This window comes from Sphingopyxis sp. (assembly GCF_016793825.1).
Lineage (GTDB): Bacteria > Pseudomonadota > Alphaproteobacteria > Sphingomonadales > Sphingomonadaceae > Sphingopyxis.
Map to the genome: position 1 here is coordinate 1 of NZ_JAEULM010000044.1, position 454,379 is coordinate 454,379.

The window sequence follows — 454,379 nt, forward strand, 5'->3', positions numbered from 1 at the left end:
CGGAACCACCTTCGGATGGGAACGCTACACTGGCCGCCACGGCCTGCGCTTCGGTATCGACAGCTTCGGCGCCTCCGCGCCAATCGAAGACCTGTTCAAACACTTCGGACTCTCTCAACACGACATCACAACCCAAATCCTGGCAAAGCTCGGCAACTAAGGACCGGCGCTTTCCACGCAGAAAGGACGTTTCGACATGGCAGTGAAGGTTGCAATCAACGGTTTCGGACGCATCGGCCGCAATGTGGCGCGCGCCATCCTGGAACGTACCGACCATGATCTGGAACTCGTGTCAATCAACGACCTGGCCGACGCCAAAGCGAACGCCCGCCTGTTTCAGCGCGATTCGGTCCATGGTCCGTTCAACGGCACCGTCGAAGTCGACGGCAACGACCTGATCGTCAATGGCAAGCGCATTCAGGTGACCGCCGAGCGCGATCCCGCCAAGCTGCCTCATGCCGCCAACGGCATCGACATCGCGCTGGAATGCACGGGCTTTTTCACCGACCGCAAGGGTGGGCAGGCACATCTCGACGCCGGCGCCAAGCGCGTCCTGATCTCCGCCCCCGCCAAGGAAGTCGACCTGACCGTCGTCTATGGCGTGAACCATGACAAGATCGGCGCCGAGCATGTCATCGTTTCGAATGCGTCGTGCACCACCAACTGCCTCGCGCCGCTGGCCAAGGTGCTGCACGAGAAGATCGGTATCGAGCGCGGCCTGATGACCACGATCCACGCTTACACCAACGACCAGAAAATCCTCGATCAGATCCATTCGGATCCGCGCCGCGCCCGCGCCGCCGCGATGTCAATGATCCCGACCAGCACGGGCGCCGCTGTCGCCGTCGGCCTTGTTCTGCCGGAACTCAAGGGCAAGCTCGACGGGTCTTCGATCCGCGTGCCGACCCCGAACGTTTCGGTGGTCGACCTTACCTTCACGCCCAGCCGCGACACGACCGTGGAAGAGGTCAACAAGCTGCTGAAGGAAGCCGCCGAGGGCGAGCTCAAGGGCGTGCTCGGCTTCACCGACGAACCGCTGGTCTCGATCGATTTCAATCATGACGCGCACAGCTCGACGATCGATAGCCTTGAAACCGCGGTGATCGACGGCAAGCTGGTGCGTGTGCTCAGCTGGTACGACAATGAATGGGGCTTCTCGAACCGCATGATCGATACTGCGGGCGTGATTGCCAAGTTCCTCTGAGGCGAAGGAACCGTCGATGACTGCTTTCAAGACCCTCGACGACATCGGTGACGTGACCGGCAAGCGCGTTCTTGTGCGCGTCGACCTTAACGTCCCGATGATCGATGGCGCGGTCAGCGACGCGACGCGGATTCAGGCGGCGATGCCGACGATCCGCGAATTGTCGGACAAGGGCGCGATCGTCCTGCTGCTCGCGCATTTCGGGCGACCGAAGGGCGCGAAGAACCCCACCCAGTCGCTCAGTCTCGTCATGGGCGGCGTCGAGGATGTGCTGGGCCATTCGGTCATGTTCATCCCCGAAGCCGTCGGTGAAGGCGCGAAGGCGGGGGTCGCGGTGCTTGCGGCGGGCGATGTCGCGGTGCTTGAAAACACGCGCTTCTATCCCGGTGAGGAAGCGAACGATCCGGCCTTCGCCGATGCGCTTGCCGAGATCGGCGATCTTTACGTCAACGACGCCTTTTCGGCGGCACACCGCGCGCACGGTTCGACCGAAGGCATCGCTCACCGTTTGCCGGCCTATGCCGGACGGGCGATGGAAGCGGAACTCAACGCGCTTGATGCCGCGCTCGGCAACCCGGCGCATCCGGTTGCGGCCGTCGTTGGCGGCGCGAAAGTGTCGAGCAAGATCGACGTCCTGCGCAATCTGGTTGGCAAGGTCGATCATCTCATCATCGGCGGCGGCATGGCCAACACCTTCCTCGCCGCGCGCGGCGTGGATGTCGGCAAGTCGCTGTGCGAGCATGACCTGGTCGATACCGCGAACGCGATCTTCGACGCCGCCGACACGGCGGGCTGCACCATCCATCTGCCCTATGACGTTGTGGTTGCGAGGGAATTCGCGCCCAATCCGCCGACGCGCACGGTCAATGTACATGAAGTCGCGGCCGACGAGATGATCCTCGATGTTGGTCCCGCCGCGGTGGAAGCGCTCGCCGATGTGCTGAAGAACTGTCGCACTCTCGTCTGGAACGGGCCGCTCGGCGCGTTCGAGACGCCGCCGTTCGACGCCGCGACCGTCGCGCTGGCGAAGACAGCAGCGGCGCTGACCCGCGAAGGCTCGCTGGTGTCGGTCGCGGGCGGGGGCGATACCGTAGCTGCGCTGAATCATGCTGGCGTGGCGGCCGATTTCACGTTCGTATCGACCGCAGGCGGCGCCTTCCTCGAATGGATGGAAGGCAAGCCGCTGCCGGGTGTAGACGCTCTCAGACTCTAGTTTTCCCGCGCATTTGCATCCCGTCAATGGGGTCGCTATGCGCACCGCCACATACGTATGCAAATCATCGGAGATGTTATGACGACCGCCAACGCCGCCATGCTCGACCAGATCAAATCGGGACAGGGTTTTATCGCCGCGCTCGACCAGAGTGGCGGTTCGACGCCCAAGGCCCTGAAAGGCTACGGCATCGAAGCGGACGCCTTTTCGAACGACGAAGAGATGTTCGGCCTGATCCACGACATGCGCAGCCGCATCGTCACCGCGCCCTGTTTCAACGGCGAGAAGGTGATCGGTGCGATCCTGTTCGAACGCACGATGGACGGTGAGGCGGGCGGGAAGTCGGTCCCCGCGCTCTTGTGGGATCGTGGCGTCGTACCCTTTCTGAAGGTCGACAAGGGGCTGGAGGCCGAGGAAAATGGCGTTCAGTTGATGAAAGCAAACCCCGACCTCGACGCCTTGTGCGCGCGCGCGGTCGCCAAGGGCGTGTTCGGCACCAAGATGCGCAGCGTCGTCAATCTCGCGAATCCGGCGGGAATCAAGGCGATCGTCGAACAGCAGTTCGCCGAGGCGAAGCGCATTGCCGCGCATGGACTGGTGCCGATCATCGAACCCGAAGTGAATATCAAGAGCGCGGAGCGCGATGCGGCAGACCGCCTGCTGATGCAGGAGACGCTGGTGGCGCTCGATGCTTGGGACGGGGCGCCGGTGATGCTGAAACTGTCGCTGCCGACCGAGGCCGGCTTGTTCCAGCCGCTGGTCGATCACCCCAAGGTTCTGCGCGTCGTCGCGCTGTCGGGCGGCTTCGCGCGCCCCGAAGCCTGCGCGGAACTGGCAAAGAATCCGGGGATCATCGCCAGCTTCAGCCGCGCGCTCCTCGAAGACCTTCGTCATCAGATGAGCGACGATGAATTCAACGCCTCGCTCGGCGGCGCTATCGGCGAAATCCACGCGGCATCGGTCGCCTGATGGCGGACCACTGGCGCGCCGTCGACGACTATATCGCCGGGAAACTGCTCGGCGAGGACGATGCGCTGGCGGCTGCGCTTGCCAACAATGCAGCGCAAGGCCTGCCGCCGATCGACGTGTCGGCCACGCAGGGAAAGATGCTGCATCTTCTGGCCCGGATGGCCGGCGCGCGCCGTATCCTCGAGGTCGGAACGCTGGGCGGCTATTCGACGATCTGGCTGGCGCGGGCGCTGCCCGAGGATGGCGCACTGGTCACGCTGGAACTGGAATCGCACCACGCACGGGTTGCGCGCGAAAATCTGGACCGCGCGGGCGTGGCGGGCCGGGTCGATATTCGCGTCGGCCCCGCTGCGGACAGCCTCGCCGCGATGGACATCGATCAGCCGTTCGACTTCGTCTTCATCGACGCCGACAAGCAGAGCAACGCCCATTATGTGTCCGAAGCGATCCGGCTGGGGCGCAGCGGCATGACGATCGTCGTGGACAATGTCGTGCGCGAAGGCGGGGTGATCGACGCAGACAGCGATGACGAACGGATCATCGGCACGCGCGCGCTGTTCGACATGCTTGCCGCGGACCCGCGGATCGACGCGACCGCGGTCCAGACCGTCGGCGCGAAGCATTGGGATGGGTTCGTCCTGGCCCGGGTCGTTTAGAGTCCGCCCGCGAAACGGAACGAAAAGCGGTAGTCTTCGGGCCGAATTGTCGCATCGGTCTGCTTGTCGGGACGAACCGATTCGAGCGTGATTGCACCGTCGGCGAGAGGAGCGGGCTCGCTCAGCGTGACATCGAAGGACCGCGTTTCACCATTGGGCCGCAGCCAGAGCATCTGGACCCGCACGCGACCTGCCCAGATGCAGCGGGCGTTCATCGGGCAGCGGCTGTCTTCGAGGACCTTGACGGGCTGGATGATCGGTCCATCGACCATCGCACGCTGACCCAGCGCGACGTTGCTGCCATCGGGAAACGGCGATTGCCGACCCGTCGTGACGCAGGCGGTCAGAACGAGAGCGGCAGCAACCGCCGGAAGGACAAGGCGCATTGTCTTCTGCATTTGCCCGTATCTGGCCGCGTCGCTATGAACCCGCCATGACCATGCCCAAATGCCAGCTCTACCTGATTTCACCGCTCGACGTTGGCGGCGATTTTCCCGCAAGACTTGAGGAGGCGGTGGCTGCCGCGCCGGTGGCGGCGTTTCAGTTTCGCGTCAAGGACATGACGCAGCACGAGGCCGCGCGACTGGCCGAACCGTTGCAGGCGATCTGCGCCGCGCATGAGGTCGCCTTCATCGTCAACGACGATATGGCGCTGGCGAAGCGGTTGAACGCCGATGGCGTCCACCTGGGGCAGGGCGATGGCGACCCGAAAGAGGCACGCCGCCTGCTCGGGCCCGGGGCACAGATCGGCGTGACCTGCCACGATAGCCGGCATTTCGCGATGGAGGCAGGGGAGGCAGGGGCCGATTATGTTGCGTTCGGGGCATTTTTCCCGACGACGACGAAAGCGGTCGAACATCGCGCCGAACCCGAAATCCTGACCTGGTGGCAAGGGTTGTTCGAGTTGCCGTGCGTCGCGATCGGCGGGATCACGCCCGACAATGCCAAAGTGCTGGTCGATGCGGGTGCCGATTTCATTGCCGTATCGGGCGCAGTCTGGGCGCATCCGGAAGGACCTGCGGCTGCCGTCAGGCAGTTCGACACGCTGCTTGCGGGGTGAAGCCGGCGCGCATCCCCGCGATGGGTGCCGCGGTGCTGCTGGGGATTTCTTCCGCCGCTGCGCTGGATGCAGGAACATTTGTCGTCCCTGTCGCGGGAATCAAGGCGTCCGAATTGATCGATAGCTGGGACAAGAGCCGCGCCGAAGGCCGGATGCATCGTGCCATCGACATCCCCGCGCCGGTCGGAACTCCGGTGCTGGCCGCAATGGACGGGCGGATCGAGAAGTTATTCGCGTCGAAGCGCGGTGGCCTGACGATCTACCAGCGCGCGGCCGATGGTCGACTGATCCTCTATTATGCTCATTTGCAAGGCTATCGGCGCGGCCTGGTGGAGGGACAGGCGGTTGCGAAAGGGCAGGTGATCGCAACGGTGGGTGCGAGCGGCAATGCCGACCCCGCCTTTCCGCATCTGCACTTCCAGATACTGGAGACTGTGCCGGGGAGCGGTTGGCAGGACGGCGAGCCGATCAATCCCTATCCGCTGCTGACAGGCCGACGCGCGCTGCCGCCAGCCACTCAGCCGGCGGGATAATCCCGCCCGGGCGCCGGTCGGGCGGTCTCGACGTTCTGATCGGGGGCACCGGCCTTCCGCCAGCCGAAAAGTCCTGCGCAGGGTGTAGGTTTTTTTGGCGCCGCCGCAGGCATCGGTGCGGGCAGGGGAGGCTGCTTTGTCAGGTCAATGCTCATCATGCCCGGTCTTATGAATCAGGGATCGGCGGAGAGATTGGATCGATACGTCAAATCCGCTTCGATTCATCGCCTTTTTGCTTGCTTGTGCGCGCGGTGCCCGCGACACGTCACATCTGACCTAGCAGGATAATCGATATGAGCCGCGATGGCACAGCAATGCGTGAACTGACACTTCGGGCGATCCTGCTCGGCGGATTGCTGACGCTGATGTTCACGGCGGCCAATGTCTATCTGGGCCTGAAGGTCGGGCTGACCTTTGCAACGTCTATTCCGGCTGCCGTCATTTCGATGGCGTTGCTGCGTTTCATGTCGGGGGCGACGATCCTCGAAAACAATATCGTCCAGACGATCGCCAGCGCGGCGGGAACGCTCGCGGCGATCATCTTCGTCCTGCCCGGCCTCATCATGGTCGGGTATTGGCAGGGTTTCCCGATGCTTGAAACGACCGCCATCACGATGCTTGGCGGCATTTTGGGCGTGCTCTTCTCGGTCCCTCTGCGCCGCGCCCTCGTCGTCGATTCGGATCTCCCTTATCCTGAGGGGCGCGCCGCGGCCGAAGTGCTGCAGATCGGTGCCGCGAGCGCCGAAGGCGCCGCCGAGAACAAGGTCGGGCTTTCGGCCTTGCTCTGGAACAGCCTGATTTCTGCTGGCTTTGCGCTATTGACGCAGATGAAGCTGGCGGCGGCCGAAGTGTCGCGTTGGTTTGCGGTTGGAACGGGTGCGACAGGCATCGCCGGCGGGCTCGGGTTCGCTTTGTTCGGGGTCGGGCATCTGGTCGGGCTGTCCGTCGGCCTTGCGCAGCTTGTTGGCCTGATCACCGGCTGGTGGATTTTGCTTCCGATCCTGACGCAGGGCGCTTCAGGCCCCGACGTGGAAACCATCGCCAACGAAGTGTTTCGCGCGGATGTCCGCTTCTTCGGTGCGGGGGTCATCGCGGTCGCGGCGATCTGGACGCTGGTGAAGATTGCGCGACCGGTGATCGGCGGGTTGCGTTCGGCCATGGCCGCGACGAAGGCGCGCGCCGCGGGCGAAACGCTCGCGATCGAGGAGCAGGATATCTCGATCGGCTGGGTGTTCGGCGGGTCGTTGTTGACGTTGGTGCCGATCGCCTGGCTGCTCTGGTCGGTGTTGGCCGATGGGCCGCTGGCCGGCTCGGCGGCGATCCTGGTCGCAGGGGCGCTGATCTTCATTGTCGTCATCGGGCTGATGATCGCCTCGGTCACCGGCTATATGGCCGGGTTGATCGGCGCATCGAATTCGCCCGTGTCAGGGATCGGCATCCTTGCCATCATCTCCTCATCGCTGTTGCTGGTCGGCCTGCTGGGGCGTGGCGGCGGCGATGACGCGAGTGCGGCGATGGTCGCCTATGCACTGATCGTGACGGGCGTCGTGTTCGGGATCGCGACGATTTCGAACGACAATCTTCAGGATCTGAAGACCGGCCAGCTTGTCGGTGCAACTCCGTGGAAACAGCAGGTCGCGTTGATCATCGGCGTGTTCTTCGGTTCGCTTGTCGTCCCGCCCGTGCTGAATGTCCTCAACGAAACGCTGGGGTTCGTCGGGGTGCCAGGGGCCGGCCCCAATGCGCTGGCGGCCCCGCAGGCGGGCCTTATTTCGTCGCTGGCAAAGGGCGTGCTCGGCGGCGACCTCAACTGGACTATGCTGGGATATGGTGCGCTCGCCGGCGTCGGTTTCATTTTGGTCGACGAATTGCTTGGCCGTGCGCGCAAGCTGCGCCTGCCGCCGCTCGCCATCGGCATCGGCATCTATCTGCCCATGGCGGTGATCCTGCCCGTCGTGATCGGCGCGGTCGGTGGCTGGTTCTATGATCGCTGGGCCGAACGGCGCGCCAACCCGGCCTTTGCGCATCGCATGGGCGTCCTGACCGCGACGGGCATGATCGTTGGCGAAAGCCTGTTCGGCGTGTTGTATGCGGGCCTTGTCTATGCGACCGACAGCGATGCGCCGCTTGCCGTGGTCGGCGATGGATTCCAGCTCCCCTCGGTGCTGATCGGGCTGGGACTGTTCGTCGCGCTCATCCTGCTCAGTTATGCGCGCACGCGCAAAGCCGTCGAGACGACCGTCTGACAGCACGCGCCGCTTGCCCTTCGCGGCATGCGCCGCTAAGGGCGCGCTCCTGTGACCGGCATATCCGTATATGCCGGCGGCTCTTTCCACCCTTGAACCAGCGAGTGTGCGCGATGAAAATCACCGGCGTTGAAATCCGTCCCGGCAATATTATCGAATATGAAAAGGGGATCTGGAAGGTCACCAAGATCCAGCACACCCAGCCGGGCAAGGGCGGTGCCTATATGCAGGTCGAAGCCAAGAATCTGATCGATGGCCGCAAGCTCAACAATCGCTTTCGCAGCGCCGACACGGTCGAAAAGGTTCGCCTCGACACCAAGGATTTCCAGTATCTCTATGCCGAGGGCGACGATCTGGTCTTCATGGACAAGGATAGCTTCGAGCAGATCACGATCGCCAAGGACGTGGTCGGCGAAGCGCACGAGTTCCTGCAGGACGGCATGGATGTCGTACTGGAGCTTTGGGAAGAACGTCCCATCTCCGTCGAACTGCCCGAAACGATCGAAGCGACGATCGTCGAGGCCGATGCGGTGGTAAAGGGCCAGACGGCGTCGTCGTCGTACAAGCCCGCGATCCTCGACAATGGCGTACGTGTCATGGTGCCGCCGCACATCACCAGCGGAACGAAGATCGTCGTGCACGTGTACGACCGCGAATATGTCCGCCGCGCCGACTGAATAAGCATCGCCGCCCGCAATCCGGGCGGGTGGAGATTTTGACATGGCCATTTCCGGCATCATCACCGTCATGGAACGCGCCGCGCGCAAGGCCGGCACGAAGCTGCGCCGCGACTTCGGAGAGATCGAGCATCTGCAGGTTTCCCAGAAGGGGCCTGCCGATTTCGTATCGAAGGCCGATCAGGCGGCCGAGCGCACGCTTTATGACGAATTGACCCATGCCCGTCCGGGCTGGGGCTTTCTGATGGAAGAGGCTGGCGAAATCGAGGGGGAGCCGGGCAAGCCGCGCTTCATCATCGATCCGCTCGACGGTACATCGAATTTCCTCCACGCGATCCCGCAATTCGCGATCTCGATCGCCGTACAGGAGCCGAAGATCGGCGGAGGCTGGGGTGAGGTGACGGCGGGCCTGATTTATCAGCCCGTGACCGACGAAAGCTATTGGGCCGAACGCGGCCGCGGCGCATGGCTGCACGACCGCCGGCTTCGCGTCGCTTCGCGCCGCCACCTTAACGAATGCCTGATTTCGACGGGCATTCCGTTCATGGGCCATGGCAATATGGCGCAGTGGAGCCGTATTTTCGGCGCCGTTGCCCCCGAAGTCGCGGGCATCCGCCGGTTTGGCGCGGCGAGCCTCGATCTGGCATGGGTTGCCGCCGGACGCTATGATGGCTTCTGGGAAAGCGATCTCAACATCTGGGACGTCGCGGCGGGCATGTTGCTCGTACGCGAGGCTGGCGGTTTCGTAAGCGATTTTCGCGGCGGTGACCGCGCGATCGATCGCAGCGAATTCATCGCGGGCAGTGCCGCAGTGCATTCGAAGCTGCAAAAGCTGATCGCGGGCGCCCTTCGCAACGCCTGACATTCCTGTGCCATCCCGGCCCTTGCCGGGATGGCTATGGCGTCCGTTGCCTTACACGACGTTACTTCTCGAAAATAAACTCGCGGAAGCTGTCCATCAGCGAGGCCCAGGTGTTGAAGGTCTCACCGACATTCTCACGCGGGATGCCTGCGAAATCGACGTCGACATCCATTTCCAGCACCGGATCACCCTCTTCGTCGCGGTAGGCGCGGGCGAAGCGCTTGGTCCGGTTCCATTCGTTGAACCGATCGAGCGCGACATTCTTGGCGTCGCTGAACCCCATGTAATATTGCAGTGTCTTGCAATTCTTGTTCTCGGTGCAATTCATGAAAAGAACGACGAATTTCAATCCGTTCCGATTGCTCTCCAGATAGGGGTCTTCTCCCGGTTTGCTGACCAGAGTCGCCGGCCAGCCCTGCGACTCGAGGATCGCCTTGATTGTCGCCGGATTTTTTGCATTGACGAGTTCTGCGTGCGCCGGCGCGGCAGAGAAAGCGAGCGCCGCTCCCATCGCCAGCACGGCCCGAAGCGAATTTGATCCCATAGCTTCCCCCAGTCCAGAAACGGGCAAATGAGTGCCCGAAAAATCGACCCCGAAGGGCGTATTATCATGGTGATAGGTGCCCGTGCCAGCATCCTTTGTGCTTTTGATCACAACCATGTCGAATTTCATGCCCGCAGCGCTTGCGGGGTACGGCGCACTGGCCTAAAGCGCGCGCAACAAAGGGGTGGTAAACGCCTCAAAACAGACTGCGAGCTTCCATGGTCGACCTAACGCAATATCTGCCGATCCTGATCTTTCTGGCCATCGCTGTCGGACTGTCGTCGGCGTTCGTCTTCCTGCCGATGGGCGTGGCCCGCCTGACCGGCGCGCACAAGCCCGACCCGGCGAAGCTGACCGAATATGAGTGTGGTTTTCCCGCGTTCGAGGATGCGCGTAGCCAGTTCGACGTGCGCTTCTATCTGGTCGCCATTCTCTTTATCATCTTCGACCTCGAAGCCGCCTTCCTCTTTCCCTGGGCTGTCAGCCTGAAGGAAATCGGATGGGCCGGCTGGGCGACGATGATGATATTCCTCGCCGAACTCGCGATCGGCCTTGTATATGCGTGGAAGAAAGGGGCGTTGGATTGGGAATGAGCACCTCGACCATCCTGACTCCCGGCCAGATGCCGGTCGCTCCGGGCACCAACCCTGACCAGGCTTTTTTCGACGACCTCAACAGCGAGGTCGGCGACAAGGGCTTCCTCGTCACATCGACCGAGGACCTGTTCAACTGGGCGCGCACGGGTTCCTTGTGGTGGATGACCTTCGGCCTTGCTTGCTGCGCGGTCGAGATGATCCACGTCAACATGCCGCGTTACGACATGGAACGCTTTGGCGCCGCGCCGCGCGCCAGCCCGCGCCAGTCCGACGTGATGATCGTCGCGGGAACGCTGTGCAACAAGATGGCCCCCGCGCTGCGCCGCGTCTATGATCAGATGTCCAACCCGAAGTACGTCATTTCGATGGGAAGCTGCGCCAACGGCGGCGGCTACTACCATTACAGCTACTCGGTGGTGCGCGGCTGCGACCGCATCGTGCCGGTGGACATTTACGTCCCCGGCTGCCCGCCAACCGCCGAAGCGCTTCTTTACGGCGTGATGCAACTGCAGCGGAAGATCCGCCGCACCGGAACGATCGAACGCTGATGGCCAGTCCCGCTCCTTTGGTAGCGCCGCGCGAAGGCGTCGGCGCCGCGCTTGTTAAGCTGCTTGGCGACGACCTTGTCGAGCATGTGTTCGCCGTTGGCGAAGACAGCATCACCGTGCGCCGCGAAGCGATCGCGGGCGTGATGATCAGCCTGCGCGACAATCTCGATTACCAGCAGCTCATGGAAATCGCCGGAGTCGACTATCCTGATCGCGTGGAGCGTTTCGAGGTCGTCTATCACCTGCTCAGCGTTACCAAAAATCATCGTCTGCGCGTGCGCGTCTGCACCGACGAGGCGACACCGGTGCCCAGCATCGTGCCCGTCTGGCCCGTCGCGGGATGGCTCGAGCGCGAAGTGTTCGACATGTACGGGGTATTGTTCGCGGGGAATCCCGATCTTCGCCGCATCCTGACCGATTATGGTTTTCAGGGGCATCCGCAGCGCAAGGACTTCCCGCTGACCGGCTATATCGAGCTGCGCTATAGCGAAGAAGACAAGCGCGTCGTCTATGAGCCGGTGAAGCTGGCACAGGATTTCCGCAGCTTTGACTTCCTCAGCCCCTGGGAAGGGGCGGATTATGTGCTGCCGGGCGACGAAAAGGCCGGCGGAACCGGCGAAGCTGCCGGCAAGGGCGCGCCGTCGTCGATGACTGCGCAGCAGGTGAAGGTCGCCGACGACAAGGCCGAGAAGAAGGCCCCGCCGCCGACGCCCAAGACGACTGAAAAGCCCGAACAGACGGGTGCGGGCAAGGCCGCGAACAAGGCTGCCGCCAAGCCGATCGCGGAAAAGGCTCCGGCGAAAGTGAAAGCTCCGGCCAAGCCCAAAGCGGCGGCGAAGCCCAAGGCTGCCGTTGCACCCAAGCCCAAGGCTCCGGCTAAGCCGCGCAAGCCCAAAGCAGGAGGTGACGCATGACCGACTCTCCTCAGGTCAAGCACCATGGCAGCGACATGTTCGAAGGCTATCCGGTCGACACCGCCGATACCGCGGGCGATCAGGCGGTTACCAACTACACGATCAATTTCGGCCCCCAACATCCGGCGGCGCACGGCGTGCTGCGCATGGTGATGGAGCTTGACGGTGAGATTATCGAGCGTGTCGATCCGCACGTCGGCTTGCTCCACCGCGGCACCGAGAAGCTGATCGAATACAAGACCTATCTCCAGGCGTTGCCCTATTTCGACCGGCTCGACTATTGCTCGCCACTCGGCATGGAGCACAGCTATGTGCTCGCGATCGAAAAACTGCTCGATCTCGAAGTGCCCGATCGCGCGCAGTACCTCCGCACCCTGTTCGCCGAGCTGACGCGCATCTGCAATCACATGCTCAACATCGGGTCGCACGTCATGGACGTCGGCGCGATGACCCCGAACCTGTGGGTGTTCGAGTTGCGCGAGGATTGCCTCAACTTCTTCGAGCGCGCGTCGGGCGCGCGGATGCACTCGGCGTGGTTCCGCCCGGGCGGCATCCATCAGGACGTTCCCGAAAAGCTGCTCTACGACATCGGCCAATGGTGCGAGACGCGCCTGCCGAAGCTGTTCGGCGACGCGATGAGCCTTGTCATCGACAACCGCATCTTCAAGCAGCGCAACGTCGACATCGCGACGGTGAGCAAGGAAGACGCGCTGGCGTGGGGATTCTCCGGCCCGATGATCCGCGGTAGCGGCATCCCGTGGGATCTCCGCAAATCGCAGCCCTATGACGCCTATGCGAAGATGGATTTCGACATTCCCGTCGGCACGCGCGGCGATTGCTACGACCGCTTCATGGTCCGCGTCCAGGAAGTCTATCAGTCGCAGCGCATCATCCTTCAGTGCATCAACAACATGCCCTCGGGACCGATCGCCAGCCTCGACCGCAAGGTGGTCCCGCCGAAGCGCGGCGAGATGAAGCAGTCGATGGAATCGCTGATCCACCACTTCAAGCTCTATACCGAGGGCTTCCACGTTCCTGCGGGCGAGGTTTATGTGGCGACCGAAAGCCCCAAGGGCGAATTCGGCGTCTATCTGGTCAGCGACGGCACCAACAAGCCGTACCGCTGCAAAATCCGCCCGACGGCGTTCTCGCACCTGCAAGCGATGGACATGATGTCGAAGGGCCACATGCTTGCCGACACCACCGCGATCATCGGCGCCATCGACGTCGTATTCGGGGAGTGTGACCGGTGACGCGGCGGCGAATTTTGAACGCTGCACTCTCGCTGTATTGCACGTACTTCACAGCCGCTGTGTTGTATGGGCACTTCAGGGGCTACGACCTGGATATTTCTTGGATTGCGCTTTTGAGCACCGCTCCTGTCGCGACCCTTCTCCTAATGAATTTGTTCAGCCGGGATTTTTGGTCCAAGCCGGCTCAGGAAGTCGAACATGGCTGACGCACCCCAAATCCCCGATGAAGCCGAAGTCCGCGCGCGCTGGGGCGCTTTTGCGTGGACGAAGGAAAATGCCGAGAAGGCAAAGGCCGTCATCGCGCGCTACCCTGCCGGGCGCCAGCGTTCGGCGGTGATGCCGCTGCTCGACCTCGCGCAGCGCCAGGTCGGCGCCGAGACGCAGACGCAGGGTTGGTTGCCCGTGCCGGTGATCGAATATGTCGCGGCAGAGCTCGATATGCCGTTCATCCGCGCCTATGAGGTCGCGACCTTCTATACCATGTACAATATGGTGCCGGTCGGCCGCTATCATGTGCAGGTCTGCGGCACGACCCCGTGCATGCTCCGCGGGTCGGACGATGTCATGGCCGCGTGCAAGAACCGCGGGATGACCAAGGGCAAGACCACGCCCGACGGGCTGTTCACGCTGACGGAGGTCGAATGCATGGGCACCTGCACCAACGCGCCGATGGTCCAGATCAACGACGATAATTACGAAGACCTCGACTATGACTCGATGGTCCGCATCCTCGACGATCTCGCCGCGGGCAAGCAGCCCAAGACCGGTCCCCAGAACCCCAAGCGTCACACGAGTGAACCCGAGGGCGGCCCGACGACGTTGGTGGAAATGGTCAAGGCCAACCATGATTACCGGAAGGAATGGTGATGATGTCGTGCACCCTGTTCCTTCGTCATGCCGGACTCGATCCGGTATCCATTGCCGCGCTGAAGTCGTGGACCCCGGATCAAGTCCGGGGTGACGATAGGGGAGAGGTCGGATGAGCCTCGCCGATAAGGATCGCATCTTCACCAATCTCTATGGCTTCCAGCCGTGGAACCTGAAATCCGCGCAGGCGCGCGGCGATTGGGACAAGACCAAGGATCTGATGAAGCGCGGTCAGGACGCGATCATCGAGGAAATCAAGGCGTCTGGCCTGCGCGGCCGCGGCGGCGCGGGCTTCCCGACCGGGCTCAAATGGTCGTTCATGCCGAAGGAACCGCGGCCCGACCGCCCGAGCTTCCTCGTCATCAACGCCGACGAATCCGAGCCCGGTTCGTGCAAGGACCGTGAGATCATCCGCCACGATCCGCACAAGCTGATCGAGGGCGCGCTGATCGCCGGCTTCGCGATGCGCGCGCGCGCGGCCTATATCTATATCCGCGGCGAGTTCATCCGCGAGGCAGAGACGCTCTTCGCAGCCGTGCAGGAGGCGTATGACGCCGGTCTGCTCGGCAAGAATGCGGCGAAGTCCGGCTATGATTTCGACGTCTTCGTCCATCGCGGCGCCGGCGCCTATATTTGCGGCGAAGAAACCGCGATGATCGAAAGCCTCGAGGGGAAGAAGGGGCAGCCACGCCTGAAACCGCCGTTCCCGGCGGGTGCTGGCCTCTATGGTTGCCCGACGACGGTGAACAATGTCGAGAGCATCGCGGTCGTCCCGACGATCCTGCGGCGCGGCGCGTCGTGGTTCTCCAGCTTCGGGCGCGAGAACAACAAGGGCACCAAGCTCTTCCAGATTTCGGGCCATGTCGAGCGCCCATGCGTCGTCGAGGAAGAGATGGGTATCCCTTTCCGCGAGCTCATCGAAAAGCATTGCGGCGGCATTCGCGGCGGCTGGGACAATTTGCTCGCGGTGATCCCCGGTGGCTCGTCCGTTCCGCTCGTTCCGGCGGCAGAAATGATGGACGCGCCGATGGACTTTGACGGCCTCAAGGCACTTGGATCGGGCCTCGGCACCGCGGCTGCGATCGTCATGGATAAATCGACCGACATCGTTCAGGCGATCAGCCGTATCAGCTATTTCTACAAGCACGAAAGCTGCGGCCAGTGCACGCCGTGCCGCGAAGGCACCGGCTGGATGTGGCGCGTCATGGAGCGCCTGCGCACCGGCGATGCCGACGTCAGCGAGATCGACACGCTGTTCGACGTGACCAAGCAGGTCGAAGGCCACACCATCTGCGCATTGGGCGACGCGGCCGCCTGGCCGATCCAGGGCTTGATCCGCCACTTCCGCCCTGAGATCGAACGCCGGATTCGCGAGAATGGCGGCGCGCTGGAGGCGGCGGAATGATCGCGCTTGCATTCGCCTTGTTCGCCGCGGCGCAAAGCGGCGGCGGTGCCGTGCCCATGGATTATACGCCGACGCCATGGCCCGATCCCGAACGGGAGCGGGATGGGGCGATCAGCAAAGCCGACCCAAAGGCGCGCCAGACAATGGCGCTGTTCGCCGATTGCGTCGTCGATACGAGCCCGGTGAAGGTTACGGACGTGCTGACGCGCGATTTTCGTACCAGCGAATACCGCAACGGGCTCCGAAATCTGGCGCGCGCGAACGAAGGTTGCGGCAAGCGCCTCGGAATTCGCGATGAAACACTCCGGTCGTCGAACCTTCCGTTCGCGGCGGCGCTCGCCGAAGCGATGATGGCGCGGAACGCCGCACCATTGAAGATAAGGATCGCAAAGGCTGCATCGGGCAAGGAAGCGGCGACCTTTGCGCCGTCGGACAAGGTTGCAATGTGCGTTGCGCGGTCGGCACCCGACGACGTGGCTGGCCTGCTCGCCACCGTACCCGGATCGGATGCGGAGACGACAGCGGCGAACGGGTTGCTGCCCGTTGCCAGGCTTTGTGGTCCCGATCTCAAATTGGAATCGAGCGTCGCCGGGCTGCGTTCGATCATCGCCACCGCGACTTTCCGTCTGCTGGCAGCCCAGGAAAGCTGATATGCCTAAAGTAACCGTAGACGGCTTGGAAATAGAGGTTCCGCAGGGCGCGACCGTGCTGCAGGCGTGCGAGCTGGCGGGGAAGGAAATTCCGCGCTTCTGCTACCACGAACGCCTGTCGATCGCGGGCAATTGCCGCATGTGCCTGGTCGAGGTTGCGCCCGGACCGCCAAAACCGCAGGCGTCGTGCGCGCTGCCTGCCGCCGAGGGGCAAATCATCAGAACCGACAGCCCGATGGTGAAGAAGGCGCGCGAGGGGGTGATGGAGTTCCTGCTCATCAACCATCCGCTCGACTGCCCGATCTGCGATCAGGGCGGCGAGTGCGATTTGCAGGACCAGTCGGTCGCCTATGGCCGCGGCGCGACGCGCTATGACGAGAACAAGCGCGCGGTCACCGAGAAATATATGGGGCCGATCGTCAAGACGGTGATGACCCGCTGCATCCAGTGCACGCGCTGCGTCCGTTTTGCGGAGGAAGTCGCAGGGGTCGAGGATATCGGCGCGATCTATCGCGGCGAGAACATGCAGATCACGTCGTACCTCGAGCGCGCGGTCGCAAGCGAACTGTCGGGTAATGTCGTCGACCTTTGTCCGGTCGGCGCGCTGACGTCGAAGCCCTATGCGTTCGAAGCCCGTCCGTGGGAACTGACCAAGACCCTTGGCATCGACATGATGGATGCGGTCGGCACCAACGTGCGCATCGACAGCCGTGGACGCCAGGTGCTGCGCGTGCTGCCGCGGGTGAATGACGACGTGAACGAGGAATGGGCGAGCGACAAGGCGCGCCACCACGTCGATGGCCTGACCCGCCGGCGGCTGGATCGTCCGTTTGTGCGCAAGAATGGAGAACTCGTCGAGGCGACTTGGGCCGAAGCGTTTGACGCCATCAAGGCGGCGAAGGCTGGAAAATCGGTTGCCGCGATCGCGGGCGATCTTGTCGATTGCGAAACGATGTTCGCGGCGAAGGCTCTGGTGAATGCACTGGGTTCCGACCTGCTCGAAGGGCGCCAGACCGGCCTCGACTATGACGTGACCAGCCTGTCGGCGGTCAACTTCAACACCGGCATCGCCGCGGCGGAAAATGCCGATGTGGTCCTGCTCGTCGGCACGAATCTTCGCTGGGAAGCGCCGCTGATCAACACGCGCCTGCGCAAGGCCGTGTGGAAGAGGGGGGCAAAGGCGTTTGCGATCGGGCCGGAGAAGGATCAGACCTATAAGGTCGAATGGCTCGGCGATGATGCGTCGCTGGTTGCGAAACTGCCCAAGGGTGCGGCCGAAGCGTTGAAGGGCGCAGAACGTCCGCTGATCATCCTCGGCGGCGGCGGCCTTGCCGTTCCCGGCGTGCACGGGGCGGCGTTGGCGCTCGCCAAGGCGGTCGGCGCCGTCAAGGACGGCTGGAACGGCTTCAGCGTCGTCCACATGGCGGCAAGCCGCATGGGCGGACTGATGCTCGGCTATGCACAGCCGGGAGGCATCAAGGATATTGTCGCGGCCAAGCCGAAGCTCGCCTTATTCCTCGGTGCCGACGAGGTCGATTTCTCGGCCTTCGACAAGACGTTGAAGGTCTATGTCGGCCATCATGGCGACAAGGGCGCGCACGCCGCCGATGTCATCCTGCCCGCCGCAGCATGGACCGAAAAGGACTTCACGACCGTCAATACCGAAGGGCGCGTCCAGCGCAGCGAAAAGGCGGCATTTGCGCCCGGCGACGCGCGCGAGGACTGGAGCATTTTCCGGGCGCTCGCCGACGCACTGGGCGTTTCGGTCGGCTTCGACAGTTTCGAGCAGTGCCGCGCCGCGATGATCGCGGCGGTGCCGGCGCTCGGGACCGAAGGCCTTGCCGGCTACGGCTGGTCGGTGCCGAAGCTGCCCGCGAAGCCCGAAGTCCGGGCGATCCCGTCACCGATCAAGGACTTCTATCTCACCAACGCCATCTGCCGCGCATCGCCGACGATGCAGCGCTGCTCGGAAGAGCTGATTCATGGCGCAGATTTTGCGGAGGCCGCGGAATGATCCACGTACCTATCGTCGCCGGCGCTGCCTTTATGGGCATGGGCTATGCCGTCTGGCGCGGGTTCAATCCGCGCGGAAAGTCCGAACAGCCCGGCCCGCATAACGGCTGGCGGAATCAGGACGGGGCCAAGAAATGACGGAGACTTTCATCTCGTGGGGGATGGACCCGGATTGGGCATGGGGCGTGGCGACCGTCGCCGGCATCCTGCTCATCGCGCTGCCGCTGATGCTGAGCGTCGCGATGATCATCTATGCTGACCGCAAAATCTGGGCGGCGATGGCGCTGCGCCGCGGCCCGAACGTTGTCGGTCCCTTCGGCCTGCTCCAGAGTTTCGCCGATGGCCTGAAAGTGTTCCTGCAGGAAACGATCATTCCGAGCGGTGCAAACCGCGGCTTGTTCCTGATTGCGCCGATCATCACCTTCACGGTGGCGCTGATGGCCTGGGCGGTGATCCCGTTCAACTCGGGCGCGATCCTTGCCGACATCAACGTCGGCTTGCTCTATATCCTCGCGATCTCGTCGCTCGGCGTCTATGGCGTGATCCTGTCGGGTTGGGCCTCGAACTCCAAATACCCCTTCTTTTCGGCGATGCGCGCCTCGGCGCAGATGATCAGCTATGAAGTGTCGATCGGGTTCATCCTGATCGGCGTCGTCCTCTTTGCCGACAGCTTCAACATGAACGAGATCGTGAAAGCGCAGCAGGGTCACGGGCTCGGCATCGTCAACGCCTTCGGCTTCAATCTGCTGCTCTTCCCGCTCGCGGTGATGTTCCTGATTTCGTCGCTCGCCGAAACGGCGCGCGCGCCGTTCGACCTCACCGAAGCCGAGAGCGAGCTCGTCGCCGGCTATCAGACCGAATATTCGTCCATGAGCTTCGCGCTCTTCTGGCTCGGCGAATATGCGAACGTGCTGCTGATGTGTTCGCTGAACGCGATCCTGTTCTGGGGCGGCTGGCTGCCCCCACTCGACTGGGCGCCGCTCTACGCCGTGCCGGGCATCATCTGGCTGTTCGCGAAGATCCTGTTCTTCTTCTTCGTGTTCAGTTGGGTCAAAGCGACCGTCCCGCGCTACCGCTACGACCAGTTGATGCGGCTGGGCTGGAAGGTCTTTCTGCCGATATCGCTTCTCTGGATATTCCTGATCTCCGGCTATCTGATGCTGACGAGGTACTCATGAGTTACGTTGCCCATCTCGTCAAAAGCTTCACGCTTTGGGAATTTGTGAAGGCCCATTGGCTGACGCTGAAATATTTCTTCAAGCCGAAGGCGACGATCAACTATCCGTTCGAGAAGAACCCGCTTAGCCCGCGTTTTCGCGGCGAGCATGCGCTGCGCCGTTATCCGAACGGCGAGGAACGTTGCATCGCGTGCAAGCTGTGCGAAGCGGTGTGCCCGGCGCAGGCGATCACGATCGAGGCCGAGCCGCGCGACGACGGTTCGCGCCGGACGACGCGCTACGACATCGACATGACCAAGTGCATCTATTGCGGCTTCTGCCAGGAAGCCTGTCCGGTCGATGCGGTGGTCGAGGGGCCGAACTTCGAATTCGCGACCGAAACGCGCGAGGAGCTGCTGTATGACAAGGCCAAGCTGCTCGCCAACGGCGACAAATGGGAACGCGCGATCGCGGCGAATCTTGCCGCCGACGCGCCCTATCGATAAGGGCGCGCGGACATGATTCAGCTCTTCGCCTTCTATCTGTTTGCGACCGTCGTCATCGCCTCCGCGGCGATGGTGATTTTCGCGCGCAACCCGGTCCACAGCGTCATGTGGCTGATCCTTGCTTTCTTCAACGCGGCGGGGCTGATGCTCCTCGCGGGCGCCGAATTCATCGCGATGCTGCTTGTCATCGTCTATGTCGGTGCGGTCGCGGTGCTGTTCCTGTTCGTTGTGATGATGCTCGACATCGATTTTGCCGAACTGCGCGCAGGGTTCGTTCGCTATTTGCCGCTTGGTGCCCTCGTCGCGATCATCCTCGCTGCCGAGCTCGTGTTCGCAGTCGGGGCATGGAGTGCCGGCGGTATTGATCTCGCTTCGCGCGCGGCGCCGGTCGTCAGTGACAAGAGCAATATTCAGCAGATCGGCGAGCTGCTCTACACGCGCTACATCTTCCTGTTCGAGGCGGCGGGCATCGTCCTGCTCGTTGCGATGATCGGCGCGATCGTGCTGACGCATCGTCATCGCGGCGGGGTGCGCATCCAGAACATCTCGGCCCAGAACCGGCGTCGTCCGCAGGATGCGACGCGCCTGGTCGATCCGGGCGTCGGGCAGGGGATGGAACTGTGATTTCGGTCGGCCATTATCTCGCCGTTTCGGCGGTTCTGTTCACGCTCGGCGTGCTCGGCATCTTCATCAACCGCAAGAATATCATCGTCATCCTGATGGCGATCGAGCTGATCCTGCTGGCGGTGAACATCAACCTCGTCGCTTTCAGCGCGGCGCTGGGCGATCTCGTCGGGCAGGTGTTCTCGATGTTCGTGCTGACCGTCGCCGCGGGCGAAGCGGCGATCGGCCTTGCCATTCTCGTTATCTATTTCCGCGGCCGCGGCACCATTGCCGTCGACGATGCCAACCGGATGAAGGGGTAAACCGGTGATCCAGGCGATCGTTTTCCTGCCGCTGCTCGCGGCAATCATCGCAGGCCTCGGCCAGCGGGTCATTGGCAATGTGCCGTCGAAAATTTTGACGACGGGCGCGCTGTTCACCAGCTGCGCCCTGAGCTGGCCGATCTTCCTGTCCTTCGTGACGGGCAGCGGCGAAGCGAGTGTGACGCCGGTGCTGCACTGGGTTTCCTCGGGCGCGCTCCAGTTCAACTGGGAACTGCGCGTCGACACGCTGACCGCGGTGATGCTCGTCGTGATCACGACGGTGTCGGCGCTCGTCCACCTCTATAGCTGGGGCTATATGGAGGAAGACCCGGACCAGCCGCGCTTCTTTGCATACCTGTCGCTCTTCACCTTTGCGATGTTGATGCTCGTGACCGCGAACAACCTCGTCCAGATGTTCTTCGGCTGGGAAGGCGTCGGCCTCGCATCTTACCTGCTGATCGGCTTCTGGTACAAGAAGCCGAGCGCGAATGCGGCGGCGATCAAGGCGTTCGTCGTCAACCGCGTTGGCGACCTTGGTTTCATGCTTGGCATTTTCGGCACCTTCCTCGTCTTCGGTACCGTCTCGATCCCCGAGATTCTGGCGGCCGCACCGGGAATGGCGGGTTCGACGATCAGCTTCATGGGGATGCGTCTCGACACGATGACGATCCTCTGTCTGCTGCTTTTCATCGGCGCGATGGGCAAGTCGGCGCAGCTTGGTCTGCACACATGGCTTCCCGACGCGATGGAGGGGCCGACCCCGGTGTCGGCGCTGATCCACGCCGCGACCATGGTCACCGCAGGCGTGTTCATGGTGTGCCGCCTGTCGCCGATGTTCGAGACGTCACCGGTCGCGCAGGGTGTCGTTATGTTCGTCGGCGCTGCGACCTGCTTCTTCGCCGCAACCGTTGCGACGACGCAGTGGGACATCAAGCGCGTCATCGCCTATTCGACCTGTTCGCAGCTCGGCTATATGTTTTTCGCCGCCGGCGCGGGGGCCTATGGCGCGGCGATGTTCCACCTGTTCACGCACGCCTTTTTCAAGGCGCTGTTGTTCCTTGGTGCCGGTTCGGTCATCCACGCGATGCACCATGAACAGGATATGCGCTATTACGGCAATCTGCGGAAATCGATCCCGATCACCTATTGGGCGATGATGCTGGGCACGCTGGCGATCACCGGCGTCGGTATCGCAGGGGTTGCGGGCTTTGCCGGCTTCTATTCGAAGGACGGTATTCTCGAGGCGGCTTTCGCAAGCGGCGGCGGTGGCGTCATTGCCTTCTGGGTCGGCATTTTCGTGGCTTTCCTCACCAGCTTCTATTCGTGGCGCCTCGTTTTCCTGACCTTCTATGGCAAGGCGCGCTGGGAACAGAGCGAGCATATCCAGCACGCGGTTCACGACGATCACGGCCACGGCCATGACGATCATGCGCATGCGGCGCACGACGACCATCATCATCATGATGCGCATAGCGACGGCACCGCGGGTTATCACCCGCATGAAAGCCCGATCAGCATGCTGATCCCGCTCGTTATTCTGTCGCTTGGCGCCGTGTTTGCCGGCATCGGTTTCCATCACCAGTTCATCTACCCCGAAGAGGGCATGGCGTTCTGGAAGGGCAGCCTCGCGTTCGACGAGCATCTGATGCATGCCGCGCACGAAGTGCCGCTGTGGGTCAAATGGACGCCGTTCACGGCGATGGCGATCGGTCTGTTTCTTGCGTGGAACAGCTATATCCGCAACACCACGCTGCCGGCGAGGTTCGTGGCGCAGTTCAAGCTGCTGCACCAGTTCCTGTACAACAAATGGTATTTCGACGAGCTCTACAACATCCTCTTCGTGAAGCCCGCCTTTGCGATCGGCCGCTTCTTCTGGAAGCGTGGGGATGAAGGCACCATCGATCGTTTCGGTCCGGATGGCGTCGCGGCGCTCGTCGCGGGGGGGACCCGGCTCGCGGTCCGGCTGCAATCGGGTTATGTTTATGGATATGCGTTCGTGATGCTGCTCGGCCTCGTCGGTCTCGCAAGCTGGGCCATGGTGAATTTCCTGTGAGCGGGCTTCCCATTCTTTCGCTGATGCTGGCGGTCCCGACGGTCGCCGCCATCGCCTGCGTCTTTGCGAGCGATCGCAACGCGCGCTTCATCGCGCTGGGCGCGACGCTGATCGATTTCGCGCTTGGACTCATGATGTGGGCCCAGTTCGACGTCGGTGGCGCGCAGTGGCAGTTCCAGGAACTGCACGAAGGGCTGTTCGGTCGCTTCAACTATGCGCTCGGTATCGATGGCATGGCGTTGATGCTCATCATGCTCAGCGTCTTCCTGATGCCGCTTTGCATCCTTGCGAGCTGGGAATCGATTACCAAGCGCGTCGGCCTTTACATGGCGATGTTCCTGATCATGGAAGTCGTCATGCTGGGCGTTTTCGCGGCGCAGGATCTGCTGCTGTTCTATATTTTCTTCGAAGCAGGCCTGATCCCGATGTACTTCATCATTGGCATCTGGGGCGGCGCGAACCGCAAATATGCGGCGTTCAAATTCTTCCTCTACACGCTGCTGGGATCGGTGCTTATGCTGATCGCGATGATCGCGATGATCGGCGAAGCTGGCACGACCGATATTCCGACGTTGCTCGTCTATAACTTCCCGCCGGAAATGCAGACCTGGCTTTGGCTTGCCTTCTTTGCCAGCCTTGCGGTCAAGATGCCGATGTGGCCGGTCCACACCTGGCTTCCCGACGCCCATGTGCAGGCGCCGACGGCGGGCTCGATGATCCTGGCGGGCGTGCTGCTGAAGATGGGTAGCTATGGCTTCATCCGATTCATGATGCCGATGTTTCCCGAGGCGTCGGCGCAATTCATGTGGATCGTCTTTGCTCTGTCGATGATTGCGGTCGTCTACACCAGCCTCGTGGCGCTGGTGCAGAGTGACATGAAGAAGCTGATCGCCTATTCGTCGGTGGCGCACATGGCGATCGTCACCGCCGGGCTCTATGCGTTGAACCAGCAGGGGATCGAAGGCGCGCTGATCATCATGCTCAGCCATGGCGTGGTCTCGGCGGCGTTGTTCTTCTGTGTCGGCGTGATCTACGATCGTCTCCACACGCGCGAGATCGACCGGTATGGCGGACTCGCGGTGAACATGCCGGCCTATGCATTGTTCTTCATGCTGTTCACGATGGCGTCGATCGGTCTGCCGGGCACGAGCGGGTTCGTCGGCGAATTCCTGAGCCTTGCGGGCATTTACGAGGCGTCGAGCGCGGTCGCCTTTGTCTGCACGACGGGCATCATTCTGGGCGCCGCTTACATGCTCTATCTCTATCGCCGCGTCGTGTTCGGCGAACTCACCAAGGACGATGTGAAGGCGATGCCCGACCTCAATCCCCGCGAATGGGCGATCCTCGCGCCGCTCGCTGCCGTGGCGCTGTGGATGGGTGTTTATCCCGAAAGCTTCCTCGCGCCGATGCGCGGCGATGTAACGACGGTCGTCGCGCGCCTTGCACCTGCGAAGCCCGCCGGTGACGCGCATCTGGCGGCAAGCAAGCCCAAGCCGGCAAGCGCCGCGCATGGCGAAGCGCATCATGCGGGAGGCGTGCAATGACCGCCGATCTCGCACTCATCTGGCCCGAGCTGATCCTGACGATCGGCGGCCTGATCACGCTCATGCTCGGAACCTTCTTCGGTGACAGGGCCGTTGGCCTTTATCAATTGGCGGCGATGCTGACCCTCGCCATCGCTGCGGCCGCGGTCGTGACCATGTTCGGGACCGACGCGACGGTCTTTTCGGGCACGCTTTCGGTCGACAGTTTTGGCGGCTTTTCAAAGCTGCTCATCTATGCCGCCAGCTTTGTATGCCTGTTCATTGCGCCCCGTTTCTTCAAGGACGGCATGCGCGCCGAATATCCGGCGCTGATCATCTTTGCCGCGCTCGGCATGGGAATCATGGCTTCTGCGCGCGATCTGATGACCCTGTACGTGGGGCTCGAACTCAACAGTCTCGCGGCTTATGTGCTGGCCAGCTTCATGCGCACGGACGATCGGTCGAGCGAAGCGGGCCTCAAATATTTCGTGCTCGGCGCGTTGGCGTCGGGGATATTGCTCTATGGTATTTCGCTGCTTTACGGCTTTACCGGGACGACCGATTTCGCCGGCGTTGCCACGGCGATGGGCGGCGAGCTCAATATCGGGCTGATCTTCGGTATCGTTTTCGTGATTGCGGGGCTTGCCTTCAAGATCAGCGCCGTGCCGTTCCACATGTGGACGCCCGACGTGTACGAAGGCGCGCCGACGCCGGTGACCGCCTTCTTTGCGACGGCTCCGAAGGTCGCGGCGATGGCTTTGCTGACGCGCGTCGTTATTGACGCCATGGGCCCCGCGATCGGGGCGTGGCAGCAGATCCTCATCTTCCTCGCGCTGGCATCGATCATCCTTGGCGCCGTCGGTGCGATCGGACAGAAGAATATCAAGCGTCTGCTCGCCTACTCGTCGATCAACAACGTCGGTTACATGCTGATCGGCCTTGCTGCGGGAACGCAGCAAGGGGTCGAAGGGGTTCTGACCTATCTCCTTGTCTATGTCGTGACCACGGTTGGCGCCTTCCTTGTCGTGCTGCAATTCCGTGATGCCGAAGGGAACCAGGTCGAAAGCATTCCTGCCCTCGCCGGCCTGTCGCAGCGTCGGCCGGGCCTTGCCGGGGCGTTTGCGGTGTTCCTGTTCAGCCTCGCGGGCATTCCGCCGCTGTTTGGCTTCTGGCCGAAGTATCTCGTGTTCGAGGCTGCGGTAAACGCCAATCTTGTGCCGCTGGCGGTGGCCGGGATCGTCGCATCGGTGATCGGCGCGTATTATTACATCGCCATCATCAAGACGATGTTCTTCGACGACAAGTCTGAGACCGAATTCCCTGCGGGCGGCGGTGTCGTCGTCGAAGACGCGGTGATCACCGCCAGCGCGCTGTGGCTCTCGGTCGTCGGCTATCTCTTCATTCCGGCACTCGCCGCTCTTTCGGCAAGCGCTGCGGGGGTACTCTTCTGATCCCGCCGATTGAGCGGATCCAGCGGACAGGTTCGACCAACGCCGACCTGCTGGCCCGGCTGTCCCGTGGCGAACATGTGGGGGAGGGGCATTGGCTCGTCGCGGATCGCCAGACGGCGGGGCGAGGTCGCCTGGGTCGCCCCTGGGGTGATGGGCTTGGCAATTTCATGGGCTCGACGGTCCTTCATCTGACTACCGGCGATCCGCAGCCGGCGACGCTGGCGCTCGTTGCCGGCGTGGCGTTAGCAAAGGCGGTCGCGGCGCTGGCACCCGGTATCGACGCGCGGCTCAAATGGCCTAACGATCTATTGATCGACGGGGCGAAATGCGCGGGGATCCTGATGGAACGGACCGGCAATTCGGTCGTGATCGGCATCGGCGTGAACCTGATCACAGCGCCGGAGCTTGCGGACCGGGCGACCGTGGCACTCGCCGACCGCGGCGCTATGCTCGACCGTGATCATTTCGCCGAGGCTCTGGCCGTTGCCATGGTCGATACTGTGTGGACCTGGCGCCAGGAAGGCGTCGCCAGCATCGTGCGATCCTGGTTGCCGCTCGGCCATCGGGTCGGGACGCCGCTGCGCCTGTCGGAACAGCAGGTTGACGGTGTTTTCGACGGCCTCGCCGCTGATGGGGCGCTTCGCTTGCGCCGCGCGGACGGAGAGATCATGCTTGTGCACGCGGGCGATGTCGAACTGCGCCGGCCGCTGGAGGGGAAATAGGGTGCTGCTTGCAATCGATGTCGGCAATACCAACGCCAAATTCGCACTTTTCCGGGATTCGGAGCTTCTGGCGCGGTGGCGTATCGCGACCGACGACCGCCGAACCGCGGACGAATATATGGTCTGGCTTGATCAGCTTTTGCGGATCGAGGGCTTTGATCGGGTCCATGTCGATGCCGTGATCATCTCGACGGTGGTCCCGCGCGCGCTTCACAATCTTCAACTGCTTGCTCATAAATATTTTGGCGTCGATGCGCTGGTTGCCGGACGCGAACCGGTAAGCTGGGGGATCGCGCTCAAGGTCGACGAACCGCAATCGGTCGGTGCCGACCGAGCAGTCAACGCGATTTCGGCGCAAGCGGTCGAGCCCGGCAAGGACAAGCTCGTCATCAGCTTCGGAACGGCGACGACGCTCGATCATATCGGGCCTGATGGCGCGTATCTCGGCGGCATCATCGCACCGGGGGTCAATCTGTCGCTCGAAGCGCTGGTTGCCGCCGCGGCAAAGCTGCCACGCATCGCGATTGAAGCGCCCGCATCGGCCAGCGTTATTGGAAGAACAACCGAAAGCCAGATGCTTATCGGGGTTTATTGGGGCTATGTCTCAATGATGGAAGGATTGATTGCGCGTATGAAAGCCGAAATCGGCAAGCCGCTTACCGTCATCGCGACCGGTGGGCTCGCGACGTTGTTCGACCAGCAGGCGCACCTGTTCGACCGGATCGAGCCGGACCTGACGCTCAACGGCCTGATGCACCTCTATAATCAGCGGGGCATCGGCGCATGACGGTTCCCGGCAAGGAGTTGCTTTTTCTCGCGCTCGGCGGGTCGGGCGAGATCGGGATGAATGCCAATCTCTATGGCTGCGATGGCAAGTGGATCATGCTCGATCTGGGCGTGACCTTTGGCAGCCACGACTATCCGGGTATCGAAATCGTCATGCCCGACCTCGAATTCATCGAGGATCGCAAGGAGGATTTGCTGGGCATCGTGCTGACCCACGGGCATGAGGATCATATCGGCGCGATCCCCTATCTTGCCGCCGATCTGGGTGTGCCGCTCTATGCCAACCGCTTCACGGCGGGCCTGATCGCTCACAAGCTGGCGGAGGAGGGGATCGAGAAGGAGGTCAAGATCAACGTTGTCGATATCGACGACAGTTTCCGGATCGGCCCGTTCGACATTCGCCTTGTTCCACTTGCGCACTCGATCCTCGAAATGAGCGCAGCCGTGATCGATACGCCCTATGGACGTGTTTTCCATACCGGCGACTGGAAGCTCGATGACGAGCCCATTCTGGGCACGCCCGCCACGGCGGCGACATTGACAGCCATCGGCAAGGAAGGCGTCGATGTTCTCGTTTGCGATTCGACCAACGCTTTCAATGCCGAAGCATCGGGCAGCGAAGGCAGCGTTCGTGACGGGCTTTTGGCGGCCGTTGGCGCGGCGAAGGGGCGCGTCGTGGTCACGACCTTTGCCTCGAACGCCGCACGGCTCGCGACGCTGGGGGCAGTGGCAAAGGCGACCGGCCGTACCTTGTGCGTCGCAGGGCGCTCGCTTGATCGTATTCTCGGCGTGGCGCGCTCGGTCGGTTATCTGAAGGATTTTCCGCCGACCGTCGATTTCGACGAAGCGATGCGGTTGCCGCGGAACAAGGTCATGGTCGTCGCGACGGGCGGGCAGGGGGAGCCGCGGGCCGCGCTGGCGCGAATGGCGGCCGACGGGCACCAGATCAAGCTGGAGGCCGGCGACACGGTCGTTTTTTCGTCGAAGCAGATTCCCGGCAACGAGGTCGCGATCGGACGGATTATGAACCAGCTCGCCGCCAAGGACGTACTGACGGTTACGGAGAAGCAGGCGCATATCCACGTCAGCGGCCACCCGGGGCAGCCCGAACTCGCGGCGCTCTATGGCTGGCTCCAGCCAAAGCTCGTTCTGCCGGTCCACGGTGAAATCCGTCATATGCATGAACAGGCGCGGTTCGCCCTCGAAAGGGGCGTTCCCGATGCGCTGGTACAGGAAAACGGCGACCTCCTCCGGCTCGCGCCGGGACCTGCGCGCATCGTCGAGCGCGTACGCTCGGGTCGCCTGATCCTCGATGGCGACGTGATCCTTCCCGCCGATGGGGAAACGATCAACGAGCGGCGCAAATTGTCGCTGCACGGCCAGATTTCGGTGGCTGTCGTGCTGTCCGGCGGCCAGTTCCGGGGCAGCACGATCCACTATCGCGGCGTCCCGGTAGAGGATGATCGCGAGACCTTCCTCGAAGAAATGAACGACGCCGCCGGGCAGGCCGCGACGGGCAAGGCCCGCGATCGCGACGCACTCAGGGAAGCGATCCGCCTTGGCGTTCGCCGCGTTGCGACGGACTGGACCGGCAAGAAGCCCGTCACCGATGTTTTGATCGTGGATATCTGACCAATGAAATGGACCTCGGCCCTCGCCATCTATCTGCTGTTCTGGGCGTTCAGCGCTTTCTTCGTGCTCCCCTTTCACGGCCGCCGTGCAGAGGATGATGCAACGCCGCTGGTCAGGGGGCAGGAACCGGGGGCGCCGGCGAGTTTCCGCCCCGCACGCATCCTCCTCCAGATGACCATCCTCGCGACGATCGGCTTTGTCGTCTACTACGTCGCCTATGTGAACGGCTGGGCTGACCCCGACGTATTCACGGGCCGGGTGTAGGGTTTTCCGTTCAGCTAAGCTGCTTCTTCATGAAGTAACGTGGATAGTATGGGGCGGGCCCCTCTATTTCACCAAATATATGGAATCCCCGGCGTTCGTAGAAATGTCTGGCCTGAAAGTCGTAAGTGTCCAGAAGCATGTGATGGCAGTTACGACGCCGCGCCTCCTGCTCCGCTAGATCGAGCAGCTTCGCGCCATAGCCTTTGCCGCGTAGGGCATCCGGCAGGGCGATTAATTCGACATGGAAGCCGCCCCAACGTGACGATCCAATCAGCCCGCCGACTACGCGGCTGACGTCGTCTGTTGTCACAAACGCCGCAAAATCATGGTTGTCGAGTGAAGGCACCTTGTGCCTTGTATACTGCTGCAGGACATCCAACACAGCCGCCTGCTCTGCATCACTGGGATGCATTGTCGTTCTGATCGAAACCTCACTCATGCTACTCGGATGTCTATCGGACGAGATCGCTGCTTAATTCCGCAGGCGGTCGATCGCTTGGGCCAGCGCGACATAGAGCTTGCCGATGTCGGATGACAGCAACGTCACACTGATCGCCGATCCGTCGCGGGCACCGATCAGCAGGCGTAACATGGCCTCGAAATCATGGATGAACTGGTTCACCGAGGCGTGGAAGCGGTCATCGCTTTGATAGAGGCGCAGAATTTCACGCGCTTCGCCATTTTCGACCAGCTTTACGGCACGGCGCGCGAATACCCCGCGGTCGCCCTTCAGATAGGCGTCCCAAGCCGTATCGCTGACTTCGCTCGACAGGATCTTGGTGACGTCGATCGCCGTTGATTTGAGCGCTTCGGTGAGCACGCCCACCTGCTTCGCGAGCGAATCGCGATCCGACGCCGCGATCGCCTGTTCGGCCTCCAGCGCGCGCTGTTCGACGCTCGCGCTCGTGTCCATGATCGTGATGAGCTGACGCATCAACCGATCCGCCGCGCCATTGGCGGCTTCGACGGCGCGCTGCGAAGCCTCTTCGATCGCGGAGAGCTGCCCCATGATCTCGGTCTTGAACGCCGCATCGATCGCTTCGGTAGCGGTGGCCTGCATCGCCTCGCGTGCGCCAGAAACCAGCTTGTTGAGGGTTTGCCGTGCCTCTTCGGCTGCGGAATCGGCGGTCTTGCGGACCTCGCCCAGCGTCGCGATCATTCGTGCGCCACCTTGTTCCGCAAATTCGTCGGCACCATTGCGCAGCTTGGAAAGAGCCGCATCGGCGTCGGCGAACGAGGCGTTGATGCGATCGACCAGGGCCTGCTGGCTCTCGGCGTGTGCGGCCATCTTGTCTTCGCTCTGCTGGAGCGTCGATTTGACCGCGTTCACGTGCGACAGGGTCGATTGCGCGACCAGTTCGGACGCCTCCAGCATCGGCTTGAGCTGCGACAGCGTCGACTGCGTCGTCTTGCCGTGCGAAACCATGCGATCGAGCGCGTGGGGCAATGTCTCGTCAAGTTCGCGCGTCACCGCATCAAGCGCGAGAAGCAGCGATTCGGCCTGCGTGATCAATTGATGCGCGGACCCGTTGCCGGTCTGCACCTCAGCCATGAAGGCTGCGAGTTGACCCTTCGTATCGTCGATCGCGCGCGCGATCACGCCCGTGCTCGCCGACACGCTGCCGTCGAGGGTTGCGAGCTGTTGTCCGACCTCGGCGACATGCGCCGTAATGCGCGCTGCCAGTGCGCCGCTCGCGTCGCCATGCGCGGAGAGCTGCGCGCCCATCGCGTCGCCCGCTTCGCGCGCGGCGGCAAGCCGGGCGTCGAGTTGCGCCGCCGCCGCGTCGACCCCGTCGCGAAACTGCTTCCAGCTTCCGTCCATCTGGCCCGTGACCGCACCTATCGTCGCTTTGAGGTCGTCGCGTGCGGTTGCAGAAGCCTGCGTCATTTGCGCGAGGGCAACCGCGTGCGCGTCGGTGACCTGCGACGAGGTCGCGAGCAGGCCTTCTTCGGTTTCCTTCGCTTGCTGTCGGAGCGCGCCGATCGCATCCTGCAGGCCGGCGGCCGATGCCTCGCCGGTTTGCGCCGCTTTTGCCGCTTCCTCGCCAAGCGCGGCGAGCCGCGCTTCGAGATTTGCGCCCTGCTGATGGGCGACAAGACCCGCTTCGCGGAAATTGACCGCCAGTCGCTGTGCGACGTCGTCGATCCGGGGGAGCCCGGCGAGCAGGCCGTCCATTCGTTGCATCGCGACGTCGCCGGATCGTGCGAGTTGGTCGTGCGCGTTGGCGATGACTGATGCGTTGGTCGCAAGCTTGTCGCTGCTCTCGCTCAGCCGCATGACGGTATCGAGTCCGAGCTGCTGAATCGTCTTCGCCTGATCCGCGAGTTGTTTTTGCGCGTCGGCGAGATGACGTCCCAGCGCGTGCATCGACTGGTTCAGTGCCTTATTCTCGTCGCGCAGCGCGCCGGCAACCCGTGCGAAGCGCGCTTGCTCGGATCGGCCCGAACGAAGCAGGGCCATCCACAGAACCGCAAAAAGCGTGAGCGGCATGGCGATCGTCGCGAGCAACGCCGGCCAGTCCGCGAGCGCGACGCCATGGGCGAACAAGCCTGTCGCCATCGCCAGCGCGAAGGCCGTCCAGCCGATCGCAAGCAGGATCAGAAGGGCTGGTGCGACCCGGTCGCGCCATGCCGGCGCGGCGATTGATGGTTCGTCGGCTGTCCAACTCTCCTCGGCGTCGGCAAGCGATGACATGTCGAGCCAGTCGCGTTCGGCGGGGCTCTCGGCCTCCGCCCTGGGCGCGGGTTCGCTCGCGGGAACTTCGGCCCGCGGTTCGCCCTCGGCGTCCGGGTTTGCAGCGGAATCCCGCCACAATCCAACGATTTTCTTTTCCCCCGTCATCCTGCCATCTTAGCATCAAATGCTCGCCATGAAACGGAAACTTAACTACGATCTGGATAAGGCTGTGGAATGTCGTTCGATAGCGGTCCTCTCGACAGATATATCAGCGCAGCGGTGGGAGACGATCCGGCCGTCGCGATGGAATTGCGCGCGAGCCTCATGGCGAGTGCACGCGAGCTTTCGGACCTGATGCGCCGTTCACGCTGCGATGCAAACTGGTACGCCGCGGCCGAACGTCTGAAGAGCCTTGCCGCGACCTTCGGCATTATCCCGCTCATTCAGCTTGCCGAAGCCGCGATGGACGGCGCCCCCGGCGATCCGGCCGTTTTGCGCGAAATCAACGCGGTGATCGACGCGCTTTCCTGATCGCCTGGCGGGTTCAAATCCCGTTCAGCCGGAATCGTCGAAAGAAATATCGACTTCGGCCGTCTTGCCTTGGCAACGCTACCGGTTTAGCCGCGTTATGACCGCGGCTGGACCTCTGCTTATCTCCCGGCAAGGCGGCCGTTTCTGAGGAGAGATTTCGATGTTGACCCGATTCCGCCAGGTGTCCGTATCGGCCATGACCGCCGTCGCCGGCTGCGCGTTGATGGCGAGCGCTGCCCCGGCCGCCGCCAAGGAAAAGCCCAAGAAGGAAGAAGCCTCCAAGGGAGCGCAGGTGGCCGTCAGCAAGGGTTTTAGCCCTGCAGTCAAAAAGATGATGGACGCGGCCAACGCCAAGGATGCCGCAACGCTGCAGACCGCGCTTGCCGAAGCGCAGGCTGCAAGCCCGACGGAGGCCGGCGATCGCTATTGGCTGGGCTACTATCGTCTCCAGCTCGGTATCCTGAACAAGGATAAGGCGGCGCAAGGTCAGGGGCTTGATGAAATGCTCGATTCGGGCGTGTCGCCAGCCGAAATGCAGGGAACCTATAATTTCTTCTCGGGCAATTTTGCTTATGGCGACCGGAATTACGCCAAGGCGATTCAGCGGCTTGAGGCGGCCAAGGCGTCGGGATCGACCGAGGCGAGTCTTCCGCTGTTGCTGGTCGACAGCTATCTGAACAACAATCAGGTCGATCAGGGCGTCGCGCTTGCCAAGGCCTCGATCGAGGCGGCCCGTGCGGCGGGCCAGCAGCCGTCGGAGGAGCTGTATGTGCGGCCCGCCAAGGCCTTGCAGGCAGCGAAGCGGACCGATGAGCTGCTCGATATTCTGACTCTTCGTGTCCGCGACTGGCCGCAGCCCGCCGTTTGGCGCAATACGCTTTATGTCCTGTTGCAGCAGGCCGGGGGCGACAAGGATCTGAACATCGACGTCCTGCGCCTGATGCGGGCGACCGACGCCATGAGCGATCGGGGCGAGTATCTGGAATATGCGGCGCTGGCGACCGAAGCCGGCTATCCGGGAGAAGTCGTTTCCGTCGTCGAGCAGGGGATCAAGCGCAAGGTCTTTACCGAGACCGACGAACGGTTTGCCCAGATTCTGAGCACGCAGCGCGACCGCGCAAAGTCCGACAGGGCGGGCTTGCTCGCCGACGCATCGAAACCGCCGGCAACGCCAAAGGCCGCGCGTGCGACCGCCGATGCGCTTGTCGGGATCGACGAATATGCCAAGGCAATCCCGCTCTATGAAGGCATCGCTGCGACCGACCCGGTCGCGCAATACCGGCTGGGTGTGGCGCAGGCGCTCGCGGGCCAGAAGGATGCCGCGATCGCAAGCTTCGCGAAGGTGACGGGAAATCGTGCGCGACTCGCAAAGCTCTGGACGGTTCATATCCAGACGCCGCCGCGCGTCGTACCTGCGGCTCCTGCTGCGCCTGCCGCCCCCGCTAGCTGAGCCGACGGCGACGAAAAAAGGGTGCCGTCCGAGAGGAGGGCACCCTTTTTCGTCTTTGAATGCGGATTTCAGGATTCGACGGGAATTCCCGCAAGCTGTTTGGCCGTGCGAATCGTGAGCGACGTCTTGACGCTGGTCACATTGGGCGCCGACGTCAGATGCGCGGTCAGGAACGACTGGAAGCTTTGCAGATCGCGCGCGACAACCTTCAGCAAAAAGTCGATCTCGCCGTTGAGCATGTAGCATTCGCGAACTTCGGGCAATTTTCCGACATAATCTTCAAAGGACTGGAGGTCGGATTCAGCCTGGCTGCGGAGGCTGACCATTGCGAAAACGGTAATGCCATAGCCCAGCTTCGCTGCATCCAGGTCGGCATGGTACGACCGGATAACGCCGGCCTCTTCGAGCGCGCGGACCCGGCGCAGGCATGGAGGGGCGGTGAGTCCTACCATCTGCGCCAGTTCTACGTTGGTCATCCGCCCATTTTTCTGCAACTCGCTGAGGATCTGCAGGTCGATCTGATCGAATTTCTGGCTCGCCATCATTGAAACATCCGCTTTCTAAAACTGCGATGACCATAATATTATTTCAGGCGAATGCAATTGTCCCACAATGTGACGTGGATCGTGAACCCACTTTCCTGACTGCCGGATTCACGCTAGCCGCTAAGCATATGCTAACCAACAAAGTGAGTGGGGCGGGGTTCGTGTGACTGCTGACTCGATGATCGCGACCATCTTGCGCCAAGCGCCTCGGGATCGCCGCGCCAGTATCGCAGCGTGGCGCCAGATTTCCGATATTCTGGCGCAGCGTGGCAATCAACTGGGTGAAGACGATATTCGTCGGTCATTTCATGCGCTCGCGGTGTTGCGCCCCGAAGTTCCCGAGAAGGTCAGGCGCGATTGTGCGGAGTCGATCGCGCGTCATGGACGTTTTGCACCGCTGGTGGCTTTCTATGCGAACGATGTTCCGGCCGTATCGACAGCCATGCTGCGTCGCGCCCGGCTGGCCGAGACGGATTGGCTTGCCCTGCTTCCGGCGACCGCGGCGACCGCGCGCTCCATTCTGGCCGGCCGTGACGATCTGCCGCTGAGCATCCGGCGCGCTCTGGAAAGCCTGGGCGCGGGATCGGTTGCGCTGCCGCAGCCTGAAGCGACCTCGGTAGTGACCGTCAGGGTTGCCGAAATCCTGCCCGCCGACACCCCGGCGATCGAGGTGCAGCCGACCGAAGCACAGGTGGCCGAAGCGGCCCCAAGCCAGATCAGCGAGCTCGTCCGCCGCATCGACAAATATCAGTCGTCGCGCAGCCACACCGTAACGCGCGCGGCGCGCAGCATCTTTCTGTTCGAGACGGGCGCGGACGGCGTGATCCGCTGGGTCGATGGTGTTACGCGCGGGGCGGCGATCGGACTGTCCATCGCGGAATCGGCTTTCGCGGGCGAACCCGGAGCCGATGGCGCAGCAGCAGGCGCGTTCCGCCAGCGCGCGGAAATCATCAACGCCCGCATGATTCTGGAAGGGTCGGCGACCGAATCGGGGGAATGGCGTTTCTCGGCCCTGCCTTGGTTCGATCCGGCGACCGGCCAGTTTCGCGGCTATCGTGGCAGCGCCCGGCGGCCCCAACAAAGCGAGATGCCTTATGGACGCCCTGCGACGGCCGACCCGGGCGATTCGATCCGCCAGTTGATCCACGAGCTGCGCAGCCCGCTCAATGCCATTTCCGGTTTCGCGCAAATCATCTCGAGCCAGATGTTCGGCCCGGTCAGCACCTCGTATCGTGCGATGGCGGAAACGATCGTCGGCGATGCGGGCGCGATCCAGGAGATCATCGAGGACCTCGAAACCGCGGCGCGGACGGTCAGCAGTCCTCAGGTCGCGGCCCCGGGCGAGGTTGCCGATATCGGCGTCGTCATGACGCAGGTGCAGGGGGATCTGGCAGATGTCATGGCCGAACAGCGAGTCGACCTCAGCATCTCGCGAATTGGCGGACCATTTCTGGCTCGTGCCAATGACACCAATTCGCGTCGGATGATCGGGCGGTTGCTGACCGCTTTGCTCGACGTGTCCGAACCCGGCGCGACGCTTGTTGGACAACTCGTCGTCGAGGCGGGGCACGATGACATGCTTCAGGTCCGTATCGTGCGCCCGCTTGCGATCCGATTTGCCACCGCCGCCGATCTGCTCGATCCGAGCTTCAGCCCGGAGGGCGAAGCGCCCGGCGCCGCGATCCTCAGCCTCGGTTTCTCGCTCCGCCTGGTCGACAGCCTCGCGCGGAGCGTCGGCGGGCGGCTCGACATCGGGCATAACGCCTTGACCTTGCATCTCCCCTCGGCCAACCCGAGTGCGGATACCGAACTCGGGATCCAGCAGGGCGAATAGCTACGGCGAGGCGCTCGAAGGCAGGGGAGATCAAGGTGCGGCCTGCGGGCGATTTCCAGGCATATCCGGCGGTTTCCGAACTCGTTGCGCTCGCTGCGGACGAACGCCCGCGCTTCTGGGTGACGATCGATACCGAAGAGGATTTCGACTGGGCCGCTCCGTTCGCACGCACCGGGTTTCGGCTGGATTCGGTACCCGCGCTTGCCGAATGCCAGGGATTTTTCGAACGTGCGGGTGTCGTGCCGATCTATCTGGTCGATTGGCCGATCGTTCAGGACGACCGCGCGGTCGATATCTTGGGCAAGGCACAAAAGGTGGGTCGATGCGATATCGGCGCGCAGCTCCACCCTTGGGTCACACCACCCCACGCCGAGGATGTCAACGAACGCAACAGCTATGCGGGAAACCTCCCGGACGATCTGCAACGTGCCAAAATGACGGCGCTGCGCGATGCGATCACGCGCCGCTTCGGGGTCGTGCCCACCGCCTATCGGGCCGGGCGCTATGGTTTGGGCTCCGACACCGCGACGATGCTCGCGGAGCTTGGCTTCCGCTGCGATACGTCGGTGCGCGCGGGTTTCGACTATCGCAAGGGGCAGGGCCCGGACTATCGCGCCGCGCCGCTAAATCCATGGTGGGTATCGACGTCTTCGGGTGCGGTATTGGAAGTCCCGGTCACGACGGTCTTCGGCGGTTTCCTTGGGCGGAGGGGGCAGGGCATCTATCACCAGATCGCGCGCAACGGCCTGCATGCCGGTGCGGCGCTCGCGCGATTTGGCCTTGTCGAGCGCATTGCGATGACGCCTGAGGGCATTCCGGCGGAGCGGGCGTGCCGGGCGATTGATATCGCGCTCGATCAACGGCTGCCGATTCTGACCTTTTCGTTCCATTCGCCATCCTTGCAGCCCGGCAATACACCATATGTCCGGACCGACAGCGACCTCGACCGCTTCTACCGCTGGTGGGACGTGGTGCTGGGCCATCTGCAGCGCCGCGGCGTGGAGGCCGTCGACACGGCGGGAATTTTGGCGATGGCGGCCCGAAATGCTCCACCCGGCGAGGCGTAAGCGGCTTGCCAATCATCGGCCTGCTCCGCTATCGCCCGCACATCCCCGTCGGGTATCGAAACGGGGGCCTGTAGCTCAACGGTTAGAGCTGGCCGCTCATAACGGCTAGGTTGCGGGTTCGAGTCCTGCCGGGCCCACCATTTTCGCCGGACTATTCCCTTGCAAATTGCAACTCGTCGCGTTCCATAGGCGCGTCAGACGAAGGAGAGGTTTATGCGCAAGCGGCGGGCGGTATTGCTTGGGGGATTGGCGGCGATCGCGATTGTGGGTGCCGCGGTGGCGGTACGCACTGCGGGTTTCGCTCCCAAGGATGTCGCCGATGGAAGCGATGTGACGCTTGCCGCGGCACCCGGCTATGATCTGGATGCGGCAGTGCATCATCTCAGCGAAGCAGCGCAGCTTCGCACTATTTCCCATCAAGACCCGGCGGATAATGAAGTGGCGGAGTGGGACAAGCTCCATGCATGGCTCGCCTCGACCTATCCCGCCGTCCATGCCGCGATGGCGCGCACGATCCTTCCGAACCGGACGCTCGTCTATCATTGGCCGGGCAGCGACGCCTCGCTCGCACCGATCATCCTCATGGCGCATCAGGATGTCGTCCCTGTCACGCCGGGCACCGAAGGCGACTGGAAATATCCCCCGTTCGCCGGGACGATTGCCGACAAGGCGGTGTGGGGTCGCGGCACGGTTGACGACAAGGGATCGCTCGTCGGATTGTTCGAGGCGCTCGATGCGCTTGCCAGAACCGGCTTCAAGCCGAAGCGCGGCATCTATCTCGTCTCGGGGCACGACGAGGAAGCGGGCGGCACGGGGGCGGTCGCGGCCGCTGCCAAGCTCAAGGCTGAAGGTGTGAAGGCGATCTTCACGCTCGACGAAGGGAGCATCGTTCTCACCGACACTCCGGTGATCAACGGTCCGGCGATCATGATCGGCATTGCGGAAAAAGGCTATGCCGCGCTGAAGGTAACGGCAAACGCGCCGGGCGGGCATAGTTCCATGCCGCCTGCGGAGACCGGCGTCGAGACGCTGGCAAAGGCCGTGCTGGCCATCACCGGAAAGCCGTTCCCGTTCGAAGTGCGCGGCCCCGGTGCATCGATGATCGAGGCGCTTGCAGCCAAAAAGGGTGGGACCACCAAGATGGCCGTCGCGAACCAATGGTTGTTCGGTCCACTCCTGAAACGCCAGCTTGGCGCTGCGCCGACGACGGCAGCCGCCTTCCATACCACGATCGCACCGACGATGATCGAGGGAAGCCCAAAGGAAAATGTCCTGCCACAGTCGGCGAATGCGCTGATCAATTATCGCATAGCGCCATGGAACAGCTCGGCTGACGTCATGGCGCGCGCGCGGGAGGCGGTCGGCGACACCAGGGTCGATCTCGCATGGGTCAAGCCCCCGCGCGAGCCTTCGCGGGTGTCCTAAACCAACTCGCAGGGTTGGAAATGGATCGCGGCGGCGGCACGCGCCGATGCGCCGGGCGCAGTGTTGACGCCGACACTTGTCGTCGCAGGCACGGACAGTCGCAGCATGGAGCCGGTGTCGGAGGATGTGTACCGGTTCATGCCGATGCATTTCTCTCTCAAGGAGTCGGCGATGATCCACGGCACCAACGAGCATATGGCGATCGACAGTTTCAAACGGATGATCGATTTCTATGCGCGGTTGATTGCGACGTCTGCGGGATAGACTTGTGCGATCACGCCGTCTAAGGCGCCCGCACTCGGGGAGTGGCGCAGCCCGGTAGCGCGCTTGCTTTGGGAGCAAGATGTCGCAGGTTCGAATCCTGTCTCCCCGACCATTTTATTTTATGACTTATTTTCAGTAAATTATGCACTGAGATCTGCGAGCGTTGGTACAGGTTCAGCGCTCACGCCGAATATGAGCTCCCTGGCGTCCCCTCGCGTTTCCAATCGGGTGATTCGCGCATGACATATTTTGGGACGCAACCTATTCTTAAGGCCTAGTTTACCCAACCGAACCGGCGTGGTAGCCCGAATCCGGATGGGCTTGCGGCTACCGCGCCGATTGGGGGGATAGACAGTGAGAAATGCTTTCATCGTTTGCGCCGGCGTTTTGCTGTGCAGTTCGATTGCTTCAGAGGCTCACGCTGCCACCACGCTGGACGTCGACAACCTTGTTGCTCCCCCAAGTCCTTCGGCGAGTGGATTTTTTTCCGGGCAACCCGATCCTGCCTTCACTCCGACGATTCTGTATCAGACATTCACGGCCACGCAGACCGGGACACTGGCTCTCATTGACGTCATCGCGTCCGGGTCTGGCAGCGGCAACGTCTATTTGAGCGTGTATGGCGGTGGAAACCAAACGACGCCGGGAACGACCCTTCTCGGGACGATATCGCGGGCGGCATCAAACATTCCTTTCATCGCGTTGAGCAGCTTCGACTTTTCGACGTTGGGCATTTCTATTGTAGCTGGCCAGACTTATACATTCTCACAGTCTGCCGACCCCTGTGGGGCGACGGGATGTACGACATTCACCAATTGGAACTATTTCAATCCGACGACCACGAGCAACGGATACGCCGGTGGAGCGCTCTCGATAGCCGCACCAGCACTGAGTGGATTTCCATCCTCTGACCTCAATTTCCGCACCTATGTGAACGTTGCGGACGGCGTGCCGGAGCCGGCGACCTGGGCCATGATGCTTCTGGGTTTCGGCGCGGTTGGCGCGACGCTGCGCAGGCGTCGAAGCGTGCGCCCGTCTTTGGTCTTCCGGCGGGCGGCGTCGTAACAACCAGAATAATGTCCTTTTTTCCACATGTCGTTTGACGCACATGCAACTCGTACCCCTACCGGTCCTCCCGGCTTCGTTCGCGGAGTTTCGGTTGACCGCCGACGGCGTTGGCCGCCGGCAGCGTTGGCAGGCGACAGTATAAGCCGGTTTTCTGGCCCGCGATCGTCCTTAACATCCTTCTAAACATTTGCGTTTATGGTTCTGCACAAGGACCAGCATGTTGAAACGGGTGGGTATCAGACTGAACAAGCTGATTGCGGCGCTGTGTGCGCTGCTTGCGACGCTGTGCGCGGCGAGTCCGGCATTGGCGGCACCCTGCTATTATGCCACGTCGCAAGGCACGACGGGGCCCTCCGACTGGCAGACCTATTGCTGGCTGGACCTCAGTTCCTACAATGACGCGACGGCGCGCACGGCGAGCGGACAGAATTTCTCCTTCACCTTGCCCGACGGCACGGTGATGAGCTTCACCATGCGGGTTTCGGGCGCGGCCGCTGCCTCGGCCACGGCCCCGTCCTGGACCGGCGCGGCGGTCGGCAATACCGCATTTCTGGGCATTGCCGGCCGCCCGATCTTCTATCAGACCGCCGCGGGCACCACGACCGTCCAGATCAGCGGGATAACCCTGACCCCGCCATCGTCGGGTACGGTCAGCGCCTATATGTTCGTTGGAGCCGACGGAGAGTCGTCGAACGGCGGGGAGTCATTGTCCTTCCAGACCAACGGTGGGGCGTGGCAATTGCTCGACACCGCGGGGCCGATCAGCGGCTCGACCTATCCCACCGCATCCGGTGCGGGCACCAGTACTTTCAGCGTTGCCGGCGCGAATGGCAATGTTGGCGCCTACATCGTCGGCTCGGTATCGCCGACCCAAGTCACCACGACACTTGTGGGCGGCGGGCTGCAGGGGACGATGTTCGCGGTGCGTTTCGCCTCGATCCGTCTCAACACCCAGATATCGGGCGCTCGTATCAACGCCGCCGACCAGTTCACCTTTTCGATCAACGCGACAAGCGGCGGTGCTGCCTTGGCATCCGGCACGTCGAGCGGAACCGGGCTGGGGCCTTTCACAGCCGCTGCGTTGTCGAGCACGGCGGCGATCCCGATCACCCTCAACCAGTCGATGGCTGCCGGCAGCACCAGCGCGCTCGCCAAATATCGGTCGATCCTGACCTGTACCAACAGCACGTCGGGTTCGACGACCGCGATGCCGTCCAACGTTACGACGACCTCTTATAATTTCGGAGCGCTGAAGTTCGGCGATGCCGTCCAGTGTACGTTCACCGAGACGCCGTTTCCGCACCTGACCCTGAGCAAGGCGCTCGGGTCCGGGGGGCGCCAGTTCGTGGGCGATCAGTTCACGATGAATATCAGTCAGGGCTCAACCGTCGTCGCCACGACGACGACGACCGGCAGCGGCGCCACCGTCGCCAATGCGGCCACGCCCCAGACACAGGTGGCCGCTGCGACCGCTTATGTGCTTGCCGAAGCCGCCAGTGGCACCACGACGCTTGGCCAATATACCTCGGGCATGGTCTGCACCAACGCCGCTGCGTCATCGACCGTGCTTCCAACGACCGTGGGTGGAAGTGTCACGCCCCAGATGGGTGACATCATCAGTTGCGTGATCACCAACACGAAACGGGCTGCGAACGCAGCGCTCGGCATGACGAAGACGTCGGTGTTGCTGTCCGACCCGATCAACGGCAGCACCAATCCAAAGGCGATACCGGGGGCCATCGTCCGTTACAGCTTCCAGGTGCAGAACAGCGGTCCGGCCGCGGTCGACAGCAATGCCTTGCTGATCGTCGATACTTTGCCGCTCCAGATCGCTGTCGGGAATGCGGCGGCGCCGATATTCACACAGGGCACGCCGACGAGCGGGCTGACGTTCAGCAGCGCGACGGATATCCGCTATTCCAACGCGGCAACCATGCCCGCGACTTTCGCGGCCTGCACCTACACGCCGGTCGCCGCCTATGATCCGGCGGTCAAATATGTCTGTTTGCGGCCGCAGGGGGCGATGGCAGGATCGACGGGTACCCCGACCAGCTTCACGATCAGCATCCAGGGTCAGCTCAACTAGGATATCGCTGAAAAAGGCCTCCGTGCGCGGCTCGTATCGCGTGGCGATCCGCAGCACGCAAAGAAAAAGGCGGCCTTCCCGAAGGAAGACCGCCCGTTTCTCGTTTCAGTCATTGCCCCGAAGGGCTGCGACTTACTTCTTTTCTTCAGCCGGAGCAGCAGCCTTGGCGTCGGCAGCCGGAGCAGCCTTGGCGTCAGCGGCCGGAGCAGCAGCAGCGTCAGCGGCCGGAGCAGCAGCTTCGGCGCCGGCAGCGGCGGCGTCAGCACCAGCAGCGGCGGCGTCGGCGCCAGCAGCAGCGGCGTCAGCGCCTTCTTCCGCAACCGCTTCAGCGGCCGGGGCGTCCGTGGTGGCTTCTTCAGCAGCCTTTTCACCGCAAGCGGCGAGGGCGAACATGCTGGCAGCAACGGCGATAGCAGCAAACTTCTTCATGATGTGTGGGCTCCCTAAAATGCCTTACCGCGTCCGGGAAAACTTCCCGTACCGCGAGCGGCGGGATTTAGCCGTTCCGCGTGAATCGTCAACAAAAATAATTGAGATGCCCGTCGGTGGCGGGATTCTGTCATTTCTTCGTCATACTAGGGAAGCTCACTGTCACTGCTGTTGGCGAGAATCGCCAGAGTCGCGGTCCAAACCAGCACATTCTGGTGCAAATTATTGACGTCGATCTTGTCGAGCGTGTCGTCGGGCGTGTGATGGATATCGAAATAGCGCGTCCCGTCTTGCGCCAGGTCGATCGCGGGTGCGCCGGCCTGAACCAGCGCGCCCACGTCCGCGCCGCCGCCTGCTGGTTGCTTGCCCCGCACGACCCCGAACGGCATCACGGCGGCGGCGATCCGGTCGGCGAGGGGCCCGGCGCTGTCGGGCAGTTTGAAATCGACGCGCCAGATACGGTCGGCGCCGAAATCCGACTCGAGCGCGACCGCGTGCTTCTCTTTGCCATGCGCATCGAAATAGGCCTTGCCGCCGAATACGCCGACCTCTTCGGCGCCCGCCCAAAGGACACGGATGGTCCGGCGCGGTTGGCCGGCCTTCATCACATGCTTCGCGGCGGCGGTGATGATGCCGCAGCCGGCGGCATCGTCGATCGCCCCCGTGCCGAGGTCCCAGCTATCCAGGTGGCAGGCGACGATAACGGGGGAGGCGGCAGGATCACTGCCCGGAACTTCGGCGATGACATTGCCCGAATGCCTCGTGCCAAGGTTCTGGGGGGTCAGGATCAGCTTCATGCGAACCTCGTCCACGACGGCCTGTTGCCGGACGAGTTGGCGATAGAGCTGGTCGGCATCGGGGTTCGAAATTGCGCCCGCGGGGATCGGCTTCACACCGGCCTCGAAATTGGTCACGCCGGTGTGCGGGTTGCGATGGCTGTCGGTTCCGATCGACCGGATGACGATGGCGATGGCGACCTTCTTGGCGGCGACATTGGGTCCGCTGAAGCGCCCGCGACCATAATAGCCATAGCCGCTGCCGTCCTGCGTCGGCTTCATGTCATTATCGATGAAGACGATCCGGTTTCGCACCTTTTCATCGGGTGCAGCCGCGAGCGCGTCGAAGCTCGCAAAATAGGCCAGCGAACCTTCGATACCCTGCGGCCCGGTCGACGCGCTGTTGCCCAGCGCCGTGATCGCCAGTTTTTGTGGCTGGAAGGCGTGGGTCAGCCAGGCCTCTTCGGTACCGCGTACCCAGACCGGCATGTCGAACTGCTCTTCACGAACGTTTGCGAAGCCCATTGCCTTCAAGCGCGACAGCGCCCAGCGCCGTGCGGCGGACTCGGCCTCGGTCCCGGCCATGCGCGGCCCGATCTCGGTCGTCAGGTCCTCGGTTATCGTCCAGGCAATGTCGTCCCCTTCTTCGGCAAGTTCGACCGCGCTTCGTGCCGGAGCAGGCAAGATGACTCCGTCGGGAGCTTCGGCTGGCGCTGCAGATGCATTGACTGCGGTGACGAGGAGAGCGGCGACCCCGAAAAGGCGGGCAGGGATATGAGGGATTTTCATGCCGCTTTCGTAACGGCACGCCCCGCTCGCGCAAGCGTCGATTGCCAACCCCGCGCCCATTCGCTAACCGGCGCCCAACTCTTCCGGCCGCACGCTGCGGCCCAGCCCATACCGGAGCATATCGATGGCCGCCCAATATAGTTTCGTGATGAAAGGCCTGACCAAGGCCTATCCCGGCGCGCAGAAGCCGACGCTCAACAATCTCAGTCTGCAATTTTATCCCGACGCCAAGATCGGCATCGTCGGCCCCAACGGCACGGGTAAGTCGACGCTTATGAAGATCATGGCGGGCATCGACACGGAATTCTCGGGCGAAGCTTGGCCGGGTGAGGGGATTACCGTCGGCTATCTGGCGCAGGAGCCCGAGCTGGATCCTGCCAAGACGGTGAAGGAAAATGTCATGGATGGCGTCCGGCCGGTCGCCGACATGATGGACCGGTTCAACGAGATCAGCGCCTTGATGGCCGACCCGCCGGCCGACGCCGATTTCGATGCCCTGATGGAAGAAATGGGCACGCTTCAGGAAAAGATCGACGCGGTCGACGGCTGGACGCTCGACAATCAGCTCGAAATCGCGATGGAGGCCCTGCGCTGTCCGCCGGGCGACTGGAGCGTCGAAAACCTGTCGGGCGGCGAACGCCGCCGCATTGCGCTGACACGCCTGCTGCTTGAAAAGCCGTCGATCCTGCTGCTCGACGAACCGACCAACCACCTCGACGCCGAAAGCGTCGCATGGCTCGAAAAGCATCTCGTCGATTATCCGGGCAACGTCATCCTCGTCACCCACGATCGCTATTTCCTCGACAATGTCGTGAACTGGATCCTCGAGCTCGATCGCGGCCGTTACTTCGTCTACGAAGGCAATTATTCGACCTATCTCGAAAAGAAGGGCAAGCGCCTCGAACAGGAAGCGCGCGAGGACGCTGGGCGCCAGAAGGCGATCAAGGACGAACTCGAATGGATCCGGCAATCGCCGAAGGCCCGTCAGGCCAAGTCGAAGGCGCGTATCAAAAGCTTCGACCAGCTTGTCGAAGCGCAGGAAAAGCGCATCCCCGGCAAGGCGCAGATTGTTATCCAGGTTCCCGAGCGCCTGGGCGGCAAGGTCATCGAGGTCGAAGGCATCTCGAAGGCTTATGGCGACAAGCTGCTGTTCGAAAACCTCACCTTCTCGCTCCCACCTGGTGGCATCGTCGGTGTGATCGGCCCCAACGGCGCGGGTAAATCGACCCTGTTCAAACTGATCACCGGGCAGGAAACGCCGGACAGCGGCAAGGTGACGATCGGCGATACCGTACGCCTCGGCTTCGTGGATCAGAGCCGCGACGACCTGAAACCCGACAACAATGTCTGGCAGGAGATTTCCGGCGGGCACGAACTGATGAATATCGGCAAGCACGAGATGCAGACGCGCGCTTATGTCGGTGCCTTCAACTTCAAGGGTGTCGACCAGCAGAAAAAGGTCGGCCAGCTTTCGGGCGGCGAACGCAACCGCGTCCATATGGCCAAGATGTTAAAGGCCGGCGGCAACGTCCTGCTGCTCGACGAACCGACCAACGATCTCGACACCGAAACGCTGGCGGCTTTGGAAGAAGCGCTGGAAAACTTCGCGGGCTGCGCCGTGGTCATCAGCCACGATCGCTTCTTCCTCGATCGCCTCGCAACGCACATCCTTGCGTTCGAGGGCGACAGCCATGTCGAATGGTTCGAAGGCAATTTCGAATCCTATGAAGAAGACAAGATCCGCCGTCTTGGCGACGACGCGACGCGGCCGCATGCGACGTCGTACAAGAAGCTGACGCGTTGATTCCATGACAGGGGAGGCGGCGCCAATATCGTCGGGTGCGATCCGTCTTGATGCGGAGGCACTCAACGCCTTCATGGCGGAAGCCTTTCCCCATTCGGAACCGGATTCGCGCGGCCATGTGGTCCTTGCAGTTCCGGGGCATGTCCGGGCCCGGATCGACCCGAACGACAGGGCGCTGCGTCCGGGAGGGCTGATTTCGGGGCCAACGCAGATGGGCTTTGCGGATATGGCGGCCTACGCGCTGGTCCTTGCACATATCGGGCCCGTCGCGATGGCGGTGACGAGCGCGCTCAACTATCAGTTTCTGCGTCCCTGCCGTCCGGGGCCGCTGTTTGCAGACGCGCATATGCTGCGGCTCGGCAAGCGGCTGGCCGTGATGGACGTTCGTATCTGGACCGATGACGCCGACAAGCCCGTCGGCCAGGCGAATGTGACCTACGCGATCCCCTGACCCGAACCTTCGTGACGGCGAGGGCCGCGGCCGCTGTCGCGCGTCAGGCCGGGGGAACTTCCCAAAGGATCAGCGCCGTCGCGTTCACATTCTCGCGCGCCTTGGCCGCATCGAGGCGGGTCAGCTTCACGCTGCCCTTGAGGGCGCCCATTTCGATCATCGCGTCGATCACGACTACGCCGCCCGCGCCAATGTCGATTTCCATGTCGGCCGCGTTGGCAAGCTTTGCCTTCGCCGTGCCGACCTGCAGGCGATGCGTGCCGGGCGCCACATCGGCCATGAGCATCTGCCCGGATTTGATCTGTCCGGTCGCGCTGTCGTCAAGCGTCACGTTCATGCCTTGCAGTGCGGCGACGAAACCGCGGCGCGTGACATAGATGCGGCCTTTGCCGTCAGGCGCGCGCATCGTTCGTGCTTCGGCCAACGTCGCCGTGTCGGCCTTCTTGCCGCTTTTGTTGCTCGACAGCGCCCATATGCAAAAGGCGACGACGCCGATGAGGAAGACGGGCGCGAGGATCAGCATCGTGCCTTCACCAAGCAGGCTGGCCATCGATGGCCCCAGAAACGCGCCCAATATGGCGGCCGCGAAAATGATCGTCAGCCAGACGGCGTTCTTGCTCATCTCGTCCTCCTTGCTGCGGCCGCTCAGGCCGGTGCGAATTCTCCCGTGCTTTCGTCCATCACATAGAGTAGGCCTTCGTTGATCGCAAAAAAGGCGCCGCGCAGCTTCAGCGTCCCGCGCTTTTCCTTTTCCTGGATGCAGGGGAAGGTGCGAAGATTGGTCAGGCTGACGCCCACCGCTGCCAGTTCCATGGCCCGGCCGGCCTCGCGATTGTCGTAATCGGGATATCTTGCGCGAATATCGGCGCTCGCCTCGTCGAGCATCTCGATCCAGTGCGCGATAAAGCCGCCGCGTCCGGGCTCCGCCCCCTCCATCGTCCGGTGCAGCGCGGCATGGCAGCCGCCGCACATGCCATGGCCCATCACGACGATTTCCTCGATGTGCAGGAACTGCACCGCGAATTCGAGCGCGGCCGATACGCCGTGCCGCCCCGGGTTGGTTTCGAACGGCGGCACGAGGGCACCGACGTTGCGGACGACGAAGATCTCGCCCGGGTTAGTGTCGAAAATCTGCGATGGCTCGGATCGACTGTCGGAGCAGGCGATTACCATCACCTTGGGGGATTGCCCCTCGGCGAGTTGTTCCCAGCGGTCGCGCTGTTCCTGCCAGCCGCCGTTACGGAAACGGTGGTAGCCTTCGATCATATCTGCAAAGTGAGTCATGCGCGCGCCATAGCATAAGTTGAGAGGTTGAGAAGAGTCGCGGGCAGGACTATGTGAACGCCATGAACGCTCCCGCTCAGCCCCTTCAGCGCCCGCGCAAACCCGATTGGATTCGCGTCAAGGCACCGACCAGCCCCGGTTATGCCGAGACGAAGAGGTTGATGCGCGACCTCAACCTGCACACCGTGTGCGAAGAGGCGGCGTGCCCGAACATCGGCGAATGCTGGACGAAAAAGCACGCGACGGTGATGATCCTGGGCGACACCTGCACGCGCGCTTGCGCCTTTTGCAACGTCAAGACCGGCATGCCGCGCCCGGTCGACTTGCTGGAGCCCGAACACACCGCCATCGCGGCGGCGAAGATGGGGCTGACCCACATCGTCATCACCTCGGTCGATCGCGACGATTTGCCGGACGGCGGCGCCAGCCAGTTCGTGAAGGTGATCGAAGCGTTGCGCCGCGAGACGCCGAAAACGACGATCGAAATCCTGACCCCCGATTTTCGTAACAAGCCCGAGAGCGCGGTCGCGGCGATCGTCGATGCGCGGCCCGATGTCTATAACCACAACCTGGAAACCGTGCCGCGGCTTTATCCGACGATCCGGCCCGGCGCGCGCTATTATGCCTCGCTTCGCCTGCTCGAAAGCGTCAAGCGTCGTGATCCGTCGATCTTCACCAAATCGGGCGTCATGCTCGGCCTCGGCGAAGAACGGATGGAAGTTCATCAGGTGATGGACGACATGCGCAGCGCGGATATCGATTTCATGACGATGGGCCAGTATCTGCAGCCGACGCCAAAGCACACCAAGGTGATCGACTTCGTCACCCCCCAGGCTTTTGACGCCTATGCCCAGATCGCGCGGGCCAAGGGTTTCCTGCAGGTCGCTTCATCGCCGCTGACCCGGTCGAGCTATCATGCCGGCGACGATTTCGAACGGATGCGCTCGGCGCGCGAAGAGCAACTCGCACGCGCCAGGGCGGGCTGACCGGTTTTTGCCGCGTCATCATGAAACGCGCGAACTGCCATACAGCGCCGAACAGATGTTCGCGCTGGTGGTCGATATCGCGCGGTATCCCGAATTTCTGCCATGGGTGATCGCCCTCCGCGTCCGCAGCGATGACGAGCGGGAAGCGATTGCCGACATGATCGTCGGCTTCAAGGGATTACGCGAAAGCTTCTCGTGCCGCGTTCACAAGGAACGACCCCGTTCGGTGACGGTCAGCTATATCGACGGACCAATGCGTCATCTTGAGAACGAGTGGCATTTCACACCGCTCGATAATGGAGGCTGCCGCGTCGACTTCATGGTCGATTTCTCGTTCCGCAGCCGGGTTTTCGAAACGCTTGCCGGGCAGATGTTCGACAAGGCCCTTCGCAAGATGATCGCCGCCTTCGAAACGCGGGCGGGTGCGCTTTATGGGGCGGCCACTCCGCCAGAAAGCTGACATCTCGGTCAACTCTATCGAGGTCGGCGTCCGGGCCTTGGGCCGTGTACAGGACGAAGAAGCTACCGCATTGACCTCCGGGTAGGCGGTGCCTTCAGATAGGCCTTCCTACATGTCCGGCTATGCCAGCGTTCGCCCCGGCTCTTTCGTTCGGAGGACAAGGACGGTCGCGGAGCGGTTTGTGGATGCCACCACGGCCCCGCGCACCCAGCACATTGTTCGGTACAAATCAGGCCAAATCGCGCCCAGTCGGGGGCGCACAGGACTGAACTTTCCTGGGAATGGTAACGACCTCTCCCTATCCCAAGGTTACCGCCGCATCGGGTTATTCCGCTGGAAGCGCCGCATCCTCGGACGGTCGTAGCGCATCCCTTTCTGGCTGAAAAAGGTCGAGCGCGAACAGGGTCGCGGCATGACGGATCGCGGCGCGATCCTTTGAATCGAACTGGATACGCTGGGTGAAGTAATCGTCCGGGTCCTGCCCGCGCAGCGCACGCGCGAAGACGACCTGGCCGACGGGCTTTTTCTCCGAGCCGCCGCCCGGACCGGCGATGCCCGTGATCGCAACCGCCACATCGGCATCGCTGTTCGCCAGCACGCCGGCAGCCATTGCCCAGGCGGTTGCCAATGAAACTTCGCCGAAAGTTTCGAGGATCTCGCTGCTCACGTCGAGCTGCGACTGTTTGGCATGCCCCGAATAGGTAATGAAACCCGCCGAAAACACGTCCGAACTTCCGGCTATATCCGTGATCGCGGCCGAGACCATGCCGCCCGTGCAGCTTTCCGCGACAGCGACGCGGCGTCCGGCGGCGCGATTGTTGGCCAGGACATTCGTGGCGAGTTGGTGCCGCGCGGCAAGGCGCGTCTCTTCGACAGACAGCACGGTTCAAATCTCCGGAAGCAAAAGCGTCGCGATGGCCTGAGCGGCGATCCCCTCGCGGCGGCCGGTGAAACCCAGTCGCTCGGTCGTTGTGGCCTTCACACTAACGCACTCGGGCGGAATCGCAAGAATATCGGCGATGCGGGCCCGGATTGCGGGGCGATGCGGACCGATCCTCGGCGCCTCGGCGACAATCGTGACGTCGATGTGGCTGATACGCCCGCCCCGCGCAGTCACCCGGTCGCCGGCAAAGGAGAGGAAGCGGTGCGACGCTGCACCGCGCCATTGTGGATCGGTTGGCGGGAAATGGTCGCCGATATCGCCGTCAGCCAGCGCGCCGAGGACCGCGTCGGTGATCGCATGAAGCGCGACGTCGGCATCGCTATGCCCCTCAAGCCCATGACTGTGCGCGATTTCGATGCCACCGATCCAGAGTGGCTTGCCGACGACGAGACGATGGACGTCATAGCCCATGCCGACAGCAGTTCGCATGGCTGTTCCCACTCCCAATAACGCAGACAGAATGGCCAGATCCTCGGCATAGGTCAGCTTGTGAAGCCGGGCGTCGCCGGACACCGCTGCAACCGGCAGGCCCATCCGGCGGACGAGCTGCGCATCGTCGGTCGCGGCTGCGTCGCCCGCTTCGGCGTGCGCACGGCGCAAGGTCCCGAGGCGGAATGCCTGCGGTGTCTGAACCCGCGCCAGCAGGCTGCGATCGACGACATCGCCGACCTGCGCCTGAGTCTGCGCGACGAGAGTGTCCGGTACGGGCAGGGTGGGGATTGCAGCGTCGGCACCGTCCAGCGCCGCCAACAGGCGATCGACCACGTCGGCCGTTACCCCGGGGCGTGCGGCGTCGTGAACCAGTAATCGCGCATCATCATCCCAATCGGTGAGCGCGGTGAGCGCGTTGGCGACCGATTGCTGCCGCTCAGCGCCCGGACTGGCGGAAATCCATCCTTCTGGCAGCATTCCAATCGTCGCCATGACGTCAGGATTAGCGACGACGACGCCGGCGGTGACTGCCGGATGCGCTGCGAACAGGTCGAGGCTCCAGCGCAACACCGATTTGGCGCCGAGCATTTCAAGCTGCTTTGGTCGGTCGAAGCCCGCGCGCGCGCCCTGACCGCCAGCCAACAGCACAACCGCCACATGCGGAGCAGGAGAGGAGGTGGACTCGGGCATCTTGCGCGCCGGTTAGCGCAGCCGCGCCTTGCGGGAAAGCGGCTTAGCGTGTAGGGGCTGCTCAAAATTTAGGCAATTCGACGAAAGCTTTCGCCATGGCGCCACTCCGGCCCATCCAGATCGGCAATATCACCATAGCGGATCCCGTGATCCTCGCGCCGATGACGGGCGTCTCCGATCTGCCGTTCCGCAAGCTGGTCCGTTATTATGGTTCCGGCCTCAACGTGACCGAGATGATCGCGAGCCAGGCCGCGATCCGCGAGACGCGCCAGTCGATCCAGAAGGCCGCCTGGGATCCGGTGGAAGAACCCGTATCGATGCAACTCGTCGGCTGCACGCCCTATGAGATGGGCGAAGCGGCGAAGCTCAACGAAGATCGCGGCGCGGCGATCATCGACATCAACATGGGATGCCCGGTGCGCAAGGTGACGAACGGCGATGCCGGATCGGCGTTGATGCGCGATCCGAAGCTTGCCGCCGCGCTCATCGAATCCTGCGTCAGGGCGGTACAGGTTCCGGTGACCGTGAAGATGCGCATGGGGTGGGACCATGACAGCCTGAACGCGCCCGAACTCGCCCACATCGCCGAAGATATCGGTGCAAAGCTGGTCACGGTCCATGGGCGGACACGCAACCAGATGTATCGCGGCGAGGCCGACTGGGCCTTTGTCCGCAAGGTCAAGGACGCGGTTTCGATCCCGGTCATCGTCAACGGCGACATCTGTTCGCCCGAGGACGCTCGGACGGCGCTGGAGCAGAGCGGAGCGGACGGCGTGATGATTGGCCGCGGCGCTTATGGTCGACCCTGGTTGCTGGGGCAGGTCATGGCGGTGCTTCGCGGGGAGGGCGAGCGGCCCGACCCTGGAATTGATGAGCAATATGACGTCATTACATCGCATTATCGCGCGATGATCGAACATTATGGCGAGATGACGGGGGTCAACATGGCGCGCAAGCACCTTGGCTGGTACGTCAAGGGGCTGCACGGATCGGCCGAATTCCGCAACAAGGTCAATCAAATCCCCGACAGCCGAGGGGTTCTCGACGCGCTTGAGCAATTCTATGGTCCTTATCTGAGCAAGGCCGCTGCGTGAGCGCGCTGACGTCGAGCATACCGATGTTCGACCATGACGACATCATCCAGTCGCATCCGATAGCGACACTTCTCATCGATCGCGGCGGCGTGATCCTTTTCGTCAATGCCGCCGCCGAACAGCTCTGTAACATCGGGCGGTCGGCGATGGTTGGGCGCGTTGTCTTCGATGTGATCGGTATGGATCGCGGCTATCGCCAGCGGATGAACGATCCCGCCACGTCGGCTCTGTTCGCCCATCGCGCGGAAATTGTGATCGGGAGCCGCAAGGCGGCTTTCGTGGACATGCAAGTTGTCCCCTACGGGCGGAGCGGGCACCGGATACTCACGCTGGTGCCTTCGCAGAGCGAGGCCGAGTTGATGGGTGGCGCCATCGGACGGTCTGGAAGGGCTGCGGGTGCAGCGGCATCAATGCTGGCGCACGAGATCAAGAATCCCCTGGCGGGAATCAAGGGAGCGGCACAGCTTCTGGCCCGCAAGACCGATGCGGGCGGTGAGCGTTTCACCACCCTCATCTGTGCCGAGGTCGATCGGATAACGACGCTGATCGACCAGATGGAGCATTTCTCGCGCGGGCAACCGATCGCATGCGTACCGATCAACCTGTACCAGCCGATCCACCAGGCCATGGAAACCGCGCGAGCTCGCCAATTTCCCGGTGTGCGCTTTTCAGAGGATTTCGATCCGTCGCTGCCGATGGTTCATGGCAATCACGACGCGGTCGTTCAGATTCTTTTGAACCTGATTACAAATGGGTGTGAAGTACTCGGGGGACGGGATGACGGCGTGGTGCGCATCGCGACCGCTTACCGACACGGGCTTTCGATCGACAATGATGACGGACGGGGCCGGATTGCCTTGCCGATCGAGGTAAGCGTCAGCGACAATGGCCCGGGCGTCCCTGCCGATATCCGCGGCGACCTGTTCGCGCCGTTCGTTACGACCAAGCGAGAGGGACGGGGGCTCGGCCTGGCGCTCGTTGCCAAGCTCGCGCGCGACATGGGCGGCACCGTCCAGCATATGCGCGACGGCGAATGGACGCGCTTTCGCGTCCATCTTCCCACGGTTCCGGCTCAAAAAGGACGCGGCGAATGACCGGAAAGACGATTTTGCTTGTCGAGGACGATCCAGCGATCGCCTTGATCATCCGTGAAACGCTGACCGGCGAATGCGCAACCTTCGCGTCGGTGGGGAGTGTGGGAGAGCGGAATGCCTGGCTGGCGGACAATCGCCCGGACCTGATCATTACCGACGTCGTTCTGCCCGATGGTGACGGCATCGACTCGTTACCGGGCGCCGGCGTCGATGCCGCCACGCCGATCATTGTCCTGTCGGCGCAAAACACGTTGGATACCGCGGTACGCGCGACGGGAATCGGCAGCTATGACTATTTGCCCAAACCCTTTGACCTGGAGGAACTGACGGCGAGTGTTCGCGCGGCTCTTGATCGTGGAAGTCAGCCCACGGCAAGAGCCGATCCCGGGCAGGCCGACAGCCATGGTCTCGTCGGTCGGGCGCCGGCGATGCAGGCGGTCTATCGCACCATCGCGCGTCTCGCGACCAACGATCTCGCGGTTCTGATTCTCGGCGAGTCAGGGACGGGCAAGGAGGTGGTTGCGCGAGCGATCCACGCTACGGGACTGCGCCGGTCGGGACCATTCGTCGCGATCAACATGGCCGCCATTCCGCGTGAGTTGATCGAGGCCGAGTTGTTCGGGCATGAAAAGGGCGCGTTTACCGGCGCGCATAGCCGGAATGCCGGCCGCTTCGAACAGGCTGCGGGCGGGACGCTGTTCCTCGACGAAATTGGCGACATGCCGCTCGATGCGCAAACCCGACTGCTGCGCGTACTCCAGAGCAACGAATATTCCACCGTCGGCGGCAACCAATCCCTTCGCGCCGACGTTCGTGTCGTCGCAGCAACCCATCGCGACATGCGTACGCTGGTCGCTGACGGACGATTTCGCGAGGATCTGTTCTACCGGCTCAACGTCATTCCCGTAACGCTGCCTCCGCTGCGCGATCGCCGCAGCGATATCGCCGCATTGGTCCGTCATTTCGTCGACGCGGGGCGTCGGTCGGGACTGCCCGACCGCCAATTCGCTTCGCCGGCGATGCAGTTGCTCGAACGCCACGACTGGCCGGGTAATGTTCGCGAACTGGGGAATGTCGTCCAGCGCCTCGCGGTGCTGTCACGCGATACCATGGTGATGGCGCGCGACGTCGAGGCGGTACTGCAGGAAAGCGGCGAAGGCGGAACCTTTGCCGCGCCCGCGGACCTGATTGCGCGCGCGATCGACGACTGGACGCGCGAGAAGCTGGCCGGACCCGAAGACGATGGCGAGATTCACGGGCAACTCGAGGCGATCGTGGAAGCCGCGCTTCTTCGCCGTACCCTTCGCGAAGTGCGTGGAAATCAGCTCGAAGCGGCCCGACGCCTGGGAATCAACCGAAACACGCTGCGCAAGCGGTTGGGGCAACTCGACATCGATCCCGCCCACCCTTGATGGTGACCAGAAACGCGATGGATTCGCGTGCGACGTGCATATTGTGTGTTTTCTATGCAACAGGATTGTCGTAGCACGGCAACAATGGAGCCCACCGCTTCCCTGACTCAAGACAACGATTCCGACGATCGGCAGCCGCGTTCGGGCGGATGGCATTTTGCCGCTCCCGAATATTATACCCTCGCGATCATCGTCAGCGTCGCAATCGCCACCTATATTTTCGTGACGGGCGACGCCCAGAGCGAGCGTTTGCTGACGCCCGGGCTTGTTGCCGCGATCATGGTCGTCAACCTGGTTCCGGCGATGACGTTGATCGTGCTGGTCGGCAGCCGGATCGCGCGGGCGCGCGCGGCAAGGTCCATGGCGGGGGGTAGCGGGCGCCTCCACGTCCGCCTTGTCGCGTTGTTCTCGCTGATCGCCGCCGCGCCGACGTTGCTCGTCGTGATCTTTGCTTCGCTGCTGTTCCAGTTCGGTGTCGATTTCTGGTTTTCCGACCGCTCGCGCGGCATGTTCGAAAATGCGGCCAATCTTGCCGAAGGCTATTATCAGGAAAACCAGCGCCAGGTCGGCGCCAATACGTTCGCGATGGCGGCCGACCTCAGCAAACAATTGAGCCAGTTTCCGATCGATAGCCCCAAGTTTTCAAACTATTATCTGCAGCAGGTAGTCGTCCGCAGTCTCAATGAATCGGCTATCATCGAAATAGGTAAGGACGGCGTTGCGCGCACCGCCGCAGCGATCGATCCCGACAATCGGGCCGCGGAAAATCGGTTGACGGCGGCGATGGTCAGCCGGCTGAATTCCGGGCAGGACGTCGTCGTCGTCCGTCAAGCCGACCGGATTGGAGCCGCTGCGCGACTACCGGGGACGGAGCGCGCCTATGTCTATGCCTCGCGTGACGCGAACGTGCCAGGCTTCCAGCAATCGGCGCGGGCAGGGGCCGTTCTGGCCGACTACAACGGTCTTTTCGAGCGTTCGCAGCAACTTCAGTTGCAGTTCAATGGCGCGCTCTATCTCGGCTCTCTGCTCTTGCTCGCCCTTGCCGTCGTTGCTGCCATCGTTGTCGCGGACCGCATCGTCCGGCCTCTCGGGACGCTGATCGGCGCGACACGAACGGCCGCGGGCGGCGATTTGTCGGTGCGCGTGACGCCGCCGGTTCGTGACGATGAAATTGCGGTGCTGACGCGCGCGTTCAACCGCATGACCGAACAGTTGCAGGGGCAGACCGGCGCGCTCGTCAGCGTGAACGAGCAACTGGAAGCGCGGCGAATCTTCATCGAAGCGGTGCTGAGCGGCGTTTCGTCCGCGGTCGTTTCGGTCGACGCCGACCATCGCATCTCGCTCGCAAACGCGGCCGCCGAGCGATTGGTAGGACAGAGCGCCGAGGCTCTTACCGGGCAGCCGCTTGCCGATGTTGCGCCGGAACTCGCGCGGCTGCTCACCGGCGACGAGCGCGAAGCCATCGTCCAGCTGGCGCGTCGCGAGGCCGAACCCGCAACGCTGGCCGCGAAAGCTGTGGCGCAAGGCGATGGCTTCGTACTGAGCTTCGAAGATATCACGCAGCAGCTTCTCGACCAGCGGCGGGCTGCATGGTCCGATGTTGCGCGGCGCATTGCTCACGAGATCAAGAATCCGCTCACGCCGATCCAGCTCGCCGCAGAGCGCTTGCAACGCCGTTTCGGGGACAAGATCGAGGGTGACACGGCGACGTTCCGTCGCCTGACTGACACGATCGTGCGGCAGGTCCACGACATGCGCCGCATGGTCGATGAATTTTCCAGTTTTGCGCGCATGCCGAAACCGACTTTCGGTGTCGAGGATATTCGCGATATCCTGCGGCAGGCCGTCTTCCTGTTCGAGGTTGCCAAGCCCGACATCGCCTTCAGCATCAAGACGCCCAACGAAATCGAGCCGCTCGTTTGCGACCGACGCCTGTTATCGCAGGCGCTGACCAATATCGTCAAAAATGCGGTCGAAGCGATTGAGGAGCGACCGAAGAATCCCAATATGTCGCCAGTCGGGCATATTCTGGCCGAGCTTGTCGTCGGTCCGCTCGGCGAGGTTGTCATTCGCATCGATGATGACGGGATCGGCCTTCCCGAGGCGCGCGATGCCATTGCCGAACCCTATATGACGACGCGGCAAGGCGGCACCGGACTCGGCCTCGCGATCGTCAAGAAGATCGTCGAACAGCATTATGGCGAACTCGATTTTTCGGACAGTCCGAAAGGGCGCGGAACATGCGTTACGCTGACGTTGCATCCTGACAGGTTGCTGGCGCTGGCGGGCAAGGGCGGAGGATTGACGACAGGGCGCGTTGAATCGGTGCCGGGGCGCGTCCGGAACCGGCAGGATAGAGAAGAATATGGCGCTTGATATTTTGATCGTCGATGACGAACGCGACATCTGCGAGCTGGTCGCGGGGGTCATGGAGGACGAAGGCTATGAGGCGCGGACGGCCTCCAATAGCGACGCCGCGCTGGATGCCATCCGTCAGCGGCGCCCGTCGCTCGCGCTGATCGACGTCTGGCTGCAAGGGTCGCGGCTCGATGGGCTGGGCCTCGTCGAAGCGATCAAGGCGTTCGACCCGACCCTGCCGATCATCGTGATTTCCGGGCATGGCGGTATCGACACGGCGGTGGCGGCGATCCGCCGGGGTGCCTTCGATTTTATCGAAAAGCCTTTCGAGGCAGAGCGTCTGCTTCATCTCGTTGCGCGCGCGACCGAGAGTGAGCGCCTGAAGTTCGAGTATGAACAGCTCCGGGAAAAGGCTGGCCCCTCGGATGAACTGACGGGCACCAGCGCCGCGATCAACAACGTCCGCGCGACGCTGAAGCGGGTTGCCGGGACCGGCAGTCGGGTATTGATAGCCGGCGCTCCGGGGGTAGGGAAGGAAGTCGCGGCCCGCGTTCTTCACGGATGGAGTGGACGGCACAGCGCTCCATTCCGAGTGATATCGTCGGCGCGGATGGACCCTGAGACGGTCGAAATCGAACTGTTCGGATCGGAGGCCGAGGACGGATCGATCCGCGTCGGCCTGCTCGAGCAGGCGCACGGGGGCACGTTGTTCCTCGACGAAGTGGCCGACATGCCGATTACGACACAGGGCAAGATCCTGCGCGTGCTGACCGATCAAAGCTTCACGCGGGTCGGTGGGCGGACGATGATCCGCGTCGATGTCCGCATCATTTCAGGCTCGGCGCGCGACTTGATGGCCGAAATCGCCGAAAGCCGCTTCCGCGAGGATCTCTATTATCGGCTCAACGTCGTGCCGGTGCATATCCCCCCCTTGCGTGAACGACGCGACGACATCGCCAGCCTTTGCGATCATTTCGTGGGTCGGTACGCAGCGGATCGGCATGTTCCGCCGCCCGAGATCAGCTCCGAAGCGATGGCCGCTCTCCAGGCGCATGATTGGCCGGGAAATGTTCGCGAACTTCGCAACGTGATCGAGCGCGTGATGATTCTGGCTCCCAGCGACCGGCTGGCGCGAATCGATGCCGATATGCTGCCGGGCGAGCTTGTGCGTGGCGGGACCGACATCCTGCCGAACACGGAATCGATCACCGCGATCCCGCTGAAGGAAGCGCGAGAGAATTTCGAACGCGAGTATTTGCGCATCCAGATCAACCGTTTTTCGGGCAACATCTCCCGAACGGCAACCTTCATCGGGATGGAGCGTTCGGCCCTGCATCGCAAGCTCAAGCTCCTCGGACTGACGGAAAATTCCGACGGCGAGGGGTGAGGCTTTGCGCTAGACCTGCGCGGTGCTTTGTCGCATATTGCGAATGCGAAGAAGGTCTTGAACGCCGGAAAACCGGCACCGCGCCCGCGGTTCTACCGCCAAAAACAGGAGGCAAATGTGTCCGATAAAAATCAGAATCTCCAGGATCTTTTCCTAAACGCCCTGCGCCGCAGCAAGACACCGGTGACGATGTTCCTCGTGAAGGGCGTCAAATTGCAGGGCATCATTACCTGGTTCGACAATTTCTCGCTGCTTCTGCGCCGCGATGGTCAGTCGCAGCTTGTCTACAAGCACGCGATTTCGACGGTGATGCCGTCGCACGATTTCGATCTCGGCGCACTGGGTGCGGATATCCGGGAAGCGCCGGCAAGCAAGGGCAAGGCATTGCAGGATGTTTTCCTTAATGCTGTCCGCCGATCCGATGAATCGGTGACGATGTTCCTCGTCAATGGCGTGATGTTGCAGGGCGATATCGTGGCGTTTGACCTCTTCTGCATGTTGCTCGAGCGCGAGCGGCAGGTGCAGCTGGTCTACAAGCATGCGATTTCGACGGTTCAGCCGAATGGACCGATCAACCTGACCGACAATGGCGACGAGGACGGCGACGTCGGCGCCTGATTTGGAACGATGACCGACAGCGACGGCGAAGTTACGCGCGGAGCGGCCGCGCTGCTGGTCGTGCCCGAATGGCGCGGCCAGCGCCTGTCGCGCGACCTCGATGCTCGCGTCGAGGAGGCGAAGGGGCTTGCGGTCGCTATCGGGCTCGATGTTGTCGCAGTCCATCCGCTTCGGCTCAGGCAGACGCGCGCAGCGACGCTGATCGGGGTCGGGCAGATCGAGGCGATCAAACCGGATATCGCCATGAACGATGTCCAGCTTGTCGTCGTCGATGCGGCGCTGAGTGCCATCCAGCAACGAAATCTCGAAACCGAGTTCGGTGCGAAGGTCATCGACCGCACGGGATTGATTCTGGAGATTTTCGGGGAGCGGGCCGCAACGGCCGAGGGGCGGCTTCAGGTCGAACTCGCCCATCTCGATTATCAGGCGGGGCGGCTGGTTCGCAGTTGGACGCACCTTGAGCGCCAGCGCGGCGGCTTCGGCTTTCTCGGCGGCCCCGGCGAAACGCAGATCGAGGCCGACCGGCGGATGATCCGCAACCGTATGGCGCGGATCCGCAAGCAGCTTGAAGATGCGCGGCGGACGCGGCAGTTGCAGCGGGCTAAGCGTCAACGCGCACCTTGGCCTGTCGTTGCCCTCGTGGGGTATACAAACGCTGGAAAATCTACATTTTTCAATCGTCTGACGGGAAGTGACGTCATGGCGGAAGACATGCTTTTTGCGACGCTTGACCCGACGATGCGGGAAATCCGCTTGCCCGGTATCGACAAGGCGATCCTGTCGGATACCGTCGGCTTCGTCTCCGATCTGCCGACGGAACTGGTCGCGGCGTTCCGCGCCACGCTTGAGGAGGTCACAACGGCCGATCTCATCGTCCACGTCCGCGATATCGTTCATCCCGACAGCGACGCGCAGTTCGACGATGTGCGCGCGATTCTCGACTCACTTGGCGTCAACGGCGTGCATGACGGGGAGGGGGACGATGCCTCGATCGTCATTCCGCAGATCGAAATCTGGAACAAGATCGATACGGCGAACAGGGATCGGAAAGCGCAGATCGAAGAGATGGCCGCCCGGCGCCCTGATGTCGCGGTCATTTCGGCCGTGACGGGCGATGGTGTCGAGGCTGCGCGAATGCTCATGGCATCGCGGCTGACCGCGCAGCACCAAATCGCGAAGATATTTCTGGCGTTTGACCAGGGCGAGGCAATGGCGTGGCTCCACGCGCGCGGCGAAGTCCTGTCAGACGAGCTGGAGGGGGAGGGACATGTCCTGACGGTCCGGCTCGATCCTGCCGACCGGGCGCGGTTCGAGCGGCTTTGGCCGGTTAGCGGCGTTCCGACGCCTTGACGGAGGTCCAATGGGCTTCCAGCGCCTCCAGAGGCAGGTCAGTCATATCGCTTCCGGCGCGTTCCTCGACGGCTTTGAAGCGCCGTGCAAACTTGTCGTTGGCGGCCCGGAGCGCACTTTCGGCGTCCACGCCGAGATGACGTGCATAATTGACGACCGCGAACAGCAGGTCGCCAATCTCTTCGGTTCGCTCGATATCGTCTGCGGCCGTCAAGACTTCTTCGAGCTCCTCGGCGATCTTGGCGCGCGGCCCAGCCGCGTCGGGCCAGTCGAACCCGACGCGCGATGCACGACCTTGAAGCTTCTGCGCCCGCAGCAGCGCCGGCAACGACAGGGCTACGCCGTCGAGCGCGCTTTTCGGTCCATTCGACGTGCGTTCTGCCGCCTTGATATTTTCCCACTGCACGCGGACGTCGGCGGCCTTGGCGTCGCCGAAAATGTGAGGGTGACGACGTTCCATCTTGTCGCTGATCGCGGTCGCGACATCGTCGAAGCCGAACAGGCCTTCATCCGTGGCGATCTGACTATGGAAAACGACCTGAAGCAACAGGTCGCCGAGTTCGTCGCAGATCGCGGCAGGATCGCCGCCAGCAACGGCATCGGCAACCTCATAGGCTTCCTCGATCGTATAGGGAACGATCGTCGAGAAATCCTGCGCAAGATCCCATTCGCATCCGCCGTCCGGATCGCGAAGTGCGGCCATGACGCGCAGCAAGCGATCGATGGGGGAGACAGGGCTGTGGGAATCTGTCGCTGCAGTCATAGAATTATCCGATAATATATATTATGTAAAATACGAGATGGCGGGCTGAGGGAAGATGCTCCCGATCTATCCCCCGCGCGCCGCCTGAAACGTCCAGATCGCGAGAAATACCAGCCCGAAGATCGCCACCCACGCGAGCGCCATCTTGATACCGTCTGCCAATCTGATCCGACGTGCGACCAACGCGCTCAGCACGAGCGCGAACGCTCCAACGAACCACGCCAGTTGAACTGCTGTATCTCCGTTCACAATTGCACCTCCAGCCCGTCGTAGCCCGGCTCGACGCCTGGCGGCAGCTCTGCCGCAAGGTCGTCATAATCCATCGTGTTGTCCATATGCGTGATGATGGCGCGCGGATTGCCGACTTTGTTCAGTCCTTCGAGGGTCATGGCCAGATGCGGATGGGTCGGATGCGGGTAGCGACGGAGAGCGTCGATCACGAACAGGTCAACACACTGAAAGAAATCGACCATATCGTCGGTAAATTTCGAGAAATCAGTGGCATATGCTATTTTATGCGCACCATCACTGAAGATCAGACCGGTGGCCTTGATGGGACCGTGCGGCATTTCGAGCGCTGATACTTCGATCGGCCCGATCGACTGATGATCATCGAGATCGATCGGATCGACCGATGCCGGATAGCCCGCGTTGCCGGCAAATGCGTAGGTGAACCGCCATTTCAGAATATCGAGCACATGATTGCGAGCATAGACGGGCACGGCCGACCGACGCATGTGCATCACCTGCCGCAGATCGTCGAGCCCGTGCGTGTGATCGGCGTGTTCATGCGTCCAGATCACGGCATCGATCGCGCCGACGCCAGCATCTAGCAGTTGCAGCCGCATGTCCGGGCTGGTGTCGACAAGGATGCGAAAGCCGCCCAGCGAGACGAGGATCGACGCGCGACTGCGCAGGTTGCGCGGATTGTCGGGATCGCACGCACCCCAATCGTTTCCGATCCGCGGAACGCCCGACGACGTCCCGCAACCCAGAATCCGGACCTTCATATGCGATATGGCGTCATGGGGCGGCCTTGTTGAAAAGCTTGTAGAAATTGGCGCTTGTTGCCGCTGCGAGATCGTCGGCGTTCTCCCCTCTCAGCTCCGCGAGAAAGGCCAGCGTGTCTGCCACGAACGCGGGCTCGCCGGTCTTGCCCCGGTGCGGAACGGGGGCAAGGAAAGGGGAGTCGGTTTCGACCAGCAGTCGCTCCTGCGGTAGCCACTTCGCGGTGGCCTGAAGCTCGGCGGCGTTCTTGAACGTCACGATGCCCGAGATCGAGATATAAAGACCAAGGTCGAGCGCTTTCCGTGCAAAGGCGTCGCTGGCGGTGAAGCAGTGGATCACCCCGGGAAAGATCGCCCTTCCCATCTCCTCGCCCAGCAGTGACAGCGTGTCGGCCTCGGCGTTGCGGGTGTGGACGATTACCGGCAGGCCCGTCTGCTGCGATGCATGGATGTGACAGCGAAAACTGTCCTGCTGCCGCGCACGATCGCTTTTGTCGTAATAATAATCGAGGCCGGTTTCGCCAATCCCCACCACGCGCGGATGGGCGGTGCGGCCGACGAGCTTTGCGGTGTCCACTTCGGGGTGATTGTCGGCATCGTGCGGGTGGATACCCACGCTCGCCCAGACGTCCTCATTCGCCTCCGCCGCGGCCAGCACATCGTCCCATTCATTCTCGCGTGTCGCGATGTTGAGCATCGCCGTAACACCGCGTTCCCTCGCCCGGAAGAGTACGCCATCCTGCTGCTCGGCAAGTCCCTTGTAATTAAGGTGACAGTGCGAATCGACGAGCATTATGCCTCCCCTTCCCCTTCTTCATCGGGCAGTTCAAGGCGGGGAAAGATCGGAACCGGCTGCCCGACAGCGAAGTCGCCCGCCGCGAGCGCCGGAAACCACCCCTTGTCGGCAAGCGCTGCGAAACCGCGCGCGTCCGCGGCAATGCCCATCTGGTCGAGCAGCGCGTCGGCAGCGGCCGGTACGACCGGACGGATGGCGATTGCAAGCGTGCGAACGGCCTGGAACAAGGTCATCAGGACCGCCCGCATCCGTTCGGGGTCGGTCTTACGGAGCGCCCACGGCGCCTGCGCATCGACATACTGATTGCAGGCAAATACGGCGCGAATCCAATCTTCGATGCCCACCGAAAAGGCCAGTTGTTCAAACTCGCGCGGCAGGCGGTCGGTCGCCATCGTTTCAAGGTCGGCGAGCAGGGCGATATCGCCCGGTGCAGCGACGTAGTCGCTTGACAATGCCCCTTCCAAATTCTTGAAAATCATCGACAAACTGCGCTGAGCCAAATTTCCGAAGCTGTTCGCCAGGTCCGCGTTGGCCGTCCGCACGATCGCTTCTGCCGAATAGCTGCCATCTTGTCCGAAACTCACTTCGCGGAGCAGGTAATAGCGCAGCGCATCGACGCCGAAACGCTCGGCAAGTTCAATCGGATCCACGACATTCCCGAGAGATTTCGACATTTTTTCGCCGCGGTTGAGCAAGAACCCGTGGCCGAATATCTGCTTCGGCAGGGGAAGGCCTGCACTCATCAGGAAGGCTGGCCAGTAAACGGCATGAAAACGCACGATATCTTTGCCGATCATATGAATGTCGGCGGGCCAGAAGCGGCTCCATTCGCTATCCGGGTCGGGGTAACCGAGCGCGGACATGTAAGTCGTCAGAGCATCGACCCACACATACATCACATGCCCCGGCGAACCCGGCACGGGAACGCCCCAGTCGAAGCTGGTGCGCGAGACGCTCAGATCCTTGAGCCCGCCCTCGACGAAGCGCAGCACCTCGTTGCGGCGGCTATCGGGACGGATGAAATCGGGATTGTCGCTGTAAAGCGCCAGCAGTTTGTCCTGATAGGCCGACAGACGAAAGAACCAGCTTTCCTCGACGGTCCATTCAACGGGGGTTCCCTGCGGCGAGAGCTTGCTCTCCCCTTCCCCTTCGACCAGTTCGCTTTCGTCGTAGAAGGCTTCGTCGCGGACCGAATACCACCCCTCGTAACGATCGAGGTACAGGTCGCCATTGGCTTCCATCGCGCGCCACAGCGCCTGCGACGCGGCGTGGTGCGCGGGGTCCGACGTGCGCATGAAGTGATCGAAACTGATGTTCAGCTTGCCATACATCTCGCGGAAATAACCGGACATTTCATTCGCAAGATCGATCGTTGCGCGCCCTTGATCGCGGGCTGTCTGAAACATCTTCAGGCCATGCTCGTCGGTTCCCGTGGTCAGGCGCACATCGCGACCGCGCGCGCGTTGGAACCGGGCCATCACGTCGGTCGCAATCGCCTCATAAGCGTGGCCGATGTGCGGTCGGCCGTTGGGGTAGCTGATCGCGGTGGTGATATAGAATGGATCTGACATGCGCGCGCCTTAGCCGGTGCGAAGCGCGAGGGGAAGTATGCGCCGTCCTGCAACGGACCTGGCTGCTTGATCATCCCCGGGATACGGATGTCCGCCGCGCCTGCCGGCGAACTGCGCTATCGCGCTGCCATGGCCTTTGGTGCCAGTTCGGCAAGGCAATTGCCGATCTCGAACCCTACCATCGCTCCGTCATAGGAGCCACGGACGGCATCGCGGGCGTTACGCTGCACCCTGTCCCATTGGGCAAGGACGGGCGCGATCTCGGCAATTGGGCGCTGTCGTGCGAGTTGGGCGAGAAGTCCGGGTACGATGTCGATGACCAGTTCAAGCCGCGCGCGATTGCTCGTCCCGCCCACCTCGCGTGCGAGCGCTTCGCGGAGCCGGTTGCCCGGGTCGCCGCTGCTGGCGATGGCAAGCAGTTTCTTCTCCATCGCCGCGACGTCGCTGTCCACCAACGCGAGCGCCTTTCCTGGCACGCCGCCCGACGCAGAAACGATCGCACGCAACTCCGCCATGTCGAGCATCGAGCGGATATCGTGCAGCCATGCTGTCATGACGTCACAGCCAACTGGCTGAAAACGCAGGGTCCGGCATCGCGACCTTATGGTGGGGAGCAGACGACCGGGAGAATGGCTGACAAGCAGGAACAGCGTTTTTGCCGGAGGTTCCTCAAGCGTCTTGAGAAGCGCGTTCGCGCCGTCGGTCTCCAGATCGTCGACGGCGTCGATGATGACCACGCGCCAGTCGCCCAGCGAGAGCGAAAGATGCTGGCGGCGGATCATCCCGCGAACCTGATCGATCGTGATGTTGCGGGCGAAGTCCTTCGTCTTTTCCTTCGGCTGACGCGCGAGATGGATGATTTCGGGATGGTTGCCCGCATCGACGAGCTTTCGGGCGGTGGGGTCGCCCGGATCGTCGAGGGAGGTCACGTCCCCCGTTCCCGCAGGTCCGTGCGTGACAAGGAATCGGCTGACGCGGCTTGCGAAACCTGCCTTGCCCATTCCCTGCGGACCGGCAAGCAACCAGGCGTGGTGCAACCGCCCGCCTTTCCATGCCTCCAGGAACGCCTGCTCGGCGTCTTCGTGTCCAATCATAGCCAGGGCTTCAAGTTCGCAATGATCGCAGCCGTCACCTCCTGTGGTGCGCCGCTTGCGTCGATAACGCGCCAGCGATCGGGTTCGGAGGCCGCCATTTCGGCGAACCGCGCGGCAAGGCGAGCCTGATAATCGGCGGGCTTGCTTCCCATGCGGTCGGCACCGCTCGCGTCGCGCACCGAAAGGCGCTCCGTTGCTCGCTCTGCATCGAGGGTCAGAAGGAAGGTGCGATCGGGCAGAAGGCCGCGCGAGCCAAAGCCGTGGAGCGCCAGTATGTCCTGATCGGTGATGCCGCCGCCGCCGCCCTGATAGGCGCGGCTCGAATCGACGAAGCGGTCGCAGAGTACCCATGAACCCCGCTCCAGAGCGGGACGGATCGTCCGCACAACATGGTCGGCCCGCGCAGCAGCGAAGAGAAGGGCTTCGCTCCGCGCATCCCAACGGTCATCGCTTCCTTCCATCAACAGGCCGCGGATCGCTTCGGCGCCCACGCTGCCGCCGGGTTCGCGGGTGGCGACGACGTCGATACCACATGCTTCGATAGCGGCCGCCAGCGAACGCAACTGGGTCGACTTGCCAACCCCCTCCCCGCCTTCGAGCGTGATGAAGCGCCCGCGCGTCACGCGATCCGCCGGAGAGACAGCAAAGAAGGAAAAGGATTACCCTGCATATGTCGGCGGTAGCGGCCCGCGCCGGGTTTGTCATCAAGGGGTGGCGGCTGACTTCCTGCCCTTCGATGGGTTGCCGCGGTTGGTTTGGGCCGCGGCCATTGGGGCCCGTTGTTCGAAACCCCAGGACATCAGCCGCTCGGCCTCTTCGCGGCGCGCCTTGTCGCTCGGCAAGCCGGCGACGACCATGACGAGCCGTCGTCCGTCGCGCTTCGCCGACCCGAGGAAACAATATCCGGCTTCGGATGTGTGCCCGGTCTTGAGCCCGTCGGCTCCGGCGAAACGGCCAAGAATCGGGTTGCGGTTCGACTGAACGATCGGCTTGCCGTCGGGAGAAAGCCCGTGGCGAAGCGTCGGGATCGAGAAGTATCGGGCGTAACCATCGGGATGGTCGCGAATCAACCGGTCCGCGAGGACGATCAGGTCGCCGGCGCTGACCTTGGTGACACCGCCATCCGGCCATCCGCTCGGCGTTCCGAAATTACTCGATGCCATTCCAATCTTGGAAGCTACTGCATTCATTCGATTGACAAAAGAATTTTCACTTCCATCGATACCGACCGCCAGAACCGAAGCGGCATCGTTTCCGGAGACCGTAATCAGGCCCTTGAGGAGGTCGTCGACTGATATCTTCTCGCCGGCGCGCAGGAACATCGACGATCCAGCCGGGCGCGTACTCCATCTTTTCCACGTCGCTTCATCGACGGTGAAGAGTGTTTCACGCGAAAGCTGACCCTTCTTGATCAGGTCGAGCACGACATAAGCGGTCATCACCTTTGCCATCGACGCCGGTGCGAAGCGCTTGTCGGCTCCGCGCGAAAACAGGATCTGCCCGGAGCCTATGTCTTTCAGCATCACGATCGGGGCTTGCGTGACGTAGGGCGTGCGAACGGCAGGTGGATCTTTTGGTGTTGCGGACCCGGCCGTCGTGGCGGACAAGGCGCAGAGCATGAAGATGGCAGCGAATGTCGCGCGAGCGGTTCGACCACCGGTCATGCCCGCACGCTTTGTCATCGATCGCGAACGACCGCCGCGTCGCGGAATCCCTTTGCCTTCGCCTTGTCGAGCGCAGCCTTGGCATCTCCGTCGGTCGCGAAGGGCCCCATGCGGACCCGCCACAGCTTCCCGGTCTTCACGACACTGCCGCCGACAGATTTGGCCGCGCCGCTCGCATTGGTCTCGCTGCTGAACGCGCCAACCTGGACGACATATGGTCCAGCCGCTTGGGCTGGCTTTGCGGCCGCTTTGGTCGCAGGCGCGGGCTTGGCTGGCGCGGGTTTGGCCTCGGGCTTCTTGGGAGCCGGTTTGCCATCTCCTACCGCCATGCGGTCGTCACCGGGCTTGGCGGCGCCGGAAGCAACGGGTGGAGCGGGCTGGGCGGCGACGGGTGTGGCATCTACGGCGCCCCCTGAAATGGAAACGGATTTCAACTTATTACGAAGTATAGCTAGCAGAGAATCAGGCGTTGCGATCCGCTCCGGAACAGGCTTTCCGGCGCGAAGTTGTGCGCGTTCGGCCATCGGCGGATTTGTGCGGCGAACACGCACGGCGGCGGGGCCGTCGGCAATGCCGAGTTGCTGAGCCGCCGCACGCGACAGGTCGATCAGCCGGTTGCCGGCCATCGGCCCCCGATCGTTGATCCGGACGAGAATCGTGCGTCCGGTATCCAGCGCGGTGACTTCGACGTAGCTTGGTAACGGGAGCGTCCGGTGCGCCGCGCTGATTGCGTCGGGATTGAAGGTTTCGCCATTGGCGGTGGGCTTTCCGGCCAGTTCGTCGCCATACCAGCTCGCATAGCCGACGTCGTCGTAATCGGCGACATCGGCGGGTGTGTAGGTGACGCCGCCTATCGCATAGGGGTCGCCCAGCTTGGGATGCGTGTCCACGGCCAGATCGCTTGTCGGGGCGGGCGCCGCACTCGATGCCGGGCCATTTTCGCCCTTGCCGCCAAAACTTCCGCATCCGCCAAGCAGCAGCGCCGCTCCGATGACCAGGCCCCCGCCTCTAACGATCGATTTCATCCGCCAGCAACCCCACAGAAAGTGCGTAAAAATTGGAACAATTATAGTCCAATATCGCACGATAGTTACCGGTCAGCAAATAAGCGGTCTTTCCCGGCCCATCGGGCTCCAGCAACGTCGCCTGCACCTGTCCGTCGGGCCAACGGCCGTTCAATGGCTGGAACCCGTCGGCCCGCCATTCGGCCATGCTGCGCCATCGACTATAGCGGGCGAATACGCGCGGGCATCGCGTTGGCTGAAGGCGGCTGGCCATCGCCGTACGATTATATCCCGCGGGCACCTGTACCGCGACGCCCCATGGCTGACCGGCCCGCCAACCCGCGCGGCGCAGATAGGCGCCGATCGATTCTATCGCATCGGCTTCGCTCGACCAGATGCGCGCAACGCCGTCGCCGTCGCCGTCTTCGGCGACCTGCAGATAGACCGAAGGCAGGAATTGGGGATAGCCGAAGGCGCCCGCCCAACTGCCCTTCAGCACCTCGCGCGGCACCCCCTTTTGCACCATCTCGAGCGTCGCGAGAAATTCTGGTTCGAACAGGCTGCGACGGCGGCCTTCATAGGCGAGAGTCGCGAGCGCTTCGGGCAGGTCGAAATTCCCTGTGACCGCGCCATAGGCCGTTTCGTGTCCGAAGATCGCGATCATGATGCTCGTCGGCACGCCCGTGCGCTGTTCTATGCGTGACAGCAGCGGCAACAGCCGGTCGTGAACGCGGCGGCCGCCGTTGATGCGCGAGGCGTCGACATGCTTCGCCTTGTACGGTGCGAAATTGGGAATGGGCGTGTCGGCGCTGGGCGGTGCCCCCAGATTGTCGCGGTCGAGAGCAACAACCCGCGCATTATAGCGGAGACCCGACGTCACCCGGTCAAAAGTGGCGCGCGACACGCCGCGTGCCTGTGCTTTCGGCCACAGCGACTGGACATAGGCGTCAAACCCCGAATCGCTGCTTTGAGCATGGAGAGGGGCAGACGCGGCCATCGTCCACGCGGACAAGAGCACTCCGGCATAACCCAAAAGACGGCCGATTCTGAAACCTCTAGCGTGCATCATGTCCCACCCCATACGGATTGTCTGACACAGATGCACGCGCCTTGGCACCCCCCGGCGATCCGGCGGCGGGATGGGCCGAGTCATATCTGCGGCGGATCGAGTCGGGCAGGTTTCGCTTGCTGCACCGCGCGCCCGCGCTATGGCGGCGGCAGCGGACAGGTGGCCGAGTGGTTTAAGGCAGCGGTCTTGAAAACCGCCGTGGGTGCAAGCTCACCGTGGGTTCGAATCCCACCCTGTCCGCCACTCACCCGGCGTCGTGAAAGATCACGCCCAGCGTCAAGCGTTCACCGTTGCGGACTTCGCTGACGCCGTGACGAAGCTTGACGCGGTATGTGCCGCGCGTCCCGGCGCGTGGCGCGTCGTTGACGGCGAAGATCACCGCATCGCCCTGCTTCAGCGGAACGACATGCGGGCGTGACTGCATGCGCGGCCGCTGTTCGGTGATTACAAACTCGCCGCCTTCGAAGTCATCGCCAGGGCGGGAAAGCAGGATGGCGAGCTGGAACGGGAAATGCTCTGCGCCGTACAGATCCTGATGCAGGCAGTTATGGTCCCCCGCCCGATAGCGGAGGATCAGCGGCGTCGGTCGCGACTGTCCGGCAAGGGCACATTGTGCAAGATAAGTGGCGTGATCGACGGGATATAACTGCGATCGACCAAGCAGCGCGGCCCATTCGTTCGCGAGCTGCGCCAGGGGCGAATAGAAGGCTGCACGCAGCGCCGCGATGGGCGACGGTAGCGGGTACGCAAAATAGCGATACTCGCCGCGGCCAAACCCATGCCGCTGCATGGCCACGGTACTGCGATAGAGTGGATCATGATCATAATTGGCGCGGAGAGCGGCGCAATCTCCGCTTGTCAGCAGCTCCGGGACGACGTGCCAGCCCTGCCGCGCAATATCCGTCGCCAACGCCTTCCGATCAAGCGTCATGACACGGGCATCGACCTTGGCGGAGAGCATGGCGGGGACCTTTGAAATCGCGTTGTGATTTCTTTCCTAGTCGCCCTTCTCCGGCGTCCGCGCTCCGTTTCTTGCGGCCAAAGCGGCGCGGTTCGAAATTTTCCCAAGGTTCGTTCGACAAGGCTCCGTCTTGTGGTCGGTTCCGGGCCAACGCCCGGTGAGATCTAAAAGGGAAATTCATGCGCAAGACTTTGCTGGCGTCGACCTGTCTGGCCGCGATCATTTGGGCGCCTGTTCGCGCCGAGACCACCATCACGACGACGACAACGGTCCCCGTCCGCACGTCGACGGTCAAAACGGGCGCTCCCGACGACATCAGGATCACGTCGGCGGGGTCGGTCAAGCCGAATGCCGGAACAGCGGTTACGATCGACAGCAACAACAAGGTCGCCAACGAAGGCGTCATCCAGATCACCAACGCGGACGGCGCCACCGGCATTTTCGCGAACGCCGGCGCGGTTGGCGGCATCACGAACGCCGCCGGCGCGAAGATCATCGTCGATGAAAGCTACGCCCCGACCGATATCGACAATGACGGCGACATCGACGGCCCGTTCGCGGTTGGCACCGGCCGCACCGGCATGGCCACCGGCGGGGTGTTCACCGGAGCGATCGTCAACAATGGCGAGATCACCGTCGAAGGTAACAATTCGGCAGGCATACGCCTCGGCGGCCCGCTGACGGGCGATTTTGCGAATAATGGCACCGTCTCGGTACTGGGCACAAACGCGCTGGGCGTCGGGTTGCAGAATGTCACCGGCAACGTGCGTCTGGCCGGCACCATCACCGCAATCGGCGAGAACGCTACCGCCGCGCGTCTCGCCGGCAACCTGACCGGCGCGCTCGTCGTTCAGGGAACCCTCACCGCATCCGGCTATCGTTTTACCACGGCGCCGAGCGATCCTTCGAAGCTCGACGCCGACGACCTGCTCATCGGCGGCCCCGCGCTCTCGATCGAAGGGAATGTGACCGGCGGCATCGTCGTCGCCATTCCGCCGAAGGATACGAAGCCTGAAGACAAGGATGAAGACAAGGACGGGATCGACGACGACAAGGAAGGCAGTGGTGCCATCCGTTCGTTCGGATCGGCCCCGGCGCTCCGGATCGGTTCCGCAACGCAGGATATCAATGTCGGTCCGGTCGCGGGAACCGGCACCGGGCTTGGCCTGATCGTCGAGGGCTCGATAACCGGAAATGGCGTGTACGCGGGGAAGGATGCGGCAGCCATTCAGTTCGGCGGCATGGGCGGGAACGTGACGATTGCAGGCGGTGTCGGTGTCAGTGGCAGCGTGTCGGCGACCTCGAACGGCGCATCGGCGACGGCGATTCGCGTCGGCGCGGGGACGAGCACCCCGGAGATTCGCGTTGCAGGCAAGATCGACGCGGCGGGGGGCAGCACCGCGACCGCGATCACCACGGGAATCCTCGTCGAAGCCGGCGGTACCCTTCCCCTGATCCGCAACAGCGGCGCCATCACGGCGAAGGCTGGCGGTGACAATGGTACGGCGCGCGCCATCGTCGATCTGTCGGGCAGCGTTTCCACAGTCGAGAACAGCGGGACCATCAGCGCGAGTGGCGCGTTGGGCACGTCGGACCGTAATATCGCGATCGACCTGTCCGCGAACAATCTGGGAACGACGGTCAAACAGACGGCAGTCGCTACAGGTATCGCCGCCCCGAGCATCGTCGGCGACGTCCGCTTTGGCGGCGGCAGCGACCTGTTCGACATCGCCGACGGGTCGGTGAAGGGGAGCGGCTATTTCGGAGCGGGCGACAACCGCCTGTCGTTGTCGGGCGATGCAACCTATGCGGGTTTCGCCGGCTTTGGCGCAGGCAGCGACACCCTGGCGCTCGCCGGCACGTCGGTGTTCAGCGGCACCGCCGATTTTGGCAGCGGCGGCGACACGCTCACGATCGCAGGATCCTCGCGCTTCTCCGGCAAATTGCTGAACGCGCAAGGACTGGCCGTTTCGGTTGATGGCGGCACGTTCGATGTGAGCGGCGCGACAGCGATTTCGTCATTGGCAGTGACCAACAAGGGAGCACTTGCGGTTCTGCTCGACAAGAGCGCTGACGGCACCGCCCTCAATGTGTCGGGCAATGCGAGCTTCGGCGCGGAGTCCAGGCTGATCCTGAAGATCAAGGATATCGAAAGCGCCGAGGGCAGCCATGTCGTCCTTACCGCGGGGACATTGACGGGCGCGAACAACCTCGTTGCCAGCTCGACGCTGCTCCCCTTTCTTTACAAGGGCACGTTGAGTTCGACCGCCAATCAGGTGCTTGTCAATGTAACGCGCAAGAGCACCGCTGATCTTGGCCTCAACCGTTCGGAGGCGAGCGCTTTCAATGCGGTCATCGATGCCGTGTCCGCCGATCAGAAGGTCGAAGACGTGTTCCTTGGCATCACCGACGGCGAACGGTTCCGCAATCAGCTTGGACAGATGCTCCCGGAGCATGAAGGCGGCGTTTTCGAAACGGTCACTTCAGGGTCACGGGCGCTCGCGCGCTATTTGCAGGATCCCAACGCGCCGTATCAGGATCAGGGCAAATGGCGCTACTGGGTCAACCAGGCAGTATGGGGTACGGCAAAGGGCGTCGGCGATACCGCCGGTTACGACGTCAGCGGCTGGGGCATTTCGCTGGGCGGCGAAATCAAGTCCGACATCGGCAACTTCGGCGTGTCGGCGGCCTTTCTCAACGGCAAGGACGGCAACAGCAGCAACGAAAGCGAAGTATCGTCGAGCCAGTTCGAAGGGGCGCTGCACTGGCGCCTGGAATCGAAAGGCTGGATGGCCAATGCCCGCGTCTCGGGCGCGCCGATAAGCCTGAAGGGTACCCGTATCTTCCGCGCGCAGGACGGTGCTGGCGAGATCGAAAAGACGATGAGGGGCAAATGGGATGCAACGCTCTGGTCGGCTTCGGGGTCGCTGGCGAAAGATGCGGAGCTTGGCGGCATTACCCTGCGCCCGATGGTTGCGATCGACTATTTCAAGCTGAAGGAGGACGGATATCAGGAGAGCGGCGGCGGCGACGCGCTCGACCTCCACGTCCTCGGCCGCAGCAGCGACGAATTGGCGGTGTCGGGAACGATGGCGATCGGTCTGCAGTTCGGCGGCGCTGACGAATATGATGGCTGGACTCGCTTCGAACTCGAAGGCGGCCGGCGCCAGATCGTGAGCGGCAACCTTGGCGTGACGACGGCGGCATTCAAGGACGGCACCCCCTTCACTCTCACTCCCGACGATCGCACGAGCGGCTGGGTCGGCCGCTTTCGCGGCATCGCCGGCAATTCGGCTTTCCAGATTGCAGGCGAAGTGTCCGCGGAAGAACAACAAAGCCATATCGGCTGGGCGTTCCGTGCGAGCCTGCGGGTCGGCCTGTAGCCCCCCTTGGCCGGCGCGCAGCAAGGGGGAGGCCATTCCCTACCCCGCCTCCCCCTTGCAACCGTCCGGATGAAAGAGACAAATGCCACTGCCGGTTCGTTCCTTTTCAGATATTTGGCCCGTCGCGGTCGATGGTGAAGCGTCGCCGCAGTTGCATGGATCGGACTCGCCGCTATATGCCCCCCCGATCAGGGGGCCGAATGGAGCGCGACAATGGCGCGCGCACCGGAAGACTGTGGCATTCCAGAGCAAGCAATTCATGACTGAGGCGAGTGATCGAACCGACGCCGCGCAAGGCATCGAAGGCGTGCTGCTCGCCAACCGAAGCCGTGTCGTGCGTTTCCTCGAGGTGCGCGGAGCGGGTGACGCGGCGGAAGATGTGTTTCAGGATTTGTGGATGCGCCTGACCGAACGTCCGCTGGGCCCGATCGCCGACCCGCTCCCCTATATCATGCGCGCCGCAAACAACCTGATGCTCGATCGTTATCGCTCGGCGCGGCAAAGTGCGCTCCGCGACAAGGCGTGGAGCGACACGACGGCAGTGCAGGCGCCGTCGGCCGAGCATGTGCTGATCTCGCGGGGACAACTTGCGTTGGTCGAGCGGGCCATTGCGGCGACCGGGGAGCGCCCTGCCCGTATCTTTCGCCGGTTCCGTATCGACTGCATCCAGCAACGCGATATTGCGAGTGAGATGGGCGTCAGCCTGAGCACGGTGGAGGCCGATCTGCGCAAGGTTTATGCGGCAATCGCCATGGTCCGGAGGCAGTTCGATGCGTGATGTCCCGAACACTGCCGCAGAGGCGCAGGCCATCGACTGGATCGTTCGCCAGCGCGATCCCGCGTTCACGGACTGGGATGGCTTCGCCGACTGGCTTGCCGAGAACCCCCGGCATTCGGATATCTACGACGCGCTTGCGGTGCTGGATCAGGATCTTGGCGCGCTGCCTTTGGAAAGTGCCCCTTCCCTGGCCACCCATCCCGCCGCGCCGCGCCGCCCTTCACGCCGCATGTGGTTCGGGGGCGCGATCGCAGCGGCGCTGGTCGCGGCGGTCACGCTGCCCAGCCTTGACCTGTTCGTCGATGGCAGCCGCATTGAAACCGCTGCGGGCGAGCATCGTACGGTCCGGCTCGCGGACGGATCGAGCATCGAGATCAACGGAGCTTCGGCGATCATGCTCGACAAGGATCGGCCACGCTTTGCCCGATTGGAATCCGGCGAGGCCATGTTCCATGTGGTGCATAACGACCGCGACCCTTTCGTGGTCGAAGCCGGTCCCGCCCGTATCGTCGACCTCGGCACTGCCTTCAACGTGGTCCGCGGTGAACGCCGGACGTCGGTCGCGGTGTCCGAAGGCGTCGTGCTGTACAACCCGCACCGCGACAAGGTCCGCGTCGCCGCAGGCCAGGCGATCGACACCCGCGATGGTGACGTCACGCCGCCAAACGTTCGTCCGGTCGATATCGCCAATGTCGGCGGCTGGCGGACCGGCCTGCTGGTATACACCGATGCTTCGCTTGCGTCGGTTGCCGAGGATCTGAGGCGAACCGCCGGGATGGATGTCCGCGTGTCGCCCGAGGCCGCCGGCCAGTCCTTCCGCGGCGCGCTGATCGTCGACAAGGATCGCGAACGCACGATCGCCGATCTGGCGGCCCTGTCGGGAACCCGGGTCGAACGGCGCGGCAGCGGCTGGCTCCTCACCCGCTAGAATGAACCGGACAAACGCCTCGGCCCTCGCCTTCCTGCTGCTGGTGCTGCCAGTTCAGGCGCAGGCAGCCGACGAGCGCACGTTCGATGTGCCGCGGGGCAGCCTGTCGGCCAGCTTGCCCCAGCTCAGCCGTCAGGCGGGCGTAAGCATCAGTGTCTCCGACGCGCGGCTCTGGCAGGCCGATGCCAAGGCGGTGAAAGGCCGGATGAGCATCGAGGCCGCGATACGGCGGTTGCTCGCCGGAACCGACGCCCGCGCCGTGCGCGTGAGTCCGACGAGTTGGCGGATCGAACACCGGCCGACGCCCTATCGCGCCGCACGGCGTTCGCCGCCGCCGGTCACGGCATCGCAGCTTCGCAGCCCTGCGCCTTCCTATGATCTGGTGGCTGCGGAGCAGGACGAAATCATCGTCACGGCGTCCAAGACCGACCTCCCCTATTCGCGCTTCGCTGGTGTCGCGACGCAGTTGAACGGCGATGATCTGGCGTTCGGCAGCGAGCGCGGGATGGACTCGATCCTCGCTCGCGTGGCGACCATCTCGTCGACCCATCTCGGGTCGGGGCGCAACAAGCTGTTCATCCGCGGGATCGCCGATTCAAGTTTTACTGGCCCGACGCAGGCGACCGTGGGGCAGTATCTTGGCGATGTTCGCCTTACCTATAATGCACCCGACCCCGATCTGCGCCTTTATGACATCGACAGCGTCGAGATTCTCGAGGGACCTCAAGGCACGCTCTATGGCGCCGGTTCACTGGGTGGAATCATTCGCTCGGTGCCAAAGGCGCCCGACCCGCGCGAGATGAAGCTCCAGGTCATCGCCGGCGCTTCAGCGACGCAGCACGGCGATCCCGGCGGCGATATTGCCGGCATAGTCAATCTGCCCGTGGGAACCGGCGGGCATGCCCTGCGCCTCGTCGGATATATGCTGACCGACGGCGGCTACATCGACAATCCGATACTGGGCCAGAACGACGTCAATCGCGTTCATGTGCGGGGTAGTCGCGCCAGCTTTCGGTTTGAGGCGGGCGACGACTGGACGGTCGATCTTGGCGGCGTCTACCAGGCCATCACGTCGGACGACGCCCAATATGCCGATAAGAACGCGCCGCCACTGACCCGCAACTCGATGGTGCAGCAAAACGCCAAGGCACGGTATGGCCTTGCCACGCTGGTTGTCGTCAAGGATTGGAGCACGCTCCATTTCCAGTCGTCGAACGCCCTTGTCGATCACCGACTTTCCGAGCGCTTCGATGCCAGCCTGTCCGACGGAGCGATTCGTACGGTCGATGTCGCCCGGATCTTCGCGCCGACTATCGTCAATCCGGCGATCACGCAGCCGCGCGTTCTCGACCAGCACAATGCGACGCGCATGATGGTGAGCGAAAACCGCCTGTCGCGCCCCTATCAGAACGGGCTTGGCTGGGTGATCGGAACCAGCTTCGTGGACAATCGGACGCGGCAGCAACGCGATTTTCGTCTTCTGGGGCTGCGGGCCGTGTTGCCCGGCGTGACCAACCGCATCACCGAGTTCACCGGCTATGCCGAGGCGACGGCGGAGGTGATTCCCGATGTCATGGTCTCCGGCGGGGTTCGTCTGTCGCATGCCAAGCTCGGCGGCGAAGCCGAGGGCGTTTCGCTGGCTGCGTCGCTTGCCGGTCGGGGAACCACGGCAACGCGGCGTGAAACCGACCTGCTTCCGTCGATTTCGGTACTCGCGATGCCGGTCGACAACGTCAGAATCTACGCTCGATATCAGGAAGGCTTTCGTCCCGGCGGGCTGGCGGTGGACGGCAATTTCGTCCGCCGCTTTCGCAATGATCAGGTGCGGACTTGGGAGGGCGGCGTCCGCTTCGGGGAGAAGGGACGCACCCCATTCGATGCCACGCTATCGCTCTCTCGTACACGCTGGCGCGATATTCAGGCCGACTTCATCGATGCGAACGGTTTTCCGACAACCGCCAATATTGGCAACGGCCGGATCATGAGCCTGTCAGGCGCGATCGCTTTCCGCCCGATCCCCGCACTCTCCTTCGATCTGGGAGCCGTCTATAACCACAGCCGTGTCGATGAACTTTCGGCGCAGATATTGCCGGTCTTTGCCGCGACGCCCGCACGGTTGGGCCGTATCCCCAATGTCGCGAGCCATGCGGTACGTGGCTCCGTGACCTATGTTTCCCCGGTTGGGGACAGCGCCGAACTGCGCCTGAATGGCTGGGCGAATTATGTCGGACCGTCACGGCTCGGCATCGGTCCCGTGCTGGGCGAAGGGCAAGGCGACTATGTCGATACCGGGCTGGCAATGCGACTCGGCACCGAGCATCGCGGGCTTTCGCTGACGCTCACCAACCTGTTCGACGCGCGCGGGAACCGCTTCGCGCTCGGTACGCCGTTCGTGGAGGGCGGCGCGGGTTACATGACGCCGCTCCGCCCTCGCACGATCAGGATCGCCGTCGACGTCAGCTATTGAGCCGACGGACTCCCCTCAATCGGCCAGCGTGATCCGTTCATAGCGGTCCATGTGATAGTCCGCGCTGCCGAACTGGCCTTCGATCATCGTCGCGCGCTTGAAATAGTGGCCGATCGCCAGTTCCTGCGTGATGCCGATGCCGCCGTGTGTCTGGATCGCGTTTTGTCCGACGAAGTTTGCGCCGCGCGCAACCTTGTTCTTGGCGGCCGAAACCGCGGCCATGCGCTCGTTTGCGGGAAGGCTGAGTTTCAGCGTTCCCATGATCGTCATCGATCGGGCCTGCTCGACCTCCATGAACATGTCGACCATGCGGTGTTGCAGCACCTGGAACTTGGCGATCGGCACGCCGAACTGCTTGCGCTGCTGGGTATATTCCAGCGTTCCTTCGTGCAGCTTCTGCATCACGCCGGTCGCCTCGGCGCAGATTGCCACGGTCGCCTCGTCGACGATCTGCTCGACCAGCGCCAGGCCATCGCCTTCGCCGCCGAGTAGTGCGTCGCCGGGAATCGCGACATTCTCAAAATAGATTTCGGAGGCGCGGCTACCGTCCACGGTGGGATAATCGCGGCGGACGATCCCGGGCAGGTTCGCGTCGATCAGGAACAGGGATACGCCATCCCTGTCGCGCTGGGCGCCGCCGGTGCGGGCCGTCACCAGCAGATGCGTCGCCCAGGGAGCGGCGTAGACGACGCCCTTGTGGCCGTTCAGCACATAACCCGCGCCGTCCTTTCTTGCGGTGGTGCGCAGGTTCGCGAGGTCATAGCGGCCCTGCGGCTCGGCGTAAGCGAAGGCAATGATGGCGTTGCCCGCGATGATCTCTGGAATCACCGCATCCGCCTGCGCGCCGCCGACGGCTTTCAGGGCGCCGCCAGCAATGACGACGGTGGGAAGATAGGGCTCGATGCCCAGGACCTTGCCAAGTTCTTCCATCACGATGGCATTTTCGAGCGCGCCGCCGCCAAGGCCACCATGCTCTTCGGAAAAGGCCGCGCCAAGCATGCCGAGTTCCTGCGCCAGCGTCGTCCAGATCGCCGGATCGCGGCCGCTATCGCTATTGATGAACTTCTGGCGCGTTTCGAAGTCGTACGTGTCCGCAAGGAAACGCGACAGCGTATCGCGGATCATGTCCTGCGTTTCGGTGTAGGTGAAATCCACTATCTTATCCTTTATGTCACCGTCATCCCGGCGAAGGCCGGGATCTCGTCGCCGCGTCGTGGCGACAGGTCGAGATTCCGGCCTGCGCCGGAATGACATCGATTATTCGATCAGAGTCCGAGCACCATCTTCGCGATGATGTTGCGCTGGATCTCGTTCGACCCGCCATAGATCGTGGTCTTGCGCATGTTGAAATAGCTCGGGGCGGCCCGATGAGCATAATCGGGCCCGATCGGATGTTCGTTATCGCCCTCTCCGAAACCACGGAAATAGGGTGCGCCATAATGGCCGACCGCTTCCAGCGACAGCTCGGTGAGGCGTTGCTGGATTTCGGATCCCTTGATCTTGAGCAAGCTCGATTCCGGCCCGGGTCCCCTTCCGGCGTTCGGTCCCGCAAGACTGCGCAGTTCGGTGAATTCGAGCGCGGTCAGATCGACTTCGAGCTCGGCGATCTTGCGCTTGAAGAAGGGGTTCGACAGCAGCGACTTGTCGCCGTCGAGCTCGGTGCGGGCGATCGCCTTCACTTTCTCGACGCCGCGCTTCGATGCCGCGACGCCGGCAATGCCGGTGCGTTCGTGGGCGAGGAGGAATTTGGCACAGGTCCAGCCCTTGTTCTCGTCGTAAACGCGCTGCGATTGGGGAACGCGGACATCCTCCAGCCACACTTCGTTGACCTCATGCTCGCCGCCGAGGGTGATGATCGGGCGGACCGTTATGCCGGGTGACTTCATGTCGATGAGCAGGAAGCTGATGCCCTCCTGCTGCTTTGCATCCTTGTCCGTTCGGACGAGGAAAAAGCCCCAATCGGCATATTGCGCCATCGTCGTCCAGGTTTTCTGTCCGTTGACGATGTAATCGTCGCCATCGGGAATCGCGGCCGTGCGCAGCGAGGCAAGATCGGATCCCGATCCCGGCTCCGAATAGCCCTGACACCACCAATCCTCGCCTGACAGGATGCGCGGCAGGAAATAGGCCTTCTGTTCGGGCGTGCCGAACGTGTAGATGACGGGCCCGACCATCGCGAGGCCAAAGGGCATCAGCCGGACGCAGTCGGCGCGGGCGGTTTCTTCGGAAAAGATGAAGCGCTGCGTCGGCGTCCAGCCGGTGCCGCCATATTCGACCGGCCATGCGGGGGCGACCCACCCCTTGTTGTACAGGACCTTGTGCCAGGCGAGGAAGTCCTCTTTGGACATTTCTTCGCCTTCGTCCTGTTTACCACGCAGTTCGGCAGGGTAGTTTTCGGCGATGAAGTCGCGCACTTCCTTCTGGAAGGCGAGGTCTTCCGGGCTGAATTCCATGTCCATTCTGATTCTCCCACAGGGCTATGGCGCCCTTATACGAGGCGCTCACGTTTACGTAAAGGTAAGTTGCGAGCCGCAACCCATTGTGGCAAGATTGCGCCGGGGACAGCGGCTTGTCTAGCCGCACGACGCAAGAAGACATTGCGGGAGGGGTCGATGAGGAAGGGCTTTCGGGCGCTGACGGTGCTGCTGTTGCTGATCGCGCTGTCGGGTGGCGCGGCGATGCTGTTTCAATGCCAGATCGGGATGTGGCTGTTCCAGCGCGGCGTCGAGCGGGGCGCGGGGCGCGACAATCTCGCGGCCCTTCCCGACGGATTGCATGTCGGCCTTTGCGGCACCGGATCGCCGCTTCCGAACCGCGACCGCGCGGGCGCCTGTACGGTCGTGATCGCGGGCAAGGCGATGTTCGTTGTCGATGCGGGCGAAGGCGGGGCGCGGAACATCGCCTTGATGGGCCTTCCCAACGGAAAGATCCGCGCGCTGTTCCTGACGCACTATCATTCGGATCATATCGATGGTCTTGGCCCGATGATGCTGCTCCGCTGGACGGGCAGCGGCAACACCGCTCCCCTGCCCGTCTATGGTCCCACCGGCGTCGAAGCGGTCGTCGCCGGGTTCGACGCCGCTTACGCCGCCGACCATGGATATCGAACCGCGCATCACGGTCCGGCGATCACGCCGCCCGAAGCCGCCGGCGCGGCGGCGATGCCCTTTGCCACGCCCGACAAGCCGACCATCGTTTACGAGGCCGGCGGCCTGACGATTACCGCCTTCCCGGTCGATCACCGTCCGGTGCAGCCGGCCGTCGGCTATCGCTTCGATTACAAGGGACGGAGCGTCGTGATCAGTGGCGACACCGGCCCGTCCAAAATGGTCGAAACCGTATCGAAAGGCGCGGACCTGCTGATTCATGAGGCGCTCCAGCCTGAAATGGTCAGGACGCTGGCGGACAGACTGAAAGCCGCAGGCCGCCCACAGACCGCGCAGATCATGCATGATATCCTCGATTATCATGCCAGCCCGGCGCAAGCGGCGGCCAGCGCGCAGATTGCGGGCGTAAAGATGCTGGTGCTGAGCCACATCGTGCCGCCTTATCCGATGCGTTATCTGGACGGTGCTTTTCTGGGCGATGCCAGCGGCAAGTTCGACGGGCCGATCGTCGTCGGAGAAGATGGCGACAGCTATTCGCTGCCCGCAGGCGGCACGGATATCACGCGGGGAAACTGGTTTTAGGCGCGCGTCACGACGACCACGGCGCCTGCGCTGGCGTAGGTACCACGCCGTTCCGCAAGCGACAGGACAACCGGAACGAGCGTCCCGTCGCGCGTCACCATGGTCGAGACGAGCCGCCGCGGTCCCCCGCCGCCGAAGACGTCTTCCAGCGCATCGCCGAAAGCCGCCCGTTCGCCGATCGCAAGCAGCGCGGAGAATCGCACGCGCCGGATTGCCGCCGCATCGACCCCGACGAGCGCGGTCAGCACGTCGTTCGCATCCTCGATCGTCTCGCGAACCGAGAGGCAGGCATGGCCGATCCCGCCTTGCGCTTCGATCGCGGCGGCCAAGGCCTGTCGGTTGTCGTTCGCGCCGATCGCCTCCATCGCGGCGCTCACGTCGCGGATGATCAAAGCGCCACCCACCGGCAGCGGCACCAGGTCGACCCGGGTCCATTGGAGCGGCCGCAACAAGCCGGGCACGTCCCCGCAGAAGCGCTCGCGATGATCGAGCATGCGATGGATGTGACTGAGCAGCAGGCTACCCTGCAGGCCAGTCAGCGCGTCCGCAAGATGTTGTCCGATCAGGTCCGCGACCGGCCGTTCGATCAGGTTCCCGGCCGCCGGATTGAGGGCGGCGATCCGCCAGTCGCGGTCGACGAGGATCACGCCGTCGCCCATGGCCTCCACAACGCCGGGAAATGATGCCTGCAACCGATCGGCCTGCCCCGTCTCGCCGTCGAGACGGCGATAATCATCGAGCGAGATCAGGACATGGGCATCCTTGCCATGGTGGGTTACCACCACGGGCTTGCGCGCCGCCTGCAGGCGCCAGTTTGCAAAACCGCGAATGAAGTCTGCAGCCGATACGCGCTGCGGGTCCGGTGTCGTCGCCACTCGTGCCTCCCCATTTTCACCGTCCACCTTATTGGGGGGCGTCGGTCGCTGCTGGCCGCGAATTGCGTCCGCAACGGCGTCAATCCGGAACGTCAGACGAGCTTGGCCCTACCGCAACGCAGCGCGTTCACCCGCGCGTCGGCTTCACCGATGTGGACGCCGAGCGTACTCGTCACGCTTTCCAGCACATCGTCGAGCACCGGAGCCGCGAGCCCGAGCGCATCGCCGACCAGCGCCGTCAACGCCTTTGCGTTCAGCCCGACACCCAGAACGGTCGCCTTCAGTTCGACCCTGTCGGCCAGCGATTTCGCGGCCCCTGCGACCAGTCCGCTGCTTTCGACCGTCTTTACCGTTCCGCGTTCGATTTCGTCGCGCGAGAAGCCCGCCGGCTTTTGGTCAAGGTCCGAGAGCGTCAGCTCGGCCGTCCCGTCGATACTGGCGAGCGGCAGCTTCAAGAGCTTCGCAGGCGCCGGATCGATCGGACGGCGCATATCGCGAAAGTCGGCGTCGGCGACCTTCCCGATCGCGAGCGTGGCAGGAGACGTCGTGATGCCCAGCGTCACCGCGCTTCCATTGCCCGCCTGGCAATCGATATCGGTGATCCGCGCCGACGCCGATCCCAGCTCCGCAAAGACAGGAATCTCCACGCTGGCGAGGGGCGTCGCAACTCTGGTTTCCAGCTTCAGTCGCACCTGCGCCGTGCGGACGATCACCTGTCGATCGTCCGTGACCGCGATCAACGGTGAATCGGCCGGCGGGTCACCAATGAGCAGCGCGACATTGACACCCGATCCACCCGGTAAGGCGCTTGCGACAGACAGATCGACCTGGCGGTCGGCGTTGGCGAGCAGAAGCATCGACCGAAGCAGGCTCAGGGCATTGACCTTGACGGGATTTGCCGGGTCGATCCGTATGCTGGACGAGCGGGGGCCGAGGTCGATCGCGCGCGACGGGAGCAGGCTGCGCGGCAAGGCGGTGTCGGCCATCCGGCCAACGACCGACGCCACCTGTCCGTCGGTTGTCGATTTGGACAGCGCTGACAGGACCTGTGGCAACGTCGCCTGCGTATCGAGCGTCTGGCCGAAAGTCAGCACGTCGGCGTGCATCCCGCTGCGTAAGGCATCGGAAAAGGCCAGCAGGTCGATGTCGGTGCTGGCAAGCGCGTTATAGTCCATCACCGACAGGTTGACCTGACTGCCCGTGAGGCTCGACAGAAGCGCATTGGGCAGACCGCCACGGACCGCCGCGACGCGCGATCCCAGCGAAAAGGCCGCATAGCCGCGCCGCGCGCCGGTCGCCGACGCACTGATCACCGTGTCGTCGCGCCCGGTCAGGAAGCGGCCGAAGAACATCGGCCGATCGCGCGTCAGCCGGATGCGGACAGCATTGGGCGACCAGCCACCCGCCGAGAAGCGCCGTTCGGCATCGATGGTCGGGTCTGGCGAATAGGTCCCGGGAGTGAGCGATGCGATGACGATATTGCAACTGCAGTTGGCGGCGATGATGCGGGCCGCGGCGGCGCGTTCGTCACCCGGCCTGTCTGCGGCCGCCAGCGCGGCAGCATCGGCAATGCCCTGCAATTTGCGGCGGTCCAGATAGAAGGACCCGACATCGACCGCGAGGGCGGCTGAGCCGATCAGCATGGTGAGCGCGGCGGCGGTCGCGACGTTGATACTGGCGCGGCGGTCGCGAACGAGGTTCGCCAGGATGAATGTTGCGAGGGCCATGTCAGTCCACCGGCAGTTCGAACGTCGCGCGGGCGCGAATGATGTTTCCGGGCGACGGGACGAACGAGGAGCGCAGAATATTCGACGAAGGCACGGTGTAGGTGATCGCAACGGTGACGGCCTCGGTGGTCTCCGTCACCGATATGGCGCGGGTGGAGGGCGTGAACCCCGCGATGCCCGCCATGCTGCGATCGACCGCGCGAACGGCGATCGCCCGGCGATCCGCCGCATCGAGTCCGACGATCGCGGCCCGCGCTCCGTCGTTGGCCGCTTGCTGAACATTGTGCGCGAGGAGGAAATACTGGCCATAGATCAATATCCCCATCGCGAGCGTGAGGAAGAGGGGCAGCACGAGCGCCATTTCGACGATCGCGGCCGCGCGTTCGTTGCGGCCAAAGCGTGCAAGGGAGGTCGGGGCTTTCATGCTGCCCAGCATGCCGTCAGGCGATAAACGCCGGCCTCACCGAGGACGGCAGCGACTTTTCGTATTTTACATGTACGCGGCGCGTCGTCCGACCGCCGAAACCCGCGACCGCCGCCCGACCGTTAAGGCGGCAGTGGCGGCCGCGTTCGCAAAACCCGACTATTCGGCAGGCGTTTCGACCTGCAGCTTGTCCTGTGTGCGGAGATCGAAGTCCGACGCATCGTGGCGTTCATGCAGTTGGCTCGCGGGATCGCCCATCACGCGGTTGACCATGCGGCCGCGCTTCACCGCCGGACGTGTCGCAAGCTGGTCGGTCCAGCGCTGGACATGCTTATAATCCTGCACCTGCAGGAATTCGCCGGCCTCATAGACCAAGCCCTTGGCGAGGGCGCCGTACCAGGGCCAGATCGCCATGTCGGCGATCGTGTAGTCGGACCCGGCGATATATTCGCTTTCCGCCAAGCGCCGGTCGAGGACGTCGAGCTGGCGCTTCACCTCCATCGCGTAGCGGTTGATCGGATATTCCTGCTTGAACGGAGCATAGGCATAGAAATGTCCGAAGCCACCGCCGAGGAACGGCGCGCTGCCCATCTGCCACATCAGCCAGGACAGCGTTTCGGCGCGCCGGGCCGGGTCGGTGGGAAGAAAGGCGCCGAACTTTTCGGCAAGGTGGATCAGGATGGCACCCGATTCGAACACGCGGATCGGCGTGGCCCCGCTGCGGTCGACGAGCGCCGGAATCTTGCTGTTCGGGTTGGCATCGACGAAGCCGCTGGAAAACTGGTCGCCCTCGTTGATGCGGATCAGCCAGGCGTCATATTCGGCGCCGCTGTGCCCCGCGGCCAGCAGTTCTTCCAGCATCACCGTGACCTTCACGCCATTCGGCGTTCCGAGCGAATAGAGCTGGAGCGGGTGCTTGCCGACCGGCAGGTCCTTGTCGTGAGTCGGTCCCGCGATCGGGCGGTTGATATTCGCGAATCTGCCGCCGCTTTCCTTGTCCCACTCCCAGATTTTGGGCGGTACATATTCGGTATGGTCGGTCATCGCGAACTCCTGCGCTAAATTGTATACTGACCGGTACTTAATCGTGGCGAACCGGTTCGTCCAGCGGGCGGGCGTCAAATAATCCTGTCAGCGCGCAAAGCCGAAATCGCGGCCGCATCATAACCAAGCTCGGCGAGGATCGCATCGGCATGTTCCCCCACCTGCGGCGCGGGCGCCAGCGGAACCTTGGCGCTCGCCGACAAGGTGATCGGCGCGCGCACGACGGGAGCCGGCGTCGCCGCGGACGGATAGTCCATCGGTTCGGCAAGTCCCGTCGCCGCAACCTGCGGGTGCGACAATGCCTCTGACGATCGCAGCACCGCGCCGGCGGGAACCCGGCCGTCGCCCAGTTCGGCAAGCGCCTGCGCATTGGTTCGATCCGTGCACCAGTCCGCCATGATCGCGCTCAGTTCCGCGCCATTTTCGCCGCGCAGGATGTCGGAAGCAAAGCGGGGGTCGTCGATCAATTCGGGACGTCCCACCAGCCGCGCCCAGCGGGCGAAGATCGGGTTGCTCACGACCTGCGTCATGATCCACCCGTCGCGCGTGGCGAAGATATCGGTCGGTGCCGAGCTGAAGGATCGATTGCCCATCATGCCGCGATCGATGTCGTTCATCGCATGGTCTATCGTCAGGCTGTTCGTGATGGCCAGCGCGCTGCCGAGCAGCGAGCCCGACACCCGCTGGCCCCTGCCCGTCCGATCGCGTTCGCGCAGTGCCAGCATGACGCCAAAGGCGCAGTGCAGCGCCGTGGTGAAATCGACGTAATTGACCTGTGCCCGCGCCGGCGTTCCATCGCTGCCGCCAATCACCACGGCGCCAGACATCGCCTGCCCCACCGCGTCGAATCCGACATGTCGCGCGAGCGGTCCATCGTTGCCGAAGGCTGACGCCGTCACGAGGATGATTTCGGGACGGAGGGCGGACAATGTCGGATAATCGAGCCCGAGCTTTTCCAGCGCGTCATCGGGCATGTTCGCGATGACGACGTCGGCCGTGCACACCAGCCGCCGCACGATTTCCCTGCCCTCCGGGCTACCGGGTTTCAGAGTCAGGCCGCGCTTTCCGCGGTTCATTTGCAGGAACATCGCGCCCGATCCATCGGGGACGACAGGAACCGAAAAGCGATCCTCATTTCCCTCTGGCGCTTCGATGCGGATGACATCGGCACCATAGTCGGCGAACAAGGCGCCCAGATAGGGGCCGGCGATATAGCGGCCGAAATCGAGGACGCGAATTCCGGTCAAAGGCACGTTTCGTTTCTCCCATTTTCCTTCGGGCTAGCAGCCGCTTGTCGACCCCGCCAGCGCCTTCATCGAAAGCCTCCGCTTGCATGTGCGCACCCAGATCATATGGTCGTCACACATTGCAACAGGGGATAATATCATGGCGCGCTTTGCTCTCGCCCTCGCGGCGGCTTTGTCCTGCTCGACTTCGGTTTGGGCACAGGCGGCGCCCGAGGCTGGCACTCCGGACACGAAATCCCCGAAATGGGACGTCAACGCACCGCCGGGCATGACCACGCACAAGGTACCGATCGCGGTCGACGAAGGGAGCTGGATGAACGTCGATGTCGCGCCCGACGGTCGCACGATCGCGTTCGACCTGCTCGGTGACATCTACACGATGCCGATCGAGGGAGGCACCCCGACGCGCATCGCGGAAGGCCTCGCCTATGAGCATCAGCCGCGTTTCTCGCCCGACGGGACTCGTATCGCCTTCGTCTCCGATCGCGGCGGCGGAGACAATATCTGGCTGATGAAGCGCGACGGAAGCGACAAGCGCCAGTTGTCGAAGGAGGAGTTCCGCCTCCTCAACCAGCCGAGCTGGAGCCCCGACGGGCAGTTCATCGTCGCGAAAAAGCATTTCACGACCGGTCGCTCGCTGGGAACCGGCGAGGTGTGGATGTACCACATCTCGGGCGGCGCCGGCGTCCCGCTCGTCAAGAAACCGAACGAGCGTCATCAAAAGGAACTGGGCGAACCGACCTTCGCGCCCGACGGCAAGGGTGTCTATTATACCCGCAACGTCACGCCGGGGCCGATTTTCGAATATGCACAGGACAGCAACACCGACCTGTTTCACATCGAACGCTATGACCTGAACAATGGCGAGGTCACCACGGTCGCTTCGGGGGCCGGCGGCGCGGTGCGACCTTCGCCCTCGCCTGACGGAAAGAAGCTTGCGTACGTGAGGCGCGAGGGCACGCAGTCCAAGCTGTATGTCAAGGATCTCGCGTCGGGCACGGACAGGAAGGTTTATGACGCCCTCGACCAGGATGTGCAGGAAACCTGGGCCGTGACCGGCGTCTACCCGAACATGAGCTGGACTCCCGACAGCCGCGAGATCGTCTTCTGGGCGGGCGGAAAGCTTCGCCGGGTCGGTGCCGATGGCGGTGCGGCACGGATCATTCCCTTCAGCGTGAACGACGATCGGGTGGTCATCGATGCGACCCATCCGACCGTGGAGGTTGCGCCCGACAGCTTTGACACGAAGATGCCGCGCTGGGCCGAAGTGTCGCCTGACGGCCGCAGCGTCGTCTTCGAAACGCTCGGCAAACTATGGCTCAAGCCGGCAACGGGCGGCGTTGCACGGCGGCTGACCACCGCGAAGGACGACGGGTTCGAGCTGTGGCCAAGCTGGTCGCGCGACGGCAAGCAGATCGTTTTCGTTCGCTGGACCGACGCCGGGCTCGGCGAAATTCATATCGTCGGCGGCGGTGGCGGCGCTTCGCGCAAGCTGACCGCCACGCCCGGCCACTATGCCGAGCCGCGCTTTTCCCCCGACGGCAGGATTGTCGCATTTGAAAAGCGCGCGGGCGGTGGATTGCGGTCCGAACGCTGGGGCGAAAATCCCGGAATCTACCGCGTCGCGGCGACGGGCGGCCCTGCCGAGCGGGTAAGCGACAATGGCGCCAAGCCGCAGTTCGGCGCGACAAGCGATCGCGTTTTCATGATCGCGGCCGCCGATGGCAAGAACCAGCTCGTCAGCACCGATCTTCAGGGTCAGGACAGGCGCGTCCATGCGAGCGGCGAACTGGTCAGCGACTATGAAGTGTCGCCTGACGGCCGCACGCTTGCTTTCCGCCAGAATTACGACGCCTATGTCACGCCGTTGATGCCGGGCGGTCAGGATGTGTCGCTGTCGATGTCCGGCGGCGCGATGCCGGTTACCCGCGTCAGCGATAGCGGTGCCGACTATATGCACTGGTCGGACGGTGGGAAACGGCTTCATTGGACGCGCGGCCCCACCCTGTTCAGCGCCGATCTCGGACAATTCTTTGCCTCCGCTCCCGCAGGCGACGGCAAACCCGCAAAATTCAGCCCGCCGACGAGCGGGGTTTCGCTATCGATGCCCCAGTCGGCCGCGAAGCATAAAGGCATCGTCGTCGTCACGGGCGCGAAGATCGTCACCATGGCAGATGGCGATGGCGGTATTATCGAGAATGGCGCGATCCTGATCGACGGCGATCGGATCACGGCGGTCGGTCCCGCCGGCGCGATCACGGTTCCGGCAGGCGCCGTAACGATCGACGCGACCGGCAAGACGATCGTTCCGGGCTTCGTCGACGCGCACGCGCACGGTCCGCACGGTGACGACGAACTCGTTCCGCAGCAAAACTGGTCGGAAATCGTCAACCTCGCGATGGGCACGACGACGAGCCACAATCCCTCCTCGCGCGCGTCCGAAATCTTCGTGTCGTCCGAGATGCAGCGTGCAGGACTGATCCTCGCACCCCGCATCTTCTCGACCGGCGAGGTGATCTATGGCGCGAAGGCCGCGGGCATCTATGCCGAGATCGACGGCTATGAAGACGCGCTTGCACATGTCCGCCGCCTGAAGGCGCAGGGTGCGCACAGCGTGAAGAATTACAACCAGCCACGACGCGAACAGCGCCAGATGATCGTGCGCGCCGCGCAGGAAGAAGGCATGGAAGTCGTGCCCGAGGGCGGATCGCTCTACACGATGGACCTGACGCTGATCCAGGATGGCAATTCGACGGTCGAGCACAACATCCCGCTCCACACCTTCTACAAGGATCTGGTCCAGCTTTGGGGGCAGACCAAGACCAATTATACGCCGACCCTCGTCGTTACTTATGGCGGACCGGCGGGCGATCCCTACTGGCGGGCCCATAGCAATGTCTGGGAGCAACCGATCCTGTCGCGTCACGCACCACCGGTCGAACTGGCCGCCAACAACAAGCGCCGCGTGATCGCGCCCGAAAGCGACTATGTCGACGACGACAATGCTCGCGAGGCCAAAAAGATTGCCGATACCGGACGCATGGTGTCGATCGGTGCGCACGGACAGCAGGCGGGGCTCGGCGCGCATTGGGAGATATGGTCCTTCGTTCGCGGGGGGTGGAGCAATATCGATGCGCTCCGCGCGGCCACGATCATGCCGGCCACGTCGCTGGGCTATGCGAAGGATGTCGGATCTCTCGAGGCAGGCAAGCTTGCGGATCTGCTCATTCTCGATGCCGATCCGACGCAGGACATCCGAAACACCGAGAAGATCCATCGCGTCATGCTGGGCGGACGACTCTATGACCCGCTGACGATGAACGAGGTCGAGACGGGCAATCGCAAGCGCCAGCCCTATTGGTGGGAAACCGACAAGCCCTGATAAATGGTCCACAATGGCGGCGGGTCGCGAATTTGTGACGAGAGGGTTGCAAGTCTCGCGAGCCACCGCTAGGGGCGTCTCCTCTCAGCGAGGAGAGTTGGCTGAGTGGTCGAAAGCGTCGCACTCGAAATGCGAAGTGCCGGCAACGGTACCGAGGGTTCGAATCCCTCACTCTCCTCCATTTTCTTTCTGTAGCGACCTGAAAAAGCCGGTGTTTCGACCCGCTGGCTGTCTTCGCCGCCGGTACCGCTCACGACGCCTTCGCCTTGTCGCCGTCTCGTTAATCCGGGCCGCTCGTTCCACACGCCCCGGCAGGTATGCTTCGTACGCGCGGCTGCGTTCCGATTACGATCGGTAAAATGGTGGGCAATGCATCATGATCGTCACGGCTGCGAACTGACCGATGCAACCAACGATGTTCGCATCGCCGGCCTTTGTCTTCTCCATCACCCGCGCGCTGTCTCACAACGGGACAAGTTGTGGTTTCCCGTCTTCGAGACTTAACAAAACTTTGCTTATCTTAACTTTGGCTGGCAAGGGCCGAGCCTCGAATCATTCCTCCAATTCGGTTGAATCTGGGATGATCGATCATCATGGGGGAATTTACATGCTACGCTCGTTCGCAACGGCAACCTTGTTGCTGCTCACTACCACCACCGCGCACGCCGCGTCGTACGTGCAGGCGAATTTTTCCGCGGGGATTCACAACGGCGATGCCAACGTCAAGGATCCGCTGCGCAATCCCTATTTTCAGGGGCAGCAGTTCACCGGAAACTTCGTCTATGATGCCGACCTTGTTCCCACGAGTTCCCCGCCGAACTTCCAGAACGTCATGTTCAGCAGCATAGCCGATATCGCGAACATTCCGGCGGCCGACGCCTTCAAGTTCAATTTCGGCGATATCACGTTTACGTTGGCTGACGATCCGAATGCGATGATCCAGTACAACAAGGGCAAGTTCAACGGCTTCTTCTTTAACACGACCTTTAACTTCGAGGGCGCGAACTATCTGTTCCAGCTCAACGGCGGCACGCTTACGGTCGTTTCGGAAGCCAATCCCTATGGGTCGCCCGTCATGAGCGGCTATGTCAACATCGGGAATGGCAACCTGACCAATGTCACGCCCTACTCGGTTCCGGGTCCGGTCAATGGTGCGGTCCCCGAGCCTGCGACCTGGGCGATGATGCTGATGGGTTTTGGGCTTGTTGGCGGCGCCATGCGGACTCGTCGGCGCACAACGGTGAAGTTCAAGTTCGCCTGATTTTCGAAGACCCGACAATCCATATCCAAAGCCCGGGCGCGTCACCATCGACGCGCCCGGGCTTTGATCATTCCAAGACCGCGTCCGGGTACCCCCGACCTGACGGATACGGGGTCCGTGGCAGCGGCGTTGCTTGGGCAACCGCCCCGGCATCGCGCCGGGGCAGCCGGACAACGGATATTATCCCCGTATGGTAAGCAGCGAAGGGGCGGCCAGCGCGCCGACCACCATGCCGGCGATGACGAACAGCACGATCGCGACGATCACCACGACGACCGTGTAGCCGAGCGCCTTGTCCTGCGGCACTTTCATCAGCACCGGCAAGCCCAGATAGAGAAGATAGAGGCCATACAAACCGATCAGCGCACCGATCAGGCTCAGTGCGGGAATCAGCCCGAAAATGCCGGCTACCCATCCTGCGGTGCCGGAATAGGCCGCAACCTTCAGCGCCTGAATCTGGTCCTTTTGTCCGCCGAAATTCGGCGCAAGGGCGTCGATGACGAGGGCCAGCAGAAACACGGTCACAAGCGCCAGCCCGTAACCCAGAACGGCGGATACCAGCGCCCCCATCAACGGTGGATGGTAGGTCACGCTGAAGACGGTAATGCCGAAGACCTGCCCGCCGATGAACTGGGCGATCGGACCGATTGCGGCAAGAAGCAGGACATAGGGAATATAGATCGACTGCGTCGTCGCCGGCTCGGCCGCGATGACCGGCCACGTCTCTTTGGGTTTGAACAGGATGTCTTTCGCCCGTTGGACTATGCCCGCGGCGACGGGCGGCAGATTGTTTGAAGGTGCGTCGGTCATGAAATGCGTCTCCCCTGGATCAAGGCGGGCCCGCCAATGCAAGTAGCCGCGGGCAAGCTAACCCCGTCGGCGAACGCTTCTGTAACCATGATCACACCCGGGATTCGGGTGGCCGCGGTCGGGTGTGAATGTAACGGACTTGAAACGGGCGTAAATAGCCATAGATTGACGATATGACGCCAAAAACCTCTCCCAGTTTCAAGGATTCGATCCCGCCGCACGTCGCGGCACCGCTGATCGAGCGCGCGCGTTTTGCGCCGGGCGACATCGTCCGCCACCGAATGTTCGATTTTCGCGGCGTGGTTTTCGACGTCGACCCCGTCTTTGCGAACAGCGAAGAATGGTATGAAGCAATCCCGGCCGACATCCGCCCGGCGAAGGAGCAGCCCTATTACCATCTGCTCGCCGAAAACGAGGATTCGTCGTACATCGCCTACGTCAGCCAGCAGAATCTGGTAAGCGATGCCGAGCATGGCCCCGTCGACCATCCACAGATCGACGCGATGTTCGACGGGATGGTGAAAGGCCGTTACCGCGTCCGTTCAATCCACCGTCACTGACGATCAGGCTTTCAATTTCCACCCCGACGCGAGCAGGCGATAGGTGACGATGCCCAGAATGGCATTCATCGCGATCAGGAACAATGCGGCGATCAGAACCGGACTGTCGATCGTCGAATCGACCGTTCCGATGAAGCCGTAGCGAAACCCCATGATGGCGTAATAAACCGGGTTCGCATGCGCGACCGCCTGAAACCACGGCGCCAGCCGGTCGATCGAATAGAAGGTGCCCGAAAGCAGAGCGAGCGGCGTCACGACGAAATTGGTCACCGCCGCGGCATGATCGAACTTTTCAGCCCATACCGACGTGATGAGGCCAAGGAAGCCGAGCATCATGGCGCCGAGGATGCCGAACAGGGCGACGGCCCACAGATGATCCGGGGCGACATGGACGCCGGGCCAGAACAGCATGGCAAGCCACAGCGCGCTTCCGACGAGGACGGCCCTGGTGATCGCGGCGCCGATCAGTGCGATGATCAGTTCGCCCACAGCCAGCGGCGGCATCAGGTAATCGACGATGGTGCCCTGAATCTTGCCGACGAGCAGCGAAAAGCTCGAATTGGCGAAGCTGTTCTGCAACATGGCCATCATGATCAGCCCCGGGGCGATGAAATCGGCGAACGGCACGCCGATGACCGTGCGCCCCGCGCCGCCGAGCGCGACGGTGAATATCACCAGGAAAAGGAGCGTCGTGATGGCCGGCGCCCAGATTGTTTGGAGCTGCACCTTGAAAAAGCGTCGCACCTCCTTGACATATAGGGCCTGAAGGCCGGGCACGTTCAGTGCGCGGATTTGCGGAACGCCGGGTTCGGCAAATGCCGGAGCAACTGCGGAATTTGCCGAGTCGGGGTACGAAATTTGGGGCTGGTCGTTCATGGCGTTCTCGCCTATCGCCTCCCCGATCTTACCGCAAGCTGGGCAGTCGTTACGCGGTTCTTTCGGGATCGCCGGGCCGCCCGCTGCGTGAATGATGAGGAATGAAATAATGTCATGGACCGATGAGCGCATCGAACAATTGCGCAGCATGTGGGAAAAGGGCCTGACCGCAAGCCAGATCGCCGATGAACTGGGCGGCGTCAGCCGCAACGCGGTGATTGGCAAGGCGCATCGCCTGGGTCTGAAATCGCGGCCGTCGCCGGTGAAGGCGACCGACAAGGTCTCCAAGCCGCCAAAGGCGCCCGCCGCACCGAAGCCTGCCTCGCCAATTCAGGCACCGCGTGCTGCTGCCCCCGCCGCACCGCGCCCGATTGCGCCGGCACCGAAGCCCGATCCGAAGCCGGCTGTGGAACCGTCGAACGAAGACGGGGTCGAAGCCGCGCCGAAGCCCGATGCACCGCGCATCGTGTCGATCGGCCCGGGCGGCTTTATCCGGCAGGGCCCCGGCGATCAGCAGGCGCCGATCCCGCCCGCGCCGCCGCGCCGCCTGGTCCCCGCAAAGCCCAGCCCCGAGATTGCCGACAAGACCAGTCTGCTCGATCTCAACGATCGCATCTGCCGCTGGCCGATGGGGCACCCCGGCGAGCCCGACTTCCACTTTTGTGGTGTCGCGGTGAATCCTGGCTTTCCTTACTGCGTCGAGCATTGCGGGCGGGCCTATCAGGCCCAGTTGCCGCGCGGCACACGCCGCCCGCCCCCGCCTCCGCCTTTTGGCGGCCCGCGGGTCCGTTGAAGCCCTTCGGGCAGGATTTCCACTTCGCGCGCACGCTTGGCCTTGAGCTGGTCGAGCGTGGCGAGGGTCACTGCGTCATGGCGATCGATGTCGAGCGTGAGCGGCATTTCAATCCGCAGGGCGCCGCGCATGGCGGCGTCGCTTATTCGCTGGCAGATTCGGCGATGGGCGGTGCGATCACCAGCTTGCTGCCCGACGGCGAATGGTGCGCGACGCTCGAGATCAAGTTCAACTATCATGTCCGCGTCGTCGAAGGGCGCCTGACCTGCGAAGCCGAGGTGCTTCATCGTGGCAAGCGCGTCGCCAACATCGACGCGCGGCTTTATCAGGACGGCAAGCTGGTGAGCAGCGCGAACGGCAATTTCGCGATCTTTCCGGCGCCCCAGCAATAGGCGGAAGGTGCCGGACCCGCAGGTCCGGCACCTCCCTTCCCGCGTTCCAGGAGGTTAGAAGCGGAAGCTGAGAGTCCCGCGAACGCTGTGCGTCCGAAAATGCGGATCGCTGCGCTGAATATCGGTGCCACCGCCATTCAGCAGGAACGGATTGGTTGGCGCCGCGGTGCCCGCACCGACGTTCACGACATAATCCTTGTCCTTCACATCGGTGTAAAGATACTCGAGCCCGATGCCGATGTTGTTCGTGACCATCAACTCGGCACCGCCCCCTGCGGCATAGCCCCAGGCGTTTGTCCGGCCGTTGTCGGCGAAGCTGTTGGCGGTGTTGGTTGTCGCGAACCTGTTGTCGAGCTTCGCATAGGCGCCGCCGCCCGTGACATAGAACAACGCGCCGCCCCCGGGCGTATAGCCGGCCCGCAAGCGGGCGCTCGCTTGATAGTCGGCCTCGCGGGTCATCGTATAGCTGGCTGGTGTCGTGGAGAAACCGCTGACGCTATCGCGGGCGACGCTGTGACCGCCCTCGATCACGGCGCCGACGACGATATTGCCCATCCGCCGATCATAGCCGAGGCGACCGAAGAATTCGGGAGCATCGCGATCGTTGCGGCAGCCAAGGTTCGCCGTGCCGGTCGCGGCGCCGTTGCAAAAGCCTGGAGAAAAGGCGTTCGCTCCGCCCGATGTGGTGACGGTGTCGCCAAAGGTGCCGTCGCGGTTGGTGTCGAACACCAGTGTCTCGCCGCGATCGCTGCCCTGAAGGGTCCCGCCGCCGCCGATTGATATGTAAGGTCCGTTGAAATCCCGCGTGGTATCGCGGTTTTCCTGCGCCATCGCCGGCACAGCCAGCATGGAGGTCGCCGAAGCGACGAGGAGAGATACGAATTTCATTATTTTTCTCCGCTTTTTGAGTGGCTTTACAGCCGGCCGAGAAACACGCGGTGTCGAAGCAAGTTTCGCCATGGTGCCAAAAACGGGACGAGCTGATTGCACCGGATGCCCCGATGACGCCGCAAAAACCGCGCTTGCCACCCCCCTTCGGCGCCTCCTATAGCCTGAGCATGAGTCACGATTTGTTCGACAGCAATCAGCCCGCGACCGAAAGCTACAACGCCTCGCAGATCGAGGTGCTCGAAGGGCTCGAGCCCGTTCGCCGCCGCCCCGGCATGTATATCGGCGGGACCGACGAACGCGCGCTACACCATCTCGCCGCCGAAGTGATCGACAACAGCATGGACGAAGCCGTCGCCGGCCACGCGACGCGGATCGAGATCACGCTCGACGTCGGCAACCGGTTGACCGTGATCGACAACGGGCGCGGCATGCCGGTCGACCCCCATCCAAAATTTCCGGGAAAATCGGCCCTCGAAGTCATTTTGACGATGCTGCACTCGGGCGGCAAGTTCGAAGGCAAGGCCTACGCCACGTCGGGCGGCCTTCACGGCGTCGGCATCAGCGTCGTCAACGCGCTTTCGAGTGAAACCGTGATCGAAGTTGCGCGCTCCAAGCAACTGTATCGGCAATCTTTTTCTCGTGGCCTGCCGCAGGGCCCGCTCGAAGAACTGGGATCGACGCCCAATCGACGCGGGACCAGCGTCTCCTTCGTTCCCGATGTCGCGATCTTTGGGGAGCATGGTCGCTTCAAGCCGCAGCGGCTCTATCGTTTGGCACGGTCGAAGGCCTATCTCTTTGCCGGCGTCGAGATTCGCTGGAAATGTTCGCCCGAACTGATCGGGGACGACACCCCCGCCGAGGCGGTGTTTCAGTTTCCCGGCGGTCTTGCCGATCATCTGAAAGACCAGATCGGGACCCGTGAATGCGCGACCGCAGAGCCTTTTGTCGGCCGTCAGGATTTTTCAGGCGATCAGGGGCGGGCCGAGTGGGCGATTGCCTGGCCGCTCTGGTCTGACGGCAGCTACAGCTGGTATTGCAACACCATTCCGACCCCCGCCGGCGGAACGCACGAGGCCGGCCTGCGCGCGGCGCTCACCAAGGGGCTGCGGGCGTTTGGCGAGCTTGTCGGTCAGAAGAAGGCGGCGCAGATCACCGCCGAAGATGTTTTCAACGGCGGCGAGATGATGTTGTCGGTGTTCATCCGCGACCCGCAGTTCCAGAGCCAGACCAAGGACCGGCTTTCAAGCCCCGAAGCCGCACGGCTGACCGAAAATGCGGTGCGCGACCATTTCGACCATTTTCTGTCGGACAATATGGATCGTGGCCGCGCGTTGCTCGGCTTGATCCTCGACCGGATGGACGAGCGCCTCAAGCGCAAGGCCGAACGCGAGGTGAAGCGCAAGACCGCCACCAGCGGTCGCAAGCTGCGCCTGCCCGGAAAACTGACAGACTGTGCCAATGATGGTCCGGAAGGTACTGAATTATTTATTGTCGAGGGCGACAGCGCAGGCGGAAGCGCCAAGCAGGCACGCGACCGCAAGACACAGGCGATTCTCCCGATCCGCGGCAAAATCCTCAATGTCGCGAGCGCCAGCGCCGACAAGATCCGCGCGAACCAGGAAATCGCCGATCTGGCGCTCGCACTGGGCTGCGGAATGCGCAAGGATTGCGACGCGGACCGGCTGCGCTACGAAAAGATCGTGATCATGACCGACGCCGATGTTGACGGCGCTCACATTGCGACGCTTTTGATGACATTCTTCTTCCAGGAGATGCCGGATATCGTACGCGAGGGGCATGTTTACCTTGCTCAGCCGCCGCTCTATCGCCTCACCGCCGGCGCAACGTCGGCCTATGCTCGCGACGACGCGCATCGCGCCGAACTGGAAGCCACAGTGTTCAAGGGGAAGCGGGTCGATGTCGGTCGCTTCAAGGGGCTCGGCGAGATGAACCCGAACCAGCTCAAGGAAACGACGATGGACCCCGCAACCCGCAGTATGCTGCGGGTTACCTTGCCGCAGGAATATGAAGAGCGGCACCAGGTCAAGGATCTGGTGGACCGGTTGATGGGCAAGCATCCCGAGCACCGGTTCCAGTTCATCCAGGCCAATGCCGCAAGCCTCGACGAGGCTGCAATCGACGCCTGAGGAGGCGGATATGGGCGGAATCTGGCGGATCGGCATCGCGGCGGGCCTGTTGATGATGCAGGTGCCGGTCACGGTTTCGGCGCAGACGTCCGGGGATCGGGCGCTTCCCGCGACAATATTCGAACGCAGAGCCGCGCAACTGGTCGATGTTATCAATGGCAACATTGCATTCGCCGACTATTTTGCCCCGAGCTTTCAGGCCGCCATCCCCGAGGCGCAGTTCAAGGCGATGAACGCTTCGCTGATCGCCCAATATGGCCGTGCCATAGCCGTCGAGAAGGCGGTTTCGGCCGATGGTCTGTCCGGGACACTCGAACTCCGCTTCGAAAAGGGTTTCGCCAGCGTGACGCTGGACGTTGCCGATACGCCTGGAGAACAGGTGACAGGATTGCGCCTGACGGGCGTAGTAAGGGCGCAGGACAGCCTGCAGCAGGTCGCTGAAGAGATCGCCGCGCTTCCGGGCCGTGCCGGCTTTCTCGTGGCCGAAATCGACGGCAATGCCTTTCGTCCGGTCGCCGCGGCCAATGCGGACGTGCAATTCGCGACCGCATCGACGTTCAAACTCTATGTTCTGGACGAACTGGCCGCGCAAATCGCGGCAGGAGAGCGCCAATGGACCGACGTCGTCCCCCTCTCCCACCCCAGCTTTTCGTCCGTAGCGACCGCAAACTGGCCAACGGATACGCAGGTCACGCTGCAAACCCTTGCAAACTGGATGATATCTGTCAGCGATAATGGCGCGGCCGATACGCTGATTCACCTGTTGGGGCGGGAACGGATCGAACGGAGAATGCGAGCCTCTGGCCACGCGGACCCGTCGCGAAACATTCCCTTCCTGACCACGGTTGAAGCCTTTGCGCTCAAGGGCGGTAATTTCGCGGCTCTGCGCGATGCCTTTATGAAAGGCGACGACGATGCGCAGCGCGCGCTGATCGATCAAAACCGGAACCGGTTCGTGCTGAGCAATGTTGACGGCGTCAGCTTTCGGGCCGGACCGCGGTTTATTGATAGTTTGGAGTGGTTTGCATCACCAAACGACGTTGCGCGCTTGATGGTCGACGTCCGTGCGCGCGGATCGAAACAGGCAATGGCCGCGATGGCGATCAACAACGGCGTCGGCCCGCTGGCGGCCGAACCGTGGCGCTACCTTGGATATAAGGGCGGCTCGGAGAACGGCGTCTTGTCGATGAGTTTGCTGGGCGAGCGCAAATCGGACGGAAAATGGTTCGTCGTCACGGTAAGCTGGAACAACCCCGCAGCCAATGTTGACACCGTAATGCTGGTCGGACTGGTTACACGGTTGCTGGCGCTCGCCGCGAAGCAGGATCAGGCGGTTAGCGCAGCGACCAGCGCCTTGACCTTTGCCTGTCGCCATTGCGGCAACGGCGCGACAAGCCAGTAGCCGCGCTTCACGGCGAAGGCCTCGCGCATCAGGCGAACGCGGCCTGCGGCAATGTCTGCTTCGGCAAGCATCGCCGGGACATTTGCCTGACCGAGGCCATTGGCCGCCGCGTCGATCGCCAGCCCCGCATCGCCCAGCCGCAAAGCCGGCTCGCCCTCTTCGACCGGGCAGCCGGGCCAGGCGATCCGCGTATCGCTCACCGTTCCCGGGCCACCGACCGTTACCATTGTCGGCTCGGCGAGCTGCACGCCCTCATGCTCGCCGGTCCCGTCGGTCCAGAAGATCGCGAGATCGAGGTTCGCTTCGGTGAAATCGATGCCGCTGTCGGCCGATACCAGCGTGAATCGGACGTCAGGCGCCTGCTGACTATATCGTGCCAGCCGCGGCGCCAGCCATTTGGCGGTCAGATCGCGCGGCGCGGCGATCGTCAGCGACTGCGAAGACTGCCCCGCCTGCATCGCGCGGACCGATTCCTCGAACTGAAGAAACCCCTGCCGCAATGCATCCAGTCCGGCATTCGCCTCACCGGTCAATTCGAGCCCCTTCGGCGTTCGGCGAAAGAGTACGACACCCAGCATATCCTCCAGCGCGCGGATTTGCTGACCCACGGCGGCGGGTGTGACGGCCAGCTCATCGGCGGCACGGGTGAAGCTCAGGTGCCGGGCAGCGGCGTCGAAGACGCGAAGCGCGTTCAGGGGCAGGTGCGTGCGCTTCATGACGCTGTCGCAGGCGCCACGAGCGGAAAGTGCGGAATCGCGACCAGGGTCTGGGATCCGTCACCCATCTCCATCGTATAGCTGCCGACCATGGAACCTTCCGGTGTCGGAAGCGGACAGCCCGAGACGTAATCGAATGCGCCGCCGGGCGGGATCAGCGGCTGTTCGCCAACAACGCCTTCGCCCTCGACTTCGCTGACCTGTCCGCGCCCGTCGCTGATCCTCCAGTGGCGGGTCAGCAGTTGTGCGGCGACCGGACCATGATTTTCGACCCGGACATGATAGGCCCAGAACCAGCGACCGAGCGAAGGATGCGATTGTTCGGGAAGATAGCTCACCGAAACGCGAACGGTGATCGAACCCGTGGTTGCCGCAAAAGGGAAAAAGGAGTCGATCATCACGCTCATAGCGTCGCTCAAAGCCCGACCCTGGTCAATGCCTGGTCCAGATCGGCGATAACGTCACGGGGGTCTTCCAGTCCGATATTGATACGCAGCAATCCCTCGCCGACCCCCATGTCGAGCCGCACGTCGGGGCTGACCCCATAATGGGTGGTCGTCCACGGGTGGCAGCAGAGGCTACGCGAATCGCCGATATTATTGCTGATATCCACCAGTTCGAGTGCGTTCAGGAACGCCATCGCCTGCGCAGCGCCACCGGGCAGTTCGAAGGCGAAGATCGGACCGCAAGCGTCCATCTGGCGCGACGCCAGTTCATATTGGGGATGGCTGGCAAGGCCGGGATGCAGCATCCGCGCGACGCGCCCTTCGATCGCCTGGCCAACCGCGAGCGCATTCTCCGACTGGCGCTGGGCGCGCAATTGCAACGTTTCGAGGCCTTTCAGGACCACCCAGGCGTTGAACGGGGACAGGTTGGGGCCGGTGTTGCGCTGAAACGGCAGCAAAACCTCGTTCATGAACTTCTCGGTACCGCAGACTGCTCCCGCGAGGACGCGCCCCTGCCCTTCCATCAGCTTGGTCGCGGAATAGGCGACGACATCGGCGCCGAACTCGAGCGGGCGCTGGAGCACGGCGGTCGCGAAGGCGTTGTCGACGACGCTGGTGATGCCGTGGGCTTTGGCCAGGCCGCAGACATAGGCCATATCGACGATGTCGAGGGTCGGATTGGCGGGGGTCTCGAAGAAAAAGACCTTGGTGTTGGGGCGGATCGCCCGCTCCCAGGCGGCATTATCGCTCCCCTCGACCACGGTCGATTCGATCCCGAAGCGCGGACACAGGGTGTCGACGAGCCAGCGACACGATCCGAAAGCGGCCTTTGCCGACACGATATGATCGCCTGCCGACAATTGAGACAGTAGCGCCGTCGTCATCGCGGCCATGCCGCTCGATTGAACGCGGCACGCTTCGGCTCCCTCGATCAGCGCGATCCGCTCTTCGAGCATCGCCACCGTCGGGTTCTGCAGGCGCGAATAGGTCATGCCCTGCTCTTCACCGCTGAAACGCGCCGCAACGCTCTCTGCATTGTCGTAGCTGTAGCCCGAGGTCAGGAACAACGCTTCCGACGTCTCGCCATGCTCGCTGCGCCAGGTGCCGCCACGCACCGCCTGCGTCGCGGCGTGCCACTTCTTTGTCGTGCTGCGATCGAAACCTGTCGTCTTCTTCATCTGTCCTGTCCGTTCAAAGCTGCCACAACTGCGTTTCCGAGCGCCGCCGTACCCATACTCCCGCCAAGGTCGGCGCCGCGGCAACCGTCGGCCAGCACGCTGGCCACCGCCGCCTCGATCCGCGCCGCGCTTGCTTCATCGCCGCCCGAATGGCGAAGCAGCATGGCCAGCGACAGGATCATCGCCAGCGGGTTGGCGATGCCCTTCCCCGCTATGTCCGGCGCGCTGCCATGAATCGGCTCGTACAGCCCGAGCGTCCCCGCGCCAAGCGACGCCGACGCCAGCAGGCCGATGGACCCCACGCACATCGACGCCTGATCCGAAAGAATGTCGCCGAACAGGTTGCCGGTGACGATCACGTCGAACTGGCCCGGATTACGCACCAACTGCATCGCGGCATTGTCGACATACATGTGACTCAGCGCGACGTCGGGATATTCGGCCGCGACCTCGATCACCACGTCACGCCAGAGCTGCGACGTTTCAAGGACATTGGCCTTGTCCACCGAACAGAGCCGCTGCTTGCGCCCTCGTGCGGCGCGAAAGGCGACGTGGGCGATACGCCGCACTTCGCTTTCGCTGTACGACATGATGTCATAGCCCTCGCGTTCGCCCTTGGCGGTCGTCCGCGTGCCCTTTTCGCCGAAATAGACATCGCCATTCAGTTCCCGGACGATCAGCAGGTCGATTGCCGACGCGACTTCGGGCCGCAGGGCGGAGCTGTCTTCCAGGCCGGAGAAGAGCTTGGCCGGGCGCAGATTGGCGAACAGGCCGAGCTCAGCGCGCAAGCCCAGAATCGCCTGTTCGGGCCGCAGATGGCGTTCGACATTGTCGAACCGCGGGTCGCCGACGGCGCCGAAGAGAATGGCATCGGCCGCTTTCGCTTTGGTCAGCGTCTCGGGCGGCAGCGGGTGACCGTTCGCCTCAAAGGCCGCCCCCCCAACCAGCCCCCGACCGAGCGTCACCGGAAGAGCCAGCGCCGCGAGCACTTTCTCGGCCTCCGCCATGATCTCTGGACCGATACCGTCGCCAGCCAGCAGCAGGATTTGCACCATTTCGCCCTTTCGTGTCTCGCCTGCCGCTTAGGGAGCGACGGCGAGTCACGCAACTGCCCTGTTGAGCCGGTCGATCAGACGCGCGCGGGTTTCGATCAGATCGCGGTTCCGGCCATCGAGCAGATCGCGGCCAAGAAAATGCTCCGTGATCGCAAGGGCGTCGAGAACATCGGGCAGCGACGGGTCGATATCGCGCCCGGTCAGGAAGGCCGGGAGTCGAAGCAGGCGGCGCTCATACCCCGCCGCCGCCACCGCCGTCACCGCGCCGCCCGTCTTCGGACTGATGAAAGCCAGCCCGTCGGCCGAACCGGTCACGACGCATTCGTCAAGATTGAGCCCGAAACCCAGTTCGGCGAGCAATAATAGCTCATATCGCGCCAGCGCGGCCGCCCACAGCCGCGCCGAAGGCGCCGCGCTGATCGCATCAAGGACCGCCGACAAAGCCGCGTAAAGCGCCGGATAAGGCTGGCTTTCGGGAAGCGTCGCCGCGGTCAGGTTCGTCACCCAGTCGATGGCCGCGGCGGCCAGCGGTTCGGCGAGCAGGGGCGCGCGGCTCGCCAGCATTTCCACTGTGGCGCCGGCGAGCTGCTCCTCGGTTCGTGCCCGCAGTTCGAGTGCGACCAGATTGCCCGGCATCAGGATCGGCCGCAATCGGCGCGAGCGACCGCCACGGACATAGCCCGCCACCAGCCCCGCCTCATGGGTCAGCGCACGCAGAATCGCGCCATGTTCGCCGTGCGCGCGCACCGCGCAGACGATCGCGTCGGCGGTCAGGCTGGCCAAAGCACCATCTGCGTCTGGGTCACGAGCGCGACCTCGGCGCCATCCTCGGTCCGGATGCGCGTCTGCCAAACCGACAGGCGCTTGCCGATCTTCACTGGCGTTGCTTCGCCAACGAGGGTCGAGCCGAGCGGGCCCGCGCCGAGAAAGTTGGTCTTGCTCTCGATCGTCGTCGTTCCACTGGCCCCCTCGGGGAGAGTCAGGAACGCCCCCACGGCGCCGAGGCAGTCGGCGAAGGCCATGATCGTACCCCCATGGGCGATGTTGCCGGCAGTGCAGATATCGGCTCGCACGGGAAGCTTCCCGGCCACGCGCTCTCTGCTGCCCTCATCGATCGTGACGCCCAGCGTTGCCGCGAGCGGCATCATTGCTGCGAAATCCATATGTGTTTCTCCCCTGTGTCATCCCGGAAGGTCATGAGGGCAAACCAACATGCGTCAGCTTCCGGGATTGTAGAAATCATACACTGACTGGGCGACCGCGGCGCTGACCCCCGGCGCCTTTTGCAAGTCTTCGAGGCTCGCGCCCCTGATCGCGCGCGCGGTGCCGAAGTGCATCAGCAGCGCTTTTTTGCGCGAAGGACCGATGCCCGGAACCTCGTCGAGCGGTGACGCCCCCATCGCTTTCGACCTCTTCGCCCGGTGCGCGCCGATCGCAAAGCGATGTGCTTCGTCGCGCAGGCGCTGGATATAGAACAGCACCGCATTGTTCGGCGGCAGCGTGAATTCGCGGCCGTCGGGGTGATAGAAGGTTTCGCGACCCGCGTTCCGATCCGGCCCCTTGGCGACGCCGATGAAGGTCACGTCGTCGATCCCCAGTTCGGCGAACACCGCCGCGACCGCCGACACCTGCCCTTTGCCGCCGTCGATCAGTACGAGGTCGGGCCATTCCCCCTTCACCCGTTCCGGATCTTCCTCGATCGCGCGCGCAAAGCGGCGCTGAAACACCTCGCGCATCATCGCGAAATCATCGCCCGGCTGAGTCTCCGAGCGCTTGATGTTGAACTTGCGGTAGGCGCCCTTGATCCAGCCTTCCGGACCTGCGACGACCATCGCGCCCAGCGCGTTGGTTCCCTGGATGTGGCTGTTGTCATAGATTTCGATGCGCCTGGGAATATCGTCGAGGTCAAAGAGCTCGGCAAGATCCCGGCCGAGCTTCGCCTGCGTGCTGCTTTCGGCGAGCCGGCGGTCCAACTCTTCGCCGGCGTTCCGGATGGCCTGTTCCAGCAAGCGACGGCGGTTACCGCGCTGCGGTACGCTGATCTCCACCTTGCGGCCTGCGGTCTCGCCCAGGGCTTCGGCGAGCAGTTCATATTCGGCAGGCTCCCGATCAACGAGCACCAGCTTTGGCGGCGGCACGCCTTCGTAAAATTGCATCAGGAAGCTCGCCATCACTTCGACCTCCGGCACGCCCGATACGTGCGCGGGAAAAAAGCTGCGATGCCCCCAATTTTGCCCTCCGCGGATGAAAAAGCCGGCTATGCAGAGCTGGCCACCCTTTGCCGCGAGCGCAAAGACATCGGCGTCGCCCAGTCCGTCGGCATGCACCGACTGACTTCCCTGGATGAAGGTCAGGGATTTCAGCCGGTCGCGCAGCACCGCGGCCTGTTCGAAATCCATTGCCTCGGCCGCCCGCGTCATCGCATCGCCGAGGCGTTTCTGTACCGCGGTCGATCGGCCCTCGAGGAAGTCCTGCGCGTCGCCAACCAGCGCGGCGTAGTCGTGCTTGTCGATCCGGCCGACGCACGGCGCTGAACAGCGGCGGATCTGGTAGAGCAGGCAGGGGCGTGATCGGTTCGCGAAGAAACTGTCGGTACAGCTTCGCAGCAGGAATGTCTTTTGCAGGGCGTTGAGGGTGCGGTGCACCGACCCCGCACTGGCGAAAGGTCCGTAATAGCGCCCCTTGGCGCGCCGGGCGCCGCGATGCTTCTGGACGCGCGGAAAGTCGTGATCGGTGCGCAGCAGAATGAACGGGAAGCTTTTGTCGTCGCGCAGCAGCACATTGTAGGGCGGTCGATAGCGCTTGATCAGCTGCGCCTCGAGCAGCAACGCCTCTGCCTCGCTGTTCGTCGTGACGATTTCCATCGCGCGCGTCTGCGCAACCATTCGCTGCAATCGCTGGGGCAGGCGCGCAACCTGCGTATAGTTGGCGACCCGATTCTTGAGCGCGCGCGCCTTGCCGACGTACAGCACGTCGCCGCGGACATCGAGCATGCGATAGACACCGGGGCGCGTTGGCAGCTTGCGCACGACGGTCCGGATCGCGTCGGCGCCGCGTTCGAGATCGGGCTGATCGCCTTCGTCGCCGCTGCCGCGGACGACATAGACGGATTTCTCTTCATTGAATCGGTCGGGAGCGTTGGGGCGAGCCATGATTTTGCATGTAGGCGATGCCGATGGCACTCGCCATAGTGCGCGCAGCAAAACAATGAAGGAGGGTCTCATGGATGTTCGCGGCAAGCTGGCGCTCGTCACGGGGGGGAGCGATGGTATCGGGCGAGAGATCGCGCTTCAATTGCAGGGTGCGGGCGCCGATGTCATCGTCACGGGGCGGTCTGCCGAAAAATTGCAGGCGATGGCGGCGCTTGGCTTTGGCACGATCGCCGGCGATCTTTCCACGGCCACCGGCGTCGACGCAGTAGTGAACGGCGTTGCCGGAAAGCCGCTTGCGCTGCTCGTGAACAATGCCGGGGTCGGCAGCGAGTATGAGCTGGAAGACGCCGCCTCGCTGGACAGTGCGGTGCATTGTATCCGTACCAACCTCGACGCACCGATCGCACTGTGCACCCGGCTGTTGCCGACGCTTCGCGCCCAGCCCGATGCCGCGATCGTCAACGTGACGTCGGGCCTTGCCATCGCACCACGCGCCGGCGGGTCGATCTACTGTGCGACCAAGGCCGGGCTACGCAGCTATACCCAGGCTATCCGGCACCTGTTGAAAGACAGTAATGTCCGCGTGATCGAGGCGCTGCCGCCCGTCGTCGAGACGAACATGACCACCGGTCGCAGCGGGAAAAAGATGAGCGCGCACGATTGCGCGGCCGAGATCGTCGCTGGCATCCGCACGGGTAAAAGTGAGGTGAACGCGGGGATGGTGAAGCTGCTGCAAATGGTGAACAGTATCTCGCCCGCACTGGCGCGGCGGATCATGATCCGGTTCTGACCCCATCAGTCATCGAGGATATTTCGATTGAGCAGCCTGCTCCTGGCTATCATGCTCCTCGCTCTCGACACCGCGCGTCCGCCGTCGTTGGACGCTTATGCCTGCACGATGCGCGGACGGCCGGGGAGCGAGAAGTTCATGCTGTTGGTTCGGCCGGGGTCAGGGCCGGCCTGGATTTCCGATAGCGGCGGTATCGATCGCTACACCGTCAAAAGGTCGGGGCAGATCATCATCCTCGGCGAAGAAATCACGCCCGCACCGGACGGCGGTGGTTTCGAAATCGCCTATGAGCTCGACCGGCAGACGCTATCCATCCGGCTGCTCGTTCTTGTCGGCGGCAAGATCGATACTTCGCTCGACGGGCGCTGCGAGCGGTTCAAGCACATGGAACCGCCGCCGGGCGTCCGACAGGGACCGCCCGCGATCCGTCCGCGCGATTGATATAGCAAAACGCCCGCGGATTTCCGCGGGCGCCTGCTTCCGACAACTCGGGACGGTCAGGCCTTGGCGACCGCCGCAATCGCGTCGTCGACCAGCGCCTTGTCGGCTTTGGCATCATGCTTGTCGGCAATCAGTCGGGCCGCGGCATCGGTCGCTGCCTTGGCAGCGGCAGTGCGGACCTCTGCGAGCGCATTGGCCTCGGCCGCGGCGATACGGTCTTCGGCCATTTGCTTGCGACGTGCGATCAGCGCGGTAGCATCGGCCTTGGCCTTCGCGACCAACGTTTCCGCCTCGGCGTCGGCGCGAGCCCGCATCTCGTCGGCTTCCTTTGCCGCACGCGCCAGCTTCGCCTCATATTCGGCCTTCAGCGATTCGGCTTCCAGGCGAAGTTGCTCGGCCTCGCCGAGCTGCTTCGAAATCTCGGCAATCTTGTTGTCGAGCATGCCCGCAACCATTGTGGGCACCTTCTTCCACAGCAGAATAGCGATGAAGATCGCCATTGCGATCGAGACCCACGCCGTTGCGTCGATAATCCCGAACGACTTCGGCTCACCGTGCGTCGCGGCGCCTGCCGCTTCAGACAGAATGAACAGGAAATCAGCCATGGAGCACCGCCTTCACCGCCGCTTTGGCATCCGCTGCACCCACTTTCGCACCCGAAAGCTTGGCGACCAGATCACTCGCCGCTTCCGCAGCTACAGATTCGATTTCGGCCATCGCAGACTTGCGCGCCGCGCCGACGTCGGCTTCGGCGGCGGTCAGCTTTTCCGCCAGTTCGGCATCGACCTTCGCGAGGCGCTTTTCGGCGTCGCGTGCAGCCTTGGCTTTCGCGTCGGCGACCGCCTTCTGCGCGGCGACCCGGCTGGCATCGCTCTGCTGGCGATAGCTTTCTTCGAGGTTATCCGCCGCCGAATGGGCGGCCTTCGCTGCCGCCAGATCGTCGGCGACCTTGCGATCGCGGGCGTCCACCGTCGCCTCGATCTTCGGCAGCATGCCGCGACCGATAACCAGGAAAACGAAGCCAAAGGTCAGCAGCACCCAGAAAATCTGGGATGCGGCGTACCAGCTTTCAGCGAATTGGCTGATTTGAGGCATGGATACTCTCGACCGACAAAAGAAAATGGCCGCGGGGCGAGCCTAAAGGCCCGCCCCGCAGACGAAATCAGGCTGCCTTGAGGTACAGCAGGATCGCGATCAGAAACGACAGCAGGCCGAGAAGTTCGGCGGCCGCAAAGCCGATGAACAGGCGGCCCTGCTGGCCGTCGGCAGCCGCGGGGTTGCGCAGCGCGCTTTCGAGGAAGCTTCCGAACACGTTGCCCACACCGATGGCGGCCATACCGGCACCGATAGCGGCCAGACCGGCGCCGATGAGCGAAGCAGCTTGAACGTCCATTTTATACTCCTTGGGAAAAACGAAAATTATACGGTTGAAATATCAGTGCAGATTGATCGCATCGTTCAGATAGAGCGACGTGAGCAGAGCGAACACATAAGCCTGAATGCCGGCAACCAGCAGTTCCAGACCGCTGATCCCGACCATCAGCGCCATGCTCGGGATACCGACGCCAGCACCAATCACGGGGCTGGCCGCAAGACCGTCGATGATGAACGATGCGAATACCTTCATCAGCACGTGGCCGGCGGTCATCGCGACGAACAGTCGCAGCGCGAGGCTGAACGGACGGACGAGGAACGACACGAGTTCGATCACCGGGATCAGCCACATCAGCCAGATCGGCGTGCCGTGCGGCACGAAGAGCGAGAAGAAATGAAGGCCGTGGCGCCAGAAACCGACGATCAGCACGATCGAGAAACTCAGGATCGCGAGGAAGCCGGTAATGGTGAAGTGGCTCGTCACGGTGAAGGGGTGAACGCCGAACAGGCCGAGCGGGGCGAGACCCAGGATGTTCAGCATCAGGATGAACATGAAAAGCGAAAAGACATATGGCGTATATTTACGACCTTCCGGGCCGATATTCGCATTCATCATGTTGGTGATAAAACCGGTGAAGCCTTCAACCGCAACCTGCCAGCGGCCGGGGACAAGCTGACGCTTCATCCCGCCGATCATGAAAGCCCACAACAGCAGGCCGGCAACGATCATCCAGAGCGCACTGGTCGTAAAAGCGACCTCGTGATTGCCGACATGGAACATGTCGAAAATCTTCTGCACCTCAAACTGGTGCATCGGGTCCACTTTGCCTTGATCCGCCACGCGATACCTCGCCTAAATCCCAGTAAGTCCAGCTTCAATCCGGCTTTGAAGGCCGGATATTCGCAATCCGAAATATGTTTCTGAAGGCCACGATGACTCCCAGAAAGAGCACGACCAACAGGCCCCAGGGTGCGGTGCCGGCAAAGCGATCTATCACCCAACCGACCAGCGCGCCGCCACCGATACCGCCCAGCAGTTCGGCCAGTACACGATTACCGAGCTTGTAATTCGCATCGGTCTCCGGTCCGGCGGTCACTGCGGTCCGTTTTGCTTCTGCGGCTTCGGCCCGGTCCAATCGCTCTTCGAGCGAGACCAGGCGCGAATCCTCCGAAGCTGGTTCCGGATCGCTGCCGTTCCCCGTCATCTTGTGCCATCCTCCTGAAACAGAACCGGAATATCCCGACGCTGCCTGCGAAAAAAGGCCCGATAAATCGGGGGACCCCTAAGGCGCGGCCCGTTTAGGAACGACGCCCGATGAAGTCAATGCTTGTACGCAGGTGCACAATGATCCTGAGCCCCGCGCGCACAAAAATGCCGCCGCGTTTAGGGGCGCGGCGGCATATACGGCCCGCGGGCCGCTTGCGTTTCCAGAATCAGGGGCAGTTGGGGTCGCGCACCGGGGCACCGGCATCGCGGGTCAGCCACTGCCCGTCGGGACCCTTGTATTTCTCGCCCGGCCTGGTCTTGGCGATCAGGTTGCAGCCCGTGATGAATGCGAACTGCGCCACCGTGCTGCCTGCCGGCGCGCCGCTGGTATACGCAGCCTTGCGCTTGATATTGATGTCGTTGACCATGTCGCGCACCGCCGGGGTCGGGCTCGATACAAAGCCGAGGTAACCGTCCGGCTGCTCTCCGATCTGTCCGCCCGACCGCGCGGCTTCATAAGCCGGATCGCGCTGCGCCATCGCCGAAGGCACGGCCAGAGCAAACGTGGCCGTCGCTGCTATAGCGGCCATTGCCCATCCTGCGGGTTTCCACTGTTTCAGCATCATCGTTCCTGTCACCTCAGAATATGTCGCCATTCTGCTCAATAAGCTTTTTCGCATCGCCATCCAGCTTCAAAGCAATTTCCTGCCGGATGTTGATGTTCAGGTTGATTTCGATCGGTTTGTCCGGCGTTGCGATTTGGACGCAGCCGCCGAGCGCCGCCGCACCGATCATCACCGCCGCCCACCGTCCGAGGGTCAGCCTGAGCATTCCATTTCTATATCGTGTCATTGCACGGGCTCGCTTTCTGGGGGCTGAACAGTGCCGGCTCTGGTTGCGGCAGCTTCCCGCTCCAGCAATTCGTCGAGATTGTCGGCGATCCAGCCGGTCGGGTCATACAATCCCCTTGCCGACCCGATGAGCTGACGAAAGGGGCCGGTGATCTTCACGTTAAAGACCAGAGGGATCCTGGCGATCTGGTTGGTCAGGAAATTGCGCGTGGCGCCTTCCCCCTGCCCTACGCCGCCGAACCGAATATCAGTCACCATTTCACCGTCGAGGTCTCCGTTCAGGACAATCGTCAGATCGTCATATTTGAGCGAACGCAGCGCGCCAAAGGCAAAATTGGCAATCACGCCAAGATTGTGATTCGACAATTCGCCGACATAGGCGAGCGTGCCCCCGCCATCACGCGCATCGATGCGGCCATTCTCGATCCGTCCGCCAAGCCCGTCGAACACGACCGGCAGCGTTCCGTCGAACTTTCCGGTCGCATTGATGTTGTCGAACCCGAAATTCTGCAGGAACACCGCTGCGTCGACCCCGACGACATCGAACGTCAACCGGCGCGGTCTGTCGGCCGCGAAGTCCAACGTCGTCGGATGCAGGAGAAGCTCGCCGCCCGCAAAAGGCCAACGCCCGCCTTCGACCCTGACGCGGTTGTCGCCGAGCAGCTCATATATGATCTCACCATCGATAACCGGAAAGCCGGGGTTGATCTGTTTGACTTCAGCTTTTTGACCCGGCGCAGTCTTGAGCCCGATGAGATCGTCGAAGCGGAGCGTCGTGGTCAGCCCGGTCACCGGACCGAACGCAGCGGCAAGATCCGTGTTCGCAACCGCAAAGGTGCCGTTGCTCGTGACGCCCGCCGGGGTCCAGCGAATATGCCCGTCGCCGACGACGGAGCCCTGCACCTTCGCGACGACCCCTAGCGCCAGATGGGTCAGCTGGTCGGGCTGGAATCGGTCGTCGAAGCGCAGATCGCGAACGAACAGGTCGGCGCCGCCTGTGCCGCCCTCCAGCCGGTGCTGAATGACGGCATCGACAATCCTGGTGCCGGACTCTCGCTCGCTAAATCCGGCGGTCGCCTCGATCGCGCCGTCGACGAAACGCAAGGCCGCATCGCGGCTGACAAGGGGCTCGAACCGTGCAACCGGGTCGGCATCGGTCAGCACAAGATTGCCGTTCAGGGTCAAGTTTCCGCCCGCCAAGCGCCACTGGCCGTCGATTTCGTTCATGTTGAGCGGGACGGCGCCGATCTTGCCGCTCGCGCCTGCGAGTTCGCCCGCCATGCCCTGCGGTGTGGCTCGTCCTACGATCCGCTGCGCGGCGAAGCGCGTCGTGCTGTCGCCCTGTCCCAATCGCGCGTCGACAAGTGCAACGGCCCAGCGACGCGAAGCAAGGTCGATCTCGCCGTTCCGCGCATCGAGCGCAAAGGGCGACGCGCCGCTCGTACCGCGCAAGTGCAGTGCGGGGATATGAACGACCCCGCGCAACCCGCCGGGACCTGCACTCAACAATGGAGCGCCAGGTCGGCTGCACAGATCGACGCCTGCTCTGCCCAGGCGAACTCCCGATACCTCGATTCCATCGAAGCCGATGCGCGAACAACCGCCGCGGAGCGCGAGTGCACCCGTCGATGCGAGGACGCCTGCGATCGGTAGTCGAAGTCCCTCGACACGGCCGCTGGCCAGCGGTCCGGAAAGCTGCGCGGTCGTCTCGAAGCGAAGGAAACCGCCGTTGCCGGAAAACCGAACGGGCGCAAGGCCCAGCCTTGCTCCCTTTGCGCCATAGGTGTCGAGCCGTGCTTCCCCTGTGAGCAACCCGTAGGCGCGGCGGTCGAGCGCCAACGATCCTGACGGAAGATCGCCCCCGGCGAAGCGCCAGCGACCGAGCATGGTGACCGCGGGTTGCGGGTTTCCGAAAATATAGGCGATCCTGCTGTCGGCACTGGCGGTGACACGCGCGCCGCTCGCGCTTGCCAATTCGGGGGCGATCAGTTCGATCCGTGCATTCTTCCCCTCGCCCGTGAGCGCAAAGGCGGTACTTCCGCCGGCATCGGAGATCATCCGTGCTATCGCGGCGGTCGCGCGTTCCGCCAGCGGCCCGACGGGGCTGCCGTTCAACGCCTTTGCGCTGTCTATGATCGATCGGCGCAGCGCCGGGCCTGCGCTTGCACGGGCAAAACGGACGCGGCCAGTGATCGCGGGGGCCGCGCCGCCAACCGTGCCTTTCGCGTCAAGGTTTACCGACTCCGCGAGGAAATCGGCGCCGCGCAACTTATCAGCGCTGGCTTCGATATCGATAGTCGTCCGCGCGGCGGTGCCGGCGAAGGAAGCCTTTGCGCCCAGTCGGTCCGCTCTCAGCGCGGCCGCTGCAAATTGTGTGATGCCGGCATCGACGGTACCGCGCCAGCTTCGCAGATTTTCGGACAGGGAAACGTCGAGCGCGATCTGCGGCGCCAGCGCTGTCACGCCACCCTTGGCGCACACCAGCGATGTGCCGCGTAGTGGCCCTGTCAACGTCGGCCGCACGTCGCGAACGCGCACCGTTCCATAAAAACTTGCCCCTCGTGCCGTGCAGCCCGCAGCCGCGATCTGCGGCGCGACCAACGCAAGCGTGCCGGTGAAATTCCTGCGCAGGTTGCCGCTTCCGTTCAGCGCGGCTCCGACATCGCCCCATGGCGTTTCGACCCGCGCCCGGGCGTCGGCGAGCCGAACCCGCAGGTCGGGCAAGGCGAAGGGCGTCGTATCGGTGGGATCGCGCAACCTGTCGAGCGTGCCGAGCGAAAGCTGCCCGTCTATGAAGCGGCCATACAGGCGTACGCCGTCGGCGCGCAGTCCGGACACATAAGGTCCCGACCAGCCGTAACCGATCACGACTTCGACATTCTTCGCGATCAGGTCGGGGCGCTTGGGGTCGCCGATTACAAGGTTGGAAAGCCGCTCCGATCGGAACCCGATGTCCTCGACAACATAGCTCGCCGGAATTCCGCGATCATCAAACTGATCGCGGATAACGCGGTCGGCAATCGGTTCGCGGACAAGCCACAGGCCAGCAACGAGGGCAACCACAGCCCCCGCGGTCATCCAGCGCTTCTTGAACAGGATCGTCCGGATGCGCGGTCGAGGAGGTGCGTCCTGCGGATCGCTCATGGCGATATCGGGAATCGGCGGGCCGCGGATGACGTCATGACTCTCTGCTCCGGGCCCTCAACTGCTTCATTTGCAGAGAGATAACACCATAACGGCGCAATTGGCTGCAATAATGGGGACGGAGCCATATACTGCAAACCTTATGGCCGTTGAGTGCGCCGAACAAGCTGGTTATGCCCGGCGCAATGCTGTCAACACCCGATCATGCCGGACATCGGTCGCGCTTGCGGACGCGCCTGCTGGGCGACGCCGACGGCCTGGCCGATTACGAGTTGGTCGAGTATCTGCTGGCTCTCGCCATTCCGCGCCGTGACACCAAGCCGCTGGCTAAAGCCCTGCTGCGCGAATTTGGATCGTTCGCCCAACTGATTGGTGCGGACCCCGATTCGCTCCGCCGTATCGATGGCATGGGCGACGGCGCGATCGCCGCGTTGAAGATCGTCCGGGCGACGAGCCTGCGGATGTTAAAAGGCGAATTTTGTGAAAGGCCGCTGCTTTCCAGTTGGGACGCGCTGCTCGACTGGTTGCGCGCCGATATGGCGCCGATCGAGGTCGAACGAGTTCGCGTCCTTTATCTCAACTCGCGCAACATGCTCATCCGCGACGAGGTGGCGAGCGAAGGGTCGATCGACCAATCGGCAATCTATGTGCGCGAGGTCGTCAAACGCGCGCTCGAGCTCGGGGCATCGGCGATCATCCTTGTTCACAATCACCCGAGCGGCAATCCGGAACCCAGCCGGCAGGACATCGCGATCACCCGCGATATCGCAGAGGTAGCGGGAAAGCTGGGAATTGTACTGCACGACCATATCATCATCGGCGGATCCGGCCATCGCAGCCTGCGCGCCATGGGGCTGCTCTGAAAACACGGGCCCGTTTGACTTGGACGCAAGACCGCGACATCATCGCGTAATGCGGACTCGCACTCATCTGTTACGCTTCCGTTTTCACGGAGGACAGCTTCTCGCGGGCATCCAGCCCCGGGTTCAGGCGTAGCGCGTTCCCGAACCCGGGGCAAAGTATAGGAAATCCTGAAATCCCGTGGACGCAAGGCCAGCCGCCTTTCGTCCTGTCGAAAGCCCCTGTTCATGACCTCCCCTTCCAGTTCCAACCCCGGGCGGCCGCCCATCCATATGATCGACGCCGAAGCCGATCGCCTGACCGAACTGGCTCTCGCCCGTGAGGAAGCTTTGCCGCAGGTCTGCGGCCTGTTGCTCCGCGAGATCAATCGCGCGAGCATTCATACCGCCCGCACGATCCCGGACGATATTGTCGTGATGGGATCGATTGTGACTTTCAGCGATGAAACCACGGGAGCCGTTCGCACCGTCCAGCTCGTCTATCCGGGCGATGCGGATATTTCGGCCGGACGCATATCGATCCTTACGCCTGTCGGCGCGGGGCTGATCGGGCTTCGCAAAGGCCAGTCGATCCGCTGGCCCGACCGCGATGGCGATATCCGGACCCTGTCGATCGTCGATGTCGCGACCCCCGCACCGACACCCTAGGGTCAGGACCCAAGCGTCGATTGCCCGGCACACAGATGGATACAGCCGCCGGATTGCTCCGACGGCTGCACCGCTCCATCCGGGACGTCTGACGGATCAGGCGCCGCGCGACAGGAAACCGGTCAATTCGTCCTTGTTGACGCTGCCCGACTTGTCGGCATCGGCTGCGGCCCAAGCCTGGCCAACCCAGGTCTTGATCTGCTCCGATTCGGGATCGACGGTCGGGTCGGTCGCCGTGCGCAGCTTCTTCATCCACGAGGCGAATTCCGACTGATTGAGGTCATTGCTCTTGTCGGCGTCGTAGGTGCTGAACTCGTGATCGACGATCTGGGCGATCTGCGCGGGAGTAGCCGCTCCGGCCGATGCAGGGGCAGGCTGCGCCGTGTCGCCGCTCGGTGCAGCGCTTTCTGCAGGCGCGGATGTTTCGGCTGCGGGGGCCGGTTGCGGCTGGCTTGCGGCGGGATCGGCCTGCTCAGTCGGCGGCGGCGCCGTAGTATCCGCAGGCGGCGTGTTCTGCGCCAGGGCCGGGAAACTGATCGCAGCGGCACCAATCAAAAGAACTTGTTTCAACATGATTTTTCTCCTGTAGCGACGGCCGACCAGCGTTTGCGATCGACCATCTGTCTTGAAGGGGCATGGGACCAACCACGCGGCGTCGATGGAAGTTGCAGTGCGGTGACAATTGGCGCGGCGGCTTACCCCTGCTAGGGGGCGCCCTGTCGCGATTCCGCCGTGATCATGCGGTGAAGCGACATAAATGGAAGGAATATCAATGGTTCCGCGCTACGCCCGCCCGGACATGACCGCGATCTGGTCGCCCGAGAATCGATTCCGGATCTGGTTCGAGATCGAAGCCCATGCCACCGACGCGCTCGCCGAACTCGGAACCGTGCCCAAATCGGCGGCCAAGGCGCTGTGGGACTGGTGGGCAACCAACCCCCGGATCGATGTCGAGGCGATCGACGCCATCGAAGCGGTAACCAAGCACGACGTCATCGCTTTCCTGACGTGGGTGGCGGAGAATGTCGGCGACGAAGCGCGTTTCATGCATCAGGGCATGACGTCGAGCGACGTTCTGGACACCTGCCTTGCGGTGCAGCTTGCCCAGGCCGCCGATATCCTTCTCGCCGACCTTGACGCGCTTCTCGCCGCGATCAAGCGCCGCGCGTTTGAACATAAGCTGACCCCGACGATCGGCCGAAGCCATGGCATTCACGCCGAGCCCGTAACCTTCGGGCTGAAGCTTGCGCAGGCTTATGCGGAGTTCGATCGCTGCAAGGCGCGCCTTGTGGCCGCGCGCGCCGAGATCGCGACCTGCGCCATTTCCGGCGCGGTCGGCACGTTCGCGAACATCGACCCGCGCGTCGAGGCCCATGTCGCGACCAAGCTCGGCCTGTCCATCGAACCGGTCTCGACGCAGGTCATCCCGCGCGACCGCCATGCCATGTTTTTTGCGACGCTCGGCGTCATCGCGGGATCGATCGAGCGACTGGCGATCGAAATCCGTCATCTGCAGCGCACCGAAGTGCTGGAGGCCGAAGAATATTTCTCACCGGGGCAAAAAGGCTCGTCGGCGATGCCGCACAAGCGCAACCCGGTGCTGACCGAAAATCTGACCGGCCTCGCCCGCATGGTCAGAAGCGCCGTGACGCCAGCGCTGGAGAATGTGGCGCTGTGGCATGAACGCGATATTAGCCACTCGTCGGTCGAGCGGTTCATCGGGCCCGATGCGACGATCACGCTCGACTTCGCGCTCGCGCGCCTGACCGGCGTCGTCGACAAGCTGCTCGTCTACCCTGAACGGATGCAGAAAAACCTCGATCGCATGGGCGGCCTTGTCCATTCGCAGCGTGTTCTGCTCGCGCTGACGCAGGCCGGCGCGAGCCGTGAGGACAGCTATTCGCTCGTCCAGCGCAATGCGATGAAAGTGTGGGAATCGGACGGCCAGCTCTCGTTGCTCGACCTGCTCAAGGCCGACCCCGACGTCACCGCCAAACTGTCGCCGGACGACCTGACGGCGCTCTTCGACCTTGGCTATCATATGACGCACGTGGATACGATCTTCGACCGGGTGTTCGGCTGAACCCGGCACTGCGCATCCTTTCCATCGCCGGCGCGGCAAGCTGGGGGCCTGACTCTGGAAAGATGCAAGGCAGAGGGCTGGAAACCCGCAGCAATCTGTCATAGGGTCGCGAGTAGCGACCAACAGAGGAGCAAGGCGAAGTGGGAATCCTGCGGACGATCATCTGGGTTGTGCTGGCGGTGGCGCTGGCGATTTTTTCGGCCGCCAACTGGGAAGTCGTCGTAATCAAGATATGGCCTGGCCAGGAAGCCGAAGCCAAGTTGCCGGTCCTCGTCATCGTTTCGTTTCTTCTTGGTATGCTGCCGATGTGGATTGCGCTGCGCACGTCGCGCTGGTCGCTCAAGCGGCGGCTCGACAGCAGTGAGCGGCAGCTTGCCGATATGCGGGCGCTCGCGAACCGCCCCGTCGAACCGGTAATCGTACCGACGCCGGTTCGCGATGTTCCGCCCACTCCCGACGACCTCTTCTCGACGGACAAGTCATGACCTCTCCCATCTATCTTGCGATCGACACGACGCATCTTGATGCCGCACTGACACTTGCGCAAAAGGTGCGCCATCATGTCGGCGGCCTCAAGCTGGGCCTCGAATTCTTTTGTGCGAATGGCCACCATGGCGTTCATGAAATGGCCAAGCTCGGCTTGCCGATCTTTCTCGATCTGAAGCTGCACGACATTCCGAATACGGTCGCCAAGGCTATTCAGGCGCTGCGTCCGCTCGAACCCGCCGTCCTGACCGTCCACGCGGGGGGCGGCCGTGCGATGATGGAGGAAGCCAAGGCAGCAGCCGGACTGAATACCAAGGTTGTCGGCGTTACCGTCCTTACCAGCCTCGACGCACCCGACCTTGAAGATGTCGGCGTGGGTTACACGCCGCACGATCAGGTCGTCCGGCTCGCCACGCTGGCACGCGAATCCGGGCTCGATGGCATCGTCTGCTCCGGGCAGGAGGTGAAAGCGGCTCGCACGGCGTGGCCGGGCGGCTTCTATGTCGTTCCCGGCGTGCGTCCTGCCGACGGCAAGGCTGGAGACCAGAAACGCATCGTGACTCCCGCGCAGGCCATGACGGACGGTGCATCGATCCTGGTCGTCGGACGGCCGATCAGCCAGTCAGCCGACCCGGATCTGGCGGCGCGCGAGATCGAAGCCACGCTTTAAGACCATTCCGTTCACCACCGTCATTGCGAACAGCGCAAAGCGACGACGCTCCCCCCGGTTGCCGGGATCGCATCAGTCGAGAGCCGGAGATTGGCTCACTTCACTCGCGATGACGGCCAGAAGAGTTGAATTCATGCCACCCCTTGTCAAAATCTGCGGACTCAAGACGCCCGAGGATGTTGATGCCGCCATCCGGTTCGGCGCGACGCATATCGGCCTTGTTCATTACGAACCGAGCCCGCGCCACATCGACCTCAAGACCGCGGCCGAACTGCGCGCGCGCGCGCAAGGCAGGATCAAGGTTGCTCTGCTGCTCGTCAACGCGCCGCAGAAGCTCACGGGCGAAGCGCTGGCGGCCGTACGCCCCGACATCGTCCAGTTCCACGGCAACGAGACCCCCGAATGGCTGGCCGCTGTCAAGCGGCTGGTCCCTGCCCAGATATGGAAAGCAATCGGTCTGGCCGATGCTGGCACGCTGGACCGCGCCGGGCGCTATCGCGGGGCGGCCGATCGAATCCTGTTCGACGCGCCGGCGGCGGCGATGCCTGGCGGGACCGGGGCGCGGTTCGACTGGTCGTTATTGAAGAACCATCGCCATTCCATCGACTGGGGCATGGCCGGCGGACTGACGCCGACGAATGTTGCCGAAGCCATCGCGGCGACGGGGGCGCCGCTTGTCGATGTTTCGTCAGGCGTTGAAAGCGCGCCGGGCGTCAAGGATGTGGACAAGATCGCCGCTTTCCTTAAAGCGGCGGGCCGATGACCGATTTACCCAACAGCTTTCGCACCGGCCCCGACGAACGCGGGCATTTCGGCCAGTTTGGCGGGCGCTATGTCGCCGAAACGCTGATGCCGCTGATCCTCGACCTTGAGCGCCATTATCGCGCCGCGCAGGCCGACCCGGCATTCAAGGCCGAGTTCGACTATCTGCTGAAACATTATGTTGGTCGTCCGAGCCCGTTGTGGTTCGCCGAACGGCTGACCGATCACCTGGGTGGCGCAAAGATCTATCTCAAGCGCGAGGATTTGAACCACACCGGCGCGCACAAGATCAACAATTGCATCGGCCAGATCCTGCTCGCCAAGCGGATGGGCAAGACGAAGATCATCGCCGAAACCGGCGCCGGCCAGCATGGCGTTGCGACCGCTACCGTCGCGGCGCTCTTCGGCCTGCCCTGCACCATCTTCATGGGTGCGGTCGATGTCGCGCGACAGCAACCGAACGTGTTCCGCATGAAGCTGCTCGGCGCCGAAGTCGTCGCGGTCGAGAGCGGCGCGAAGACGCTGAAGGATGCGATGAACGAGGCGCTGCGCCACTGGGTCGCGAACGTCCACGACACCTTCTACATCATCGGCACCGTCGCGGGCCCGCACCCCTACCCCGAACTCGTCCGCGATTTTCAGTCGGTGATCGGCGACGAAGCCAAGGCCCAGATCCTGGAAGCCGAAGGCCGCTTGCCCGACATGCTGATCGCCCCGGTTGGCGGCGGGTCGAACGCGATCGGCCTGTTTCACCCCTTCCTCGATGACGAAAGCGTCGAGATCGTCGGCGTCGAAGCCGCAGGCGAAGGCCTCGACGGCAAGCACGCGGCCAGCCTTGCGGGCGGGCGCCCCGGCATCCTCCACGGCAACAAGACCTACCTGCTGCAGGACGAGGACGGCCAGATCACCGAAGCGCACAGCATCTCGGCGGGGCTCGACTATCCGGGTATCGGGCCCGAGCATAGCTGGCTGCACGAGATCGGCCGTGTCCGCTATGAGCCGGTGACCGATGCCGAAGCGCTGGCGAGCTTTCAGAAGCTGACGAAACTGGAAGGGATCATTCCGGCGCTTGAAAGCGCTCACGCCATCGCCGCCGCGGAGCGCATCGCGCCGACGCTGGGCAAGGACAAAGTGATGATCGTGAATTGCTCGGGCCGGGGCGACAAGGATATCTTCACGGTCGCTGACGCGCTGGGGGTGGAATTGTGACACGCTTCGCCGCCACATTCGCCAAGCCGCGTCCTGCGCTCGTCACCTTCATCACCGCGGGCGATGGCGACACCGCCGCGAACCTCGATGCACTCGTCGCGGGCGGGGCCGATGTGATCGAGCTTGGAATGCCCTTCACCGATCCTATGGCCGATGGGCCCGCGATCCAGGCCGCCAATTTGCGCAGCCTCGCCAAGGGCACGACGACTGCCGACACCTTTGCCATGGCCGCCGCCTTTCGCAAACGCCATCCCGACACGCCGCTCGTCCTGATGGGCTATGCCAATCCGATGACGATCCGCGGCGCGGACTGGTTCGCCGCCGAATGCGCGAAGGCGGGCGTCGACGGCGTCATCTGCGTCGATATTCCGTCGGAGGAGGACGCCGAAATCGGCCCTGCGCTCCGCGCCGCGGGGGTCGACTTGATCCGCCTGGCCACCCCGACCACCGATGCGGCGCGCCTGCCCGACGTGCTGAACGGCGCGGGCGGTTTCCTCTATTATGTCTCGGTCGCTGGCATCACGGGGCTGCAGCAGGCCGCGCAGGCGAGCATCGAGGACGCCGTGGCGCGGCTCAAGGCCGCCACCGACCTGCCGGTCGCGGTCGGCTTCGGCGTCCGCACCCCCGAACAGGCGGCCCAGATCGCCAAGGTCGCCGACGGCGTCGTCGTCGGATCGGCCTTCATCGATATCATCGCCGAGCATGGCGACGCTGCCGCGCCCCACGTCGAAGCCTTCACCCGCACCCTCGCCGATGCTATCCACGGCGCAAAGGAGATCGCCGCATGAGCTGGCTCGACCGCGTTCGCAACGCCCTGCCCTTCACCGCCAAGCGCGATACCGCCGACAATCTCTGGCACAAATGCCGCCAGTGCCAGCAGATGGTGTTCGTCAAGGAGTGGGAGGATAATCTCAACGTCTGTCCGCGCTGCGACCATCATGACCGCATCGGCGCCAAGGAACGCTTCGCGCAGCTTTTCGACGGCGGCATCCACGAACTCATCGCCTCGCCGCCGGCACCTGAGGACCCACTGAAGTTCCGCGACACCAAGAAATATGTCGACCGCATCAAGGCTGCGCGCGCGCAGACCGGCGACCGTGATGCCTATCAGAATGCGTTCGGCCGCATTTCCGGCCAGGGCGCGGTAATCGGCGTCCAGGACTTCGCCTTCATGGGCGGGTCGATGGGCGTCGCGGTGGGCGAGGCTTTCGTCACCGGGGTCGAACAGGCGATCAAGCGCGGCGTGCCCTATATCGCGATCACCGCCGCAGGTGGTGCGCGGATGCAGGAAGGCACGCTGTCGCTGATGCAGATGCCGCGGGCAACCGTTGCGCTACAGCGCCTGCGCCGCGCGGGTCTTCCTTATGTGGTGCTGCTCACAGATCCGACGACAGGCGGCGTCACCGCCAGCTATGCGATGCTCGGCGACGTTCAGATCAGCGAGCCCAATGCGTTGATCGGCTTTGCCGGACAGCGCGTGATCGAGAACACGATTCGTGAGAAGCTTCCCGAGGGGTTCCAGCGCGCCGAATATCTGCTCGATCACGGGATGATCGACATGGTCGTGCACCGCAAGGATCTGCCCGAAACGCTCGGTCGCCTGATCGGCTATCTCGCGCCGGAAAAGGCAGCCTGAGCCGAGCCAAAACGCCGCCATGGCCGACCACGCCCGTTCCGAAAGCCCTGCGGTGCAGGCGCAGCTCGATCGCCTCGCTGCGCTGTCGCCGGGACGCGATGTTCTGGGGCTCGAGCGCATCGCCGAACTCTGCACACGCCTCGGCAATCCACAGGATCGGCTGCCGCGCACCTTCCACGTCGCGGGCACGAACGGAAAGGGATCGACCTGCGCCTATTTGCGCGCGATCCTCGAAGCGAGCGGGCGCAAGGTGCACAGCTACACCAGCCCGCATCTCGTCCGTTTCAACGAGCGTATCCGCATCGCGGGAAAGCTGATCGAAGATGCCCTTCTCGCCGCGCTGCTCGAGGAGGTGCTCGACAAGGCCGCCGACCTGCAAGCCAGCTTTTTTGAAGTCACGACGGCGGCAGCATTTCTCGCGTTCGCGCGCGTCCCTGCCGATGACTGCATCATCGAGGTCGGACTGGGCGGACGGCTGGATGCCACCAACATCATTCCGGCGCCGGCAGTGTGCGGAATCGCCTCGCTAGGCATCGATCATGAAGCCTTCTTGTTGGCGCCGGAGACAGGAGTTCCCGAAAGCCCGGCCGAACGTATAGCTTGGGAAAAGGCCGGCATATTCAAACAAGGCGCCGCTCTTGCGACGATGGCCTATCCGTCCGCCATTCGCGATGTCATCGCGCGGCTTGCCGAGGCGGTAGGAGGAAGGGCTTTCGTCGAGGGCCAGGACTGGTTCGTCGATGATGAAACCCACGGATTTCGATGGCGCTCACAGGGCATGATCACCCCGATTCTTCGGCCGCGTATGGCGGGATCGCACCAGATGCGAAACGCCGGGCTGGCGATTGCGATGCTTTCGCTGGTAGCGGACGAAACGCCGGATGGTGCTGCCATCGCGGCTGGTGTGGCCGGCGCGTTCTGGCCGGGCCGCCTGCAACGTCTGGGCGCTGGGCCGATCGTCGGCCTGGTGCCGGGCGGAACCGAAGTGTGGCTTGACGGCGCGCACAATGTCGATGCGGGCCTCGCACTTGGGCGCCGTTTTCGGGACGATCCGCGGCGCATTCATCTTGTTACCGGCATGCTCGCAAACAAGGATCCAGCCGCCGTCGTCGCGCCGCTGGCCGATCGTCTGGCCAGCCTGACCGTCGTCCCGGTGCCGGGCCACCAGCACCACGGCGCCAGCGCGTTCGGTATCGGCGCAAAAGGCGCGCCGTCGGTTGCCGAGGCGCTCCGGCGGCTCGATATCGATCCGACCCGTGACATCGTCCTGATCGCCGGTTCGCTGTATCTCGCCGGTGAAGTTCTCAGCGCGAACCAGCAGCTTCCGAATTGACGACCGCGCCGGGCGTTTCCTCGATTTCCGTTTCGCCCGCCGTGCCTATCGACCGATCGACGAGACCCGACCGTATCATCCACCAGAAGATGAGGATGCCGGGGACCGCGAGCGCTGTCGTCAGAAGATAGAAGTCGACATAACCAAAGCGCTCGATCAACTTGCCCGCGCTGGTCCCACTCAGAAACCGTCCCAGGATACTCGCCGCCGCTGAGAAGAGCGCAAAATGGGTCGCGGTGAATCGCAGGTCGGCGAGCGCCGAAAGATACGCGACGACGCAGACTCCCCCGATCCCGCTAGCGAAATTCTCGAATCCGATCGCGCCGGCCATACCCCAGTTGCTGTGGCCCGCGGCGGCCAGGCCAGCAAAGCTGAAATTCGAAACCGCCATCAGGATGAGGCTGAACAGGACCGACCGCTTCATGCCAAGTCGTGCATAGATGATGCCGCCGACGAACACGCCGGCGAGCAGCGCCCAGAACCCCAGCCCGACGTCGTAAAAGGCGATCTCGTCGTTGGTGTAGCCGAGTTCGTCGAACAACAGCCTGAACGTCAGGTTCGCGAGCGTGTCGCCGATCTTGTGCAACAGCAGGAAAAAGAGGATCAATATCGCTCCCTCCCGTGCGAAAAACTCGCCAAGCGGCCCTACAGCGCCTTTGTCAGCCGCCTGCCCTTCGCGTGACTTCGTCGGCAGTGCGACCAACGCACCGATTGCCAGCGCACCGACGATGAAAAGTCCCCATAACAGGGCGGAACCGACGTAGCCCGCGATCGTCGTCCAATCGGTCGCCAGAGTCGCCGCGAGGGCCAGCGCGGGCAGCGCAATGAGCCAGTTTACGTGACTACTCCAGCCAATATCGCGCGCGCGGCGAGCGCTCAGGTCAAACAAGGGAAACAGATATCCGACCAAAACCATCAAAGTCAGGATGTCGACGTCCAGCCACCGGTCGATCCGGTTCGCAATCAGGAACGCGATCGGAAAACTGACGATGAAAATTGCATAGAAAGCGCGCGACAAATACGCGGGCCAATGGCGCTCGATCTTGCGTTCAGGCTCGCCCATCACAAGACCGGTGATGATCGCTGGCAGGACGAGTATGGCGCAGGCCATATAGGCCACGCCCCAACCGGCGCGTTCGGCGACCACCAACGCCACCGCCCCGGCAACGGCCGAACCTATGCGCCAGCCATATTGCGACATCCCCGAGCCCGTACCCAATTGTTCTGGCGCCAGCAGCTCTATTCGATAGGCATCGATGACGATGTCATAGGTCGCACCGGCGAGCCCGACGGCGATGGCAGCCAGCGCCACGGCGGGAAGCGAGGCTTTCGGATCGAGGTTGCCGAGGATCGACACGGCAAGAAAAACAAGCGCGCCTATCAGGATCAGCCACGATCGTCGCTGACCGATGTGACCGAGGACCGGGATGCGAAATCGGTCGATGGCGGGTGCCCAGGCCCATTTCAGATTATAGGCAAGGAACGTCAGGGCAAAAGCGGTAACCGAAGATTTCTCGATCCCGTCCTGCGCCAGTCGCGTGGTCAGCGTCGCGCCGATCATCGCATAGGGAAATCCTGAAGACATGCCGAGGAACAGCGCCGCCAAAGGCGCCGGCTCCAGATAAGGCCGCAAGCTGTCCCGCCACCCTTTCGATGCCGGGATCGCCGCATCTTTCGCCATGTTATTCCCCTTTAGCAGCGAACCGTTCGATCATGATCCATCGACACCAGTGGCCTAAAGCCTTGGCTCAAAATTGGAAGCGGCTATTGCGCGGGGCGACGGAACGGCGAGTTTGTCCGTCGCGGTCAGGCGGCCTCGGGACGCCAGAATGTCGTAAGCCCGCTGACGCTGCGCGGCGCCTTGTTTTTGCAGGTCATCGTCTCGACCGCCTTCAGTGCCGATATAAGGGCGGCCGCGCTGTGCGGCTTGCCGAGGCACGCCACTGCGATGTCGGCGGCATCCGCGGGACACTGACCCGTCACCAGCAATACGGTAATCCCGCGATCACGCGCCAGTCGGGCAACCTCTCGCCCGGTCATGTCACCGGCAAGACCAAGATCGAGGACCAATGCATCGACCTGTTCGACCGCCATGACCGCCACGGCGGCTTCGCCCGAATCGACGGTTGCGACAATGTCGTAGCCGCCATGTTTCAGCGTCCGTTCGTTGTCGAACGCCATCAGCGGGTCATCCTCGATGACCAGCAGGCGCTTGATGCAAGACGGGCGGGACGCAAAGAGCATAAACACTCCCTTCATGGTCGCCATGACGCTCTCCGTCCTTTCCTGCAACATCGCATCGTCTTTCCATCGACGAAGCGACACGTTTCCGGCTATGAGCGTGATCACTACGCAACACTTCCCTCCCGAAAAACGACAAGAAAGCCGCATCCGTTCCGATGACGACCCGCCGTCCGCCCCGCAACCCGCCCCGTCCGGCGCCCGATCGTGATGCCCCGAAGGGACGCCGCGCGGCGCGTGGCGCCCAGCCGCCCCGCAAACCCGCACCCGCCGAGTCCGATCGCGAAGACGGACCGCAGCGCATCGCAAAGCTTCTTGCGCGCGCCGGCGTCGGCTCGCGCCGCGACGTCGAACGCATGATCGAGGAGGGCCGGATCGCACTCAATGGCGAAATCGTCGCGCAGCCCGCACCGCTGCTGGCATCGCTTGAGGGCCTGACGGTCGACGGCAATCCGGTCGCCAAACCCGTTTCGACGCGCCTCTATCGCTTTCACAAGCCCGCAGGCTGTCTGACAGCGGCGCGCGATCCGAAAGGGCGCAAGACGATCTACGACGTCCTGCCCAAGGGTTTGCCGCGCCTGATGCCGGTTGGGCGTCTCGACTACAACACCGAAGGCCTGCTGCTTCTCACCAACGATGGCGAGTTCAAACGCCAGCTCGAACTGCCGGCAAGCGGGGTCGAACGGACTTACCGTGCGCGCGCGTTCGGAGATATCAGCCAGACGCAGCTTGAAGATCTGGTCGAGGGAATCGAGATCGACGGCATCCGCTATGGCAAGATCGATGCGAACCTCGAACGCCGGACAGGCCGCAACCAGTGGATCGAAATGACGCTGACCGAAGGCAAAAATCGCGAAGTGCGCCGCGTGCTCGAACATCTCGGGCTACAGGTCAGCCGCCTGATCCGCACTCGCTATGGGCAATTCACACTTGAAGACCTCGATCTTGGGCAGGTGGAAATCGTCGCCCGCGACGAACTGTTCCAGTTTCGGCGGCGGCTCGGCTGATGCGGGTCATCGCTGGCGAATGGCGAGGCCGAAAGCTGCTCGCACCAAAGAACGATGCCACTCGGCCGACCGCCGACCGCACCCGTGAAACGCTCTTTTCGATGCTCGCGAGCCGGCTCGGTAGTTTCGAGGGCATCCATGTCGCCGACCTGTTCGCAGGTTCAGGCGCGCTCGGCATCGAGGCCCTGTCGCGCGGCGCGGCACATTGCCTGTTCGGCGAACAGGATCGGGATGCCTTGGACACACTGAAGAAGAATCTCGGCGCGCTTGGTGCGACCAGCCGGGCCGATGTCCGGGCGGGATCGGTCCTTGGGCTGGGCCCGGCGAAGCGCAGCGTCGATCTCGTGTTGATCGACGCGCCTTACAGCACCGGCGCCGGCAGCGTCGCTCTCGATAAATTGAACCGGTTGGGCTGGATCGGCGCCGATAGCTGGGTTTCGATCGAAACGTCCGAAAAGGAAATCGTCGACGTCGCCGGTTTCGAAATCGATGTCGAACGCCGCGTCGGCAAGGCGAAGCTGACCCTGCTGCGCCTTTCCTGAGTTTCAGGCGGCCTGTCGCCGTACCATCATCAGACCGATCCAGCTTACGACTCCAGCCAACGCGAGGTACAGGCCGACCAGTTCGGTTCCGCCGCGCTCGGCAAGCGCCTGCGCCACGATCGGCGCAAGCGCGCCGCCCAATATTCCCCCCGCGTTGAACGCAACCGACGCGCCGGTATAGCGCACCCGTACGGGGAACAGCGCAGTCAGCCAGCTTCCCAGTGGGCCATAAACCAGCCCCATGACGAACAGGGCCGCAGCGAGCCCGAGAAAAATGATGAGCCAGCTTCCCGACGCCAGCGAAGGGCCGAACACGAAGCCGACCAACACGGTCGCGCCGCACCCCCACGTCAACACCCGCTGCGCGCTTCGCGCGTCACTCGTGTAGCCGGCGAATATGATACCGCCCGCCATGAACAGGATCGCACCGAGTTGGATAAGCAGGAATTGTTCCTTGGGATAGCCGAGTACTGCCGTGCCGTGCGCCAGCGCAAAGGATGTCGCGAGATAGAATATTGCGAAGCAGGCCACGACCGCGAAGGTACCTGCGAATGTCGCAACGAGGTGATTCCGAAATAATTCGCCAAGCGGTATGCCGGCGGGTTTACCGGTTTCAATCGCCTCCGAAAAATCGGGCGTTTCGCCAATCTTCAGCCGCACCCACAAGCCCAACCCAACCAGCAGCGCCGAGAATAGGAAAGGGATTCGCCATCCCCAGCTCGAGAACTGCGCCTCGTCTAGCGCGAGCCCGAGCAGGAGGAAGAGACCGTTTGCTGCGATGAAACCGACCGGCGCGCCAAGTTGCGGAAACATGCCAAAACGCGATTTCCAGCCGGGAGGTGCATTTTCGACCGCCAGAAGAGCCGCCCCGCCCCACTCGCCACCCAGACCGAAGCCCTGCCCGAAACGCAGGATGCAAAGCAGGAGCGGCGCGATCCAGCCCGCCATCGCGTAGGTCGGCAGAAACGCGATGAGCAGCGTCGATCCGCCCATCAGCATCAACGACGCGACCAGCGTCGATTTGCGCCCGATGCGGTCGCCATAATGGCCAAAGACGATCGCGCCGACCGGTCGTGCAAAAAAGGCAAGACCGAAGGTCATGAAACTGTACATCAATTGCGCCGACCCCGATTCACCGGGAAAGAACAGCGGTCCGAACACCAACGCTGCAGCGGTGCCGTAGATATAGAAATCATAGAATTCGACGGCGGTGCCGACGAGGCTGGCAGCCAGGACGCGCCGGTGTGTGTAATATGGCGCCAGATCCACGGGCAATTTCCTTCCCCTTGCTGTTGCGCTCCCGCTTTGGACGCCTTGGTCCGCTTCGCGCAAGACAGAAGAATTGGCGGTCCCGCCATCACGGCGCTAGATGCAGACCCCATGGACACTCCTGCATTCCAGCGGATCGGCATCGTCGGCTCGGGGCGCGTGGCGCGAGCGCTTGCGCTCGCATTGGTGCCTCATTCGCCGATGCCCCTGTGCCTCAGCGGGCGGATGCCCGAGAAACTGTCGGTCGCGGCCGCGCAAACCGGCGCGCTCGGCGTTTGCATCGACGATCTGGCGCGGGACTGTGACGTCATCGCGATCACCGTCTCCGACGAGGCTTTGGCGGCCGTCGCCGCCGACCTCGCGACGATGATCCCCGAACATCGAACCCCGTTTGTCTTTCACGTCAGCGGAAGCAGCGGCGCGGCGATCCTTGCCCCCCTGCGCCGCGCCGGTGCCATGACAGCGGCGATCCACCCGGCGATGACCTTCACCGGCGATGCAGAAAGCGAAGTTGGCCGCATGACGACCGCGCGGTTCGCGATCACGGGAGACTCCCGGCGTGCCAGCGAGTTGGCGCACCATATCGTCGGACTGCTGGGCGGCGTCCCGGTCGATGTCGACGAGGCACGGCGTCCACTTTATCACGCTGCGCTCTGCCACGCTTCCAATCATCTCGTTACGCTGATGACCGGAGCGTCGCATGCGCTGGCCGAGGCGGGCGTTGACCATCCCGAAGAATTGCTCGCCCCCCTTGTTCGCGCAGCGCTCGAAAACTCGTTGGAGCGCGGTTTCGCGGCCCTGTCGGGTCCGCTGCTTCGCGGCGACCATCAGACCGTCGAAGGTCATCTGATGGCGCTCGGTTCCTATTGCCCCGACCTGTTGCCGGCGTATCGAGCGATGGCACTGGCCACGCTCGACGAATTGCAGCGATCCGGCTCGCCCGACGCGGCGTCAGCAATCCGGCGCAAGCTGGGCTGAACGGGTCGTCCCGTACTGGACAGCGGAGCCTCTGTTCCCTAATCGTTCGCGCGTGACCGATATTCCCGCCTCCCTGCCCGACGCTTCCGATCCGCCCTATCTCGCCGGCCTCAACGGCCCGCAGCGTCAGGCCGTGCTGACGACCGAAGGCCCGGTCCTGATGCTCGCCGGCGCGGGAACCGGCAAGACGGCGGCACTCACAGCACGCCTGGCGCATATCATCGCGACCCGGCGGGCGTGGCCGTCGGAAATTCTCGCGGTGACCTTCACCAACCGGGCGGCGCGCGAGATGCGCGAGCGGATCGGACGCATGATCGGCGACGCGGTGGAGGGCATGCCGTGGCTTGGCACTTTTCACAGCATCGCCGCGAAAATGCTGCGTCGCCACGCCGAACTGGTCGGTCTTCAAAGCAATTTCACGATCCTAGACACCGACGACCAGCTTCGCGTTCTCAAGCAGCTGATCCAGGCGGAGGGACTTGACGAAAAGCGCTGGCCTGCCCGTCAACTCGCCGCCCTTATCGACAAATGGAAGAACCGCGGACTCGTGCCGTCCGATCTGGACGCGGCGGACCGTGAATCCTATGCCGATGGCAAGGGGCAGCATTTCTATGCGCTCTATCAGGCGCGGCTCAAGACGCTGAATGCCTGCGATTTTGGCGACCTGCTGTTGCATATGCTGGCGATATTGAAAACCCACCGCGATGTGCTCGAACACTACCAGAGCCGCTTCAAATATATCCTTGTCGATGAATATCAGGACACCAATGCCAGCCAGTATCTGTGGCTGCGGCTGCTCGCGCAGAATCGCAAGAATATCTGCTGCGTCGGCGACGATGACCAGTCGATCTATTCGTGGCGCGGCGCCGAAGTCGCCAACATCCTGCGCTTCGAAAAGGATTTTCCTGGCGCCACGGTCATCCGCCTTGAACAGAATTACCGCTCAACGCCGCAGATCCTTGCCGCCGCTTCGGCCCTGATCGCGCAGAACAGCGATCGGCTTGGGAAAACGCTTTGGACCGAGCTCGACGCGGGCGACAAGGTTCGCGTCGTCGGGGTGTGGGACGGCCCTGAAGAAGCGCGGCGCGTCGGTGAGGAACTGCAGACCCTCCAGCATCGCAACGTCAGCCTCGATCGCACCGCGATTCTCGTCCGGGCACAATTCCAGACACGCGAGTTCGAAGACCGCTTCATCGCGATCGGCATGCCCTATCGCATCGTCGGCGGTTTCCGTTTCTATGAGCGTGCGGAAATTCGCGATGCCCTTGCCTATCTTCGCCTCGTCCAGTCGGCCGCCGACGATCTCGCGTTCGAGCGGATCGTCAACGTGCCCAAGCGCGGGCTTGGCGACAAGGCGCTTACGCGCATCCACCAGTTCGCCCGGATCGAGCGCGCGCCGCTCTTTCACGCGGCATCGCGGATTACCGAAACTGACGAACTCACGCCACAAGCACGACGCCAACTCGCCCATTTCATCGCCCAAATGCGAAGCTGGCAAAGCAAGGCGGCCGAGCTTTCTCACCCCGAGCTCACGCAATTGATCCTCGACGAGTCGGGCTACACCGCGATGCTCCAGGCCGATCGCAGCGCGGAAGCGGCCGGGCGCCTGGAAAATCTCTCCGAACTGGTCCGCGCGATGGAGGAATATGACTCGCTCGAGGCTTTCCTCGAACATGTCAGTCTTGTCATGGACCGCGACAATGATCAGGACAGCGAAACCGTCACGATCATGACGATCCACGCCGCCAAGGGTCTGGAATTTGACCATGTCTTCCTTGCCGGATGGGAAGACGGCGTGTTCCCGTCGCAGCGATCGATGGACGAGGGCGGCACGGCCAGTCTTGAGGAAGAACGCCGCCTCGCCTATGTCGCGATAACGCGGGCCCGGCAACGAGCGAGCATCTATCACGCCGCGAACCGCCGCATCTATGGCCAGTGGATGAGCAGCATCCCCAGTCGCTTCATCGCCGAAATTCCTCCCGAACATGTCGATGCGGAGAACAGCTTCGGTGGCGGCCAGAGCCTGTGGCGCGCCAACTGGTCGGCGCAAGGCGATCCTTTCGCCCACGTCGCCGAGCGGCAGCCGTCGCGGACGATGACCCGGGGGCCCGCATGGCAGCGAGCGATGGCATCGTCATCCACCGTCACCCGCGCGCCGGCGCCCAGCGAACGCGGCCCGGCGGCATCGGTCGGCGCGAAGGCGCGTTCGGACCTGGCCATTGGAATGCGCGTGTTTCATGAGAAATTCGGTTACGGTGAAATCATGGATATCGACGGCAACAAGCTTGAGGTCGAATTTGATCAGGCCGGCAGCAAGCGGGTTCTTGACGGATTTGTGCGCGCCGCCTGAATCTTATTGTCAACTATATTACTTATGATATTCTATCCCACGCGACCAACGAGTCGCGCTTTGGGAGAATCTGTATGCAAAATAAGCTCTTAGCGGGCGCGATAGCGCTCGCCCTGTTCGGCTGCGCAGAAAAGCCCGCCGACGATGCTGCCCCCACCAATAGCCCAGCAGCCGAAAGCGTCTCAGAAGAAGGAAGCACAGCCGACGCCGCTGCCCCGAAGATCGGGGTGGAGGCCGCGCCAGGTGTCGCCTTCGACTATTCCTACACCTTCCGCCTCGCCGACGATCGCATCTCGAAAATTCAGGAGGATCACGCGGCGGCCTGTGAAACTCTTGGTGTCCAGCGTTGCCGTATCGTCGACGTTCGCTATCAGCTTTCCGACGAGAAGCTCGTCGAGGCGCAGACGCAATTCAAGCTCGAACCCGGCATCGCCCGCAAATTTGGCGCCAATGCGATATCGAGCGTCGAGAAGGCCGAGGGCGTGCTGGCCGATGCGAGCGTGGCCGGGGAAGATATCGGCACCGAAATCCTTGCCTCGCAGCAGCGCAGCGCCGGTTCCGAGGCAGAGATTGCCCGGATCGAACAGCGATTGAAGGCCGGCGGTCTCGACAAGCGTGAACGGGCCGAACTCCTCGCACAGATCGCCCAACTGCGCGGACAATTGGGCGACGAGCACCAGACCCGTCGGTCGGGGGAAGCACGGATCGCGTGGACCAGCGTCGCATTCAATTATGTCAGTGATGGCGGCCTGCCGGGTATTGGACATGAAAATCCCTTCGCCAATGCCGGTGAAACGTTGATGCGCAGCGGCAGCACGGCGTTGAATTTCATCCTGACTCTAGGCGCCGTCGTTCTGCCTTGGGGCATACTCATCGCCCTCATCGTCGCCGGCTGGCGCAGCCGCTTCATGGCCGCCGTCCGCCGGCAATTGCGGGAGGACAAGTCCGGAACGGGTGACCCCGCGGTTCCACCCGCTGGCTGACGCCGGCAGGGCGTCGCTTGCAAAGGTCGGGTGCTGCGGTATGGCTTCGTCCATGACGGGGCAGACACCATGGCTGGACCAGGCACGCGACGCCCATCGCCGCGGCGACACGGCGGCAGAGGCCCGCGCGCTTGACGATGCGATCCGCGCCGATCGCAGTAACATCGCGGCCATATTGGCAATGGCCGAGCTGAAGCGGCGCCTGCAGGACGATCGTGCCGCCGGCAGTTTCTATCGTCTGGCGCTAGGCACAGCGGAACAGGCGCGGAGCGTTCCTCCCGCCCTGCATCCCGGACTTCAGCGTGCCGAGGCATTCCTTGCGGCAACAGAGCGTGCGTTTGCCGATCATCTGCTTGGCCAGCTGGCGAAAGCCGGGATCGATCGACGCAACGCGGTGCCGCGCGTTGCAGAAGCGCTGCGCATGCTTGCCGGCGAACAGCCGCTCTATCTGCAACAGCCCAGCATGTTCCTTTTTCCCGGACTGGCTCAGCGCCCCTTTTTCGAGCGGAGCGATTTCGACTGGGTCCCGGCGGTCGAGGCCGCTACGGACGCCATCCGCGCGGAATTGTCAGCATTGATCGAAAAGGCCGCCGATCGCTTCAGTCCCTATGTAACCGCAAGCGGCAACAGACCGCCGCCGAACAATCCATTGCTCGACAAACCCGACTGGGGTGCGGCGTGGCTCTGGAAAGACGGCGAGATCGCGAGCGGGATGCAGGATCTTTGCCCACATGCTCTCGCGGCGCTCGCCGCCGCTCCTCAGCCGGTCGTGCCCGGGCGAGCGCCGCTCGCTCTATTTTCCCGGCTCAAGCCCGGGACCCATATCGCGCCGCATCACGGCTTGCTCAACACGCGGCTCATCTGCCATCTGCCGCTGATCGTTCCGAACGGCTGCAGCTTGCGGGTCGGCGCCGAAACGCGCGCCTGGCGCGAAGGCGAACTGATGATCTTCGACGATAGCTTCGAGCATGAAGCCTGGAACCGTGGTACCAGCGATCGCACTGTAATGCTGTTCGAAATCTGGCGGCCCGACATCGATACCGACGAACGCGCGCAATTGACGCGGATATTTTCCGCGATCGACAACTACGGCGATTAGGGCGGGATCAAAACCCCTCGACATGGCCCGGTTTTGAACAGAATCGTGCGAGAGAAATGGTCGCTGGTGGAGCCGAGGGGAATCGAACCCCTGACCTCTGCAGTGCGATTGCAGCGCTCTCCCATCTGAGCTACGGCCCCGCGACCGGGCGGCTCTTAACGATACAGATTGACAGTGGCAACGGCTTTTCTGACCATTGTCGCGGGCACCGGTAGTTGGGGGTGAGGAAACTATGGCCAAGGCATGGCATTTGACCAGCCGTCCGCAAGGACTGCCGACGATCGACAATTTCGCGTTGCACGACCTTCCGGATGGTCCGCTCGAACCCGACCAGATTCGAGTTCGCAATCACTGGCTGTCGGTGGATCCCTATATGCGCGGGCGGATGAACGACGCCAAAAGTTATGCGGCGAGCTTCCAGATTGATCAGCCGATGACCGGCGGTGCCATTGGCGAAGTTCTGGAAAGCACCATGGAAGGGTTCGCACCCGGCGACATGATCCTTCACATGGGCGGCTGGCGTGATGGCGGAGTGATCGGTCTCGACATGATGCCAAACAAGCTGCCGGCGGATTTGCTGGATGCCGGAATGTCGCCGCAGACCTTTCTCCATAACATGGGACTGACAGGCGGGACCGCGTGGATCGGCCTGCTCCGGGTCGCCTCGGCAAAACCCGGCGATACCGTCTTCGTGTCCGCGGCCGCAGGCGCCGTCGGTTCGGCGGTTGTCCAGATTGCCAAGGCGCGCGAGATGACCGTGATCGGCTCGGCCGGAAGCGCTGAAAAATGCGCATGGGTCCTCGATCTCGGTGCCGATGCGGTCATCGACTATAAGGCTGGCCCGGTTCTGCCCCAGCTTGCGCAAGCCCTCCAGGCGCTCGGCAGACCCGGCATCGACGTTTATTTCGACAATGTCGGGGGCGAGCATCTGGATGCCGCGTTCGCGGTCGCCAATGACTTCGCGCGCTTCGCCATTTGCGGGATGATCGACATCTACAACGACGGAAAAGCGCAGGAGATGAAATATCTGATCCGCTCGATTCCGGCACGCATCCGCATGGAGGGCTTTATCTACACCGACCAGTTCATCGACTGCATGGAGGAATTCTATGCGGACATGGGCGGCCTGATCGCAAGTGGCGCCGTGACCATACGTGAAACGATCCACAACGGTATAGAAACCGCACCCGATGCGTTCCTCGGCCTGTTCCGGGGGCAGAATATCGGGAAAATGCTCGTCAAACTCTGACGAGCAACCGGCGTCAACTATCGAAACCGACGGAAAGAAACCCCGGCATAGGCCCGTTCCAGCCGTCGTCGGGACCATCCTCATCCTGCTGCGGCGCCGGCTTGCGCGCAGCAGGTTTCTTTGGCGTTGGAGTTGTCGCAGCGGATTTCGGTTCGGTCCGTGATCCCGAGCCTCTCGCGTCGGAGCGCTTCGGCTCCTTCTCAGTCTTTTCCGTCACATTTCGTCCGCGTCCACCGCGTCCCGATCGACCGCTGGATCGCGGCTCGCGTGCGTCGGCATCGCGCTCGGACCTGTCCGATCGGCTTTCGGGAGTTCCGCCGCCGTAGACCGGAATGGTGTAGCCGGTGAGTTTCTGGATGTTGTCGAGCGCTTCGTCATCCGACGGGGTAACCAGCGTGAAGGCTCGTCCCTTGGCCCCCGCGCGGCCCGTGCGGCCGATTCGGTGAACATAATCGTCAGGATGCCAAGGCGCATCGAAATTGAAGACATGGCTGACGCCCTTGACGTCGAGGCCGCGCGCCGCGACGTCCGATGCGACCAGAATGTTGATCGTGCCGGCCTTGAAGCGGTCGAGTTCGGCAATACGGCTCGACTGATCCATGTCGCCATGAATTTCGCCCGCTTTGTACCCATATCGTTGCAACGACTTCGCAAGTTCACGCACCGTCGTCTTGCGATTGCAAAAGATAATTGCCGTCCCGACGTCCTCAGCCTCGATCAGGCTTCGAAGCGTGTCGCGTTTGCCACGCTCCGCCGTCTTTACGACGAACTGCTCGATGTTCTCGTTCCGGCTGGCAGGCCGGGCAACTTCGATGGTCTTCGGGTTCGAAAGGAACTTGTCGGCCAGCCGCTTGATCGGTGCCGGCATTGTCGCCGAGAAAAGCAAAGTCTGTCGATTCGCGGGCAATTTCGTACAAATATTCTCGATGTCGGGAATGAATCCCATGTCGAGCATGCGGTCGGCTTCATCGATCACCAGCAGATTGCAACCGGTGAGCAATATCTTGCCACGCTCGAACAGATCCATCAGCCGGCCGGGCGTCGCGATCAGAACGTCGACGCCTTTTTCCAGTGCCTTGATCTGGTCGCCCATCTGCACGCCGCCGATCAGCAACGCCATCGACAGCTTGTGATACTTCCCGTATTTTTCAAAGTTTTCCGCGACCTGCGCCGCGAGTTCGCGCGTCGGCTCCAGGATCAACGAGCGCGGCATCAACGCGCGAGTTCGACCATGAGCCAGGATATCGATCATCGGCAGGACGAAAGAAGCGGTTTTCCCGGTCCCGGTCTGGGCGATGCCGATCATGTCGCGCATCATCAGGACCGAAGGGATCGCGCCCGCCTGAATGGGAGTCGGCTCGTCGTAACCGGATTCGGTGACAGCGCGCAAAAGTTCGTCGGAAAGGCCGAGGTCGGCAAATTTCATAAGGTCAAACTGTCCGGAAGTAATGTTTCAGCACGGCGTCCCACGCCCACCGTTGCTGGGGGCGCCATTGGGGAAACCGTGATAAAAAGTCAAGGAAAGGCGATGAATTCGCCCCGCCGTCAATCCTCGGCGCGCGGCACGGCGACCAGCAGGCGGAATTTGTCGATCTCGCACTTCGCACCGGTGCGCGCATGAATCTGGTCGCGATCCTCGCAAAGCTGGCCGTCCTTGGTGCCTTGCATATAGAAACCCGCATAGAAATCGAGCGCCCGACAACCGCGGTTGAGCTGAGCGCGAAGCCGCTGCTTTTGCCGCGTTATGATATCGATACTGTCACGCTGTGCCGCCTGCATCCCCAGAATGTTGCGCATGGCGACGCATTTCGGCGCCTTCTTTTCCTTCCACTCCATCGGCACCTGACGCATGCGGACATCGCGGATCGGCGCCGCGCCGAAGTTGTTCAGCGACGAACGTTGGGCGGGCACACGGATGATAAGCTGTTGCTCGATCACGAGTTGCCAAAAGGATGACGGGGCATCGGGAGCGGGCATCGAAATTGAGATGGGAGTTTCAGGCGCGGCTGGCGGCGCCGAACCGTCGGTCGCGGGGCCCGCAACCATCATCCACAGGGCCGCAATCGTCAGCACGGTCGTGCTGCCACCCTTTCGGCACCCTGACGGATCATGATGTTCACTACGGCTCCCGCATCGATACTGGACGAAAAGATGCTATTCGTCCAAGGCCTCCTTTAACAGTCATGATTGAACATGAAATGAATTGCTGTCGACTCCCTTCGCGCCATCGAACCGCCTCAAATGGACGCCAGCGCCAGTGACGCGCGCCCCTTCACCCGTATTGCTGGACACACTCGCGACGCTTTTGGGCCCGAAAGGATTCAGCCGCGATGCTGACGTCATGGCGCCGTGGCTCACCGACTGGCGCGGAAAGTATCATGGCGCAGCGGCCGCAATGCTGTCGCCCGCCACCACCGAACAGGTTGCCGAGATCGTGCGCCTTTGCGCTGCCGAAAATGTAGCGCTCGTCCCGCAGGGAGGCAACAGCGGCATGGTCGGAGGCGCGACGCCCGACACGGACGGCAACCAGATACTTTTGAGCCTACGGCGGTTGAACCGCATCCGCGAAGTCGACGCCACGGCGGGCATCGCGGTCGTCGAGGCCGGCGTCATCCTTGAGAATTTCCACACTGCCGCCCTCGATCGGGGTCTACGCTTTCCGTTGACGCTGGGCGGCAAAGGATCGGCGACCATCGGCGGACTCGTGTCCACCAACGCCGGTGGCACCCAGGTGCTGCGCCACGGCACGATGCGCGCGCTGCTGGCCGGCGTCGAAGCCGTATTGCCTGACGGCAGTATCTTCGATGGGTTGGCACCGCTCAAGAAGGACAATCGCGGGTACGATCTTCGCCATTTGCTTTGTGGGGCCGAAGGGACGTTGGGCGTCGTGACCGCTGCCAGCCTGCGCATGGTCCCGGCCTCGGCGGCACGCCAAACGGCGTGGATCGGCCTCGACTCGCCCGACGCTGCGCTGCTGTTGCTGCGCCGTCTCGACGCAGCGATCGGTAATCCGCTCGAAGGGTTCGAGATCATTCCCGAAACCTGCCTCGACGCGGTGCTTCGTCACATCCCGCAAACGCGCCGTCCGTTGGCGGAGCCGCATCGCTGGTATGCGCTCATCGAACTCGCCGGAGACGATCATGATGCGCTTGGCGCCGCTCTGGAGAATGAACTGGCCGCGGCAATCGATGCCGGGCTGATCGGCGATGTCGCGATCGCCAAGAATGACCGCGAAAGTGAAGACTTCTGGCGCCTGCGCGATTCCATTTCAGAGGCCGAGCGTGCCGAAGGCCCCGCCCTTCAGCATGACGTCAGCGTGCCGGTCGATCGAATGCCGCGCTTCATCGCGGAGAACCCCGGACGGCTGGACGCCGCCTTTCCGGGGACACGGGCATTGTCTTTCGGACACCTGGGGGACGGAAATATCCATCATCACATCCAACCGCCTGTCGGAGCCGATGGGGCGGACTGGATTACCACGCATGGCGAGGCGGCAAGCCGGCTGATCTATGCCCACGTCATCGAACTTGGCGGATCGATCTCGGCCGAGCATGGTATCGGCCAGATGAAACGCGACATCCTTGCCGAACTCGACAGCCCTGCCCGTCTTTCGGCGCTGCGTGCGATCAAGTCGGGCCTCGATCCCGCCGGCCTCTTCAATCCGGGCAAGCTGATCGCCTGATCGACACACCGGGTCACGCCATGGCCTCTTGCGCGGCGACGCGGGTACCAATAAGGCGCCCCATCAGCTTTTTGCCTCGAAAGTTTCGGGGCCCATGACCGGAGTTTCAATTCATGGCCACCGCGCCCGCCAACAATCTGCCGCTCTTCTATAACGATCTCATTCCGCTTTCGAGTGTCGATCACGCCAACTTTCATGCGCGGCCGCTCGACAGTGCCGAATTTCTGGTCAACCAGCACGCCGTCCCGCTGACGTCCGACGAGTTTGTTTCGGCATGCCGCTTCTTTCCGATCATCTTCTCGGCCGGCGATAACCCGGTGCCGCTAGCGCTGATGGGCCTTAACGAAGGCGTGAACACGTTCGTCGATACCGAAGGCAAGCTGCTCAACCCCGTTTATGTCCCGGCCTATATTCGCCGCTACCCCTTCCTGCTCGCACGGCTGAACCCGGGCAGCGAAGAGTTGTCGCTGTGTTTCGATCCGACCTCGGGCGCCATCGGTGAGTTCGAGGAAGGCGACGCGCTCTTTGCGGATGGCAAACCGACCGATCCGGTCAACGCGGTGCTCGAGTTCTGCAAGAACTTCGAGGAAGCGGGCCAGCGCACCAGCCTGTTTGTGGAAGAGCTCAAGAAGGCCGACCTGCTGATGGACGGCGAAGTCGCGATCCAGCCCGAAGGCAGCGAAAAGCCGTATATCTATCGCGGCTTCCAGATGGTCGATGAAAACAAGCTGCGCGAACTGCGTGGTGACGTGCTGCGCAAGATGATGCAGAACGGCATCCTCGGCCTGATCTTTGCTCATCTGTTCTCGCTGCAACTGATGCGTGACGTCTTTGCTGAGCAGGTTCGCGCGGGTAAGGTGCCGGAAATCCTGGAATTGCCGACCGCTGCCGTCTGAGGAGACTGACCTATGGCCACCAACGCGGGAACGACCATCGATCCGCGCTACACGAAGGTGGCCATATGGCTCCACTGGCTGATTGGCCTGGCGGTTATCGTCAATATCGGTCTGGCGATGCTGACGGAGGACATGCCGCGCGAGGCGCATCGCGCGGCCATGGGCGTCCACAAGGCGCTCGGCATGGCGATATTGGCGCTGACCCTTCTCCGAATCCTGTGGCGCCTGACGCACAAGGCGCCCCCGCTGCCTGCGGGGATGAGGGGATGGGAACGGTGGACAAGCAGACTTGTCCACTTCCTCTTCTATGCGCTTCTGATCCTGCTGCCGCTCTCGGGGTGGGTGTGGATGTCCGCGGCCGACCGACCGATCGATTTCTTCGGGCTGTTCACGTTCCCTTCGATCGTCGCACCGAGCAAGGCCGTCGCAGACGTGCTGCACGATCGGCACGAGACGCTCGGTCTGTTGATGCTGGGGCTTGTGCTATTTCATGTTCTGGCGGCGCTGAAGCACCAGCTTGTCGATGGCGACCGCCTGTTCGCCCGGATGAATCCCTTTTGAGCCGCGGGCATCGGAGATCAGAAGTCGATCGCGATACCCTTAAGCTCCCAATCGCCATAGCGGACCGGGTTGCGGCCACCGGGCTGATCCTCGGCCTTATCCTCACGAATGGCTTTCGGCACAGGAGGCGGACTGTTCGTCCAGCCGGCGGGCGCCTTCACATGCGCCGGTCGTCTGGTTGCGCGCGGCGTCCCGCCTACATCGTTCGTATTTCTGCTTTCGGCCATGATCGGCCCAACATAGGACGTCCTGTGCCCAACGCCAACCTTTACCATGGCTGACCGCCGCCCCCGCCGAGGTCGCGGCGCGCCCGAAGCCGATCCGCCGGGCACCGGCCTGCGCCGCGCGGCGCTGCGGCTGCTCGACGCCGTGTTGCGTCGCGGCGATCCACTCGATGTCGCCTCGCACGCGGCGACACAGGGGCTTGCGCCCGCCGATCGGGCGTTCGCGATCGCCATCGTGTCGGAGACGCTGCGCTGGATGGACGACATCGATGCCCTGATCGATGGCGCGACGGCGCAGGCCCTGCCCGACGACGTCAAATCGCGAGCCGTTCTGCGGCTGGCGCTGGCGCAGTTGCTCGTTCTGAAGACGCCGCCGCATGCCGTCGTCGCCACCGCCTTGCCGCTGGTCGCGGGCGGTCCGCGGCGTCTGGTCCATGCGCTTCTGTCGCGCGCGCAGCAGGAAGAGTGGGCTCTCCCCGAAACGGCCACCTTGCCCGAAGCCGTCGCCGAGCGATGGGCCGCGCAATGGGGCGACGGCATCGTTGCGCCTGCTGCCGCGGCCTGGAGCGTCCCGCCCCCGATCGACCTCAGTTTCGTGACCGAGCCCGATCCGGACGAATGGACCGACGCGATCGCTCTCGAGCAGCGGCACCGCCGCCTGCCGCGCGGGCAGGCTGTCGAAGCCATGCCCGGATTTCGCGAAGGCGGATGGTGGATACAGGATCTTGCAGCGAGCATCCCGGCGCACTTGCTCGGCGCTGGCAAAGGACGGCAAGTTCTGGACCTGTGCGCCGCGCCCGGCGGCAAGACCATGCAGCTTGCGGCATCGGGCTGGAAGGTCACCGCCGTCGACGCCAGCGCCAAGCGGCTTGGACGGCTGTCGGACAATCTCGCCCGCACCGGCCTGTCGGCGGACGTCGTACAAGGCGACATTCTTACATGGCAACCCATCGCCCCCGCCGACGCGATCCTGCTCGATGCGCCCTGCACGGCGACGGGGATATTTCGCCGTCATCCCGACGTGCTGCACCGTATCGAAGCGCACGAAATCGTACAGATGGCGGGGCTTCAAAGCGAATTGCTCGATCGCGCGGCGGGCTGGCTAAAGCCTGGCGGCACGTTGGTCTATGCGACCTGCTCGCTCGAACGCGCGGAGGGCGAGGACCAGATTGCCGGCTTCCTTCAGCGGCACCGGGATTGGGCCGCCGTGCCTGTCCGCCCGGATGAATTGCCCGAGGGCATCGGTCCCGATACCGAGGGATTCGTTCGCACCCTTCCCGGAATGCTGGCGGATGCGGGCGGGCTCGACGGCTTCTTTGTGGCGCGGCTGCGCGCGCCGTCAGGCTGATCGACGCGACAGACGATACAGCGCGAGTTCGCCGTAATTCTTGGCGAGCTTTATTTTGCCAACATATTCGCAATCGAATTCGCGTTCATTCTCGAGCGCGAGCATCGCTGCGAGCGGCTGCGTGCAATAGACCTGTCCGACGAGCGTGACGGGTTCGATGCGCGCGGTGCGCGTCACTTCCGTACCGTACCATAGCTCGTTGCCGACGACGGGATCGATCCCGCGATAGATGGGGCCGAAGTGGATGCCCGTCCGCATCCCTGCCTTTTGGCCTTCAAGCCCAAGCGCTGCCGGTAACGTATCAAGGCGTTCCTGCATCGCGAGCGCGATCCGAGCTGCGGTCACGGGGTGATCGATCACGGCATAGACCGCATCGCCCCATGTGTTGCGAAACAGCACCGCGCTGCCGAAATCATCAAGAATGCGCCCTATTCCACCCATCACTTCGGCTGCGAAAATTGGCAGCTCGGCTTCGCCAAGCTTTGAAAAGCCGGCGAAGTCGGCAAACAATATTGCGTAAAGGCCGCGCCGGGTCCCTTCGGGGGGCTTGGGCGCAGGGGGAAAATCCAGCGACCGATCAAGGTCGCCAACTGCGATCGTCTGCGTTTCCCCGCCTTTTGCCTGCCAGTGCGCTATATCGGCGTTGGTCCCGGCAATTTCCGCGCCCGAACGCGCCGCGACGTCAGGATCGACGACCGCGAGTTGAAGCGGGGTGGTTTCGAGTTCGCGCGCGCGAAGTTTCGCGAGTCCCATTGCCGTGTGTGACCCGAGAATGAACTGGCAATCATCGCTGACATAGCCTGCGTTGCTCGCAAAATGCACCATAGCGGCATTGTCGCGGCAATGACGGTAGCGCGGCAGCCAGTCGTCGCCGCCCGACCGCACCGACTGGGCGATGAAATCATCCTCGGCGAAGGGCAGCACGATGGTCAGGTCGATCCCGCGTTCGAGCGCGGCTTCGGCGAAGAGAATATCGGCGCCGCAGGCAAGCGGGCCGATCAACGCCGACAGAGGCTGTGCATTGAGCGCGTCCGCAATCGCGCGCGCAGCATTCGCCTCACCAGCCCCACCTGCCCGGAACATGCGGCCGCAGTAAAAGCCGACGGGCGGCGGGCGCAAAAGGTCGACAATCGCGGTCGCGTGATCGGTATCGATGGCACCGCTTTCGGCAAGCCGCGCGATCTGACGGCACGTCGAAGCACGATCGCCAGCGCGCGTGCCGACCAGCGCATCGGCAGCCCGTGCGTGGACCATCGCGTCCCCGCCCCGCCCGAGCAGCAGCAACGCCTCGACCACCGTTGCCTGATCCCAATAATTGTCGACCGCACCATTTGCCGCGATCGGCGCGGCCAGCGCTGCGGCACGGTCGCGTTCGCCCAGCATGGCATAGAGGCTGGCGGCGTTGATTGCCGGAAAATCGGCCCCCGATAACCGGAAAGCATGATCATAGGCGGCAGCGGCCTTCCTCAGATAGACCGCATTTTCTTCTCCACGATGATCGAACGCTTCGTCTTTCCATATCCGCCCCGCAAGCGCGAGGCTATCGACGTCTCCGGTCGCGGCGAGTTCGAGTTGTTCGTAGAGATGCATGGCACCAAGGCTGTCTCCCGACGCAGCGAGCGCTCGGACCATCAGGTAGCGAAGACGCGGACTGTCGATGCCTTCACGGCGTGCGGCCGCAGCACAGTCGAATGCGCTTAACGCGTCACCTAGTCCAAGACGATTCGCGACCTCCGCCTCGACAGCCGCGCCATCGGTCATTGCGACGCATCTTCAGCCGATTTCAACAGAGCGACATTGGCCTTTTCGGTTGGCGTCAGCGACACGGCATCGGTCATTGGACGATACCAACCGAACTGGCTGAAATGGGCGCGCAGCGCCGGATCCCTGAAACGCAATCCGCGGCGCGCGAAGATTTCATTACGCGCGATCCGAAGCTCGAGAGCGGTGTAATTGCCAAGTTCGCCGGCGGTCAGCAGGCGGTCGGACGAATCGGGAATCACCACGCCGCTGCCACCAACGCCAGCCGGCATCGCACCGGCGGACGGCGCGGCCGATGCGCCGGCTGCGCCGCCTTCGACCAGTCGAATATATTTTCGGAACATATAGCCGGTGGTGCCATCCGCCTTGCGAACACGCCACCATTGACCACCCTGCTTGTAGGTCAGGAACTTTTCGCCATCGAGGACTTTGCCCACGATCTCAGCCTTGCTGCTCTGCGCCGAACGGATGTTGGTAAAGCCGTCAGGATCGTCGATGACCGCCGCCAGCGTGAAGGCTTCGGCCGGCACGATCGTTTCAGGTCCGGATTTCGTACCCACCATTGCCGGGGGCGTGGTCCCCGGCACCGCGGCCGCTTCGGTCGGAGCCGCGGCGGTTTGAGGGCCGAACCCCGGCTGAAACAGTTTCCAGGCGAGCAGCGCGACGGCGACCACGGCCACGCCAAGCAACGCCCAGGGCAAGAGCGACGCCTTTCGAGGCGCGGAGGGGGCGTGCCAATCCTCCGGCGCAGCGCGTGGCTGTCCAGGTGTCGGCGGGAGTTCGGGTACCGGCTGCGGTACAGATGCTGCAGCCGGCACCGCTTCGCGACCGCATAGCTCTTCAAGGCTCATCAACACTTTACGCCAGCCCCGGTGATCGGGTTCGCCGTTCCAGTCGGCGAGTTCGGCGAACTGGATCTGGTTGAACGGCAATGGCGGCATCACATCGTCGATCGCCGTTTGCACCAGTTTCTTCTGGTTGCGCGCGACGTCGGCCTCCGCGCGAACCCATTCCGATTGCGCAGAGGCCTGCGACCAGACGACGATCGCGGCCTTTGCGCTGCCGATCTTTTCGGTGATTACGTCGCCATAGGAACGGTGGGGTGGCAGTTCGGCATCCCACCACACGGCATAGCCTGCCGCGCTGACCGCCTGTGCGATCTGCGCGACCCGCGCCTTGTTGTCGCGCGAATAGGAAATGAAAACGTCCGCCATCGGCTAGCCCCTTCGGGAAGAGGCTAGCCGTGGGTTCATCGATTCGCCAGCCTCAGAAGACCGCCTTCGGCGCGTCTTCCTTCATCATCGCGGCGCGCACCATCGGGATCGGCGGACCGCCATACGACAGGAATTCGTCGTGGAACGCCTTCCACTTCGTCTTGTCGCCCGCCCCGCCGTTTTTGGCTGTCCAGTCCTCGCGCAACTTGCGGATCATCAGCTTGCCCATGGTGTAGTTGAGGTAGAGCGGGTCATAGGTTCCGCGCGCCGCCTGCTGCCGGGCGTTGCCCTCGTCCTGATAGCATTGCTCCTTGAACAGCTTTTCGGAGTCGGCGACGGTCATGCCCTTTGTGTGCAACCCAATCGCCGAAAGATAACGGCAATCGCGAAGCAGCGCGTTCGAAAGCTGCCCGATATGCGTTTCAGGGTCGCCGTTCCCCAGCCCGGCATCCCACATCATTTCTTCGGAATAGTGCGCCCACCCTTCAGCGAAGGCATAGCCGACGAACAGCTTGCCAAAGATGCTTGTCGCGCGGTTCGAGTGGAGGAAGTTCAGGAAGTGGCCCGGCCATACTTCATGCACCGACGTGAACATCAGATCCTTCTTGCCGGGCACGAAGTCGTTTTGGGTCTGCTTGTCCCAACTCGGATCGGGCGGCGAGATATAATAGACCGACGGCAGGCCCTTCTCATACGGTCCCGGGATATCGATGTAGGCGCTGTTCTGCCGGTTGTACGGGGGGGATTCCTCAACCTGCGCCTGCTCAGTGCCCGGAATCGAGACGAGATCCTTTTCGACCAGGAAAGCGCGGAGCGCGGGTAGCTGGCGCCGGGCCTCGGCCACCGGCCCGTCGGCAGGTTTGTCCGAGTTCATCTTCTTCATGCAGTCGTTGATCGACATGCCGGCGGCATAGGTGGCGCAAGCTGCCGTCAGCGCATCCCTATTACGCTTGAGATCCGCCTGACCGATCCGCTCCAACTCGTCCAGCGGCGTATCCACCCCTTCGTTGGTCAGGATCATCTTCGCGAACTTGTCAGCACCGAGGGCGTAGCCGTCAGGCGTACCGGGCTTTGATCCGATATAGGCCGCCAGGTCCTTGACAGCCGCTGCGGCCTTTGCCGCCGCGTCGTCGAACTGCTTCTGCAGCTCGGGGTCCTTTACCTCCGCAAAAGCCTTCTTGGCGTCACCGGTGTAATAATCGGCAAAGCCGCCAAAGCCGGCGGTCCCATATTTGACGAAGGTCGCGGGCAGCGGCAGCTTGATGTTCGCCTTGATCTGCTCAGTGGCTGCCGGGACTTTTTGGGCATAGGCGATAAACGCCTTCATCCGCGTCGTCGCATCGGCATAGGGTCGCGCGATGTAGACGTTGGGATCGAGCGCGCCGACATAATAGGCAGGATTCGTGTGCGGGAAATCGGCATCCTTCAGGAAGAAGAGCTGCCCCTGCGCAACATGCACCAGATAATCGCGCTCGAACTTCTCGGCATCGGTCATCTTCCCATCGAAAGCCTGAGCGTCAGCGATCGTCTTTTCAAGGAACGCGATCTGCTTTTGCAACCCTTCGGGGGACCAGTCAGGGAGCTGCCCGTCGAATTCATGTTTGCCCTGATAGACCGCGAAATTCGGATTGAGGGGGAAATAGCCGGCGAGGAAATTGTCACGGAACTCCGTCCAGGTCTTCGCGCCAGACCCCGCGACGGACGTGCCGTCCGATGCATTGCAGCCGGTCAGCACAAGCAGTGTCGCCGCCAGCGCTGCGCCGCCGAAACGGGCAAATTTACGTGTCATTCGATCATCTCCCTCAATCGATCGCGGGTTTCTGCCACCGCCTCTCCGCAATGGCATCCGATAATCGACGAACAACATACTCATGGCTCTGGACAGAAATGAAAAGCTGGATAGGGCGGGTCGCAATGGCGACGATACTCCCACCCGATGGCGAAGAGCCGGTGATGCCGGTCACCGAGTCCAGCGCCCCCTCACCGCTCAGCTTTCCCGACTATCGCTTTTATTGGGTGGCGCGCTTCACCGCGGTGATGGCGACGATCGCGATGGTCGTCGTGATCGGATACCAGCTCTACGATACCGCACGCACCGATTACCGGATGTCGATCGAGGCGGCGTCGCTCCAACTGGGGCTGCTGGGCCTGTTCCAGTTCGTCCCGCTCGCCGTGCTGACACCGGTCGCGGGATGGGCGGCCGACCGGTTCGAACGGCGCAGCGTCGCGATCTTTTCGAACCTGATCGATATCACCATCGCCACGACGCTCGGCTGGTTCACCTATTACGACGGGCTGACCCTTCCCCTGCTCTTCGGGCTCGCCGCCCTTCATGGAGTCGCGCGCGTTTTTTCCGGCCCAGCGATGAGTGCCATCGCGCCGAACATCGTTCCGCCCGCCGCCCTACCCCGTGCGATCGCGATGAGCAGCATCGCCTGGCAGTCCGCGTCGATCATCGGGCCGGCAGCTGGAGGGCTGATCTATGCCGCACATCCGACGTCGGTCTATATTTTCGCGGTCATCCTGCTTGCCTTTTCGGCCTATACAATCAGCCGGGTCCGACCGGTTCTGCCCCCGCCGGCTGAAGTCCGCGGCCATCCGCTTCGCGAAATGGTCGACGGACTACGCTTCGTTTGGATGGAACGCTTCCTGCTCGGGACGATCACGCTCGACCTGTTTGCGGTGATCCTGTCGGGGGCGACAGCGATGCTGCCCGTCTATGCCCGCGATATCCTGCATGTCGGTTCAGAGGGGCTGGGCCTCCTTCGCGCGGCGCCCGCGCTCGGTGCGGCCGTTGTAGCGCTTGGTCTTTCGATCCGCCCGATCGAACGCAATGTCGGGGTAAAGATGCTGTGGGCCGTCGCGGCGTTCGGGTTCGGCACGGTTGCCTTCGGCTATTCGACAAGCCTCATCCTCTCGCTGGTGTTGCTGGTCATCATGGGGGCAGCGGACATGTTCTCGGTCTTCGTCCGCGGCACGTTGATCCAGCTCAACACCCCCGACCACATGCGAGGCCGCGTCAGCGCCGCATCAGGCCTCGCGATTTCTGCGTCCAACGAGCTTGGCGAGATGCGAGCAGGGGCCATGGCGGCAGCACTTGGCCCCGTCAGCGCCGTCGTCTGGGGCGGCGCGGCGGCGGTCGGCGTCACCGCGCTCTGGGCCTGGCTATTTCCGGAGCTTCGCCGCGCAAAGACTTTCGAGCCGCAATTCAGGCAGGCCAGCTGACGCATTTCGGGGGCTACCGGGCCGGGCGAATTCGGCTCGTCGCAAGCTGCCTTCCTTTCGCCACAAAATGATTGTCAATTTTTTTAGTTGAGTTATTTCGATTCCACCCGTCACCACGGTTCCCCTTCCCTCCCTCCGATGGAGAACCCGACATGCACACCACGACAATCCACCACAAGATCCTGACTATTCCCGGCCTTTACAACAGCGGCCCGACGCATTGGCAAAGCCTGTGGGAGCATAAATTCAGCGATAGCGAGCGAGTCGACCTGGGCCGCTGGAGCGAACCCGACAAGGACGAGTGGACGCGCCGCATCGCCGACGCCATCGAAGCGGAGAGCGAGCCGGTGCTCGTCGCGGCTCACAGTCTCGGCTGCCATGCCTTTGCGCACTGGTTCGCCGCCGCAAGTACGGTAACGCGCGCGCGTGTCGCGGGCGCTCTGCTGGTCGCACCGCCCGACCTCACGCGCCTGCGCAACGAGCATCGCATCACGGGCTTTGCCGATACGCCCGGCTTCACGTCGCGGACACCGATGATCGTCGTCGCGAGCGATAACGACAGCTATGCCAAGACTGCATATGTCTGGCGTCTTTCGCGCCAGTGGGATGCCCGTTTCGTCAACGCCGGACCCTTTGGTCACATCAACGCGGATTCGGGCATCGGCGACTGGCCTTATGGACAGTATCTGCTCGCCTCGTTACAACCCGCGCCGCTGCCCGCCCTGGCCGACGAGACTCAGTGGCTGCGCGCCGGAGACTGGCCGAACCGTGTCCGCCTCGACCCACGGTTCGAATATAGAGAAAGAACTCATCGATCATGAAAGCCAATTCGATCCTCGACACCATCGGGAACACCCCGCACATTCGCGTGGCAAAGCTGTTCCCTGACGCCGAAGTGTGGGTGAAGTCGGAACGCGGCAATCCCGGCGGGTCGATCAAGGATCGGATCGGGCTCGCGATGATCGAGGCCGCCGAACGCGACGGCAGCCTCAGCGAAGGCGGAACCATCGTCGAGCCGACGTCGGGAAACACCGGCATCGGCCTGGCGATGGCGGCCGCAGTCAAGGGCTACAAGCTCGTTCTGGTCATGCCCGAAAGCATGTCGCTCGAACGCCGCCGATTGATGCTCGCTTACGGCGCGACCTTCGATCTGACGCCGCGCGAAAAGGGCATGAAGGGCGCGATCGAACGCGCGATCGAAATCGTCGAAACAACGCCCGGCGCGTGGATGCCGCAGCAGTTCGAAAATGAGGCGAATGTCGATGTCCACTTCCGGACGACCGGCCCCGAAATCCTCGCCGACTTCAAGGACACGCCCATCGACGTGCTGATCACGGGCGTCGGCACCGGCGGACACATTACGGGCGCCGCACAGTTTCTGAAGCAGCATTGGCCGAACCTCAAGGTTTTCGCGGTCGAGCCGACCCAGTCGCCGGTCATTTCGGGCGGCCAGCCTGGTCCCCACCCGATCCAGGGCATCGGGGCGGGCTTCATTCCGCGCAACCTCCACACCGATGTGCTGGACGGCGTGATCAAGGTCGAAGCCGCCGAAGCCAAGGATTTTGCACGACGCTCGGCTACGGAGGAGGGGATGCTCGTCGGGATATCGTCGGGCGCCACGCTTGCGGCCATTCATCAAAAGCTGGCCGAACTGCCGCCGGGAACCCGCGTGCTGGGCTTTAACTACGACACCGGCGAGCGTTATTTATCCGTTCCTGATTTCCTGCCCGAAATCTGATCTTTCGACATGCGCCCTGAAGGCGAACAGGCGATGCCGGTGCGGCGCGACTGGACGGGCTGGCTGTTCGTCCTGATCGCCGTCGCGGCAATCGTGGCCGTTCTGTCTCTGAGCGGCCGCACGGCCACCGGCCAATATGGTACGCGCGCGCACCCGGTCGCGCCACCGGCCGACGTCATCCCCGAAGTCCAGCCAATGGAACTCGCTCCGGTGACGGAGGCCGACGCAAAGGCGCAGAATGCCAAGATTCCGTTTGTCAAAAAGGGCTTCGTCGCCGCACGGCCCTTTATCTATGCCGGCAGCGGCGACGGCCGCGCCCGTGCGCGCGACTGCCTTGCGGCCGCGATGCTCTACGAAGCGGGCGACGATTCCAGGGGCCAGCAAGCCGTCGGACAAGTGGTCATCAACCGCGCGCGCCATCCCGCTTTCCCAAAGTCGATCTGCGGGGTGGTATTCCAGGGCTCCGTACGGACGACCGGATGCCAGTTCACTTTCACGTGCGACGGCGCGTTGAACCGCCGCTATTCCGACGCCGCGTGGGGCCGTGCGCAGGCGAATGCCGAAGCGATGCTGTCGGGAACGACTTACCCGGCAGTCGGTCTCGCGACACATTACCACACCGATTGGGTGCGCCCTTATTGGAGCGACAGCCTCGAAAAGATCGCCGCCGTCGACACGCACCTCTTTTTCCGCTGGCCGGGTTTCTGGGGAACCCCCGGCGCGTTTCGCGGCGCGGTGTCGGGGAATGACGCCGGGATCGCAAAGATGGCGACACTCTCACCCGCTCACGCGCTGGCCGTGGGCACGCTGCCCCCGCCCGGCCTGACCGGAGTCGATGCCAACGCGGCCGTCGGCGAAGCCAAGGTGGTGACGGGCGCCGGCGAAGCGGCGGGCCGCGACACGATTTATGTCGCGCTCGACCGCCGCGCCGCGCCCGAAAGTTTCGTGACGACGGCGCTGCGGCTGTGCGGCGACAAGCCCTATTGCAAGTTCATGGGCTGGACCAACCCGACGCTCAAGCCCGACAGTGACGCGATGAGCGACATGCAGCGCTCGGCGATGACCTTCTCCTACCTCCGCGACGACAAGGCGGGGTTCGAAAAGGCGCTATGGAACTGCACCGAGTACAAGCGGGACGACGCGCGCCAGTGCATGAAACGATAGCGGCAGTTAGCCGCGAGCGGACGCTCGCGGTGGAAAGTGGCGACCAAATCGTGACGGCCGCCCAACCGTCAGCTCTGGCCCTGCCACCTCCCCATGGCAGTGCCATAGGGAGGATCAAAGGTCACGACCGTCCGCTTATCCGTGCGGACGGATCAGATATTTCTCGCCGGTACGCTTGGCGTTGTAGGCGTTGGCGGTGTCGAGGCTCAGGGCTTCGGTCAGCGAGACTTCGTGGCTGTAGTGGCTCTTGAACGTCGTGGTCAGTTCATCGACGACGCGCTGGCGCATACGGCCGACGGTTTCCATGCCCGCCTTTTGCATGAAGGGCGTCAGAAGGAAGCCCGACAGCGACCAGGTGAGCCCAAAGCTGCGCGCAGAGAAAGTGGTGGGCGACAGGTCGAGCGCGCCATAGATATAGACCTGTTTGAAGGTGTCCGAGCCATAGCGGCTATAGGTCGTCATGCGCCGTACCGCGGCCGCCTCCATCGCAGTTAGTATCTGACCGGAAAGCTTACCGCCGCCGGTCGCATCAAAACCGATCGTGGCCCCGGTTTCGGCGATTGCATCGACCAGCCGGTCCATGAAATCGTCGGCGCTGCTATTGACGATATACTGCGCGCCGATGCCCTTCAGGATTTCGACCTGCGCGTCGCTGCGCACGATGTTGATGAGCGGAATGCCGTCCTTGGCGCAAATCTTGACCAGCATCTGGCCGAGGTTCGATGCGGCAGCGGAATGGATGATGGCGCTATGGCCTTCGGCCTTCATCGTCTCGGTAAACGCAAGGCTCGTGAGCGGGTTTACGAAGCACGACGCACCGTCGACCGGATCGGTGCCGTCGGGAAGTGGCATCGTCATTTGCACGGGCAGGCAGCGATATTCGGCGTACATCTCGCCACCCAGCAGCGCCACCGTCTTGCCGACCAGCGCCTGTGCCTCGGGCGAGGCGCCGGCCTTTACCACCACGCCGCAACCCTCGTTCCCGATGGCAAGGGCGTCGCCGATACGACCCCCCATCGCGCGCATGCCCGCCGGGGGCACGTCGGCGGTGATCATTGGCAAACCATCGCGCTCGCCGGCCCGCGCGGTCGACATATCCGCACCGCCGAACAACAGTCCGAGATCGGAGGGATTGATCGGAGTGGTGAGGACCTTCACCAGCACTTCGTGCGGCTTCGGATCGGGTATCGGGCGGCGCTCGAAATAGACCTCAAGCTGCCCCTCAGGCTTCACGAGAGTTACCATCACGATGTTGGTTTCAGGCAGGTCGGTCATTGTGCATCTCCCGGTGATCGGTTTTTCGATGCAACGGAATAGGCGGCGGCGAAACGACTGGCAACCTCCCCTGCCCTCCATTCCGGTGAAACCCGACAATCCGGTGACAGGGGAGATCTCGGTGCTTGGGGCCAGCGATCAGGCGGCCCGATAATCCGCGGCGAGGCGCAGGACCTGCGCCGCCAGTTCTTTCCGGCAGATGAGCAGATCGGGCAGATAGGGATTGGAGTTGTTGTACCGCAGTGGCGTCCCGTCCACGCGGCTGACGTGCATACCCGCAGCCTGGGCGACCGCGACGGGCGCGCAATTGTCCCATTCATACTGCCCGCCGGTGTGGAGATAGATATCGGCCTCGCCGCGCACGACCGCCATCGCTTTCGCGCCTGCCGACCCCATCGCGACAAGCTCTGCATCGAGCTTTCCGGCAACGAAAACCGCTTCGGCGGCAGGCCGCGTTCGGCTGACGAGCATTCTCAGCGGCTGGTTTGCGGAGCGCAACGGCAGCGGCTTGCCCGACGTCAGCGTGACGCCGAGGCCCGGAAGCGCCACGGCGCCGACCGAAGCGACCCCGTCGATCGCGAGAGCAACATGCACGGCCCAGTCGTCGCGGCCTTCGCCATATTCCCTCGTGCCATCCAGCGGATCAACGATCCAGACCCGGCGCTCGGCGCACCGTTCCGAGCTGTCTTTTTCCTCTTCGGAGAGCAGAGCGTCGCCCGGGCGCGTGGCGCGAAGTTCGCGGCACAGCATGGCGTTTGCCACCTGATCACCCGCTTGACCCAGCGCCCTGCCTTCAAGATCGCCTCGCAGGCGTAGGTCGAGCAGGATCGCGCCCGCTGCGGTAGCCAGCCGTTCGGCGAGCTGTTCGTCCGTTTCCCCCGCGACCATGCCTACCCCAACAAGCGATCGATGATCAGATTCGCCGCTGCATCGGGCGTCATCGCGGTCGTGTCGATCCGAATTTCGGGGCTCTCGGGCGCCTCATAAGGACTGTCAATGCCGGTGAAGTTCTTGAGCTGGCCCGCGCGCGCTTTCTTGTAAAGGCCCTTCACGTCCCGCTTCTCCGCCTCGGCAAGCGGCGTGTCGATGAAGATTTCGAGAAACTCGCCTTCAGGCAACATGCCGCGCACCATCTCGCGTTCGACGCGGAAGGGCGAAATGAAAGCGGTGATAATAATAAGGCCTGCATCGGTCATCAGCTTCGCGACTTCGCCGACGCGGCGGATATTTTCGATCCGGTCGGCCTCGGTAAATCCAAGGTCGCGGTTGAGCCCGTGGCGGACGTTGTCACCGTCGAGCAGGAAGCTGTGCCGGTTCATCCGATGCAGTTTCTTTTCGACAAGGTTGGCGATCGTCGATTTCCCCGAACCCGACAGGCCCGTGAACCAGAGCAGTGCGGGGCGCTGATTCTTCAGGTTCGCGCGCATGTCGCGGTCAATGTCGGTCGCCTGCCAATGCACATTTTGCGCGCGCCGCAGGCTGAAGTGCAGCATGCCGGCGGCGACGGTCGCGTTGGTGAGCTTGTCGATCATAATGAAACCGCCGAGCGTGCGGTTGTCGATATAGGGTTCGAACACGATCGGCTTGTCTGTCGAAAGCGCAACGACTCCGATGCCATTGAGGTCGAGCGTCTTTGCCGCAAGATGGTCGAGCGTATTGACGTTAATCTCGTACTTTGGCGCCTGCACCGTTGCCGAGACGCTCTGCGTCGCAAGCTTTAGCCAATAGGCGCGGCCAGGGATCATCGCATCATCGGCCATCCACACCAGAGTGGCCTCGAACTGATCCGCCACTTCGGGCGGCGCTTCCGCGGCGGCGATGACATCCCCGCGCGAGCAATCGACCTCGTCGGCAAACGTCAGCGTCACCGACTGCCCCGCCACCGCTTCGTCCAGATCGCCGTCGAGCGTCACGATGCGACTGACTGTTGTCGTCTTCCCGCTCGGCAGAACGCGCACAGGATCGCCGGGCTTGATCCGGCCACCCGCAAGCTGACCCGAGAAACCACGGAAATCGAGGTTGGGGCGGTTCACCCATTGCACGGGCATGCGGAAAGGCTTCGCTTCATCGACCGCGCTTCCGATCTCCACGACCTCCAGATGCTCGACCAGCGTCGGTCCCTTGAACCAGGGCGTATTCTCTGAAAGCGCCGTGATATTGTCGCCCTTGAAACCCGAGATGGGAATCGCGGTGAAACTGGTGATCCCGATCTCGTTCGCAAAGGCCCGATAGGCCAGCGTGATGCGGTCGAACACCGCCTTGTCATAGCCGACAAGATCCATCTTGTTTACCGCAAGCACGATATGACGGATGCCCAACAGATGCGCGAGAAAGCTGTGTCGGCGCGTTTGCGTCAATACACCCTTGCGCGCGTCGATCAGGATGACCGCAAGGTCTGCAGTCGAGGCACCCGTAACCATGTTGCGTGTATATTGCTCATGCCCCGGCGTGTCGGCGACGATGAACTTGCGCTTTTCGGTCGTGAAAAAGCGGTACGCGACGTCGATCGTGATCCCCTGCTCACGCTCGGCGGCGAGGCCGTCCACAAGGAGCGCGAAGTCGATCTCCTGGCCCTGCGTACCGACGCGCTTGCTGTCGGCTTCGAGCGCGGCGAGTTGGTCCTCGAAGATCATTTTCGAGTCATAGAGTAGCCGCCCGATCAGCGTCGATTTGCCGTCGTCGACGCTGCCGCAGGTGATGAAGCGCAGCAGCGATTTCTTCTCATGCCCCGCGAGATAGGCGTCGATGTCTTCTGCGATCAGCGCGTCTGTTACGTAGATAGGGGGATTCGGAGTATCCGGCATCAGAAATACCCCTCCTGCTTCTTCTTCTCCATCGACGCATCGCCGCCGTCCTTGTCGATGACCCGACCTTGCCGTTCGCTCGTGGTAGTCAGCAGCATTTCCTGAATCACCTCCGACAGGGTCGCCGCCTCGCTCTCGACCGCGCCGGTCAGCGGGTAGCAACCGAGCGTGCGGAAACGCACCGAGCGCTCCACCGGCACTTCTCCGGGAAGCAGTGGGAAGCGGTCATCATCGACCATAAGAATCAGACCATCGCGCTCCACAGTCGGGCGCGGTGCAGCAAAATACAGCGGTACGATCGGGATATTTTCGCGCGCGATATATTGCCAGATGTCGAGTTCTGTCCAATTCGAGATCGGGAAGACACGGATGCTTTCACCCTTGGCCTTCCTCGCGTTATAGAGGTTCCAGAGTTCGGGGCGCTGTTTCTTGGGATCCCAGCCATGGCTTGCGGTCCGAAAGGAGAAGATGCGCTCCTTCGCCCGGCTCTTTTCCTCGTCTCGCCGCGCACCACCGAACGCCACGTCGAAGGCGTGGAGGTCTAGGGCCTGTTTGAGACCTTCGGTCTTCCACATGTCGGTGTGCAAGGGGCCGTGGTCGAACGGATTAATCCCGCGTTCCTTCGCTTCGGGGTTCTGATGGACGAGCAACTCCATCCCGCTTTCTAAGGCCATGCGGTCGCGCAGTTCGTACATCGCCCGGAACTTCCATGTCGTATCGACATGAAGGAGCGGGAAAGGCGGCGGCGAGGGATAGAAGGCCTTGCGCGCAAGATGAAGCATGACCGCGCTGTCCTTGCCGACGCTATACAGCATCACCGGCCTGGCTGCATCGGCCATCACTTCGCGCATGATATGAATGCTCTCGGCCTCAAGCCGGTCGAGATGGGTCAGCGTATCGCTCATGTCCCGCCCTTGCCGTCGCTCGTGACGGTGAGCAAGCTGTATGGCCTTTCGCGGCGACAAGCCAGACTTGCAAGGTCAGCCATCGACCTTCGCCTCTTGCCAGTCGGCGGCGGCGCTGCGGATCGCGGACAGCGTGCGAGCGACGCGCTGCGCAATCTCCGGCTGCGCGATCCAGGCGGCATCGATCAGCAGACCGATCTCACGTCGAAAATCATAACCGCTGACCTTGATCGGAACGATGCCGTCAATGACAAGCGACATCGGCGCCGTCGTGATACCGACCCCTGCCGCAACCATGCGCAGGCACCGTTCGTCGCTTTCGCTGCGCAGCGCAAAGCGCGGACGCACGCGGTGGCGCGTGAAAAAACGGCTCGTCGCGTCAAGAAATTCGCATGACCGACGCGCGATCATCGTTTCGGCAGCCAGCGACTCCGGAGCGACCTCCCCCTGCCCCGCAAGCGGATGGTTCGCGGCCACGAACATGACTATCGGCTCTTCGTACAGCGGCACGGCATTGGCTTCATGCTCTCCCGGACGCAGCGGCACGATCGCGACATTAAGGCGTTCGCCGTGGATCGCGGCGCGAAGTTCGGAATCGCTGTTCTCGCTCACCTCCAGAGCAAAGTCGCGTGACAGCAAGGCCGCGATGGCTTGAAACAGTTCACCCGGCAGCGACCGGATCGTGCCCAGCTTGAGCACGGGACGGTCGCTTTCCTCGGTACGACCGAAACCGTCAGCGGCACGAAAACCGCGTTCGAGATCGCGCGCGATCGGCAGAAAGCGTCCGCCCGCCTCGGTAAGGCGAATCTGGCGGCGATTGCGAATGAAAAGGGGCGCACCCACCAGGCGTTCGAGGTCCGCGATGCCCGTCGACAACGCCGGCTGCGTGACACGAATTTGCTGGGCCGCCCGCGTGAAGCTGCCTGCATCGACGACGGCAAGGAACTGGCGGATGTGCGATCGCTTTATCATAAATTTTTCTTATGCTGAAACGCATGAAGTTTCAATTTTCATATAAACGCGCTTTGAGGCACAACGCCTGCATGTTCCGCCCCTGACCGAAGGGACCCTCATGCGCGCTACTCCCGATTTCGATTTCGCGCTCGGCGAAACCGCCGACATGATCCGCGAAACCACCGCCCGCTTCGCCGACGAACAGATCGCGCCGCTCGCCGCAAAGGCCGACGCAGAGGACTGGTTCCCGCGCGACGAATTGTGGATGCAGATGGGCGAGCTTGGCCTCCACGGCATCACCGTCGAGGAAGAGTTCGGCGGTCTTGGCCTTGGCTATCTCGAACATGTCATCGCGGTCGAGGAAGTCAGCCGCGCATCGGCCGCGATCGGCCTTTCCTATGGCGCGCACTCGAACCTGTGCGTCAACCAGATCCGCCGCTGGGGCAGTGCCGCGCAAAAGGCGAAATATCTCCCCAAGCTGATCAGCGGCGAACATGTCGGCAGCCTCGCGATGTCCGAAGCCGGTGCGGGCAGCGACGTCGTCTCGATGAAGCTGAAGGCCGAGAAGGTTCAGGGCGGTTATGTCCTCAACGGCACCAAATTCTGGATCACCAACGCCACATACGCGGATACGCTGGTCGTCTATGCAAAGACCAGCCCCGAAGCGGGATCGCGGGGGATAACCGCCTTCCTGATCGAAAAGGATATGCCGGGCTTTAGCATCGGGCAGAAGATCGACAAGGTCGGCATGCGCGGATCGCCGACTGCCGAGCTGGTCTTCACCGACTGCGAGATCAGCGAAGATCAAGTCATGGGCCCCGAGAATGGCGGCGTCGGTGTGCTGATGTCGGGACTGGACTATGAGCGCGTCGTGCTCGCCGGGCTTCAGCTCGGGATCATGCAGGCATGTCTCGACACGGTCATTCCCTATGTTCGCGAGCGCAAGCAATTCGGCAAGCCGATCGGCTCTTTCCAGCTTATGCAGGCGAAGGTCGCCGACATGTATGTGATGCTCCAATCGGCGCGCTCCTATGTCTACAACGTCGCCAAGGCCTGCGACGCGGGGCAGACGACGCGCTTCGACGCCGCAGGCTGCATCCTGCTCGCGAGCGAGAATGCGGTGAAGGTCGCAGGCGAAGCGATCCAGGCTTTGGGCGGCGCGGGCTATACCAAGGATTGGCCCGTCGAGCGTTATTGGCGCGACGCCAAGCTGCTCGACATCGGCGCCGGCACGAACGAAATCCGCCGCATGCTGATCGGCCGCGAACTGATCGGCGCCGGCGCGTGATCTGGCTCTGGCTGTCGGCGGCCTTCATGGCGACGACAGCCGTAGTTCATGGCGTTCTGGGTGAGCGGCGACTGATTCAGCCGCTGATGACACTCGACCAAGGCGTGATGAGCGTCGCTCTGGCGCGCAAAGTGTTTCGGCTGGCGTGGCATGCGCTTTCGCTGCTGATGCTCGTGTCGGCCGCGTCAGTAGTCTGGCCCGGCACGCCGCGCGATCTCGTCCTGCTGATCGGTGCCGCGTGGACAGCGACCGGATTGTTCGACGCCCTCTATACACGCGGAAAGCACATCGGCTGGCCGTTCCTGACCGCGTCGGGCATCTTCGCCGTCATCGGCGCGTTGGCTTGAGCATGCGCGGGCTCGTCCATCACATCGACCTGACGGTCACTGACAAGGAGCCGTCGCGCACCTTCTACGATGCCGTCCTCGGCTTCATGGGTTATCGGCGCGCGGCCGATTATGATCATGGCAGCGATTGGGACCGCGAAGGCGAACCGTTCCATTCGATCGGCATTCTTGAAGCGCGCGGCGATGGCGCAGCACGCACGCATGATCGTTATTCGCCGGGCCTGCATCATCTCGCCTGGACGGCCGAGAGTCGCGAGGATGTCGACGCACTTCACGACTTGCTGCACAGCATCGGCGCGACCGTGCTCGATCCGCCCGCCGATTACCCATGCTATGGTCCGACCTATTATGCCGTCTTCTTCGCCGATCCCGACGGACTGAAACTCGAGTTCGTGTTCGGGGCCACGGGCTCATGAGCCAGACGCTGCTCGACACACTGCAATATTATGGTGCCGCCGCCGCGACGCTCGCTGCATTATTGGTGTCGCTCAACCTAGGCGAACGATGGAATGGCTGGGCGTTCGTGATCTTCGTCACGAGCAGCCTCGCGCTGATCGCATGGGGGTTCCTGCAGCCCGACAGCGAGGGTATCGGCTGGCAGAATGTCGCGCTGCTCTGCATCAACCTCGTCGGCGTCTATAGCCATCTGATCCGCAAGAAGGCCCCGTCCTCCGCCAAGGAGGAGGCATGATACAGTCGCTTGCCTTTCTGCTGACAGCCGCCGCATTATGCCTTGGTGCATGCGGAAAGGGCGTCGAGGCGGAAGAGTTTCAGCTCGACGGCGCAAATTACCGGACCGCGCAGCAAAAGCTGGCGCACGGCAAGCGTCTGGCCGTGCTGCTCGGGTGTGAGTCATGCCACGGTTCCACGATGCAGGGCACGAACGTCTCCGCCGACGAGCCCGAGATGGGCGAGATGAACGCCCCGAATCTCAGCCTGCTGATGCCGCGCTACACAGATGCCGAGTTCGAGCACGCGCTGCGCAAGGGCGTGCCGAAGGACGGGCGCGAATTCTGGTTTATGCCGTCAGAGGGTCTGCAATTTCTCGGCGATGCCGACATGGCGGCGTTGATCGCCTACCTCCGGACCATACCTCCCGGCGGGAAGCCTATGCCTCCGTTAAGGAAGGGAGCGCTCTTCTTTCATCTGATCGATACCGGCGAGATGCGTCCGGCTCCGGAGATCGCCGAACGCTTCCGGAAAGAACAGCCGGCTGATATTGGATCGCAGCATCGCTACGGCCGCTATATCGCGATGCTGGTCTGCTCCGAATGCCACAACTCGAGATTGCAGGGCTATGTCGACTTCACGCCTGATCTCGACATCGCGGGCGCCTATAGCGCCGAGCAGCTCGAACAGCTGCTGGTGACGGGCAAGGGCATCACGTCGCGCGACCTTGGCATGATGGGAGACACCGTGCGCGCCCGGCTCAACCGTTTGACGCCGCACGAACGTGGGGCCCTGATCGGCTATCTCAAAGCGCGGGCGGAGCGACCGCAATGAACGGCCGCCCCGTTTCCCTGTCAGCCCCAGACGCGCACCCGCTTGTCGGGCGCGAGGTAGAGCTTGTCGCCTTCCTTGATGTCGAACGCCTTGTACCAGGCATCGAGATTGCGGACGGTCAGCGCGCGGTACATGCCCGGTGCGTGTCCGTCGGTCGCGACGCGCGCGCGCAGCGCCTCGTCCCGCATCTTCGTCGCCCAGGTCTGAGCATAAGCGATGAAGAAGCGCTGATCGCCGGTAAAGCCGTCGATGACGGGAGCCTCCTTGCCGTTCAGCGACGCCCGATAGGCATCATAAGCGGCCTGCAGGCCGGCGACATCGGCAATATTTTCGCCCAGCGTAAGCTTGCCGTTGAGCGCAAGATCGGGGAACGGCTTGTATCCATCATATTGCGCCGCCAGCGCGGCGCCCGCCGCGTTGAACTTGGCAAGGTCCGCCGCGGTCCACCAGTTGCGCAGCGCGCCGGTGGAATCAAAGGCCGCCCCATTGTTGTCGAAGCTATGGCTGATCTCGTGGCCGATCACGGCGCCGATCGCGCCATAATTGTAAGCCGGGTCGGCCTTGGCATTGAAGAAAGGCGGCTGGAGGATCGCAGCCGGAAAGTTCAGCGCGTTCTGCACCGGCAGGTTGACCGCGTTGACCGTCTGCGGCGTCATCCACCATTCGGCCTTGTCCATCGGCTTGCCGATCTTGGCGAGCTGGTGCGCATACTCGGCCTTCTGCCCGGCGACCTCGTTCGCATAGGCATTGTCGGCGCTGACGGTGTAGCTGCCATAGTCACGCCAGCTTTCGGGATACCCGACGCCGACAACGATCGTCTCGACCTTCTTGATCGCTTCCTTCTTGGTTTCGGGCGCCATCCAGTCGATCGTTTCGACGCGCTTGGCAAAGGCGGCCTTGATCCCCTTCACCATGTCGCCAACCTCGGCCTTCGCCGACGCCGGGAAGTATTTTTCGGCATAGACGCGGCCGACCGCATCGCCGAGGTCGGTGTTCAGCGCATCGAGCGCGCGCTTGTCGCGGCTGCGCTGTTCCGGTGTGCCCGAAAGCGTCGTGCCGTAAAAGGCGAAGTGCGCATTATCGAGCGCGGTCGGCAACACGTCGGTGTGACTGTTGATCTGATGAAACACCAGCCAGTCCTTCCACGCATCGAGCGGCTCCGATGTCACAAGGGCCGACAGGCCGGTGATCGCGCCCGCATGGTACGCGCCGAACTTGCTCGCTTTGTCGAGGCCCGCCGCCGCGAAATACGCATCCCAGTCGATGCCGGGTGCCTTTTTCGCGAAATCGGCCTTCTCCCATACGCCTGCCGACTTGGTGAAATCCTCGCTCGCTTCGCGGTTCGCATGCGCCTTGGCGATCTTCATCTCGAGCTCGAAGACGCGTCCCGCCTTCACGTCGGCATCGGCAATGCCCGCCTCGGTCAGCAGTTTTGCGATATAGCTCTTATAGGCGGTGCGGATGCTCGCCATCTTGGGGTCGGCCGAGAGGTAATATTCACGCTCGGGCATGCCGAGTCCGCCCTGCAGCACATAGGGGATGACCTCCCCCGGGGTCGCGAGACCCTGCGTCACGAAGATGCCGAACAGGTTCTCGGTTTCGAAATCGGTCGCGTTGAGGGGGTCGACGTCGGCGCGAGTTTGTTCGCCAAGGACCTTCGACAGCGAGGCCTTGTCGGTGATCGCGGCAAAGCGCGCGAGGTCGGCTGCGACCGGCTTCAGACCGGCGGCGTCGATCGCCTTGGTGTTGGTATAGGCCTTGTAGAATGCCGCGATGCGGCCGTCGTCGGTCTTGGGATCGCCGCCGCTCTTCACGATGGCGTCGACCAGTTCGCGCGTGCGCTTCTCGGTCTCGAGAAAGGCGATGTAGAAAGCACCGATCGACGATCGGTCGGCGGGAATCGCGGTCGTCTTTTGCCAGTTGCCGTTGGAATAGGCGTAAAAATCGTCGCCCGGCTTGACCGCCGTATCCATTGCGGTCTTGCTGATGCCGAGCTCGGTCCCGACAGTATAGGCGGCGCTTTCCTGGCCGCCCTTCGAACAGGCAACGGGGCCGGCGACAATCGCCGCGGTCGAAAGCAGGATGGCAAAGACGGCTTTTTTCATCGGAAGAACCTTGTGTTTAAGGGGGCACGCAGCGAGCATAGGCCTGTGACGAAATGGTTTCAATGCCAGCCAGTTTCGGCGTGCGGTCCTTGTCCGTCGACAAGCGGCGGAGTAATTCGGCATGCCGGCAGAGGAGAGAATGCGACGTGAGCGCACCAGTATTGGGAACGATGGTCAACACCGACAGCGACGTGTTTCGCGCAAATGCTGCGCACAATCGCGCGCTGCGCGACGAGCTTTATGCCCGCGTCGCCACGGCCGCACGCGGCGGCAGCGAGAAGTCGCGCGAGCGGCACACGAGCCGTGGCAAGCTGTTGCCGCGCGAGCGGGTTGAACGATTGCTCGATCCGGGATCGCCCTTTCTCGAAATCGGCCAACTCGCCGCGTGCGATATGTATGAAGGCGATATCCCGGGCGCGGGGATGATCGCGGGCATCGGCCGCGTGTCGGGGCGACAGGCGATGATCGTCTGCAACGACGCGACGGTCAAGGGCGGCACTTACTATCCCATGACCGTGAAAAAGCATCTCCGCGCGCAGGAGATTGCCGAGGCGAACCGCCTGCCCTGCGTCTATCTGGTCGATAGCGGCGGCGCCAATCTGCCGCATCAGGATCAGGTCTTTCCCGACCGCGACCATTTCGGCCGCATCTTTTTCAATCAGGCGAATATGAGCGCGAAGCGCATCCCGCAAATCGCCTGCGTCATGGGAAGCTGTACTGCGGGTGGCGCTTACGTCCCCGCAATGTCCGACGAGACGGTGATCGTGCGGGGTCAGGGCACGATCTTTCTCGCCGGTCCGCCGCTGGTGAAGGCCGCGACGGGCGAGGAGATCAGCGCCGAGGATCTGGGCGGCGGCGATCTCCATGCCAAGAAATCGGGCGTCGTCGATCACCTGGCCGAGAATGATGAACATGCGCTGACGATCGTCCGCGACATCGTCTCGACCTTTGGCGTCAACGACGGGTTCGAGGTGGCGATGAAGGACCCGCGCCCGCCCAAATATGATGCCGAGGAGCTGTACGGCATCGTCCCGCAGGACGTGCGCGCGCCCTATGACGTGCATGAGGTGATCGCGCGGATCGTCGACGGCAGCGAGTTTCACGAATTCAAGGCGAACTACGGCAGCACGCTCGTCTGCGGCTTCGCGCATATCTGGGGCATCCCGGTCGCGATCCTCGCGAACAACGGCGTGCTGTTCAGCGAAAGCGCGGTGAAGGGCGCGCATTTCATCGAACTGGCGCAGCAGCGGCGCATCCCCCTGCTCTTCCTCCAGAATATCAGCGGCTTCATGGTCGGCGGCAAATATGAGGCCGAAGGGATTGCCAAGCATGGCGCGAAGCTGGTCACGGCGGTGGCGACGGCCACGGTGCCGAAGATCACCGTGCTGATCGGCGGCAGTTTTGGCGCGGGCAATTACGGCATGTGCGGGCGGGCTTACAGCCCACGCTTCCTGTTCAGCTGGCCGAACAGCCGGATCAGCGTGATGGGCGGTGAGCAGGCGGCGTCGGTGCTGGCAACGGTCCACCGCGACGCCGACAAATGGACGCCTGAAGAGGCCGAGGCCTTCAAGGCGCCGATCCGCCAGAAATATGAGGACGAGGGCAATCCCTATCACGCCACCGCGCGGATGTGGGACGATGGCATCATCGATCCTGCACAGACCCGCGACGTGCTCGGCCTCGCCTTTTCCGCAACGCTGAACGCCCCGGTCGAAGACCGCGGGTTCGGCGTGTTCAGGATGTAATGACGATGATCCAATCCCTCCTCATCGCCAATCGTGGCGAAATCGCCTGCCGCATCATCCGCACCGCGCGCGAGATGGGCATCAGGACCGTTGCGGTCTATTCGGACGCCGACGCCAAGGCGCTGCATGTGCGCGAGGCCGATGAGGCCGTGCATATCGGGCCGTCGCCAGCGCGCGAGAGCTATCTGATCGGCGAGAAGATCATTGCCGCCGCGAAGGCGACCGGGGCCGAGGCGATCCATCCGGGTTATGGCTTCCTCTCCGAAAATGCCGAGTTTGCGCAAGACGTCGCCGATGCCGGGCTCGTCTGGGTCGGGCCGAAGCCCTCGTCGATCACCGCGATGGGGCTGAAGGACGCCGCGAAGAAGCTGATGGCCGAAGCCGGGGTGCCGGTGACGCCCGGTTATATGAGCGAAAATCAGGACCCAGCCTACCTCGCCGAGCAGGCCGCGCAGATCGGCTATCCCGTGCTGATCAAGGCGGTTGCGGGCGGCGGCGGCAAGGGGATGCGCAAGGTCGACGCCGCGGCGGACTTTGCCGACGCGCTCGCCTCGTGCCAGCGCGAGGCGGCGGCCTCGTTCGGCAACGACCATGTGCTGATCGAGAAATATATCCTGACCCCGCGCCATATCGAGGTGCAGGTGTTCGGCGATACGCACGGCAATGTCGTCCACCTGTTCGAGCGCGACTGTTCGTTGCAGCGCCGCCACCAGAAGGTGATCGAGGAAGCCCCCGCCCCCGGCATGGACGAAGCGACCCGCGCCGACCTCTGCGCCGCCGCCGTGCGCGCCGCGAAGGCGGTCGACTATGTCGGCGCCGGGACGATCGAGTTCATCGCCGACGCGAGCGAGGGCCTGCGCGCCGACCGCATCTGGTTCATGGAAATGAATACGCGCCTGCAGGTCGAACATCCGGTGACGGAGGAGATCACCGGCGTCGATCTGGTCGAATGGCAGCTTCGCGTCGCGAGCGGCGAACGCATCCCGCTGACGCAGGAGCAACTGGCGATCAACGGCTGGGCGATGGAGGCGCGGCTCTATGCCGAAGATCCCGCCAAGGGCTTCCTGCCCTCGATCGGGATGCTGGAGCTCTTCCAGCTTCCCGAGCATATCGGCCGCATCGACACTGGCGTCTATGAGGGGGCCGAGGTCTCGCCCTTCTATGACCCGATGATCGCCAAGGTCATCGCCTATGGCGAGGATCGCGAGGAAGCGCGCGCGATGCTGTCGGAGATGCTGGAGGACAGCGCGATCTGGCCGGTAAAGACCAATTCGGCCTTCCTGATCGCCGCGCTGGACCACCCCGATTTCGTCGCGGGCACCGTCGATACCGGCCTGATCGGGCGCGACGGCGACAGCATGACCGCCGAGCCGATGCCGACCGAAGCCGCGCTGACCAACGCCGCGATGGCGATGGTGCCGCGATCGCTGCAGTCGGGCTTCCGCCTCAACGCGCCCGACGTGCGCACGGCGCCCTTCCTGCTCGACGGCAAGCGTGTCGACGTGACGCTGCATGGCCCCGGTGCCGAGGAACCCGCACCCGCAATGCTCGTCGCGGAAAGCGGAGCGGTGTGGCAAATGACACCGTGGCGCGCGGTGGGCGGCACCGGCGCCGGTGCGAGCGATGGCGCGATTCTGTCGCCGATGCCAGGCAAGATCATCGCAGTCGATGTCGCCGCGGGCGACAAGGTCGCGAAGGGCCAAAAGCTGCTCACGCTCGAGGCGATGAAGATGGAGCATAGCTTGACAGCGCCGTTCGACGGGATCGTCGCCGAACTCAACGCGACTGCCGGAGCGCAGGTGCAGGTAGAGGCGTTGCTGGTGAAGATCGAGGCGGGAGAGGGCTGATGGCGGGCAGGTTTTTCGAAGACTGGCAGATCGGCGACACGATCAGCCACGAAATTCGCCGGACGGTGACGGAAACCGACAACCTCCTCTTCACCACGATGACGCATAATCCGCAGCCACTGCATCTCGACATCGAAGCTGCGAAAGCTTCCGAATTTGGGCAGATACTGGTCAACGGCACCTTCACCTTCAGCCTGATGGTCGGGCTGTCGGTCGGCGACACGACGCTCGGCACGCTCGTCGCGAACCTCGGTTATGACAAGCTTGTGATGCCGAAACCGGTTTTCATCGGCGACACGTTGCGCGCCGAGACGGAAATCATGGCCTTGAAGGAGTCGAAGTCCCGGCCCGGATCGGGGATCGTCACCTTCCTCCATCGCTGTATCAACCAGCGGGACGAGGTCGTATGCCAGTGCGAGAGGGCGGCCTTGATCAAGGGAAAGTCCAGCTGATGCGCCTCCGTTCGCTCCTTTTCGTCCCCGGCGACCGCCCCGAACGCTTCGCCAAGGCCGCCGGGTCCGGTGCCGATGCGATCATTCTCGATCTTGAGGATTCGGTGTCGTTGGCGAACAAGGACGCGGCACGCCGCGCGATTGCGGACTATCTTTCCGGTACGCGCGAGGTGATCACGCTCGTCCGTGTCAATCCGCTCGACGGCCACATGACCGCCGCCGATGTTGCCGCGATCGCGGGAGCGCGGCCCGACGCGATCATGCTGCCCAAGGCCGAAGGGGCGCCGAGTATCCAGCAACTCGACACGATCCTGCGCAGCGAATCCGCACGCGACGTGTCCCTGCCGCCGATCCTGCCGATCGCAACCGAAACGCCTGCCGCGATTTTCACGCTAGGCAGCTACCGGGAGGTCAAGGACCGGCTGGTTGGGCTGACCTGGGGCGCGGAAGATCTTCCTGCCGCGATTGGCGCGACGACGAGCCGGCAAGCGGACGGCAGCTATACCTCGCCCTATGAAGTTGCGCGCGCGCTGACCCTGTTCGCCGCACACAGCGCCGGAGTCGCAGCCGTCGATACGGTCTTCCCGGCCATAAAGGACGAGGTGGGGCTTGGCGCCTATGCGGGGCGCGCGCGGCGCGACGGGTTCACCGGCATGATGGCAATCCACCCGTCGCAAGTCGCACCGATCAATGCCGCCTTCACGCCCGCGGCCGACGAGGTCGTCCGCGCCCAGGCGATCGTCGATGCCTTCGCCGCGAATCCGGGCGTCGGCGTGTTGCAGGTGGACGGCAAGATGGTCGACGCCCCGCATCTCAAGCAGGCGCAGCACATCCTTTCGCTGGCGGATTGAAGACAGTCCCTCTTTTTTCCAGTTCCTGCCCGCCCTGCTCTGCCCGACCGCGGGTCAGGTGGCGCTGCACGCTGGTCCGCGCAGCCAGCGCTGCGTCTCGTGGCTGCGGAACCGTACCATGCCCTGACTTGTCTGCATGGTGACGACATTGTCGAATTCCATGCTGGTGGACGTATAGGTTCCACGGACCGTCACCTGCAGGTTGCCGTTCGGATCGCCGGCGATCTTGCAATTGAGATAGCCGCTGATGCGGCCGCCATTCATCTTGAACGACCCGATCGTGCATTGCGACTTTCGTCCGGGGTCGAACAATTCGACGTCGGGCCGGGCCGCTACTTTCGCCGCAATGCAGTCTTCGGGGTCCGGGTCGTTTTCCAGCAACGCCTTGAACTGCTTTTCATATTCGGGCGCGATCTCCTCGGGAAAAAGAATCTGCACGACCTCGCGTCTACTTGTCCAGACGCCCGGCTGAATTGGATTGTCCGCGACATCCGCCTGCGCCTCCGCGTTGCCGGCGCCCTGCCCCAACGCCCACCAGATGCCGCCGCCCGCCACCACCAGAAGCGCGGTGCCGCCCAGGATCACCCACCGGTTCCTGAACACCGAAGCCGAAGAAGGCGCGGTCGCCGGCGCGATATGGCGCGCCGGTTCGACGGTGCCCGTCATCGCGGTCACGATCTTGTTGACCGCCTGTTCCTCGCCCACGAACCAGTCGATCCACTGATAGTCCTTGAGCCAATATGCCAACCCCTGCGCCGCGACATCCTCCAGCCTCACCGGCAGGATCGCCTTGTTGCCGTCCTCGCCCAACATCAATTCCCGTTTGACGTGGCGCGACTGGTCGGATTGCGCGCAGAACAGCAAAATGATCGCGTCGGATCGCGCTATCTGGTCAAGGATGGCCTGGTCGAAAGCCGTACCAGCGGCAATATCGTCGGGCGCGAGCCAGCCATCGATGCCGTGCTCGGCGAGCATGATCTTCAGCCGCCGTGCAATGGCGACTTGCGAGCTGTGATGGCTGATGAAGGCGGAAAACCGCCTTGGTGCGATGGGTGAAGGTCCGGCGTCCGTCATCGCCGATCATCATATGGGCGACCGCAGCCATCGCAAGTGATTATCCGCACAAGGAAATCAGGACTTACGCCCCATATGCCGACGCATCCAGTCGCGACCGCGGTGCCAGCTTTTCCTGAGGCCGCGCTCGGTCAGACCCTCGAACATCGCGTCGGGGCTTGTCGGATCCAGCAGCTCGTTTTCCGCGATGAATTCGTCCATCGGTCCCGGCGGAACGAGATCGAGCAGTTCGAGCGAACGCCCCGGGCCGCGCAGCGCTTCGATCGCGTCGATCAGCGAACCGCCCTCGTCGAACAGGCGGGCGACTTCCACCGGGTCGGCATCCAGATGTTCGGCAATCAGCGATTCCCGGAGGCGGCGGATGACGGGTTCGACGCCCGCATTGGCCGAGAGCGCAGCGTCGATCGTCACGTCGCATTCGCTGTCGAGCCCCATCGATCGATTGTTCATATTGGCCGACCCGACGCGGAGCATACGGTCGTCGACTATCGCCGTCTTGGCATGAACATAAATGGGCTCACCGCCCGCGGTACGCGGGTAGTAGATCTTGAGCCGGTCCCCATGCTTCGATTTTGCAACGGCGCGCACCAATTGCACGCGCGCGGCGTCCATCGCCATCTGCTCCAGCCAGCCGTCGGCAGTCTTCGGCATCACCATGACGAATTCGGGCGGATCGTCTTCGTTCAGGCGCTCGGCAATGGCGGCGGCGATCTTGCCGCAAGTGAAATACTGGTTCTCGAAATAGATGAAGCGCTTCGCCGCGGCGATCATGTCGAGATAAAGCTGCTCGATCTCGCGAATTTCAGGGTAACCGTCATAGGAGGCGCGCGTACGCGAGATCGCGATATCGACCTCCTCGAAATCGGTTTCGAGATCGTCGGGCCAGTTCTCACCCTCGCCTTCGATGTCGCGCAACGGCTTTTTCGTGGCCCGTTGCCAGCGTTCGTTGCCCAGTTCGGCCAGCGCATTGCCGACCGGCCCCGACAGGATCATCGTGCTGTCATGCCACGGCATATAGGGTTTGCCGTCGGGCGTCGTACGGTGCGGATCGCCGTCGACATGACCCCGCGTATCCCATCGCCGCGACCCGACGTCGATGCCGCCGCATACCGCCAGATGATCGTCGAACACTGCGACCTTCTGGTGATGGCTGCATCCGATCGGATGAGCGCTGTCGAGACGGAAGCTGATCGATCGGGTCAGTTTCCAGCGCGCGATCATCGACACGATCCGCGGCATCGCAAACTGTTTCAGCCCGCCGAAGTTCCAGCGCAGGATGTCGATATCGCGATCGGGGCAATTCTTCGCCAGGCGCAGCAGATAGTCGCCCAGCGGCTCGCCTCGCCCGTCCTTGTCGGGCTTGAGCGCGATACGCGGGTCGAAGTCCCAGCCGATCAGCAGAATCCGCTCTTTCGCATCGGCCATCAATTGTTCGAGCAGCGCATAATAGTCGGCGGCGTCGACGATCATCCGCGCCTTGTCGGCGCGTTCGATCCGCCAGCAATTACGCCCCTTGACGACGATCGGTGCAAAGTCGTGATGGCTCATCGCCGCTTCCACGCATGGCGACGCCGATGGTTGCAAGGGCGCGGATCAAGCGGCGAAGAACTGCTCCGGCGTCAGCGCCATCATCGCCTCGCTACCCGCTTCGATCTTGCGACGAAGCGCACCGGCGTCGGGAAAGAATCGCTCGCCGAAGTGGCGCGCGGTGACGATCTTCGCTTCGAGGAAAGCCTTGTTGCCACGCCCCTCGGCGAGCGCCCTCTTCGCGGCTTCGGCCATCATGAGCCACATCGAACCGAGCGCAACGATGCCCATGATATGCATGTAATGATGGGCGCCGGCCCCGATGTTATTGGGGTTCGCCATGCCATTCTGCATGAACCACATTGTCGCAGCCTTGAGCTCGCCATTCGCCTTTTCAAGGCGGCCGGCAAAGTCGGCAAGCGCTTCGTCCGCCTTCGCGCTGGCGCATTCCTCGTCGATGATCGCGAAGAAGGCCTGGATCGCGCGGCCGCCGTTCTGTGCGAGCTTGCGGCCGACGAGATCCATCGCCTGCACACCATTCGCGCCTTCATAGATCATCGTGATTCGGGCGTCGCGAACATATTGCGACATGCCCTGTTCTTCGATGTAGCCATGACCGCCGAACACCTGTTGCGCGTTGGTCGCGACCTCATACCCCTTGTCGGTACCATAGCCCTTGATCACGGGAGTGAGCAGGCTGACGAGATCGTCGGCGCGCTGACGCTCCTCTTCCGTCTTTGCGACATGCGCAAGATCGACCTGCAACGCACCCCACAGGCAAAGCGCGCGCAAGCCCTCGACCACCGCCTTGCCGTCCATCAGCATGCGGCGAACGTCGGGGTGGACGAACAGCGGATCGGCCTTTTCTTCGGGATCCTTGGGACCGGTCAGCGCGCGTCCCTGTCGGCGGTCCTGGGCATATTGCACGGCGTTCTGAAACGCGATGTCGGCCTGACCCAGCCCCTGGATCCCGACACCCAGGCGCGCCGCGTTCATCATCACGAACATTGCGGCGAGCCCCTTGTTCTCCTCGCCGACCATCCAGCCCTTCGCCCCGTCATAGTTCATCACGCACGTCGAATTGGCGTGGATGCCCATCTTGTGTTCGATCGATCCACAGCTCAGCGCGTTGCGATCGCCGAGCGAGCCATCCTCGTTGACGAGAAACTTCGGAACGATGAAGAGCGAAATGCCCTTTACGCTGTCCGGCGCATCGGGCGTCTTGGCAAGGACGAGGTGGATGATGTTATCGGTAAGGTCATGCTCGCCCGACGAGATGAAGATCTTGGTCCCGGTGATCGCGTGGCTGCCGTCCGCGTTCGGCACCGCCCGGGTCCGGATCAGGCCAAGATCGGTGCCGCAGTGCGGCTCGGTCAGGTTCATGGTTCCGCCCCACTCGCCCGAGATCATCCGAGGCGCATAGGTCGCCTTTTGCTCGTCAGAGCCCTTGACGAGGATCGCCGCGACCGCGGCCTGCGTCAGTCCGGGATACATGGCGAACGCCTGGTTCGCGGCCATACGATATTCCTCGACCGGGAAACCGATGACATGCGGCAGGCCCTGCCCGCCGAACTCCTCCGGCTGCGTCAACAGCGTCCAGCCGGCTTCGCAGTATGATTTATAGGCTTCCTTGAAGCCTGCCGGGGTCGTCACCGACCCGTCGTCGTGCCGCGTGCAGCCCTCGTGATCGCCCGAAAGATTGATCGGAAACAGAACTTCCTCACAGAATTTTCCGGCCTCGCCAAGCACCGCCTCGATCATGTCGGGCGAAGCATTGCCGAAACCCGGCAAATCGGCATAGCGTTCAATCCCGAGAACATCGTTGATCAGGAACAGCGTGTCTTGAACGGGGGCACGGTAAACGGGCATGACTCTTCTTTCCGGAAAGCTGGAGTTGGCAAATGTTTCGCCCGGGGAGGCCTGACGTCAGGGCTCAGCGCACTTTCTGGCCGGCGTCGACTTTTCTCACCATATCGATGAAGCGCGTCAATTCATCAACCGCGCTGTCGATGTCATCACGCTGGCGCTGGAGCAGGCTGATGCGTTGCTGACATTTTTCGACTGTTACCTGGCGTTGCAGCTTGCGGCCATCGCCAACGTCGTAAAGGTCGATCATCTCCCGAATATCGGCAAGACTGAAACCCGTGCGCTTTGCGCGCAGAATCCACGCCAGCCGCGCACGATCGCGCTTTGAATAAATACGCGACAAACCTTTGCGCGAAGGGCTGATTAACCCTTCGTCCTCATAGAAACGAAGCGCGCGAGCCGTCACGCCGAATTCGGTCGAAAGATCGGTGATGCTGAACTGGTCGCGACCGAGGTGATCGGGCGTGTCGATGTGGGCGTGGCCGTATTCTTCGGTCATGGCGCGAGAATAGTTTCCGTTGACGTGAACGTCAAGGCTGGCGGGATTTTGGGACGTCGCCAGCGTCATGTCGCGCAGGGCCGGAAGACATTGCCTCGTTTATCCGCCATCTGCAAGCGTTTCGCATCCGCCTCACTCCAGCTTGCGCGCGGCAGGAACAAGCCGGAAAGCGAGGCCCGCGCGGGGCAGAGATTGTCGCATTGCGACGGCAGGCTGCCCGGGAGGCGCAGTTCGTCCTCTTCCTCATGAACCAGCGTTTCGCAGCCTTCCGCACCGGCAAACCGCATTCGCCATCCGTCTCCGTCGCGCACGATCGTACCGCTCGCCATGCACGACAGCCCGCGGCCGTATGATGCGGTAAGCGCAAAGCGCCACCGACCGACGCCGTCGGGCACCGCACACATGGCGTCGCGACCCAGATCGTGGCTGCGCTCGAACACCCCGGTCGGCGTTGCCGTTTCGGGGCGCACGACGCCGCGCTCGCGCGCGGTCATCTCAAGCGGATTGTCAGCGTCGATGCCCCTGGCCTCCTGCGAAGCCGGGCGTTGACATGCCGAGAGCAGCACAAGGCAGAGTAGCGAGGGCAGCGCTGCGCGGATTTCAGGCATCGTCGTCGAGGAACGTCAGCGACCCGTCGGCTTCGACCCGACGGTAAAAGCAGGAGCGCCGCCCGGTATGGCACGCTGGTCCCGACGGCGTGACGCGGAGCAGCACGGCGTCCTGATCGCAATCGACGCGCATCTCGACCAGCGTCAGCTCGTTGCCCGAGCTTTCCCCTTTTCGCCAAAGCGATTGCCGTGACCGCGACCAGAAATGCGCCTGCCCCGTAGCCCGCGTCTGCCCGATCGCCTCTTCGTTCATATGCGCAACCATCAACAGGCTGGCGGTATTCGCATCGACGACAATGGCTGTGATCAGACCGGCGGCATCGAAGCGCGGGAGGAAGCGGTCGGTTTCATCGCGATTCTGGTCCATAGGCGGCGCTTTAGAGCAGGATGCGAGCCGCTGCCACCCCATCTGGCCGGCGCTTGTGTCGATAGCATGATTATGGGGGCGACATTTCGAACAAGCCTCCCTATATGCGCGGCAGTCAAAGCCCCTCCATGCTGGACCGACATGCTGACGACCCATCCTTTCGACGACGACAAGCTCCGCGAGGAGTGCGGCGTTTTTGGTATTTGCGGCGCGGAAAGCGCCGCCGCAGTTGTGGCGCTGGGGCTGCATGCCCTGCAACATCGCGGGCAGGAAGCCGCCGGCATCACGGCCTTCGATGGCCGCGATTTTCACACTCACCGCGCGATGGGCCACGTCGCAGGCAATTTCGACCGCGACGACATCATGCGCCAGCTCGCGGGTCCCTCGTCGATCGGCCATGTCCGTTATTCGACCACGGGAGAAACCGCGCTTCGCAACGTCCAGCCGCTGTTCGCCGACCTGTCGACAGGCGGCTTTGCAGTCGCGCATAACGGCAACATTTCCAACGCGGCGGCCCTCAAGAAGGCTCTCGTCCGCCGCGGATCGATCTTTCAGTCGACAAGCGATACGGAAGTCATCATCCATCTGGTTGCGACATCCAATTATCGCACATTGCTCGATCGCTTCATCGATGCGCTGAAGCAGGTCGAAGGGGCCTACTCGCTGATTTGCCTCACCGCCGAGGGGATGATCGGATGCCGCGATCCGCTTGGCATTCGGCCGCTCGTCATCGGCAAGCTGGCCGATGCGTATATCCTGGCGTCGGAGACGGTCGCGCTCGACGTCGTTGGCGCCGACTTCGTGCGCTCGGTCGATCCTGGTGAACTCGTCATCATTCGCGACGGCGAACTAACGTCGCACCGGCCTTTCGGAGAGCGCGCGGCGCGGCCGTGCATCTTCGAATATGTCTATTTCTCACGCCCCGATTCGATCGTCGAGGGCACCAGCGTCTATTCGGTGCGCAAGGCGATCGGTGCCGAACTCGCGCGCGAAAACCCCGTCGATGCCGACCTTGTCATTCCGGTACCCGATTCGGGAACGCCCGCCGCGCTGGGCTATGCGCAGGAGTCAGGCATTCCCTTCGAATTGGGAATCATCCGGTCCCACTATGTCGGACGCACCTTCATCCAGCCCGGCGACAAGGTCCGCCACCTCGGCGTCAAGCTGAAGCATAACGCCAACCGCGCCCTGATCGCGGGCAAGCGCATCATCCTGATCGATGATTCGATCGTCCGCGGCACCACCAGCCTCAAGATCGTACAGATGATGCGCGATGCGGGGGCGGCCGAAGTCCATATGCGTATCGCGAGTCCCCCGACCTCGCACAGCTGCTTCTATGGCGTCGATACGCCCGAACGGGCGAAACTGCTCGCCGCACAGATGACGGTTGGCCAGATGGCGAATTTCATCAATGCCGACAGCCTTGCCTTCCTTACGATCGACGGCCTGTATCGCGCGCTGGGCGAAGCTGATCGCAACGATCGGGCGCCGCAATATTGCGATGCCTGCTTTACGGGCGATTATCCAACGACGCTGACCGATTTCGACGAGAATAGCGTCGACGATCAGTTTTCAATGCTAGCCGAGCGGGTTGTCTGACGACATGACGATTAGATCTGAAGAGTTGGCCGGGCAGGTTGCGCTGGTCACGGGGGCCAGTCGCGGCATCGGAGCGGCTGTGGCCGAAGCGATTGCCGCGCGCGGCGCCCACGTCGTGATCACGGCGCGTACCGCCGGCGGCCTGGAAGAACTCGAGGATCGCATCCACAATTCCGGCGGCAGCGCGACGATCGCGCCGCTCGACCTCACCGATGGCGACAGCATCGCGCGACTGGCCAGCGCGATGGCGGAGCGCTGGCAAAAGCTGGACATGCTGGTGCTCAACGCAGCCATGCTCGGCACGCTGACCCCCGTTGCGGCTATCGACGGCAAGGAATTCAATCGCCTGCTGACGCTCAACCTGATCGCGCAGCAAGCGCTGATCGCCAATTTCGATCCGTTGCTGCGCCGCGCCGCCAACGGCCGCCTGCTCGCGCTGACCAGCAGCGTGGCACGGACTCCCCGCGCCTATTGGGGAGCCTATGCGGCGTCGAAAGCCGCCTTCGAGGTGCTGGTGTCGAGCTATGGCGCGGAAATGCGCAATATTTCGAATCTGCGCACCGCCATTCTCGACCCCGGGGGCACCCGTACCCAGATGCGCGCGCGCGCCTATCCCGGCGAAGATCCGCAAAGTATCAAGGATCCCGAAGCGGTCGGCGATTTCGTCGCAAAGTTGATGGTCGAGGGCTTCGACAGCACCGACTTCCACGCCCTCCCCAAGGTGATGGCTCCCGCTTAACCCGTTCTTTGCAACTCTGTGCCAAACGCGGGCATAATCCCGCTTTCGCAAAGGCATTGGAATGAACAGCAATCTCCTGCGATCGGCAGTTGCGGCGGCGATCGGTATCTTCGTCGCATTCGCGCTGGTCTTGCTGGCGCAATATGCCGGCAGCGAATTGTCGCCCGATGTCTATGATCTCGAAACCGGGGAGGTTCTTGTCCCCATCGGTTCGACGATCGCGCTGCTCGTCGGTTGGTTCGTCGGCACCTTTGGCGGAAGCTGGCTCGCGATGCGGATTTCGCGCGGCGACGGCGCGGGCTGGATCGTCGCGGGCGCCGTCATCGGCGCCGGCGTCTATCGCGCCCTTACGCTCGCCGACACATGGTGGATGATCGCGCTTGGCGTTGTCATTCCGATTGTCGCCGCCTGGACGGCACAGCGCGCCGCGGCGTCCGCGCCTGCCGCCCCCACGGCCTAGCCCCTATTTCCCCTTGTCCACGGCGGATTGCACGGCCTTGTAAAAAGCCTCACGTGCCTTGCCGACACCTTCGGGGTCGGTAGCCGTCGGCCAATTTCCGTTCGACGCGATAACCAGTTTGCGCGCGGGATCGATGAAAATCCCCTGCCCGAATATGCCCTGCGCGGCAAAGCTGCCGTCGTCGTTCGTCCACCACTGATATCCATAGCCGCGACCCGGAAGGTCGATATCGGCCTGTTTGACCGTGGCCGACGACAGCCAGTCGTCAGGCACCACCTTGTGCCCGCCGGCGACTCCGCCATTCAGCATGAACTGTCCGAACCGCGCATAGTCCCTGAGGCTGGCCGACATACAGCACCCGCTGATCTCATGCCCCGTTGGCCCGAGCATCCATACCGCGTCCTGCTCCATGCCGAACGGCTTCCAGACCTTTTCCGAAAGATAGGCAGACAGCGTCTTGCCGGTCGCGCTGGATACCAGCACGCCGATCAGGTTGGTTTCGCCGGTTTTATAGACCCATTTCGATCCCGCCGGCGCTTCACGCGGCAAGGTCTTCATATAGCTGACCGTTATGTCTTCCCCCGCGACAGGCTGTTGCAGGTTGAACTGCGCGACGTCGGATTTCGGATCGGTATAATCCTCATTCCATTTGACGCCCGACGTCATCGTCAGCAACTGGCGCACGCTGACGTCATCATATGCGGACCCTTTGAGCCCCGGAATATAGGCCGTCACCTTATCGTCGAGGCTCTTGATATAGCCGTCCTTGACCGCCGCGCCGACCAGCGTCGACGTAAAGCTCTTCGCGACCGAAAAGCTCGTCCAGCGACCGGCGGCACCATAGCCAAGCGCGTATTTCTCCAATCGGATCTTGCCGTCCTGAATGATGATCAGCCCGGCGTTGCGCTGGCTCGCCATATATGCCTCGACGTCGAGGCCAAGATCGATTGGTTCGCCCGTCGGCAGCGGATAGACGCTCCCGCCTGCCCCGATCGTGTGCACGACGACTTTCGGAACCGTCTCCATCGTGCGGAAAGCGGCGTCACGCTGGTCCTGGCTCCAAAACAGCACATTCAGATCCTTTGGTTGATTGTCGGTGGTCGCCGCATCGGTGGCATGGGCCGAGGCAGGAACGGTCGCTCCCATGAACGCGCACAGCAGCGCTGCCGTCAAAAATCGTCGCAAAACCCCTCTCCTTCAGCCTTCAGGCCGTCTTTTCAAGCGTCACCTGCGCGACATTGATCCCGCCGCCACGAAAGCCCCCCTCGCAATATTGAAGATAATAGCGCCACAAACGTACGAAGCGATCGTCGAAACCCGCCGGAAGCTGTCCGGCAGCGACTGCGGCGTCGAAACGCTCTCGCCACTGGCGCAGCGTTTCGGCGTAGCAGCCGCTGAAATACCGCACATCGTGCCACTCAAGCCCCCGTGCTTCGGCCAGTGCGCGAAAGCGGCTCTCGGAAATCAGGCAGCCGCCGGGGAAAATATATGCCTGAATAAAGTCCGTGCTCGCGGCATATCGTTCGAAGAGCGCGTCGTTGATCAGGATATACTGGATCGCCGCACGGCCACCGGGCCGCAGCAGGCCCGCGATCGCGTCGAGATAGGCCGGCCAATAGGCTTGTCCCACCGCCTCGACCATTTCGACGCTCGCAATCGCGTCATAGGGTCCGCGCGCGTCACGATAATCGCAAATCTCGACACGCGAACGGCCCGAAAGGTCGATCGCCTGCAAACGCCCCGCCGCAACCTCCGCCTGAGCGGGCGACAGGGTTATGCCGGTATACAGCACATCGTGGCGCTCGACCGCCCGTTCGGCAAGCGCCCCCCAACCGCAGCCGATCTCGAGCAAACGGCTTCCCGAGCGAAGGTCCAGCCGGTCGAGGATCGCATCGATCTTTGCCGTCTGCGCGTCCTCGATCGACAGCGCGGGATCCGCAAACAGCGCGCTGGAATAGTTCATCCCAACATCGAGCCACAGCCGATAGAAATCGTTGCCGAGATCATAGTGCGCGTGAATGTTCCGGCGGGCGCCAGCGCGACTGTTGCGGTTGAGGAAGTGCGACAGGCGATTGAACCAGTGTAGCGGACCGCGCGATCGACCGGCGTTGCCCAGTGTTTCGCCGTTGCGCATGAACAGATCGAACAACGGGACCGGATCGGGCGACGACCATTCGCCCGCCTCCCACGCCCTGTACCAGCCGACCGATCCCGACAGCGCAAGCCGGACGAGCGCGGCCCAGCTGTTCAGGTGAACGACGGCCGTCGGTCCCTTGCCCCGCCCGCCCAGGATACGCAGGCTGCCGTCAGGCAAATGCCCCTCCAGCGTGCCATAGACCAAGCCACTGTCGATCCTGTCGAGCTGTCGGTGGAAATAGCTTGCGGGAGCCCGCGCCAGCAGCCGCGCCAGGCCTCCGCCCGACCGGAAAGCCCGGTCCGCGCGTAACAACGCTTTGCCGCGGCGAGAACTGACATGCTGGTTCATCCGGATCTTTCTGCCGCAAATCGCCGCTTGTGACAATCAGATGTCGTGAGCCTTCATGACGTCATAGGCCGCAAGCGCTCGCGCCCGTGCTTCGCTATGGCCAATGATTTTCGGCGGATAGCTTGCCGGGCGCTGGCCGGCCTCGTCCGGGTCGTGGATCGCGCGGCTGTCAAGATGTGCAAGTTCGGGTACCCACGCGCGAATATAGGTGGCGGCCGCGAACTTCTCCGATTGTGTCAGCGGCGCCATGATACGCGGAAACATGTTGCTGTCGACGCCGGTTCCCGCGACCCATTGCCAGTTGACGGCGTTGTTACCGTAATCCGCGTCGACGAGCGTGTCCCAGAACCATTGCTCGCCACGACGCCAGTCGATCAGCAGATGCTTGACCAGAAAACTTGCGGCAAGCATCCGAACACGGTTGTGCATCCAGCCTGTCGCCCAGAGCTGGCGCATCCCGGCATCGACAATGGGATAGCCGGTTTGCCCATGTTGCCATGCCCCCAGATCGCGATCGGCCTGAGGTCCGGTCCGCCACGGGAACCGTTCGAACGCGCCGCGCGCGCTGCGCGATCCATAGTCAGGAAATTGCAGAATGACGGTCTGCGCATAATCGCGCCATCCAACTTCGCCGAGAAATACGTCCACCGAGCCACCGGCTCTCGCTACCCTGCGCCAGATCTCGGCGGGCGATACTTCGCCAAAGTGAAGATGTGGCGACAAGCGCGAACTGCCTTCTTCGGACGGCAGGTTGCGGCGACGATCATAATCGGCGGCTTCATCCGCGAAGTCCGCGGCACGAGCCCGCGCTCCCGCCTCGCCCGGCGTCCATTCCGCGGCAAGCCCGCCCGCCCAATCGGGCTGAGACGGAAGCAAGGCCCAATCGGCCAGCCTCTCGGACGCAGGCCATTGCGATGGCGCGGCGATCATGTCGGGTGCGGGCATCGGTACGGGCGGAGGCATCCGTTCCTTGAGCGCGCGCCAGAACGGTGTGTAGATCTTGTAGAGCGCGCCACCCCCAGTCGTCACCGAACCGGGCGGCGCGAGGTAATTCCCGTCGTGGCAAACAAGCTCAAGTCGCCTGGCCACGGCGCGCTCGGCATTGCGCCACCAAGGTTCATAGTGATGAAGCGCGTGCACGCGCGTGGCGCCCGTTTCGGCGGCGATTTGGATCAGCTGCTCCTCGCACTTGCCGCGGCGCAAGATCAACCGCGCGCCCTTTTCGCGAAGGTCCGCGTCGAGGCTTGCCAGGCTGTGATGAAGCCACCAGCGCGATGCGGCGCCCATGCTCCGGTGTCGCGGTGTCTCGTCGTCAAGAATGTACACCGGCACGACGGGTCCGTCCGCTGCGGCGGCGGCAAGCGCGGCCTGGTCCGATAGACGCAGGTCGCGACGAAACCAGACGATCGTCGGCGACTTCATTCCGCGCGGCTTGCTGTGTCGGGCGCCTTCATACGAACGGTAAAACGATCTCGCGCCAGGGGTTGCATATAGCGCTGATCGCGCAGCACGATCTCGCCATGCTCCGACCTGGCGACCGGCATGCGCGCCCAGAACAGGAATGCCTGGACGGCAGGGTCCGATTTGGCCCGGGCCAGGCGAAGTTCGTCCATTCCCGTCGGCTTTCCATCGATATCGAGATTTCCGCCGATACCGGGCGTAAAGCTGCCGCTGCCGTAACGCCCGTCCGCGCGCCAGAAGACGTCGCGGGTCCAGAACGCCAACGGCGGAGGGCTGGCAACGACAAGCGGATTCGGATGGCCGCTGGCAAGCAACGCCGCGGTGGCAGTTCGTTCCGCGGCGCCGGTAATCAGACCGTTGGCGAAAATATAGGCCGAGACCAGAGCGAACCCACTCCACGCCGGGCGCTGCCAGTTTGGCGCCCCCTTTCGCTCGCGGCGAAGCGACAGCCATACGGACAGGCCAAGCGCAAGCCATATCCACAGGTCGATGATGAACAGCGTATCGCCATAGAACCAGCGATGGCTGAACGGCTCCAGCAGGCGAACGCCATAGTTGTTGAGCCAGTCGAGCGCCGGATGGCTGAGGCAGCCGATATAGGCGAGCGCGAGCAGCCAGCCCTTGTCGAGCGGCAGGCGCGAAGCGGGGCGTTTACCGCGCCGCTCCTGCCAGTGATCGAAGCCGATCATCAAAGCCCAGAGCAGTAACGGAAGCAGGATGAGCGCAATCGGGCCGTGCGTAATCCCCCGCCGCATCGATAGCGACTCGATGCCATAGACCGCGCAGGCTGCATCGATATCGGGCAGGTTCGCCGCGATGATCAGCGTCGGCATCGCGAGACCGGTTTTCTTCTTGAGCCCGAGCTGGCCGATGACCGCTCCGACGAGACTATGTGTCAGATTGTCCACGCTATGTCCCTGTATGCTCAGGCGCTATAACAACGCGTGCCGCTCTCCGATCGCCGCAGCTCCGGCGGCGCCTGAAGCTTGTAATGTGCGATCATCGCATCGGGAAGGCAGAAGCGGCCACGGTCGATCGGCGCCTTCCACTGGACGTACCAATAATCCTTGTCGGTCTGCTCGATCACCGCGACCCAGCGCCCGCCCTCGACCCAGCGAACCGCGTGGGCGCCGATCTGCTTGAACTTGCTCGCCCGCCACTTCGGGTCGAGATTATCGCTCCAGCCATAGCGCCGCTCGATAACGCCGCGATGGATGACGATGTCGGCACCAAGACAGATGTCGGCTTCCCCGTTGGTGTCGGGTGGGCAGTACCAGTCCCCATTGGGGTAGCCGCGCCCGATATCGATGAGCGCGAGCATCACCGGCCCTGAAGCGCCCTGTGGCGTCAGCCGGAAGGCCGGCGCATTGCCGCCTGCCGTCAAACCAGCGAGCAGCGCCACCGCAACCAGGCTGCGGAGCGCCGCTCGCGGCATCAAAGTTCGGGGCCGCCCTCGGTCACCGTCCAGGTTTGGCCCTTCTTGAGCAGGCTCTGGAGATCGGCAGTCTTTCCTTCGCTCGCCGCCTTGTTCTGGCGGACGACATCGGCTTCGAAGGTCGGGCGCGGATCGTCGTAAAGGACGCCCAGTGCCATCGGGAAGGCACCAAAGCGCATCTCGACAAGCATATGGGCGACGCTTCGATTGGTGACGTCGTGAACAATCACGCCTGCGGCCTGCCAGTCGCCGTCCACGACATCGACCGTCTTCAGCGTCAGTGCGTCGCTATCGAGCGCGATCCCCCTGGTCCCCTTTGCGAATAGCATCGGTTCGCCATGCTTCAGCCACAACTGACGGTCTTCGGCGCCTTTGGGCGCGGCAAAATCCTCGAACACATCCTTGTTATAGACGATGCAGTTCTGGAAAATTTCGATGAACGCCGCGCCCTTGTGGGCGTGCGCCGCCTTCAGCACGTTCGGCAGTTCTTTCGACACATCGAAACCGCGCGCGACAAACCGCGCGCCGGCACCGAGCGCGAAAGCGGCCGGCTGTGCCGGGCGGTCGATCGAGCCATAGGGTGTCGACGGACTGGTCGTACCGACGCGGCTGGTGGGCGAATATTGCCCCTTGGTCAGGCCATAGATCTCATTGTTGAACAGCATGATCTGGCAATCGAGATTGCGACGGATCAGGTGCATCGTATGGTTTCCGCCGATCGACAGCCCATCGCCGTCGCCAGTAATGATCCACACGTCGAGGTTCGGATTGGCGAGCTTCAACCCCGTCGCGAACGCCGGCGCGCGACCGTGGATCGTGTGGAAACCGTAAGTTTCCATATAATAGGGAAAGCGCGACGAGCAGCCGATGCCGCTGATGAACACGGTATTTTCGGGTACGGCGCCAATCTCGGGCAGCGTGCGCTGCACGGCCTTCAGGATCGCATAGTCCCCGCAACCCGGGCACCAGCGGACTTCCTGATCGGTTTCCCAATCCTTGAGCGTCGTCGTGCGCGCAATGGTGGTCATCTCGTTCATGCCAGGGCCCCTTCGATCGCGGCTTCGATTTCAGCGATGGTGAAGGGTTGTCCCGACACTTTGTTCACCGGCTTCGCGTCGACCAGATACTGGTCGCGCAGCACCGTTTTCAACTGCCCGGTGTTCATTTCGGGCACGATCACGGTGTCGAAACTCTTGAGAAGGTCGCCAAGATTGGCGGGCAGCGGCCAGATGTGGCGGATGTGAATGTGGCTGACGTCTTTTCCCTCGGCACGCTTTCGACGGACCGCCTGATGAATAGGTCCAAAGGTCGATCCCCAGCCAACCACCGCCAGCTTCCCACCTTCCGCACCGAGTTCGACAATCTGGTCGGGCACCTTGATTCCGTCGATCTTCTCCTTGCGAAGATCGGTCATCGCCTGATGGTTCGAGGGATTATAGTTGATGTGGCCGGTGTCGATTTCCTTCTCGATCCCGCCAATACGGTGGAGAAGGCCGGGCGTGCCGGGCTTGACCCAGGGGCGCTTCAGATTTTCGTCGCGACCATAAGGCTTGAAACCACCTTCGGGCACCTCGGTCAGGAACTCGACGGGGAACGCCTGATAGCTTGCGAGGTCGGGAACCTTCCACGGTTCGGCGGCATTGGCGATATAGCCGTCGGTCAGCAGCATGACCGGCGTCATATATTGTACCGCGATCCGCACTGCCTCGATCGCGCATTCAAAGGCATCGCCGGGCGACCGTGCCGCCACGACTGGCATCGGCGCGTCGCCGTTCCGCCCATAGACAGCCTGATACAGGTCGGACTGCTCGGTCTTGGTCGGCAGGCCTGTCGAAGGGCCGCCGCGTTGCGAGTTGACGATGACGAGCGGCAGTTCGGTCATGATCGCGAGGCCCATCGCCTCGCCCTTGAGCGCGATGCCCGGACCCGACGAACTGGTGACGCCGAGCGAACCACCATAGCTCGCGCCGATTGCCGAACAGATCGCGGCGATCTCGTCCTCCGCCTGGAAGGTCGTGACATCATATTCCTTGAGTCGCGACAGATGGTGCAGGATCGCCGATGCCGGCGTGATCGGATAGCCGCCGAAGAACATTGGCAGCTTTGCAAGCTGCGTTCCCGCGACAAGGCCGAGCGCAATGCCCTCTGCACCGGTCAGCGTGCGATAAAGCCCGGGATCTGCCGGTGCCGGATCGACATGATGCTGCTTCAACGGGCCCGCGAGTTCGGCCGTCTCGCCATAGGCGTGTCCCGCGTTGAGTGCGGCGACGTTGGCCGCGGCAAGGTTCGGATCCTTCGCGAACTTGCCGTTGAGCCACTCAATCAGTGGAGCGCGATCACGGTCGAACATCCAGAGCGACAGCCCCAGCGTCCACATGTTCTTGCAGCGCAGCGCTTCCTTGTTGCCGAGGCCGAATGGCTTGACCGCGTCCATCGTAAGCTGGCTGATGTTCAGTTTCAAAAGCTGCCATTTTGCGAGGCTGCCGTCGTCTAGGGGGTTCGCGTCATATTTCGCCTTGGCGAGGTTCCGATCGTTGAATTCGCCTTCGTCGGCGATGATGAGGCCGCCCTGCTTGAGCTGCGGCACGTTGGTCTTGAGGGCGGCGGGGTTCATGGCGACGAGCACATCGGGCGCATCGCCCGCCGTATCGATCGCCGATGACCCGAAATTGATCTGGAAGGCCGAAACGCCGAACAGCGTACCCTGCGGCGCGCGAATTTCAGCGGGAAAATCGGGGAAGGTCGCAAAGTCGTTACCAGCCAGCGCCGACGAAAGTGTGAACTGACCACCGGTCAGCTGCATCCCATCGCCGCTATCGCCTGCAAATCGAACCACCACTGCGTCGGAAAGGGGGGACTGCCGCTTGTCGGCCCGGTCCTCTACCGCTGTCGCCATTTTATCTGTCTGCCTTCGTGATTTTGCGAACCTATGGCATGGGCCTAGGCCCCTGAGGCGCGCGCCGCAATTCAGAAAAAATTGTGTACCACAAAGTCCAGGCGTGCAGTCGGTTTCATTTCGCGATTGAATTTGGACCGCCGATGCCGAATAGAAAGCTTCACAAAACAGACAAGGGACCGACAGGATGACCGACGGCACAACCCATTATACCCGCCCGGACGTGGCCGCCTTTCTTGCCTTCCTCAACGCGCAGGAAGGCCCCAGGATGGATGAGATGGCCCCCGAGGCGGGCCGCGAGATGATGCGAGTCATGGGCCAGCTTGCGGACGTGCCCCGCGGCGAGATCGCGTCGGTCGAGAATCGCACCATTCCTGGCCCGGCGGGGGACATCCCCATCCGGATCTATGATGCCCGGCCAGACCGTGACCCCGGCCCGGTGATGGTCTTCTATCACGGCGGCGGCTGGGTGATCGGCGATCTCGATACGCACGATCCCTATTGCGCCGAGGCGGCGCGCATCCTCGACATGCCTGTCGTTGCGATCGACTATCGCCTTGCGCCCGAGCACCCGTTTCCCGCCGCCCCGGTCGATTGCGAGGCTGCAACGCGGTGGGTCGCCGACAATTTTCCCTGTACGGGGCTCGTCCTGTCGGGAGACAGCGCCGGCGGCAACCTGACGATCGTGACCGCGCTGGCGCTTCGCGACGAGCCGGCATCCAAGCCCGTCTTTGCGATCCATCCGATCTATCCCGCGGTGACCACGCATGACGACTGGCAAAGCTACCGCGATTTCGGGGAAGGTCGCCTGCTGACGAAGGACGGGATGAAATGGTTCGGCGATCATTATGCAGCCGACCCTGCCGACCGCCGCGCCTCGCCGATCGACTTCCCGGCGGAAGGCCTGCCCCCGACGCTGCTGATCACCGCGGGACTCGATCCGCTGCGCGACCAGGGCCGCGCCTATGCCGCCAAACTGATCGAAGCCGGGGTGCCGACGACCTATCGCGAGGCGACGGGGACGATCCACGGCTATATCTGCCTCTCGCAGGGAATCCCCAGCGCAAAGGACGATATCCGCGGCGCCTTGACGGTGCTGAAGGCGATCGTCGCCGAAGCGGCTGCATGACAAACGAGAATCTTCCCTACCGCCCCTGTGCGGGTGTGATGCTGGCGAATCGCGACGGCCGCATATTTGTCGGCCAAAGGCTCGATTCATCCGCCGACGCCTGGCAGATGCCGCAGGGCGGAATCGATCCCGGTGAAGAGGCGGAAGAGGCCGCGATCCGCGAACTCGGTGAAGAAACCGGCATCCACGGCGGGCTGGTCGAGATCATCGCGCGCAGCAGTACCGAGCATTTCTATGACCTGCCCGATCATCTGATGGGCAAGATGTGGGGCGGCAAATATCGCGGACAGCGGCAGCACTGGTTCCTGATGCGTTTCATGGGCGACGACAGCGACGTCGATATCGAAACGGAGCATCAGGAATTCCGGACATGGCGCTGGGTGGAACTCGACGATCTGGAAAAACTGATCGTGCCATTCAAGCGGCAGCTCTACCGCGCGGTTGTCGAGGAATTTCGTCCGCTCGTCTGATTGCGCAACGCGAGCGCGGTACGGAATATGTCGGCGAACATTGCCGGTGTCAGGCGTCCCGTGTTCGTGTTGTAGCGCGAGCAATGATAGCTATCGATCAATTGTCGCCCATCGGGCAACCGATGCACCGCACCGTGCGCAAAGGGACATGCGGCGAGGCGGACGCCGGCGGCGCGCACCGTCGCATCATGGGCGATCCGCCCAAGCGCGATGATCACCTCGACATTCGGCAGAGCGGCAAGCTGCGTTTCGAAAAAGGGACGACAATTTGCGATTTCGGCCGGGCTCGGCTTGTTCTGCGGTGGCAGGCATTTGACGCTGTTGACGATAATCGCGCCCTCGAGCACCAGACCGTCGTCGATGCGGGCATCATATACGTCGCGACTGAGCCCGAATTCAGCCAGTGTCGCGAACAGCAGATCGCCCGCATAATCGCCGGTAAATGGCCGCCCCGTGCGGTTCGCGCCGTGCTTTCCGGGCGCCAGTCCGGCAAAGGCAAGCCATGCGTTCGGGTCTCCGAAGGTATAGACCGGCGCGTTCCACCAATCGGGATATTCGATCCGGCATTCGCGTCGCAACGCGACCAGCCGAGGACAGCGGGGGCAATCGCGCGGCGGTTCGGTGCCTGGCAGGGGGCTACCAATTTCCATCGCCGTGCGATAGGCGCCGACGCATGATCAGCGCAACGCCCTTGCCGCTTTATGCCATCGGATTGGGGTCGAATCGACGCCATGTTCGTCATGGCGACCCGCGGCAGGTGTTGCTTGCGGCGCTGGCCGCGCTCGAAAGCGACGATATCGAGCCCGTGGACGCCAGCCCCATCATTGCAAGCGAACCACTGGGCCCGTCGCGGCGGCAATATGCCAATGCTGTGGCACTCGTCGCCTCACCGCTCAGCCCTCCCGATATGCTCGATCGCCTGCAGGGCATCGAGGCGGATTTCGGTCGACGCACGGGCCAGCGCTGGAGCGCGCGCACGCTGGACCTCGACATTCTGTTATGGTCGGGCGGCGCCTGGAGCGAAGCCGGCCTCACGATTCCGCATCCGGCGCTGGCCGATCGCGCCTTCGTGCTCGGCCCCCTGCGCGCGATCGCGCCTGATTGGCGCCACCCGTTGACCGCCCGAACGATCCGCCAACTCGCGGCCCGGCTGGTGCGCCCCAAGCCGGTTGACCGGAACGCCGAGGCGCACTAGGGCGGCGGCTCACTTTCGGGTGCCGCACCATCGGCATCGCGATGGGCCCTTAGCTCAGTCGGTAGAGCAACTGACTTTTAATCAGTAGGTCGCTGGTTCGAACCCAGCAGGGCTCACCAAGATTCACCCGTTTCCCGGTCGAAAACGGCCTCAAGCGACGCAGCGTATCGCGAAGCTCCAGAAGAGCGCCTTCTCGGCATATTCGCTCTTGAGGTCGCCGCTCCCCTGATGGCCGCTGTCCATGTCGGTCCGCAGTATCGCCGGATTGCCGCTTGTCGAGCGATACCGGACCTCTGCGACCAGCTTTGCCGGCTCCCAATAAGGCACACGGTCGTCCTTGAGCCCGGCGGTGCAAAGCAACGGCGGATAGGCGGCGGCGCGCACATTCTCGTACGGTGAGATCGATGCGATATAGTCATAGGCCTTTGGATCGGCGAGCGGGTCGCCCCAGTCGGGACGGAACAGCGGGACCAACGGATGGCTGCCGTCACTCATCGTATTGAGCATGTCGACGAAGGGCACCTTCGCGATCACGCCCGCCCAGAGGGTCGGGGCGAGATTCATGCTGGCTCCGACGAGGAGGCCGCCAGCCGACAATCCATAGGAGACGACACGCCCCTTTGCAGCGTAGCCCTCACGCTCGAGATATTCGGTGCAGGCGACGAAATCGGTGAAGCTGTTGCGTTTGTTGAACTTGCGGCCGCCAAGGAACCATTGGCGGCCCTTTTCGGACCCTCCGCGAACGTGGGCGATCGCATAGCGCCATCCCCGGTCGACCAGCGCCAGCGCAGGGATCGAAAATTCGGGATCGCTCGACACGCCATAGGAACCATAGCCATATTGCAAAAGCGGCGATCGGCCGTCCCTTGGCGTGCCGCGCCGCGATAACAAGGTGATCGGAACCATCTCGCCATCCGGTGCAGGCGCGAACAACCGTTCGACCTCATAATTGTCCGAATCGAAGCCGGTGACCGACTCCTGCTGCAAAATCTTTTGCTTTCCGTCCCCCAATCCCACTTCGATCCAGCGCCGCGGCGACTTTGGCGACTGGTGGATAATCAGGACATGCCGCGTGGCATAGCCTTGGTCGGCCGGTATCTCGATGGCGTAGGCCGGATCCTCGAAGGCGACCCGCTGCTCACTTCCGTCCGGTCGCAGGATCGCCACACTGTGCTGCCCGTCAATGCGTTCCAGTCGCACCAAGGCATCGGCGAAGGGATGCATGGCGAGGATCGGTATCCCTGGCCGGTGCGGAACGAGGATGTCGCGGACCGCGAAGCTTTCCGAATCCAGACGAAGCAGCTTCATGTCGAACGCATCATCGGCGTCGGTCGCAGCAATCAGGCTGCCCGCCCATTCGTCGATCTCGTAGCGCACGCCGGGCCGCCGCGGCCAGACGACCGCCGGCGCATCGCCTTCGCTTCCCGCGCGGATCAGGCGGACCTCGGCAGTATCCGGCCCCGACAAGGTCAGCGCAATGAAGCTGTCGGCCGCTGTCCGGCGCACCGCCATGAAGATCGCGGGGTCCTTTTCTTCATAGACCAGCTCGGTCGTCCTGCCGTCAACCGACGTGCGGTAGAGCCGGGTCGGCCGATTGTGCGCATCGCGCCATATCCAGAACACCCATTCCGAAGACGGCGCAAAGACGAGCCCGCCATATCCATAGGCGTCCTTGTCGACGAGCGTTCGGATGGTGCCGTCGCGATTGTCGCGGATGACGATGCGGTGGCGATCGTTCCCGATCACATCCTCGGCCCACACGTACCAGCGATGATCGAGGCTGGGCTGATGTCCGGTGCTGCGGAAATAGGGTTGGCCGGCCGCGCGCTCTGCCTCGTCGACCAGAATTTCAGGTGTGCTGCCCACCCTGCTGCGGCTGTAGACGGCGTGAACCGTGGCGGCAGCGATCCGCGACGAATATATCCAGCCATCTCGTTCGACCGGCGGTGCGGCGACATCGACCGTCGAACGTGCCAGCATCGCTTCGAGCAGTTCGGCGCGCATGCCGTCGAGCGGTTTCAGCACCGCATCGGCATAGGCATTTTCCCCCGTCAGCATCGTGGCAACGGCTTTCGGAAGATTGGTGCGTGTGCGCTCTCCCCCAGCCGGCGCGAACTTCATCCAGCTGTAAAGATCGTCTCGCCGGCGGCCAAGTTGCTCGATTACATGCGAAATGCGGGGGGACACGGGGGGCGTGACCTGCGGCCATCGCGGTTTGGTGGCCATCGCTTTTTGGGCGGCGCGCGCCACGGTACCGGTCGATAATAATGCCATTGCTGCCGCTCCACCCAAAAACCGCCGCCGCGCCTTGTTTGCCAACCTGTCCATAGCCGACCCTTCCATGATGCATCCTCACAGCCGAAGCTTATGGAAACAAGACGCGCTTTCAGCACCGATCAGGCCGCGCAATCCACCTATCGGGCAAATCGGTGCCTGGTATCGGGCCATCCTGCGTTCCGTGCGCCCCCGCGATGGCCCGATAGGATGAGATTATGGCCCAACCCTCGCCGACATGGAGGTACAAGCTGTTAGCGTCGCAATTGGAATTTTCTACCAAAAGGGAGGCGAAAATGTCCTTTGCAACAATCAGGCGTGTCGTATTCAGTGGCATTTCGTTACTTGCCCTTGGGCAAACATCCGCAGTATTCGCGCAAGGCGCGGCGGCTCCGACCGACGACAGCGAGATCGTTGTGACCGCTGCGAAGCGCGAACAGTCGGTCCGCGACGTTTCGGGTTCAGTCTCCGCGGTCAGCGAAGCTACGCTGCAAAAGCTCAATGCTCAAAGCCTGTCCGACTATATCACGCGGGTACCCGGGGTGGTGTTCAACGACTATCAGCCCGGCATATCGGAAGTCGTGATCCGCGGCATCGCATCCTCGACCTATCATGAGGCGAACCAGTCGACGACGGGCTATTATCTCAACGAGCTGCCTCTGGGCGAACCGGGCTTCCCGCTCGTCATTCCCGACGTCGACAGCTTCGATGTTGCGCGCGTCGAGGTCCTGCGCGGGCCGCAGGGCACGCTTTTCGGATCGTCGTCATTGGGCGGGGCGGTCAATTACATCGTCAACGAGGCCGATCCCAGCCGTTTCGATGTGGGGTTCGAGGGCACCGCGGCGACCACAAAGCGCGCCGGCGAACTCAGCTATGCCGTCAAAGGCATGGTCAATGCCCCACTTGTTACCGACAAGCTGGCGGTACGCCTGGTCGCTCTGCAGCGCTTCGATGCGGGATTCCTGAATAGCCCCGGCCTTGGCGACAAGGGCAGCAACGACCTGCGCGTTCGCGGTCTGCGCGGATCGATCGTCTTCACGCCGACCGAGACGACGAAAATCTCAGCACTCAGCATGTATCAGGAATATGACCTCGACGATCAAACCTATGTTTTCATCATTCCGGGGACACGCAACTATACCCGCCCGAACACCGTGCGCGAGTATCAGGACAGCGACTTCCAGATGCACAGCCTGCGGATCGAGCAGGACCTGGGCTTCGCCACGCTGACCGCGGTCGGCAGCTACACCCGCAAGCATGCGAAATCGCGGTTCGACTATGGCCTGGGCGCATTCGATCCCCGCACCGGGACGCCGCTTGTCGGCATCGGCTTTGGCAACTCGAAAACCAAATATGGGGAAATCCGCCTGGCGTCACCCGACGGCGGCCGGTTCCGCTGGTTGCTTGGCGCCAACTATACGAACCTTCGCGGCTTCGGCGACGACAGGCTGCAACTCGACGGAATTGCTGCCTATGTCGATGCAAATCCCGGTGAATTCGGGGGGCAGCCCAGCAGCGTGATCACTCCCGACGATTATACCAACCGATCGACCTATACCAACCGGGTCACGGAAAAGGCATTGTTCGGCGAGATATCCTATGATCTGCTCGACCAGCTCACGCTGACATTGGGCGGCCGCGTCTTCGAATATCGCACGCGACCCCAAGCGACCCAGCTCGCCAACGCGGCACTGATCCCGCCCTTCACCTACGCGCCGGCGGCGGACAAGCAATCGGACTTCATCCCGAAGGTGTCGCTGACCTTCAAGCCGAACAATGATTTCATGATCTATGCGCTCTATTCGGAAGGTTTCCGGGTCGGCGGGATCAACGTCTTCGCACTGCCATATCCTACCCTGCCCCAATCGTTCGGCAGCGATACGACAAAGAACTATGAAATCGGCACGCGCTTCGACCTGATCGACAACAGCCTATCGGTCGATCTGACCGCTTATCATATCGACTGGAGCAATATTCAGGCGCGTCTCTTCACGCCGGATATCCGCGCCTATACCGTCAACGGCGGCGGCGCGAATGTCGATGGCGTGGAGCTCAGCCTGACGTTGCGCCCGACCCGCAATCTCAGCATCTCGTCGAACGTATCGTACAACGACGCCCGCTTGTCTTCGCTGCTTCCTGACAGCTTCGCGCCGGGCGGCGGTTATGCCAAGGGATCGCGTCTGCCCGGTGCATCGGAATGGACGCTCTCGAATTCCATCGACCTCAGCTTCCCCGATTCGAAGCTGAAGCCGCGCTTCAGCCTGTCGCACCGCTATCAGTCGTCGGCTCCGGTCGCCTTTGGCGCAACCTTCGAACGCGGCGACTTCCACCTGATCGATCTTAACGCCTCGATCACGGTCGCGGATCGGGTTGAGGTCGGGGTGTTCGCGAAGAACCTGTTCAATCAATATGGCATCCTCAACGCACCCTTCTCCTTCGCGGGATCGGTTGCGCGGCCGCGGACGGTCGGTGCGACGGTGCGGTTCAGCCTGGATTGAAGAATAGCCGGCGCCGCTTCGAACGGAGCGGCGCCGGACTAGAAGCCCGAAAGAAACGCGGCGACATTGAGTCCGAGGTCGCCGACGGCGTAGCCGCCCTCCATCAGCACCAGCGTCGGCACGCCAAGCGCGGCAATCGCGTCAGCCAGTTCGCTATAATCCTCTCGCTCCAGCGCGAAGCTCGAGATCGGATCGCTGCTGTGCGTATCGGCGCCAAAGGAAACGATCAGAAAACTGGCGCCCCAACCGGCAATCGCGGCCAGCGCTGTATCAAGCGCCGGACGATAGCTGTTCCCGTCCGTTCCGCGCGGCAGCGGCAGGTTGAGATTCGCCCCCTCGCCCGCCCCCTCTCCGCGTTCGTCGGCGTGCCCCCAGTAAAAGGGGTAGTCGGTGCACGGATCGGCGTGGATCGACGCGAAATAGACGTCCGGGTCGGCGTAGAAGATATCCTGCGTCCCGTTGCCGTGATGATAGTCGATATCGAGGATCGCGACCGGCCCGAGGCCCCGCGCCTGTGCGGCACGCGCCGCAATTGCCGCGTTGTTGAGGTAGCAATACCCACCCATATAGTCGCGCCCCGCGTGATGCCCCGGAGGCCGGCACAGCGCGAAGGCGTGCGCATCGCCGCTTGTCGCGAGATGATCGAGCGCTGTCAGTGCCGCCTGCGCCGACCAATAGGCGGATTGCCAGGTTCCAGCCGCGATCGGCGTTCCCGCGTCGTAACTATACGCGCCAAGTTCGGCATCGATCCGCCCGAGCGCCAGCCGCCGGCGGCGCACTACCGGAAAGGTATAGCCGATGGCATCGCCGGAGCGCCCCGCCGCCAGCCAGTCGTGATGCGCGCGTTCCAGAAAGGCGAGATAATCGGCATCGTGCACGGCAAGCAGCGGCGCGGAGCCGAAATCGCGGACCGGCTGCCAGTCGGCAAGGGCAGCGACGATCGCGCGCGGCCGCTCCACATCTTCGGCGAACGGCACCCATTCCCCATTGTGCAGTTCGCGCAGCGGCGCGTGCGCAGTCTGGCGATCGTCGAAAAAGAGCTTCACGGCCTTGCCTGTTCCTCCATCCATGCCGCCAGCATGCGATCGGGGTGCCCCGCAACAATCTCGGCAAAACTGGCCGGACTTTCGTCCTGTCCGAGTTTGAAGCCATGTTCGGCCGTGACGACATGCGCCCGAAAGGCAATGATCTGATCGAGCATCGCCTTATAGCGTGCCCCGACGCGGTCAGTCGACCAGCGATCGCCTTCCATCCTGTCGACCAGCCGCCGGATCGCATCGTCGGTCTCGTGTGCGACGAGCTCGATATCGACGGTAAAGCGGAGAACCGCATAATTCCACGTCGGCGCCCAGTCCGGCTTCGACACGAGCGCCGGCGAAACATAACCGTGCGGTCCGTTGAAAAGGATCAGCCCGCGCGAATCCTCGCGAAAATCGGCGACGAGCGGATTGCGGCGGGCGCAATGACCGAACAGCGCCAGAACCTGACCGTCGGCGCCGGTTTCGGCGAGTAGCGGCAACGGGCTGGAGTGAAAGTTTCGTGAGACGACCCAGGCGAGCGGATGGTCCGCGATGAGCCGCGAGATGTCGGCGGGGTCGCCGGGTTCAAACAACGTCGTCATGATAGATAATCCCCCGGATCCAGGCCGCCTGTTCGTCGAAGGCGCGCGCCGCAAGCGGAGCGATCGATACGGCCTCCAGAAAGCTGTGGGTTGCGCCGCGATAGAGAACCGCGTGCACCGGCACATCGGCGCTTCGTAGCCGATCCGCGAAAGCCGAATTGCAATCGGCCAATATGTCGCATTCGGCGACCGCGAGGAATGCCGGCGGCAGGCCCGAGAGGTTCGCACGGAGCGGAACGACAAGCGGGTCGCCGAACTGATCGGCACTGTCCACATAATCGGCCCAAAACGAGTCCATCTCGTTGCTGTCCAGCGAATAGCGGCCGTCGCCGAAACGCCCATAGCTGGGGGTATGTTCGGGTGCGAAGGCGCCATAGTTCAGCACCATGCCCACCGGCAGCGCTTCGCCGCGCTGGCGGCGCAGCAAACAGGTCGCGACCGAGAGGTTCGCGCCCGCCGAATCGCCGCCGATCAGGATGTGCCCGGCGTCGAGATCGAGCGCCTCCGCATGCGCCGCGATCCAGTCGATCGCCGCCGAACATTCCTCCAGCGCGACCGGAAACTTGCTTTCGGGTGCCCGACTGTAATCGATACCGATCACCGCGATTCCTGCACGCGCGGCATATTCGCGCATCATCCGGTCATGCGTGTCGATGCTGAACAGCACCCAGCCGCCGCCATGGATGTACAGCATCACGGGCAGCTTTTTGTCCGCTGTCGGGCGATGGAGACGAAGGCGGATGCCTGCCATGTCCAGATCGACGCTCTCGGCCATGATCGGGCCGCCTTCGCGCCACGGCTGCCGTACCCGCTCGGCCACCAGCCGGCGCTCCGCGAGCCCCGCATCGGCGGGAGCCCCGTGCGCCGCGTAGGCGGCGCCGATGGCATCGACGAAGCGTCGGATATCGGCATCCACCATATCGTCCTGGTCGGCGCTCAAGCCATTGGGCATATGGTATTTCTCTCTCCGGTTTGTCTCAGGCCATCTGATAGCCCCTGCGTCAACGTCCCTATCGTCCATTTGGGCCAATCACCATGTCATGCAGGCCATTGGCCGCGCCGGCACTGGTCAGCCTCGTCATCGACCTATATGATGGGTTCATTCTGGATTTGTAGGAAATGGGCCATGCGACACAGCATCGACATCCTGCGGACGGCGCGGCCGGTGATGGCGCTGCAGGACGAATATCCTGCCGGCTATATCGATCCGATGCACAGTCACGACCATGTCCAGATTCTCTATGCCTCGGCCGGGGTGATGTCGGTGCGGACGCCCGAAACCAGCTTTGTCATTCCGCCGCAACGCGCGGTGTGGTTGCCGGCGGGAATGCGGCACGAGGTCGCATGCCGCGGCCCGGTGTCGCTGCGAACGCTCTACCTGCCCAGCGACGCCGGCGCGCTCACCGCCGAATGCCGTGTTTTCGAGGTATCGAACCTTCTGAAATCGCTGATCCTCGAAGTCGTCGATTTTCCCCCGCTCTATGACGTTACCGGTCGCGAGGGCCGCATCATCGAACTGCTGCTCGAAGAAATCGAGCGTATGCCCAATGCCCCCTATCAGGTGTCGATGCCCAGCGACCCGCGGCTGCTTCGCGTCTGTAATGCGATTATCGCCGACCCGTCCGATCCGCGCGACATCGACGATTGGGCTCGTCTCGCGGCAATGGGGCGCCGGACGTTCACGCGCACGTTCAAGCAGGAAACGGGAATGGGCCTCGCGGTCTGGCGCCAGCAGGTCCGGTTGATGGAAGCCCTGTCGATGCTGGCCGCCGGTATGTCGATCACGCGCGTCACCTATGACGTCGGATATGACAGCCCCAGTGGCTTTGCCGCGATGTTTCGCCGGGCCTTTGGCGTGCCGCCCAGTCAGTATCTGAAGCAGTAGGCCGTCGCCGCCCGGGGCGGATGCCCAGAGGCGGGCGGAATCCGGCACCTCTCCACAACTTGCCCATTCCCGACATTATTCAGCCCGTTCGCTGGCGTCGGCCAGCGTCAGCATCATAGGCTTTGGCCCGCAATCATGTGGGAGAGACGTCGATGAGCGAAGCAGCATCCGGCCCGGCGGCGTCCCGGCGACGAAAGTCGATCGACGACATCCGCCGCGAATGCGAAACCACCGCGATGCACCGGACGCTTGGTCCGTTTCAGCTCGTCATGATCGGTATCGGCTGCATCATCGGCGCAGGCGTCTTCGTGATGACCGGCACGGCGGCGTCGCACTATGCCGGGCCCGCGGTCGCGCTGTCGTTCGTTATTGCGGCCTTGTCCTGCCTGCTCGTCTGCCTTTGCTATGCGGAACTCGCGTCGGTTCTGCCAGCGTCGGGGGCATCCTATTCCTATGCCTACGCCGTTCTGGGCGAAGGTTTTGCCTGGGGCCTCGGGTGGATGCTGATGCTGGAATTCGGCCTTGCGGGATCGGCTCTTGCCGTCGGTTTTTCGGGTTATCTGATCAGTTTGCTGGGCGATTTCAGCCTGGCCGTGCCGCACAATGTCTCGACGCCGTTCCTGCTCGCCATTGCGGGACCGGAAGGCATCTCCTTTACAAAGAGCGGCGGGATCAACCTCGTCGCGGCCGCCGCCCTGCTCGCGGCCATGCTCGTCGTGATCCGCGGCGTTGCCCATTCGGCGGCGATCAACGTGCTGCTGGTCGTGGTCAAGGTCGGCGTCCTGCTGGGCTTCGTGATCGTCGGCGCACAGCATATCGATTCTGCGAACCTCACGCCGTTCATTCCCGCTAATGAAGGCGGGTTTCGTTTCGGGGTGGAAGGTGTGTTCCGTGCCGCCTCGATCCTGTTCTTTTCCTATCTGGGTTTCGAGGCCGTTGCGGCAGCGGCGGCGGAAGCGCGCAAACCGCAACGCGATGTACCAATCGGGATTGTCGGCGCGCTCGTTGCCAGCACGCTGCTTTATGTGGGGGTGGCGATAACCCTGACCGGGGTCATCCCATTTCGCGCCCTTGACGTTCCCGACCCGATCGCCGTCGCGGTGAGCGTCCTTGGCATGCCCTTGTTCGCGATCGTCATAAAGGTCGGGGCGCTTGCCGGTCTCGGTTCGGTGCTGCTCGTCAACACCTATGCCCAATCGCGGATCTGCCATGCCATCGCCCGCGACGGGCTCTTGCCGTCGGCTCTCGCACGGCTCCACATGCGCTATCGGACACCGGTCGCCGCAACGATTTCCGTCGCGACGATATCGGCGATGGCAGCGGCAATGCTGCCCATATCGCTTCTCGCCGATCTGGTCAGCCTTGGCACCCTGTGCGTGTTCATGACCGTCGCCATCGCCGTGATCGCCTTGCGCAACAGCCATCCGCAATTGCCGCGACCATTCCGCGTTCCGTTCGGCGGCATTCGCCTTCGGGGATTTTGGATCGGAACCGTGCCGGTCCTCGCGCTGCTGTCGTGCCTGCTGATGGGCGCTCCGGTCGTGACCGACATCGCGCTGAAGGCAGCGGCCGGCGAGTGGGTTCCAGCCGCGATATTGGGATTCTACATCGTTGCGGGGGCGGCACTTTACCTGTTCTATGGTCGACCCAAGGCGGCGGCGCTGCATAGCGCCGCCCCTGCCGGTGCAGGCGCCGCATCGCGAGTGGAATAAGGGGGCTACCGTCCTCGGCCAAAGAACCGAAGCCGCTCCGATACATTCAACGCTGTACATCGTGGATATCGTAGCTAGCGATCGATCCCGGCCTGTCGTCGGCGGAAGGGGCAGAATCGCAGAATGACCTCCATCTGGTTGCCAGCCGCGCTGTTCGCCGGGCTGTTTCAGGCATGGCGCACCGCCATACAGCAGCGGCTGCGCAGCGAAGTCAGCGTCAGCGGCGCCGGGTTCGTCCGCTATTTCTTCGGGCTTCCATTCGCCGCCCTGATGTGCGGCGTTTGGTTTTTCGTCCGCGAAGCCCCGTTACCGATCCTGTCGCCTGCGTTCGGTGCCTATGCGGCGGCGGCAGGCCTGTTTCAGATGGCGGGAACGCTTCTCCTGATCATGTCGTTCGGCCATCGGGGCTATGTCGTCGGCACCGCCTTTTCGAAAACGGAGGCCATTCAGGCAGCCGTGGTGGCGGCCGTCCTGCTCGGTGAACGGCTGCCCACGCTCGCATGGGCCGGGATTGCGCTTGGCGTTGCCGGTGTCCTGATCCTTGCCCTCGCCGGCCGAGGGCTCTCCGCGATCGAGATCGGGAAAGCGCTGCGGCAACCCGCCGCGCTCTACGGGCTGGGTGCCGGAGGTCTGTTCGCGCTCGCGGGCATCATGGTCCGGCTCGCGACCGACGAGCTGCCGGCATTCGATGCGGTTGGCGCGGCGCTCGTCACCCTCTTCATCGTCATGGCGATCCAGACGTCGATCCACCTGATGTGGATCGTGGCGCGCGACCAGCCAACGCTGTGGGCCGTCCTCCGGTCATGGCGCGTATCGGCACAGGTCGGATTGCTTTCCGCGCTCGGGTCGGCGTGCTGGTTCACCGGCTTTGCCACCGCGCCGGTCGCGCTGGTCCGCATCGTCGGGCAGGTCGAAGTGCTGTTTACGCTGGGCTTTGGGCGCCTGTACCTGCGCGAGGCGACCCGCCCCCACGAAATCATCGGCCTGCTGCTGATCGCGGGTGGCGTGGTTCTCGCGCTTGCGGCCACGATCTGAGCCGCCACGCGCCGACCACGCCTCCCGCAAGGAAGATCGGGCCGCAAGAAAGATCAGGTCCGGAAACCGGCGAGCCGCTGATCGAGGATCGCTTCGGCATCGCTGATGATCCCGTCGATCAGTTGCCGACACGTCGGGATGTCGTGGATCAGCCCCTGCACCATCCCGGCCCAGAACACGCCCTTCGACAAATCGCCGGTCTTGAGCAATTCGCGCCCGGCCGCGCCGGAGACCAGTTCCTGTACGTCGCTGAATTGCGCATCGGGGTTCGCAAGGCGCCGCGCGACCTCTTCGCTTACCGGGCTGCGGCCGACGCGGGCGGTGTTCTTGAAATTGCGGAAGATGAGGAAGCTGCCCCGTTCGTCATTGTCGATATAGGTCTGTTTCACATTGTCGTGGATCGGCGCTTCGACCGTCGCGCAGAACCGCGTGCCCATGTTGATGCCCTCGGCGCCAAGGCTGAGCGCGGCAATCAGTCCGCGACCGTCGCCAAAACCGCCGCTTGCGAGCATCGGGATCTTCACCTTGTCGGCAGCGGCGGGAATCAGGACCAGGCCCGGTATGTCGTCCTCACCCGGGTGGCCAGCGCATTCGAATCCGTCGATCGAGATGATGTCGCAGCCCGCCTTCTCCGCGGAGAGCGCGTGGCGGACGGCCGTGCATTTGTGCAGGATGGTGACGCCGTGAGGTTTCAGCATCTCCCAGATCTCACGCACTGCCTGCGTTCCCGCAGTCTCGACAATCTTCACGCCGCCGTCGAGGATCGCCTGTGCATAGGCCTTGTAGTCCGGCGCGTTGATCGTCGGAAAAACGGTCATGTTCACCCCGAACGGCTTTGCGGTCATCGACCGGCAACGCTCGATCTCGTCGCGCAGCGCTTCGGGAGTCGGCTGGGTCAGCGCGGTCAGAATGCCAAGTCCGCCAGCGTTCGACACCGCGCTCGCGAGTTCGGCATAGCCGACGCTCTGCATCCCGCCCTGAACGATCGGATGTTCGATCCCGAGCATTTCGGTGATGCGCGTCTTGAAAGCCATCGTCTTCCCCTTCTTCTGCAAACAGGCCCGATTCCGTTTCCACGGCAAACGGGCGACAGGCGACCTTCACCGCCCCCGGCCCCCGATACGCTATGCCGTAACGGAATGGACTTGACGTTTACGTCAACGTCCGGTTCATTGGCAAGACAAGAACGACGGGAAAGGACGAAAGCGGCCATGACCATCCTGTATGGCGAGGATCAACAGGCGATTGCGACCGAATCGCGGCGCGTTCTCCATGCCCGGGTGAGCAAGGACGACCTGCTTCCGCTCCTGGAGGTCACAGGCAAATTCCATGAAGGGTTCTGGACCACCGCGAAGGAACAGGGCTGGACCGCGCTTGCGCTTCCCGAGGAATATGGCGGTCTCGCGCTAGGCCTCGTCGAGATGGGGCTAATCGCGCATCAGGTGGGTCGATCCCTTGGCGGAGCCCCTTTCCTGACGTCCAGCTTTGGCGCGGCAAAGGCGATCGAGCTTTATGGCAGCGGCGAACAGAAGGCGCGATGGCTGCCGGGGCTCGCAAGTGGCGAGACGATCGGCGCAGTGGCGTTCGCGTCCGGCCCCGATCCCCTGCCCGCGCGCCCCGCCGTCGCTTTTGCCGACGGTCATCTCAATGGTCAGGCGTCTGCGGTATCGGGCGGCCTTGCGGCGGACGTCGCGATCGTTCTGGCCGACCGCGCCGGAACCCCGACGCTTGCGATCGTCGATCTGGCGGGCGTTCCCCGCACCGCGATCGGGAGTTTCGACAACAGCCGCCTGCTCGCCGACCTGACCTTCGCCGCGACGGCGGCCGAAACGCTCGTCGACGGCGAAGCCGCCCGCGACGCGGCGCTCCATATTCTGGCGCTTCAAGCCGTGGTCACCGCGCACGAACAAACCGGCGGCGCCGAGGCGTTGATGGAAATCGCACGCGACTATGCGCTCACCCGCCGCGCGTTCGGTCAGCCGATCGGCGCTTTCCAGTCGATCAAGCACCGGATCGCCGAGCTTTACGGGCTGGTCGAGCTTGCCCGGGCCAATTGCATTCACGCCGCCGCTTCCGAGGGCGAGGCAGGCTTTATCGCAGCAGCGGCGGCAGCGCGCCTTTCGGCGACCGAAGCCTATGACACCGCATCGCGCGACTGTGTGCAGATTCACGGCGGCATCGGGGTCACATGGGAAATCGGGCTGCATTTGCATATGCGCCGCGCCCGTAGCCTTGCGCTCGAGCAAGGGAGCAGTTTCTTCTGGGAAGATGTGCTCGTCGACCGGCTTGCAGGAGAAACCGCATGAGCGACATCGAAGACTATCGGGCCGGGGCGGCCGCATGGTGCGAGTCGATGGCGCCGGCCTTTGGCAAGGCGGCGCGCGCAGGATTGGGCGTCGAAGAGGACCTCGCGCTTGCTCGCCGCTACCAGAAAGCAAAGTTCGACGCGGGTTTCGCCGGAATCAACTGGCCGACTGACCTTGGCGGACAGGGCCTCGGCCATATCGAGAAGATCACCTTCGAAGCCGAGGAGATGAAGCACGGCTTCCCCAACGTCTATTTCGGAATATCGCTGGGTATGCCGGTCCCGGTCCTGATGCAGTTCGGCTCCGACCGCGCGTTCGTCAAAGAGCGGGTATTGAAGGCGCTGCAGGGCGAAGAAATCTGGTGCCAGCTCTTCTCCGAGCCGTCGGGCGGCACCGATCTTGCCGGGCTGCGCACGCGCGCGGAGACTGACGGGAACGGCTGGAAAATCAACGGCCAGAAGGTCTGGACCAGTTGGGCGCAATATTCCGACTATGGCGTCATCGTGGTGCGCACCGACCCGACCGTGGCGAAGCACAAGGGTCTCACCTATTTCTGGGTCGACATGAAGGCCCCAGGCGTCACCGTTCGCCCGATCAAGCTTGCGGGTGGCGACAGCCATGTGAACGAGGTCTTCTTTGACGATGTGAAGATCAGCGACGATCATCGCATGTCGCCCGTTGGAGGAGGTTTCGCGGTCGCGCTCGCGACGTTGATGATCGAACGCTATGTTGCGACCGACAGCGCCGGCTTTGGCCCGCACCTCGACCTGTTCGTCGAACTCGCCAAGGACGTGACGCTCAACGGGCGGCCGGCGATCGAGGATGGGCGTATCCGCCAGCAGATCGCGCGCAATTATGCGATGCGCGCGGGACTCGATTCGATCAACCGCCGCGCCCGGCTGATGATGCAGGCGGGCATGACGCCCGGTCCCGAGGGGTCGCTGAACAAGCTGATTGCGGTGCGATCGCGCCAAAAGCTGTCGGAGCTTGCACTGGACCTCCAGGGCACCGATGCCTTTCTCTTCGACGAACATCTCTCGCCCAAGGACGATTGGGCATCGAGTTGGATCAACGCGCCCACCGGGCGCATCGCCGGCGGGTCCGACGAAACCTTGCTCAACACGATCGCCGAGCGGATTCTGGGCCTGCCGCAGGACCACCGCCCCGACAAGGGTGTCCCGTTCAACCAGATTCCAGCCTGAGGAGCCTCCCCATGAAATTCGATTCCAGTACAGCGGCCGTTGTCACCGGAGGCGCCTCCGGCCTTGGCCGCGCGACCGCCGAAGCGCTCGCCGCAGCAGGCGTGAAGGTCGCGATTTTCGACATCAACGATGCGCTGGGTCAGGAGGTCGCGGCTGCGATCGGCGGCGTGTTCGTCCACGTCGACATCACCGACGAACAATCGGTGCTCGATGGCTATGCCAAGGCGCGCGCGGCGCATGGGCAGGAACGGATATGCGTCCACTGCGCGATGACCTCGCGCCGGGGCAAGACGCTCGCCTACGACAAGGAAACCGGAAAGTTCCGCCGGACATCGACGGAAGATTATGCGTATGGTGTCGCGGGCATTCTGACCGCGAGCTATCGCATCGGGTCGATCGCGGCCGAAGGCATGGCGACGCTTCCCGAGATGGAAGACGGCGAACGCGGCGCGATCATCTTCACGGCGTCGGTCGCCGCGCAGGATGCGCAGATCGGGCAAGTCATCTATGGTTCGGCCAAGGCGGGCGTGAACGGGCTTGTCCTGCCGATGGCGCGCGACCTGATGGACCTGGGCATCCGCGTCAATTCGATCATGCCCGGTGTGTTCGGCACGCCGCTGCTCGGCAACATGAACCCGAAGGTGAAGGAAAGCCTCGAAGCCTCGGTGCCCTTCCCCAAGCGGCTCGGCAAGGCCGAGGAATATGCGAGCCTCGCGATGGAGATGGTCCGCAACACCTATTTCAACGGCCAGGCGGTTCGCCTCGATGGCGCGATCCGGATGGCCCCCCGCTAAACTCCCCAACGACCCGCTTTTCAATCTCCCCTCAATCTTCGAAAGTCCCCAAGAAAGGAAATTTCCATGGCTGAAGCCTATATCATCGACGCCGTTCGCACCCCGCGCGGGATCGGCAAGCCCGGCAAGGGCGCGTTGTCGCACCTGCATCCGCAACACCTCGCCGCGACCGTCCTCGCCGCGATCCGCGATCGCAACAATCTCGACACCGCGACCGTCGACGACATCGTCTGGTCGACCTCGTCGCAGAACGGCAAGCAGGGCGGCGACCTTGGCCGCATGGCGGCGCTGTCCGCAGGCTATGACATCAAGGCGAGCGGCACGACGCTCGACCGCTTCTGCGGCGGCGGCATCAGCGTGGTGAACTTTGCCGCGGCTACCGTCATGTCGGGCATGGAAGATTGCGTCATCGCCGGGGGCACCGAGATGATGAGCTATACGACCGCCTACGCCGCCGAGCAGGCCAATGCCGGCCTGCCGCCGCGCTTCATGGGATCGGGTCACGAGGCGCTCGACGAACTCCACCCGCAGTCGAACCAGGGCGTTTGCGGCGATGCGATCGCAACGATCGAGGGCATCAGCCGCGAAGCGCTCGACGCGCTGGCGCTCGTCAGCCAGCAGCGGGCGGATCGCGCGATCAAGGAAGGCCGCTTTGCGAAGTCGGTCGTGCCGGTTCTCAATACCGATGGCAGCGTCGCGCTCGACCATGAGGAGTTTCCGCGGCCGGAAACGACCGCCGAGGGGCTTGCGTCGCTGAAGCCCAGCTTCGCCGCCCTTGCCGACTTCGACCTCGGCGGCGGAGTAACCTTCCGCAAGCAGATCAACCGCCGTTATCCCGATCTCGAAATCCAGCATTTCCATCATGCGGGCAATTCGTCGGGCGTTGTCGATGGAGCGGCCGCCGTGCTGCTGACGTCAAAGGAATATGCCGAAAAGAATGGCCTGAAACCCCGCGCGCGTATCGTCGCCTATGCCAATATCGGTGACGATCCGACCCTGATGCTCAATGCGCCGGTCCCCGCCGCGAAGAAGGTTCTGGAAAAGGCGGGCCTCAAGAAAGAGGACATCGACGTCTGGGAAATCAACGAGGCCTTTTCGGTCGTTGCCGAGAAGTTCATCCGCGACCTCGATCTCGATCGCGACAAGGTGAACATCAACGGCGGCTCGATGGCGCTTGGTCACCCGATCGGTGCCACCGGATCGATCCTGATCGGCACCGCGCTCGACGAACTCGAACGCTCCGGTGGGCGCTATGGCCTTGTCACCATGTGTGCTGCGGGCGGCATGGCGCCGGCGATCATCATCGAGCGTGTCTGATCGATTGCCCTCAAAACGGCCCGCGCACGGCGATCGTCCGTGCCGGGCTGTAGAGATTGAGGAACATCGTCTGGCCGTCGGGCGCGAAGCAGACGCCCGCGCATTTCGTTTGTGCGGCAACCCGGGCGAACGGGTAGACACGTCCGTCCGGCGTGACCCCGCGCAGCCAGTTCTCGGGCTTACCACCCCGACGATCTTCGCAGACGATCAGGTCGCCGTTCGGCGCCACGGTCAGATTGTCGCCAAAGCTGAAGTGCGCGGGGTCGGTCGATTCGAGAAAGATCTGCAACCGGCCGGGCGCCGCATGCTCGCCAGCGGTTCCTTCGGCCGGCGACGGACGATAGCGCATGATCTGCCCACGCCGCGCGGCGCCGCCCGATGTACAGGTAAAATAGAGTTCGCCGTCGCCGCCGTGAATACCCTCACCGCGCGCAAAGATCGCTGCGCCTGCACGCGCGCCGCGTCTGCGAAGATCGTCGGCCGGGCTTTCGACGTCGTCGAGGTCGACCCAGCGCACCGCGTGCCAGCCTTGCGCCGGCAAGATCCGGCCAGACCAGTTACGGGTGTCCGGGAAGCCATGCTGTTCGAATGCCAGCGCCTGCAAGCGCCCGCCTTTCGCAAGCGCACCGCGTTCCGCGGGAACGAAGCGATAGAAGAGGCTGTCCTGCCGATCTTCGGTCATGTAGACGATCCCGCTCGTCGGATCGCAAACCGCGGCTTCATGGTTGAAGCGCCCCATCGCTCGGATCGGTTCGGCCGCGACCATGCCGCCCGGCGCAACAGGAACCTCGAACACCCAGCCGTGATCCTGCGCGAGTTTACCGGCGCGCGAGACATCCTCTTCGCAACTGAGCCAGCTCCCCCACGGCGTCATGCCGCCCGAGCAATTGCGGATCGTGCCCGAGAGCGCCAGATATTGCTCCTCGACGGCCAGCGTTTCGGGGTCGAGGACAAGCGTCGAAACCCCGCCAGGAAGCGCGCGGCCGGCCAGATGGTCGAAGGCCCGCTCGCCAACGGCGCTGTTCGTCGCCGGTCCCGACCCGAAATCGGCAGGGTCGAGTTCGTGGTTCCGCATCAGGCAAAGGCGACCGTCGGACAGCACCGTACAGCCCATGCCGTCGGCGCTGTCGGGAACGCGGTGGCCATCGTGCATGATCTGTCCGAATTGCGACAAGATCCGGTACGAAAAGCCGGATGGCAGATCGAGGACCGACGCCGGATCGGCGACCGGCGGCCCGAAGCCCCCACTTTCCGTCACCAACGCTGCCGATGCACGAACCCCGTGGAGCGCCAGTCCGGCGAACGCGCCGGCGACAAGTTTTCGCGCGAAATGGCGGCGGGTCAACATTGCAGTCATCGACGAACAGCCCCCGGATGCCGATTCTCTGCGAGCCGGATAGGCGTATGTCGTGACAGGCGTGCGGCGCCCGCCTGACAGTTCGGCGACAAATCGAAGACCACATGCACAAAGCTGAAACATTGGAAACAAGAAGGAGAGAGAGATGACGGGTCCGCTCAAAGGTATCAGGATCATCGAATTCGCGGGGATCGGGCCCGGACCGTTCTGCGGCATGATGCTGGCCGACCATGGCGCCGAGGTCATCCGCATCGACCGCCCCGGCGGTTTCATGGATCCGCGCGATCCGTTGTCGCGCAACCGCACCTCGATCGTACTCGACATGAAGAATCCGGAGGCGGTGCAGATCGCCCGCGATCTTTGCAAAAGCGCGGACGGCATCATCGAGGGCTATCGTCCGGGCGTGATGGAGCGGCTCGGCCTCGGTCCCGACGTGCTGCTCGCCGACAATCCGAAGCTCGTTTACGGCCGGATGACCGGCTGGGGCCAGTTCGGCCCCTATGCGCAATCGGCGGGACACGACATCAACTATATCGCCCTGTCGGGTGTCCTTCACACCGTGGGCCGCTCGGGCGAAAGGCCGGTGCCGCCGGTCAATTATGTCGGCGACTTCGGCGGCGGCGGGATGATGCTGGCGTTCGGCATGTCGAGCGCGCTCGTCCACGCGGCCAGGACCGGCGAAGGTCAGGTGATCGACTGCGCGATGACCGACGGGTCGGCGCTGCTCGCGGGCATGACCTGGGGTTTCCTTGCCGCTGGCCGTATCAAGGATGAACCCGGCGTCAACATGCTGGATAGCGGTGCCCATTTCTATGACACCTACACGTGCGCCGACGGCAAGTTCATCTCGATCGGGTCGATCGAACCGCAATTCTACGCGTTGCTGCGCGAGAAGACGGGCCTCGACAAGGATCCCGCCTTCGACGCGCAGATGGATCCCGCGCAATGGGGGCCGCTGAAAGACAAGCTCACCACGCTCTTCGCAACCAAGACGCGCGACGAATGGTGTGCGATCATGGAGATGACCGATGTGTGCTTTGCACCCGTCCTGTCGTTGACCGAGGCGCCTCAGCATCCGCACAATATCGAGCGTGAGACATTCCTGACCGTCGGCGGCGTGACCCAGCCCGCCCCGGCGCCGCGTTATTCGGCCACCGTCAGCGACGCTCCGCGCCCCGCCCCGCCGGTCGGATCGGACGGAGAGGCCGTGCTGGCCGGTCTTGGCTATGACGCCTCGCGGATCGCGGCGCTGCGCGACGGGGGCGCCGTCCGCTGATGGTTCGCGGTGACCGGGCACGGGACCGCGTCCGGTTGCCATCCTTGGCTTGCAACCACGACCCGCGAGGCATAGCCTGCTTCGCGAACAAGGAGCGTTTTGATGGGTGAATTTCTGAGTGTCGAGCGGCGCGGCAAGATCGCGATTCTGACGATGATCAAGCCCGAAAGCATGAATGCGATCGGCACCCATGCGGACTGCGACGACATCATCGACACGCTCCGTTCGCTGGGCGAGGACCGAAGCGTCAGCGCGATTATCCTGACCGGCAGCGGCAAGGCGTTCAGCGCCGGCGGCAACCTCAAATCGATGCAGGACCGCCAAGGGATCGGGGTGCTCGATCAACCCGATTCGACCCGCGCCAATTACCGCCGCGGAGTTCAGGCGGTGATCCGCGCGCTGATGGACTGCGAAGTGCCGATGATCGCCGCCGTCAACGGCCATGCGGTCGGGCTTGGCTGTGACCTGGCCTGCACCTGCGATATCCGCATCGCGGCCGAGAGCGCGAAATTCGCGTGCAGCTTTATCAAGGTCGGCATCGTGCCCGGCGATGGCGGAGCCTGGCTGCTCCAGAAGGTACTGGGTTATCCGCGGGCGGCCGAACTGTTCCTGACCGGCGACCGCTTCGACGCCGCGACGGCGAAGGAATATGGTCTCGTCACCGAAGTGGTGCCCGATCCCGAACTGCTCGATCGTGCCATCGCAATTGCCGAACGCATCGTCTGCAACCCGCCCCGTGCGCTGCGGCTCACCAAACGCCTTCTCCGCGAGGCCCAGCACAGCCGGATGAGCGATATCCTCGAGCTCAGCGCCGCCTATCAAGCCATCGTCCATGAAACCGCCGACAATCGCGAAGCGATCAACGCCTTTGTCGAAAAGCGGTCGCCGGTGTTTACGGGAGACTGATCATGCTTGCCGAACGCACCCTGCCGCTGTCGGGCGTCCATAACTTCCGCGACTATGGCGGTTATGGCGTCGAAGGCGGCGGGCGCCTGCGCGATGGAGTATTGTGGCGGTCGGCGCACCACGAGGCGGCGAGCGACGCGGACCTGGTCGCGATCGACGCGCTGGGGCTCGAAACGGTGATCGACCTGCGCGGGGACGACGAGCGCGAAAGCCACCCGTGCCGCCGCTCCGACAATTTTTCGGCGCGGGTGCTGTTCGCCGGCGGCATTACCGCCGGACTTGCCCCGCATCTTCAGGCCGCTGGCGGCGCGATCGATGCCGAGACGGCGCGCGAACGAATGATCGATACCTATGCCGGTATGCCGTACCGCCCGGCACTGGTGGCGACGCTGCGACTTTATCTGGCCGCGCTGGCCGAATATGACGCGCCGAGCCTTGTCCATTGCGTCGCGGGCAAGGATCGTACCGGGTTTGCCGTTGCCGTCGTCCATCGCCTGCTGGGCGTCCATGAGGACGATCTGATGCAGGATTATCTGCTGACCAATACCGCCGGCAAGATCGAAGAGCGGATCGCGCAGGGCGCAGCCCATATCCGCGCGCGCCATGGTGCGGAGATCCACGATGACGCGATCCGCGCGCTGATGTCGGTCAATCCAGCCTATCTGGATGCGGCGCTTGCCACGGTGCGCCGCGACCATGGCGACATCCCGACCTATGCCGAAACGGTATTGAATCTGACGCCCGCGATGCGCGACGCAATGATCGACCGATTGGTGATCTAGGGCTTAGCCGCCCTTCACCAGCACCCCGCCCTTCACCACCGCATCGACACCTTCGAGCTGGCGAACATCGGTGAGCGGATCGCCATCGACCGCGATGATATCGGCATAGCGGCCGACGGCAATCGCCCCGACATCGGCAGTCATGCCCAGCGCCTCGGCGCCGTTCATCGTCGCCGCGCGGATCGCCTGCATCGGCGTCATGCCCCATTCCACCATCTTGGCGAATTGCCGGCCATTGTCGCCGTGCGGATAGACGCCCGCGTCGCTGCCGAAGATCATCCGCACGCCGGCCTTGACCGCGCGCTGAAAGGTTTGCCGCTGCGCGAGGCCGATGGCCTTTTCCTTGTCGAGGCTTTCCTGTTCGGTCCCGTTCGCCGTACCGGTCGCGAGAATATAATCGTCGTTATAGATATCCATGTCGAACCAGGTCTTGTGCGCGACCGCCAGCTTGATCGTTTCGTCGCTCGCAAGGCTGCAATGTTCGATCGTATCGATCCCCGCGAGAATCGCCGTCCTGATGCCATCATCGCCGTGCGCGTGCGCCGCGACTTTGATACCGAGCATATGCGCTTCGTCGGCGATCGCCTTCATTTCCTCCAGCGTCAGTTGCTGTGCGCCAACGCTGTCGCCCAGCGAAAAAACACCGCCGGTCGCGCAAATCTTGATAACCCGCGCGCCATATTTGTGCAGCCAGCGCACCTTTGCGCGCGCCTCTTCGGGGCTGTCGACCACCGAAGGTTCCTTGCGATCCATCGATGGAGGCAGCCCGCCCCCATCGCAGTGACCGCCGGTGGCACCGATCGCCCACCCCGCCGGAATGATACGCGGTCCGGATATATAGCCGCCCTCGATCGCCTGCTTGAGCCCGACATCCTCGAAATCGGCCGAGCCGACATTGCGCACAGTGGTGAAGCCGGCATCGAGCGTCTTTCGGGCGTTGGCGACACCGACGACGGTCCAGAAGCTGTCGGTATAGCGAAGCGCCTGATAGCCGCCGACTTCCGCCAGCGACGTCAGATGGACGTGCATGTCGATCAGGCCCGGAAGCAGCGTCTTGTTGCCAAGGTCGATATGCTTGACGTTCGCACCCCAGCGCACCGTGCGCGCATCGGCAATGCTGGTGATGCGTCCGTCGGCGCCGACGAAGATCGCGGGATAGTCGACCGCCTTGCCGGCGAGCACATCGATATAACGGGCAGCGGTGATGACGGTCTGCCCGGCGCCGTCCTGTGCGTGTGCCGACGCGGCGAGAGCCGCCGCCGTTCCCAAAGCGATTCCCCGCAGAAAACTACCGAACTTTACTCGCGTTTGCATAATCGATCCGCCTGTTGAAAGTGCCCGTCTCAATGGATGGCAAAACAGGACTTGTTAGGACAGCGGAATTTTCAGGACGCGGCGATTTTGTACTGCGCCAGATAGTCGTATCCGGCCCTACATGCATCGGCGACCGCGCGCTCCTCCGCCGTCAGTTCGGGCGGCGGCTTGTCGGGCGACCCGAAGCCGGTGCTCGACACGACGGCGTCATACCAGTGCGACGCCCAGACACCGTCCGTGGCATGAATGCCCGGCTCCCAACGCAGCATGGCAGGGTCCCAGGCGATGCCGAGTGCTGCGCACAATTTCCGCAGCATTCCCGGCGGATCATGCAGAATATCGGCGCTGTCGATCACTGGCGGCGCCTGCCCGATCCGATCGGCTTCGCGATCGAAGAATTCGACCTGTCGGTCGGTGCCGAGATGATCCGGCCGAACCATGACGCGCTTGGCGGCATAGCTTGCGACGACGCGCGCGGGATCGCGGATCAGGAAGGCATGGCGCAGCCCCGGCAGGTCGTGATGTGCGATCGGGCCGACCATGTGATGCGCCATATGCTTCTGATACCAGATCGGCGTGCCCGCCGGGTTCGGGCCGGACATGGCGCGCGCGACCCCGTGCCAGTCGCAGTCCATCGAGGCCATCACCCGATCCATCATCGGTTGTGGATCGCCGGTCTGCCGGAGGTAAGCGCCGTAGAACGGTTCGTCCGCCACATGCGTATCCGCGCGGCTACCGAAACTGCGCATCATCGCGGTCGACAAGTTGCGCGGACCCGACCACATCGCGATGCGGATACAGTCGGTCACGGGCGCGAACGCCCCGCGATATCCCGTTCGATCAGAGTCCTGTACAGCCCCTGCAACCGTTCGACCATCGGCCCGCGCCCGTCGGTCAGCCGGCGCCCGTCGATGGTATGCGCCGGGACGACACCGGCAAAAGTTCCGGTCACGAACGCTTCATCGGCGCCATGGACATCGGTGAGGGAGAAATTCTTCTCATACACCGGGATCCCCGCTTCGCGGCAAAGGCGGATCACATTGCCGCGCGTGATCCCGCCCAGGCAATAATCGCCGGTCGACGTCCATACCTCGCCCTTGCGAACGATGAAGAAGTGCGTCGAATTGCAGGTCGCGACAAAGCCGTGCGGATCGAGCATCAGCCCTTCATCGGCACCCGCCTGCGCCGCCTGGATGCAGGCGGTGATGCAGTTGAGTTTCGAATGCGAGTTGAGTTTCGGGTCCTGCACCGCAGGGTCGCCCCGCCGAACATGGACGGTGAAGAGCGAAAGCCCCTTCTCGACCGTCGCCGGCAGCGGATCCTTGTGCTCCGCAATAATCACGATCGTTGCGGGCGAAATAACGACACGCGGGTCCTGATAGGGGGTGGAGCGGATACCCCGCGTCACCATCAGGCGAATGTGGCAGGCGTCCATGGCGTTCGCGTCGATCGTCGCGTAAAGCCGTTGTTCCAGTTCGGCGCGCGCGATCCCGATGTCCATCGCGATCGCCTTCGCACCTTCCCACAGACGGTCTAGATGCTGGTCGAGGAATGCCATTCGTCCCTTGTGGACGCGAATACCCTCCCACACGCCGTCGCCCAGCATGAAGCCGCTGTCGAACACCGACACGCTGGCCTGCGCGCGTGGTACCAGCGTGCCGTTGACGTTGATCAGGATCGCGTCGTTGCGCGGATCGGGGATGAAGTCGTGCGTGCCTTGAGCCATGAGGCGACACTAGCCGCGATAACGCGCCTGTCGAGGGGTCAGAGCCCCTTGCGACCGAAGCCGCCTGCACGCGGCCCGGCAAGCGACGGCTGCGGCGCCCCCTCCAGCGCATCGCGCCGCCCGAAGCCCGGCGCGATCGGCACGGTTTCCGATGTCGCCGGCGTGGGTGCGGCGCGACCGCGCATATAATTGGCGAGGGCCGCGTCGGGGTCGAAGGCCTGTTCGGCCTGCGGCGCGGCAGCGGCCCATTGGGGCGTCTGGTCCGCACGCGGTGTGGTGCGACCCTCTGCCGACGCACAGTGCATCGCGAGATCATCGACCAGCGCGGCGAGTCCGGCCTTGTCGATGTCGAGCATATCGCTCAGCAGGCGATATTTTTTCGCGAAGAAGCCACCGCGCATCTTGATGTCGAGATATTTCGTGCTGCCGACCTTGACCAGACCATAGAGCGCATAGGTGTTGAGCGCCGAGGTTCCGATCTCGGCAACATCGGGCCAACGAAGCTGATATTCGGACCACATCGTCGTAACGGTCAGCCGCTGCGCATCATAGCGAAGTGCTGTCGGATCGCCGAACAGCTTACGCGCACCCAGAATGCCAAAGACAAAGAACATGGCGATGGCGATCAGCACAACGGCAGTCATGAAACCGCCCGTCCTGCCGAGCAACATCAGGCCGACAACGCCCAGAACCGGGCAGCCGACGGCGGTTTTGACGAGCTTCGCCCTGGCGTAGTTGACGGTCCGCATCGCTGCGTGCCCCGGCGCGCTCAAACGGTCTTGCGGCCGAAGCCGCCAGGCCGCGGCGTGAAGGGGCGGAGGTCGCCCTCGACAGCATCGGATGCGATCGGCGGGGGCGGCGCCGCCTCGCGATTGCGCATATAATTCGCAAACGCGGCATCCGCGTCGAAGCCTTGCGTCGCGGCATCCGGTTCGCCATCGGACGCGGCGCGGGTGCCGGGGACCCGGCTCGTTCCCGAAACGGCGCGCAACAATTTGATGATCAGGGGCAGCGCAAAGAGCAGCCCGACGATCGAAAGCCCGATCACCGTGGGACCAAGACCGATCATCGCGAAGTCTTCGGCCGATCCGCCGCCAACGCCGATGAAATGCCGCAGCATCCAGCCGATATAGACGAGCGGAATGAGCCCGCCGATGATCCCGAACACACTGCCGATCGACAACCGCATCGCAACACCCCTGCTTCGACCAGCGGAATCTAGCAGCGATAACTTAGGATTCCCTTAGCGTGATCGCGACACCCACCAGGCGCCGAGCAGCGCGAAAGCCGCGCCGAGCATCGTTCCGCCAACGATATCGCTCGCCCAATGGACGCCGAGCATGATGCGCGAGAAACCGTTGAGGATGATCATGGCCGCAGCGAGCGCCCACGCGAAGGGCCGCCAACGCGGCGGCGCGAGCCAGGCGAGGAGGAGGTAGACGACCGCGGCACTGGTCGCATGCCCGCTGGGGTAGGAAAAGCTCGTCTGATGGTCGAGGTGGTCGATCAGGTCGGGACGCGCGCGGCCGACGCCGAGCTTGAGCAGACTGGACGCGAGGTTGGAGAGCAGTGAGGCGCCGCCGAGTGCAACGGCGCAGCGCGGGCCGCACCAGTGCCAGACGAGGCCGCAGAGCAGAATGACGATGATCCAGCGCGGCGTACCGCCGCCGATCCAGCTTGCAGCCTGCATGAAGGCGATGAAAGCGGGACTGTTTTCGTCGACGCGCAGCGACAGCGCGTGCGAAATCCGCCAATCCGCCGCTTCGGTCCAGCCTGCGCCGACAGCGAAGCCGAGCAGGACGACGGCCATCAGGAGCGCCGTTGCGATGGCGGGCAGTCGGTTGGCTTCGGTTATCATTCTATTCCTTCGTCATTCCCGCGAAAGCGGGAACCCAGTTGCAACGTCGGCTCGCTGGGTTCCCGCTTTCGCGGGAATGACGAGGTTGGTGAAGACTAAATATGCAGCGGGCGCCCGAACGCGGCGAGCACACCCTCGTGCATCGTTTCGCTGAGCGTCGGGTGCGGGAAGACGGTACCGATGAAATCATCCTCGACCAGCTCGGCGGTCTTGCCGATCGTGTAGCCCTGAATGAGTTCGGTGACCTCGGCACCGATCATATGCGCGCCCAAGAGTTCGCCGGTCTTGGCGTCGAACACGGTCTTGGTGAAGCCTTCGGATTCGCCCAGCGCGATCGCCTTGCCGTTACCGATGAAGGGGAAGGTGCCCGCCTTGACCTCGTACCCCAGCTCCTTCGCCTTGGCCTCGGTCAGGCCGACGCTCGCGATCTGCGGGCGGCAATAGGTGCAACCCGGGATGTTGCGCGGGTCCATCGCGTGCGGGTGGCCGCCCGCGATCGCCTCGACCGAAATGATCGATTCATGCATCGCCTTGTGCGCGAGCCACGGCGGCGCGGTCACGTCGCCGATCGCCCACAGGCCGGGGACGTTGGTGCGGCACATCGCGTCGGTATCGATATGACCCTTGGTCGTCTTCACGCCGAGCGCCTCGAGCCCGATATTCTCCGTGTTCGGGACGATCCCGATCGCAACGATCGCGTGGCTGAACTCGGCGGATTCGACCTTGCCGTCCTTGCCCTTGATCTTCGCCGAGACGCCGGTCGCGGTCGCCTTCAATTCCTCGACCCCTGCGCCGGTGTAGATCATCATTCCCTGTTTCCTGAGCGCCTTTTCGAGGAAGGCAGAGACGTCCGCATCCTCGACGGGGACGAGCCGGTCGAGCATTTCGACCACCGTTACTTCGGCGCCCATATCCTTGTAGAAGCTGGCAAATTCGATGCCGATCGCGCCCGATCCGATAACGAGAAGCTTCTTCGGCATTTCGGGCGGGACGAGCGCGTGGCGATAGGTCCAGATGCGCTTGCCGTCGGCGGGCGCGAACGGCAGGTCACGGGCGCGGGCACCGGTCGCGACGATGATGTTCTTTGCGGTCAGGGTCTCGGTGCCCTTTTCGCCCTTCACTTCCAGCTTGCCCAAACCACCGTCAGGCGCCGCGGTCAGCTTGCCCTCGCCCATATGGACGGTGATCTTGTGCTTCTTCATCAGGAAGGCGACGCCCTGGCTGAGCTGTTTCGCAACGCCGCGGCTGCGCTTCACGACGGCATCGATGTCGGCGCCGATCTGCTGCGCGATCAGGCCGTAATCGCCGGCATGCTGCATATAGTGATAGATTTCGGCCGAGCGCAGCAGCGCCTTGGTCGGGATACAGCCCCAGTTGAGGCAGATGCCGCCCAGATTCTCGCGCTCGACAATCGCGGTCTTGAGGCCGAGCTGCGCGGCGCGGATTGCCGCGACATAGCCGCCGGGGCCCGAGCCGAGAACGATGAGGTCGTAGTTGGTGTCAGCCACAATTATCTCCTTGTTCGCCATTCCGGTTCCGGAGCATTTCTATCAGCTCCCAAAACACGGAACCGCCCATGGCGGCATAAGCGAAAAACCATATTTGACTTGAATCTTCAGGCCAGGCCCAGCTGGCCGCGGCAGCAAGAAGGCCGAGCGCAAGCAGTCCGATCAACAAATGGAAGATTTGCCGAACGAAGCGCATCGCCGTTTCGCGATCAAGCCACCAGCGCCAGCGGGTTCTCCACCAGTTCCTTGAAGGTCTTCATCAAGAGCGCGCCGTCGGCGCCGTCTATCGCGCGGTGGTCGAAGCTGCCGGTTGCCGACATGACGGTCGCGATCGCGAGCGCGTCGTCGACGACATAAGGGCGCTTCTCGCCCGCGCCGATCGCCATGATCATCGCCTGCGGCGGGTTGATCACCGCGGTGAACTGCTTGATCCCCATCATGCCCATGTTCGAGATCGAGGCGGTGCCGCCCTGATATTCATTGGGCTGGAGCTTGCCTTCTTTCGCGCGTCCCGCGAGCTCGGCCATTTCGGTCGAGATCTTCGACATCGACTTGCCGCCCGCATCGGTGATGATCGGGGTGATCAGGCCGCCCGGGATGCTGACCGCGACCGAGATGTCGGCGCGGTTATATTTGCGCATCACATCGCCGCCGAAGCTGACGTTGCAGGCGGGAACGCGCTCGAGCGCGACCGCCAGCGCCTTGATCAGCATGTCGTTGACGCTGAGCTTGACGCCGCGCCCTTCGAGGCTGGCGTTGAGTTCGCCGCGCAGCTTCAAGAGCGCGTCGAGGCGGATGTCGACGGTCAGGTAGATGTGCGGCGATTCCTGCATCGACTGGCTGAGACGGCGCGCGATCGTCTTGCGCATGCCGCTGAGCTTTTCATCCTCGTGCGGGATGCCGAAATCGGGGATCGCACTGGCGGTGGCAGGGGCCGGTGCAGTTGCGGGAGCGACCGCGGCCGCAGAAGCTGCTGTCGCGACAGGAGCGGCGGCACCGGCCGGAGCACCGTCGAGATCGTCCTTGACGATGCGGCCGCCGGGACCGGTTCCCTTGATCGTCGACAGGTCGATGCCTTTTTCCGCCGCAAGGCGCTTGGCAAGCGGGCTGGCCTTGACGCGGCCATCCGTGGAGACGGCGGCCGCAGCGGGCGCCGCCGGAGCAGGTGAAGGCGCGGGTTCAGGCGTTGGGGCGGGGGCGGGGGCGGGTGCGGGCTCGGCCTTCGCCGCGGGCGGAGAAGCCACGGCTGGAGCGGGAGCCGCCTTTGCGCTGGATGCCTGCTCCCCCTCGCCCGCGATGACGGCAATCACGGTGCCGACTTTCACATTATCGGTGCCCTCGGCGACCAGGATCTGGCTGACGACGCCATCGTCGATCGCTTCGAATTCCATCGTCGCCTTGTCGGTTTCGATTTCGGCGAGCAGGTCGCCCGACTTGACCGCATCCCCTTCTTTCACCAGCCATTTGGCCAGAGTCCCCTCCTCCATCGTCGGCGAAAGGGCGGGCATCTTGAGTTCGATCGGCATCGTCGGTCTTTTCCCCAGTTAAAATCCACGGGCGTCAGTCTTGCAGGCGGGGCCTGCCGCTACGGTTTGTTCCCTCGTCATAGGGCCATCGTTCGCAGACGTCCATCGGGGCAAACTTGCCTTTCATACGAATGTGACGCACTCTCCCCCCACAAAAAGCATAGCAGGGGTCGTGGGCGATGCGGACGTATCTGGTAGTGATCGACGACAGCCCCGAGGCGAATCTCGCGCTGCGTTTCGCGGCACGGCGCGCCGCGCGGACGGGGGGCGGGGTCGCGGTACTGGCGATTATCCCGCCTCAGGATTTTGTCGCTTTCGGCGGCGTTCAGGCGACGATCGAGGCCGAAGCACGCGAACATGCCGAACAACTCGTCGCGGCCGCCGCCGATGCGGTTCAGCAGGAAGCGGGAATCGCGGCACAGGTCATGATCAAATCGGGCAAGCCGGCCGAGGTCGTCCGCGAAGCCATCGGCGAGAATGACGAAGTTGCGGCGCTGGTCCTTGCCACCGCCGCAAACGGAGCGCCCGGCCCGCTCGTCGCGCATTTCACCGGACAGGATGCGGGAACGCTGCCCTGCCCGGTGATGCTGGTTCCCGGCGGGATCGACATCGCCCGCCTCGACGCTCTGAGCTAGTAGACGGCGACCGGCTTCGGCAGGCTTGCGGCGCCCTTCGCTTCGAAAATCGCGAGATCGAGAACGATGAGCGCCTGGATGACAACCAGGAGGATCCCGACCCCGGTCATCTGTGACGAAAAGGCCATCAAGACCGCGAGGCTCGCGACAACCCAGCCGAGGTTGCCGATCGCGATCAGGTTCGCAAGATGTCTGCTGGGCGGTTTCTGCATCGCCGCGAACAGCATCAGCGAGGCACTGGGCAGGCCAATCCAGCCGGCAACAGCGACGATCCCGACCGGCAGGCCGAGAATTTCCGCAATCGTGTCGGTGGCAAAAACGCCCAACAGGAACAGGCCGATGCAGGTGACGGCATCGACAACCAGCGTGGTCTTCAGATTGAAACGGAACATGCGGCTTCTCCTTTCGAATGAGTCGATGTTGCCGCAATTGTGCCGCCAGTCGATTACGTCGCAGGTAATGGAAATGGCGAAGCCGCCACGCTAGCACCAGTGCGAAGGAGACTGTCATGGCGATTGCCCAGGCTGTGCCGCTCGGCAAACAGATACGCGACTGGCGCACGCGCCGAAGGATGAGCCAGATGGACCTCGCGCTCGATACCGAGATTTCGACGCGCCACCTCAGCTTTATCGAGACCGGACGGTCGAAGCCGAGCGCCGCGATGCTCCTGCGCATCGCCGAATGTCTGGACGTCCCCCATCGCGCCCGCAACGCCTTGCTTCTCGCCGCGGGCTATGCGCCCGACTATCAGGAGCGCCCGCTCGACAGTGCGGAAATGGCCGGGATGAAGACGATCGTCGAGCATGTCCTGAAGGGCCATGAACCCTACCCGGCGATCGCAGTCGACCGCCACTGGAACATGGTCGCGGCGAACGATGCGATCGCGATCCTGATCGAACAAGTCTCGCCCACGCTGCTCGTCGCACCGGTCAACGTCCTGCGCATCGCACTGCACCCCGATGGACTGGCGCCCCAGATCGCGAACCACACGGCCTGGCGAACGCATATCCTTCACCGCCTGGACTTGCAGATCGAGGCGTGCGCCGATCCCGTGCTGGCCGAATTGCGCGAGGAACTGGCCGGTTATGCGATCGAAGCCAACGACAATGACAGCGGGCCTGTCAGCGGCATCGCGGTGCCCCTGATCCTCGACACGATCGCCGGGCGAATTTCGTTCGTGTCGACAGTGACGATCTTTGGCACGCCCGTCGATATCACGCTGTCGGAGCTTGCGATCGAAGCCTTTTTCCCGGCGGATGCAGAGAGCGCGGCGCTGTTGCAGCGACTGGCAACCCGATAGCCCCGACCGATCCGGCCAATCGGGGGCCGGGCGCCTCTTCAGCGGCGTTTCCCCTTGTGCCTGATATTCGCCGGTCGTCCGCGCTTGCCGACCATATGCTTGCCCGCCTTCTTCACGCCGTCGCGATGGAGCGGGCGGCCACGAAAGCCGCCTTCCGGAGCGTCGGGCAATTCGAAGCGCAGCGCACCGCTGATCGGATTCGCCTCCATCAGCCGAAGGTCGAGCCGCTGCCCGATGCCATAGCTGACGCGCCCATGCTCGCTGTCGAGCGTCCGTGCGGCTTCGTCATAGAAGAAACGTTCGCTGCCCAGCGTCGAAACCGGGACTAGCCCGTCGCCGCCCAGACCGTCGACCGTCGCGAAAAAGCCGAACGGCTGCACGCCCGTGATCCGCGCCGCCACGATCTCTCCGGTCCTAGTCGCGAGATAGGCCGCAACATAGCGATCGATCGTCTCGCGCTCGGCCTCCATCGCGCGGCGTTCGAGTGCGCTGATCGCTTCGCCGATGCGCGAAAGCCCCTTGGCGTCGGCTTCGCCAAGCCCTGTGCGAGCGGGTAAATCCTTTGGTCGTCCGGGCACCTCCAGCCGGTAGGCATCGACGAGCGCGCGGTGGACGATCAGATCGGCGTAGCGACGGATCGGCGAGGTGAAGTGGGCATAGCTGCCGAGCGCCAGACCGAAATGTCCCGCGTTGGCGGGGCCGTAATAAGCCTGCGTCTGGCTGCGCAGGATCGCCTGCATGATCTCCGGCAAGCGATCGTCGTCCGAAAAGCCGTCGATCAGTCGGTTGAACACGGCCGGCGTGATCACCTGCCCCAGGGCGAAGCTTCGTTCGAAGGTTTCGAGATAATCTTTCAGGCTGACCAGCTTCTCACGGCCGGGCGGCTCGTGGATGCGGTACATGACCGGCGATTTCTTCGCCTCCAGCGCCTTCGCCGCTGCGACGTTGGCGGCGATCATATAATCCTCGATCAGCCGATGCGCGTCGAGGCGCTCGCGCACGCGGATCTCGGCAATACTGCCTCGTTCGTCGAGGATCACCTGCCGTTCGGGCAGGTCGAGGTCGAGCGGCGCGCGGGCATCGCGCGCTTTCGCGAGCAGTCCCCAGCAGCCCCAGAGATTTTTGAGCGAGGGAAGCACATCGGCGTCCCACCCCTCGTCGGGCGTATCGGCGTCATAGGCCGCCTGCGCCCGCTCATAAGCGATATTGGCGCGCAAGCGGACAAGCGCGCGCGCGAAACGCCATGACGTCACCTTGCCATGCCGGTCGACAACCAGATGGCACGCCATCGCGGCGCGATCCTGTCCGGCCTTCAACGAACAGACGCCGGCCGACAGCGTCTCGGGCAGCATCGGGACGACCTGATCGGGGAAATAAACGCTGTTGCCGCGACGCCGCGCTTCACGGTCGAGCGCCCCGTCGGCGCGGACATAATAGCTTACATCCGCGATCGCGACGATGGCGCGGAAACCGCCCTTGTTCGCCGCGTCCTCATCCGGAATCGCCCACACCGCATCATCGTGGTCGCGCGCATCGGCGGGATCGATCGCCACGATCGGCAGATCCCGCAGATCCTCCCGGCCCTCCGGCGTCAGCGGAAGCCTGGCGGCGCGATCCGCCTCCTCGATCGTTTCGGCAGCAAAGACATCCGGAATTTCATGCCGCGCGATCGCAATCATGCTGAGCGACCGCGGCGCAAACGGATCGCCGATGCGATCGACCACTTTGGCTTTGGTCGCGGGACCGCGACCCGACAATTCGGCTCGCACGAGGTCGCCAATCGCGGCATCGCCTATATCCGCAACCGCAAAGTCGAAGCGCGCCCGCTTGTCGGCGGGGCGAAGCCAGGTCGTCGGCTTTCCGCCGGGCCCCGTATCCGTGACGAGTACACCGATGATCGTCTCGCCGCCAGCCTCCAGCTTCTTCATCGGGTGTGCGACATGGCCGGTGCCGCGTTCCTCGGTGCGCGCGAGGATGCGATCGCCCACGCCAAGCGCACCCTTGCGGCCCTTTTCCATCACGCGCAGGCGCGGAGCCGGACCGCTGCCTTCCCAGCGATCGGGAACCGCCCACACCGCATCGCCCTCGACCGCCGCAACGCGCAGCACAGTGACGCGCGGCAGCCCGCCATGCTTATGAAACGACCGGCCTGACGCCATGTCGACGAGCCCCTCGTCGGTCATGTCCTTGAGCAGCGCCTTCAGGGCGATCTTGTCGGCGCCATGCAGGCCGAAATGCTTGGCAATCTCCCGCTTCCCGATCGCGCCGGGGCTGTCCTGGATAAAACGCAGGATTTGCTCGCTCGTCGGTAGCCCGGCGGGTTTTGGCCGTTTCGGTCCTTTTGCCAATTAATAGGTCCGCCCGATAAGCACGCGCTCGACTGCAGGCTCGCCGGTGAAGAAGCACGCGCCGTCCGCCGGCGCGGCGTCAAGGGGCGTGTTGCGCATCGTCAGCTTGAGCGCCTTCAGCTTCTCGACGATCCCGTCGAGCGCGGCGCCGGTCGGACGCGCCCATTGCACCTCGACCCAACCGACAAACTTGTCGTCGCCGCCGAAATGCGCCGCGAGGTCGGTGACGTCGTGGCGGATGTTCGAATGCAGCCGCTCCTTCGCCTCGGCGTGGAGGCTCGCCTGAATCTCTTCCAGCATGGCCACCGCGCCCGCGACGAACTCGCTCTTTGCAACAAAGGCCGTGTTGAGCTTGCCGCTCTCCTGATACAGCCGGTCGCGGCGGATCACCGCGACATTGCCGCCGGCGACGTCGCGCGGGCCGATCTCGAGAATGATCGGCGCGCCTTTCTTGACCCAGCCCCAGCGCTTGGTCTGCGCCTTGTTGGCGGTGGCGTCGAGCAGCACACGCACGGGTTCGCGGAAGGCATCGAGCGCCTTCAGTTTCGTTTCCAGATCGCGGCAATAATCGAGGATTGCGACGTCCTCGTCATTGTCGCGGAGCATCGGCACGATGACGATCTGGTGCGGCGCGATGCGCGGGGGGCAGCGCAGCCCATCGTCGTCGCCGTGCGTCATGATGACGCCGCCAATCATGCGCGTCGACGTGCCCCAGCTCGTCGTATGGCAAAGGCTGTGGCCGCCATCCTTGTCCTGATACCGGATGTTCGCCGCTTCGGCGAAGCCGGTACCGAGATAGTGCGACGTGCCGGCCTGCAAGGCCTTGCCGTCCTGCATCATCGCCTCGATCGAATAGGTCGCGACGGCGCCGGGGAAGCGCTCATTCTCGGGTTTCTCACCCGCTATCACCGGCATCGCGAGGACGTCCTCCGCGAAGGCCCGGTACATTTCGAGCGCGCGCAGCGTCTCGGCCATCGCGTCATCCTTGTCGGCGTGCGCAGTATGGCCTTCCTGCCAAAGAAATTCGCTCGTGCGCAGGAACATGCGCGTGCGCATCTCCCAGCGCACGACATTCGCCCACTGGTTGACCTTCAGCGGCAGGTCGCGCCAGCTTTGGACCCATCGACTCATCGCCGAACCGATGACCGTCTCCGACGTCGGGCGGACGATCAGCGGTTCCTCCAGCTTCGCCTCGGGATCGGGAACCAGCTTGCCCTTGCCATCCGCGATCAGCCGATGATGCGTGACGACCGCCATTTCCTTCGCAAAACCATCGACATGGTCTGCCTCCTTCTCAAAGAAGCTCAAAGGGATGAACAGCGGAAAATAGGCGTTCTGAACCCCGGCGTCCTTGATCGCGGCGTCCATGACCTTCTGGATCCGCTCCCAGATGCCATAGCCCCACGGCTTGATCACCATGCAGCCGCGAACCCCCGATTCCTCGGCGAGGTCGGCCTCGGCAATGACATCCTGATACCAGGCCGCGAAATCGGCCTGACGGGTTACGCTGAGCGCATGCTTGATCATCTGTCCTGTTTCTGTCTGTGGCGCCCGTCAAAGAGCGCCGTCGTTCATTTGCGGGCGAGCGCGGCCTTGAGCTCCGCGATTTCGGCCTTCAGAGCGGCGATTTCGGCGTCTTTGGCCTTTGCCGATCCGGCGCCTGGAATGAAGGCTCCAGCCGCCTGCTGGAACATTTCGAGATTGCGGCGCGTGATTTCGGCCAGCGGGTTCGCTCCCAGTGCGCCTTCCAGCGCGGAGCGGACATCCTGCTGATTCTTGCGGAAAGCGGTCATCGACGCTTCCAGATATTGCGGCACCATCGATTGCATCTTGTCGCCGTACAGGCCAATCAGGTGGCGCAGAAAATTGACCGGAAGCAGCGTTTCGCCCTTCGTTTCGGTGTCCATGATGATCTGCGTCAGGACATTGTGCGTGATATCCTCTCCGCTTTTCGCATCGACCACGCGAAAATCGCGTCCGTCGCGCACCATCGCACCCAAATCGTCCAGCGTGATGTAGCAGCTCCGCTCGGTGTCGTAGAGCCGCCGGTTCGCGTACTTCTTGATGGTAACGACATCGCCGTCCGCTGCCGTTTTCGACTTGGCCATGCTATTCGCTGCTCCTCATTGCCCAACAATGGCCACGATCGGGGCCATCCGGATGCGATTTCTGCAAGGTTCAGGCCTTAGCACCAATTATTGACGCACCGCAACAAGCCCACCGGGCCGCGCCGTTCGATTCGGGAACCACCGCAAACAATTTGCGGCGTGATGATGACAATCGGCGTGCCCCGACGAAATCGGAACGATGGCACGATCGCAATGGGTGAAAGTAATTTAGTTTCACGTGCAACCTAAAATAGGACATGATCGGACGAGCTTTTGGCCGCAAAAACATGGTCATGTCGCGTCGCAACAAACTTGTTGCGCCGCGCGCATCTTCGGCATGGCCGCCATCTGTTGCAGAATTGCAACAACAACGCCTCTCCGCGCGTCCTCACGCTCGAAAAATTCAGGTCGGGGCTTGTGCCCGTCCCATTTTCGGTCTTTTTTAACCCGATCCGTTCCATCATATTTTTTTTGAACGGCTAAACCGGGGAGTTATCCATGAAGAAGTCGCACCTGTTTGTGGGTGCTGCTGCATTTGCAGTAGCTATGTCCGTGAGCCAGCCTGTGTTTGCGCAGGCTGCTGCGGATTGCGCAGATACCGATAGCAATGGCGTTTGCGATTCCGAAGAATCGACCGCCATCGTTGTCACGGGTTCGCGCATCGCGCGTCCGGATTTTGAATCGACCGTCCCGGTCGTTTCGATCACGGGTGCGGAACTGGCCCAGCAGGGTGGCGTTTCGATCGGCGACGCATTGAACGACCTTCCTTCGCTGCGCTCAACCTTCAGCCAGGCGAACTCGACTCGCTTCCTCGGCACAGCCGGTCTCAACCTGCTTGACCTTCGCGGCTTGGGAACCCAGCGCACGCTGGTTCTCGTCAACGGCCGTCGCCACGTCGGTTCCGACATTCTGGTCAACGCCGTCTCGCCGGACGTCAACACCTTCCCGACCGACCTGATCGAACGTGTCGACGTCGTCACCGGTGGTAACTCGGCGGTCTATGGCTCGGACGCCATTGCGGGCGTCGTGAACTTCATCCTCAAGGACGACTTCGAGGGTATTCAGCTTCACGGCCAAGGCGCCATCACGCCGCATGGCGATGCCGGGTCCTATTACCTGTCGGGCCTGGTCGGCACGAACTTCGCCGACGGCCGCGGTAACGTCGCACTCAATGTCGAATATGCGCGTCAGAACATCCTTTATGCATCCGATCGCGCCTATTACAGCCAGAACAACGGTTTTGTCGGGGTCGACACCGAAGCGTTCGACAGCAATGTCGTGAACGGTTCGGATGGCATTCCCGACAACCGCATCTTCCGCGACATCCGCTCGGCGACGATCAACTCGGGCGGTCTGCTCGCCTTCGCAAGTCCCACCGGTGCTTGCGGCCGTGACTCGATCACGCAGGCAGGCGTTGTCGGCCGGCCGTTCACTTGTAACTTCATCTTCCTTCCCGATGGCACGCTCGTCCCGCAGACCGGGACCCGCGTCGGCCTGTCGTCGCTCACGGCCACCAATACCGCGACCACGACGCCCGGCGGCGTGTTCATCGGCGGTAACGGCAATACGCGCCGCGAAGGGGACCTCATCCAGCTTCAGCCGCAGCTTAGCCGCTATTCGGCAAACGTGATCGGCCACTTCGAGGTTTCGCCTGCATTCGTGCCGTTCGTCGAAGCGAAATATGTTCGCACCGAAGTTTTCGGTCAGGGCGGTTCGGGCCCGGCCTTCGTGACCGGCAGCACTGTTGACGGCTTCTACGAACGCCCGCGTTTCGACAACCCGTTCCTGACGGATCAGGCGCGCGGCGTCATTCAGGCCGCTCGGGCGGCATCGGGCCTCCCTGCGGCAACGGGCGCGACGCGCCTGATCCTGCGCAAGAACTTCACCGAGCTCGGTTCGCGTGCGGAGGAATCGGTTCGTGAGACCTATCGCATCGTCGCCGGTTTCCGTGGTGAGCTTTCGGATAACCTGAATTATGAAGTTTCGGCCAACTATGGCGAATTCAAGGAACGCACGAAGATCCAGGGCAACCTGAACGTTCAGCGCTTCCTGCTCGGCATGGACGCCGTTCGTGATCCCGTCAGCGGCAACATCGTCTGCGGATCCAAGCTCGATCCCACCCGTGCCTATGACGACTTTGCCGGCAACGCCGCCAACCTGACGGCCGACATCGCCGCCTGCGTGCCGATCAATCCCTTCGGCGAGCAGATTTCGAACGAAGCAAAGGCTTACGTCCTGCAGGACACGACCGTTCATGCCGGCATCAAGCAGTTTGACCTCACCGCGTCGCTCTCTGGCGATACGGGCGCCTTCTTCAACCTGCCTGGCGGTCCGGTCGGCTTTGCGGTCGGCGGCGAATATCGTCGTGAGCGCGTGAGCTACGAACAGGATCCGTTGGTCCGTAACGGCTACACTTTCTATAATGCAATCGGCGATTTCGTCGCTCCCGCATTTGAAGTGAAGGAAGCTTTCGCCGAAGTCCGCTTGCCGCTCCTGAAGGACTCGCCCTTTGCGGAAGAGCTGACGGTCAGCGCTGCTGGCCGCGTTTCGGACTACAAGGGTTCGGCAGGTACGACCTGGGCGTACAATGTCGGTATCGATTATGCTCCGATCCCCGACATTCGCTTCCGCGCGACATATGCTCGTGCGGTGCGCGCTCCGAACCTGAGCGACCTTTACTTCCCTGCCTCGCAGAACTTCGCACCGGGTTTCATCGATCCTTGCTCGCTGAACAACATCAAGAACGGTTCGGCGACACGTGAAGCAAACTGCCGAGCAGCGGGTGTTCCGACCAACTTCAACTACATCTACTCGCAGTCGCTGGAAACGCTCTCGGGCGGCAACATCGCTGCGGGCGGTTCGGGTCTGAAGTCGGAAAAGTCGGACTCCTATACCGTTGGCGGCGTTTTCCAGCCGAGCTTCGTCCCCGGGTTGTCGCTGTCGGTCGACTACTACAACATCAAGGTGAACAACGTCATCACGTCGCCGGGTGCGCAAAGCATCGTCGACACGTGCTACGATTCACCGACGACGGACAACCAGTTCTGCCAGCTGTTCGAGCGTGATTTCAACGATGCGACCGATCCGGGCCGTATCGTCGAAGGCAGCCTCGTCGACTCGCCGTTGAACTATGCGGCGCTGAAGGTTCGCGGCATCGATACGCAGATCGCCTATCGTCACAGCTTCGGTGAAGATGTTTCGATCGGCGCGAAGCTCGTGTATACCCACGTTCTTGAAAACACGTCGTTCCTCGACCTCACCCAGCCGGGTTATGGCGATACGGCGCTCGACGAACTGGGCGACCCGCGCGATGCGTTCAACTTTGACCTCGACATCAACGCGGGCAAGGTTTTCGTGAACTATGGTCTGCGTTTCCTCAGCCACCAGCTGGTCGGCACCTATGAGGCGGTCAACTCGTTCCAGGGTCGCGACCCTGAAAACGCCGACACCTCGTCGCCGATCTATTATCCGTCGGTCGTCTACATGGACATCCGCTTCGGACTGAACATCGACAAGAACTCGAACTTCTACCTTGGCATCGACAACTTCACCGACAAGAAGCCGCCGCTCGGCACGACGGCCATCGGTGCGGGTTCGGCGATCTTCGACAACATCGGTCGTCGCCTTTATGCCGGTGTGAACTACAAGTTCTAATTCAGATAAGAATAGTGACTTTTAAGGGCTGGCGATTTCGCCAGCCCTTTTTTTATGCGATACATTATGCATGTCCTCGTTGCCCCCCCCAAGAAGCGAAACCAGGGACGCCGATGCGACCCAAGCACATTGAACAAGCGATCCAGTTGACGGAGCACGCCGCTCAGCAAGGCGATGCATCTGCTCTCATGCAACTCGCCGTTTGGCGATTGGTCGGACAGCCGCTCGAACGGGATCTTCCGGGAGCGCGGATGCTGCTCCGACAGGCGGTACAGATCGGTCACGTCGACGCCGCGCTGATGGAGATCGCGTTGACTGCCAACGGAAGCGGAGGCTCCGCCAACTGGGGATCGGCGCGCAGCTTGCTCGATGTCGCGGCGCAGAATGACCCCATCGCCGCGCACCAGCGCGATTTGATCGAAGCAATGAACATCGACGCCGAGGGGAGACCGCTTGCCCTTCCCACAGCCCGTCAATTACGCGATGCGCCTCATGTCGAAGTAATCCCTCAATTCGTCACGCGCGACGAATGTCATCATCTTGCCAGCGTTTCCGCCCCAAGCCTGGTTCCGTCCGTGATAATTGATCCATCCACCGGCAAATCCCGACCACATCCGATCCGCACCTCCGACGGCATGGTGATCGGTCCGGCCCAGGAAGATTTGGTCGTCAGAGCGATCAACGCCCGCATAGCGGCGCTAAGCAAGACGCCTGTCGATAACGGCGAACCACTGGCCGTTCTCCGCTACAATCCCGGACAGGAATATAAATTGCATTCCGACGCGCTTCCGGACGCAAGCAATCAACGGTCACATACCGTGATTCTCTATCTGAACGAGGGTTTCCCTGGCGGCGAAACGGAGTTTCCGGCGATTGGCTTGCGCGTGCGGCCAGAGGCCGGAATGGCGCTTTTGTTCACCAATCTTCGAGAAGATGGATCGCCGGACCCGCTCGCCCGCCACGCCGGCCTGCCAATTGCGCAGGGTTCTAAATGGATCGCAACCCGCTGGATTCGTCAGCGACACTATGATCCATGGAATTCTGGCTAAACCCAGCAGCGCTCGAATCTCGCGCCCAGCCCGGTCAGCAATTCATATTGCGACAGGCCGCTTCGCGCTGCTGCCTCGGGCAAATCATAGTCGATCGCTATCCAGTCGCCCTCGACCAGTCCCTCGGCCTCGTTCGCGTCGAAGGCGACGAGATCCATCGATACGCGGCCGATCAGCGGCAACGAGCGCGCCTGCCAGAACGCGCCGCCCGATCCGGCATGACAGCGCAGATACCCGTCGGCATAGCCCAGGTTCGCGATCGCGACGCGCGTGTCGCACGATGCGGTCCAGATCGCGCCATACCCCACGGTCTCGCCCGCGGGGACGCTTCGCACCTGCAGCACCCGCGCTTCGGGAAAGGCCACCTGTCGGATCGCCCCGCGCGCCTCGGCGCGCGGTATGCCTCCGTAAAGCGCGATGCCGGGTCGCGTCAGATCAAAGCCGTAATCGGCGCCAAGGCAAATCCCGGCGCTATTGGCGAGACTGTATCGCCGCGCCGGAATCCTGTCGCGCACCGTGCGGAACGCCGCGAGCTGCCGCGCATTTTGCGCGCTGTCCTCATCGGCCGACGCCAGATGGCTGAGCAGCGTGTCGATCCTGAGCCCGTCGAGCGCGCCGCCCATGGCCTCCTCGATACGAAGCCCCAACCGGTTCATGCCGGTATCGATCATGATATCGCACGCCCGACCCTCGCCGCCCGCGCGCCAGCGTGCGACCTGATCGAGACTGTTGAGGACCGGACGCACGGGAAGCGTCTTCGCCGCGACCATGTCGCTGTCGCCAACGCCGTGCAGGACCGAGAGCGATACGTCGCCCGCCAGCGGCATCAGTGCCGCAGCCTCGACCCAGGTCGAGACGAAGAAATCGCGGCAGCCGGCGGCGACAAGATGCTTCATCACGCCCCGCGCGCCGAGGCCGTAGCCATCGGCCTTGATCGCCGCGCCGCACGCCGCCCCGCTCTGCTCCGCAAGCCAGCGCCAGTTGGATACCAGCGCGGCGGAATCGATGCGAAGGCGGTGCGGCGAAGCGATGTCGATCATGCTCCGCCCCTAGACCGCTTTCCCGGCAGCGCCAATGAGGTCAGACCGCCTCGCCCGCCGAGGACGTCGGCTTGTCCCATTGCCCTTCGACGGGGTCTTTCAACATGAAGGCCGAGACGAGGAACGCGACAAGGACGACGCCCCATGTGTACCAAAGCCCGGCATAGGCATTGCCGGTCTTGGCAATGATGTAGCTCGCGATCAGCGGCAGAAACCCGCCGAAATATCCGGTTCCGAGATGATAGGGAATTGACAGCGACGAATAGCGGACGTGGGGTGGGAACATTTCGGATAGTAGGGCGGCAACGGGACCGTAGGTGAAACCGGACAGCGCACTGAGACCGAGCAGCGCGGCGAGGATCACGACGATTCCAAACGCGCCCGGAACCTGCTTTTCAAAACTGTATCCCATCGCTTCGAGCGCGGGCTTCAAGACGGCGGGATCCTCGCCCGCCACCTCGCGGTCGCCAATTGTCACCTGAACGCTATCAAAACCGCTGTCGCTGGATACCACCGCATAGGGAACGCCCAATTTGGTAAGCTCGCCCAACGTCTTCGCGCACGCCGTGACCTGCTTCTGCGCGAACGGATCATAGCTGCACTGCGACCCGCGCACCACGATGGGCGCCTTGTCCGCGGCGGCTTCCAGTCCCGGATTTCCGACGCTGCCCATCAGCCAGAACAGCGGGAAGAGCAAGACGAGCGTCGCGGCATAGCCCCAGACGATCGGCCTTTTGCGGCCGATCCGGTCGGACAACCGACCAGCCCATATAAAGAAACCCATGCCGAGTGCCGCCGCAATGCCGACGATGATCTCCGCCGCCGTATCGTCGACCTTCATCGGCCCCTTGAGGAATGCCAGCCCCGAAAACATCGCCGTGTACCAGATGACCGTCAGTCCGGCGGCAATACCGAACAGCGCGATGAAGATGCGTTTCGGATTACCCGGATAGGTGAAGCTTTCCTTCAGCGGGTTCCGGGCAATCTCACCCTCCGCCTTCATCGCCTTGAACACCGGACTTTCGGAAAGCTTGAGGCGCATCCACAGCGAGATTGCGAGCAGGATGAGCGAAAGCAGGAAGGGCACGCGCCACCCCCAACTTTCCCATAACGCATCCGGCATCACCGCCTTGCAGCCCAGCACGACAATCAGGCTGAGCACGAAGCCCCCGACGACGCTCGCCTGGATAAAGCTCGTATAGAAGCCACGCTTTTCGGGCGGCGAATGTTCGGCGACGTAAACCGCCGCGCCACCATATTCGCCGCCGAGCGCCAGCCCCTGCAGAATGCGGAGCAACAGCACGATGATCGGTGCCGCGATGCCAATCGTCGCAGCCGAGGGAATCATGCCGACCCCTGCGGTCGCGATTCCCATCAGGGTCACCGTAACGAGGAAGGTATATTTGCGCCCAAGGCGGTCGCCGAGGAAACCGAACAGCACCGCGCCGAGCGGCCGAAACCCGAAACCGACCGCGAACCCCGCCCAGACGAGCAATATTTCCAGGGTCGCATTGTCACTGGGAAAAAACGTCTTGCCGATGATTGCCGCGAGCGTGCCGTAGATGAAGAAATCATACCATTCGAAGATCGTCCCCGCCGACGAGGCGGCGATGACCATGCGGATATCCTTCGCGGACGGTTGATAAGTGCCGTCATGGCCCGCGACGGCGGCTGCGTCGGTCATAGTCTCTCCCTTGGCCTGCCCGGCCTCCCCTTTTTCATCCACGCGGAGCCAGCCTCGAACCGTGAACAGATTGGAGCCGGTGTAGCTTTCCCATGTCGTCGCGCAAGCCTTCTTGGCGTGGCGCCATTCCGGTGGCAGACTGTCCGCCATGCAGTTCATCGACCTTTCGATCCCGATCACCAATGACGTCGTGTCCGACCCGCCGGTGATGCGCCCGCAGATCACCTATATGACCCACGAAAATACGTGGGAACAGATCGCGATGTTCTTTCCCGGGCTGACCCGCGACGATCTTCCCGACGGCGAAGGTTGGGCCGTCGAAAGCCTGACGCTGTCCACGCACAACGGCACGCATATGGACGCGCCGTGGCACTTTCATTCGACGACCAACGAAGGCGCCACCGCCGCGCCGAGCATCGACGAAGCGCCACTCGATCTCTTCTTCCGCCCCGGCGTGAAGCTCGATTTTTCGGATCGACCCGCGGGCCATGTCGTGATCGGCGCCGAGGTCGAGGCCGAGCTGGCGCGGATCGGGCACGAGCTTCGGCCGCTCGACATCGTCCTCGTCCAGTCGGGTGCAATCTATGGCACCGAGAATTTCACCGATCAGGGTTGCGGCATGGGCGCCGAGGCGACGCTCTATCTGACCGAGCGGGGCGTGAAGGTCGTCGGCACCGACGCCTGGAGCTGGGACGCGCCGTTCAGCCACACCGCAAGGCGCTGGGCCGAAACGCGCGATCCGTCGATCATTTGGGAAGGCCATAAGGCGGGGCGCATCAAACCTTATTACCAGATCGAGAAACTGACCAATCTCGCCGCCCTGCCCGCGACCGGCTGGACGCTCAGTTGCTTTCCTGTGAAAATCGAACGCGCCAGCGCGGGATGGATCCGCGCGGTGGCGCTGATCGATTAGAGATTCAGCGTCGCAAGCATCCACAGCGTCCACAGGCTGAGCGCGAGGAGCGTGCCAAAGGTCGCGACGACCCCGATCTGTCGTCCCAGTGGCGCTTTACCCGGCTCCGACGGCGTGTAGAGCCCCACGATGTGTCCAACACGGCCGACCAGGAAAATCGCACCGATCGCCATCAACGCCATGTGATTGGCGCGCACGGTTTCCAGCAGCCCGAGCAGGATGATGACGATCGGAGCATATTCGGCAAGATTGCCGTGCGCGCGGCTGGCGCTGATCAGCTTGGCGTCGCCATGGTCGCCGAATGCCGCTTTCAGCCGCAGGCGCTGACGCACGGTATCGATCGCGGTGGCGAGCAGCAGCAGTGCGCAGACGGCTGCGACGAAGGCAGTTACCGGTAAAGTCATGATCCCTCTCCTCTTCCCGCACGCAGCCTAACCGGCAACATGCGCGGGCGAAAGGTCAGAAGAGGCGCGAGCCGTTCGGGACCGCGCGATCGGGCGCGAAGAGGATCACCGCCCCCTCCTCATCGGCAAACCCCAGCGTCAGCACCTCCGACAGGAACTTGCCGATCTGGCGCGGCGGGAAGTTGACGACCGCCGCGACCTGACGCCCCGGCAATTCCTCGATCGCATAGCGGTCGACGATCTGCGCACTGCTCTTTTTTACACCGATCGCGGGGCCGAAGTCGATCTTCAGCTTGAACGCGGGCTTGCGCGCCTCGGGAAAAGGCTCGGCCTCGACGATCGTGCCGACGCGGATATCCACGCGGAGGAAATCGTCGAACGTGATGGCCTCTGCCGCCGGTGCATCCTGATCGTGATTGACGTGCAAGATGTCACTCCATTTCAAGGATCACCGCATCCACCGCCAGGCTGTCGCCCTGCGCGGCGTTGACGCTTTTCACGACACCCGTCTTTTCGGCGCGCAGAATATTTTCCATCTTCATCGCCTCGACCGTCGCGAGCGGCTGACCAGCCTCGACCTTGTCACCTGCGCCAACATGCAGCGCGACTAGAAGCCCCGGCATCGGGCAGATGAGGAATTTCGACAGGTCCGGCGGCACCTTCTCGATCATATGCGCAGCGAGCGGTGCGACGTGCCACGGCAGCACGCGCACCTCTTGGATGGCCCCGCGCGTCGTCAGGCGCCAGCCGGTGCGCGTCCTGGCGACCTTCACCGCCAGTTCGCTGCCGTCGATCTCCGCAACCACCAGCCGGTCGCCCGGCGTATATTCAAGCGCGATGTCGACCTTCTCGCCGTCGACCTTGATATGCTTGGGACCGAGCTTCACCTTGTGGCTCGCGCCGCCGATCGTCACCTGCCATTTCGCAGGCGGGTCGAGCCGGTCGCCGAGCTGGCCGTCGGTGCGCCGCGCGCGGTCGGCCTCGGCGCTCGCCATGAAACCCGCGATCGCGGCGAGCGCGCGCGTCACCGCGTCGTCGGTCGGCGCGCCGTGGAAGCCTTCGGGATATTCCTCGGCGATGAAGCCCGTCGTCAGCTCGCCCGAGCGGAAGCGCGGGTGCTGCATGATCGCCGAGACGAAATCGATATTGTGACCGAGCCCTTCGAGTTCGAAGCGGTCGAGCGCCGCGACCTGCAGGTCGGCCGCCTCGTCGCGCGTCTTGCCCCAGGTGATCAGCTTGGCGATCATCGGGTCGTAGAAGATCGACACCTCGCCGCCGTCATAGACGCCGTCGTCGACGCGCACGCCGTCGACCCCGCGGCGGCCGTTCTCGGCGCCGTCGTCGGTCCAGCCCGGCACCGGCGGCTTGTAGCGCACGAGCCGCCCGGTCGACGGCAGGAAGCCACGATAAGGATCTTCGGCATAGACGCGATTCTCGATCGCCCAGCCGTCGATCTTCACATCCTCCTGCGTCAGTTCGAGCTTTTCGCCCGCGGCGACGCGGATCATCTGTTCGACCAGGTCGATGCCGGTGATCGCTTCGGTGACGGGATGTTCGACCTGCAGCCGGGTGTTCATTTCGAGGAAGTAGAAGCTCTCCCCCGTCGGGTCGGCGCCCGAGACGATCAGTTCGACCGTGCCCGCGCTGTAATAGCCGACCGCCTTCGACAGCGCGACGCACTGCTCGCCCATTGCCTTGCGCATCTTCTCGGTGACGAAGGGCGACGGCGCTTCCTCGACGACCTTCTGGTGGCGGCGCTGGATCGAGCATTCGCGCTCGTTCAGATAGAGGATGTTGCCGTGCTGGTCGCCGAGGATCTGAATCTCGATATGGCGCGGGTTGAGGATGAACTTCTCGATGAAGACGCGGTCGTCGCCGAAGCTGTTCAGCCCCTCGCGCTTGACGCTCTCGAATCCTTCGCGGACGTCCTTCTCGTCATAGGCGAGGCGCATCCCCTTGCCGCCGCCGCCGGCGCTGGCCTTCATCATCACCGGATAGCCGATCTCGTTCGAAATCTCGACGGCATGCTCGGTGTCGCGAATTTCACCGACAAAGCCGGGAACGACATTGACGCCCGCTTCCTTCGCGAGCTTCTTCGACTCGATCTTGTCGCCCATCGCAGCGATCGCGTTCACCGGCGGGCCGATGAAGGCGATGTTTTCCTTAGCGAGCGCCTCGGCAAAGCTGGTGCGCTCGGACAGGAAGCCATAGCCCGGATGCACCGCCTCGGCGCCGGTCGCCTTGCACGCCGCGATGATCTTGTCGGCGATCAGATAGGATTCGGATGCGGGCGACGGCCCGATATGCTCCGCCTCGTCGGCCATTCGCACGAAAGGCGCGCGCGCGTCGGCGTCCGAATAGACGGCGACGGTCGCGATGCCCATGCGGCGTGCGGTCTTGATGACGCGGCAGGCGATTTCGCCGCGATTGGCGATCAGGATTTTCTTGAACACTCTTTACTCCCCTCCCGCTTGCGGGAGGGGCCGGGGGAGGGCCTGTCCCGTTTGCGAAATTCGATATGGCTTCAGAGGGAACAGGCCCTCCCCTAACCCCTCCCGCACGCGGGAGGGGAACTCTATTCCGCCGCCTCCATCCGCATCGGCTCTTCGCTCACCATCGGGACAATCCCCAGCTTCGCGAACAGGGCCGCATCGGCATTGTCGCCGCGGTTGCCCGTGGTCAGCAGCTTGTCGCCGGTGAAGATGCTGTTCGCGCCCGCCATGAAGCAGAGTGCCTGCGTCGCCTCCGACATGCTCTCGCGCCCTGCCGACAGGCGGACCATCGACTTCGGCATGGTGATGCGCGCGACCGCGATGGTGCGGACGAATTCGATATCGTCGATCTTCGCGAGCGGCGTGTCGGCGAGCATGTCGCCGAGCACCGTCCCCTTCACCGGCACCAGCGCATTGATCGGCACGCTTCCCGGATGTTCGGGAAGCGTCGCGAGCGCGTGGATGAAACCGACGCGATCCTGCCGCGTCTCGCCGAGCCCGACGATGCCGCCCGAGCAGACGTTGATCCCGGCATTGCGGACTTCCTCGAGCGTGTCGAGGCGGTCCTGAAACGTCCGCGTCGAGATGATATTCTCGTAATTCTCCGGGCTCGTGTCGATATTGTGGTTGTAATAATCGAGCCCCGCGACGGCGAGCGTCTGTGCCTGTTCCTTGGTGAGCATCCCCAGCGTCATGCAGGTTTCCATGCCCATCTGGCGCACGCCCTCGACCATCTCGACGATCGCCGGCATGTCGCGGTCCTTGGGATTGCGCCAGGCGGCGCCCATGCAGAAACGCTTCGAGCCCGAATCCTTGGCCTCAGCCGCTGCCTGCAGCACCGCGCGCACATCCATCAACTTGGTCGCCTTGAGGCCGCTGTCGGCGCTCTTCGACTGCGAGCAATAGCCGCAATCCTCGACGCAGCCGCCGGTCTTGATGCTGAGCAAGGTACAAAGCTGCACCTCGCCGCGCGCGTGGTTGCGACGATGGACGCCCTGCGCCTCCCACATCAATTCGTCGAACGGAAGGTCGAACAGCTCCGCGATCTCCTCGCGCGACCAGTCGTTGCGGGTCTCGATCATGCGATGCTCTCCAATGCCTGCGCCAGGTCGGCGATGATGTCGTCGATATGTTCGATGCCGACCGACACGCGGACCACGTCGGGGCCCGCGCCGGTTTCGATCAGGTCGGCTTCCGACAATTGACTGTGGGTCGTCGAGGCCGGGTGGATGATCAGCGAGCGCGTATCGCCGAGGTTGGCAAGATGACTGAACAGCTTGACCGACGACACCAGCCTGACGCCCGCGTCGTATCCGCCCTTGAGGCCGAACGTGAATACCGACCCGCCGCGCCCGCCAAGATATTTGTGCGCCAACTCATGATAAGGGCTGTCGCGGAGACCCGCATAAGAGACCCAGCTCACCGCCGGATGCCCTTGCAGCCACTTGGCGAGCTGAATCGCGTTGCTGCAATGCCGGTCCATCCGCAGCGCCAGCGTTTCCATGCCGGTCAGCGCAAGGAAGGCGTTCATCGGCGCGAGCGCAGGCCCCAGATCGCGCAGGCCCAGCGTCCGCGCGGCGAGGATGAAGGCAAGGTTGCCGAACGCCTCGCTAAAGACCAGCCCGTGATAGGAGGCGTTGGGTTCGCTGAGCGTCGGATATTTGCCACCCTTTGCCCAGTCGAACGATCCCGCGTCGACGATCACCCCGCCGATCGCATTGCCGTGGCCGTTGAGGAACTTGGTCGTCGAATGGACGACGATATCGGCGCCATGTTCGATCGGGCGGCACAGCATCGGGGTCGCCATCGTGTTGTCGACGATCAGCGGGACGCCCGCATCGTGCGCGACCTTTGCGATCGCCTCGATATCCTGCACGACGCCGCCGGGGTTCGCGAGGCTTTCGATGAACACCGCGCGCGTATGTTCATTGATCGCCGCCGCGACGTTGGCCGGATCGTCGGCATCGACGAAGCGGGTCGTCCAGCCCATCTTGCGAAAGCTCTGCCCAAGCTGGTTCTGCGACCCGCCGTAGAGCTTGCGCGCCGCGACAATCTCGCACCCCGGCTCCATCAGCGTGTGGAACGCCAGAAATTGCGCGGCATGGCCCGACGCCACCGCCAGCGCGGCCTGCCCACCCTCCAGCGCCGCGATCTTTCCTTCGAGCGCGCCGTTGGTGGGGTTCATGATCCGGGTATAGATATTCCCGAATTCCTGCAGGTTGAACAGGCGCGAGGCATGTTCGACGCTGTCGAAGACATAGGACGAGGTCTGATAGATCGGCGTGATGCGTGCCTTCGTCGTCGGATCGGGCTCGGTGCCGGCGTGAACGGTCAGCGTTTCGGGTTTCTGCGTCATTGGCCAAGTCCCTCCAGATACAGCGCCAGGAACATCCCGACCCCCAGCGACAGCGCCGCGGGCGCCACGATGCGATAAAAATTCGGATTGAACCATTTGCCGGGCACTTTGCCGGTGCTCTGCTGGCGCACGATGGCGCCCGTTCCCGAAAAGGCGAATATGGCCGCAAGCGCAACGAGCCCCACGACCGCATACATCTTCGCCGCCGCCGGCGCCGCGCCTTCGCGCTGCGATATCGCGAGCACGCCGCCCAGTGTCAGGATCGACAAGGAGGTCAGATGCTTGAAATAATCATAGAGATAGGCGGCGCCATCGTGAATGGCAGGCACGACCGCAACCTTGGCTTCGTCGATATCATCGCTCATGCGGCATCCTCCAGCGGCGGCATATTATGGCCGAGCAGGCGCAGCACGTCGGCGGCGCATTCAACCACGTTCGAGCCGGGGCCATAGATGCCCTGCACCCCCGCGTCGCGAAGATAATCATAGTCCTGCGGCGGGATGACGCCGCCCGCGATGACCTTGATATCGGTGCGGCCCGCTTCGCGGAGCTTCGCGATCAGTTCGGGGATCAGCGTCTTGTGCCCTGCGGCGAGGCTTGACGCTCCGACGACGTCGACGGCGCTGTCGAGCGCCAGCACGACGGTTTCCTCGGGCGTCTGGAACAGCGGGCCCGACACGACGTCGAAGCCCATGTCGCCGAACGCCGAGGCGATGACGTTGGCGCCGCGATCGTGGCCGTCCTGTCCCATCTTCGCGACGAGCAGCTTGGGTTTGCGACCCATGCGGCGCTCGACCGCCTGCACGCCGTCGAGCACCTGCTGCCAACGCGGATCGCCCGCATAGGGCGCGGCATAGACCCCCTTCACCGGGGTTGGCTGCGTGCCGTAACGATCGAAGCTCTCTTCCATCGCCAGGCTGATCTCGCCCAGCGTCGCGCGCGCGCGCGCTGCCTCGACCGCGTGGGCGAGGAGGTTATTCTCGATCGATTGCTCACCCGCGGCGGCATCCCGAAGCGCCGTCAGCGCCGCCTGGCAAGCCGCTTCATCCCGGTTTGCCTTAGTCTTGTTGATGCGCGCGATCTGCGCTTCGCGCACCTTGGTGTTGTCGACCTCCAGCGTTTCGAGCAGATCCTCGTTGGCGAGGCGATATTTGTTCACGCCGACGATCACGTCGTCGCCGCGATCGACGCGCGCCTGGCGCGCCGCGGCCGCCGTCTCGATCATCGCCTTGGGCCAGCCCGCCGCGACGGCCTTGGCCATGCCGCCTTCCTTCTCGACGCGCTCGATGATCTCCCACGCCTGATCGACCAATTGCTGGGTCAGCGCCTCGACATAATAGGAACCGCCAAGTGGATCGACGACCTTGGTCATCCCCGTCTCTTCCTGGATGACGATCTGGGTGTTGCGCGCGATACGCGCCGAGAAATCGGTCGGCAGCGCGATCGCCTCGTCGAGCGCATTGGTGTGCAGCGACTGGGTGCCGCCGAGCATCGCCGCCATCGCTTCGATCGTCGTGCGCATGACGTTGTTGTACGGGTCCTGCTCGGTGAGCGAGACGCCCGACGTCTGGCAGTGGGTGCGCAGCATCTTGCTACGCTCGTCCTTCGCGCCGAGATTGGTCATCACGCGGTGCCACAGCACACGCGCGGCGCGCAGCTTCGCGATCTCCATGAAGAAGTTCATGCCGATCGCGAAGAAGAAGGACAGGCGCCCCGCGAACTTGTCGATGTCGAGGCCCGATGCGACGCCATAGCGCACATATTCGGCGCCATCGGCGATGGTGAAGGCCAGTTCCTGCACCTGCGTCGCGCCGGCTTCCTGCATATGATAGCCGGAGATGGAGATGCTGTTGAACTTCGGCATCTCGCGCGACGTATAGCCGAAGATGTCGGAGATGATCCGCATCGAGGGCTCGGGCGGGTAGATATAGGTGTTGCGGACCATGAACTCCTTCAGGATGTCGTTCTGGATGGTCCCGTCGAGCAATTTACGCTCGACCCCCTGCTCCTCGCCCGCGACAATGAAGAAGGCGAGGATCGGGATCACCGCGCCGTTCATCGTCATGCTGACCGACATCTGGTCGAGCGGGATGCCGTCGAACAGGATCTTCATATCCTCGACGCTGTCGATCGCGACCCCCGCCTTGCCGACGTCGCCGACGACGCGCGGATGGTCGCTGTCATAGCCACGGTGTGTCGCAAGGTCGAAGGCAACCGACAGCCCCTTCTGCCCCGCCGCGAGATTGCGGCGATAGAAGGCGTTCGATTCCTCGGCGGTCGAAAATCCCGCATATTGCCGGATCGTCCACGGCCGCCCCGCATACATCGACGCGCGCACCCCGCGCGTGAAGGGCGCGAAGCCGGGCAGGCCGGGATCGGCGGTCACGTCGTCGGCCGTGTAGAGCGGCTTGACGTCGATCCCCTCGGGCGTCGCCCAGGTCAGGTCCTTGCCCTTCACTTCCTTCTCGGCGGCGGCGGCCCATTGGTCGAGGGTGGGTTTGTCGGTCATTTGCAGTCTCGTTCTCTCTTTCCGTCATGCCGGACCTGATCCGGCATCCCGCTTTGCGACGTCGATTAGCGGGCCCCCGGATCAAGTCCGGGATGACGATGCGATGAAGGTCAGTGGTCGCCCTTCGGCGTCTCCATAATCTCGGTCAGTATTCCGCCCATGTCGCGCGGATGGACGAAGAAAATCAGCGTCCCATGCGCCCCGATCCGGGGTTCGCCCAGGACGCGCTTCCCCATGCTCTCGAACTCCGCCTTGGCGGCGTGGATATCGGGAACTTCGTAGCACATATGGTGCTGCCCGCCCGCCGGGTTCTTCTCGAGGAAGCCCGCGATCGAGGTGTTGCCCGGCAGCGGCTCGACCAGTTCGATCTGTGTGCCGTTCAGCGCGCCGTCGGCGCCCGGCGTATCGACAAAGCACACCTTCACCCCCTGCTCGGGCAGGTCGAACGGCTCATGGATCTTCGTCGCACCCATGACGTCGCGGTAAAAGACGATGCTGTCGGCAATCGACGGCGTCGCGACGCCGATATGGTTGAGGCGGCCTAGTGCCATTAGCTTGATACTCCAAATCAGATGAGCGTGATTATCGAAAAGCAATCCAACCCCTAATACACCACCGGAGGATCTCCATTCTGGACCCACCTGCCTTCCCGACCGCAAAACCTAGCCACCACGTTTGGGAGCGTCCCGCGCTGAAACTCGGAGCGAAATATAAGCGTTCGACAATTCGCAAGATCGCTCGTTTCCTCCGTGAAGCCGGCAACCTCGAATTGCCCTATCATCGCGCCATCGGAAGCACTCGAGTCTGAAAGCAATCGATTAAGTCGATAAAATTTTTCATGCTGCGGAAATTCTGAATAAATAATCCGAGCAACATCATTGAGCGGAACCAAGCTGTTCGCTGCTTCCCAGCAGCCTGACAATAGGAACAGCATGAGAAATACAGAAATGATTTTAAAGCGGAATATTGTCATGCTTCTTCCACGGGTTCTCCAACTGCTTGTTCCTCAGCTTCCTGAGGCCCACGGCGATCCTTTTCCGCGTGTTGCGCGGGTGGATGACCTCGTCGATGTAACCGCGCGACGCCGCGACGAACGGGTTGGCGAAGCGATCCTCATATTCCTTCGTGCGCTCGGCGATCTTTTCAGGGTCACCGATATCGCTGCGGAAGATGATCTCGACCGCGCCCTTGGCGCCCATCACCGCGATCTCGGCGGTCGGCCAGGCATAGTTCAGATCGCCGCGCAGATGCTTTGACGCCATCACGTCATAGGCGCCGCCATAGGCCTTGCGCGTGATCACCGTGATCTTGGGCACCGTCGCTTCGGCGTAAGCGAAAAGCAGCTTCGCGCCATGTTTGATGATGCCGTTATATTCCTGCGCCGTGCCGGGCAGGAAACCCGGAACATCGACGAAGGTGATGATCGGAATCTCGAACGCATCGCAGAAGCGGACGAAACGTGCCGCCTTCTTCGACGAATTGATGTCGAGCACGCCCGCCAGCACCAGCGGCTGGTTCGCGACGATGCCGATCGTGCGCCCTTCGATGCGCCCGAAGCCGCAGATGATATTCCCCGCATGAGCCGGCTGCACCTCGAAGAAATCGCCTTCGTCGACGGTTTTCCGGATCAGCTCGTGCATGTCGTACGGCTGGTTAGCATTCGGCGGAATCAGCGTGTCGAGGCTGGGTTCCGCGCGATCGAACGGATCGCTGGTCGGACGCACCGGAACGCCGCTGCGGCTGTTCTCGGGCAGGTAATCGAAGAAATCGCGCGTCGCGAGCAATGCCTCGATATCATTCTCGAATGCGATATCGGCGACCGAGCTTTTCGTCGTGTGCGTAATCGCGCCGCCCAGTTCTTCCTGCGTCACCACTTCGTTGGTCACGGTCTTCACGACGTCGGGCCCGGTGACGAACATATAGCTGCTGTCCTTCACCATGAAGATAAAGTCGGTCATCGCGGGCGAGTACACCGCGCCGCCCGCGCACGGCCCCATGATCAGCGAAATCTGCGGCACGACGCCCGAAGCCAGCACGTTGCGCTGAAACACCTCGGCATAACCGCCGAGCGAGGCGACGCCCTCCTGAATGCGCGCGCCGCCGCTGTCGTTGAGGCCGATGACGGGCGCGCCGACCTTCAGCGCATTGTCCATCACCTTCATGATCTTTTCGGCGTGCCGCTCCGACAGCGAGCCACCGAAGACGGTGAAATCCTGGCTGAACACGTAGACGAGGCGCCCGTTGATCGTGCCACTGCCGGTCACGACGCCGTCGCCGGGAACGATCTGGTCCTGCATCCCGAAATCAGTGCAATTATGTTCGACATAGGTATCCAGCTCTTCGAACGATCCTTCGTCGAGCAGGACGTCCAGCCGCTCGCGCGCGGTCAACTTGCCCTTGCTGTGCTGCGCATCGATGCGCTTTTGCCCGCCGCCCAGCGCGGCAGCAGCCCGGCGACGTTCCATTTCGGCGATATTAGCGGACATGCGTCTCTCCACTCTATGTCGGATTTGCCGTCTGCCCTCGTCCACGAGCTTATGCAAATGCGAATTTGCAAAGTTGCAAAGTCCAATTTTGCAAACTATCCTGCGCGGGAGGAGAGACGGGATGTCCCGCCAGCGCATCTTTGCCGGTACACGACTGCGCCAGCTTCGCACCGAACGGGGCACGGGACAGTCAGACTTTGCCAGTCAACTCGGCATTTCCGCCTCCTATCTCAGCCAGATCGAGCATGACGACCGTCCGCTGACACCGGCCCTGCTCGACCGGCTCCAAAAGCTCTTTCCCCTCGAATGGGAGGAGGTTGCCGCCGAAGCTGGCGACCGCCGCGCCGGCGCGCTCCGCGAGGCCGCTGCCGACCCCCTGTTCGCCGCATCCCCCCTGCCCCCCGACCAGCTCGAACGGGCGGCATTGCAACAGCCGCAGCTCGCCGACCAGTTCGTCGCGCTCCACGCCGCCTATCGCCGCGCTGGCCAGCGATTGCAGATCATCGACGAAGCCCTGACCGGCGGCACCGCCGAGGGCAGCCGCCTGCCGTGGGAGGAGGTGCGCGACTGGTTCCATGACGCGGGCAATTATGTCGACAGCATCGATCGCGCTGCGGAAGCGCTGGCCGGGCAGCTTCGCGGGCGCGAGCCGTCGCCGGCAATCGAAACGATCGAGCGCCGCCTGCGCGACGCGCTCGGTATTTCGATCGTCTATCGGCAGAGTCAGGTTCTACGCGATTTCGATGCGACGATGCGGCATCTGGTGATCGATCCATCCCAGCCCGCGGAAAGCCGACGTTTCCAACTGGCGCACCAGCTCGCGGCCCTAGCGCTGACAAACGAGATCGCCGCCGTGGTCGAGGCGTCGCCCCTCCGCACCGCCGCGGCAAGGCAGTTGTTGCATGTCGGCCTTGCCAACTATGCCGCGGGCGCGGTGTTGATGCCCTATGCGCCGTTTCGCGCCAGCGCCCGCGCGGTGCGGCATGACATCGACCGGCTGCGCATGGACTATGGCGTCAGCTTCGAACAGGCCTGTCACCGCCTCTCGACCCTCCAGCGCCCCGGCGCGCGGGGCATTCCGATGTTCTTCTGCCGCGTCGACATGGCGGGCAACATCACCAAACGACACTCGGCGACGCGGCTGCAATTCGCCCGTTTCGGTGGCGCATGTCCGCTATGGATCGTCCACGAGGCAGCGGCGATCCCCGACCGCATCCTGTTCCAGCTAGCGGAAACCCCTGACGGCCTGCGCTATGTGTCGATGGCGAAGGGGCTGGTGAAGCCGTCGGGCAGCTATGCCCGATCTCCACGCCGTTACGCCGTCGCGCTTGGCTGCGAGGCGCAATATGCAGCCGATTTTGTCTATGCGGACGCGGTGGACGTCGATGCCCCGCAGGCGGCGACGCGGATCGGGCTATCCTGCCGCATCTGCCCGCGCGACGATTGCGACCAGCGCGCCTTCCCGCCCAGCGATCGCCCGATATTGGTGGACCCCGACCGGCGCGACGTCGTCCCGTACCGGATCGGGTAGCTTCTTCTCCCCTCCCGCAGGCGGGAGGGGTCGGGGGAGGGCCTGTTACTCGGAAGCACGCCGAAACATGCCCTCCCCTAACCCCTCCCATGAATGGGAGGGGAATCTATAGCTTCACGATCCCGCGTTCGATCAGGCTGTGCGCCGTCGCGAGAATGGCCTCCTCGGGCGGCCGCATCGTCCAGCCCAATGTCCGCATCGCATGACTGCTGTCGCCGCCGCGAACATTACCGAGTTCGGCGACAAGCTGCTTCAGTTCGGGTCGCACGATCGCGAACAGCTTGAGCAACCAGTCAGGCATCTTGCGCGTCGGCACCTTCGTTGCCCGATCGCCGAGATTCGCCGTGAGGATGCCCGCGACGTCGATCATCTTGAGGAACGGTCCCGAACAGACATAGCGCTCGTCCTTGATGCCCGGCGCGGTCAGCGCCCGATAATGGAGGTCGGCAACGTCGCGCACGTCGATGATGCCGAACCCGATGTCGGGACACATCGGCACCTTGCCTTCCAGCAATTGCTTCACCAGCTCGATCGAGGTCGACAGATCGTCCGACAGCAACGGACCGAACACCGCAGCGGGATTGACCGACGCGAACTCCATGTCGCCGCCCTCGGCCGCGACCCAATCGCGCGCGGCCCGTTCCGCCACGGTTTTCGATCGCGGGTAGGGCATCACTCCGGGATTATCGAGGTTCGTCCAATCGGCTTCGCTGTAGAGATCGCGCCCCTTGCCGTGACCATAGGCGATGGCCGCCATCGACGATGTCAGGACAAAGCGCCGAACCCCGGCCGCTTTGGCGAACCGGAGCGCGCGCAAGGCGCCTTCACGCGCCGGAACGATCAATTCGTCGGCATGTTTGGGAACCCCCATGGGAAATGGCGATGCGACATGGGCTACATGCGTGCACCCCGCCATCGCGTCTGCCCAGCCGTCGTCATGTTCCAGATCGGCCGCGAAGAAGCGAAGTTTCGCCTCGTCCACGGAGAGCCAACCGCGAACCTCGGACTCGCGCTTCAGGCTGCGTACCGTCGTGTGGACGGTCCATCCATTTTCGATAAGCTGCCGGATCAGGAAGCCGGCGATATAACCGCTTCCTCCAGTGACCAATACCGTGCCCGTCATGCGTCCCTCCCGTCCTGTTATGGATGGGAGGATAGCGCATGAAGGTTGCAGGCAGAAACCTTATTTGAGGAGGACGAGCTCCTCCGCCATGCTGGGGTGCAGCGCGACCGTGGCGTCGAAATCGGCCTTGGTCAGCCCCGCCTTCACCGCGATGGCGGCGGCCTGCAATATCTCCGGCGCGTCGGGACCGATCATGTGCAGCCCGACGACCTGATCGGTCGCGGCGTTGACGACCATCTTGTAGAGCGCGCGCTCGTTGCGACCTGCGAGCACGTTCTTCATCGCGCGAAAATCGCTGGTATAGATGCGGACGGCGCCAAGCTTGTTGCGGGCCTCGGCCTCGGTCATGCCAACCGCGCCGATCGGCGGATGGCTGAACACCGCGCTGGGGACGTTGGCATAGTCGACGACCGTCGGCTTGCCGCCGAACACGCTGTCGGCAAACGCCTGCCCTTCGCGGATCGCCACCGGGGTCAACTGGATGCGATTGGTGACATCGCCGACGGCATAGATGCTGGACACCGACGACTGGTTCGTTTCGTCGACCTTGACCGCGCCTTGGGCGTCAAGTTCGACGCCGACCTCCTGCAAGCCGATGCCCCGGGTATTCGGTACGCGGCCCGCCGCGATCAGCACGGCATCGGCCGGGATCGGATCGCAGTTTTCGAGGTGGACCGTCAGCGACCCGTCGGGGTTCTTGTCGATCGATCGGAACGGCGCGTTGAACCTGAACTCGATCCCCTTGGTCATAGAGATTTGCAGCAGGCGGTCGCGGATCTGCTCGTCATACCCGCGCAGGATCGTGTCGCCGCGGTTGACGATCGTTACCTTGCTACCGAATTCGTTGAAGATTCCCGCGAATTCATTGGCGATATAGCCGCCGCCGGCAATCACGACGCGGTTGGGCAAAGCATCGAGATGAAAGACTTCGTTCGATGTGATCGCATGTTCGCTACCCGGAAAATCGGGCACATGCGGCCAGCCGCCGGTCGCGACCAGAATGCGCTCGGCGGTCACTTCCTGCCCGTCGGCCAGACGCACACGCTGCGGGCCGACGATCGTGGCGCGGGTGCGCAGCACGGTCACCTTGTGGTTGTCGAGCGTCTGACCATACAGGCCTTCGAGCCGGTCGACCTCGGCGAGCACATTATCGCGCAGCACGTCCCAATGGAATTTGCAGTCGGAAACGTCCCAGCCGAATTTTCGGGCGTCGTGGATATCCTCGGCAAAATGTGCGCCATAGACGAGCAGCTTCTTAGGCACGCAGCCGCGGATGACGCAGGTGCCGCCGACCCGATGCTCCTCGGCCACGGCAACCCGCGCACCATGTGACGCCGCGACACGCGACGCGCGGACGCCGCCCGACCCGGCGCCAATGACGAACAGGTCGAAATCGAAATCGCTCATGAAAAGACCCCTGAAAACACGCCGACCGGCATTCGCGGCCCGCGCCTATGTGGTTATGCGCCGGCGGCTTGCCAATCGAATTTTGCGTTCAGTAGCAGCGACGCCGCCTCACTCGCCCAGTGCCGCCTGCATCAACGCCTGTGTCGCAGGGTCGAATTCGAACGTTCCCTCGGCCAGCCCCTTCGCCATTTCCTTGCCCAGTTCGACGCCGAATTGATCGAACGGGTTGATGCCGAGCAGGACGGCATTGGCGAAAACCCGATGCTCATAAAAAGCGATCAGCGCGCCAAGACTCCGCGGCGTCACCTGGTCGAGCAGGATTGTCGTCGAAGGGCGATCGCCGGGATAAGCCCTCGCGCCATCGTCGCTCGTCTGCCCGGTCATCAACGCCGCCCCCTGCGCGATGCAATTGCCCACCAGCATTTCATGGTGCGCGTCGTCGAGCAGGTGATCGGGTTCGCGCGCGACGACGAACTCGACGGGCGTCAGGTGCGTGCCCTGATGGAGAAGCTGGAACACCGCATGCTGCGCGTCGGTACCAACCCCGCCCCACGTGATCGCGGCGGTCCTTTGCGCCACCGGCTTGCCCTCGACTGTCACCGATTTGCCGTTCGATTCCATTTCCAGTTGCTGGAGATAATCGGGCAGCAGCCGCAACCGTTCATCATAGGCGAAGACCGCGCGGGTCTGGCAGCCCAGGCGGTTGGCGTAGAGCTGATCCGCGAACGCCGCGAGCAGGCAGACGTTGTCGGTCCCGTCGGTCAGCCGGAAATGGCGATCCATCTCCGCCGCCCCTTCGAGCAGGTCGGCGAAAGCGTCCCAGCCCAGCGCGAGCGCCGCCGGAAAGCCGATCGACGACCACAGCGAATAGCGACCGCCCACCGTCTCGCTGAACGGCAGGATGCGCGTCTCGTCGATGCCCCATTCCATCGCGCGTTCGGGCATCGCGGTCAGCGCGATGAAGCGGCCGAGCGGATCGTCGACGCCGCCTTCTTCGAGCCATTGCAGCGCCGAGGCCGCATTCAGCAAGGTTTCGGTCGTGGTAAAGGTTTTCGACGCGACCGCGACAAGCGTATAGGCGGGGTCGAATTTGGCGAACGCCTCGGCTAGCGCGGCACCGTCGACGTTCGAGACGACCGCCACGTCGTAGCGCTCGCTATGCCGCCCAAGCGCATCGACGAGAAGGTCGGGGCCCAGCGCGGACCCACCGATGCCGATGTGGAGCAGATGGCGGATTTCGCCGAACGCCCCTGCCTCGATCGCATCGACCATCATCCGCATCCGTTGATGCAGCGCCTGCGCGATATGGACGGATTCGGGTGCGCCCTCGCCGCGTTCCGCGCTATGCTCGGCGGCGCGGCCCTCGGTCGGATTGGCGATTCCGCCCGAAAACAGCGTCTTGCGGCGCCCGGTAAAATCCTGCGCGGCGGCAAGGTCGGCCAGGACCTTGGTCGCGGCGGTGTCGAGGTGCGTCTTCGCGAAATCGAAACGGATGTCGGCGACGGTACGCACCAGTTCCGCAAGCCGTGTCCGGGGATCGGCGGAAACCAGATCGGTCAGCCGCTGCGGTTGCCAGTCGGCGAGCGCTTGCCACGCTTCGGGGGCGGTCGTCATGATAGCCTGTTTTCCTTCTTCCGGTCGCAGGTGGTTCTTTAGGCCCGCGATCGTCCGCGCGCCAGCGCGATCCGCCGATATTTACTTGACCTGCAGACCTATTCGTCGCCATTGCGCGGCATGACCGAAGCCAGCCTGACCGCCGATAATTCGCCCGCGAACGAGCCTCGCCCGACGGCGCCCGAACCGGCCCCCATCTCCGCGAAGGAAGAAGCGGTCGATACGATCCGCTTTCTCGCCCTGCTCGCCGTCGCGGTCCTGATTTTTCGCAGCTTTTTCCTTTCCCCGTTCAATATCCCGTCGGAATCGATGCAGCCGCGCCTTTTGATCGGCGACTATCTGCTCGTGAACAAGATGGCGTACGGCTATTCGAAATATAGCCTCCCGTTCAGCGTCCCGCTGATCCCCGGTCGCATTTTCCCGCGTACGCCCGAACGTGGCGATGTCGTCGTGTTCAAGGCGCCGCCCGTCAACGACAATGACTATATCAAGCGCGTGATCGGGCTTCCCGGCGACACCGTCCAGGTCCGCGACGGCATCGTCTGGCTGAACGGTAAACCGCTGAAGCGTGAGCCGATGGCCGATTTCGTCATTCCGGTGACGCAGAACATGATCGACGCATCGCGGACCGCGGGCACCCTTCCCTGCTATGCGCCCGAGTTCGAGGAAGTCGGCCCCGACGGTCAGCGTCAGTGCCGCTACAAGCAGTTCCGTGAGACGCTGCCGAGCGGAAAAAGCTATGCGATCCTCGACATCACGACGATCGCCGAGGATAATACCCCGCTGGTCACGGTTCCGGCCGGCCATCTGTTCCTGATGGGCGACAACCGCGACCGCAGCGCCGACAGCCGGTTCCCGGCGATCGAAAATCAGGGCATCGGACTCGTTCCCGAAGAGAATCTTGTCGGTCACGCGATGGTCGGCATGTTCTCGACCGATGGGTCGGCAAGCTGGATCAACCCGATCAGCTGGTTCACCGCCGCGCGCTGGAGCCGTATCGGGGAAGGCTTTTGAACGACCGCGTTTCCGCGGAGACGATCGCAGCCATCACCGGCGCCGTTCCCCGCGATCTTGGCCTCTATCACGAGGCGCTGACCCATGGCAGCAGTGGCGCGGGCGACTATCAGCGGCTCGAGTTCCTTGGCGACCGCGTATTGGGGCTCGTCATCGCGTCGGAACTGTTCCACCGCTTCCCGAAGGCAGCGGAGGGCGAGCTTTCGTCACGGCTCCACGCGCTGGCATCGGGAGAAACCTGCGCCCGTATCGCGCAGGCGATCGACCTCAACGCCCATGTCCGTTTCGGAAGCCAGGCGATCGGCGACGGCGGACGTTATAGCGACAATATCGCCGCCGATGTCCTCGAGGCGCTGATCGGCGCGCTCTGGCTCGACCATGGCGAAGCGGCGGCGCGCGCCTTCATCCTCGCCAAATGGGGCGACATGATCGAGGGGCAGGTCGCGGCCCCCAAACATCCCAAGGCGGCGCTTCAGGAATGGGCGCTTGCCCGCAAACGCAAACCGCCCGAATACCGTCTGGTCCGCCGCGACGGACCCGACCATGCGCCGCGTTTTCTGGTCGCGGTCGCAGTCGGCAAGCTCGCGGAGGCCGAAGGCGAAGGGGCATCGAAGCAGGCGGCAGAGAAGGCTGCGGCCGCGGCGTTGTTGGACCGATTGACACAGGAAGACGTAAAATGACCCAGCGTTGCGGTTTCGTGGCCGTCGTCGGTGCCCCAAACGCGGGCAAATCGACCCTTGTCAACGCGCTCGTGGGCCAGAAGGTCGCAATCGTGAGTCCCAAGGCGCAGACGACGCGCACGCGCCTGATGGGCGTCGCGATGGAAGGCGATGCGCAGATCGTCCTGATCGACACCCCGGGGATCTTTGCGCCGACCCGCCGGCTCGACCGCGCGATGGTCGCGGCGGCGTGGAGCAGCCTCGATCAGGCCGAGGCGATCCTTGTAATGGTCGATGCCGCGGCAAAGCTGACGGGCCGGGTCGAGCGCGTCCTCGACGGCATCGCCAACCGGCCCGAAAAGAAATATCTGATCCTCAACAAGGTCGACCTGTCGAGGAAGGACAAGCTGCTGACGGTCGCGACCGAACTCAACGCGAAGGTCGCGTTCGACGAAACCTATTTCATCTCGGCCAGCAGCGGCGACGGGGTCGCCGAACTCAAGATCAATCTCGCGGCGCTGATGCCCGAGGGGCCGTGGCATTTCCCGGAAGACGAGGTCAGCGATGCGCCCGAACGGATGCTCGCCGCCGAGATCACGCGCGAACAGCTCTATCGCCAGCTCCACGAGGAACTGCCCTATCAGTCGACGGTCGAGACCGAGTTGTTCAAGACGCGCCCCGACGGCAGCGCCGAAATCCACCAGCAGATCTTCGTCGCACGCGATACCCAGCGCGCGATCGTGCTCGGCAAGGGTGGCAGCCGGATCAAGGAAATCGGCGCCAGGGCGCGCGCCGAGTTGGCCGACCTGATGGGACGCAAGGTCCACCTGTTCCTCCACGTCAAGGTGAAGGAAGATTGGGACGAAGACCGGGGCGTCTACCGCGACATGGGGCTCGACTGGGTGGAGTGAATCGCGAACCTGCGAGCGCGGGCCTCCAGACACCGGCACAATGCGCCGATGGTTCTGGAGGACGCCACTATACCTCAGACTTCTCCGCCGCCTTCTTCTTGGCCGGCGTCTTCTTCGCCGCGGCTTTCTTCGCCGGCGCCTTCTTCTTGCCCTTCGCTGGCCCCTTTGCCGCGCGCGCATCGATCAGCGCGACAGCTTCTTCCGTGGTCAGCGTGTCGGCCTCGACCGTCTTCGGCAAGGTCGCGTTCGTCGTTCCGTCGGTGACATAGGGGCCGAAGCGCCCCGCCATCAGCTTCATCTCGCCGCCGCTTGTCGGATGCGGTCCGAAGGTCTTGAGCGGTTCGGCCTTCCCCCGGCCGCGCCCGCCGCCGGCGGCGGCTTCGGCAATCCGGACGACCGCCGTGTTCATTCCGATATCGAAAATCTCGGCCGTGCCGGTCAGCTTGGCATATTTGCCATCGTGCAGCAGATAGGGGCCATAGCGTCCCAGCCCCGCGACGATCGGCTTGCCGCTTTCGGGGTGGATGCCCACCTCGCGCGGCAGCGCCAGCAGGCGCAATGCATAGTCGAGATCGAAGTCCTCGGCCGGGATATCCTTCGGGATCGACGAACGCTTCGCCTCCTTGCCGTCGCCAAGCTGGACATAGGGGCCAAAGCGCCCGCTGCGCCGGGTCACTTCCTGCCCGCTCTCGGGATCGTTGCCCATCGTTTCGGGACCGGTATCAGCCTCTCCGTTACCGCCGGGCTGCGCAAACTTGCGCGTGAATTTGCAGTCAGGATAATTGCTGCAGGCGATGAACGGCCCGAACTTGCCGCCGCGCAGCGCCAGTCGCCCGGTGCCGCAATTGGGGCAAAGGCGCGGGTCGCTGCCATCGCCTTTGTCGGGGAAGAGGTAAGAACCGAGAAATTCGTCCAGTGCCGCGGTGATCTCCGACGGCTTCTGCTCCATCACCTCGCCCGTGCGCGGCTTGAAGTCACGCCAGAATCGTTCGAGCACCGCCTGCCACTGCGCGCGGCCACCCGAGACGTCGTCCAGTTCTTCTTCCAGGCCGGCGGTAAAATCATATTCGACATAGCGGCCGAAAAACCGTTCGAGAAACGCAGTCAGCAATCGCCCGCTTTCCTCGGGAATGAACCGGTTCTTCTCGACGCGCACATAGGCGCGATCCTTCAAGACCTGCAGGATCGAGGCATAGGTGGACGGACGCCCGATACCGAGCTCTTCCATCTTCTTGACAAGGCTCGCTTCCGAATAGCGCGGCGGCGGCTGGGTTTCGTGACTTTCGACTTCCACACCCGTCTTGGCGGGCGCGTCGCCCTTCGCCATCGCGGGAAGCAACCGCGCGTCCTCGTCTTCCGCGTCATCGCGCCCTTCGTCGTACAGCGCGAGGAAGCCGGGAAATTTCACGACTTGCCCCGTGGCGCGCAGCACCGTCTTGCCGGTACCATCGCTCAGGTCGACGCTCGTGCGTTCCAGCCGTGCCGAAGCCATCTGGCTCGCCAGCGCGCGTTTCCAGATCAGGTCATAGAGCCGCGCATGATCGCCGCCCCCGACCTTGTCTTTCGAAAAATCGGTCGGACGGATCGCTTCGTGCGCTTCCTGCGCATTCTTCGCCTTGGTCTGATACTGGCGCGGCTGGTCGGGAACATAGCCGCCGTCGTAGCGCGTCGCGATGGCCTTGCGCGCGGCACTGATCGCGCTGCCATCCATCTGGACGCCGTCGGTACGCATGTAAGTGATCGCGCCATCCTCATAAAGGTCCTGTGCGACCCGCATCGTATGGCTCGCCGAAAAACCAAGTTTGCGTGCCGCCTCTTGTTGCAGCGTCGACGTCGTGAACGGCGGCGGCGGGTTGCGTGTCAGCGGCTTGGTCTCGACCGTATCGACGGTGAAATTACCCGCCTTGACGTCGGCCTCGGCGGCGCGTGCATCGGCTTCGGTCCCGATCGTCAGTCGCTCGATCTTGTCCCCGCGCCAGCGCGCGAGCCGCGCCTTGAACGGCGTACCGGCCATTTCGAACAGTCCGGTGACCGACCAATATTGCTGCGCAACAAACGCTTCGATCTCCCGCTCGCGTTCGACCACAAGGCGCAGCGAAACCGACTGGACGCGGCCTGCCGACTTTGCGCCGGGAAGCTTGCGCCACAGCACCGGCGACAGGGTGAAGCCGACGAGGTAATCCAGTGCGCGGCGGGCGCGATACGCATCGATCAGATCGTCGTCCAGCGCGCGCGGATGCGCCATCGCGTCGGTCACCGCCTGCTTGGTGATCGCGTTGAACGTGACGCGGTCCACCTCCTGCGGCAGCGCTTTCTTGCTACGCAGCAGTTCCTGCACGTGCCAGCTGATCGCCTCTCCTTCGCGATCAGGGTCAGTCGCGAGGATCAGGCGGTCGGCCTGCTTCGCCGCGTCCTGGATATCCTTCATCCGCTTGGCCTTGTCCGGATACAGTTGCCACTGCATCGCGAAGCTGTCGTCCGGATCGACCGAGCCGTCCTTCGGCGGCAGGTCGCGAACATGGCCATAGCTTGCCAGAACCTTGAAATCGCGACCGAGATATTTCTCGATCGTCTTCGCCTTTGCGGGCGACTCCACAATCACCAATTGCATTGAAAAACTCGTTCCCCGGAAGCTCTTACGTACGTACGCGCGAGGGTGGCGTTACCGCAGCGCGCGTCAACCGAAAATTTCCCGTAAGGTTGATGCCGGCTGTTCGATATTCAAATAGAGCGCCACCGCGGCCAGATATCCGCCGACCACACCCAAAGCCGAAACAAGATTCGACGCGATCCGCCAGGCAAAGCCATATTCGATCGCCAGGCCCGGAGCGGTCAGTTCGATCAGGATAGGCCCTGCCGCCAACAAAAACATGATCAAGCCGACACCAAGCGCCGCAGGCCAATGCGCTTCGAGCATGTTCCAACTCCGCTCCATCGCCGCCCTGCGCCCGCTCCCTTTCTGCACCAGCAGCACGCTGGCGAGGTACCAGCGGGCGAAGAGATACAGGCCGGGCAGGATCAACAGCAACAAACCCGCCACGATGCCGAGGCCGACCAGCAGCCCTTGCAGATAGAGGCTGAGCGCGTTGCCCGTCGGCAGCGCCGGCTCGACGCCCGCCAGTTGGAGCCCCGCGCGGGTCACCCAGACCTGAATGAAGGTCGTCGCAACGCCGTATAGAAGCGTGATGCCGCTCCCTGTGCCCCCGGACCGTTCGACGCCGACGTCGCACAGCACGCCGAGCAGCATCGTCCCCAACCATGCAATCAGCATGGTTTGCGGCATGGCGGTGGCCATATCCCAGCTCCGCCGCATCGTCGGCACCAGCAAGCTGGCATTGAAATTCATTTGCCCCGACCTCCCTGTCGACCCTGAAGCCGCAGGTGGCGGGCGCCCTCCTCCTCCGTCAAGAAGGATTTGATCCACCCACCGCCGGAAGGGTCAACGGAGCGCGCCGAGCCGTTCGATCAGCATTGCACTCGCAAGGCTGGCGGCCTTCGCCGCACCTTCTTCATAATTTCCCGGCTTGGCCGCGAATTCGAACTTGCGCGTCTTGCCAAAGCGCAAGCCGCCAAGGCCCGCGACCGCCGCCAATCCGCCGGCGACATTCGCCGTGGACTGCAGGGCCTTGTCGGTACCGCTCGTCGCATCGTTCTTTTCAACGAACTCGCCTTCGACCGCGACTGGCTGCTTGATCGTGATCACCAACTGCTTGCCGGCCGGGGTGATCAGGCTGATACGCGAGTAATCGGCGCTGACCGACAGCGCGCTGTTCACTTGCAATCCGCCAAAACTGAAGGCGCCCGGGCGCTTCTGCTGCGAAAAATCGATAAGATAGACGACATCGACCACGCCGACCCCGCTTTCCCGCGCATAGTTGGTGAGCGCCATGCTCGCCCGCCCGGCGGACATGTTAATCCCCATGCTGCTCATGCCCGATCCCAGAAAGTCGCCCGGAATCATCAGCAGCGAGGGCAACGCCGACGGCTTGTAATAGGTCGCCTTCCCCTTGCTGCCCTTTTCAAGCGCGATGTTGATATCGAGGGGAACTTCCTGCGACTTGGTCTTCGCAAGCGCGCTGTGGCCGAACAGCTCGGCCGCGGGCTGCACAACATATCCTTGCGCCGTCAGTTGCGCGACGAAATCGGCATAGGCCGCATCGGTGACCGCCTGCATCATTTCCGGTGTGACCCCGACGAGTGCGCTCTTTGCCTTCGTGGTCCCACCGAATGCGCCCATCAAGCCACCGGATGCCGCCGTCTGGTCGATCGATTCAAAGATGAAACCGACATTGAACGCGCCGACGGTGACGGTGGTGACGCCCTTCGCATTGGCGGGACCCGATATCTTGACGGGTTCCTTGTCCTTGGCAGCGACGACGACGGGCTGGGCCAACATCGCGGCGATCGCGATGGCCGACAGCATTTTCTTCATGGGTATTCCCTCCGAATCCCCACCTCGCCAGCCGACCCATCAGCCGAAGAGGGGAGTCAATCGAAGCAACCCACGGCCTCCGCATCGGTCAGATGCGCTGGCATGTCAACGTCCTACTGATTCTGCCATCTGAAGCCGGTCGGGAGGATGCATTTTCCGGCGTCATATTGGCCGACAGTTCGGATGACTTCCCTGTCCTCCGGCTCGATACGACGTCCACTGATCTGGCTGTCGATCACCCGGCGGACCAGCGCATCGAGCCTTGTCACAAGATAGCAATCGATCGCCGGCGAGGCGTGCGGATTGCCGACACCGCTGTCGTCGGTCAGGAACAGATACCGCGACTGGGTCGCCGCGGCCATCGCGCGCATCGCATATTCGGCCTTGTCCGCGACGCCCGACGCCGCGACGGGCGTGATCTGGATCCGCTTGGCACGTGCGGCCTCCGCAGCTTTCCAGGTGCGGCCGAACTTGTCGTCATGCGGCGGCGCATCGGCGACAAGGAGCAACGATTTCACGGCATCGGGGCGCCATTCCTGCCCGACCGCGCGGATCAGTGCCCGATCCATGGCCTCGGGATAGTCGCCGCCGCCGTTCGCATCCTGCCTTGCCAGCGCGCCCTGCACGCGGCCGATATCGCGATCGAAAGCGACCGTCCGCGTGACATAATCGTCGCCCATGTCGCGGTAGAAGACAAAGCCGATGCGGATATCGAGGTCGCGGTGCTTTTCGGTGATCGCCGCGATGATCGAGCGCAGTTCCGACTGAAGATAGCGGATCTCGTCGCCCATGCTGCCCGTGGTATCCACGACCAGCATCAGGTCGAGCTTCGTCGCCCTCGTCGCAGCTTGGCTGGCTGTCAATCCGACGGTCTGCGTGCCTGCGGCATTGCTGACGAGAACCGCTCGTGCGTCAGCGATCGGACGCCCCCCTTTTCGCGCCGACACCGTGATCTTCTCGCTCAGCCGGTCGAGACCGGGAAAGAAGACGGCGCTTCCGTCCGCCTGCGTCGCCATCGTGATGCTGTTTCCGTCGCTGCACGTCACGACGACGTCGGCAAAGGGGATCGGCTGCCCGTTGCGGTCGTTCACCTTGACCGTGACCACGCGCATCGTATCGACCCGCGGCAAATCGCGAACCTCTTGCCCCAGATTGCTGCTGCGGTTGACATAGGCGGCATAGAGTTCGGGGTTGAGCAGATCGTCATGTTCACCCGCCGTGAGGACGCCCGATTGCGGCTGCGGACGGGGGTATGGCCGCGGCGGCAGGATCGATGATGCAGACCGGTCGTCATAATCGGCCGACGATCCCGGAACGGGCGGTGCGACCGCGCCGACCGCATCGACGCCGCTGTCGGCGCTTGACGCTTCCATTGCCGGCGCAGCCATACGCGACCCGGTAACGGCCGCGGCCGATTCGTCGACGGAACCGTCGTACATGGGTTCGGCCATCGCCGGAGGCGGCGCCGGTGGGGGCGCCGGTGGGGGCGCCATCGGTGGTTCGGGCGCGATCACGCCAGTGCGATAATCCTTGCCCGACGCCTTGCCGCCACCATTCGTCTGTTGCGGACGCGGCGTGGTTTCGGGATCGAGGCGCGGCAGCGGGTCCGCGTTCCGGCAAAAGCCTCCCTGCCAGTCCGGCACCCTGGCATAGGCTGCCGCGATCGGCATCGGCGCGGGCGCGCAGGCCAGCATCGCAAACATCGTGGCACTCGTCAGCAATCGGCTTCGCATCACCCAACTCCCCGCATGTGATATAATATCATCAGCCTGTCGGCCAGCCGCTGAACCGTGGCTGAACCGTGATCAACGGTTAGTTTAGAGGGGGTTGGCGCGCTGTGCGGGCCGTCACATTAGCGCGACACGCGCGCCCGCATGGCGCACGACGCGGCCAGCCAGTTCGAGTTCGAGCAGCACAAGCTGCACCGCGGCGGTGCTTCGTCCCGATTGCCGGACCAGCTCGTCAATCGCCACGGGCGTCGGCCCCAGAAGGCCGGACACCGCATCGCGATCGCCGTCGCCGGTCCGTTCGACGTCCACATTTTCGACATGGGCCCGGCGCGGTTCGCGCGCCATGCGCACGTCGATCGGGCCAAGCGCTTCGATGACATCTTCGACGGTCTGGATCAGGGTCGCCCCCTCGCGGATCAACTGATTGCAACCCTGCGCCCGTGGATCGAGCGGCGAACCGGGAACCGCCAGCACTTCCCGCCCGTAATCGCCCGCCCGTCGCGCTGTGATCAGCGATCCCGACCGTGGCGCAGCTTCGATCACCAGCGTCCCGTGCGCCAGTCCGGCAATGATGCGGTTGCGCGCCGGAAAATGCCGAGCCAGCGGGTCTGTCCCCGGAGGCTGTTCGGCGATGAGCAATTGCTCCGCCGCGATCCGGTCCTGCAATCCGGCGTTTTCGGTCGGAAAAGCAATATCGATCCCGCTTGCGATGACGGCAGCGGTCGACCCGCCGAGCGCGCCGACATGCGCGGCCGTATCGACCCCGCGGGCCAGCCCGCTGACGATCGTCACCCCCTGGGCCGACAGGTCGGCCGCCATCTGGCGTGCAAAGCGGCAAGCGATCGCCGACGCATTGCGCGCGCCGACAATCGCGACACATGGCCGCCGCAGCATCGCCATATCGCCCCGCACAATGAGGACCGGTGGCGCGCCCTCGACTTCACGAAGCAGCGGGGAATAGCCCTGCTCGTCGCTGAACACGTGGCGCGCGCCGAGCGCCGCGACACGTTCAATCTCGCGTTCCGCCACCTCGACCGGGGCGACGCGCGCTCTTCCCGCACCACCACGCAAAGCGAGGTCGGGCAAGGCGTCGATCGCCGCCTCCCCCGATCCAAAGCGCTGAATCAACTGGTGCCAGCTTACCGGGCCGACGTGCGGCGTCCGGATCAACCGTAGCCGCGCCAGCCGTTCGGCCGATGTCATGTCGTGCCGCTTTCTTCCCCGCCACCTTTCTTCGATCCGATGCGCGGTTCGGCCCCCGCTCGCAGACGGGCAATATTTTCGCGGTGGCGCCACAGCACGATCACCGCGAGCGCCGCGAGACCGATCGCATAGGTCGGATATCCCAACGCCAGCGCCGCCGCCGGCGCCGACACGGCGCCAACCATCCCGCCCAGCGATGAAATGCGCACCAACAGCACCGTACCGAGCCAGGCCGCCGCGAACACCAGTCCGATCGGCCAGGCAAGCGCGAACGACAGGCCGAGCAGGGTCGCAACCCCCTTCCCGCCCCGAAACCGTAGCCACACCGGATAGCAATGCCCGATCATCGCCGCGGCTCCCGCGATCATGGCGCCGTCGGGTCCGAGGCCTGGAAAGAAATGCCGCGCAAGCAAGACAGCGACCGCCCCCTTGGCTCCGTCCAGGATTAGCGTTCCTGCCGCCAACCCCTTGCGCCCGGTTCGCAGAACATTGGTCGCGCCGATATTGCCTGAACCGATCTGCCGCAGGTCTCCTGCCCCGAACAGCCGCGTCAGGATGACGCCGAAAGGGATCGAACCGAGCAGGTAGCCGGCACCGATCAATAAAAATATTGCCATGGATACCCCTTTTGCGTTTCGCGCAGTGTACGACGTTGGCCGGTGCAATCAACGGATTCGGACGTGGCGTCATCCAAATCGGACAAGCTCGTGCGCGCGACCTTCCACCTCATGGAGATGATTGAGCGCCGCCGCGTCGGCTGCTAGGCGACACGCATGCAACCGCCCGCCGCTGACGCGCCCATCCTCTTTTTCGACAGCGGCCTCGGCGGTCTCACCGTGCTGGGACCGACACGCGCGCTGCTGCCGACCGCACCCATCGTCTATGCCGCCGACTATGCCGGTCTTCCCTATGGCCAAAAGAGCGATGTCGAACTCGCGGCGCGCGTTCCGGCGCTGCTTGGCCGGCTGGTCGAACGCTACCAGCCGCGGCTTGCGGTCATCGCCTGCAACACCGCATCGACCATCGCGCTGACCCATGTCCGCGCAGCGCTCGACCTCCCGATCGTCGGCACCGTCCCGGCGATCAAGCCGGCGGCGGAGATGACGAAGACCGGGGTCATCGGCGTCCTCGGCACCAAAGCCACGGTACGCCAGCCCTATGTCGATGACCTCAGCGCGACATTCGCAAGCGACAAGACCGTATTGCGCCACGGCAGCCCCGGACTGGTTACCGCGGCGGAAGCGAAGCTGCGCGGTGCGGCGTTCGATCCCGCGGCGATCGACCGCGCGATCGCGGGTTTGCGCGACCAGCCAGGCGGCGACGCGCTCGACGTCATCGTCCTCGCCTGCACGCATTTCCCGCTGTTGCACGACGAGTTGCAGGCGGCGGCTGGTCCACAGGTCCGCCTGATCGACGGCGCGGCGGGGATCGCTCGCCGTATCGCCTATCTTACGCAGGGCCAGGCGTGGCCTGCCGCAGCGCGGCCGGGCGTCGCGGTGTTTACGCGAAGCGACGAGCGGGAGCCCCCGCCGCTTTCCGCCCTCGCCCCCTATGGCATCGGACGCATTGAGACAATTTGACCTATCTGCTGCGAATCGTTCGCACTGGATTTCAGCCCGTTTCGCCGTTATTGCGACGTCGATTATCGCCGCCGGAGGGAGCGGCCCAAGAGCCTGGACTGGCACCTGACTGCGGGGCTGAGACGTGAACTATAACGATATTTTCGCTCGAGCGATCGACCGGCTGCACGAAGAAGGACGCTATCGCGTCTTCATCGACATCCTGCGCAACCGCGGCGCCTTTCCCAACGCCCGCTGCTTTGCGGGGCACAACGGGCCAAAGCCGATCACGGTCTGGTGTTCGAACGACTATCTCGCGATGGGCCAGCACCCCAAGGTGATCGCCGCGATGGAAGAGGCGCTGCACGATGTCGGCGCCGGATCGGGCGGCACCCGCAACATCGGCGGCAACACCCACTATCATATCGACCTCGAGCATGAACTTGCCGATCTGCATGGCAAGGATGGCGCGCTGCTTTTCACCTCGGGCTATATCTCGAACGAGGCGACGCTGGGCACGCTGGGCAAGCTGCTGCCGAACTGCATCATCTATTCGGACGAGCTCAATCACGCATCGATGATCGCGGGAATCCGCAACTCGGGCTGCGAAAAGCGCGTATGGCGCCACAACGACCTCGCGCATCTCGAGGAACTGCTCGCTGCCGACGATCCCGAGGCGGCAAAGCTGATCGCGTTCGAAAGCGTCTATTCGATGGATGGCGACGTCGCGCCGATCCACGCGATTTGCGATCTGGCGGACAAATATAATGCACTGACCTATTGCGACGAAGTTCATGCCGTCGGCATGTACGGGCCGCGCGGCGGCGGCATCACCGACCGCGACGAAGCCGCGCACCGCGTGACCATCATCGAAGGGACGCTCGGCAAGGCGCTCGGCGTCATGGGCGGCTATATCGCCGCCGACAAGAATATCATCGACGTGATCCGGTCCTATGCGCCGGGCTTCATCTTCACGACCAGCCTGTCGCCTGTTCTCGTGGCGGGCGTTCTCGCGAGCGTGCGGCATCTCAAATCGTCGAGCGTCGAGCGCGAGGCACAGCAGCAAGCGGCCGCATATCTCAAGCAAAGCTTCCGCGACGCAGGCCTGCCGGTGATGGATTCGACGACGCATATCGTCCCGCTGATGGTCGGCGACCCGGTGCGGGCAAAGAAGATCAGCGACATCCTGCTCGCCGAATATGGCGTCTATGTACAGCCGATCAATTTCCCGACCGTGCCGCGCGGCACCGAACGCCTGCGCTTCACGCCGGGTCCGGCGCATGACGAGGCGATGATGCGCGAGCTCACCGAAGCACTCGTCGAGATCTGGGACCGTCTGGAGCTGCGCAAGGCCGCGTGATACGCATCCTGGCCTTTTTCATGGCGCTTGGCCTCGGCCTTTCGCTTGCGGCTCAAAGTGACGCAAAGGATCGGAACCGGCTCTATTCGGTAATTTTTGCCGTCGATGTCGATGCGCAAGGACAGATAACCGGCTTCAACGTCGAGAAAGTAATTGATCCCAAATCCGGCTCGACGGCAGCCGTAAACGTGCCCGTGCCGGACGTTTATATAGAGGCCGCTCGCAAGAAGGCGGCAGCAAGCGCCAAAGCGGGTGAGGCAAAGCGTTACTTCACCTATTATTTTTTTGATCCGCGCTTCCCCGGATCCGCTGACGTCTTCCCCGGCCGATAAGGGCGCTCAAGCCATGCAAAGCGACTTGATGGGTCAGCCGGGTTTCGATGACGTCGTTGTCGGACGCCGCAGCATCCGCGGCTTCCTCGACAAGCCCGTACCCAAGGCGCTGATTGCGGAGATCCTCGAGGTCGCGATGCGCGCGCCCTCGTCGTTCAACAACCAGTGCTGGAACTTCTCGGTCGTCACCGGCGATGCACTGGCCGCGATCCGGCAGGGCAACACCGAGGGCATCCTCGCGGGCAAGCCCGACAGCCGCGAATTTCGCCGCTTCGACGGGATCGCGGACGACCATCGCGCGCGGCAGATCGAGATCGCGAAGCAACTCTTCGGTGCGATGGGTATTGCGCGCGACGACAAGGATGCTCGGCAGGACTGGGTCCTGCGCGGCTTTCGCCAGTTCGACGCGCCGGTCAGCGTCGTCGTCACCTATGACCGCGTGCTGCTGGGCAGCGACATCGCACCGTTCGACTGCGGCGCCGTCACCAACGCACTCGTCAACGCGGCCTGGTCGCGCGGGCTGGGCTGCGTGATTAACAGCCAGGGCATCATGCAAAGTCCGGTCGTGCGCGAACATGCGCGCATCCCCGACGATCAGGTCATTATGATCTGCGTCGCAATGGGCTGGCCCGACGAAAGTTTTCCCGCCAATGCGGTCGTGTCGAACCGCAAAAGCGTCGAGGAAGCGGTGCGGTTCGTCGGTTTCGACGATTGATGGCCGGTCACAGCGTCATCCCGCCGGCCGCATCATACCCCAGAAATGCGGGCCTCCGCGCGGCACATCCCATTCGACCTGCGTGACGAACCCCAGCCGCTGGTACAGCGGGACATTTTCAGGCGTCGCGGTTTCCAACCAGCACGGCAACCTCTCATCGTCAGCCACCGCCGTCTGCGCGCGGATGATCCGCCCGCCATGCCCTTTTCCCTGATGATCGGGCCGCACGCCGACGTAATGCAGATACCAGAAGCGTCCCTTGGGCCGGTGCGCGTCGATGCCGGCCTGAACTGTCAACCCGCGCGGCAAGGCGGTGCCGAAGGTCGCCACCAGCGGGACCACGGTACGCAGGAACTCCAGCGTCCCGCTATGCGCCTGCCCCGGCGCGCGCCACAGCGCCGCCGCCTCGTCCCCTGCCGCCCGCAGCGCGATCCCCGCTCGCATGTCCGCGGGCACGAGAACCCGAAAAAGGCTGCGTAGCGCACGGGAACGATGTGCCGGATCGGGTAGTATCCACGACAGCGCCGGATCGGTCTGGAATGCCTGCGCCAGCGTTTCGACCAGCGCGGGCTTGTTGTCGACGCCCCCGCTCTTGATGTCACTCATGCCTCACCCCCCGCCACCCCGACTTGGCGCGAATGACTGTCCATCGACTAATCGCGGCAATAGCCCTCACCGTTTTTCACGATCAGGCATTCCTTCTTGCCCGCCAGATATTTGAGGCCGGTCTCGTCGCCGCTGCCGCGCCGCAGGCTCAACTCCTCTGTCCCGCGTTTGAACTTGATGCCATGTTCGCTGTCCTCGCCGTCATACGTCCCCTTGGTATCGAGGTCCGACTGCATCTCCAGCTTGTATTTGCCGGGCGCGGCGGCGGCGATGGTCACATACATGCCCTCGACCCCCGTCCACTTGCCCACCCAGTTCGCAAAGCGGTGCGGGGCCGTGGCGGGGTCGGTGGCGGCTTCGCCCGTTCCGGCAGTTTCGGCCGGTACGGTTTCGACGGGTACTTCGGTGGTGGTCGTATCGGCCGGAGCAGGCGCCTCGGCTTTCTGGCAGCCTGCCAGCAACGCCAACGCCGCGGCGCCGGCCAATATCGTGCCATTCTGCATCTTGCGTCTCCTTCCCCGTCCAAACGCCTGGCGTCGGATAAGTTTCCGCTGCCTATTCGGTAATGATCTCCGCGAATTTCAGCGGATCGACGTTACCGCCCGACAGGGTGACGAGCGTCGCGTCGGTCAGCGCAACCTTTCCGGCCAGGACCGCCGCGAGCGCTGCGGCGCCGCCGGGCTCGATGACGAGGTGCAACCTCTCGAACGCCATTCGCATCGCGTCGCGAACCTCGCGGCGAGTCACCACGACCCCACGAACGCCCCGCGCCTGCAACACAGCAAAATTGATCGGCCAGGTTTCGGGAGTCTGAAGCGCATCGCATTCGGTCGGCCAGGCCATATCCTCGACCGACAGGATGCGCCCTGCGGCAAGGCTGCGCGTCACATCGTCCCACCCTTCGGGTTCTACCGCGATGATATCGGCATAAGGGCACGCGAGCGCGAGCCCCGCCGAAAGACCGCCCCCGCCGCAGCAGGCGATGATCCGGTCCGGTCCCGCGATACCCCGCGCGGCAAGCTGTGCCTGCGCTTCGATACCGGCGGTTCCCTGCCCTTCGATGATCCAGGGGTCTCCATAAGCATGGACCAGCGTCCCGCCGCGTTCGGCGATCAGCTTCGCCGCCACGGCATCGCGCGATTCGGTGACGCGGTCGTACAACACCACGTCGGCCCCCAGCGCGCGCGTCGCCGCCAGCTTCATCGCGGGCGCATTGCTGGGCATGACGATCGTCGCCCCGATGCCAAGCCGTTTCGCCGCCCAGGCGACGCCCTGCGCATGATTGCCACTGGAAACGCCAACGACCCCCGCGCTCGCCTGCTCAGGCGTCAGGTCGGTGAGCCGATGCCAGGCCCCGCGAATCTTGAAGGCGCCGACAGGCTGCAGGCATTCGGCCTTGCACCAGATGGTCCGGCCGTCGACTTCCAGCGGCAGCAACGGCGTTTGGGGCAACAATGCAGCGACTTTCGCTGCCGCGCGTTCGACACCGGCAAGCGTCGGCGCGCGGCCGGGATCGAGCAGGGCTTCGGGGCTTTGCTGTGTCATGGCTTCGTCCTATAGGGCGCGGCATAGATCACAAGCGCCATAAGGGGCGCGACAGGAGATTTTTCATGAGCAAGGTTCTGGTGATCGGCGCAGGCGGCGTCGGTTCGGTCGCGGTGCACAAGATGGCGATGAACGCCGACATCTTTCCGGACATCACCCTCGCCAGCCGTCGCAAGTTCAAATGCGATGCGATCGCCGAATCGGTGAAGGCGCGCACCGGCGTCACCATCAACACGACCGAAGTCGACGCCGACCATATCGACGCGACGGCCGCGCTCATCCGTCAGATCGGCGCGACGCATGTCGTGAACCTCGCGCTCCCCTATCAGGATCTCACGATCATGGAGGCCTGCCTGTCGACCGGTGCGCACTACCTCGATACCGCAAATTACGAACCGCGCGACGAGGCGAAGTTCGAATATCACTGGCAGTGGGCGTATCAGGACCGCTTTCAGCAGGCCGGACTGATGGCCTTGCTCGGTTCAGGCTTCGACCCCGGCGTGACCAGCGTCTTCACGACCTGGCTCAGAAAGCATCATTTCGACCGTATCGACACGCTCGACATCCTGGACTGCAACGGCGGCGATCACGGCCAGCATTTCGCGACCAACTTCAACCCCGAAATCAACATCCGCGAAGTGACCGCGGTCGCGCGTCACTGGGAAAACGGCGACTGGGTCGAAACCCCGCCGATGTCGGTGAAACAGCAGTTCGATTTCGAAGCCGTCGGCCCGAAGACGATGTACCTCATGTATCATGAGGAGATCGAAAGCCTGAAGACCCATCTTCCAGAGATCAACCGCATCCGTTTCTGGATGACCTTCGGCGAAGCCTATATCACGCACCTCACCGTCCTCCAGAATGTCGGCATGACGCGGATCGACCCGGTGATCTATGAAGGGCAGGAGATTATCCCGCTCCAGTTCCTGAAGGCCGTGCTTCCCGAACCGTCGAGCCTGGGCGAAACCACGAAGGGCAAGACCAACATCGGCGTCATCGCGACAGGTCTCGGCAAGGATGGCCGGGAAAAGACGCTCTACCTCTACAATATCTGCGACCATGAAGAGGCCTATGCCGAAACAGGCAACCAGGCCGTCAGTTACACCACAGGCGTTCCGGCGATGATCGGCGCCGCGATGATGGTTACCGGCACCTGGGCCGGCGACGGGGTGTTCAACATGGAACAGATGGATCCCGACCCCTTCATGGACATGCTGAACAGGCACGGCCTCCCCTGGCAGGTGAAGGAACTGGACGGCCCGCTCGATTTCTGATTGCTGCGCAGGGCCGGCGCAAGTCGGCCCCCTCGCTGCAAAGGACATTCGATGACCGCTTATCTCGCGCCGATCGGCCTGCTGTTCGTGTCGAACATCTTCATGACATTCGCATGGTACGGCCAACTCGGTGACATGTCGCGGCCGATCTGGCTTGCAGTGCTGATCGCGTGGGGGATCGCTTTCTTCGAATATTGCCTTGTTATCCCCGCCAACCGCATCGGTTACGGCGTCTACAGCGCCGCCGAACTCAAGACCCTGCAGGAAGTGATCACGCTGATCATATTCGCCGGGTTCGCGGTCTTCTGGCTCGGCGAGAAGTTGACCGTGAACCATCTCGTTGGGTTCGGCTTGATCGCGGCGGGTGCCTTCTTCATCTTCAAGGGACCGATTGCGGCCTGAAGCGGCGCCCGCTAGCCTGCGGTCGGCAGGAGGACGAGCATGGGCGATGGCAGCAAGATCTCTCGGCGCGCTTTCGGCGCCGGCGCGGCGGGACTGGCGGCGCTGGGCGCGACGCGGGCATCTGCGAAGCCGGCGAAGCCAAAGACCATCGCAACCGGAAAGCCCTTCATCCTGACAACATGGGAATTCGGCCCGGGCGCCAACGCGATCGGCTGGCCGATGCTTGCCTCGGGCGCCTCGGCGATCGACGCGGTGGAGACGGCGATCAACCACGTCGAACTGCTCGGCGATTATTGGGTCGGCGCCGGCGGCGTGCCGAACGAGGTCGGCGAAACAACGCTCGATGCGATGATCATGTGGGGCCCGACGCACGATGCGGGCGCGGTCGGCTGCCTCAAGCGCGTCAAACGGGCAATCTCGGTCGCGCGCAAGGTGATGGAGGAAACCCAGCACAGCCTGATCGTTGGCGACGATGCAACGCGCTTTGCGGCGCGCATGGGGTTTACCGAGACATCGTTGACCAGTGTGGTGTCGCAGCAGGCCTGGGACAAGTGGGCCGCCACAGGTGCCAAGACCACTGCCTTCGATCCCGAACCGATCGCCAGCGCCGACAAGCTCGTCGGCCACGACACGGTCGGGAGCATTGCGCTGGATGCAGCGGGCAATCTTTGCGTCGGCTGTTCGACCAACGGTCGCGAGTTCAAGATCCCGGGGCGCGTCGGCGATTCGCCCATCATCGGGGCCGGTGCCTATTGCGATCAGGCGGTGGGCGCCGCGGTGGCGACCGGCAATGGCGACGTGATGATGCGTTTTCTGCCGACCTATCACGTCGTCGAGCTGATGCGCGGCGGGATGGAGCCGCAGGCGGCCGCAGAGGCGACAATCCAACGGATCGTGGATGCCGGCTACCAGATCGATGGCGGGATCGCCGTCATCCGCCGTGACGGCGTGCACGGTGGAGCCAAGACGGGGTGGGCTGACACGCCCTTCAGCTATTCGGTGCAAACAGCCACGGGGAACGTCACCGTCCCAGTGTCTTGAAAAGCGTGGCGCGCCTCCGCAATTAGGGCCGACGAAGCCAACCCGCTTTCATCCGTCACCGAATAACTCTAGAGGCGCGCCCCATGGAAACCAGAGCCGGCGATCCCGGAGCCTTTGCCCGCTTCGACCTGACCCGCGTCCCCTCGCCCGCGTTCGTCATCGACGCGGCAAAGGTGCGCGCCAACCTGTCGGTGCTGCGACATATCGGCGATGCTTCGGGCGCACGCGTTCTGGCGGCGCTCAAGGCCTTTTCGATGTGGTCGCTGGGACCGACGGTCGCTTCCTATCTCGACGGGGTCTGCGCGTCCGGGCTGTACGAAGCAAGGCTGGGACGCGAGGAATATACAGGGCCCGCCGGCGACCGCGAAGTCGCCACCTATTGCGCCGGTTACAAGGAGGCCGACCTTCCCGAGATTGCTCGCCTGTCGGACCATCTGATCTTCAATTCGCCCGGCCAGATCGCGCGCTTCCGGCCGCTACTGGACGACCTGCGCACCCAGGGTGTGCAGTTCGACGTCGGGCTGCGCATCAACCCGATGCACAGCGAAGGAGAGGTGCCGAAGTACGACCCCGCCGCGCCGTGCAGCCGGCTGGGCTTTCCGATCAGCCAGCTTCTTCCCGAACATATGGAAGGCGTCGATGGCGTGCATATGCACAGCCTGTGCGAACAGGATTTCCCGCCGCTCGAACGCACCTGGTTGGCGGTGCAACCGATGCTGCGCCCCTTCTTCGCCCAGCTCAAATGGATCAACTTCGGCGGCGGGCACCATGTGACCCGCGCGGACTACCAGATCGACGATCTGATCGCGTTTCTGAAGCAGGTGCGGGCCGCGACGAATTGTGACGTGATGATCGAACCGGGCGAAGCGATCGCGCTCGACGCCGGCATCCTCGTCGGCGAAGTACTCGACCTCTTCGACAATGGCATGCCGATCGGGATCACCGACATCTCCGCAACCTGCCATATGCCCGACGTGATCGAAGCGCCCTATCGCCCGGCGATGCTGGACGAAGGCAGCGACGGCATGGTGACGCGCCTCGGCGGTCCGTCGTGCCTCGCCGGCGACGTGATCGGCGACTATCGGCTGCCCGGAGGCGCCCGCATCGGCCAGCGCTTCGCCTTCCTCGACCAGGCGCATTATTCGATGGTGAAGACCAATAGCTTCAACGGCGTGCCGTTGCCGTCCATCTGGCTGTGGGACAGCGAAACCGACGAATTGAGGCTGATCCGCGAATTCGGATATGAAGATTTCAAGACGCGGCTGAGCTAAGGGCAGGACCCATTTGTCCTGCGCCGACCCCGTCTCGGCGCGTCCATCGCATCGCTGTTACAAAATTGCGCTATAGGGTCTTTACAGGGGGGACCCCCGCCCATATATCGCCCTCCGCTGCCCCAGGGGGACTTCCAATAACCGCAAGGCAGCCTTTGTGTTGAACGTTATTTTTGGGGGTCCCTTGAGTTGCACCAGCATCATAGCGCCCACGGGCTGATTCAGGCACTTTCGCCGGTCGAACCTGTTACGCTTGTCCGTCCGCACGCTGCGGCGCGCGCGGCGCGTTTCTTCATCGACCGGTTTCCCGGCACGACCATGTATGCGGTCAAGGCGAATCCGTCGCCTGACCTTCTGCGCGTGCTGTGGGATTCGGGCGTCACCCATTACGACGTCGCCTCGATCGCCGAGGTCCGGCTCGTGGCGCGGACGCTGCCGAAGGCGACGCTCTGCTTCATGCATCCGGTCAAGGCGGAGGAAGCCATTTCCGAAGCCTATTGGAAACATGGCGTCCGGACCTTCTCGCTCGACACCATGGAGGAGCTCGAAAAGATCGTCCGGGCGACCGAGAGCGCTGCCGATCTCAATCTGCTCGTGCGCCTGCGCGTTTCTTCGGACCATTCGAAGCTCAGCCTCGCCGCAAAGTTCGGCGCCGAGCCCGAGGAGGTCGCCGAATTGCTGATGGCAACCCGCCAGGCCGCCGACGCGCTCGGCATCTGCTTCCACGTCGGGAGCCAGGCGATGACGCCCCATGCGTACGCCCAGGCGATGGAACGTGTCCGCACGGCGATCGTCGCGGCGGCGGTGACCGTCGACATCGTCGATGTCGGCGGCGGCTTTCCCTCGACCTATCCGGGCATGGAACCTCCGCCGCTCGACGCCTATTTTGAAACGATCCACCGCAGCTTCGAAAGCCTGCCGATCAGCTATTCGGCTGAACTCTGGTGCGAACCGGGCCGCGCGTTGTCGGCGGAATACAGCTCGCTGATCGTTCGCGTCGAAAAACGTCGAGGCGACGAGCTGTACATCAACGACGGCGCATACGGCGCGCTGTTCGACGCGGCGCACGTCGGCTGGCGTTTTCCGGTGGCGCTGCTACGCGAGCCGCAGAGCGACGCCGAAATGGTGCCGTTCAGCTTCTATGGCCCGACATGCGACGATCTCGACCATATGAATGGCCCGTTCTTTCTGCCTGCGGACGTCAAGGCCGGCGATTTCATCGAGATTGGCCTGCTCGGCGCCTATGGCTGCGCGATGCGAACCAAATTCAACGGCTTCGGCGCGGAGGAAATCCACGTCGTCAGCGACGAGCCGATGGCGAGCCTTTATACCGGAGCCGCCGAACCCGAGCGCCGCAGCGCCACGGTGACCAAGCTCTTCTGAACGGCACGCATATCGAGACAAAGGGCTGGCGCAGCGATGCGACCAGCCCTTTTTCCTGCGCGAATATTGGAGCGATCCCACGAAGGACTTGGTTAATCCTTTCTTATCGCAACTCTGGCACACACGGCGCGCATCTGGGCGAGGGTGATTGTGCGGATTCCAAAGCTTGTGGGACAGGGCGGCCTGCGCGATATCCTTATCGCAGTGACGATTGTCGCGCTTGTCGCGCTGTCATGGTCGCTGGTGGCTGGTGGCGGCTCGAACGAACCGGGGCCGTTGCTAAAGCATTATCTCTACATTCTTGCATACAGTTACATCATTCTTGTGCTGCCGCCGGTTTCCGCTAGCAGGCGTCTCGCCTCGGCGATTTCTATCGTCGCCGGCCTCGCGCTGGCGGTATTCCTCGCCGCCGACCTGACGACGATGCGGTTCTTCGATTCGCCGTTTCTTGAGCTCTATCGCTACCTTCCGGTGACCGCCGGCAACGCCTCGATGGCGGCGCTTGCGGGATATGCCGCGTCCTATGTTCCCGTCACCGTGTGGCTGCTCGCGACCACCGCTGTCTTTGTCGGCATGGGACTCTCGCGGTGTCTCCGCGATCGCGGACGAGCCCGATTGACCATTCTCGCACTGTTGCCGCTATTCTATGTCGCGGCCTCGCTGGCGACCGCATCATCGGGCCCATCCGATCCGCGCATTGCCGCGCTGATCGACGAACCCCGAGCTCCGCTGCGCCATTTCGGCCGATCGGACCGGTCGGGTCATTTCACCTTGGCCGCCGCCCCGCGCGCCGAACCCAAGACGATCGTTTTCGTCATCATGGAGTCCACCGGTGCATCCACGCCCGCCAGCGACGGCAAACGGCTATTGAGCCAGAGCATCGCCGAGGAAAGCGGCGTGGACCGGTGGATCGATTTCGAAAATGCCGTAACGAACAGCAATGCCACGGACATCAGCGTGCCCTCCCTCCTGACCGGAAGCGGAGCGCATGAGCCCATCGCCAAGATCGAGGCGCTGCCGTTCGTCTCGCAATATGCGGCGGCTCGCGGATATCGAACCGCCTTCATCACCTCATCGACGATGCAATGGGCAGGGTTCGACGCGTTTTTCGGCGATGCGCAGATGGACGACATCATCACCGCGGAATATTCCCGCCTGCCGTTCGTCAACGACCTCGCCGTCGACGACCATTTCGTCTATCGCACCGCTGCCGAGGCCATCGAAAAAGCGGACGGCAAGCTGTTCCTGACGCTCTATCCGCAAGCGCTGCACTGGCCGTTCCAGACCGACAGCGCCTTCGGCGTGCCTTCTCATATCAAGGATCGGCGCGGGCGTGCCGCCTATATCGCCGAGCGCGGCTTCCGGCTGCTCTTCGACAGCCTTCGCAAAGCCGGACGACTGGATGACACGCTGATCATCATCGCGGGCGACCACGGCGAATTCGACTATGCATCGACGCTGAAAATGCCGCGTATGCGCATGGATACGTTCGACGAAGGCATACTTTCGCCGATCTTCCTCATCAAGGCCCCCGCCAGCCTTTCGGCTAGGGATTTCGGGACGCTGACGGACAATTCGGGCAAGCTGGTCGCCAATCTCGACATCGCGCCGACTCTGGCCGACCTTCTGGGCGGTCAGCTCAAGGAAGGTCTCGCTTACGATGGCCACAGTCTGTTGCGAGACATTCCCGATACCCGCGTCACCTATTCGACATCGACGAACGAATGGCGTCACTGGACCAAGGCTGCGATCGCCGTCGCGCGCGGCCGCGACCGGATGACATGCGACAAGACCGATCTTTGCCGTCTCAGCACCGCCACGGGGTCAAAGCTCACGGCCGGACGTGCCGCGACCCCCGACGACGAATTTTTCCGGCTGGCCTTGAGCAACCCCGTCCTGCGACAGGCGCTGGGGCAGGTTTACCGGGACTATTACCAATAGGTCAGCGCCGCAGCATCTTTTCACGATGGTCGATCATTTGCGCTTCCGTTTCACTTCGCAATCCTTCTATCTTCGCACGACGAGCGAGAGGAAGGGACGGGACTTGGATCTTGAAATCATGATCGCTTCGCGTGTGTTCGGCACATGACCTTGCTCTCCGGCATCCGGATCATCGACCTGACCACGGTCATCTTCGGCCCCTATGCAACGCAGATGCTTGCCGACCTGGGGGCGGAGGTGATCAAGGTCGAAACGCCCGGCATTGGTGACGTTTCGCGCTATCTCGGCACCGGCAATCCCGACCCGACGATGGGATCGATCCATCTGACCGTCAATCGCGGCAAGCGATCGATCGCGCTCGATCTCAAGAAGCCCGAGGATGCCGCTATCCTCCGCGAATTGATCGCGACCGGCGACGTCTTCTTCCACAATATCCGTGGCAAGGCGATGGCGCGGCTCGGTTTCGACTATGCAAGCTGCAAGGCACTGAAGCCCGATATCATCTATGTCCACGGCACCGGCTTCGGCCAGGACGGCCCCTATGCCGACCTGCAGGCCTATGACGATGTGATCCAGGCCGCGAGCGGGACGACAAGCCTGCTTCCGCGTGCGGACGGGAATCCCCGGCCGCGCTACTTTCCGTCGCTGATCGCCGACAAGGTTGCCGGTCATTTCGGAGCGCAGGCGATCCTGGCTGCACTCGTTCACAAGCTCCGCACCGGCGAAGGACAAGAGGTCGCCGTGCCGATGTTCGAATGCTTCACGGCCTTCATGCTGACCGAACATCTGCGCGACGCGACGCTCGACCCCGCGATCGGGCCGGCCGGCTATCCGCGGCAGCTCGATCCGGCACGCCAACCCTTCCCCAGTGCCGATGGTTATCTCGCCATCGTCCCCTACACCCCCGAGTCGACCGCGCGCCTGCTGGGCTTGCTTGGCAGCGAAGAGCTGCTGCTTTCCCCCGAGTATGAGGCGGCCAAGGCCGAAGGCCGGCATATGTCCCTGATATATGCCGAGATCGCGCGTAAGACTCCGGCAAAAACCAGTGCCGAATGGCTCGCAATTTTTGCTGCGAACGACATTCCCGCCATGGTCGCGCGCGACCTGGAGGATATCCGGGACGACCCGCACCTGACCGCCACCGGCTTCTTCCGCCGCCGCGAGCATCCTGATGTCGCTGGATACGTCGAGATGCGCCCCCCGGTAAGATACGGTGCTGCCACAGAAGGCGATCTTGGCTTTGCACCCCGGATCGACGGCGACGGCGCCGCAATCCGCGCTGAACTGGCTGCCCGGCGCAATTGAACGTCGCCGATTGCATTGCCGACAAACTGCCCTAGCATGATCGCAAATAATAAAGGGGAGCGATATGTCGAACAGTTTGCTTGCGCCCGGCGCAATCCTCGTCCTGTGGACGCTTGTCATGCTGATCTGGACTGGGGTGACGCGCTTCAGGGCGCTTGCAAAGGCCGGTATCGACCTCAAGGAGGCGCCTCCCGGCGGGCGCGGGGTCAATCTGGAGACCATTCTTCCGCCCGAAACCAATTGGAAATCGCATAATTATACGCACCTGCTGGAACAGCCGACGATCTTCTATGCCGTTATTGTTTTTCTCCAGCTTTCAGGCGGCAGCACCGATCTGACGCGCGGTCTCGCCTGGGCTTACGTCGTGCTGCGCATCGTCCACAGTCTTTGGCAGTCGACGGTCAATCGCATTCCGGTGCGCTTCGCGATCTTTTCGCTCGCGACATTGTGCCTGCTGGCGCTGTCGCTGCTGGCCGTCATCGCGACTTTGGGTTGAGGGGTTAGTTGAGGAATTAAGGGAGGGAGAGAGAAAATGGAAACGAATGCGATATTGGGGCCCGTCGCAACACTTGCGCTATGGTCGATGGTGATGTGGATCTGGATGTACGCGACACGTATCCCGGCGATGCAGCGTGCAAAGATCGACGCGAAAAATCTCGTCGGGACGACGGGACGCGGCCTCGACGAAGTCCTGCCCGCCGAAGTTCAGTGGAAGGCCCACAACTATAACCACCTTATGGAACAACCGACGGTCTTCTACGCCGTCGCACTGGCGCTCGCCGTCGGCGGCATGGGTGGCGGGCTTAACGCGCAGCTTGCTTGGGCCTATGTCGGGCTACGCATCCTGCACAGCCTGATCCAGGCCACCGTGAACCGCGTGATGTGGCGTTTCGCTGTCTTCGCGCTCGCGAGCCTCGCGCTCATCGCGCTGTGCCTGCACGCCTTCATCGGCTTCGTGCTGCACTGATCAGCGACTGAACCGCGCGGCCAGTTCCACATGGGTAGACCAGCGGAACTGGCCGACCGGCTGTACCCAATCCAGCCGATAGCCGCCCGCGACAAGGATTTTCGCATCGCGCGCAAAGCTGGCGGGATTGCAGCTCACATATGCAATGGCCGGCACGTTCGATGCCGCGATCTGCTTGACCTGCTCCTCGGCACCGGCGCGCGGCGGATCGAGGATCACAGCGCCAAAGCGGTCGAGTTCGGTCGGCACCAGCGGCCGGCGAAACAGATCCCGATGTTCCGTCGCGACCAATGCCCGCGCGCGGTTGGCCGCCGCCATCAGCGCCGCGATCGCGTCGCGCGCGCCCTCGGCGGCATAAACTTTTCGTCCCGCCTGCACCGACAAGGCAAAGGTGCCGACACCGGCGAACAGATCGGCGACCGCCGGGGCTTCGCCGATCGCGCGACGCACGGCTTCGACAAGCGTCGCCTGCCCGGTGGCCGTCGCTTGCAGAAAGGCGAACGGGGGAAGCTCGACCGAGATTCCGCCAAAGCATATCGTCGGCGGCTCCGGTTGCCACATGGTCTCAAGCCCGTCGCCCTGGTCGATAGCGAGGCGCGCAAGCGCGTGGTCGCCCGCGAAATCCTGCAAGGCCATCGCGGCGTCCAGCCCTTCGGCCTTCACGCCTTCCAGAATCACTTCGATGCCCTGATCCAGCATCTGAAGCTTGATCTTCACCGGACGGCGCTGCGGCGCGATCATATCGAGCAGGGAGCGGATGGGCGCGACGAGCGCGAACAGGTCGGGCAGCAGCAGCGGACACATCCGCATATCGACGATCTGGTTGCTCTGCGCCGCGTTGAACCCCAGCGCGACCTGCCTGCCGATCTTCAGCGCCGTCAGCGTCGCACGGCGGCGACTCTGCGGCGGTGAAAGCAACGCGGGAAGAACCTCTCCCCCGGCCAGTTCCTGCCCTTCCAACGCGCCGGCCACCCTGTCGCGAACGAAATCGGCCAGCGCGCCTTCGGCGACATGCTGTAACTGACAACCGCCGCATTTGCCGAAATGTCGGCAGACGGGTTCCGAGCGGTTGGGGCCGGGAATGAGAATTCCGTCCGCGCGCACGCGGTCGCCCGGAACGCCGCCCGCCACATAACGACCATCGCCGGTCACGCCGTCACCGCGCGCGGCGATGCGCTCGATCAGCGCGGCTTCCGTCATTTCATTCCCTAACCAGATCGTCGGCGACAAGGCCGGGGCCTATATGCGCGGCGCGCGCAATATGCCAGCCCACGGCAGCAACAGCAGCATCGAAAGGGTCGCCGCCCTGTGCGAGCATCGCACCGCACGCTCCGGCCAGCACGTCGCCCGTCCCCGCCGTCGCAAGGCAGGGCGACCCCGGCCAGGCCGCGACGACGCGGCCATCGGGCGCGGCAATCACGGTATCGGCGCCCTTGTATATCAGGATCGCGCCGGCATCGCTCGCGGCGGCGCGCGCGCGATCGATCTTGTTGCCGGAAAGGTTGGGAAAGGCCCGGACAAACTCCCCCTCGTGCGGCGTCAGGATCGCCGGCGCCGCGCCACGAAGCGTCCGCAAGCGCGGCAAGGCGGCGTCGATCGCGGCGGCATCGAGCACGACCGGCTTTTCTGCCGCCAGTGCCGCCGCGACATCGCGGGCGAGCGCGTCAGCGGCCGGATAGCCCGGCCCGATGACCACAGCGCCGAGCCGCCTATCCGCCAGTCGCGCGGCATAGTTCGCATCCGCCTCGGAAATGATCGCCAGAAACGGCCCCGCGCCTCCGCCGCTCAGCACGACATAGCCGGCCCCGGCGCGAAGCCCCGCCCCCGCCGCCAGGCCAGCCGCGCCGGGCATCGGCCCAGCCCTGACCAGCATCATCCCGCGATTGAACTTGTGCGACAGCGCGCCCGGCCGCGAGGCGGTCGCCACGGGCAGGCTCCGCAGCGTCCTGTCCGCTCGGATACCGATGCCGGCGATGATCAGTCGACCGCAATGTTGCGCCGCCGGAAGCAGGACATGCGCGGGCTTCAGCGCACCCAGCGCGACCGTGACATCGGCGCGTAGCGGCGGCGCCCACGGGTGATGGCCGTCGGCATCCACACCGCTTGGTACATCGACGGCCAGAACGCGCCGGTCGGCCAATCTGCCGAGCCGCTGCACCAGGTCATCAGCCAGCGGCCGCGTCAGCCCGACTCCGAACAGCGCGTCGACGATGACCGGCGCCGGCTGCAAGGCCGCATCGATCGCCTCGACTGCCCCGCTCCATGTCGCGCACGCCGCCTTCGCCAACATCGTCGTGGGAGGTCCAAGAGCGGCCACGCGAACCGCCGCGCCGCGATCCTTCAGCTGGCGCGCCGCGACATAGCCATCGCCGCCATTATTGCCCGGCCCGCACAGGACCAGAATCGGTGCACCGGCCGCCATGCGCCATGCCGCATCCGCCACCGCCGCTCCCGCGCGGTCCATCAGTTCGCCAAGCGAAACGCCCGATGTCACGCAGGCCGCCTCGGCCGCACGCATCGCATCGCTGGTCAGGATCGGGGCATCGGCGGGAAAAGCCATGCCCAAAACCTAGCACGCCCGCTGCAAAAGTCGCGCTACTTCGTTCCGCCCGTATTCGCGGGCAAGCGGTAGCGGTCGCGCCCGATCGCGACCTCGATCTTACCGTCGTCGATAATCGTGACCGTAGCCGGCAGCGCTCCGTCGGCGGAGACCACCCCGCGCCCGTCGGTGGTGATCTGCAGCCGTCGATACCCGACATCCTGCTTGCCGACGATCAGGATCGTCCCGTCGGCGCCGCGCATTTCCTCGACGGTGCAGGTGCGATCGAACAGTTTCGCGCCTTCCAGCGCGCACTCGATCCGGCCGTCCTCCGCCGCGTCCTTCGATCCGCGCGCTTCGGCCTCGGCCAGCTTGCCGTTGTCAGGCCCGCCGCAGCCGGCGAGCACCAACGCTGTCCCCATCATCGCCGCCGCCCTGATCATCCCTTGCCCTTCAACTGCGACAGGTCGCGAACCGCGCCGCGCGCAGCGCTGGTCGTCATCGCGGCATAGGCCTGAAGCGCCACCGAAACCTTGCGCGGGCGCGCTTTTGCCGGCTGCCAGGCGGCGTCGCCTTTCGCTTCCATCGCCGCGCGGCGCCTTTCCAGTTCCGAATCGGCCAGCGCCAGCGTGATCGTGCGCGCCGGGATATCGATATTGATCAGGTCGCCATTCTCGACCAGCCCGATCGTACCGCCCTCCGCCGCTTCGGGCGAGACATGACCGATCGACAGGCCCGACGTCCCGCCCGAAAAACGCCCGTCGGTAATCAGCGCGCACGCCGCTCCCAGCCCTTTCGATTTGAGGTAGCTTGTCGGATAGAGCATTTCCTGCATTCCCGGCCCGCCCTTCGGCCCTTCGTAACGGATGACCACCACGTCGCCCGCCTCGACCTGTCCGGTCAGGATGCCCGCCACCGCCGCGTCCTGGCTTTCATAAACCTTGGCCGGTCCCGAAAATTTCAGAATGCTATCATCGACACCAGCCGTCTTCACGATGCAGCCATCGAGCGCGATGTTGCCCGACAGGACCGCAAGCCCTCCATCCTTGCTGAAGGCATGGTCGGCGGAACGGATTACTCCGCCCTCGCGGTCGAGGTCGAGCGAATCCCATCGCCGGTCCTGGCTGAACGCCGTCTGCGTCGGAACGCCGCCCGGCGCCGCCAGAAAGAATGTCTGCACGGCAGGATCGTTGGTCCGCGCGATGTCCCATTTGTTGAGCGCATCGCCCAGCGTCGCGCTGTGCACGGTCGGCAGGTGCGCGTGAAGCAGTCCCGCGCGCTCCAGTTCGCCGAGGATCGCCATGATCCCGCCCGCGCGGTGAACGTCTTCCATATGGACATCGCTCTTCGCCGGAGCGACCTTCGACAGACACGGCACGCGGCGCGACAGCCGGTCGATGTCGGCCATGGTAAAATCGACCCCGGCTTCATGGGCGGCGGCGAGCAGGTGCAGCACCGTATTCGTCGATCCGCCCATCGCGATATCGAGGCTCATCGCATTCTCGAACGCCTCGAAGGTCGCGATGTTGCGCGGCAGGACGCTGTCGTCGCCCTCCTCATAATGACGACGGCACATTTCGACGACGATCCGACCCGCCCGCAGGAACAACTCCTTGCGGTCGGCGTGGGTCGCCAGCGTCGATCCATTGCCGGGCAACGACAGGCCGAGCGCTTCGGTCAGGCAGTTCATCGAATTGGCGGTGAACATGCCCGAACAGGATCCGCACGTCGGACAGGCCGATCGCTCGATCGCGGTCACTTCCTCGTCGCTGTATTTTTCGTCGGCGGCGGCGACCATCGCGTCCACCAGGTCGAGCGCGACTTCCTTGCCCTTCAGTACGACCTTGCCCGCTTCCATCGGTCCACCCGATACGAAGACGACCGGAATGTTGATGCGCAGCGCCGCCATCAGCATGCCCGGGGTAATCTTGTCGCAGTTGGAGATGCAAACCATCGCGTCGGCACAATGCGCGTTGACCATATATTCGACGCTGTCCGCGATCAGGTCGCGCGACGGCAGCGAATACAGCATGCCGTCATGCCCCATCGCGATTCCGTCATCGACCGCGATGGTATTGAATTCCTTGGCGACCCCGCCTGCGGCCTCGATCTCGCGCGCAACCATCTGGCCGAGGTCCTTCAGGTGAACATGACCGGGCACGAACTGGGTAAAGCTGTTGACGACCGCGATGATCGGCTTGCCGAAGTCACTGTCTTTCATCCCCGTCGCGCGCCAAAGCCCGCGCGCGCCCGCCATGTTGCGGCCATGAGTGGTGGTTCGCGAACGATATGAAGGCATTGAGAGCAATCCTGATAATTTTATTACAAAAATAGACGAAGAAACGCGCCTCTACACGCCTACTCTACCAGATTCAACGAAACTTTGCTGCACATGCGCGAAAGCCGTTGGGCGAACAGCGCCTGGCCCGCCGCGTCGCGCACCAGATCCTGCCGCATCTCGATTCCGATATACGGGATGCCATTGCCCTCCGCATGCCGGTTCATCGTCGCGTTGAGAAGCTTCCCCGAATAAGGAAGCTGATCACCGACCGTCAGCCCTTCGGCGCCCAGCGCCGCAATCGTTGGCGCCGCGAGCCGATCGTCCTCATTATACAGCACCCCCACATGCCACGGCCGTTGTTGCTCCGGATCGCTGGCCAGCGCAGGGGTGAAGCTGTGCAGTGACAGGATCATCCCCGGCCGATGGGCCGCGATCGCCTCTGCGATATGCGCATGATAGGGGCGAAAGAATCGCGCCATTCGTGCTTCGCGCCCGCTATGATCCACGGCATTGCCCGGAATGGCATGTCCGTCGCTGACGATCGGCAGTGCCCCCAGCGCCTCCTCGTCGCGATTGCAATCGACAACGAGCCGCGAAACTCCGCCAAGGATCGCTGCATCCACCGCGCCCGCTTCGACCAACAGCGCCGCCACCTCGGCGACGCCAACATCGATCGCGATATGCTCGCGCAGCAACGCCAGGTCGATCCCGAGGTCGATGTCGTCGGGCACATGTGCCGATGCATGATCGCCGATCAGCAGGACGCCGCCGATCCGCGGCGTTCCCAATTGCCGCCATGCCTCACTCATCGCAGCGTTCCCGCCATTTGCCACCAACCGGGATGGCGTGCGGCAAGAATCGCCGCCGCCGCGTCGCGTTCGGCCGGTGCGTCGAACAGCGCAAAGCAGGTCGCTCCCGAACCCGACATCCGCGCGAGCCACGGTTTCAATGCCCCCAATTCGGTCAGTACATCGACGATCGCCGGACATTGCGCGACCGCGGGCCGTTGCAGGTCGTTGCGTGCCGCGAACAATTGCGCTCGCAGGTCCGCACCCGTGAACAACGGCCCGCGATCGACGCCGTCCCACGCCGCGAACACGGGGCCGGTGGCCACCGGCTGGCGCGGATTGACGAGCAGGACCGGCGTTCCCGTCAGGAGCAGTTCGGGAACCGCGCTCAGTTCCTCACCGACGCCGACGCCCAGACAGGTCTCGCTCGCGACGCAGGCGGCAATGTCGGCGCCCAGCGACCCCGCCAGCCGCGCCAGCGCCTCATTGCCCACTTCGGGGAGGAAATGCCGCCGGACGAGCCGCGCCATCGCGGCCGCATCGGCTGATCCGCCTCCAATTCCCGCCGCTACCGGCAAGCGCTTGGTCAGGCCGATCGCCAGCGGCGGAATGCGCGGCGCGCCGTAACGATCGCGCAGCAGCGTCAATGTCCGCAGAACCAGATTGTCGGCGCCGGCGCTCAGTCCGCCGCCGAACTCGCCATCGATGACCAGATGATCGCGGTCGGCCACTTCGGCCTCGATCGCATCGCCGGCATCGACGAACGCGAACAGCGTTTCGATGGCGTGATAGCCGTCGCTCCGTCGCGCACGGATGTGCAGCGCCAGGTTGATCTTGGCCCAGCCCGTCTCGCGCATCGCCGCCATCAGGGCGCCGTCGTCGCTGGCGTCAACCCGTCGCGCAGCTTTGCATCGATGCGCGTCGCCATGTCGGCCTCGGCCAGCAGCGCCGCCGCGCGCCACGTATAACGCGCCTGAAACCGGCGCCCAGCCTGCCAATAGGCATCGCCCAGATGTTCGACAATCACGGCATTGTTCGGATCGCCGCGCTGCGCCCCTTCAAGCAGCGACACGGCGTCATCGCTCCGTCCGGTCAGGAAATAGGCCCAGCCGAGCGAATCGGTGATGCTCGCACTTTGGGGCTCGGCCTTCCATGCCGCTTCGATCCGCCCGAGCGATTGCTTGATGTCCTTGCGCCGTTCGATGGCCGAATATCCCGCAAAATTCAGGACCGTCGGATCGTTGGGAGAGATCGCGAGCGCCTGCTCCATCAGCGCCTTCGCGCCGTCCCAATCGTCCGCCTGCAGCAAAAGCTCGGCGCGCGCGATCAGCAGGCTGCCGCGAAGCCGCTGGTCTGCCGCATCGCTGCCCAGCGACGCTTCGATCCCGGCATAGGCGCGCGCTGCGGCCGGCCGATCATCGGCACGCCGCGCGATATCTGCAAAGCGGACCAGCAGGCTGCGCGCCGTGCTACCCCCGGCCACGGCCGCGTCGGCCTCGCGTGTCGCGCCCACAAAATCGCCGGCATCGGCCAGGAATTCGGCGCGGCGCATCCGCAGCGCCGCCGGCATCGATCGCTGGCCGGTCACCAGCGCCACAGCGTCGCTCCGCTGCCCGTTGCGATCGAGCGCTTCGACCAGCGCCGACCGCACCGTCCAATCCTTGTCGTCGAGCCAGAAGGCGGCGCGCGCAAACAACATGGGCAGCTTTGGGCTGCTGTTCGGCGCCCGAGCCAGCCCGTCGGCAAGCAAGCCAAGCCAATGGGCCATTCCCCCGCGGGGTGTCGAAATCGGCTGGTCGGACAGCAGCAGCACCGGATCCTCGCGTCCGCTGGCGGCAAGCGCGATCCGTCCGCGCAGCGCCCTCGCGGCGTCCATCTCGCCGCCCGCCTCCAGCGTCGCGGCAAGACGCAGCGCGACAAGCTGACTTGTTCGATCGGACAGCACCGTCGCCGTCGCCAGCGTTGCCGCATCGGCGGGACGCTTCGCCGCCGCCTGAACGATCGCCGCCTCGAGAGCGAGCGCGGGTTCCGGTCTTGCCCGGCCCGCTGCAGCTACGAGATGGCGCTCCGGCGCCGCCTCGCGCGCGCCGACGTCGATCCAGCTATTGAACGCCGGCTGGATCAGCTTCGCAATGGCGTCGCCGCCCGCCTTGTCCGACCGTCCGCCAATATACTCCCGCGCTGCCTTCCAGTCCGACCGGCGCATCGCATCGACCAGCATCACCAGTTGCGCATCGAACCGCCGGTCGCCGGCATTCCACAACTGCCCCGCCGCGCTGCGCGCCGCGACCAGGTCGCCGGCCTGAATCGCCTGCTCCAGCATCCGCCCGCGCAGTCCCGGCAGGGTCGGCGCCTCGCTTGCGACATGGGTCAGCGCGGCCAGCGCCGCCGCCGGATTACCGGCCTCTTCGGCCAGCCGCGCCCGCACCAGCGCATCGACGGCCGCCCCCCCGTCGCCGCTTGCCGCCGTCGCCGGCCCGGCGCCGGCCAGCGCGCCGGCCATCAGGAAAAGGCGGACGGGCTTACATGTTCGGGTAATTGGGGCCTCCGCCGCCTTCGGGAGTGACCCAGTTGATATTCTGGGTCGGGTCCTTGATGTCGCACGTCTTGCAATGGACGCAATTCTGCGCGTTAATCACCAGCTTCGGGTCACCTTCATCCTGCCCGACGATTTCATAAACGCCGGCGGGGCAATAGCGTTGCGCAGGCTCGTCATACACCGGCAGATTATATTCGACGGGGATCGACGGGTCTTTCAACTGCAGGTGGACCGGCTGGTCTTCTTCATGATTGGTGTTCGACAGGAACACCGAAGACAGGCGATCGAACGTCAGCACGCCATCGGGTTTCGGATAACTCGGCTTCGGCATCATGTCGGCGCGATAGAGCGTTGTGTTGTCGGGGTGATGCTTCATCGTGAAGGGCATGCGGATGCCGAAATTCTCCAGCCACATCGTCGTGGCCCCCAGGATTGTCCCGGCAATATCGCCGAACTTCTCGACCATCGGCAGCACGTTGCGGACGACGCCCAGTTCTTTCTTCACCCAGCTTTCGTCATAGGCGTCATGATAAGCGGTCAGCACATCACCCTCGCGGCCCGCGCCAACCGCGGCGAAAGCCGCCTCGGCCGCCATCATGCCCGACTTCATGGCGGTGTGCGTCCCCTTGATGCGCGGGACGTTCAGAAAGCCGGCGGTATCGCCGATCAGCGCGCCGCCCGGAAAGACCAGCTTCGGCACCGACTGATAACCGCCGTCGCTGATCGCGCGGGCGCCATAGGAGACGCGCTTGCCGCCTTTCAGAATCTTCGCGATCTCGGGGTGGGTTTTCCACTTCTGCATCTCCTGGAACGGGGAGATGTGCGGGTTGCGATAGTTGAGCCAGGTCACGAAGCCCAAGGCCACCTGCCCGTTCGCCTGATGATAGAGAAAACCGCCACCATTGGCATTTTCATCGAGCGGCCAGCCCTGCGTGTGAATGACGCGGCCCTGGGCGTGATTGTCGGCCTTGATGTCCCACAATTCCTTGACGCCGATGCCATAGACCTGCGGCTCGCTGTCGGCGTCGAGCGCAAATTGCGGCTTCAACATTTTGGTGAGGTGCCCGCGCACGCCTTCGGCAAAGAAGGTATATTTCGCGTGCAGTTCAAGCCCCGGCGCATAGTCGCCCTTGTGGCTGCCGTCGCGCGCAATGCCCATGTCGCCGGTCGCAACGCCCTTCACCGACCCATCTTCGTTATAAAGGATTTCGGCCGCCGCAAAGCCCGGGAAGATTTCCACCCCCAGCCCCTCGGCCTGTTCGGCCAGCCAACGGCACAAATTGCCAAGACTGCCGGTATAGGTGCCCTTGTTGTGCATGAAGGGCGGCGTGATGATGTGCGGGATGCCGAACTTTTTCTTTTTCGTCAGCATCCAGTGCTGGTTGTCGTTGACCGGCACTTCGGCGAGCGGACAGCCCTGCGTCCGCCAGTCGGGAAGAAGTTCGTCGAGCGATTTCGGATCGATCACCGCACCCGACAGGATATGCGCGCCGACCTCCGATCCTTTTTCGAGGATACAGACCGACAACTCGCTGCCCGCCTCATTCGCCATCTGCTTCAGCCGGATCGCCGCCGAAAGCCCCGCCGGCCCTGCCCCGACGATCACGACGTCATAGGGCATCGATTCCCGTTCGCTCACCGCAAGTCCCTTTCTGCCGTCCCCACGCGGGATCATTCATCGTGTCCCGCGCTCATTCTGTCACGAATTGCGATGCCCGCCAATTGACGTGTCCGTCAACAGGCTGTTTCAACAAATCACATGGGTGGGCGAAATTCAGCTTTGCTTGCGGAAAGCTATCACGACTGGTGGTCACTCGCCGGCGTCGAGGCCCTTGTCGGCGAAGCGCCGGCGGGATGGCTCGCGGTGCCCGTTGCCAATGACGCCGCCGCAAGGCCGCGTGTGTCGCCGATTGCCGAGCCCGAACCCGCGCCGCTTCCCGCCGCGCTTCAACGCCAGAGCCCGCCTGTGGAGGCAAAGGCAAAGGGCCCGGCCGTCTTTCCCGACGAATGGACCGCCTTTCAGGGCTGGCTCGCGGCAAGCTCCGATGTTCCCGGCAGCCAGTGGGACGCGCGCCGCGTTCTGCCGGTCGGAAACCCCGGGGCGCCGCTGATGCTGCTCACAGCCTGGCCCGAAATCGACGACCAGCGCGACGGCGAACTGTTTTCCGGCCCCGCCGGCAATCTTCTCGACGCGATGCTGCGCGCCATCGGCATGGCGCGCGCCGATTGCTATCTCGCCAGCCTCGCCGTTACCCGCCCGCCGGGCGGCCGCTGCGACGACGATGCCGCCGCCGATCTCGACCGGCTGCTCTGGCACCATTTGCGCCTGGCCCGACCCGGACGACTTTTGCTGATCGGCAGCGACATCGTCCGCATGACCGCGAACACCCAACTCGCCGAAGCGCGCGGAAAGTTACTCGATATTAACCAAGATGGCGGCAAGATGGAGGCAGTAGCAGTCGCAAGCCCTGCGATGTTGCTAGCCCGGCCGGCTCAGAAAGCCGCGGCGTGGGACAGCCTGAAACTGCTCAACCGGGGACGTTGACAGATGCAGAAGATGACCGGAATTTTCCTTTCGTGCGCCGTGGCCGCTCTTGCGGCGGGCGCGACACCCGTGCTTGCGGCCGACGCCGGAGCGCCTGATTTCAGCGCGGCACCGCAGACGGTGCCGGACACGCTTTCATCCAAACAGAGGCAGCTTTACACACAGGTGCTCGCGGCCATCCGCGGCCAGCGCTGGGCGGAAGCGAAGTCGTTGATCGGCGACGACAATGGTCCGCTCGGCGACTTTCTGCGTGCCGAACTGCTGACCGCGGCGAACAGCCCGCGCGCCGAAGTGTCCGATCTGATGCCGATCCTGTCGCGATCGCCGCAGCTTCCGCAGGCCGAACAGCTCGGCCGCCTCGCCGCAAAGCGCGGCGCGACCGACGTCCCCATCCTGCCCTCGCAGACGCGCCTTAGCTGGTCGGGCACCGCACCGCGCCGCGTCGGTGCGGACAGCGTGAGCGACCCGTCCGCGGCAGGCCTTGCCCGTTCGGTCCCCGACCGGATCAAGAATGACGATCCCGCCGGCGCCGAGGCGCTGTATATGGCGGTGGCGGACAAGCTGACGCCCGAGGCTCGCGACGAATGGCGGCAGAAGATCGCCTGGTCCTATTATATCGAAAACGACGACGTCAACGCGCTGCGCCTTTCGCTGGCCTGTGCCGAAGGGCGCGGTGCCTGGGCGACGCAGGGCGCGTGGGTCCAGGGTCTCGCCGCCTGGCGCCTCCACGATTATCGCACGTCGCTCGTCGCCTTCGACCGCGTCGCCAAGGAAGCACCCGACAGCGAGCTTCGCGCCGCAGCCTATTACTGGGCCGCCCGCGCCGCGATCGCATCGGGTCAGCCCGCAGCCGTCCAGCCGCGCCTCCGCGCTGCCGCCGCGAACGAAGAAACCTTCTACGGCCTGCTTGCCGCCGAAACACTGGGCGTCGAACCGCGTACGCAGCGCGAGAATGTCCGCGCCGACCGTAGCGCATGGCGCGCGCTCGAAGACCTGCCCAACGTCCGCGCGGCGATGGGGTTCGCCGAAATCGGCGAAGACGCCTATGCCGACGAACTTCTCCGCCACCAGGCGCGCATCGGCGATCCGCGCCAGCACGAACAGCTTATCGGGATGGCACAGGCGCTGAGCCTGCCCGAGACGCAGCTCTATCTCGCCCACAATACGCCGCAGGGCCGCAAACTTGCCGCCGCGACGCGCTACCCACAACCAAAGTGGGAGCCGAATGGCGGCTGGCGCGTCGATCCGGCGCTGGTCTTCGCGCACACGCTCCAGGAATCGCGGTTTCAGCGCAAGGCCGTCAGCCCCGCCGGCGCAATGGGACTGATGCAGGTCCGCCCCGGGACCGCGAACGACCTCGCGCGCTGGAACGGCGATGGCCGCGGCCCCGGCGACCTCAAGGTGCCGGCCGTCAACATGGACTTCGGCCAGCGCTATCTGCAATATCTCAGCAAGGACAGCTCGACCGGCGGCCAGCTTCCCAAGGTCATCGCCGCCTATAACGCCGGCCCGGCGCCGATCGCGCGCTGGCAAACCGAAATCCGCGATGGCGGCGATCCGCTCCTTTACATCGAATCGATCCCTTATTGGGAAACGCGCGGCTATGTCGGCACGGTCCTTCGCAACTACTGGATGTACGAGGCGCAGCAGGGCAAGCCATCGGTCAGTCGCGACGCGCTTGCCCAGGGCAAATGGCCGCGCTTTCCCGACAGCAAGGACCGGGTACGCCTGACCTATGCCGGCGGGGCCGGCCTCGCCAATGCCGATTGACGACAGCCTGCCGTTCCGGCCCGTGCGGATCGCGGTGCTGACGGTATCCGACAGCCGCAGCGCGGCGGACGACAGGTCGGGCGACAAGCTGGAAGAACTGCTGACGGCGGCCGGTCACACGCTTGCCGCGCGTGCCATCGTCGCTGACGAGGGCGACCTGATCGTTTCGCGGCTTCACAATTGGATCGACGATCCCGAGGTGGATGTCGTCATCACCACCGGCGGCACCGGCGTCACCGGCCGCGACGTCACGCCCGAAGCGCTCCACCGCCTCGACGGCAAGGACATTCCCGGGTTCGGCGAACTGTTCCGCTGGCTGAGCTATCAGAAGATCGGCACCTCGACGATCCAGTCGCGGGCCTGCGCCATCGTCGCACGCGGCACCTACATCTTCGCGCTCCCCGGCTCGACCGGCGCCGTCACCGATGCGTGGGAAGGCATATTGTCGACCCAGCTCGACAGCCGCCACAAGCCTTGCAACTTCGTCGAGCTGATGCCACGCCTGCGCGAATAGAGCATATTGTTCTTTATTTGTTCTCGTCGTTGTGCTGAATTGCCGCAACAGTGGAACCCGCCAAACCCCTCCCCCCGATTTCAGGTCGCGGCGCGCCGACCAACCTGCGGCCCACCCGCACCGGATCGCTCGAGCGCGTTGCCGACGGCGACTGGCTCGACGTGGCGGAACATGTGGACGGCGCTGCGCCGCGGCTGCGCACGACCGTCACCGTCGAACGCCCGAAAACGATCATCGCGCGCAATGCGTCCCCCGACATCGGGTTCGACCGGTCGATCAACCCCTATCGCGGCTGCGAGCATGGCTGCATCTATTGCTTCGCGCGGCCGACCCACGCCTTTCACGACTTGTCGCCGGGGCTCGATTTCGAGAGTCGGCTGTTTGCCAAACCCGACGCGGCGAAGCTGCTGCGGAACGAGCTCGCGAAACGCAACTACAAGGTCGCACCGATCGCGATCGGCACCAACACCGACGGCTACCAGCCGATCGAGCGCGAATGGGGCATCACCCGCTCGATCGTCGAAGTCCTCGCCGAGGCGAAGCACCCGCTGTTGATCACGACCAAATCCGACCGCCTGCTCCGCGACATCGACCTGCTCGCCGCGATGGCGCGCGACAATCTGGTCGGCGTCGCGATTTCGGTGACGACGCTCGATCCGGTCGTGGCGCGGACGCTGGAACCGCGCGCACCGCACCCGCGGCGGCGCCTCGCCGCAATCCGTGCGCTGATCGACGCCGGCGTGCCGACACAGGTCAACATATCGCCGATCATCCCGGCGATCACCGACCATGAAATCGAGGCGATCATGGCCGCCGCCGCCGAAGCTGGCGCAATCCGCGCCTCCTATATCCTTTTGCGCCTTCCGCACGAGGTCGCGCCCCTGTTCCGCGCCTGGCTCGCCGCGCACTATCCCGACCGCGCCGACAAGGTCATGCACATGGTGCAGGATATTCGTGGCGGCCGCGACAATGACCCCGCCTTCTTCACGCGCATGAAGGGTCAGGGCGTCTGGCCGCAACTGATCCGCCAGCGCGTCCAGCGCGCGGCGCGCGAACATGGCATGGATCGCCGCTTTCCGTCGCTCCGATCCGACCTGTTCCGTCCGCCCGAACGCGATGGGCAGATGGAGTTGTTCTAGGGTCCCGCGCCTAGGCCTCGGTCAACGACTTCAGCCTGTAAGTCTTATATTCGTCGCGCAGTTGACGTTTCAGGATTTTGCCTGTCGCGGTGTGCGGCAGTTCATCGACAAAGACGATTTCGTCAGGAAGCCACCATTTGGCGACCTTGTCCGACAGATAGTCGGTGATCGCCGCCTCGCTCGTTTCGGCGCCCGGCTTCCTGACGATCAGCAGGATCGGCCGCTCGTCCCACTTCGGGTGATAGACGCCGACTGCGGCGGCCTCCTGTACGCCCGGTGCCCCGACGGCGGCATTCTCCAGCTCGATCGAACTGATCCATTCGCCGCCGGACTTGATGACGTCCTTCGCGCGGTCGGTGATCTGCATGACGCCGTCGGGGTGCAGCACCGCGACGTCCCCCGTGTCGAACCAGCCGTCCTTGTCCGCCGCGTCGGTATCCGCCTTGAAATAGCGCTGGATGATCCACGGTCCGCGAATCTGCAGCCGCCCGCTCGATTCGCCGTCGCGCGGCAGGACATTGTCCTCATCATCGACCGTGCGAAGCTCGACCCCCATCGGAACGCCGCCCTGCCGGCAGATGATATCCACCTGCGCGTCGAAGGTCAGATCGTCCCAGTTCCATGGACGCCGCCCCATCGTGCCGATCGGACTGGTTTCGGTCATCCCCCAGGCATGTCCGACATAGACGCCGGCCTTCATGAACCGTTCGATCATCGCGCGGGGCGCCGCCGACCCGCCGATGATGACGTGGCGAAGCTTGCCATAATCGACGCCGGTCGCATCCATATGAGCGAACATCGCGATCCAGACCGTCGGCACGCCGGCGCTGTGGGTGATTCCCTCCGCATGGATCAGATCGCACAGCACCTTGGCATCGTTGGTGGCCGAAAAGACCAGTTTCGCCCCTACCGTCGCGGCGGCATAGGGAACGCCCCAACTGTTGGCGTGAAACATCGGAACGATCGGCAGCACCACCGCCCGATTCGACAGGTCGAAAGCATCGGGCTGAATTTCCGTGATCGCATGGATGACGTTTGACCGATGTTCGTACAGCACTCCCTTGGGATTTCCGGTCGTGCCGCTGGTGTAACAGAGCCCCACCGGATCGCGCTCATCCAGATCGACCCATTGAAAGCTGTCATCTTCGGCATCCACCAGATCGCGATAGGACAGATAGCCATCCCTTGCGGGTGCGTCGAACAGAACGAAATATTCCACCGTGGGCAACTGCGCCCGCAACCGCTCGACGATCGGCAGGAAAGCCGCATCGAACAACAGCACCCGGTCTTCGGCATGATTGATGATATAGACGAGCTGCTCGTCGAACAGCCGCGGATTCACGGTGTGGAGTACCCCGCCCATCCCGGCCGCCCCGTACCAGCTCACCAGATGGTGCCCATGATTCATCGCCAGCGTGGCGATGCGATCGCCCTTCTTCATTCCCAGCTTGACCATCGCCGCGGCAAAACGCCGCGCATCGGCGCCCACTTCGCGCCAGTTCGAGCGCGTCGTGCTGCCATCGGCCCAGCGCGAGACAATCTCGCGTCCGCCATGCTCGCGCGCGGCGTGATCGATCAGGCTGGTCACCAACAGCGGCTGGCCTTGCATTCCCATCGTCGGCATTCCTCTCATAGTTTTGACAAGGAATAAGGCCGCAAACGCCGCCGACGCAAGCCCCGGAGCCGAGATTTATGCCCGTGCGCCGACTATCCACGCATCCGGAAATCGCGCGGCGCGACAAGCGACAGCGCCGGATCGACGATCCCCGTCACCATGTCGAGGCGCGACACCACGTCGGGATCAAGCGCGAAATTCCGGCCCAGCTCGATGCAGATATCCTCGCCAGTCAGCGGATCGGGCGTCGAGAGGATCACCCGACCGCGCGCATCGCCCCGCTTTTCCAGCAAGCGTGCCATCTCTTCGATCGCTTCGGGCCGCTCGACACGGCACAGGAGCTGCAACGCCGCGGTCGCGGCGATTTCGGCGAGCACCTGCGCCCCCCGCACCGTCACGCGCGGCGTTTCCTCGCCTTCGAGCAGGTCGAGTTCGACAGACAGCAGCGCGCACCCGCCGTCAGCCGCAAGCGCCTCCAGCGTCTTTCCGGCCTGCTCGTCGAAACAGCTCGACTGGAACTGGCCGCTGCGATCGGACAGCGTCAGGTTGAGGAACCGGTTGCCGCGCTGCGATACCCGCGGCCGCGCGCTTTCGACCATCGCCGCCATCACCATCGGGATGCGAGTGCCCGGCGTCATTTCGACATTTTCGCAGATGTCGCCGTAACTGCGCGCGCCGCGCGCGTGGACGATCGCCTCATATTGTTCGACCGGATGCGCAGAGAAATAGAAGCCAAATGCTTCCTTTTCGCGCGTCATCCGTTCGGCAAGCGTCCATGGATCGACGGCGGGAAGGCGCAGAGCGGGAACCGTGTCGATTTCGCCGAACAGGAAATCCTGCCCGATCGATCGCTCACGCGCATTGACATTGGCCGACCCCAGCATGCTTTCCGCGCCCGCGTAGACTCGCGGCCGGTCGGCTTCGATCCCGTCGAACGCACCGGCCCCGGCCAGCGCCTCGATCTGCCGCCGGTTGAGCTGCCTCGGATCGATCCGATTGGCAAAATCGTCGAGACTGGCAAAATCGCCCCTGGCATTGCGTTCGGCAACCAGCGCTTCCATCGCCTTTTCGCCAACCCCCTTGAGTGCCCCCAGCGCAAAACGCACGGTCAACTCGTCGCCGCTCTGTCCGACCGAAAAATCGGCCTCGCTCTCGTTGATCGAAGGCGGCGCGACCGCAACGCCCAGCCGTCGCATATCGTCGATGAAGATCGACAACTTGTCCGTCTGGTGACTGTCGAACGACATCGACGCAGCGAAAAACTCGTGCGGATAATGTGCTTTCAACCAGGCGGTCTGATATGACAGCAGCGCATAGGCCGCGGCGTGGCTCTTGTTGAAACCATAGCCCGCGAACTTGTCGATCAAGTCGAACAGCTCATTGGCCGCCTTGGCGTCGATGCCGTTATGTTCGCCGCACCCCTTGACGAACGTGTCGCGCTGCGCGTCCATTTCGGCCTGGACCTTCTTGCCCATGGCGCGGCGCAGCAGATCCGCCCCACCAAGGCTGTAGCCGGCGAGGATCTGCGCCGCCTGCATGACCTGTTCCTGATAGACAAAGATGCCGTAGGTTTCGGCCAATATGCCTTCAAGCAAGGGATGCGGATAGGCGATTGCCTCGCGCCCATTCTTGCGCGCACCGAACAGCGGAATATTGTCCATCGGTCCGGGACGATATAGTGCGACCAGTGCAATGATGTCGCCGAAATTGGTCGGCTTCACCGCCGACAGGGTGCGCCGCATCCCTTCGGATTCCAACTGGAACACCCCGACCGTCTCGCCACGCTGCAGCAGAGCGTAAACATCCTCGTCGTCCCACCCGAGCGAATCGAGATCGACATCGACCCCGCGCAGGGCAAGCAGGCGGCGCGCTTCCTTGAGTACCGACAGCGTTTTCAGGCCAAGGAAGTCGAATTTCACCAGCCCCGCCGTCTCGACATATTTCATGTCGAACTGCGTGACCGGCATGTCCGAACGCGGGTCGCGATAGAGCGGGACGAGCTGGTCCAGCGGCCGATCGCCGATCACAACCCCCGCCGCATGGGTCGAACTGTGCCGCGGCAAACCTTCCAGTTGTCGCGCCATGTCGAACAGACGGCGGACGCCATCATCCTGCTTATACTCGGTCATCAGCTCGGATACGCCGTTCAGTGCGCGTTCCAGCGTCCACGGATCGGTCGGATGATTGGGCACCAGCTTCGCAAGCCGGTCGACCTGACCATAGCTCATCTGGAGCACGCGGCCGGTGTCCTTCAGCACCGCGCGGGCCTTCAGCTTACCAAAGGTGATGATTTGCGCCACGGTGTCGCGGCCGTATTTCTCCTGAACATAGCGGATCACTTCGCCGCGCCGCGTTTCACAGAAATCGATGTCGAAGTCGGGCATCGACACGCGCTCGGGGTTGAGGAAGCGTTCGAACAGCAAACCCAGCTTCAATGGATCGAGGTCGGTGATCGTCAGCGCCCAGGCGACGACGCTGCCCGCACCCGATCCGCGTCCCGGCCCCACGGGAATATCTTGGGCCTTCGCCCATTTGATGAAGTCGGCAACGATCAGAAAATACCCCGGAAATCCCATCTGAATGATGACATCGACCTCGAATTCCAGGCGCCTCACATAGGCGTCGCGCTCTTCTGCGGAGAGGTCGGGATAGTGCGCAAGCCGCGCTTCAAGCCCGGCATGCGCATCGCGTTTGAGCTGTGCCGCCTCACCCTCGCGGTCGCCGGCAAGGCTCGGCAGGATCGGCTTGCGCTTGGGTGCCATGAACGCACATCGCTGCGCGATGACGAGCGTGTTGCGCATCGCCTCGGGCAGATCGCTGAATGCATCTTCCATCGCCTCGGCCGGCTTCAGCCAGGCCTCGGGGCTCGACACGCGCCGGTCCTCGCTTTCGACATAGGCCGACTGCGCGATACACAGCATCGCGTCATGCGCCGCATGGAATTGCGGCTCGACAAAACTTGCGGGATTGGTCGCGACCATCGGCAGCGCGCGCGAATAGGCAAGATCGATCAATGCGGCTTCGGCGGCCATTTCGGTCGCATCCCCGCGCCGGGCAAGCTCGACATAAAGCCTGTCCGCGAACAGCGCTTCAAGCTGTTCGACATAATCGTCCGCCGCCGTCTTCTGTTCGCCCGCGAGCAGCCTGGCGAGCGCACCCTCCCCACCGCCGGTCAAGCAAAGAAGTCCCTCGGTCCTGCCCGCCATATCGGCCAGCGTGACATGCGGCTCCTGTTCGACGGGTCGGTCGAGATGCGCCGACGACACCAGCGCGCACAGATTGTTGTACCCCGTTTCGTCCTGCGCATAGAGCGCGAGCCAGTCGATCATCGGCGCGCCACTCGCCAGCCGCTGCCCCGGCCGCGCGACACTCAGGAACGCGCCGACAATCGGTTGCACGCCCGCGGCCTTGCACGCTTCGCCAAAGGCCATGACGCCATAAAGCCCATTGCGATCGGCAACCGCGATCGCAGGAAATCCACGCTCGCGCGCCGCTTTCGCAATCGCCTTGGGCTCGATCGCCCCTTCGAGCATCGTGAAGCTGGAAAAGACGCGAAGGGGAACGAAGGGGCTGTAGGCCATCGGAAGACGCTAGGCTCGCAGGGCGATTCGGGGAAGCCTCATGCGCTGCGCCCGCGCGATTTAATGGCGCCTCGTTCTTCCCATTTTCGATACGCAATCGGCCAGGAAAGCCCGGCGACGAAAGCGACCGGAAGAAAGAGCAGCACACCCGTCCAACCGAATTGGTCCCGGATCAGGTGCGTGAGCAGCATCCCGACGCAGATCACGGCCAGCCGCTTCAAAAATATCCGCGTTTTTCGCTGCATCCCGGCCATCTGGCACGCCCTACCCCAGCAATTCTTCAATCTCTTTCCGGAGTTGTTCGGGCTTCGTCGTCGGCGCATGGCGCGACACCACCTTGCCGTCGCGATCAACCAGGAATTTGGTGAAATTCCACTTGATGCCGCTGCCGAGCAAGCCGGTCTTTTCCTTCTTCAGATGCTTGAAGATCGGATCGGCGCCGTCGCCGTTGACGTCGATCTTCGCCATCAAGGGGAAACTGACGTCATAGGTCAGCGAGCAGAAATTCTTGATCTCTTCGGCATCGCCCGGTTCCTGCGCCCCGAACTGGTTGCACGGAAAGGCCAGTATCTCGAGCCCGCGATCCTTGTAATCGCGATACAATTCTTCCAGCCCTTCATATTGGGGCGTGAAACCGCACTTCGACGCGGTGTTGACGATCAGCAGCACCTTGCCGCGATAATCGGCCAACGACTGCGCGCCGCCGCCCGGCAGCTTTGCCGAAAGATCATAGAGTGCCATTCTCACTTCCTCCTGCCGACGCAACCTGCGTCTCTATCCGCCCTTCGTGCAAGCGCAGCACGCGGTCCATCCGCGCCGCCAGCCGCTCATTATGCGTCGCGACGAGCGCGGCCGAACCATGGTCGCGCACCAGCGACACGAACTGATCGAACACGCGGTCGGCGGTCGCCTCGTCAAGATTGCCCGTCGGCTCATCCGCAAGAACCAACAGAGGACGGTTCGCCAGCGCCCGTGCGACCGCAACCCGCTGCTGCTCGCCTCCCGACAACTTGCTCGGCTTGTGATGCAATCGCTCGGCAAGCCCCAGCCGTCCGAGCAGGTCGGCCCCGCGTTCCTCCGCCTCGTCTGGACTCGCGCCGCGGATAAGCTGCGGCAGCACGACATTCTCGATCGCCGTGAAGTCGGGAAGCAGGTGATGGAACTGATAGACGAAGCCTATTTTCTCACGCCGCGTTTTCGTCCGCTCGCCCTGCTCGATGCGGGTCACGTCTTCGCCATCGATAAAGATCGTGCCGCCGAAACCACCTTCGAGCAGCCCGACAGCTTGCAGCATGGTGGACTTGCCCGATCCCGACGGGCCGAGCAGCGCGACGATCTCGCCGCGGCGCAAGGTCGCATCGATGCCGCGCAGCACGTCGATCATGACGTCGCCCTGTGTGAAGCTGCGCTTCAGACCCGAAAGTTCAAGGACGATATCACTCATAACGCAGCACCTGCACCGGATCGGTATTCGCGGCCTTGTAGGCTGGATACAGCGTCGCAAGAAAGCTGAAGACGATCGCCATGACGGCGATGGCGCCGATCTCGAAGGGATCGGGTTTCGACGGCAGTTCGGTCAGAAAGCGGATCGAGGGATCCCACAGCGACTGACCCGTGACGAACTCGACGCCGCGCAACACGCCCTGCCGGAAAAACAGCAGGCTGAACCCGATCCCCATGCCGGCCAGCGTTCCGGCCACACCGATCGACAGGCCGATTGCGATGAATATCCGCATGACCGAATCGCGTGGCGCCCCCATCGTCCGCAGGATGGCCATGTCGCGCGTCTTGGCCCGCACCAGCATGATCAGCGACGAAATGATGTTGAACGCCGCGACCAGAATGATCAGCGACAGGATCACGAACATCGCGACGCGCTCGATCGACAGCGCCTCGAACAGGCTGGCGTTCATTGATCGCCAATCGGAAATGACCGCCTTTGCGGCGACCTTTTCGGCAAGCGGCTGCAATATCTCGCCCACCCTGTCGGGGTCGGTCGTCTTGACCTCGATCATCCCGACCTGATCGCCGGAGAGCATCAGCAGCTGCGCGTCTTCCATCGGCATCACGATATAGGCCTTGTCGAAATCATAGACGCCGATCTCGAAAATCGCCGACACGCGATAGGCAATCTCGCGCGGGACGGTGCCGAAGGGCGTCGAGCGCCCCTGCGGATTGATGATCGTGACCGTCGATCCAACCGTGGCGCCCAGGTTGCGCGCCAACTCACTGCCAAGCGCGACATTGCCCGAATTGGGGATCAGGGAGTCGAGGCTTCCCTGCAGGACCTTGCCGCCCAGCACCTCGTTCCGGCGGATGTCGGGGACCGTCATACCGCGCACCAACACACCCTCGACGCGCCCGCTGAAGCTGGCAAGCAGCGGTTGTTCGATCAACGGGGTCGCCGATGTGACGCCCGGCGTCGCCTTCGCTTCCTTCAGCACCTCGCGCCAGTCGTCGATCCGGCCTCCAAAGCCCTGCACCACCGCATGACCATTCAGTCCGACGATCTTGTCGAACAGGTCGGACCGGACGCCGTTCATCACGCTCATCACGACCACCAGCGCCGCTACGCCCAGCATGACCGCGGTAAAGCTGAAAGCTGCCGCGACGAAGATGAAACCTTCGCCGCGTTGGGGGAGCAGATAGCGTTTGAAGATGGCGCGTTCGTAACTACGCATGATCATGGGCGAGCGGCCTCTGGAGCGCGATACGCGATGCTGTCATGGCCTCGCTTTAGGGAGCGTCGGCACCGCTGGCAATGGCCGGCGACACGCCCCTATTGCGAACGATTCGCGTAACCTGTTGCTCTTCGGCCACAGCGCGGGCGCAAAACGAGTCCGGTTCGTTCGTCGGAGGGTGACAAAGGCCACCCCTGCGCCTAGCCCTCCGTCTCTGGTTCAACGCGGCCCCAAGGCCCGGCTCCAGGGAGTGCAGGTCTTTCGCCAGGCCTGCAACAAAGGGGGATGGCGAGTGTTCGTCACAGGCGCCCGGGTCTCGAAAGCGAGGCCCGGGCGTTGTGATTCCAGTGTGGCAGTTCGAAGGTTTCAGGGTTTGCTCTTCCATCGCTTGCCCGCCGTTCTGTTACTAACCATGCCAGTCGCGGGATGCACAGATGGCTGCGACAACATCGTTATCCACGAAAGCGCCAGCCCTTCAGGCCAGGTCAAAGCAGTCATGTTCCAGCGCGACTGCGGCGCGACTACCGGCTTTTCGACGCAAATCAGTGTGATCCCTACAAACGACGAGCTGACCGGTGGCGGAAACGCCTTTATCGCCGATGACGATCATGGTGCCGCCTATACTGGCGATTGGGGTGGCCCATGGGCTGAAATGCAATGGGTGGCGCCGGATCGATTGATCATTCGCTACGCCGACAAAGCGCGCATCTTTGAGCAGAACGGCAAGGTATCCGGGGTACGCATCATCTATCAGCCCGTCCGTCACCACGAACGGCGGGACTGAGTCCGAGCCCTATCCTTCGCTCTCGCTGATGTCCTCCAGCATGGCCGTATCGAGCACCCTCACCCGCCCCTGCTCCAGCGAGATGACGCCCGATTCCTCCCAGCTCTTAAGCTGGCGGTTGATATGCTCGCGGCTCATCCCCGCGAAATTGCCGAGTTCCGTCTGGCTGAGTTCGACGCGGTGCGTCTCCTCCACGCTGTCCTTGCGGATCAACCGCTTGAGGTAACGCGCAAGCCGCGGGCCGGAGGCATAGGCGCGATCGCTTTCGATCGTCTGGTCGGCCGTGCGCAGCCGCCGCGCGAGCTGCTGCATCAGCGACCAGGTGAATTCGGGATGGCTCGCGGCAAAATCCTTGAGCGCGTTACGGCCAAGCTGAAGCGCGGCGCCCGCGCTCGTTGCAGTTACCGACGCCGTTCGTTCACCGCCGTCGAGCAGCGCGATTTCGCCCAGCACCGCGCCGGGCTCGGCATAGGCCAGCACGATCTCGCGCCCGCCCGCGGTCAGCATCGACACGCGCGCCGTGCCTTCGGTCAGGATCAGCATCATGTCGCCGGGATCGCCCTGAATCAGCAATTCCTTGCCCTTGGCAAAGCTGATCTGCACCGCGCGGCTGGCGATTTCGGCCCAATCCTCGACCGACAGGCCGGAAAATATGCTGTCAGGACCCTGAAGCTCGGCGAGTCTCGCGTGATCCATGCCCTGTCACCCCTTCTTGCAGCCCCACCCCTGAGGCGTCAGACGAGCCGGCTTTGCTTCACCGCCGCTTCGACGAACCCCTTGAACAAGGGATGCGGATCGAAGGGTTTGGATTTCAGCTCGGGGTGAAATTGCACCCCGATGAACCACGGATGGTCCGGCCGCTCGACGATTTCGGGTAACATGCCATCGGGCGACATGCCAGAAAAGACGAGTCCGCCCTTTTCCAGCCTGTCGCGGTACGCGCCGTTGACCTCATAGCGATGGCGATGACGCTCGGAGATATCGCTCGCGCCATAGACGGCCGCGACATGACTGTTCGGCGACAGCTTCGCTTCATAGGCGCCAAGGCGCATCGTACCGCCCAAATCGGTGTTCGCGCCGCGTTGCTGGAGGCCCTCGGCGCTCATCCATTCGGTGATCAGGCCGACGACAGGTTCGTCGGTCTTGCCGAATTCGGTGCTCGACGCGCCCGCTATTCCGCTCGTGTTCCGCGCCGCCTCGATGCACGCCATCTGCATGCCTAGGCAGATGCCGAAGAATGGCACGCCGCGTTCGCGCGCGAAACGCACGCTTGCGATCTTTCCTTCCGAACCGCGTTCACCGAACCCGCCCGGCACGAGGATGCCGTGCATCGGCTCGAGCTTGGCGGCAAGGTCGCCTTCCTCGAACAATTCGGCGTCGAGCCAGCGGATGTTGACTTTCACCCGGTTCGCCATGCCGCCATGGACCAGCGCTTCGTTGAGCGACTTATACGCATCGGGCAGCGAGACATATTTGCCGACGACGCCGATCGTCACCTCGCCTTCGGGATGCTGCTTGCGGTCCATGATGTCATACCATGCGGTCATGTCGGGTTCGGGCGCATCATGAATGCCAAAGGCGCGCAGCACTTCGTCATCGAGCCCTTCGCCATGATATTGCACCGGCACCGAATAGATCGAATCGGCATCGAGCGCGGGGATCACCGCTTCCTTCCGCACGTTGCAGAATTGGGCGATCTTCGCGCGTTCGCCCTCGGGCAGCGGCTTTTCGCAGCGGCAAAGCAATATGTCCGGCTGCACGCCCAGCGAAGCGAGCTCGCGCACGCTGTGCTGCGTCGGCTTGGTCTTCAATTCGCCCGCGGCCGCAATGTACGGCACCAGCGTGACATGGACCGACAACGTCCTGTCGCGCCCTTCTTCGTTGCGAAGCTGGCGAATTGCCTCGATGAACGGCAGCGATTCAATATCGCCGACCGTGCCGCCGATCTCGCATAACACGAAATCCAGGTCGTCGGTTTCCGCGCGCGCGAACGCCTTGATAGCGTCGGTGACGTGCGGGACGACCTGCACTGTCGCGCCCAGATAGTCGCCGCGGCGTTCCTTGGTGATGATCTGCTGATAGATGCGACCGGAGGTGACATTGTCGCTCTGCCGCGCCGCAACGCCGGTAAAGCGCTCGTAATGGCCAAGGTCGAGGTCGGTTTCGGCCCCGTCGTCGGTCACATAGACTTCGCCATGCTGATAGGGCGACATCGTCCCCGGATCGACATTCAGATAGGGATCGAATTTCCGGATACGAACGCGATAGCCGCGCGCCTGCAACAAGGCTGCGAGGCTAGCCGCCATCAAACCTTTGCCAAGCGAGGAGACCACGCCGCCGGTGATAAAAATGAACCGCGCCATGGGAGGAAAGACTTACTCAATAGGAGGGTGACGGCGCAAGCCGTCGAATCGCAAACGGCGGAAAATATTTCCGCCGCTGCGGATACGGTGCCGGCGGCCGAGGCCGTCCGGTTCCGCAAGCTTATTTCTTGGCGGGCGTGTCGGCCGGAGCAGGCGCAGCCGCCGCGGCAGCTGCAGCAGCAAGCGGATCGTCGCTCGAAGGGGCCGCTTGCGCCGGGGCGCTCTGCGCCGGGGCGGATTGTGCGGAGCCGGTCAGCGCCGATGCCGGGGCTGCGCCGCTGGTCTGCGCGGTCTTCGACAGCGAGGTATCGATCGCCGAACCGCCACCGCCGCCGACCGAAGCCAACGCTGCGAGGACGATCGACAGGCCGACGAACAGGGTCGCGAGGATCGTCGTCGCGCGGGTCAGGAAATCCGCCGCACCGCGCGCCGACAGCAAGCCCGCGGGACTGCCGCCAACGCCCAGACCGCCACCTTCGGACTTCTGCATCAGGATGACGCCGATCATTGTCGCGGCGATCAGCGCCTGGACAACGAGCAGGAAGGTGAAGAGGCTGGACATCATGTTTTCCCGGACTTGCGCGGCCCGACACGGACCACGCCCGCGGCGCACATAGAGATGAAGAGAGCCGGCTTCAACCCACAGCGTGCGTCCGGGCCCAGTGCCGGGCCCGCGCCGCGCGCGACGAACGGGCGTACGGCTACAGGCTGGCGCCCGCCGCTATGATCGGCACGAACTTCGCCGCCGTCAGGCTCGCCCCTCCGACAAGCGCGCCATCGACATCGCCGGCATCCAGCAGCTCGGCTGCGTTCTCCGCATTCACCGAACCGCCGTACAGGATACGCATGTCCTGCGCGGCGGCGGCGCCTGCCTGTTCGGCCAGCTTCGCACGGATTGCACCGTGCATGGCCGCCACGTCGGCGATGGTCGGGACCAGGCCGGTCCCGATCGCCCAGATGGGTTCATAGGCAATGGCCAGCCGTGATGGGTCGAACGTCGCGGGAAGCGACCCCGCGACCTGCGCGAGCACATGATCAATCGCCCGCCCCGATTCGCGCACGTCGCGCGGCTCACCGACGCACAGGATCACCGAAAGGCCGGCGGAGAGGGCCGCTTCGGCCTTGGCTTTCACATCGGCGTCGCTCTCGCCGCACCCGTCGCGCCGTTCGCTATGTCCGACAATCACCAGCACCGCGCCGATATCGCGCAGCATCGGCGCGGCGACCGATCCCGTGAACGCGCCCGAGGCGGCGCTATGACAATCCTGCCCGCCTACCGCGGCGCCCGGCGCCGCCGCGATCATCGGACCGATCAGCGTGAACGGCGGACACAGCGCGACATCGACTGTGCCATGTTCCCTGGCTGCCGCAAAGATCGCCTCGGCCTCGCCCAGCGCGGCCGCCAGCCCGTTCATCTTCCAATTGCCGACCACATATTTGCGCCGCGCCATCGCCGATCCCTTCTCTGCCACGTGTCCGCCCGCCCTAGCGGGCACGGGGCCGACAAGGCAAGCGGGTCGCGCCCGGTCGCTTTCCCGCCTTGATGCATCCTCTCCTCCCGCCTAAAGCAGCGCCCAAATCGCGCGCATCGCGCCTCGCCGAAAGACTGTCTGTTACATGATCACGAACCTGCGCCGCCTCTTCGGATCCACCATCGGCAAGATCATCGCGCTCGCCTTCATCGGCCTGATCGGGATCCTGTTCGCGCTGGGCGACGTGACGGGCAATGCCTCGTTCGGTGGTCTCGGCGGCGCCAATGTCGCGAAGGTCGGCAACACCGATATCGGCGTGGGCGAACTGCGTGAGCGGGTGCGCCAGTCCTATAATCAGGCGCGGCAACAGCAACCGGGGCTGACGATGGCGGCGTTCGTCGAATCGGGCGGCCTGGATCAGGCGTTGAACCAGACGATCGACGGGCTGGCCTTCGAACAATTCGCCGCCAAGCTCGGCTTTGCGGTCAGCAAGCGCCAGATCGACGGCCGGATCGCCGATATTCCGGCTTTCGCGGGTGTTTCGGGCAAATTCGATCAGAAGGCGTTCGAGAATTTCATGAGCCAGAACGGCCTGACCGAAGCGCAGGTCCGCCGCGAATTGAAACAGCAACTCCTTCTCGAACAGATCGGCGTGCCGATTGGATCGCTACCGCGCATCGCGCTCGGCATCGCACAACCCTACGCCGCGCTGCTCCTCGAGGAACGTCGTGGACAGGCGCTGTTCATTCCCGCAAGCGCCTATGCACCCGCCGGCGACCCCGGCGATGCCGCGCTCAAGACCTACCTCGCGCAAAACAAGTCCAAGTTCACGGTGCCCGAACGCCGGGTGTTGCAATATGCCCTGTTCGATCGCAGCTCGGTTCCGGTCCCCACAATCAGCGACGCCGAAATCGCCAAGGCCTACAAGGCCAATGCTGCGCAGTTCGCCGCTACCGAAACACGACGCTTCGCGCAGGTCATCGCCCCCGATCAGGCGACCGCCAACGCGATCGCGACCAAGGCTCGCGGCGGAACCCCGCTCGCCGCTGCCGCGCAATCGGCTGGCCTCTCGGCCTCGACCACCAGCGAACTCACCCTGTCGGCCTACGCCGCGCAGAGCAGCGCGGCGACGGCCAAGGCCGCCTTCGCCGCCAAGCGGGGCGAAGTTGTCGGCCCGACACAGGAAGGTCTGGGCTGGATCGTCGCGCGCGTCGAAAGCGTAACCGCGAAGCCCGCACGCAGCCTTGCCGATGCGACGCCCGAGATTCGCGCCGAGCTTCAAAAGAACAAGGCGAACGAAGCGATCGTCGATTTCTACAACGCGATCCAGGATGCCGTGAACGGCGGCGCGTCGATCGAGGAAATCGCAGCCGATCGCAAGCTCAAGGTCGAACAGACGCCGGCCCTGCTGCCGAGCGGCCGGGCGCCCGGTGTACCGGGCTTCGTTCCGGCCCCCGAACTTGCTCCCATGGTCAGCGGCGCGTTTCAGGGCAGCGAAGAGGGCGAAGGCCATATTGCCACCCTCGTCGAGAACGAGAAGTTTGCCGTCTATTCGGTCAAGTCGATCGTCGTCGCAGCGCCGCCGCCCTTCGCCGACATTCGCGCCGACCTCCTCACCGACTGGCGCTTTGCAGAAGGACAGAAGGTCGCCCGTGACAAGGCGCGGACGATCGTCAAGGCGGTCGAGGGCGGCAAGGGTCTTTCCGAAGCCGCCGCCGCCGCGGCTGCGAACATGGCCGGCGTGCAGACGGTCGGCGGTCGCCGCGCCGACCTCGGCCGCGATGGCAAGCCGGTGCCGCCCGAGCTCGCCCTGCTCTTCTCGATGGCGAAGGGCAGCGTCAAAACGCTCGAAGTGCCGGGCAATCGCGGTTGGATGGTGATCGCGCTGGGCGAGGTCGACCGTCCCAATCCCAAGGATATCGATCCGGCGCGCGTCGCCGCGATCGCGCAGCCGCTGGCGCCCGCGTTCGGCAACGAGCTGGTCGAACAATTCGCTGCCGAGGCAAAACGGCGCGTTGGCGTTACGATCAACAAGGACCTGCTCGAACAGCTTCGCAAGGAACTGACCGGCACCGCCCCGGTCGGCGAATAGCCGCCGATGGCGCTGGAAGGCAGAGCCGCAGCGCTGGAAGCGCTGGCGCAGGGGCGCGGCGCGGTCGTCTGGCAGCGGCTGATCGCCGACATCGAAACCCCGGTATCGGCCGCGATCAAGCTGATCGAACCCGGTCGCGGAGACTGGGTGCTCGAATCGGTCGAAAGTGGTGAGACGCGCGGCCGCTACAGCCTGATCGGCCTGGACCCCGATTTGCTTTTCGAGGTCACGGGCGACTCGGCACGGATCAACCGCCACTGGCGAACCGATCGCGAAGCCTTCGCACCGCTCGAAACGGGGGCCTTACAAGCGCTCCGCGACCTCGTCGCCGAGTGCCGCTTCGACGTGCCCGAAGGCTTGCCCAAGGCGCTCGCGACGCTGGTCGGCTTCTTCGCCTATGAAACCATCGGCCTCGTCGAACGAATCCCCCGCGCACCGGGGACCGGGCTTGGCCTGCCCGACATGGTATTCGTGCGACCCACGACGATTCTCGTCTTCGATCGCCTGACCGACGAACTGTTCCTTATCGCGCCGATCTGGCCCGACGCGGCGGCGCCGATCGACCGGATGATCGACGCGGCGCAGGACCGACTCGACGATATCGCCGCGCGGCTATCCAGCGCCAGCGCTCACGCAGAGCGAGCGACGACCGACACGCTGCCTGCGGATATCGTGGCCGCCGCCGCGATGACGCCGGCGCATTTCGCATCGATGGTCGCGACCGCGAAAGAGTATATCGCGGCCGGCGACGTGTTTCAGGTCGTACTGTCGCAGCGCTTCTCCACCCCCTTCTACCTGCCTCCGTTCGATCTCTATCGCGCGCTGCGCCGCATCAATCCATCACCCTTCCTCTATTTCCTCGACCTCCCCGGTTTCGCGATCATCGGCTCGTCGCCCGAAATCCTCGTTCGGGTCCGCGACGGCGAAATCACGATCCGTCCGATCGCCGGAACCCGCCCGCGCGGCCGGACCAGTGCCGAAGATGCCGAGAATCGCGAATCGCTGCTCGCCGATCCCAAGGAACGCGCCGAACATCTGATGCTCCTCGACCTTGGCCGCAACGACGTCGGGCGCGCGGCCACGGGCGGCAGCGTCACCGTGACCGACAGCTACACCGTCGAATTCTACAGCCATGTCATGCACATCGTGTCGAACGTCATCGGCCGCATTGCGCCGGGGAAGGATGCGATCGACGCGCTGTTTGCTGGCTTCCCGGCGGGCACGGTCAGCGGCGCGCCAAAGGTCAGGGCTTGCCAGATCATCGCCGAACTCGAAACCGACGCCCGCGGCCCCTATGCCGGCGGCGTCGGCTATTTCGCCCCCGACGGCAATATGGATAGCTGCATCGTCCTGCGCACCGCGATCGTGAAGGATGGTGAAATGCACGTCCAGGCGGGCGCCGGGATCGTGGCGGACAGCGACGCCGCCTACGAACATCGCGAATGCGAAGCGAAGGCCGGCGCTCTTTTTGCGGCCGCACGCGAAGCGGTGCGGCTCGCGGGCGCACCGGGATACGGCCAGTAAGTCGCCCCACGCGGGCCGGCTTGATGAACGGCGGCGTCCGGCGCAACCGTCGCCGGTCCCCGCGCGCCGAATTCTCTCCGCATTCGTCCAATAGCCTTCATCATGGGCGAAATAGGCGCTAACCTCGCGCCATGCGCAAATTTCTCACCCCCCTCGCCCTGCTGCTCGCCAGCGTCGCGCCCGCCCACGCCCAGACGATCGACGGCGCGGTCGAAGGCGATGCAATCCTCAAGGATTTTACCTTCGGTACCGGCGAAAAACTGCCCGAGCTCAAGATCCACTACACCACGCTCGGCACGCCGCAGCGTGATGCGAAGGGCAATGTGACCAATGCCGTGATGATCCTCCATGGCACCGGCGGCACGGGCAAGCAGTTCTTCCAGCCGCAATTCGCGAACGAACTGTTCGGCCCCGGGCAAGTGCTCGACACCCGGAAATACTATGTCATCCTGCCCGACAACATCGGCCATGGCGGCTCTTCGAAGCCCAGCGACGGCATGCGGATGAAATTCCCGCACTATGATTATGACGACATGGTCGGCGCGCAATACCGGATGCTGACCGAAGCGCTTGGCGTGAAGACGCTGAAGCTGATCCTTGGAACCTCGATGGGCTGCATGCATGCGTTCGTGTGGGGGGAAACGCATCCGGGGTTTGCGCAGCGGCTTGCGCCCTTCGCGTGTCAGCCGGTCGAAATCGCTGGCGAGAACCGCATGTGGCGCACGCTCTCGATCGACGCGATCAAGGCCGATCCGCTGTGGAAGGACGGCGATTACACCGACCCACCGTCGGCCGGCCTGCGCACCGCCGCCTCGCTCACGATGATTGCCGGCGCCAATCCCTATGCGTTGCAGGCCCAATATCCGACCCGGATCGCGGCCGAAAAATACAAGGACGAAGCGTTCGCGCGCACCTTCGGTCGCAACGATGCGAATGACACGATCTACCAGCTTGATTCATCGCGTAACTACAACCCCTGGCCGAACCTCGAAAAGATCGCGGTGCCGGTGCTATGGATCAATTCCGCCGACGATTTCATCAACCCGCCGGGTTATTCCTATCCTCAGGACGGTGTGAGGCGCATGCCCCGCGCGCGGTACATCCTGATCCCGGCCAGCGCCGAAACCAAAGGTCATGGCACGCACACCTGGGCGAAATTCTGGAAGGACGATCTCGCGAAGCTGATGGCGGAATAGCCAACGACCCGTTCCTTTCATCATCCCGGCGAAGTTGGGTTTGCTGGGTGAAAAGCTTCTATCCCTTTCCCAACCCCGGCAAAGCCGTTAGTGCGCCTTCCATGATCCTCGTCATCGACAACTACGACAGCTTCACCTTCAATCTCGTTCATTATCTGATCGAGTTGGGTGCTGACGTGCGCGTCGAGCGTAACGACGCACTCTCCGCCGCCGATGCACTCGCCAGCGACGCCGCGGCCTTCCTCATTTCGCCCGGCCCCTGCACCCCGAACGAAGCCGGCGTCAGTCTCGATCTCGTCGCCGCCTGCGCCGAAGCAAAGCGCCCGCTGCTCGGCGTCTGCCTGGGCCATCAGGCGATCGGCCAGCATTTCGGCGGCACGGTCCAGCGCGGCCACCTCATGCACGGCAAGACCTCGCCCGTCTGCCACGACGGCACCGGCCTCTTCGCCGATCTGCCCTCGCCGCTCACCGCGACACGCTATCACAGCCTCGAGGTCGTCGACATTCCTGCCTGCCTTGCGATCAACGCCACCAGCGACGACGGAGCGGTGATGGGTTTCCGTCATGTCGACCTTCCGATTCACGGCGTGCAGTTCCACCCCGAAAGCATCGCGACCGAGCATGGCCATGCGATGCTCGCCAATTTCCTTGCCGCTGCAGGATTGCCGGTCGCGGCACGACAGGCGGCATGACCCGGATATCCGCGCTTCCCGACCCCGGCGAGGCGCTGGGCTATGACGAGGCCGCCGATGCGTTCGCCGCGATGCTCGACGGCGCCGTCGGCGACGACGATGTCGCCCGGTTTCTGATCGCCCTGTCCGACCGCGGCGAAACGATGATCGAGATCGCCGCCGCCGCGCAGGCGATGCGCGATCGGATGATCCCGATCGAAGCGCCGGCGGGCGCGATCGATGTCTGCGGCACCGGCGGGGACGGCCACCACACGCTCAACGTCTCGACCGCCGTTGCGATTGTTGTTGCTGCGTGTGAAGTTCCAGTTGCAAAGCACGGAAATCGTGCTGCTTCATCAAAATCTGGTGCCGCCGACACGCTGGAGGCGCTCGGCCTCGACATGGAACGCGCCGCCCGGATGGCCGAGGCTCAGCTCGCCGATCTCGGCATCTGCTTCCTCTTCGCCGCCCATCACCATCCCGCGATGAAGCGGATGATGCCGATCCGCAAGGCGATCGGCCGCAGAACGATCTTCAATCTGATGGGTCCGCTCGCCAACCCCGCGCGCGTGTCGCGCCAGCTCGTCGGCATCGCGCGCCCCGCCTACGTCCCCGTCTATGCCGAGGCGCTGCACCGCCTCGGGACCGATCATTCGCGCGTGATTTCGGGCGACGAAGGGCTCGACGAACTTTCGCTCGCCGGCGGCAACGAGGTCGCGGTCGTCACCCGCGAGGGCGTTCGGATGCAGCGCAGCGTCGCCGCTGATGCCGGGCTGCCCTCGCACCCGATATCGGCGATTCGCGGCGGCGATGCGCCTGCCAATGCAAAGGCCCTACGCGGCCTGCTGCTCGGCGAGCAGGGCGCCTATCGCGACGCCGTTCTCTATAATGCCGCCGAGGCCCTCGTGATCGCGGGCGCCGCCGATACGCTGGTCGATGGCGTCGAGGAAGCGGCCGAAGCCATCGACAAGGGGCTGGCCAATGCCCTGCTCAATTGCTGGATCGCCTATAAATGAACAAGTTGACCGAAATCCTCGCGACCAAGGCGGAAGAAGTGGCGCAACGCCGCTTGGCCTATTCGATTTCCGACCTCGACCGGATCGACGCCGGTGCGCCGCGTGGGTTTCAGGCGGCGTTGCAGGCGAAAATCGACGCTGGCAGATATGGTTTGATTGCCGAAATCAAGAAAGCATCGCCATCCAAAGGATTGATTCGACCGGACTTCAACCCGGCCGATCATGCCCGCGCCTATGCGGCGGGCGGCGCGGCCTGCCTGTCGGTCCTGACCGACGCGCCCTGGTTCCAGGGCCATGAGGAATTTCTGATCGCCGCGCGCACCGCGTGCGACCTTCCCGTGCTGCGCAAGGATTTCATGATCGATCCCTGGCAAGTCGCCGAGGCCCGGTCGATCGGCGCGGATGCGATCCTGATCATCGTCGCCGCACTTGACGACGGCACGATGCGCGAGATCGAGGCTGCGGCGGTCGAACGGGGCATGGATGTCCTGGTCGAGGTGCATGACGAAGCCGAGCTAGACCGCGCGCTGGGCCGGCTGCAATCGCGCCTGATCGGCGTGAACAATCGCGACCTGCGCACATTCGAAACCGATCTCGCGGTTACCGAACGCCTTGCGAAGCGCGTTCCGGAGGGCACGCTGCTGGTCGGCGAAAGCGGCATCGCAACCCACGCGGATTGCCGGAGACTGGCAGAAAGCGGCGTGAGTGCATTCCTCGTCGGCGAAAGCCTGATGCGCCAAAGTGACGTCACATCAGCAACGAAGGCGCTGCTCCAAGAATAAGCACGCCGGCGCCGCAGCACCGGGTCGCCGCTCACCCGTCCCAGTTCGACTGGAACCATCGCGCCAGAAAGCCGTGCGGCCGCAGGCTGATACCCCTCACAATCCGGTCGTCGGCAGGCAGCCGGGGCGGTCTCGGATCGAAGGATTCGACGAACTGCATCTGAATGGCAAAGGCGGGTGCCATGCCTGCACGCTGGCACAGTACTATCTCTTCCTCCTCGCCTGGAATCCGCGGCGCCTCCGAAAATTCGGCCGTTGCATAGAGAATGGGCAGCAAGGGATCGAACATCAGGCCCGAAAAGCCGGTCGTCATGCGCGAGTGTTTTGCGTGGAGCTTGCGGATCGCATCGACCGGATCGGACCATCGCCCGCCGCGGTCGCCGAGCAGCAGGTTCACCTCGACATGCTCTATGCATTGCTCGGCAAGGAATACGTCGGGCCGGCCTTCATTCCAATAATGGCGAAAAAGGTCGAGTTGCCCCGCCATGCGCCGCCTTTCACGCGCCGTCGCGCGGAACGCCGGCGGCGGCCGCTGGCTGCACGCCTGCGCCTCACCCGCAATCGCTGCCGCCGCGGCTATACCCGCGGTGAGCCCCAGCGCCTGACGCCTGTCGATGATCATGACCCAATCTCCCAAAGGACGCCCCACGGTCCTACCTCGGCGCGGGTTAACGTCCAATCTCCTTGCCTTTCCTCCGCTGCCTTGCTTCGCTGGTGCACGATGACGAACCGACCGACTCACCTCGACGATACCGGCGCCGCGCATATGGTCGATGTCGGCGCCAAGGTTGCGACCGAGCGCCGCGCCGTCGCGGGCGGGCGCATCACCATGTCCGCATCCGCCCTCGACGCGATCCGCACCGGCAATACGCCGAAAGGCGACGTTCTTTCGACGGCCCGGATAGCGGGAATCATGGCCGCAAAACGCACCGCCGATCTCATCCCGCTTTGTCACCCGATCGCCCTGACCAGCGTTTCGATCGCGTTCGAATGGGAAGCGGACGGGCTTTCGGTGCGCGCCATCGCCGCCACGACCGGCCCCACGGGGGTCGAGATGGAGGCACTCACCGCCGCATCGGCCGCGTTGCTGACGCTTTATGACATGGCCAAGGCACTCGATCGCGCGATGGTCCTCGGCGACATCCGTCTTCTCGAAAAGAGCGGCGGGCGTTCGGGCGACTGGCGCGCCGAATGAACGGGTTGCTGCCGGTCGAGGATGCACAACGGCGACTGCTCGCCCTGCGAGCGCCGCTGGCAAGCGAAAAGGTTTCTTTTTCCCAATCACTTGGGCGCTATATTTCAGGTGATATTATCGCCCGGCGCGATCAACCCGACGCGGCCTTGTCGGCGATGGACGGCTATGCTGTCCGCTTTGCCGACCTCCCCGGCCCGTGGATGATCGACGGCGAAAGCGCTGCGGGCAGCGCACCCTCCGCCCATCTCACGGGTGGAAACGCGATGCGGATCTTCACCGGCGCCATGCTTCCGGAGGGCGCCGACACCGTGATCCTTCAGGAAGATGTCAGCGTCGCAGCCGGGCGGCTGTCGCTAACGGCCGGCGACGATGTGAAGCATGGCCAGCATATCCGCGCCCGCGCTAGCGATTTTGCGGCCGGCGCCACGCTGGTTCCTTCGGGCACCCGTCTCACCGCAGGGGCGATCGCGACCGCGATCATGAGCAGCGCCGACCAGCTCGATGTCGGCGGACGCCCGCGCGTCGCCATTCTCACCACCGGTGACGAACTCGTTCCGCCGGGTCATACGCTTGCGCCCGGCCAGATACCGGACAGCAACGGTACGATGCTCGCGGCCATGCTGGCTCCCGAACCGGCGGAGGTCGGGCTGCCGCTCCACCTTCGCGACGACCGGGCGATCTTGTCTCGCGTTCTCAAAGACCTGGCGCGACGTCACGACGTCATCGTGACCGTTGGCGGTGCGTCGGTCGGCGATCACGACCATGTCCGCGGCGCGCTCGAAGATGCCGGCGGGACGCTCGATTTCTGGAAGATCGCGATGCGGCCCGGCAAGCCGCTGATCGCCGGCACGATCGGCGACGCGCTTCTCCTCGGCCTGCCGGGGAACCCGTCGTCGGCGTTCGTCACCGCGACGCTCTTTCTCTTGCCGCTCGTCCGCCACCTCGCCGGTGCGCGCGCGCCGCTTCCCGATGTCCGGCAAGCCCCCCTTGCCGCCGACCTGGGCGCGGGCAGCCAGCGCCGCGACTATCTGCGCGCTCGATTCGAAAACGGCCGCCTTTCGGTCTTCGACGGGCAGGACAGCGGGCGCACCGTGCCGCTCGCCGTCACCAATGCGTTGGTGATCCGCGAAATCGGCGCGCCACCGCGCATCGCGGGCGAGGCGGCGGACTATATCGTCGTCGCTTGACAAGTTCTGCTTTGTTCCACTATCGTTCTCCCTATGTCCAGTTCGGATCTGGCCAGGCCATCATGGAGATTGACCGATGTTGACCGCGAAGCAGCATGAACTGCTCCACTTCATCCAGCAGCGTCTCGACGCGAGCGGTATTTCGCCGTCGTTCGAGGAAATGAAGGAAGCGCTCGGCCTCAAGTCGAAATCAGGCATTCATCGCCTCATAAGTGCTTTGGAAGAAAGAGGTTTTCTTCGCCGACTGCCGAACCGCGCGCGCGCGTTGGAAGTGCTGAAGATTCCAGAGGCCGCGAAGGCGCTCGTGCGCAACGATCGTGAAAATGTCGTTCCGCTTCGCAAGCCCGCACCCGCGCTGCGACCGATCGCGGCGAATGACGTCATCGAGGTGCCACTGCACGGCAAGATCGCTGCGGGCGTACCGATCGAGGCGTTCGAGGATCATAACAACCTTGCCGTTCCCGCCGCGTTGCTCGGCGCCGGCGAACATTATGCTCTGGAGGTGTCGGGGGACTCGATGGTTGAGGCCGGCATTTTCGACGGCGACTATGCGCTGATCCAGAAGGCGAGCACCGCGCGCGAAGGCGATATCGTCGTCGCACTGGTCGATGGGCAGGACGCGACGCTCAAATATTTCCGCCGCGAAGGCAAGATGATCCGGCTCGACCCCGCGAACAGTGCCTATGAACCGCAACGCTATCCGGCCGAGCGTGTCATTGTGCAAGGGCGGCTTTCGGGACTGCTTCGTCGTTACCACTAAGCTGCTGCGCATGACGCCATGGATGGCCGTCGCCCGCTTCCAGCGTGGCGACGGCCTTCGGCGTTTTGCCGAGGTAGATCGCCAGTCCGCCGCTCGCCGCCAGACTGTCGCGGTCGATCGTCAGCCAGCGCCCGACGCATTCGCGCGGTAGCCAGCGATCGCTGACGACGACGTCGGCCGCTGCGCACGCTGCCGCCATATCGGCGCCCTCGACCCTGTCGCGGCCACGAGCGGCGAGGATCACACGCTGCACCTCGCCCTCGCCTTGCCGCCAGCGACAGAAATCGGGATTGCATTCGACCTGCTCCAGATCGGCCAGCGCCCCCAGCGGCGTGTCGATTCCCGCCGCTTCGCTCATCGTATCGCGCACGAAGTCCCCTGACCGGTCGCGAAGCAGGGCATAGCCCCCACCCGGCACGGCAGCCGCAATATTCCGGCCATCGCTGGTGATCAACAGGTCGGGGCGCGGCGCCACCAGCACCGTCGCCATTCCGATCATCAGCGGCATGACACCCAACCAGCGCCAGCGCGTGGTCCAGATGAGTATCCACAGGCCGCCGACCATCGCGGCGGAAAAGCCCCAGGGTGGAAAACGCGGTAACGTTGCGACCGCACCCGGTGCATCCGCGACCCGATGGGCAAGGACAATCAGCAGGGTCAGAGCCTTCTCCGCCACCCACCAGAAGGGCGCGCCAAGTCCGATGCTGTCGAACAACAGCGCGAGGCCCTCGGCCGGCATGACGACAAAGGTCGTGAGCGGAATCGCCACGACATTGGCAAGCGCGCCATAGAGCCCCGCCTTGTGAAAGTGAAACAGCGCGATCGGTGCCAGCGCGAGCTCGACGACGACCCCGGTGATCAGCAACCCCGCCAGCCCGCGCCAAAGACGTCGGACCAGCGCTTCGTCTCGCCGCGCGAGAAAGCTTCGCATCATGGCGCTTTTGTGCAGCGCGACGATCGCGGTCACCGCCGCGAAGCTCAGTTGAAAGCTCGGTCCGACAAGCGCCTCGGGACGCCAGGCCAGCACGAGCAACGCGCCGGCCGCGACCAACCGGAGCGTCAGCGCCTCACGCCCGAGCAGCAAGGCCACAAGCACCAGCAATGCGGCGATCAGCGAACGCAACGTCGGCACTTCGGCGCCCGCCAGCCATGTATATCCCGCTCCCGCCAGCGCGCCCGCCGCTGCGGCAAGGGGAAGCACATACCCAGCTAGAGCCATACGCCGGCTGAGCGCGAGCAGGCGCATCGCAAGGAGCATCGTGAAACCGATCACAGCGGTCACGTGCAGCCCGCTGATCGACAGCAGGTGCGCCAGGCCGCTCCGCCGCATTGCGGCTTCGTCTTCTGGAGATATCGCGCCGCGGTCGCCGGTGACAAAGGCCGCGGCGATACCCCCGGGCGAACCGGAAACCTGCTCATGGATATGAACGCTCAGCCGCGCCCGCAGCGGCTGCTGAATCTTCCCTGCATCCGGTGCGCGTGCGACATCGCCAAGAACCGTGCCGACGGCCCCGATCCCGTCGAACCACGCGCGCTGCGCGAAATCATAGCCGCCGGGCAGGCTCGCAGCCGGCGGCGGCATCAACCGCGCGCGCAACCCGATACGCTCGCCCGGCACGATCGTCAGCCCCGCGTCACCGCGCAGCGTTACGCGCAGCCGCGGCGGAAGGTCGGTCCGCCCGCGCGGCAGGACGATAAGTCTTGTTTCGCCCTTCGCCGGCAACGGATCAACCTGTTCGACCTCGGCCGAAAAGGCCGTGGTGATCGGCTGCCCTAGCACTGGCGCCGCGACCCAAAGCGAACGCGCCCAGATCAGCAGGACTCCTATCGCCATCGCCGCGCAGCCTACAGCGACCATGCGCCCGATCCGGCGATCCCAGCCGATCAGCAATGCACCCAAAAACATGCCGCCAAGAAGGAACAGCAATCCGATCCAATAGGCCGGGGTGGGCAACGCGAACCACAGCACGATCCCGGTCCCCAGCGCGACCGGCAGCCACAGGCCGATCCGCTCGCGCTCGGCATCGAGTCGTGCCTCGACCGCACCGATAGTCCGACGCAACCGGTAGGCAACACGCGAACCAATGGAGGTTTGAAGCGGCCTTGTCGCCATGCTAGGGGCTGCCCCGATCTTGCGTCCCTGAAGGGACGAAACCCTAATGAAAGAGGCCATAGTGGCAACCGAAACCCCGACCGATTTGGCCGAAGCGACCGGCGCCGCCGTCGTGACGCGCTTTGCCCCCTCGCCGACCGGATACCTGCACATCGGCGGCGCGCGCACGGCGCTGTTCAACTGGCTGTTCGCGCGCCATCACGGCGGCAAATTCCTGCTCCGGATCGAGGATACCGACCGCGCGCGATCGACCGACGCCGCGATCGACGCGATTATCGACGGTATGCAGTGGCTTGACCTCGACTGGGATGGCGAAACCGTATTCCAGTTTGCGCGCGCGCCGCGCCATGCCGAGGTCGCGCACGAACTGCTTGCAAAGGGGCAGGCCTACCGCTGCTACCTGACACAGGACGAACTGGCTGCGATGCGTGCCGAAGCGCAGGAAAAGCGCATCCCCTTCCGTGTCCGTAGCCCATGGCGCGACCGCAGCGACGGCGATCGGTCGGTTCCGCACGTCCTCCGCCTTCGCGCGCCGCAGGACGGAGAGGTGACGATCGCTGATCGCGTCCAGGGCAATGTCACGGTGCAGAACGCCGAACTCGACGATTTCATCCTGCTGCGCAGCGACGGTACGCCGACCTATATGCTCAGCGTCGTCGTCGACGACAACGACATGGGGATCACCCACGTCATCCGCGGCGACGACCATCTCAACAACGCCTTTCGCCAGCTTGCGCTGATCCGCGCGATGGGATGGCGCGAACCCGTCTATGCGCATGTCCCGCTGATCCACGGGGCCGATGGAGCGAAGCTGTCGAAACGCCACGGCGCGCTCGGCGTCGACGCCTACCGCGACGAGATGGGGTATCTGCCCGAAGCGGTGAACAACTATCTCCTCCGCCTCGGCTGGGGACATGGCGATGCCGAAATCATCAGCCGCGAACAGGCGGTCGAATGGTTCGACCTCGACCATGTCGGCCGCTCGCCGTCGCGCTTCGACTTCAAGAAGCTAGAAAACCTCAACGGCCATTATATTCGCGAGGCCGACAACGCGCGTCTGGCCGGCCTTGTCGCGCCGCGCGTCGAAACGCTTGTTGGCCAGGCGCTGGGCGATGCCGACCGCGACCTGCTGGCGCGCGCGATGGAATCGCTGAAGCCCCGCGCGAAGACGCTGGGCGAGATTGCCGAGGGTGCGCTTTTCCTGTTCGAAACGACGCCACTGGCAGTGGACGAAAAGGCGGCGCAGGTGCTAAAGGATGCGCCGGAGGGAGTGCTCGCCAGCGTCACGGACGCGCTGCGCGGGCTGGGCGACTGGAATACCGAAAATCTGGAAGCCGCGGTTCGCCAAACAAGCGAGTCGGCCGGCATCGGGCTGGGAAAACTTGCACAGCCTTTGCGCGCTGCGCTGACTGGACGGACGGTATCTCCGGGAATTTTCGACGTCTTGCTGCTGCTTGGCCGCGACGCGAGCCTGGCGCGACTTGACGCAGCGCACAATTATCCGGCAGGGGCGTAACGCAACGCTTTTCGCCGCCTCTACAGGGGAAGAATATGACAGATACTGCAAAAATCACCCTGGGCGACACCACGGTCGAAAATCCGGTGCTGAAGGGCACGGTCGGCCCCGATGTCGTCGATATCCGCAAATTCTACGCGCAGACCGGCGCCTTCACTTATGATCCGGGCTTCACCTCGACCGCAAGCTGCGAATCGCAGATCACCTACATCGATGGCGACGAAGGCATATTGCTCCACCGCGGCTACGCGATCGGCGACCTGGCCGAACATTCCAGCTTCATGGAAACCTGCTATCTGCTGCTGAACGGCGAACTGCCGAACGCGCAGGAACTTGCGGATTTCGACAATACGATCACGCGCCACACGATGCTGCACGAACAGCTCGCAACCTTCTACAACGGCTTCCGCCGCGACGCCCATCCGATGGCGGTCATGTGCGGTGTCGTCGGCGCGCTCAGCGCCTTCTATCACGACTCGACCGAAATCCACGATCCGCACCAGCGGATGATCGCCAGCCACCGCTTGATCGCGAAAATGCCGACCATTGCGGCGATGGCGTATAAATATTCGGTCGGTCAGCCGTTCGTCTATCCGGACAACAAGCTCAGCTACACGGGCAATTTCCTGCGCATGACCTTCGGCGTTCCGGCCGAGGAATATGAAGTCGTGCCCGCCGTCGAACGCGCGCTCGACCGCATCTTCATCCTGCACGCCGATCATGAACAGAATGCCTCGACCTCGACGGTCCGCCTTGCCGGTTCGTCGGGCGCCAATCCCTTCGCCTGCATCGCGGCGGGCATCGCCTGCCTGTGGGGCCCGGCGCATGGCGGCGCGAACGAGGCGGCGCTCAACATGCTCCGCGAAATCGGCCGTCCGGAACGTATTCCCGAGTATATCGCCCGCGCGAAGGACAAGGACGATCCGTTCCGCCTGATGGGCTTCGGCCACCGCGTCTACAAGAACTACGACCCGCGCGCGACCGTGATGCAAAAAACGGTCCGCGAGGTGTTCGACGCGCTCAAGGTCAACGACCCGGTCTTCGAAGTCGCACTCCAGCTCGAGGAAATGGCGCTGAACGACAGCTATTTCGTCGAAAAGAAGCTGTTCCCGAACGTCGATTTCTATTCGGGCGTGATCCTGTCGGCTATCGGATTCCCGACGACGATGTTCACGGCGCTGTTCGCGCTGGCCCGCACCGTCGGCTGGGTTGCGCAGTGGAACGAAATGATTTCGGACCCCGCGCAAAAGATCGGCCGCCCGCGCCAGCTTTACACCGGCCCGGCACAGCGCCCCTTCGTTCCTGTCGACAAGCGCTAAACGGACTGCTTCCGGCAGAAAACTGGAAACGGCGACGCGGTGCCCCGCGTCGCCGTTTTCGATTCCGTCTGCGCGTCAGGCGTCCCGCGCCGGCAGGCTGAGCGTAAACCGCGCTCCCTGTCCCGGGGCGCTTTCCACGACAAGGTCGCCGTCCATCGCACGCGCCAGGCGCCGGGCGATATAAAGGCCAAGGCCCGAACCGCCGGTATCGGTGCGACCCAGGCGCTCGAACTTTTCGAAAACCACCGCCTGCTGTTCGCTGGAAATTCCCTGACCCTGATCCGCGACGGTAACCCGTGCCTCGTCGCCTTCGCGATCGACCCGGATCCAGATTTGCGAATTTTCCGGTGAATAGCGGATTGCATTGCCCAGCAGGTTCAACAGCACTTGCAACACGCGGCGAAACTCACCCGTCGCGGGCATCTTGTCGTCTGTACGGGGGGCATCGATGCGAATCCCCTTCTCTTCCGCCTTCATGCCGAGAAGGCCGACCGCACGGCGCGCCAGATCGCCAAGGTCGATTTCGTCCGCCGCCGCCTTGAATCCGGGCTTTTCGATATTCTGCAGGTCGGCCAGATCATCGACCAGCCCCAGAAGGTGGCGCCCCGCATGCGCGATATCGCCGGCATAGCGGGCATAGTCGGCCCGGATCGGACCGTCGAACTGCCCGGAAATCGTCTCTGCCGTCGCGATGATCCGGCTCAGCGGACCGCGAAGCGCGCCATCGATGCGCCGTCCGAATTGCGGATCCGACAGCGGCAGCGATCCGAACGCGGGATCGACGGGCGCCGCATTGTCCGGCGCCGCACTCGCCTCCGGATCGGCTCCGGCTCCTGCGGTTCCACGAAAGCCGGTAAAACGCCCCGTCGCGTCGAACAGAGGTTCACCGGTCAGGGTCATCGCAATGCGGCGATCGCCGCTATCGGCGCGAACCTTCTGTCCCTCGAAGGCCGATTGGCGCGCCAGCGCGCGCAGCACGGGAAAGCGCCCGTCCTCGTCCGGCTGCAATTCGAACAGCTCGGACAGGGATCGCGCTTCCCAATCGTCCGGCGCATAGGGCGCACCCGCACCTTCGCGAAGCGCAACCATGCGCAATTGCTGGTCGCATTCCCAGCTCCAGCTATCGGGTCGCGCCGTCAGGTCGCCCATCGCCGGCATCTGCGACTGCACCGTCGGGCGTGTGCGCCAGTCACTGATCTCGAGGCTTGCCCCTTCCTCGTCGGGAATGATGCGGACCAGAGCGTGAATGTCGCTATGATCATCGGCGGCATAAAGTGGCCGTGAAATGTCGCGCTGCAATCGCTGGGCAAGCGCGACGAGCCGCGCCAGATGGGGCAGTGCCAGCGGTTTGCCGACCCCGGCCCCGGCGCGCTGCTGCAACCGCAACAGCGGTGCGTCGGCGCTGACCAGCACTCCGGCCCGATCAAGGCGTCCATGGATGATCCGGTCACTCATCGCCATCCCCTCCCGCGACGGCGCGCGCCGGCAGCAGCGTCAAAGACGCTTCCAGCGGCCCGATCGCCGCGCGATCGAGGCGCAGCGGCGCAAGCACCTGCGGCAACGCGGCTGCCTCTGCGCTCAACAGTAACAGCGCGGTGTCGGCGTAGGGCCGCCGGCTTGCCGCCGCCGCCAGCGCGATAAGTGCGACCCAATCGTGGCGTGAGATCGCAGTGCTTGCCGCATCGACCAGATTGCCTTGCTGGACAAGCTGGTCGTAATAGACCTTCGCTGCGCGGTCGATCCCGCGCTTGACTTCATGACGCTCGATCACAAAACGCACCGCTTCACCCAGATCGGCGGCAAGTGCGCTCTCATTGTCCGGCTGCGCGAGCCGCCAGGCGGAAATGTCCAGCACCAGGCCGCGCAGCAACTCCGCGTCTACATCGGACAATGCCAGGCATGGATTGCCATAGCTGTCGAAGCGCCTCCGATCGGCGATCTGTAGCGCCAGATAGGCCCGATCGACGTCGGAGGGCGGATCAGGATCGGGGGCTGGCGCATCGACATCCCCCGTTGCCTCGGCCGACGGTACGGGCGATCCGGCGCGATGCGCCGACAACTCGCGCCAGCGATGCTCCTCCGCGCGCGCAAAGCAGGCGGCCGTGAGCCGGTCGGCGCCGGGCACGCCGCCCCGCAGCCAATCTCTCCACAGCATTGCCGCGTCGATTTCGCCGCCGAGTTCCGCCGCCACGTCGGCGACGAGGCGGCGCGCGATGCCCAGCGACAGCGCGCGCTGCTCCTCGGTCAGTCTACCCACTGCCGGTGCGGTCAGAAAGGTCGCCAGCTCGCGCAGGCGCGCCGACAGTGTCGGCGACGGCAGGTCGATACCGGGCGAGGAGAAAGCGTCAGCCATGCACACTCGCGGATAGCAGCATGTCGTTAATAGGCGTTAAACCTTGAAGCGCTTTGTTTTAGCGCGGCTCTGGCCGTCTGGCGAGCCGCAGCCAGAGCAGAATCTGCAACAGCGCCAAAAGCGGCAGGATCGCGAACATCAGGGTCGCAAATCCAAAAATCAGCGCCGGTGCCAGCATCATCCACGCTTGGTCGGCATCGGGCAGCAGCCAGTGAAAGCGCCTTCGCTCGCCCGAATCTTCATAGAGCGAACGGGCGAGCAGGATCGCCGCCGCCAGGCACGGCGCCAGTGCGGCCTCGGAGAAGCGCGGCATCAGGTGATCGGGACCGCCCAGCGAAAGCAACCAGGGGTAAAGACCAAGCAGGATCCAGCCAAAGATGCGGATGACGTCGCGTCCCCGGTCCTGCACCGCGCTTTCCGCCCGAAAGGCCGACAGGAACCGCATCGCCGCGAGGCAAAGCCCGCCAAGCACGGCAACCAGCGCCCCCGCCGCGGCCAGTCCGCTCGCTGCCAGAAGCGCTACCGATATCCATAAAAGCGCTGTTATATAAGGAAGATAGCGCGCAGTTTTCGGCGACCGTACCAGCAAGGGGCCCGCCAATCGGACGAGCGGCATCATCACCGCCGATCGCCCAAGCCCCATGCCGCCATATTCGACCTGTTGTAGGCTCGATTGCTCGATCAACGCGGCGGTCGGCCGATCGGTAACGATCGCGATCTCTCCCTGCTCGAACAGCGCCGGCTCGCAATAGAGCCGGCGCGACCCCGCCTGAACCGCCAGCCGCAGCAGCGTCAGCATCATGTCCCACTCACCCGGCATCGCAGCCAGTTCGGTCACCATGGGCTCCGATATGCTCGCAAGCCCGCCCCACCGCCGCGTCGCGTCGATCCGTTCGAATCCTTGCGTCAGCATCGTATCGCCGGTCACTAGGATGGCGGGCGACCCCGGCTTCGCGATCGCCGCATAATGCGTTCCGCCCGCGCGCAGACCATCGGCGACGAGGATAATCCGGTCGTCGCCTTCGACCAGCGGGACAAGGTCCGCCGCCGTACGCACCGGCGTCACTTTCAGCCCCCTGCGCCGGATACGATCGCAGGTCGCCAACAGGTCGGCGGGGACCGCGGCGACGGCGACGGCGACGTGCGTCACGCCGACGTCGGCCAGCCGCGCCGCCTGCCGCTCGATCAGCGTCTCGCCTGCCACCGTGACAAGCGCCCGCAGACTGCCATCGGGCAGCGTTTCGCTGGCACCGACCAGCGCGATCAGGGTCACGGACGCCCCCCGGGCAGGCAATCGATCATGGCGGCGAGCTTTAGGCGCGAAGCCGCAATTGGCAAGCGGCATATCGTGCACCATGACGTCACACACAGCCATGCTTGGCGCCGATTTTCGACCGCGCTCGCGATCGCAAAAAATCTCCCGGAAAATCACCGAATCACTGGCATTGCCGGCCCCCATCGGCTAGGCCAAACCCATCTCCCGAAAGAGCAGAAAAAGGCCGGGCTTTGACCGAAGAAAATTCGCATTTGCCGCCGTCGGACGACGGCGTTTCACCGATCAATATCGTCGAGGAAATGAAGACCTCGTACCTCGATTACGCGATGAGCGTGATCGTCAGCCGCGCGCTGCCCGATGTGCGCGACGGCCTGAAGCCGGTGCATCGCCGCATCCTGTACGCGGCGCAGGAAGGCGGCTTCATTCCGGGCCGTCCGTACAAGAAATCGGCGAAGATCGTCGGCGACGTGATGGGCAACTATCACCCACATGGCGACAGCGCGATCTACGACGCGCTCGCACGCATGACGCAGGACTGGTCGCTCCGCGTTCCACTAATCGATGGCCAGGGCAATTTCGGCTCGATGGACCCCGATCCACCGGCGTCGATGCGCTATACCGAGGCACGCCTCGCCAAGACCGCGATGGTGCTGCTGAACGACCTCGACAAGGATACGGTCGACTTCCAGCCAAACTATGACGCGAGCCGCGACGAACCGACGGTTTTGCCGGCGCGTTTCCCGAACCTTCTCGTCAACGGCGCGGGCGGGATCGCGGTCGGGATGGCGACCAATATCCCGCCGCACAATCTCGGCGAAGTCATCGACGCGACACTCGCAACGATCGATAACCCATCGATTTCACTTGAAGACCTGATGGCGATCGTGCCCGGCCCCGACTTCCCGACCGGCGCGATGATGCTGGGTCAAGGCGGCGCGCGAAACGCCTATATGACCGGCCGCGGATCAATCATGATGCGCTCGACGCATATCATCGAGGAAGGCCGAAACGACCGCCAGTCGATCGTGCTGACATCGATTCCCTATCAGGTCGGCAAATCGGGCCTCGTGGAAAAAATCGCCGAAGCGGCGCGCGACAAGCGGATCGAAGGAGTTGCGGACATTCGCGACGAATCGAACCGCGAGGGCGTCCGTGTCGTCATCGAGCTGAAGCGCGACGCGACCGCTGAAGTCGTTCTCAACCAACTCTGGCGCCACACGCCGGCACAGTCGAGCTTTCCGGCGAACATGCTCGCGATCCGGGGCGGGCGCCCCGAAATGCTCGGCCTCAAGGATATCCTGACGGCCTTCATCGCCTTCCGCGAGGAGGTGATCACCCGCCGATGCAAGTTCGAACTCGCAAAGGCGCGCGACCGCGCTCACATCTTGCTCGGTCTTGTCGTCGCCGTGTCCAACCTCGACGAAGTCGTCCGCATCATTCGCGGATCGTCGAGCCCGGCCGCGGCGCGCGAGGCTTTGCTCGCCCGCGAATGGCCGATCGGGGAAATCGCGCCCTATATCCGCCTCGTCGAAGCGATCGAGGGCGAGATGGAGGAAAGCGCCACCTATCGCCTGTCCGAAACGCAGGTAAAGGCGATCCTCGATCTTCGCCTGCATCGCCTCACAGCACTTGGCCGTGACGAAATCGGCAAGGAACTCAGCGAGCTGGCGACCGAAATTGCGGAACTTCTTTCCATTCTGGCCGATCGCGAAAAGCTTTATGCGGTGATGCGGGAGGAGCTGGTCGCCGTCCGCGACGAGTTTGCCACCCCGCGTCGCACGCTCGTCGCGCCCGCCGCCGACGGGATCGACGACGAGGATCTGATCGAACGCGAAGAGATGGTCGTCACCGTCACCCTCGACGGTTATATCAAGCGCACGCCGCTCGACACCTTCCGCGCCCAGCGCCGTGGCGGCAAGGGCCGCGCCGGCATGGCGACAAAGGACGAGGATGTCGTCACCGAACTGTTCGTCACCTCGACCCACACGCCGGTGCTGTTCTTCTCGACTGCGGGCAAGGTGTACCGTCTGAAGGTATGGCGCCTGCCGGAAGGCGGACCCGCGACGCGCGGCCGCCCGATGGTCAACCTGCTGCCGCTGGCGCAGGGCGAGACGATTTCGACCGTGCTCCCCCTGCCCGAGGACGAAGCAGAGTGGGGCAAGCTGCACGTCATGTTTGCAACCGCAAAGGGCAATGTGCGTCGTAACAGCATGGACGCCTTCACCAACGTGCCCTCGAACGGCAAGATCGCGATGAAGTTCGAAGGCGAGGATGAGGACGACCGGCTGATCGGCGTCGCTTTGCTCGAGGAAAATGACGACGTCCTGCTCGCAACGCGGCAGGGCAAGGCGATCCGCTTTGCCGGCGACAACGTCCGCGAGTTCCAGAGCCGCAACTCCACCGGCGTACGCGGCATGCGCCTTGCGAGCGGCGACGAGGTGATTTCGCTGTCGATCGTCCACCGCGGCGGCATGCGCGATCAGGACGAGCGTGAGGATTATCTGCGCTTTGCCCCGTGGAAAGCCGAAAAGGACGGCGCGCCCGACATGGACGCCGACCGCTTTGCCGAACTGGCAAGCCGCGAACAGTTCATCCTGACGATCTGCGCGAACGGCTATGGCAAGCTGTCGTCGGCCTATGAATATCGCCGCATCGGCCGTGGCGGTCAGGGGATCACCAACATCGACAATATCGGCCGTAACGGCCCCGTTGTCGCAAGCTTCCCCGCGACGCAGGCGCATCAATTGATGCTGGTTACCGATCAGGCAAAGCTCATCCGCATGGGCCTCGACAGCCTGCGCGTCATCGGTCGCGGTTCGGCCGGGGTGCGATTGTTCGACGTCGCGGAGGGCGAACATGTCGTTTCGGCGGCGTTGATCGAGGACAGCGACGAGGACGATGTGGACGCGGCTGACGTCGAAGCGCCGGAAGCGGAGATTCCGACACCAGACGAAACGCCCTCGGCATGAGCGCATTGACGGCCTTCAAGGTGCTGACACAGCATCAGTGGGCCGATTTCGAGCGCGAGCGCGTGTTCCGCGGCGCACCGGTGGATATCGCCGACGGCTATATCCACCTGTCGACCGCCGAACAGCTTGAAGGCACGATCGCCAGGCATTTCGCGGGACAAAGCTGCCTGATGATCGCCGAGGTCGATCTCGTCCAGTTCGGCGACGCGATCCGCTGGGAGGAATCCCGCGGCGGCGTGTTGTTCCCCCACCTTTACGCCGAACTGCCGATCCACGCGGTGATCAGCCTGCAACGACGCGACTGACCCTCCCGTCATCCCAGGCGAAAGCCGGAAGGCGGGTCGAGTTCGCAGCCGCCGTCTCCGGCAAGACCGGGAACGACGACCTCGGAAACGACGACCCTTGCGTGCGGATCAGCGATGCTTGGCCTTCCACGCGCGAACGGCCGCCATGGTCTTTTCGATATGCGCCTGCGGCTTCGGATCGGTATAGCTCAGCAGGATCGTGCCGTTGGGCGCGATCACGAACGAGGTCCGGCTGGAATACATCGCCTGATTGGGGCCCTGCACGGCGGTGTCATATTTCGCCGCAACCTTCGCTCCGGGGTCCGCGGCAACGGCAAATTTGTCCCGGCATTCCGATTTGGAAAATTCGGCGACTCGGTCGATATTGCCAGCGGTCACGCCAACGACGCGCGCGCCCAGCCGGTTGAAGTCATCGCTCGCCTCGGCGAACAGATGGGCTTCGATCGTGCATCCGGTCGTGAAAGCGGCGGGAAAGAAATAGAGGACGATCGGGCCCTTCTTCAGCGTCTGCTTCAAAGACAGCGTAAAAGGCTTGCCGCCCTCCGCGGCGTTCAGGGTGAAATCGGGTGCCTTTGCCCCTTGCTGGAGCGCCGCGATGCCCTGCGCGGGGATGGCGACCAGCGCCACGCCAAGCCCCAGCGACATCGCCATTTTCGTCAGGGTATTCATCTGCAATTCTCCGCCTTGAACCGGGCGCGCACGCCCCGTGGATACCCCCATTGCCTGCATGTAGCAGAAAAGCGGCGCGCCGCCAGAACGACAAAATTCATCCACGGCCGATGAAACGGCGAGCGCGAGGCACTCCGGCGGCCGATCTCCTCCATCGATTGACCTCGCGCCACAACAGGCGCAGCATCGCGCCATGACCCTCACCATCATCCCCAGCGGCCAGTCCTGCGGCGCGCGTGTCACCGGTATCGATCTGACGCAGCCGCTCGGCGCCGATACGGTCGCCGACATCCGTGCGGCCTGGCTCGATCACCACGTCCTCGCCTTCCCCGACCAGAAAATGGACGAGGATGATCTGGAACGCTTCACGGGCTATTTCGGCGGTTTTGGCGACGATCCTTTCATCCGCCCGATTCCGGGCCGCGACCATATCATCGCGGTGAAACGCCGGGCCGACGAAACCGCTCCGCTATTCGCCGAGAACTGGCACAGCGACTGGAGCTTTCAGGCGCGGCCGCCTGCGGGCACCTGCCTCTTCGGCATCACCATTCCGCCGGTGGGCGGCAACACCGAATTTTCGAACCAGCACGCCGCGCTCGACGCGATGCCGGCCGATCTGCGCGCGCGTGTCGAGGGGCTGCAGGCGATCCACAGTGCGCGGGCCGGCTATGCCCCTTCGGGCATGTACGGGGCCCATGACAAGGGCCGCAGCATGGACATCCGCTCGGATGACGAGGCGCTCGAAACACAGCGCCATCCCTTTGTTCGCGAACATCCCGAAACCGGACGCAAGGGGCTGTTCGGCTGCGCCGGCTATATCATCGGTTTCGACGGCCTCGACGATGCCGACGGCCTCCCTCTCCTCTACGACCTCATCCAGTGGCAGGGCCGCGAAGAGTTTCGCTATTCCCACGAATGGGAACCCGACATGCTCGTCATGTGGGACAATCGGTCGGTTCTCCACCGCGCCACCGGGGGCTATGACGGTCATGACCGCCTGCTCCACCGCACGACGATCGCCGCGTGGGACGGGGCCTGACCTGAAATCGCGCCGTCCCTCGCGCACCCGCGCAACCGTGACATGCGCACGGCGTCGCACGGATTCCCGCTGTCGTCAGTTGTTGCGAGCCTCGCTCGCCAGCGTCTTCACCACGCCCCAGGCGATCAGCGCCTGCCCGCCGAAATACAGCGGCCAGACCAGCCACATCGTAACCTTGCGCGACAACACTTCGCCCTCGCCCGCAAAAATGAAAAGATCGCTCGCAAGGAACAGCATGGCGCCGATCCCGGTGCGATACCGCGGGAATCGGCTGGTCCATGCCGCGGCGGCCATCGCCGCGACGAACAACGAATAGACGGCGGCATGCCACCAGCCGGGTGCGGGGCTCAACATTGCCCAGACGATCACCAGCGTCGCGGGAATGGTCAGCACGCCCAGCAATCGCTGCGATCCCGTCATCTGCGCGCGCCGATTGGTCAGATACAGGGTGATCGCGATCAGGTGCCCGATGGCAAACGCCGCCGCGCCAGTGACGAGGCCCCTCGCATCGAGAAGATAGTCACCAAGCGCACCAAAACCCAGCGCCGCCGCGATCAGCCAGCCATTCTTCTCGCGGGCATTCGCCGCCGCCCACACAGCCAGGAAGGCGACGCCGGTCGTCTTCCACACCCAGATTGCCGGGCCGGTCCAATGTTCATGCACCGCGACAAAGAAACTGATTCCGCCGATCAGCGCCAGCCACCACAGTCCCCGTGCGCGATCCCAACCCCGTTCCGTGTCCATTCGGCGCCCCTTTGCATCTTGTGTTCAACCGGCCTAGTGCGCGGCTCCACAAGCGCAAGTCAACGGTCAGGGTAAATGGGTCACGACATTCACATCATCGGCGGCGGTCTCGCGGGCTCGGAAGCGGCATGGCAGCTCGCCGAGGCCGGCTATCAAGTGCGCCTCTCCGAAATGCGCGGCGGCGGTGACATGACCCCGGCGCATCAGGGCGACACGCTGGCCGAGATGGTCTGTTCGAACAGCTTTCGCAGCGACGACGGCGACAGCAACTCGGTCGGTCTGCTCCACCGCGAGATGCGCGCGCTCGGATCGATCATCATGCGGGAAGCCGACGCGACCAAGGTCCCGGCAGGGTCGGCGCTCGCGGTCGACCGCAACCTGTTTTCCGGCGGCGTGACCCGGGCATTGTTGCAGCACCCCAACGTCACCATCGTCCGCGAACGCATCGATACGCTGCCAGCCGAGGGGGCGACCATCGTGGCGACCGGCCCGCTCACCGCCGCGTCGCTCGCCGAGAGCATCGGTGTCGCGACCGGCAAGGACGCCCTCGCCTTTTTCGATGCGATCGCGCCCATAGTCTATCGCGACAGCATCGACATGGACGTCGCGTGGATGGCGAGCCGCTGGGACAAGGTCGGGCCGATCGGCGACGGCAAGGATTATATCAACTGCCCGATGGACAAGGATCAGTATCATGCCTTCGTCCAGGGGCTGATCGATGGCGACAAGACCGAATTCAAGGATTGGGAAACCGACACGCCCTATTTCGAAGGCTGCATGCCGATCGAGGTCATGGCCGAACGCGGCCCCGAAACCCTGCGCTTCGGCCCGATGAAGGGCGTCGGACTCGATAATCCGCGCACCGGGCGCTGGCCCTACGCCGTGGTTCAGTTGCGCCAGGACAACGCCCTCGGCACGCTCTGGAACATGGTCGGCTTTCAGACCAAGCTCAAACATGCCGCGCAGGTGGAATTGTTCCGGACCATTCCGGGCCTCGAAAAGGCCGAATTCGCTCGCCTCGGTGGGCTTCACCGCAACAGCTTCATCCGCTCGCCCGACCTGCTCGACGACCAGCTTCGACTCAAATCGGCGCCGCATATCCGCTTCGCCGGCCAGATTACCGGCTGCGAGGGCTATGTCGAAAGCGCGGCGATCGGCCTCGTCGCCGCGCGCTTCGCGGCGGCCGAACTCGCCGGCCGCACACTTCCGCCGCCGCCGCCCGAGACCGCGCTCGGCGCCCTGCTTGGTCACATCACGGGCGGCGCTGACGCCGCGAGCTATCAGCCGATGAACGTCAATTTCGGCCTGTTCCCGCCGCTCGCGGAGGATATCCGGAAAAAGGACCGCAAGCTCGGCTATACGCAGCGTGCGGGACAGGCGTTAGCGGCCTGGATCAGGGCCGCGGAAGGTGCCGCGGCATAGGCTTCGCCGCACCGACGACAGAAAAAGTCCCCGTCTTCAACATCCGCATTTCGGCTTCGCGGCCCGTTTCGGCGCCGTCGTCGCGAACTCAACCCGCGTCAAATCGCCCGATTTGTCGGCATCGGCCCCGGCAAAGCGCTCGCCCGTCGCCGCGGCCCACTCCTCGAACGTCAGCAAATTGTTGCCGTCCTTATCGAGCTTGCGAAACGCGGCCGTGCGCGACGCCATCAGTTCCACCCGGCTGATCCTGTTGTTGCGGTCGCGATCGAAACGGTTGAAGCGGCGCTCCTCCCGCGACGCCTCTTTCGCCGCCGGCAACTCGGGTGGCGCCACACCGCGTTTCGGGGCATTGGCACCGGCGACCGGGATCGCGGCCAGTGCCGGCGGAGGCGCAGGCAACACCTCCTCATCGGCGATCTGGCTGTACCCCTTCCACATGAAGAGGCCACCGGTCAGCAAAAGCGCACTGGCCACGCCGCCAATCAGGAATCGCGAAATCTCCATCGGTTTCTCCCGCTACCGGCTTAGCGATGAAGCCGCCCCGCCGGCCAGCATCAAACACCACCATATTGGTCGCGAATGTCCATCGGCAGGATTGTTTAAAATCGGGAAATTCATTGCTATATCCGATCAATGCACAATTACCTGCCCTCGCTGAAGCAGATGCAATATCTCGTCGCGCTCCACGAACATGGGCATTTCGGCCGTGCGGCCGATGCCTGCAACGTCACCCAGTCGACGCTGTCCGCCGGTATTCGCGAGCTTGAAACCCTGCTCGGCCAAACGCTGGTCGAACGGACGCGCCGCGTCGTCCGTTTCACCGGACTGGGCAACGCGATCGTCGAAAAGGCGCACCGCGTCCTCCGCGAGGCCGAGGAACTCGCCGATATGGCAGCCGCAGCCGCCGCGCCGCTCGTCGGCGAACTGCGGATGAGCGTCATCCCGACCATCGCCCCCTTCCTCCTTCCCAGCCTGCTGCCGCGCCTTCGCAAGGAGCGGCCTTCGCTCAAGCTCTTCCTGCGCGAGGAACCGAGTGCGCAGGCGTGCGAATCGCTCCATCACGGCACGGTCGATTGCGTTCTCCTCGCGCTTCCCTACGCCTGCGGCGATGTGGAGAGCGAAACCCTGTTCGACGACGCGCTGTTCGTCGCCTTCCCCGGCGATCAGGCCGAAGATCTGCCCGCGATGGTCAGCGCCGATCAGATCGACCCGGCACAGATGCTGATGCTCGAGGACGGTCATTGCCTGAAGGACCATGCGCTCGCGGCCTGCAACCGTCCGGAACTGCGCGCCGGCGCGCGGATGATGGGCACCTCGCTCCACACCCTTGTCCAGATGGTCGATAACGGCCTCGGCATCACCATGTTGCCGCAAATGGCCATCGAGGCCGGGATACTCGACCATACCGACATCGATACGCGGCCGCTGGATTCGGACCATGACTGGCGCACCATTGCGCTGGTCTGGCGCAAGGGGAGCCCGCGGGCCGAGGAGTTCAGGCTACTCGCGGATATATTCCGCAAGCATCAGGCAAACTGAGTCAGTCCCAGCGCGCGGCGCGCTTGCGGTCGCCCTCGCGCGGTTCCACCCACGCGCTCCGCCCGTCGACAAAACGCTCGCGTTTCCACAGCATCACATCGGTCTTGAGCCGATCGATCAGATATTCGCACGCCGCCAGCGCCTCCGCACGATGGGCGCTGCTCGCAAGAACGAACACGATCGTGTCGCCCGGCGCCATCGCTCCCACCCGGTGGACAACCGTCAACGCCGACAGCGACCATCGGTCGGCCGCGACATGCGCTACATCGGCAAGCCCCGCCTCGGTCAGTAACGGATGATGCTCGAGAAACAGCTCGACAAGGTCGCCCTCGCCGCGGACCCGTCCGATGAAACTCGCGCTCGCGCCATGGCCGCCGGCATCGTGGATGTCGAGTTCGGCCGCGATGTCGATCGCGGCATCCTGAACGGCGACGCGGATCATCCGCCCGTCACTGGCGGGAACAGGGCGATATCACGGCCCAACGCGGTGCCCGGTCCGGCCATGCGACCATCGACCGCCGCGCGAACGCGGCCGGGTTCGGAAAAGGTCAGGCCGCCCCGTTCGTCGCGCGCGGCCAGCCATGCGATCAGGTCCGCCACCGTCGAGACTCCGACCGGTCGTTCGATCGACTCCTCGCCGATCCCCATCCGTTCGCGCACCCAGGCGAAATAGCTGATCGTCAGCGCCATGCCCTCAATCCATATGCTTCAGGCCGACGCGCAGATAGTCCCAGCCGGTAATCAGCGTCAGCACCGCCGCCCCCCACAGCGACACAAGCCCCACCGCCTTGATCCATTCCATCGCGGGCAACGCCCCCGCCAGGATCAACGCGCCAAAGGCAACCAGCTGAAAGGTCGTCTTCCATTTGGCGAGTTGGGTCACGGGCATCGACACCTGCAAGGTCGCAAGAAACTCGCGAAGGCCCGACACGATGATTTCACGCAGCAGGATCATCAGCGCCGCGATGACATGATAGCCGGCGATATCGCAGGTAAAGACCAGGAGCAGGATAACCGCCGCGATCATGATCTTGTCGGCGATCGGATCGAGAAAAGCTCCCAGTCGCGACACGATGCCGCGCGACCGTGCAACATAACCGTCAAAATAATCGGTGATGCCCATCAGGCAGTAGAGCCCGAACGCGAACGCATAATCGACCGGCTTGGGCTGCAACGACCCTTCGGCGACACCCGGCCACAGAAGGAACAGCAGGATAGGAACCGCCAGAATGCGCGACAGCGTCAGGATATTGGGAAGACTCAGCATGACCGCCGGTGGCTTATCCGTTCCAAAATGGGCTTTGACCCCGAAAGCCCTAACCGATAAGCCCCCCGCACGACAACAGGATTGCCGAAACGAAGATTATTCGGCGAGCGTGATGTCGAAATGTCGGGCTGCAAAAGTGGATTTTCAATGACCGGTTCCCTTGTGCTGCTGAAGCAACGCCGGTTCCTGCCCCTTTTTGCCACGCAGTTCCTCAACGCCTTCAACGACAATTTCTACAAGATGGCGATGGTGATCCTCGCCACCTTCACCATCTACAAGGATCCGGAAACCGAGGCGTGGTTCAACGCGCTAGCCGGCGGACTTTTCATCCTGCCCTTCTTCCTCTTCTCGGCGCTCGCCGGACAGCTGGCCGACAGCACCGACAAGACGCGGTTGATTCGCCTCATCAAGACCGCCGAGATCGGGATTATGATCGTCGGCGCGGCGGGCATCTGGTTACACAATGTCCCGCTGATGCTGCTCGCGCTGTTTTCGATGGGTATGCATTCGACCTTTTTCGGCCCCATCAAATACGCAATCCTGCCCCAGCATCTGGGGGAGGACGAAGTTCTCGCCGGCACCGGATGGGTCGAGGCGGGCACCTATATCGCCATTCTGGGCGGCTCGATCGTCGGCGGCCTCACGCCCCCGCATATTGCTATTCCCGGCATCATATGCGTCGCGATCATCGGCCGGTTGACGGCGTCGCACGTGCCCCCCGCGCCGCCGGAAAAGGAAGCCGAAGGGCTCGCCATCGACCATAATGTCCTGCGTTCGTCGTGGCAGCTCGTGAACGGCACGATGCATATCCCGCGCCTGTTCCTCGCGATCGTGTCGATCAGCTTCTTCTGGGCGATCGGCGCGATCCTCGCGGCGCAATTTCCGCCGCTGGTCAAAAACGCATTGGGCGCCGACAATACGGTCGCCACGATGTTCACGGCCATATTCTCGGTCGGCGTCGCGATCGGATCGATCATCGTCAACCGGCTTCTCAAGGGCCATGTTTCGGCGCGATATTCGCCCGGATCGGTGATCGTGATGGGGCTCTTCGTGCTGGATCTCTGGTGGTCGGTGAAGGGCTGGACGCACCGCGACGGCAGCCTGATGGACTGGCGCGAGTTCCTGTCGCTGACGGCGGGCGACCGCATCATCGTCGATCTGCTGGGCATAGCGGTGGCCGGCGGCATGTTCGTGGTGCCGCTCTACGCCTTCCTGACCACCACGGTCGCCAAGTCGCAAACGGCGCGTACCGTCGCAGCCAACAATATCGTCAATTCGGGCTTCATGGTCGCCGCGACGCTGTTGCTCAGCGTCCTGATCGCGCTCGGCCTGACCATCGACGACACCTTGCTGATGGTCGCCGCGATGTGCCTTCTGTCCGCCTGGCTCGCCTGGAAACTGCACAAGGCCTGCGACTAGGCCCCTGCCGTCAGAGCAGGAACATCATCGTCGCGACGAAGAAGATGGCGAAGCTCTCCACAAACAGGCGCGTATCGCTGCCTCGCGCCCATGGCGACGGCAGGGCACGGTCCACGCGCAAGGTCTCGCGCAACTCGCCCTGCCAATCTCCGGCCCCATTCAGCCGCGCGATGGTGAGCTGGCGTGCGGCATGCAGACGCAACCGCTCGCGAATATTGATCTGGTCGTCCGAGTCCATGCCCGCGAGGCTAGGACTGCGTTAACGAGTCGATAAGGTTAAAAAAGAGTTAACGGCAGCCGCGTCCCGCGACGGGACGATTACCGGCGCGTTCCTTAACCGCCGGGCATCCGGCGGATCCGCACCGCCTTGCGATCGGCCAGTCCTTTCTGGAACGGTTTGCAGGCCTGAGGCCGCATCCGCGGGCCAAGGCAGAGGCTTACTTCGCTGAGCGAGCCGTCGCGGTCGGCGGTCACCGCCACCATGGATTCCGTCACGCCCCGATTGCGTGCGGCAAACGCGCGGCGAACATCTCTCGCGGTCCGGGCGTCGGCCGCCAGCGCTTCCATGTCAGGAAAACGCACCGCCCGAAACAGCATGGCAGCCGCCTGAAAATACGCGGCGGGGTGCGGGCTCATGCACGTCCCATGCTTCGCCCATTCATGCTGCAAAAGCTGCGCCGACGGCGTCATGCACAGATGCTTCTTCAACACTGGCTGCGGCACGATCTTCGCCGGTCGGCACCATTGTGGATAGCCCGGCGTATCCGCCTCGGGCCACAGGCCATGCAGCACCCATCCAAAACGGCCATTCTCGCCCGAACACTGAAAGCGGTCGCGCGCATCGCGCGGATTGCGAACCCTTGCGCAATGCTGCGGCGACCAGCTCATACTCAGCTTGTATCCGGTGATCGCCGGCGTGCGCACCGGCTCGTCGCGCGGCCGCTGTTCCAGACGCGGGATCGCGATACGATCGGGGATCGTGCAGGCAAGCGACTGAGCCTGCGCCGCGGCCGGTGCCAGCACCAGCGCCGCGGCAACCGCGCTACGCCAGCGCAAAGTCGAGCCCGATATCCGCCGCCGGCGCCGACTGGGTCAAACGCCCCACCGATACATAGGTCACACCCGTCGCCCCGATATCGCGAATCGTGTCGAGCCGCACGCCCCCCGACGCTTCGGTCGGTACCTTGCCGCCAACAAGCGCCACGCTCGCACGCAGCTCGTCGAGGCTCATGTTGTCCAGCAGCAGGTGCGTCGCGCCCGCCGCAAGCGCGGGTTCGACCTGCGCCACGCGATCGACTTCGACGATGATCCGCTCGATCCCCGCGTCCACCGCGCGCCGTACCGCTTCTTCGACCGATCCCGCGACCGCGACATGATTGTCCTTGATCATCGCCGCGTCCCACAATCCCATGCGGTGATTGCTCGCGCCGCCCATCCGCGTCGCATATTTTTCGAGCACGCGCAGACCCGGAATCGTCTTGCGCGTGTCGAGGAGGATCGCCCCTGTCCCGTCAAGCGCATCGACATATTGCCGAGTCATCGTCGCGATGCCTGACAAATGCTGGACCGTGTTCAGCGCCGACCGCTCGGCGGTCAGCATCGCGCGGGCATGGCCCGACAGTCGCATCAGGTCGCTGCCGGCCGGCACCCGCGCGCCCTCTTCTACGAGGATTTCGATGTCCATCGCGGGGTCGAGCGCGCGAAAGAAAAGCGCGGCGAGCGGCAGGCCCGCCACGGTAATGGCATCGCGGCTGTCCATCACCCCCGCAAACAGGGCGTCGGCAGGGATCGTCGCCATCGACGTAATGTCGCCTCCCGACGACAAATCCTCGCCAAGGGTGCTGCGGACGAAGGCGCCGGCATCGAAACCGGGAAGGGAGAATTCGCTCATGCCAACGGCGATAGAGCGGCTTCGGCGCAAATCAACTTGACGTTTACGTCAACTAGCGCTGACATAGCTGCAAATAAGGAAATGGAGAGAAACGCCCATGCAATCCCCCATCTGCGCGATGCTCGGTATCGAATTCCCGCTGCTCGCCTTCTCCCACTGCCGTGACGTCGTCGTAGCCGTGTCGAAGGCCGGCGGCATGGGCGTCTTCGGCGCCGCGTCGCTACCGCCCGAACGGCTGGAGGAAGAATTGGCATGGATCGACGATCATATCGGCGGCCGCCCCTATGGTGTCGACCTGATCGTCCCGAACAGCTTCGCCGGCAAGGGCGAGGATCGCCGCGAGCTGCCGCCGATCCCCGATGCGCACAAGGCCTTCGTTGCCGGGCTGCTGAGCAAGCATGGCGTCGATGACTCGAACCTCGCCCTGCCCGCCACCGGCGGCAGCCTGGGCGACAATATGCGCGAGGATGGCGCGGCAAAACTGCTCGAGGTCGCGTTTCGCCATCCGATCGGGCTGATCGCCAATGCGCTGGGGGTTCCACCGCAGCTCATGCTCGACCTCGGCAAGCAGCACAACGTCCCCGTCGCCGCGCTGGTCGGCACGCGCGACCATGCGCTCACCCAGGTGCGCGCCGGCGTCGACATCCTTGTCGTGGCCGGCGGCGAGGCCGGCGGGCATTGCGGAGAGGTCGCGACGATGGTGCTCGTGCCCGAAGTCGCGGCGGCGGTCGAGGCCGTAGGGGCCAGCACACCCATCCTCGCGGCCGGCGGGATCGTCACCGGACGGCAGATGGCGGCGGCGATGGCGATGGGCGCGCACGGCGCATGGACCGGGTCGGTCTGGCTCACCACGGCCGAGGCCGAAACCAATCCGGTCGTAAAGGAAAAGATGCTGGCCGCCTCGTCGCGCGACACGGTCCGGTCGAAAAGCCGGACCGGCAAGCCGTCGCGCCAGCTCCGCTCGCCATGGACCGATGCATGGGAGGCAGAGGACGCGCCCACGCCGTTGCCGATGCCCCTGCAATCGCTGGTCAGCGAACCGGCGCTGCGCAAAGTCGACAAGCTGTCCGAAGGGGGCCACGAAGGCGCAAAGGCGCTGGCGACCTATTGGGTCGGCCAGGGAGTCGGTCTGATGAACGAGGCCATGGGCGCCGGCCAGGTCGTTCAGCAATTCAAGGAAGACTGGATCGCCGCCTGCGAACGCCTGAACGGCTTCGTGAGGGAATGATCATGCCGATCCTCCCGGTCGCGCAGCGATCGGGAGGTGGCAGGCCGCGAGGCTGACGGAGGGGGCAATCGCGCAGCGCTCGCTGCGCTTGTCGCCCCTACACCAAGCTTCGCATGGCCCCCTCCCCATGTCTTTGGCATGAGGAGGATTACCAAAGGAACTTACGCCACCGTCGCCTTGACGATCTTGCCGGGCTCGCGCGGCGGCTCGCCCTTCGGCAGCGCGTCGACATTGTCCATGCCTTCGATCACCTCGCCCCACACCGTGTACTGGCGGTCGAGGAAACGCGCATCGTCGAAACAGATGAAGAACTGGCTGTTCGCGCTGTTCGGGTTCTGCGCACGCGCCATCGAACACACGCCGCGGACATGCGGCTCGGCGCTGAACTCCTGCGGCAGGTCGGGCAGCTTGCTGCCGCCCATGCCGGTGCCTGTCGGATCGCCGCCCTGCGCCATGAAACCGGGGATTACGCGGTGGAAGACGACATCGTCGTAAAAGCCTTCCTTGGCGAGCGTCGTGATGCGTTCGACATGCTGCGGCGCAAGATCGGGGCGCAGGCGGATGACGACATCGCCAGTCGACAGCGAAAGGGTGAGCGTCTGATCGGACATGGTTGGCTCCTTGATTGAAATCTGGCGTGGGAATTTGGCGGTGCCATAGCGGGGACCAAGGCCAAAGCCACGTACTAAATGCGCAAACGAATGCCATGGCGTTGCCTTCGCCCCCCTGCGGGACTAGGGGGAGGCACGGACGCCGCATTACTCAGGGAGGACCGCGATGGACAAACGCGAAGAACCCCTGCTCCCGGACGACACGATCCTCACCGAAAACCGCGAACCCGACCGCGACCAGCCGCAGCGCGACGTCGAAACCGAACTCGACGAGGACGACCGGTTGCGCCCCGAATTCGTCCGCGACGTGATCGAACTGGCCGAAGCGGGCGAAGGCGAGGCCGCGCGCGAGCGTGTCGGCCGCCTCCATCCGGCAGACATTGCCGACCTGTTCGAACTGGCGAGCTCCGACGAGCGGCCTATGCTTGCCGCGGTGCTTGGCGACATGCTGTCCGCAGATGTCGTCGCCGAAATGAACGATTATGTGCGCGAGGAACTGATCGATCTCCTCGCGCCCGAACAGGTCGCCGAACTCGCATCCGAACTCGATACCGACGACGCCGTCGCGATCATCGAGGATATGGAGGAGGATGAACAGCAGGCGGTTCTCGACGCGATGGAGCCCGGAGATCGCGCCGCGATCGTGGATGCTCTTTCCTTTCCTGAAGAATCGGCCGGCCGCCTCATGCAGCGCGAATATGTCGCGGTGCCTGAACATGTCATGGTCGGCGACGTGATCGACCGGCTACGCGAAGACGTCGATCTCGCCACCGATTTCTGGGAAATCTTCGTCGTCGATCCCATGCACCGCCCGGTCGGCACCTGCCAGCTGAGCTGGATTCTGCGGACCCCTCGCGACGTTTCGATCGCCGATCTGATGAAGCGCGAACAGACGCTGATTCCGGTCGATATGGATCAGGAAGAAGTCGCGCTGCGCTTTCAGAAATATGCGCTGATATCGGCGGCGGTCGTCGACAAGGCCGGCCGTCTGGTCGGGATGATCACGGTCGATGACGTCGTCCATATCATTCAGGAAGAGGCCGGAGAGGATATTCTGCGCCTGTCCGGTGCCGGCGATGGCGACATCAACGAACCGATCGCGCTGACGATCCGCACGCGCCTCAGCTGGCTGGTCGTCAACCTCGGCACCGCAATGCTGGCGGCGTCGGTCGTCGGAATATTTCAGGGAGCGATCGCGAAACTGGCCCTTCTCGCCGTCCTGATGCCGATCGTATCGGGTATGGGCGGCAACGCCGGGACCCAGACGCTGGCCGTGACGGTTCGCGCGATCGCGACCAATCAGCTAACGGCCTCGAACACGCTGCGCATGATCCTGCGCGAATTCCGCATCGCGGCGGTGAACGGCCTGTCGCTCGGCATACTCATCGGGTCGGGAACCGCCCTGCTGTTCGATAATGTCCTGCTCGGCGGCGTCATCGCGGCAGCGATGCTGATCAACAATCTGGTGGCGGGGCTGGCGGGGATATTGGTGCCCGTCACGCTCGATCGGTTCGACATCGATCCCGCCGTATCGTCGGCGGTCTTTGTCACGACGCTGACCGATATCATGGGCTTTTTCTCGTTCCTGGGCCTGGCCGTACTCAGCGGCCTGACGGCGATGGGTTGAATAACCACCTGATTCAAAAGCGATTCGAAGCGATCGCAAAATTTTTTTACACCGTCCGCTTTTTTCGGGAACTTATCCCCTGCATCGGTCGTTTCCTATTCGAGCAGCGATCATCGCCCCCCCGCAGCGCTGCTCAGCAACATTGGCCCGGCCGCATTCCCTCCCCCCCCCCCTCGAAGCGTGCCGGGCCATTTTGCAACCTTGTCCCTGAGAGGTGATAAAATGACGAATGTCCGTGTTATTCTCTTCACCCTGCTCGCCAGTTTTCTGGTCGCTGGCTGCAATACGGTGAAGGGCGCAGGCCGCGATATCGAATCGGTCGGCCAGGCCGGTAGCGAAGTCATCCACTGATCGAGGTCAGGGTTCGCTTATCCCTGTATTTCGCTTACCCTACGCCTCTTCGAGAGGCTCGACAGGCGCCTCTTCGGCGCCTGTCTTGCGATTACGGCTCGTAAACCAGATCGCAAAGATCGAAATCTCGTATAAAAACACGAGCGGGATCGCGAGCAAAAGCTGGCTCAGGATATCGGGCGGCGTGAATACGGCGGCGACCGCAAACGCCGCGACGATCATATAGCGCCGCGCCGAAATGAGCTGCTGCCGCGTCACCAGTCCCGATCGTTCGATGAGCATCAGCAGGATCGGCAACAGGAATGCGATGCCGAACGCCATGATGAACTGCATGACAAAACTCAGATAGTTGCCGACCGACGGCAGCGCTTCCTGCGTCACGCCGCCGACCTCGCCCTGATATCCGAGCAGGAATTTCAGCGCGATCGGAATCGTGATGAAATAGGCGAAGCTGGCGCCCACCGCAAACAACACCGGGGTCGCAAACAGGAAAGGCAGCAGAGCGCGCTTTTCCTTGCGATACAGACCCGGCGCGACGAATTTCCAAAGCTGGTTCGCGATCACCGGAAAAGCGATCATCATCGCCGCGAAAAGCGCGACCTTGATCTCGACGAAAAACGCCTCGAATAATTGGGTGTAGATTAGTTTGCCCTGCCCCGCCACGACAAGAGGATGGACAAGAACCCCAAAAATCTCCCGAGCAAAATACAGACAAACCCCGAACGCCAACCCAACCGCCATCAACGATTTCAAAAGCCGCGAGCGGAGCTCGACCAGATGATCGAGCAACGGCATCTTGCCACCGGCGCCGTCCTCGATCGTGTCGGAACCTTCCGTGGTCACGGCAGCGGGCCATCGCGCGGCGGCACGTCATGCGTTTCAGGTCGCGTCGCCGCGGCGGCGTGATCGGGATTTTCCGGCAATGTATCGTCGGTCAACGGCGCTGCAACAATCGGGGGCGTACCCGCACCTGCATCGTCGATGCGCGGAAACTCGCGCATGATTGCATCGTTCTGGGCGCGCCATTGCTTCTCGAGCTCTTCGAGCTCAGCCTCGCGCATCATCGTGTCGAGCCCTGCACGGAAATGGCGCGCCATACCGCGCGCCTTGCCGACCCATTTGCCGACAAAACGCATCGCCTTTGGCAAATCCTTGGGTCCGATGACGACCAAGGCTACCACGATGACGAGCAGCAACTCGGTCGGCGCGACGTCGAACATGATTCAGCCTGATCTCCGTAGACCGCTATCGGTCAGCGGATTTCGGTTTCAGCTGTCGGCGTTGGAGTGGCGTCAGGTGCCCGCTGCCCCTCGATATGCTTGGGCGCGGGCGGCGCATCGTCTTCGGCCATACCCTTCTTGAAGCTCTTGATGCCCTTGGCGACATCGCCCATCGCGTCAGAAAACCGACCCTTGCCGAACAACAGCAGGACGACGAGACCCAGCAGAAGCCAGTGCCAGATGCTAGAAAGACCCATCTCAAAATCTCCTTGAAGCGCCCATCTAGGACTCTTCGCCATCTTTTACTAGGTCCAGTTCGCCCATCGCCACCTCGAAAGCGAGATCGACGGGGTCCAGCAGACCGGCGGCACGTAAATCGTCGATCCCCGGCAGGTCTTTCCGACTGGCGAGGCCGAAATGCTGCAAGAACATATCGGTTGTCTTATAGATCAGCGGTCGGCCCGGCACCTCGCGTCGCCCGGCGGGCGCGATCCATTCGGCTTCCATCAGGACATCCAGCGTACCCTTGGAAGTCTGGACCCCACGGATCGCCTCGATCTCGGCGCGGCTCACCGGCTCGTGATAAGCGACGATCGCTAGCACCTCCGCCGCCGCACGCGACAGCTTGCGCGGATCGTCGCGCTCGCGACGCAGCAGGTGGGCCAAGTCGGCGGGCGTTTGAAAATGCCAATGTCCGCCGCGTTCGACCAATTCGATGCCGCTTTCATCATGACGCTCGGCAATGCGCAGGATGATCGCTCGCACCTCACCCGGTGTCATCTCGTCGCCGAGGCGCCCTGCGACCTGACGCGCATCCAGCGGCTCATCGCTGGCGAACAGCATCGCCTCAATAGCACGTTCCAGATCGTCAATCATGCCCCGGCAGCCTTCAAATAGAGCGGCTCGAACGCCGCTTCCTGCTTCAAGTCGACGCGGCCTTGCCGCGCCAGTTCAAGCGCAGCGACAAAACTTGATGCAATGGCGGAACGCCGGAGCGGCCCCTTATAATCGACGGGCAGAAAATCGGAAAGCTCCGCCCAATCGAGCTTGATGCCAATCAGTCGTTCCAGATGTTGCAGCGCGGCATCGAGCGTGATCACTGGACGCCGCGATACCATATGAACCACCGGTTCGGTGCGCAGCTTGACTTGACCATAGGCCGCCAGCAGATCGTACAGGCTCGCGTCCCAGCGACGAAGCTTCACGTCGCGCAAGCCTTCTGGCTTCGCCCGCAAGAACACGTCGCGACCTATGCGATCCCGCGCCAGCATCCGCGCCGCGGCTTCGCGCATCGCTGCGAGGCGCTGCAGCCGGAGCTGGAGCCGGAGTGCCAGTTCGTCGGGCGACGGATCTTCGGCAGGATCCTTAGGTAGCAGCAGGGCCGATTTGAGATAGGCGAGCCACGCCGCCATCACCAGATAGTCGGCGGCGACCTCCAGTTTTGCCCGCATCTCGTCGATATAGGCCAGATATTGTTCGACCAGCGCCAGAATCGAAATCTGCCGGAGGTCGACCTTCTGGCTGCGAGCAAGCGTCAGCAACAGGTCGAGCGGACCTTCCCAGCTATCGAGGCTGAGTTGCAGCGCGTCTTCCCGTTCTGCCGCTGCCGGAGCGATTTCGAAGTCGAGCTGCAGCTCCTGCATCGCCGTCTCAGGCCATCGCCAGTAGCGCATCGCGCTGGTCGACAAGAACGTTGAACGCCCGCGGATCTTTTGTCCCAGCGACACGATCCATCGCGCCTTCCAAGCGCGCGCGCGAAACGGTACTGATAGGATCGAGGGCGTTGGCGATGCCGATCATGTCCCCCATCTTTGCCCAGCAATTGAGTGCGATGTCGCAGCCTGCGGCGATCGCATCCGCGGCGCGCGACGGAACGTCGCCCGACAACGCCTTCATGTCGAGGTCGTCGGTCATCAACAGACCGTAGAACCCGACACGTTGCCGGATGATGCCATCGATGATGGTCGGGGACAGCGTTGCCGGGCGCTCGGCATCCCAAGCTTCGAAGATCACATGGCAGGTCATCGCCATCGCGGCATCGCGCAGCGCTGCGAAGGGTGCCAGATCGGTCAACAGTTCCTGATCGGACGCTGCAACCCTCGACAGTTTCTCGTGCGAATCGAACAAGGCGCGGCCGTGGCCTGGGATATGCTTCACGACCCCGACGATTCCTCCATCCTGCAGACCGTTCAGGATCGCACGCCCAAGCGCCGCGACACGCATTGGTTCGCTGCCCAGCGCCCGATCGCCTATAATATCGCTCGCGCCGGGCCAGCGCACGTCGAGCAGTGGCAGGCAATCGACCGTGATCCCGACATCGGACAGCATCGACGCAAGCGCCATCGCGTTGAGCCGCGCGGCCTCGATCGCGCTCGCGGGCGCGCGCTCATACAAGGCGTCAAATGCCGCGCCGCTCGGGAAATCGGGCCATTCAGGTGCCTTCATCCGCGCCACGCGCCCGCCTTCCTGATCGATCAGGATCGGCAGGTCGTTCCGGCCGTCAAGGTTGCGCAATTCGTCAGTCAATTTCCGCAACTGGTCGCGGTTCTCGATATTGCGGCCGAACAAAATATAACCCGCGGGATCGCTATCGCGGAAAAACGCGCGCTCGTCGTCGGTCAGGCTCAGGCCCGAAAGGCCGAAAATTGCGGGTATCATCTTGCGTCAACCTCCATAGGTCGGCGCCCCCCTGAATCGCAACATGGCATGACGAAACAGGTGAACCAATATCCGGTGCGGCCAACCGGGCCAAATCAGCGGACGACGACGCAATTTTCACCCGCAACGCGTAATTTGGCGCACAGCGATGCCGCATTGGCCGCCGATCCCGCCCCCGCGCGTAGGCGATAGATCGTCTTTTCGCCCGCCGTCGTTGGCGCCACCGACTTGCCGAGTTCGGCAAGATAGGGAAAGCGCTTCGACAGATTGGTCCAGGCCTTCGCCGCCGCCGCCTCGCTGCTGAAGGCGCCGAGCTGGATCGTAGCCGATCCACCCTCCGAAACCTTGTCCTTCGTCGCCGCTTCGGCGGTCTTGATCGACATCGCCGCCGGTTTGGGCTTGTCCTTGTCACTCGCCGCGATCCGCGCCGCCTCCGCCTTCGCCGCTACATCCCTTTCGGATCGGGTTTTCTCGGCCATGGCTTTCGCTGCGGCTTCGCGCTCGGCGGGAGTCACGGCCGGCTCTTCCGGCATGCGGCTTGCGTCAACCTTCCCCGACGGCTCGGCGCCCTCCGTCGCGGCAAAGCTTGCGTCGCCTTCGCCTTCGAACGTCTTGGCGCCATCGGTCGTGGGGGCAACCTTGTAGTTGCCCTTTTCGGCTACGATCAGCTCGCCCTGGCCGCGTGCGCCGCCGTTCTGCATCCACCAGAGACCGCCAAGCACCGCGCCGATCAGCAACAGCCCGCCAAGCACCATGATCAACAGGCGCGCCGGCGAAACATCACCGTCGCCCTCGTAGTCGTCGGCCGCCTCCAGCCAGGGAAGGCGATCTTCGCCTTCAAGGCCAAGCCCGGCGTCACCCGCATCCGATTTCCGGTCGTCGGCCATCAGTTCATCTCCTCAAGCGCCTCGACCCCCATCAGGTGCAGCCCGTTTCGGATAACCTGCCCGATTCCATCGGCCAAATAAAGGCGCGTCGCAGTCAGTTCGGGATCATTTGCCAAAATGACACGAGCGTCGGGACGATCGTTGCCGGCATTCCACCAGGCGTGGAACGCCGCAGCGACGTCGCCGAGGAAAAAGGCTATGCGATGCGGCTCACGCGCCGAGGCGGCCGCCTCGACGATCCGGGGGAACTGCGCGAGCAATTTGATCAACCCAAGCTCATAGGAATCGAGCCGCGTGAGCTTCGGCAAAGAGGGCGTGACACCCGCTTCGGCAAGCTTGCGCTTCAGCGACGCAATCCGCGCGTGCGCATACTGGACATAAAATACCGGGTTATCGCGTGAGGCTTCGACCACCTTCGCGAAATCGAAATCCATCTGCGCATCGGCCTTGCGGGTCAGCATGGTGAAGCGAACGGCATCCTTGCCGACTTCATCGACGATATCGGCGAGCGTAACGAAATTCCCCGCCCGCTTCGACATCTTGAAGGGCTCGCCATTCTTGAGCAGACGCACCATCTGGACAAGCTTGACGTCGAAGCGCGTCTTGCCGCCCGTCAGCGCCGCGACTGCCGCCCTGATCCGTTTCACTGTACCGGCATGATCGGCGCCCCAGATGTCGATCAGCTCGTCGGCACCCTGCGCCTTCTGATAATGATAGGCGAGGTCGGCCCCGAAATAGGTCCAGCTTCCATCCGACTTCTTGATCGGGCGATCCTGATCGTCCCCGAACTGCGTCGAACGAAAGAGCGGCAGCTCGACCGGCTCCCAATCCTCGGGCGTCTCGCCTTTTGGCGCCTCAAGCACACCGTCATACACAAGACCATGTTCCCTAAGCCATCTTTCGGCGTCCGCAGGTTTCCCTTCGGCCTGCAACTCGGCCTCGGACGAAAACAGATCATGGTGGATGCCAAGCTTGGCAAGATCGGCGCGTATCATGTCCATCATCGCGCTAACCGCTTCGGCGCGGAACAGCCCAAGCCATGCTGCTTCGGGAGCGCCGACATAGGTATCGCCATATTCGGCGGCGAGCTTTTCGGCGACTGGTTTCAGATAATCGCCCGGATAGAGACCATCCGGGATCGCTCCGATATCCTCGCCCAACGCCTCACGGTACCGCATATGGACGGAACGCGCGAGTACATCGACCTGGGCGCCGGCGTCGTTGACATAATATTCGCGAACGACCTGGTGCCCGGCAAATTCGAGCAACGTAGCGAGTGCGTCGCCGACCACCGCGCCGCGGCAATGGCCGACATGCATCGGCCCGGTGGGGTTGGCGGAGACATATTCTACGTTTACCCGGCGACCTTTACCCATATTCGAGCGGCCGTAATTGTCGCCGTCGTGGTGGATGAGCGCCAGTTCGTCACGCCAGCTTCCTTCCGCGACGCGCAGGTTTATAAAGCCCGGGCCAGCCACATACGCCTCGACGACCTCGTCCAGCGCACCCAGTTGGGCCGCGAGCAGATCGGCGAGAGCGCGCGGATTGGTGCCCGCTGGCTTCGCAAGCACCATCGCGGCGTTCGTCGCGACATCGCCATGCGACGGGTCGCGCGGCGGCTCGACGCTGATCGCGCCGCGATCGAGCGCGGCCGGCAGCGCGCCCTGCGCGACAAGCGCATCGAGCGCGGTATCGATGTGATCGGAAAAACGGCTGAACAGGGTCACGGCGGATCCTAAGCTTGAGTCAAATATCGTTGGCACGCGCCTTAGCCCGGCTTGGACAACGCGAAAAGCCCTGCGCCGCCGGAGAGGCACCGCAAGGATGAACGAAGCGAACGGCCCGAGACGCCGCCGCGCGTTCTATCGTCGGACGTTATACTCGAGCTGTTCCTGCGACAGCTGAAAACCGACGAGCAGTTCGAAGCTGGCGCGCTGCACCGCGGTGCGTACTTCCGGCACGCTCAGTGGATCGATTGCCGCGTCTTCCTCGCCGGCCTTGCGCTTGCGCGTGATGCGCTCCTGAATATCGGCGGGTAGCGTCGCCGCGGCCCGATCGACATAAGCCGCGGCCTGGCCGTGCCCGGTGCCGCGCACCTGCCCTTCGGCAAAGCTGACCGTCACCTGGCCGATCCGCTTGGCAACAACGGCGGTTCCGCCCTGCACCACGGTCGAGAAATAGGGCAAGGTCACCGTACGCGCCGGCCCCGGGTCACGACGAGTTGCCATGACATCGAAACTGGCGAGCTGATAGACTTTCTCCGCCGCGTCGTTGCACGACGGCACAACATTGGTAATCGTCGCGACGATGTCGATCGCCGCCGCGTCGCGGCTGTTTGCCGGGTCGAACAGCGTGATGTCGCCGGTATGCATCGGCACCGCAACCGCGGGGCAGACATTGCGCGTCGCCGTGATGCCGACGCCCGACGAGATGTCGATGTCATTGTCCTTCGCACAGCCGGCGACTGTCGCCAGAGTTGCGGCTCCGCCCAGCACGGCGATCCATTTGCGGGACGAAAGCGAAAAAGACATCATAGGGTCAGAACTTTCCAAAAACCTGGCGCGGATATGTCGAAACGAAGGTTCCAAAACTCCATGCGCGCCGCTTCTTATCGGTGCGATGAACGGCGCGCAACGGTGCGAAGTCGCTTTACCCGATATGGACTGCTGCGCTAGAGCGCGCGCATCATGAATGTTCCCCATCCGATGACGCCCTCCGACGGCGGCGAAACGGCAGAACAAGGCTCCGAACTAAGGGTTTTGGTGGCGGCCCCGCGCGGCTTCTGCGCCGGCGTCGATCGCGCCATCCGCATCGTAGAGCTGGCGCTCGATCGCTTTGGCGCTCCGGTCTACGTCCGCCATGAAATCGTCCACAACCGCTATGTGGTGGACTCGCTGAAGGCGAAAGGCGCGATTTTCGTCGAATCGCTCGATCAGGTTCCGGACGGCGCGCCGGTGGTTTTCAGTGCGCACGGCGTTCCCAAGGCGGTCCCCGCAAAAGCCGAAGCGCGCGGGCTCGACTATATCGACGCGACCTGTCCGCTTGTGTCGAAGGTGCACCGACAGGCGGAACGCGCCAGTGAAAGCGGGCGGCACATCATTTTCGTCGGCCATGCCGGCCATCCCGAGGTGATCGGCACGCTGGGCCAACTTCCCCCCGGGGCCATGACGCTCGTCGAATCGGTCGACGACGTCGCGGCCCTGTCGCCGCCCGACCCCGAAATGCTTTCCTTCCTGACCCAGACGACTCTGTCGGTCGACGATACGCGCGATATCATTTCAGCGCTGCAGCACCGGTTCCCGGCCATCACAGGACCGCGCGGCGAGGATATCTGCTATGCCACGTCGAACCGGCAGGATGCCGTGAAAGCCATCGCCGGCCAGTGCGACCGCGTTATCGTGATCGGAGCGCCCAACAGCTCGAACAGCCTTCGCCTTGTCGAAGTCGCCGAGAGGCTCGGCACGCCCGCTCATCTTGTTCAGCGGGGAAGCGACATCGAGCCGGCCTGGCTCGTCGGCATTGACACACTTGGCATCACTGCTGGCGCCAGTGCGCCCGAAACACTGGTGCGCGAAGTCATCGATGCCGTTGCCGCACACCGTGCGATCATCGAGGACGTCGTGATAACCGCCGAAGAAAACATGGTCTTCAAACTGCCGCGCGGGCTCGAAGCCGCCTGATGGCCGTCTATACGCACGTCGATCCCGACGACCTTGCCGCGCTCGTCGCTCGCTATGACATCGGCACCGTCCTGTCCTGCAAAGGCATTGCAGAGGGCGTCGAGAACAGCAATTTCCTGCTCGAAACGACGGGCGGACGCTTCATCCTGACACTCTATGAAAAGCGCGTTCAGCAAGGCGACCTGCCGTTCTTCGTCGATCTGCTCGACCATCTCGCTGCACGTGGCTGCCCCGTTCCTGCCATGATCCGCGATCGCGACGGCATCGCGATTCAGAAGATTTCCGAACGCTCCGCCTGCCTCATCCAATTCCTGCCCGGCATTTCGCTGACGCATCCGACCGAAGGTCAGTGCCACGCCGCCGGGGCGGCGCTCGGCGCAATGCATCGCGCCGTTGCGGATTTTTCCAGCGCGCGGGAAAACAGCATGGGACGCGCCCATTGGCGGGGAGTGGCTGAGGCGACAGGCAATCTCGACGCGGTTCTTCCAGGACTGCAGGCGATAGTCGACGACGAGCTTGCCTTTCTCGACGCAAACTGGCCAACGGACATTCCCGCCCATGTGATCCATGCCGACCTGTTCCCGGACAATGTCCTGATGCTGGGTGACACGGTCACTGGCCTCATCGACTTCTATTTCGCTGCCAGCGACTTCCGCGCCTACGACGTCGCGGTCACGCACGCTTCCTGGACCTTTTCGGACGACGGCAACCGCTGCTCAAACGCGGCGGCCAGGGCGCTGATGCAGGGATATCTTCGCGAAGTCGCACTCTCGCCGGACGAAATTGCCGTCTTGCCGCTGCTCGCCCGCGGCGCGGCGTTGCGCTTTTTGCTCACTCGCGCGCACGACTGGGTCCATACACCCGCCGATGCGCTGGTCACGCGCAAGGACCCGTCACCCTTTCTCAACCGCCTGCGCCGGTATCAGGCGGCAGACGCCGCAGCACTGTTCCTGACCGCATGAGCGACGGCAAGACGGTCATCGTCGCCACCGACGGCGCCTGCAAGGGCAATCCCGGCCCCGGCGGATGGGGCGCAGTGCTCCGTTGGGGTGATGTTGTGAAGACGCTTTCGGGGGGAGAGCCCGATACGACGAACAACCGCATGGAGTTGATGGCCGCGATCGAAGCGCTGGCAACGCTCAAGCGATCATGCAACGTCGAACTATCGACCGACAGCGTTTATGTGCGCGACGGTATCACCAAATGGGTATTCGGCTGGCAAAAGAACGGTTGGAAAACCGCTGCGAAAAAGCCGGTGGCCAATGCAGACCTGTGGCAGCGGCTGGTCACCGAAGCCAAGCGGCACAAGATCGAGTGGCTATGGGTCAAGGGGCATGCCGGTCATGGTGACAACGAGCTTGCCGACAAGCTCGCGAGCGATGCCGCGCTGGAAGTGGCGCGGGCGCGGTAAACGCCCGCGCCCTCTAAAATCTACTCGGCTTCACGAACCTCCGCGCCCGGCCCATTCTTCTTGATCGACTCGATCGCATTCTTGGCAGAGGCCTTGCTGCTATAGCCTTCGGTCCAGAAGATGGATTCGCTATTATATTTGAAATAGGCGACAAATTCGCCGGCCTTGTTCTTCTTGATCTCGAAATAATGGGCCATGCCATCCTCCACAGGTCGGGTTGCGCCGGGGGTGACGCAACCAAGTCCATGGTAATACAGCCATTTCGCGGTGCAAGTCGCTATATGCGGCGTCAACCGAAACGCGATGGCGCGAACACCCCGGCGTCTATAGTCCCGATCGGCCCCGTCGGCGCGGGCGCGCCGAGATCCGCTGCGAGCAGCGCGCCGATCGCCGGCGAGGTTTGGATTCCGAAACCGCCCTGCCCCGCACACCAATAGAACCCCGCCACGTGCGGGTCGGCACCGAACACGGGGATACGGTCGGGAGCAAAGCTGCGCAATCCGGCCCATTTGCGTTCAACCGCCGCGATCGGCCAGTCGACGACTTTCTGCATCCGGTCGATCGCGATCGCGACGTCCAGTTCCTCGGGCGCCGCATCGCACGGTTCGGACGGCGTTTCGTCATGCGGACTCAGCCAGACGCGGCCTTCGCTTTCGCCCTTGAAATAAAAGCTGCCCCCGACGTGGATCACCAGCGGCAGCGAGGCCGGCACCGGAAAGCCGAGGCGAAGTTGCACGACCGTGCGGCGATAGGGTTGAATTCCGAGCGGCGCCGCGCCGCAGAGCGTCGCCACCGCATCGGCCCAGGCACCGGCGGCATTGACGATAACGCCGGCGTGGATCGTCTCCGTACCTATCCGCACCTCCCAGCCCTGCCCGGTCCGGCGCGCGGCGGTCAGACTTGCGCGGGTCGCAATCTGCGCGCCGCCGCGCCGCGCCGCGCGCAGATAGGCGGCATGCAACGCACCCACGTCTATGTCGCTGCATGCGCCCTCATAGGCAGCTTCGCTCCATTCAGGACGAATACCGGGAACGATCCGCTCGACATCGCTTCCCGAAACGCGCTGGATATCCAGGCCTCTGGCGGCAAATTCCGCAGTAAAGGCATCGACGGTGCCCGCCTCGTTGCGCCGCCCGAGGTTCAACGCCGCCCGCGGCGACAGGAAACTGCGTTCCGAAAAGTCGGCCGAGGGGGCAAGCAGGAGGCTGAAGGATGCGGTCGACAAAGGTTGCACAAGCGGCCCGCCATAGGTTTCATGCCAGAAAGCAGCCGAGCGCCCTGTCGCGTGATATCCCGGCGTATCCTCGGCTTCGATCATCAGGACCGCGCGGTGCGGTGCCAATGACGCCGCCAGGCTGGCTCCGGCAATGCCGGCTCCGACAATCAGCACATCTATCGAGGAAGGCAGCGCGTCGTCCATAGCGCGCCGCATATCGGCTGGCCCGCGGAATGCAAGCCGCGTGGCGCCCTATCATGGTTACTTTTTGGTAAGTCATGCTCACTAGGAAAAGAGCGATGGAAAACGCTCCAATCACGCTGGGCCTGATGGTGCTGCTCGCCAGCCTGATGACCCTTGCGGCAATCAGCGACCTGCGGTCGCGATCGATCTCGAACGGCCTGAACGCTGCGATCGCGCTGTCCGCGATCCCCTTCTGGGTCGCCAGCGGAATGCACCTGTGGCCCGACGCCGCGATCCAGTTCGGCGCGGCTTTCGCAGTCTTCCTGGTGTTTGCCGGACTGTTCGCCATCGGAGCCATGGGCGGCGGCGACGTCAAGATGATTGGCGCCGTCATGCTGTGGATTCCGCTAAATCTGTTTCTCGAGACCCTGACGGTGATGGCTATCGGCGGCGGCATTTTGTCCGCCATCATGCTCATCCAGTCGAAAATTCGCCCTTCGGACAAGGTGATAGAGGTTCCCTATGGGGTCGCCATCGCCGTTGCAGGCCTTTGGGCGCTTCACCAACAATATCTTAACCACTTTCAGTCTATCGCTTGAAGCTGAGGGCAAGCACCGCCGCATCCGGCTGGTGTGAGGAGGCGAAAAATCGTCATGGATACGCGAAAGATTATGCTGATCGTCGGCGCGCTGGTGATTGCCATCGGCGCGGCGTTCGGGGTCAACCAGATGATGCGCGGCGCATCGGCACCGCAGGCTCGCGCCGCGGCCGCACCGGACATCAACGGGCCCATGATCCTGGTAGCGACCCGGCAACTGCCGGCCGGCACGATCATCGGGCCGGACAGCTTCCGGTTCCAGCCCTGGCCAAAGGAGCTGGTCGAGAAAGCCTATTTCATGAAGGAAAAGACCGACGTCCAGACGCTGGTCGGAACCGTCGTGCGCTATCCGATCACCGCGGGTCAGCCGCTGACGCAGGGCGCGCTCGTCCATCCCGACGATCGCGGCTTCCTCGCTGCGGCGCTGGGCCCGGGCATGCGCGCCGTGACGGTCAAGGTCTCGCAGGAACAAGGCGTCGCCGGCTTCGTCTTCCCTGGCGACCGCGTCGACGTGGTGCTGGCCCAGACGATTGAGATCGACACCGAAAAGAGCAGCTATCCCGACAAGCAGTTGTTCACCGCCGAAACCATCGTGCGTAACGTCCGCGTCCTCGCGACCGACCAGCGCTACGATGCCGAGGACGAAACTGGCAAGACGCCGGTGCGCACCTTTGGTTCGGTAACGCTCGAAGCCACGCCCGAAATCGCCGAACGTATCGCTGTGGCGCAGAATATGGGCAAACTTTCGCTGTCGCTTCGTCCGCTTGCCGAAAGCAGCGGCGAACTCGAAGCGGCCATCGCATCGGGTGACGTGAATGTCCCGACGAAGGGCGGCACTGCTGCCGAACGCCGGATGCTGGCCGAAGCCGCCGCACGTCCGACGACGGCGAAAACTGCCACGACGGGCGGCGACATCTCGCGCTTCTGGATCCCGGTCAGCGGTCGTGTCTCGGCCGCCCGTCCGCCCCAGCAGCAGGGCGGCGGCGCTCCGGTCGCCATGGGTGCTCCCGCAGCACCGCGGGGTCCGGTGGTCCGCGTGACGCGCGGCGACAAGGTGACCGAAATTCCGGTTGGGGGTAAGTAAGATGAACAGCAAAGCCAATTTCATGGCCACCAATCTCGCCCGCACTCTGGCCATCGGCCTGATCGCAGCGACCCTGGTTTCCGCCCCGGCCCAACAGGCCTCGGCCCAAGCCACGCAGAACGCCAGCAGCAGCATCGACCTGTCGGTGGGCCGCGGTCGCCTGATCAGCCTCTCGGCACCGATGACCGACGTGTTCGTCGCGAACGACGAAGTCGCCGACGTCCAGGTTCGCTCGGGCCGGCAGCTCTACGTCTTCGGCAAAAAACCAGGCGAGACCAGCATTTACGCGACCGATGCCAGCGGCCGGGTGGTCTATTCGACCGTCGCCCGCGTCGGCAACAATATCGAGACGATCGACCAGATGCTGTCGCTGGCCATGCCGGACGCCAAGATCTCGTCGAACACGATGAACGGCTTTGTTCTGCTGACCGGCACCGTCCAGTCGCCCGACGACGCGGCCGAAGCCGAACGCCTGGTTCAGGCTTTCGTCGGCGAGCAGACCAAGGTGCTCTCGCGCCTCCGCACCGCGACGCCGCTGCAGGTCAACCTGCAGGTCCGCATTGCCGAAGTGAACCGTTCGCTCGTCAAGGAAATCAGCGGCAACCTGCTGACCCGCGACCGGGATGGCCCGCTGGGCAACGGCTTCCTGGGTGGCGTATTTGGCGGCCGTACCGCTGGCCAGATCCTGTACCCGGGCGAAGGCACTCCGCCGGTTCCGGCAGGCAGCACCAGCTATGGCTTCACCACGCCCAGCGGCACCCGTAGCCTTGCCGGCGCAGGTCGCCTGTTCGGGCTCGACCTGATCGCTTCGCTCGATATGGGCGAGCGGTCCGGCATGGTGGTCACATTGGCGCAGCCGAACCTGACCGCGATTTCTGGCGAAACCGCTGACTTCCTCGCCGGCGGCGAGTTCCCGATCCCGATTCCCGGCAACTTCGCCGGCACGACGATCGAATATCGCAAATATGGCGTGAGCCTGGCCTATACGCCAACGGTTCTGTCGAACGGTCGCATCAGCCTGCGCGTCCGCCCCGAAGTGTCGGAACTGTCGACCGAAGGCGCGATCGAGATGGACGGCTTCCAGATCCCCGCGCTGACGATCCGCCGCGCCGAAACGACAGTCGAACTCGGCTCGGGCGAAAGCTTCATGATCGCCGGCCTGATGAACAACCGTTCGATCGGCGCCATCGACAAGATGCCGGGCATCGGCGACGTTCCGCTCCTCGGCATGCTGTTCAAGTCGGACAGCTTCCGCCGCGGCGAAACCGAACTCGTCATCGTCGTCACCCCGTATCTGGTAACCCCGGTTTCGGCGAACGACATCAAGCTGCCGACCGACGCCTATCAGGACTCGAACGATCTGAAGCGCCTGCTGCTCAATCAGACGACAGACGGCGTGAGCGGTGGCGAGCGGCCCAAGCCGCAGCTCGACACGACGGTCGGCGACGCCGATCGCCCGCGTGGCGGCAGCAGCGATGCGGCGCCCGGGTTCAGCCTGAAAAAGTGACGCGCTGGTAATCAGGAGCATAGTGATGAAAACAATCGCAACTTTGACCGCCCTGGCACTGGCAACGTCGCTGGCGGGGTGCACGAGCACCGCGCACAGCAACCGCGGCCTGGATTCGGTCCATCAACCGCTGGTACGCAACACCGTTTATCAGTTCGATGTCGCGGCCGGCAGCGGCGATCTCGCTCCCAGCGAACAGGGTCGCCTCCAGGGCTGGCTCGACGCGATGGGCGTGCGCTATGGTGATCGTATCGCCGTCGAAGATCCCTCGGTCTATGGCGCCAACGAGGCCCAGTCGACGATCCGCGCGATGATCGAACGCCGTGGCCTGATGCTGACCAACGAAGTGCCCGTGACCACGGGAACGATCGCGCCCGGCTATCTGCGCGTCGTCGTGACCCGTGCTTCGGCTCATGTGCCGAACTGCCCGGACTGGTCGAGCAAATCGTCGATCAACGTCAACAATTCGACCTCGTCGAACTATGGCTGCGCAACCAACAGCAATCTTGCCGCGATGGTCGCCGACGCCAATGACCTGATCAAGGGCGCAACCACGAAAGAAAGCGACCCGAGCGCCGCAACGCGCGCGATCAAGGTCTATCGCGAGAAACCCCCGACGGGTGCCGGCGAACTCAAGAGCCAGGCAACAAGCAACAGCGGAGGCGGCCAGTGAACGCACCTTTCAAAGCCGCAGGGCTTCGTGATCCCTTCAATGCGTTCGTCTGCGACGACGACACGCTGGAGCTGATCCGCGCCGCGACAGCCGACATGGGCTGGCCGGTCGAGAAATGTAACAAGGGCGGCCTGCGCAACGCAGTGCAGTCGCTTTCGGTATCCGCAAGCCCGAACATCCTGTTCGTCGACATGTCCGAATCGGGCGACCCGATCAACGACATCAACGCGCTCGCCGAAGTCTGCGAACCCGGTACGGTCGTGATCGCGGCGGGTCAGGTCAACGACGTCCGTCTGTACCGCGACCTTCTGTCGAGCGGAATTCAGGACTATCTTCTGAAACCTCTCTCGATCGATCAGGTCCGCGAATCGCTGACCATGGCGCAAGCGCTGCTCTCGTCGCCGAAGCATGCCGACGCGCATGACGACAAGCCACATCACATGATGGCGGTGGTGGGCGTGCGCGGTGGTGTCGGTGCATCGATGATATCCACGTCGCTCGCCTGGGCGATCAGCGAACAGGCCGAACGTCAGACCGCGCTGCTCGATCTCGACGTGCATTTCGGAACCGGCGCGCTGACGCTCGACCTCGAGCCTGGCCGCGGCCTGATCGACGCCATCGACAACCCCAGCCGTATCGACGGTCTGTTCATCGAACGCGCGATGGTGCGCGCTTCGGACAAGCTCAGCCTGCTGTCGGCCGAGGCACCTATCCATCAGCCGGTGATGACCGACGGCTCGGCCTTCTTCCAGTTGGAGGAAGAGCTGCGCAATGCGTTCGAGATGACGATCGTCGATATCCCCCGCCAGGTTCTGATCCCCTTCCCGCACTTGGTGTCGGAAGTTGGTACGATCCTGCTGGTCAGCGACGTGACGCTCGCCTCGGCGCGCGACACGATTCGCATGCTGTCGTGGTTCAAGCAGAATGTTCCTGGCGCGCGCGTGATCCTGGTTGCCAACAAATTCCAGACGGCTGTCGGCGAATTGTCACGCAAGGAATTTGAATCGTCGATCGAACGTCCGATCGACATCGTCGTTCCGTTTGATCCCAAGTTGATCAGCCAGGCGGCGAAGCTCGGCAAATCCTATGCAGAAATCTGCAAGGGCACGAAGTCGGCGCAGGTCTGGACAAGCCTGATGCGGTTGGTGATCGACGGTGCGGATGAAAGCGCCGAGGAAAGCCAGGCACCGTCGGGCAAGGGCAAATCGGGCGGCTCGCTGCTCGGCAAGCTCGGCGGCCTCGGCTCGCTGGTGTCCAAAAAGGGCGCAAAGTAAGGCACGCGGCGGTCGGCATCGCCGGCCGCTGTCGCGCCGTGGATTGAAGCGGACAAAGGGCGATCATGAACCTGTCGTTGATCCTTATCATCGCCGCTGCCGTCGTGGCCTTCGGCATGCTTGTGCTCGCCTTCGCGGGCCCGTCGGTCGGCAAGGCGAAGAGCCGCCGACTGGCGACGGTACGTGATCGCCACGCCAATTCGACCGAAGCCGTCGTCGCCGCGCAGATGCGCCGGACGATCGCGGCCAGCGGCAGTTCCGACAGCATATCCAGCCTGATTCCGCGTCGCGACCTGATGGAGCGCCGTCTGCGCCGGACCGGCAAGAACTGGGATCTCAGCAAATATATCTTCGTCTGCATGGGACTGTTCGTCCTGGTAACAGGCGGGCTGCTCGTGCTGCGAACACCGTTTCCGTTGGCTGTCATGGTCGGCTTGCTTGGCGGAATCTGGCTTCCCTTCGCTTATGTTGGGCGCCTGATCAAAAAGCGCGTCAACGCCTTCACCACCCGCTTTCCAGACGCGATCGACCTGCTCGTCCGCGGCCTGAAATCGGGTCTGCCGGTCACCGAAACCTTCCAGGTCGTGAGCCACGAACTTCCCGGCCCGGTGGGCGAGGAATTCCGGGGAGTCGTCGAACGCATCCGTATCGGCAACACGATGGAAGCAGCCCTGCAGGAATCGGCCGACATGCTCGGCACACCCGAGTTCCAGTTCTTCTGCATCACGATCCAGATCCAGCGCGAAACGGGCGGCAACCTTGCCGAAACGCTCGCCAACCTGTCGGACGTGTTGCGCAAGCGCGCCCAGATGAAGCTGAAGATCAAGGCGATGTCATCGGAAGCAAAGGCTTCGGCCTATATCGTTGGCGCCCTTCCCTTCTTCGTGTTCGGCATCGTGTGGATGATGAACCCCCAGTATCTGGCCGGATTCTTCTATGAACAACGGCTGATCGTGACCGGGCTCGGCGGCCTTTGCTGGATGAGCATTGGTGTCTTCATCATGAAAAAAATGATCAGTTTCGAGATCTGAGGGACGCGCGCAGATGAACAGCAATTTCCTCCTCACCGCGACCTTCACCGGGGCCCACAGCGGCCCGACGTTGCTCGGCGTCGATGTCGTCTGGGTCGCTACGATGGTGGCTGCGGTCGGTGTCGGCGCAGTTCTCGTCGCCATCTATGGCGCGCTGACCGTCCGCAACCCGATGACCAAGCGTGTAAAAGCGCTCAACGACCGCCGCGAACAGCTCAAGGCGGGTATCACGGCCTCGACCACCAAGCGTCGCGCCAAGCTGGTTCGCAAGAATCAGCATGCCGACAAGATGCGGACCTTTCTCGGCAAACTGCAGGTTCTGCAGGAAAGCCAGATCAAAGAGGTCCAGCAAAAACTGGCGCAAGCGGGGATTCGATCGAAAGACCTCGCCGTCGCCGTTATCTTTGGTCGGCTCGTCCTGCCGATCCTGTTCGGCGGCCTTGCGGCCTTTCTGATCTATTGGGTCGACATGTGGCCCGACATGACGAGCATGAAGCGCTCGGGCGCCACGATGGCAGCGCTGATCCTGGGGTACAAAGCGCCAGACCTGTTCGTCGACAACAAGCGACAAAAACGTACCGACAAGATCCGCAAAGGCCTTCCCGACGCGCTCGACCTGCTTGTCATCTGCGCCGAGGCGGGTCTGACCGTCGACACCGCCTTCTCGCGCGTATCGAAGGAATTGGGACGCGCCTATCCCGAACTGGGAGAAGAGTTCGCGCTGACGTCGATCGAACTGGGCTTCCTGACCGAGCGTCGACAAGCGTTCGAGAATCTTGCCTATCGCGTCAACCTCGATTCGGTGAAGGGTGTAGTCACGACCATGATCCAGACCGAGAAATACGGCACACCGCTCGCCAGCGCGCTGCGCGTGCTGTCGGCCGAGTTCCGCAACGAACGCATGATGCGTGCCGAGGAAAAGGCCGCACGGCTACCCGCGATCATGACGGTGCCGCTGATTCTGTTCATTCTGCCCTGCTTGTTCATCGTCATTCTCGGCCCGGCGGCCTGTTCGCTGAGCGATGCGATGTCGGGCGGCAGCTTCGGCGGCGGCAACGGCTGACGCAATAGCCGGAACGACAGGAAAGGGCGGGTGCGAACCCGCCCTTTTCGTATCAGCCGACTTGCTGTTCGATCGCCCCGAAAATTCCGTGGTGGCGGTCGTCGTCCATCCAGATGCGGACGACGTCTCCCTTTTGCAGGAAGGGCGTCTTCGGCTCGCCCTGCAGGATGGTCTCGACCGTGCGTACTTCGGCGAGACAGCAATAGCCCAGCCCGCCTTCGCCGATCGGCCTGCCCGGACCACCGCCCGCATCGCGATTCGACACCGTGCCCGATCCGATGATCGTCCCGGCACCGAGATTGCGGGTCTTCGCGGCATGCGCGATGAGCTGACCGAAATCGAACGTCATGTCGACGCCCGCATCGGCGCGGCCGAGCGGCTGGCCGTTGAGATCGACGCACAGCGTTCCGTTTAGCTTGCCATCCTTCCAGCGATCGCCAAGCGATTCGGGCGTCACGAATACCGGCGACATCGCGCTCGACGGCTTCGACTGGAAAAAGCCGAATCCTTTCGCGAGTTCTGCCGGGATCAGGCCGCGAAGCGACACGTCGTTGGTCAAGCCGACCAGCAGGATATGGTCGCGTGCGGCCACCGCATCGATACCCGCCGGCACATCGCCAGTCACGACCACCACCTCCGCCTCCATATCGCAGCCCCAGGCCGGATCGCCGAGCGGGATCGGGTCGCGCGGTGCGAGGAAGGCGTCGCTGCCGCCCTGATACATCAGAGGGTCATGCCAGAAACTGTCAGGCATTTCGGCCCCCCGTGCCTGCCGGACAAGCGCGACATGGTTCACATAGGCGCTGCCGTCGGCCCATTGATAAGCCCGCGGCAGGGGCGAAGCTGCGTCGCGCTCATGGAACCGTTCCTTAGGAATGGCATCATGGTTGAGATCCTCCGCCAGCGCGGCGAGCCGCGGTGCAGCATAGGCCCAATTGTCGAGCGCCGCCTGCATGGTGGGGACGATCTGCCCTGCATCGGCGTACCAGGCGAGGTCGTCCGAAACGACGACCAGCCGCCCATCACGGCCGGCTTTGAGCGAGGCTAGTTTCACTTGCGATCCTTTGTCTGCGATGGCCTCCATGGGTCATCGCAGACGTACGGTGCGATGATCAGCGGGGCATCTGGATAGATGCGAAACAGGTAAAGCCGCTCTGCCCTGCCTGCAAGCGCCGGATATACTGAAGATAGGCCTGCGACTGGTTATAGGTCGTGCCGGGCAGCGTCTGACCGCGAACGGCGCGCTTCACTTCCTCGCCGGTAAAGGCTCGCGCCGATCCGGGAAACGCCCCCTTGGTGCCGGGAGGAACCAGTTTGCCGTTAGCATCGATATATTTCCCCGCACTGGAAGGACCGGGCACCGGAATCTGGCAATTCATCACCGAAACCGCCGTCTGCGCAAAGGCGGGACGGATCGTCAGCGCTGCCGATACGCCGACAGCGCCCAGTGCCAGCATCTTCCTCCGCGAAGGCACCGCCTCCTCGCTCTGCCCCTGATTTTCGGCCGGGATATCGTTGCTTTCCATCACGCAGCGCATAAACCAAGGAAAGCTTGAGGAAAAGCAAAAGACCGCTTCCGGCCTTTGCCTTCCCGCATTGGGACATTTGCCCGGCGCGGGTTAACGGCCGCGAACCGTCTTGCGATATACCCGGCTTCATGCGAGGCGGGCGCAAGATGTTCGACCGCCTGTCCAGCCTTGTCGTTGCGCTGACGCTGGTCACCGTCGCGGTGATCTTCGCCGCGCTGGCTGGCGGCGATGCGCTGACGATCGCGATCCTCGCTCTGGCCGGAATCGCCGCCGCCGCGATCGTCTATGGCGCCCTGCCCTCGCAGCTTCCCGAACCGCAGGGTCATGTCATGGCGGAAACCGCACCGGCTTCGCTGCTCCATCATCCCGATTTCGCGCTGTGGGTCGATCAGGAGAAGGAGCCCCTGATCGGGGTCAGCGGCAATGTCGTGACGATCGTCAACGATGCGGCAGTGCGCCTGCTCGGTCGGCATATCGTCGGAGCCGACATCCGTACCGCAATCCGGCATCCGGCAGCGACCGAGTGGCTGTCGCGCACCGACGATGACGGCCGGCTGGAAACGCTCAATCTTGTCGATTTTCCAAGGCCAGGGCAGCACTGGACCATGCGCATCGTCGCCCTGTCGGAAGGCGAACGAATCATCTTCCTGTCGGACCGTTCGGCGATCGACGCCGCCGACCGCATGCGATCCGATTTCGTCGCCAACGCCAGCCACGAACTGCGCACTCCGCTCGCCGCAATCCTCGGCTATGTCGAAACCTTGCAGGACATGAACGGCGAGGCGGATGGTCCAATGCGCCACCGGTTCCTGTCGATCATCGACCGCGAGGCGGGACGCATGCAGCAACTCGTCATCGACCTGTTGTCGATATCGCGGGTCGAGGCCGACCGGTTCCGCCGACCGACGACGCCGGTCGACCTGACGGCAATCGTCCGGGACACCATAGCCCAATTGCAGGACAGCGAGGATGCGCGCCCCAAGGATATCGTCGATAGCCTGGGCGCCGACGCGCAAACGATCCTGGGCGACGAAGCCCAGTTGGGACAGCTTGTCCACAATATCATTTCGAATGCGATGAAATATGGGCGCGCCGGGACGCCAGTCGCCGTCGAACTGATCCGCGAAGGGCGGCGCGTCCGCCTTGCGGTCCGCGACGAAGGCGACGGCATCGCCCCCGATCACCTCCCCCGCCTGACCGAACGCTTCTATCGCGTTGACGAAGCGCGTAGCCGGTCGGTCGGCGGCACCGGCCTCGGCCTCGCGATCGTCAAGCACATCAGCGAGCGTCATCAAGGACAGCTCGAGATCAAAAGCGAGCTTGGCAAAGGCACGCGAGTTGCCGTGACCTTCCCGCTGAGCGAGGCCAGCGCCGCGTAAAGCGACAAATGCGACGGCCGTTCGCCACTATTCTGTCGCCTTTGTCGCTTTAGCACGCGGCGGCGGCGCCGCCTCGTCACGCAACGCCGCCCGGACGAGCGCCATGTCGGGCCCGGCGCTGATATCGACCGCGCCACCCTTCAGAACGCGAACGATCGTCACGCCGTTGAGCGCGCGATCCATCGCATAATCATATTGGCGCATTCGTCCCATGGAGACAGCGCGGTCCCATGCGGCGGCGAAGCTTTCCGCGCCCGATCGCTCACGCAGACGATATGCCGAGGCCCGATTCATCCCCACGGCCTTCGCGGCGGAGCCAACCGATCCCATCGCCTCAAGCGCGCGAATGAAGCAGGCCTGCACGTCGGGTGTCCAGCCATCGGAACGTCGGCGTCGTTGCGGCACAGGAACGAAGGCAAGACAGCCATCGGCGAGCAACGGCGCGAGTGCTGGGGCGGGGTCCGGTTTCATCCGTCAGTTTGGAGCATGACGATGGAATGTAGGAAAGGAGTATTTGGGGGTGGCGTCGGCTTTTGGGAGGCGGGGAGCGGACGGACGGTTTGCGAGAGGAGCCGCTAGCATAGCTGCCATTATCGGCTAAAGTGCTGTATGCACGCGACGCCTTCCGAAGCACATCTATACCCGCTGATTGGTGAGGAACTGCAGCAAATATGCCTCGATCCCTTCGGCGTGCAATTCAAGTTCGACCGTTGGGGGCTGTCCGTCGAATTCAGCATTGAGCATATCGATGCAGATGGGGGGAGATACCTATACAACTGCAACGCGAAAAGTGGCCCACCGCTGGTTATTCATCGGCTGCTCCAAAAATCGGTTTCGGCTGTCGAACGCGAGGATTTGGCTTTCACGCTATGCTTCGAAGATGACTCAAGGCTCATTGTTCATACGGAACTTGGTCCTTATGAATGTGGGCAACTTTACCGGCTGAGCGACGCATCCGGCATAATCGTATTTTGACAGCGCGCCGAAGGGCAGCCTGCGCGCGAACCCCTCACTGCGGATAATATCTGACTTCGGTCGCTAGCCGCCTTCACTCATTCATTCGATCGCGTCGAGAAGCTTGCCCAGTTTCCCGAACATTTCATCGATCTGGCTCTTCTCCACGATCAGCGGCGGCGACAGCGCCAGGATGTCGCCGGTTGCGCGGACAAGGAGACCATTGTCGAAACAGGCGTGAAACAATTCCGTCGCACGGGCCGTCGGTGCACCGGGGCGCGGTTCGAGTTCGATCCCAGCCACCAGACCGATCGTACGAATGTCGATAACGTGCCGCGCATCCTTCAGGCTGTGCGCCGCATCTTCCCAATAGGCGGCAAGATCGTTGGCGCGGTCGAACAATCCGTCGCGCGCATAGAGGTCGAGCGTCGCAAGCCCCGCCGCGCTTGCCAGCGGGTGCCCTGAATAGGTGTAGCCGTGGAACAGCTCGATCCCGCCGGGTACGCTGTCGATCACGGCATCGTGAAGCTCGCGCTTCACGGCCACCGCACCCATCGGCACGGCAGCGTTGGTCAGGCCCTTCGCCATCGTGATGATATCGGGCGTGACGCCCCACTGTCCCGCCGCGGTCGCGCCGCCCACGCGGCCGAACGCCGTGATCACTTCGTCGAAAATCAGGATGATGCCATGCCGGTCGCAAAGGTCGCGCAGGCGCTGGAGATAGCCGACCGGCGGCAGAAGGACACCGGTCGATCCCGCCATCGGTTCGACGATGACCGCGGCGATCGTATCGGCGCCGTGCAGATCGACGAGCCGCTGAAGGTCGTCAGCGAGTTCCACCCCATGCTGCGGAAAACCGCGGGTGAAGGCATTGCGTCCGATATCATGGGTGTGGCGCAAGTGATCCACGCCGGGCAATCCGCCACCGAAGGCGCGGCGATTGTTCACCAACCCGCCGACGCTGATTCCACCAAAGCCGACACCATGATAGCCGCGCTCCCGCCCGATCAACCGGGTGCGCGTCCCCTGCCCCTTTGCACGCTGGATCGCGAGCGCGATCTTGAGCGCGGTATCGACCGATTCAGAGCCACTGTTGGTGAAGAAGATCCGGTCGAGCCCTTCGGGCATCAACACGGCGAGCCGCTGCGCCAGTTCGAACGGCAGGGGGTGCCCAAGCTGAAAGGTAGGCGCGAAATCGAGCGTCGCGGCAGCTTTGGCGATCGCGTTGACAATTTCGGGGCGGCAATGTCCGGCGTTGCTGCACCACAGTCCGGACGTGCCGTCGAGGATCGTTCGCCCGTCGCTGCTTTGATAATGCATGCCGCTCGCCGACACGAGCTGGCGCGGGTTCGCCTTGAACGAACGGTTGGCGGTGAAGGGCATCCAGAAGGATGCCAGCAGATCATTGTCACCCTGCACTGCCCGCTCTCCCTCCTGATTAGACCCCAGCATAGTGACCGCCGCCGGCAACGCTGGCAATGGCGAAAATGGCCGATAACGGCCCCTCTGGCGCTCCGCATAACTTCAGGATAGGCTGGCGTTCCACAAACGGGCCGGCTCCTCGGCCCAATCGGGGGCTCATGTCAGTCAATCTGGAACAATGGATCAGCGACCATAAAATCGACGAAGTCGAATGCATCGTACCCGACATCAACGGGGTGCAGCGCGGCAAGGTTCTGCCGGCAAAGAAGTTCCTCGCATCGGTCAAGGACAAGTCGCTGCGCATCCCGGGCAGCGTTTTCATCTGCACCATCGACGGTCATTACCCCGAGGATATCGACGATATCTGGGACAAGGATCCCGACAAGATCCTGATCGCCGACCCCGGTACCATCTGCGTCGCTCCTGGCTTTACCTCGCCCACCGCCTTCGTGATCGCCGACGCCTTCAACAGCGACGGGACCGAGGTCGATATCGCCCCGCGCACGATCCTGAAGAAAGTGCTCGGCCTGTACGCGGAGAAGGGGTGGAAGCCGATCATCGCGCCAGAGGTCGAATTCTACCTCGTGTCGCAAAATGCCGATCCGGATTTCCCGCTCACCCCGCCGATCGGCCAGTCGGGGCGAAGCGAGACCGCGAGCCAGCCCTATGGGCTGGAGGCGATGAACGAATATGAGGATATCATCGATCATATCTATGACGACTGCGAGCTGATGGGGCTCGATATCGACACGATGATCCATGAAATGGGCGCCGCGCAGCTGGAGGTGAATTTCATCCACGGCGACCCGCTGCGCCTTGCCGACGAGGTGTTCCTGTTCAAGCGCGTGGTGCGCAATGTCGCGAAGAAGCACGGCGTCTATGCGACCTTCATGGCAAACCCGATGGCCGAACAGCCGGGCAGCGCGATGCACATCCATCAGTCAGTGGTCGATGCGGCGACAGGCAGGAACATGTTTTCGACCGCCAATGGCCGGGATAGCGCGATGTTCCGCAGCTATATTGCGGGACTGGTGCGCTATATGCCGCAAATCTCGCCCCTATGGGCTCCGAACGTCAACAGCTTTCGCCGCATGCGGCCCGACAGCGCAGCGCCGATCAACGTGCAGTGGGGCGAGGACAACCGATCGTGCGGGTTCCGCGTGCCGATCTCCGACAAGGCCAATCGCCGCGTCGAAAACCGCCTGCCGGGCGCCGACAGCAATCCCTATCTGGCGATCGCCGCCTCGTTGATCTGCGGCTATATCGGGGTGGTCGATCGCATGGTCCCGGCGAAGGCGATCACCGGCAGCGCCTATAACCGTGCGCGCACCCTGCCCCGCACGCTGGAAGCCGCGCTCGACCGGTTCGCCTCGTGCAAGAAGGTCCGCAATTTGCTCGGCGACGATTTTTTCGAGATCTTTTTCGCGGTGAAGGATCATGAGCTGTTCAACTATCAGTCGGTGGTGTCGAGCTGGGAGCGCGAGCATCTGTTGATGCGGGTCTGACCCGCGCCCGGCCATGACCGATCCGCTAAACCATAGCTACTATGCAGCGAGCGCACACTCATGGCGACCGCGCGCGTTCGACCCCGAAGATTGCAGGTGCGACGTCGCGGTCATCGGCGGCGGGTTCACCGGCGTGTCGGCAGCTCTGGCCTGCGCCGAGCGCGGCTTTTCGGTCATCCTGATCGAGCGCGAGCGCATCGGCTTCGGCGCATCGGGACGCAACGGCGGGCAATTGATCCCGGGTCTGCGCTGGAGCGCATCGGAACTGGAAGAAGAGTTCGGGCGCGACCGCGCCGATGCCCTGTTCGACCTCTGCTGGCGCGACAATCGCGTCAAGGCGCGGATCGAAAAGCATGGCATCGACTGCGACCTGAAGGCGGGACATCTGGAGGCGGCGTGGACGCCGAAGGACTTCGACGCAATGAGCCGCGAGGCCGATCGTCTCGCGGCCCGGTTCGAATATCGGACCGACGTCGTCGCGAAGGCGGACATGGGTGCCCACATCGCAAGCCCGCTCTATCATGGCGGCATCTACGACCCGTGGGGCGGCCATTTCCATCCGCTGAACTATACTATCGGGCTCGCGCAAGCCGCAGAAGCCGCCGGAGTCCGTATCCGGGAAGGCGAGCGCGCCCATCGCATCACCGACACCCCCGAGGGGCCAGGCATTATGACCGATCGGGCGCATATCGGCGCGCGCTACGTCATCGACGCGACCGATAGCTGGATCGGCGAGGTCGAACCCGACCTCGGCCGCTATACCGTGCCGATCATGAACTATAACATCGCGACCGCGCCGCTGGCCAACGCCGACGAATTGCTGCCGAGCGATGCGGCAGTCGCCGACAGCCGCTTCGTCCTCAACTATTTTCGGCTCTCGGCAGACAAGCGGCTGATCTTCGGCGGCGGCGAACGCTATTCGCAGACACCGCCGCGCGACATCGCGGCCTTCGTGCGGCCGTTCGTGGCCGAGGTGTTTCCGCAAGTCGCCGACGCGACGATCGACTATGGCTGGGGCGGCGTGGTCGCGGTGACGCTGAACAGGCTGCCGCATATCGGGCGGCGCGGAAACGTCTTTTTCGCACATGGATTTTCGGGACATGGCGCACTGGTGACGACGCTGGCGGGCGAATTGGTCGCCGAGGCGATGGCGGGCACAGCCGAGCGTTTCGACGTGCTGGCCAGCCTGCCGTCACACCCCTTCCCCGGCGGCAAGTGGCTCCGCCGACCGCTCGCGACGCTGGGGCTGCTCTACTATGCGATGAAGGACAAGCTCGGATGATCGCCGACGGCGCCATCGCACGGGTCGCGGCGCGCGAGGCCGAGCGTTTCCGCACCGCCAATCCGCGCGCCGTTGCGCATCATGCGGCCGCTAAGGGGTGGTTCCAGTCGGTGCCGTTCCACTGGATGAAGGACTGGCCCAGCCCGGTGCCGATCGTCGCGGCCTCGGCCAGGCATGCGACGCTGACCAGCATCGACGACCAGAGCTATGACGATTTCTGTCTCGGCGACACCGCAAGCCTGTTCGGCCATTCACCGCCAGCGCTCGCCGCCGCGCTTGCCAAGCAGGCGAGCGAAGGGTTGAGCTATATGCTCCCCACCGAACGCGGCGCGGCGTTGTCGGCGCGGCTCGCGGCGATGTTCGGCCTGCCCCAATGGCAAGTCACGACAACCGCCAGCGAAGCCAACCGCGCCGTCATTCGCTGGTGTCGGGGGATCAGCGGGCGTCCAAAGATCCTGACCTTCAACGGCGCCTATCATGGCGCGGTCGATGATGCTTTCGTCGACCTGAAGGATGGCGCACCGGCGATGCGCGCCAGCCTGATCGGACAGGTTCACGATCTGCGCGACACCACGACCGTGATCGAGTTCAATGACGAGGAGGCGCTTGGCTCTGCGCTGCGCGGCGGCGACATCGCCTGCGTTCTGGCCGAGCCAATCATGACCAACGTCGGCATGGTTCGCGATGCCCCCGGCTTTCTGGCAACGCTCCGCCGGCTGTGTGACGAGACCGGAACGCTCCTCGTCCTCGATGAAACGCACACGATCTCGTCGGGCTATGGCGGCCATGGCGTCACGCACGGCCCGACGGCGGACCTGATCGTCATCGGCAAGTCGATCGGCGGCGGCGTCCCCTGCGCCGTCTATGGTTTCAGCGCCGACGTAGCCGAGCGCATGGCGGCGCTCAACCAGTCGCGTGCAGCCGGTCACAGCGGCATCGGCACCACACTCTCGGCCAATGCGCTGGCGATCACGGCGATGGACGCGATGCTGGGCGACGTCATCACGCCCGACGCCTATGACGATATGCTGCGCGGTGCCGCGCGGCTCGTGGCCGGTCTGGAGCAGGAGATCGCCGCGGCCAGCCTCGACTGGCATGTGACGCAGGTCGGCGCGCGCGTCGAATTCCTCACTTGCCCCGCGCCGCCCCGCAACGGCGGCGAGGCGAAGGCGGCAATGCACCCCGAACTCGAAGCCGCGATGCATCTCTTCCTTGCCAATCGAGGAATTTTGCTGGCGCCCTTTCATAATATGATGTTGGTGAGCCCGGTTACCCGCGATGATCAGATCGACCGGCTGGTCGGCGGCTTCGCCGACTGCATACGCGCGTTGAAGGAGTAGAGGGGCGATGTCGAAGTCATCGGGCGTGATCGCGCCGAAGTCGGAGGCCGAGGAATTTTTCCGGGCCAATCCCGACGTCGATTCGATCGAGATGATCTATACCGACTTTGGCGGCGTCCCGCGCGGCAAGCGGCTGCGCCAGCACGAGGTACTCGCAGTCTATGAAAGCGGCCGCATGTTCCCCGGGTCGATCACCGTCGTCGATATCACCGGACAGGATACGGTTGAAACCGGCCTGGTCTGGGAGGATGGCGACGCCGACCGGTCAATGAAGCCGATCCCCGGCACGTTGGTCCGCACGCCCTGGGGCGGCGACCATGCCGCACAGTTTCTTGTCGATTTTTACGAGCTCGACGGCACGCCGCACGACCTCGACCCGCGTCACGTCCTTGGCGGGGTGATCGACCGGTTCACGGCCGACGGGTTGACCCCGGTGCTTGCGGTCGAGCTGGAATTCTATCTCGTCGATCCGCGGCGCGCGCGCGATGGCGGCATTCGTCCCGCCCGCCCCGCCTACAGCCGCGACACGCCGCGCAACGTCGAGGTGTATGGCCTGCGCGAGCTTGACGATTTCCGTCCCTTTTTCGACGCGCTTTACGCCGCGACCGATATCCAGGACCTCCCGCTGGAGAGTGCGATTTCGGAATTCGCGCCCGGCCAGTTCGAACTCACCCTGCGCCACAAGCCCGACGCCCTGCGCGCCTGCGACGATGCGATCATGTACAAGCGGCTCGTCAAGGCGATTGCGCAGCAACACGGCCTCGAGGCGACGTTCATGGCCAAGCCCTTCGCCGAACAGGCGGGCAGCGGCATGCATATCCACGTGTCCGTCGATGACACGACGGGCAGCAACATCTTTGCGAGCAACGATCCCGAAGGCACGCCGGCGCTGCGCCACGCGATCGGCGGGATGATCGGAAGCGTCGGCGACGCCTTCGCGCTCTTCGCACCGCACGCCAACAGCTACCGCCGTTTCAAGGCGAACAGCTATGCCCCCGTCGCGCCGACCTGGGGCGTCAACAACCGCACCGTGTCGTTTCGCATTCCCGCAGGACCGCCGCCAAGCCGCCATGTCGAACATCGCGCCTGTGGCGCCGACGCCAACCCCTATCTGGCCGTCGCCGCAGTCCTTGCCGGCATGCATCACGGTATGGCGAACAGGACCGATCCCGGCACGGCAGTCGTCGGCAACGGCTATGACCGCGACAATTCGGGCGACGACAAGCCGCCTTCGAACTGGTTCGCCGCCGTCGACCGCTTTTGCGAATCGAAGCTGATGCGCGCCTATCTCGGCGAACGCTTCGTCGACATGTTCAGCATCGTGAAGCGTGTCGAGCAGGACCGCTATTTCGGCGTCGTCCCGACGCTCGATTACGACTGGTATCTGCGCAACGCATAAATGTTCCAAAAATAGTTGGTGCAGCGCAAAAAAGCCTCTTCCCAAGGTGACATTATTGAGTCAGCTTGACGTCACATACAGGGAGGCCAGCCATGGATCTGAACGCGCTGCTGAAACAAAACCGGGGTCGTCGCTCGTTGCTGCAGGCGCTGGGGGTCGCAGCGGTCGGGATCAGCTTTGGCGGGCTTGCAGCCTGCAGCAAGGGCGAAGGCAAGAAGCTCGCGAACGGCGAGGAAGCCAAGCTCAATTTCTACAACTGGGACACCTATATCGGCGAGACGACGCTCGACGATTTCAAGGCGTCGTCGGGCGTCGAGGTCACGATGGACCTCTTCGACAGCAACGACACGCTGTTCGCCAAATTCAAGGCCGGCAATCCCGGCTATGACGTGATCGTGCCGTCGAACGACTTCGTCGAGCGCATGATCCGCGCCGACATGCTGCAGCCGCTCGACCATGCGCAAATCCCGAACATCAAGAATATCGAACCGAGCTTTATCAACGTCGACTACGACCCCGGCCGAAAGTTCTCGATGCCGTATACCTGGCTGGTCCTTGGCATCGGCTATCGCAAGTCGAAGGTGAAAACGAAGCCCGACAGCTGGAAAGTCCTGTTCGACAGCCCCGAATATGCCGGCCGTATCGCCTGGTTGTCGGAGGCCGGCGATATGTTCCGCCTTTATGGCAAATATCTTGGCAAATCGGTCAATGCGCTGACGCCTGCCGATATCGAGACGATCTCGGCAATGATGATCAAGCAGAAGCCCAATGTGAAGAAATTCCATGAGGACGACGGGCAGGACCTGCTGATGAAAGGCGACTGCGACGTCGTGCTCGAATATAATGGCGACATCGCGCAGGTGATGACCGAAGACGACGATCTCGACTTCATCGTGCCGAAAGAAGGCAGCCAGTTCAATTCGGACACGCTCTGCATCCCGAAGGGCGCGCCGCATCCGAAGAACGCGCATGCTTTCATCAACTATATGCTCGATGCGGAAGTCGACAAGAAGATCACCGAAACGATCCTGTTCCCGACGCCGAATGCGGCAGCGAAGGCTTTGATGCCCGAAAGCTACAGGAACAACCCCGTGATCTTCCCGCCCGCGGATATCCTCGCGAAATGCGAATATGCGAAGTTCAACGAAAAGCTGCAACCGCTCTACGAAGAGGCATTCACGAAAGTACGGGCATCGTAGCGGCCTAAAGGGGGCATCGGGGGATGGCCGAGCAGGACTGGAAGACGAACAAGAGGGTCTTCGCTGCGGTTTCGCTGCCGACCCTGCTTTGGACGATTCTCTTCTTCGCAATCCCGATGGCGATCGTCTGGGTTTACAGTTTCGGCCAGAACGCCGGGCTCAATGAAATCGACATCTCGGGAACGCTCGACAATTACAAGCGTGCCACAGAATGGCTCTACCTCGGTATCTTCGGCAAGAGTTTCGCTGTCGCGGCGCTGGTTACGCTGATCTGTCTGATCGTCGGCTTTCCGGTTGCGATGGCGATCACCTTCGCCAGCGAGAAATGGCGGCCATGGCTTCTGCTCGGCATCATGTTGCCCTTCTGGACCAACCTGCTCGTTCGCACCTATGCACTGATGATCATCCTCGGGCAGCAGGGTTATGCGAACAAGGGGCTGGAGGCGCTGTGGGGCGGCGCGAGCTGGATCAAGACGCTCATCGGGCTCCAGCCGCTTCCGACGTGGGAGCCCGCGCAGCTCCTGTTCAATAACTTCGCCGTCGTCTTCGGGCTCGTCTACGTCCACCTGCCCTTCATGGTGCTCCCTCTTTACGCAGCGCTCGACCGGCTCGATCGCAGCCTGGTCGAGGCGAGCCTCGACCTCGGCGCCGGCCATTTCCGGACGATCATGCGGATCGTCGTCCCGCTGGCGGCTCCGGGTATCGTCGCCGGCGTGATGATCACGCTGATCCCTGCCCTCGGCGCCTATCTCACCCCCGACCTGATGGGCGGGACGGACAGCCAGATGATCGCGAACGTCATCGAACGACAGTTCAAGAAGGCAAACGACTGGCCCTTTGGCGCAGCGCTCTCCTTCATCCTCATCTATGCGATGTTCATCCTGATCGCGCTGCAATCGATGCGCCGCAAAGTGCCGGAGCTTCACTGATGGCGCTCTTAAGCCGAACGCCGCGCGCGCCGCTCGAATACAGCCGGACCCTGTGGATGCGGCTGTGGGTCGGCGCAGTGATGGTCTTCCTCTATGCGCCGCTGATCGTGTTGATGATCTTCAGTTTCAACGACAGCAAGCGCAACGTCGTGTGGCGCGGCTTCACGATGAAATATTACGACAAGGCGCTGAACAACGACGTGCTGGTCGAAGCGCTTGTCAATTCGCTGACCATCGCCGCGCTCGCGACGGTCGTCAGCCTGATCCTCGGCGCCATCTCCGCCGTGATGCTCTGGCGCTTCCGCTTTCCGCTCAAGGGCGCGGTCGACGGGACGATCTCTTTGCCGATCATCGTCCCCGAAATCTGCATGGGTGTCGCCTTCCTGATGTTTTTCGCGAAGGTACAGTGGCCGACGGACCTGATCTGGCCCTTGAACCTCAGCGCGATCACGATCGCCCACATCACTTTCTGTTTCCCCTTCGTCACGATGGTGGTGCGGTCACGCCTCGCCAGCTTCAACCGAGAGCAGGAGGAGGCCGCGAAGGATCTCGGCGCCGGCGAATGGCAGATGTTCCGTGACGTGTTGATCCCGCACATGAAGCCCGCGCTCATCGCCGGTGCGCTGCTGTCCTTCACGCTCAGCCTCGACGATTTCGTCATCACCTATTTCACCAGTGGCCCCGACACGGTCACCTTCCCGGTGAAAGTCTATTCCATGCTCCGTTTCTCGGTCACGCCGGAGGTCAACGCCGCCTCGACCATCCTGATCATCCTCACCATCGTTTTGACCGCCATCGCGCTGAAGCTTCAGGGCGTGAAGGCCATCGCGGAAACCCACTGACCATGACCGACGCGCCCAAGAAACCGATCATCCAGATCCAGAACGTGACCAAGCGCTTCGGCAAGGTTGCGGCGGTCGACAATGTCAGCCTCGACATTCTGGCCGGAGAGTTCTTTGTCCTGCTGGGGCCTTCGGGGTGCGGCAAGACCACCTTGCTCAGGATGATCGCGGGGTTCGAGCTGCCAACCGAAGGGACGATCCTGATCGACGGGCAGGATATGGCGGGCATTCCCCCAAACAAGCGGCCAGTGAACATGGTGTTCCAGAGCTATGCCGTCTTCCCGCACATGAGCGTCGCCGACAATGTCGCCTATGGCCTGAAAATCGCCGGCGTGCGTGGTGGTGAGGTCAAGGATCGCGTTGCCGAGGCACTGGAGCTGGTCAAGCTGGGCGGGTTCGAGGACCGGATGCCCGACCAGATGTCGGGCGGTCAGCGCCAGCGCGTCGCACTTGCGCGCAGCCTGATCATGCGGCCGAAGGTGTTGCTGCTCGACGAACCGCTGTCGGCGCTCGATGCAAAGCTGCGCGCGCAGATGCAGTTCGAACTGGCGGACCTGCAGGATCAGGTCGGGATCACCTTCGTCACGGTCACCCACGATCAGGACGAAGCGCTGTCGATGGCCAGCCGCATCGCCGTGATCAACAAGGGCGACGTGTCCCAGCTCGCGACCCCGTCGGACCTGTACGAATATCCGGCGAACCGCTTCGTCGCCGACTTCGTCGGATCGGTGAACATCTTTGAGGGCAAGCTGACGCTGGACGAGCCCGACAAGGCGGCGGTCGACTGTGCCGGGTTGGGCAAGGTCTATCTGAATCACGGAGTCACCGGCCCGCACGGCGCCGATGTCTGGGTCGCGCTGCGGCCCGAGAAGATCTATCTGCACGTCCCCGGCGAAGGCAAGGCGGTCAGGGCCGCGGCGCAGGACGCGCCCGAGGGGTATAATTTCGCGCGCGGCAAGATCAAAGGCATGAGCTATCTGGGCGACATCACCCTGTTCGAGATCGAGCTGGAATCGGGTGCGCGAATCCGCGTATCGCGCCCCAACCTGTCACGCCACGACCAGGAGGATTTCACCTGGGACGACAAGGTCAGCATGCACTGGCGCGCGGACAGCCCGGTCGTGCTGCTGAGCTGAAACTCAAGCGCGTCATCCCGGCCTTCGCCGGGGTGACGGATATGAGTATCAGTGCGCCGCCTTCTTGCCCGGCAGGAAATGCAACAGACCGACGATCACGCCGCCGAGCAGCAGCCCGAACACGCCTGCACCCGCCGCTGCGATCAGCCACTCCCACAGCCCCGCCAGCGGCAACCCGCCACCGACCCGATGCGCAAGATCGTGAAGGCCGTGGCCAAGCCCACCGATATGATATTCGTCCAGCCCGTGCAGAACGATCTGCCCGCCGACCCACAGCATCGCGGCCGTTCCGACGATCGCGAGCGCTCCGAGCAACTTCGGCATGAAATCGACAAGGCCGCGCCCGATCGCACGGCGTAGCTTGTTCCCCTCTTTCGCCATATGCAGGCCGATGTCGTCCATCTTCACGATCAGCCCGACGACGCCGTAGACCGCAACGGTGATAAGGACCGCGACCAGCGCGAGCGTTGCCCCGCGCATCACCAGATGTTCGTCGAGAACTTCGTTGAGCGCGATCACCATGATCTCGGCCGACAGGATGAAATCCGTACGAACGGCGCCCTTCACCATGGCCTCTTCGTGATTCTTGTCGGCCACGATCTCGGCGTCCTCGGCGAGGCTCGTCTTGTCTTCCTGCAGCGAGTGCAGGACCTTTTCGGCCCCTTCGAAACAAAGATAGGCACCGCCCAGCATCAACAGGGGCGTGATCGCCCAGGGCAGGAAGGTCGACAGCAAAAGCAATGCCGGCAGGATCAGCACCAGCTTGTTGAACAGCGACCCCTTCGTGATCCGCCAGATGATCGGCAATTCGCGATCGGGCGTGAAGCCGGTCACATAGCGCGGCGTGACCGCGGTATCGTCGACCACCACGCCCGCCGCCTTGACGCCTGCCTTCGACGCGGCGGCGCCGATATCATCGATGCTCGCCGCCGCGACCTTGGCGATCGTGGCAATATCGTCGAGCAGGGCAAAAAGGCCGGAGGGCATGAGGTTTGGGCTTCCTTTCTCAGAGAGCGCGGAGTTTCGGTTCGATCTCATCGAGCGATTTGCGGATGATGGCAACCATGTCGTCGATCTGTTCGGTCGTGATGACCAGCGGCGGGCACATCACCAGGCTGTCGCGAATGCCGCGCACCATCAGGCCGTTGGCGATGCAGGCGTCGCGTGCCATCGGCCCCGCGGTTCCCTCCGCGCCGCCAAAGCGCGCGCGCGTCGTCTTGTCGGCGACGATCTCTACCGCGCCGAGCAGTCCGACCGACCGCGTCTCACCGACGAGCGGATGATCGTCGAGCGACGCCAGCGCGCTGGCAAGATGCGGGCCGGTGATGTTCCCCGTGCGCTCGACAAGCCCTTCGCGTTCGATGATCTCGATATTCTTGAGCGCGACCGCCGCTGCGACCGGGTGCCCCGAATAGGTGAAGCCATGCACGAAATCGCCGCCGGTCTTGAGCACATCGACAACATGCGTCGCAACCGCGGTGGCGGATATCGGGAGATAGCCCGACGACAGCCCCTTCGCCATCGGCATCAGATCGGGCGTAAAGCCCATGGTTTCATGCCCCCACATCTTGCCCGTCCGTCCGAAACCGCAGATGACTTCGTCGGCGACGATCAGCAGGCCATATTTGCGCGCCACCGCCTCGACCTTCCGCCAATAGCCCTTGGGCGGAATGATCACACCGCCGGCACCCTGCACCGGTTCGCCGATGAAGGCCGCGCAATTTTCGGGACCAACCTCGAGAATTTTGTCCTCGATCGCCTGAACGCAAGCGTCACAGAATTCTTCGTCGCTCATCCCCTGCGCTTCGTTGAAGGCATAGGGCTGTCGAACATGTTCGACGCCGGGAATCGGCAGATCGCCCTGCGCGTGCATCGCTTTCATCCCGCCAAGCGAAACGCCGGCGACGGTCGAACCATGATAGGCATTCCACCGACTGATGAAGACAGTGCGCCTGGGCTCTCCCTTCAGCTTCCAATAGTGGCGCACCATGCGAAAGACCGTGTCATTCGCTTCGCTGCCCGATGCATTGAAAAAGATATGCGGCAGGCGATTTCCGGTCAGGCTGGCGATCTTCGCCGCAAGCGTGACCGTCGGCGGCGTCGCGGTCTTGAAAAAGGTGTTGTAGAAAGGCAGCTCGCGCATCTGCGCCGCGGCGGCCTCAACCAGTTCCTCCCGGCCATAGCCCACGTTGACGCACCACAGGCCGGCCATGCCGTCGAGAATGCGATGACCGTCGCCATCGTGGATATAGCAGCCCTCGGCATGGGTGATGATCCGGCTGCCACCCAGCGTTTCGATTTCGGCCCAATCGGCCTGCGCGGGAAGATGATGCGCGACGTCGAGACGGCGCAGTTCGGCGATGTCGTGATTGCGAGGCATGTCTGAACTCCTGAATTCCATGATCCGTTTGCATCGAGCGAAGCCGAAAAATCCCTCGACCCTTCCGCTGCGACGATGGGGTCCCGACGGCGTTCTGCACGACCGAACGGGACCGGGCCCTGGAATTCAGGGTGAGAAACAGAGCCGCGCGAGATAGCGGTCGTAGCGGGTCACGCGGCAGTTCATAACGCCCCTCGTAGCGCCCGCCCCAGAAGCTGGAAATAGGCCTTGCTCTGATCGTTGCCATCGGTCGCCCATTCGGGGTGCCACTGTACGGCGAGCAAGGGGGCGCCGTTGGGGCGGGCGCTATATGCCTCGATCAGTCCGTCGGGCGCCCGCGCCTCGACGGCCAGCCCTTGGGCCAATGTCCCGATCCCCTGATAATGAACCGAGTTTACATCCAGCGAAGGCAGATCATAGGCCGAAGCGAGCAACCCACCCGCGACCAGATCGACCTTGTGACGATGATCGAACATTGCATCGAACGCTACGCCGTCAGGCGCATGATGGTGCAGCAGATGTTCGCTTGCCGACGTATCGCGCCGCAACGTGCCGCCGAGCGCAACGTTGATTTCCTGAAAGCCGCGGCAGATGCCAAACAGCGGTCGCTGCGAGGCGATCACCGCTTCGACAAGATCCAGCATCATCCGGTCGCGGTCGGGATCGAAGGGCCCCTCGCCCTCCGATCCGTCGCCATAGAGCGCCGGTTCGACATTCGACGGCGTCCCGGTCAGCAATACACCGTCGAGCCGCTCCACCACCTCGCCCGCCTGCATGAAATCGGGCAACGACGGAATGATCAGCGCGGCGCAATCGGCGTGGCGCATCGCCGCCGTCGCGTACCGGTTGATGACCGTCTGCGCGATTTCGGTGCCGACGGTACGATTGCACGCGATGATGCCAAGGACGGGGCGCGAAGACATGCCCCTTGCTGCCGACTTTAGCGTCGTGGCGCCAGCGGAATTTTAGGCATGCCGGCGTGCGAACGCCGCCGCGGCACCAAACAGTCCGGGTTGCGGATGGGTGATGAGCTTGACCGGAATTGCCGCCATGAAATTCTCGAACCGGCCCTTTTCCACGAAACGTTCCGGGAATCCCGATCTTGCCAGGCTGTCACGAATGCGCAGACCGAGGCCCCCGGCGATCACGACACCGCTTGCACCCTGTGCCAGCGCCACATCGCCCGCGACGCTCCCGAGCGAGAGGCAAAAGCGGTCTACCGCCGCCGCGGCGAGGCTATCGCTGCCCGACATGCCCCGCCCCCATATCTCGCGATCGTCGAGCGGGGTGATCGCGCGGCCTTCGATGCTCGCCAGCGTCTCGTAGATGTCGACGATCCCCGGCCCCGACACGATCCGTTCGGCCGAAACGCGGCGATGGCGTTTGCGAAGGCGAGCGAGGATCGCATCCTCGATACTGTCGAGCGGCGCGAAATCGATATGGCCGCCCTCCGTCGCCTGGACGTGATAATCATCGCCATCGCGCCGGATATACGCGACGCCGAGCCCTGTACCCGGGCCGATGACGCTGATCGTGCCGGTCGTGGGAAGTGGCGTTTCGGGACCAGTCAGGCGTTCAAAATGGCATTCGCCCGCCTGTGCGACAGCATGTCCGACCGCTTCGAAATCATTGACCAGCACAAAGCGGTCCACGTTCAGTTTCTCACCGATCAGTGCCGGCCGAATGATCCAGGGGTTGTTGGTGAAGCGGATGACCTCACCGCGCGTTGGCCCCGCGATCGCAATCGCAACAGCGCGCGGCAGCACCCCGCCCTGCCGGTGTTCAAAATCCTGCCAGGCCGTCTGGAAACTCGCATGGTCGCTGGTATGCAGCGTCGTCGCATCGCCGAGCGAAACGACACGGCCGCCCTCGATACCGGCAAGCGCAAAGCGCGCGTGTGTGCCGCCGATATCAACCGTGACGATCTGTTCGCTCATGCCTCTCTCCTCCCGGCCCTGATACGGGATCGGCGTCAGATGTCGCACCCCCGCGAGCGATGCAACAAGGCATAGCTATGCGCGGCGATTTGGTCTACTTGCGAGTAGTTCTCAATAATGGAGTCACCCCGATGCCTGCCGCCAATCCGAATCCGACGCACGACTGGGATGGTGCGACTGGCGACAATTGGGTCGAGCATCAGATGAGGCTCGACCGGATGCTGCAACCGTTCGGCGATGCCGCCCTTTCCGCCGCCAACGTACAGGCAGGCGAGCATATACTCGATGTCGGCTGCGGCGCAGGGACAACGAGCTTTGCCCTGAGTATCGCGGCCGGCGTGCGCGGACGGGTGGTCGGCGTCGACATCTCGCCGCAACTGATTGCCCGAGCGAAAGCCGATAGGAAGCCGGACGCGCCGGTTGCATTCGAACTCGCCGATGCCGCCACCGCGCCGTGGGCCTCGGACAGCTTCGATCTGCTCTTTTCACGCTTCGGCGTCATGTTCTTCGGCGATCCGGTCGCCGCGTTCACCCATATGCGCCGCGCGCTGAAGCCCGGAGGTCGTCTGACCTTCGTCTGCTGGCGTGGGGCGCAGGAAAATGACTGGGTGCGCCTTCCGATGGCGGCCATCCGCGATCTGGTCGTCCCGCCCAAAACAGACCCCGAAGCGCCCGGCCCGTTCGCTTTCGGCGATCCGGCACGTGTCGAGCGAATTCTCCTAGCGAGCGGCTTTACCGACGCGATCCTGTCGCCCCTCGATGCCAGCATTCCTTACGGCCATGGCGCCACGCACGATGACGCTGTCGAGGATGCGCTGCGCCTGAGTTTCGCTGTCGGCCCGCTGGCACGGGCATTGGCGGGTCAGCCAGAGGACATTCGCGCACGTGCAGCCGACGCCGTTCGCGCCGCCTTTGCCGCCCGACCCGGCGGAACGTCGGTGATGATCGACGGTGCGGCCTGGATCGTTACCGCGCACAATCCCGCAGGCTGAACCGGCGCTCCCTGGTCGACACGCGATCAGCGTTCGATCTTGGTCGCCAGAATGACCGAGGTCGTCGTGCGTTCGATGCCATCCAGCAGACCGACATCGTCGATCAGTTCGTTGAGCTGGATGCCGTCTTCCGCCTCCAGCATCGCGATTATGTCGTACTCGCCGCTGATCGCATGGATCGCCTGCACTTGCGGCAGCGCCGCGAGAGCCTGTTCGACCTCGCGATGATAGCGCGGCAGCGTCTTGATCATCATATGCGCGCGGACGCGGCTGGCGGCGAAGGCATGACCGAGACGAACGGTGTAGCCCGCAACGACCTTGTCCTCCTCCAGCCGCGCAAGCCGCGAGTAGATTTGTCCGCGCGAAATACCGAGTTCCTTGGCGAGCTGCGCGATCGTCTGCCGAGCATCGTCGCGCAGGAGAGTGAGCAGGCGTTCATCGACCTCGTCCAGATTGATCCCGTTATTCGCCATCAATCGGGCCACTTCTCGTCCACGAAAATGGCGGTTTCGGCTGCTTTCCCGGCACTGATACGGCCACGATACATCCCGAGATCGTTAATGGCGAAAGCGGGATGGCCGTCGGGACCCATCGCGATCAGGCCCCCGTCGCCACCGATCGCGCCAACCGCGAGGATCGTCGCCTGCGCCGCGGCGGCAAGGCTTTCGCCATGCCAGGCGACCCGGTCGCAGACCTGACGCGCGGCACTTTCCCGGATGAAATATTCGCCCGACCCGGTCGCCGACACCGCGCATTGTCCATTTTTGGCGTAGGTACCGGCACCGATGATCGGCGAATCGCCAACACGGCCCCAGCGCTTGCCGGTCATTCCACCGGTCGATGTCGCAGCCGCGAGGTTGCCGTCGGCATCGATCGCAACCGCGCCAACAGTGCCGAACAGATGGGTTGGATCGATCGCCGCCGCCTGCTTCTCACGCCAACGGAGCAACTGTTGCCAGCGCTCTTCCGTGCGGAACCAGCCCGGATCGACCTGTTCGAGTCCCTGTTCGACCGAAAAACGGTCGGCGCCAGCCCCCGTCAGCATCACATGCGGGCTCTTGTCCATGACGGCGCGCGCCAGATCGATGGGATGCCGCGTTCGCGTGACGCCTGCAACGGCGCCAGCCTTTTGCGTCTTGCCGTCCATGATCGCCGCGTCGAGTTCATTCTTGCCGTCAGCAGTGAAAACGGCGCCGCGCCCGGCGTTGAACAGGGGGTTATCCTCGAGCACCCGCACTGCTGCGGCGACCGCGTCAAGCGCCGGGCCGCCCTTGTCGAGCACCGCGCTCCCTGCGCGCAGCGCATCGTCGAGTCCGGCGCGGTAGGCTTTTTCCTTTTCGGGCGACAGCGTGGCACGTTCGATCACGCCCGCACCGCCGTGGATTGCCAGCGACCAGCGCGGCACTTCGACGACTTCGCCCGCGCGCGCAGCATAGTTGCGCACGAACACGGGGTTGTCGACCTGCCCCGAAGGCAAGTGAACGACCGATCCGCGCCCGACGCCGGTGACTTTCACCCGCGGCGCATCGAGCGGTCCGCGCCCCGGGATATCGCGAAGGCCGCCGCCGTCGACAACCCAGGCAGAGCCATCGGGCTCGGTCGCGTAGATGCGCCCCGTTCCATCCGGTTCGACCGCAAGCGCCGCGCTCTCGTCGACGCCGAGGCCGATCATCGCGGTCTGGTCGGCGGGGCGACCGACCTGCGCCTTTGCGACAAAAGCGAACAAGCGGCCAAGGCGATCGCGTTCCTTGAAATGCGTGTCGGTCACGACGCCCTTGAGCAGCGCGAAGTGCAGGAAATCGCCTTCGATCGTATTCGCGGGGCCGAGCGGGTCGGCGAGCGCTTCGGGGCTGCGGATGCTGCCGTCGTCCATTGCGCCATAGAGCTTCTCGCCCTGGATCGCGAGGCCCGCGCTGGTGCCGGCCAGCGGCTTGCCCGCCGCGACGTGCGCATTGAGGATGTCGCCAACCGGCGTCCCACGCCAGAAGCGGACATAGCGAGCCTGATCCCCGCCGGCGATGAAGATGCCGTCGGCTTTGCGCAGTCGATCCAGGATCTTCTTGTTCGTCGCCTGCGACCGGGCATGAAAGACGAAAATCTCGGTCGACTGAATGCCGCCGATCTCGTGATAGAATTCCTCGCCGATCTCCTTGCCGTAAGATGCGCTGATCACGACGATGTGACCGTTTCCGGCCTTTTGGAAAAGCCACTTCATCGCGTCGGTGTTGCGGTCGCCACCGCCCATCAACAGCAATCCGCCGGAAACCGGGCCCGGTGTCGGGGTGTCGAGCTTTCCGAAGACATAATGTTCGTACGGTTGCTCTTTCGCTTCCTTTGCAGCTGCAGAAGAGAGCGTCAGCCCCAGCGCCGCGAACACCAGCCAGAGAGCCCGCATGATCCGATGCCGCATTCGATCGTCCTTCCCCACGCTCCAAAGAGGCATGATGTTACATAATGATCGCCTCGATTGACAATATGATTTCCGTATTTGCCATATTGATTGAAATTATCGGCAATTTCTGATTCAGTGGTATCGACAAAGAAGCGCAAAATGGTTGGATCCGATTCGCGCGATGCCACGGCGCTGAAACAACAGGGGGTTGTACGATGACGAATTTTTCGAAGCGGTCGTTTCGGGTGTTGCTGGGGCTGGGGGTTTGCATCCCGGCGTTCACCGCATCGGCTTTCGCACAGGAAAGCTCGGAGAGCGGCGAAAGTCAGGAAATCATCGTCACCGGATCGCGCATCCCGACGATCAAGGACCAGGGGCCGTCGCCGGTCACCGTCATCGATTCCGACACGATCCGCGCAAATGGCTATACCAGCGTTCCCGAGCTGCTCGCCGCGATGACCCAGAACAGCGGCGAAACGCAAAGTCCGCAGTCAGGCAGCAGCGCCGACTTCACGCCGGGAGCGCAGCAGGTCGACCTTCGCGGCCTTGGCCCCAATCACACGCTGGTGCTGGTCAACGGCCGGCGCATCGCCGATTTCCCCCTGCCCTATATCGGCCGCAGCAACTTCACCGACATCTCGAACATCCCGGTCAGCCTGATCGACAAGGTCGAGATTCTCAGCGGCGCGGGATCGGCCATCTATGGCTCCGACGCGATCGCGGGCGTGATCAACTTCAAGATGAAGGAAAAGCTCGACGGGCTGACGCTCGACTATCGGCATGGGCGCACCGAGCACGGCGGCGGCATGTCGCATCGCTTCACTGCGACGGGCGGCTGGTCGTCGGGACGCTTCAACATCGCCGGGGGCGTCGAATATCTCGACCAACGACCACTCTGGGCCTATGATCGCGCGATCCAGGACAGCACCGACGACAGCCCGGTGGCATCGACGCGCATCGCACGGCGCACCTTTTACCGTGCGGATGAAAATGTCGACTATATCACGCCGCCGGACGGCGCCTGTGACGCGCTGTCATCGCTCAACGGCGGATCGATCTTCCTCGCGAACCGGCCGCGCTATGGCGACTATTGCGGCAGCAAGACCTCGATCGGCTATGGCACGATCATTTCGGGCCGCAAGGGTTTCAACAGTTTCGGAACCATGTCCTACGAGCTGTCCGACAATGCCAAGCTGTTCACCGATTTCCAGTTCGGGATCAGCAAGGTCCGGCTGATGTACGACGTGACGAGCTGGGCATTCGAACAATCGTCGAGCAGCGCCGACAATTATTTCTTCAACGGCACGACCGGCCAGCTGGAAGATTGGGGCCGGCAGTTCACGCCCGAAGAAACCGGCGGGCTGGAAATGCAGCGCAGCAAGCAGACGACCTACAGCATCACGCCGGGCGTCCGCGGCAATTTCGGTAACGCCTGGAATTACGAGCTGTCGTTCAATTACAGCCGCTACCAGTCGACGGTTCGCTGGCCGCAGATCATCAACAGCAAGGCGAAGGCACTGTTCCTGGGCGCGCAGGACGGCGTTGACGAAGACAGCGGCTATCCGATCTTCAACCCCGATACGGCGCGCCTGTATACGGCCCTGACACGCGCGGAATATGAGAGCATTTCGGCCGACACCGTCTATCGCCCGTTCGCCTGGACGAGCAATCTACAGGCAACGTTGACCAACGGCGAGTTGTTCCAGCTTCCCGCCGGGCCCGTCGGTTTCGCGGTGGTCGCCGAATATGGCAAGCAGGGCTATAATCTGCGGCCCGACCCGCTGGCACTTACCGATTATTACTACAGCTGGAAGGACAGCGACGGCGTCGGCAAGCGCAGCCATGGCGCGATCGGCGGCGAGCTTCGCGTGCCCGTGCTCGATTTCGTCACGATCTCGGGCGCAGGCCGTTATGACAATTTCCGCTTCGCCGGAGGAAGCACCGGGAAGTTTACCTATAACGGCGGGGTGGAAGTGCGCCCGATGGAAAGCCTGTTGTTCCGCGCCGCCTATGGCACGGCCTTCCGCGCGCCCGACCTCCATTATGTATTCACCGGCCCCGGCAACGTCGAAGGCAGCGTCAACGACTATCGCCTTTGCGCGGAGGAGGGTCAGGATATCGAGGATTGCGATTACGCCGACATCGGTGTTGTCGTGAATCGCAACGGCAACCGCGACCTCAAGTCGGAAACCGGCCGGACGCTGACGGCGGGCCTCGTCTTTTCGCCGTCGAGCCGCCTGCATATGTCGGTCGATTATTTCCGCGTCACACTCGACAACCAGGTCGACGATCTCAGCCTCGACACGCTGGCGCGAACCGAAGCCGACTGCCAGCCGGGCGGCGATCTCGACCCCAGTTCGCCAACCTGCGTAGACGCGATCGCGCGTATCCAGCGGTTCCCGTCCAATGTTCAGGACGGCCGGATCGAATCCATCCGCGTCAACCCGATCAATATCGCGCGCGAAAAGACCAGCGGCATCGACCTCGCCTTCCGCGGCAGCTTGCCGACGAGCTTTGGCACCTTCACCCTGTCGCTGGGCCACAGCCATGTGTTCAAGCACAGCTTCCAGCAGTATCCGGGCGATCCGACCATCGACAAGCTGGCTGCCGATAGCGGTTATTACCTGCCGCGCGACAAATCGACCGGCAGCTTCAGCTGGGAGAATGAGGGGTTGCAGTTCACCCTGTCGGGCACTCGCCTCGGCAAGCTGCCCAACTATGACGAAGATGCCTTCATCAAGGCGAGCTATCTGTTCAATGCGACGATGCAGTATGACTTCACCGATCATCTGCGCGGCTCGCTGACGATCCGGAACCTGCTCGACAAGAACCCGGTGAAGGATCCGACCTGGTCGAGCTATCCCTATTACAACACGAGCTGGTTCGACAGCATCGGGCGCAGCGTGTTCCTGCAACTGACCTACAAGCTGGGTGGCGCGGCGCTTTAAGCGCCGCCTGCCGGCTGTACAAAGACGGGAGAGGCGTCGGTAGTCCATGCGGGCATCCGGCGCCACCTCGCGCGCGCGTCAGATAGAAGGGGACGCGCCGCGGCGCGCCCGCAAGGCCGCACTCAGCCGCCGTAATTGCCATCATTTGAAGGAATGGCGCCCCGTGCTGGATAAACATAACGAATATGTGTCGCCGTTCGTACTACTATAGCGCCGCAGCGCGACGCTGTTCATCGTCTTTTACCGCCGCGTCAAACCGCCAGCGCTACAGACTAGGTTAGGGCCAAAGCGGCCGCCTAGAGCAACAGGCCTTGTGATTGCGATCTGAACGCAGGCGATGCTGGCGGTTCCTGCTAGGAATCGGGCTTACGCTTCGCGAAACCGCGTCACCGTGTTGGTTGCCTTGCCATGGGAGCAATCGCACGAGACGACGCCACACATTGCCTAGTTGACAAACATCATATGAACACATATTCATGTGTTCATTCACTTTCTATGAAAGCTCTGTAATGGCCCATTCGCACGCAGATCATGGTCATGGCCACGATCACGATCATTCGCATACGCCGACCATCACCAGCGCCAACGAACGCAAGGTACTTTTGTCGTTCGGTCTGATCTTCACCTTCATGGTGGTCGAAGTGGTTGGCGGGCTGCTTTCTGGTTCGCTCGCCCTGCTGGCGGATGCGGGGCATATGGTGACGGACGCTGCCGCGTTGGCGCTCGCTTACGCGGCCTTTCGTTTTGGTCAGCGCGGAGCCGATTCCAAGCGCACCTTCGGCTATCTGCGGTTCGAGGTGGTTGCGGGTTTCGTCAACGCCGTCACTTTGTTCGCGATCGTAGGCTGGATCGTCTATGAAGCTTGGGAACGCTTTCAGGAGCCGCAGCCGATCCTCGCGGGGCCTATGTTCGCCGTCGCGGTCGCGGGGCTGCTGGTCAATATCCTCGTATTCTGGATTCTGACGCGCGGCGATAGCGAGCACGTCAACATCAAGGGTGCGGCGCTGCACGTCATGGGCGACCTGCTCGGTTCGGTTGGTGCCGTAGGTGCTGCGGTGGTGATCTATTTGACCGGCTGGACGCCGATCGATCCGATCCTGTCGGTTGTCGTCTCCATCCTGGTCTTGCGTAGTGCATGGAAACTGGCCGCCAAGTCGCTTCATATCCTGCTCGAAGGCGCACCCGACGGTGCTGCACCGGAGAAGATCGAGCGTCATCTTCTGGAGCAGGTGCCCGGCGTTGCGGCAGTCAGTCATATCCATGTGTGGTCGATCACGTCGGGCCGCACGCTGGCGACGATGCACATTCGTCCCAAGAGCGACGCTGAGGCCCGCGTGGTCGTGCGTGCGGTCGAGCGCGAGCTGGAGCACCAATTCGAGATTGAGCACGCTACTGTGGCGGTCGACTGGAACGAGGAAGGCGAAACGTGCAGCCTGGCGCCGGGCAACAAGCGGGACAATGGGCATGGACACGACGAGAAGCATGACCATTCCGCTCACGGCCACGGCACGTCAGGAACGGGTTGTTCCCACTAGGGGTTATTGAAAATGGCAGACCAACCAAATGCCCGCCGGAATGTCGCCGTCCTTACGGCCGCGCAAGCCTTGGGCGGCGCCAGCCCGCCCATCGTGATGTCGCTCGGTGGGTTGGTTGGTCAAGACCTTGCGCCCGATCCCGCATGGGTGACTTTCCCTGTCAGCCTGTTCGGTCTCGGCCTTGCAATCGGAACGCTACCTGCCGCCTTCGTCATGCGGCGTTGGGGGCGGCGAAATGGCTATGTATTCGGGGCTCTGATCGGGATTATCGGAGGCTTGATCGCCGCATTCGGGATCTTCTCCCGTTCATTTGAGATATTTTGCGCCGGCACCTTCGCTGCCGGCTTCTATAGCTCCTACGTCCAAAGCTATCGTTTCGCGGCCGCGGATGCCGCAGAAGGCGCGTGGAAAGCCAAGGCGATTTCGTGGGTGATGGTGGGTGGCCTTGCCGGTGCTGTCGTGGGGCCTCAACTCGTCATCTGGACGCGAGATGCGCTCGGCGGCGCTCCTTATGCCGGCAGTTTTCTCAGTCAGGCGCTGCTGCCAGTGATCGCTATTCCGATCCTCCTCATGCTACGCGCACCGCGCGCGGATACGGGCGGCGATTCTGAAAGCGGCGGTCGGTCGCTGCTTCAGATATTGTTGATGCCGCGGTACATGTTGGCGGTGGCAACAGGCGTCGTTTCCTACGGCGTCATGGCTTTCGTCATGACCGCCGCACCGGTTGCCATGGTTAACAACGGGCATTCGGTGGACGACGCCGCGCTTGGTATCCAATGGCACCTGCTTGCGATGTTTGCGCCGAGCTTTTTCACCGGCAGGCTGATGGCGCGCTTCGGCAAAGAGAGAGTCACGGCGATTGGCCTCATTCTGCTCGCTGCCTCGGGCGTCGTCGCGCTGGGCGGCTTGGAACTCTCGAACTTCTGGTTCTCGCTAGCCCTGCTCGGGATCGGCTGGAACTTCAGCTTTATCGGTGCGACCGCAATGGTGACAGATTGCCATAGTCCAGCCGAGCGCGCGAAAGCGCAAGGCGCGAACGACTTCATGGTCTTTGGGACCACTGCCCTCGTTTCCTTCCTTGCTGGCTCGATCCTGCACAGCTCCGGTTGGGCCGCGATAAACTGGCTGATCTTCCCTGTGATCGTCGCGGGCCTTGTTCCCCTACTGCTTCGACAAGCTGGCTCCGCGAACGCTAAGGAGTGATTGTTGGAGACTAGCTATCGCGCGGTCGCGGGACAGTACATTACGCATGTACACATCGTCATGTATTCATGTATGCGAGAGCCATGATGAACGACACCGCAGCCCCAGTAGATCACGACAATCCCGAGCATTCCTTGGGGCTGTCTGGTCAAGGTGTAACGACCCTGACTGAAACCTTCAGGCTGCTGGGTGATCCTTCTCGCCTGCGCATCCTGCTTTATTGCTTGCAAAGTCCGCGATCGGTCGGCGACATCGCAAAAAGCCTTAACTTGTCTCAAACGCTGGTGAGCCATCACTTGCGCCTCCTGCGCGGCGCGCGCTTGGTCCGAAGCGAACGGCAAGCCAAGCAGATATTCTATGAAGTGGCCGATGCTCATGTGAGCACCATGCTCATCGATATGGCGAGCCATATTGTTGAGGATCACGGCGACGACTGATCGCGCGTTCGTGGATCGGCCGCGTGCCTTCCGGCGCAGTCGTATCCTTGATCGGCTGGTCGGGACCGACAACCGCCTTCACGGTTGGAGCCGGCATGGGATTTGCGCTGGGTAGCGAGACATGCGGCGGCGGAATGACAGTCCTGTCGGGTATCGGCTTGGGTTAATCCTGCTGAATCTCTTCTGGCCGGGCGGCTTCTCTTCGACCGGTACTGGCGGAGCGGCGGGCGGTGCCACGTTGAACACGCCGAGATGCGTCGGCTCTTTCAAGACATGGTAATGGTCCAGGAATTCAGCGTCACGCCGACGATCGCCATAGCAACCACCGTCACCCCGCCCATGCCTAACAATCACTACCTGCGCTGAAGTTCGACCACATCGTGACGCGCGGCTGTGCCTTGCGTCACCGTCGCACGTGCGAAATGCTCATCGAAAACCTCGTCGATCGTAACCTGGGCGACTTTGGTGCGGGTGAACGTGGGGCTTCCCTTCGAGGGGCCGGGTCGTTGGCTGATTCGATAGACATCCAGCACCTGGGCGGCTGTTGCGCCATCAGCTTTGCCGATACAGAGGACGGCTTGCGTCCCGTCGAGCGAGACGATCTGGCCACGCATGAAGATCGTATGGCCGATGCCCTGGGCGATTGCGGGCGGAGCGGCGAGAGGCGCGGCGCACAGGAGGGCAACAGCGGCAATGGTGCGTAGGCTCATGCATTATCCCCTTTCAGTGGACGGTTTAAAGTCGAAGAAACGTCAATCTTCGCGCTCGCCCTGCCTTTCGGGCAACGCCGCGAGATGTGCGAGAATCGGGCAATCGGTCGCCGGCGCATTCACGGGACACTCGTCAGCTAGGCGCTGTAGCGCCGCCTCGATCTGCGATAGGTCAGAGATCTGGCTTTTGAACTCGGCGATCTTGCGCTGGGTTATGTCGAGCACGTCTGCGGCGCGCGCGGTATCGGAGCTGTGCAGCGACAACAGCGTGCCGATCTCCTTCAGCGTGAAGCCAAGATGCTTGCCCTTGCGGATAAAGCGCACCCGCTCAACGTCACGCGCATCGTAGATGCGATAGCCCGCCGCTGTGCGGCCGGGATCGGCGAGCAGGCCATGCCGCTCGTAATAGCGGATGGTGTCGGCTCGCACGCCGACAGATTTTGCAAAGGCGCCGATGGTAAGGCCGTTGGTCATGGCCTGCTTCCCTGCACCTTGGACCATAGTCCAAGGTCAAGCTGTTTTTTTGACGAGGCGGAGGATCGGCGGCCTGTGTCGTCATAACGACCAATAGCGAATGCGACCCTTGACCTTGGACTATGGTCCAAGGTGCACAGCCGTGAACGGATGTTCGTCGGGTGGTCCGGCGAATCGATCCGAGGAGGTAATTCATGTCTCATTCTGCGAATCAATCCTGTATCGACGCCTGCAACGCCTGCGCCGATGCTTGCGATCACTGCACCTCTGCTTGTCTGCAAGAGGCCAACTGCACCGCGATGGCCCGCTGCATTCAGATGACGATCGACTGCGCCGCGCTGTGCCGGCTCGCGGCGAGTTTCCTGGCACGCGGCAGCGACCATGCGAAGGCGCTGTGCGAGCTTTGCGCGGCGGTCTGCGACGCCTGCGCAGCCGAGTGCGGCAAGCATCAGCACCAGCACTGCCAGGACTGCGCGGCGGCCTGCCGGCGCTGCGCCGAGGAATGCCGCCGCATGATCGGCGCCTGAGCGACCGCTGCGTAATTCGGAAAGCCGCCGCTGGTTGACCGGCGGCGGCTTTTCTCTGTCACAGGATTATCTCAAACGTGCTCCGACCCGTTCCATCTGTTCGATTTCGCGGCGCTGTGCCTTGCGGATTTCGCCACACAGCGCGACCAGCTCAGGATCGGCAAGATTCGCCTCGCGGCACATCAGGATTGCGCCGGAATGATGCGGGATCATCGAGGCGACGAACTGCCTGTCGTCGATTGCGGTTTGCGTCCGCGTCGCCCAATAGGAACCCGCCGTCAGCACGATGAACAGCGCGTACAGTGCCAGGTTCATCTTTCGATTAGGGAACATGCCCGGCATGGTCGCGAGCATGAAGACCCCCATCGGCGCCCACATCGTGACTGCCATATAGGCCATATTGAGGTTGTTCCGAAAATCGCGCCACCCGTCGATCATCGAGAACATGACCAGGTACATGACGACAAGGCCGAGGCCCATGTTGAGCCAGAACATCAGATAGGGGCGGCCATGCCCGCTATGGCTTGACTCGTGCCCGCTATGACTCTGCGCCATGATGCGATCCTCTCTCCGTTGTCGTGTCCCGATTAGTGGCCGAGGCCGACCCCCATCGGCTTGACCAGCATCCACACCGCCATCGCCACCATCATCAGGTTCTCGGTCAGCGATACGAAGCCGAGCGGGACGTTGCTGTCGCCGCCGACGCAGGCGCATTTCAGCTCGCGCTTGTCGATATAGACGGCCTTATAGACGGAGACCGCGCCGACAGTGCCGATGAACAGCGCCACGGGGACCGACAGCCACATGAGCGCGCCGGCCACCATCAGCACGCCCGCCAGCCCTTCCGCGAACGGATAGATATAGGCGTAACGCACCCAGCGCTTGGCGAGCAGATCGTAGTTGAGGAACATCGTCGCGAACCCGTCGACGTCCTTGAGCTTTTGGAGCGCCAGCAGACACATAGCGATGGCGATGAACCATTCTGCCGCTTGGACGGTCGCGAGTGCACCATAGGCCGCCCAGCTCGCCGCCAGCGCCATCGCGGCGGCCATCGCGAACAGCGCGATGACGGGACGATAGGTGACGGCGTTCTTGTCTCGGACCGTCTTGCCGAAGAAGCGGCGCAGATCGTCGTAGCCGCCGACCCGCTTTCCGTCGATGAACACCTGCGGCGTCGTCTCGACCTGGTGCTTGGCCTTGAACGCGTCGGTTTCCTCGCGCGTGGTCAGATGATGGTCGTCGACCGCGTAGCCCTCGCGCTTCAACAGATCGAGCGCCTTCAGCCCATAGGGGCACGTGTGATGGGGCATGACCATGCGGTAGATTTCGGCATGTTCGGCGGCTGCGACCATCGTTTCTCTCCTTAGCGTTGTTCCGTCAGAACCAGACCCGGACGCCGGCGACGAAACTGAACCCGCCGGTGTCCTCGCCGTCGGCGCGGGCGAACCGCGCGGTGTCGCCGAACTTGCGCTCCCACGAGACGCCGACATAGGGCGCAAACTCGCGCTTCAGCTCGTAGCGCAGCCGCAGGCCGGCTTCGGCGTCGACCAAGCCCGAGCCAATCCGCTCGGCGGGCATATCCTGCGCGGACAGGTTCAGCTCGACGCGCGGTTGCAGGATTAGACGCTGGGTGATGCGCTGGTCGTAATAGCCTTCGAGCCGGCCGAGCACGTCGCCTTTGTCGGAGAGGAAGACGGCACCCTCGACCTCGAACCAATAGGGCGCCAGCCCCTCGAACCCGACCGTCGCATACGTGCGCCGTGGCTTGGGCTGGAAGTCCTGGCGCACGCCCGCCTGAAAGTTGAAATAGGGACCGATCGCGCGGCTGTAGAGCGCCTGCACCTCCGCGGACTCCACACCTTCGCGGAAGATGCCTTCGCCTTCGGACTTGATGGTCAAGCGGTTGATGTCGCCGCCGAACCATGCCTCGCCGCCCCAGCGGTAGCCATCGCGGCCGTTGCGGAACTGAGCTTCGGCGATGTTGAGCATGACCTGGGAGTATGACATGCCGCCATGCTCACGCATCAGCCCCGAACGGACGGGCGCCATCGCGTCGGCACCCCATATGCGATCAGCATAGGTGGCTGGCACCGGCGCCGGTGCCGGGGCGTTGCCGGCGGGCAGCGCGGTGCCGCTCGGCGCCAATACGTCCATGTCTTGTGATCGGTCCGCCGGGGCGGCCGGTTTGGGTGTGCAGTGGCCCATCGCGGCATGTTCGGGCGGGCACGACGGATCGCTCGCCGCTGCGGCAGGCACTGCGCCGCCCATCTGCGACATGTCATGGCCAGCGGGCGCTGCGCTACCCTTTGTTGGCGCGCAATGGCCCATTGCCGCGTGTTCCGGCGGGCAAGATGGATCGGCGGAGGGCGGTGCAGACGGTGCGACGACCTGACCTTGGGCTGGCGAATGGTCCATGTGCTGCGCGGTGGCGGGGGCGGCAATTGCCAGCGCCGAGCTGGCGGTGAGGAGAGCAAACCCGTTCATGCCGCGTCTCCTTCGCGCGGTCGCACCGTGATGACCTGCATCATGCCGGCATGCATGTGGTAGAGCAGGTGGCAGTGGAACGCCCAGTCGCCGACAGCATCCGCAGTAAAGTCGAACGTCACTGTGCCGCCGGGCTGGACCTGCACCGTATGCTTGCGCGGCGCATGATCGCCATGCCCCGTCACCAGCTCGAAGAAATGGCCGTGGAGGTGGATCGGGTGGCCCATCATCGTGTCGTTGACGAGCGTGATTCGCACCCGTTCGTCCTTCAGGAACGGGATCGGCGCCTTTACCTCGTTGAGCTTCACGCCGTCGAACGCCCACATATAGCGTTCCATGTTGCCGGTCAGGTGGATGCGCATCGACCGATCGGGCGCGCGCACATCTGGGTTCCGGTCGACCGCCATCAGGTCGCGATAGACCAGCACCTTGTGGCCGACATCGCGCAGCCCCTGTCCCGGCTCGCCGGTGCGGTCGACCGGCATCGGCGAAATCGTCTGAACGGTCGGCGTATCCTTGACCTCCGGCGCCACCGACAGGTCGCGCATCGAGTGGTTCATCCCACCGGCCCCGTGCCCCATCGCGCCGTGATCCATGCCTCCGCCGGCAGCAGCGGGCGTGCAATGGCCCATCGCAGCGTGTTCCGGCGGACAGGCTGGATCGCCCGCCGGGGCGGCTTGGTCGGTCGCGCCATGGTCCATCACTGGCATCGCGCTGTGGTCCATGCCGCCCATGCCCATATCTTTCATGTCGGCGAGCGGGCGCTGGCGTAGTGGCGGCACTTCGGCCGCCATGCCCTCGCGCGGGGCGAGCGTCGCGCGCGCCATGCCGGAGCGATCGACCGTTTCACCGATCAACGTGTAGGCACGATCGTCGGTCGGCTGGACGATGACGTCATAGGTCTCGGCGACGGCCATCTGGAACTCGTCGACGGTGACGGGGCGCACGGGCAGGCCGTCGGCCTGGACGACCGTCAGCTTGAGACCGGGGATGCGCACGTTGAACGTGGTCATCGCTGAGGCGTTTACGAACCGCAGCCGCACGCGCTCGCCGGGGTTGAACAGCCCGGTCCAATTGTCGCGCGGGCCGTGACCGTTGACGAGATAGGTATAGGTCGACCCGGTCACGTCCGAGACGTCGGTCGGGTCCATGCGCATCGCACCCCAGGCGAGGCGGTCTGCCAGCGATTGATCCCGTCCTGAGAGCAGGCCGGCCAACGTCTGCTTCTGATAATTGAAATAGCCGCCCTGCTGCTTGAGCTTCGTGAAGATGGTGTGCGGGTGCATTGGACTATGGTCGGAGAGCACGATCACATGCTCGCGGTCCGACGCGATCGGATCTTCGCCCCTGGGGTCGATGACGATCGGCCCGTAATGGCCGAGCTGTTCCTGTAACCCCGAATGGCTGTGATACCAGTAGGTGCCGGACTGGATCACCGGAAACTCGTAAATGAAGGTCGAGCGCGGCTTGATGCCGGGGAAGCTAACGCCCGGCACGCCGTCCATGTGGAACGGTAGGATCAGGCCGTGCCAGTGGATCGAGCTGTCCTCGTCCAGCGCGTTTTCGACGTGAAGGCGCACGGTCTGCCCCTCGCGCAGCCGGATGAGCGGTGCGGGCACGGTGCCGTTGATCGCGATCGCATGACTCTCGCGACCGTCGATCGTCATCATCTGCTCCGCGATGCGCAAATGGATGTTTTCGCCCGAAACGGTGGGCAGCGGGCGAATGATGCCCGGCGACACGGATTGCGCCCAAGCGGGAAGCCATGCGGTGAGCGCGGCGGTGCTACCGATCGCGGCGGTGCCGCGCAATAGGGCACGGCGGTCGATTACTAAGTCCATGTCGTCTCCCGAACCCGAAGGGATGGAAAGACATGACTTATCAACCTTCCCAGTATGGCAAGGTCAAGGTTTAATTGCAGCTCGGACGAAAAGAGATGTGTGTAGCGGCTCTCTGATTAGCGCAAGAATTCGCCCGGGTCGAGCGTGCCAAGCCAGGCGACCAGTACGAGGATTAGGATCGCCGCCGTCGTTTCGAGCATGATGCTCAGCCGGATGCGTCGCTCGGCAGGCCATGCGCCAGCATCGCTGCCCGCTGCGGCGAGCGCGGGCGTGAGCCGCCAGCGGTTGATCGCGGCGAGGCCGAGCATCGCGCCGAACAGCGCGAGCTTGGCGAGCAGCAAACGGCCATAGGTCGTTTGCGGCATGGCTGGCAGGCCGGCGATGCCTAGGATCGACACGAGGTTGACCGCGCCGCTCGCGATCATTGTTGCCACCACGACCGAGCCCGTGCGCGCGAAGCCACCGAGCGCGGCCACCGCCATCGCCCGCTCCCGCTCTCGGCGGAGCGGCCGGAACACGCACGCGGCGAGGATGACGAGTGCGCCGAGCCAGACGCCGGCAGCGAGCAGGTGAGCGATGTCGGCTGCGCGGTGCAGCGTGCCCGCCGTGCCTTCCGTCGCAGCGGCATGGCCGGACCAGGCCAGTGTCGCGACCGCCACGGCGGCCGAGACCACGACCACAAGGCGTCCGCGGCCCATCAGCACGAGCGTCGCGACCAGCAGCAAGGCAACGGCGCGCACGGCGGACGCTGTTCCGATCGGCGTCTCGCGCAGCACGAATGAGAGCGTGCCGCGGTCAAGGTCCAACAGCCCAGCTCCCGTCATCGCCGCAACGGTCATCCAGAGCGCCGCCGCCGAGACGACGAGACCGACCAGCGCGAGCGCGATGACAACGCCGCGACGGGGCGCGAGCTGCGCAGCGGGGCGCGCGTGGAAAGGCCAGGCCGCGACCCCGAACAGGATCAGCAGATCGGCGTAGAGGACAAACCGCAGCCCGATCGCCGCCGCGCTTTCCACCTGCTCAGCGAATCGAGAAGGCGTGCGTGCCCGTGATGCGGTGCGTGTCGGCGCCGACGATCACCCAATCGATCCGGTAGCTGCCGGCCGGTATCGGCTTGGCGCTGGTCAGCACCAGCCCTTTGCCGTCGCGCGACACCGCGCTGGTGACGCCTTGCATCGGCATGTCGGGATGGTTGGCCATGCCCGGCATCCCGGTCATCACCAGCGTTGCACTGGAGAGCCTAGGGGTCAGCCGCTCGCTGAAGATCAGCGTCACCGTCCGCGTCGGGGAGACGGTGGCATTGGCGGCAGGCGTCGCTGCGACGAGCCTAGGATGCGCCAGTGCCGGGCTAGCGACGGCCACGCCCAGCGCGGCCATGACGAGAGCGAAATTACGGAAGCGCATAATTGTCTCCTTGCTTGGCATGCCCAGTTAAAGCGGCAGGACAGCATTGCCGAATATTATCGCAAAACTGATGACGAACAGTTCAAAGACCTGCCATCAGCCGCCCGAAAGATTAGCAGCGCCCCGGTCTTGGGCAAAGACCGAGGCGCTGCGTGGCCGGGCTGTCTTGTTCTTCCCGGCCTTGCCGCCGTCCTGGGGGCTGGACGGCTAATATGGGTCTAAGCTTCATGTTATTCTCTAGGTGATCTGGCTGCGGCCAGAGGGGCTGAGATCAGGCGGCGCGGGCATCAGCTACGGGCGGGCGGTCTAATGCATTTGCGAGTGATCGACGTTCGCCTCCGAGCCCGAACCGGAAGCCGGCTCGCTGAGTTGCGATTGAGTCCAGCTAAGGCAGCCAGCGGCCAGAAGCGCGCCGGCGATGAAAATCAGGCTGAGCTTGTTCATGGCCGGCGCCTTCCGTTCGTCCTTAAATTGCCGTTGCTTCATAGCCATCGGCAGCGAGGGCCTGCGTGATGGCGTCCCTGCTCGCCGTGGTCGTCACAGTGATCTTGCGAGCAACCGTATCCGCCTCAACCTTCGCGCTTGGATCGACTGTGGCGACGGCCTGAGTGACGTGTTTCACGCAGCCGCCGCAGGTCATCTTCTCAATGTGAAACTGCATCGGACACTCCTTTAATTTCTTTTGCAAAGCAGGAGATGCGGCTTCCCAGCGTTGGAAGGTCAAGAACATTTTTGCGGAAATTTCACGGCTTGACCTTCCAACGATGGCAACCCCTAGGGCGGAGCCCGTCCAATTGCGAGGCGTCGCACCGCCCGAGTTAAAAACTAGACGGAGTTCCAATATGTCAGATGCCTATTATGATCTCGGTGAATATCGCCGAAACGTTACGACGTCCTCATCTGATGCCCAGATATGGTTCGACCGGGGATTATTGTGGACATACTGCTTCAACCCCGAGGAAGCTGTGCGTTGCTTCGAGAAAGCTGTCGAATTTGATCCGCAATGTGCGATGGCGCATTGGGGCGTGGCATTCGCTTGGGGTCCGAACTACAACAAGGCGTGGCGGATGTTTGATCTCGCCGATATGGAGATAGCGATCGGCATTGCCAGCGCGGCTCTGGAGAGGGCGCGTGAGTCGTCGTTGAACGCTTCGCCGTTCGAGCGCGATCTGATCGAAGCTCTCATCGCGCGCTATCCCAGGGCGGCCACGCAAGACCCGGAGGAGTTCCACGGGCGAAACCTTGCCTATGCCCACGCGATGCGGGCATTCTATCAAAAATACTCGGACGATATGGATGCGGCAGCGCTTTTTGCTGACGCGCTCATGTGTGTGAGCCCGCGAGCGCTATGGGATCTGGATACTGGAGAACCCGTCGGCTACGGCACGGTTGAAGCCCGCAAGGTGCTCGAAGATGCGCTGGATCAACCCGGCGCCCATAAGCATCCCGTCCTCAACCACCTCTATATCCACCTGATGGAAATGTCGCCCTACCCGGAGGTGGCCTTGCGGGCCGCCGACGACTTGCGAAGAATAGGCCGCGACGGCTCCCACCTGGCACATATGTCGACGCATATCGACAATGCCTGCGGTGACTGGCGCAAGGTCATCGATTCCAATCTCGATGCGGCCGCTGCGGACGACAGATACTTTGCGCGTGAGAAAGCTGGTGCTTGGTACACTTATTATCGCGCGCACAATCTAATGGTCGGGACATATGGTGCGATGATGGCCGGTCGGTTCCGAGAGGCCATGGATATGGCGCAACGGGTGAATCAGGTCGTTACGCCGGAGTTTCTCCGGACCTCAGTGCCGCCGATGGTCAATTTTTGCGAAAGCGCCTGCGTAATGGTGCCGCATGTCCTCATCCGGTTCGGTCGCTGGAATGACATCATAGAACTCGGGCTTCCCGAGGACCAGAAGCTATGCTGCTCAACAACAGCGATGATCCATTATGCTCGTGGTATCGCTTTCTCCGCGCTGCGTCGTATTCCGGAAGCCGAAGCAGCCCGCGAACAGTTCATCGCTGCGGCGGCCCACGTGCCGGAAACGCGCTTGAATAACCTTCCGGTAAGTCAGGTGGAGGTTCAGAAGGTCGCTGCGAAGATGCTCGATGGCGAACTGGAATATCGCAAGGGCAATATCGAAGAGGCGTTCGACCTGCTCCGTCAGGCCATCGCGCTGGAAGACGCCCTTCCTTACTGTGACCCGCCGGCCTGGCTCCAGCCTGTTCGCCACGCTTATTGCGCGCTCATGATCGAGCAGGGACGGTTGGAAGAAGCTGTCGTCGAGTACCGCATCGATCTTGGCCTGACCCGTAAGCTCGGGCGCCGGCGCATCCGGCCTAACAACGTCTGGAGCCTGCACGGCCTTCACGAATGTCTCACGCTGCTTGGAAGGCACGACGAGGCCAACGAGATTGAACTCCAGCGTAACATAGCCGTGGCTTCTGCCGACGTTAGGATCGAGGCGTCATGCTTCTGCCGGCTGAGCGCCTACGAAGACAGCGAGCAATGCTGCTGAGACGCAGCGAAAAGGCCGAAGCCGATGCAAGCGGGAGCGGCCATGACCGCTCCCGCTACGACAGCGGCCGGCGATCGTCGGCCCGCGGCAATAGCCCCCTAGAGGCCGCTTTCTCGATTACGCTAGTCGTGCTGCTTGCGGCGAGTTGGCTGCTTGCGGGCCATCTTGTCACCCGTGTTTCCCCCATGCTTGTCGCCGCCGGAAGAACCGGGGGCAGCTTCGTCGTGCTTACTCTTGTAGCTCTGCTGTATCGGCGCTCCCGTAGGGACATGCGCTTTGCCGCAAGCCGGGTCCGAAGCGTCGTCCTTCTCGGCTTCCTGGGCTTTTTCGCCTATTATGCTGGAACGATGATCGGGACCGGGTTCATAGGAGCCTCACGCGTGGGGCTGATTACGTCCCTGTTACCCAGCATAACTTTTGCGATCGGGGTTATCGCATTTGGCGAACCTTCCACGCTCAGCAAGATAGTCGGCACGCTACTCGCCGTGTCAGGCGCGATCGGATATGTGCTTGCTGAGGGCGAGGTGCCCTCAGGCGGTTCGAGCCCCGGTGGTGCGACCATGCTTTGGGGGGGGATGCTCGGGTTCGGCGGCACTTTTGCCTATGCGCTATATGGCTATATCTACCAGAAGCGCTTGTCCGATCTTTCCTCACTCGGCGTGCTTCCTGCCATCACGGGTGTTGGCACGGTCATGCTTATGCTCGCGGTAATTCTCTTTGTTCCGTTAGACGGCATCGCAGTGATGGATCTGGTTGGAATCGCCGCCCTCGGAACGGTCCTGACCGCTCCGGTTTTCCTCCTGCTGCACGAACTCATACTGCGTAAAGGGCCGCTGTTTACCGCAGCCCTGTCGCTGGCGGTTCCATTTTCGGTTCGTATCGGGGAGTGGATGTTGGGCTGGGCAAGTGCGCCCAATCCTCTCGTACTATTTCTGCTCTTGATCTGCGCAATCGGCGTGGGACTGACAATAAGGGGCGGCCAGCGGGTTGCAGAACGCCCTTCTGCCTAGCCTATTGCGCATTCTAAGCTACCACGTGCTGCACCTCACCGAAGTTGAGCTTGACCACTAACCGACCAGCCCCACCTGCATTGAGGTGCCGATCAGCGATCTTGTTCTCGACGTCTGAGGCGACGCAATCACGCTCGCGCGAAAACCCTCCCATTTACTGGAAGGTTTGTCATTTCGCCCTTGACCTTCCCACGATGGGAAGCCTCACTTTCATGAAAACTCCTATCGTGACCTGTGAGGTATCGCGCAATGATAGCCGCCAAAATCCGAGAAAATCCGGTTAATCTCGCCGATTCGACGATCATTCTGCCAATAGAGGGCATGACCTGCGCCTCGTGTGTGGGACGCGTCGAACGATCGCTGGGCAAGGTTGAGGGTGTCCGCTCCGTGAGCGTGAACCTAGCGACCGAGCGCGCCGATATTCACACAAGCGGCAACATCGATCGGACGGCGCTGGTGCAGGCCGTCGAGGATGCCGGCTACAGCGTGCCGTTGGGAGCCATCGAACTGGCGGTGGAGGGGATGACCTGCGCATCCTGTGTCGGCCGTGTTGAACGGGCTCTCAAGGCTGTGCCCGGCGTCACCGAAGCTACCGTCAACCTGGCAACCGAGCGTGCGAGTGTGCGTGGTGCAGCCGACATTGAGTCGCTCGTCGCCGCCATAGCGGAGGCCGGCTATACCGCCCATCCGATTGAGGCAAGCACGTCGAATGACGACGAGGCGAGCGAGCGCAAGGACGCCGAGCGCCGCGAATTGAAGCGTGATCTCGTTCTAGCGACTGTGCTCGCGCTGCCAGTGTTTCTGCTGGAAATGGGCAGCCACGTCGTTCCCGGCGTCCATGAGTTGATCGGCCGGACGATCGGAATGCAGGCAAGCTGGTATATCCAGTTCGTCTTGACGACGCTGGTGCTCGCATTCCCCGGCATCCGCTTTTATCAGAAGGGTATTCCTGCGCTGCGCCGTCTTGCGCCGGACATGAACTCGCTCGTCTCGGTCGGGACGCTTGCTGCTTACGCCTATTCACTCGTCGCCACCTTCGCGCCCGGCCTGCTGCCGGCGGGGACGGTGAACGTCTATTACGAGGCGGCCGCGGTTATTGTCGCACTGATCCTGCTCGGCCGCTATCTGGAAGCCCGTGCCAAAGGCCGCACGTCCGAAGCGATCAAACGGCTCGTGGGACTTCAGGCCAAGACCGCCCGGGTTCGCCGTGGCGGCGCGTTGGCCGAGGTATCCATCGATGAGGTTGTAACGGGCGATATCATTGAGGTGCGCCCCGGCGAGCGCATTCCCGTCGATGGCGAGGTTATCGAAGGCGAGAGCTATGTCGATGAGTCGATGATTACCGGCGAACCGATCCCTGTCGCCAAGGCGAAAGGCGCCACGCTGGTCGGCGGCACGGTCAACCAGCAAGGCGCGTTGGCCTTTCGCGCCACCGCCGTCGGCGGTGCGACCATGCTCGCGCAGATCATCCGCATGGTCGAGCAGGCGCAGGGGTCCAAGCTTCCGATCCAGGCACTAGTGGACAAAGTGACGATGTGGTTCGTCCCTGCCGTGTTCGGCGTTGCGGCGCTTACCTTCGCTGCCTGGCTGTGGTTTGGCCCGTCACCTGCCTTGACCTTCGCGTTGGTCAACGCCGTGGCCGTGCTCATCATTGCCTGCCCCTGCGCGATGGGGCTCGCTACGCCGACCGCGATCATGGTTGGCACCGGGCGCGGCGCGGAAATGGGCATCTTGTTCCGCAAGGGCGAGGCCCTCCAGCTTTTGAAGGACGCTCGGGTCATAGCAGTCGACAAGACCGGCACGCTGACCGATGGACGGCCCGCACTCACCGACCTTCATGTGACCGAAGGGTTCGACCGAGCGATGGTGCTGGGCCTGATCGCCGCCGTCGAGGACAAGTCGGAGCATCCGATCGCCCGCGCGATCGTCGATGCGGCTAACGCCGAGGGAATCACGCTGCCCGCAATCGGGGACTTTGACTCCATCACCGGCTTTGGGGTCAAGGCGGTGGCGGATGGCCAACTGATTCAGATCGGCGCCGACCGATACATGAGTGAACTTGGCCTTGACGTTGCCGCGTTCGCCGCGACGGCCGAGCGGCTGGGTCAGGAAGGCAAGTCACCGCTCTATGCCGCGATTGGCGGTCGCTTGGCCGCGATCATCGCCGTCGCCGATCCGATCAAGCAAACGACGCCTGCTGCGATTGCGGCTCTACACGCGCTCGGCCTGAAGGTAGCGATGATAACCGGCGACAACCGCATGACCGCACAAGCCATTGCCAGTCAGCTTGGCATTGACGAAGTGATCGCCGAAGTTCTGCCCGATGGAAAGGTAGAAGCCATCAATCGGCTCAAGGCCGAGCATGGCCGTGTAGCCTTCGTCGGCGACGGGATCAATGACGCCCCCGCCCTGGCGGCGGCCGATGTCGGCCTTGCGGTCGGCACCGGCACGGATATCGCGATCGAAGCGGCCGACGTCGTGCTGATGTCCGGTCATCTAAACGGGGTAGCGACGGCCATTGCACTGTCGCGTGCCACGATCGGCAACATCCGGCAAAACCTGTTCTGGGCCTTCGCCTATAACATTGCATTGATTCCGGTCGCGGCGGGCGTCCTCTATCCCGCCTCGGGCATCCTGTTGTCGCCGGTATTCGCGGCGGGTGCTATGGCGCTATCGAGCATCTTCGTGCTGGGCAACGCTCTGCGTCTGCGCGGTTTCCGGCCTCCCGAGTCGGCAAGCCGATCGTCCGGCACAATTGAGAAACGAGAAGCATCATGAATATCGGACAAGCATCCAAGGCATCGGGCGTATCTGCCAAAATGATCCGCTACTATGAGCAGACTGGCCTCATTCCGAAAGCCGATCGCAGGGATTCCGGCTACCGCGATTATTCCCCGTCGGACGTCCATATGCTGCGCTTTATCCGGCGCGCGCGTGATCTCGGCTTCTCGGTCGCGGAGATCAACGAGCTGCTTAGCCTCTGGCGGGACAAGGCCCGCCAGAGTGCTGACGTGAAGCGGATCGCGCAGGCACATATCGACCAGCTTCAGCAACGCATCGCAAACCTCGAACAGATGGCCGCGACCTTGGGAACATTGGTGGACTGTTGCGCCGGCGACGGTCGACCAGACTGCCCGATCCTTGCCGATTTGGAAGAACCCGGCGACGATCACGACGTGCCGAGCCTAACCACGGCCGGAATAGGTCGCCTCAGACACCGCCACTAAGGTCGGGCTGGCCCTGTTCGCAGAGATATCGCTGTCGCCCGTCGGGGGTAGCGATGGTGTGATCCCGTCCTTAGTTAGATGAAATGCCAATACTTCGCTTTATTGGCTTGGGGCGGGCAGCAGGCGGCGCTGCCGCCGCTCCCGAGACCGGCATCCATTTGGATTTGCATCTTGCGTAAGATATTCGTTCGTCCTCTTGCGCCACGAAGACGCTCAATCTCAGCCTCGGGCACGGCATAATCAAGATATTTTCGGGCATATTGCTCGTTAGCAGGCAGGAACCTCCTACACGGCGCAGGACGGACTAACCAGATCCGTCTCTTCCATTGCGAAGATTTGCCACGTCTTACGTCGATCGGACCAGGTCGCTCTAGATTGCCCCTAAATGAATTATCCCATCGGTGTTGCCCGTGATGCGGCACCGATCCCGCTGGAACGTCGACGGCACTCGTTTTGGGCTACCAATTCAACCGTAAGCGATCGGCGCGCGGCGCGATGCCTTGCGAAGGGATGAATCCCGAAAAAGCCGCCCCACCCCTCACACATGAACATATTTTCATATGAATGGCGATCAAGCCTTGACCTTACCATCGTTGGAAGCCGCAAAGCGAACATGAATCAATCAGACGCCGCGGAATGAATGCAGAAGACGTGGCAAGTTGAAGGGCAAAAAGATGCGAGTAAAAAACGCACTTCTCCTGGCCTCCGTAGCCTTGGCTATAGGTGGCCTTACGTCGGCCTGTAGCGAATCGGGCGGCGGTCAAGCCGCACAGGCACAAGCAGCGCCGCAAGTGCCAGTGGCGCAAGTCGAGGTGCGCGAACTTGCGCCCACGGCCGAGTTCAACGGCTCGCTGACATCGCCCCAAAGCGTCGAACTGCGGCCTCGCGTCAGCGGTGCGATCGTATCCGTTCACGTCCCTGAAGGCGCATTGGTCAGGAAGGGGCAGCTTCTGTTCCGCATTGATCCGCGCCCTTTCCAGGTTGCGCTTGACCGGGCGCGGGCCGAGCTTCTCCAGGCCCAAGCCGCAGCGGCGCTTGCCGAAAGCAATTTCAGCCGCTCGGAACAGCTCGTCGCAACTAGCGCGATCTCGCGCAAAGCCTATGACGACGCCGTGGCGCAGCGAAACGCCGCTCGCGCGCAAGTACAGGCCGGGAACGCGGCCGTCGCCGCCGCGCGGCTCGATCTTTCCTTCACTCAGGTCACGGCACCGATCAGCGGCCGCGTCGACCGTGTTCTGGTTACGGAGGGCAATGTCGTCGGCGCTGGCGCAGGCGCCGCTCCGCTTACCACAATCAAATCGGTCAGCCCGCTTCATGTCCTGTTCGACATCGACGAGGCGACCTATCTCAATTTCGTAGAGCAGGCCCGCCGGGGCGGTTCGACTGCGCGGCTTCCGGTCGAAATCGGCCTGATGACCGAGCAGGGATATCCGCACAGAGCCACACTTGATTTCCTTGGCAACGGTATTGACCGCAGCGCGGGCACCATCCGTGCCCGCGCCGTGATCGCTAATCCCGGTGGCGATCTTGCGCCGGGGCTGTTCGCGCGCGTGAGGCTGACTCTCGGCGCACCGCAGCAGGCAATCCTTATCGATGACCAGGCAGTCGGGAACGATCAGGGTAAGAATTATGTGTTGGTCGTTGGCCAGGGCAACAAGGCTGAGTTTCGGCCGATCGAACTTGGTCCGGTGGTCGATGGCTTGCGCGTCGTCAAATCGGGGCTGAAGCCGGGCGACATCATCATCATCAAGGGTCTGGTGCGTCCAGGGATGCAGGTCACACCGCGTCGGGGGCCAATGGTCCAAGGCTCAGGCCCCGGTGCCGGTGGGGGCAATCGTCCCGCTGCCGAAGCGGCTCCCGCGGAGGCCGGTCAATGACATTCCCTCGCTTCTTCGTCGACCGCCCGATCTTCGCGGTCGTGCTGTCGGTGCTCATGCTGATCGCCGGGGGCATCACTCTGTTTCAGCTCCCCTTGAGCGAATACCCCTCCGTCACGCCGCCGACGGTGCAGGTAACGGCCGCCTATCCGGGGGCTAGTCCCGAAGTGATGGCCGAGACCGTCGCCGCGCCGCTCGAACAGGCGATCAACGGCGTCGAAAACATGCTTTATATGAGTTCGCAGTCGGCGACCGACGGGCGTATGACGATCTCGATCTCCTTCAAGCAGGGGACCGATCCCGACGTCGCGCAAATTCAGGTGCAGAACCGCGTATCGCGCGCACTGCCCCGGTTGCCGGAAGAGGTGCAGCGCATCGGCGTGGTGACGGACAAGACCTCGCCCGACATTCTGATGGTCGTGCATATGCGCGCCACGAACCAGCACTATGATCCGCTCTACGTCTCGAACTATGCGTCGCTGCATGTGAAGGATGAGTTGGCGCGTCTGCCGGGTGTCGCCAATGTTAATATCGGTGGCGAAGGCGAGTATGCGATGCGCGCATGGCTCGACCCGACCAAAGTCGCTGCGCGCGGTCTGACCGCGAGCGATGTCGTCGCAGCGATTCGCGAGCAGAACATCCAGGTCGCGGCTGGCTCGATCGGCCAGCAGCCCAATGCCAAGGCGGCCTATCAGGTCTCCGTCAATGCGCTGGGCAGACTGACCACGGAGGAGCAGTTCGGCGATATTGTCGTCAAGAGCGGCGAGGATGGCCAGATCACCCGCCTGCGAGACGTGGCCCGGATCGAAATGGGCGCGGACAACTATACACTCCGCGGCATGTTGAATGGCAAGCCTGCCGTCGGCCTACAAATCCTGATGAGCCCCGGCGCTAACGCACTCGACACGTCGAGCGCAGTGCGAGCCACGATGGAACGCCTTAAGACCGAGTTCCCCGAAGGTATCGGTTATGAGATCGCCTACGATCCAACGATCTTCGTGCGCGCCTCGCTCAAGTCGGTGGCGGTGACGTTGCTCGAAGCGACTCTGCTCGTCGTGCTTGTGGTCATTATTTTCCTTCAGAGCTGGCGTGCGTCGATCATCCCCCTGATCGCCGTGCCGGTGTCGCTCGTCGGCACCTTCGCCATCATGTATCTGTTCGGCTTCTCGCTAAACACGTTGTCGCTGTTCGGCCTGGTCCTCTCGATCGGTATTGTCGTCGACGACGCGATCGTGGTGGTGGAGAATGTCGAGCGACACATCGCACTCGGTCAGTCTCCCAAGGAAGCGGCTCGAAAGGCGATGGACGAGGTAACGGGGCCGATCCTCGCGATTACCTCGGTGCTGGCGGCGGTATTCATCCCCTCGGCTTTCCTTTCGGGATTGCAGGGCGAGTTCTATCGCCAGTTCGCGCTCACCATCGCGATCTCGACCATTCTGTCGGCCATCAACTCGCTGACCCTCTCGCCCGCGCTCGCCGGTATGCTGCTGAAGCCGCACCACGGCGACACGCCGCGCGACCGTCTCACTCGCGGAATCGACCGCGTGTTCGGGGGCTTCTTTGCCCGGTTCAACCGCTTCTTCGACAAGCTATCCGACCGCTATGTCGGTTGGGTTCGGCGCGCGGTGCGGGCAAGCGGCATCGTCGGTCTTCTCTACGCCGGCTTCCTCGGTCTGACCTGGCTGGGCTTCCACCAAGTCCCCGCAGGTTTTGTGCCGATGCAGGACAAATATTATCTGCTCAGCATCGCCCAGCTTCCTGCCGGAGCCTCGCTCGACCGCACCGAAGCCGTGGTGCAGCAGATGTCCGAAACCGCACTTGCGGAGCCGGGCGTCGAAAGTGTCGTCGCCTTCCCCGGCCTCGATGTGAACGGCGCGGCCAATCTACCCAACTCGGCGGTGATGTTCATCATGCTCGACAGTTTCGAGGACCGAAAAGGCGCGGACCTCTCAGCTCATGCCATCGCCGGCAAGCTGATGGGCAAATTCAGCCAGATTCCCGACGGCTTCGTGGGTGTGTTCCCTCCGCCTCCTGTGCCGGGCCTTGGCGCAATGGGCGGATTCAAGCTGCAAATCGAGGATCGCGCCGGACTTGGCTTCAACGCGCTGGCGCAGGCGCAAGGGCAGATCATGGCGCGCGCCATGCAGACGCCTGAGCTGGCCGGGATGTTGGCGAGCTTCCAGCCCAACGCGCCTCAGGTCCAGGTCGATGTCGATCGGGTGAAAGCCAAGGCGCAAGGCGTGCCGTTGACCGCGATCTTCGAGACGATGCAGGTCAATCTCGGCTCGCTCTACGTCAATGACTTCAACCGCTTTGGCCGCACCTACCGGGTGATGGTCCAGGCCGACGCGCCGTTCCGCCAGCAGGCCGAAAGTATCGGTCAGCTTATGGTCCGCAACGCGGCGGGCGAGATGATCCCCTTGTCGTCGCTGGTCACAATCACACGCAGCACGGGGCCGGATCGCGTTATGCACTATAACGGCTATCCGTCAGCCGACATCAGCGGCGGTCCCGCGCCGGGCTTTTCGTCGGGTCAGGCGACGGCGGCGATCGAGCGAATCGTCCAGGAAACGCTGCCGCCCGGCATGACCTATGAATGGACCGATCTTACCTATCAGGAGAAGGCCGCAGGCAACACCGCGCTCATCGTGTTCCCGCTGTCGGTGCTACTCGCCTTCCTGATCCTCGCGGCCCAATATAATAGCTGGTCGCTGCCGTTCGCCGTGCTGCTGATCGCTCCAATGGCCCTGCTTTCCGCCATTGGCGGCGTGTGGATCTCGGGCGGCGACAACAACATCTTCACGCAGATTGCCTTCGTCGTGCTGGTCGGCCTGGCCGCCAAGAACGCCATCCTGATCGTGGAGTTCGCCCGCGCGAAGGAACAGGACGGCATGGAGCCACTGCCGGCGGTGCTCGAAGCAGCGAAGCTTCGATTGCGCCCGATCCTGATGACGTCGATCGCGTTCATTGCCGGCGTCATTCCTCTGGTGATTGCAAGCGGCGCTGGCGCGGAAATGCGTCACGCCATGGGCATCGCAGTGTTCGCCGGAATGCTTGGGGTCACGCTGTTCGGCCTGATCCTCACGCCTGTCTTCTACGTCGCGGTGCGACGCTTCGCGGCCCGCCGCGAAGCGTCGAAGCAAGCGACCCCCGCTTCGGAGCAAAATGTATGAACGCTCGATTTAATGCCATGAGCGGCAAGCTCGTACTTCTGCTTGGATCGGCGGCGCTGGCAGGCTGTTCGATGGCGCCGAAATATGTGCGCCCGGCAGCGCCGGTAAGCCCATCTTTCCCGACCGGCGCGGCCTATGAGAGCGTGCAGCTTTCGGAGGATGGTGCGGGAGCCGACATAGGATGGCGCGACTTTTACGACGATCCCCTGTTGCACGAGTTGATCGAAAAGGCGCTTGCGAGCAACCGCGACCTCCGTGTGACGGCGCTGAACGTGGAAGCGGCGCGCGCCCAATATCGCATCCAGCGATCTGAGTTACTGCCCACGATCGCAGTCGGCGCGGAAGGAACAGCGCAGCGGTTGCCGTCCGAGCTTTTCAATAACCGCCGGAGCTATCAGGTGGGAGCGACCGCTTCAGCCTGGGAGTTGGACCTTTGGGGCCGCATCCGCAGCCTGAGCGATGAGGCGCTCGAATCCTATCTGTCGCTCGACGCCACCCGGCAGGCTTCGCAGATGAGCCTCGTCGCCGAGGTCGCCAACGCCTATCTGACCTTGCGAGCCGATCAGGAGCTGTTGCGTCTCGCAAACGAAACGCTTGTGACCCAAGAGCGGAGCTATGCGCTCACAAAGCAGCTAGCCGACGTGGGCAATCTTGCCCGGCTAGATCTGGAGCGCGCTGAGGTAGCACTACGAACGGCGGAATCGGATCGTGCGACCTATACCCGCCTTGCCGCACAGGATCGCAATGCGCTGGTTCTGTTGCTGGGCGAGCCTCTGTCGGCGGAGTTGGCCACCCGGCTCGATGCGGCCGACACGCTGCCTGACGGGATCATGCCCGCTGATCTGCCCGCCGGCTTGCCATCGGACCTGCTCGCGCGCCGGCCCGATATTCGCGCGGCAGAACATACTTTGCGCGCTGCGAACGCCAATATCGGCGCTGCCCGCGCGGCGTTTTTTCCGACGATCAGCCTGACCGGCTCGGCAGGGACGGCGAGCGCCAGCCTCGACGATCTCTTCTCGTCAGGGTCGGGCGCATGGAGCTTTATGCCGCGCATCACCCTGCCGCTTCCTATCTTTGGTGGCGGCGCCCTCAGAGCAAACCTCGATCGCGCGGAGGTGCAGAAAAGGATCGAGATCGCCAATTATGAAGGAGCGATCCAGACCGCTTTTCGCGAAGTGGCTGACGGCCTCGCCGGGAAAGGCACCTTGGATGCTCAGATCCGATCGGAAATGCAGCGGGTCGGAGCGAGCCGTAATGCCTACACGCTCGCGGAGCAGCGTTTTACGACAGGCGAAGACGACAATCTCGCTTTGCTTGACGCTCAGCGCACGCTTTACAGATCACAACAAGACCTGGTCCGCTCAAAACTCTTGCGACTCAGCAACCTAATCAACCTCTACAAGGCGTTGGGCGGAGGCTGGCAGGAGAATGGCCGGTCGGCAGATGCCATTTAACATCTGCCAGTTACGCTATGCGATCGCGGCTGCCGACCACGGGAGCTTCTATCGGGCTGCCCGAGCCCTCGATATCGAGCAATCGACCCTCAGTCGGAACATTCTCAAATTAGAGCGATCCATAGGGATGGCGATTTTTGAACGTTCTCGCTCCGGTGTGACTATGACACACGCAGGCAGCACTTTCATTCGCGGCGCAAAGCCAATGGTTGCCAATGCGGACAGACTTGTAGCCATGATGCGGGCTGCGGGCCAAGGGCGAGCTGGCGGCCTGAGGCTGGGTCATAACAGCTCCGTCTCCGCTGGCAATCTGCGAGCTACCGTGATGAGCTGGCATGAAGCGCATCCGGATGTTGAAGCAGAATTTGTCGAGGCCGATCGCAGCGAGTTGATCGCGGGCCTTGATAGCGGCGAAGTCGACGTGGTGATCCTAATGGGTGATGCCGGGCATGACGGACTTCGATGTGAGCCATTGTGGAGCGAACGGATACTTGCCGCACTCCCCACGTCACATCGTTTGTCACAACACGAGGTAGTTCACTGGACGGATCTTAAGGGCGAGTGCTTCCTATTACCTGCCGCAGACCCTGGCCCTCACGTGCGCGACATGCTGCTTGGTCGCCTGTCAGTTTCCGGCACCAAACCCGACATAAGGATGGTGAAGTCGAGTCGGGAAACAGTCCTAAGCATCTTAGGCGGAAGCCTAGGGGTGAGTATCGTATGCGAAGGGTCGACGGGAGCACACTATCCGGATGTCGTATATCGACCTGTTCACGGCGAACAGGGGCCAGCTTTGATCGGCTATTCGGGTTATTGGCGGGATGATAACGGCAATCCCGCGCTTCACCGTTTCCTAGGCTTTATCAAATCTCGATACGCACTGTCTTTTGATTTTCAGTCTAGAATCTAGTAAAAATGGACGATAGCTTTTGGAGTTGACGCCATGTCGCACGGCAAGACAGTGATTGTTGCGATAGTCACTTTGGTGATAGGATTCGCGGGTGGATTCATCTTGCGGCCAGTCATCACACCATCGCCGGAAGCCGTCGCTGACAGCAAGCCAATATCCATTTCGCCGACCTCAGGCGAGGCGCGCGGGACACAGTATTTCATGGCGCATCTCGACGAAGCGCAGCGGGTGGTAGCCGGGTGTCGCGATGGTTTGGTGCGGGGAGACGAATGCGCCAATGCCGAGGAAGCAATCATCAAGGTCGAAGCCCAAGAGCGCCGGAGGCGTTTCTTGGGCAACTGACCTTAGCCGGTGGGCTCGGCCCTTCGCGTCACGCGGCGGGAAAAGCCCCGGTCGCTCGCCATGAACTTCGCCAGCATCGGCGAGACGAGCTTTTCGGGAGGAATGGCGTCACCGCCCGTCTCGGCCGCGAGCGCAAGCGCGTAAGCCGAAAGATCGCGGTGGACTGAAGCAGGCAACTCCACCGTCAGCTTCACGGGCCGGTCATCGGCGAGCGGCCCCAGCTTTAACTTCGTCATCTTGTTGCTCCCATTGGTTCCAGCACCAAGTCGCGGGTCAGAACGACACGCAATGGATGGCCCGGCCGGACCGTGAGCGTCGGCGGCACATTGAGCTGCCGTCGCACGATCTGCTGGCCGGTCTGGTTGATGGTGTCCTGCGAGCCACGCCGCAGCGCGCGGGTTAGGTCATCCTCGCTGTCCGCGCCCAGCTCTGCGCCAACGCCGAGGAGCGTCGAGACCGCAGCGGCCTTGAACAGATTGCCCCAATGCTGGTTCACCCGGTCCTGTAGCCCCGCGAAGCCAGCGCCGTCCGTACCAGGCTGGCGCTCGAGAACGAGCGAGCGGCCGTCCGGCAAGATAAGCCGATCCCAGGCGAGCAGAACGCGGGTCTGTCCTGCGGCGACTTCGCTGTCGTATTCGCCGATCAGCCGCGAACCCTGCGGAATGAGGAGGATGCGTCCGGTTGGGCTGTCATAGACATTGGCCGTCACCTGCGCAGTGATCTGTCCGGGCAGGTCGGAGCGAATCCCGGTGATGAGCGCGGCAGGGATAACGCTGCCCGCCTGCACAATGTTCGCCGATGCCGGAGCCGTCAGTCGCTCGACGCTGACGGTGCGCTGGTTGGACGCTTGCGCCATGAAGGCGCGCCGGCCCGCTTGATCCCCTTGTGGGGCCGTGTCTGCCGACGTCTGTGTTGCTGGCACGGCCAGAGCGGGCAGAGCTGGTGATGGTAATGCTGCGCCGCCTGCGTTGCTGCCGAGAAAAACCGAGCTGGTGCGCGCAGCGTCGCGCTCCTGAGCGGCGCGCTGGCGGGCGGCCTCCTCGGCCTGCGCGCGCGGATCGGGCGGCCCCGGTTGTGCGCCGATCGGCGGGACCGGCACATTCTCGCCACGCTGTTGCGCCGACACGATCGGGCCGCCGAGATCGCCGGGAAGCGGCGGACCGAGGCGCGGCGCCTGAGCATAGTCGCGCGGTCCCGAGGTGATGGTCTCTGCCGTGGTCCGGCTGTCGGTGTTGTAGAGTTCCTGTGCCTGGCGATCGCTTGGCGGTCGTAGCGCATAGATCAGCGAGCCGCCAATGCCGAGGCCGGCGGCGACACCGACAACGGCGAGCGCCTTGCGCGACAAGCGCATGACGCGCGGTTGCGGCCCGCGTAGCTGGAATGCGTTCGGATCGGGCTGCGCTGCCGATGCGACGGGTTGTACGGTGACAGTAGGATCGCTCACGGCCGCCGCTCCCGTCCGTCGGTTCGGACGATGCGGACACGCTGCGCGGTGCGTCGGTCGCCCAGCCGCAGTTCTGCGGCGGCAAACAGGCGGTCCACGACCATGTAGCGGCCTTGCACCCGGTAATTGACCAGCTCGGCTTCGCCAGATGCGCCACTTACGAATAGCGGCGGCATCTCGCCCTGCGAGATCCCGGCCGGAAACTCGATGAATACCTGCCGTCCATCGTCGAACGCGCGCGCCGGTCGCCACGGCGTGCGATCACCGTCGATGCGATAGCGAAAATTGAGCGTGGACAGGTCGATGCCGCTCGCCACCGGCGCGGCGGCTGCGGCCGCCGCGTTGCGGCCCTGCAAGGCGATCAGGGCGTCGTGTGGATAGGTCCAGCTCACCGACGCCATGTAGGTCGAGGACGCGGCGCGCAGTTCCAGATGATAGGTGCGCCGATCGGTGTTGATGACGAGATTGGTGGTGAGATCAGGCCGGGTTGGCTTGACGAGGATGTGGACGCGCGCGGTGGGACCGCTGCCGCTGATGGTGTCGCCGATGATCCACCTGACCGTATCGCCGGCCGCGACCGGCCCTGGCCCTACGAGTTGCTCACCTTCCTGCAAGGCGATGTCCGTCACCTGACCCGGCGCGGTATAGACTTGATAGAGCGCGCCATCGGTCCACGGATACTGCTGGATCGCGTTGAGGAAGCCGTCGCGCACCGGCTGGACGCGAGCAGCCGCGTTCGCCGCGCCGACGCGCTGGCGAGGATCGGGCGGCTCTGGCGGGCGGCCTGTGTCGGGCACGGGCATCAACTGGCCCGGAAGCGGCAACGGTTCGGGGATCGTTACGACTTCGACTGCGCGGGGCGCCTCCGGGGCGAGCGTCGCGACGATCTCGGCCGGGGGATCGTCATAGGCGATGGCCGGCGGTCGCGCCGATGTGGTGGCGCATCCGGCGAGCGCGGTGGCGGAAGCGAGCAGCGCCGCCGATGCGGCACGGCGATACGGACTGACGGTCATTGCGACAGCTCCTTTGACCAGTTGAGGGCGTTGACGAAGACGCCGAGCGGATTCTTGCGCAGGGCGTCGGGCGTGCGCGGGGGCTGCACGACTACGGTGAGGATGGCGGACCAGCGTTCGGTCGTGGTGAGGCTGCCGTCCTGATAGCGGCGCTCGGTCCAGGCGACGCGGAAGCTATCGGGTGATGCCCGGATCACGCTCGACACGTCCACGGCGACCTGCACCCTCCCGACATTGGCGAAGGGATCGTTGGCGCGCGCATAGTCGTTGAGCGCCACCGCGCCGCGATCGGTGGTGAAGTCATAGGCGCGGAGCCAGTTCTGGCGGACGATCACGGGGTCGGCCGGAATCGAGCGAACCTGCTCGATGAAGCGCGCGAGGTGGAACGCGATTTGTGGATCGGTCGGGCGATAGCCAGCCTCGGCCGGCGCGACCGCCTGCGCTTCGCCGAGCCGATCGACCTGCACGACCCAGGGAACGATATGGCCGCGCGCCGATTGCCAGATGATGCCGGCGGTCAGGCCGCCAGAAAGCGCTAACGCGCCGAAAAAGGCGACGCGCCAGTTCTTCGCCTGCACGCGGGACGATCCGATCCGGTCGTCCCAGGCTTGCGCGGCGCGTTGGTAAGGGGTCGTCGGTTCCGGCGTCTGACCGTAGCGGAGGCTGGGGCGTTTGAACATGGATCAATCCTTCTGGCTAACATCGACCGATGCGCCGCTGCCGCCACCGTCGCCGGAGCGCAGCGTATGGGCGGCGACAGTCGCGCCGTGGGTCATGGTTTGGCGGCGCTTCATGGCGGTGGCCCAGGACGGCGGACCGCTGGACGCCTCCGGCGCGGGCGAAGCGCCGCCGCCCGAAATGGTGCCGCCCGTGGCGGTGACGGCGGCACGGCCGCCGGAGCGGTAGCTGTCCTTGAGCGAGGCAGCGGCTCGACGGAGGGGCGATGTGGCGGCACCCACAGCGGCCCGTCCGACGCCGGCCGCGCCGCCCGCTGCGGCGGCTGCGCCGGTCTTTCCGGCAGAGCCGAGCGCATAGGCGCTGTTTGCTGCGCCGGAGGTGAACGCCGCACCACGGGCCGCACCGCCAACCGCACCGGCGACTGCGCCAGCGCCGAGGCGAGCGGCGGCAGCGCCGCCGACCAGCGCGCCACCGGCGGCGAGCACGGTTCCGGCCGCGGCGCCAGCACCAAGCGCGGGACCGCCGGAGACGATGCCGTTGGCGATCGACGGGCCGAAGATGCCAAGGCCGAGCAGGCAGAGTGAGGCAAGCGCGACCGCCATCGCGTCCTCGATGGTTGGCTGAGCGCCGCCGAAGCCGGCGCGGAACTCGTCGAACAGGGTGGAGCCGATGCCGACGATGACGGCGAGCACCAGCACCTTGACGCCCGACGAGATGACCAGCCCCAGCACGCGCTCGGCCATGAAGGCGGTCTTGCCGAACAGGCCGAACGGGATCAGCACGAAGCCGGCCAGCGTCGCCAGCTTGAACTCGATCAGCGTGATGAAAAGCTGGATCGCCAGTATGAAGAAGGCGAGGATGACCAGCACCCAGGCGAACAGCAGGCACGCGATCTGGATGAAATTCTCGAAGAAGGCGATCCAGCCCATTAGGTCGGAGATGGATTCGAGGATGGGCTGCCCGGCCTCAAGACCGACCTGAGCAACCCGGCCCGGCTGTAGCAGTTCGGCGGCCGTAAAGCCGGTGCCGGACGCTTTCAGGCCCAAGCCGGCGAAGCTCTCAAAGACGATCCGCGCCAGGCTGTTCCAGTTGCCGATGATGTAGGCGAAGACGCCGACGAACAGTGTCTTCTTGATGAGCCGCGCAAGGATGTCGTCGCCTTCGCCCCACGTCCAGAACAGCGCGGCGAGCGTCACGTCGATGACGATCAGCGTCGTGGCGATGAACGCCACTTCGCCGCCGAGCAGACCGAAACCGCTGTCGATGTAGCGGGTGAAGACATCCAGAAAGCGATCGACGACTCCAGTGCCGCCCATGTCAGTTCTCCTGCGGGGTTGCCCCATCGGCGATGCGGGCGGCGGGACGCGCACCAGGCGCGAGGAAGCGGCGGCGGTTCTCTGCCCATGCGCGGAGGCAGGCGGGATCGCTCGCACCGGCCTGTCCGAGTGACTGGCAGCGACGCAGTTCGATCAGCAGCGGGTCCGTCGCTGGAGTTTCAGCGACGGGCGCTGCCGCCTCGCGCATCGGTTCGGGCGCGCGCGCCAATTCGATCGCGGTCATGGTGATTGCGATGGCGACGAACACGATGGCGCCGATCCGGGCGAGGAGCTTGCTGTCCACGGGCGTTAGTCGCGGAACATGCGGGCATTTCCCGGCTGATAGCCGGTGGATGGCGTCAGGAAGCGCCGACGCCGCTCACGCCCTTCTTCTTCCGCCGCCGCATGGCGAGCCGAATCCAACGCCTGCGCACGACCCTGCGCGGCGAGCAAAGCCGTGAGATCGGCGATCTGCTGCGATTGCAGCGCGAGAAGCTGGTTGCCAGCCTGCGCGGCCTGGAGCGCGCCGGTCGCGGACTGGCTGGACGAGACCAGACTGTCCATCGTCGTGCGTGCGCCGTCGATGTTGCCGACGACGCCGGCCTGAACGCGCAACGCATCCTCGAACGCGCCGACGCTATCCTCCCAGCGCGCATTGGCGTTGGCGACCATCTGCGCGTGGGTGCCGGTGAGCGCGGCACCTTTGTAGCGGCCGTTGAACGCCTGCTGGACGTTCTGCACGTCGTAGGCAATCCGCTGCGCCTCGCCGAGAAGCTGCTGGGTGCGCTGAACCTGTTGCTGCAACTGCTGGAGCGAGCTGAACGGGAGCGATGTGAGATTACGCGCCTCGTTGACGAGGCTCGTCGCCTGCTGCTGAATTTGCTGGATCTGGTTGTTGATCTGCTGGAGCGACCGGGCCGCCGTCAGCACGTTCTGCGCGTAGTTGGTCGGGTCGTAAACTATGCCGCTGAACTGGGCGTGAGCGGGCGTCGCGGCGGTGATGCCGATCATGCTCGACGCGGCGAGCGCAGCGGATAGCACGGCACGGCACAGTAGGGAGGTTTTCATGGGATCGTGTCCTTCAAGGCAAGGGGGAGCTGGCCGGCATCTTCCCGGCCTCCGGCCAGCGGATCGGGTTGGGGTGCGGGAAGAAGTTCGACCGCCCAGGCGCAACCGCGATGGCGCAGCCACTCGGATGCGAAGGCGGATGCGCCGTGCGCCTCCACCAGCTCAGCGATCTGGCGCTGATCGGTCTTGGAAGATGCGGCGGCGAAGGCCAGCGCGACCTCACCAAGCCCCAGCTCGAACAGGCGGTTGCCGCGCCGCGACTGGCAGTAGTAGTCGCGCTTGGGCGTCGCCCGGCTCAGGATTTCGATCTGGCGGGCGTTGAGCCCGAACCGCTCGTAGATCACCGCGATCTGCGGTTCGACCGCGCGTTCGTTCGGCAGGAATATCCGCGTCGGACAGCTCTCGACGATGGCGGGCGCGATCGTGCTGCCCTCGATCTGCGCGAGCGATTGCGTGGCGAAGATGACGCTGGCGTTCTTCTTACGCAGCGTCACCAGCCATTCCGAAAGCTGTTTGGCGAACGCGGGCGATCCCAGCGCCAGCCAGCCCTCGTCGATGATGATGAGCGTCGGGCTGCCGTCGAGCCGCCCTGCGATGCGGTGAAACAGATAGGAGAGCACGGCGGGGGCCGCGCCGCTTTCCATCAAGCCTTCGGTCTCGAACACCTGAACGGCAGTCTCGCCAAGCCGCTCGGTTTCGGCATCGAGCAGCCGGCCCCATGCGCCGCCGACACACCAGGGCGCGAGCGCCTGCTTGAGCTGCTGGCTCTGAAGCAAGACTGCAAGACCCGTCAGGGTGCGCTCCGCGATCGGCGCGGTGGCGAGCGAGGTCAGCGCCGACCAGATATGCTCCTTGGCCTGCGGATCGACGGTCACATTCTCGGATGTGAGGATGGCCGCCAACCATTCGGCGGCCCAGGCGCGTTCTTCGGGCAAGTCGATATGGGCGAGCGGCTGGAGCTGAACGCCGTCGCCGGCCTCGTCCGCGAGCATCCCGCCGAGATCCTGCCAGTCGCCGCCCATGCCGACCGCGGCGGCACGGATGCTTCCGCCGAAATCAAAGGCGAAGACCTGTGCCTTCTCGTAGCGGCGGAACTGCATCGCCATCAGCGCGAGCAACACCGATTTGCCGGAGCCGGTCGGCCCAACGACAGTCATGTGGCCGACATCGCCGACGTGAAGGGAAAACCGGAACGGGGTCGAGCCTTCGGTTCTTGCGTAGAGCAAGGGGGCTGCACCGAAATGCTCGTCCCGTTCCGGCCCCGCCCATACCGCTGACAGGGGGATCAGGTGGGCGAGATTGATGGTGGAGATCGGGGGCTGGCGGACGTTGGCATAGGTGTGGCCGGGAAGGCTTCCCAACCATGCCTCGATCGCGTTCATGCCCTCGGGAATGACGGTGAAATCGCGGCCCTGGATGACCTTCTCGACCAGCCGCAGCTTTTCGGCGGCTACGGCGGGATCGCGGTCCCACACCGTTACGCTGGCGGTGACATAGGCCATGCCGGCGTAGTCGGCTCCCAGCTCCTGCAAGGCGGTGTCGGCGTCGGCCGCTTTGTTCGAGGCGTCGCTGTCGAGCAGCGTCGATGCCTCGTTGGTCATTACTTCCTTGAGGATCGCGGCGACGCTCTTGCGCTTGGCGAACCACTGGCGGCGGATGCGGGTCAGCAGCTTGGTCGCGTCGGTCTTGTCGAGCATGATCGCGCGGGTCGACCAGCGATACTCGAAGGCGAGCCGGTTCAGCTCGTCAAGCAGGCCGGGGAATGTGACGCTCGGGAATCCCGTGATCGTCAGCGTCCGTAGATGATGGTCGCCCAGGCGCGGCTCCAGCCCGCCGGTCAGCGGCTCGTCGGCCAGTAGTGCGTCGAGGTGCATCGGCGTCTCAGGCACGCGCACTCGTTGGCGTCGCGTCGAAATTGTCGAATGGAGGTAAGTCAGCGTCTCGGCGTCATCGAGCCAGCGGACCTCGGGCACGAAACCTTCGACAAGATTGAGCACGCGGTCGCTGCGATCGGTGAAGCCCTTGAGCAACTCCCACGGATCGACGCCGGCTGTGGACCGGCCCTCGTAGAGCCAACTTTCGGCCCGCGCGGCTTCCTCGGCGGGCGGCATCCACAAGAGCGTCAGATAATAGGCGCTCTCGAAATGCGCGCCTTCCTCGCGGAATTGTTCACGCCGTTCCATATCGACCAGCGCCGACACGGGATCGGGGAAATCATCCTCGGGATAGTCGAGCGCGGGTGTCCGCTGCGCTTCTACGAAGATCGCCCAGCCCGAACCAAGCCGGCGAAGCGAATTGTTGAGCCGCGAGGTGGTCGCCACCAGCTCGGCCGGCGTGGCGCTGTCCAGATCAGGGCCGCGGAACCGGGCGGTGCGCTGGAATGAGCCGTCCTTGTTGAGCACGACGCCTTCCCCGACCAGCGCGGCCCAGGGCAGGAAGTCGGCGAGATGCGCCGCCTTGTTGCGGTATTCGCTGAGGCTCATCATGGCTGCATCCAGCTCGGGTAACGGAGGTGGCGGCGGGCCACGTCCACGAATTGCGGATCACGGCGGGCGGCCCAGACGGACAGCGCATGGCCAATGGCCCAGATGACCAGCCCGGCGATCCAGAGGCGCAGGCCGAGGCCGATCGCGCCCGCCAGCGTCCCGTTGACGATGGCGAGCGCGCGCGGAGCGCCGCCGAGCAATATCGGCTCGGTCAGCGCCCGGTGGACGGGGGCATAGAAGCCCGCGATCGGCTCGGCGCTCTCCATCAGACCAGCGCCCCGCCGCCGAAGCTGAAGAACGACAGGAAGAAGGAGCTGGCCGCGAACGCGATCGACAGACCAAAAACGATCTGGATCAGACGGCGGAAGCCGCCGCTCGTATCGCCGAACGCCAGGGTCAGGCCGGTCACGATGATGATGATGACCGCGACGATTTTTGCCACCGGCCCCTCGATGGATTCGAGGATGCTTTGCAGGGGGGCTTCCCACGGCATCGACGAACCGCCCGCGTGAGCCGGAACGGAAATGCTCAGCGCGATCACGCTGGCGGTGGTTGCAAGCATGGCGCGGCGTGCGCCATGCCGAAGGGCATGGATCATGGCAGGTCTCCGGGTTGGGGGGTGGTCAGCGGCGTGAGGCGGTAGTCGCCGGTGGCGGGATCGAGTCCCTCGACGCGGGCCAGCTCGGCAAGGCGGCGGCCGTGTCCGTCGCGGACCAGGACGGCGATGATGTCGATAGTCTCGGCCAGCAGTGCGCGCGGGACCGTCACAACGGCCTCTTGAATGAGCTGCTCCATGCGGCGTAGCGCGCCGAGTGCGGTTCCGGCGTGGATCGTGCCGATCCCACCGGGATGTCCGGTGCCCCAGGCTTTGAGAAGGTCGAGCGCCTCTGCGCCGCGCACCTCGCCGATGGGGATGCGATCAGGACGCAACCGCAGCGAGGACCGGACAAGATCAGACAGCGAAACGACGCCATCCTTGGTCCGCATGGCGACGAGGTTGGGCGCGGAGCATTGCAGTTCGCGCGTGTCCTCGATCAGGACGATGCGGTCGGTCGTCTTGGCGACTTCGGCCAAAAGCGCATTGACGAGCGTGGTCTTTCCACTGCCGGTCCCGCCAGCGACGAGGATGTTGGCGCGGGCTTCGACACCCTGACGCAGCGCGATCGCCGCATCCGGTCGCATGATGCCCGCCGCTGCATAGTGATCGAGCGTGAAGACGGCGACGGCGGGCTTACGGATGGCGAAGGCCGGCGCGGTGACGACAGGCGGCAGCAGCCCCTCGAACCGCTCGCCCCCTTCGGGCAACTCAGCCGAAACGCGCGGAGATCGGGCATGAACCTCGACGCCGACGTGGTGCGCGACTAGGCGGACGATGCGCTCGCCGTCTGCCGCAGTCAGCGACAATCCGGTGTCGCTGATCCCTTCGCCGAGCCGATCGAGCCACAGCCGACCATCGGGGTTCAGCATCACTTCGATGACGGCAGGGTCGTCCAGCCACGCGGCGATTGATGATCCGAGAGCTGTGCGCAGCATTCGCGCACCGCGTGATCTCGCCTCGGATTGGGTTGGCTGGACGGTCAAGACATGGCCCCTGCAATGGACCGGGCGAACCGCCGCCCGGCGTCAGGAGCACATCAAGAGAGCCAGAAAATCGGCTTCTGCAATAGTTCGTTAGAGGCGTAGTAGAGGCGGCGGCACATACTTACCGAGTGCGGATCACATCCTCGGCCGAACCGACGATCTCGGGAAGTTTATTCCGAATCGCTCGGCGTTTTGGGCCATACATCTTCGGGGATTTCGTCGAGCACGCTCTTGCCGCTGGCGAAGCGCCGGCCGAGCGTTTCGATGAAGCCTTCGTAGCGTTTGCGCCCCTTCACTTGGGCGGCCGCCTGATCCTCGTCCGGCAGCGGTGGGGTCACGGACAGCCAGAAGCGGACGAACAGCGCCAGCGCCTCAGTCGAAAGGCCCGTATTACGCTCAAGCCGCTGCACCTGACGCGACAGTCGGTCGAGGCGACGGGCGAACGCTGCCTCCATCCGGTCGGCGCCGTCGGGCGACAGGTAGGACGCCACCGCCGCCTCTACGATCGCCGAGCGTGAGATGCGACGCCGTATCGCCAGCTCGTCAACCTGCTTGGCGAGCGCGGGCGGGAAATAGACGTTGAGACGGGTCCGCATCACAGCCTCCTACAGTTCAATGCCGTCGCCGGGGTCGAGTGACGCCTGCCGCGCGATCCCCTGCATTCGGCGGCGCACGGCGGCCTGCCGCGCCGCATCGTCCTGATCGTCTTCGACGATCGAAAACTCCTGCGCCGGTGGCGGCGATGTTTCGGGCACAATGGCAACATGCTCAGGCAGCTCCGGTTCGCGGCGCAGCCCACCGTTGGCGGCATCCTCGGCCTCGCGAACTATTCGCGCGATGTGGCTGGGATCGGCCGCCGCCTGCCGCCCTGTCCAATCGTCGGGACGGATCTCGGCAGCGATCGATGTGGGCGGCGGCGCGATCCGCTCTGACAAGCGGCTGTCCTGGAAATAGCGCGCCTTCTTCGCCCGGATCGGATGCACGCCCGCCACCATGACGATCTCGTCGTCGGGCGGGAGCTGCATCACCTCGCCCGGCGTGAGGAGCTGGCGGGCGGTCTCGGACCGTGACACCATCAGATGACCCAGCCACGGCGACAGCCGGTGCCCGGCATAGTTCTTCATCGCCCGCATCTCGGTCGCGGTGCCGAGCGCATCGGACACGCGCTTGGCGGTGCGCTCGTCGTTTGTGGCGAAGCTGACACGGACATGGCAGTTGTCGAGGATCGCGTTGTTCGGGCCGTAAGCCTTCTCGATTTGGTTCAATGACTGCGCGATCAGAAACGCCTTGAGGCCGTAGCCCGCCATGAACGCCAGGGCGGACTCGAAGAAATCGAGCCGGCCAAGTGCGGGGAACTCATCGAGCATTAAGAGCACGCGATGGCGGTTGCCCTTCGGTGTCAGTTCCTCGGTCAGTCGGCGCCCGATCTGGTTGAGGATGAGGCGGATCAGCGGCTTGGTGCGCGAGATGTCGCTGGGCGGCACGACCAGATAGAGCGTGGCCGGCCGATCGTCCTCCACTAGATCCGATATGCGCCACTGGCACGCCCGCGTGACCTGCGCGACCACGGGATCACGATAGAGGCCGAGGAACGACATGGCGGTCGAGAGCACACCCGAGCGTTCGTTGTCCGACTTGTTCAGCAGCTCGCGCGCGGCCGAAGCGACGACGGGATGCACGCCGGCTTCGCCCAAATGCGGCGTCGCCATCATCGCCGCCAGGGTCTGCTCGATCGTGCGCGCCGGGTCCGACAAAAATCCGGCGACGCCGGCCAAGGTTTTGTCGGTCTCCGCATAGAGGACGTGGAGGATGGCGCCGACGAGCAGCGAGTGGGAGGTTTTCTCCCAATGGTTCCGACGCTCCAGCGAGCCTTCCGGGTCCACCAGCACGTCGGCGACGTTCTGCACGTCGCGCACTTCCCACTGGCCGCGCCGCACTTCCAGCAACGGGTTATATGCGGCCGACTGCGCATTGGTCGGATCGAACAGCAGCACGCGGCCGTGCCGAGACCGGAAGCCGGCTGTCAGGGTCCAGTTCTCGCCCTTGATGTCGTGGACGATCGCCGATGCCGGCCAGGTCAGCAATGACGGCACGACCAGGCCGACGCCCTTGCCGCTGCGTGTCGGCGCGAAGCACAGCACATGCTCGGGGCCGTCGTGGCGCAGATAGTCGCGGGCGAGCTTGCCGAGCATGACGCCGTTTGGCCCGAGCAGCCCGGCGGCGCGCACCTCCCGCACACTCGCCCAGCGCGCCGAGCCATAGGTCTCGGCGTTCTTCAGTTCGCGCGCTCGCCACACCGACATGCCGATCGCGACGACGATCGCGGCAAACCCGCCCGAGACGGCGATGAACGCGCCGGTCTGGAATATCTGCGGCGCATAGGCGTCGAACGAGAACCACCACCAGAAGAAGGCCGGCGGCGGATAGATCGGCCAGTCGAACGCCACGAACCACGGCGGACCAAGCTCGGCCTGATAGGCGAGCGCCGCCGCGGTCCATTGGGTCGCGCCCCACACGCCGACCAACACGATCAGGAACACCGTGATGACCTGGCCCCATAATATCTTCGTCGCGGACATGGCTTTTCTCCTTCAGTCAGATGCCGAGGCCGCGCTTGCGGCCTAGCGCCCAGTCGATGCCGCCACCGGCCCGGACGACGCCGGAGACCTGACGGCCGAGTTGCTGTTCGAGGGGGCTGGCCCAGGGCACGAGCCGGAAGCCAAGGCCATCGTCGATCATGGCGAAGCGGCCCGACGCCAGCGCGAGGCGCTGGCGGACGACGCCCGCGATCTTCTCGCCGGATGCGGTGGGCCGGTAGGTCCGCCCGGTTTCGCCCGCGATCTTTGCGCCGACGGAATCCAGCTCACGCTTGCGCAGCGTGTCGAGCATCCCGCGCTCGAACACCGTGCGCTCGCCGAAGCGCCGCGCCAGCCCCTCCTTGACGAGATGGTCGGTGCGCGAATCCATCGCTCGATGTACTTCCGCGCCGAACCCGCCGTCCGCCACACCCGCGCCGCGCTCGATAAGGCGATGGTCGAGCCAGGTCGCGCCGGGCGCTTTCACCTGTGCGGCAAGGTCGAGGTCCGATCGCGTCGCCAGCACGAGCGTCGGCTTCTCCTCGCCGGGCCGTCCAACGCCACGCAGTTCGACGATGCCGCCGAGCTTGGGGCTATGCTCCAGCGCCTCGATGCCGGGTAGCCGGACATGATGGGTCCGCCCGTCCGTGCCGTCGATCACGGCATAGGCGGCTCCATAGAGTTCGTCGTGCAGCCCCTTGTCGATCAGCCGGCCGACGATCGGCTTCTCGGGCGCACCGCTGACGACCGCATAGCTATCGAGCGGGCGATGCTGTCCCTGATCCTTCAGTGCCTGGCCGATGGTGCGGATGATGTCGCCGCGCGTGCCCAGCTCGCGCAACTTCGTCTGCGCCCCCTCGGCGACCGCCCATCGGCCCGGATCGCCCTCGGCCGCGAGCCCCATCGTCTTCAGATGTTGCAACCGCCCGACCATCAAACGGCGGAGACGCGGATCGTCCGGGCCAGGCCGCTCGGCGCGCAGGTCGATCACACCCAGTTCGTCGGCGGCGCGCCCGATCTCTGCATCGAGCCGGGTCCAGCGCTCGGCCGTCACCTCTCGGTCGAGCGCGCGCTGCACTTCATGCTCGGGCTTCGGCCCCAGCTCGGCGAAGGCCAGTTCCTCGGCGCGCGAGCGCAGGCCGTGGCCGATATAGTCGCGGGCAATAACGAGATCCTGGCCCTGATCGTTGACGCCGCGCACCAGCAGATGGACGTGCGGGTTGTCGGTATTCCAGTGATCGACCGCTACCCAATCGAGCCGCGTGCCGAGGTCGCTTTCCATCTGCCGGACGAGATCGCGGGTGTATTCGCGCAGGTCGGTCAACTCGGCCGCATCCTCGGGCGAGACGATGATGCGGAAATGGTGCCGATCATCCTTGCATCGCTCGGCGAAGCCACGATCGTCGGCGCGGTCCCCGTCCGAGTCGAACATGCGCGTCGGCGAGCCGTCGCGGGTCACGCCGTCGCGTTTCAGATAGGCGATGTGCGCGGACAGCGGCGCCATGCGCCGCCCGCCCCGGCTGCGGGCGGTGACAGGCAGCATCTTGACCAACACCCGGCGCTGCGATCCGAACAGCCGACTGCGGGCGAAGGCCGTGCGGCCCTGTCCGAAATGCGAGTGGCCGCCACGGCGCGGCCCGCCGGCGGTGCGCCGGCCGCTGCTGTGGATCGCCGCGACGCGCAGCACTTCGGCGACAAGGCCGCGTGCGTTGCGCCCCTGCGCCTTGCTGCGCTTGGCCTTGCCCGGCCGGACGCGAAAGTCGCTGTCCTCGGTCATGGCCGGGCCGCTTTCGGTCGAAAATGGCCTGCGGTGCCATTCGAGGCGTTGTTTTCTCTGCCTTTTTTCTTCCGTGCGGCACGCGCGCCGACCGACGCCCCCATGTGAAGCCACGGAAAAGCCAGAGCTTTTCGGCGAAACGGGGTGCGGCTTATATCTTGCCCTCGCACCTCCCCCCAGTTTCCTGCCCTCCCGGTTCCCTTGTTGAATCCGGTGGCCGATCGGGAGCGAGCACCGGTCATTGCGGTCGGCCCGCGCGGGCGCGGGGAACGAACAACGTGTCCGCCTGCGTTTCCGGTGACGAAGGCACAGCGCCTTCTTGCGCTTCGGTAGGACGTGGCGCGATCGTTGACGGCGCATCGGATGTGTCGTCCGATTGCGCGGCCGGCGACACGGACCCGCTGCCTGTGATGCGGACGAACAGCGCCGCACGACGCCACGCGAAGCGATCCGGCGGCGCACTCACCGCCGTTTCGACCGCTCCCGGTGCGCCAACTACGGCCGTAAGTTGCGCGAGATAGCCGACCGTCTCGGCGGGCAGCGGGCGGCCGCGCGATACATAGTCATCGTAGCGCCCCGGTCCCGCATTATAGGCCGCCAGCATCGCGCTAGGATTGCCGTAGCGGTCGTGCATCTCGCGCAGATAAGCCGCACCCGCCATGATGTTGTCGCGCACGTCGAACGGGTCGGTTCCGAGACCGTAACGGGCGCGCAGCCCTGCCCAGGTCGCGGGCATGATCTGCATCAGCCCCATCGCGCCAGCCCGCGAGACGGCGCGCGAATTGCCTCGGCTTTCGACACGCATGACCGCCCAAATCCACACTTCGGGGATGCCGAACCGCCGCGCGGCGTCGGCGACATCGCCGGCGTAAGGATGTGCTGCGACCGGGACGGCGACGGTCGCTTGTTGCGCCCAAGCCGTTCCCGGCGCAGCGCCACTGGACAGCAGAACGGCGGCAATCAATATGGCCGAACCGACTCCGCTTCGCCGCCAGCCTGCCACCGTGCTCTCTGCGGTAAAGGGTTCGCGCGAAGCGCCGACCTTCGGCCGCCCTTGACCTCCGCTGCGCGCGTTGGCCGGCCTTGGGCCGAGCGGGACGAAGGGATGAGACGGCTTTCCCGCGAACAAAGGGATGAAGATGGATCGCACCGGCTCAGTCCTGCTCGCGCGTCTTTGGCTGGCGATTCCAGCGCAGCGACCAGGCCGATTTGTCGCCCGTGGTCTGGAACAGCGCGGCGCGGATCGGCTGTGCGAACGCGGGGTCGTCGATGCGCACCGAGACGTAATCTCCCGCGCGCTCGCCGGTCTCGTTCCAGCCCGCGCCTATCTCCGGGCCTTCGCTGTCGCCGCGGTGGACGCGCCAGTCGGGCGCCTTGTCGGCGTCGCTCTGCTCGGCCGGAACGATCGAGATACGGATGTCGAGCGTCGCTGTCTCGATGATGCCTTCATAGCCGTTTTCGGTGCGGAAAAAGCTGCCGATCTGCATGGGAATGTCCTTTCGTTTGGTGGGTGGAGGGGGATTCAAGGCCGAGCTGCACGCCACGTCAGCGGCGCTTCGGGGGTGTCGCGGGTGATGATCGGGATCGCGCGGCCGAGTACGGTTGAGGCTGGCAGCGGCCCGAAATAGCGACCGTCCAAGCTGTCGGGATGATCGGGGTTGAGCAGCAGCAGCTCACCGGCTGCGAGCGTGCGGCAACCTTGCCACGCGGGCAGCGGACGGCCGACCCGGTCCCGGATCAGGGCGACGGCAACCGCCCGCTCGTCAACGCTGACTGTGGCGCCGATCCGGCAAACGCGCTGCCCCGTCTTGGCGGCGACATGCTTCAACAGCGGCACGTCGTGGCCGAGATAGCCGCGCTCAGCCATCCAATGGCCGAGCCGTTCGGGCGGCGCGACGGCGATAAGCGCGCCAACGGGCGGATCGCTGTCGGGCCGTATGCGATAAAGGCCGAGGGGCGCGCTCGCGCTAGCGTTCCAGATGATGCGCGGCAGCGGATCGGTCAGCGCGACGGCAGCAAATGACAGGACAAACACTGACGCAGCGGCGGCGGTCGCGCGAAAATAGAAACGGCGCGTCATCCCTCGATCTCCCGGCGCTTGAGCCAGGCGCGATGACGCTCCTGTGTGTAAGGACGCGGGATTTGTCCGGCGGCGATGCGGTTATGAACGTGCCGCCAGTGGTCGGGCGCGGCGTCGCACGGATCGACGCCGGCCGCCTCGGTCGCGTCGATCGCGACGAGCACTTGGCTGACCTTGGGCCAGCCCTCGACCTTGAGCAGGATGTCGCCACCCGGCCGCACGAACGGCAACGTGGTGAACGGCTCGCTCTTGCCGACCGCGCGCACGATGTCGATGCGCGAATTGATCGTGCCATAGTCGTTCGCCGCCCAGCGGACGAACGCGAAGATCGCGCCGGGCCGAAAGCGGACGATGCGGCGGCGGCGATCGACGATCTCGTCCACGGTAACGCGGCCAAACCTGATCCAGTGCTCGATCCGCTTCTCGATCCAGGTCAGTTCAACGCGGGTCATACCGTCGTCGGACGGCTGGTGGTGACGCATGGGTGACGGCGGGACGGTCATCGCCGGCTCCGGGCGATGGCCGAATCCTTGCGCGGCATAAGGTCGTCCTGACCCGGATCGGACGTCGAATGCTTGATACCGATGTCGGCCCATGCTCGCAGGTCATCGACCGAATAGACGACGCGACCGCCGATTCGGCGGTAAGCGGGGCCGGTGCCGAAATAGCGGTGTTTCTCCAGCGTGCGACCGGAAAGGCCAAGGAAGCGTGCGGCTTCCGGCGTGCGCAGGAAGCGGGGCGGCAAGTTGGTGGGCGTATCGGACAAGTGACGGCTCCTGCGGGTGGTGGCGGCAGGAGGCGTAATTGTCAGAATGCAAGCGGCTGGGTGGGGTATGAAGATGTGCGGCTGCGCGGATGTGACCCCCCCCCGCGACAGCGGGCCGGAGTGGGCGATTCAGCGGATGCGGAGCAGCTTGCGGTAGTCACCTTTCATCATGGCGATGCCATCACGGACTAGGCGAACCACGAATGACCGGGTCGCTGACATTTTCCAGTCGCTAGCGGAGAGCTTGGTCGCATCCTCGCGCCCCAGCTCGACCGCGATCTGGCGATAGGTTGCACCGCCATCACGCAAATCAAGGGCGCGGAGGATCAGGTTTAGGCGGGCCAAACGATAGGGTGTGAGCGGCCAACCGCGCGGCAACGGACCGGCCTCCCGGCCGAGCAGCCGCCGATGGAAGCGCAACAGGGTGGCGATGCGGGTAACGAAGTCCCGGTCGAGCGGAACGATGGCGGCGAGCGGCCGGCCGGGTGTCGAGTTACGCAGCCACAGACGGTGCTCGCCGGCCGCGTCAGCGACAATGACATGGCGCCCGTCAATCCCCGCTAAGTCCGCGAGCAGCGCACCGAGCGTGCGTGGATCGACCGGCTGGGCGGTCGCGAAACCATCCGGCGCGGCGTCGAGGATGACGGTCACGGCGGACAGCTCTGGCCGCCAGATGATGGGGTCGGTCAGGTCATCCGGCGCCGTGGCGAAAGGATAACCCCCAATGCCGCGCGAACACCGTTTCGGCGGCGTTCTTGGCGACGGCGCCGTCTGCGATGCGCTGCTGCATCTGCGCATATTCGGCGCGATAGGTGCGATTTCGGCGTAAAAACTCGGCGGCTATGTCGGCGCGCCCCAGCGCATCGGACAGTCTGCCGATGCGCCGCTGGCGACGCGCTGGCGGCGTCGGCATGGCATCCTCTCAATCACGCTTTTAGCGCGGCCTATGAAAGGTCCAAGATCGTCATGTAGAGTACGCGCGATAGCGCTAAGTGTGCTCACAACCATGCCGTGTAGGCAGTAATGTGAACTGGCGATTGGTCCGAAATGGAGAGTAATATTAACTATTTAGCCGCGCCCTGTTCTTAGCAAATAGGCGTACCCGATTTCCGTCATCCATCGCGCACGGACAAGGTGGCTTTCGTGCATGAGCTTTGCACGATCCGGCTCACGTGCAACGTCGATACCGAAGATCAAACCAGCGGTTTCACGCCAATCCGCCCCGACGGCATCAGCGTCGAGCAACCACAAGTAATCGCTGAGATGGCCTTCATCATAAGCCGTAAGATCGGCAGAGTTGGGCGCGCAATCATCGAAAAATTTGTTGTTCATCTCATTCTCGCCGATCCGTGCCCTTAACTAACTAGATCAGGTCACTGCATTTTCTATGTGCGTAATAGGCATGATTGGCGGCGAATCTTGCATGGCTCGCCGACACTCCAAAGGGCTGCTGATTTGCGGTGCGCCCCCGCAAACAGCTCCTATGACCCGTGATCGGGGAGTTGGAAAACCGGAATATCTCGGTCCCTATGACCTTTAGCCCGAGAGCCTGTTGTATACGCCACAGGCTCCCCGACCATGCGGTCAAGGATGGCGGCGTCGTCACGGCCGACGCCCAACCGGATATTCCGGGGTTTCCACGCCCCAGGCCGCCGCGTAGCGGCCCTCTGTCCTTCTACGGCAGCGGCAACGAGAATTCCACTACCAAGCGCGAGCCGGGAGCAAGCCCGGCGAGCGCACTTTTAGACCCACTCGTTCAAGATACTGAGGAAGCCCGGCGGCTTGAGCCGCCGGGCTTCACCTGCTCCTGGTCAGAACGGAATGTCATCGTCAAGGCCGTCGGAGGAGCCGCCGCCTGTCTGCGCGGGCTTTGACCGGCTCAGGAAGTCCACCGTCTCGGCGATGATCTCGCAGCCGTAGCGGTCAGCACCCTGTTGGTCGGTCCACTTGGTATAGTGGATGCGGCCGCGGACCAGCACTTTCATGCCCTTCTCGCAATGCTCCTGAATGGTCTTGCCTAGGCCGTTAAAGGCGGTGATCCGGTGCCATTCAGTGTCCTGCACGCGATAACCGTTGTCATCCCGAACGACTTTGCCCTCCGAATAGCGGGGGCGCGAGGTTGCGAGGGTGAAGTGGGTGATATGGGTGCCGCCCTGCGTGGTGCGGCTTTCCGGATTCTGGCCGATGTTGCCGGCGAGTATGACGATGTTCTGCATGATCTAAGTTTCCGTTGCTTCAAGTCCGAGGGACCGTCCCTCCGACGAGACCCGGCCAAGACCGTCGGGAGGAGCAGGCATCGACGCGCAGCGGAGACCTGACCCCCAAGGCCCGAAGTGGTGCGGGCAGGCGCTTCAGCGCCAACACGGTTCGGAAGCCGCGGGGGTTGCTGGCGATAACCGAACGGGCTTAGGGGATCAGTCAGTCGGAGAGGCTGTTCGCTCGGCGAAGCGGCACGGAGCGATTTGCAAAAACAGAGGATCTCACAGCGGTGAACGCACGATCAACCCGGTAGCCGAATCTGGGCGCTGCTACTTCGCCGCTTCCTCGCCTTCGCCCTGCCATGTCGGCTGGGGTCGTTTGACGGGACAGATGGCCACGTGCGGTTTGCCGATCCCGTGTTTCTGCCGAGGACAAGACAAACCAGTCAGGCGCCGGAAAGGAACTTTGCTGGTCGCCGGCATTCCCCCGGAGAGACCGGCCCAGAGCAACAAAAGCGGCGATGGGATTTCGCCGAATGGACGCCTAGCGAGGCGCGCAGACGGGCGGCGGCGATGACTGGCATCGTAGTCATTGCCGATCCGAGTTGCGCGAGCCCGGAGGAGGCGCGCCCCGGTCTTCGTCGGTTTCATGCGGAATGACCGATAAGTCCAGCGCGGTCTAAGGGCGCTGGATATGAACGGCAGGCATGGCCCACTACCAATAAAACCGAGCGACCGCGCAAGGCAGGGATGCACTACGCAACCGCCTCTGTCCTTTCGCCAGCCGGGCCCACTGCGGTTGCAGGCTGTATGAAAAAGATGCGAGGCCGGCTCGGCGCATGTCATCGGCCAGTTTTTGCAGTCGACGCCTTCGGTGCGGTTCAGCGCCGAAGGCGGATGAAGCGTTTCGATTAAGCCGTGAAGGGATCATATTCGTGAACGATGCTGGCCATATCCCCATCGAACTCACGTGCTTCGACGACGCCGAAGATACGGTCGCTGATCTTAAAGACGATTATGGAGGTCATCAGAGTCCGTGCGAGATTCCAGGCATGGGACTGAGCGATTTTAAGGGACATTGAACCGGCTCCTGTCTTTGGGAGCGGGGACCATCCCCGCTCGACAGGCGCCCGAAGTGTCGGGCGGACGGCCGCAATCACCGCACAGGCGAAGCCTGAAGGCCGCACGCTCGCGTAGCGGACCCTTTACGGGTTGATGGCGACAGGCCATCCGTCCGACCAAGGATAGCGACTCAAAGAGCGGGGTGGTGCGCGCGGAGAACGGAGTTGGATGCCCCGACAGGGTGATTGTTCAGACCTATAGCGACTTCACCAGCGATCAACTGTGTCGAACGAGGCCAAGAGGTTGCGTTTGCGGAAACCGTAGGCGCGATCTGCGCCGGTTTTCTGCTTGGCGTCTTGGTGCTTCCCGGATGAGGCGCCCGCCGGGGCCAAGTGCGCAAATCAGCAGCCGACCCAGGAAGAAGGCATTAGCTTTGGGCAATCGCGATCACCTTGGCTGGGGCCATAGCGGAATCATGCCGAGCAAATCAGGAATGGGAACGGATGTGGGGAGCCCCTCTTCACTTCGCACACGGGATCACACGCAACGGGCGATATGCCAGAACGGCCGGGCTTTACCTACGTCCATGTCGGGCAATCGCCGGTGGCAGGAGGCCGCTCCCATCGGGTGACAGGTTTGGCGGCGCTTACGCGCCGCCACGCTGCCGAAAGTCCCAGACCTTGATGCCCATAGCCTTGGCCTTGTCGCGGATGTTGTCCTGAATGCCGGTGCCGGGAAAGACGACGAGACCCTTCGGCATCGTTTCAAGCACATCGTCATTGCGCTTGAACGGCGCGGCCCGCTTGTGCTTGTCCCAATCGGGCTCGAAGGGGACGCTCGGGACGCCGCGATTGTCCGCCCACAGGACGGAGATGTGCTCGCCGCCGGTGCCGGTCGCGCCATGCAGCAGCACCATGTCGGGGAACTTCGCCTTGATCCGGTCCAGCGTCGCGAAGATGAAATTGACATCGTTGAACGCCGGACCCGAGGAGACCGCAATGCGGGTGCCGGGCGGCATGAGCACCTGCTTGTCGGCCCATTTGCGCGCATTGATGAAGTCGCGGCTGGAGATAACCGCCGAGGTGAGCGCCTTGCGGTTGACCTTCGAGCCGGAGCGCGGCGTCCAGGCTTTGCGGATATGGATGCGGTAGTGATCGGCGCAGGCGTCGCGGAAGAACTCCATCGCGTCCCGGCGCTCGATCATGGTCGCGCCCTCGCGCAGCAGCCGCTCCAGCTCGACCGACTTCACCTCGGAGCCATCCTGTTCGCGCTGGCTGCGCTTCTGGGCGAACTCGTTGTCGTCCAACTCGCGCTCGATCCGTTCGCCGGCGCGCTGGAAGACGTTGGTGATGTTCCAGAGCAGATCTTCAAGATCGGGTTCGAGCCGCGTGTCGATCAGGCACGAAACCATCGCGTCGAAGATGTCGGCGACTGCACCCTCGGCCGAGCGGGAGTCGGGGAGCGGGCGCTGGTCGGGCTCGTCCTCGAAGGGCCGGTATCCGTAAAGGGCCATCTCCTGAAGCAAGTACGCGGTGGGGGATTCCTCGTGCTCGGGTTCATGGTCGGGAAGCGGATTGTCGGTTGTCATGGCGACGCCTCTCATCGGTTGACCGCGCCCTCCGCGGCCTTCGCAGGCGTCGAAAGACGGCGGGCGAACCGGGCCTGCACCGCCAACCCCGCCCCTCGCGGGGTGGCGGCCAAGCGCAGCGCCGGACGGCAGGGCGGCGGCTAATTTGTTTCGCGATGCAAAGCGGCCGCTCGCGGCCGCGGCGGAAATTAGCCGCCGAACGCCGTTGCCGGGCCGGGGCGGCTGTCGTCCCGAACGCCTCTCAAGAAGGCAGCAAGGGCGCGGGCCTCTCCGATGATCGCAAGCGTCACCGCAACCGGCAGGCCGGACCTTGCCGAACCCCGAGCCGAAGCCCACGCCGCCTTTCCGGCTCAGCCGGGCATGGCCAGGAAACGGCCCGCATCCTCGGGGACGAGCTGCCCCGCCAGCGCCGCCGCCATCCGCTCGGCCCCGACCAGGCGCAGATCCTCGTTGAAATCGCCGAGCATGGGCGAGAGCGGCACGACCTCGATCCCGGCCCCGGAAGCCCGCTCGGTCAACCTCGCCAACGCAGCGTCGCCGGCCGGATCGTCGTCGCGGCCGACATAGAGGCGTCGGAGCGCGGACGGGAACAGGATGGCTCCAAGGTGGGGCGAGGACAGCGCGGCGATCATGGGCATGGCGGGCATGACCTGACGCAGCGACAGGATGGTCTCGATGCCTTCGCCGGCCGCCATCACCGCATCCGGTCTGCCGAAGCGGACACCGTGCCCAAGAAGGAAACCCATCGCGCGCCGAGGCGTGACCACCGGCGCCTTGGTCGATGTGGCAGGGTCGAGCCAGGTGCGATGAACGCCGGTGATCGCGCCGCCCTCATCGGTGACGGCGGCGATCATGGCAGGCCATGCGCGGCGGGTTCCGGGCAAGTCCTTCCGCGACGGGGTGTAGTAGCAGCGCGGGTGGAAACGGAGCGGATCGTCTGCCCGCAGGGCCGTGATCGCGCGTCCCCGCAGATAGGCTTGAGCGAGCGATCCACGGACAGGCCCGGACGCGGCGAACAGGCGCTTGGCGGCCTGCGGCGAGCCGGTGGGCGCGTTCGGCTCACGCGCATGGCCGGGACCATCGGCGCAAGGCTCGGGATGCGGCAGGCTGAGGAAGCTGCGCGCCTCGTCCAGCGTGTCGCGGAGCTGCGAATGGCCGCAGGCGAGCGCGATGATGTCGAGCAGGTCGCCATGCTCGCCGGTCGCGGCATCGGTCCATTTGCCGGCCGCGCCCCGGCCATCCTCCGAGCCGGACAGCCGCACATAGAGGCTGCGCCCCGGCGTGTTGTGGGCATCGCCGACCAGCCAATAGCGGCCTTCGCGATGCCCCTTCGACAGGTAATGACGGCAAACCGCCTCGGCCCGATCGCCGAGACGGTTTGCGAGTTCGCCTGCCTGATCCGACAGCCGGCCCATCACGCGACCGCCCGGTCGGCGATGCGCTGGAGCGGCCAGCGATCCATCAGGCGCTTCAGCACGGCCACGCCGACGGCATCGACGGGGACGAACATCCTGAGCGACCAGGAGATGATCTCATGGAACAGGCCGTAGGCGGTCAGCCGCTCGCGCATGGCGTCGGTGAAGCCGGTCAGCTCGATCCGGTAGGCGTTCATCACGCGCACGCGGCGAAGCTGGAGACCTTCAGCGAGGTCGAGCACGGTGCGCCCGTCCATCAGCGCGGCGAAGGCGGCTTGCGGGTCGAGGCTCGGCCCATCGTCATTGGCGGTCGCCGTCGCCACCCAGGCGGGCGACACCCGGCGGCCGACGATCCGCTCGCCATCATCGGTCTGGAGCCGATAGACGCGCGTGGATTCGTTCGGCAGGCGCTTCCAGATCGGGAGCAGCAGGCCCGTGACGATGTGCATGGTGCTGGTGGCGAACTCCGGCACCTCGGCCAGTTCCGCCTCCCAGGCGCGGGCGAAGTCCGCCCGGCTCGCCTCGCGCCATTGCGTCTGCGCCATCGCCTCCAGCGGCATCGGCGTCGATTCCATCGGCCGGACCAGCCGCACGCGGCGTTCGACGCTGCCGTCGTCGAGCAAAGCGCCCTTCGTCGGTATCTGCACGGCCGCACGGCCCGATTGTGCGTTGACCAGCAGGACCGCGCGCGGGTCCGACAGCCGGTCGAGCGCGTCGTCCAGTGTGAGGGGCCGATTGCGGTCTTTGCGTTCCATCGTCAGCAACCTCGTCTCCGCCGTGGTGCCCGGATGGGTATAGATGGTGCTCCGCTCGGCGATCGTGAAGCTCTCGGCCTGGAGCGTCTCCAGTCCCAGCTCGTAGGTTCCCGACGCGACGGCGCCCTCGATGCGGGCGGTCAGCAAGTCCTCGAACGCGGTGAACAGGACATTCTGCAAGTCGATGGTGAGCGCCAGCATCCGGTTGAGGAAAGTGGTGATCGGCGGCAGCTCGTCCTTGAGGCCGGTGTCGTCGCGCAGGCTGAGACCCGTCGCCTCCTCAAAGGCGAGCAGCGAACATCCCTCGACCTTGCCCGCATAGAGCAGGCGATAAAGCTGGCGCAGCGCATCGCGCGCATATTGCGATTCCAGATTATCCTCCGGCCGGAACAGCCCCTGGCCGCCGGTCTGGCGCTGGCCGCGCGTGATCGCGCCCAGCGTGTCGAGCCGGCGTGCGATGGTCGAGATGAAGCGCTTTTGCGCCTTCACGTCGGTCGTAACCGGCCGGAACAGCGGCGGCTGCTTCTGATTGGTGCGGTTGGTGCGGCCGAAGCCCTGGATGGCGTTGTCGGCCTTCCAGCCCGCTTCCAGAAGATAGTGGACACGCAGCCGCTGGTTCCTCGCGCCGAGGTCGGCGTGATAACTGCGGCCAGTTCCCCCCGCGTCGGAGAAGATCAGGATGCGCTTGGCGTCGCTCTGGAAGGCGTCGGTCTCGCCGACATTGGCCGAACCCGGCCGGCTCTCGACGACATAGCGGTCGATCCCGTCCGATCCGCGCCGCTTGACGATCCGCCGCGAACGGCCCGTCACCTCAGCAACCATATCGGTCCCGAAGTGGTGGAGAATCTGGTCGAGCGCGGCCGGCACCGGCGCCAGCGAAGCCAGATGCTCGATCAGTCGGTCCCGGCGGGCGGCCGCCTCGCGGGACTCGACCGGATTGCCATCCGGGTCGGTGACGGGCCGGGACGACAGATTGCCCTCGCTGTCGGTGAACGGCTCGTAGAGCTGCACCGGGAAGCTGTGTTCGAGGTAGGACAGGACATATTCGCGGGGTGTCACGTCCACGCGAACGTCGTCCCATTCCTCGGTCGGGATGTCGGCCAGCCGGCGTTCCTGCAATGCCTCGCCGGTCGAGACGATCTGGACGACGGCGCTGTGGCCGGCCGCCAGGTCACGCTCGATGCTGGCGATCAGCGAAGGCGTCTGCATCGCCGTGATGAGGTGATTGAAGAAGCGCTGCTTGGCCGATTCGAAGGCGCTGCGTGCCGCCGACTTGGCCTGGGCGTTGAGCGTGCGGGTCGCGCCGGTGATGTTGGCGGCCTGCATCGCCGCGTCCAGATTGTTGTGAATGATCTGGAACGCGCCCGCATAGGCGTCGTAGATGCCGATCTGCGCTCGCGTCAGCGCATGTTCGAGCATCTCATACTCAACGCCGTCGAAGGACAGCGAGCGGGCGGAATAGAGGCCGAGCGCCTTGAGGTCGCGGGCCAGCACCTCCATCGCCGCGACGCCGCCGTCCTCGATCGCCGCGATGAACTCGCTGCGCGTGGCGAAGGGGAAATCCTCGCCGCCCCACAGGCCGAGGCGCTGGGCATAAGCGAGATTCTGCACGGTGGTCGCGCCGGTGGCCGAGACATAGACGACGCGGGCATCGGGTAGCGCGTGCTGGAGCCGAAGCCCGGCGCGGCCCTGCTGCGAGGGCGCCTGCTCGCCGCGATCGCTGGTGCCGCCGGCCGCGTTCGCCATCGCGTGCGCCTCGTCGAAGACGATCACGCCGTCGAAGTCCGCGCCCAGCCAGTCGACGATCTGCTGCACGCGGCTCGCCTTCGCGCCGCGTTCCTGCGACCGCAGGGTGGCGTAAGTGGCGAACAGGACGCCCTCATCCAGCGTGATCGCCGTGCCCTGCCGGAAGCGGGAGAGCGGCGTCACCAGCAGGCGCTCCTGGCCGAGCGCCTCCCAATCGCGCATGGCGTCCTGATGCAGGGTCTCGGAACGGCTGATCCAGACGGCGCGGCGGCGGCCTTTCAGCCAGTTGTCGAGGATGATGCCCGCGACCTGGCGGCCCTTGCCCGCGCCGGTGCCGTCGCCGAGGAACCAGCCCCTACGGAAGCGCACGGCTTTCTCAGCATCGTCCGGCGCGGCGGTGACGCCATCCCAGCTATCATCGACCGTCCACGCTCCGGCGAGATGGCCGCCATGCGCCTCGCCCGCGAGGATCACGGATTCGAGCTGGGCGTCCGACAGGATGCTGTCGGTGACGAGGTTCGCCGGCAAGGTCGGCCGATAGCTCGGCTTGGGCGGCGAGACCGACGCCATCGCCGCCGATTGGACCAGCGGCGTCGGATGAGGCTTGGCGCCGTCGATGCGCAGCGACTGGAGCGCATAGGGCTCGTAGATCGCATCGGTCAGACGGCCGGCTTCGGCGGGCGTCCAGTCAATTGCCTCATAGGCCAGCTCCGCCGCCTCCGGCAGTACGATGGGCGCGGGCGTGGCTGGCCTGGCATGGCGGCGGACGGCGGGCTTCGCCGACATCGCCCGCATGGCGACGGGCAGCGCCACCGGCATGGCGGGCGGCGGCGCGTCGGGGCCGGACCCACGCGGAGGCACATGGTCGAGCACCCAACCGAGCAGGGTCGCGGTGTCGGGCGCAACACCCGGCGAGGCCGGGAAGACGGAAGGATCATCGGCGGGAACGCGCTCGATGACGGTCAGGCGCGTGTCGATGGTCGTGCCGTGCTTGGCATAGACGCGGCCGTCGATCGCAGCGGAAAACAGGACGCGCCCGCGCTCCTGAAGCCCGATGAAGCTGTCGGTCCAGGTGGAATTGTCGGGCGCGCAGCTCGCCCCGGTGATCGCGATCAGGCGGCCGCCCTCGGCGAGCCGGGCCAGCGCCGACCCGATATGGCGCAGCGCCGCGTCCTTCATCGTGCGATCGACATGGGCGACGGCCGAGAAAGGCGGGTTCATCACCACCACGCTCGGCACGATGTCGGCGCGCAGATAGTCATGGATATGCGCGGCGTCGTGGCGGGTGACGGGGCAATCGGCGAAAAGCCCCGCGAGCATCTCGGCGCGGATCTCGGCCAGCTCGTTGAGAACGAGGCTGCCCCCGCGCGTCTCAGCCTGGACCGCGAGGAGCCCGGTGCCGGCGGAGGGTTCGAGCACCAGATCGCCCGGCCCGATCGCGGCCGCGACAGTGGCGACGAAGCCCAGCCCGGCCGGGGTCGAGAATTGCTGGTACGCTTGGCTGGTCTCGGAGCGGCGCGTATGGGTGGGGAGCAGCGCCGCCACCTTCTCGATCATCGCCAGCGCGGCGAGCGGCGAGGCGGATTTACGCAGGACCGGGCCGCCATATTTACGCAGGAACAGAACCTGCGCGGCTTCGCAGGCGTCGTAGGCGGTCTTCCAGTCCCAGGCGCCATCGGCGTCCGAGCCGCCAAAAGCGGTCTCCATCGCCGAGCGCAGGGCGCGCGCGTCGATGGCGCGGCCCCGTTCGAGGTCGGGCAGGATGAGCGCGGCGGCGGCAAGGATGGACCGGGCGGTCGCGGCGAAACCGGGCGCGACGGGAAACGGCGCCGCCGAACGGGCAGCGGGAGCAGCAAGAGTCATGGCGAATGTCCTTGAGGAGAGCCGGGAGGGAATGGGCCACCGGACGCTCTCTCTCGATCCGGCCGACCCGCCCGTTCCCGGTCCGCCTCTCACTCTCTTGCAGTCGCGTGCGGTCAGAACACATCGGACACGCCGATCACCGCGCCGCGACGAATCCGGTCTCCAATCGCCGGACAAAAAAAGAGCCCGTCCCCGGCCGAAGCGGGGACGGGCCATGCTGAAGGTCAGGTATCGGGAGCGATCGGCAGCGCCCAGGTCTCGTGCCGGGCTTCGTCGATGACGAACCCATGCGGGCCGGGAGAATATTCCGCCGCGGGCACGAGAAAGCCGCGCAACGGCCTCCGTTCACGCTTGCCGCCGAGCGCCGCGACGCACTCCACGAACCCCGGCGAAGTCTGCGACCGGCTGGCCGAGACGACGATCCAGTCCTGGGCGTGGGCCTCCTCGAACAGGCGACGATCGTTCGAGAAGGATTCGCCCGGCGCGAGGGGCCGGCCGTGGACGGCTTCCCAGCGTTGGGGATAGGTATCGCGCAGGGTCTTCTCGGCGATGCGGCGCTCGTAGGCGGTGAACAGTTCGGGAAAGCCGCACGCGACCATCGCCCAATCGCAATCCTCCTCATACCAGCCACCCTCGATGCGAAGCGCGGCGGGCATCGCCGCGTTGCGGGCGTCATCGAGATTGAAGCCGCCATGGCTGGCGGTGACATGGAAGACGACGCCCTCGGCATAGACCGAGCCGCCCTGCGACGCGCCCCAGGGACTCCAGCGATCGGATGCCCGGTGCTGCCGGTCGAGCGCGATCATCTCGCGCCGATGCTCGACCTGCTCCGCGACGAGCGCCCGAAACTCCGCTTCGTCGGCGATCGCGTCGCCGAAGCCGGAGAAGTCGGCCCGCCGCCACTCGGCGATGGGCCGGTTGATCCGCCAGGCGCTCGCGAGGCGGAAGCCATCGTCGACCGGCAGCGCGAGATAGGCGTTGTCGCCGACCTGCGCCGCGAGATACTGATCGGCGGTGCGGCCATAGACGGCTTCGATCGGAGCGGCGGCGTTCATGCCGCCCTCCCGACCGGGATGGCGCCGGCTTCATCGTCGCCGACGATCTCGGCGATGGGATCGCAATAGCGGTTCTTTGCCATCCAAGCCTCCGCCTCGGCCATGTCGGACGCAAGGCGATGCAGTTCGGCGCCGCCCTTGCGGCGCGAGAGAACGCGGACCATTCCAGGCTTCGGCAGGTCGATGATCTCGAAGCGCAGGAACGTCGTGACATCGAAGACATGGTTGACCACGAGGATGACCGTGCCCTCGGACCCATAGGCCCCGTCGCGAAGCGTGATCGTTGCGGGATAGAGGAAACTGCCCGACCAGGGGGCGGTCTTCGCGTTGAGGCGGCCGACGCCATTGAAGCGTTGCCAGGTCCGCAATTTGCGGGTGAAGCGTTCCGGCGGCCTTGGCGTCCCGTCGAAATAGCGCAGGGTCGCGCCCAACGGAACGCGATCATAGACGGCATTGCCGTCAAGCGGGGGCGCAGCGGATGCGCCCGCCGGAGCGGCGGGAACGGTGGCGGAATATGTCATGGCGGTTCTCCGGGAGAGCGGGAAAGGAGCGAGCCGTCCGGCGCTCTCTCTCCATCCGGCCGGCTCACCCGGCCCCCGGCTTTCCTCGGGCTCTGGCCGCCGGCCCCGTTATGGGACCGGCGGCGCGCGGCTCAGTCGGTGAGCTTGCCGGCCGCGATGTCGGCGATCCATTCGGCGGCCTCGTCGAAATCGGCGTCGCCGTCGTCGACCTGCCGCGCCAGCGCGACGGCGCCCGATCGGCCGAGCTGGCCGAGACGCTGAATGGCGGCGAGCAGAACGGGCGCGAGCGCCTCGGCGTCCGCCAGGGCGATATCGTCGATCTTCATGGGATTCTCCTATGTTGGAATTGGAAGCCGCTGGCCGGAAGTGGCCCGGCGGCCATGCGAAAAGGCCCGGCGCTCGGCCGGGCCATTGGGCGCAAAAAAGGGGCGGAGCGGCCGAAACCGCCCCGCCCGATGCAGCTATTCCGCCGCGATGGCGTAGGCCGAGCCGGGCTCGTCCTCATCGCCGTCGTCGCCATCCTCGCCGAGGAACGCCGGGAGCGCCTCGCCGTCGGCGGCCGTGTCCGCGATCGGCAGGACGGGATCGACCTCCGGCATCCTCAGCGGTTCGGGAAGCCAGCCGGAATCGGCCAGCAGCCGCTCGGCTTCGCGGGCCATGTCGCCCTTCTTGAGGTGGTCGATCAGCCCGGCCTTCTGCGGCTCGGTGCCTTCGGCGACCGCTTCGAGGATGCGCGGCTTGGTGATGCGGCCGAGATAATTCTCGTAGGTCGGCCGCCAGCCCGTCACCGCCATGTCGAACCCGATAGCGCGGGCCAGGACATTGGCGTGCTCGATCCGGCGCGCGACGCCATGCGCCGAGACGCGGCCACCGCCATGCTTGGGGACCGGCTCCCATTGCGCGTTCACCGCATAGGCCGCGCAATGGGCGAACAGCGCCGCTTGGTCGGCGCCGTCGAGCTGCTGGATCGCGTCCCATGCATCCTTGTCGGACTTGGGAAGCCGCGCCTTCCAACCGGCGTGGCGTTCCTCCATCGCCTTCGCCGCCGCGCTTTCCCGCAGGCCCGGCGCCTGGAACGGGAAATAGACGCGGGAAACCGACAGCTCCAGGCAGGTCTCCGTCCGCACCTGATAGAAGGTGGTGAGCACCATCGCGTGCAGCACGGCGGCGAAGGCCACCGAGGGGTTCTGCGCGAAGGCGTCCTGCAGCGCGACCGTGCGGGATGCGGTCAGTTCGGCCACCAGCCTGTCCGGTAGCGGCTTGATGACTTCATCGTCGTCTTCGTCGCTGTCGGTGGCGACGGGCGCGACCGCGCCACCAAGCCTCTCGGAACCCGCCTGCACGGCGATGTCCGCCGGTTCATCGCCGGTCGCCTCGATCTCCTCATCGGTCTCCTCGTCGTCGGTTTCGACGGCTTCCTCCTCCGGCTCATCCTCCGGCCGCACATAGCCGCGGTCGATGTAGAGGGTGCCGTCAGCTTCGAGGCCGACGAACACGCCGGCGCGAGCCTGCTCCTGCGCGTCGTAGGTGCGGCGACCCTGCGACAAGGCGGCCAGCTCGACATCGATGGCGGTGACGCGGGCATCGACCTCGGCCGGGACGTCGCCCTTGCCCGCCCACTGTTCCTCCAGCGCATCGGCCTCGGCGCGAAGCTCGGCGATGCGGGCTTCGTCTTCCTCGGTCGGCGGCTCGCGGGTGGCTTCGATCGCGCGGCAGTCCGCGTCGTAACCATAGGGCAGATCGACCAGCGCCTCGACCCACTTCCAGCCTTCGGCCCTGATCCTGTTGGCCTCGGCGTCGAGCTTCTCGGCGACCAGGCGGTCGAGCAAGGCCGGATCGGTCAGCCAGCCGCCGTCATCGGGCTCGAACAGGTCGCGCGTCGGCGCCACGCCGCCCGCCGCGAGATAGGCGTCGAGACCGACGAACCGCACGCGGGCATCGGACATCTCCACCATATCCTCGGTCAGCTTGTCGCGGATGAAGCTGGGCGACTTGTTGATGCTGTGGTCGAGCTGCTTCCAGAGCTGCTCCTGGCGGGCATGATCGTCGCTGACGGTGAAGGCCATGAGCTGATCGAGAGTCATGTCGCCGGCGACATAGACCTCGTGCAGCGTCGGCGAGACCGCGGCGAGCTTCAGCCGCTGACGCACCACGGCCGGCGTGACGCGGAAGTGCGCGGCGATGGCCTCCTCGCGCTCACCCTTGTCGATCAGCACCTTCATGCCGTGAAACTCGTCGAGCGGGTGGAGCGGCTCGCGCTCGCTGTTTTCCGCAAGCGAGTCCTCCTCGGCCAGGACCGGATCGTTGGCCGCCTTGACGACGCAAGGCACCAGCGCATCCTTGGCCATCCGCTTGCGCTTCACGAGGATCGCCAGCGCGCTGTAGCGGCGGCCGCCGGCGGGCACCTCGAAGAAGCCGGTTTCGGCGCCGTCGTCATCGAGCTGCGGGCGGACATTGAGGCCGTGCAGCAGGCTGCGGCGCGCGATGCTGTCGGCAAGGTTCTCGATCGTCACGCCGTTCTTCACCCGGCGGACGTTCGATTGGGACAGGATCAGCTTGTCGAAGGGAATATCCCGCGACGGGCTGAGAACGATCTTGGCGGCAGCTTTTGCCATGTCGGTTACTCCATGACGAGCCGCCGCGAGACACTCTCTCGGCTATCCAGCCCGTCACGAAACCGAAGGCCCCCTCTCACTCTCTCCTGCGCTGCCGGGGCCGCCACGCCCGACGCTAGACGCCGCACATGCCCTCGCACTCATTGCCCCAGAGATCGAGCTGACCGCGATCGGCCGGGGTGCTGAGATCGGCTTGGTCGAGCGGCACGGCCGAGCGGTGCAGATACACCTCGCCCCGGATGCCGCGCAGACCGGTGCGGATCGCGCGGTCCACCACGACTGCTTCGCCCCAGGCTTCGGGATCGTGATCGCGGATCTCGCGCCAGCGCATGTCGGAATGGAAAGGACAGCCGACGCAGGCGCTCTTTGGCGGGATCGGGTAGTCGTGACGTTCGAGCCACCGCAGGCAGTCGTGTCGCGACATGCGCTGCTCGATCAGCGGCCAGCGGTTGACCTGCCACGCCTCGAACGAGGGCTTCATCCGTATCAGCTCGTCGAGCGAGATGCCGATCCACTGTTCGACGACAGGATGATCGGGCGAGCGGCGGCGGGTCAGGCCGATCAGCTCGCGCACCTTCCGGCGAATGGGGACGATCTTGTAATCTTTGGTGCATTGGCGCCGGATCATACCGATCTCGACATGGCGACGCTTTACCGTGCGGGTGAAGGCAGGGATCGAGGCCCAGCGTTCGCCGGCGCCGGCGCGCAGCAGGTCGGCACGAATATCGCCGGCTGAGACGATATGCACCGGGAATGGCAGGACGTTCGGCGACATGAGCCAGGCGAGATGCTCGCGCACGGCGCGCGGTTCCCAGCCTGTGTCGGCGAATATAGCGCAGTCGGGCATCGGCCCGATCTCCCCATGCGCGGCCATCAGCGCCAGCGTAGTCGATTGGACGCCCGCGCCGAGGCTGAGGACGCGCAACCGAAGCCGATCGCTAGAGGGGTTCTGGCCGAGGGTGATAAGGCCCGCTTGGTCGTAATATGCGTGGGCGGCTGTTGTGGTGAGCGCCATCGCGATTCTCCGCGACGGACCGGCAAGGGCTACTCCCTCTGCCTCGTGAGCCCGTCACGGCGACCGGGCCGGGCTCTCACTCTCAGCGGGGGCGTTGCGGGGGCGGCAGCCGCCCGCTCGAAGGGGTAGCGGGGGACCGCAAGGGCGCCCGCTCAGGGGAAGACTTTCCCCTCCCATCAAATCCGCATCAACCTTGCTTCCAGATTATTTTTGATTATATTTTAATCGAGTTGATAGAAGGTGATGAACATGGCGATCGAGACAAAAGTATTGACTACGCACGTCCCGCTGCATCTCGCGGAAAAGGTGGAAGCGATGGCCTCCCGGCTTGAACGCTCGCGCGGCTGGGTGATGAAGCAAGCGCTCGCCGCCTGGGTAGATCAGGAGGAAGAGCGTCACCGGATGACGCTCGAAGCGCTGGATGATGTCGATGCCGGGCGCGTGATCGACCATCAGGCCGTGCGCGCATGGGCGGACAGCCTCGGCACCGACGCCCCGCTGCCGCCGCCTTCGGCATGAGGATCAAGTGGACCGGCAAGGCGTCCTCGGATCTGGTCCGGCTGCACGAGCATCTGCGCCCGGTCGCTCCGGAGGCGGCGGCGCGGGTCGTACAGCAGCTCGCGCGCGCACCGGATCGGCTGCTCGACTATCCCCGGATCGGCGAGAAGCTGGACGCCTACGAACCGCGCGAAGTCCGGCGCATCATCGTAGGCAACTACGAGCTGCGTTACGAGATAGCGGACGCGACAATCTTCATCCTGCGCCTGTGGCATTGCCGCGAGGAGCGCAGCTTCGAGTCGGACGATTGACGATGAGACTGGCCGCCCGAAGCACTAGGACGCAGTGCACCGCCCTTCGCCCCTATCTGCGCTTCGCCGCGAGAGAGGCTTTGCATGAAGCGCGGGCACGACGCAGCTTGGCGGGATGGCCCTTCCTCGCAAATTACGTCGCCGCCAGCCTCGCCGCTGGGCCGAAGACCTTGACGACCTTTTCGACTACACCAACCGCGTTGCGCCACGGCGGGTGTCGCGCCGGGTGCGCTGCGATGACGGCCCGATCGTCGTCACGGACGACTGGCCGGACCAAGTCCCGATCGGCGATACCGAGCTGCGGGCGATCGAAGGCCATATGCGGCTGGAGCTGGACAAGCTGTTCGGTCCGCTGCCGTGAAGTGAGGAGTGAAGTATCATGACCAGCGCCGCCCTGCGACGAGGTAAAGATGAGGCGCCGGTCGTGGCGACCGCGCGCGCCGCTCTCTACCTGCGCGTCTCGACCGGCCGTCAGGCCGATAGCGACTTGTCGATTCCCGATCAGCGCCGCCAGATCGAAGGCTATTGTCTGTCGCGCGGCTGGGAAGTCGCGGCCGAGTTCGTCGAGCCGGGCAACACCGCGACCGACGACCGCCGGCCTGCCTTTCAAGCCATGATCGACGCGGCGATGCAAAAGCCATCGCTTTTCAACGTGATCCTCGTCCACAGTTTTTCGCGGTTCTTCCGCGACCAGTTCCAGTTCGAGTTTTACGTCCGCAAGCTGGCGAAGAATGGAGTGAAGCTCGTCTCGATCACGCAGGATTTGGGCGATGATCCGATGAGCGTGATGATGCGCCAGATCATGACGCTGTTCGACGAGTATCAGTCGAAGGAGAACGGCAAGCACACGTTGCGCGCGATGAAGGAGAATGCCCGCCAAGGCTTTTGGAATGGGGCGAGAGCACCCATCGGCTATCGCGTGGTTGCAGCCGGGGAGCGTGGCGCGAAGATCAAGAAAAAGCTGGAGATTGACCCGATTCAAGCGGAAACGGTGCGGCGCATCTACCGAATGGCGCTCAACGGCGTCGAAAATCGGGGACCGATGGGCCTCAAGTCGATCGCCACCTGGCTCAATGAGAACAATATCCGCACCCGCGATGGCGGGCGCTGGGGCTTGGGCGCGGTGCATCAAGTGCTCACTCGCACAACCTACATCGGGCAACACCGCTTCAACACTCGTGACCATAAAACGAAGACGCCGAAGCCGGAGAGCGAGCACGCCGTCATGGAAGTGCCGCCGATCGTCTCGGAAGCGGAGTTCGAGGCGGTCCAGCGCTCGCTCAAGGCGCGTAGCCCAAAAATGATGCCGCCGATGGCGGTGGGCGGGCCGACGCTGCTTACAGGCATCTGCTTCTGCGCGTGCTGCGGCGGCGCGATGACGCTACGAACGGGCACAAGCAGCATGGGCCGGGAGTATCGTTACTATACCTGCTCGACGAAGGCACGGCAGGGTTCCACCGGCTGTCCCGGCATCACCGTGCCTATGGAACGGCTCAATGAGGCGGTGGTCGATCATCTCGAAGCGCGGCTGCTCGACCCTGCACGGCTCGAAGCTCTGATGGATCAGATCCTTGAACGCCGCGACGAATGGGTAAATCACCGTCGCCAGCATGTCGCCGACCTTGAGCGGCGCGCGACCGAGGCGGAAGCCAAGCTCAAGCGGCTCTATGACGCGATCGAGAACGGCGTCATCGACGTGAATGATTCGTCGCTCAAGGACCGCATCGCCGAACTGACCGCAACCCGCGATCAGGCCAAAGGCGATTCCGAGCGGGCGTTGGCCCATATTGTGAAGATCGGCCCGGCCATCACGCCCGAGAGCCTGCGGGCCTTTGCCGCCGCCCTGAAAAAGAAGCTGAGGAACGGCGACGGCACATTTGCGCGCGACCAGGTTCGTGCGGTCGCACAGCGGGTTGAAGTGGTCAGCCGAAAGGAGATTCGGATTCGCGGCCTGCGGAGCGAACTCCTGCGAACGCTAACCGCCGCCTCTGGCGTAGAGGCGGCGGTTCTAGGCGTTCGCAGCTTTGAACCGAAATGGCGCACCCGGAGCGATTCGAACGCCCGACCCCCAGATTCGTAGTCTGGTGCTCTATCCAGCTGAGCTACGGGTGCGTGGAGAGGCGCCTTTAAGGGGCCGTGCGCGGGGGCGCAACCCCCTATTTCAGCTTTGTGACCGTCGCGCAGGACGATTGTCGGCGTATGGCGTCAAGCTCGCCGATTTCCGAGGGATCTTTCAGCAAAAGCCGGATCAGCGCAATGCCACGGTCATGGTCCGTGCGAACGACGTCGGTGCCCGAAGGTACCGGCTGATCGGTTCGGGCCACGATGATTCGGAACGGCTTTCCACCAGCCTCGATATCGTTGCGGACGAAGATCACGTCGGTCGCAGCATCGAAGATGCTGAGCGACGTATAGCGACCCGGCACTGGCGTGACATCGATCGCCACCGGCCCTGCCGCGAGATCATAGGGGCAACTGGAATAAGCAAGGTCGGGACTGGGGCGCACGACCGGCTGACGCTCCGGCGTCGCGAGGCGGCCATAGGACATGGTATTGATCCCGCCCTGCCCCAGCCGGTCGATCGCGACGGTCATGAGGCCATAGGGAATGGCCCAGATCGCGATCCATGCAGTCGCACCGGCGACAAGGAGGCCGAGGGCGAGCGGGCCGAGCCAGCTACGCATTGGGACAGCCCTCCTTCACGATGCGCGGCAGCGCAGCCTTTTCGGGATTGGCGCGAAAGGCGTCGCCGGGATTGTACATGCGGAGGGTCAACTGGAAAGACTGCCCCTTTATGCCGGGCAGCCACGCCGCACCGTCAGGCTTGTCCGGCGAAATCGTGACGCGCCATTCGCCCTTCGCGTCGAGAGCCACATTGGCGCCATTGACCGACCAGACGCGCGCGGGATTATCGACCAGATATCCTTTGTCGTCATAGACGGTGACGCTCCACCACCGGGCATCGAGCGGAGTGCCGGACAGGGCATAGCGGCAATTGCCGTCGAGCTTTGCCCCCGCCCCGTCGGTCCTTGCCAGCCAGTAGATCGTTTCCCTTGCGGGCAACGCGAGAAGGCCGGAACGCGCCACCATGGCACGGGTCAACGGATCGGTCGTCTTGGTTCCATAACCGAGCGATGTCGACCAAGGGCCGTTTCGGACGCCGCCCTGCCCCAGTCCACCATTGGTCAGCGCCCATGCGGCGCCGAGCCCCACCGCCATACCGCCCACCAGAGTGATCGTATAGCGGTGCCAGCCCTTCATTCCCTATCCCCTCTTGAGCGCCGCCTGCGCCGCCGCGAGACGTGCGATGGGCACACGGTAAGGGGACGCACTGACATAGTCGAGGTCCGTCTGCTCGCAGAAATGAATGCTCGGCGCATCGCCGCCGTGCTCGCCGCAGATGCCCAGCTTGATACCCGATCGAGCACCGCGGCCGCGCTCGACAGCGAGTTCGATCAACTGGCCGACGCCCTGAACGTCCAGACTGACGAATGGATCGGTGACGAAAATGCCCTTGTCGACATATTGGGTCAGGAACCGACCCGCATCGTCGCGACTGATACCGATCGTCGTCTGGGTGAGGTCGTTGGTCCCGAACGAGAAGAATTCGGCGCTTTGCGCGATTTCACCCGCCATCAGCGCGGCGCGTGGCAATTCGATCATCGTCCCCACGAGATAGGCGATCTCTCGCCCCTTTTCAGCGAACACCGCCTTCGCCTGGGCATCGACGACCGCCTTCATCAGATCGAACTCGCGGCGCGTCGCCACCAGCGGAATCATCACTTCCGGAATTGGGGCAGCGCCGGTTTGCGCCGCAACGTCGCACGCCGCCTCAAAGATCGCGCGCGCCTGCATTTCATAGATTTCGGGATAGGTGACACCCAGGCGGCATCCGCGATGACCCAGCATCGGGTTGAATTCGTGCAATTCGCTCGCGCGTGCCTTCAGCTTCTCGATCCCCACGCCTGCCGCTGCGGCAACGTCGGCGAAGTCCTCCTCGCGCGTCGGCAGGAATTCGTGGAGCGGCGGATCGAGCAGACGGATCGTGACCGGAAGGCCCGCCATCACGCCGAAGATCGCGGCGAAATCGCCACGCTGTTCGGGCAGCAGCTTGGCGAGCGCGGCGCGGCGCCCCTCCTCACTGTCGGCCAGGATCATCTCGCGCACCGCCGTGATCCGCGCGGCGTCGAAGAACATATGCTCGGTGCGGCACAGCCCGATGCCCTCTGCCCCGAAGTCGCGCGCGACCTGCGCGTCGGTCGGGGTTTCGGCGTTGGTCCGCACCTTCATGCGGCGCACCTTGTCGGCCCAGCCCATCAGCGTGCCGAAGTCGCCGACCAGTTCGGGCAGCAGGGTCGGAACCTCGCCGGCCATCACTTCGCCGGTCGATCCGTCGAGCGTCAATATATCGCCTTCGCGCAGTTCGCGGCCCGCGACGCGCAGCACGCGCGCGTTGCCGTCGATCGAAAGCCCGCCCGCGCCCGAGACGCAGGGGCGTCCCATGCCGCGCGCGACGACCGCCGCGTGGCTGGTCATCCCGCCGCGCGCGGTCAGGATGCCCTTTGCGGCGTGCATGCCGTGAATGTCCTCGGGGCTCGTCTCGACGCGGACGAGAATCACCGCATCGCCCATGCCCGCAGCTTTCTCCGCGCTGTCGGCGTCGAACATGATCTTGCCCGATGCCGCGCCGGGGCTCGCCGGGAGCCCCTTGGTGAGCACATCGCGCGGCGCCTTGGGATCGAGCGTCGGGTGGAGAAGCTGATCAAGCGCCCCCGGATCGACGCGGCCGACCGCTTCCTCTTCGGAGATCAATCCCTCGGCCGCCATTTCGACCGCGATGCGCAGCGCCGCCTTGGCGGTGCGCTTGCCGCTGCGCGTCTGCAACATCCACAGCGTCCCGCGTTCGACGGTGAATTCGATGTCCTGCATGTCGCGATAGTGGTTTTCGAGCGTGTCGAAGACGCGGCCGAGCTCGCCGAAGGTTTCGGGCATCGCCTCTTCCATCGACAGCGGCTTGGCGCCCGCCCGCTCGCGCGCGACCTTGGTCAGATATTGCGGCGTGCGGATGCCCGCGACGACGTCTTCCCCCTGCGCGTTGATCAGCCATTCGCCGTACCAGGCGCGCTCGCCGGTCGCGGGGTCGCGGGTGAAGGCGACGCCGGTGGCCGAGGTGTCGCCCATGTTGCCGAACACCATCGCCTGTACATTGACCGCGGTGCCCCATTCGCCGGGGATCGAATTCAGCCGGCGATAGACTTTCGCGCGGTCGCTTTCCCAGCTCGCGAAGACGGCGCCGATCGCGCCCCAAAGCTGATCCTTCGGGTCCTGCGGGAAAGGCGCGCCGGTCTCACGCTCGACGATCGCCTGATATTCCTTGACCAGCGCCTGCCAGTCCCCGGCCGACATTTCGGTGTCGAGATAGAAACCGCGATCTTCCTTGGCGATTTCCAGCGCTTCCTCGAACTCGGCATGGTCGAGGCCCATGACGACGTCGGCGTACATCTGGACGAAACGGCGATAGCTGTCCCATGCAAAGCGCGGATCGCCCGATGCTTCGGACAGGCCGACGACGGTCTGGTCATTGAGCCCGAGGTTGAGGACGGTGTCCATCATGCCGGGCATCGACACGCGGGCGCCCGAACGGACCGAGACGAGCAGCGGGTCGGCGGCATCGCCGAACCTCTTGCCGGTGATGCCCTCGATATGCGCGATGCCGGCGGCGACATCCTCGACCAGCCCGGCCGGGAATTGTTCGCCATTGGAATAATAGGCGGTGCAGACGTCGGTGGTGATCGTAAAGCCCGGCGGGACCGGCAGGCCGATCGAGGCCATTTCGGCAAGGTTCGATCCCTTGCCACCGAGCAATTCCTTCGAGCGTTCGGCCGTCGTGGCCGCTCCGCCGAACAAATGCACCATCTTCGTCATGTCATGCTCCTGCTGCCCCGGGGAGGAGGTTGCGGCTGGGTAGGTATGCAATCGTAATTGGTCGATTCAGAATTACTTCGTTCGTTATAAGCTGCGGCACATAACGGCCACGTCAGCCCTCGATCTTTGAAAAATCCGCAACGCCATGCACCGCGCCGGTAAAGCGCGACAGCAGGCCGAGGCGATAGGCACGGACCGCTTCGTCGGGGTCGTTGACCATCACGCCATCGAAAAAGGCATCGATCGGAGCGCGGAGGCTGGCGAGCGCGGCCATCGCATCGGTGAAGCGTTCGTCGGCTACCGCGGCGGAGGCGGCGGGTTCGGCGGCGTCGAGCGCCGCGAGCAGCGCGGCTTCTGCGGGGTCCAATTCTCCCCTCCCGCTTGCGGGAGGGGTCGGGGGAGGGCCTGTTTCGTCGGAAGAGCCATCAGACATGCCCTCCCCTAGCCCCTCCCGCAAGCGGGAGGGGGATAGCTCGCCCGCCTGCTTCAGGATATTCGCGGCGCGCTTGAAGCCCGCGAGCAAGTTGGTGCCGTCCTCGGTCGCCATGAACGTTTGGAGCGCTTTCACGCGGGCGAGCAGGCGGACGAGATCATCCTCGCCGCCGAGCGCGAACACCGCGTCGATGAGGTCGTGACGGACGCCGGCTTCGCGCTGCTGGACTTTGAGGCGGTCGGCGAAGAAGTCTACGATTTGTTTGGCCGTTTCGGACTTTCGGCCATCGATTATTCCCTGTGCTTTGCCCCTCGGCATCGCGTGGAAGCTTCCGTCTCTCATTTCGAGAAGCGTTCCGCGCTTGAAAGCATCGAACGACGAATTGGAAAGCGCACGGCCGAGCTGCAATCGAAGCTCATTCGCTTGCAGAAGGGCTAGAATACCCAAAGCCGCTCGCCGAAGTGCAAAGGGGTCTTTCGAGCCCGTCGGAAACTCCTCAATCGCGAAGAACGCCGAGATTGTATCGAGCTTGTCCGCCAGCGCCACAGCCACCGTCACCGGCGCCATCGGCACATCGTCGCCCTGCCCGACCGGCTTGTAATGATCGCGGATCGCGTCGGCGACGGCGTCGGGCAGGCCTTCGGCGCGGGCGTAATAGCCACCCATCAGACCCTGCAATTCGGGGAATTCGCCGACCATTTCGGTGACGAGGTCGGCCTTGGCCAGTTCTGCCGCCTGCCGCGCGAGCGCGGGGTCGCAGTTCGGGACGATGCCTTCGCTCGCCAGCCATTCGGCGAGCTTCGCGACGCGCGCGACCTTGTCGGCGACGGTGCCCAGCTTTTCGTGGAAGGTGATGTTTGCCAGCTTCTCGGCGTGCTGTTCCAGCGTCTTCTTCTGATCCTGTTCCCAGAAAAAGCGCGCATCCGAGAGCCGCGCGGCGAGCACCTTGCGGTTGCCTGCGACGATCTCCGCGCCGCCGTCGCTCGCGTCGATGTTCGCGGTGCAGATAAAGCCGTTGGCGAGTTTGCCGTCAGCGCCGTTCACGACGAAATATTTCTGGTTCACGCGCGCGGTGAGCTGGATGACCTCGGGCGGCACTTCGAGGAACGCTTCGTCGAAGCGGCCGAGGAGCGGCACCGGCCATTCGGTGAGCCCGGCATTTTCGATCACCAGCCCCTCGTCCTCGACGAGCGCCAGCCCCGCGTCGACGGCGACCCTGGCGGCGCCGTCGCGGATGATCGCCTGCCGCTCCTCATGATCGACGATGACGTGGCCCGCACGCAGTTTGTCGGCATAGTCCGCCGCCGAGTCGATCGTGATCTCGCCGGGGCAGTGGAAGCGGTGGCCGCGCGTCGCGAAGCCCGACGCGATGCCGCCGATTTCGCACGGCACGAGTTCTTCGCCGAAAATCGCGACGATGCCCGACAGCGGGCGGACCCAGCGCAGGCTTTCGCTGCTCGCGCTTTCCTTGCCCCAGCGCATCGACTTGGGCCACGCAAAGCTGCGGACGATCGCGGGGATCGCTTCGGCCAGCACCTCGGCCGTCGCGCGGCCGGGCTTGTCGATCACGGCGAACCAGACGCCGTCGCGGTCTTCGAGCTGGTCCTGCGTCAGGCCGGTCTTGCGCAGGAAGCCTTCAAGTGCTTGCGGCGGCGCGCTGCTGCGCGGGCCCTTGAGCTCCTCGCTGACCGCAGCGGTTGCCTCAGGCAGGCCTTTCGCAATCAGCGCCAAGCGGCGCGGCGTCGACCAGATGGTGAGGTCGCCCACTTCGAGCCCCGCAGCGCCGAGTTGCGCGCGGAACAATTTTTCCAGCTCGGCGCGCGCGCCGGCCTGCATCCGCGCCGGGATTTCCTCGCTGCGCAGTTCGAGAAGAAGGTCGGTCATCGCACATCCTCCCCGCTTGCGGGGAGGGGGACCATGCCCGAGGCATGGTGGAGGGGGCTATCGATCTTGAGCCGAAGCAGCGCGACTACGCCGTCCATATTGTCCAGCACATCCTTTGCCGCCACACGAACAACCTCAAAACCTTGCGCCGAAAGAAATGCATCGCGCGCGGCATCGCGAGCAGGCGCCTTCCCGCGATCATGCGCCTGACCGTCGATCTCCACGATCAGCTTTGCCGCCATCGAACAAAAGTCGGCCACATAAGGTCCGACGGGATGTTGGCGGCGGAATTTCATGCCGAGCTTCTGCGCACGTAGTTGCTCCCACAGGAGAACTTCGGGCAGAGTCATTTCGCGGCGGAGCTTGCGTGCGGTGTAGACCTGCGGACGCTGGAGCGCACGCGACCCCCCTCCACCACGCTTCGCGCGGTCCCCCTCCCCGTTTCGGGGAGGATTTTGGGCGGCCATCATAGCGTCCACCCCGGATATTTTTCGGTCCAGCGTTCGGATTGGCTGTCGATCCACGCCTTGCAGCTTCCCTTTGCGAGATCACGGACGCGCGCCATATAATTGGCGCGTTCCTGCACGCTGATCACGCCGCGCGCCTGCAGCAGGTTGAAAAGGTGGCTCGCCTCGATCGCCTGATCGTAAGCGGCGAGAGGCACGCCCGCGTCGATCGCGCGCTTGCACTCTTCTTCGGCCGCCTTGAAACCCGTGAACAGGGTATCCGTGTCCGCAACCTCGAAATTCCATTTCGAGAATTGCCGCTCGTTTTCCAGGAAGACGTCGCCATAGCTGACCGCTGCGACCTCTCCGACCGCGTCCGAGAATTTGAGGTCGTACACATTGTCGACATTCTGGATGTACATCGCGAGGCGTTCGAGCCCGTAGGTGAGCTCGCCCGCGACCGGCTTGCAATCATAACCGCCCATCTGCTGGAAATAGGTGAATTGCGACACTTCCATTCCGTCGCACCACACTTCCCAGCCCAGCCCCCACGCGCCGAGCGTCGGCGATTCCCAGTCGTCCTCGACGAACCGGATATCGTGGAGCAGCGGATCGACCCCGATGGCGGCGAGGCTGCCCAGATATTGCTCCTGCAGGTCGGCGGGCGACGGCTTCAGGATCACCTGATACTGGTAATAATGCTGAAGCCGGTTCGGGTTTTCGCCGTAGCGTCCATCGGTCGGCCGACGGCTTGGCTGGACATAGGCGACGTTCCACGGCTCGGGCCCGAGACTGCGCAGGGTCGTCGCGGGGTGAAACGTGCCCGCCCCGACACGCATGTCATAGGGTTGCAGGATCGCGCAGCCGCGCGCGCTCCAATAGGCGTGCAGCGTCAGGATCATGTCCTGAAAGCTGAGGACTTTCTTTTCCGCCGCGTCGGCCACCTTTTCCCGTCCTTCGCAGGTGCAACAACTGCCGCCGCCCTTGGCGCAGCACGGGCGCAGGGTCAAGGGACAGCCGAGTCCCTGTTCCGATCAATGTCATCCTCGCCTGCCAAAATGTAAGGGGTTGTTGACATGGTCAGCGAATCGTGTCATTTAGTCAATAACACCTGACATAATGTCGGGTTTAAATGACCAGAGGTGATGCATGGAGAACCAGCTCAAGGTGCTTCGGGCGATGCGGAACTGGAGCCAGGCCGAATTGGCCGACCGGCTCGACGTTTCGCGGCAAGCGGTGAACGCGATCGAAACGGGAAAATACGACCCGTCGCTGCCGCTCGCCTTCAAGCTCGGACGACTGTTCGACATGCGGATCGAGGAGATTTTCGATGACGGTTTCAACGGAGGCAATGATGAGTGACGCAGGCAAAGTGGCGAAGCGCCCCATGTCCCCGCGCCGCAAGCGCTATTTCATCGCACTCGGCCTCGCCGGTCTGTTCGGCGGTGTTCTGGGCGCGTGGATGCAGATATCGCAGAACGCAGAGCATTCGACCGGGTTCGCGATGCTCAGCAATTCGCCGTTGCCCGCCAATTTCGCGATCGGCGCGTCGATCATCTGGGTTGTCGGGATGATCGTATCGCTGGTCATCTATCACCGGGCCGTCGACGACCATGAGGAGCGCGCCTATCTGTGGGCGGGCACGGCCGGCTGGTACACCATCACACTCGCCTCGCCGGCATGGTGGGTTCTTGCCCGCGCCGGCCTTGCGCCGCCCGCCGATGCGATGCTGATCTTCGCCGGCGCCCTTGTGGTCAATTGCGCGGTGTGGCTCTGGCTCAAATATCGCTGACTTTTCCTCTCCCCTTCCCCTCCGACCCCGGCCATAAGGCCAAGAATGAAAGGTATTTTTCGATGAAGACCTGGTTCAAGACGCTCGCCTCCAGCTGCGCGATCATCCCCTTTGCCGCCTGCGCGCTCACCCCCGGACACAGCGCGGTCGCGAAAGAGCCCGAAGCCGTCAAGGCGGCCGCGGTCACGACCGCCAAACCCGCCATCTGGTCGGTTTCCGACGACGACACCACCGTCTATCTCTTCGGATCGGTCCATGTGCTGAAGCCCGGCCTCAGCTGGTTCGACGGCGCGGTGAAACAGGCGTTCGACAAATCCGACGAAATGGTCCTCGAACTCGTCCTGCCCGAAGACCAGTCGGAAGTGGCGAAGACCACCTTCTCGATGGCCGCCGACACCAGCGGCAAAACGCTGCCGCAAAAACTCGACCCCGAGGCACTGAAGGCCTATCAGACCGTCGTGACGGGACTGGGGCTCCCGGCAAATGCATTCGACTCGTTCAAGCCCTGGTTTGCCGCGATTACGCTGTCGGTGCTGCCACTCACGAAACTCGGCTACGACCCTGAGCAGGGCGTCGAGAAACAACTGACCGCGGCCGCGAAGCGGGCAGGCAAACCGATATCGGGCTTCGAAACGCTCGAGGAACAGCTCGGCTTCTTCGATACGCTGCCCGAAACGCAACAGGTCGCCTTCCTGAACTCGACGGTGAAGGACATCGACAAGCTCGGCCCGACGCTCGACCGGATGGTAGTGCTGTGGAGCAAGGGCGACCCCAAGGCGCTGGCCGCCGAAATGAACGACAGCATGAAGGCGACTCCCGAGCTGACCAAGACCCTGCTGTGGGACCGCAACGCGCGCTGGGCCGACCAGATCAAGGCGCGGATGGACAAGCCCGGCACCGTGTTCGTCGCTGTCGGCGCAGGCCATCTGGCCGGCGAGCACAGCGTGCAGGACTATCTGAAGGCCCGCGGCCTGAAGGCGAAGCGCGTTCAGTGAAACATGTCCGGACCATCCCCGGCCGGCATGGGGGTCGTCGCTTTGCGGCGGCCCTTTTGCCGTTGCTGCTGGCGGCATGCGGCGCAAGACCCGCGACCGAGGCGCGGCCCGCCATGTGGCTGGTCGAGGATGCGGACACCTGCATCTATATGCTCGGAACCATGCACGCGCTGCCAGCGGGTACCGACTGGAACCGCGGCAAGGTCGCCGAGGCGGCGAATGCAGCGGACGAACTGATGCTTGAACTGTCGCCAGAGCAGCTTGCCGAGGCCGGAGCAGTGTTTCAGAAGCTCGCTCCGCGCGACAAGCCGCTCGCGATGGAGGCGCGGCTGCCCGCCAAGGCACTCGCCGCCTATCGCAGGCTCGAAGGCGGAAGCGATTTCGGCAGCGACAAGCTCGACGATTGGGCCATATTGGTATTGATGGGGCAGAAGGTCGCGGCCGAAGCCGAGCTGTCGCCGGCAGCGGGGGTGGAAGCGGGACTGACCGCGACTTTCCGTGCTGCGGGCAAGCCGATCTCGGGGCTCGAAAGCGCCAAGGCGCAGTTGATGCTGTTCGAAACGCTGGACGCAGCGACGCAGCGAACATTGCTTGTCCGCGCAGCCGATAACATCGACCATGCGCAGAGCGACGTCGATGCGATGGCCAAAGCCTGGTCGCGCGGCGACGCCGATGCGCTCGCGAAGGTCGTCAACGAAGACGTCGACCGCGTCCCAGCCGCGCGCAAGGCGATCATCACCGACCGCAACCGGCGCTGGAGCGAGTGGGTGAAGCGGCGCATGGACAACCCCGGCACGGTATTGATGGCGGTTGGCGCCGGCCATCTGGTTGGACAGGACAGCCTGCCGGCGATGCTCGAAGCCGAAGGGCTGACGGTGAGACGAGTGCAATAGTCGCACGCGCCGCGTCGCCAGCCTGCGCCGGACGACCGGCGAGTGCTTGCATTTCGGCCCCGCTGCCGCTATGCGCCCGCGCTTCCGTCATGGTCATCCCTGGAGGCGTGGCGGAACTGTGTAACCGAATCTCGGAGAAATGATATGAGCGATCAGCTGACGCTGACGGCCGAGACGCGCGAACGCGGAGGCAAGGGAGCCTCGCGTGAACTGCGTCGTAATGGCCGCGTCCCCGCCGTCGTCTATGGCGGCAAGGAAGAACCCCTGATGATCCACGTCGAAGAAAAGCTGCTGATGAAGCAGCTGATGACGGGTCACTTCATGAACTCGGTCGTGATGATCGACGTCGACGGCAAGCAGATCCGCACGCTGCCGAAGGACGTCGCTTTCCACCCCGTGAAAGATCGTCCGATCCACGCGGACTTCCTGCGCATCTCGAAGGACGCCAAGGTCCACGTCGACGTGCCGGTCGTGTTCGCGAACGAAGATGCCTCGCCGGGCCTGAAGCGTGGCGGCGTGCTCAACGTGGTCCGTCACGAACTGGAACTGATCTGCGATGCGGACAAGATTCCTGACGGAATCACGATCGACGTCACCGGATTCGATGTCGGCGATTCGATTCACATCAGCCACGTCGCCCTGCCGAAGGGTGCCGAAAGCGCCATCACCGACCGCGATTTCACCATCGCGACCATCGTTGCTCCGTCGGCGCTCAAGTCTAGCGATGGCGATACGACGAAGGATGACGGCGAAGCCGCCGGAGACGCCTGAAACTGATTGCGGCCGCCTTCTTGCGGAAGGCGGCCCTTTCAATGCCTTGGGAAAGGCCCCGCCATGCAGCTTTGGGTTGGCCTGGGCAATCCCGGACCCCAATATGCGATGCACCGGCACAATGTCGGCTTCATGGCCGTCGATGTCATCGCCGACATGCATGGCTTTCCCGCTCCGACCAAGAAATTCCAGGGGTGGATTCAGGATGGGCGCATCGATGGCGACCGCATCCTGCTCCTCAAACCCGGCACCTTCATGAACGAAAGCGGCCGCAGTGTGCGCGCCGCACTCGATTTCTACAAATTGACGCCGCAGGATGTCACCGCCTTCTACGATGAGCTCGATCTCGCACCGATGAAGGTCAAGGTGAAGCGCGGCGGCGGCGCGGCCGGCCACAACGGCATCCGCAGCATGATCCAGCATATTGGCGACGATTTCCGCCGCGTGCGCATCGGCATCGGTCATCCGGGACACAAGGACCGTGTCACCGGCCATGTCCTTGGCAATTATCACAAGAGCGAAGTCGAACCGCTGACCGACCTGCTGGGTGCAATCGCGGCCGAGGCGACGTGGCTTGCCGATGGCGACGACGTACGTTTCCAGAACGACCTTGCACTCCGCCTGAACGGCTGAACGGGCATGGATCGCGTGCTCGTCATCGGCCCCTGCGGAGCAGGCAAGTCGACGCTGGCGGTCGAACTTGGACAGCGGTTGAGCCTGCCGGTGCATCATCTGGATCAACTCCATTGGCAACCGGGCTGGATCGAAGGCAGTCGCGAGGATCTGGCAGAAAAGCTCGACGTCATCCTTGCCGGCGAGCGCTGGCTGATCGACGGCAATTACGGTGGGACGCTGGCCCGCCGCCTCGACCGCGCCGACACCGTCGTCTATCTCGACTATCCGATCCTCCTCTGCCTGCGCCGCCTGATTGGCCGAGTCTGGCGTTTTCGCGGGCAGACGCGGCCCGACATGACCGAAGGCTGCCCCGAGCGCTTTGACCCGGGTTTCTTCTTCTATGTCCTGATGTGGAACCGCGGCCCGCGTCTTCGCACCGAGCGGAGTCTGGAGGGGTTCGGCGGAAGGCTGGTGCGCCTGAAAAGCCCTGCCGCGCTGCGAGACTGGCTGGCGCAAATCGTTCCGGTGTGACGCCGCGCCACCGGGCCAGCGTCTCCTCCTTTACGCCTGATCAATGCTTCTCCCCTATGTTCCTGATCCAGCGGAGTGAAGGACGGGACGAGGAATATCATGCGCACGATCATCTTCGGGGCGGCGGCCCTGGTTACGACCTTGTTCTGGTCCAGCGGCGTACCGCGCGGCGACGATTCCGAAGAACGTACCAAGGTCCTCGCCGCCGCCATGAATGCTATCGCGCCCAAAGATGTCGGCGACGGAATGACGATGACGTCGGTTCGCGCGGATGGCGCGACCCTTGTGCTGGCGTTCGAGGGGGTTCCCTCGAGCGACCTTCAACTCCCCGATTTCGACCGGCAGATCGTAGCAGCTATTTGCAGCGACCCCAGATTTCGGCGTGTCGTCGCCGAAGACGTCGATGTCCGGTTGGACCTGCTGGCCGGCGATGGCGGGCACGCCAATGTGGACGTGACCGAATGCCTTTGAAATCTGCCCTTCCCCACATATTGACCACGATCGCAATCGCGACGCTGGCCGGGTGCAGTAGCCCCGAAGACCGGGTGGCCCGGGCCGCCGAACGCATGAACAAGGCAAAGAACCCCTCCATCGAGTCGGTTCGCGCCGAAGGCAGCCGGCTGATCGTCCGCTACAAGGACGCGAAGACATCCGGACTCAGCGATGACGAGCTGACCCGCATGATGTCGGCAGGCCTGTGCGAGATCGACGTGGTTGCGGATCTTGTCCACGATGGCGGCGCCATTCGCATCGAACTGCCCCGGAATTTCGATTATCTGGCAATCGACATCGATCGCTGCAACGCCTGAGAGCCTGCCACCTGCCGTCTATGGCCGTTTCGGCGGTGGAGGGGCGTATCCGTCGGCGGTGGGTGACATGACGATAACGCACATCGTCCGATGCACCGGATGGCTGCCGCAAGCCACTCCGGCATAGCGGCGGTCGGCGGCAAGCAGGCTGAACCTGTGTCCTCGCCCCGGCACCCCATCGTCGATCAACAGCTGGTCGATGACCCCTGCCGGACTGTGGTGGCCGTAGGTGATGACTTCACTGACATAGGGTCCGCCGCCGTGCAGGATCATCCGTTCGCCGGGACCGCGCCCGCGCGTGTAATGACCGACCGCACCCGAACGCGACTGGACCGCGACATGGTCGGCCGCCGCGCGCGCGAGCGCCGCGCTGTAGACCAGCGTCGGCAACGGCTTCTCGCCGCGCAGGGCGCGGATAGCCTCGTCGACCGCGACAACCCCTTCATGGGTCATGATATCGATCTCACCGTTCGCTTCGGCGATCAGCCGCGCCCCCTCGAAACGCGAACGATAGCTGCGGAGCCCCTGGCCATAGGCGTCGGGGTCAGCGCGAAACCGGTTGAGTTCCGCGAACACGGCGGCTTCGAACCGGCCGGGGGCGGCCTCAACGGAGCTTACCGACATCATGCAAGCAAGAGCGGTCGCGACCCGCCCGAAGGTTCTGATCATGCCTCCTGATACGATCCCCGCGCGCGTCCCGCCAGAGCGGCGTACGCCATATGGCTGGCGTCCGGGGCGACTTGGCGCTAGGGGCGCTGCGACACCGGCCCTCCTTCACCGAGCAGGCCGGACTGATGGAGTTTCTATGGGTTTCAAATGCGGGATCGTCGGCCTGCCCAATGTTGGCAAGTCCACCCTGTTCAACGCGCTGACCGAAACGGCGGCGGCGCAAGCGGCGAACTATCCTTTCTGCACGATCGAGCCGAATATCGGCAACGTCGCGGTGCCCGACGCACGGCTTGAGAAGCTGGCGGCGATTGCGAGCAGCAAGAAGATCATCGCGACCCAGCTTGCCTTCGTCGATATCGCCGGCCTGGTGCGCGGCGCGTCGAAGGGCGAAGGGCTGGGAAACCAGTTCCTCGGCAACATCCGCGAGGTCGACGCGATCGTCCATGTCCTGCGCTGTTTCGAGGATGACGACATCCAGCATGTCGAAAACAAGGTCGATCCGGTTGCGGACGCCGAGACGGTCGAAACCGAACTGCTGCTCGCCGACCTCGAAAGCCTCGAAAAGCGCGTCCCCGCCTTCGCCAAAAAGGCTGCCCAGGGCGACAAGGAAGCCAAGATCGCCGCGTCGGTGCTGGGACAGGCGCTGGAGCTGCTACGCGAAGGCAAACCCGCACGGCTGGTCGAGCCCAGAGACGAAGAGGAAGCCCGTGTGTTGCGCACAGCGCAGCTCCTGACTTCGAAGCCCGTCCTCTATGTCTGCAACGTCGACGAAGGCAGCGCCGCCGGCGGCAACGCTTTCTCCGAAAAAGTATTCGCGAAAGCCGCGTCCGAGGGCGCGCAGGCCGTCGTCGTCTCGGCCGCGATCGAAAGCGAGCTGGTGACGATGGAGATGGCCGACCGGATGGAATTCCTGTCGGAAATGGGTCTCACCGAAACCGGTCTCGCGCGCGTTATTCGGGCTGGCTACGAGTTGCTCCACCTGATCACCTTTTTCACCGTCGGCCCGCAGGAAGCCCGTGCGTGGACCGTCCACACGGGTGCCACGGCCCCCGAAGCGGCGGGCGAGATCCACAGCGATTTCCAGAAGGGTTTCATCCGCGCCGAGACAATCGCCTATGAC

At 63.6% G+C, this 454,379-nt stretch carries 429 protein-coding genes and 7 tRNA genes (1 of these 436 running past the window's edge); 213 read left to right on the forward strand and 223 right to left on the reverse strand.

The window, feature by feature from the left end; genetic code table 11:
- Positions 1-196: 196 nt before the first annotated feature.
- The 4 genes from gap to JNM03_RS12935 all read left to right on the forward strand — a co-directional run bounded on the left by gap (position 197) and on the right by JNM03_RS12935 (position 4,042).
- Entirely contained in the window at positions 197-1,204 is a 1,008-nt protein-coding gene (gap, locus tag JNM03_RS12920; RefSeq protein WP_294037156.1) for a type I glyceraldehyde-3-phosphate dehydrogenase, read from the forward strand.
- Between the two features lie 16 nt (positions 1,205-1,220).
- On the forward strand, positions 1,221-2,417 hold the full coding sequence (gene pgk / locus JNM03_RS12925; protein ID WP_294037157.1) for a phosphoglycerate kinase: 1,197 nt from the start codon (positions 1,221-1,223) through the stop codon (positions 2,415-2,417).
- A 99-nt stretch (positions 2,418-2,516) separates the two neighbouring features.
- Positions 2,517-3,386: a fructose bisphosphate aldolase gene (locus tag JNM03_RS12930; RefSeq protein WP_294037952.1), complete on the forward strand. Its 870-nt coding sequence runs from the start codon at positions 2,517-2,519 to the stop codon at positions 3,384-3,386.
- Entirely contained in the window at positions 3,386-4,042 is a 657-nt protein-coding gene (locus tag JNM03_RS12935) for an O-methyltransferase (RefSeq protein WP_294037158.1), read from the forward strand. The genes JNM03_RS12930 and JNM03_RS12935 overlap by 1 nt, the downstream gene beginning before the upstream one ends.
- Here JNM03_RS12935 and JNM03_RS12940 read toward each other — a convergent pair.
- Positions 4,039-4,440 carry a hypothetical protein gene (locus JNM03_RS12940; RefSeq protein ID WP_294037160.1) on the reverse strand — a complete coding sequence of 134 codons (402 nt, stop codon included), beginning with the start codon at positions 4,438-4,440 and terminating at the stop codon, positions 4,039-4,041. The two genes, JNM03_RS12935 and JNM03_RS12940, sit on opposite strands and share 4 nt — an antisense overlap.
- Before the next feature lie 35 nt (positions 4,441-4,475).
- Between JNM03_RS12940 and thiE the strand changes: the two genes are divergently transcribed.
- The 5 genes from thiE (at position 4,476) to JNM03_RS12965 (ending at position 9,420) form a co-directional block, all read left to right on the forward strand.
- Positions 4,476-5,102 carry a thiamine phosphate synthase gene (gene thiE / locus JNM03_RS12945; RefSeq protein ID WP_294037161.1) on the forward strand — a complete coding sequence of 209 codons (627 nt, stop codon included), beginning with the start codon at positions 4,476-4,478 and terminating at the stop codon, positions 5,100-5,102.
- A complete protein-coding gene (locus JNM03_RS12950; RefSeq protein WP_294037163.1) occupies positions 5,099-5,635 on the forward strand; it encodes a M23 family metallopeptidase in 537 nt (178 codons plus the stop codon). The genes thiE and JNM03_RS12950 overlap by 4 nt, the downstream gene beginning before the upstream one ends.
- Positions 5,636-5,949: 314 nt before the next feature.
- Positions 5,950-7,881, forward strand: a complete 1,932-nt coding sequence (locus JNM03_RS12955) for an OPT family oligopeptide transporter (RefSeq protein ID WP_294037165.1) — start codon at positions 5,950-5,952, stop codon at positions 7,879-7,881.
- Positions 7,882-7,994: 113 nt separating this feature from the next.
- Positions 7,995-8,558, forward strand: coding sequence for an elongation factor P (gene efp, locus JNM03_RS12960; RefSeq protein WP_294037167.1), 564 nt, complete (start codon positions 7,995-7,997; stop codon positions 8,556-8,558).
- 43 nt (positions 8,559-8,601) lie between these two features.
- On the forward strand, positions 8,602-9,420 hold the full coding sequence (locus JNM03_RS12965; RefSeq protein WP_294037169.1) for an inositol monophosphatase family protein: 819 nt from the start codon (positions 8,602-8,604) through the stop codon (positions 9,418-9,420).
- A gap of 61 nt (positions 9,421-9,481) precedes the next feature.
- On the opposite strand, the gene JNM03_RS12970 is transcribed toward JNM03_RS12965, so the two are convergent.
- Entirely contained in the window at positions 9,482-10,081 is a 600-nt protein-coding gene (locus JNM03_RS12970) for a YbjN domain-containing protein (protein ID WP_294037171.1), read from the reverse strand.
- Between the two features lie 101 nt (positions 10,082-10,182).
- Between JNM03_RS12970 and JNM03_RS12975 the strand changes: the two genes are divergently transcribed.
- The 20 genes from JNM03_RS12975 to JNM03_RS13070 all read left to right on the forward strand — a co-directional run bounded on the left by JNM03_RS12975 (position 10,183) and on the right by JNM03_RS13070 (position 29,230).
- On the forward strand, positions 10,183-10,557 hold the full coding sequence (locus tag JNM03_RS12975; protein WP_294037172.1) for an NADH-quinone oxidoreductase subunit A: 375 nt from the start codon (positions 10,183-10,185) through the stop codon (positions 10,555-10,557).
- Positions 10,554-11,108, forward strand: coding sequence for an NADH-quinone oxidoreductase subunit B family protein (locus JNM03_RS12980; RefSeq protein ID WP_294037173.1), 555 nt, complete (start codon positions 10,554-10,556; stop codon positions 11,106-11,108). Before JNM03_RS12975 ends, JNM03_RS12980 begins: the two co-directional genes overlap by 4 nt.
- Positions 11,108-12,022, forward strand: a complete 915-nt coding sequence (locus JNM03_RS12985; RefSeq protein WP_294037174.1) for an NADH-quinone oxidoreductase subunit C — start codon at positions 11,108-11,110, stop codon at positions 12,020-12,022. Before JNM03_RS12980 ends, JNM03_RS12985 begins: the two co-directional genes overlap by 1 nt.
- Positions 12,023-12,057: 35 nt before the next feature.
- The gene (locus tag JNM03_RS12990) at positions 12,058-13,275 is read left to right on the forward strand and encodes an NADH-quinone oxidoreductase subunit D (protein WP_294037954.1); all 1,218 of its coding nucleotides are present in this window, start codon (positions 12,058-12,060) and stop codon (positions 13,273-13,275) included.
- 198 nt (positions 13,276-13,473) lie between these two features.
- The gene (locus JNM03_RS12995) at positions 13,474-14,142 is read left to right on the forward strand and encodes an NAD(P)H-dependent oxidoreductase subunit E (protein ID WP_294037175.1); all 669 of its coding nucleotides are present in this window, start codon (positions 13,474-13,476) and stop codon (positions 14,140-14,142) included.
- Positions 14,143-14,254: 112 nt separating this feature from the next.
- On the forward strand, positions 14,255-15,547 hold the full coding sequence (gene nuoF / locus JNM03_RS13000) for an NADH-quinone oxidoreductase subunit NuoF (protein ID WP_294037176.1): 1,293 nt from the start codon (positions 14,255-14,257) through the stop codon (positions 15,545-15,547).
- Positions 15,544-16,197: a hypothetical protein gene (locus JNM03_RS13005; protein WP_294037177.1), complete on the forward strand. Its 654-nt coding sequence runs from the start codon at positions 15,544-15,546 to the stop codon at positions 16,195-16,197. The genes nuoF and JNM03_RS13005 overlap by 4 nt, the downstream gene beginning before the upstream one ends.
- Position 16,198: 1 nt before the next feature.
- Positions 16,199-18,211, forward strand: coding sequence for an NADH-quinone oxidoreductase subunit NuoG (gene nuoG / locus JNM03_RS13010; protein WP_294037179.1), 2,013 nt, complete (start codon positions 16,199-16,201; stop codon positions 18,209-18,211).
- Positions 18,208-18,348 (forward strand): hypothetical protein, encoded by a 141-nt coding sequence (locus JNM03_RS13015; protein WP_294037181.1) that lies wholly within the window; start codon positions 18,208-18,210, stop codon positions 18,346-18,348. The genes nuoG and JNM03_RS13015 overlap by 4 nt, the downstream gene beginning before the upstream one ends.
- Entirely contained in the window at positions 18,345-19,388 is a 1,044-nt protein-coding gene (gene nuoH, locus JNM03_RS13020; RefSeq protein WP_294037183.1) for an NADH-quinone oxidoreductase subunit NuoH, read from the forward strand. Before JNM03_RS13015 ends, nuoH begins: the two co-directional genes overlap by 4 nt.
- Complete coding sequence (nuoI, locus tag JNM03_RS13025) at positions 19,385-19,873, forward strand: NADH-quinone oxidoreductase subunit NuoI (protein WP_294037185.1); 489 nt, start codon at positions 19,385-19,387, stop codon at positions 19,871-19,873. The genes nuoH and nuoI overlap by 4 nt, the downstream gene beginning before the upstream one ends.
- Before the next feature lie 12 nt (positions 19,874-19,885).
- Entirely contained in the window at positions 19,886-20,497 is a 612-nt protein-coding gene (locus JNM03_RS13030) for an NADH-quinone oxidoreductase subunit J (protein ID WP_294037186.1), read from the forward strand.
- Positions 20,494-20,799: an NADH-quinone oxidoreductase subunit NuoK gene (gene nuoK, locus JNM03_RS13035; RefSeq protein ID WP_003051614.1), complete on the forward strand. Its 306-nt coding sequence runs from the start codon at positions 20,494-20,496 to the stop codon at positions 20,797-20,799. The genes JNM03_RS13030 and nuoK overlap by 4 nt, the downstream gene beginning before the upstream one ends.
- Positions 20,800-20,803: 4 nt before the next feature.
- Positions 20,804-22,852 carry an NADH-quinone oxidoreductase subunit L gene (gene nuoL, locus JNM03_RS13040; protein WP_294037193.1) on the forward strand — a complete coding sequence of 683 codons (2,049 nt, stop codon included), beginning with the start codon at positions 20,804-20,806 and terminating at the stop codon, positions 22,850-22,852.
- Positions 22,849-24,396 carry an NADH-quinone oxidoreductase subunit M gene (locus JNM03_RS13045; RefSeq protein WP_294037194.1) on the forward strand — a complete coding sequence of 516 codons (1,548 nt, stop codon included), beginning with the start codon at positions 22,849-22,851 and terminating at the stop codon, positions 24,394-24,396. The genes nuoL and JNM03_RS13045 overlap by 4 nt, the downstream gene beginning before the upstream one ends.
- Positions 24,393-25,826 (forward strand): NADH-quinone oxidoreductase subunit NuoN, encoded by a 1,434-nt coding sequence (gene nuoN, locus JNM03_RS13050; RefSeq protein ID WP_294037196.1) that lies wholly within the window; start codon positions 24,393-24,395, stop codon positions 25,824-25,826. The genes JNM03_RS13045 and nuoN overlap by 4 nt, the downstream gene beginning before the upstream one ends.
- On the forward strand, positions 25,748-26,548 hold the full coding sequence (locus JNM03_RS13055) for a biotin--[acetyl-CoA-carboxylase] ligase (RefSeq protein ID WP_294037198.1): 801 nt from the start codon (positions 25,748-25,750) through the stop codon (positions 26,546-26,548). The genes nuoN and JNM03_RS13055 overlap by 79 nt, the downstream gene beginning before the upstream one ends.
- Before the next feature lies 1 nt (position 26,549).
- Entirely contained in the window at positions 26,550-27,335 is a 786-nt protein-coding gene (locus JNM03_RS13060) for a type III pantothenate kinase (protein ID WP_294037200.1), read from the forward strand.
- Positions 27,332-28,966: a ribonuclease J gene (locus JNM03_RS13065; protein ID WP_294037201.1), complete on the forward strand. Its 1,635-nt coding sequence runs from the start codon at positions 27,332-27,334 to the stop codon at positions 28,964-28,966. The genes JNM03_RS13060 and JNM03_RS13065 overlap by 4 nt, the downstream gene beginning before the upstream one ends.
- 3 nt (positions 28,967-28,969) lie before the next feature.
- Positions 28,970-29,230 carry a DUF1467 family protein gene (locus tag JNM03_RS13070; RefSeq protein ID WP_294037203.1) on the forward strand — a complete coding sequence of 87 codons (261 nt, stop codon included), beginning with the start codon at positions 28,970-28,972 and terminating at the stop codon, positions 29,228-29,230.
- 10 nt (positions 29,231-29,240) lie between these two features.
- Here JNM03_RS13070 and JNM03_RS13075 read toward each other — a convergent pair whose 3' ends face one another.
- Both JNM03_RS13075 and JNM03_RS13080 read right to left on the reverse strand, forming a co-directional pair.
- Entirely contained in the window at positions 29,241-29,669 is a 429-nt protein-coding gene (locus JNM03_RS13075; RefSeq protein ID WP_294037204.1) for a GNAT family N-acetyltransferase, read from the reverse strand.
- Between the two features lie 33 nt (positions 29,670-29,702).
- On the reverse strand, positions 29,703-32,072 hold the full coding sequence (locus tag JNM03_RS13080; RefSeq protein WP_294037205.1) for a hypothetical protein: 2,370 nt from the start codon (positions 32,070-32,072) through the stop codon (positions 29,703-29,705).
- A 69-nt stretch (positions 32,073-32,141) separates the two neighbouring features.
- Here JNM03_RS13080 and JNM03_RS13085 point away from each other — a divergent pair, with 69 nt between their 5' ends.
- The gene (locus JNM03_RS13085; protein ID WP_294037207.1) at positions 32,142-32,438 is read left to right on the forward strand and encodes an Hpt domain-containing protein; all 297 of its coding nucleotides are present in this window, start codon (positions 32,142-32,144) and stop codon (positions 32,436-32,438) included.
- Positions 32,439-32,598: 160 nt separating this feature from the next.
- Positions 32,599-33,888: a tetratricopeptide repeat protein gene (locus JNM03_RS13090; protein ID WP_294037209.1), complete on the forward strand. Its 1,290-nt coding sequence runs from the start codon at positions 32,599-32,601 to the stop codon at positions 33,886-33,888.
- Between the two features lie 68 nt (positions 33,889-33,956).
- Here the strand turns inward: JNM03_RS13090 and JNM03_RS13095 are convergent, their stop codons facing one another.
- Positions 33,957-34,430 (reverse strand): Lrp/AsnC family transcriptional regulator, encoded by a 474-nt coding sequence (locus JNM03_RS13095; protein ID WP_294037956.1) that lies wholly within the window; start codon positions 34,428-34,430, stop codon positions 33,957-33,959.
- Positions 34,431-34,611: 181 nt separating this feature from the next.
- Here JNM03_RS13095 and JNM03_RS13100 point away from each other — a divergent pair, with 181 nt between their 5' ends.
- The 8 genes from JNM03_RS13100 to JNM03_RS13135 all read left to right on the forward strand — a co-directional run bounded on the left by JNM03_RS13100 (position 34,612) and on the right by JNM03_RS13135 (position 42,177).
- Positions 34,612-36,267, forward strand: coding sequence for a histidine kinase dimerization/phospho-acceptor domain-containing protein (locus tag JNM03_RS13100; protein WP_294037211.1), 1,656 nt, complete (start codon positions 34,612-34,614; stop codon positions 36,265-36,267).
- Between the two features lie 35 nt (positions 36,268-36,302).
- Positions 36,303-37,334 carry a polysaccharide deacetylase family protein gene (locus JNM03_RS13105; RefSeq protein WP_294037213.1) on the forward strand — a complete coding sequence of 344 codons (1,032 nt, stop codon included), beginning with the start codon at positions 36,303-36,305 and terminating at the stop codon, positions 37,332-37,334.
- 64 nt (positions 37,335-37,398) lie between these two features.
- A tRNA-Ile gene (locus tag JNM03_RS13110) sits at positions 37,399-37,474 on the forward strand.
- 73 nt (positions 37,475-37,547) lie between these two features.
- A complete protein-coding gene (locus JNM03_RS13115; protein WP_294037215.1) occupies positions 37,548-38,759 on the forward strand; it encodes a M20 family peptidase in 1,212 nt (403 codons plus the stop codon).
- Positions 38,760-38,819: 60 nt separating this feature from the next.
- On the forward strand, positions 38,820-39,023 hold the full coding sequence (locus tag JNM03_RS13120; RefSeq protein ID WP_367235895.1) for a hypothetical protein: 204 nt from the start codon (positions 38,820-38,822) through the stop codon (positions 39,021-39,023).
- A 35-nt stretch (positions 39,024-39,058) separates the two neighbouring features.
- Positions 39,059-39,135 (forward strand) — tRNA-Pro (locus JNM03_RS13125).
- A gap of 242 nt (positions 39,136-39,377) precedes the next feature.
- Entirely contained in the window at positions 39,378-40,088 is a 711-nt protein-coding gene (locus JNM03_RS13130; RefSeq protein WP_294037217.1) for a PEPxxWA-CTERM sorting domain-containing protein, read from the forward strand.
- Between the two features lie 220 nt (positions 40,089-40,308).
- Positions 40,309-42,177 (forward strand): CshA/CshB family fibrillar adhesin-related protein, encoded by a 1,869-nt coding sequence (locus JNM03_RS13135; protein ID WP_294037219.1) that lies wholly within the window; start codon positions 40,309-40,311, stop codon positions 42,175-42,177.
- 132 nt (positions 42,178-42,309) lie between these two features.
- Here JNM03_RS13135 and JNM03_RS13140 read toward each other — a convergent pair whose 3' ends face one another.
- Both JNM03_RS13140 and JNM03_RS13145 read right to left on the reverse strand, forming a co-directional pair.
- On the reverse strand, positions 42,310-42,606 hold the full coding sequence (locus JNM03_RS13140; protein ID WP_237837574.1) for a hypothetical protein: 297 nt from the start codon (positions 42,604-42,606) through the stop codon (positions 42,310-42,312).
- Positions 42,607-42,752: 146 nt separating this feature from the next.
- Positions 42,753-44,171 carry a M28 family peptidase gene (locus tag JNM03_RS13145; protein WP_294037222.1) on the reverse strand — a complete coding sequence of 473 codons (1,419 nt, stop codon included), beginning with the start codon at positions 44,169-44,171 and terminating at the stop codon, positions 42,753-42,755.
- 124 nt (positions 44,172-44,295) lie between these two features.
- Between JNM03_RS13145 and ettA the strand changes: the two genes are divergently transcribed.
- On the forward strand, positions 44,296-45,975 hold the full coding sequence (ettA, locus tag JNM03_RS13150) for an energy-dependent translational throttle protein EttA (protein ID WP_294037224.1): 1,680 nt from the start codon (positions 44,296-44,298) through the stop codon (positions 45,973-45,975).
- 4 nt (positions 45,976-45,979) lie between these two features.
- Positions 45,980-46,426 (forward strand): PaaI family thioesterase, encoded by a 447-nt coding sequence (locus JNM03_RS13155; RefSeq protein WP_294037226.1) that lies wholly within the window; start codon positions 45,980-45,982, stop codon positions 46,424-46,426.
- 43 nt (positions 46,427-46,469) lie between these two features.
- On the opposite strand, the gene JNM03_RS13160 is transcribed toward JNM03_RS13155, so the two are convergent.
- A complete protein-coding gene (locus JNM03_RS13160; RefSeq protein ID WP_294037228.1) occupies positions 46,470-47,048 on the reverse strand; it encodes a hypothetical protein in 579 nt (192 codons plus the stop codon).
- Between the two features lie 23 nt (positions 47,049-47,071).
- Positions 47,072-47,710 carry a carbonic anhydrase gene (locus JNM03_RS13165; RefSeq protein ID WP_294037230.1) on the reverse strand — a complete coding sequence of 213 codons (639 nt, stop codon included), beginning with the start codon at positions 47,708-47,710 and terminating at the stop codon, positions 47,072-47,074.
- Between the two features lie 62 nt (positions 47,711-47,772).
- Here JNM03_RS13165 and lipA point away from each other — a divergent pair, with 62 nt between their 5' ends.
- Positions 47,773-48,696, forward strand: a complete 924-nt coding sequence (gene lipA / locus JNM03_RS13170) for a lipoyl synthase (protein ID WP_367235900.1) — start codon at positions 47,773-47,775, stop codon at positions 48,694-48,696.
- A 7-nt stretch (positions 48,697-48,703) separates the two neighbouring features.
- Positions 48,704-49,156: a type II toxin-antitoxin system RatA family toxin gene (locus JNM03_RS13175; RefSeq protein WP_294037231.1), complete on the forward strand. Its 453-nt coding sequence runs from the start codon at positions 48,704-48,706 to the stop codon at positions 49,154-49,156.
- A 325-nt stretch (positions 49,157-49,481) separates the two neighbouring features.
- Here the strand turns inward: JNM03_RS13175 and JNM03_RS13180 are convergent, their stop codons facing one another.
- Positions 49,482-50,039, reverse strand: a complete 558-nt coding sequence (locus tag JNM03_RS13180) for a CinA family protein (protein WP_294037232.1) — start codon at positions 50,037-50,039, stop codon at positions 49,482-49,484.
- A 3-nt stretch (positions 50,040-50,042) separates the two neighbouring features.
- Entirely contained in the window at positions 50,043-51,221 is a 1,179-nt protein-coding gene (locus tag JNM03_RS13185; protein WP_294037233.1) for a bifunctional 2-C-methyl-D-erythritol 4-phosphate cytidylyltransferase/2-C-methyl-D-erythritol 2,4-cyclodiphosphate synthase, read from the reverse strand.
- Between the two features lie 95 nt (positions 51,222-51,316).
- Between JNM03_RS13185 and dusB the strand changes: the two genes are divergently transcribed.
- From dusB to hflX, 7 genes are all read left to right on the forward strand, one after another.
- Entirely contained in the window at positions 51,317-52,315 is a 999-nt protein-coding gene (dusB, locus tag JNM03_RS13190) for a tRNA dihydrouridine synthase DusB (protein ID WP_294037234.1), read from the forward strand.
- The gene (locus tag JNM03_RS13195) at positions 52,312-53,409 is read left to right on the forward strand and encodes an ATP-binding protein (protein WP_294037235.1); all 1,098 of its coding nucleotides are present in this window, start codon (positions 52,312-52,314) and stop codon (positions 53,407-53,409) included. The genes dusB and JNM03_RS13195 overlap by 4 nt, the downstream gene beginning before the upstream one ends.
- A complete protein-coding gene (locus tag JNM03_RS13200; RefSeq protein ID WP_294037236.1) occupies positions 53,406-54,821 on the forward strand; it encodes a sigma-54 dependent transcriptional regulator in 1,416 nt (471 codons plus the stop codon). The genes JNM03_RS13195 and JNM03_RS13200 overlap by 4 nt, the downstream gene beginning before the upstream one ends.
- Positions 54,822-54,905: 84 nt before the next feature.
- Entirely contained in the window at positions 54,906-57,197 is a 2,292-nt protein-coding gene (locus tag JNM03_RS13205) for an ATP-binding protein (protein WP_294037237.1), read from the forward strand.
- Entirely contained in the window at positions 57,187-58,566 is a 1,380-nt protein-coding gene (locus tag JNM03_RS13210; protein ID WP_294037239.1) for a sigma-54 dependent transcriptional regulator, read from the forward strand. The genes JNM03_RS13205 and JNM03_RS13210 overlap by 11 nt, the downstream gene beginning before the upstream one ends.
- A gap of 57 nt (positions 58,567-58,623) precedes the next feature.
- Positions 58,624-59,184: an RNA chaperone Hfq gene (gene hfq, locus JNM03_RS13215; protein WP_294037241.1), complete on the forward strand. Its 561-nt coding sequence runs from the start codon at positions 58,624-58,626 to the stop codon at positions 59,182-59,184.
- Positions 59,185-59,193: 9 nt separating this feature from the next.
- Positions 59,194-60,534, forward strand: a complete 1,341-nt coding sequence (gene hflX, locus JNM03_RS13220) for a GTPase HflX (RefSeq protein ID WP_294037243.1) — start codon at positions 59,194-59,196, stop codon at positions 60,532-60,534.
- Here hflX and mazG read toward each other — a convergent pair.
- The 10 genes from mazG to JNM03_RS13270 all read right to left on the reverse strand — a co-directional run bounded on the left by mazG (position 60,512) and on the right by JNM03_RS13270 (position 69,430).
- Complete coding sequence (gene mazG, locus JNM03_RS13225; RefSeq protein WP_294037245.1) at positions 60,512-61,237, reverse strand: nucleoside triphosphate pyrophosphohydrolase; 726 nt, start codon at positions 61,235-61,237, stop codon at positions 60,512-60,514. The two genes, hflX and mazG, sit on opposite strands and share 23 nt — an antisense overlap.
- Before the next feature lie 126 nt (positions 61,238-61,363).
- Positions 61,364-61,546, reverse strand: a complete 183-nt coding sequence (locus JNM03_RS13230; protein ID WP_294037247.1) for a hypothetical protein — start codon at positions 61,544-61,546, stop codon at positions 61,364-61,366.
- Positions 61,543-62,307, reverse strand: a complete 765-nt coding sequence (locus tag JNM03_RS13235) for an MBL fold metallo-hydrolase (protein ID WP_294037248.1) — start codon at positions 62,305-62,307, stop codon at positions 61,543-61,545. The genes JNM03_RS13230 and JNM03_RS13235 overlap by 4 nt, the downstream gene beginning before the upstream one ends.
- A gap of 13 nt (positions 62,308-62,320) precedes the next feature.
- The gene (locus tag JNM03_RS13240; protein WP_294037249.1) at positions 62,321-63,097 is read right to left on the reverse strand and encodes a TatD family hydrolase; all 777 of its coding nucleotides are present in this window, start codon (positions 63,095-63,097) and stop codon (positions 62,321-62,323) included.
- Complete coding sequence (metG, locus tag JNM03_RS13245; protein ID WP_294037251.1) at positions 63,097-64,671, reverse strand: methionine--tRNA ligase; 1,575 nt, start codon at positions 64,669-64,671, stop codon at positions 63,097-63,099. Before metG ends, JNM03_RS13240 begins: the two co-directional genes overlap by 1 nt.
- Before the next feature lie 116 nt (positions 64,672-64,787).
- On the reverse strand, positions 64,788-65,765 hold the full coding sequence (locus JNM03_RS13250; protein WP_294037253.1) for a DNA polymerase III subunit delta': 978 nt from the start codon (positions 65,763-65,765) through the stop codon (positions 64,788-64,790).
- On the reverse strand, positions 65,762-66,388 hold the full coding sequence (gene tmk, locus JNM03_RS13255; protein WP_294037255.1) for a dTMP kinase: 627 nt from the start codon (positions 66,386-66,388) through the stop codon (positions 65,762-65,764). Before tmk ends, JNM03_RS13250 begins: the two co-directional genes overlap by 4 nt.
- A gap of 81 nt (positions 66,389-66,469) precedes the next feature.
- Positions 66,470-67,447 (reverse strand): D-alanyl-D-alanine carboxypeptidase family protein, encoded by a 978-nt coding sequence (locus tag JNM03_RS13260; protein ID WP_367235908.1) that lies wholly within the window; start codon positions 67,445-67,447, stop codon positions 66,470-66,472.
- Positions 67,444-68,454: a septal ring lytic transglycosylase RlpA family protein gene (locus tag JNM03_RS13265; protein ID WP_294037257.1), complete on the reverse strand. Its 1,011-nt coding sequence runs from the start codon at positions 68,452-68,454 to the stop codon at positions 67,444-67,446. The genes JNM03_RS13260 and JNM03_RS13265 overlap by 4 nt, the downstream gene beginning before the upstream one ends.
- Positions 68,438-69,430, reverse strand: coding sequence for a lytic transglycosylase domain-containing protein (locus JNM03_RS13270; protein WP_294037259.1), 993 nt, complete (start codon positions 69,428-69,430; stop codon positions 68,438-68,440). The genes JNM03_RS13265 and JNM03_RS13270 overlap by 17 nt, the downstream gene beginning before the upstream one ends.
- A gap of 225 nt (positions 69,431-69,655) precedes the next feature.
- Here JNM03_RS13270 and JNM03_RS13275 point away from each other — a divergent pair.
- Positions 69,656-69,745, forward strand: a tRNA-Ser gene (locus JNM03_RS13275).
- 1 nt (position 69,746) lies between these two features.
- On the opposite strand, the gene JNM03_RS13280 is transcribed toward JNM03_RS13275, so the two are convergent.
- Positions 69,747-70,463, reverse strand: a complete 717-nt coding sequence (locus JNM03_RS13280) for a 2OG-Fe(II) oxygenase (RefSeq protein WP_294037261.1) — start codon at positions 70,461-70,463, stop codon at positions 69,747-69,749.
- A gap of 179 nt (positions 70,464-70,642) precedes the next feature.
- Between JNM03_RS13280 and JNM03_RS13285 the strand changes: the two genes are divergently transcribed.
- The 4 genes from JNM03_RS13285 to JNM03_RS13300 all read left to right on the forward strand — a co-directional run bounded on the left by JNM03_RS13285 (position 70,643) and on the right by JNM03_RS13300 (position 78,019).
- Positions 70,643-73,846, forward strand: coding sequence for an autotransporter domain-containing protein (locus tag JNM03_RS13285; RefSeq protein WP_294037263.1), 3,204 nt, complete (start codon positions 70,643-70,645; stop codon positions 73,844-73,846).
- A 259-nt stretch (positions 73,847-74,105) separates the two neighbouring features.
- The gene (locus tag JNM03_RS13290) at positions 74,106-74,624 is read left to right on the forward strand and encodes a sigma-70 family RNA polymerase sigma factor (protein WP_294037265.1); all 519 of its coding nucleotides are present in this window, start codon (positions 74,106-74,108) and stop codon (positions 74,622-74,624) included.
- A complete protein-coding gene (locus JNM03_RS13295) occupies positions 74,617-75,552 on the forward strand; it encodes a FecR domain-containing protein (RefSeq protein ID WP_294037267.1) in 936 nt (311 codons plus the stop codon). Before JNM03_RS13290 ends, JNM03_RS13295 begins: the two co-directional genes overlap by 8 nt.
- A gap of 1 nt (position 75,553) precedes the next feature.
- On the forward strand, positions 75,554-78,019 hold the full coding sequence (locus JNM03_RS13300) for a TonB-dependent receptor (protein ID WP_294037269.1): 2,466 nt from the start codon (positions 75,554-75,556) through the stop codon (positions 78,017-78,019).
- Between the two features lie 15 nt (positions 78,020-78,034).
- On the opposite strand, the gene JNM03_RS13305 is transcribed toward JNM03_RS13300, so the two are convergent.
- Positions 78,035-79,174 (reverse strand): acyl-CoA dehydrogenase family protein, encoded by a 1,140-nt coding sequence (locus JNM03_RS13305; protein WP_294037270.1) that lies wholly within the window; start codon positions 79,172-79,174, stop codon positions 78,035-78,037.
- Positions 79,175-79,284: 110 nt separating this feature from the next.
- On the reverse strand, positions 79,285-80,478 hold the full coding sequence (locus tag JNM03_RS13310) for an acyl-CoA dehydrogenase family protein (protein ID WP_294037271.1): 1,194 nt from the start codon (positions 80,476-80,478) through the stop codon (positions 79,285-79,287).
- A 153-nt stretch (positions 80,479-80,631) separates the two neighbouring features.
- On the opposite strand from JNM03_RS13310, the gene JNM03_RS13315 reads away from it, so the two are divergent.
- Positions 80,632-81,708, forward strand: a complete 1,077-nt coding sequence (locus JNM03_RS13315; RefSeq protein WP_294037274.1) for an MBL fold metallo-hydrolase — start codon at positions 80,632-80,634, stop codon at positions 81,706-81,708.
- Here the strand turns inward: JNM03_RS13315 and JNM03_RS13320 are convergent.
- The 5 genes from JNM03_RS13320 to JNM03_RS13340 form a co-directional block, all read right to left on the reverse strand.
- A complete protein-coding gene (locus JNM03_RS13320) occupies positions 81,705-82,583 on the reverse strand; it encodes a PAS domain-containing protein (protein WP_294037275.1) in 879 nt (292 codons plus the stop codon). The genes JNM03_RS13315 and JNM03_RS13320 overlap by 4 nt on opposite strands.
- A 92-nt stretch (positions 82,584-82,675) precedes the next feature.
- Positions 82,676-84,310, reverse strand: a complete 1,635-nt coding sequence (locus tag JNM03_RS13325) for a TadG family pilus assembly protein (RefSeq protein WP_294037276.1) — start codon at positions 84,308-84,310, stop codon at positions 82,676-82,678.
- A gap of 1 nt (position 84,311) precedes the next feature.
- A complete protein-coding gene (locus tag JNM03_RS13330; RefSeq protein ID WP_294037277.1) occupies positions 84,312-84,734 on the reverse strand; it encodes a TadE/TadG family type IV pilus assembly protein in 423 nt (140 codons plus the stop codon).
- Positions 84,735-84,893: 159 nt separating this feature from the next.
- Entirely contained in the window at positions 84,894-85,778 is an 885-nt protein-coding gene (gene yghU / locus JNM03_RS13335; protein ID WP_294037278.1) for a glutathione-dependent disulfide-bond oxidoreductase, read from the reverse strand.
- A 74-nt stretch (positions 85,779-85,852) separates the two neighbouring features.
- Positions 85,853-87,031 (reverse strand): CaiB/BaiF CoA-transferase family protein, encoded by a 1,179-nt coding sequence (locus tag JNM03_RS13340; RefSeq protein ID WP_294037280.1) that lies wholly within the window; start codon positions 87,029-87,031, stop codon positions 85,853-85,855.
- A gap of 133 nt (positions 87,032-87,164) precedes the next feature.
- On the opposite strand from JNM03_RS13340, the gene JNM03_RS13345 reads away from it, so the two are divergent.
- From JNM03_RS13345 to JNM03_RS13355, 3 genes are all read left to right on the forward strand, one after another.
- On the forward strand, positions 87,165-90,407 hold the full coding sequence (locus JNM03_RS13345) for an amidohydrolase family protein (protein WP_294037282.1): 3,243 nt from the start codon (positions 87,165-87,167) through the stop codon (positions 90,405-90,407).
- Between the two features lie 91 nt (positions 90,408-90,498).
- Positions 90,499-90,588 (forward strand) — tRNA-Ser (locus JNM03_RS13350).
- A 234-nt stretch (positions 90,589-90,822) separates the two neighbouring features.
- Positions 90,823-91,668: a PEPxxWA-CTERM sorting domain-containing protein gene (locus JNM03_RS13355; protein ID WP_294037284.1), complete on the forward strand. Its 846-nt coding sequence runs from the start codon at positions 90,823-90,825 to the stop codon at positions 91,666-91,668.
- A gap of 180 nt (positions 91,669-91,848) precedes the next feature.
- On the opposite strand, the gene JNM03_RS13360 is transcribed toward JNM03_RS13355, so the two are convergent.
- Positions 91,849-92,478: a Yip1 family protein gene (locus JNM03_RS13360; RefSeq protein ID WP_294037286.1), complete on the reverse strand. Its 630-nt coding sequence runs from the start codon at positions 92,476-92,478 to the stop codon at positions 91,849-91,851.
- 173 nt (positions 92,479-92,651) lie between these two features.
- On the opposite strand from JNM03_RS13360, the gene hspQ reads away from it, so the two are divergent.
- Positions 92,652-93,038: a heat shock protein HspQ gene (hspQ, locus tag JNM03_RS13365; protein ID WP_294037288.1), complete on the forward strand. Its 387-nt coding sequence runs from the start codon at positions 92,652-92,654 to the stop codon at positions 93,036-93,038.
- Between the two features lie 3 nt (positions 93,039-93,041).
- Here the strand turns inward: hspQ and JNM03_RS13370 are convergent, their stop codons facing one another.
- A complete protein-coding gene (locus tag JNM03_RS13370) occupies positions 93,042-93,914 on the reverse strand; it encodes an ABC transporter permease (protein WP_294037289.1) in 873 nt (290 codons plus the stop codon).
- 109 nt (positions 93,915-94,023) lie between these two features.
- On the opposite strand from JNM03_RS13370, the gene JNM03_RS13375 reads away from it, so the two are divergent.
- Together JNM03_RS13375 and JNM03_RS13380 are read left to right on the forward strand one after the other, a co-directional pair.
- Positions 94,024-94,707, forward strand: a complete 684-nt coding sequence (locus tag JNM03_RS13375) for a GcrA family cell cycle regulator (RefSeq protein WP_294037290.1) — start codon at positions 94,024-94,026, stop codon at positions 94,705-94,707.
- Positions 94,704-95,099, forward strand: coding sequence for a PaaI family thioesterase (locus tag JNM03_RS13380; RefSeq protein WP_294037292.1), 396 nt, complete (start codon positions 94,704-94,706; stop codon positions 95,097-95,099). Before JNM03_RS13375 ends, JNM03_RS13380 begins: the two co-directional genes overlap by 4 nt.
- A gap of 54 nt (positions 95,100-95,153) precedes the next feature.
- On the opposite strand, the gene JNM03_RS13385 is transcribed toward JNM03_RS13380, so the two are convergent.
- The gene (locus JNM03_RS13385; protein ID WP_294037293.1) at positions 95,154-95,987 is read right to left on the reverse strand and encodes an outer membrane beta-barrel protein; all 834 of its coding nucleotides are present in this window, start codon (positions 95,985-95,987) and stop codon (positions 95,154-95,156) included.
- Positions 95,988-96,157: 170 nt separating this feature from the next.
- On the opposite strand from JNM03_RS13385, the gene parE reads away from it, so the two are divergent.
- Both parE and JNM03_RS13395 read left to right on the forward strand, forming a co-directional pair.
- Positions 96,158-98,137, forward strand: coding sequence for a DNA topoisomerase IV subunit B (gene parE, locus JNM03_RS13390; RefSeq protein ID WP_294037294.1), 1,980 nt, complete (start codon positions 96,158-96,160; stop codon positions 98,135-98,137).
- 10 nt (positions 98,138-98,147) lie between these two features.
- Positions 98,148-99,539 (forward strand): serine hydrolase, encoded by a 1,392-nt coding sequence (locus tag JNM03_RS13395; protein WP_294037295.1) that lies wholly within the window; start codon positions 98,148-98,150, stop codon positions 99,537-99,539.
- Here JNM03_RS13395 and JNM03_RS13400 read toward each other — a convergent pair.
- Genes JNM03_RS13400 through uvrC form a run of 7 tightly spaced genes read right to left on the reverse strand, consistent with a single transcriptional unit; the run spans position 99,464 to position 106,086 of the window.
- Positions 99,464-100,255, reverse strand: coding sequence for a LysR family transcriptional regulator (locus tag JNM03_RS13400; RefSeq protein WP_294037297.1), 792 nt, complete (start codon positions 100,253-100,255; stop codon positions 99,464-99,466). The two genes, JNM03_RS13395 and JNM03_RS13400, sit on opposite strands and share 76 nt — an antisense overlap.
- On the reverse strand, positions 100,252-100,653 hold the full coding sequence (gene apaG / locus JNM03_RS13405; RefSeq protein WP_294037960.1) for a Co2+/Mg2+ efflux protein ApaG: 402 nt from the start codon (positions 100,651-100,653) through the stop codon (positions 100,252-100,254). The genes JNM03_RS13400 and apaG overlap by 4 nt, the downstream gene beginning before the upstream one ends.
- 17 nt (positions 100,654-100,670) lie before the next feature.
- Positions 100,671-101,879, reverse strand: a complete 1,209-nt coding sequence (locus JNM03_RS13410) for an aminotransferase class I/II-fold pyridoxal phosphate-dependent enzyme (protein WP_294037299.1) — start codon at positions 101,877-101,879, stop codon at positions 100,671-100,673.
- Positions 101,876-102,934 (reverse strand): 3-isopropylmalate dehydrogenase, encoded by a 1,059-nt coding sequence (leuB, locus tag JNM03_RS13415; protein WP_294037301.1) that lies wholly within the window; start codon positions 102,932-102,934, stop codon positions 101,876-101,878. The genes JNM03_RS13410 and leuB overlap by 4 nt, the downstream gene beginning before the upstream one ends.
- A gap of 45 nt (positions 102,935-102,979) precedes the next feature.
- Positions 102,980-103,717, reverse strand: coding sequence for a DNA repair protein RecO (recO, locus tag JNM03_RS13420; protein ID WP_294037303.1), 738 nt, complete (start codon positions 103,715-103,717; stop codon positions 102,980-102,982).
- The gene (locus JNM03_RS13425; protein WP_294037305.1) at positions 103,705-104,097 is read right to left on the reverse strand and encodes a PaaI family thioesterase; all 393 of its coding nucleotides are present in this window, start codon (positions 104,095-104,097) and stop codon (positions 103,705-103,707) included. The genes recO and JNM03_RS13425 overlap by 13 nt, the downstream gene beginning before the upstream one ends.
- Before the next feature lie 54 nt (positions 104,098-104,151).
- On the reverse strand, positions 104,152-106,086 hold the full coding sequence (gene uvrC / locus JNM03_RS13430) for an excinuclease ABC subunit UvrC (RefSeq protein ID WP_294037307.1): 1,935 nt from the start codon (positions 106,084-106,086) through the stop codon (positions 104,152-104,154).
- Between the two features lie 70 nt (positions 106,087-106,156).
- Here uvrC and JNM03_RS13435 point away from each other — a divergent pair, with 70 nt between their 5' ends.
- Together JNM03_RS13435 and JNM03_RS13440 are read left to right on the forward strand one after the other, a co-directional pair.
- Complete coding sequence (locus JNM03_RS13435; RefSeq protein WP_294037309.1) at positions 106,157-106,876, forward strand: SDR family oxidoreductase; 720 nt, start codon at positions 106,157-106,159, stop codon at positions 106,874-106,876.
- 27 nt (positions 106,877-106,903) lie between these two features.
- Entirely contained in the window at positions 106,904-107,317 is a 414-nt protein-coding gene (locus JNM03_RS13440; protein ID WP_294037311.1) for a hypothetical protein, read from the forward strand.
- Positions 107,318-107,373: 56 nt separating this feature from the next.
- On the opposite strand, the gene JNM03_RS13445 is transcribed toward JNM03_RS13440, so the two are convergent.
- The 8 genes from JNM03_RS13445 to JNM03_RS13480 form a co-directional block, all read right to left on the reverse strand.
- Positions 107,374-107,922, reverse strand: coding sequence for a F0F1 ATP synthase subunit B (locus JNM03_RS13445; protein ID WP_294037313.1), 549 nt, complete (start codon positions 107,920-107,922; stop codon positions 107,374-107,376).
- Entirely contained in the window at positions 107,915-108,412 is a 498-nt protein-coding gene (locus tag JNM03_RS13450) for an ATPase (protein ID WP_294037315.1), read from the reverse strand. Before JNM03_RS13450 ends, JNM03_RS13445 begins: the two co-directional genes overlap by 8 nt.
- A 67-nt stretch (positions 108,413-108,479) precedes the next feature.
- The gene (locus JNM03_RS13455; RefSeq protein WP_037515205.1) at positions 108,480-108,710 is read right to left on the reverse strand and encodes a F0F1 ATP synthase subunit C; all 231 of its coding nucleotides are present in this window, start codon (positions 108,708-108,710) and stop codon (positions 108,480-108,482) included.
- Between the two features lie 42 nt (positions 108,711-108,752).
- Positions 108,753-109,505 (reverse strand): F0F1 ATP synthase subunit A, encoded by a 753-nt coding sequence (locus JNM03_RS13460; RefSeq protein WP_294037317.1) that lies wholly within the window; start codon positions 109,503-109,505, stop codon positions 108,753-108,755.
- Between the two features lie 61 nt (positions 109,506-109,566).
- Entirely contained in the window at positions 109,567-109,896 is a 330-nt protein-coding gene (locus tag JNM03_RS13465) for an AtpZ/AtpI family protein (protein WP_294037319.1), read from the reverse strand.
- Between the two features lie 229 nt (positions 109,897-110,125).
- Positions 110,126-110,488 carry a YdbL family protein gene (locus tag JNM03_RS13470; RefSeq protein WP_294037321.1) on the reverse strand — a complete coding sequence of 121 codons (363 nt, stop codon included), beginning with the start codon at positions 110,486-110,488 and terminating at the stop codon, positions 110,126-110,128.
- A gap of 49 nt (positions 110,489-110,537) precedes the next feature.
- A complete protein-coding gene (locus tag JNM03_RS13475; protein WP_294037322.1) occupies positions 110,538-110,693 on the reverse strand; it encodes a YnbE family lipoprotein in 156 nt (51 codons plus the stop codon).
- 53 nt (positions 110,694-110,746) lie between these two features.
- Positions 110,747-113,893, reverse strand: coding sequence for a YdbH domain-containing protein (locus JNM03_RS13480; RefSeq protein ID WP_294037324.1), 3,147 nt, complete (start codon positions 113,891-113,893; stop codon positions 110,747-110,749).
- Positions 113,894-114,078: 185 nt separating this feature from the next.
- On the opposite strand from JNM03_RS13480, the gene radC reads away from it, so the two are divergent.
- Together radC and rnk are read left to right on the forward strand one after the other, a co-directional pair.
- Positions 114,079-114,756 carry a DNA repair protein RadC gene (radC, locus tag JNM03_RS13485; protein ID WP_294037326.1) on the forward strand — a complete coding sequence of 226 codons (678 nt, stop codon included), beginning with the start codon at positions 114,079-114,081 and terminating at the stop codon, positions 114,754-114,756.
- Between the two features lie 225 nt (positions 114,757-114,981).
- The gene (gene rnk, locus JNM03_RS13490) at positions 114,982-115,401 is read left to right on the forward strand and encodes a nucleoside diphosphate kinase regulator (protein WP_294037328.1); all 420 of its coding nucleotides are present in this window, start codon (positions 114,982-114,984) and stop codon (positions 115,399-115,401) included.
- A 96-nt stretch (positions 115,402-115,497) separates the two neighbouring features.
- Here rnk and JNM03_RS13495 read toward each other — a convergent pair whose 3' ends face one another.
- A complete protein-coding gene (locus JNM03_RS13495; protein ID WP_294037330.1) occupies positions 115,498-115,974 on the reverse strand; it encodes a calcium-binding protein in 477 nt (158 codons plus the stop codon).
- A gap of 199 nt (positions 115,975-116,173) precedes the next feature.
- Here JNM03_RS13495 and purB point away from each other — a divergent pair, with 199 nt between their 5' ends.
- The 8 genes from purB (at position 116,174) to JNM03_RS13535 (ending at position 123,580) form a co-directional block, all read left to right on the forward strand.
- Entirely contained in the window at positions 116,174-117,484 is a 1,311-nt protein-coding gene (purB, locus tag JNM03_RS13500) for an adenylosuccinate lyase (protein ID WP_294037332.1), read from the forward strand.
- A 140-nt stretch (positions 117,485-117,624) separates the two neighbouring features.
- Complete coding sequence (locus JNM03_RS13505) at positions 117,625-117,969, forward strand: LapA family protein (RefSeq protein ID WP_294037334.1); 345 nt, start codon at positions 117,625-117,627, stop codon at positions 117,967-117,969.
- Positions 117,966-118,640: an orotidine-5'-phosphate decarboxylase gene (pyrF, locus tag JNM03_RS13510; protein ID WP_294037336.1), complete on the forward strand. Its 675-nt coding sequence runs from the start codon at positions 117,966-117,968 to the stop codon at positions 118,638-118,640. Before JNM03_RS13505 ends, pyrF begins: the two co-directional genes overlap by 4 nt.
- 133 nt (positions 118,641-118,773) lie before the next feature.
- Positions 118,774-119,403 carry a phosphoribosylanthranilate isomerase gene (locus JNM03_RS13515; protein ID WP_294037338.1) on the forward strand — a complete coding sequence of 210 codons (630 nt, stop codon included), beginning with the start codon at positions 118,774-118,776 and terminating at the stop codon, positions 119,401-119,403.
- Entirely contained in the window at positions 119,400-120,611 is a 1,212-nt protein-coding gene (gene trpB, locus JNM03_RS13520) for a tryptophan synthase subunit beta (protein WP_294037340.1), read from the forward strand. Before JNM03_RS13515 ends, trpB begins: the two co-directional genes overlap by 4 nt.
- Entirely contained in the window at positions 120,608-121,399 is a 792-nt protein-coding gene (trpA, locus tag JNM03_RS13525; protein WP_294037342.1) for a tryptophan synthase subunit alpha, read from the forward strand. The genes trpB and trpA overlap by 4 nt, the downstream gene beginning before the upstream one ends.
- Positions 121,396-122,247: an acetyl-CoA carboxylase, carboxyltransferase subunit beta gene (accD, locus tag JNM03_RS13530; RefSeq protein ID WP_294037344.1), complete on the forward strand. Its 852-nt coding sequence runs from the start codon at positions 121,396-121,398 to the stop codon at positions 122,245-122,247. Before trpA ends, accD begins: the two co-directional genes overlap by 4 nt.
- Before the next feature lie 19 nt (positions 122,248-122,266).
- Entirely contained in the window at positions 122,267-123,580 is a 1,314-nt protein-coding gene (locus JNM03_RS13535; protein ID WP_294037345.1) for a bifunctional folylpolyglutamate synthase/dihydrofolate synthase, read from the forward strand.
- On the opposite strand, the gene JNM03_RS13540 is transcribed toward JNM03_RS13535, so the two are convergent.
- Together JNM03_RS13540 and JNM03_RS13545 are read right to left on the reverse strand one after the other, a co-directional pair.
- Positions 123,552-125,261 carry an MFS transporter gene (locus JNM03_RS13540; protein WP_294037346.1) on the reverse strand — a complete coding sequence of 570 codons (1,710 nt, stop codon included), beginning with the start codon at positions 125,259-125,261 and terminating at the stop codon, positions 123,552-123,554. The genes JNM03_RS13535 and JNM03_RS13540 overlap by 29 nt on opposite strands.
- Positions 125,262-125,386: 125 nt before the next feature.
- Entirely contained in the window at positions 125,387-125,848 is a 462-nt protein-coding gene (locus JNM03_RS13545; protein ID WP_294037347.1) for a response regulator, read from the reverse strand.
- A 131-nt stretch (positions 125,849-125,979) separates the two neighbouring features.
- Here JNM03_RS13545 and JNM03_RS13550 point away from each other — a divergent pair, with 131 nt between their 5' ends.
- Entirely contained in the window at positions 125,980-126,828 is an 849-nt protein-coding gene (locus JNM03_RS13550; RefSeq protein WP_294037349.1) for a pseudouridine synthase, read from the forward strand.
- The gene (gene rsmD, locus JNM03_RS13555; RefSeq protein ID WP_294037351.1) at positions 126,828-127,370 is read left to right on the forward strand and encodes a 16S rRNA (guanine(966)-N(2))-methyltransferase RsmD; all 543 of its coding nucleotides are present in this window, start codon (positions 126,828-126,830) and stop codon (positions 127,368-127,370) included. The genes JNM03_RS13550 and rsmD overlap by 1 nt, the downstream gene beginning before the upstream one ends.
- Positions 127,371-127,373: 3 nt before the next feature.
- Here the strand turns inward: rsmD and JNM03_RS13560 are convergent, their stop codons facing one another.
- Complete coding sequence (locus JNM03_RS13560; RefSeq protein WP_294037962.1) at positions 127,374-128,633, reverse strand: MFS transporter; 1,260 nt, start codon at positions 128,631-128,633, stop codon at positions 127,374-127,376.
- Positions 128,634-128,750: 117 nt separating this feature from the next.
- Between JNM03_RS13560 and JNM03_RS13565 the strand changes: the two genes are divergently transcribed.
- The 4 genes from JNM03_RS13565 (at position 128,751) to JNM03_RS13580 (ending at position 134,049) form a co-directional block, all read left to right on the forward strand.
- Positions 128,751-129,617, forward strand: a complete 867-nt coding sequence (locus tag JNM03_RS13565; protein WP_294037352.1) for a Rossmann-like and DUF2520 domain-containing protein — start codon at positions 128,751-128,753, stop codon at positions 129,615-129,617.
- A gap of 52 nt (positions 129,618-129,669) precedes the next feature.
- Positions 129,670-131,967, forward strand: coding sequence for an ATP-dependent helicase (locus JNM03_RS13570; RefSeq protein WP_294037354.1), 2,298 nt, complete (start codon positions 129,670-129,672; stop codon positions 131,965-131,967).
- Positions 131,968-132,041: 74 nt separating this feature from the next.
- Entirely contained in the window at positions 132,042-132,950 is a 909-nt protein-coding gene (locus JNM03_RS13575; protein WP_294037356.1) for a DUF4349 domain-containing protein, read from the forward strand.
- A 52-nt stretch (positions 132,951-133,002) separates the two neighbouring features.
- Complete coding sequence (locus JNM03_RS13580) at positions 133,003-134,049, forward strand: aspartyl/asparaginyl beta-hydroxylase domain-containing protein (protein WP_294037358.1); 1,047 nt, start codon at positions 133,003-133,005, stop codon at positions 134,047-134,049.
- A gap of 64 nt (positions 134,050-134,113) precedes the next feature.
- On the opposite strand, the gene JNM03_RS13585 is transcribed toward JNM03_RS13580, so the two are convergent.
- Positions 134,114-134,189 (reverse strand) — tRNA-Ala (locus JNM03_RS13585).
- A 92-nt stretch (positions 134,190-134,281) separates the two neighbouring features.
- On the opposite strand from JNM03_RS13585, the gene JNM03_RS13590 reads away from it, so the two are divergent.
- Positions 134,282-135,298, forward strand: coding sequence for an NADP-dependent oxidoreductase (locus JNM03_RS13590; protein ID WP_294037360.1), 1,017 nt, complete (start codon positions 134,282-134,284; stop codon positions 135,296-135,298).
- A 13-nt stretch (positions 135,299-135,311) separates the two neighbouring features.
- Here the strand turns inward: JNM03_RS13590 and JNM03_RS13595 are convergent, their stop codons facing one another.
- The gene (locus tag JNM03_RS13595; RefSeq protein WP_294037361.1) at positions 135,312-136,724 is read right to left on the reverse strand and encodes a DEAD/DEAH box helicase; all 1,413 of its coding nucleotides are present in this window, start codon (positions 136,722-136,724) and stop codon (positions 135,312-135,314) included.
- A 119-nt stretch (positions 136,725-136,843) separates the two neighbouring features.
- Positions 136,844-137,371: a hypothetical protein gene (locus tag JNM03_RS13600; RefSeq protein ID WP_294037363.1), complete on the reverse strand. Its 528-nt coding sequence runs from the start codon at positions 137,369-137,371 to the stop codon at positions 136,844-136,846.
- Between the two features lie 184 nt (positions 137,372-137,555).
- Between JNM03_RS13600 and JNM03_RS13605 the strand changes: the two genes are divergently transcribed.
- From JNM03_RS13605 to JNM03_RS13615, 3 genes are all read left to right on the forward strand, one after another.
- Positions 137,556-138,980, forward strand: coding sequence for an FAD-binding oxidoreductase (locus tag JNM03_RS13605; RefSeq protein WP_294037963.1), 1,425 nt, complete (start codon positions 137,556-137,558; stop codon positions 138,978-138,980).
- 113 nt (positions 138,981-139,093) lie between these two features.
- On the forward strand, positions 139,094-139,876 hold the full coding sequence (locus tag JNM03_RS13610) for a SapC family protein (RefSeq protein WP_294037364.1): 783 nt from the start codon (positions 139,094-139,096) through the stop codon (positions 139,874-139,876).
- A gap of 12 nt (positions 139,877-139,888) precedes the next feature.
- Complete coding sequence (locus tag JNM03_RS13615; RefSeq protein ID WP_294037366.1) at positions 139,889-140,437, forward strand: cytochrome b; 549 nt, start codon at positions 139,889-139,891, stop codon at positions 140,435-140,437.
- A 17-nt stretch (positions 140,438-140,454) separates the two neighbouring features.
- On the opposite strand, the gene JNM03_RS18970 is transcribed toward JNM03_RS13615, so the two are convergent.
- Positions 140,455-140,559 carry a DUF1674 domain-containing protein gene (locus JNM03_RS18970; RefSeq protein ID WP_367235932.1) on the reverse strand — a complete coding sequence of 35 codons (105 nt, stop codon included), beginning with the start codon at positions 140,557-140,559 and terminating at the stop codon, positions 140,455-140,457.
- A gap of 151 nt (positions 140,560-140,710) precedes the next feature.
- Between JNM03_RS18970 and JNM03_RS13625 the strand changes: the two genes are divergently transcribed.
- Complete coding sequence (locus tag JNM03_RS13625; RefSeq protein WP_294037370.1) at positions 140,711-142,009, forward strand: RsmB/NOP family class I SAM-dependent RNA methyltransferase; 1,299 nt, start codon at positions 140,711-140,713, stop codon at positions 142,007-142,009.
- Here the strand turns inward: JNM03_RS13625 and JNM03_RS13630 are convergent.
- From JNM03_RS13630 to JNM03_RS13640, 3 genes are read right to left on the reverse strand one after another with little or no spacing between them, the layout of a single operon-like run.
- A complete protein-coding gene (locus JNM03_RS13630) occupies positions 142,001-143,770 on the reverse strand; it encodes an adenylate/guanylate cyclase domain-containing protein (RefSeq protein ID WP_294037371.1) in 1,770 nt (589 codons plus the stop codon). The genes JNM03_RS13625 and JNM03_RS13630 overlap by 9 nt on opposite strands.
- Entirely contained in the window at positions 143,767-144,984 is a 1,218-nt protein-coding gene (locus tag JNM03_RS13635; RefSeq protein WP_294037372.1) for a YARHG domain-containing protein, read from the reverse strand. The genes JNM03_RS13630 and JNM03_RS13635 overlap by 4 nt, the downstream gene beginning before the upstream one ends.
- Positions 144,985-145,036: 52 nt before the next feature.
- Positions 145,037-146,773, reverse strand: coding sequence for a DUF885 domain-containing protein (locus JNM03_RS13640; RefSeq protein WP_294037374.1), 1,737 nt, complete (start codon positions 146,771-146,773; stop codon positions 145,037-145,039).
- 125 nt (positions 146,774-146,898) lie between these two features.
- Here JNM03_RS13640 and JNM03_RS13645 point away from each other — a divergent pair, with 125 nt between their 5' ends.
- The 4 genes from JNM03_RS13645 (at position 146,899) to JNM03_RS13660 (ending at position 151,111) form a co-directional block, all read left to right on the forward strand.
- Positions 146,899-148,209, forward strand: coding sequence for an MFS transporter (locus JNM03_RS13645; RefSeq protein WP_294037376.1), 1,311 nt, complete (start codon positions 146,899-146,901; stop codon positions 148,207-148,209).
- A 152-nt stretch (positions 148,210-148,361) separates the two neighbouring features.
- Positions 148,362-149,030 carry an alpha/beta hydrolase gene (locus tag JNM03_RS13650; RefSeq protein ID WP_294037378.1) on the forward strand — a complete coding sequence of 223 codons (669 nt, stop codon included), beginning with the start codon at positions 148,362-148,364 and terminating at the stop codon, positions 149,028-149,030.
- Positions 149,027-149,947, forward strand: coding sequence for a cysteine synthase A (gene cysK / locus JNM03_RS13655; protein WP_294037380.1), 921 nt, complete (start codon positions 149,027-149,029; stop codon positions 149,945-149,947). The genes JNM03_RS13650 and cysK overlap by 4 nt, the downstream gene beginning before the upstream one ends.
- Before the next feature lie 9 nt (positions 149,948-149,956).
- The gene (locus JNM03_RS13660) at positions 149,957-151,111 is read left to right on the forward strand and encodes a cell wall hydrolase (RefSeq protein ID WP_294037382.1); all 1,155 of its coding nucleotides are present in this window, start codon (positions 149,957-149,959) and stop codon (positions 151,109-151,111) included.
- A gap of 135 nt (positions 151,112-151,246) precedes the next feature.
- Here JNM03_RS13660 and JNM03_RS13665 read toward each other — a convergent pair whose 3' ends face one another.
- The 5 genes from JNM03_RS13665 to JNM03_RS13685 form a co-directional block, all read right to left on the reverse strand.
- Entirely contained in the window at positions 151,247-152,386 is a 1,140-nt protein-coding gene (locus JNM03_RS13665; protein WP_294037384.1) for a zinc-binding dehydrogenase, read from the reverse strand.
- A 138-nt stretch (positions 152,387-152,524) separates the two neighbouring features.
- Positions 152,525-153,274, reverse strand: coding sequence for a 3'(2'),5'-bisphosphate nucleotidase CysQ (locus JNM03_RS13670; RefSeq protein ID WP_294037386.1), 750 nt, complete (start codon positions 153,272-153,274; stop codon positions 152,525-152,527).
- Between the two features lie 2 nt (positions 153,275-153,276).
- Positions 153,277-155,190 carry a sulfate adenylyltransferase subunit CysN gene (gene cysN, locus JNM03_RS13675; protein WP_294037388.1) on the reverse strand — a complete coding sequence of 638 codons (1,914 nt, stop codon included), beginning with the start codon at positions 155,188-155,190 and terminating at the stop codon, positions 153,277-153,279.
- Positions 155,190-156,137, reverse strand: a complete 948-nt coding sequence (cysD, locus tag JNM03_RS13680; protein WP_294037965.1) for a sulfate adenylyltransferase subunit CysD — start codon at positions 156,135-156,137, stop codon at positions 155,190-155,192. Before cysD ends, cysN begins: the two co-directional genes overlap by 1 nt.
- Before the next feature lie 33 nt (positions 156,138-156,170).
- Positions 156,171-157,067 carry a LysR family transcriptional regulator gene (locus JNM03_RS13685; protein ID WP_294037389.1) on the reverse strand — a complete coding sequence of 299 codons (897 nt, stop codon included), beginning with the start codon at positions 157,065-157,067 and terminating at the stop codon, positions 156,171-156,173.
- Between the two features lie 100 nt (positions 157,068-157,167).
- On the opposite strand from JNM03_RS13685, the gene JNM03_RS13690 reads away from it, so the two are divergent.
- From JNM03_RS13690 to JNM03_RS13710, 5 genes are read left to right on the forward strand one after another with little or no spacing between them, the layout of a single operon-like run.
- The gene (locus JNM03_RS13690) at positions 157,168-158,337 is read left to right on the forward strand and encodes an isovaleryl-CoA dehydrogenase (protein ID WP_294037391.1); all 1,170 of its coding nucleotides are present in this window, start codon (positions 157,168-157,170) and stop codon (positions 158,335-158,337) included.
- Positions 158,334-158,684, forward strand: coding sequence for a hypothetical protein (locus tag JNM03_RS13695; RefSeq protein ID WP_294037393.1), 351 nt, complete (start codon positions 158,334-158,336; stop codon positions 158,682-158,684). Before JNM03_RS13690 ends, JNM03_RS13695 begins: the two co-directional genes overlap by 4 nt.
- A gap of 2 nt (positions 158,685-158,686) precedes the next feature.
- Positions 158,687-159,100, forward strand: coding sequence for a VOC family protein (locus tag JNM03_RS13700; protein WP_294037395.1), 414 nt, complete (start codon positions 158,687-158,689; stop codon positions 159,098-159,100).
- Entirely contained in the window at positions 159,097-159,375 is a 279-nt protein-coding gene (locus JNM03_RS13705) for a hypothetical protein (protein WP_294037397.1), read from the forward strand. The genes JNM03_RS13700 and JNM03_RS13705 overlap by 4 nt, the downstream gene beginning before the upstream one ends.
- A complete protein-coding gene (locus JNM03_RS13710) occupies positions 159,372-160,187 on the forward strand; it encodes a cytochrome c (RefSeq protein ID WP_294037398.1) in 816 nt (271 codons plus the stop codon). Before JNM03_RS13705 ends, JNM03_RS13710 begins: the two co-directional genes overlap by 4 nt.
- Before the next feature lie 20 nt (positions 160,188-160,207).
- Here the strand turns inward: JNM03_RS13710 and JNM03_RS13715 are convergent, their stop codons facing one another.
- On the reverse strand, positions 160,208-162,292 hold the full coding sequence (locus tag JNM03_RS13715; RefSeq protein ID WP_294037400.1) for a M13 family metallopeptidase: 2,085 nt from the start codon (positions 162,290-162,292) through the stop codon (positions 160,208-160,210).
- 146 nt (positions 162,293-162,438) lie between these two features.
- On the opposite strand from JNM03_RS13715, the gene JNM03_RS13720 reads away from it, so the two are divergent.
- The 4 genes from JNM03_RS13720 to JNM03_RS13735 are packed head-to-tail and all read left to right on the forward strand — an operon-like array spanning position 162,439 to position 167,187.
- Complete coding sequence (locus tag JNM03_RS13720) at positions 162,439-164,037, forward strand: carboxyl transferase domain-containing protein (RefSeq protein WP_294037402.1); 1,599 nt, start codon at positions 162,439-162,441, stop codon at positions 164,035-164,037.
- A 5-nt stretch (positions 164,038-164,042) separates the two neighbouring features.
- Positions 164,043-165,884: an acetyl/propionyl/methylcrotonyl-CoA carboxylase subunit alpha gene (locus tag JNM03_RS13725; protein ID WP_294037403.1), complete on the forward strand. Its 1,842-nt coding sequence runs from the start codon at positions 164,043-164,045 to the stop codon at positions 165,882-165,884.
- The gene (locus JNM03_RS13730) at positions 165,884-166,336 is read left to right on the forward strand and encodes a MaoC family dehydratase (protein ID WP_294037405.1); all 453 of its coding nucleotides are present in this window, start codon (positions 165,884-165,886) and stop codon (positions 166,334-166,336) included. Before JNM03_RS13725 ends, JNM03_RS13730 begins: the two co-directional genes overlap by 1 nt.
- Complete coding sequence (locus JNM03_RS13735; protein ID WP_294037406.1) at positions 166,336-167,187, forward strand: CoA ester lyase; 852 nt, start codon at positions 166,336-166,338, stop codon at positions 167,185-167,187. The genes JNM03_RS13730 and JNM03_RS13735 overlap by 1 nt, the downstream gene beginning before the upstream one ends.
- Before the next feature lie 54 nt (positions 167,188-167,241).
- On the opposite strand, the gene JNM03_RS13740 is transcribed toward JNM03_RS13735, so the two are convergent.
- The 6 genes from JNM03_RS13740 to hisI all read right to left on the reverse strand — a co-directional run bounded on the left by JNM03_RS13740 (position 167,242) and on the right by hisI (position 173,128).
- Positions 167,242-168,261 (reverse strand): TIR domain-containing protein, encoded by a 1,020-nt coding sequence (locus JNM03_RS13740; RefSeq protein WP_294037407.1) that lies wholly within the window; start codon positions 168,259-168,261, stop codon positions 167,242-167,244.
- A 57-nt stretch (positions 168,262-168,318) separates the two neighbouring features.
- On the reverse strand, positions 168,319-169,809 hold the full coding sequence (locus JNM03_RS13745; RefSeq protein WP_294037409.1) for a phospholipase D-like domain-containing protein: 1,491 nt from the start codon (positions 169,807-169,809) through the stop codon (positions 168,319-168,321).
- Between the two features lie 45 nt (positions 169,810-169,854).
- The gene (locus tag JNM03_RS13750; protein ID WP_294037410.1) at positions 169,855-171,657 is read right to left on the reverse strand and encodes an acyl-CoA dehydrogenase C-terminal domain-containing protein; all 1,803 of its coding nucleotides are present in this window, start codon (positions 171,655-171,657) and stop codon (positions 169,855-169,857) included.
- A 64-nt stretch (positions 171,658-171,721) separates the two neighbouring features.
- Positions 171,722-172,153 carry a MerR family DNA-binding transcriptional regulator gene (locus JNM03_RS13755; protein ID WP_294037966.1) on the reverse strand — a complete coding sequence of 144 codons (432 nt, stop codon included), beginning with the start codon at positions 172,151-172,153 and terminating at the stop codon, positions 171,722-171,724.
- Between the two features lie 65 nt (positions 172,154-172,218).
- Complete coding sequence (locus JNM03_RS13760; protein WP_294037411.1) at positions 172,219-172,761, reverse strand: hypothetical protein; 543 nt, start codon at positions 172,759-172,761, stop codon at positions 172,219-172,221.
- On the reverse strand, positions 172,754-173,128 hold the full coding sequence (gene hisI / locus JNM03_RS13765; RefSeq protein ID WP_294037412.1) for a phosphoribosyl-AMP cyclohydrolase: 375 nt from the start codon (positions 173,126-173,128) through the stop codon (positions 172,754-172,756). Before hisI ends, JNM03_RS13760 begins: the two co-directional genes overlap by 8 nt.
- A 141-nt stretch (positions 173,129-173,269) precedes the next feature.
- On the opposite strand from hisI, the gene purF reads away from it, so the two are divergent.
- From purF to JNM03_RS13780, 3 genes are all read left to right on the forward strand, one after another.
- Positions 173,270-174,727 carry an amidophosphoribosyltransferase gene (gene purF, locus JNM03_RS13770; protein WP_294037414.1) on the forward strand — a complete coding sequence of 486 codons (1,458 nt, stop codon included), beginning with the start codon at positions 173,270-173,272 and terminating at the stop codon, positions 174,725-174,727.
- Between the two features lie 4 nt (positions 174,728-174,731).
- Positions 174,732-175,466, forward strand: coding sequence for an SDR family NAD(P)-dependent oxidoreductase (locus tag JNM03_RS13775; RefSeq protein WP_294037415.1), 735 nt, complete (start codon positions 174,732-174,734; stop codon positions 175,464-175,466).
- A gap of 61 nt (positions 175,467-175,527) precedes the next feature.
- Complete coding sequence (locus JNM03_RS13780) at positions 175,528-175,926, forward strand: hypothetical protein (RefSeq protein WP_294037416.1); 399 nt, start codon at positions 175,528-175,530, stop codon at positions 175,924-175,926.
- A gap of 3 nt (positions 175,927-175,929) precedes the next feature.
- Here the strand turns inward: JNM03_RS13780 and JNM03_RS13785 are convergent, their stop codons facing one another.
- Genes JNM03_RS13785 through JNM03_RS13815 form a run of 7 tightly spaced genes read right to left on the reverse strand, consistent with a single transcriptional unit; the run spans position 175,930 to position 184,203 of the window.
- A complete protein-coding gene (locus JNM03_RS13785) occupies positions 175,930-177,111 on the reverse strand; it encodes a serine hydrolase (protein WP_294037417.1) in 1,182 nt (393 codons plus the stop codon).
- A 19-nt stretch (positions 177,112-177,130) separates the two neighbouring features.
- Complete coding sequence (locus JNM03_RS13790; RefSeq protein ID WP_294037418.1) at positions 177,131-178,411, reverse strand: cyclopropane-fatty-acyl-phospholipid synthase family protein; 1,281 nt, start codon at positions 178,409-178,411, stop codon at positions 177,131-177,133.
- Between the two features lie 36 nt (positions 178,412-178,447).
- Positions 178,448-179,833, reverse strand: a complete 1,386-nt coding sequence (locus JNM03_RS13795) for a deoxyribodipyrimidine photo-lyase (RefSeq protein WP_294037420.1) — start codon at positions 179,831-179,833, stop codon at positions 178,448-178,450.
- Positions 179,830-180,780 (reverse strand): metal-dependent hydrolase, encoded by a 951-nt coding sequence (locus JNM03_RS13800; RefSeq protein ID WP_294037421.1) that lies wholly within the window; start codon positions 180,778-180,780, stop codon positions 179,830-179,832. The genes JNM03_RS13795 and JNM03_RS13800 overlap by 4 nt, the downstream gene beginning before the upstream one ends.
- 17 nt (positions 180,781-180,797) lie before the next feature.
- Positions 180,798-181,310, reverse strand: a complete 513-nt coding sequence (locus JNM03_RS13805; RefSeq protein ID WP_294037422.1) for a hypothetical protein — start codon at positions 181,308-181,310, stop codon at positions 180,798-180,800.
- Positions 181,307-182,344: a 2-oxoacid:ferredoxin oxidoreductase subunit beta gene (locus JNM03_RS13810; protein ID WP_294037423.1), complete on the reverse strand. Its 1,038-nt coding sequence runs from the start codon at positions 182,342-182,344 to the stop codon at positions 181,307-181,309. The genes JNM03_RS13805 and JNM03_RS13810 overlap by 4 nt, the downstream gene beginning before the upstream one ends.
- Entirely contained in the window at positions 182,341-184,203 is a 1,863-nt protein-coding gene (locus tag JNM03_RS13815) for a 2-oxoacid:acceptor oxidoreductase subunit alpha (protein ID WP_294037424.1), read from the reverse strand. The genes JNM03_RS13810 and JNM03_RS13815 overlap by 4 nt, the downstream gene beginning before the upstream one ends.
- A 187-nt stretch (positions 184,204-184,390) precedes the next feature.
- Between JNM03_RS13815 and JNM03_RS13820 the strand changes: the two genes are divergently transcribed.
- Positions 184,391-185,332, forward strand: coding sequence for an alpha/beta hydrolase (locus tag JNM03_RS13820; RefSeq protein WP_294037426.1), 942 nt, complete (start codon positions 184,391-184,393; stop codon positions 185,330-185,332).
- A complete protein-coding gene (locus tag JNM03_RS13825) occupies positions 185,329-185,802 on the forward strand; it encodes an RNA pyrophosphohydrolase (protein WP_294037428.1) in 474 nt (157 codons plus the stop codon). The genes JNM03_RS13820 and JNM03_RS13825 overlap by 4 nt, the downstream gene beginning before the upstream one ends.
- On the opposite strand, the gene JNM03_RS13830 is transcribed toward JNM03_RS13825, so the two are convergent.
- Positions 185,763-186,452: a uracil-DNA glycosylase gene (locus tag JNM03_RS13830; RefSeq protein WP_294037430.1), complete on the reverse strand. Its 690-nt coding sequence runs from the start codon at positions 186,450-186,452 to the stop codon at positions 185,763-185,765. The genes JNM03_RS13825 and JNM03_RS13830 overlap by 40 nt on opposite strands.
- A 23-nt stretch (positions 186,453-186,475) precedes the next feature.
- Between JNM03_RS13830 and folK the strand changes: the two genes are divergently transcribed.
- Both folK and JNM03_RS13840 read left to right on the forward strand, forming a co-directional pair.
- Positions 186,476-186,997 carry a 2-amino-4-hydroxy-6-hydroxymethyldihydropteridine diphosphokinase gene (folK, locus tag JNM03_RS13835; RefSeq protein WP_294037432.1) on the forward strand — a complete coding sequence of 174 codons (522 nt, stop codon included), beginning with the start codon at positions 186,476-186,478 and terminating at the stop codon, positions 186,995-186,997.
- Between the two features lie 43 nt (positions 186,998-187,040).
- A tRNA-Lys gene (locus tag JNM03_RS13840) sits at positions 187,041-187,116 on the forward strand.
- A 31-nt stretch (positions 187,117-187,147) separates the two neighbouring features.
- On the opposite strand, the gene JNM03_RS13845 is transcribed toward JNM03_RS13840, so the two are convergent.
- The gene (locus JNM03_RS13845; protein ID WP_294037433.1) at positions 187,148-189,271 is read right to left on the reverse strand and encodes a prolyl oligopeptidase family serine peptidase; all 2,124 of its coding nucleotides are present in this window, start codon (positions 189,269-189,271) and stop codon (positions 187,148-187,150) included.
- 416 nt (positions 189,272-189,687) lie between these two features.
- Here JNM03_RS13845 and JNM03_RS13850 point away from each other — a divergent pair, with 416 nt between their 5' ends.
- Positions 189,688-191,769, forward strand: coding sequence for a TonB-dependent receptor (locus JNM03_RS13850; RefSeq protein ID WP_294037435.1), 2,082 nt, complete (start codon positions 189,688-189,690; stop codon positions 191,767-191,769).
- A 38-nt stretch (positions 191,770-191,807) separates the two neighbouring features.
- Here the strand turns inward: JNM03_RS13850 and JNM03_RS13855 are convergent, their stop codons facing one another.
- From JNM03_RS13855 to JNM03_RS13865, 3 genes are read right to left on the reverse strand one after another with little or no spacing between them, the layout of a single operon-like run.
- Positions 191,808-192,815 (reverse strand): histone deacetylase family protein, encoded by a 1,008-nt coding sequence (locus JNM03_RS13855; protein WP_294037436.1) that lies wholly within the window; start codon positions 192,813-192,815, stop codon positions 191,808-191,810.
- Positions 192,812-193,390: an FMN-binding negative transcriptional regulator gene (locus JNM03_RS13860; RefSeq protein ID WP_294037437.1), complete on the reverse strand. Its 579-nt coding sequence runs from the start codon at positions 193,388-193,390 to the stop codon at positions 192,812-192,814. Before JNM03_RS13860 ends, JNM03_RS13855 begins: the two co-directional genes overlap by 4 nt.
- Positions 193,374-194,330 carry an alpha/beta hydrolase gene (locus JNM03_RS13865; protein WP_294037438.1) on the reverse strand — a complete coding sequence of 319 codons (957 nt, stop codon included), beginning with the start codon at positions 194,328-194,330 and terminating at the stop codon, positions 193,374-193,376. Before JNM03_RS13865 ends, JNM03_RS13860 begins: the two co-directional genes overlap by 17 nt.
- 186 nt (positions 194,331-194,516) lie before the next feature.
- Between JNM03_RS13865 and JNM03_RS13870 the strand changes: the two genes are divergently transcribed.
- From JNM03_RS13870 to JNM03_RS13880, 3 genes are all read left to right on the forward strand, one after another.
- Positions 194,517-195,275 (forward strand): helix-turn-helix domain-containing protein, encoded by a 759-nt coding sequence (locus JNM03_RS13870; RefSeq protein ID WP_294037439.1) that lies wholly within the window; start codon positions 194,517-194,519, stop codon positions 195,273-195,275.
- 152 nt (positions 195,276-195,427) lie between these two features.
- Positions 195,428-196,987: an amino acid permease gene (locus tag JNM03_RS13875; RefSeq protein ID WP_294037440.1), complete on the forward strand. Its 1,560-nt coding sequence runs from the start codon at positions 195,428-195,430 to the stop codon at positions 196,985-196,987.
- A gap of 123 nt (positions 196,988-197,110) precedes the next feature.
- On the forward strand, positions 197,111-198,022 hold the full coding sequence (locus JNM03_RS13880) for a DMT family transporter (RefSeq protein ID WP_294037441.1): 912 nt from the start codon (positions 197,111-197,113) through the stop codon (positions 198,020-198,022).
- 53 nt (positions 198,023-198,075) lie between these two features.
- Here the strand turns inward: JNM03_RS13880 and JNM03_RS13885 are convergent, their stop codons facing one another.
- On the reverse strand, positions 198,076-199,056 hold the full coding sequence (locus tag JNM03_RS13885) for a nitronate monooxygenase family protein (RefSeq protein ID WP_294037442.1): 981 nt from the start codon (positions 199,054-199,056) through the stop codon (positions 198,076-198,078).
- 177 nt (positions 199,057-199,233) lie between these two features.
- On the opposite strand from JNM03_RS13885, the gene JNM03_RS13890 reads away from it, so the two are divergent.
- From JNM03_RS13890 to JNM03_RS13905, 4 genes are all read left to right on the forward strand, one after another.
- Positions 199,234-200,328 carry an acyl-CoA dehydrogenase family protein gene (locus tag JNM03_RS13890; RefSeq protein WP_294037444.1) on the forward strand — a complete coding sequence of 365 codons (1,095 nt, stop codon included), beginning with the start codon at positions 199,234-199,236 and terminating at the stop codon, positions 200,326-200,328.
- The gene (locus tag JNM03_RS13895; RefSeq protein ID WP_294037446.1) at positions 200,325-201,530 is read left to right on the forward strand and encodes an acyl-CoA dehydrogenase family protein; all 1,206 of its coding nucleotides are present in this window, start codon (positions 200,325-200,327) and stop codon (positions 201,528-201,530) included. Before JNM03_RS13890 ends, JNM03_RS13895 begins: the two co-directional genes overlap by 4 nt.
- An 11-nt stretch (positions 201,531-201,541) precedes the next feature.
- Positions 201,542-202,324 (forward strand): SDR family NAD(P)-dependent oxidoreductase, encoded by a 783-nt coding sequence (locus JNM03_RS13900; RefSeq protein ID WP_294037448.1) that lies wholly within the window; start codon positions 201,542-201,544, stop codon positions 202,322-202,324.
- Positions 202,325-202,390: 66 nt separating this feature from the next.
- On the forward strand, positions 202,391-203,641 hold the full coding sequence (locus tag JNM03_RS13905) for an acetyl-CoA C-acetyltransferase (RefSeq protein ID WP_294037449.1): 1,251 nt from the start codon (positions 202,391-202,393) through the stop codon (positions 203,639-203,641).
- A gap of 10 nt (positions 203,642-203,651) precedes the next feature.
- Here JNM03_RS13905 and JNM03_RS13910 read toward each other — a convergent pair whose 3' ends face one another.
- Positions 203,652-204,998 (reverse strand): alkaline phosphatase PhoX, encoded by a 1,347-nt coding sequence (locus JNM03_RS13910; RefSeq protein WP_294037451.1) that lies wholly within the window; start codon positions 204,996-204,998, stop codon positions 203,652-203,654.
- Between the two features lie 145 nt (positions 204,999-205,143).
- On the opposite strand from JNM03_RS13910, the gene JNM03_RS13915 reads away from it, so the two are divergent.
- The 3 genes from JNM03_RS13915 to JNM03_RS13925 all read left to right on the forward strand — a co-directional run bounded on the left by JNM03_RS13915 (position 205,144) and on the right by JNM03_RS13925 (position 207,962).
- The gene (locus tag JNM03_RS13915; protein WP_294037453.1) at positions 205,144-206,274 is read left to right on the forward strand and encodes a CaiB/BaiF CoA-transferase family protein; all 1,131 of its coding nucleotides are present in this window, start codon (positions 205,144-205,146) and stop codon (positions 206,272-206,274) included.
- 102 nt (positions 206,275-206,376) lie between these two features.
- Complete coding sequence (locus tag JNM03_RS13920; RefSeq protein WP_294037455.1) at positions 206,377-207,180, forward strand: crotonase/enoyl-CoA hydratase family protein; 804 nt, start codon at positions 206,377-206,379, stop codon at positions 207,178-207,180.
- A 2-nt stretch (positions 207,181-207,182) separates the two neighbouring features.
- Complete coding sequence (locus JNM03_RS13925) at positions 207,183-207,962, forward strand: tyrosine-protein phosphatase (RefSeq protein ID WP_294037456.1); 780 nt, start codon at positions 207,183-207,185, stop codon at positions 207,960-207,962.
- A 3-nt stretch (positions 207,963-207,965) separates the two neighbouring features.
- On the opposite strand, the gene JNM03_RS13930 is transcribed toward JNM03_RS13925, so the two are convergent.
- From JNM03_RS13930 to JNM03_RS13970, 9 genes are all read right to left on the reverse strand, one after another.
- Complete coding sequence (locus tag JNM03_RS13930) at positions 207,966-209,276, reverse strand: amidohydrolase family protein (RefSeq protein WP_294037458.1); 1,311 nt, start codon at positions 209,274-209,276, stop codon at positions 207,966-207,968.
- A 71-nt stretch (positions 209,277-209,347) separates the two neighbouring features.
- On the reverse strand, positions 209,348-210,085 hold the full coding sequence (locus tag JNM03_RS13935; protein ID WP_294037460.1) for an HAD family hydrolase: 738 nt from the start codon (positions 210,083-210,085) through the stop codon (positions 209,348-209,350).
- Complete coding sequence (locus JNM03_RS13940; protein WP_294037462.1) at positions 210,082-211,002, reverse strand: aminotransferase class IV; 921 nt, start codon at positions 211,000-211,002, stop codon at positions 210,082-210,084. Before JNM03_RS13940 ends, JNM03_RS13935 begins: the two co-directional genes overlap by 4 nt.
- Before the next feature lie 38 nt (positions 211,003-211,040).
- Positions 211,041-211,751, reverse strand: a complete 711-nt coding sequence (locus tag JNM03_RS13945; protein ID WP_294037464.1) for a hypothetical protein — start codon at positions 211,749-211,751, stop codon at positions 211,041-211,043.
- Between the two features lie 20 nt (positions 211,752-211,771).
- Entirely contained in the window at positions 211,772-212,191 is a 420-nt protein-coding gene (locus tag JNM03_RS13950) for a hypothetical protein (RefSeq protein WP_294037465.1), read from the reverse strand.
- A gap of 54 nt (positions 212,192-212,245) precedes the next feature.
- Complete coding sequence (locus JNM03_RS13955) at positions 212,246-212,860, reverse strand: phosphatase PAP2 family protein (RefSeq protein WP_294037466.1); 615 nt, start codon at positions 212,858-212,860, stop codon at positions 212,246-212,248.
- Between the two features lie 95 nt (positions 212,861-212,955).
- The gene (gene lpdA, locus JNM03_RS13960; RefSeq protein WP_294037468.1) at positions 212,956-214,368 is read right to left on the reverse strand and encodes a dihydrolipoyl dehydrogenase; all 1,413 of its coding nucleotides are present in this window, start codon (positions 214,366-214,368) and stop codon (positions 212,956-212,958) included.
- Positions 214,361-214,564 (reverse strand): hypothetical protein, encoded by a 204-nt coding sequence (locus JNM03_RS13965; protein WP_294037470.1) that lies wholly within the window; start codon positions 214,562-214,564, stop codon positions 214,361-214,363. The genes lpdA and JNM03_RS13965 overlap by 8 nt, the downstream gene beginning before the upstream one ends.
- Before the next feature lie 13 nt (positions 214,565-214,577).
- Positions 214,578-215,894, reverse strand: coding sequence for a pyruvate dehydrogenase complex dihydrolipoamide acetyltransferase (locus tag JNM03_RS13970; protein ID WP_294037472.1), 1,317 nt, complete (start codon positions 215,892-215,894; stop codon positions 214,578-214,580).
- A gap of 179 nt (positions 215,895-216,073) precedes the next feature.
- Here JNM03_RS13970 and JNM03_RS13975 point away from each other — a divergent pair, with 179 nt between their 5' ends.
- Positions 216,074-216,529, forward strand: a complete 456-nt coding sequence (locus tag JNM03_RS13975; RefSeq protein ID WP_294037473.1) for a universal stress protein — start codon at positions 216,074-216,076, stop codon at positions 216,527-216,529.
- On the opposite strand, the gene JNM03_RS13980 is transcribed toward JNM03_RS13975, so the two are convergent.
- On the reverse strand, positions 216,526-216,921 hold the full coding sequence (locus tag JNM03_RS13980; RefSeq protein WP_294037475.1) for a hypothetical protein: 396 nt from the start codon (positions 216,919-216,921) through the stop codon (positions 216,526-216,528). The two genes, JNM03_RS13975 and JNM03_RS13980, sit on opposite strands and share 4 nt — an antisense overlap.
- Positions 216,922-217,037: 116 nt before the next feature.
- On the opposite strand from JNM03_RS13980, the gene JNM03_RS13985 reads away from it, so the two are divergent.
- The gene (locus JNM03_RS13985) at positions 217,038-217,829 is read left to right on the forward strand and encodes a helix-turn-helix transcriptional regulator (protein WP_294037476.1); all 792 of its coding nucleotides are present in this window, start codon (positions 217,038-217,040) and stop codon (positions 217,827-217,829) included.
- A gap of 38 nt (positions 217,830-217,867) precedes the next feature.
- Here the strand turns inward: JNM03_RS13985 and JNM03_RS13990 are convergent, their stop codons facing one another.
- The 3 genes from JNM03_RS13990 to phaR are packed head-to-tail and all read right to left on the reverse strand — an operon-like array spanning position 217,868 to position 222,285.
- The gene (locus JNM03_RS13990) at positions 217,868-220,177 is read right to left on the reverse strand and encodes a ribonuclease R family protein (RefSeq protein WP_294037477.1); all 2,310 of its coding nucleotides are present in this window, start codon (positions 220,175-220,177) and stop codon (positions 217,868-217,870) included.
- Positions 220,178-221,704, reverse strand: a complete 1,527-nt coding sequence (gene proS, locus JNM03_RS13995; RefSeq protein ID WP_294037479.1) for a proline--tRNA ligase — start codon at positions 221,702-221,704, stop codon at positions 220,178-220,180.
- Between the two features lie 44 nt (positions 221,705-221,748).
- Entirely contained in the window at positions 221,749-222,285 is a 537-nt protein-coding gene (phaR, locus tag JNM03_RS14000; protein ID WP_294037481.1) for a polyhydroxyalkanoate synthesis repressor PhaR, read from the reverse strand.
- 498 nt (positions 222,286-222,783) lie between these two features.
- Here phaR and JNM03_RS14005 point away from each other — a divergent pair, with 498 nt between their 5' ends.
- The gene (locus JNM03_RS14005) at positions 222,784-225,939 is read left to right on the forward strand and encodes a TonB-dependent receptor (protein ID WP_294037483.1); all 3,156 of its coding nucleotides are present in this window, start codon (positions 222,784-222,786) and stop codon (positions 225,937-225,939) included.
- 113 nt (positions 225,940-226,052) lie between these two features.
- Positions 226,053-226,988 (forward strand): 2OG-Fe(II) oxygenase, encoded by a 936-nt coding sequence (locus JNM03_RS14010; RefSeq protein ID WP_294037485.1) that lies wholly within the window; start codon positions 226,053-226,055, stop codon positions 226,986-226,988.
- On the opposite strand, the gene alr is transcribed toward JNM03_RS14010, so the two are convergent.
- Both alr and JNM03_RS14020 read right to left on the reverse strand, forming a co-directional pair.
- The gene (gene alr, locus JNM03_RS14015) at positions 226,985-228,028 is read right to left on the reverse strand and encodes an alanine racemase (protein WP_294037486.1); all 1,044 of its coding nucleotides are present in this window, start codon (positions 228,026-228,028) and stop codon (positions 226,985-226,987) included. The two genes, JNM03_RS14010 and alr, sit on opposite strands and share 4 nt — an antisense overlap.
- Before the next feature lie 40 nt (positions 228,029-228,068).
- A complete protein-coding gene (locus tag JNM03_RS14020) occupies positions 228,069-229,712 on the reverse strand; it encodes an MFS transporter (RefSeq protein ID WP_294037488.1) in 1,644 nt (547 codons plus the stop codon).
- 148 nt (positions 229,713-229,860) lie between these two features.
- Here JNM03_RS14020 and JNM03_RS14025 point away from each other — a divergent pair, with 148 nt between their 5' ends.
- Positions 229,861-230,625 carry a cyclase family protein gene (locus JNM03_RS14025; RefSeq protein ID WP_294037490.1) on the forward strand — a complete coding sequence of 255 codons (765 nt, stop codon included), beginning with the start codon at positions 229,861-229,863 and terminating at the stop codon, positions 230,623-230,625.
- Here JNM03_RS14025 and JNM03_RS14030 read toward each other — a convergent pair.
- The 9 genes from JNM03_RS14030 to JNM03_RS14070 form a co-directional block, all read right to left on the reverse strand.
- Complete coding sequence (locus JNM03_RS14030) at positions 230,622-231,029, reverse strand: MAPEG family protein (RefSeq protein WP_294037491.1); 408 nt, start codon at positions 231,027-231,029, stop codon at positions 230,622-230,624. The genes JNM03_RS14025 and JNM03_RS14030 overlap by 4 nt on opposite strands.
- A gap of 55 nt (positions 231,030-231,084) precedes the next feature.
- On the reverse strand, positions 231,085-231,456 hold the full coding sequence (locus JNM03_RS14035) for a tRNA-binding protein (protein ID WP_294037492.1): 372 nt from the start codon (positions 231,454-231,456) through the stop codon (positions 231,085-231,087).
- Positions 231,457-231,460: 4 nt separating this feature from the next.
- On the reverse strand, positions 231,461-233,482 hold the full coding sequence (locus JNM03_RS14040; protein WP_294037493.1) for an acetyl/propionyl/methylcrotonyl-CoA carboxylase subunit alpha: 2,022 nt from the start codon (positions 233,480-233,482) through the stop codon (positions 231,461-231,463).
- 122 nt (positions 233,483-233,604) lie between these two features.
- On the reverse strand, positions 233,605-234,603 hold the full coding sequence (gene bioB, locus JNM03_RS14045) for a biotin synthase BioB (RefSeq protein WP_294037494.1): 999 nt from the start codon (positions 234,601-234,603) through the stop codon (positions 233,605-233,607).
- Positions 234,600-235,877, reverse strand: coding sequence for an O-acetylhomoserine aminocarboxypropyltransferase (locus tag JNM03_RS14050; protein ID WP_294037495.1), 1,278 nt, complete (start codon positions 235,875-235,877; stop codon positions 234,600-234,602). Before JNM03_RS14050 ends, bioB begins: the two co-directional genes overlap by 4 nt.
- A complete protein-coding gene (locus JNM03_RS14055; RefSeq protein ID WP_294037496.1) occupies positions 235,874-236,242 on the reverse strand; it encodes a hypothetical protein in 369 nt (122 codons plus the stop codon). Before JNM03_RS14055 ends, JNM03_RS14050 begins: the two co-directional genes overlap by 4 nt.
- Positions 236,239-238,386, reverse strand: coding sequence for a methylmalonyl-CoA mutase (gene scpA / locus JNM03_RS14060; RefSeq protein WP_294037498.1), 2,148 nt, complete (start codon positions 238,384-238,386; stop codon positions 236,239-236,241). The genes JNM03_RS14055 and scpA overlap by 4 nt, the downstream gene beginning before the upstream one ends.
- Positions 238,387-238,496: 110 nt before the next feature.
- Positions 238,497-238,937: a methylmalonyl-CoA epimerase gene (gene mce / locus JNM03_RS14065; protein WP_294037500.1), complete on the reverse strand. Its 441-nt coding sequence runs from the start codon at positions 238,935-238,937 to the stop codon at positions 238,497-238,499.
- 402 nt (positions 238,938-239,339) lie between these two features.
- A complete protein-coding gene (locus tag JNM03_RS14070; protein WP_294037502.1) occupies positions 239,340-240,872 on the reverse strand; it encodes an acyl-CoA carboxylase subunit beta in 1,533 nt (510 codons plus the stop codon).
- Positions 240,873-240,993: 121 nt separating this feature from the next.
- On the opposite strand from JNM03_RS14070, the gene JNM03_RS14075 reads away from it, so the two are divergent.
- A complete protein-coding gene (locus JNM03_RS14075) occupies positions 240,994-242,403 on the forward strand; it encodes a short-chain fatty acyl-CoA regulator family protein (protein ID WP_294037504.1) in 1,410 nt (469 codons plus the stop codon).
- 106 nt (positions 242,404-242,509) lie between these two features.
- Here JNM03_RS14075 and JNM03_RS14080 read toward each other — a convergent pair whose 3' ends face one another.
- The 3 genes from JNM03_RS14080 to pgi form a co-directional block, all read right to left on the reverse strand.
- On the reverse strand, positions 242,510-243,526 hold the full coding sequence (locus JNM03_RS14080; protein WP_294037505.1) for an NAD-dependent epimerase/dehydratase family protein: 1,017 nt from the start codon (positions 243,524-243,526) through the stop codon (positions 242,510-242,512).
- Positions 243,527-243,586: 60 nt separating this feature from the next.
- On the reverse strand, positions 243,587-244,933 hold the full coding sequence (gene gorA, locus JNM03_RS14085; protein ID WP_294037506.1) for a glutathione-disulfide reductase: 1,347 nt from the start codon (positions 244,931-244,933) through the stop codon (positions 243,587-243,589).
- Positions 244,934-245,041: 108 nt separating this feature from the next.
- Entirely contained in the window at positions 245,042-246,547 is a 1,506-nt protein-coding gene (gene pgi / locus JNM03_RS14090) for a glucose-6-phosphate isomerase (protein ID WP_294037507.1), read from the reverse strand.
- A gap of 195 nt (positions 246,548-246,742) precedes the next feature.
- Between pgi and lepB the strand changes: the two genes are divergently transcribed.
- The 3 genes from lepB to era are packed head-to-tail and all read left to right on the forward strand — an operon-like array spanning position 246,743 to position 249,131.
- Positions 246,743-247,561 (forward strand): signal peptidase I, encoded by an 819-nt coding sequence (gene lepB / locus JNM03_RS14095; RefSeq protein ID WP_294037968.1) that lies wholly within the window; start codon positions 246,743-246,745, stop codon positions 247,559-247,561.
- Positions 247,558-248,241, forward strand: coding sequence for a ribonuclease III (gene rnc, locus JNM03_RS14100; protein WP_294037509.1), 684 nt, complete (start codon positions 247,558-247,560; stop codon positions 248,239-248,241). Before lepB ends, rnc begins: the two co-directional genes overlap by 4 nt.
- On the forward strand, positions 248,238-249,131 hold the full coding sequence (gene era, locus JNM03_RS14105) for a GTPase Era (protein WP_294037511.1): 894 nt from the start codon (positions 248,238-248,240) through the stop codon (positions 249,129-249,131). Before rnc ends, era begins: the two co-directional genes overlap by 4 nt.
- Positions 249,132-249,198: 67 nt before the next feature.
- Here era and topA read toward each other — a convergent pair whose 3' ends face one another.
- The 6 genes from topA to plsY all read right to left on the reverse strand — a co-directional run bounded on the left by topA (position 249,199) and on the right by plsY (position 257,113).
- Positions 249,199-251,742 (reverse strand): type I DNA topoisomerase, encoded by a 2,544-nt coding sequence (gene topA, locus JNM03_RS14110; RefSeq protein ID WP_294037513.1) that lies wholly within the window; start codon positions 251,740-251,742, stop codon positions 249,199-249,201.
- Between the two features lie 66 nt (positions 251,743-251,808).
- Entirely contained in the window at positions 251,809-252,477 is a 669-nt protein-coding gene (locus tag JNM03_RS14115; RefSeq protein ID WP_294037515.1) for a hypothetical protein, read from the reverse strand.
- A gap of 93 nt (positions 252,478-252,570) precedes the next feature.
- The gene (locus JNM03_RS14120) at positions 252,571-253,563 is read right to left on the reverse strand and encodes a hypothetical protein (RefSeq protein WP_294037517.1); all 993 of its coding nucleotides are present in this window, start codon (positions 253,561-253,563) and stop codon (positions 252,571-252,573) included.
- Positions 253,564-253,676: 113 nt separating this feature from the next.
- The gene (locus tag JNM03_RS14125; protein ID WP_294037519.1) at positions 253,677-255,296 is read right to left on the reverse strand and encodes a vWA domain-containing protein; all 1,620 of its coding nucleotides are present in this window, start codon (positions 255,294-255,296) and stop codon (positions 253,677-253,679) included.
- Positions 255,297-255,410: 114 nt separating this feature from the next.
- On the reverse strand, positions 255,411-256,496 hold the full coding sequence (gene dprA / locus JNM03_RS14130; protein WP_294037521.1) for a DNA-processing protein DprA: 1,086 nt from the start codon (positions 256,494-256,496) through the stop codon (positions 255,411-255,413).
- A complete protein-coding gene (gene plsY, locus JNM03_RS14135) occupies positions 256,493-257,113 on the reverse strand; it encodes a glycerol-3-phosphate 1-O-acyltransferase PlsY (RefSeq protein ID WP_294037523.1) in 621 nt (206 codons plus the stop codon). The genes dprA and plsY overlap by 4 nt, the downstream gene beginning before the upstream one ends.
- Before the next feature lie 156 nt (positions 257,114-257,269).
- On the opposite strand from plsY, the gene murI reads away from it, so the two are divergent.
- The 4 genes from murI to JNM03_RS14155 all read left to right on the forward strand — a co-directional run bounded on the left by murI (position 257,270) and on the right by JNM03_RS14155 (position 260,462).
- Positions 257,270-258,076, forward strand: a complete 807-nt coding sequence (murI, locus tag JNM03_RS14140; RefSeq protein WP_294037525.1) for a glutamate racemase — start codon at positions 257,270-257,272, stop codon at positions 258,074-258,076.
- Positions 258,077-258,200: 124 nt separating this feature from the next.
- Positions 258,201-259,415 carry a 5-aminolevulinate synthase gene (hemA, locus tag JNM03_RS14145; protein ID WP_294037526.1) on the forward strand — a complete coding sequence of 405 codons (1,215 nt, stop codon included), beginning with the start codon at positions 258,201-258,203 and terminating at the stop codon, positions 259,413-259,415.
- A complete protein-coding gene (locus JNM03_RS14150; RefSeq protein WP_294037527.1) occupies positions 259,412-259,747 on the forward strand; it encodes a hypothetical protein in 336 nt (111 codons plus the stop codon). Before hemA ends, JNM03_RS14150 begins: the two co-directional genes overlap by 4 nt.
- 13 nt (positions 259,748-259,760) lie before the next feature.
- A complete protein-coding gene (locus JNM03_RS14155) occupies positions 259,761-260,462 on the forward strand; it encodes a nitroreductase family protein (RefSeq protein WP_294037529.1) in 702 nt (233 codons plus the stop codon).
- Between the two features lie 15 nt (positions 260,463-260,477).
- Here JNM03_RS14155 and JNM03_RS14160 read toward each other — a convergent pair whose 3' ends face one another.
- Genes JNM03_RS14160 through JNM03_RS14170 form a run of 3 tightly spaced genes read right to left on the reverse strand, consistent with a single transcriptional unit; the run spans position 260,478 to position 262,613 of the window.
- Entirely contained in the window at positions 260,478-261,068 is a 591-nt protein-coding gene (locus JNM03_RS14160) for a GNAT family N-acetyltransferase (RefSeq protein ID WP_294037531.1), read from the reverse strand.
- 47 nt (positions 261,069-261,115) lie between these two features.
- Positions 261,116-261,571, reverse strand: a complete 456-nt coding sequence (locus tag JNM03_RS14165) for a hypothetical protein (protein ID WP_294037533.1) — start codon at positions 261,569-261,571, stop codon at positions 261,116-261,118.
- A gap of 52 nt (positions 261,572-261,623) precedes the next feature.
- The gene (locus tag JNM03_RS14170) at positions 261,624-262,613 is read right to left on the reverse strand and encodes a threonine/serine dehydratase (protein ID WP_294037535.1); all 990 of its coding nucleotides are present in this window, start codon (positions 262,611-262,613) and stop codon (positions 261,624-261,626) included.
- Between the two features lie 65 nt (positions 262,614-262,678).
- On the opposite strand from JNM03_RS14170, the gene JNM03_RS14175 reads away from it, so the two are divergent.
- The 9 genes from JNM03_RS14175 to JNM03_RS14215 all read left to right on the forward strand — a co-directional run bounded on the left by JNM03_RS14175 (position 262,679) and on the right by JNM03_RS14215 (position 272,197).
- The gene (locus JNM03_RS14175; RefSeq protein WP_294037537.1) at positions 262,679-263,887 is read left to right on the forward strand and encodes a saccharopine dehydrogenase family protein; all 1,209 of its coding nucleotides are present in this window, start codon (positions 262,679-262,681) and stop codon (positions 263,885-263,887) included.
- Between the two features lie 51 nt (positions 263,888-263,938).
- Positions 263,939-264,289 (forward strand): DMT family protein, encoded by a 351-nt coding sequence (locus JNM03_RS14180; protein ID WP_294037539.1) that lies wholly within the window; start codon positions 263,939-263,941, stop codon positions 264,287-264,289.
- Positions 264,290-264,328: 39 nt separating this feature from the next.
- The gene (locus JNM03_RS14185) at positions 264,329-265,330 is read left to right on the forward strand and encodes a N(4)-(beta-N-acetylglucosaminyl)-L-asparaginase (protein WP_294037541.1); all 1,002 of its coding nucleotides are present in this window, start codon (positions 264,329-264,331) and stop codon (positions 265,328-265,330) included.
- A gap of 83 nt (positions 265,331-265,413) precedes the next feature.
- The gene (locus tag JNM03_RS14190; protein ID WP_294037542.1) at positions 265,414-266,601 is read left to right on the forward strand and encodes a carboxynorspermidine decarboxylase; all 1,188 of its coding nucleotides are present in this window, start codon (positions 265,414-265,416) and stop codon (positions 266,599-266,601) included.
- A gap of 189 nt (positions 266,602-266,790) precedes the next feature.
- Positions 266,791-267,984 (forward strand): type III PLP-dependent enzyme, encoded by a 1,194-nt coding sequence (locus JNM03_RS14195; protein WP_294037543.1) that lies wholly within the window; start codon positions 266,791-266,793, stop codon positions 267,982-267,984.
- 150 nt (positions 267,985-268,134) lie between these two features.
- Complete coding sequence (locus JNM03_RS14200) at positions 268,135-269,925, forward strand: sulfatase-like hydrolase/transferase (protein ID WP_294037545.1); 1,791 nt, start codon at positions 268,135-268,137, stop codon at positions 269,923-269,925.
- 144 nt (positions 269,926-270,069) lie between these two features.
- Positions 270,070-271,230 (forward strand): CaiB/BaiF CoA-transferase family protein, encoded by a 1,161-nt coding sequence (locus tag JNM03_RS14205; protein WP_294037547.1) that lies wholly within the window; start codon positions 270,070-270,072, stop codon positions 271,228-271,230.
- A gap of 64 nt (positions 271,231-271,294) precedes the next feature.
- Complete coding sequence (locus JNM03_RS14210; protein WP_294037549.1) at positions 271,295-271,726, forward strand: MAPEG family protein; 432 nt, start codon at positions 271,295-271,297, stop codon at positions 271,724-271,726.
- A 36-nt stretch (positions 271,727-271,762) separates the two neighbouring features.
- The gene (locus tag JNM03_RS14215) at positions 271,763-272,197 is read left to right on the forward strand and encodes an MAPEG family protein (RefSeq protein WP_294037551.1); all 435 of its coding nucleotides are present in this window, start codon (positions 271,763-271,765) and stop codon (positions 272,195-272,197) included.
- On the opposite strand, the gene JNM03_RS14220 is transcribed toward JNM03_RS14215, so the two are convergent.
- Genes JNM03_RS14220 through JNM03_RS14255 form a run of 8 tightly spaced genes read right to left on the reverse strand, consistent with a single transcriptional unit; the run spans position 272,198 to position 281,983 of the window.
- A complete protein-coding gene (locus JNM03_RS14220) occupies positions 272,198-273,397 on the reverse strand; it encodes a class I SAM-dependent RNA methyltransferase (protein ID WP_294037553.1) in 1,200 nt (399 codons plus the stop codon). It abuts the gene before it with no gap.
- A 1-nt stretch (position 273,398) separates the two neighbouring features.
- A complete protein-coding gene (locus JNM03_RS14225) occupies positions 273,399-274,757 on the reverse strand; it encodes an NAD(P)H-hydrate epimerase (RefSeq protein WP_294037555.1) in 1,359 nt (452 codons plus the stop codon).
- 35 nt (positions 274,758-274,792) lie between these two features.
- Positions 274,793-275,161, reverse strand: a complete 369-nt coding sequence (locus JNM03_RS14230; protein WP_294037557.1) for a hypothetical protein — start codon at positions 275,159-275,161, stop codon at positions 274,793-274,795.
- 14 nt (positions 275,162-275,175) lie between these two features.
- Positions 275,176-277,035, reverse strand: a complete 1,860-nt coding sequence (gene ilvD, locus JNM03_RS14235; protein ID WP_294037558.1) for a dihydroxy-acid dehydratase — start codon at positions 277,033-277,035, stop codon at positions 275,176-275,178.
- A gap of 59 nt (positions 277,036-277,094) precedes the next feature.
- Positions 277,095-277,826 (reverse strand): N-formylglutamate amidohydrolase, encoded by a 732-nt coding sequence (locus tag JNM03_RS14240; protein ID WP_294037561.1) that lies wholly within the window; start codon positions 277,824-277,826, stop codon positions 277,095-277,097.
- Positions 277,823-278,662: a 4-(cytidine 5'-diphospho)-2-C-methyl-D-erythritol kinase gene (locus JNM03_RS14245; RefSeq protein WP_294037970.1), complete on the reverse strand. Its 840-nt coding sequence runs from the start codon at positions 278,660-278,662 to the stop codon at positions 277,823-277,825. Before JNM03_RS14245 ends, JNM03_RS14240 begins: the two co-directional genes overlap by 4 nt.
- A gap of 8 nt (positions 278,663-278,670) precedes the next feature.
- Complete coding sequence (locus JNM03_RS14250; protein WP_294037562.1) at positions 278,671-280,308, reverse strand: hypothetical protein; 1,638 nt, start codon at positions 280,306-280,308, stop codon at positions 278,671-278,673.
- Between the two features lie 19 nt (positions 280,309-280,327).
- Entirely contained in the window at positions 280,328-281,983 is a 1,656-nt protein-coding gene (locus JNM03_RS14255; RefSeq protein WP_294037563.1) for an electron transfer flavoprotein-ubiquinone oxidoreductase, read from the reverse strand.
- 120 nt (positions 281,984-282,103) lie between these two features.
- On the opposite strand from JNM03_RS14255, the gene JNM03_RS14260 reads away from it, so the two are divergent.
- The 4 genes from JNM03_RS14260 (at position 282,104) to JNM03_RS14275 (ending at position 286,312) form a co-directional block, all read left to right on the forward strand.
- Positions 282,104-282,889: a uracil-DNA glycosylase family protein gene (locus JNM03_RS14260; protein ID WP_294037564.1), complete on the forward strand. Its 786-nt coding sequence runs from the start codon at positions 282,104-282,106 to the stop codon at positions 282,887-282,889.
- A 3-nt stretch (positions 282,890-282,892) separates the two neighbouring features.
- Positions 282,893-284,659: a lytic transglycosylase domain-containing protein gene (locus tag JNM03_RS14265; protein WP_294037565.1), complete on the forward strand. Its 1,767-nt coding sequence runs from the start codon at positions 282,893-282,895 to the stop codon at positions 284,657-284,659.
- Positions 284,649-285,173: a molybdenum cofactor biosynthesis protein B gene (gene moaB / locus JNM03_RS14270; protein ID WP_294037567.1), complete on the forward strand. Its 525-nt coding sequence runs from the start codon at positions 284,649-284,651 to the stop codon at positions 285,171-285,173. Before JNM03_RS14265 ends, moaB begins: the two co-directional genes overlap by 11 nt.
- 77 nt (positions 285,174-285,250) lie before the next feature.
- Positions 285,251-286,312, forward strand: a complete 1,062-nt coding sequence (locus tag JNM03_RS14275) for a PA0069 family radical SAM protein (RefSeq protein WP_294037971.1) — start codon at positions 285,251-285,253, stop codon at positions 286,310-286,312.
- Positions 286,313-286,322: 10 nt separating this feature from the next.
- Here JNM03_RS14275 and JNM03_RS14280 read toward each other — a convergent pair whose 3' ends face one another.
- The 6 genes from JNM03_RS14280 to JNM03_RS14305 form a co-directional block, all read right to left on the reverse strand.
- A complete protein-coding gene (locus JNM03_RS14280; protein ID WP_294037973.1) occupies positions 286,323-287,927 on the reverse strand; it encodes a long-chain fatty acid--CoA ligase in 1,605 nt (534 codons plus the stop codon).
- Positions 287,928-288,019: 92 nt separating this feature from the next.
- On the reverse strand, positions 288,020-291,508 hold the full coding sequence (dnaE, locus tag JNM03_RS14285; protein ID WP_294037568.1) for a DNA polymerase III subunit alpha: 3,489 nt from the start codon (positions 291,506-291,508) through the stop codon (positions 288,020-288,022).
- 38 nt (positions 291,509-291,546) lie between these two features.
- Positions 291,547-291,762, reverse strand: a complete 216-nt coding sequence (locus tag JNM03_RS14290; protein WP_294037569.1) for a hypothetical protein — start codon at positions 291,760-291,762, stop codon at positions 291,547-291,549.
- 10 nt (positions 291,763-291,772) lie between these two features.
- A complete protein-coding gene (locus JNM03_RS14295; protein ID WP_294037570.1) occupies positions 291,773-292,249 on the reverse strand; it encodes a glutathione peroxidase in 477 nt (158 codons plus the stop codon).
- On the reverse strand, positions 292,236-292,952 hold the full coding sequence (locus JNM03_RS14300) for an ABC transporter ATP-binding protein (protein ID WP_294037571.1): 717 nt from the start codon (positions 292,950-292,952) through the stop codon (positions 292,236-292,238). The genes JNM03_RS14295 and JNM03_RS14300 overlap by 14 nt, the downstream gene beginning before the upstream one ends.
- The gene (locus JNM03_RS14305; protein WP_294037572.1) at positions 292,945-294,195 is read right to left on the reverse strand and encodes a lipoprotein-releasing ABC transporter permease subunit; all 1,251 of its coding nucleotides are present in this window, start codon (positions 294,193-294,195) and stop codon (positions 292,945-292,947) included. The genes JNM03_RS14300 and JNM03_RS14305 overlap by 8 nt, the downstream gene beginning before the upstream one ends.
- 382 nt (positions 294,196-294,577) lie before the next feature.
- Between JNM03_RS14305 and JNM03_RS14310 the strand changes: the two genes are divergently transcribed.
- Positions 294,578-294,973: a hypothetical protein gene (locus tag JNM03_RS14310; protein ID WP_294037573.1), complete on the forward strand. Its 396-nt coding sequence runs from the start codon at positions 294,578-294,580 to the stop codon at positions 294,971-294,973.
- Between the two features lie 9 nt (positions 294,974-294,982).
- Here the strand turns inward: JNM03_RS14310 and JNM03_RS14315 are convergent, their stop codons facing one another.
- The 4 genes from JNM03_RS14315 to tpiA form a co-directional block, all read right to left on the reverse strand.
- The gene (locus JNM03_RS14315) at positions 294,983-295,669 is read right to left on the reverse strand and encodes a Crp/Fnr family transcriptional regulator (RefSeq protein WP_294037574.1); all 687 of its coding nucleotides are present in this window, start codon (positions 295,667-295,669) and stop codon (positions 294,983-294,985) included.
- Between the two features lie 38 nt (positions 295,670-295,707).
- Positions 295,708-297,336: a CTP synthase gene (locus JNM03_RS14320; protein WP_294037576.1), complete on the reverse strand. Its 1,629-nt coding sequence runs from the start codon at positions 297,334-297,336 to the stop codon at positions 295,708-295,710.
- Between the two features lie 121 nt (positions 297,337-297,457).
- On the reverse strand, positions 297,458-297,901 hold the full coding sequence (gene secG / locus JNM03_RS14325; RefSeq protein ID WP_294037578.1) for a preprotein translocase subunit SecG: 444 nt from the start codon (positions 297,899-297,901) through the stop codon (positions 297,458-297,460).
- Between the two features lie 136 nt (positions 297,902-298,037).
- On the reverse strand, positions 298,038-298,787 hold the full coding sequence (gene tpiA / locus JNM03_RS14330; RefSeq protein ID WP_294037580.1) for a triose-phosphate isomerase: 750 nt from the start codon (positions 298,785-298,787) through the stop codon (positions 298,038-298,040).
- Between the two features lie 166 nt (positions 298,788-298,953).
- Between tpiA and JNM03_RS14335 the strand changes: the two genes are divergently transcribed.
- The 6 genes from JNM03_RS14335 (at position 298,954) to trpC (ending at position 306,089) form a co-directional block, all read left to right on the forward strand.
- Positions 298,954-300,900 (forward strand): peptidylprolyl isomerase, encoded by a 1,947-nt coding sequence (locus JNM03_RS14335; RefSeq protein ID WP_294037581.1) that lies wholly within the window; start codon positions 298,954-298,956, stop codon positions 300,898-300,900.
- A gap of 6 nt (positions 300,901-300,906) precedes the next feature.
- On the forward strand, positions 300,907-302,424 hold the full coding sequence (trpE, locus tag JNM03_RS14340; RefSeq protein WP_294037583.1) for an anthranilate synthase component I: 1,518 nt from the start codon (positions 300,907-300,909) through the stop codon (positions 302,422-302,424).
- A 131-nt stretch (positions 302,425-302,555) separates the two neighbouring features.
- The gene (locus tag JNM03_RS14345; protein ID WP_294037584.1) at positions 302,556-303,620 is read left to right on the forward strand and encodes an alpha/beta fold hydrolase; all 1,065 of its coding nucleotides are present in this window, start codon (positions 302,556-302,558) and stop codon (positions 303,618-303,620) included.
- A 101-nt stretch (positions 303,621-303,721) separates the two neighbouring features.
- On the forward strand, positions 303,722-304,312 hold the full coding sequence (locus JNM03_RS14350; RefSeq protein ID WP_294037585.1) for an aminodeoxychorismate/anthranilate synthase component II: 591 nt from the start codon (positions 303,722-303,724) through the stop codon (positions 304,310-304,312).
- Positions 304,309-305,307, forward strand: coding sequence for an anthranilate phosphoribosyltransferase (gene trpD / locus JNM03_RS14355; protein WP_294037586.1), 999 nt, complete (start codon positions 304,309-304,311; stop codon positions 305,305-305,307). The genes JNM03_RS14350 and trpD overlap by 4 nt, the downstream gene beginning before the upstream one ends.
- Positions 305,304-306,089, forward strand: coding sequence for an indole-3-glycerol phosphate synthase TrpC (gene trpC / locus JNM03_RS14360; protein ID WP_294037588.1), 786 nt, complete (start codon positions 305,304-305,306; stop codon positions 306,087-306,089). The genes trpD and trpC overlap by 4 nt, the downstream gene beginning before the upstream one ends.
- Before the next feature lie 31 nt (positions 306,090-306,120).
- Here the strand turns inward: trpC and JNM03_RS14365 are convergent, their stop codons facing one another.
- The gene (locus JNM03_RS14365; RefSeq protein ID WP_294037590.1) at positions 306,121-306,711 is read right to left on the reverse strand and encodes a hypothetical protein; all 591 of its coding nucleotides are present in this window, start codon (positions 306,709-306,711) and stop codon (positions 306,121-306,123) included.
- Between the two features lie 99 nt (positions 306,712-306,810).
- Between JNM03_RS14365 and moaC the strand changes: the two genes are divergently transcribed.
- From moaC to lexA, 3 genes are all read left to right on the forward strand, one after another.
- Complete coding sequence (moaC, locus tag JNM03_RS14370; protein WP_294037592.1) at positions 306,811-307,284, forward strand: cyclic pyranopterin monophosphate synthase MoaC; 474 nt, start codon at positions 306,811-306,813, stop codon at positions 307,282-307,284.
- Positions 307,281-308,471, forward strand: a complete 1,191-nt coding sequence (locus JNM03_RS14375; protein ID WP_294037594.1) for a molybdopterin molybdotransferase MoeA — start codon at positions 307,281-307,283, stop codon at positions 308,469-308,471. The genes moaC and JNM03_RS14375 overlap by 4 nt, the downstream gene beginning before the upstream one ends.
- A 76-nt stretch (positions 308,472-308,547) precedes the next feature.
- Positions 308,548-309,231 carry a transcriptional repressor LexA gene (gene lexA, locus JNM03_RS14380; RefSeq protein ID WP_294037595.1) on the forward strand — a complete coding sequence of 228 codons (684 nt, stop codon included), beginning with the start codon at positions 308,548-308,550 and terminating at the stop codon, positions 309,229-309,231.
- On the opposite strand, the gene JNM03_RS14385 is transcribed toward lexA, so the two are convergent.
- On the reverse strand, positions 309,185-311,293 hold the full coding sequence (locus JNM03_RS14385; protein WP_294037597.1) for a ComEC/Rec2 family competence protein: 2,109 nt from the start codon (positions 311,291-311,293) through the stop codon (positions 309,185-309,187). The genes lexA and JNM03_RS14385 overlap by 47 nt on opposite strands.
- A 112-nt stretch (positions 311,294-311,405) precedes the next feature.
- Here JNM03_RS14385 and gltX point away from each other — a divergent pair, with 112 nt between their 5' ends.
- Together gltX and JNM03_RS14395 are read left to right on the forward strand one after the other, a co-directional pair.
- Positions 311,406-312,860 (forward strand): glutamate--tRNA ligase, encoded by a 1,455-nt coding sequence (gene gltX, locus JNM03_RS14390; protein ID WP_294037598.1) that lies wholly within the window; start codon positions 311,406-311,408, stop codon positions 312,858-312,860.
- Between the two features lie 35 nt (positions 312,861-312,895).
- Positions 312,896-314,179 (forward strand): citrate synthase, encoded by a 1,284-nt coding sequence (locus tag JNM03_RS14395; protein ID WP_294037600.1) that lies wholly within the window; start codon positions 312,896-312,898, stop codon positions 314,177-314,179.
- 75 nt (positions 314,180-314,254) lie between these two features.
- Here the strand turns inward: JNM03_RS14395 and JNM03_RS14400 are convergent, their stop codons facing one another.
- From JNM03_RS14400 to JNM03_RS14410, 3 genes are read right to left on the reverse strand one after another with little or no spacing between them, the layout of a single operon-like run.
- Positions 314,255-315,634, reverse strand: coding sequence for a sensor histidine kinase KdpD (locus tag JNM03_RS14400; RefSeq protein ID WP_294037603.1), 1,380 nt, complete (start codon positions 315,632-315,634; stop codon positions 314,255-314,257).
- Entirely contained in the window at positions 315,627-316,532 is a 906-nt protein-coding gene (locus JNM03_RS14405; RefSeq protein ID WP_294037605.1) for a hypothetical protein, read from the reverse strand. The genes JNM03_RS14400 and JNM03_RS14405 overlap by 8 nt, the downstream gene beginning before the upstream one ends.
- Positions 316,533-316,590: 58 nt before the next feature.
- On the reverse strand, positions 316,591-317,805 hold the full coding sequence (locus JNM03_RS14410; protein ID WP_294037606.1) for a hypothetical protein: 1,215 nt from the start codon (positions 317,803-317,805) through the stop codon (positions 316,591-316,593).
- A gap of 233 nt (positions 317,806-318,038) precedes the next feature.
- Between JNM03_RS14410 and gyrA the strand changes: the two genes are divergently transcribed.
- The gene (gene gyrA / locus JNM03_RS14415; protein WP_294037607.1) at positions 318,039-320,777 is read left to right on the forward strand and encodes a DNA gyrase subunit A; all 2,739 of its coding nucleotides are present in this window, start codon (positions 318,039-318,041) and stop codon (positions 320,775-320,777) included.
- Positions 320,774-321,082, forward strand: coding sequence for a DUF952 domain-containing protein (locus tag JNM03_RS14420; RefSeq protein WP_294037608.1), 309 nt, complete (start codon positions 320,774-320,776; stop codon positions 321,080-321,082). The genes gyrA and JNM03_RS14420 overlap by 4 nt, the downstream gene beginning before the upstream one ends.
- A 108-nt stretch (positions 321,083-321,190) precedes the next feature.
- Here JNM03_RS14420 and JNM03_RS14425 read toward each other — a convergent pair whose 3' ends face one another.
- A complete protein-coding gene (locus JNM03_RS14425) occupies positions 321,191-321,751 on the reverse strand; it encodes a peroxiredoxin (RefSeq protein ID WP_294037610.1) in 561 nt (186 codons plus the stop codon).
- A 193-nt stretch (positions 321,752-321,944) separates the two neighbouring features.
- Between JNM03_RS14425 and JNM03_RS14430 the strand changes: the two genes are divergently transcribed.
- Positions 321,945-322,790: a TauD/TfdA family dioxygenase gene (locus tag JNM03_RS14430; protein WP_294037612.1), complete on the forward strand. Its 846-nt coding sequence runs from the start codon at positions 321,945-321,947 to the stop codon at positions 322,788-322,790.
- A 75-nt stretch (positions 322,791-322,865) separates the two neighbouring features.
- Here JNM03_RS14430 and JNM03_RS14435 read toward each other — a convergent pair whose 3' ends face one another.
- Complete coding sequence (locus tag JNM03_RS14435; RefSeq protein WP_294037614.1) at positions 322,866-323,534, reverse strand: lysoplasmalogenase; 669 nt, start codon at positions 323,532-323,534, stop codon at positions 322,866-322,868.
- Between the two features lie 75 nt (positions 323,535-323,609).
- Here JNM03_RS14435 and trmFO point away from each other — a divergent pair, with 75 nt between their 5' ends.
- Positions 323,610-324,956: a methylenetetrahydrofolate--tRNA-(uracil(54)-C(5))-methyltransferase (FADH(2)-oxidizing) TrmFO gene (gene trmFO, locus JNM03_RS14440; protein ID WP_294037616.1), complete on the forward strand. Its 1,347-nt coding sequence runs from the start codon at positions 323,610-323,612 to the stop codon at positions 324,954-324,956.
- Positions 324,957-324,992: 36 nt separating this feature from the next.
- Here the strand turns inward: trmFO and JNM03_RS14445 are convergent, their stop codons facing one another.
- Positions 324,993-325,460 (reverse strand): hypothetical protein, encoded by a 468-nt coding sequence (locus tag JNM03_RS14445; RefSeq protein ID WP_294037618.1) that lies wholly within the window; start codon positions 325,458-325,460, stop codon positions 324,993-324,995.
- A 129-nt stretch (positions 325,461-325,589) separates the two neighbouring features.
- On the opposite strand from JNM03_RS14445, the gene JNM03_RS14450 reads away from it, so the two are divergent.
- The gene (locus JNM03_RS14450; protein ID WP_294037620.1) at positions 325,590-326,495 is read left to right on the forward strand and encodes a hydrogen peroxide-inducible genes activator; all 906 of its coding nucleotides are present in this window, start codon (positions 325,590-325,592) and stop codon (positions 326,493-326,495) included.
- A 1-nt stretch (position 326,496) separates the two neighbouring features.
- On the opposite strand, the gene JNM03_RS14455 is transcribed toward JNM03_RS14450, so the two are convergent.
- The 3 genes from JNM03_RS14455 to pgsA are packed head-to-tail and all read right to left on the reverse strand — an operon-like array spanning position 326,497 to position 327,762.
- The gene (locus JNM03_RS14455; protein WP_294037622.1) at positions 326,497-326,937 is read right to left on the reverse strand and encodes a molybdenum cofactor biosynthesis protein MoaE; all 441 of its coding nucleotides are present in this window, start codon (positions 326,935-326,937) and stop codon (positions 326,497-326,499) included.
- Entirely contained in the window at positions 326,934-327,185 is a 252-nt protein-coding gene (locus JNM03_RS14460; protein WP_294037624.1) for a MoaD/ThiS family protein, read from the reverse strand. The genes JNM03_RS14455 and JNM03_RS14460 overlap by 4 nt, the downstream gene beginning before the upstream one ends.
- A gap of 4 nt (positions 327,186-327,189) precedes the next feature.
- Complete coding sequence (gene pgsA, locus JNM03_RS14465; protein WP_294037625.1) at positions 327,190-327,762, reverse strand: CDP-diacylglycerol--glycerol-3-phosphate 3-phosphatidyltransferase; 573 nt, start codon at positions 327,760-327,762, stop codon at positions 327,190-327,192.
- A gap of 147 nt (positions 327,763-327,909) precedes the next feature.
- On the opposite strand from pgsA, the gene JNM03_RS14470 reads away from it, so the two are divergent.
- Positions 327,910-329,181, forward strand: a complete 1,272-nt coding sequence (locus tag JNM03_RS14470; protein ID WP_294037627.1) for an MFS transporter — start codon at positions 327,910-327,912, stop codon at positions 329,179-329,181.
- Between the two features lie 10 nt (positions 329,182-329,191).
- On the opposite strand, the gene JNM03_RS14475 is transcribed toward JNM03_RS14470, so the two are convergent.
- The 3 genes from JNM03_RS14475 to nadC all read right to left on the reverse strand — a co-directional run bounded on the left by JNM03_RS14475 (position 329,192) and on the right by nadC (position 331,072).
- Positions 329,192-329,419: a hypothetical protein gene (locus JNM03_RS14475; protein WP_294037629.1), complete on the reverse strand. Its 228-nt coding sequence runs from the start codon at positions 329,417-329,419 to the stop codon at positions 329,192-329,194.
- Between the two features lie 95 nt (positions 329,420-329,514).
- Positions 329,515-330,237 (reverse strand): ribonuclease T(2), encoded by a 723-nt coding sequence (locus JNM03_RS14480; RefSeq protein WP_294037631.1) that lies wholly within the window; start codon positions 330,235-330,237, stop codon positions 329,515-329,517.
- On the reverse strand, positions 330,224-331,072 hold the full coding sequence (gene nadC / locus JNM03_RS14485) for a carboxylating nicotinate-nucleotide diphosphorylase (RefSeq protein WP_294037633.1): 849 nt from the start codon (positions 331,070-331,072) through the stop codon (positions 330,224-330,226). Before nadC ends, JNM03_RS14480 begins: the two co-directional genes overlap by 14 nt.
- 97 nt (positions 331,073-331,169) lie before the next feature.
- Between nadC and JNM03_RS14490 the strand changes: the two genes are divergently transcribed.
- Positions 331,170-332,300: a nitronate monooxygenase gene (locus JNM03_RS14490; RefSeq protein ID WP_294037643.1), complete on the forward strand. Its 1,131-nt coding sequence runs from the start codon at positions 331,170-331,172 to the stop codon at positions 332,298-332,300.
- Between the two features lie 161 nt (positions 332,301-332,461).
- Here the strand turns inward: JNM03_RS14490 and JNM03_RS14495 are convergent, their stop codons facing one another.
- Complete coding sequence (locus JNM03_RS14495; protein WP_294037645.1) at positions 332,462-332,911, reverse strand: peptidylprolyl isomerase; 450 nt, start codon at positions 332,909-332,911, stop codon at positions 332,462-332,464.
- 166 nt (positions 332,912-333,077) lie between these two features.
- Here JNM03_RS14495 and mgtE point away from each other — a divergent pair, with 166 nt between their 5' ends.
- Both mgtE and JNM03_RS14505 read left to right on the forward strand, forming a co-directional pair.
- Entirely contained in the window at positions 333,078-334,538 is a 1,461-nt protein-coding gene (gene mgtE, locus JNM03_RS14500) for a magnesium transporter (RefSeq protein WP_294037647.1), read from the forward strand.
- 222 nt (positions 334,539-334,760) lie between these two features.
- Positions 334,761-334,889: an entericidin A/B family lipoprotein gene (locus JNM03_RS14505; RefSeq protein WP_294037649.1), complete on the forward strand. Its 129-nt coding sequence runs from the start codon at positions 334,761-334,763 to the stop codon at positions 334,887-334,889.
- A 39-nt stretch (positions 334,890-334,928) separates the two neighbouring features.
- Here JNM03_RS14505 and tatC read toward each other — a convergent pair whose 3' ends face one another.
- The 9 genes from tatC to JNM03_RS14550 all read right to left on the reverse strand — a co-directional run bounded on the left by tatC (position 334,929) and on the right by JNM03_RS14550 (position 342,188).
- The gene (gene tatC / locus JNM03_RS14510; RefSeq protein WP_294037975.1) at positions 334,929-335,684 is read right to left on the reverse strand and encodes a twin-arginine translocase subunit TatC; all 756 of its coding nucleotides are present in this window, start codon (positions 335,682-335,684) and stop codon (positions 334,929-334,931) included.
- A gap of 44 nt (positions 335,685-335,728) precedes the next feature.
- A complete protein-coding gene (gene tatB / locus JNM03_RS14515; protein ID WP_294037651.1) occupies positions 335,729-336,109 on the reverse strand; it encodes a Sec-independent protein translocase protein TatB in 381 nt (126 codons plus the stop codon).
- 32 nt (positions 336,110-336,141) lie between these two features.
- Positions 336,142-336,366: a twin-arginine translocase TatA/TatE family subunit gene (locus tag JNM03_RS14520; RefSeq protein ID WP_294037653.1), complete on the reverse strand. Its 225-nt coding sequence runs from the start codon at positions 336,364-336,366 to the stop codon at positions 336,142-336,144.
- Positions 336,367-336,391: 25 nt separating this feature from the next.
- Positions 336,392-336,985 carry an SMC-Scp complex subunit ScpB gene (scpB, locus tag JNM03_RS14525; protein ID WP_294037654.1) on the reverse strand — a complete coding sequence of 198 codons (594 nt, stop codon included), beginning with the start codon at positions 336,983-336,985 and terminating at the stop codon, positions 336,392-336,394.
- A complete protein-coding gene (locus tag JNM03_RS14530) occupies positions 336,982-337,752 on the reverse strand; it encodes a ScpA family protein (protein WP_294037655.1) in 771 nt (256 codons plus the stop codon). Before JNM03_RS14530 ends, scpB begins: the two co-directional genes overlap by 4 nt.
- Positions 337,753-337,759: 7 nt before the next feature.
- On the reverse strand, positions 337,760-338,767 hold the full coding sequence (gene nagZ, locus JNM03_RS14535; protein ID WP_294037657.1) for a beta-N-acetylhexosaminidase: 1,008 nt from the start codon (positions 338,765-338,767) through the stop codon (positions 337,760-337,762).
- A gap of 95 nt (positions 338,768-338,862) precedes the next feature.
- Positions 338,863-339,654 (reverse strand): SPOR domain-containing protein, encoded by a 792-nt coding sequence (locus JNM03_RS14540; RefSeq protein ID WP_294037659.1) that lies wholly within the window; start codon positions 339,652-339,654, stop codon positions 338,863-338,865.
- Positions 339,654-341,381, reverse strand: coding sequence for an arginine--tRNA ligase (gene argS, locus JNM03_RS14545; RefSeq protein ID WP_294037661.1), 1,728 nt, complete (start codon positions 341,379-341,381; stop codon positions 339,654-339,656). The genes JNM03_RS14540 and argS overlap by 1 nt, the downstream gene beginning before the upstream one ends.
- Before the next feature lie 135 nt (positions 341,382-341,516).
- Positions 341,517-342,188: a hypothetical protein gene (locus tag JNM03_RS14550; RefSeq protein ID WP_294037662.1), complete on the reverse strand. Its 672-nt coding sequence runs from the start codon at positions 342,186-342,188 to the stop codon at positions 341,517-341,519.
- A gap of 171 nt (positions 342,189-342,359) precedes the next feature.
- Here JNM03_RS14550 and ispH point away from each other — a divergent pair, with 171 nt between their 5' ends.
- Genes ispH through rnhA form a run of 3 tightly spaced genes read left to right on the forward strand, consistent with a single transcriptional unit; the run spans position 342,360 to position 344,745 of the window.
- Positions 342,360-343,334 (forward strand): 4-hydroxy-3-methylbut-2-enyl diphosphate reductase, encoded by a 975-nt coding sequence (gene ispH / locus JNM03_RS14555; protein ID WP_294037977.1) that lies wholly within the window; start codon positions 342,360-342,362, stop codon positions 343,332-343,334.
- On the forward strand, positions 343,334-344,296 hold the full coding sequence (gene thrB / locus JNM03_RS14560; RefSeq protein WP_294037664.1) for a homoserine kinase: 963 nt from the start codon (positions 343,334-343,336) through the stop codon (positions 344,294-344,296). The genes ispH and thrB overlap by 1 nt, the downstream gene beginning before the upstream one ends.
- Positions 344,293-344,745 carry a ribonuclease HI gene (rnhA, locus tag JNM03_RS14565; protein WP_294037666.1) on the forward strand — a complete coding sequence of 151 codons (453 nt, stop codon included), beginning with the start codon at positions 344,293-344,295 and terminating at the stop codon, positions 344,743-344,745. The genes thrB and rnhA overlap by 4 nt, the downstream gene beginning before the upstream one ends.
- Before the next feature lie 20 nt (positions 344,746-344,765).
- Here rnhA and JNM03_RS14570 read toward each other — a convergent pair whose 3' ends face one another.
- Entirely contained in the window at positions 344,766-344,942 is a 177-nt protein-coding gene (locus tag JNM03_RS14570; protein WP_294037668.1) for a DUF1508 domain-containing protein, read from the reverse strand.
- A 92-nt stretch (positions 344,943-345,034) separates the two neighbouring features.
- Complete coding sequence (locus JNM03_RS14575) at positions 345,035-346,165, reverse strand: FAD-binding oxidoreductase (protein WP_294037670.1); 1,131 nt, start codon at positions 346,163-346,165, stop codon at positions 345,035-345,037.
- Between the two features lie 95 nt (positions 346,166-346,260).
- Between JNM03_RS14575 and JNM03_RS14580 the strand changes: the two genes are divergently transcribed.
- From JNM03_RS14580 to JNM03_RS14610, 7 genes are all read left to right on the forward strand, one after another.
- Positions 346,261-346,743 carry a prepilin peptidase gene (locus JNM03_RS14580; RefSeq protein WP_294037671.1) on the forward strand — a complete coding sequence of 161 codons (483 nt, stop codon included), beginning with the start codon at positions 346,261-346,263 and terminating at the stop codon, positions 346,741-346,743.
- A 54-nt stretch (positions 346,744-346,797) separates the two neighbouring features.
- Positions 346,798-347,826, forward strand: coding sequence for a Flp pilus assembly protein CpaB (gene cpaB, locus JNM03_RS14585; RefSeq protein WP_294037672.1), 1,029 nt, complete (start codon positions 346,798-346,800; stop codon positions 347,824-347,826).
- A 1-nt stretch (position 347,827) separates the two neighbouring features.
- A complete protein-coding gene (locus JNM03_RS14590) occupies positions 347,828-349,333 on the forward strand; it encodes a type II and III secretion system protein family protein (RefSeq protein ID WP_294037673.1) in 1,506 nt (501 codons plus the stop codon).
- Between the two features lie 25 nt (positions 349,334-349,358).
- Positions 349,359-350,006 carry a CpaD family pilus assembly protein gene (locus tag JNM03_RS14595; protein ID WP_294037674.1) on the forward strand — a complete coding sequence of 216 codons (648 nt, stop codon included), beginning with the start codon at positions 349,359-349,361 and terminating at the stop codon, positions 350,004-350,006.
- Positions 350,003-351,280, forward strand: a complete 1,278-nt coding sequence (locus JNM03_RS14600; RefSeq protein WP_294037676.1) for a pilus assembly protein CpaE — start codon at positions 350,003-350,005, stop codon at positions 351,278-351,280. Before JNM03_RS14595 ends, JNM03_RS14600 begins: the two co-directional genes overlap by 4 nt.
- Positions 351,281-351,345: 65 nt before the next feature.
- A complete protein-coding gene (locus JNM03_RS14605; protein ID WP_294037678.1) occupies positions 351,346-352,311 on the forward strand; it encodes a type II secretion system F family protein in 966 nt (321 codons plus the stop codon).
- A 13-nt stretch (positions 352,312-352,324) separates the two neighbouring features.
- Positions 352,325-353,374 (forward strand): type II secretion system F family protein, encoded by a 1,050-nt coding sequence (locus JNM03_RS14610; protein WP_294037680.1) that lies wholly within the window; start codon positions 352,325-352,327, stop codon positions 353,372-353,374.
- Positions 353,375-353,426: 52 nt separating this feature from the next.
- Here JNM03_RS14610 and JNM03_RS14615 read toward each other — a convergent pair whose 3' ends face one another.
- Both JNM03_RS14615 and JNM03_RS14620 read right to left on the reverse strand, forming a co-directional pair.
- Positions 353,427-354,428 carry a fumarylacetoacetate hydrolase family protein gene (locus JNM03_RS14615; protein WP_294037682.1) on the reverse strand — a complete coding sequence of 334 codons (1,002 nt, stop codon included), beginning with the start codon at positions 354,426-354,428 and terminating at the stop codon, positions 353,427-353,429.
- A 58-nt stretch (positions 354,429-354,486) separates the two neighbouring features.
- On the reverse strand, positions 354,487-354,900 hold the full coding sequence (locus JNM03_RS14620; RefSeq protein WP_294037684.1) for a hypothetical protein: 414 nt from the start codon (positions 354,898-354,900) through the stop codon (positions 354,487-354,489).
- A 149-nt stretch (positions 354,901-355,049) separates the two neighbouring features.
- Here JNM03_RS14620 and JNM03_RS14625 point away from each other — a divergent pair, with 149 nt between their 5' ends.
- Positions 355,050-356,282 carry an ATP-binding protein gene (locus JNM03_RS14625; RefSeq protein WP_294037685.1) on the forward strand — a complete coding sequence of 411 codons (1,233 nt, stop codon included), beginning with the start codon at positions 355,050-355,052 and terminating at the stop codon, positions 356,280-356,282.
- 27 nt (positions 356,283-356,309) lie between these two features.
- On the opposite strand, the gene JNM03_RS14630 is transcribed toward JNM03_RS14625, so the two are convergent.
- On the reverse strand, positions 356,310-356,753 hold the full coding sequence (locus tag JNM03_RS14630; protein WP_294037686.1) for a hypothetical protein: 444 nt from the start codon (positions 356,751-356,753) through the stop codon (positions 356,310-356,312).
- A gap of 138 nt (positions 356,754-356,891) precedes the next feature.
- Between JNM03_RS14630 and JNM03_RS14635 the strand changes: the two genes are divergently transcribed.
- Entirely contained in the window at positions 356,892-357,257 is a 366-nt protein-coding gene (locus tag JNM03_RS14635; protein WP_294037687.1) for a hypothetical protein, read from the forward strand.
- Positions 357,258-357,338: 81 nt separating this feature from the next.
- On the opposite strand, the gene JNM03_RS14640 is transcribed toward JNM03_RS14635, so the two are convergent.
- A complete protein-coding gene (locus JNM03_RS14640; protein ID WP_294037689.1) occupies positions 357,339-358,655 on the reverse strand; it encodes an aspartate aminotransferase family protein in 1,317 nt (438 codons plus the stop codon).
- A 161-nt stretch (positions 358,656-358,816) separates the two neighbouring features.
- Between JNM03_RS14640 and JNM03_RS14645 the strand changes: the two genes are divergently transcribed.
- The 8 genes from JNM03_RS14645 (at position 358,817) to JNM03_RS14680 (ending at position 368,290) form a co-directional block, all read left to right on the forward strand.
- Positions 358,817-360,163 carry a glutamine synthetase family protein gene (locus tag JNM03_RS14645; RefSeq protein ID WP_294037691.1) on the forward strand — a complete coding sequence of 449 codons (1,347 nt, stop codon included), beginning with the start codon at positions 358,817-358,819 and terminating at the stop codon, positions 360,161-360,163.
- A 13-nt stretch (positions 360,164-360,176) separates the two neighbouring features.
- Positions 360,177-361,445: an FAD-binding oxidoreductase gene (locus tag JNM03_RS14650; RefSeq protein ID WP_294037693.1), complete on the forward strand. Its 1,269-nt coding sequence runs from the start codon at positions 360,177-360,179 to the stop codon at positions 361,443-361,445.
- Complete coding sequence (locus JNM03_RS14655) at positions 361,442-362,785, forward strand: aspartate aminotransferase family protein (RefSeq protein ID WP_294037694.1); 1,344 nt, start codon at positions 361,442-361,444, stop codon at positions 362,783-362,785. The genes JNM03_RS14650 and JNM03_RS14655 overlap by 4 nt, the downstream gene beginning before the upstream one ends.
- Before the next feature lie 7 nt (positions 362,786-362,792).
- Entirely contained in the window at positions 362,793-364,184 is a 1,392-nt protein-coding gene (locus tag JNM03_RS14660; protein WP_294037696.1) for a glutamine synthetase family protein, read from the forward strand.
- Positions 364,185-364,276: 92 nt separating this feature from the next.
- Positions 364,277-365,383 (forward strand): PotD/PotF family extracellular solute-binding protein, encoded by a 1,107-nt coding sequence (locus JNM03_RS14665; RefSeq protein WP_294037697.1) that lies wholly within the window; start codon positions 364,277-364,279, stop codon positions 365,381-365,383.
- A gap of 23 nt (positions 365,384-365,406) precedes the next feature.
- A complete protein-coding gene (locus JNM03_RS14670) occupies positions 365,407-366,312 on the forward strand; it encodes an ABC transporter permease (RefSeq protein WP_294037699.1) in 906 nt (301 codons plus the stop codon).
- Positions 366,312-367,154, forward strand: coding sequence for an ABC transporter permease (locus JNM03_RS14675; protein ID WP_294037701.1), 843 nt, complete (start codon positions 366,312-366,314; stop codon positions 367,152-367,154). Before JNM03_RS14670 ends, JNM03_RS14675 begins: the two co-directional genes overlap by 1 nt.
- Positions 367,155-367,156: 2 nt before the next feature.
- Positions 367,157-368,290: an ABC transporter ATP-binding protein gene (locus JNM03_RS14680; RefSeq protein ID WP_294037702.1), complete on the forward strand. Its 1,134-nt coding sequence runs from the start codon at positions 367,157-367,159 to the stop codon at positions 368,288-368,290.
- A gap of 48 nt (positions 368,291-368,338) precedes the next feature.
- On the opposite strand, the gene JNM03_RS14685 is transcribed toward JNM03_RS14680, so the two are convergent.
- The 4 genes from JNM03_RS14685 to JNM03_RS14700 form a co-directional block, all read right to left on the reverse strand.
- Entirely contained in the window at positions 368,339-369,277 is a 939-nt protein-coding gene (locus tag JNM03_RS14685; RefSeq protein ID WP_294037703.1) for a DUF808 domain-containing protein, read from the reverse strand.
- Positions 369,278-369,296: 19 nt separating this feature from the next.
- Positions 369,297-370,670 (reverse strand): aspartate aminotransferase family protein, encoded by a 1,374-nt coding sequence (locus JNM03_RS14690; RefSeq protein WP_294037704.1) that lies wholly within the window; start codon positions 370,668-370,670, stop codon positions 369,297-369,299.
- Between the two features lie 182 nt (positions 370,671-370,852).
- Positions 370,853-371,593, reverse strand: coding sequence for a gamma-glutamyl-gamma-aminobutyrate hydrolase family protein (locus JNM03_RS14695; RefSeq protein ID WP_294037705.1), 741 nt, complete (start codon positions 371,591-371,593; stop codon positions 370,853-370,855).
- Between the two features lie 42 nt (positions 371,594-371,635).
- Positions 371,636-372,607, reverse strand: coding sequence for a glucokinase (locus tag JNM03_RS14700; protein ID WP_294037706.1), 972 nt, complete (start codon positions 372,605-372,607; stop codon positions 371,636-371,638).
- Between the two features lie 131 nt (positions 372,608-372,738).
- Between JNM03_RS14700 and JNM03_RS14705 the strand changes: the two genes are divergently transcribed.
- A complete protein-coding gene (locus tag JNM03_RS14705) occupies positions 372,739-373,599 on the forward strand; it encodes a class I SAM-dependent methyltransferase (RefSeq protein ID WP_294037708.1) in 861 nt (286 codons plus the stop codon).
- Between the two features lie 26 nt (positions 373,600-373,625).
- On the opposite strand, the gene JNM03_RS14710 is transcribed toward JNM03_RS14705, so the two are convergent.
- Both JNM03_RS14710 and JNM03_RS14715 read right to left on the reverse strand, forming a co-directional pair.
- The gene (locus JNM03_RS14710; protein ID WP_294037710.1) at positions 373,626-374,072 is read right to left on the reverse strand and encodes an Lrp/AsnC family transcriptional regulator; all 447 of its coding nucleotides are present in this window, start codon (positions 374,070-374,072) and stop codon (positions 373,626-373,628) included.
- Entirely contained in the window at positions 374,072-376,009 is a 1,938-nt protein-coding gene (locus JNM03_RS14715) for an isoaspartyl peptidase/L-asparaginase (RefSeq protein WP_294037712.1), read from the reverse strand. Before JNM03_RS14715 ends, JNM03_RS14710 begins: the two co-directional genes overlap by 1 nt.
- 197 nt (positions 376,010-376,206) lie before the next feature.
- Between JNM03_RS14715 and JNM03_RS14720 the strand changes: the two genes are divergently transcribed.
- The 4 genes from JNM03_RS14720 (at position 376,207) to JNM03_RS14735 (ending at position 382,114) form a co-directional block, all read left to right on the forward strand.
- Positions 376,207-378,939, forward strand: coding sequence for a TonB-dependent siderophore receptor (locus JNM03_RS14720; protein WP_294037714.1), 2,733 nt, complete (start codon positions 376,207-376,209; stop codon positions 378,937-378,939).
- A gap of 509 nt (positions 378,940-379,448) precedes the next feature.
- Positions 379,449-380,474, forward strand: a complete 1,026-nt coding sequence (locus JNM03_RS14725; RefSeq protein ID WP_136956075.1) for a cation diffusion facilitator family transporter — start codon at positions 379,449-379,451, stop codon at positions 380,472-380,474.
- A gap of 12 nt (positions 380,475-380,486) precedes the next feature.
- Complete coding sequence (locus tag JNM03_RS14730; protein WP_136956076.1) at positions 380,487-381,677, forward strand: MFS transporter; 1,191 nt, start codon at positions 380,487-380,489, stop codon at positions 381,675-381,677.
- A gap of 86 nt (positions 381,678-381,763) precedes the next feature.
- Positions 381,764-382,114 (forward strand): metalloregulator ArsR/SmtB family transcription factor, encoded by a 351-nt coding sequence (locus JNM03_RS14735; RefSeq protein WP_136957350.1) that lies wholly within the window; start codon positions 381,764-381,766, stop codon positions 382,112-382,114.
- 353 nt (positions 382,115-382,467) lie between these two features.
- On the opposite strand, the gene JNM03_RS14740 is transcribed toward JNM03_RS14735, so the two are convergent.
- Together JNM03_RS14740 and JNM03_RS14745 are read right to left on the reverse strand one after the other, a co-directional pair.
- Positions 382,468-382,824, reverse strand: coding sequence for a hypothetical protein (locus JNM03_RS14740; protein ID WP_136956077.1), 357 nt, complete (start codon positions 382,822-382,824; stop codon positions 382,468-382,470).
- Positions 382,825-382,866: 42 nt separating this feature from the next.
- A complete protein-coding gene (locus tag JNM03_RS14745; RefSeq protein WP_136956078.1) occupies positions 382,867-383,298 on the reverse strand; it encodes a heavy metal-responsive transcriptional regulator in 432 nt (143 codons plus the stop codon).
- Positions 383,299-383,492: 194 nt separating this feature from the next.
- Between JNM03_RS14745 and JNM03_RS14750 the strand changes: the two genes are divergently transcribed.
- Positions 383,493-383,825, forward strand: coding sequence for a four-helix bundle copper-binding protein (locus tag JNM03_RS14750; protein ID WP_136956079.1), 333 nt, complete (start codon positions 383,493-383,495; stop codon positions 383,823-383,825).
- Positions 383,826-383,891: 66 nt separating this feature from the next.
- Here the strand turns inward: JNM03_RS14750 and JNM03_RS14755 are convergent, their stop codons facing one another.
- From JNM03_RS14755 to JNM03_RS14790, 8 genes are all read right to left on the reverse strand, one after another.
- The gene (locus JNM03_RS14755; protein ID WP_136956080.1) at positions 383,892-384,380 is read right to left on the reverse strand and encodes a DUF305 domain-containing protein; all 489 of its coding nucleotides are present in this window, start codon (positions 384,378-384,380) and stop codon (positions 383,892-383,894) included.
- A 32-nt stretch (positions 384,381-384,412) separates the two neighbouring features.
- A complete protein-coding gene (locus JNM03_RS14760; protein WP_168196047.1) occupies positions 384,413-385,177 on the reverse strand; it encodes a glutaredoxin family protein in 765 nt (254 codons plus the stop codon).
- 25 nt (positions 385,178-385,202) lie between these two features.
- A complete protein-coding gene (locus tag JNM03_RS14765) occupies positions 385,203-386,309 on the reverse strand; it encodes a copper resistance protein B (RefSeq protein WP_136956081.1) in 1,107 nt (368 codons plus the stop codon).
- Complete coding sequence (locus JNM03_RS14770) at positions 386,306-388,150, reverse strand: copper resistance system multicopper oxidase (protein WP_136956082.1); 1,845 nt, start codon at positions 388,148-388,150, stop codon at positions 386,306-386,308. Before JNM03_RS14770 ends, JNM03_RS14765 begins: the two co-directional genes overlap by 4 nt.
- A 116-nt stretch (positions 388,151-388,266) precedes the next feature.
- Positions 388,267-389,166, reverse strand: coding sequence for a copper homeostasis membrane protein CopD (copD, locus tag JNM03_RS14775; protein ID WP_255504519.1), 900 nt, complete (start codon positions 389,164-389,166; stop codon positions 388,267-388,269).
- A gap of 4 nt (positions 389,167-389,170) precedes the next feature.
- On the reverse strand, positions 389,171-389,554 hold the full coding sequence (gene copC, locus JNM03_RS14780; protein WP_136956083.1) for a copper homeostasis periplasmic binding protein CopC: 384 nt from the start codon (positions 389,552-389,554) through the stop codon (positions 389,171-389,173).
- 306 nt (positions 389,555-389,860) lie between these two features.
- Positions 389,861-389,998, reverse strand: coding sequence for a hypothetical protein (locus JNM03_RS14785; protein ID WP_168196048.1), 138 nt, complete (start codon positions 389,996-389,998; stop codon positions 389,861-389,863).
- Positions 389,999-390,020: 22 nt separating this feature from the next.
- Positions 390,021-390,215 (reverse strand): heavy-metal-associated domain-containing protein, encoded by a 195-nt coding sequence (locus JNM03_RS14790; RefSeq protein WP_136957353.1) that lies wholly within the window; start codon positions 390,213-390,215, stop codon positions 390,021-390,023.
- A gap of 181 nt (positions 390,216-390,396) precedes the next feature.
- On the opposite strand from JNM03_RS14790, the gene JNM03_RS14795 reads away from it, so the two are divergent.
- The 9 genes from JNM03_RS14795 to JNM03_RS14835 all read left to right on the forward strand — a co-directional run bounded on the left by JNM03_RS14795 (position 390,397) and on the right by JNM03_RS14835 (position 404,069).
- Positions 390,397-392,076, forward strand: coding sequence for a tetratricopeptide repeat protein (locus tag JNM03_RS14795; protein ID WP_136956084.1), 1,680 nt, complete (start codon positions 390,397-390,399; stop codon positions 392,074-392,076).
- On the forward strand, positions 392,067-393,086 hold the full coding sequence (locus JNM03_RS14800; RefSeq protein WP_294037725.1) for a DMT family transporter: 1,020 nt from the start codon (positions 392,067-392,069) through the stop codon (positions 393,084-393,086). Before JNM03_RS14795 ends, JNM03_RS14800 begins: the two co-directional genes overlap by 10 nt.
- Positions 393,087-393,335: 249 nt before the next feature.
- On the forward strand, positions 393,336-395,864 hold the full coding sequence (locus tag JNM03_RS14805; RefSeq protein ID WP_136956087.1) for a heavy metal translocating P-type ATPase: 2,529 nt from the start codon (positions 393,336-393,338) through the stop codon (positions 395,862-395,864).
- Complete coding sequence (gene cueR / locus JNM03_RS14810) at positions 395,861-396,313, forward strand: Cu(I)-responsive transcriptional regulator (RefSeq protein ID WP_136956088.1); 453 nt, start codon at positions 395,861-395,863, stop codon at positions 396,311-396,313. Before JNM03_RS14805 ends, cueR begins: the two co-directional genes overlap by 4 nt.
- A gap of 797 nt (positions 396,314-397,110) precedes the next feature.
- Positions 397,111-398,190 (forward strand): efflux RND transporter periplasmic adaptor subunit, encoded by a 1,080-nt coding sequence (locus JNM03_RS14815; protein WP_255504522.1) that lies wholly within the window; start codon positions 397,111-397,113, stop codon positions 398,188-398,190.
- Complete coding sequence (locus tag JNM03_RS14820; RefSeq protein WP_136956089.1) at positions 398,187-401,363, forward strand: efflux RND transporter permease subunit; 3,177 nt, start codon at positions 398,187-398,189, stop codon at positions 401,361-401,363. The genes JNM03_RS14815 and JNM03_RS14820 overlap by 4 nt, the downstream gene beginning before the upstream one ends.
- A 17-nt stretch (positions 401,364-401,380) precedes the next feature.
- The gene (locus tag JNM03_RS14825) at positions 401,381-402,817 is read left to right on the forward strand and encodes an efflux transporter outer membrane subunit (protein ID WP_136956090.1); all 1,437 of its coding nucleotides are present in this window, start codon (positions 401,381-401,383) and stop codon (positions 402,815-402,817) included.
- On the forward strand, positions 402,792-403,727 hold the full coding sequence (locus JNM03_RS14830) for a LysR family transcriptional regulator (protein WP_294037730.1): 936 nt from the start codon (positions 402,792-402,794) through the stop codon (positions 403,725-403,727). The genes JNM03_RS14825 and JNM03_RS14830 overlap by 26 nt, the downstream gene beginning before the upstream one ends.
- A 33-nt stretch (positions 403,728-403,760) precedes the next feature.
- Positions 403,761-404,069, forward strand: a complete 309-nt coding sequence (locus JNM03_RS14835; RefSeq protein WP_136956092.1) for a hypothetical protein — start codon at positions 403,761-403,763, stop codon at positions 404,067-404,069.
- Positions 404,070-404,071: 2 nt separating this feature from the next.
- Here JNM03_RS14835 and JNM03_RS14840 read toward each other — a convergent pair whose 3' ends face one another.
- From JNM03_RS14840 to JNM03_RS14990, 31 genes are all read right to left on the reverse strand, one after another.
- Positions 404,072-404,305: a DUF2274 domain-containing protein gene (locus JNM03_RS14840; RefSeq protein WP_136956093.1), complete on the reverse strand. Its 234-nt coding sequence runs from the start codon at positions 404,303-404,305 to the stop codon at positions 404,072-404,074.
- Positions 404,302-405,513, reverse strand: coding sequence for a TrbI/VirB10 family protein (locus JNM03_RS14845; protein WP_255504523.1), 1,212 nt, complete (start codon positions 405,511-405,513; stop codon positions 404,302-404,304). Before JNM03_RS14845 ends, JNM03_RS14840 begins: the two co-directional genes overlap by 4 nt.
- On the reverse strand, positions 405,510-406,526 hold the full coding sequence (gene trbG / locus JNM03_RS14850; RefSeq protein WP_136956094.1) for a P-type conjugative transfer protein TrbG: 1,017 nt from the start codon (positions 406,524-406,526) through the stop codon (positions 405,510-405,512). The genes JNM03_RS14845 and trbG overlap by 4 nt, the downstream gene beginning before the upstream one ends.
- On the reverse strand, positions 406,523-407,206 hold the full coding sequence (gene trbF / locus JNM03_RS14855) for a conjugal transfer protein TrbF (protein WP_136956095.1): 684 nt from the start codon (positions 407,204-407,206) through the stop codon (positions 406,523-406,525). The genes trbG and trbF overlap by 4 nt, the downstream gene beginning before the upstream one ends.
- 3 nt (positions 407,207-407,209) lie before the next feature.
- Positions 407,210-408,520 carry a P-type conjugative transfer protein TrbL gene (trbL, locus tag JNM03_RS14860; protein WP_136956096.1) on the reverse strand — a complete coding sequence of 437 codons (1,311 nt, stop codon included), beginning with the start codon at positions 408,518-408,520 and terminating at the stop codon, positions 407,210-407,212.
- 1 nt (position 408,521) lies between these two features.
- The gene (gene trbK-alt / locus JNM03_RS14865; RefSeq protein ID WP_136956097.1) at positions 408,522-408,824 is read right to left on the reverse strand and encodes a putative entry exclusion protein TrbK-alt; all 303 of its coding nucleotides are present in this window, start codon (positions 408,822-408,824) and stop codon (positions 408,522-408,524) included.
- A 5-nt stretch (positions 408,825-408,829) separates the two neighbouring features.
- Positions 408,830-409,588, reverse strand: a complete 759-nt coding sequence (gene trbJ, locus JNM03_RS14870; RefSeq protein WP_136956098.1) for a P-type conjugative transfer protein TrbJ — start codon at positions 409,586-409,588, stop codon at positions 408,830-408,832.
- Positions 409,585-412,074 (reverse strand): conjugal transfer protein TrbE, encoded by a 2,490-nt coding sequence (gene trbE, locus JNM03_RS14875; RefSeq protein ID WP_136956099.1) that lies wholly within the window; start codon positions 412,072-412,074, stop codon positions 409,585-409,587. Before trbE ends, trbJ begins: the two co-directional genes overlap by 4 nt.
- Complete coding sequence (locus tag JNM03_RS14880) at positions 412,071-412,340, reverse strand: VirB3 family type IV secretion system protein (protein ID WP_136956100.1); 270 nt, start codon at positions 412,338-412,340, stop codon at positions 412,071-412,073. The genes trbE and JNM03_RS14880 overlap by 4 nt, the downstream gene beginning before the upstream one ends.
- Positions 412,340-412,636, reverse strand: coding sequence for a TrbC/VirB2 family protein (locus tag JNM03_RS14885; RefSeq protein ID WP_294037981.1), 297 nt, complete (start codon positions 412,634-412,636; stop codon positions 412,340-412,342). Before JNM03_RS14885 ends, JNM03_RS14880 begins: the two co-directional genes overlap by 1 nt.
- A gap of 32 nt (positions 412,637-412,668) precedes the next feature.
- The gene (gene trbB / locus JNM03_RS14890; protein WP_136956102.1) at positions 412,669-413,655 is read right to left on the reverse strand and encodes a P-type conjugative transfer ATPase TrbB; all 987 of its coding nucleotides are present in this window, start codon (positions 413,653-413,655) and stop codon (positions 412,669-412,671) included.
- A gap of 170 nt (positions 413,656-413,825) precedes the next feature.
- The gene (locus JNM03_RS14895; protein WP_136956103.1) at positions 413,826-414,251 is read right to left on the reverse strand and encodes a CopG family transcriptional regulator; all 426 of its coding nucleotides are present in this window, start codon (positions 414,249-414,251) and stop codon (positions 413,826-413,828) included.
- A 9-nt stretch (positions 414,252-414,260) separates the two neighbouring features.
- A complete protein-coding gene (locus JNM03_RS14900) occupies positions 414,261-416,234 on the reverse strand; it encodes a conjugal transfer protein TraG (protein WP_136956104.1) in 1,974 nt (657 codons plus the stop codon).
- A gap of 16 nt (positions 416,235-416,250) precedes the next feature.
- On the reverse strand, positions 416,251-418,008 hold the full coding sequence (locus JNM03_RS14905) for a DUF3363 domain-containing protein (protein WP_136956105.1): 1,758 nt from the start codon (positions 418,006-418,008) through the stop codon (positions 416,251-416,253).
- 238 nt (positions 418,009-418,246) lie between these two features.
- Positions 418,247-419,011: a lytic transglycosylase domain-containing protein gene (locus JNM03_RS14910; protein WP_294037741.1), complete on the reverse strand. Its 765-nt coding sequence runs from the start codon at positions 419,009-419,011 to the stop codon at positions 418,247-418,249.
- 151 nt (positions 419,012-419,162) lie between these two features.
- A complete protein-coding gene (locus tag JNM03_RS14915; RefSeq protein ID WP_136956107.1) occupies positions 419,163-419,495 on the reverse strand; it encodes a DUF736 domain-containing protein in 333 nt (110 codons plus the stop codon).
- A gap of 35 nt (positions 419,496-419,530) precedes the next feature.
- Positions 419,531-420,088, reverse strand: a complete 558-nt coding sequence (locus JNM03_RS14920) for a S26 family signal peptidase (RefSeq protein WP_136956108.1) — start codon at positions 420,086-420,088, stop codon at positions 419,531-419,533.
- The gene (locus tag JNM03_RS14925; RefSeq protein ID WP_136956109.1) at positions 420,085-420,591 is read right to left on the reverse strand and encodes a DUF2840 domain-containing protein; all 507 of its coding nucleotides are present in this window, start codon (positions 420,589-420,591) and stop codon (positions 420,085-420,087) included. The genes JNM03_RS14920 and JNM03_RS14925 overlap by 4 nt, the downstream gene beginning before the upstream one ends.
- On the reverse strand, positions 420,588-420,854 hold the full coding sequence (locus tag JNM03_RS14930) for a helix-turn-helix domain-containing protein (protein WP_136956110.1): 267 nt from the start codon (positions 420,852-420,854) through the stop codon (positions 420,588-420,590). Before JNM03_RS14930 ends, JNM03_RS14925 begins: the two co-directional genes overlap by 4 nt.
- Positions 420,855-420,983: 129 nt before the next feature.
- Positions 420,984-421,505, reverse strand: a complete 522-nt coding sequence (locus JNM03_RS14935) for a DUF2285 domain-containing protein (RefSeq protein WP_255504524.1) — start codon at positions 421,503-421,505, stop codon at positions 420,984-420,986.
- 40 nt (positions 421,506-421,545) lie between these two features.
- Complete coding sequence (locus JNM03_RS14940) at positions 421,546-421,767, reverse strand: DUF6499 domain-containing protein (RefSeq protein ID WP_136956111.1); 222 nt, start codon at positions 421,765-421,767, stop codon at positions 421,546-421,548.
- 155 nt (positions 421,768-421,922) lie between these two features.
- Entirely contained in the window at positions 421,923-422,186 is a 264-nt protein-coding gene (locus tag JNM03_RS14945) for a hypothetical protein (RefSeq protein ID WP_136956112.1), read from the reverse strand.
- A 479-nt stretch (positions 422,187-422,665) separates the two neighbouring features.
- Entirely contained in the window at positions 422,666-423,070 is a 405-nt protein-coding gene (locus JNM03_RS14950) for a single-stranded DNA-binding protein (RefSeq protein ID WP_136956113.1), read from the reverse strand.
- A 1,690-nt stretch (positions 423,071-424,760) separates the two neighbouring features.
- Positions 424,761-425,702, reverse strand: coding sequence for a DUF2493 domain-containing protein (locus JNM03_RS14955; protein WP_136956114.1), 942 nt, complete (start codon positions 425,700-425,702; stop codon positions 424,761-424,763).
- 350 nt (positions 425,703-426,052) lie between these two features.
- Entirely contained in the window at positions 426,053-427,117 is a 1,065-nt protein-coding gene (locus JNM03_RS14960; RefSeq protein ID WP_136956115.1) for a toprim domain-containing protein, read from the reverse strand.
- Positions 427,117-431,481 carry a strawberry notch-like NTP hydrolase domain-containing protein gene (locus tag JNM03_RS14965; RefSeq protein ID WP_136956116.1) on the reverse strand — a complete coding sequence of 1,455 codons (4,365 nt, stop codon included), beginning with the start codon at positions 431,479-431,481 and terminating at the stop codon, positions 427,117-427,119. Before JNM03_RS14965 ends, JNM03_RS14960 begins: the two co-directional genes overlap by 1 nt.
- Positions 431,482-431,705: 224 nt before the next feature.
- Positions 431,706-432,536 (reverse strand): hypothetical protein, encoded by an 831-nt coding sequence (locus tag JNM03_RS14970; RefSeq protein ID WP_136956117.1) that lies wholly within the window; start codon positions 432,534-432,536, stop codon positions 431,706-431,708.
- A complete protein-coding gene (locus JNM03_RS14975; protein WP_136956118.1) occupies positions 432,533-433,057 on the reverse strand; it encodes a hypothetical protein in 525 nt (174 codons plus the stop codon). The genes JNM03_RS14970 and JNM03_RS14975 overlap by 4 nt, the downstream gene beginning before the upstream one ends.
- Before the next feature lie 131 nt (positions 433,058-433,188).
- Positions 433,189-433,383, reverse strand: a complete 195-nt coding sequence (locus JNM03_RS14980; protein ID WP_136956119.1) for a hypothetical protein — start codon at positions 433,381-433,383, stop codon at positions 433,189-433,191.
- 135 nt (positions 433,384-433,518) lie between these two features.
- Positions 433,519-435,672 carry a ParB/RepB/Spo0J family partition protein gene (locus tag JNM03_RS14985; RefSeq protein ID WP_136956120.1) on the reverse strand — a complete coding sequence of 718 codons (2,154 nt, stop codon included), beginning with the start codon at positions 435,670-435,672 and terminating at the stop codon, positions 433,519-433,521.
- Between the two features lie 115 nt (positions 435,673-435,787).
- A complete protein-coding gene (locus tag JNM03_RS14990; protein ID WP_294037747.1) occupies positions 435,788-436,471 on the reverse strand; it encodes a hypothetical protein in 684 nt (227 codons plus the stop codon).
- A 465-nt stretch (positions 436,472-436,936) separates the two neighbouring features.
- Between JNM03_RS14990 and JNM03_RS14995 the strand changes: the two genes are divergently transcribed.
- The 3 genes from JNM03_RS14995 (at position 436,937) to JNM03_RS15005 (ending at position 439,576) form a co-directional block, all read left to right on the forward strand.
- Positions 436,937-437,206 carry a CopG family ribbon-helix-helix protein gene (locus tag JNM03_RS14995; RefSeq protein ID WP_168196115.1) on the forward strand — a complete coding sequence of 90 codons (270 nt, stop codon included), beginning with the start codon at positions 436,937-436,939 and terminating at the stop codon, positions 437,204-437,206.
- The gene (locus tag JNM03_RS15000; protein ID WP_136956121.1) at positions 437,203-437,496 is read left to right on the forward strand and encodes a type II toxin-antitoxin system RelE/ParE family toxin; all 294 of its coding nucleotides are present in this window, start codon (positions 437,203-437,205) and stop codon (positions 437,494-437,496) included. Before JNM03_RS14995 ends, JNM03_RS15000 begins: the two co-directional genes overlap by 4 nt.
- A 379-nt stretch (positions 437,497-437,875) precedes the next feature.
- Positions 437,876-439,576 carry a recombinase family protein gene (locus tag JNM03_RS15005; RefSeq protein ID WP_294037983.1) on the forward strand — a complete coding sequence of 567 codons (1,701 nt, stop codon included), beginning with the start codon at positions 437,876-437,878 and terminating at the stop codon, positions 439,574-439,576.
- On the opposite strand, the gene JNM03_RS15010 is transcribed toward JNM03_RS15005, so the two are convergent.
- From JNM03_RS15010 to JNM03_RS15040, 7 genes are all read right to left on the reverse strand, one after another.
- Positions 439,532-439,608, reverse strand: a tRNA-Arg gene (locus JNM03_RS15010). The genes JNM03_RS15005 and JNM03_RS15010 overlap by 45 nt on opposite strands.
- Before the next feature lie 44 nt (positions 439,609-439,652).
- A complete protein-coding gene (locus tag JNM03_RS15015; protein ID WP_294037750.1) occupies positions 439,653-440,180 on the reverse strand; it encodes a DUF1254 domain-containing protein in 528 nt (175 codons plus the stop codon).
- Complete coding sequence (locus tag JNM03_RS15020; protein WP_294037752.1) at positions 440,173-440,757, reverse strand: DUF1214 domain-containing protein; 585 nt, start codon at positions 440,755-440,757, stop codon at positions 440,173-440,175. The genes JNM03_RS15015 and JNM03_RS15020 overlap by 8 nt, the downstream gene beginning before the upstream one ends.
- A gap of 3 nt (positions 440,758-440,760) precedes the next feature.
- Complete coding sequence (ppdK, locus tag JNM03_RS15025; RefSeq protein ID WP_294037754.1) at positions 440,761-443,421, reverse strand: pyruvate, phosphate dikinase; 2,661 nt, start codon at positions 443,419-443,421, stop codon at positions 440,761-440,763.
- A 112-nt stretch (positions 443,422-443,533) separates the two neighbouring features.
- A complete protein-coding gene (gene glyS, locus JNM03_RS15030) occupies positions 443,534-445,738 on the reverse strand; it encodes a glycine--tRNA ligase subunit beta (protein WP_294037756.1) in 2,205 nt (734 codons plus the stop codon).
- Positions 445,735-446,208: an endonuclease domain-containing protein gene (locus JNM03_RS15035; protein WP_367235944.1), complete on the reverse strand. Its 474-nt coding sequence runs from the start codon at positions 446,206-446,208 to the stop codon at positions 445,735-445,737. The genes glyS and JNM03_RS15035 overlap by 4 nt, the downstream gene beginning before the upstream one ends.
- Positions 446,205-447,086 (reverse strand): glycine--tRNA ligase subunit alpha, encoded by an 882-nt coding sequence (locus tag JNM03_RS15040; RefSeq protein WP_294037987.1) that lies wholly within the window; start codon positions 447,084-447,086, stop codon positions 446,205-446,207. Before JNM03_RS15040 ends, JNM03_RS15035 begins: the two co-directional genes overlap by 4 nt.
- A gap of 247 nt (positions 447,087-447,333) precedes the next feature.
- On the opposite strand from JNM03_RS15040, the gene JNM03_RS15045 reads away from it, so the two are divergent.
- The 9 genes from JNM03_RS15045 (at position 447,334) to JNM03_RS15085 (ending at position 452,590) form a co-directional block, all read left to right on the forward strand.
- Positions 447,334-447,546: a helix-turn-helix transcriptional regulator gene (locus tag JNM03_RS15045; RefSeq protein ID WP_294037758.1), complete on the forward strand. Its 213-nt coding sequence runs from the start codon at positions 447,334-447,336 to the stop codon at positions 447,544-447,546.
- Positions 447,515-447,976, forward strand: coding sequence for a hypothetical protein (locus JNM03_RS15050; RefSeq protein ID WP_294037759.1), 462 nt, complete (start codon positions 447,515-447,517; stop codon positions 447,974-447,976). Before JNM03_RS15045 ends, JNM03_RS15050 begins: the two co-directional genes overlap by 32 nt.
- A 62-nt stretch (positions 447,977-448,038) precedes the next feature.
- On the forward strand, positions 448,039-448,971 hold the full coding sequence (locus tag JNM03_RS15055; protein WP_294037761.1) for a TraB/GumN family protein: 933 nt from the start codon (positions 448,039-448,041) through the stop codon (positions 448,969-448,971).
- Entirely contained in the window at positions 448,968-449,864 is an 897-nt protein-coding gene (locus JNM03_RS15060) for a TraB/GumN family protein (RefSeq protein WP_294037762.1), read from the forward strand. Before JNM03_RS15055 ends, JNM03_RS15060 begins: the two co-directional genes overlap by 4 nt.
- A 144-nt stretch (positions 449,865-450,008) precedes the next feature.
- A complete protein-coding gene (locus JNM03_RS15065) occupies positions 450,009-450,635 on the forward strand; it encodes a 50S ribosomal protein L25/general stress protein Ctc (RefSeq protein WP_294037763.1) in 627 nt (208 codons plus the stop codon).
- Between the two features lie 63 nt (positions 450,636-450,698).
- On the forward strand, positions 450,699-451,268 hold the full coding sequence (pth, locus tag JNM03_RS15070; protein WP_294037765.1) for an aminoacyl-tRNA hydrolase: 570 nt from the start codon (positions 450,699-450,701) through the stop codon (positions 451,266-451,268).
- 6 nt (positions 451,269-451,274) lie between these two features.
- On the forward strand, positions 451,275-451,781 hold the full coding sequence (locus JNM03_RS15075; protein WP_294037767.1) for a topology modulation protein: 507 nt from the start codon (positions 451,275-451,277) through the stop codon (positions 451,779-451,781).
- Positions 451,782-451,880: 99 nt separating this feature from the next.
- On the forward strand, positions 451,881-452,252 hold the full coding sequence (locus JNM03_RS15080) for a hypothetical protein (protein WP_294037769.1): 372 nt from the start codon (positions 451,881-451,883) through the stop codon (positions 452,250-452,252).
- Between the two features lie 20 nt (positions 452,253-452,272).
- Complete coding sequence (locus tag JNM03_RS15085) at positions 452,273-452,590, forward strand: hypothetical protein (RefSeq protein ID WP_294037771.1); 318 nt, start codon at positions 452,273-452,275, stop codon at positions 452,588-452,590.
- A gap of 18 nt (positions 452,591-452,608) precedes the next feature.
- Here the strand turns inward: JNM03_RS15085 and JNM03_RS15090 are convergent, their stop codons facing one another.
- Positions 452,609-453,259 carry a CAP domain-containing protein gene (locus JNM03_RS15090; protein ID WP_294037773.1) on the reverse strand — a complete coding sequence of 217 codons (651 nt, stop codon included), beginning with the start codon at positions 453,257-453,259 and terminating at the stop codon, positions 452,609-452,611.
- A 136-nt stretch (positions 453,260-453,395) separates the two neighbouring features.
- Between JNM03_RS15090 and ychF the strand changes: the two genes are divergently transcribed.
- On the forward strand, positions 453,396-454,379 hold the 5' portion of the coding sequence (gene ychF / locus JNM03_RS15095) for a redox-regulated ATPase YchF (RefSeq protein ID WP_294037775.1). Its footprint extends 114 nt past the window's final position; only the first 984 of its 1,098 coding nucleotides appear in the window; the start codon lies at positions 453,396-453,398; the stop codon falls past the right edge of the window.

What these genes read in the sequence shown, in the direction of transcription:
- purB (WP_294037332.1), top strand. Translation starts at nt 116,174, where the DNA reads ATGGTTCCGCGCTACGCCCGCCCGGACATGACCGCGATCTGGTCGCCC.
- JNM03_RS14375 (WP_294037594.1), top strand. Translation starts at nt 307,281, where the DNA reads ATGAACGGGTTGCTGCCGGTCGAGGATGCACAACGGCGACTGCTCGCC.
- JNM03_RS13260 (WP_367235908.1), bottom strand. Translation starts at nt 67,447, where the DNA reads ATGACAAAGCGTGCGGGCATGACCGGTGGTCGAACCGCTCGCGCGACA.
- JNM03_RS14650 (WP_294037693.1), top strand. Translation starts at nt 360,177, where the DNA reads ATGACCGATCCGCTAAACCATAGCTACTATGCAGCGAGCGCACACTCA.
- gorA (WP_294037506.1), bottom strand. Translation starts at nt 244,933, where the DNA reads ATGAGCGATTTCGATTTCGACCTGTTCGTCATTGGCGCCGGGTCGGGC.
- JNM03_RS14070 (WP_294037502.1), bottom strand. Translation starts at nt 240,872, where the DNA reads ATGTCCGCTAATATCGCCGAAATGGAACGTCGCCGGGCTGCTGCCGCG.
- trbJ (WP_136956098.1), bottom strand. Translation starts at nt 409,588, where the DNA reads ATGAAAACCTCCCTACTGTGCCGTGCCGTGCTATCCGCTGCGCTCGCC.
- nagZ (WP_294037657.1), bottom strand. Translation starts at nt 338,767, where the DNA reads ATGATACCCGCAATTTTCGGCCTTTCGGGCCTGAGCCTGACCGACGAC.
- thiE (WP_294037161.1), top strand. Translation starts at nt 4,476, where the DNA reads ATGACCATGCCCAAATGCCAGCTCTACCTGATTTCACCGCTCGACGTT.
- JNM03_RS14245 (WP_294037970.1), bottom strand. Translation starts at nt 278,662, where the DNA reads ATGCGCGAGACGGGCTGGGCCAAGATCAACCTGGCGCTGCACATCCGT.
- tatC (WP_294037975.1), bottom strand. Translation starts at nt 335,684, where the DNA reads ATGCCGTTGCTCGATCATCTGGTCGAGCTCCGCTCGCGGCTTTTGAAA.
- JNM03_RS14400 (WP_294037603.1), bottom strand. Translation starts at nt 315,634, where the DNA reads ATGAGTGACCGGATCATCCATGGACGCCTTGATCGGGCCGGAGTGCTG.
- JNM03_RS13920 (WP_294037455.1), top strand. Translation starts at nt 206,377, where the DNA reads ATGGGTGAATTTCTGAGTGTCGAGCGGCGCGGCAAGATCGCGATTCTG.
- JNM03_RS13885 (WP_294037442.1), bottom strand. Translation starts at nt 199,056, where the DNA reads ATGGCTTTCAAGACGCGCATCACCGAAATGCTCGGGATCGAACATCCG.
- JNM03_RS13715 (WP_294037400.1), bottom strand. Translation starts at nt 162,292, where the DNA reads ATGAAAAAAGCCGTCTTTGCCATCCTGCTTTCGACCGCGGCGATTGTC.
- JNM03_RS13160 (WP_294037228.1), bottom strand. Translation starts at nt 47,048, where the DNA reads ATGAGCAAGAACGCCGTCTGGCTGACGATCATTTTCGCGGCCGCCATA.
- era (WP_294037511.1), top strand. Translation starts at nt 248,238, where the DNA reads ATGACCCAGCGTTGCGGTTTCGTGGCCGTCGTCGGTGCCCCAAACGCG.
- JNM03_RS13700 (WP_294037395.1), top strand. Translation starts at nt 158,687, where the DNA reads ATGCGCGGGCTCGTCCATCACATCGACCTGACGGTCACTGACAAGGAG.
- JNM03_RS14455 (WP_294037622.1), bottom strand. Translation starts at nt 326,937, where the DNA reads ATGATCCGCGTCGCCGTTCAGGATGCCGCGATCGACATCGCGGCCGAA.
- JNM03_RS14710 (WP_294037710.1), bottom strand. Translation starts at nt 374,072, where the DNA reads ATGGCGAATAACGGGATCAATCTGGACGAGGTCGATGAACGCCTGCTC.
- JNM03_RS13905 (WP_294037449.1), top strand. Translation starts at nt 202,391, where the DNA reads ATGGCTGAAGCCTATATCATCGACGCCGTTCGCACCCCGCGCGGGATC.
- apaG (WP_294037960.1), bottom strand. Translation starts at nt 100,653, where the DNA reads ATGATCGACTCCTTTTTCCCTTTTGCGGCAACCACGGGTTCGATCACC.
- JNM03_RS14790 (WP_136957353.1), bottom strand. Translation starts at nt 390,215, where the DNA reads ATGCAGTTTCACATTGAGAAGATGACCTGCGGCGGCTGCGTGAAACAC.
- JNM03_RS14665 (WP_294037697.1), top strand. Translation starts at nt 364,277, where the DNA reads ATGGATCTGAACGCGCTGCTGAAACAAAACCGGGGTCGTCGCTCGTTG.
- JNM03_RS13870 (WP_294037439.1), top strand. Translation starts at nt 194,517, where the DNA reads ATGCGACACAGCATCGACATCCTGCGGACGGCGCGGCCGGTGATGGCG.
- JNM03_RS14295 (WP_294037570.1), bottom strand. Translation starts at nt 292,249, where the DNA reads ATGGCACTCTATGATCTTTCGGCAAAGCTGCCGGGCGGCGGCGCGCAG.
- JNM03_RS14645 (WP_294037691.1), top strand. Translation starts at nt 358,817, where the DNA reads ATGTCAGTCAATCTGGAACAATGGATCAGCGACCATAAAATCGACGAA.
- JNM03_RS13825 (WP_294037428.1), top strand. Translation starts at nt 185,329, where the DNA reads ATGACAAACGAGAATCTTCCCTACCGCCCCTGTGCGGGTGTGATGCTG.
- JNM03_RS14610 (WP_294037680.1), top strand. Translation starts at nt 352,325, where the DNA reads ATGAACAGCAATTTCCTCCTCACCGCGACCTTCACCGGGGCCCACAGC.
- JNM03_RS14505 (WP_294037649.1), top strand. Translation starts at nt 334,761, where the DNA reads ATGACGAATGTCCGTGTTATTCTCTTCACCCTGCTCGCCAGTTTTCTG.
- JNM03_RS13775 (WP_294037415.1), top strand. Translation starts at nt 174,732, where the DNA reads ATGACGATTAGATCTGAAGAGTTGGCCGGGCAGGTTGCGCTGGTCACG.
- JNM03_RS13095 (WP_294037956.1), bottom strand. Translation starts at nt 34,430, where the DNA reads ATGGCGAGCCAGAAATTCGATCAGATCGACCTGCAGATCCTCAGCGAG.
- JNM03_RS13135 (WP_294037219.1), top strand. Translation starts at nt 40,309, where the DNA reads ATGTTGAAACGGGTGGGTATCAGACTGAACAAGCTGATTGCGGCGCTG.
- JNM03_RS14700 (WP_294037706.1), bottom strand. Translation starts at nt 372,607, where the DNA reads ATGAGCGAACAGATCGTCACGGTTGATATCGGCGGCACACACGCGCGC.
- JNM03_RS14160 (WP_294037531.1), bottom strand. Translation starts at nt 261,068, where the DNA reads ATGAGTGACATCAAGAGCGGGGGCGTCGACAACAAGCCCGCGCTGGTC.
- JNM03_RS13750 (WP_294037410.1), bottom strand. Translation starts at nt 171,657, where the DNA reads ATGCCCGTTTACCGTGCCCCCGTTCAAGACACGCTGTTCCTGATCAAC.
- JNM03_RS14630 (WP_294037686.1), bottom strand. Translation starts at nt 356,753, where the DNA reads ATGAAACCGGACCCCGCCCCAGCACTCGCGCCGTTGCTCGCCGATGGC.
- JNM03_RS13200 (WP_294037236.1), top strand. Translation starts at nt 53,406, where the DNA reads ATGACCGGAAAGACGATTTTGCTTGTCGAGGACGATCCAGCGATCGCC.
- JNM03_RS13845 (WP_294037433.1), bottom strand. Translation starts at nt 189,271, where the DNA reads ATGGCATTATTATCGACCGGTACCGTGGCGCGCGCCGCCCAAAAAGCG.
- JNM03_RS13080 (WP_294037205.1), bottom strand. Translation starts at nt 32,072, where the DNA reads ATGACGGGGGAAAAGAAAATCGTTGGATTGTGGCGGGATTCCGCTGCA.
- JNM03_RS13495 (WP_294037330.1), bottom strand. Translation starts at nt 115,974, where the DNA reads ATGTTGAAACAAGTTCTTTTGATTGGTGCCGCTGCGATCAGTTTCCCG.
- JNM03_RS14435 (WP_294037614.1), bottom strand. Translation starts at nt 323,534, where the DNA reads ATGGACACGGAACGGGGTTGGGATCGCGCACGGGGACTGTGGTGGCTG.
- JNM03_RS14050 (WP_294037495.1), bottom strand. Translation starts at nt 235,877, where the DNA reads ATGACGCAGAAACCCGAAACGCTGACCGTTCACGCCGGCACCGAGCCC.
- trpE (WP_294037583.1), top strand. Translation starts at nt 300,907, where the DNA reads ATGGCGCTGGAAGGCAGAGCCGCAGCGCTGGAAGCGCTGGCGCAGGGG.
- JNM03_RS14210 (WP_294037549.1), top strand. Translation starts at nt 271,295, where the DNA reads ATGTCGAACAGTTTGCTTGCGCCCGGCGCAATCCTCGTCCTGTGGACG.
- trbL (WP_136956096.1), bottom strand. Translation starts at nt 408,520, where the DNA reads ATGGGCGGCACTGGAGTCGTCGATCGCTTTCTGGATGTCTTCACCCGC.
- JNM03_RS14625 (WP_294037685.1), top strand. Translation starts at nt 355,050, where the DNA reads ATGTTCGACCGCCTGTCCAGCCTTGTCGTTGCGCTGACGCTGGTCACC.
- JNM03_RS14240 (WP_294037561.1), bottom strand. Translation starts at nt 277,826, where the DNA reads ATGAGTGAGGCATGGCGGCAATTGGGAACGCCGCGGATCGGCGGCGTC.
- JNM03_RS13875 (WP_294037440.1), top strand. Translation starts at nt 195,428, where the DNA reads ATGAGCGAAGCAGCATCCGGCCCGGCGGCGTCCCGGCGACGAAAGTCG.
- JNM03_RS14750 (WP_136956079.1), top strand. Translation starts at nt 383,493, where the DNA reads ATGTCTCATTCTGCGAATCAATCCTGTATCGACGCCTGCAACGCCTGC.
- JNM03_RS15075 (WP_294037767.1), top strand. Translation starts at nt 451,275, where the DNA reads ATGGATCGCGTGCTCGTCATCGGCCCCTGCGGAGCAGGCAAGTCGACG.
- JNM03_RS14215 (WP_294037551.1), top strand. Translation starts at nt 271,763, where the DNA reads ATGGAAACGAATGCGATATTGGGGCCCGTCGCAACACTTGCGCTATGG.
- JNM03_RS13265 (WP_294037257.1), bottom strand. Translation starts at nt 68,454, where the DNA reads ATGAAATCGATCGTTAGAGGCGGGGGCCTGGTCATCGGAGCGGCGCTG.
- JNM03_RS13185 (WP_294037233.1), bottom strand. Translation starts at nt 51,221, where the DNA reads ATGCCCGAGTCCACCTCCTCTCCTGCTCCGCATGTGGCGGTTGTGCTG.
- JNM03_RS14915 (WP_136956107.1), bottom strand. Translation starts at nt 419,495, where the DNA reads ATGCAGATCGGCAGCTTTTTCCGCACCGAAAACGGCTATGAAGGCATC.
- JNM03_RS13795 (WP_294037420.1), bottom strand. Translation starts at nt 179,833, where the DNA reads ATGAAGTCGCCGACGATCGTCTGGTTTCGTCGCGACCTGCGTCTATCG.
- tatB (WP_294037651.1), bottom strand. Translation starts at nt 336,109, where the DNA reads ATGTTCGACGTCGCGCCGACCGAGTTGCTGCTCGTCATCGTGGTAGCC.
- tpiA (WP_294037580.1), bottom strand. Translation starts at nt 298,787, where the DNA reads ATGGCGCGGCGCAAATATGTGGTCGGCAATTGGAAGATGAACGGGCTG.
- JNM03_RS15020 (WP_294037752.1), bottom strand. Translation starts at nt 440,757, where the DNA reads ATGAAGGGCTGGCACCGCTATACGATCACTCTGGTGGGCGGTATGGCG.
- JNM03_RS14840 (WP_136956093.1), bottom strand. Translation starts at nt 404,305, where the DNA reads ATGACGAAGTTAAAGCTGGGGCCGCTCGCCGATGACCGGCCCGTGAAG.
- JNM03_RS13085 (WP_294037207.1), top strand. Translation starts at nt 32,142, where the DNA reads ATGTCGTTCGATAGCGGTCCTCTCGACAGATATATCAGCGCAGCGGTG.
- JNM03_RS13950 (WP_294037465.1), bottom strand. Translation starts at nt 212,191, where the DNA reads ATGCGGTTGTCGATCGGCAGTGTGTTCGGGATCATCGGCGGGCTCATT.
- JNM03_RS15015 (WP_294037750.1), bottom strand. Translation starts at nt 440,180, where the DNA reads ATGCGTAGCTGGCTCGGCCCGCTCGCCCTCGGCCTCCTTGTCGCCGGT.
- plsY (WP_294037523.1), bottom strand. Translation starts at nt 257,113, where the DNA reads ATGGCAATATTTTTATTGATCGGTGCCGGCTACCTGCTCGGTTCGATC.
- JNM03_RS13325 (WP_294037276.1), bottom strand. Translation starts at nt 84,310, where the DNA reads ATGGCCCTCGCAACATTCATCCTGGCGAACCTCGTTCGCGACCGCCGC.
- JNM03_RS13890 (WP_294037444.1), top strand. Translation starts at nt 199,234, where the DNA reads ATGACCATCCTGTATGGCGAGGATCAACAGGCGATTGCGACCGAATCG.
- JNM03_RS12995 (WP_294037175.1), top strand. Translation starts at nt 13,474, where the DNA reads ATGGCTGACGCACCCCAAATCCCCGATGAAGCCGAAGTCCGCGCGCGC.
- JNM03_RS13015 (WP_294037181.1), top strand. Translation starts at nt 18,208, where the DNA reads ATGATCCACGTACCTATCGTCGCCGGCGCTGCCTTTATGGGCATGGGC.
- JNM03_RS14805 (WP_136956087.1), top strand. Translation starts at nt 393,336, where the DNA reads ATGATAGCCGCCAAAATCCGAGAAAATCCGGTTAATCTCGCCGATTCG.
- JNM03_RS13820 (WP_294037426.1), top strand. Translation starts at nt 184,391, where the DNA reads ATGACCGACGGCACAACCCATTATACCCGCCCGGACGTGGCCGCCTTT.
- JNM03_RS14955 (WP_136956114.1), bottom strand. Translation starts at nt 425,702, where the DNA reads ATGACAACCGACAATCCGCTTCCCGACCATGAACCCGAGCACGAGGAA.
- JNM03_RS14695 (WP_294037705.1), bottom strand. Translation starts at nt 371,593, where the DNA reads ATGTCTTCGCGCCCCGTCCTTGGCATCATCGCGTGCAATCGTACCGTC.
- JNM03_RS13590 (WP_294037360.1), top strand. Translation starts at nt 134,282, where the DNA reads ATGGCCAAGGCATGGCATTTGACCAGCCGTCCGCAAGGACTGCCGACG.
- yghU (WP_294037278.1), bottom strand. Translation starts at nt 85,778, where the DNA reads ATGACCGACCATACCGAATATGTACCGCCCAAAATCTGGGAGTGGGAC.
- trbG (WP_136956094.1), bottom strand. Translation starts at nt 406,526, where the DNA reads ATGACCGTCAGTCCGTATCGCCGTGCCGCATCGGCGGCGCTGCTCGCT.
- JNM03_RS13470 (WP_294037321.1), bottom strand. Translation starts at nt 110,488, where the DNA reads ATGGCCGCTATAGCAGCGACGGCCACGTTTGCTCTGGCCGTGCCTTCG.
- rnhA (WP_294037666.1), top strand. Translation starts at nt 344,293, where the DNA reads ATGAGCGACGGCAAGACGGTCATCGTCGCCACCGACGGCGCCTGCAAG.
- JNM03_RS14530 (WP_294037655.1), bottom strand. Translation starts at nt 337,752, where the DNA reads ATGCAGGAGCTGCAGCTCGACTTCGAAATCGCTCCGGCAGCGGCAGAA.
- JNM03_RS14685 (WP_294037703.1), bottom strand. Translation starts at nt 369,277, where the DNA reads ATGCCCTCCGGCCTTTTTGCCCTGCTCGACGATATTGCCACGATCGCC.
- ppdK (WP_294037754.1), bottom strand. Translation starts at nt 443,421, where the DNA reads ATGACGAAGATGGTGCATTTGTTCGGCGGAGCGGCCACGACGGCCGAA.
- JNM03_RS13515 (WP_294037338.1), top strand. Translation starts at nt 118,774, where the DNA reads ATGCCACCCCTTGTCAAAATCTGCGGACTCAAGACGCCCGAGGATGTT.
- rnk (WP_294037328.1), top strand. Translation starts at nt 114,982, where the DNA reads ATGACCTCCCCTTCCAGTTCCAACCCCGGGCGGCCGCCCATCCATATG.
- pyrF (WP_294037336.1), top strand. Translation starts at nt 117,966, where the DNA reads ATGACCTCTCCCATCTATCTTGCGATCGACACGACGCATCTTGATGCC.
- mce (WP_294037500.1), bottom strand. Translation starts at nt 238,937, where the DNA reads ATGGCACTAGGCCGCCTCAACCATATCGGCGTCGCGACGCCGTCGATT.
- folK (WP_294037432.1), top strand. Translation starts at nt 186,476, where the DNA reads ATGATCAGCGCAACGCCCTTGCCGCTTTATGCCATCGGATTGGGGTCG.
- JNM03_RS14575 (WP_294037670.1), bottom strand. Translation starts at nt 346,165, where the DNA reads ATGGACGACGCGCTGCCTTCCTCGATAGATGTGCTGATTGTCGGAGCC.
- JNM03_RS14660 (WP_294037696.1), top strand. Translation starts at nt 362,793, where the DNA reads ATGTCGAAGTCATCGGGCGTGATCGCGCCGAAGTCGGAGGCCGAGGAA.
- JNM03_RS13830 (WP_294037430.1), bottom strand. Translation starts at nt 186,452, where the DNA reads ATGGAAATTGGTAGCCCCCTGCCAGGCACCGAACCGCCGCGCGATTGC.
- JNM03_RS13400 (WP_294037297.1), bottom strand. Translation starts at nt 100,255, where the DNA reads ATGAAGCGCACGCACCTGCCCCTGAACGCGCTTCGCGTCTTCGACGCC.
- JNM03_RS14885 (WP_294037981.1), bottom strand. Translation starts at nt 412,636, where the DNA reads ATGCTTGCAACCACCGCCAGCGTGATCGCGCTGAGCATTTCCGTTCCG.
- JNM03_RS13980 (WP_294037475.1), bottom strand. Translation starts at nt 216,921, where the DNA reads ATGTTCCGTTTCAATCTGAAGACCACGCTGGTTGTCGATGCCGTCACC.
- JNM03_RS13140 (WP_237837574.1), bottom strand. Translation starts at nt 42,606, where the DNA reads ATGAAGAAGTTTGCTGCTATCGCCGTTGCTGCCAGCATGTTCGCCCTC.
- JNM03_RS13565 (WP_294037352.1), top strand. Translation starts at nt 128,751, where the DNA reads ATGGACACTCCTGCATTCCAGCGGATCGGCATCGTCGGCTCGGGGCGC.
- dusB (WP_294037234.1), top strand. Translation starts at nt 51,317, where the DNA reads ATGGCGCCACTCCGGCCCATCCAGATCGGCAATATCACCATAGCGGAT.
- JNM03_RS14290 (WP_294037569.1), bottom strand. Translation starts at nt 291,762, where the DNA reads ATGGCCGGGATGCAGCGAAAAACGCGGATATTTTTGAAGCGGCTGGCC.
- JNM03_RS14940 (WP_136956111.1), bottom strand. Translation starts at nt 421,767, where the DNA reads ATGCCGACGCCGCCAGCGCGTCGCCAGCGGCGCATCGGCAGACTGTCC.
- JNM03_RS14975 (WP_136956118.1), bottom strand. Translation starts at nt 433,057, where the DNA reads ATGACATATTCCGCCACCGTTCCCGCCGCTCCGGCGGGCGCATCCGCT.
- JNM03_RS13915 (WP_294037453.1), top strand. Translation starts at nt 205,144, where the DNA reads ATGACGGGTCCGCTCAAAGGTATCAGGATCATCGAATTCGCGGGGATC.
- JNM03_RS15035 (WP_367235944.1), bottom strand. Translation starts at nt 446,208, where the DNA reads ATGATGGCCGCCCAAAATCCTCCCCGAAACGGGGAGGGGGACCGCGCG.
- JNM03_RS12930 (WP_294037952.1), top strand. Translation starts at nt 2,517, where the DNA reads ATGCTCGACCAGATCAAATCGGGACAGGGTTTTATCGCCGCGCTCGAC.
- JNM03_RS13610 (WP_294037364.1), top strand. Translation starts at nt 139,094, where the DNA reads ATGGCCACCGCGCCCGCCAACAATCTGCCGCTCTTCTATAACGATCTC.
- JNM03_RS13945 (WP_294037464.1), bottom strand. Translation starts at nt 211,751, where the DNA reads ATGCGGACCGTCAACTACGCCAGGGCGAAGCTCGTCAAAACCGCCGTC.
- JNM03_RS14030 (WP_294037491.1), bottom strand. Translation starts at nt 231,029, where the DNA reads ATGACTTTACCGGTAACTGCCTTCGTCGCAGCCGTCTGCGCACTGCTG.
- JNM03_RS14725 (WP_136956075.1), top strand. Translation starts at nt 379,449, where the DNA reads ATGGCCCATTCGCACGCAGATCATGGTCATGGCCACGATCACGATCAT.
- JNM03_RS14705 (WP_294037708.1), top strand. Translation starts at nt 372,739, where the DNA reads ATGCCTGCCGCCAATCCGAATCCGACGCACGACTGGGATGGTGCGACT.
- trpC (WP_294037588.1), top strand. Translation starts at nt 305,304, where the DNA reads ATGAACAAGTTGACCGAAATCCTCGCGACCAAGGCGGAAGAAGTGGCG.
- JNM03_RS13580 (WP_294037358.1), top strand. Translation starts at nt 133,003, where the DNA reads ATGACGGGGCAGACACCATGGCTGGACCAGGCACGCGACGCCCATCGC.
- JNM03_RS14125 (WP_294037519.1), bottom strand. Translation starts at nt 255,296, where the DNA reads ATGCGAAGCCGATTGCTGACGAGTGCCACGATGTTTGCGATGCTGGCC.
- JNM03_RS14280 (WP_294037973.1), bottom strand. Translation starts at nt 287,927, where the DNA reads ATGGGAATGCAAGGCCAGCCGCTGTTGGTGACCAGCCTGATCGATCAC.
- JNM03_RS15080 (WP_294037769.1), top strand. Translation starts at nt 451,881, where the DNA reads ATGCGCACGATCATCTTCGGGGCGGCGGCCCTGGTTACGACCTTGTTC.
- JNM03_RS14080 (WP_294037505.1), bottom strand. Translation starts at nt 243,526, where the DNA reads ATGACGGGCACGGTATTGGTCACTGGAGGAAGCGGTTATATCGCCGGC.
- JNM03_RS14320 (WP_294037576.1), bottom strand. Translation starts at nt 297,336, where the DNA reads ATGGCGCGGTTCATTTTTATCACCGGCGGCGTGGTCTCCTCGCTTGGC.
- JNM03_RS14970 (WP_136956117.1), bottom strand. Translation starts at nt 432,536, where the DNA reads ATGAACGCCGCCGCTCCGATCGAAGCCGTCTATGGCCGCACCGCCGAT.
- JNM03_RS14605 (WP_294037678.1), top strand. Translation starts at nt 351,346, where the DNA reads ATGAACCTGTCGTTGATCCTTATCATCGCCGCTGCCGTCGTGGCCTTC.
- JNM03_RS13100 (WP_294037211.1), top strand. Translation starts at nt 34,612, where the DNA reads ATGATCGCGACCATCTTGCGCCAAGCGCCTCGGGATCGCCGCGCCAGT.
- JNM03_RS14470 (WP_294037627.1), top strand. Translation starts at nt 327,910, where the DNA reads ATGACCGGTTCCCTTGTGCTGCTGAAGCAACGCCGGTTCCTGCCCCTT.
- ispH (WP_294037977.1), top strand. Translation starts at nt 342,360, where the DNA reads ATGACGCCCTCCGACGGCGGCGAAACGGCAGAACAAGGCTCCGAACTA.
- JNM03_RS13460 (WP_294037317.1), bottom strand. Translation starts at nt 109,505, where the DNA reads ATGCACCAGTTTGAGGTGCAGAAGATTTTCGACATGTTCCATGTCGGC.
- JNM03_RS13210 (WP_294037239.1), top strand. Translation starts at nt 57,187, where the DNA reads ATGGCGCTTGATATTTTGATCGTCGATGACGAACGCGACATCTGCGAG.
- JNM03_RS15055 (WP_294037761.1), top strand. Translation starts at nt 448,039, where the DNA reads ATGAAGACCTGGTTCAAGACGCTCGCCTCCAGCTGCGCGATCATCCCC.
- JNM03_RS14945 (WP_136956112.1), bottom strand. Translation starts at nt 422,186, where the DNA reads ATGAACAACAAATTTTTCGATGATTGCGCGCCCAACTCTGCCGATCTT.
- JNM03_RS13375 (WP_294037290.1), top strand. Translation starts at nt 94,024, where the DNA reads ATGTCATGGACCGATGAGCGCATCGAACAATTGCGCAGCATGTGGGAA.
- JNM03_RS13645 (WP_294037376.1), top strand. Translation starts at nt 146,899, where the DNA reads ATGGCGACGATACTCCCACCCGATGGCGAAGAGCCGGTGATGCCGGTC.
- JNM03_RS13895 (WP_294037446.1), top strand. Translation starts at nt 200,325, where the DNA reads ATGAGCGACATCGAAGACTATCGGGCCGGGGCGGCCGCATGGTGCGAG.
- JNM03_RS13235 (WP_294037248.1), bottom strand. Translation starts at nt 62,307, where the DNA reads ATGAAGGTCCGGATTCTGGGTTGCGGGACGTCGTCGGGCGTTCCGCGG.
- dnaE (WP_294037568.1), bottom strand. Translation starts at nt 291,508, where the DNA reads ATGGCCTACAGCCCCTTCGTTCCCCTTCGCGTCTTTTCCAGCTTCACG.
- JNM03_RS14020 (WP_294037488.1), bottom strand. Translation starts at nt 229,712, where the DNA reads ATGACCGACGCAGCCGCCGTCGCGGGCCATGACGGCACTTATCAACCG.
- JNM03_RS14595 (WP_294037674.1), top strand. Translation starts at nt 349,359, where the DNA reads ATGAAAACAATCGCAACTTTGACCGCCCTGGCACTGGCAACGTCGCTG.
- JNM03_RS15040 (WP_294037987.1), bottom strand. Translation starts at nt 447,086, where the DNA reads ATGATCCTGACGCTGCACGCCTATTGGAGCGCGCGCGGCTGCGCGATC.
- JNM03_RS13360 (WP_294037286.1), bottom strand. Translation starts at nt 92,478, where the DNA reads ATGACCGACGCACCTTCAAACAATCTGCCGCCCGTCGCCGCGGGCATA.
- JNM03_RS14770 (WP_136956082.1), bottom strand. Translation starts at nt 388,150, where the DNA reads ATGGACTTAGTAATCGACCGCCGTGCCCTATTGCGCGGCACCGCCGCG.
- JNM03_RS14880 (WP_136956100.1), bottom strand. Translation starts at nt 412,340, where the DNA reads ATGGAGAGCGCCGAGCCGATCGCGGGCTTCTATGCCCCCGTCCACCGG.
- lexA (WP_294037595.1), top strand. Translation starts at nt 308,548, where the DNA reads ATGTTGACCGCGAAGCAGCATGAACTGCTCCACTTCATCCAGCAGCGT.
- JNM03_RS14570 (WP_294037668.1), bottom strand. Translation starts at nt 344,942, where the DNA reads ATGGCCCATTATTTCGAGATCAAGAAGAACAAGGCCGGCGAATTTGTC.
- JNM03_RS13480 (WP_294037324.1), bottom strand. Translation starts at nt 113,893, where the DNA reads ATGAGCGATCCGCAGGACGCACCTCCTCGACCGCGCATCCGGACGATC.
- JNM03_RS14335 (WP_294037581.1), top strand. Translation starts at nt 298,954, where the DNA reads ATGATCACGAACCTGCGCCGCCTCTTCGGATCCACCATCGGCAAGATC.
- phaR (WP_294037481.1), bottom strand. Translation starts at nt 222,285, where the DNA reads ATGGCCAAGTCGAAAACGGCAGCGGACGGCGATGTCGTTACCATCAAG.
- purF (WP_294037414.1), top strand. Translation starts at nt 173,270, where the DNA reads ATGCTGACGACCCATCCTTTCGACGACGACAAGCTCCGCGAGGAGTGC.
- JNM03_RS14590 (WP_294037673.1), top strand. Translation starts at nt 347,828, where the DNA reads ATGAACAGCAAAGCCAATTTCATGGCCACCAATCTCGCCCGCACTCTG.
- accD (WP_294037344.1), top strand. Translation starts at nt 121,396, where the DNA reads ATGAGCTGGCTCGACCGCGTTCGCAACGCCCTGCCCTTCACCGCCAAG.
- JNM03_RS13410 (WP_294037299.1), bottom strand. Translation starts at nt 101,879, where the DNA reads ATGAAGAAGACGACAGGTTTCGATCGCAGCACGACAAAGAAGTGGCAC.
- JNM03_RS13690 (WP_294037391.1), top strand. Translation starts at nt 157,168, where the DNA reads ATGCGCGCTACTCCCGATTTCGATTTCGCGCTCGGCGAAACCGCCGAC.
- JNM03_RS13285 (WP_294037263.1), top strand. Translation starts at nt 70,643, where the DNA reads ATGCGCAAGACTTTGCTGGCGTCGACCTGTCTGGCCGCGATCATTTGG.
- hisI (WP_294037412.1), bottom strand. Translation starts at nt 173,128, where the DNA reads ATGGACCAGAATCGCGATGAAACCGACCGCTTCCTCCCGCGCTTCGAT.
- cueR (WP_136956088.1), top strand. Translation starts at nt 395,861, where the DNA reads ATGAATATCGGACAAGCATCCAAGGCATCGGGCGTATCTGCCAAAATG.
- hspQ (WP_294037288.1), top strand. Translation starts at nt 92,652, where the DNA reads ATGACGCCAAAAACCTCTCCCAGTTTCAAGGATTCGATCCCGCCGCAC.
- JNM03_RS13970 (WP_294037472.1), bottom strand. Translation starts at nt 215,894, where the DNA reads ATGCCGATCGAACTCAAGATGCCCGCCCTTTCGCCGACGATGGAGGAG.
- JNM03_RS14820 (WP_136956089.1), top strand. Translation starts at nt 398,187, where the DNA reads ATGACATTCCCTCGCTTCTTCGTCGACCGCCCGATCTTCGCGGTCGTG.
- JNM03_RS13115 (WP_294037215.1), top strand. Translation starts at nt 37,548, where the DNA reads ATGCGCAAGCGGCGGGCGGTATTGCTTGGGGGATTGGCGGCGATCGCG.
- JNM03_RS13575 (WP_294037356.1), top strand. Translation starts at nt 132,042, where the DNA reads ATGCAAAATAAGCTCTTAGCGGGCGCGATAGCGCTCGCCCTGTTCGGC.
- proS (WP_294037479.1), bottom strand. Translation starts at nt 221,704, where the DNA reads ATGATCAAGCATGCGCTCAGCGTAACCCGTCAGGCCGATTTCGCGGCC.
- JNM03_RS12970 (WP_294037171.1), bottom strand. Translation starts at nt 10,081, where the DNA reads ATGGTTGTGATCAAAAGCACAAAGGATGCTGGCACGGGCACCTATCAC.
- JNM03_RS13385 (WP_294037293.1), bottom strand. Translation starts at nt 95,987, where the DNA reads ATGAAATTCGTATCTCTCCTCGTCGCTTCGGCGACCTCCATGCTGGCT.
- JNM03_RS13065 (WP_294037201.1), top strand. Translation starts at nt 27,332, where the DNA reads ATGACGGTTCCCGGCAAGGAGTTGCTTTTTCTCGCGCTCGGCGGGTCG.
- JNM03_RS13965 (WP_294037470.1), bottom strand. Translation starts at nt 214,564, where the DNA reads ATGCGCTTCGTTCGGCAAATCTTCCATTTGTTGATCGGACTGCTTGCG.
- JNM03_RS14495 (WP_294037645.1), bottom strand. Translation starts at nt 332,911, where the DNA reads ATGTCCGATCAGACGCTCACCCTTTCGCTGTCGACTGGCGATGTCGTC.
- JNM03_RS13810 (WP_294037423.1), bottom strand. Translation starts at nt 182,344, where the DNA reads ATGAACGAGATGACCACCATTGCGCGCACGACGACGCTCAAGGATTGG.
- JNM03_RS12955 (WP_294037165.1), top strand. Translation starts at nt 5,950, where the DNA reads ATGCGTGAACTGACACTTCGGGCGATCCTGCTCGGCGGATTGCTGACG.
- JNM03_RS15045 (WP_294037758.1), top strand. Translation starts at nt 447,334, where the DNA reads ATGGAGAACCAGCTCAAGGTGCTTCGGGCGATGCGGAACTGGAGCCAG.
- JNM03_RS13450 (WP_294037315.1), bottom strand. Translation starts at nt 108,412, where the DNA reads ATGCCTCAAATCAGCCAATTCGCTGAAAGCTGGTACGCCGCATCCCAG.
- alr (WP_294037486.1), bottom strand. Translation starts at nt 228,028, where the DNA reads ATGATCGACATCGCTTCGCCGCACCGCCTTCGCATCGATTCCGCCGCG.
- JNM03_RS12975 (WP_294037172.1), top strand. Translation starts at nt 10,183, where the DNA reads ATGGTCGACCTAACGCAATATCTGCCGATCCTGATCTTTCTGGCCATC.
- JNM03_RS14365 (WP_294037590.1), bottom strand. Translation starts at nt 306,711, where the DNA reads ATGATCATCGACAGGCGTCAGGCGCTGGGGCTCACCGCGGGTATAGCC.
- JNM03_RS14925 (WP_136956109.1), bottom strand. Translation starts at nt 420,591, where the DNA reads ATGACCGTCCCGCCGTCACCCATGCGTCACCACCAGCCGTCCGACGAC.
- JNM03_RS14795 (WP_136956084.1), top strand. Translation starts at nt 390,397, where the DNA reads ATGTCAGATGCCTATTATGATCTCGGTGAATATCGCCGAAACGTTACG.
- JNM03_RS14655 (WP_294037694.1), top strand. Translation starts at nt 361,442, where the DNA reads ATGATCGCCGACGGCGCCATCGCACGGGTCGCGGCGCGCGAGGCCGAG.
- trmFO (WP_294037616.1), top strand. Translation starts at nt 323,610, where the DNA reads ATGGGTCACGACATTCACATCATCGGCGGCGGTCTCGCGGGCTCGGAA.
- JNM03_RS14835 (WP_136956092.1), top strand. Translation starts at nt 403,761, where the DNA reads ATGTCGCACGGCAAGACAGTGATTGTTGCGATAGTCACTTTGGTGATA.
- JNM03_RS13165 (WP_294037230.1), bottom strand. Translation starts at nt 47,710, where the DNA reads ATGACTCACTTTGCAGATATGATCGAAGGCTACCACCGTTTCCGTAAC.
- JNM03_RS13755 (WP_294037966.1), bottom strand. Translation starts at nt 172,153, where the DNA reads ATGACCGAAGAATACGGCCACGCCCACATCGACACGCCCGATCACCTC.
- uvrC (WP_294037307.1), bottom strand. Translation starts at nt 106,086, where the DNA reads ATGGCTCGCCCCAACGCTCCCGACCGATTCAATGAAGAGAAATCCGTC.
- JNM03_RS14055 (WP_294037496.1), bottom strand. Translation starts at nt 236,242, where the DNA reads ATGAGCGATGATATCGACGAAGCCAAGGTTGCGGTCGTGCCTGCCATT.
- radC (WP_294037326.1), top strand. Translation starts at nt 114,079, where the DNA reads ATGCTGTCAACACCCGATCATGCCGGACATCGGTCGCGCTTGCGGACG.
- JNM03_RS14720 (WP_294037714.1), top strand. Translation starts at nt 376,207, where the DNA reads ATGACGAATTTTTCGAAGCGGTCGTTTCGGGTGTTGCTGGGGCTGGGG.
- JNM03_RS14785 (WP_168196048.1), bottom strand. Translation starts at nt 389,998, where the DNA reads ATGAACAAGCTCAGCCTGATTTTCATCGCCGGCGCGCTTCTGGCCGCT.
- JNM03_RS13985 (WP_294037476.1), top strand. Translation starts at nt 217,038, where the DNA reads ATGGCGATTGCCCAGGCTGTGCCGCTCGGCAAACAGATACGCGACTGG.
- pgsA (WP_294037625.1), bottom strand. Translation starts at nt 327,762, where the DNA reads ATGCTGAGTCTTCCCAATATCCTGACGCTGTCGCGCATTCTGGCGGTT.
- JNM03_RS13315 (WP_294037274.1), top strand. Translation starts at nt 80,632, where the DNA reads ATGAGGAAGGGCTTTCGGGCGCTGACGGTGCTGCTGTTGCTGATCGCG.
- rsmD (WP_294037351.1), top strand. Translation starts at nt 126,828, where the DNA reads ATGCGGGTCATCGCTGGCGAATGGCGAGGCCGAAAGCTGCTCGCACCA.
- JNM03_RS13280 (WP_294037261.1), bottom strand. Translation starts at nt 70,463, where the DNA reads ATGCTCTCCGCCAAGGTCGATGCCCGTGTCATGACGCTTGATCGGAAG.
- topA (WP_294037513.1), bottom strand. Translation starts at nt 251,742, where the DNA reads ATGCAATTGGTGATTGTGGAGTCGCCCGCAAAGGCGAAGACGATCGAG.
- JNM03_RS14345 (WP_294037584.1), top strand. Translation starts at nt 302,556, where the DNA reads ATGCGCAAATTTCTCACCCCCCTCGCCCTGCTGCTCGCCAGCGTCGCG.
- JNM03_RS14445 (WP_294037618.1), bottom strand. Translation starts at nt 325,460, where the DNA reads ATGGAGATTTCGCGATTCCTGATTGGCGGCGTGGCCAGTGCGCTTTTG.
- JNM03_RS13650 (WP_294037378.1), top strand. Translation starts at nt 148,362, where the DNA reads ATGCACACCACGACAATCCACCACAAGATCCTGACTATTCCCGGCCTT.
- JNM03_RS14165 (WP_294037533.1), bottom strand. Translation starts at nt 261,571, where the DNA reads ATGCAGAATGGCACGATATTGGCCGGCGCCGCGGCGTTGGCGTTGCTG.
- pgk (WP_294037157.1), top strand. Translation starts at nt 1,221, where the DNA reads ATGACTGCTTTCAAGACCCTCGACGACATCGGTGACGTGACCGGCAAG.
- JNM03_RS13815 (WP_294037424.1), bottom strand. Translation starts at nt 184,203, where the DNA reads ATGGCGACAGCGGTAGAGGACCGGGCCGACAAGCGGCAGTCCCCCCTT.
- JNM03_RS14305 (WP_294037572.1), bottom strand. Translation starts at nt 294,195, where the DNA reads ATGATCATGCGTAGTTACGAACGCGCCATCTTCAAACGCTATCTGCTC.
- JNM03_RS14635 (WP_294037687.1), top strand. Translation starts at nt 356,892, where the DNA reads ATGCACGCGACGCCTTCCGAAGCACATCTATACCCGCTGATTGGTGAG.
- JNM03_RS13030 (WP_294037186.1), top strand. Translation starts at nt 19,886, where the DNA reads ATGATTCAGCTCTTCGCCTTCTATCTGTTTGCGACCGTCGTCATCGCC.
- cpaB (WP_294037672.1), top strand. Translation starts at nt 346,798, where the DNA reads ATGGATACGCGAAAGATTATGCTGATCGTCGGCGCGCTGGTGATTGCC.
- JNM03_RS13250 (WP_294037253.1), bottom strand. Translation starts at nt 65,765, where the DNA reads ATGATTGGACACGAAGACGCCGAGCAGGCGTTCCTGGAGGCATGGAAA.
- JNM03_RS13730 (WP_294037405.1), top strand. Translation starts at nt 165,884, where the DNA reads ATGGCGGGCAGGTTTTTCGAAGACTGGCAGATCGGCGACACGATCAGC.
- JNM03_RS15050 (WP_294037759.1), top strand. Translation starts at nt 447,515, where the DNA reads ATGACGGTTTCAACGGAGGCAATGATGAGTGACGCAGGCAAAGTGGCG.
- JNM03_RS13940 (WP_294037462.1), bottom strand. Translation starts at nt 211,002, where the DNA reads ATGGCTCAAGGCACGCACGACTTCATCCCCGATCCGCGCAACGACGCG.
- JNM03_RS14760 (WP_168196047.1), bottom strand. Translation starts at nt 385,177, where the DNA reads ATGGTCGCAGCCGCCGAACATGCCGAAATCTACCGCATGGTCATGCCC.
- JNM03_RS14675 (WP_294037701.1), top strand. Translation starts at nt 366,312, where the DNA reads ATGGCGCTCTTAAGCCGAACGCCGCGCGCGCCGCTCGAATACAGCCGG.
- JNM03_RS15000 (WP_136956121.1), top strand. Translation starts at nt 437,203, where the DNA reads ATGAGGATCAAGTGGACCGGCAAGGCGTCCTCGGATCTGGTCCGGCTG.
- JNM03_RS15065 (WP_294037763.1), top strand. Translation starts at nt 450,009, where the DNA reads ATGAGCGATCAGCTGACGCTGACGGCCGAGACGCGCGAACGCGGAGGC.
- metG (WP_294037251.1), bottom strand. Translation starts at nt 64,671, where the DNA reads ATGTCAGATCCATTCTATATCACCACCGCGATCAGCTACCCCAACGGC.
- JNM03_RS14540 (WP_294037659.1), bottom strand. Translation starts at nt 339,654, where the DNA reads ATGGCCGACGACCGGAAATCGGATGCGGGTGACGCCGGGCTTGGCCTT.
- pgi (WP_294037507.1), bottom strand. Translation starts at nt 246,547, where the DNA reads ATGACGACCGCCCCCGAAGCGTGGCAAGCGCTCGCCGACTGGCAACCG.
- cysK (WP_294037380.1), top strand. Translation starts at nt 149,027, where the DNA reads ATGAAAGCCAATTCGATCCTCGACACCATCGGGAACACCCCGCACATT.
- mazG (WP_294037245.1), bottom strand. Translation starts at nt 61,237, where the DNA reads ATGGCCGCACTTCGCGATCCGGACGGCGGATGCGAATGGGATCTTGCG.
- nuoN (WP_294037196.1), top strand. Translation starts at nt 24,393, where the DNA reads ATGACCGCCGATCTCGCACTCATCTGGCCCGAGCTGATCCTGACGATC.
- gap (WP_294037156.1), top strand. Translation starts at nt 197, where the DNA reads ATGGCAGTGAAGGTTGCAATCAACGGTTTCGGACGCATCGGCCGCAAT.
- JNM03_RS13075 (WP_294037204.1), bottom strand. Translation starts at nt 29,669, where the DNA reads ATGAGTGAGGTTTCGATCAGAACGACAATGCATCCCAGTGATGCAGAG.
- JNM03_RS14830 (WP_294037730.1), top strand. Translation starts at nt 402,792, where the DNA reads ATGGCCGGTCGGCAGATGCCATTTAACATCTGCCAGTTACGCTATGCG.
- JNM03_RS14680 (WP_294037702.1), top strand. Translation starts at nt 367,157, where the DNA reads ATGACCGACGCGCCCAAGAAACCGATCATCCAGATCCAGAACGTGACC.
- JNM03_RS13475 (WP_294037322.1), bottom strand. Translation starts at nt 110,693, where the DNA reads ATGATCGGTGCGGCGGCGCTCGGCGGCTGCGTCCAAATCGCAACGCCG.
- nadC (WP_294037633.1), bottom strand. Translation starts at nt 331,072, where the DNA reads ATGAGCGAATTCTCCCTTCCCGGTTTCGATGCCGGCGCCTTCGTCCGC.
- JNM03_RS13710 (WP_294037398.1), top strand. Translation starts at nt 159,372, where the DNA reads ATGATACAGTCGCTTGCCTTTCTGCTGACAGCCGCCGCATTATGCCTT.
- JNM03_RS14960 (WP_136956115.1), bottom strand. Translation starts at nt 427,117, where the DNA reads ATGGGCCGGCTGTCGGATCAGGCAGGCGAACTCGCAAACCGTCTCGGC.
- mgtE (WP_294037647.1), top strand. Translation starts at nt 333,078, where the DNA reads ATGGACAAACGCGAAGAACCCCTGCTCCCGGACGACACGATCCTCACC.
- JNM03_RS13660 (WP_294037382.1), top strand. Translation starts at nt 149,957, where the DNA reads ATGCGCCCTGAAGGCGAACAGGCGATGCCGGTGCGGCGCGACTGGACG.
- JNM03_RS12985 (WP_294037174.1), top strand. Translation starts at nt 11,108, where the DNA reads ATGGCCAGTCCCGCTCCTTTGGTAGCGCCGCGCGAAGGCGTCGGCGCC.
- JNM03_RS14800 (WP_294037725.1), top strand. Translation starts at nt 392,067, where the DNA reads ATGCTGCTGAGACGCAGCGAAAAGGCCGAAGCCGATGCAAGCGGGAGC.
- scpB (WP_294037654.1), bottom strand. Translation starts at nt 336,985, where the DNA reads ATGATTGACGATCTGGAACGTGCTATTGAGGCGATGCTGTTCGCCAGC.
- JNM03_RS13330 (WP_294037277.1), bottom strand. Translation starts at nt 84,734, where the DNA reads ATGAAAGCCCCGACCTCCCTTGCACGCTTTGGCCGCAACGAACGCGCG.
- scpA (WP_294037498.1), bottom strand. Translation starts at nt 238,386, where the DNA reads ATGACCGACAAACCCACCCTCGACCAATGGGCCGCCGCCGCCGAGAAG.
- pth (WP_294037765.1), top strand. Translation starts at nt 450,699, where the DNA reads ATGCAGCTTTGGGTTGGCCTGGGCAATCCCGGACCCCAATATGCGATG.
- JNM03_RS13860 (WP_294037437.1), bottom strand. Translation starts at nt 193,390, where the DNA reads ATGACGACGTTGTTTGAACCCGGCGACCCCGCCGACATCTCGCGGCTC.
- JNM03_RS12965 (WP_294037169.1), top strand. Translation starts at nt 8,602, where the DNA reads ATGGCCATTTCCGGCATCATCACCGTCATGGAACGCGCCGCGCGCAAG.
- JNM03_RS14115 (WP_294037515.1), bottom strand. Translation starts at nt 252,477, where the DNA reads ATGAATTTCAATGCCAGCTTGCTGGTGCCGACGATGCGGCGGAGCTGG.
- JNM03_RS14265 (WP_294037565.1), top strand. Translation starts at nt 282,893, where the DNA reads ATGCAGAAGATGACCGGAATTTTCCTTTCGTGCGCCGTGGCCGCTCTT.
- moaB (WP_294037567.1), top strand. Translation starts at nt 284,649, where the DNA reads ATGCCGATTGACGACAGCCTGCCGTTCCGGCCCGTGCGGATCGCGGTG.
- nuoF (WP_294037176.1), top strand. Translation starts at nt 14,255, where the DNA reads ATGAGCCTCGCCGATAAGGATCGCATCTTCACCAATCTCTATGGCTTC.
- copC (WP_136956083.1), bottom strand. Translation starts at nt 389,554, where the DNA reads ATGCGCTTCCGTAATTTCGCTCTCGTCATGGCCGCGCTGGGCGTGGCC.
- JNM03_RS12940 (WP_294037160.1), bottom strand. Translation starts at nt 4,440, where the DNA reads ATGCAGAAGACAATGCGCCTTGTCCTTCCGGCGGTTGCTGCCGCTCTC.
- JNM03_RS14170 (WP_294037535.1), bottom strand. Translation starts at nt 262,613, where the DNA reads ATGACACAGCAAAGCCCCGAAGCCCTGCTCGATCCCGGCCGCGCGCCG.
- JNM03_RS13455 (WP_037515205.1), bottom strand. Translation starts at nt 108,710, where the DNA reads ATGGACGTTCAAGCTGCTTCGCTCATCGGCGCCGGTCTGGCCGCTATC.
- JNM03_RS15005 (WP_294037983.1), top strand. Translation starts at nt 437,876, where the DNA reads ATGACCAGCGCCGCCCTGCGACGAGGTAAAGATGAGGCGCCGGTCGTG.
- JNM03_RS14260 (WP_294037564.1), top strand. Translation starts at nt 282,104, where the DNA reads ATGGGTGGGCGAAATTCAGCTTTGCTTGCGGAAAGCTATCACGACTGG.
- JNM03_RS13670 (WP_294037386.1), bottom strand. Translation starts at nt 153,274, where the DNA reads ATGGTCGCGGGGGAAACGGACGAACAGCTCGCCGAACGGCTGGCTACC.
- JNM03_RS12990 (WP_294037954.1), top strand. Translation starts at nt 12,058, where the DNA reads ATGTTCGAAGGCTATCCGGTCGACACCGCCGATACCGCGGGCGATCAG.
- JNM03_RS13930 (WP_294037458.1), bottom strand. Translation starts at nt 209,276, where the DNA reads ATGCAAACGCGAGTAAAGTTCGGTAGTTTTCTGCGGGGAATCGCTTTG.
- JNM03_RS14220 (WP_294037553.1), bottom strand. Translation starts at nt 273,397, where the DNA reads ATGACGGAAGCCGCGCTGATCGAGCGCATCGCCGCGCGCGGTGACGGC.
- JNM03_RS14315 (WP_294037574.1), bottom strand. Translation starts at nt 295,669, where the DNA reads ATGGATCACGCGAGACTCGCCGAGCTTCAGGGTCCTGACAGCATATTT.
- nuoI (WP_294037185.1), top strand. Translation starts at nt 19,385, where the DNA reads ATGAGTTACGTTGCCCATCTCGTCAAAAGCTTCACGCTTTGGGAATTT.
- bioB (WP_294037494.1), bottom strand. Translation starts at nt 234,603, where the DNA reads ATGATCGAGACCCGCAACGACTGGTCGCGCGAGGAGATCGCGGAGCTG.
- JNM03_RS14745 (WP_136956078.1), bottom strand. Translation starts at nt 383,298, where the DNA reads ATGACCAACGGCCTTACCATCGGCGCCTTTGCAAAATCTGTCGGCGTG.
- JNM03_RS14825 (WP_136956090.1), top strand. Translation starts at nt 401,381, where the DNA reads ATGAGCGGCAAGCTCGTACTTCTGCTTGGATCGGCGGCGCTGGCAGGC.
- JNM03_RS13595 (WP_294037361.1), bottom strand. Translation starts at nt 136,724, where the DNA reads ATGAAATTTGCCGACCTCGGCCTTTCCGACGAACTTTTGCGCGCTGTC.
- JNM03_RS14395 (WP_294037600.1), top strand. Translation starts at nt 312,896, where the DNA reads ATGACAGATACTGCAAAAATCACCCTGGGCGACACCACGGTCGAAAAT.
- JNM03_RS14900 (WP_136956104.1), bottom strand. Translation starts at nt 416,234, where the DNA reads ATGTCCGCGACGAAGATATTATGGGGCCAGGTCATCACGGTGTTCCTG.
- JNM03_RS13740 (WP_294037407.1), bottom strand. Translation starts at nt 168,261, where the DNA reads ATGACGGACGCCGGACCTTCACCCATCGCACCAAGGCGGTTTTCCGCC.
- JNM03_RS14420 (WP_294037608.1), top strand. Translation starts at nt 320,774, where the DNA reads ATGAGCGCATTGACGGCCTTCAAGGTGCTGACACAGCATCAGTGGGCC.
- JNM03_RS14005 (WP_294037483.1), top strand. Translation starts at nt 222,784, where the DNA reads ATGAAGAAGTCGCACCTGTTTGTGGGTGCTGCTGCATTTGCAGTAGCT.
- JNM03_RS14205 (WP_294037547.1), top strand. Translation starts at nt 270,070, where the DNA reads ATGACCTTGCTCTCCGGCATCCGGATCATCGACCTGACCACGGTCATC.
- JNM03_RS14895 (WP_136956103.1), bottom strand. Translation starts at nt 414,251, where the DNA reads ATGCGGACCCGTCTCAACGTCTATTTCCCGCCCGCGCTCGCCAAGCAG.
- JNM03_RS13425 (WP_294037305.1), bottom strand. Translation starts at nt 104,097, where the DNA reads ATGGATTTCGCAGCAATGATGCCGCTCGCGGCAACGCTGGGCGTCACG.
- JNM03_RS14580 (WP_294037671.1), top strand. Translation starts at nt 346,261, where the DNA reads ATGGAAAACGCTCCAATCACGCTGGGCCTGATGGTGCTGCTCGCCAGC.
- JNM03_RS14190 (WP_294037542.1), top strand. Translation starts at nt 265,414, where the DNA reads ATGGAAACCAGAGCCGGCGATCCCGGAGCCTTTGCCCGCTTCGACCTG.
- JNM03_RS13640 (WP_294037374.1), bottom strand. Translation starts at nt 146,773, where the DNA reads ATGACACGTAAATTTGCCCGTTTCGGCGGCGCAGCGCTGGCGGCGACA.
- JNM03_RS13975 (WP_294037473.1), top strand. Translation starts at nt 216,074, where the DNA reads ATGCGGACGTATCTGGTAGTGATCGACGACAGCCCCGAGGCGAATCTC.
- JNM03_RS13725 (WP_294037403.1), top strand. Translation starts at nt 164,043, where the DNA reads ATGATCCAATCCCTCCTCATCGCCAATCGTGGCGAAATCGCCTGCCGC.
- JNM03_RS13270 (WP_294037259.1), bottom strand. Translation starts at nt 69,430, where the DNA reads ATGGCCGCGTCTGCCCCTCTCCATGCTCAAAGCAGCGATTCGGGGTTT.
- JNM03_RS13005 (WP_294037177.1), top strand. Translation starts at nt 15,544, where the DNA reads ATGATCGCGCTTGCATTCGCCTTGTTCGCCGCGGCGCAAAGCGGCGGC.
- JNM03_RS13735 (WP_294037406.1), top strand. Translation starts at nt 166,336, where the DNA reads ATGCGCCTCCGTTCGCTCCTTTTCGTCCCCGGCGACCGCCCCGAACGC.
- JNM03_RS14670 (WP_294037699.1), top strand. Translation starts at nt 365,407, where the DNA reads ATGGCCGAGCAGGACTGGAAGACGAACAAGAGGGTCTTCGCTGCGGTT.
- hflX (WP_294037243.1), top strand. Translation starts at nt 59,194, where the DNA reads ATGACCGACAGCGACGGCGAAGTTACGCGCGGAGCGGCCGCGCTGCTG.
- JNM03_RS14735 (WP_136957350.1), top strand. Translation starts at nt 381,764, where the DNA reads ATGAACGACACCGCAGCCCCAGTAGATCACGACAATCCCGAGCATTCC.
- lipA (WP_367235900.1), top strand. Translation starts at nt 47,773, where the DNA reads ATGAACGCTCCCGCTCAGCCCCTTCAGCGCCCGCGCAAACCCGATTGG.
- JNM03_RS13310 (WP_294037271.1), bottom strand. Translation starts at nt 80,478, where the DNA reads ATGGACATGGAATTCAGCCCGGAAGACCTCGCCTTCCAGAAGGAAGTG.
- JNM03_RS13535 (WP_294037345.1), top strand. Translation starts at nt 122,267, where the DNA reads ATGGCCGACCACGCCCGTTCCGAAAGCCCTGCGGTGCAGGCGCAGCTC.
- cysN (WP_294037388.1), bottom strand. Translation starts at nt 155,190, where the DNA reads ATGCCGGATACTCCGAATCCCCCTATCTACGTAACAGACGCGCTGATC.
- JNM03_RS14120 (WP_294037517.1), bottom strand. Translation starts at nt 253,563, where the DNA reads ATGAAGAAAATGCTGTCGGCCATCGCGATCGCCGCGATGTTGGCCCAG.
- trbE (WP_136956099.1), bottom strand. Translation starts at nt 412,074, where the DNA reads ATGATGAGCCTCAGCGAATACCGCAACAAGGCGGCGCATCTCGCCGAC.
- thrB (WP_294037664.1), top strand. Translation starts at nt 343,334, where the DNA reads ATGGCCGTCTATACGCACGTCGATCCCGACGACCTTGCCGCGCTCGTC.
- JNM03_RS14965 (WP_136956116.1), bottom strand. Translation starts at nt 431,481, where the DNA reads ATGACTCTTGCTGCTCCCGCTGCCCGTTCGGCGGCGCCGTTTCCCGTC.
- JNM03_RS14950 (WP_136956113.1), bottom strand. Translation starts at nt 423,070, where the DNA reads ATGCAGAACATCGTCATACTCGCCGGCAACATCGGCCAGAATCCGGAA.
- JNM03_RS13345 (WP_294037282.1), top strand. Translation starts at nt 87,165, where the DNA reads ATGGCGCGCTTTGCTCTCGCCCTCGCGGCGGCTTTGTCCTGCTCGACT.
- JNM03_RS14250 (WP_294037562.1), bottom strand. Translation starts at nt 280,308, where the DNA reads ATGGCCGGCGCGCTGGCCGGCGCCGGGCCGGCGACGGCGGCAAGCGGC.
- JNM03_RS14905 (WP_136956105.1), bottom strand. Translation starts at nt 418,008, where the DNA reads ATGACCGAGGACAGCGACTTTCGCGTCCGGCCGGGCAAGGCCAAGCGC.
- JNM03_RS13435 (WP_294037309.1), top strand. Translation starts at nt 106,157, where the DNA reads ATGGATGTTCGCGGCAAGCTGGCGCTCGTCACGGGGGGGAGCGATGGT.
- JNM03_RS13635 (WP_294037372.1), bottom strand. Translation starts at nt 144,984, where the DNA reads ATGGCGGACGTTTTCATTTCCTATTCGCGCGACAACAAGGCGCGGGTC.
- nuoG (WP_294037179.1), top strand. Translation starts at nt 16,199, where the DNA reads ATGCCTAAAGTAACCGTAGACGGCTTGGAAATAGAGGTTCCGCAGGGC.
- JNM03_RS13685 (WP_294037389.1), bottom strand. Translation starts at nt 157,067, where the DNA reads ATGATAAAGCGATCGCACATCCGCCAGTTCCTTGCCGTCGTCGATGCA.
- JNM03_RS13205 (WP_294037237.1), top strand. Translation starts at nt 54,906, where the DNA reads ATGGAGCCCACCGCTTCCCTGACTCAAGACAACGATTCCGACGATCGG.
- secG (WP_294037578.1), bottom strand. Translation starts at nt 297,901, where the DNA reads ATGATGTCCAGCCTCTTCACCTTCCTGCTCGTTGTCCAGGCGCTGATC.
- JNM03_RS14755 (WP_136956080.1), bottom strand. Translation starts at nt 384,380, where the DNA reads ATGGCGCAGAGTCATAGCGGGCACGAGTCAAGCCATAGCGGGCATGGC.
- JNM03_RS14995 (WP_168196115.1), top strand. Translation starts at nt 436,937, where the DNA reads ATGGCGATCGAGACAAAAGTATTGACTACGCACGTCCCGCTGCATCTC.
- nuoH (WP_294037183.1), top strand. Translation starts at nt 18,345, where the DNA reads ATGACGGAGACTTTCATCTCGTGGGGGATGGACCCGGATTGGGCATGG.
- JNM03_RS14425 (WP_294037610.1), bottom strand. Translation starts at nt 321,751, where the DNA reads ATGAATACCCTGACGAAAATGGCGATGTCGCTGGGGCTTGGCGTGGCG.
- efp (WP_294037167.1), top strand. Translation starts at nt 7,995, where the DNA reads ATGAAAATCACCGGCGTTGAAATCCGTCCCGGCAATATTATCGAATAT.
- JNM03_RS13355 (WP_294037284.1), top strand. Translation starts at nt 90,823, where the DNA reads ATGTTCGCATCGCCGGCCTTTGTCTTCTCCATCACCCGCGCGCTGTCT.
- JNM03_RS13615 (WP_294037366.1), top strand. Translation starts at nt 139,889, where the DNA reads ATGGCCACCAACGCGGGAACGACCATCGATCCGCGCTACACGAAGGTG.
- JNM03_RS13790 (WP_294037418.1), bottom strand. Translation starts at nt 178,411, where the DNA reads ATGAACCAGCATGTCAGTTCTCGCCGCGGCAAAGCGTTGTTACGCGCG.
- JNM03_RS14520 (WP_294037653.1), bottom strand. Translation starts at nt 336,366, where the DNA reads ATGGGTCTTTCTAGCATCTGGCACTGGCTTCTGCTGGGTCTCGTCGTC.
- parE (WP_294037294.1), top strand. Translation starts at nt 96,158, where the DNA reads ATGAGTCACGATTTGTTCGACAGCAATCAGCCCGCGACCGAAAGCTAC.
- JNM03_RS13550 (WP_294037349.1), top strand. Translation starts at nt 125,980, where the DNA reads ATGACGACCCGCCGTCCGCCCCGCAACCCGCCCCGTCCGGCGCCCGAT.
- JNM03_RS12935 (WP_294037158.1), top strand. Translation starts at nt 3,386, where the DNA reads ATGGCGGACCACTGGCGCGCCGTCGACGACTATATCGCCGGGAAACTG.
- JNM03_RS13145 (WP_294037222.1), bottom strand. Translation starts at nt 44,171, where the DNA reads ATGAAAATCCCTCATATCCCTGCCCGCCTTTTCGGGGTCGCCGCTCTC.
- JNM03_RS14475 (WP_294037629.1), bottom strand. Translation starts at nt 329,419, where the DNA reads ATGGACTCGGACGACCAGATCAATATTCGCGAGCGGTTGCGTCTGCAT.
- JNM03_RS13780 (WP_294037416.1), top strand. Translation starts at nt 175,528, where the DNA reads ATGAACAGCAATCTCCTGCGATCGGCAGTTGCGGCGGCGATCGGTATC.
- JNM03_RS13665 (WP_294037384.1), bottom strand. Translation starts at nt 152,386, where the DNA reads ATGACCGACCTGCCTGAAACCAACATCGTGATGGTAACTCTCGTGAAG.
- JNM03_RS14715 (WP_294037712.1), bottom strand. Translation starts at nt 376,009, where the DNA reads ATGCGGCATCGGATCATGCGGGCTCTCTGGCTGGTGTTCGCGGCGCTG.
- ilvD (WP_294037558.1), bottom strand. Translation starts at nt 277,035, where the DNA reads ATGCCTTCATATCGTTCGCGAACCACCACTCATGGCCGCAACATGGCG.
- JNM03_RS13540 (WP_294037346.1), bottom strand. Translation starts at nt 125,261, where the DNA reads ATGGCGAAAGATGCGGCGATCCCGGCATCGAAAGGGTGGCGGGACAGC.
- JNM03_RS13630 (WP_294037371.1), bottom strand. Translation starts at nt 143,770, where the DNA reads ATGACCGATGGCGCGGCTGTCGAGGCGGAGGTCGCGAATCGTCTTGGA.
- JNM03_RS14405 (WP_294037605.1), bottom strand. Translation starts at nt 316,532, where the DNA reads ATGGCTGACGCTTTCTCCTCGCCCGGTATCGACCTGCCGTCGCCGACA.
- JNM03_RS13395 (WP_294037295.1), top strand. Translation starts at nt 98,148, where the DNA reads ATGGGCGGAATCTGGCGGATCGGCATCGCGGCGGGCCTGTTGATGATG.
- moaC (WP_294037592.1), top strand. Translation starts at nt 306,811, where the DNA reads ATGACGAACCGACCGACTCACCTCGACGATACCGGCGCCGCGCATATG.
- trpB (WP_294037340.1), top strand. Translation starts at nt 119,400, where the DNA reads ATGACCGATTTACCCAACAGCTTTCGCACCGGCCCCGACGAACGCGGG.
- JNM03_RS13705 (WP_294037397.1), top strand. Translation starts at nt 159,097, where the DNA reads ATGAGCCAGACGCTGCTCGACACACTGCAATATTATGGTGCCGCCGCC.
- JNM03_RS15090 (WP_294037773.1), bottom strand. Translation starts at nt 453,259, where the DNA reads ATGATCAGAACCTTCGGGCGGGTCGCGACCGCTCTTGCTTGCATGATG.
- JNM03_RS14010 (WP_294037485.1), top strand. Translation starts at nt 226,053, where the DNA reads ATGCGACCCAAGCACATTGAACAAGCGATCCAGTTGACGGAGCACGCC.
- JNM03_RS13465 (WP_294037319.1), bottom strand. Translation starts at nt 109,896, where the DNA reads ATGACGGGGAACGGCAGCGATCCGGAACCAGCTTCGGAGGATTCGCGC.
- JNM03_RS13900 (WP_294037448.1), top strand. Translation starts at nt 201,542, where the DNA reads ATGAAATTCGATTCCAGTACAGCGGCCGTTGTCACCGGAGGCGCCTCC.
- JNM03_RS14765 (WP_136956081.1), bottom strand. Translation starts at nt 386,309, where the DNA reads ATGAACGGGTTTGCTCTCCTCACCGCCAGCTCGGCGCTGGCAATTGCC.
- leuB (WP_294037301.1), bottom strand. Translation starts at nt 102,934, where the DNA reads ATGGTGCAAATCCTGCTGCTGGCTGGCGACGGTATCGGTCCAGAGATC.
- JNM03_RS13545 (WP_294037347.1), bottom strand. Translation starts at nt 125,848, where the DNA reads ATGGCGACCATGAAGGGAGTGTTTATGCTCTTTGCGTCCCGCCCGTCT.
- JNM03_RS14920 (WP_136956108.1), bottom strand. Translation starts at nt 420,088, where the DNA reads ATGACGCGCCGTTTCTATTTTCGCGCGACCGCCGCCGCTGCGTCAGTG.
- JNM03_RS13300 (WP_294037269.1), top strand. Translation starts at nt 75,554, where the DNA reads ATGAACCGGACAAACGCCTCGGCCCTCGCCTTCCTGCTGCTGGTGCTG.
- JNM03_RS14300 (WP_294037571.1), bottom strand. Translation starts at nt 292,952, where the DNA reads ATGAGTGATATCGTCCTTGAACTTTCGGGTCTGAAGCGCAGCTTCACA.
- JNM03_RS13880 (WP_294037441.1), top strand. Translation starts at nt 197,111, where the DNA reads ATGACCTCCATCTGGTTGCCAGCCGCGCTGTTCGCCGGGCTGTTTCAG.
- glyS (WP_294037756.1), bottom strand. Translation starts at nt 445,738, where the DNA reads ATGACCGACCTTCTTCTCGAACTGCGCAGCGAGGAAATCCCGGCGCGG.
- JNM03_RS14620 (WP_294037684.1), bottom strand. Translation starts at nt 354,900, where the DNA reads ATGGAAAGCAACGATATCCCGGCCGAAAATCAGGGGCAGAGCGAGGAG.
- JNM03_RS13155 (WP_294037226.1), top strand. Translation starts at nt 45,980, where the DNA reads ATGACAGGGGAGGCGGCGCCAATATCGTCGGGTGCGATCCGTCTTGAT.
- JNM03_RS13745 (WP_294037409.1), bottom strand. Translation starts at nt 169,809, where the DNA reads ATGAGCCATCACGACTTTGCACCGATCGTCGTCAAGGGGCGTAATTGC.
- JNM03_RS13290 (WP_294037265.1), top strand. Translation starts at nt 74,106, where the DNA reads ATGACTGAGGCGAGTGATCGAACCGACGCCGCGCAAGGCATCGAAGGC.
- JNM03_RS14155 (WP_294037529.1), top strand. Translation starts at nt 259,761, where the DNA reads ATGCAAAGCGACTTGATGGGTCAGCCGGGTTTCGATGACGTCGTTGTC.
- JNM03_RS14690 (WP_294037704.1), bottom strand. Translation starts at nt 370,670, where the DNA reads ATGCCTCGCAATCACGACATCGCCGAACTGCGCCGTCTCGACGTCGCG.
- JNM03_RS13445 (WP_294037313.1), bottom strand. Translation starts at nt 107,922, where the DNA reads ATGGCTGATTTCCTGTTCATTCTGTCTGAAGCGGCAGGCGCCGCGACG.
- JNM03_RS13925 (WP_294037456.1), top strand. Translation starts at nt 207,183, where the DNA reads ATGCTTGCCGAACGCACCCTGCCGCTGTCGGGCGTCCATAACTTCCGC.
- JNM03_RS13370 (WP_294037289.1), bottom strand. Translation starts at nt 93,914, where the DNA reads ATGAACGACCAGCCCCAAATTTCGTACCCCGACTCGGCAAATTCCGCA.
- dprA (WP_294037521.1), bottom strand. Translation starts at nt 256,496, where the DNA reads ATGACATCGGCCGAACGGCTGGCGCGGCTACGGTTGATCCGGACGCCG.
- JNM03_RS14740 (WP_136956077.1), bottom strand. Translation starts at nt 382,824, where the DNA reads ATGAGCCTACGCACCATTGCCGCTGTTGCCCTCCTGTGCGCCGCGCCT.
- JNM03_RS14175 (WP_294037537.1), top strand. Translation starts at nt 262,679, where the DNA reads ATGAGCAAGGTTCTGGTGATCGGCGCAGGCGGCGTCGGTTCGGTCGCG.
- JNM03_RS14225 (WP_294037555.1), bottom strand. Translation starts at nt 274,757, where the DNA reads ATGGCTTTTCCCGCCGATGCCCCGATCCTGACCAGCGATGCGATGCGT.
- JNM03_RS13090 (WP_294037209.1), top strand. Translation starts at nt 32,599, where the DNA reads ATGTTGACCCGATTCCGCCAGGTGTCCGTATCGGCCATGACCGCCGTC.
- JNM03_RS14550 (WP_294037662.1), bottom strand. Translation starts at nt 342,188, where the DNA reads ATGATGTCTTTTTCGCTTTCGTCCCGCAAATGGATCGCCGTGCTGGGC.
- JNM03_RS14985 (WP_136956120.1), bottom strand. Translation starts at nt 435,672, where the DNA reads ATGGCAAAAGCTGCCGCCAAGATCGTTCTCAGCCCGTCGCGGGATATT.
- trpD (WP_294037586.1), top strand. Translation starts at nt 304,309, where the DNA reads ATGACCCGGATATCCGCGCTTCCCGACCCCGGCGAGGCGCTGGGCTAT.
- JNM03_RS14430 (WP_294037612.1), top strand. Translation starts at nt 321,945, where the DNA reads ATGACCCTCACCATCATCCCCAGCGGCCAGTCCTGCGGCGCGCGTGTC.
- JNM03_RS13910 (WP_294037451.1), bottom strand. Translation starts at nt 204,998, where the DNA reads ATGACTGCAATGTTGACCCGCCGCCATTTCGCGCGAAAACTTGTCGCC.
- JNM03_RS14460 (WP_294037624.1), bottom strand. Translation starts at nt 327,185, where the DNA reads ATGGCGCTGACGATCAGCTATTTCGCCTGGGTGCGCGAACGGATGGGG.
- JNM03_RS13760 (WP_294037411.1), bottom strand. Translation starts at nt 172,761, where the DNA reads ATGCCTGAAATCCGCGCAGCGCTGCCCTCGCTACTCTGCCTTGTGCTG.
- JNM03_RS14980 (WP_136956119.1), bottom strand. Translation starts at nt 433,383, where the DNA reads ATGAAGATCGACGATATCGCCCTGGCGGACGCCGAGGCGCTCGCGCCC.
- JNM03_RS14180 (WP_294037539.1), top strand. Translation starts at nt 263,939, where the DNA reads ATGACCGCTTATCTCGCGCCGATCGGCCTGCTGTTCGTGTCGAACATC.
- JNM03_RS14075 (WP_294037504.1), top strand. Translation starts at nt 240,994, where the DNA reads ATGTCCCGCCAGCGCATCTTTGCCGGTACACGACTGCGCCAGCTTCGC.
- JNM03_RS14185 (WP_294037541.1), top strand. Translation starts at nt 264,329, where the DNA reads ATGGGCGATGGCAGCAAGATCTCTCGGCGCGCTTTCGGCGCCGGCGCG.
- JNM03_RS13295 (WP_294037267.1), top strand. Translation starts at nt 74,617, where the DNA reads ATGCGTGATGTCCCGAACACTGCCGCAGAGGCGCAGGCCATCGACTGG.
- ettA (WP_294037224.1), top strand. Translation starts at nt 44,296, where the DNA reads ATGGCCGCCCAATATAGTTTCGTGATGAAAGGCCTGACCAAGGCCTAT.
- JNM03_RS14730 (WP_136956076.1), top strand. Translation starts at nt 380,487, where the DNA reads ATGGCAGACCAACCAAATGCCCGCCGGAATGTCGCCGTCCTTACGGCC.
- JNM03_RS12980 (WP_294037173.1), top strand. Translation starts at nt 10,554, where the DNA reads ATGAGCACCTCGACCATCCTGACTCCCGGCCAGATGCCGGTCGCTCCG.
- JNM03_RS14230 (WP_294037557.1), bottom strand. Translation starts at nt 275,161, where the DNA reads ATGATGGGGACAGCGTTGGTGCTCGCCGGCTGCGGCGGGCCTGACAAC.
- JNM03_RS13955 (WP_294037466.1), bottom strand. Translation starts at nt 212,860, where the DNA reads ATGATAACCGAAGCCAACCGACTGCCCGCCATCGCAACGGCGCTCCTG.
- murI (WP_294037525.1), top strand. Translation starts at nt 257,270, where the DNA reads ATGCAACCGCCCGCCGCTGACGCGCCCATCCTCTTTTTCGACAGCGGC.
- JNM03_RS13240 (WP_294037249.1), bottom strand. Translation starts at nt 63,097, where the DNA reads ATGCTCGTCGATTCGCACTGTCACCTTAATTACAAGGGACTTGCCGAG.
- JNM03_RS14025 (WP_294037490.1), top strand. Translation starts at nt 229,861, where the DNA reads ATGCAGTTCATCGACCTTTCGATCCCGATCACCAATGACGTCGTGTCC.
- JNM03_RS13070 (WP_294037203.1), top strand. Translation starts at nt 28,970, where the DNA reads ATGAAATGGACCTCGGCCCTCGCCATCTATCTGCTGTTCTGGGCGTTC.
- JNM03_RS14450 (WP_294037620.1), top strand. Translation starts at nt 325,590, where the DNA reads ATGCACAATTACCTGCCCTCGCTGAAGCAGATGCAATATCTCGTCGCG.
- JNM03_RS14490 (WP_294037643.1), top strand. Translation starts at nt 331,170, where the DNA reads ATGCAATCCCCCATCTGCGCGATGCTCGGTATCGAATTCCCGCTGCTC.
- JNM03_RS13625 (WP_294037370.1), top strand. Translation starts at nt 140,711, where the DNA reads ATGGCTGACCGCCGCCCCCGCCGAGGTCGCGGCGCGCCCGAAGCCGAT.
- trbF (WP_136956095.1), bottom strand. Translation starts at nt 407,206, where the DNA reads ATGTTCAAACGCCCCAGCCTCCGCTACGGTCAGACGCCGGAACCGACG.
- JNM03_RS14350 (WP_294037585.1), top strand. Translation starts at nt 303,722, where the DNA reads ATGATCCTCGTCATCGACAACTACGACAGCTTCACCTTCAATCTCGTT.